Below are 454,949 nucleotides of genomic sequence, written 5' to 3' on the forward strand. Positions count from 1 at the left end.
GTGGCGGGTGTCGTCGTCGCCTCGGTGACGATGGAGGTCGGCGGGGCCGTGCTGCCCAGCGGTTCCGCGTTCCAGATCGTCATGGGTGCTGCGGCGGGGGCGTCGTTGGTGGCGCTCGTCATCGCGGCGCTGCTGCCGAAGTACCGCCCGGCGGGGGGCGACGAGGAGGTGGTCGAGGTCGAGGCGGTCGAGAGTGCCGCGGGGATCGCCGGCGAGGCCGCCGACGCCGGGGGCTTTGCAGGGTCCCGGGCCTGACTCGGGGGCCGTGCGGACGCTCGACGGCGTCGGCCACGGTCGGGAGCAGCGGCGGCGCTCCGGACTGGCCGTTAGGCGATAGCCCTGGCCACGGCTTCGGCGTGCCGTGGTCGGCTCAGGTTGTGCGCTCGTAGTGGATGAGGTTGAGGTCGTGGCCCGATGGCGCGGTCCCCATCGCGCGTGCGGTCTCGACGAAGCCCGCCCGGGTGAGGACGTGGCGGGACGCGGCGTTGCCGGTGGCGGTGCGGGCCGTGAGCCGCGCCAGGCCCGCGCGGCGCGCGAACTGCGCGCCCAGGTCCAGCGCCGCGGAGCCCATGCCGCCTCCGCGGTGGTCCGGGTGCACCCAGAAGCCGACCTCCCCGCGGTCCTCGGCGAGGTTGAAGAGGACCAGACTTCCCGCGAACTCGTCCGTCTCCGGCCGGGCGATCGCGAGGACCGCCAGGTCGCCGCGTTCGAGTCCGGCGCGAACGTCGCCGTCGATCATGGTTCGCACGGAGGCCGGCGTGTAAGAGGGCTCGGGAAGGTGCCCGTACCGCTGAACGTCCGGGTCGGCCGTACCGGCCGCATAGGCGACGGCATCATCGTGACGCAGCCGTCGCAGGCGCGCGTGGCCGTTGTGCAAGGGAAGCAAGGAGGCATCGAGCATGGGGCTTAAGCTTACATAGTTCGTATAAGACGAGGGGGTGCCTATGAGCTACTGGGAGCACCGCAAGCCGGTGCGCAGGGCGCGGGCGGTCGACGTCGAGGCCGTCGCCCGCGCGTCGGCCGCGTTGATGGACGCCGGTGGACTCGGTGCGCTGACGGTCCGGGCGGTGGCGACCCGGCTCGGGGTCGCTCCCGCCAGCCTGTACTCGCGCGTGGAATCCGTCGACGATCTGTTCGACCTCGCTCTCGATCAGGCGTTGAGCGACGACGAGGACGTGCAGCAGGGGATGCGCGGGATGGGCATCCACGACCTCATGCTCGCCTTCCACGGGCATCTGCTTCGACACCCGTGGGCTTGTCAGGTCATCGGGTTCCGCGCGCCCCGTGGACCGGGCTACCTGCGCCTGTCCGAGCACATGTGCAGTCTGCTGACGGAATCGAACGTGCAGGATCCGCTCAGCGCCTCGTACACGCTGTCGAACTTCGTCATCGGATGTGCGACGACCGCATCCGTGTCCGACGACGAGCGATTCCGCCCGGTCGATCCGCGCGTCGCCCCGCTGTACGCCCGGTTGCATGCCGAGGATGCCGCCGACGCCCACCGCATCGTCGCCACCGGTCTGGCCGCGCTCCTGCAGTACCACTCGACCGTGCAGCCCGACCTCTAGAGTTCGCCGACGTGCCGGGGCAGCAGGTTCTCGGAAGCGCGACCCTCCTGCACGCGGGAGCATCGTGGTCACCCGAGCAGGAGGAGGACGGGATGCGTATCCGACGCTGTGGGCAAGCAATGCTGGTTGTCGCCGGACTGATCAACACGGTGCCGGCACTGGGAGCGCTGTCGGCGGACATGGCCTACGCGGCATACGGAATCGAGCCGGGCGGTTCGGGGACGGCAGTGTTGCTGCGCCATCGCGGCATGCTGTTCGGGGTCATCGGCATCGGGCTGGTGGCCGCGGCGTTCCGCCCGGACCTCCGCGCGGCGGCGGTGGGGGCGAATGCGATCAGCTTCGCGGGATTCCTCGCGCTGGTGCTGATGGAGGGGCCGGTGAACCCGGAGATCGCACGGGTGGCGGCGGTGGACACCGCCGCCCTGGGAGTGCTGGCGTGCGGCGCCGCCCTGCTGCGTTCGGACGAAGACGACGTGAGGCGATGACGGCCGTGGTGCTCACCGAGCCCGGCGCGACAGTCGTCGATGCCGCCGACTCACCGGCGGCGCACGCGACCATCGGATGGACGACCATGGACGCCGTGAGCACCTCTCCGCCCGTTCAACCCGCCCGCACGGTGTGGCTGTGGGCCGGTCATGCCGCCTACCTGGGGCCACCGTTCCAGCTGGGCGTGCACTCGACACCCTTGCACTGCTTCGCCCTCGGGGTCGACGGCCGGTTCAGCGTCGCGACCGCCGGCGATGGCGCACGCACGTGCCGCAGCGCGCTGATCCCGGCACGCACACCTCACCGGATCGCCCCCGGTGACGGGCGCATGCTGTTTTTCTACACGGACCCCCGATCGGTGCACGCCGACCGCCTCCGCGCCGCGATGCGCGACCGTTCCGGTGCCGTCGCAACGACGCATCGCGCTGAGGACCGGTTGCTTGACGCGCTGTCCGGGGACGTCGATCCGGGGCGACTGTGCCGGGTCCTGCTCGGCGGTGATGCGCCCGATACCGTCGACCACCGCGTCCGGCAGGCGATGAACAGGATCCTCGAAGAACCGGCGGCGGACCTGAGCGCTGCGCGGCTGGCGGCGGACGCAGGGCTGTCGACCTCGCGATTCCTGCACGTGTTCTCCGCGGGCGCCGGCACGAGCCTCCGGCGCTACCGGCTGTGGGCCCGGTTGCTTGCGGTGGCGGCGGCGATCGAGGAGGGAAGCGATCTGACCGATGCCGCCCTCGGCGCGGGCTTCGCCTCACCGAGCCATTTCAGCGACACCTTCCGCGCGATGTTCGGCCTCACCGCATCGGCCCTGCTCGCCCACGGGACCACGATCATTCCGGTCGACCGACGGCGGGTGCGCGACCGGCCTTGGACTTGAGCAGCGGGGCCGCGGCCACCGTGAGTCCACGTGGCCGCCGGCCCCGCGCCAGCGCACGATGTCCAGCGCCACCGGTCCGATCTGCCTGCATCCGCTCTCGGGAATCTTGCCGACTGTGGTGGCCGGAACGGACTTGCTGGACTACTATTGCGGGCGAGCGGGGCTTCGTGGAAGTCGCGCGAGTCGCAAGGCCAGGTGCACCTGGGGCAGACCGGGACCCTGGCCTTACGCATGTCTTCAGTCGGTCAGCAGCCGGTGTCAATCGTGATCTCGTATACGCAGTCGTCCAAGATGCGTCGGGCAGATGTGGCGCCTTCGCGGTCTGCGCGGACAGCGCCGGCGACGATGTCGGCAATCCACAGAAGCGGCTCATCGCGGCCGGGCGTGTGCTCGATACGGAACGCGGATCCGCGAGGCAGCGCGAACCGTGCGCCGATGGCTGTCGAGACGTCGCGGCGATCAAGCGTCTGTGTGCGGGCCTCCAGATGCAGTATGGTCACGCCGTAACCGTGCAGCTCGTCTACCAGCCTGGACAGGACACATCGCACGCGCACGCTCTTGGCGTCTTTTCGGTACTGGGGCGCCGACGGTGACAATATGAAAGCCGTCAAGCCCGGCCACTGTCTCGGCCGCGTTCCGCTGCTGCCCGTGATCCATCTCGTTCCAGTGCAGCTTCGTCGTTCTACGGTTGCCGCGTAGGCCGACCATTGCGTCGCGAGCCTTGCCAGGGTCGCCGTGCAGAACCGCTGCGGCCAGAACGTAGAAGCCGCCGACTGCGGCTTCGTGAAACGATTCGTCAGCGTAGGCGCTTTGCCCGCGGATGTCGTTCATCAGGTGAACCTACGCGACTGCGCCACCCGTGAGACAGCCGTGCACATCGGGAACGGGTCGGCATCATCGTGGTCTGCATGCTCGGTGCCTGGCATAGCTCCCGATGGAGTGCAGAAAACGGGCCGGTCAGCCGCCGGCCCCGCGCCAGCGCACGATGTCCAGCGCGACGGCCACGTCGATCGGATCGTCGGCCAGCGGCCGGGGAAGCGCCTCCTCCGCGCGCTCGAGCCGCCGCAGCAGCGTGTTGCGGTGCGTGTAGAGCAGCTCGGCGGCTCGGGTGGCGTTGGACTGGCTGCGCAGATAGGTCAGCACGGCATCGCGCAGCGCGTCGTCGGCGTGCTCGAGCCCGCCGAGTGTGCGGGAGACGAAGCGGGCCGCCCGCTCGGAATCCTCGGTGGCAAGCGCCACCAGCGCGATCGCGTCGTAGTGCGCGACCCGCCGCCGCGACCCCAGCCGGGCGAGCATCCGCTGCGCCGTCAGCGCGTCCAGGTGCGTGCGCCGGAACCCGGTGACGCCTTGCGCGGGGCCGGCCAGCGCCACGCGCACGTCCGGCGCCGCGTCGGCCGCGGCCTCCACCGCGGCGAGGTCCGGCGCGGCCTGGCTCCACACCCACCGCGTCCCCGACCCCGCCGAGACCATCAGCGACGGCTCCCCGCCGGCCGGACGGGCCAGGATCTCCGCCACGTGGTCCACGGTGGTGACGTCCGGGTCCGGCCCCTCGCTCCACACCACCGCCGCATGGTGGGTGCGCTCCAAGGCGTAGCCCAGCCGGGATTCGGCGCGCTCGCGGGTGATCGGGGCGCCCTCGAGCAGCAGCGCGATCACCTCGCGGTGTTCCGCCTGCGAGCCGCGGGTAAGCTCGGCGCGCTCGGACCGCATGCGCGTGGCGAGCGCGGTGACGACGTCGTCGACGAACGCCGAGATCGACTGCGACGTGACGTCGAGCAGCTCCTCCAGCTCGGCCGGATCGCGGGTGAGGGCGAAGGTGATCTTCATCCAGTACCGCCAGGCGACGCTCTGCCCTGCCCGGTAGGCGTCCAGCGCCGCCTCGTCCAGGCCACGCCGCACCATGTCCCGCGCGACGGCGATCTGCGCGTCGTCCACCTGCGCCTCCACCGGCTCCCCGGGGGCCCGGACGTTGGCGGCGGCCCAGGTGAGCAGGTTGGCACGGTTGGTGCGGCGGGTGGCCTCGGCGAGCACCGGGTCGTCGGCGATCCGGCTGCGCGCCGGGCCGGAGAGGGTGACGGTGTCCAGGTCCGCCATCCAGGACTCGGGCACGTTGAGGGCGATCTCGGCGCCCTGCCGGATCAGCTCCCGGACGCGCGTAGACGGAATCGGCCACGGCATGCGCCCACGATAACCGGCCCCGGTGGTGCACACTGCACAAGTTGCTGTGCATGTAGGTGCACATTGACATTTCGTGCGGGCACGCAGCCGTGGAGTATGGAATCAACGCAGACGACAGGGCAGGAGCGGACATGACGGCGACGGATCTCATCGACGGCACCACCGGCACCGGCGCGGGCGGGGGCACCGAGCACCTCGACGTGGTCATCATCGGCGCGGGGATCTCCGGCATCGGTGCCGCGTACTACCTGCAGCGCGAGCATCCGCAGCGCAGCTACGCGGTCCTCGAGGCGCGCGGCGGCACCGGCGGCACGTGGGACCTGTTCCGCTACCCGGGCATCCGCTCGGACTCGGACCTGCACACCTTCGGCTACGACTTCAAGCCGTGGAGCGACGACGCCGCCATCGCGCCCGCCGACAAGATCCTGTCCTACCTGCGGGAGACGGCCACGGAGTTCGGGATCGACCCGCACGTGCGCCTGCACAACAAGGTGGTCGGCGCGTCCTGGTCGTCGGCCGACGCGCGCTGGACCATCGAGATCGAGCACGCCGACACCGGAGCGCGGTCCACCGTCACTGCCAACTGGATCTTCTCCGCCGGCGGCTACTACCGCTACGACGAGGGCTTCACGCCGCACTTCGAGGGCCGCGAGCGGTTCCGCGGAACCGTGGTGCACCCGCAGCAGTGGCCGGAGGACCTCGACTACGCGGGCAAGAAGGTGGTGGTGATCGGCAGCGGGGCCACGGCCGTCACCCTGGTCCCGTCGATGTGCGACGACGCGGAGCACGTCACGATGCTCCAGCGCACCCCCACCTACATCATCCCGCTGAGCTCCGAAGACGTCGTGGCCAACACGCTGCGCAGAGTGTTCGGCGAGCGCATCTCCCACCCGGTGGCGCGCACCAAGAACATCATCCGGCAGCAGATCATGTTCCAGCTGTGCCAGCGTTTCCCGCGCCTGATGCGCCGGGCGATCCTGCGCATCAACAAGCGGCTGCTGCCCAAAGGCTATCCGGTGGAGACCCACTTCAACCCGCCGTACGACCCCTGGGATCAGCGCCTGTGCGTCGTGCCGAACGGCGACCTGTTCCGCGCCATCCGCGGCGGCAAGGCGTCGGTGGTGACCGAGCGGATCGCCGCGTTCGACGAGACCGGCATCCGCCTCGAATCCGGCGGACACCTGGAGGCGGACATCATCATCACCGCCACCGGGCTCAACGTGCAGCCGTTCGGCGGGGTGCCGTTGACCGTCGACGGCCGCGAGATCGACCTGCACCAGACGCGGGCCTACAAGGGGTTCATGCTCTCCGGGGTGCCCAACCTGGCGTTCGCCATCGGCTACACCAACTCGTCGTGGACGCTGAAGATCGGCATGCTGTGCGAGCACTTCTGCCGCCTGCTGGGCTTGATGGACGCCCGCGGCGCCGACACCGTGGTGCCCGAGGCGCCGGAGGGCATGCCGACGCGGCCGTTCCTCGACTTCGCCGCCGGGTACATCCAGCGCGCGGTGGACGAGCTGCCGCAGCAGGGGGACCGGGCGCCCTGGCTGACGTCGATGAGCTATTGGGCCGACGTCAAGCTGCTGCGCAAGTCGCCCGTGGAGGACGACGAGAACCTGCGGATGAGCGCGGCCGGCGACCGCAGCGGGACCGCTGCGGCGGAGCGCGCGACGGCCTGACCGAGCCGTTACCGCAGCCCGGCGGCCACGGCACGCAGGTTGTCCACCAGCACCAGCGCGGACGGGCCCAGCGGCCGGCCGGCCACCAGAGTCAGCCCCACGCTGTGGCCGATGGTGCTCAGCGCCACCGGCAGCACACTCAGGCGCGCGTCGCTGTGCCCGATGAGGCTGGGCAGCACGGCCACCGTGTCGGTGTCGTGCAGCAGCTGCCGCACGGCGAGGAACGAGGTGGCTTCCACGCGGTTCTCCGGCAGTGGCACGCCGGCCCGTGCGAACGCCTGCTCCAGCTCGTCGCGCAGCGCCGTCTCGGTGCCAGGAAGGATCCACGGGTAGGCGTGCAGGTCGTGCAGGGTCAGCTCGTCGGCGCCGACGAGCGGATGGTGCGCCCCGGCGAACACCTCCACCTGTTCCTCGTACAGCGGGGCCCGCACGATGGAGCTCGTCGACGGGGCGGTGAGCCGGCCGATGACGAGGTCGATGCGCCCGGCTTCCAGGTCCACTAAGAGCGCATCCGGGGCACCCTCGCGCAGGACCACCGTGAGTAGCGGCCGCCGCGTCTTGAGCCGCGCGATCGCCTGGGGCAGCAGCACATTCGACCCGGCGAGGTGGGTGCCGACCACGACGGTGCCGCGATCGGCGTCCGCGAGCTCCACCACGTGCCGGCCCGCCTGCCGCAGCTGCGCGAGCACCGCACGGGCGTGGTCGGTGAATGCCGAGCCGAAGATGGTGGGCGTGACCCCGCGGGGGCCGCGCTCGTAGAGCTCCACCCCCAGGATCGACTCGATGTCCCGCAGGCTGCGGGTGGCCACCGGCTGGGTGATGTGCAGCTCCGAGGCCGCGCCGATCACGCTGCCCTGCCGGGTGAGCGCGTCGATGAGCACCAGGTGCCGGATCTTGAGCCGTCCGTCCAGCAGCTTGGGCAGGTCCACTCCGCCCTCCTGGGGATCGCCGGGCCGTGTCGCCCCCGAGAGTAGCCGGTCGCGGGGGCCGTCGGCGGAGGTCAGGGTTCGATCACCACCAGCAGGTCGCCGCCCTCGACGTGGGCGACCTCCGTGACGGCGGCGCGCGTGACGGTGCCCGCCACCGGCGCGGTGATCGCGGCCTCCATCTTCATCGCCTCGATGCCGGCGATCACGTCGCCGGCATCGACGACGGTGCCGGGCTCCGCGCTCAGCGTGACTACGCCCGCGAACGGGGCGGGCACGTGGCCGGGCGCGAGCGGGTCGGCCTTTTCGGCGCGCGGGTGCGCGTCGTCCACCGCGCGGTCGCGCACCTGCACGGGTCGCAGCTGCCCGTTGAGGGTGCACATGACCGTGCGCATGCCGCGTTCGTCCGGCTCGGAGATCGATTCAAGCCCGACGATGAGCGTCTTTCCGGGTTCGAGCTCGATCCGGTGTTCGGCGCCCGGGTCGAGCCCGTAGAGGAACTCGTCGGACGGCAGCACCGACGTGTCGCCGTACGCGGCGCGATGGTCCGCCAGGTCGCGGGCGGGAGCGGGGAACAGCAGGGCGCTCAGCCGGCCGCGCCGCGCCGCGCCCGGCTCGGTGAGCGCCGCGCGGTCGTCGGCGCCGAGCGGCGTCTGGTCGACGGCCGGGCGCCGGCCGACGAGCGCCTTGCCGCGCAGCGGCTCGGGCCAGCCGCCGGCCGGCTCGCCCAGGTCGCCGCGCAGGAAGCCCACGACCGAGTCGGGCACGTCGAACGCCCCGGGGTCGGCCGCGAAGTCGGCGGCCGGGGTGCCGGAACCGGCGAGGGACAGTGCGAGGTCGCCGACGACCTTGGACGACGGGGTGACCTTGATCAGCCGGCCCAGCATCCGGTCCACCTCGGTGTACGCGGTCTCGATGTCTTCGAACCGGTCGCCGAGCCCGAGGGCCACCGCCTGGGTGCGCAGATTCGACAGTTGCCCGCCCGGGATCTCGTGGGTGTACACCCGCCCGGTCGGCGCGGGCAGGCCCGCCTCGAACGGCGCGTACACCCCGCGCAGCGCCTCCCAGTACGGCTCGAGCGCGCACACCGCGCCCAGGTCCAGGCCGGTGTCCCGGTCGGTGTGGGCGGTGGCGGCGACGATCGCCGACAGCGACGGCTGACTCGTCGTCCCCGACAACGGGGCCGCCGCCCCGTCGACCGCCGACGCCCCGGCCGCCGCGGCGGCCAGGTAGGTGGCCAGCTGGCCGCCCGCGGTGTCGTGGGTGTGCACGTGCACCGGCACGTCAAATTCCTGTACGAGCGCGCCGACCAGGCGGGTGGCCGCCGCCGGGCGCAGCAGCCCGGCCATGTCCTTGACCGCCAGGATGTGCGCCCCGGCATCGACGAGCTCTTCGGCGATGCGCAGGTAGTAGTCCAGGGTGTAGAGGTCCTCGGCCGGATTCGCCAGGTCCCCGGTGTAGGCCAGGGCGGCCTCGGCGACGGCGGTGCCGGTGGCGCGCACCGCGTCGATGGCCGGGCGCATCTGTTCGACGTTGTTGAGGGCGTCGAAGATGCGGAAGATGTCGATGCCCGTGGCCGCGGCCTCGGCGACGAACGCGTCGGAGACGTCGGTGGGGTACGGGGTGTAGCCGACGGTGTTGCGGCCGCGCAGCAGCATCTGCAGGCAGATGTTGGGCACCGCCTCGCGTAGCAGAGCCAGCCGCTCCCACGGGTCTTCCTTCAAAAACCGCAGCGCCACATCGAAAGTCGCCCCGCCCCACGCCTCGATCGAGAGCAGTTCCGGGGTCATCCGCGCCACATACGGGGCCACCGTGACGAGATCATGCGTGCGCACCCGGGTGGCCAGCAGCGACTGGTGCGCATCCCGGAACGTCGTGTCCGTCACGCCCAGGGCCGGCTGTGCGCGCAGCGCCGCGGCGAATCCCTCGGGCCCCAGCGCGCGCAGGCGCTGCCGCGAGCCGTCCGGCGGCGCCACGGACAGGCCGGTGGCCATCCGCTCGGCGGCGGGCAGCTTCACCGCCGGGCGCACCCCCGCGGGCCGGCCGCCATGCGGACGGTTCACCGTCACGTCGGCGAGGTACTCGAGGATCTTCGTGCCGCGATCCGCCGGGCGGCGCGAGTCGAGCAGCCCGGGATGGGTCTCGATGAACCCGGTGTCCACCGCGCCCGCGGTGAAGTCCTCGTCCTCGAGCACCGCCTGCAGGAACGGGATGTTCGTGGACACCCCGCGGATGCGGAACTCCGCCAGCGCGCGGCGGGCCCGGGTGAGCGCACTGGCCCTGTCTGCGCCGCGGCAGGTGAGCTTGACCAGCATCGAATCGAAGTAGGCGCCCACCTCCGCGCCCACCGACGTGCCGCCGTCGAGCCGGATCCCCGCCCCGCCGGGCGTGCGGTACGCGGTGATCCGCCCGGTGTCCGGGCGGAAGTCGTTGGCCGGGTCCTCGGTGGTGATGCGGCACTGCACCGCTGCGCCGCGGATCCGGATCGACTCCTGTGTCAGCCCGATCTGCGCGAGCGTGGCCCCGGCGGCGATGCGCATCTGCGCGCCCACCAGATCGACGTCGGTGATCTCCTCGGTGACGGTGTGTTCGACCTGGATGCGCGGGTTCATCTCGATGAACACGTGCCGGCCGGCCTCGTCGACCAAAAACTCCACCGTCCCGGCGCAGGTGTAGCCGATGTGCCGGGCGAAGGCGACCGCATCCGCGCAGATCCTTTCGCGCAGAGCAGGGTCCAGATCCGGGGCGGGCGCCTGCTCGATGACCTTCTGGTGCCGGCGCTGCACCGAGCAGTCCCGCTCGTACAGGTGCACCACCTCGCCTGCCGTGTCCGCCAGGATCTGCACCTCGATGTGCCGCGGCGCGATGACCGCCTGCTCGAGATACACCGCCCCGTCGCCGAACGCGGTGGCCGCCTCATGGGAGGCGGCCTCGAGTGCAGCCCGCAACCCCGACCGGACGTCGACGCGGCGCATGCCCCGGCCGCCGCCGCCCGCGACGGCCTTGACGAACACGGGGAACTCCATCGCCGCACTCTCGGCGTCCAAGGCGTCGAAGTCCAGACTCGGCGCGGTCGAGGCGAGCACCGGCAGGCCTGCCGCACGCGCCGCCTCGATGGCCCGGGCCTTGTTGCCCGCCAGCCTCAGCACCTCCGCATCGGGCCCGATGAACGCGATCCCCGCCGCCGTGCACGCGTCGGCGAGGGCCGGGTTCTCCGAGAGGAACCCGTACCCCGGGTACACCGCGTCAGCCCCGCACTCGCGGGCCACCCGCAGGATCTCGTCGACGTCCAGATACGCGCGCACCGGATGGCCCGGCTCACCGATCTGATACGCCTCGTCGGCCTTGAGCCGGTGGGCGCTGCCGCGGTCCTCATACGCGTAGACGGCAACGGTGCGCGCGCCGGCCTCGACCGCCGCCCGGAAGGCGCGGATCGCGATCTCGCTGCGGTTGGCCACAAGGATCTTGCTGAACATTCGGACCTCACTGGGGATGGGAGCATTGCCGATGACGGGAGGGAGCGCTCCGGTGGTCAGGATGCGCCGCCGGCTTGACGCGCCGCGGCCGCGCCGGCGGTCGTCTCGAACAGGCCCGTGAGCGCACGGAACAGGGCGGTCGAGGGGTCGGCCAGGTCGAGGAACACGTCGTAGTGGTTGCGCCCGGGGATCGTCAGCAGCCGGGCGGAGGCTCTGTGCGACCACGCGTCGTGAAAGCGCCGGCTCTGCGTGAGGAACCCCTCGCCGTCGTGCTCGGCCACTGCGATCACGGCGGGTGGCAGGTAGGAATCCGCGGCTCCGGATTCGGGGTCCTGCGCGGCGGTCAACGCGGGACTGAGCGCTGGACTGAGCGCGGCGGCGGTGTCGGGGGTGAGCGACAGCCACTCGTTGGGCGAGGCGTGCACCAGGGGGCGCAGGTCGAACAGCCCGCTGATGGGCATCGCGGCGCGGACGGCGTCGCGCGGCACGCCCATCGCCGTCTGCCAGCCGGGTGTCATCACCGCGCCCGTCAGGTGCCCGCCCGCCGAGCTGCCGCCCACGACGATCCGCCCGGTGTCCAGCCCGTATCCGCCGCCGTTGCGGTGCACCCAGGCGACGGCGGTACGCACCTGGCGGACGATCTCTTCCAGCCGCGTGCCGGGTGCGAGTCCGTAGTCGACGGTCACGGTGGCGATGCCCTCGTCGGCCAGCGGCCGGGCCATGAACGCGGTGTCGTGGCGCGACAGTGCCCGCCAGTAGCCGCCGTGGATGACGACGAACACCGGGCGCGGGGACGCGGCGGTGCCGGGCGCCCAGATGTCGAGCCGCTGCCCGCTCGCGGCGTCGTAGACGATGTCGCGGTGGCCGGCGAGCCTGCGCACCGCGTCGTCGGACCGCGACCGGTAGGCGGCCATGTTCGCGTCGAACACCGCGGGCGTGACGGTGCGGCGAACGTTGTAAAGCGACTCGATGCGCGGGTCGATCACGTGCGCCTCCTGGTCCGACGGTGCGTAGGGGCTGTGGTGTCAGGGGGTGTGCAAGGGGACGGTTAATCCTGTGCCGCCGGACACATGCCTGTCCAATGTCGCAGCGGTGGCGAGGTATACCTATAACTGCATGCCTGCGGTCGCGGCAGTGCGCCGCCATAACGCCATAGCTGTTCAGGCATACCCCCTTGCGGAATGAGTATTGGAATCGCATGGCGATGGGGATCACAGTGGAGTCATGACCGCACAGCCTGAGCAGTGGATTCGGAACTTCGTGGACGGCGGGTTCGTCGATCCGGACCCCGGCCGCGCGTTTCCGGCGGTCGACCCCGCCACCGGCAGCGCGTACGCGCGGGTCCATGAAGCGGACGAGGAGCTGGTCGACCGCGCCGTGCGCTCGGCACGCGCCGCGCTGGACGCCGGCTGGGCCGACTCCGCGGTGAGCGCGCGCGCCGCCCTCATGCGCAAGGTGGCCGACCGCATCGAGGAGCGCTTCGACGAGTTCGTCGCCGCTGAGATCGCCGACACCGGTAAGCCCATCACGCAGGCCCGCAAACTCGATGTGGCCCGCGCGCCGATGAACTTCCGCGCCTACGCCGACGTGGTCTCGGCCGCCGGGCAGGACTCGTTCATCACCGAGACGGCCGACGGCGGCCGGGCGCTGAACTACGCGGTGCGCAAGCCCCTCGGCGTCGTCGCGATCATCGTGCCGTGGAACCTGCCTCTGCTGCTGCTCACCTGGAAGGTGGCGCCGGCGCTGATGAGCGGCAACGCCGTCGTGGTCAAACCCAGCGAGGACACGCCGGCCACCGCGTCGCTGCTCGCCGAGGTCATCGCCGAGGTCGGCGTCCCGCGCGGCGTCTACAACGTGGTGCAGGGCTTTGGCGCGGATTCCGCGGGCGCGTTTCTCACCGGACATCCGGGCATCGACGGCGTGACGTTCACCGGCTCGTCGGCCACCGGCACCCACGTGATGAAGACCGTCGCGCCGCGCGTGCGCCCGGTGTCGCTGGAGCTGGGAGGCAAGAACGCCGCCGTCGTGTTCGACGACGTGGACCTGGGCGAGGCGATCGACGGCCTGTCCCGCTCGATCTTCACCAACACCGGGCAGGTGTGCCTGTGCACCGAGCGCGTCTACATCCAGCGCGGCATCTTCGACGACGTCGTCGCCGGGTTGGTGGAGCGCGCGGAGAAGCTGCGCCTGGGCCCGCCGACCGACTTCGACACCACCACCGGTCCGCTCATTTCGCAGAAGCACCGCGAGAAGGTGCAGTACTACCTGGACCTCGCCGTGCAGGAGGGGGCGCAGGTCCTCACCGGTGGCGGCGTGCCGCGCATGGAGGGCGCCCTGGCCGGCGGCTCGTGGATCGAGCCGACGCTGTGGACCGGGATCGCCAACTCCGCGCGCGTGATGCGCGAGGAGGTGTTCGGCCCCGTCGCCGGCCTGGTGCCCTTCGACTCGGAGGACGAGGCGATCCGCCTGGCCAACGACACCGAGTACGGCCTGGCCGCGGCCGTGTGGACCAATGATCTGCGCCGCGGCCACCGCGTCGCGCAGAAGATGAACGTCGGCATGTCCTGGGTCAACACCTGGTATTTGCGCGATCTGCGCTCGCCCTTCGGCGGCGTGGGCCTGTCGGGCATCGGGCGCGAGGGCGGCGAGGCGGCCCTGCACTTCTACACCGAACCCACCAACGTGTGCGTGGCGCTGTGACCGCCCGTCCCGTCCCCACCAGCGAGGAGAACCGATGACCGACACCGACACCGACGCCGACGCCCGCGTCGCCGAGCTGGCGCTGCGCCTGGACGCGGCGCAGACCGCGTGCGCCGACACCCCGAGCATCGAGGGGGAAGGCCCGCTCGACGTCGACACCGCCTACGCCGTTCAAGACGAGCTGGTGCGGCTGCGCACCGCCCGCGGCGAGCGGATCGTCGGCGTCAAGCTCGGCTTCACCAGCAAGGCCAAGATGGCGCAGATGGGCGTGTCCGACGTGATCGTCGGCCGGCTCACCGACGCGATGGCGGTGCCCGACGGCGGCGCCACCGACCTGGCCCGCTACATCCACCCCAAGGTCGAGCCCGAGGTGGCCTACCGCCTGGGCGCCGACGTGGACCTGGACGACCCGGAAGCCGACATCGTCGCAGCCGTGGACGCCATCGCACCCGCGCTCGAGATCATCGACTCGCGCTACCGCGATTTCCGCTTCACCTACGCGGACGTGGTGGCCGACAACACCTCCGCCTCCGGGTTCGCCGTGGGTGAGTGGGTGCCGGTGCGCGCGGCCGCAGACCTGGCCGTGACGCTGCGGGTGGGCGACGAGCGGGTCGACGGCAGCACCGCCGCGATCCTCGGCGATCCCGAGCAGGCGCTGCACGCGCTGCTCGACATGTGCCGGCGGCGCCGCATCCCGCTGAAAGCCGGGTACGTGGTGCTCGCCGGCGCGGCCACCGCGGCGCTGCCGCTCGGCGAGGCCGAGGCTCGCTGCACCGTCGACGGCCTCGGATCCGTCAGCCTGAAGGGAGTGCGCCAGTGAGCACCGAATCCCGCTCTGCGAAAGCCGATTCCGGCAGCACCGTCGTGCAAGGCAAGGCCACGCCCCGCGGGCGCTTCCCGCACGTCAAGGTGGTGGGCGACCTGATCTTCGTCTCCGGCACCAGCTCACGGCGTCCCGACAACTCCTTCGCGGGCGTCGAGGTGGACGAAATGGGCAGCACCGCCCTGGACATCGCGGCGCAGACCCGCGCGGTGATCGAGAACATCCGCGACATCCTCGCCGAAGTCGGGGCGGAGCTGTCGGACGTCGCCCAGATCACCACCTTCCTGGTGAACATGAACGACTTCCGCGGATACAACGAGGTGTACGGGCAGTACTTCGACGAGGCGGGCCCCACGCGCACCACCGTCGCGGTGCACCAGCTTCCGCACCCGCACCTGCTGATCGAGATACAGGCCGTCGCGCACAAGCCGCAAGGCCGCTGACCCACCCCACGAACTGGAGCGCAGGACAATGACGAACATCCCCCCGGTCATCGACTTCCAGGGCTGGATCAAGGACCACGAGCACCTGCTCAAGCCGCCGGTGAACAACCAGATGATGGCGCTGGGCAGTGATTTCATCGTGCAGGTCGTCGGCGGCCCCAACGAGCGTTACGACTATCACTTCGAGCCGTACGAGGAGTGGTTCTACCAGATCCGCGGTGACATCCACGTCAACGTCATGACCGACGACGGACCGCACCGGGTGGACATCCGCGAGGGAGAGACGTGGCTGATGCCGGCGTGGATCCCGCACTCGCCGCAGCGCCCCGACCCCGAGTCGATCGGCCTCGTCATCGAGCGGGTGCGCGCCGAGGGGACGCTCGAGAAGTTCCAGTGGTACTGCGAACAGTGCCACGCCAAGGTGCACGAGGTGGAGCTGCAGGTGCGCAGCCTCGTCGACGACATGCCGCCCGTGTTCGAGAACTTCCACAACGACATCGACGCGCGCACCTGCCCGCAGTGCGGCGCCCTGCACCCCGGGAAGGGCTGACGCATGGCAGAGGAGACCGCAGTGAACGGCAAGATCATCGACATCCACACGCACTACGTGCCCAAGGGCTGGCCGGACGTGTCGGCCGAGGGCGGGGCGGACGCGCCGTGGCTGCGGCTCGAATCCGAGCACGAGGCCATGATGATGACCGGCACAACCGAGTTCCGGCGCATCCAGTCCGACTGCTGGGACGCCGCCGTGCGCCTGGCCGACATGGACGCCGACGGCGTGCACACCCAGGTGGTCTCGCCGACCCCCGTGTTCTTCAACTACGGGCGCACCGGCGAGCAGGCCGCGAAGATCGCGCGGATCTTCAACGACCTGGCGCTGGAGATCACCGCGCCGGCCGGTGAGCGGATGATCCCGTTCTGCCAGGTGCCGCTGCAGGACGCCGACCTGGCCTGCGCGGAGCTGGACCGCTGCCTCGACAACGGGCACCGCGGCGTCGAGATCGGCAACCACGTGGGCGACCGTGACCTGGACGACGAGGGCGTGGTGACTTTTCTGCAGCACTGCGCCGAGCGGGACGTGCCCGTGTTCGTGCACCCGTGGGACATGGCGAATTCGCCGCGGCTCGACCGGTGGATGGCGCGCTGGCTGGTGGGCATGCCGTCCGAGTCGCACCTGTCGGTCCTGTCGATGATCCTCGGCGGCGTGTTCGACCGGGTGGACGAGCGCCTCAAGATCTGCTTCGCCCACGGCGGCGGGTCGTTCGCCTTCTGGCTGGGACGTATGGAGAACGCGTGGCACGGGCGCAACGACGTCATCGGCACCTCCGAGTACCCGCCGTCGCACTACCTGGGGCGGTTCCACGTCGACTCGGTGGTGTTCGACGAGCGCGCGCTGCGGCTGCTGGTCGACACCATCGGGCGCGAGCGCGTGATGGTGGGCAGCGACTACCCGTACCCGCTGGGCGAGCGGCCGGTGGGCGAGGTGGTGCGCAAGAGCGAGTTCCTCGACGACGCCACGCGCGCACTGATCACGCACGGCAATGCGGAGCGGTTCCTGGGGCTGTAGGAGACCGCGAACAAGTGAAGGACCGGCCGGGCGGTGCCGCCGAAAGGGCGGGACCGCCCGGAGCCGCTGTGCGGGCGTAGCGATGACGGTGCCGAGCGCGCCATTCCGTTATGGGCATAGCCCGCGGAGAAAGAGCATTGGTGTGCGGAGCATCACCAGGCTCTACTGGATGAGAACCTCGTCTGATAGAGCCCAGGGAGACTACGATGGATCATCAACCGGCACAGCGGCTTTCGCTCCGAGCAGCGCGCCGCAGAACCGCCGCGGCGATGCTCGTCGGCACCACGCTCGAGTGGTACGACTTCTTCCTCTACGGCACCGCCGCGGCGCTGATCTTCAACAAGCAGTTCTTCCCTGAACTCAGCCCCACGGCCGGCACGCTGGCGGCCTTCAGCACCTTCGCCGTCGGCTTCGTCGCACGCCCCGTCGGAGGCCTGGTGTTCGGGCACTTCGGTGACCGCATCGGCCGGCGTAACACGTTGATCGTGTCGCTGCTGATGATGGGCCTCGCGTCCACCTCCATCGGTCTCATCCCGAACTTCGACGCGATCGGTTTCTGGGCACCGGCGCTGCTGGTGATCGCACGGGTCGTCCAGGGTTTCGGCCTCGGCGGCGAGGGTGCGGGCGCCACGCTGATGTCGATGGAGCACGCCCCGGCGGGCAAGCGCAACCTGTACGCCGGATTCCCGCAGATGGGCACGCCCGCCGGGCTCGTCGTCGCCAACATCGTATTCCTGAGCATCAGCGCGCTAATGCCGACAGGGGCCTTCGAATCCTGGGGCTGGCGAATCCCGTTCCTGCTCAGCATCGTGCTGGTTGCGGTGGGCCTGGCCATCCGGCTGCGCGTCGAGGAATCGCCGTCGTTCTCGCAGGTTGTCGAAGAGAAGAGCGTGGCGCGGTTCCCGCTGCGTGATGCGCTCGACGCCGGCTTCGCCCGGTTGGGGCTCACGCTGTGCGCGGTGCTCGCGAACTCGGCGGTGGCCTACGTGTTCATGGTGTTCACGCTCTCCTACGGCACCAAGCAACTCGACTACAACAAGGACTTCCTCATCGCCTGCGTCTCCGGCGCGGCCGTCGTGTGGTTCGTCAGCATCCCGTACTGGACGGGCGTCGCCGACCGCTTCGGCCGCCGGCGGATGTTCGTCTGGGGCTCGCTGGCCATCCTGGTGTGGTGCATCGCGTTCCTGCCGATGCTGAATACGGGCAGCGTGGTGGTTGCGGCGCTCGCATTCCTGGGGATGGGCCTGATCGTTCCGGTGACCCACAGCGTGCAAGGTGCGATCATCGCCGACACCTTCCCGGCATCGGTGCGGTACTCGGGAACCTCGCTGATCCTGCAGCTCGGTGCAATCCTCGGCGGCGGTCTGGCGCCGATCATCTCCACCGCGCTCGTGGGCGAATCCGGCGGATCGGCCGGTGTGACGGTGTACCTCGTGGTCATGTGCGCGATCAGCCTGTCCGGCGCCGTGGCCCTGTTCCGCCGGGTGCCCGAAGGCGAGCGGGACGGCGAGGCGGTCATCGCGGAGGGCCGTCTGGCAGGGGCCGTCGACTAGGAACCGCCTGCGTTTCCAACGGGGCGCCCGGCACCGCACGGTGCCGGGCGCCCCGTTGCCGTGCGTCGATGTCGTTATGTGCAGAGGGGTATGCCTTGTTGGGAAATCGGCATTAGACGCGCATTGCATGTGACCCTAATCTCATTACCACGACCTTGTAGACCAGCAACACAGCGCACACAGCCGACGAGGCGCAGTGCAGCCGAGGAGTGGTGATGGAACTCGTGATCCTGGGAAGCGGTGGCGGCCCGCAGCCGAATCCCAGCCGCAGCGCGCCGGCGATGGCGGTCGAGCACGACGGCGTCGTCTACGTGGTGGACTGCGGCAACGGCGTGGCCCGCCAACTCGTCTCTGCGGGGTATCGACTCCGCGACCTCGGCGGCGTGCTGCTCACCCACCACCACATCGACCACAACGCCGACTACGGAAACCTCGTCGCGCTGGCATGGACCGCGGGCCTCGTCGATCCCGTCCCCGCCTACGGTCCCCGGCCCATGTCGCAGATCACCGACCAGTATGTCGCGATGAACCGTATCGACGTCGACCACCGCGAGGCGCTCGGCCGGCCGAAGCTGCGCTCGCTGTTCGCCCCGCAGGACGTCGCCGGCGACGGCACGGTCTTCAGCGCCGACGGCCTCACCGTGACCGCCGCGGCCGTCGAGCACCCGCCCCTGGAGGCGTACGGCTACCGCTTCGAGACCGAGCGCGGCGCCATCGCCATCTCCGGCGACACCACGTACTGCCAGGCGATGGTCGAGCTCGCCCGCGGGGCCGACGTGATGGTGCACGAGGCGTTCTCGCCCGAGCATCTCCACCTGCTCACCCGCGGCACCAACACCGACGTGGGGCGGCTGCATCAGCACTTCCGGCAGGCCCACACCACCGCTGAGGACGCGGGCCGGGTGGCCGCGGAGGCCGGCGTCAAGACCCTCGTGCTGTGGCACCTGATCCCCACCGAGGGCGTCACCGATGAGGAGTGGATCACCCAGGCCCGCAAGCACTTCGACGGCGAAGTGCTCGTCAGCAGCGACCTGCTGCGCGTACCCGTCCGGCGCGGCGTCCTGGACGGGTCCGTCACCCCGGCCGGTTCACCGGCGAAGGAGACACGATGAAGAAGCTGAGCGCGCTCTTCGCGGCGGTGGTCGCGTGTGCAGTCCTCGCCGCGTGCGGCACCGCGTCGGGCGAGATCGAAGGCGACACCTTCCACGTGGGGACCATCCCCAACCCCAGCGACGTGGCCATCTATCTCGGCAATACCCAGGGTTTCTACGCGGACGCCGGGGTGACGGTGGAGCCGAAAGTGGCCACCGGATTCGCGCCCAACCTCGCCTCCGTCATCAACGGAGAGAGTCAAGTGGGGTTCGCGGCGGTGGTGCCGCTGATCGTCGCCAAGTCCAAGGGCGCCCCGATCACGATCATCGCCGGCGCGGACAAGGCGCCCACCGAATACGACCCCGCCACCGACCCGGACCGGGTGTTCGTGGCTGCAGACAGCGGCATCGACGCGCCCAAGGACCTCGAAGGCAAGACCGTCGCGGTCAACGCGCTCGGCTCCATCCAGGACCTGGGCATCAAGATCATGGTGGAGCGCGATGGCGGCGACCCGGAGAAGGTCAAGTTCCTCACCCTGGCGTCCAATGACATGGCGGCGGCCATCGCCGGAGGGCGTGTCGACGCCGGCGCACTGAGCGAACCGTTCAGCACCGCTGCGGGCAAGCGCGGGCTCAAGCCCCTGTTCTCCTACGTCACCAGCCCCACGCCGGGTGCCCCGGTGGGTGCGTATTTCACCAGCGAGGCGACGGCGGACAACAACGTCGAGCTGATGGACAAGTTCGTCGCCGCACTGACGAAGTCCAACGAATACGCGCAGGAGCATCCCGACGCGGTGCGAACGGCGCTGGGCGGATACACGAGGATCCCGGAGAACCTCATCAACGAGATCACCACCTTCGAGTACTCGTCGACCATCACCGATGAGCAGATCAAGCGGCTGTCCGACCTGCTCATCGAGTACGACTACATCAAAAAGCCCGTCACGGGTGAGGAGATCCTCCGATGACCGTCGCAGTCAGTACCCGCAGCGTGCGGAACGTCGGCGCAGAAGCGCTCGGCCCCGCCGCGCAGAAGATCCGCAACGGCCTCATCAGCGGAGGCACGCTCGTCGTGTTCGCGCTGATCTGGCAGTGGCTCGGCGTCATCGACGCCTTCGGCCACAACGTGCTGCCCACGTTCACCGACACGATGCGCGCCCTCGGCGAGGTCGTCACCACCGGCGAGTTCTGGCAGAACGTGCGCCACACCATGGTCCAGTGGGCGATCGGCCTGATCGGCGCCGCACTCATCGCCATCCCCGTCGGCCTGTTCCTGGGCCGCGGCCGGCTGCGGCACCGGTCCACGCGCACCACCATCGACTTTCTGCGCACCATCCCACCGGTGATGCTGCTGCCGCTGTTCGTCCTGGTGTGGGGCACCGGCCTGCAGATGGTGGTGCTGCTGGCGATCTACGCCGCCATGTGGCCGATGCTCACGCAGACCATCGACGGCGTTCGGCAGATCGAACAGATGACGCTGGACACGGCGAAGGTGTTCAAGATCAGCAGGCGGCGCACGTTCTTCAAGGTGCTGCTGCCGTCCGTCGCCCCGTTCATCACCAGCGGCGTGCGCGTGTCCGCGGTCATCTCGCTGTTCATCGCCATCGTCTGCGAACTCGTGGCCGGCAGCCCCGGCCTGGGCCAGGCGCTGGCAGAGGCGCAGCACGGCGGCGACTCGCCGCTGATGGTGGCGCTGATCCTCGTCACCGGCATGCTCGGCGTCCTCATCAACCTCGTGTTCCGGTTCGGGGAGCGCACGCTGCTCGCCTGGCACCCGACCTACGCAAAGGAGGCATGACATGTCACGCCGCATGGTCACTCTGCTGCAGATGTTCGCGCTGCCGATCCTGCTGATCGCCGCGTGGTGGATCATCTCCATCAACGCGTCATCGCTGTACTTCCCGTCGCTCAACACGATCCTCGCCAACCTCGGCGACTGGCTCACCTCCGGCGGGTTCGTCGACGACGTGATCCCCAGCGTCGTCAACCTGCTCGTCGGCTACGCGCTGGCCGTGCTGGGCGGCATCGCGTTCGGCATGCTCATCGGGCGGGTCCGCGTGCTCGAGACGGCCTTCAACCCCATCATCACCTTCGCCCGCTCCATCCCGCCGGCCGCCATCCTGCCGTTCTTCATCCTGGCCATGGGCGCCACCGACTGGATGCGCATCACCGTCATCGCGGTGGGCTCGGTGTGGCCGACGCTGCTGGCCACCATCGACGGCGTGCGCGGCCTCGACCCACTCGTCGAGGACGTCACCCGGATCTACAAGACGTCCCGCATGCGCCGGATCTTCAAGGTGCTGCTGCCCGCGGCCAGCCCTCTCATCCTCGCCGGCATGAAGACGTCGCTGGCGTTCTCGATCATCCTCGTGGTGGTCAGCGAGATGATGGCCTCCACGCAGGGCATCGGCCACTACATCTTCTCGTCGCAGCAGTACTTCGACATGCCCGGCCTGTGGGCCGGCACCATCGCCATGGGCGTGCTCGGCTACCTGCTCAGCGAGATCTTCTTCGCGGTCGAACGCCGCGTCCTCGCCTGGAAGGTTGACCAGTCATGACCGCCGCGACCGCACCCCGTACGACCGCCCGACACCGCACCTACGCTGAGGAGAATCCCGTGACGGTCAACGCACTCGAGGTGGACCGCCTGGCCAAGAGTTATGGCAAGGGCGCCTCTACCAAACAGATCCTCAAGGAGATCAACGTCTCCGTCGCCAAGGGCGAGCTTGCGTGCATCGTCGGGCCGTCCGGCGCGGGCAAGACCACGCTGCTGCGGTGCCTCGCCGGCCTGCAGCCGCCCACGTCCGGGACTGTCAGCGTCGACGGCCAGGAGATCGACGGGGTGCCGGACAACCTCGCGGTGGTCTTCCAGGACTACAGCCGTTCGCTGTTCCCGTGGCTGCGGGTTGCGGCGAACGTGGAGTTCCCGTTGCTGGAGAAGAAGATGCCCAAGGCCGAGCGCGCGGCGCTGGTCGACCAGATGCTCGCGGCCGTCGGGCTATCCGCGCACGCGAACAAGTATCCGCGCGAACTGTCCGGCGGCATGCAGCAGCGCGTCGCCATCGCCCGCGCGCTGGCCTACCGGCCGACGATCCTGCTCATGGACGAGCCGTTCGCGGCCCTCGACGCGCAGACCCGCGCCGACCTCGAGGACACCGTGCTCAAGCTGCGCGACGAGTTCGGCGTGACGATCGTGTTCGTCACCCACGACATCGACGAGGCCGTCTACCTGGGCGACAAGGTGGTGGTGCTCTCCGGCGCCCCGGCCACCGTGGACGAGATCGTCGAGGTCAAGCTGCCCTCGCCCCGCAACCAGGTGGACACCAAGGCGGAGCCGGAATACGGCCGGCTGCGCGGCGAGGTGTTCAAGCGCATCGCCAACGCGCAGCACAACAACTGACGCGGCGTCGCGAACGCGCCGGCATCCGTGGGCTACTGGAGTAGCATTGTGGTGTGAAGATCAGCGTGAGCCTGCCGGAAGAGGACCTCGAGATTCTCGACTCGTACATGCGGGAATCCGGGCTGGGGTCACGTTCCGCCGCAATCCAGCGGGCGGTCAGGATGCTCCGGAATGTCGATCTGGAAGACGATTACGCGGCGGCGTGGAGCGAGTGGGAGTCGTCCGGCGACGCTGCCGCTTGGGAGTCGGTGGCGGGGGACGGTCTCGCTGATGCTGCGCGGTGAGGTGCGGCTGGTCAATCTGGAACCGGCTCGCGGAAGCGAGGCGAACAAGAAGCGTCCGGCGGTCATCGTCAGCAATGACAGGGCCAACGCGACGGCGGCGCGCCTGGGCCGTGGTGTGGTGACGGTAGTGCTGGTGACCAGCAGCACCGCCCGGCTGTATCCGTTCCAGGTTCTCCTCGACTCCGAGGTCACCGGGCTTCGTATGGATTCGAAGGCGCAGGCGGAACAGGTCCGTTCAGTCGCGGTCGAACGTATCGGGCCGGTGATCGCACGTCTGCCTGCGCCGACGATGAATGCGCTCGACGACGCGCTCCGGTTGCACCTGCAACTGTAGGCTCCGCGAGGCGTGATCAGTGCCGGAGCCGGGCGGCCTCGCGGATGAGGTGGTCGCGCTCCGGCACGCTGGTCGCGGCGCGGGCCGCCTCCGCATACAGATCAGCGGCGAGATCGGTGTCGCCCGCCCGTTCGTGCAGGTAGGCGCGGGCGGCGGTGTGCCGGGGCAGGGCGGGGTCCACGTCGGCCAGCGCGGCGAGCCCGGCCTGCGGCCCGTCCGCCTCGCCCACCGCCACCGCCCGGTTCAGCCGCACCACGGGATTGCCGGTGATCCGCAGCAGTTCGTCGTACCACTCGACGATCTGTGGCCAGTCGGTCTCGTCCGCGCGCGGCGCGTCGGCGTGCAGGGCGGCGATCGCGGCCTGGGCCTGGTACTCGCCGAGCCTGTCGCGGGCCAGCGCGCGCTGCAGGATCGTCACGCCCTCGGCGATGAGCGCGGTGTTCCACAGTCCCCGGTCCTGCGCGCGCAGCGGCACCAGGCGGCCCAGCCCGTCGGTGCGCGCGGCGCGCCGGGCGTGGTGCAGCAGCATGAGCGCCAGCAGCCCGGCCACCTCGGGTTCCGGTGAGAGCCCCGCGAGGGTGCGGGTCAGGCGGATCGCCTCGGCGGCCAGGTCCACGTCGCCGTCGTAGCCGGCGTTGAACACCAGATACAGCACGCGCAGCACCGTGGCCGGATCGCCCGGCTCGTCGAGCGGCACACCCGCGATGCGGCGCTTCGCGCGAGAAATGCGTTGCGCCATGGTCGATTCCGGCACCAGGAACGCCGACGCGATCTGGCGGGTCGTCAGCCCGCCGACGGCGCGTAGCGTGAGCGCGGCTCCCGCGGAGGGGGACAGGGCCGGGTGCGCGCACAGGAAGTACATCCGCAGCGTGTCGTCCCTCTCCTGCGCCGGGCCCGCGGGCGGCTGCTCCGCCGCCGCCGACTCCCGCGCGCGGCGCGCCGCATCGGCGCGGGCCGCATCGAGGAACCGGCGCCACGCCGCGGTGATCAGCCACCCCTTGGGGTCCCGCGGCGGCACGGCAGGTGGGCGCTGAAGTGTGTGGAGCACCGCCTCCTGTGCGGCGTCCTCGGCCGACGCGAAATCCGCCCCGCGCCGGACGAGGACGGCGATCACCGCGGGCACGAGCTCCCGCAGCAGGGCCTCGTCCATCAGTCCGCGGGCAGCGGCGCGGTGAGGAACGGGCGCAGCTCGAGCCACTCGTAGATGGGTTCACCCTGCGGCCCCGGTGCGGCCGACAGCTCCCCGGCCAGCTCCACCGCGCGGTCCCACGACTCCACGTCGATCGCCATCCACCCGGCGATGAGGTCCTTGGTCTCGGCAAAAGGGCCGTCGGTCACGGCGGGCCGGCCATGGCCGTCGAACCGGACCCACGCACCGTCGGGCGACAGGGCCTGAGCGTCGACGAACTCGCCGGACTCCTTGAGCCGGTCGGCGAAATCGTTCATGAACCGGATGTGGGCGTCGATCTCCTCGGGCGTCCACTGATCCATCGGGGGGAAGCGGACCTCGGGGGTGCCGCGGTAGTGCTTGAGCATCAGGTACTTCATGGCGTGACTCCTTACGTTCCGATGCGGGTGCATTCACTACTGGGACGGAGCCGGAGGCGGATTCTCGACATCCGACCCGCGGCCGCTTTGTGGACAAGCATGCGCGCGTGGGCCGCTCACCGGAAGGGCTTCGGACCGCGAGCATTGCGCCCGGTGGAGGAGCACGATGGAGTCCATGCGTGCAGCGTTCATCAACAGCCTCGGCGGACCGGACGTGATCGAGACGGGGGAACTGCCGGTACCGGCCGGCGGGCCGGGCGACGTGCTGGTGCGGGTGGAGGCCGTCGCCGTCGACCACGTCGACCGGTTCGTGCGCTCCGGCGCCTACGCGACGCCGACACCCTTCCCGTTCGTCATCGGCCGCGACGCGGTGGGCACCGTCGTCCGCAGCGGCGAGGCGTGCGCGCACGAGTTCGCACCCGGTGACCGCGTGTGGACCAACAGCATGGGCCACCACGGCCGCCAGGGCACGTTCTCCGAGTACGTGCTTGTGCCCGCCGACCGCCTGTATCCGATGCCGGACGGGGTGGACGCGGTCGCCACAGCGGCGCTGCTGCACACGGCGGCGACCGCCTACCTGGGGTTGTTCCGGCATGCGCGGGTGGCCTTCGGCGAGACGGTCGTCATCGAGGGCGGCGCCGGCGGGGTCGGAAGCGCCGCGATACAGCTGGCCGCGGCGGCGGGCGCACGCGTCGTCGCCACCGCATCGGCCGCCGATGCGCAGTGGTGCCGCGACCTGGGCGCCGATGGGGTGGTGGACTACCGCGCCGGCGACCTCCCCGCCAGGCTCGACGCGGCGTTGACCGACGGCGCCGACGTGTGGTGGGACAACTCGGGGCGCAACGACCTGGATCTCGCCGTTCCGCGGCTGGCGCACGGTGGGCGGGTGGTGCTGGCGTCGGGGCTCGGCGCCCGGCCGCCGCTGCCCGTCGGCGGAATCTACACGCGCGACGCGGCGATCACGGGGTTCGCGATCTCCAATGCGTCGGTCGACGACCTGGCGGCCGCGGCGGCGGTCATCAACCGGACTCTCGCCGCGGGCCGGCTGCGTGTGCGCGAACCGCGGGTACTGCGGCTGGAGCAGGCCGCCGAGGCGCACCGGCTCATGGAGGACGGGGTGAAGGAGCGGATCGTGCTGGTGCCATAGGGCGGGTGCCGGGGGCGGGATGGGCCGGCCCGTTGGCGTCGCGCCCGAACTTCGGGCGCGACGCCATTGTCACGCTCGAACTTCGTGCGCGACGTCCGCCGGTGTGGCCTCGGCCGGTGCGGGGTCACCCGCCGGAGCGCGCTCCGCCGCGACGCGGCGTCCGGGCAGGAACAGTGCGGCCACCGCGCCGGCGGCCACGACGGCGGCGCCGACGAGCATGGCCGGTTGCAGTGCGCCGTCGAACCCGGTGGGGGAGATCTGCCCGCCGGCGCCGAGGAACACCGCCGTGAGCACCGCGATGCCGAGCGCCACCCCCACCTCGCGCAGCGTCGAGTTGGCCGAGCTCGCCGCCGCATGGTCGGCGTCCGCCACGTCTGCGAGCACCGCGGTGGCGACCGGGGCGAACGTCAGGCCCATGCCGATTCCGGCCATCACCATCGCGGGGATCAACGCCGTGTACTCCATCGACGGGCCGAGGACGGCGGCTATCCAGGCGAGGGATCCCGCTTGGAGTGCGAGCCCTGCGGTCAGCAGCGGGCGCAGCCCGAAGCGCGGCGCGAGCGCGCCGGCGATCGGGGCGACGATCATGGGCGCCGCCGTCCAGGGGAGCGTCCGCAGACCGGCCTCGAGCGGGCTGTACCCCATCACCACCTGCAGGTACTGCACCAGCAGGAACACGGCGCCGAACATGCCGAGTGAGAATGCGACCGCGATGATGTTGGCGAGCGTGAAGTTGCGGGAACGGAACAGCCGCATCGGCATCACGGGCTGGCGGGCGCGTAGTTCCCAGGCGACGAAGGCCACGGCGAGCGCGGCGGCGACGATCAGCGGGACCACCACGCCCGGCGAGCTCCACCCGTCGTCGTTGCCGTGCACGATCGCCCACACGGTGAGGAACACCGCCGCGCCCGCGAGCAGCACGCCGCCCGGGTCCAGGTGCACGCGCATCGACCGAGTCTCGTCGACCGCGGCGAGCACCAGCGGGATCGCGATGACGGCGACGGGCACGTTGAGCCAGAAGATCGCCTGCCACGAGATGCCGTCGACGATCGCCCCGCCGACGACCGGGCCCAGTGCCACCCCGAGCCCGGACACTCCGCCCCACACGCCGATCGCCAGTGCGCGCCGGGATTCCGGGACGGCGCCCGCAAGCAGGGCGAGCGACAGCGGCAGGATGGCGGCGGCGCCGATGCCCTGCACGGCTCGGCCGATGATGAGGGTCTCCGGCGTCGACGACAGTGCCGACGCGATCGAGCCCGCGGTGAAAAGTGCTATGCCCCCGAGGAACACACGCCTGCGTCCCCACCTGTCGCCCACTCCCGCCGCGGCCAGCATCAGCGTGGCGAAGGCGAGCGTGTACGCGTTCATGAACCACTCGAGCTGTGTCACCGACGCGTTCAGATGCTTCTGCACGACGGGCAGTGCGCTGGTCATGACGAGGTTGTCCAGCGTCGCCATGAACATGGGCAGTGATACCGCGAGCAGCGTGAGCCACAGCGGTGTGGCGCGGCGGATGCCCGGGCCGGGTGCGCCGCGGTTCGCGGACCCGGCGTGGGGGTCCGAGGGGGATGCGATGGTCATGATGTGCACCTCGATTCGGTGAGGACCTGTGAACGGCGGCGCGGCGGGGCGTCGACATTCATGTAAGCATCGACTGATAACTACGATCCCCAGTATTAAGCATCGACTGATAACCTGTCAATATGTCCGTCGAAGGGGAAACCGCACGCAGCACGATGACGGCCGCCGGCCAGGCGCCGGCCACGCGAATGAGCCGCGAAGATCGGCAGCGGTCGATCGTCGCCGCGGCCACGGAGCAGTTCGCGCGCGGCGGCTACGCGGGCACCACCACCGACGAGGTGGCGCGGGCGGCCGGCGTCTCACAGCCCTACGTGGTGCGGATGTTCGGCGGGAAGGCCAAGCTGTTCGCCGCAGTGTTCACCGCGGCGTTCGAGCGCATCGTCGCCGTGTTCGAGGAGCGGCTGGACCGGCTGGAGATCGACCCGGACTCCCCGGAATTCTGGGAGTCCCTCGGCGGCGCGTACCGGGAACTCGTCACCGATCGTGCGCAACTGCTGGTGCTCATGCACGGCTTCGCCGCGGGCGCGGAGCCCGGGATCGGTGAGCTCGCCCGCTCGGGGATGGCGCACATCTACGCGATGATCGTCGACCGCACCGGCTGCAGCCCCGACCAGGCGCGGGACTTCCTCGCGCACGGCATGCTCATCAACGTGCTGCTCGCCATCGAGGCGCCCGCCCACGCCGGCGGCGACGATGCGCTGACGGAACTGACCCGCTGCACCATCGACATGCCCGGCGAATAGCGGGCAGGTCCGGGTTTCGTGCTCACCCCTCGCGCAGTCCCGCGCGCCGGTGCAGCGTGGACGCGATGCCGCCGGCCGCGGCCCGCACGGCGGCGACGTGCGCGTCGGGCCGGAACCGCGCTATGGGGCCGGTGACGCTGACCGCGGCGACGGGTGCGTTGGTGGCGACGTCGAGGATCGGCGCACCGACGCACGCGATGCCCATCGCGGATTCCTCGTACTCGAACGACACGCCCTGCTCGACGATGGTCTCCAGCTGCCGTGCCAGCAGCCCGGGCGCGACGATGGTGCGCGGGGTGCGCCGCTCCAGGGGCGCGCTCAGCACCTTCCGGCGCAGCTCGGGATCGGCATGTGCCAGGAGCGCCTTGCCGATCCCGGTGCAGTGCAGCGGCATCCGGCCGCCGGTGCGCGAGGGGGCGCTGGCCTGCCGGTGTCCGCCGATCTTCGCGACGTACACCACCTCCCGGCCGTCGATCACGCCCAGGTGCACCGTTTCGTGGGTGCGCTCGTAGAGGTCCTGGAGGAACGGCATCGCCAGCTCGAGCAGGCCGCGCTCCACGGACGCGCGCATGCCCAGCTCGAACAGCCCGCCGGAGAGCCGGTAGCCGCCGTCGGCGCGGTCCAGCAGCCGGACCGTGGTGAGTTCCTCGGCGAGCCTGCGGACCGTCGCCTTGTGCAGGCCCGTCCGCCGGACGAGTTCGGCGAGGCCCACCGTGTGGTCGTCGGCGGAGAACGCGCGCAGGATCAGCACCACCTTGCCGATGACCGTGTCTCGATCCGCCCCGTCGTCCACGACTGCAACGGTACCCGCTCGCGTATCGCTCAGCGATACGCAACCCTGGTGGACGGGCCGCGCGCGGGACATCATGGTCACATGACGCAATCCATCGACGGCGCCGATTCGCCCACCGCGGAGCAGCTGGCGGCCGAGGAGAAGGCCGCCGCGCGGCTGCTCGACGCACTCAACTCCCGCGTGGCCTGCAACCCGGTGCGCGAGTTCATCGGCTCCACCGATCTGCCCGCCGCCTACCGGGTGCAGGAGCGCCTCACGCAGGGGCGGGTCGCCGGCGGGGCCAAGATCGTCGGCCGCAAGATCGGGCTCACCTCCAAGGCCGTGCAGGCGCAGATGGGCGTGGACCAGCCCGATTTCGGCGTCCTGTTCGACGACATGGACTACGCCCCCGGCCACATCGTGCCGATGGGCCACCTGCTCCAGCCCAAGGCGGAGGCCGAGGTCGCGTTCGTGCTGGCGAAGGACCTCGCCGACGGCGACTTGGACGCCGAACAGATCCGCGGCGCCATCGACTACGGCATGCCCGCCATCGAGATCTGCGACAGCCGCATCGACGGGTGGGACATCCACTTCGGCGACACGGTGGCCGACAACGCCTCCGCCGGCGTCTACGTGCTGGGCTCCGCGCGCAAGTCGCTCGACGAGTTCACCCCGGTGGAGGTCGGCATGAAAATGCTGATCAACGGCGAGGAGGTCTCCTCGGGCACCGGGGCCGACTGCCTGGGCGACCCGCTCAACGCCGTCGCGTGGCTGGCACGTGCGGCCCGCGACTTCGGCGAACCGCTGCGCGCCGGCCAGGTCATCCTCTCCGGGGCGCTCGGCCCGATGCGCCCCATCAGCCCCGGCGACGAGGTGGCCGTGGAGATCACCGGGCTCGGCAGCGTCACCGCCCGTTTCAGTGGAGGGGCGGAATCTTATGAAGGGAACGACAAGTGAGTACTAAGACCAAAGTCGCGATCATCGGATCCGGCAATATCGGCACCGACCTGATGATCAAGGTCATCAGGCACTCCAAGAACCTCGAAATGGGCGCGATGGTCGGCATCGACCCCGAGTCCGACGGCCTGGCCCGCGCTCAGCGCATGGGCGTGCCCACCACGCACGAGGGCGTCGACGGCCTGCTGAAGCTGCCGAACTTCGACGAGATCGAGATCGTCTTCGACGCGACCTCGGCCAAGGCGCACGTGCACAACGCCGAGATCCTCCAGCCGCTGGGCAAGCGCATGATCGACCTGACGCCCGCCGCCATCGGCCCCTACGTGGTGCCTGCCGTGAACCTGGGCGAGAACCAGGACGCGCAGAACGTCAACATGGTCACCTGCGGCGGCCAGGCCACGATCCCCGTCGTCGCCGCCGTCTCCCGGGTGGCCCCCGTGGCCTACGCGGAGATCGTCGCGTCGATCGCGTCGAAGTCCGCGGGCCCCGGCACGCGCGCCAACATCGACGAGTTCACCGAGACCACCTCCGAGGCCATCGAGAAAGTCGGCGGCGCCCAGCGCGGCAAGGCCATCATCATCCTCAACCCGGCCGAGCCGCCGCTGATCATGCGCGACACGGTGTACTGCCTGGTCAAGGCCGATGATCCGACGATCCACGAGGAGATCAAGCTCTCGGTCGACAAGATGATCGACGAGGTCGCCTCCTACGTGCCCGGCTACCGGCTCAAGCAGAAGGTGCAGATCACCGAGATCGACGAGAACCGCCCGGTGGATACGCTGCTGGACGACGACATCGCCGACGATGCCAAGCCCACCCACCAGGTGTCGGTGTTCCTCGAGGTCGAGGGCGCCGCGCACTACCTTCCGGCCTACGCCGGCAACCTCGACATCATGACGTCCGCGGGCCTGCAGGTGGCCGAGCGGATCGCGGCCGGCAAGACCATTCCGGCCGGCAGCCAGGCGCAGGAGGCATAACAGCATGAGCACCCCGATTTTCGTCCAGGACGTCACGCTGCGCGACGGCATGCACGCCGTGCGACACCAGATCAGCACCGACGACGTCAAGCGCATCGTCACCGCACTCGACAAGGCCGGCGTCGACGCCATCGAGGTGGCGCACGGCGACGGGCTCGCCGGCGGCTCCGTGAACTACGGGCCCGGCTCCAACACCGACTGGGAGTGGATCGCCGCCGCCGGTGAGGTCCTCGAGAACGCGCGTCTCACCACCTTGCTGCTGCCGGGCGTCGGCACTGTCGAAGAGCTCAAGAAGGCCTGGGACCTGGGCGTGCGCTCTGTGCGCATCGCCACCCACTGCACGGAGGCGGACGTCTCCGCGCAGCACATCGAGGCCGCCCGCGAGATCGGCATGGACGTGGCCGGCTTCCTGATGCTCAACCACATGGCCGAGCCTGCAGTGCTCGCCCAGCAGGCCAAGCTCATGGAGTCCTACGGCGCGCACTGCGTGTACATCACCGACTCGGGCGGGCGCCTGACGATGAACGGTGTGCGCGACCGCGTCCACGCCTACCGGGACGCGCTGAAGCCGGAGACCGAAATCGGCATCCACGCGCACGAGAACCTGTCGCTGTCCGTCGCCAACTCGGTGACCGCGGTGGAAGAGGGCGTCTTCCGCGTCGACGCCTCGCTCGCCGGGCACGGCGCGGGCGCCGGCAACTGCCCCCTCGAGGCGTTCATCGCGGTGGCCAACCTGTCCGACTTCGAGCACCGCTGCGACCTCAATGCGCTCGAGGACGCGGCCGACGACATCGTGCGACCCCTCCAGGACCGTCCGGTGCGTGTCGACCGGGAGACCCTCACCCTCGGGTACGCGGGCGTGTACTCGTCGTTCCTGCGCCACGCGGAGACGGCGGCCAAGCGCTACGACCTCGACGTCCGCGACATCCTCATGGAGTGCGGCAAGCGCAAGCTCGTCGGCGGCCAGGAGGACATGATCGTCGACATCGCACTCACCCTCGTCGCCGAGCGCGAGGAGGAAGGCGCGGCCTGAGCGGCCGGCCACGGCGGTGACCTGATTGCGGCGCCGGCGCTTCCGAAGCGGGGTTCGCCCCGCGCCGGGGGTGCCGGCGCCGCCGCCGTCTGCGCGCCGGGACCGCGTGAGGCTCTGCGGGCCTCAGCCGAGTCGGACGGTGCCGTCGGTGTCGACGCGCCAGCCCGGGTTGTGCGCGATCTCCCACACGATGCCGCCCGGATCCTCGACATGCGCGTGGAAGACCCCGCCGAAGGCTCCGTCCTCGGGATCCGTGCGCACGGTCCCGCCCGCGCGGCGCATCGCGTCCACCACCGCGATCACCTGGTCCCTGCTGTCCACGTTGTGCGCCAGCGTCACGCCGCTCACCCGTGCGCGGGTCGACGCGTCGCCGCCGGCGCGCGGAAGGTCCTCGTCGAACTTGCGGGCGTCGAACAGCCCGAGGACCTGGCCCGGCGAGCTCTGAAAGAAGATGATCTCGCCGGCCACGTCCAGCAGCGGCGTCCAGCCGAGGCCCTCGACGTAGAAGCGGCGCGCCGCGTCGAGGTTCTCCGTCGCGAAGGTGATGAAGTCGATGCGGCGATCCACAGGCACGGAGGCTACGCGGTGGCGGCGGCCGTATCCGGGTTTCCACCGACGGCCGGGGCGACCTCGACGACGTCGATCCCATGTTTGGCCAGGATGTCTCTGCCGGTGCCCGACAGCACGGACTCGTCTGCCTCGCAGGTCAGCAGCCTGACCGAGCGGAAGCCGAGGTCGGCCAGCATCTGCGCGGCGAGGTGCAGGTCCCCCGTGGTGGGGGCCGGCGGCGTGGCGGCCGCGGCGGACTCGTCCAGGGCCAACGAGCGCAGCGTGTGCACCAGCCCCTCGCCGTGCGCCCCGGCCTCGCGCAGGTAGACGACGACGCCGGTGTCGGCGGCCGATACCGCGTCCATCGCCGAACCCAGGTCATGCCCGCAGCCGCAACGGGTGGATCCGAACACGTCGCCGGTCAGGCACTCGGAGTGGATGCGCACGGTGGCGGGGGCGGACGGGGGAGCGGCCTCGGCGGCGGCCGGCGCGCCCGGACGGCCCGAGAGCAGCGCCACATGCTCGCGCCCGTCGACCGCCCCGGTGTATCCGACGGCGCGGAAAGTGCCGTGCGTGGTGGGGACATTGGCCACCGGGCCGCGCGTGACCAGCTGCTCGCGGGTGCGCCGCCACTCGGCGAGGTCGGCGATGGTGATCAGCGCCAGGCCGTGGGCGTCGGCGAATTCGCGCAGCTCGGGAGTGCGCGCCATCGTGGTGGGATCGTCCTCGCTGACGATCTCGCACACCACACCGACCGGGTTGAGCCCGGCGAGGCGCGTGAGGTCCACGGCAGCCTCGGTGTGGCCGGGGCGGCGGAGCACGCCGCCGTCGCGGGCACGCAGCGGGACCACGTGTCCGGGCCGGGAGAAGTCGGCCGCCACGGAGTCCGCGTCGGCGAGGGCGCGGATCGTGCGGGCGCGGTCGCGGGCGCTGATGCCGGTGCTGGTCCCGGTGCGCACGTCGACTGTGACGGTGTAGGCGGTGCCGTGCGGGTCCTCGTTGGACCGGTACATCGGCGGCAGGTCGAGCCTGTCGCAGTCGTCGCCGGTCATGGGCACGCAGAGGTATCCGGAGCTGTAGCGGACAGTGAAGGCGACGAGTTCGGTGGTGGCCTTCTCCGCGGCGAAGATGATGTCGCCCTCGTTCTCGCGGTCCTCGTCGTCGATGACCACGACGGCCTTGCCCGCAGCGATGTCGCCGATGGCGCGGTCGATGCTGTCGAATCGGCGGTCGGCCGCGGGGGTACGCGAGTCGTCGATGGGATGCGACCGGCGGTCCTGCGCACTGTGTCCGACGATCTGCGCGTCTCCGGTAAACATTTCCTCGCCCACTTTCTCGATCACTGCGGTGATCTCAGGGCGGTGGCCGACGATAGGCGAAAACCCCGTCGGTGGCGTTCTCTCTCATCCGGACTGTGACCGTCGGCTCCGGAATCGCACCGGAATCTGCTCGTCCCCTCGCGCGGATCACTCCGTTCGAGGGCGCTCGCGGGCTCGATGCCGACACCTGGTGGCGACCAGTGTGCTCGACGTCATTACCGCCGGTGGGGAATTGCACCCCGCCCCGAGAACTTCCGGTTCCGACGTTACCACCCGGTGCAGTGCTGCTGTCGTGCGTGTTTCCCGCCCGGTGGAACCCGGCCGCGTCGCGGCGTTATGCGGCGCCCCGCGCGGATCGGTCCGCCGGGCGGGGTGCAGGGACGCTCGTGGAGGGGGGACTGTGGCCCCGACCTCATGAGGTTAGGCTGGGCTAACAGCCGAGGATCGATGGCGGCCGTGTGTCGTCTGAACCCAGGGAGAGCCGATGGCGCGCGAGAACATGAGGGCCCGGGGCATCAAGCCCGCCGACACGGAGCTGCTGACGCTGGAGGTGCTGGGCTCGGAGCGGCTGTCGACGTCGTTCAGCCGGGTGACCCTGGGCGGCGGGGACGTCGGCAGGTTCCGTTACGCGGGCTTCGACCAGTGGTTCCGGCTGTTCATCCCGGTGGCCGAGGACTCGCTGTCGCGGCTGCCGGCGAAGCTCGACACCCTCGCCTACATGCGCTACCTGACCATTTCGAAGACGACGCGGCCGGTCCTGCGCAACTACAGCGTCAGCGGCTTCCGCGCCGACGGGCCGCGCGGACCCGAGCTGGACGTGGATTTCGTGCTGCACGGCCAGGACGCGCCCGGTTCGGCGGGGCACGCCGCGGCGTGGTCGCTTACCTGCGGCCCCGGGGACGCGGTGGCCGTCTATGACGAGGGCGTCGGATTCAACCCGGATCCGTCGCTGCGCAGCGTGATCCTCGCCGCCGACGAGTCCGGCCTGCCTGCCTTGGGCGGGGTGCTGTCCTCGCTGGACCCCGATATGCGCGGTACGGCCTTCGTCGAGGTGCCCGATGCCGACGACCGCCGCGAACTGGAGCACCCCGAGGGCATCGACGTGCGATGGATCGTGCGCGAACCTGGTGCGGCGCCGGGAGAATCGGTTCTCGCGGCGGCGTGCGCCACGGCCGTCCCGCCCGAGCGGTTCTACGGATGGGTTGTCGGTGAGCAGAGCTTGGCGTCGGGCCTGCGCCGGCACTGGGTGCGCGGCGGCGTGTCGAAGAACGACATCATGTTCTGCGGTTACTGGCGCAGCCGGCACTGATCTCGGCTTCGCCACCGGCCGGTCGCACGCCGTCGACAGTGCACCTGATGCCGCGGCGGTGGCAGTCGGCCAGGTGGGTGTCGATGATCCCCGTCGCCTCCATCAGCGCGTGACACGAGGTGGGGCCGACGAAGCGGAACCCCCGCGCGCGGAGATCCTTCGCCATCGCCTCGGATGCGGCGCTGCGTGTGGGAACCTCCTCCGCCGTGCGCGGGGCGCCGGCGTCCGGCCCCCGATAGCCCCACAACAGCGCATCGATGCCCTGCCCGTCCCGAAGCTGCTGCACGGCACGGGCGTTGCCGATGGCGGCGTCGATCTTCGCGCGGTTGCGGACGATGGTGGAATCCGCCAGCAGTCGCTGCACGTCGTCGGCGTCGAACGCGGCGACTCGGTCGACGTCGAAGCCGGCGAACGCGTCCCGGAATGCGGGCCGCTTGCGGAGGATGGTCAGCCACGACAGTCCGGCCTGGAAAGACTCGAGGCAGATCCGCTCGAACAGCGCCTGCTCGCCGTGGACGGGCACGCCCCACTCGGTGTCGTGGTAGTCCGTGTTGAGCGGATCGGTTATGGCCCAAGGGCACCGGGCCACGCCGTCGTCGCCGACGACCGCAGTCGTTCCCGCCATCACGCTTCCTCCAATCCGCCATGTGCAGCACCTGTGCGACGCGTCGACATGGCTGCTGGCGCGGAGGTCCCGCGCGCCGGGGGCTCGGGCGCCGCGGTCCCCGTCGGCCGGCGGGCGGCCTCGAGGTCCAGCAAGTACTTCTTGGCCGCCGGACCGGCGATATACCCGCCGAGGGAGCCGTCGCTGCGCGTGACGCGGTGGCAGGGGAGCAGGATCGGGAGCGGATTGCGTGAGCATGCGGTACCCACCGCGCGTGCCGCCCCCGAGCTGCCCGCGGCCTGAGCGATTTGTGCATAGCCGGCGGTGGCGCCGCGGGGAATCTGCGGGAGGTGCTCGAGCACTGCGCGCTGGAAGCCGTGCGCCAGCCGCAGGTCCACCGGAACTGTGAACGCGGCGCGGACGCCCCGGAAGTACTCGTCGATCTCGGTTGCGACGTCGTCGAGCCGCCACGGCATGCGGAGCACCCGCGGCGAGACCCGTGTGGCCAGGTCGTCGAGGACGGCGTCGTGTCCCTGGACACCGAACGCGACCCGGACGACCCCCGACGGAGTCGCGGCGATCAGCAGCTCACCGAGCGGCGAATCCATCGTGCGGTAGGCGACGTCGATCAGTCCCTCGCGGTCCGCGCCGGACAGGATGCGCGTGAACAGTTCCTCGACCAGCGAATGTTCGCCGACGGGGGCGGCCGCCCGCAGGAGGGCGAGCGTGTCCACCGGATCGGTGCGGCGGGCGTCGCGCGGGTGCCCGGCCGCGGCCTCCCGGCCACGGGGGCCGGAAGGCGTCGGTTTCGTCGTGGAGTTCATTGCGTGGCTCCTCCGGTTGAGTGGTGGGCGCGGCGGCCGGCGGCCGCGGTCCGGCGCGGCGGCAGCGGCGGGGCGCGCTCGGGCGACGGCGCGACATCCGCCGCGTCGTCGCGGAATGCGCCGGGCGGTGGAGCGGTGCCGGTGGGCTCGGCCAAGGCTCTGCGCAGCGCCGCGATGCCATCGGCCCCGGCGCGGCGTGCGGCCGCCGCCGAGTTCCCGATGATCCGCGCGGCGTCGGCATACGGCATCCCGACCAGGTGGTGGTAGACCACCGCCTGACGCTGCACCAGGGGCAGTCTGCCCAGCGCGTGCCAGAGTGGTGCGAATTCGTCGGCGGCGCCGGGGATTCCGACGTCGCTGCGAACGGGCGGGAGTTCCGCCACCGGCTCGGGGTTGCGGCCACGGGAGCGGAGCATGTCGATGCATTTGCGCTGCGCGATGGTGACGAGCCAGGCCTCGACGCTGCGGCCGGGCGGCATCTCCGGGTACGCACGAAGCGCGGCGAGGAAGGTCTCCGACCAGGCGTCATCCGCGTCCACCGGGCCGACGAGCGCCCGGCATACCCGCAGGACGGAAACGCCGTGAACCTCGACGACCCGCTGGAACGGAACGCGGGCGTCCGCGGCGGCGCTGCGGGGCGGCGTGCGATGGCGGGTCATGGTCACAGTATGTATACGTCCGGCGGGGCCAGAATGTGAGGTCGCCGCCGACCAGCCAGGTCAAGGCTGTTTTACGTGGTTCTCCACAGGACTGCGCACCGCTAGAACAGCGCGTCCTGGCCGCCGCCCGCCTCGAGCCGCAGGAGGAATTCCTTGCGCTCGAGGCCGCCGCCGTACCCGACGAGGCGCCCGTCGCTCCCGATCACCCGGTGGCAGGGCACGACGATGCTGAGCGGATTGCGCCCGTTCGCCGCGGCGACCGCGCGCACCGCCGACGGCCTGCCCAGTTGCCCGGCCAGCTCCGCGTAGGAGCACGTCCGCCCGTACGGGATGGCGCGCAGCAGCTCCCACACAGCCAACTGGAAGGCGGTCCCGCGGGGTGCGAGGGGCAGCGTGAACCGATCCCGTTCGCGCGCGAAATACTCGCGGATCTGCGTCGTCGCCTCGGCGAACCCGTGGTCCACGCGCTCTCCGAGGGCGTCGGCGGCCGGCGGGTGACGGCGGGTCCGCATGTACAGCCCGCACAGTGCGCCGTCGTCGCCGATCAGCGTGAGCGGGCCGATCGGCGAGTCGATCACGGTATGGGTGCGCACGGTTGCCGAGGTTACGCGGGTCCGGTTCCGTCGGCGCGCAGTGCGGAGGCGGGCTTCAGGAGGTCAGGCGGTGCGCCAGACGCTGTAACGGCCGTTGTCGACCGCGACGACCGCGGCGCCGTAGGAGCGGGCGGCGTCGGGGAGCATCGCGGGGAAGACGAAGTCGACGATGACCGACTTGCTCTGCACGTCGGGGCCGCAGGCGGAGATGATCTCCTGCCCGACGGGTCCGGCATCGGAGCGGGTGGCGCCGGCGACGTAGGCGCCGGTGACGTCCCGATCGGGGAAGCTCGCGCCCAGCGACTGCTGCGCGACGTCGGTGGCGCGGGTGAGCGCGTCGGGTGTGAGGGTGTCGAGCCCCGCCGGGCATGATGTGGCCGCGGCGGCGATGCCGCTGAATGCGATGCTCGCAAAAGCCGCCGACATCGTTGCCGCTCCGGCGAGCAGCATCCGGCGTGCAGTCTTCTGTGCCATGATCATCCAGTTCTTCGGCGTCAGTACGCATAACGTAACCGATTCGTTACTGTTTCGCATCTCTGCGGTGATATTCAACGAGGAGACGGTAGCCACGGGTCTCGGGAGCGCGAGGTCGGAGGGCGTCGCGGCGGGAATATGGTGCGCGTCACACGTACGATGGTCCGGCGCGGCGCGCTCGCGCGGCCGCGAAGCTCCAGGAGGCCCCACAGGAGGCGAGGACGTGTCGACAACCTTCCGAATTCTCGACGAGCAGATCGCGATGCCCGTGCATATCCGCGACGCGGACGTGTATGCGGCGATTTTCCCGGTGTCCGCGGCTCGGGCCCAGAGCATGATCGACTACTCGGGGCTCTCGGTGCTTCCATACCGTCCCGGTCGTACCGTCTGCGCGTTGATGTTCGTCGAGTACCACGACGGGGACCTGCACCGGTACAAGGAGTTCGGTGTCGGATTCCTGGTGCGCGCGGAGGCCGGGGGCGGCCCGGCCGGCGCCCTGGGCGATCTGCGCGCGCTCCTGTCGGGCGGGGCGGGCGCCTTCGTCCACCGGTTGCCCGTCACGGAGGAGTTCACCCGCGAAGCGGGCCGGACGATCTGGGGGTTTCCCAAGGTGATGTCGCGGATCGACCTCGACCGTTCGCCGGACGGCACCCGCGGCGTCGTCCGCGTCGACGACCGGCTGGTGGCCGATCTGCGCTTCGCACGCGGCCTGCCGGTACCGGGCGGGGGCGCGGCGTCGTCAGGCGTCGACGTCTATTCGCATATGGACGGCGTGACCCGCAGGATCCCGTGGACGCTGTCGGCGACGGGCACTCGGATGCGCCCGGGCGGCGCCGATCTCATCCTGGGGCCGCACCCGTGGGGAGAGGAGTTGCGTGCCTTGGGGCTTCCGCGCCGCGCGCTCCTTTCCGCCGGTATCGCACACGCCCGGATGCGGTTCGACGAGGCGGAGGTGGTCGGCCGCGTCGACGACGCGGCGATGTCCGCACGCGCGATCCGGCAGGTGCGGGAGGCGTCGACGGCGGACGACGGCGAGGCCCGCGCATGATCCATGCGCGGGGGCTGGCGCGCACCTTCCGCAAGCGCCGCCAGGAGGTCCGCGCGGTGGACGGCGTGGACCTGGACGTCGAGGCGGGCGAGATCGTCGGCTTCCTCGGCCCCAACGGTGCTGGCAAGACCACCACGTTGCGCATGCTCACCACGCTGCTCAGGCCGACGGAGGGCACGGCCACAGTCGCGGGCTGCGACCTGCGGAAGGACCCGGTGGGGGTGAGGCGCCGGATCGGCTACGTCCCCCAATCCGGCGCGGCCCACCCGGAAGCGCGTGCCGGCGAGGAGCTCGTCGATCACGCGATGCTCTACGGGATCAGCAAGGCGCAGGCCGTCGCCCACGGCCGCGAATTGTTCGAGTCCCTCGACCTGCACGGCCTGTGGGAACGCCAACCCAAGGCGATGTCCGGCGGGCAGAAGCGGCGCCTCGACATCGCCATGGGGCTCGCGCACGAGCCCGGCCTGGTGTTCCTCGACGAGCCCACCACCGGTCTCGATCCGCAGGCCCGCGCAAACCTGTGGGAGCACATCTCAGACCTGCGTGACCACCGCGGCACCACCGTCTTCCTCACCACGCACTACATGGACGAGGCCGACTCGCTCTGCGACCGGATCCTCGTGATCGATCACGGCCGCATCGTCGCCGAGGGCACACCGGACGCGCTCAAGGCGCGGGTCGGAGGAGACGTGATCAACGTCGAACTCGAACAGCCCGAAGAGGCCGCACGCGTCGGCGCGCTCGTGGGAGGGCTTCCCGGTGCCGACGCCCCGAGCGTGAGCGGGACGCGGGTGGATGTGCGGGTCCCGCACGGCGGCTCGGCGCTGATGGCCCTGGTCCGCGAGCTCGACGGCGCCGGCATCACCCCGCTTTCGCTGGAAACGCGCAGGCCCAGTCTCGACGACGTGTTCCTGGGGCTGACGGGACGGTCGCTGCGTGAGGACGGTCCCGGCTCCGGTGACGGCGGTGGGACGCTCGACGCAGGGGACAGAGAGCGCATGGGCGAGAAACATGCCCGTGTCCGGGGGGACGAGCGACCGGAGGGAAGTCGATGAGCGCCGGCGACCGCAATCCGCCGGAGGCGCGGGACGATTCCGGCGCGAGTGGGCCGGTGGCGGCCGCGGCCCCGCGGAACTCGCTGTGGCGCGATTCGCTGCTGATATTCCGCAGATCCATGCGGATTTCGCTGCGCAACCCGGCCTGGGTGGCCATCGGCCTGTCGCAGCCGATCCTCTACGTGGTGCTGTTTGGTCCGCTGCTCAAACCGCTTGCCGGGCAATTGGGCACCGGCAACGCGTACCAGTTGTTCGTTCCGGGCATCCTCGTGCAGCTGGCGATCTTCGGTTCGCTTTTCGTCGGGTTCGGGCTGATCGCCGAGTACCGCGCCGGCGTGATCGAGGCGCAACGCGTGACGCCGGCCTCCCGCCTGTCGTTGCTGCTGGGAAGGGTTATGCGCGACATGATCGTGCTGCTCTTCCAGAGTGTGATCCTCACTCTTGTGGCCATTCCGCTGGGGCTGCGCGCGCCGGTGCTCGGGGTGGTGCTGACCCTGATCATCGTGACGCTGCTGGGATTCACCTTCGCGTCGATCTCCTACGGCCTCGCGCTGACGCTCAAGAGCGAGGACGCATTCGCGCCGCTGCTCAACGTCTTCGCGCTTCCCGCACTGCTGCTGTCGGGGATCCTGCTGCCCATGACCCTCGCCCCGGGCTGGCTGAACTGGATCAGCAACATCAACCCGCTCAAGCACGTTGTCGACGGCGTGCGCGACTTCTTCGACGGCGAGTACGGCACTGCAACGGCATGGTGGGGCGTGGGACTGACGATCGCGATGCTGGTGCTTGCGGCCTGGTTCGGCTCGCGCAGGTTCAAGAAGGAGGCGGGGTGACCCGGGTGTTCCGGAGCCGCCGAGGGCGACCTGCACGTGCGAAAACGTCAATACCCGTTGCGTACCGTCAGTCACCGCTTTAACATTCGGGAGTACTGCTGTTTCCCATTGAGGGCGAGGAACGGGAAGGTTCAAGCATGCTCAAGGGTTTCAAGAACTTCATGATGCAGGGCGAGGTCGTCGTCGTGGCGGTAGGCCTCGTCGTCGCCACCGCCTTCAGCAACCTGGTCAAGGCGTTCACGGACAACGTCATCAACCCGCTGGTCGCGGCCGCGGGCGGCAGCGGCGACAGCATGGGGCTCGGCTGGCTCGTCAACGATGAACAGCCGGAGACCTTCGTCGACATCGGCGCGTTCATCTCCGGCGTCATCTATTTCATCATCTTCATGGCGGTGGTGTATTTCGTCATCGTGGTGCCCTATCGCACGTACCAGGCGCACCGGGGCAACGAGGTGTTCGGCGAGCCCGCGCCCACCAAGAGCTGCCCCGAGTGCCTCTCGAGCGATCTGCCGATGAAGGCCACCAAGTGCAAGTACTGCGCGAGCCCGGTGTCCGCGGCCTGACCCGCGGCCTGGTGCGCCGGGCGCGCAGCGGCACTCCCGACGTCAGCGTGCCGGGTCGTCGACGCGCGGAGGATGCGGGGCCGGCGGCGGGAGATGCTTGCGGCCGCCTGCCACCGCAGCGGCTATTCCGCCGGTGAATACGGTGATCACCGCCACCGCGGCGGCGAGAACCGCGATCCGCACCGTCCACGGCGGACGGGGCCTACGGTGCGTCCTGGCGCGCGCAGAAGTCATACCGTCCAGCATGGCACAGGAACCACGGCGGGTGCGGCGCGGCGAGCCTCCGACGGACGCCGCTCAAGTCTGCGGTGCGGAGGGCAGATCCAGGTGCCGCGCCATCGCCTCGAACTCGTCGCGGTGCATCTGCGCGTACACGGCGGCGCACACCGCGGACGCCACTCCCACCGCCACGGCGGTCTTGCGCCCGCGCCGCGCCGGGACGGGCCTGGCGACGTCGGCGCAGCTCGGCGTGGCGTGCATCGAGGTCATCTGCATCGGAACTCACCTCACGGAGTCGGGGTATCCGTGCCCATGAGGATAGTCCCGCCGAGGCGGTGGGGTAATACTCCGAAGCGCGCGGATGATGGCACGATGGTGGGCGTGACTTCACCGATTCAGACCGCAACAGCGACCCTCCACACCAACAAGGGCGATATCAAGATCGCCCTCTTCGGCAACCACGCTCCGAAGACGGTGGCCAACTTCGTCGGCCTGGCCGACGGCACCGCCGATTACAGCACCCAGAACGCTTCCGGCGGCACCAGCGGCCCGTTCTACGACGGTGCCGTCTTCCACCGGATCATCGACGGCTTCATGATCCAGGGCGGCGACCCGACGGGCACCGGCCGGGGCGGCCCGGGCTACCAGTTCGCCGACGAGTTCCACCCGGAGCTGCAGTTCACCAAGCCGTACCTGCTGGCCATGGCGAACGCCGGCCCCGGCACCAACGGCTCACAGTTCTTCATCACCGTCGGCAAGACGCCGCACCTGAACAACCGCCACTCGATCTTCGGCGAGGTCGTCGACAAGGACTCGCAGGCGGTCGTCGACGCGGTCGCCACCGTGGCCACCGACCGGGCGGACCGGCCCAAGGACGACGTCGTCATCAACTCGATCACCATCGAGCAGGGCTGACGATGAGCGCTCCCGGCGGGGGAGAGATGCACCAGCCCCTGCCGGGGTGCTTCCGTCATCCGGACCGGCCCACGGGCCTGCGCTGCTCGCGCTGCGGGCGGCCCGCCTGCCACGAGTGCCTGCGCCAGGCGCCCGTGGGATTCCACTGCGTCGACTGCATCGAGCAGGAGCGCCGCGGCGCGGCGGCCCGGATGCCCACCGCAACCGCCGGCAACGCCGCCGGGAGCCTGCGCGCCACGCTGGCCGCGCGCCCCACGGTGACCTACGTGCTCATCGGACTCAACGTCCTCGCCTACCTGATCACCGCGGTGCAGGCCGGCAGCGTCCTCGACAACAACAGGGGCTCGGACCTCTACGAGCGATTCGCGCTGGTGCCGGGGCTGGTCGCCAATGGCGAGTGGTGGCGGCTGATCGGCAGCGGCTTCCTGCACTTCGGCATCATCCACCTGGCCGTCAACATGTATGCGCTCTACGTGGTGGGCATCGCCTGCGAGAACGCGCTGGGCAAGCTGCGATATTCGCTGGTGTACCTGGTGGGCCTGCTGGGCGGGTCCGCGGCGGTGATGTTCGGCGCCTGGAACGGCCAGACAGCCGGGGCCTCGGGCGCGATCTTCGGACTGTTCGGCGCCGTGTTGATCATCCTGCTGCGTCTGCGTCGCAACCCGAACATGATGATCGCGGTGATCGTCATCAACGTGATCATCTCGGTGTCGGTGCCCGGCATCTCGTGGCTCGGCCACCTCGGTGGTTTCCTCGCGGGGACCGCGGCCACTGCGGCGATCGTCTACGCGCCGGAGGCGCTGCGCGCGCTCGGTGTGCATCAGCCGACGCGCAAGGCGGTCTTCGGTGCGGGGTTCGGTGTGCTCGGGGCGCTGTTCGTCGTGGAGATCGTGCTGATCGCCGTACAAGTGACGTCCATCCAGGACCAGTACGCGCTCATTCTGCCCCATCTGCGGTTCTGACCGGCCGCCCGCGTGATGGGTCCGCGGTACTCCACAGGTTATCCACAGGTATATCCCCAACTGTGAGCAACTTACACCCATGTAATTCACAGGTTCGCCGACGGCTTGCGCCCGCACGGGGCGGTCAGAGGCCGTGCGGCTCCGGGGGCACGGCACGCGCCTCGACGAGCGCGGAGTAGACGCGATCGGGGTGTGTGCCGAGATCCCAGCGGGAGAGCAGGAGCAGTCGTTCGTCGGGTTCGCGGACGTCGATCTCGAGGATCGGCACCTTGCGGGCCAGGCGCGGATAACGGACCACGCGTAGGCGGTAGATCTGGTCGATGCGGTACTCACGGCTGGTGAACGGCGTGCGCACAGCCAGCCGTGGCGCCTCGCCGCCCGGCCCGGGGACCACACGCAGGCGTGGGCGCACCAGCCCGCCGATCGCCGCGATGATCAGCAGCAGCACCGCCGCGAGCCCGAGCAGGCCGCGGCCGACGATGTCGTCCGAGTACGACGCCGAGCCGGCGCCCAGCACCGCCGCGCCGATGATCGCGGCGATCACCGTCGCCCATTTCGGTGCCCAGGCCAGCTGCGGCCCCGCCTCCGGCCCGGTCATGGTCGCATCCCCGTCCCGATACTTATCCACAAGGCTTCTCCACAGGTGTGGAGAAATCACATCAATGTCATTCGCTCGCCGCGCAGCGACGGACGAGCTAGCGCCACCCCATCGTCATCAACAGTCCTGCGACCATGAAGCCGAATCCGATGAGGTAGTTCCAGCCGCCCAGGTCGGACATCCAGGTGAGCCAGGACGCCGAGCCGGACAGGTACATCAAGATCAGCCATGCCAGGCCGATGACCATCAGCCCGAGCATCACCGACACGTAGAGGGTGCTGGACGGGCCGCCGGCAACCTTGACCGGCGTGCGGTTGGGGGCCGCCGCGGCGTCGCCGCCCTTCTTCTTGCGAACCTTCGATTTGGGCATGGGTCCTCACTTGCTTGCGATCTGCTGCGGGCCGGCGGGCGCCGTCCCCCCGGAACGTGCTCCCGGTCGGGTCGGTGATCGGCCGACGCTGCACGGGCCCGCGATACCGCGAGGCCCTGCCTGCGTGGCCGCGAACGCGCGCCCGGCATCACGTGGTCTGGCTGCGCCGCGTCATCCACTGCGCTGTGTCGTTCGTCCACTGCACCGGGTCGTGTCCTGCGCCCTCGCCTACACGCTAACCTAACCGCAGGGTATGCCGCATGGACGGAACCCCGGCCGTACGGTTGGAGGGTGTGATCGACGAGGGCGCGCAGGGGCCCGCACGGGACGATTCAGCGGGTGACGACGCCGTATGCGACGAGGCAACGGGGTCCGCCGAGTCGCGCGCGGGCGGCAGCGGCGCCGCTGCGGACGGCGGAGGCGGGCGGCGGCGAGGCCGCCGCTCCGCGTGGCACTGGGGGGTGCCGGTGGTGTGCGCCGTGATGGGGCTGCTCATCGCTCTCACATACGTCAGCTCGCAGGGCAGGGAACTCCGCACGGCCGATTCCGCGCGCCTGTCCGACCTGGTCCGTCAGGCGCGCAGCGACACCGACTCGGCCCGCGCCGAACGTGACGATCTGCAAGCGCAGCTCGAAGCCGGGCAGTCGCGCGCCGCGGGCAGCGACGCCGGGGTCGCGGGGTTGCTCGACCAGGCGCAACGGCTCGACGAGCAGGCAGGCCTGGGGGCGCTGACCGGCCCGGGCGTCACGGTGACGCTCACCGATGCGAAGCGGGACGCCGCGGGCGACTACCCGGCCGGTGCACGGCCGGACGACCTCGTGGTGCACCAGCAGGACGTGCAGTCGGTGCTCAACGCGCTCTGGGCCGGGGGAGCGGACGCCATCCAGGTGCAGGACCAGCGGGTGACCACCCAGTCTGCGCCGTTGTGCATCGGCAACACGCTCTTGCTGGGCGGCCGCACCTACAGCCCCCCGTACGTGATCACGGCGATCGGTCCGGTCGAGTCGATGCGGGGCGCGTTGGACCGGGAACGGGGCGTGCAGATCTACAAGCAGTACGCCGAGCGCTACGGGCTGGGATATGACGTGACGAGTTCTGATTCGCAGCACGTGGCAGCGGCCGGCAACACCCCGCCGCTGCGGTACGCGAGGCCGCTGGGCGGCTGACGTCGGCGCACCGACCTGCAGCGATGGCGCCGCGCACAGGTAGTATCCGCGCCATGCGGATCCTCGTCATCGACAATTACGACAGCTTCGTGTTCAACCTGGTGCAGTACCTGGGCCAGCTGGGCGTGGACGCTGACGTGTGGCGCAATGACGACGAGCGTCTCGGCGATCTCGATGCGGTGCTCGACGCCGTGGACGGCGTGTTGATCAGTCCCGGCCCGGGGACCCCGGAGCGGGCGGGCGCGTCGATGGACATCGTCCGCCGCTGCGCCGACAGGCGCATCCCGCTGCTGGGCGTGTGCCTGGGGCATCAGGCGATCGGCGCGGTGTTCGGGGCGACGGTGACCCGCGCTCCCGAGCTGTTGCACGGCAAGACGACCGTGGTCGAGCACGACGGCACGGGCGTGCTCAGCGACGTGCCCAGCCCGTTCACGGCCACCCGGTACCACTCGCTCACGTTGGATCCCGCGACGGTTCCCGCGGAGTTGGCGGTGACGGCCCGTACCGACACGGGGGTGGTCATGGCGGTGCGGCACCGCGAATTGCCGATAGACGGCGTGCAGTTCCACCCGGAGTCGGTGCTCTCCGAGGGCGGGCACCGAATGCTGGCGACGTGGCTCGGCGCGTGCGGATTCACCGTCGACGGCGGGCTCGTGGACCGCCTCGAGGCCGAGGTCGCGGAGACCGCGGCGGGGGCCCGCTGACACCGGTGCACCGCTGAGGGCCGCCCGCGCCCCGACCCCGCGCCTCCCTCTGCCCCGCGGCGGCGGGTCAGTCGGGTATGCCGAGCTTGCCCACGTCCACGTTGACGGCGCCGTTCTTGGCGACGGACTGCCCCGCGGCGGGCGACTGCTTGATGATCTTGCCGACGTCGGCGGGCACCAGCGTCGACACCGGGTGCTGCGTGACCGCGGACCCTGTCCAGCCCGCCTCCTTGAGTGCGCTGGTGGCCTGGGTGGGCGACATTCCGGTGAGGTCGGGCATGGTCACCTGGTTCCCGCGGGACACGGTGATGGTGATCGTCTTGCCCTGCTCCAGTTTGCTGCCGCCGCCCGGGTCGGTGCTCAGCACCGTGCCGGCCGACTGCGTGCTGTCCGCCTCCCGGACGGTGAACTGGAATCCGGCGCCCTCGATGTTGCCCTGGGCGCGGCTGATGTCCTGGCCGACGACGTCGGGCACGCGCACCATCTGCGGGCCGCTGCCCAGCGTGAGGGTGATCGCGGTGCCGGCGTTGACGGTGACGCCCGCCGACGGGTCCTGGGCGACGACCTTGCCGTTGCGCCCATCCGTGGACGGCTTGTGCTCGACCTCGTCGGCGACGACCAGGCCGGCGTCGGCGAGGGCCTTTGCGGCATCCTCCTGGGAGAGGCCATCGAGCCTGGGCACCGACACTTGTTTCGGCCCGTCCGAGACGACGAGGGTCACCGTGCGGCCCTTGTCGACGACGGTCCCCGCGGCGGGGGCGCTGTCTATGACGGTGTCCTTGGGCACGGTCGGATCCGGTTTGCGCTGCAGCAGCACGTTCAAGCCGAGATTCTGCAGCGACAACTGCGCATCCGACGCGGACTGGTCGGTGACGTCCGGCACGGTCACCTCGCCCCCGCCCCCCGAACCCACGCGGTTGACGAGGAAGAAGGTGGCCCCGCCGACGACGATGAGCAGCGCGACCAGCGCGAACACCCACCGCATGCGCGAGCGGTGCGCCGGCGGGGCCTGCTGCGGCTCGTCGCCGACGGCGGCCGCGGTGACCCCGCCGATCCTGTGCGGAGCCGCCGGGGCGGTCCCGAAGATGGTGGTGCGCTCCTCGTCGGACATCACCAGCGGTGCGCTCGGCCGCTGGCCGGAGAGCACCTTGACCAGGTCGCCGCGCATTTCGGCCGCCGTCTGGTAGCGGTTGGCCGGGTTCTTGCTCAGCGCCTTGAGCACGATCGAGTCCAGGTCGTCGGACACGTCCGGGTTGACCAGCGACGGCGCGGAAGGCTCCTCACGCACGTGCTGGTAGGCCACGGCGACGGGGGAATCGCCGGTGAAAGGCGGTTCCCCGGCCAGGACCTCGTAGAGCACGCAGCCGAGCGAGTAGATGTCCGAGCGCGAGTCCACGCGCTCGCCGCGGGCCTGCTCGGGCGAGAGGTACTGGGCCGTCCCCACCACCGCGGCCGTCTGCGTCATGGTGCTGGTGCTGTCGGACATCGCCCGTGCGATGCCGAAGTCCATCACCTTCACCTCGCCGGCCCGGTTGATCATGATGTTCGCGGGCTTTATGTCGCGGTGGACGATGTCGTTCTGGTGGCTGAAGTCCAGGGCCGAACAGACGTCGGCGATGACGGCGGTGGCGCGTCGCGGGTCCATGGGGCCATCGCGGCGGACCAGGTCGCGCAGCGTGTCGCCGTCCACGTACTCCATGACGATGTAGGGCAGCGGACCGTCGTCGGTCTCCGCCTCGCCGGTGTCGTACACGGCGACGATCGACGGGTGGTTGAGCGCGGCGGCATTCTGGGCCTCACGGCGGAACCGCAGGTAGAACGAGGGGTCGCGGGCGAGGTCGGCGCGCAGCACCTTGATGGCGACGTCGCGGCCCAGGCGGTCGTCGCGGGAGAGGAACACCTCGGACATGCCGCCGAAGCCGATCGTCTCGATCAGCCGGTATCGGTTGGACAGTTCACGCGGCGTCGTCATGGCGTCAATTCTCGGGAGTCAGCGGCGCTGGTGCGCTCGGCAGTGGTGCGCCGCGGGGTGGGGCGTTCGGAGGTGCGCCGGTTCGAGGCGCCCTCGTTCGCGCCGCCGGTGGTCGTCGGTGCGGTTGTGCGGGTGGTCCGCTCCGTCGTCGTCGGCGGGGTGGTCGTGGTGGTGGGCGCCTGCGTCGTGGTGGTGGGCGGGCGCGTCGTTGTGGGCGCCGGCGTCGTGGTGGTGGGCCGGCGCGTCGTGGTGGCGGGCGCCTGCGTCGTGGTGGTGGGCGCCTGCCGGCTGGTGGTCGGGATCAGCGGCGGCGTGGCGTCGGTTCCGCCGTCGATGGCGTCCGCGAACAGGATGCCGCCGGTGATCATCGCCGCGGCGAGCAGCACCAAGGCCGCGGTCCACGCCACGGCCTTCTGCCCCGTCGACCACTTGCTGCGGCCCGCGGCCGCGGGTACGGCCGCGGGCGCGGCGTGCGTCATCCCCGTCCCGGCCGGGCCCCCCACGCGCGTGGGCGGCATGGCGGATGTCGCGGGGACGCCGGCGCCGGCCGCGCCGAGCGGACTCGGCGGGCGGTTTCCGGCCCGCACGGCGGCGACGGCGGCCGCGAACTCCCCGCCGTCCCGGTAGCGCTGGGAGGGGTCCTTGGTGAGCGTGATCTGGACGAGTTCACGCACCGGCGCGGGGATCGACTCCGGGAGCGGAGCGGGTGCCTCGCTGATGTGCTGCTGCGCGATCGCCACGGTGCTGTCCGCACGGAACGGCCGAGCGCCGCTGAGCGTCTCGTAGGCGATCACGCCCAGCGAGTAGACGTCGGACGCGGCCGTCGCCTCCTGGCCCAGGGCCTGCTCCGGCGCGATGTACTGGACAGTTCCCATCACCATGCCGGTGCGCGTGACGGGCGCGGCGTCGATGGCCTTGGCGATACCGAAGTCGGTCACCTTGACCTGGCCCGCGGGAGTGATGAGGATGTTGCCGGGTTTGACGTCGCGGTGCACCAGGCCCATCCGGTGCGCGGCCTGCAGGGCGTTGCCGCACTGCTCGAGCATGTCGAGCACCAGGTCCACCGGCACCGTGCCCATGCGGCGGATGACCGCGTTGAGCGGCTCGCCACGCACCAGCTCCATCACCAGATACGGGATGGACGATCCCTGCGGGTCGGCGGTCTCGCCGTAATCGAACACCCCGGCGATGCCGGGATGGTTCAGCCGGGCGGTGGTGCGTGCCTCGGTGCGGAACCGTTCGAGGAACTCCGGGTCGTCCGAGTACTCCGGCTTGAGGATCTTGACGGCCACCTCGCGGTCCAGGCGCAGGTCCACCGCCTCCCAGACGGCACCCATGCCGCCGGTGGCGATATGCCGCTGGAGCCGGTAGCGCTCGGAGATGATCGCGCCGCCCTGCAACGCCATGTCACTGCCCCCCTTGCACGGCGGCCTCGATGACCGCGCGTCCGATGGGCGACGCGATCTTGCCGCCGGTGGCGGACAGGCCCGCGTTGCCGCCGTCCTCGACGATCACGGCGACGGCGATGACCGGGTTCTGCGCGGGCGCGAACGCGATGTACCAGCCGTGCGGCGGCGTCTGCTTGGGGGTGGAACCATGCTCCGCGGTGCCCGTCTTGGACGCGATCTGCACCCCGGGCACGCTGCCGGCGCCGGTGGTGTCCTGCTCGGAGGCGATCATCATCTCGGTGAGCTCGCCGGCCACGTCCGGCGGGATGGCCTGGCCGGGCGACGTCGGCGAGGTGGTGGACAACGTCTTCAGATCCGGTCCCTCCAGCTCGTCGACCAGGTAAGGCTGCATGCGAACCCCGCCGTTGGCGACTGTAGCCGCGATGACCGCGTTCTGCAGGGGGGTGAGAGCCACATCGCGCTGTCCGATGCTCGACTGACCCAGTGCGGCTGCGTCCGGGATGGTGCCCACGGTGGAGTCGGCCACCGGCAACGGGATCGACGGGGTATCCGGCCCGAATCCGAAGTCCTCCGCGGTATCGCGCAGGGCGTCCGCGCCGTACTTGATTCCGAGCTCGGCGAACGCCGCGTTGCACGAGCGCGCGAACGCTTCGATCATCGGCACGGTGTCGCCGGGCCCGCAGCGTTCGTCCGCGTAGTTGTGCAGGACGGTGTTCGTCCCCGGGAGCGTCAGCCCCGCCGCGGCGGTGAGCGGGTCGTTGATGGTGGCGCCGTCCTCCAGCGCGGCCGCCGAGGTGACGACCTTGAAGGTGGAACCGGGGGGATAGGTCTGCGAGATCGCTCGATTGAGCATCGGCGATCGCGGGTCCGTGTGCAGGCGGTTCCAGTTCTCCGCCACCTCGCTGCCGTCGTGCCCGGCCAGCAGGTTGGGATCGTAGCTGGGTGCGCTGACCATGGCGAGGATCGCGCCCGTGCGCGGATCCAGCGCCACGACGGAGCCGGTGAGGTCCTGTGCGGTGAGCTGGTCGTAGGCCACCTGCTGCAACACGGGGTTGATCGTCGTCTCCACGTTGCCCCCGCGCGGGTTGCGGCCGGAGACGAGGTCGAACAGCCTATTGCCGAACAGCCTGTCGTCGGAGCCGCTGAGGATCTGGTCCTCTGCCTTCTCCAGCCCGCTGCTGGCGTAGTTGAGGGAATAGAACCCTGTGACGGGCGCGTTGGCCTCGGGGCTGGTGGGCGCGTTGGGGTTCTCGGGGTATACGCGCAGGAACTTGAAGCGGTCGTCGGTCTCGGTCGATGCCGCGAGCACCTGCCCGTCGGCGGAGATCTGGCCGCGCTGCCGGGAGTATTCGTCCACCAGAACGCGCTGGTTGCGCGGGTCGGCGCGCAACTCGTCCGCCTTGAACACCTGAAGGTAGGTGACGCCGGCGAGAAGCACGACGACCATGGCCATCACCAGCATGGCGACGCGCCGCATGGGTGTGTTCACTCGACCCTCCTCACCATCTCCGTGGGGGCGTCCCCGATGGGCGTGGGATTGCGGCGTGCGGGCGCCTCCGGCGGACGGCGGGCCTCATCCGAGATGCGGACCAGGATCGCCAGCAGGATGTAGTTGGCGAGCAGTGACGAGCCGCCGTAGGACATGAACGGGGTGGTCAGGCCCGTCAGCGGGATGAGCTTGGTGACGCCGCCGACCACCACGAACAGCTGGAAGGCCAAGGTGAACGCCAGCCCCGCCGCGAGCAGTTTGCCGAAACTGTCGCGGACGGCGAGCGCAGTGCGCAGTCCCCGGATCACCAGGACGGCGAACAGCATCAGCACGGCGGCCATGCCGATGAGCCCGAGCTCCTCGCCCACCGTGGCCATGATGAAGTCGGTCTTGGCGAACGGCACGGTGTTCGGCTGGCCGCTGCCCAGGCCGGTGCCGGCCAGCCCGCCGGTCGCGAAGCCGAACAGCGCCTGCGAGATCTGGTATCCGCTGGTGTTGTAGGTGGCGAACGGGTCCAGCCACACTTCCACGCGCTCGCGGAAATGGTCGAACATGAAGTAAGCGGCCGTGGCGGCCAGCAGGAACAGCCCGATGCCGATGAACAGCCAGCTGGCGCGGTCGGTGGCGACGTAGATCATCACCAGGATGGTCCCGAAGATCAGCAGGGCGAAGCCCAGGTCCTTGTTCAGCACGGCGATGCCGATGGCCAGGACGACGGCCACCAACAACGGGGCCAGGTCGCGTGCCCGGGGCACGTCGAGGCCGAACACGTGTTTGCCGGCGGTGGTGAACAGGTCCTTCTTGGACACCAGGAACGCCGCGGCGAACACGATGATCAGGATCTTGGCGAACTCGCCGGGCTGGATCGAGAAACCGGCGAAGCGGATCCAGTTGCGGCCGCCGTTGACCTGGCTGAACTGCGCCGGCAGCAAGGCCGGGATGATCAGCAGCACCAGGCCGGCCAGCCCCAGCGTGTAGCTGTAGCTGGACAGCACGCGGTGGTCGCGCAGGAAATACAGCACCACTGCGAAGCAGATCAGCCCGATCAACGTCCAGATGATCTGCTGATTGGCATCGGAGCCGGGCTCGGGGTTCCCCAGGAAGGCCTGGGTCTCCTCGTCGGCCAGGTCCAGTCGGTGGATGAGGACCAGGCCGAGCCCGTTGAGCAGCGCCACGATCGGCAGCATTATCGGATCGGCGTACGGCGCGAACCGGCGGATGACCAGGTGTGCGAGCACCATCAGCACCGTGTAGGCGGCAGCGTACTTGGCCAGGTCCCACGTGAGGTGCTGTTCCATCGCCACTTCGACGATGACGAGTGCCGCGAACACGACGGCGATCGCGAACAGCGTGAGCCACAGTTCGGCCGTGCGGCCGCTCTTGGTCTGCGGCGGCGGCGCGAAGCCGCCGGGCGGGCTGTGGAACGCGGTGTCCTCCGCTGAGGGTCCGGGTGTGCTCATCAGGCGCCCACCCGACAGTTCTGTCCCGGAATCTGGCCGGGGGCGAACTCGGAGGCGCCCGTCGGCGCGGCATCGGACGGCGTGGGCGCCGGGGTGGGCTCGGCCGGGGCGGTGGGTGCGGCAGGCGGCGGCGCGCCGGGAGCCGTGCCCGGTTCCGGCGCGGGCGCGGCGGGGCGGCAGACCGGCAGCAGCTCGGTGCGCGCCAGCTGGCCTATCTGCTGCTGCGCGTTCTCGAGGCTGCCGCCGGGCAGGCCCGAGCGCACCTGCTCCCGCGCGGCGGGCTGCAGGTCGTCGATGGTGAGCAGATCGCAGTCCGCGGGGTCGGCATCCGGCGCCACGAGCTGCAGGGTGCCTTCGCCGTCGACGCACCCCACCTGCTGCACGCTCTGCATCGATATGCCGAGGACGGATCCGGGCATCCCGCGGTGCACCGCGACCAGGCCGTCGGATTCGCCCACGTAGTAGCTGCTGCGGATCCACATGACCGCCACGGTGACGGCGATGCCCGCGAGCACGATGAGCAGCGCGGCGACGAAACCGATGCGCCCCCAGCGCCGCTTCGCCGCCGGCGGCGGCTGGGTCGCGAGGACTCTGCGCGGTTTGGCGGCCGGCGGGCGCATCGCCGCGGCGCGCCCCGCGGACGTGTCCGGGGGCGGAGCCTCGTCCTCCTCGTCCGACGCCGCGCCGGCGACGATCGGCCGGCTCTGGCCGTAATCGAGGTCGATGACGTCGGCGACGACGACGGTGATGTTGTCCGGCCCGCCGCTGCGCAGCGCGAGCTCGATGAGGCGGTCCGCACATTCGCGGTGATCGCCCTCGCGCATGGTGTCCGCGATGGTCTCGGTGCTGACGACGTCGGACAGGCCGTCCGAGCACAGCAGGTAGCGGTCACCCGCGCGCGACTCGCGCATCGTCAGAGTGGGCTCGATGTCGTTGCCGGTGAGCGCACGCATGATCATCGAACGCTGCGGGTGCGTCTTGGCCTGTTCGGCGGTGATGCGCCCCTGGTCGACGAGCGATTGGACGAAGGTGTCGTCCCGGGTGATCTGTGTGAGCTGGTCATCCCGCAGCAGGTAGCCGCGCGAGTCGCCGATGTGCACCAGGCCCAGGCGGCTGCCGGCGAACAGGATCGCGGTGAGGGTGGTGCCCATGCCCTCGAGCTCGGGCTCCTCCTCCACGTGATCGGCGATGGCCTCGTTGCCGGCGCGGGTGGCGGCCTCGAGCTTGCCGAGCAGGTCCCCGCCCGGATCGTCGTCGTCCAGCGGCGCGAGCGCCGCGATGATCAGCTGGGAGGCCACCTCGCCTGCGGCGTGCCCGCCCATTCCGTCGGCCAGGGCGAGCAGCCGTGCGCCCGCGTAGACGGAGTCCTCGTTGTTGCCGCGCACCAGGCCGCGGTCGCTGCGCGCGGCGTACTTGAGTACCAGCGTCACGAGCGCAGCTCGATGACGGTCTTGCCGATGCGCACCGGCGTTCCCAAGGGGACGGGCGTGGCCGTGGTGACCTTGACGCGATCGAGATAGGTGCCGTTGGTGGAACCGAGATCCTCCACGTACCACTCCGAGCCGCGCGGCGACAGCCTTGCATGCCGGGCAGACGAGTAGTCGTCGGTGAGCACCAGGGTGGAATCGTCGGCCCTGCCGATGAGCACCGGCTGCGTCCCCAACGTGATCCGGGTCCCCGCCAGAGCGCCCTGCGTGACGACGAGATGCTTGGCGACCTTCGCGCGACGGCCGCTGATGCGCGCGGGCTTGACCGGATATCGGGCGCTGGAGAACCGCGAGCCGGAAGCGGCGTAGACGTCGGTGCGGAGCACGCGCAGCACCGCCCACACCAATAGCCACAGAAGCAGCAGGAAGCCGCCACGCGTCAGTTGCAGCACCAGAGCTTGCACGGTGGTCCACCTCCTCGATGTCGGTGGGTGGCGGGCACCCGGGGGGGGGTTCTTACGGGCAGTGACGATCGTTCTGGGGCGTGGCGTCGGGCGGGCATGTTGGCGGCGGCGCCGATCGCAGCCTACTGGCCGGGACCCCCGTCCGGGCGCGGAGCAGGGGCCCGCGCCGGTCGTGCGCGCTACCGAGTGATCATCGTACTTGTGCGGCCGGACGTTCCGCCCGTCTCACCGGCGCATGTGCACGCCACCTGCCACGATGCGGCAGGAGGTGATCAGCGGAACTGGACGGCGATGTCCGTGTGGCCCACGCGGATGATGTCGCCGTGCGCCAGCTGCCACTCCGTGACCGGGTTGCCGTTGACGACGGTGCCGTTGGTGGAGTTCAGGTCGACGAGCAGCGCCACCGCGCCGTCCCACTGGACGTCGGCGTGCTGCCGGGACACGCCGGTGTCCGGCACCCGGAAATGCGAGGACTGGCCCCGGCCGATCACGTTGGAGCCCTGACGCAGGTCGAAGGTGCGTCCGCTGCCGTCGTCGAGGACCAGCCGTACGCCCTGGGTGCGCGGCTGCGACCAGGCCCCGAAGCCTCCCGCTTGCGGGTACTCCTGCTGCTGGTAGCCCTGCGTGTGATCCTGCGGGGGGTAGCCCGAACGCGGGTCGTAGTCCTGCTGTCCGTAGTCCTGCCGTCCGTAGGCCTGAGGCTGGTAGCCCTGGGGGGCGTGGCCGCGGGGGTCGTAGCCCTGAGCTCCGTAGCCCTGAGCTCCGTAGCCCTGAGCGCCGCGGCCCTGTGTTCCATACATCTGGGCCCCGTAGTTCTGGGCTCCGTGGTCCTGAGCCGGGTAGTCCTGCGGCGGCTGCCCCTGCACGCCGTAGCCGGGCGCCGCATAATTCCGGGGGGCGCGGTCCTCCGGCGGGCGGTCCCGAGGCGGGTATCCGTCTTGGGCGTCCGGTCCGGGGGTGCGGTCAGGTGCGTAACCCGGATCACCCCAGGCGTTGTAGGCGGCGCCGCCGTATGCGGGCTCCCGGCCGCTCGGATGTGGAGGGTCGTGCAGTGGCCGCCCCTCGGCCCGCGGCTCCTCGCCGCGTCGCGGAGGGGCGGCTTCGGGCTGCGGGGCCGGGGAGGCGGTGAGCCGGCCCTCGTTGCGCGCGCGGTAGCGCTCGGACGGCAGGCCGCCGGCCGGCGCGTCGGGCGCTTCCCGTGGAACCTGGGGCGGCCGCGCGGAGTCCGCACCGCGCGGCGGCGCCTCGCCGGGCACCGGATCCGAGGACACGGAGAATCCGGCATCCGGGTCGATCGAGCTCTGCGCCCGGAACTGTCCGGTGTGCAGGTTGGGCGACGACTGCAGCTCCACCGACACGTCGCCGTAGGTCTGCCACCGCTGCTCGTCGATGAATCCGGCGAGGTGCGTGGCGAACGACCGCAGCGTGAGCTCTGCGTCGGCCGTCAGGTTCTGTTCGTCCGAATCGCTGACCGTCAGCACATAGTGATTGGGGACCACCGGCTGGTCCCCCTGCATACGGAGGCCGTCGGACGCCTCCCGGCGCAGCGCGGCCTCAACCTCCGCCGGCATGATCTTGCCGCCGAACACCCGCGCGAAGGCGTCGTCCACGGCGCCCTCCAACCTGCGCTCGAAGCGTTGCACAAACCCCACCGACTGCCTCCTCTCCCGCCGCGCGGCGTAACCACAGTGAGCAGGAGCGGGGACTCCTGACCATTCGAGGATACTGGGCGGGTACTGCTACACCGGTCCGTATGGCCTGTCAACCATTGTCGCCGCATCTCGGGCCGCGCGCATCGATGCAGATCACACGTGTGTGAACAGGGGATTTGAGGGCCCACGAGACACCGTGCTAGTCTCGATCGCGTTGCTCGGGCGAGTGGCGGAATGGCAGACGCGCTGGCTTCAGGTGCCAGTGTCCTTCGGGACGTGGGGGTTCAAGTCCCCCTTCGCCCACAGAACAAAGCGCCGGGACCTCGCATTCACGAGGTCCCGGCGCTTTGCTGCGTTTCGGGCGCGGGCCGGCCGCGCCGTTTCGAGCGCGATGTACATGATCCGCGTACGCAATCCCGGCGGATCCTGCACACACGATGCTCGGAACGGCGGGCCCGCCGGGAGGGCGGTCTGCCCACCGGGGTCAGGGCTGGGCGCCCACCACCCGCCGCGGCCGGGGCTCGCCGTCGGCGCGCATCCGGTACCGCGTGTCGTCCCTGTTCGCGGCGGCCTCCATCGCGCCGTCCCAAGCGAGGTACGCGGTGATGCGGCCGGCGGTGTCGGTGGAGACCCCCGCCGCGCTGGCGGTCTGGTCGACGGTCAGCCAGTCGCCCCGGCGTCCCGGGGCCGAGAGCTCCTGGACCACCGCGTCGAGTGCGCGCTGGTCGATTCCGGTGAACCCGCGGTTTCGTGCTGTGCGTGCCTGCATCATCCTGCAAACCCCTCCGATCGGGGACGTGGGCGTGGTGGAACTCCGCGGCCGTGACCCTTGTGGGGTGCGCCGGGCAGTGGGTCCGGTGTCTGCAACGCGGTTGCGGTTGCGGATCATCCCTTCTTAAGGGACATCGCCTATCGGACGTGCGTACGTCACCTGTTGACGCGGTGAGTTCGGTCACCGGATGGCGGATGCATGCGCCGGGGAACGCCCCATGCGGTAGGCCGTGCTCCGCCGGCGTGCGGGACCTGCCCGGGGTGCCCCGGCCTCCCGGCCGGGTGCAGTCAGGCCCCGCAGACTCCGCCGGGTGCGCCGCCGTCGCCGAGTGTGCGGATGAAGGCGAGAGCGTCGTCGAAGGACGCGGGCACGGTGGGGGTGTGCTCGAGGCCGTCGTAGGTCTTGTACGAGACGGGATTGCCGGCGGTGCAGAGGGTGTCGACCAGCGCGGTGGTGCTGGGTTCGGTCACGGACGAATCCGCGGTGCCCTGCAGAATGAGGGTGGGCACCTGCAGCGTGAGCCCGCCGAGGTTCTGCTTCGCGAGGTAGTCGGCCATCGGCGTCAGGTCGGCGTCGTCGGGGATGATCTTGTCGACCGGGACGTGTTGGGCAGCGGCGAAGGTGGCGTCGGTGCAGCCGTTCGTCGCCGCGTCCAGAAGCGGGTCGACGGGGTCGCTGACGTAGTCGTACGCCTTCAGCCCGGGGTCGGCTGCCTGCGCGCCGAGCAGGATCAGCGGAAGGTAGCCCAGCGCGGCGCGGACGTCCGGCCCGCCCGCGGCGAAGTACTGCAGGGTGTCGCCGAGCCTGTTGCCGGGCGCGATGGCCACCGCGCCCTCGAGGTTGAGGTCGGGTGCGCGCGAGGGGGCCTCTGCGGCGGTGAACACGGCGGCGTGCCCGCCCTGGCTGTGCCCGGCGACGTACCAGGTGGTGCCGATGGACGAGTCGAGTTCGCGCGCCGCGGTGACGATGTCGGTGACGGCGTTGGCCTCGGAGTCGCCGTTGATGTAGGGGTGGACGCCGGGAGTTCCCAGGCCCACGTAGTCGGTCTGCACGACGGCGTAGCCGGCCTGGACGTAGCGGTCGAGGGTGTCGTCCACGTAGCGCAGGTATTCGCCGTCCGATCCGGGAACCGAACCCGACGAGGGGGCGCAGGCATCGGCGACGCCGGTGGTGCCGTGCGCCCAGCTGATCACCGGCCACCCGCCGTCGGGTGCGGGACCGCCGGGGACGGACACCGAGCCGGAGACCACGGCCGGATCGCCCTGCGGTCCCTCGGACATGTAGGTCACCCGGGTGTTTCCCGCGGCGCTGGGGAGCACCGCGTCGCCGGTCGACGGCTGACTCGACAGCAGCGTGCCGTAGGCGATGTCCCCCGATGCCGCGGCGGATGCCCCGTCGCCGTCCGCGTTCGAACCGCAGCCGGCGAGCACCGTCGCTGCGATCACCGCCGCCCCGGCCCATCGAGCTCGTCGTGCAATGCGTGATGTGTGCATGGATGCTTAGCGCTTTCTCGTGATCGCCGCCGCGACCGATCACTCGGCCGTCGGAGAATGTAGATCAGCCGACCTAGGTCAGCCAACCTAGGTCATATGACCTAGGTTGGCTGACCTTAGCATCGCGTATCCTCATCGCATGCCCAAGCCCGACACCCGTGAGGCGCTGATCGATGCCGCCGAGCGGCTCGTGGCCGCACGCGGGCTGCGGGGAATCTCGGTGCGCGAGGTGATCCGCGCGGCCGGGCAGCGCAACCACGGGGCGATCGCCTACTACTTCGGCTCCTGGCACGGGCTGCTCGCCGCAGTGTGGGCGGCACGTTCGACGGGGGCGGAGCAACAGCGACAGCTGCGCATCGCCGCCGAAGAGTCGGACGACCGCCTGCACGGGCTCGTCATCGCCTACGTGAGCCCCTTCGTCGCCGAGGTCTCCCGGCATACGCCGTCGTACTGGGCGCAGTTCAACGAACAGTGGCTCGCCGGCATCCATGCCGATTTCGTCAACACGCCGGAGCCGCTGGTGCCCGGCGACCCGGACTACCCGCCGATCCGGGGGATGGAGGCGATGCAGAGCATCTATGCGGACATCGCCGCCGAACTCGGTCACCTGGCGCAGCCGTTGCGCACCGCGCGCGTGGCGCTCGCGGCCCGATTCGTCGTCTCGGCACTCGCGTCATGGGAGCGCGACCAGGTGAGCGGCGTCTGGCAGAGCCTCGACGACTACGAAGGCGAGCTCTGCCGGCTGATGCTCGCCCTGCTGCGGGCCGACGGCGAGGCGGCGGCCACCTGATTCCGCCCGCCGATCCACCGCCCCGGCGGTGTGACCGGGGCCTCATGGTGAGCAGTCCGGGCGGTGCTTTACGCTGCGGATCATGGAGATCAGGGGAGCTAGTGCAATCGTCACCGGCGGCGCTTCGGGAATCGGCGCCGCCACCGCCCGCCGGCTGGCCAAGCGCGGCGCCAAGGTGGTCGTCGCGGACCTCAACGCGGACGCCGGGCAGCAGCTCGCGCAGGAGATCGACGGCGTGTTCGTCCCCGTCGACGTCACCGACACCGCGCAGATCGAGGCCGCCGTCAACGCCGCCATCGAGCTTGCGCCGCTGAAGGCTCTGGTCAACTCGGCCGGCATCGGGTCCGCGCAGCGCACCATCGGCCGCGACGGCGAGTTCGCGTCCGCGCACAACATCGACGTGTACAAGAAGGTCATCGCCATCAACCTGATCGGCACCTTCGACGCCGTGCGCCTGGCCGCCACCGCGATGAGCCGCAACGACCCGGGCGAGGACAAGGACCGCGGCGCCATCGTCAACCTGGCGTCGGTGGCCGCGTTCGACGGCCAGATCGGCCAGGCGGCCTACTCGTCGTCCAAGGGCGGCGTCGTGGGAATGACCCTGCCGGTGGCGCGCGACCTGTCGGCGGCGGGCATCCGCCTCAACACCATTGCCCCGGGGCTCATCGACACCCCCATCTACGGCAGCGGCCCCGAGTCGGACGCGTTCAAGGCCAAGTTGGGCGAGAGCGTGCTGTTCCCCAAGCGCCTCGGCGTGCCGGACGAGCTGGCGTCGATGGTCGAGGAGCTGCTCACCAACTCGTACATGAACGCCGAGGTGGTCCGGGTGGACGGCGGCATCCGGATGCCTCCGAAGTGATCGGCTGAGAACCTCGAACGCCGTGCCCGCCACACAGCATTGGGCGACCCGCGCCGGACCGGCGCGGGCACGGCGGTGACCCGGGCGGTGCTCGAGGAGGCGCGCCGGCGCGGGGAGAGGTCCGTGATCGTGCTCGGCCACCCGGAGTGCTACCCGCGGTTCGGTTTCGAGCGCGCATCGGCGCACGGAGTGCGGATGCGGACCGCCGTGCCGGACGAGGCGCTGATGGTGCTGAGCCTCGACGGCGGAGCCGTGCCCTCCGGCGTCATCCGCTACGCCGCCGCATTCGGCGACATCTGAGCGGGGTCCGCGCACCCGGACACCCTCCGCAACGTCAAGATCCCCGGGATCTGCCCGACGGCCGACTGACGACGCAGGCGCCGAGGGCCTGGCGAACCCGGCAGGGCGCATAGCCGGTCACGCCGGGGAATGTTCCCGGTGGCGGCATCGTTCGCCTGGCATAGGGCGAGGTTCTGAGGAGGCGTGCGGCAGTGGTGGAGCAGACCGGATCCAGCGGTGGCGCCGCCGGCGCCGCACCCGATCCGGTCCGCTGGCGCGTCCTGGCGGTGCTGCTGGTCGCGATCTTCATGTCGCTCGTCGGCGTCAGCATCGTCAACGTGGCGCTGCCCTCGATACAACAGGGCCTCGACGCCGCGCAGTCCGACGTGCAATGGGTGCTGTCCGGCTACGCGCTGACCTTCGGCATCGTGCTCGTCGCCGCGGGCCGTGCCGGCGATTTGATGGGCCGCGGCGGCATCTTCATCCTGGGCGTGGTCATCTTCACCGCGTCGTCCGTGGCCGCCGGGCTCGCACCCAACGCCGATGCGCTCAATGCCGCGCGCTTCATGCAGGGCCTGGGTTCGGGATTGCTGAACCCGCAAGGCGTGGGCATGATCCAGCAGTACTTCCGCGGCGCAGAGCGGGGCCGGGCGTTCGGCTTCTTCGGCAGCGCCGTCGGAGTGGCTGTGGGAATCGGCCCGATCATCGGCGGGCTCCTCATCGAGTTGGGCGGTCCGGACATCGGCTGGCGGCTGACGTTTCTGGTGAACGTGCCCATCGGCCTCGCGTGCCTCGCGCTGGCGCTGCTGTGGTTTCCGCGCCCGCTGTTCAGCCGCATCCGGGACGCGGCCACCGGCCGGGTGGTGCGGGTAGGGGATGCCGTACGCGCACTCGACCCGGTCGGCTCGGTCCTACTGGGGCTCGCCGTGCTCGCGGTGCTGCTGCCCTTCGTCGAATCCGGGGTCACGGCGCTCATCTGGCTGGTCCTGCCGGTGGGCGTGCTGCTGGCGTACGCCTGGGTGCGGTGGGAACGCCGCTACGCCCGCAAGGGCAACAGCCCGATGGTGGACCTGAACATCTTCTCCACCCGCAGCTTCACCAACGGCAGCATCATCGTGGCGCTGTACTTCCTGGGAATGACGAGCATCTGGGTGCTCGTCGCCCTCTACATGCAGGACGGCGCCGGGCACTCCGCGCTGGCGGCGGGCGCGGTGGGCATCCCCGCGGCGCTCATCTCGGCGGTCGCGGCGCACTGGGCGGGCACAAGGGTGATGACCTATGGCCGCAAGGTGGTGATCGGCGGGCTCGTGAGCGCGCTCGCCGGTCTGGCGCTCAGCGTCGCCGTCGTGGTCCTGCACGAGGGCGGGCACCTCAGCGAGTGGTGGCTGATGGGGTCGTTGGTCTTCATCGGCATCGCGCAGGGCTCGGTGATCAGCCCCAACCAGACGCTCACGCTGGCGGACGTGCCGCTCGCGTACGCGGGCAGTTCCGGGGCGATCATGCAGACGGGGCAGCGCATCGGCACCTCGGTCGGCATCGCCGTCATCACCGCGGCGGTGTTCGCGGCACTCGACGCGGCGTCGTGGGCGGTCGCGGTGCCCGTGGGATTCGGGCTGATCGCCGTGGTCGTGGTGCTCGCGCTGGGCGTGGGCGTGAAGGATCTGCGCGACCGGTCGCGCACGGGCACGGAACTGCCGGTGCCGGCGCGGCCGTGAGTTCGGGTTCCTGAAAGCTCCGTGGAACATGCTTCACATTCTGTGGGGGTGCGATGGCGGTTTCCCACCATCGCACCCCCACAGAATGTGATTCCGGTGCCAGAAGCCGGCTACATGTCCATATGCAGCACCTCCCAGAGGTGCCCGTCGAGGTCGCGAAACGCGCCGGCATACATCGGGCCGTCCTCCATTCGCCACTCGGTGTGGGTGGCGCCGGCGGCCGCGGCCTTGGCGCACAGCTCGTCCACCTCCGCGCGGTTCAGCGCGTCGAACGCGAGAAACGTCTCGGTGCCCGAGTGCGGCGCGGTGCCATGGAAGCCGTGGAAGAAGTCCTGGCGCAGCAGCATCACCCAGGCGAGCTCGTTGACCACCAGCGCCGCGGCCTTGTCGTCGCTGAACTCTTCGTTGAATCCGAAGCCCAGTGTTGTCCAGAACTCGCGGGCCTTCGCGACGTCCGCGACGGGGAGGTTGGCGAAGAGCATGCGTGCCATGTGCGTGCCTGCTTTCTGCTTGTGCGCCGGGGCGCGATGTGCGGTTCTGGGAGTATCGACCGGCGTCCTCACGGAGACTCATCGCGCGGGGCGATGACTCGGGGTGCGGACGCCGGTCACCATTGGCATCCGGTTGCTGCGAGGAGGGCGGATGTGACGGAGCCCGTTGCTTTGCTGGAACGCGCCGTGTCGTACACGCGCGGCGCCCTGCAGTCGGCCGGGGACGATCCGTCGGCGCCCACGCCCTGCAGCGAGTGGAATCTGGGCCGGCTCCTGGAACACATGTCCGATGCGCTCGACGCGTTCATCGAAGCGAGCGCGGGCGTCGTCGATATCCATCCGCGTGCGGGGTGCGGGGGCGATGCCGCGGGCCCGGTCGGGGCGCGCGTCGAGGCGCTGCGATGCAAGGCGTGCGATCTGCTGGGCGCCTGGTCGGCGGCCGGAACTCGGAACGTCCGGCTCGCCGACGCGGACCTGGATCCGGGGCTGCTGTTGCGGGCGGGGGCGCTGGAGATCGCGGTCCACGGGCACGACGTGGCGGCGACCGGGCCGCCGGGCCCCGCGCTTCCCGAGCCCCTTGCGCGGGACCTGCTGCCGACCGCGCGGTTACTCGTCACGCCGGGTGATCGCGGGGTCCGCTTCGGTCCGCAGCTCCGGCCCGCGACGTCGGCGCCGTCTGCCGTGTTGCTGGGGTTCCTCGGCAGGACGCAGTGACGGCGGGTGCGTCCCGGTGGCGCGGCGGACGGGTCTGAACAATCCTGTACAGCATTGAACAGGGGTGCTAAATTAATGCCGATGGTGCTGGAAGGTGATGGCGGTCGCGACCGCGGCGAGAGTGAACGCGAGACGTTCATCCGGGGTGCCCGCCGCCGTCAGCTCGTCGAATGCGCCATCGAGGTGATCGCGGAGGTAGGCCTGGCCCGCGCTTCGACCGTGCGTATCGCGCGGCGCGCCGGGGTCAGCCGCGGCGTGCTCACCTACCATTTCCGCGACCGCGGCGAGCTGATCGACCAGGTCATAGCCCGCGTGTACGAGCTCGGCGCGGAGACGCTGGAGCCGAGCCTGCGCGTCACCACCACTCCGCGGGAGTTCCTGCTCGCCTTCATCGGCAGCAGCGTCGAGTTCTACGCCGCCTACCCCCGGCACGTCGCCGCTCTGCACGCGGTGTTCGCCGGGTTCGAGGACGACGCGCCCACGCGCGGTGGGGATCGGCGGCACATCCGCGAACTGGACCGGTTGGGGGAGCTGCTCTTCGAGGGGCAGACCCGGGGCGAGTTCCGCGACTTCAATGTGGACGTGATGGCGCGCACCATCCGGCAGGCGCTCGACGGCGCGCTCGCGCATGTGGTCGCTGGCCGGCCGGCGCAGCCGTATGCCGCCGAGCTGCAGGCCCTGTTCGACGCGGCGACGCGGAGCGCCGCACCTCCGAGCGGAGAACCCCATGAAGCGCACGACGACCCCGACTGACCCTCGAACACGCATCGCACGAACGGTCATGAGTGCAATGGCGGCAGCGCTGCTCATGGCGACGACCGCCGTCACCGCCCACGCACAGGCGCCGCTTGCCGCGCCGTTGACCGTGGAACTCGATTCCGGAGCCGTCCGCGGCAGCACCTCCGGCGCGACCCGAGAGTTCCTCGGCATCCCCTACGCCGCACCGCCTGTCGATGATCTGAGGTGGGCGCCGCCGCAGCCTGTCGCGCAGTGGGCGGGCGTACGCGACGCCACCGCTGCCGGCCCGCGCTGCGCACAGGCCGCGGCGGGGCCGACCGGGTCCATGCAACAGGGGCCCCAGCCCGGTGAGGACTGCCTCCACCTCAACGTCACCACGCCCCGGAACATGGCTCCCGATGCGCAGCTGCCGGTGATGGTCTGGTGGCACGGCGGCGGCTTCACCAGCGGGTCCGGCGGCGAGTACGACGCCACGCGCCTGGCCGAGCAGGGCGACGTCATCGTGGTCACCGTCAATTACCGGCTCGGAGTCTTCGGGTACTTCGGCCTTCCCGGTCTTCCCGGATCGGGGAACTTCGGGCTGGCCGACCAGCTCGCCTCGCTCGAGTGGGTACAGGCCAATGCGGCCGCCTTCGGGGGAGACGCCGGCAACGTGACGGTGTTCGGTGAATCGGCGGGCGGCATGTCGGTGTGCGCGGCGCTGAGCAGCCCCCGCGCCGAGGGGCTGATCGACAAGGCGATCATCTCCTCCGGTTCGTGCATGCTGGATTGGCCGGCCGGAACCCAGTTCCCGCGATCGCCGGCCCAGACCCCGTACGTCCCGGTGGCCGAAGCCCGCGCCGACGGGGCCGACCTGGCGCGCCGGCTCGGGTGCACGCAGGACGTGCTCGCGTGCATGCGGACGAAAACCGTGGACGAGCTGGTGCCGCACATGCAGGAGTTCGCGAACCACCTGGCGTACGGAACGGAGCTGGTGCCCGCCGATCCGGCGACGGCGCTGGCCGGCGGCGCAGTGCTGGACGTGCCCGTGATCAGCGGCGGCAACCGCGACGAGGCCCGCTCGTTCGTGGCGGGTGCGATCATGCACGACCCCACCACCATCACTGCGCCGACCTACCCGGACCTGCTGGCCCGGGCCTTCGGCGGCGATGCCGGTGCGGTGGCCACCGAGTATCCGATCAGCCGCTACGGAAACGCCGCGCTGGCGTGGGCGACGCTGGTCACCGACGCGACGTGGGCGTGCCCCACGCTGCGGGGCGATCGCGCGCTGGCGAGGCGCGGCGCCACCTACGCCTACGAGTTCGCGGACCCGAACGCGCCCAACGTCAACTTCACGTGGGTGCCGCAGTTCCCGATGGGCGCCGCGCACGCGACCGACCTCCCGTACATTTTCGACCTGGGCGGGCAGAGCATGCTGTTGCCGGGCGGTCAGCGGAGCCTCGCGGACCTGATGGTGGGGTACTGGACGAGCTTCGCGCACACCGGCGACCCCAACCACGCGGGCGCGCCGCGCTGGGCGCCGGCCGCGCCGGATACGACCCTGGTGCAGCAGCTCGCCCCGGGCGCCGTCGGGCCGATCGACGCGGGGGCCGCACACCGGTGCGGTTTCTGGGACGGGCTGGAGTAGGCGATGCTCCCCGCTGAGGCGACCAGTTCTGAGGCGACCAGTACTGAGGCGACCAGGACCGCGGCGACCCGGTGCAAGCGTCCCTGGACCATGCTGGCCCGGGCCGTGTCGGTGGCGTCGCTGGCCGCCGCGTCGGCGACGGTATCGGCCGCCGCGGCATATGCGGCGGAGCCGCCGGCGGTCGGCCCCGGCGCAGTGGCCGAGGAGATCGCCGACGAGGCAGTGTCCCGGCAACTCGAGTCGGACCGCATTCCCGGCGCCGCCGTGACGGTGGTGGCCGACGGGCGGGTCGTCTTCAGCCGGGGGTACGGCCTGGCCGACGTCGACGACGCGCGCCCGGTGGAAGCCGAGCGCACCGGCTTCTTCCCCGCCTCGGTGGCGAAGACGTTCACGGCGACCGCGCTGGGCCGGCTCATCGGGCAGGGGAGGCTGGACCCGCACGCCGACATCAACGAGTACCTCGACGACATGCAGGTGCCCGACACGTACCCGGGGACGCCGGTCACCGCGGAGCACCTGCTCACGCACACCGGCGGGTTCGACAACGACGTGGTCGGCCGCGCCTCGGCCACCGGCGGCGGGTTGCAGTCACTGGGCCGGAGCGTGGCCGACGCGCCGCCGGCGCGGGTGCGCGAACCCGGCAGCGTCGTCGCCTACGACAACTACGGATTCGCCCTCGCGGGACACCTGGTGGAGGCGATCACCGGAAAGCCGTTCGAGCAGTACGTCCGCGAGGCGGTCCTGGCGCCGTTGGGCATGGACTCGACGACCCTGGCCCAGCCTCGACCGACCGCGGTGGAAGCGTCGCCTGCCACCGGCTATCGGCCCGCGGGCGGCGGCTTCGAGGTCGCCCGCGGGCAGTTCGGGCCGTGGACCCCGACGGGCGCGGGCGTGGTGACGACGGCCGCCGACATGGGCAGGTTCATGGTCGGCCAGCTGGGCGACGATCCGGCGCTGGGGCCGGGCGTGACAGCGCGCGTCCAGCGGCAGCACTTCACGCAGGACGATCGGGTGCCCGGCATGGCCTACGCCTTCGCGGAACGCTCCTGGGACGGGCGGCGGGTGCTGGTCAAGGACGGCGACCTTCCGGGATTCCACAGCAATCTCGCGCTGGTGCCCGAAGCAGGTGTGGGCGTGTTCGTCACCTACAACGGGGACGGTGTGGACGGGGCGGCGTTCTGGGATGCCAAGGAGCTCACCCGTGCGCTGATCCGCGGGCTGGTTCCGCCGGCACCGGGCGAACCTGAGCCCGGTGCAGAGGAGCCCGGCGCGATGGGGGCGGGTGCCGTCGGGAATGCCGACCGGTTCGCCGGCACCTATCGGCCGTCCACGGTGAGCAGCGACTCGATGATGAGGTTCGCGGGCCTGACCTCGGCGGTGCAGGTGCGGGCCGAGAGGGACGGCCGGATCGTCACCGACGGGCTCTCGATGGATCCGGCCGTGGGCGAGCAGCATTGGGTTCAGCGGTCGCCGGGCGTGTTCACCGAGGTCGGCGGGCCAGGCCGGATCGCCTTCGCCGACGGCGTGCTCGCGGGCGCGGGGCCGGAGGCCACGGCGTACGAACGGCTGGCCTGGTATGAGGTGCCCGGACCGCACCTGATCGCGGTCGGCGCCGCCGCGGTGGTGCTGCTGCTCGCCGCCGCCGGCTATCCGGCGGTCGTCGCCTGGGAACGGTGGCGCGGGGCTCGCACGCAGGCCGGTACCTCCCGGCGCGGGCGCGCCCAGTCCGGCGCCCGGCTCGCCGCATGGCTCGCAGGCGTGCTGGGCGTGGTGTTCGCCTGCCAGTTCGCGGTCCTCGTCGCCGACGGCAACGCGTTGTCCGAGCGCGTGCTGTTGGGGTCGCCCCTGCTCACGTCCCTGCCCTGGGTGGGTGCCGCACTGGCGTTGCCGGTGGCAGGCACCGTCGTCGCCGCCCCGGCGGCCTGGGTGCGCGGCTGGTGGGCCGCGCCCGGCCGCGTCGCCTACACCGTCGTGGCCGCCGGGGGTGTCGTGTTCGTCGGGATCGCCGCCTACTACGGACTGGTCGGACTGCCCGGGTTTCCCGGCTGATGCGGCCGCCGCGGCGGCGTCACGACGCGCGGTGCGCCCGCAGGACGGCGTCGTGCACGGTGCACTCGCCGCCGTCCGGCCCGTGCTCCGTCCGCGCGCGGCTGACGCACGTGTCCACCGCCCAACCGTCCGGCAGCGACTCCGCCAGATCCTCTGCGGTCCAGCCGATGTCGGCGAGGTCGGGGCGGCGCACGCCGGAGTCCGCGTCGCTCGGGTGGTGGCCCACGATGAGCAGCGTGCCGCCCGGCGCCACGGCGGCGGTGAGGCGGGAGAAGAGGGCCGCGCGCTTGTCCGCAGGGATGTGCAGGTAGGACGCGGTCACGAGGTCGAAGCTCCCGGGAGCCGCCTCGCGCGTGAGGTCCAGGTGGCGCCAATCGACCGTCAGCCCGCGGTGCGCCGCGGTGCGTTCGCCGCGCTCGAGCGCGACGGTGGAGAGGTCGGCGGCGGTCACCTTCCAGCCGCGTTCCGCGAGCCACAGCGCGTCGCCGCCCTCGCCGGCGCCGGCGTCGAATGCGCTGCCGGGCCGCAGGTCCGACAGCTCGTCGACCACCACGGCGTTGGGCCTGCCGCTCCACATCCGCCCGTCGGAGGCGTGGCCGGCGTGCGAATGGCCGTGCTCGTGGCCGCCGCTCCCGCTGTAGCGGTCGTCCCAGGCCCGCTGGCCGTACCGGTACTCGTACAGCGCGTCCGCGGCGTCCGCGGCGGCCAGGTCGGCGTTGATCGCGGCGCCGGCCATGAGTCCGGCCGACGCGGAAGCGATGACCTGCGCCGACGGGTCGGTGATGTTGCCGGCCGCGTAGACGCCGGGCACGGCGGTCTTCCCGGTGGGGTCGGCGTCGATGACGGTTCCCATCAGCGTGTCGCCGGCCAGGAAGTCGCGCGGCTCCAGCCCCAACGGCGCGAGCACCCCGGCGCGGGCTCGCGTCACCGGGGCGACGACCAGCGCGTCGAGTCCGAGGACGGAGCCGTCGGCCAGCTGAACCCCCGCGAGCGCGCCCGAGTCGGACTCGACGGCCGCCACGGGGCCTTCGACGACGGGGATGCCGAGTGCCGCGAACTGCGCGGACTGCGCGTCGCCGAACGGCGCCGCCCCGTGCCGGATCATGGTCACATGCTCGCTGACCTGCCGGAACAGCAGAGCCTGGTGTGCGGCCATAGGTCCGGTGGCCAGCACGCCGATCCGCTGATCGCGCACCTCCCAGCCGTGGCAGTAGGGGCAGTGCAGCACGCCCGAGCCCCACTGCTCGGCAAGGCCGGGTACGTCGGGCAGCTCGTCGTGCGAGCCGGTGGCCGCGAGCAGCCTGCGGGCGCGGACGGTGGTGCGGGTGCCGCCGTCGTCAAAGGTGACGAGGAAGTCTTCGCCGTCGCGCGACAGGTCGGTGACACGCGCCGTGACGACGCTGCCGCCGTAGCCCTCCAGGTCCTCCCGCCCCGCCGCGTACAGCGCGGCGGGCGGCGTGCCGTCGCGGGTGAGGAAGTTGTGCACGTGCGCGGCGACGGCGTTCCGGGGTTCGCCGGCATCGAGCACCAGTACGCTGCGCCGGGAGCGGGCCAGGGCGAGCGCGCCGCTGAGTCCGGCGGCCCCGCCGCCGATCACGACGGCATCGAGGGTCTCGTGGGTGTGTGCGGAACTCGCGTTCCGGGTGGGTTCTGCATCGTGCGTATCGGTCATGCCACCAGAATGCGCGGGTGCCCCGTATTTGACAAACTTAGTTGCTGAATTGGCAAAATGGGATCATGGACGACGATGACATCGACAGGGCGATCGGGCGTGTGGGACCGCGGCTCCGCGCGGTGCGGGAGCAGCGAGGGGCGACGTTGACCGACGTGTCGGCGGCGAGCGGCGTCTCCGTGAGCACGCTCTCACGGCTGGAGTCGGGCAGCCGCAAGCCCACCCTCGAACTGCTGCTGCGCCTGGCGCGGACCCACGACGTGCCGCTCGAGGAGCTGGTGAACGGGCCCGCCACGGAGGACCCGCGGGTGCGGTCGCAGCCGGTGAGCGCGGAGGGCCGCACCTATCTGCCGCTGACCCGCCGGCCCGGGGGCGTGCAGGCCTTCAAGATGATCATCGGTCCGGAGAAGGCGCCCGGGGCGCAACGGAGCCACGAGGGTTACGAGTGGATGTACGTGCTGAACGGACGCCTGCGTCTACTGCTGGGGGAGCTGGACCTGGTGCTGGGCGCGGGCGAGGCGGCCGAGTTCGACACGCGCACCCCGCACTGGTTCGGCAGCACCGACGACCGGCCGGTGGAGCTGCTCGTGCTCTTCGGCCCGCAGGGCGAGCGGATGCACGTGCGCGCACGTCCGCGAAGCGACGGGGACTCGGCGACCTGACTCCGCTCGGCGCCGTGCGCGGGACTCGGCTCAGTCGAGTCCCCGCCAGTCACGCGGCACCCGCGACGTGAACCGCGGCGCGCGCCGCTCGACGAACGACGCACCGCCCTCTCGGGCGTCGTCGGTGCCCATCACCTGCAGGTGCGCCTGGGTCTCGAGATCCGCCACCCGCTCGGGGCCGTAGCCGCGGCGAGTCGTGTTCCACAGCAGCTGCTTGGACAGCGCGGCGGACAGCGGGGAGACGTTCGCCGCGATGTCCGCGGCGATCTCCATGGCGGCGGGTAGTACCTCGTCGGCGGGCAGCGACCGGTTGGCCAGGCCCATGCGCGCCGCCTCGGGGCCGTAGAAGGTGCGGCCGGTCAGCAGGACGTCGGCGGCCACCGCCGTGCCGGCGATGTGCGGGACGGTCCAGTGCGCCATGGCATCCGGCACCATGCCGCGCCGAACCTGGGGGATCGCGTACTTGGCGTCGTCGGCGAGGATGCGGATGTCCGCCTGCATCGCGATCGTCAGCCCGATCCCGATGGCGTGCCCGTTGACGGCGGCGATCACGGGGGTGCGCAACGCGAAGGCGGGCGGGTCGATCGGCGACGCGGTGAATCCGTCCTGCGGCGAGTCGAAAGTGGAGCCCGCCGCCGACATGTCTGCCCCCGCGCAGAATGCCGGCGGGGTCCCGGTGACGACGATGGCCCGCACCGCGTCGTCCTCGTCGGCGGCGCGGTAGGCCGCGCTGAGCGCGCGTCCCATCCCCGCGGTGAAGGCGTTGCGCCGCTCGGGGTTGTGCAGCGTGAGCACGGTGATGCCCGCGGAGGTCTCCTGCAGCACGGCGCTCACGACGCCACCGCCGCGGCGAGGTCGGCGATGTGCGCATCGGACACCTCGTAGCCGGGGAAATAGCAGCACACCCTGTCGGCGTGGTCGCCGAAGCGCTCGAGGATCTGCTCCGCGCACTCCTCGGGTGTGCCGTGCACGGACAGCTCGGCCGCCATCCCGTCGGTGATGAGCGAGTTCATCGCGGCGGTCTCGCCGGCCTTGAGCAGGGCGTTGAGCCGCGGCTGCGTCTCCCCCCAGCCGTGCGCGTCGAGCACACGGCGGTACGCGGGGGTGGACCCGTAGAACGCCAAGAGCGATCGTGCGCCCTTCCGTGCGCGCTCGAGCTCGTCCGGCGTGCGGCCGGTGGCCACGATGACCTGCGGGTGGATCGCGAACTCGGCGCGGGTGCGTCCGCTGCGCTTCAGCCCCTCGTCGACCGCGGGCAGCGTGTGCTCGCGGAAGTGCCGGGCGGTGTTGAACGGCATGACCAGCAGGCCGTCGGCGACCTCGGCGGCGGTGCGGGTCATGACCGGACCGAGGGCGCCCATGCAGACCTCCGGGCGCCCGTAGGGATTCGGTCCCGGGTCGAACATCGGCGGCATGAACGTGTGGGTGGTGAACTCGCCGCGGAAGTCCGGCGCGGTGCCGCTCTCCCACGCGTCGAGGATGGCCCGCACTGCGGCGACCGTCTCGCGCATGCGGGCGGCCGGACGGGACCACGTTGCGCCGTACCGCTTTTCGATGTGCGGCCGGGTCTGCGCGCCGAGGCCCAGCCGGAAGCGGCCGCCGCTGAGCGTGTGCAGGTCGTAGGCCATGTGCGCCAGGTGCAGCGGGCTGCGAGGCAGCGCGATCGCGACGTTGGTCATCAGGTCCGCTTCGACGGCCTGCGCGGCGAGCGCGAGCGGCAGGAACACGTCGTGGCCGCCCTCGAACGTGAACAGCCCGTCCACCCCGCACGCCACGAGCTCGCGCGCCCGGGCGGCGGAATCCTCCAGCGGCGCATCCAATTGCACGTCGAGCTTCATAGGGGCTCCTATTCTTACGGGTGTACTTCGCGATGATGCGCGGCGAGGACCAGGAGTGCGCCGGCGAGCTCGGCGACGTAGGCGTCGGCCTCCTCCATGCCCCGGGTGAGTCCGCGCATGGAGGTGGAACTGGACAAGATCTCGAACAGCAGCGCGGTATCCGCTCCGGGAGGGACCTCGCCGCGATCCTCGGCCGCGTCGATCAGCGCCGTGAACGCCCGACGCACCGGCGCGCCGATCCGCAGGAGCCGGGACCGGTCGTCCTCGGACTGTGCATCGGAGAGCAGCCCGGGCACCCCGGCCCGTGCGGACGGCCGGGCCGCGCGGGCGAGGAAAACGTGGACCCAGGACTCGACGTCGGCGCGCAGGTCCCCGGTGGCCTCCGGGAGTGGCTGCCCCGCGGGACCGTGGACCGCCTCTTCGATCAGCGCCACGCGCGTGGGCCAGCGCCGGTAGATGGCCGGGGTGTTGACTCCGGACTCGCGTGACACCGCTGCGATGGTGGTCTTCTGGTAGCCCCGCGCGGCCAGCAGGCGCCGGGCGGCGGCCAGGATCGCCTCGTCCTTCGCGGCGTCCCGGGGGCGCCCCGCGCGTGGGCGGCGCGACTGTTGCGGCGCGTCGGGGGAACGCGGTTCGTCCACGATTCGCACTCCTCGTCCACCCGGCGCTGTTCCCGATCGCATATTACATGTTTACGCGTTACGTAATTGGCTCTCCGTCGGCGCGTGCCCGGAAGTCGCGCGGGACCACGAATACGAGGATGAGGGCGGTCGCGATCGCGGCGGCGAGGATCCCGACGAAGGTGGCGTGGGTGGCCGCGTTCATCGCTACGGCCGGCGGGTCGCCTTCGTGACCGCGGAGCACGGAGTTGGTGACGGCGCCGAACACCGCCGCGCCCAGGCTCTGACCCAGGTAGCGGGCGAACATCGCCCCGCCGGTGACGGTGCCGCGTTCGTCCCAGCCGACTGTGCTCTGCAGGCCCACCAGTAGCGGAGAGACGATGAGCCCCATCCCGGCGCCCATGAGCGCGCTGCCCAGCACCGCCTGCCACACGGGCGACGTGACCGACAGCAGGCTGAACACCACGCCCGAGGAGACGGCGAAGGCCGTGCCGACGAGCGCGGTGTTGCGGAAGCCGACGCGCATGTAGAGGCGGGCGGACAGCGCGGACGCGGTGGGCCAGGTGATGCTCATGGCCGCAAGGGCGAAGCCCGCGGCCACCGCGTCCAGTCCGAGCACCTGTTGCGCCCAGTTGGGCAGATAGATCGACAGCCCGATGACCATCAGCCCGGCGGTGAGCGTGGCCGCGTAGGAGCCGGCCGGCAGCCGGCGCGTCCACAGGTGCAACGGCAGGATGGGCTCGGCGGCGCGGCGTTCGACCAGGATCACCGCGACCGCCGTGGCGAAGGCGAGCGCGAAGGTGGCGATGCTCGGGGCCGAGCCCCACGCCCACGCCGTGCCGCCTTGCAACAGCCCGAGGATGAGCAGCGACGCGGACACGAGGACCAGCGCGGCGCCGGCGAAGTCGATGCGGTGCCTGCGGCGCTCGACGTCCTCGTGCAGCAGCCGCACGATCAGTCCCAGCGCCAGCAGACCGATCGGGAGGTTGACCAGGAAGATCCACCGCCAGGTGAGGTACTCCGCGAACGCGCCGCCGAGCGCCGGGGCCGTGACCGCCGAGATGCCCCACACGCTGGACAGGTAGCCCTGGATGCGGCCGCGCTCCTGGACGCTGTAGATGTCGCCGGCCACGGTGTTGACGGTGGCGCCGATGGAGCCGGCTCCGAAGCCCTGGATCGCCCGGAAGACGATGAGCGCGAGCATGTTCCACGACAGAGCGGACAGCAGCGAGCCGAGCAGGAACAGGCTGATCCCGAACACCAGCACGGGTTTGCGGCCGTACTGGTCGGCGAGCTTGCCGTACACCGGGATCGTCACGGTCTGGGCCAGCATGTAGACGGAGAACACCCAGCCGATCTGCGCGAATCCGCCGAGATCCGCGACCACCTGCGGCACCGCGGTGGCGACGATCGTCGTGTCCATCGCGACGAGGGCCATCGACAAGATCAGGGCGAACAGCACGGGGGTCCGCCTGTCGTGCCGCATCCCTGTCATGTCCCCACAATGGCACGCGGTCTCGTGGATCAGTGACCGGCACCACAGATTGATCAATGGTCAATTTGTGGTTATCTTGGCCTTATGACCTCGACGCAGGGAAGAACACCGCGGGGCGGTTCCGTCTACGGCGACGCTGTGGCCCGGCGCCGTGCGGTGCTGGACGCGGCCGTCGGACTGCTCGACGAGGGCGGCTATCCCGCGCTCACCAACCGCGCCGTCGCCAAGCGGGCCGGCATAAGCCCGGGGCTGATCTACCAGTACTTCGTCGACAAGCAGGACATCTTCATCACGCTCCTGCAGGAGGCGGAGACCGAGCTGGCGGAGTTCATCGAAGCGCTGCCGCGCGACGGCGGCGTCGCCGGGGTGCTGGCGGCGATCGTGCCGGAGGCGACGCGGCAGTGGAAGCGCGTCGGCTACCTGGCCTCCACGTGGCAGACGGTCGACGGCAGCGGAATGGAACGGGAGTCGGTGCGCGAGCTGCGCGCGTGCTCGGACCGCCAGTTCGCCGCCCTGCACCGTGCGCTCGCGGAGTCGGCGGACGCCGAAGGCCGCACGCTGCGCGACGACCCCGCGATGGTGCTGTACGTGTGGGCCGGACTCACGGGCATCGCGGACACGCTCACCAACAAGTGGCTGCGCGGGGGAGCGCGCGAGGAACTGGTCGCCTATTCGACCGCCGCGCTCGCCCGCTCCATCGTCGAATGCACGGAGAAGACCTCATGACCGAAGTGGACCAGCGGCCACCGCACGTCGCGGACGCCGCCGCGGCGGCGGAGTTCGCCGACGCGGCCGGGCGCCTGCTGCTGCGGCTGCGCGCGGAGGCCGGCACCGGGCTCGACGATGCAGCACGCAAGGCGCTCCGGGACCGCGGCGACGCGCGTAGCCACGACGAGCTCATGCGGCTCATCGGCGCACGTTTTCCGGGCGACGCGGTGTTGTCCGAGGAGGGCGCCGACGACGCGGCGCGGCTCACCGCCGACCGGGTGTGGATCGTCGACCCGCTCGACGGCACCCGCGAGTACGGCGAGCCTCCGCGGACCGACTGGGCCGTGCACGTGGCGCTCGTCGAGGGCGGCGACCTGGTGGCCGGCGCGGTGGCGCTGCCGGCGCTGGGCGTGACGTACTCGAGCGCCGAGCACCCGGACCCGCTCGCGGCCCCGTCCCCGGCCTCGCCGCGGATCCTGGTGAGCCGCACCCGGCGCCCCGAACCGATACTGCGCCTGGCCGGCCCCCTCGGCGGGACCCTCGTGGAGATGGGCTCCGCCGGGGCGAAGGCGATGGCGGTGGTGCGCGGCGAGGCCGAGGTGTACGCGCACGTCGGCGGCCAGTTCGAGTGGGATTCGGCGGCCCCGGTGGCCGTCGCGCGCGCCGCGGGCCTGCATGTCTCGCGCGTCGACGGTTCGCCGCTGCGCTACAACCGCCCGGAACCGAAGCTTCCCGACCTGTTGATCTGCCGGCCGGAACTGGCCGCACACACCCTGGAGGTACTGGCCCGATGAGCAGTCCCGCAACCACCGCGCGGGGGCCCGCGCGGACCCTCACCCACCTCGAACGGCTCGAGGCCGAGAGCATCCACATCATGCGCGAGACCGTCGCCGGCAGCGAGAACCCGGTGATGCTGTATTCGCTGGGCAAGGACTCGTCGGTGATGCTGCACCTGGCGCGCAAGGCGTTCTATCCGTCGCGCCTGCCGTTCCCGCTGCTGCACGTGGACACCACCTGGAAGTTCCGGCAGATGTACGAGTTCCGCGACACGATCGCCGCCGCGGACGATCTGGACCTGCTGGTCCACCGCAATCCCGAGTGCGTCTCACGCGGGATCAACCCGTTCGACCACGGGTCCGCGCTGCACACCACCATGTGGAAGACCGAGGGGCTCAAGCAGGCGCTGGACAAGTACGGGTTCGACGCCGCGTTCGGCGGGGCCCGCCGCGACGAGGAGAAGTCGCGGGCCAAGGAACGCATCTTCTCGGTCCGCTCGCCCGAGCACCGGTGGGACCCCAAGCGCCAGCGCCCCGAGCTGTGGCAGCTCTACAACCTGAACAAGGCCCGCGGCGAGTCGCTGCGCGTGTTCCCGCTGTCGAACTGGACCGAGCTCGACATCTGGCAGTACATCCTGCGCGAGAGCATCCCGATCGTGCCGCTGTACTTCGCCGAGAAGCGTCCGGTGGTCGAGCGCGACGGCACGCTGATCATGGTCGACGACGACCGCATGCCGCTCGCCGAGGGGGAGACCCCGCAGATGCGCAGCGTCCGATTCCGCACGCTCGGCTGCTATCCGCTGACCGGCGCGGTCGAGTCCGAGGCGCACACGCTGACCGGCATCATCCAGGAGATGCTGCTGACCACCACATCCGAGCGGCAGGGGCGCGTCATCGACAAGGACGGCGCCGCGTCGATGGAGCGTAAGAAGCAGGAGGGCTACTTCTGATGGCGCAGGTATCCGAACCGGTCGCACCGGACCGCGCGGTGGACGCCGACCTGATCGGCTCCGACATCGACGCCTACCTGGAGATGCACGCGCACAAGTCGATGCTGCGCTTCATCACCTGCGGCAGCGTGGACGACGGCAAGTCGACGATGATCGGCCGGCTGCTCTACGAGTCCAAGCTGGTCTTCGAGGACCAGCTCAGCGCGCTCGAGACCGACTCGCGCAAGTCCGGGACGCAGGGCGCGAACCTGGATTTCGCGCTGCTCGTCGACGGCCTCGCGGCCGAGCGCGAGCAGGGCATCACGATCGACGTGGCCTACCGCTTCTTCACCACGACCAAGCGCAAGTTCATCGTCGCCGACACCCCGGGGCATGAGCAGTACACCCGCAACATGGTCACGGGCGCATCCACCGCCGACCTCGCCGTGCTCCTCGTCGACGCGCGCAAGGGGGTGCTGCAGCAGACCCGGCGGCACTCATACCTGGTGTCGCTGTTGGGAATCCGGCACGTGGTCCTCGCCGTCAACAAGCTGGACCTGGTGGACTACTCGCAGGAGGTGTTCGACGCGATCGACCGCGACTTCCGCGCCTTCGCCGGGCGCATCGGCGCGCCGAGCGTGGTCACCGTCCCCATGTCGGCGTTGATGGGCGACAACCTCACCGGCCCGAGCCCCAACACCCCCTGGTATCAGGGGCCGTCGCTGATCGAGCACCTCGAGTCGGTGGAGATCGACGACGACCGCCAGGCCCGGCCGATGCGCATGCCGGTGCAGTGGGTGAACCGCCCGGACCACACGTTCCGCGGGTTCTCCGGCCAGCTGGTCTCCGGCACGGTGGCCCCGGGAGACGCGGTGCGCGTGCTGCCGTCGGGGCAGACGAGCACGGTCGAGCGGATCGTCACCATGGACGGCGACCTGGACCCGGCCGTCGCGGGCCAGTCGGTGACGCTCACCCTGGCCGACGAGATCGACGTGAGCCGCGGCGACGTGATCGCGGCCGCGGACGAGGCGCCGGCGGTGTCCGACCAGTTCGCCGCGCACGTGGTGTGGCTGGCCGAGCAGGAGATGATTCCGGAACGGCCCTACCTGTGCCGGATCGGCACTGCGACGGTCCAAGCCCGGATCACCCGCCCCAAGTACAAGATCAACGTGAACACCCTCGAGCACACGGCGACGACGACCCTCGGCGTCAACGAGATCGGCGTGTGCAACGTGAGCTTCGACCGCCCGGTGCCGTTCGACGCCTACGCCGAGGGCGGGCCCACGGGCGCCTTCGTGCTGATCGACCGGATTACGGGGAACACGGTGGGCGCGGGGATGATCGACCACGCGCTGCGGCGGGCCGACAACATCCACTGGCAGCAGGTGGACGTGGACGCGCAGGCGCGGGCGACCCGCAACGGCCACCGGCCGGCGGTCGTCTGGCTCACCGGGCTGTCCGGGGCGGGCAAGTCGACCATCGCCAACCTCGTCGAGCGCGACCTGTTCGCGCGGGGCTGCCACACCTACCTGCTCGACGGGGACAACGTGCGGCACGGCCTGGGCCGCGACCTGGGCTTCACCGAGGCCGACCGGGTGGAGAACATCCGGCGCGTGGCCGAGGTGGCGAAGCTCATGGCGGACGCGGGCCTGATCGTGCTGGTCTCGCTCATCTCGCCGTTCCGTGCGGACCGGGACGCGGCCCGCGAGACCGTCGGCGCGGACCAGTTCCACGAGGTGTTCGTCGACACGCCGCTCGCAGTGGCCGAGTCGCGTGATCCCAAGGGGCTCTACGGCAAAGCCCGCCGCGGTGAGCTGGTGAACTTCACCGGCATCGATTCGCCGTACGAGGAGCCCGTCGCGCCGCGGGTGCATCTGCGCACGGCTGACGGCGCGCCCGAGGACGACGCGGCACGGGTCGTCGCAGCGCTGCGGGCCGAAGGCGTCGTGGATTAGGAGTCGAGTGGGTCTCAAGTGGGCTTCGCCCGCACGTGCGGCACCGGGCACCGGGCACCGGGCGCCCGGCGCCGCGTGATGTCCCGGACGCTCAGGCGGAGGCCGGGACGGCGGGCCGGGCGTCCCGGCCGCTGTCCGCCAGCTCGTCGCTGATCCGGCGCGCCACCTGCACGAGCAGCGGGATGCACCATTCACGGATCGGTGCGGTCGGCCGCGCGTGCAGGGACACCGCGGCGGTGGCGCCCCGGGGCCCGAACACGGGGGCGGCGAGTCCGACGATGGCGGAGGCGGCGCTCATGCGGCCCGCGCCGGCGCCGAAACCGGGGACCGTCGCCGCGCGCTCGACGGAGAGCCCGCCGCGCCGCCGCACCCGGTCGAGTTCGCGGTGCAGCGCCGGCACCGACGGCGGCGGGCCGCAAAGACCGCCCCGCGGCGACACCGCGACCAGCTCGTCGACGTCCTCGGGGGCGATGGCGGACAGCATCGCGCGTCCGCCGGCGGTGCGGTGCAGCGCGCCGCGTGCCCCCACCTCGAGGCCGGGCGTCGCGGTGCGGCCGCCCCCGATCCGGTCCAGCACCAGCTCGTCGATGCCGTCCATCGCCGTGAGGAACACCGGTGTGCCGGTCCTCAGGTGCAGCGCGTGCAGGTGCGGCGCGGCGGGGCCGCGCAGGGCCGAGTAGTCCGCGGCGCTGTTGCGGAACCGCAGCCCGCGGCGGCCGAGGCTGTAGCCGAGGGGCGTCTGGCTGACCCACTCGAGGGGGATCAGCGATTCCAGGATGCGGTGGGTGGTCGAGTAAGGCAGGCCCGCGCGCCGCGCGATGCCGCCGAGGGTGAGCGACTCGCCCGCGTTGTGGAAGGCGTCGACGATCAGCGTCACGCGTTCGATCATCGACACCGGCGGCGCCGGCGGGGCGGTGGTGCGATCGGGGCCGTGCGGCAAGAGGACCTCCCGGGATCGTGGACGGGCATCAGGGTCGGAGCAGGCTGGAACGAGGCGCGGTTCAGGCGAGGGCGGCGCCGAGCTCGGCGGCGACGGCGTCGGCGCTGCCGAGCGTGAATGCGATCTGCCGCCCGCGGAGGAAATACCGGTGGATGGGGTAGTCCACGTCCGCGCCGATGCCGCCGTGCAGATGCTGGGTGGCGTGGACCGCGCGCAGGCCTCCTCGCGACGCCCACCACTTGGCCACCAGCGCGGCGGGTTCCGCCTCCTCCTCGCGCCCGGCGTCCATGAGCCAGGCGGCCCGGCAGGCGGTGAGCCGGATGCTCTCCGCGTCGAGGTGGGTGTCGGCGGCGCGCACGGAGACGGCCTGGTTGGTCGAGAGCGCGCGGCCGAACTGCATCCGCTCGGAGGTGTAGGCGGCGGTCATGGCGAGCGCCTCGGAGCACACTCCCGCGGCGAGGGCCGCCAGCGCGACGCGGGCGCGCCGCAATGTCCAGGAGACGATGTGCGCGCCGTCGCCGTCCAGCAGGTCCGCCGCGGTGACCGCCACGCCGTCGAGATCGACCGCCGCGTGGCTCTCGTGGCTGGTGACGTCGACGGCGGTCGTCGTCACCCCGGCGGCGTCGGCGGGGACGACCGCGACGGCGGGCGCGCCGGTCGGCAGTCGCACGGGCAGGACGAACGCCGCCGCCCGGTCCGCCGCGGGCACGGCGGCGAGGGAGCCGTGCAGGGCCCAGCCGTCGCCGTCGGCCTCGGCCCGGACCGCGAGCCCGGTACCGTCGCCCACCTCGAAGGCGCCGGTGAGGACGTGCGATCCCTCGAGGAAACCGGGCAGCCATCGCCGTCGCTGGGCGTCGGTGCCGAACTCGGCCAGCGGGAGCGCCGCGCCGGCGATGGAGGACCACAGCGGCACTGCCGCCACCCGCCGTCCCTGCTCCTCGAGCAGGGCCACGAGTCCGAGCATGCCCATGCCGGCGCCCCCGGCCGAATCGGGGAGGGCCACGCCGAGCAGGTCCGCCTCGGCGAGCGCCTGCCAGAGTCCGGCGTCGAAACCACCGGCGTCCTCGACCTCGCGGAGCGCGTCCGCGGAGGCGCGGGCGGAGAAGATCTGCCGTGCGAGACCGCCGATCGCGGCGTGGTCCTCGGAGAATTCGAATTGCATGGTCAGCGGGCTCCAGACGTGGTGGGTTCGGCGGTGCGGCGGCGTGCGGCGGTGGTCATGCCGAGGGTCTTGGCGGCGACGATCTCGCGCATCACCTCGTTGGTGCCGCCGCCGAAGGTGTTGTTCTGGGCGCGGCGCCCCAGCGCCTCGACGCGGCCCTCCAGCGCCGCCCCGGGGCTGCCGGAACGCAGGAGGCCCTTGGCGCCCAGGACTTCCTGAAGTTTGCCGTAGGCGGTGACGACGCCCTCGGTGCCCATGATCTTGGCGGCCGCGGAGTCGCCGCCGCCGAGCGTGCCCGCAGCGACGTCCGCCACCAGCCGCAGGTTCATCAGGTCGAGGGCGCTGAGCAGCGCGTACACCTCGGCGAGGTTGCTGCGCACCCACGGCAGGTCGTACACCCGGCCGCCGTCGCCGTGCGGCTCGGCCTTGGCCCACTCGAGAACCTCGGTCAGCAGCTGGTCGGCGATGCCCGCACGCGCGGCCAGCGCCACGCGTTCGTGGTTGAGCTGGCTGGTGATCAAGCCCCACCCGCCGCCGAGTTCGCCGACGACGTTGCTCAGCGGAACCCGGACCTCGTCGTAGTAGGTGGCGGAGGTGCTGATGCCGCCGACGGTGCGGATCTCGGTGACGGAGAAGCCGGGTGCGTCGGTGGGGACCAGCACCACCGAGATGCCCTTGTGCCGTGGGGCTTCCAGGTCGGTGCGCACCGCCAGCCAGATCCAGTCGGCGTGGATGCCGGCGCTGGTGAAGATCTTGTTGCCGTCGATGACCAGCTCGTCACCGTCCACACGTGCGCGCGTGGTCAGGGAGGCCAGGTCGGTGCCCGCACCCGGCTCGGTGTAGCCGATGGCGAAGATCAGGTCCCCCGCGAGGATCCGCGGCAGGAAGTAGTCCTTCTGCTCCCGTGTCCCGTGGTGCATGAGGGCCGGGCCCACCGTGTTGAGCGTGACCAGCGACAGCGGCGCGCCCGCCCGGATCACCTCGTCGTAGAACACGTAGAGGGCCTCCGGGTCCTCGCCGCGCCCGCCGTACTCGGCGGGCCAGCCGAGTCCCAGCCAGCCGTCGGCGCCCATCTTCCGGAGGATCCGGTCGAACACCGGCCCGCCCTCGGTCTGGTCCATCAACGCGCGCCGGTCGTCGTCGTCGATGGTGGCGGCGAAGTACTCGCGCAGCTCGGTGCGTAGCGCCGTGGACGCCGGGGAGAGTTCTGGATGCATGTGCGTCGCTCCTGGTCTGCGGTGCGGTGTTGGGAATGTGCGGAACGTGGGTGCGGGGCCGGTCACTGCGGCAGGCGCAGCACCCTGCGGGCGATCACGTTCAGCTGGATCTCGATGGTGCCGCCGCCGAAGAGGATCGCGGGCAGCCCCAGGTGATCGGTGGCGTGGTCGTCGAGGGCGTCGTCGGGGACGGCGCCGGGCGGGTGGTCGTGCACCGCCGCCCGGGGCCCCAGCAGTCGCATCAGGTCCCGCGAGCCGTCACGCTGCGCGATGGCGCTGTAGAGCTTGGCGACGCTGATCTCGGCGCCGGGCGACCGCCCCGCGACCCGGGCGAGCACCCCGCGCAGGTTCATCGCGTTCAGCGCCAGCTCGCGACTGGTGGCGAGGCCGAGCGCGTGCACCGCGTCGGCGCGCGCGCAGTCGTGCTCGCCCGCGGCGACGATCCCGCGGATACGCCGGCTGGACCCGTGGCCCTGCGCCCCGCCCATGCGCAGCCGCTCGTTGGCGAGCGTCATGGTGGCCAGGCGCCAGCCCTCGCCGGGCTCGCCCACCAGGCATTCGTCGGGGACGAAGACGTCGTCGAGGAAGACCTCGTTGAACTCGGCGCGGCCGGTGGCCTGGCGCAGCGGCCGCACCTCGATGCCGGGGCTGCGCATGTCCACCAGGAAATAGGAGATCCCGCGGTGCTTGGGCGCGGACGGATCGGTGCGGGCCAGGCACACGCCCCAGTCCGCCTCGTGCGCATACGAGTTCCACACCTTCTGCCCGCGCAGCAGCCAGCCGCCTTCGGTACGGCGGGCTGCGGTGGACAGCCCGGCCAGGTCGGATCCCGCGCCCGGCTCGCTGAACAGCTGGCACCAGACGATCTCGCCGCGCAGGGACGGTCCGAGGAACCGCTTCCGCTGCACCTCGCTTCCGTGCTCGAGCAGCGTCGGCAGCACCCACTCGCCGATGATCATCGACGGCTGGGAGAGGCCCCGGGCCGCGAACTCCTGCGCGATCACGGCCTGCTCCTCCGGCCCCGCACCCAGACCGTAGGGCTCCGGGAAGTGCGGGGCGACGAGGCCGGCGTCGGCCAGCGCGGTGCGCGCCGCGTCTCCGCGGGCCGATCCCCACCGCACGCTGTCGCGGTCGACGCGGCGGACACCCGGCGTCGCGTCGAGCACCGCTCCCACCCGCGCACGCAGCTCGGGCAGCGCGTCGGGGCCGACGAAGGTGAAGTCGCGTTCGGCGTCGGCCAGCGTGAGTTCGCCCAGACGGTCCGCCCAGCGATCGGTGGACCCCGCCAGTGCCGCGATGCTCACCGCGCGGCGCTGGTAGAGGTGGGCATCGTGCTCCCAGGTGTAGCCGACGCCGCCGAGCAGCGCGATGCCCTCGAGCGCGTTGTCCACCGCGCCGCCCAGCGAGGCCACAGCGGCCTGCGCGGCGGTGATCGCGCGCTGCCCGGAGTCCTGGTCTGCGGCGCGGGCCGCATCCCACGCCGCCGCGCATGCGATCTCCGAGCGCACCAGCATCATCGCGGCCTTGTGCTGCACGGCCTGGAAGCTGCCGACAGGGCGGCCGAACTGCTCGCGGGTGCGTACGTGGTCCACCGCGGTGTCCAGGCACCAGGTCGCGATCCCCGAGGCCTCCGCCGCGAACAGCACCGCCCGCGCCCACTCGGCATCGCCGTCGTCGACGCCGGGCACCGCGTCGGCGCCGGCCACGCGGTGCCCGTCCAGCGTGAGCGTGCCGATCGCGCGGGTCAGGTCGACGCCCTTCGCCGCTTCGACCGCGCCGGCCGGAGGCGTGACGCGGAACCACCGGTGGCCGTTGCCCTCGGCGGCACGCAGCAGCACGACGTCGGCCCCCGGCAGGCCCAGCGACGGCTCGGAGGCCCCGTCGATCTCCCAGCCGCCGTCGACGGCGCGGGCGGTGAGCGAGCCGCCCGCGCACACCGCCGCTGTGGCCCCGCCCGCGAGCGCGCGCAGCGCCCTGTCGGCCGCGTCGGAGGGCGCGGCCGCGAACGCGAGCACTGCTCCCGCGTATGCGGTGGGCAGGAACGGGCCGGGGAGCAGTGCTCGGCCGAGCTGCTCGATGACCACCGCCAGTTCGGCGATGCCCGCGCCGTCGCCGCCGTACGCCTCGGGGATGTGGATCGCGTGCAGCCCCTGGGCGCACAGCCCTTCCCACACCGACGGGCGACCGCCCGCGGCGAACCGCGCGAAGTCGGCGCGCGCCTCGGCCGGGCCGCCCGCGCGCGCCGCGAACGCCGCGACGGACTCCGCGAGCGCCTTGCGGTCGTCGTCCAGTGCCAATGCCACTGAGCTTCTCCTTCCGATGCCGGATCGACCGGCGCTAGATCCGTTCGAGGATGACGGCGGTGGTCGATGCGGAGGCGCAGATCGCGACGAGCGCGGTGTTCTGATCGCGCCGCTCCAGCTCGTCGAGCGCCGTCGCGAGCAGGCGGATGCCGGTGGCGCCCGCGGGGTGCCCGACGGCGATCGCGCCGCCGTTGACGTTCAGCCGGTCCTCGGCCACCCCGTGCACCTGCGCGAACGACATCGGCACTGCGGCGAACGCCTCGTTGACCTCGACGAGGTCGACGTCCTCGATCGTCATGCCGACGCGGTCGAGCACGGTCGCCCCCGCCTCGATCGGCGCGTCGAGCAGGTAGGTGGTGTCCCCGCCGACGATGCACTGCGCGAGGATGCGGGCCCGCGGCCGGACGCCGAGCTCCCGTGCCCGGGTCTCGGACATGAGTACCGCCGCGCTGGCGCCGTCGGAGACCTGCGACGAGGTGCCGGCGGTGTGCAGCCCGCCCTCCTTGACCGGCCGCAGCCGCGCCAGCGCGTCCATCGACGTCTCCCGCAGGCCCTGGTCGCGGGTGATCACCGCGGGACCCCCGCCCTCGTCGGCGGGCGGCGCGGTCACCGGGATGATCTGGCCGTCCAGCCGGCCCGCGTCCCACGCGGCCCGGGCGCGCTGCTGGGACCGGAGGCCGTACGCGTCCAGGTCCGTCCGGGTGAAGCCGCGGCGCGCGGCGATGCGGTCCGCGCCGGTGTACTGGTCGGGGGAATCCACGGACCACGATGCGGGGCGCGGCGAGCCCAGGCCCCGGCCCTGCTTGGCGGTCAGCGGGGCGCGCGTCATCAGCTCCACGCCGCACGCGACGCCCACGTCCATGGCGCCGAGCGCGATCTGCCCGGCGGCGAGCTGCACCGCGCGCTGGGCGGTGCTGCACTGGGCGTCGATGGTGGTGGCGCCGGTGCGCTCCGGGAGTCCGGCGTGCAGCCAGGCGGTGCGGGCGATGTGCCCGTACTGCTCGCCGAGCGGCGTGACGCAGCCGCCGATCACTTCCTCCACCAGCGCGGGGTCGACGCCCACACGGTCGAGGACGCCGCGCTGCGCGGTGCCCAGCAGCTCCGCGGCGTGCACCGTGGACAGCCACCCGCCGCGCTTGCCGAACGGCGTGCGCGCCAGGTCCACGATCACCGGACGGGCCGGCGCGGGCGCCGTCACCGGAACGACTCCGCGAACCGGCGGATGCTCTCGGCGACGCGCTTCACCTCGGCGTCGGTCAGCCCGTGGCTCATGCCCAGCGTCATGCCCCGCTCGAAGACGGCGTCGGTCTCCGGCAGGCCCTCCGGCGGCTGCCGGTGCTCGACGCCGGACATCATCGGGTGCCGCAGCAGATTGCCGCTCCACACCGTGCGGGTGTCGATCCCGTCGCCCTCCAGCGCCTCCTGCAGGTCGCTTCGGGTGAACGGCGCGTCGGCGTTGACCATCACCGGGTAGCACAGCCAGGCGGTGTCCAGGCCGCTCTGCTCGACCGGGGTGGTGAAGAACTCCGGGAACTCCGCGTAGGCGGCGGTGTAGGCGGCCCAGGTCTCCTTGCGCCGCACGTAGTTCGCGGCGAGCTTGTTCAGCTGCACCACCCCGTACGCGGCACCCAGCTCGGAGGGCTCGAAGTTCCACGGGACGACGTCGAAGATGAAGTCGTTGTCGTAGTCGACGCCGTCGAGCTGTTCGCGGAACACCCGGCCCACGTGCTTGGTGCTGCCGTACAGATTCGGCTCGCTGCGGCGGCCCCAGCGCCGCAGCAGCAGCGCCTTGTCGCGCTCCTCCTCGCTGTCGACCATGACCATCCCGCCGTTGCCGGCGCAGGTGATGATGTGGGCCATCGAGAAGCTGGTGACGGAGATATCGGCGCGCGCGCCGGTGGGGCGCCCGTGCAGCGTGGGCCCCAGCGCGTCGCACGAGTCCTCGATGACCTTGAGCCCGTGCCGGTCGGCGATCTCCCGGACGGCGTCCCAGTCGGGGGCGTTGCCGGCGAGGTTGGGCAGCAGGATCGCGCGGGTCTTGTCGCTGATCATCGCCTCGATCTTCGCCGCGTCGGCGTTGAAGGTGTTCGGCTCGACGTCGACGAACACGGGGACCAGCCCGGCCCGGATGATCGGGGCGACGTCGGTGGAGAACGTCAGCGCCGAGGTGATGACCTCGCTGCCCTTCGGCAGGCCCAGCAGCTCGACGGCGAGGTAGAGCGCCGACGAGCCCGAGTTGCACATCGCGCCGTATGCCTTGCCGCTGAGCGCGGGCACGCGCTCCTCCATCTCGGCGACGTTCGGGCCGATGCGCAGGCCCTGGCTTCCGCTGCGCAGCACGTCGACGACGGCCTGGATCTCCTCCTCACCGTGGGTGGCGCGGGCGTAGGTGATGCGGTCTGTCATGGCTTGCTCCTGAGGATGGGTGAGGCGCGCTCAGTGGTCGGCGGAGAGGACGAGGGCGCTGTGCGGTACGGGGGAACCGCCGGTGACCAGGACGTTCGCGAGGTCCTTGGCCGGCTGGTTGACCGAAGTGCCGCGGATCAGCCGCACGGCCTCGGCGATCCCGTTGACGCCGTGGATGTATCCCTCGCCGAGCTGGCCTCCGTTGGTGTTGACCGGCAGCCTGCCGTCGAGCTCCAGGTTGCCGTCCGCGATGAAGTCCTTGGCCTCGCCTCGTCCGCAGAACCCGTACTCCTCCAGCTGAAGCAGCACCATGGGGGTGAACGCGTCGTAGAGGATCGCGGCGTCGATGTCGGCGGTGCCCAGCCCGGACTGCTCCCACAGCTGCTCCGCGACCAGCCGCACCTCGGGCATGTCGTCGATGTCATCGCGGTAGTAGCTGCTCATCGAGATCTGCTGGGGGCCCACGCCTTGCGCGGCGGCGGAGATCACCGCCGGGGGGTGCGGAAGGTCGCGGGCCCGCTCGGCGCTGACGATCACCAGCGCCTGGCCGCCGTCGGACTCCTGGCAGCAGTCGAGCAGCCGGATCGGGTCGGCGATCATGCGCGAGGCCTGGTGGTCCTCGATGGTGATGGGGCGCTCGTAGAACCACGCCGCCGGGTTGTTCGCCGCATGCTTGCGTGAGAGAACGGAGATCGCCCCGAAGTCGGCGCTGGTGGCCCCGTAGCGGTGCATGTAGAGCTGCGCGAGGAACGCCTCCTGCTGGGCCGGGGTGAGCAGCCCGTAGGGGTTGATCCAGTTGCGGTACTCCTGATCGGTGTTCTGGTTGTAGGCGAAGGCGGGCGGGCCGGCGCCGAAGCGGTGGCCCGAGCGCTCGTTCATAGCGCGGTAGACCACGACCACGTCGGCGACCCCGGAGGAGACGGCCAGCGCCGCCTGCTGCACCGGCGCGCACGCTCCGCCGCCGCCGTGCGGGATGCGGCTGAAGAACTTCAGTTGCGGGATGCCGAGCGAGCGGGCGACGGCGATCTCCGGGTTGTTCTCCATGGTGAACAGGGAGACGCCGTCGACCTCGTCGACGCCGATCTGCGCGTCGTCAAGCGCCGCGAGCACGCACTCACACGCCAGCTGCCACTCGCTGCGGCCGGAGTTCTTCGAGAATTCGGTGGCGCCGATGCCCGCGATCGCGGCGGCGCCGGACAGTCCGCTGCTCATCGCGCGGCTCCTTCCGGGGATACGGCCGAGTCGACCGGTGCGACGGTCACCTGCGCCGTGACGTGGACGCCGCGCGCGTTGCTGCCGTGCACCCGCACGGTCACCGCGTCGCCGTCGAGCCCGGTGACCTCGCCCGTGAAGGTCATCGTGTCACCGGGGAAGTTCGGCACCCCCAGGCGCAGAGAGGTTCTCGTGATTCGTGACGCGGGCCCGGACCAGTCGGTGATGTACCGGTCGAGCAGGCCGTTGGTGGTGTTGATCGACATGAAGATGTCGGGCGTGCCGCGGTCGCGCGCCTTGCCCGGGTCGTGGTGGACGTCCTCGAAGTCCTGCGAGGCGATGGCGGCGCCGACGATCAGCGTCCGGTCCAGCGGGATCTCCAGCGGCGGGAGGGCGTCGCCGATCGTGCAGCGGGGCATGCTCATCGCGGCTCACCGTCCCCGCGCCGGCGGAGCTGCGGCAGCACCTCGCCATGCGCGTGCTCCGCGAAGCCCACCTCCAGTTCCATCCCGAACTCGAGATCGGCGTGGTCGATGCCGGCGATGTCCGCCACCAGCCGGGTGCCCTCTTCCAGGTCCACGAGCCCGACGGCCAGCGGATAGTCGAAAGCGGGGTCCTTGGGATGGTGCAGCACCGTGTAGCTGTGCAGGGTGCATCGGCGCGCGGACTCGACCGTGTCCCACTTCATCGAGCGGCAGTGCGGGCAGGACGGCGACGGCGGATGCCGGAGCGTCTCGCACTCGGTGCAGCGCTGGATCTCCAAGCGGCCCTCGCGCGCCGCGGCGAAGAAGAACTCGTTGTCCTGTGTGATCGTCAGCCGCGGCACCCCGGTGTGCGGCGTGGCGTCCGGGCTTTGCTGCGCGTTCACGCGGCGCCCTCCTTGCGTGTCGGGTCGAATCGGAGGAGGCGGAAGCGTTCCTCGACGAGAAGCGCGTCGCCCTGATCCAGGTACCGCTTGAGGAGGGTGATGAAGCACCCGCGGCCCAGTGCGGTCTGTTTGATCGGCGAGATCGACTCGATGGTGAAGTGGCAGGTGACGTGGTCGCCTGGGCGCAGTTCCGCGTGATAGTCCTGCTCGACGTCGGTGGCGACCACGGACGTGAACCCGGCCGCGTCCAGCTCGGACAGCAGCTGCGAGTACGCGAAGTCCTCGGTGACGCCCTCGGCGCGGAGCCGGTGGATCTCCCGATGCCGGCGGTAGCCGGCCATCACCCACGTCGAGATCATCGCGGGCGGGCAGACCACGTCGGGTCGGCCTGTGGCCTTCGCGGCCGCGCGGTCGACGTAGACGGGGTTGAAGTCGTCGTGCGCCTCCGCCCAATTGCGGATCATCGCCTCGTTGACGGCGTAGCGCGCCACCCGCGGCGGCTCCGCCTCCCGGCCGACGTAGGCGGCGAATCGCTGCCCCGGGTCGTCCACGGCGGCACCGTCGGGTTGCGCCTTCAGGTTTTCCACATGCACCTCCGGCTCTCGGTGATCCCGTTCCATCAGAGTTGAGCAAGCGCTTGATCTAGAATGACCGACATCACTGTCAAACGCAATACCCGGCCCGCGCCGCGCTGGATCGGCGCCGGTGGCGGGGCTCTGCGGCGACGCGGACGCGCAGTCCCCGCGTGGGGCGGAGGCGCCCCCCGTGGGCCGGTGACGAAGGATGGTGACCGATCAGCGGCACGAACGGGAGGAACCATGGGGACCACTGGAGACCGGAGGGAGGCGATCCTGTCGGGCTCGGCGGAGCTGTTCGCAGCCAAGGGCGTCGCGGGCACCACCGTGCGCGACATCGGCGAGGCGGCCGGGGTGTTCTCCGGCAGCCTCTACCACTACTTCAAGTCCAAGGACGCGATCGTCGATGAGCTGATGCGCGGGTTCATGACCGACGTCCAGGCGCGGTTCGATCGCGTGGAGAAGGCCGCGGCCGATCCGGAGGGCGTCGTGCGCGGGCTGATCCGGGAGACGCTGGAGGTGATCGAGGCCTATCCGCACCAGACGGCGATCTACCAGCGGGACCGGGCGTACCTGCGCGATCACGGGCTGCTGGACCCGGTCGACGACGTGTCGAGGGGAATGCGCGGGTACTGGCTGACGGCGATCCGGCGTGGGGCGGAGCAGGGCGTGTTCCGTTCGGACATCCCGCCGGAGATCTTCTACCGGTCCGTCCGCGACACGCTGTGGTCCACCATGCACTGGCCGGACCGGCGGAACCATTCCACGGAGGAGTTCGCCGAGCTGATGGCGTCCCTGTTCCTCGGCGGCTTCCACTCCGGGCGGTGACCGCGGGCCGGCGCGTGTTCCGGCGGCCGGCCCCGCTCGGCGGCGCAGCTGGAGTGTGACCTGTTTCGCCCGCACGGGTCGTCTGTTACCTTGCTCATGTAGCAAACGCTTGGTCAACACCGGCACGGCCCGGACCGCGTGACCGCGGAAGGCGCCGGGACCCGATGAATCCCGCGGGCGGCGCGGTCTCCGCGGCTCCAGGGGCGTCCGGGTGAACGCCGGCGGCCTGTCCCGCACGAGGAAGGACTCCGCAATGAGATCGAACCGACGAGCGTTGGTGCGGCTGGGAGCGGTCGCGGCGGCCGCGGCGCTTCTGGCCACGGGATGCGCGAACTCCGGCGATTCTGCGGGCGGCGACTCATCGGCGACCGCGGTCGCGGACCTCCAGGACGGCATGGTCAACGTCGCCGAAGCCGAGGGGGAACCTGTCGAGGGCGGCGAGCTCAGCTTCGCCGCGTACTCCGAGCCCAAGGCGGTCGACCCGGCCAAGACCATCGCAGCGGTGACCACCGGTGGCCTCGAACTCGTGAACGTCTACGACTCGCTGATGCGCTATGACACGGAGTCGCAGTCGGTGGTGCCGCAGATGGCGGAAGGCCTCACGCACTCGGACGACTATCGGACGTGGACGATGACGTTGCGTGACGGCGTGGAGTTCTCCGACGGGACCCCGCTCGACGCGGCGGCCGTGAAGGCGAGTCAGGAGCGCTATGCGCAGGCCAAAGGGCCGGAAGCCGGACTGTGGACGGCGAACGTCGCGGGCATCTCCACCCCGGATGAGCGCACGGTCGTCTACGAGCTCGACAAGACGTGGCCGGAGTTCGACGTGATGCTCACCTCCGGGCCCGGAATGATCGTCGCACCGTCGGCGGGACCTCCGGGCGAGGGTTTCACGCCCATCGGCGCCGGCCCGTTCACCCTCGGGGAATGGCGCCAGGGCGAGTCGATGACGCTCAAGGCCAACCCGGACTATTGGGGCGGCAAGCCGCATCTCGACGCGGTGAAGGTGGTGTACATGCCCACGATGGAGGTGTCCAAGGAGACGTTCTTCAACGACGGTGTCGACATGACGTTCGTCCGCGAGCCCGATGACGTCACCGAGTTGCTGGGCAAGAACCTGCCGGGCTACGTCAACATGACGTCCGCCGCGAACACCTACATCATCAACGCGGCTCCGGGCCGTCCGGGATCGGACCCGCGCGTACGCAAGGCGATTCAGCTTGCGACCGACCCGTCCGTGCTGGCGCAGCGCGCGTATGGCGACCCGGAGTACGGCGAGAGCGAGTTGTTCCCGGAATACTCGCGCTGGCACACCGACGCCGCAGGACCGGAGTTCGATCCGGAGCGGGCGAAGAAGCTCGTCGCCGAAGCGAAGGCCGACGGGGTCGGCACCACGCTCGTCTCGATCAACTCGCCCGAGCAGGCGCGCCAGCAGCAGGCGCTGGCGTTGGAGGCGCAGCTCGAAGCAGTCGGGTTCGACGTCGACACCAAGATCATGCCCACCATCGGCGACCAGATCCGGGTCATCGGCTCCGAACGGAACTACGACTTGGGCGCCTGGGGGCTGTCGTACCGCGAGTCGGACCCGTTCGCCAAGATGTTCGACACCATGCACAGCGGAGGCAAACAGCTCTACGGGATGTCCACCAGCCCGGAGATGGACGTTTTGGTGGACCAGTTCCAGACTGCCACGGACAAGGATGCGAAGCTGCAGGCGATGGCGCAGATCCAGCAGCAGGTGAACGAGGACGTGCCGTTCATCAACATCGGCTATTTCGCCGAGTACACCGCCTGGCATGACAACGTGCATGGTGTGGAGGGCAGCTCGAACTCCATGATCCTGCTCGGCGACGCGTGGAAGGCGTGACGCCGGGGCGCCCGGGCGTGGCGCGGGCACCGGAGACGCTCCCCGTGATCCACGGGGAGGACGTGCACGGAAGGCGGATGCCCGTGTTCGCCGACCGGGACCGCTCGCTGGTGGACATGCTGGAACGCTCACGCGCGCACGGCGATCGCGTCTACCTGGTCTGCGACGGACGGCGGGTCACCTTCGCCGAGCACTACCGGATGGTCGCCGCGCTGGCCGGGGAGCTCCGCGACCGGTACGGGGTGGGGCCGGGGGACCGGGTGGGGATCCTGGCCGCCAACAGCATCGAGTGGATCGTGACCTTCTGGGCGACGGCATCTCTGGGCGGGATCGCCGTTGCAATGAACTCGCACTGGGCGGTGGGCGAGATCGCCTACTCATGCGGGCATGTCCGGCCGTCGGTGATCGTCGCCGACGAGCGCCGCCGCGAGCGCCTCGCGAAGGCCGCGGCGGAGTGGCCGGCGGCACGGGTGCCGATGCTGGCCATCGAGTCCGACCTCGTCGACATCGGCGCGGCGCCCGGCGCCGCCGAGTCGCCCGGAGTACGTCTGGCGGAGGACGACCCGGCCGTGATCATCTACACCTCGGGCACGACCGGGAAGCCCAAGGGCGTCGTGCATTCGCATCGGAACCTCATCGCCGCCCGCGACTTCTACCGCTACAACGACGCGGCCGCGGCCGCAGCGGGTGCGCCGCAGTCCGAACGCCGCTACCTGATGACCAGTCCGCTGTTCCACATCGCCGCGCTGCACAACGTGGCGGTGCCCCGTCTCGACAACGGGGAGACAGCGGTGATCGCCACGGGGCGTTTCAGCGTGGACCGCGTGCTGGAGCTCATCGAGCGCGAAGACGTCACGCACTGGACCGGCGTACCCACGATGGCGCACCGGCTGCTCGAGGAAGGCAACGCCGCGGGCCGCGACCTGTCGTCACTGCGTTCGTTCTCGCTCGGCGCGGCGCCGACTCCGCCCGCGATGCGTGCCGCCCTGCGTGAGTTGCTGCCGCAGGCCACCTCTTCTATGGTCGCGACCTACGGGCAGACGGAGTGCGCCACCGCCGCGACGATCGCCACGCCGGCGCAGTTGGCGGCGAACCCGCGCTCGGTCGGCCGCGCCGCGGTGAACACGCAGATCCGCGTCTGCGACGACGACGGCGTGACGGTGCCGGACGGCGTCGAGGGCGAGGTGTGCGTGCGCGGCGCGGTGGTGATGCTCGGCTACTGGGACGACCCCGAGGCCACGGCGCGGACCATCGATGGCGACGGGTGGCTGCACACCGGGGACATCGGCGTGCTCCGGGACGGCGAGCTGGAGATCAACTCGCGCCGCAGCGACCTGATCATCCGCGGCGGCGAGAACATCTACCCCGTGGAGGTGGAGGACGCCCTGGACACCCACCCGGGCGTGGCCGAGTCGATCGTGTTCGGCAGCCCCAGCGCGGAGTACGGGCAGGAGGTGGCGGTCGTGGTCGTGCTGCGGGACGGCGCCGAGGCCGACCACGATGCGTTGCGGACCCACCTGGCGGGCCTCGTCGCCGGATACAAGATCCCGTCGTCCTGGACGGTGAGCACCGAGCCGCTGCCGCGCAACGCGACGGGCAAGGTCGTACGCAGCGCATTCACCTGACCGGGTCCCCGGTGTCCGGCCGCCGATCCGTATACACAGAGCTATTGGGAACAGGAAGGACGCCGCAGTGGGCCACCGCGACGACTGGGCGCCGCTGCTCGCCTCGCTGGAACGGCGGCGCGCCGCCGCCCGCGCGATGGGCGGCGACGAGAAGCTGCGCCGGCACCGCGCGGCGGGGCGGGTGGACGCGCGCGAGCGCATCGCCCGGCTGCTCGACTCCGGCACGTTCACCGAGGTCGGTCTGCTCGCCGGCCGCTCGGAGACGCCCGCCGACGCGTTCGTCGCCGGTTCGGGGACCATCGACGGCCGCCCGGTCTTCGTGGGCGCCGAGGATTTCTCGGTGGCGGGCGGGTCCATCGGCGTCGCCGCGGCCACCAAGCGGGCGCGGGTCGCCGGGCTCGCCCGGCAGGAGGGCGCACCGCTGGTGCTCATGCTCGAAGGGGCGGGCCACCGCGCCGCCAACAGCCTCGAACCGCAGCGCCCTGCCCCCAACGACCTGCAGGTGCTCGCCGAGATGGCGGGCGAGGTCCCGGTGATCTCTGTCGTCACGGGCCCGTCGGCGGGGCACGGCGCGCTGGCCGCGCCGTTGTCCGACTTCGTTGTCATGGTCGACGGCCTCGCGTCCCTGTTCACGGCCGGGCCACCGCTGGTGCGGGCCGCTACCGGCGAGCAGGTGACCAAGGAGGAACTGGGCGGGCCGCGCGTGCACGCGGCGGTCAGCGGCGTCGCCCACAACGTGGCCACGGACGTCGACGCGGCGCTGGCGCTGGTGCGCCGGTACCTGTCCTATCTCCCCTCACGCGCGGGCCAGGCGCCGCCGTTCACCCGCACCGGCGACGGGGATCGCACGGTGGACGCGCTGCTGGACATCATCCCGCCCGACCCGCGGCGGCCGTACGACATGCTCGACGTGCTCGAGGAGATCGTCGACGAGGGCACGCTGCTGCCGATACAGCCGGAGTACGGCCCGTCCATGATCACCGCGCTGGCCCGGATCGGCGGGCGCTCTGTCGCCGTCGTCGCGAATCAGCCCGCGGTGCTGGCCGGCGCGATCGACGTCGCCGCCGCGGACAAGGCCGCGCGGTTCGTCGCGACGACGGCCGGTTTCGGCCTGCCGTTGGTGCAGCTCGCCGACAACCCGGGCGTGCTCTCGGGCAGCGCGTCCGAGCGGGCGGGGATCCTGCGCGAGGCGGCCCGGATGTTCGTCGCGCAGCACCGGGCGGCGGTGCCCAAGCTGCACGTGACCATCCGCAAGGCGTTCGGTTTCGGCAGCTCGGTGATGGGGCAGAACGCCTTCGGCGGGCAGACGGTGTCGCTCGCCTTCCCCGGCGCGATGCTGGGCGGCATCCCGGCCGCGGTGGGCGGGGAAACCTCGGGCGCCGATGACGACACCCGCCGCGCGTTGGTCGAGCACGAGGCGTCCGGGCCGTGGCAGTTGGCGCAGACCGCCACCTACGACGACGTCATCGACCCGCGGGAACTGCGGAACCGGCTGCTCGCCGCGCTGCGCGCGTGCCGGCACGGCGTCGCCATCGCGTGACCGGCCCTACCGCGTGATCATCGACGCCATCATCTGCTCGAAGCCCTCGGGGTAGAGCGCGGCGGGCGGCTGCCCGGCCCCGGCGGGGGCGTGGAAGACGCTGCGCGCGTGGCTGAACTCCACGAACCCCTCGCGTCCGTGGTAGTGGCCCATGCCGGAGTCGCCGACCCCGCCGAACGGCGCGTCCTCGAGTCCGGGGTGCAGCATCAGGTCGTTGACGGTCACGCCGCCGGACGTGCTGCCGTCGAGCACCGCCTGCAGCTCGTCGTCGTCCGTGCCCAGCCAGTACAGGGCCAACGGTGCGGGCCGCTCGCCCAGCGCTGCGAGCACGCCGTCCACGGCGTCGTAGCCGAGGACCACCACCGCCGGGCCGAACAGCTCCTCGCGCAGCACGGCCGCGTCCTCGGGCGGGTCCACCACCACATGCAGGGGCGTCCGCCGGCCGTCTTGCTGCTCGTCGGGCACGGTCTCGACGCGGGCACCGCGGGCGCGTGCGTCGTCGACGAGGCCGGCCACGCGCCGGGCGTGCCGCTCGTCGACGATGCTGATCGCCCCCGGATTGTCCTGCACGGTGGGCACGAGCTGCGCGTAGGCGCCGGTGAGCGCGGTGACGAACGCGTCGACCGATTCGCGCGGAACGTACACCAGGTCCGGGCTCACGCACAGCTGTCCGCCGTTGCTGGACTTGGCGCCCGCCACCTTTCCTGCGGCCGCTGCGAGGTCCGCGCTGCGCGAGACGAGCGTCGGCGACTTGCCGCCCAGTTCCAGCGTCACCGGCACCAGGTTCTCGGCGGCGTTGCGCATCACCGCCCGGCCCACCGGCGTGCTGCCGGTGAACACGAGGTGGCCGAACGGGCGCGCCGTGAACTGCTCCGCCACCTCCGGGCCGCCGGTGACCACGGCGACGTCGAGCGGGTCGATGCGCTCGGCGAAGAGCCGGGCGACGGTCTCCGCGGTCCGCGGCACCACTTCGGAGGGCTTGAGCACGGCGCGGTTCCCCGCGGCGAGCGCCGAGGCGAGGGGGCTGAGCAGGGTGAACACCGGCGCGTTCCACGTGCCCAGGATGCCGACGGTGCCCTTGGGGGTGTAGCGGATCTCGGCGGTGGCGCCGTACTGGTCGTACGGCGCGTACGCCTGGCGCGGCTCCGGCGCCATCCACTCCTCCAGGCGGTCGCGCGAGGACTTCAGCGAGCCCAGCGAGCCCAGGATGTCGTTCATGATCGAGTAGCCGCGATGGCGGCCGCCGAAGTCCGCGTCGATGGCGGAGACGATCGCGTCGTACTCGTCCACCAGCAGGTCGATCACCGCCTGGATGCGGGCGCGGCGTGCGGCCGCGGACGGCATCCCCTCGGCCAGGCGCGCGGCGCGCTGGCGGGCGAGGATGTCGTCGAGCGCGGCAAGGGTGTCCGCGGTGGAACCGGACTCTGCGACGGTGGTCATGCGCGCGTGCTCCTCATCCTGGGGTGCGAGTGATGGCCTCGACGCTAGATCCGCTGTGACCCGGGCAACATTCGTGTCCTGCCCAGTGGACACTCGGGGCGGCTCCGCACGGATTCGCCGGTAGACCAAGGGAAGCCGGCGTGACCGGCCGGATCATGCGGAGCGCGGACCGGCGGGCACGGCGTAGACCATCGGACGACGAGGAGAGACCGGATGCGTACCAGGGGAGCCGTCATCACGCAGGCGCCGGGCAAGTTCGAGGTGGTGGACCTGGAGCTGGACGAGCCGCGCCGCGACGAGATCATGGTGCGCATGGCCGCCTCGGGCCTGTGCCACTCGGACGCGCACATCGCGGCAGGCGACCACGCGGTGCACAACTACCCGATCTGCGGCGGCCACGAGGGCGCGGGCGTCGTGGAGCGAGTGGGCCCGGGAACGGAGGGCTTCACGGTGGGCGATCACGTGGTGTTCTCGTTCCTCGCGGCGTGCGGCAAGTGCCGGTGGTGCGCGTCGGGCATGCAGAACCTGTGCGACCGGGGTGCCGCGATCATGACCGGCGGGCGGCCGGACGATCCCGACAGCCACCGCATGCTCCTCGACGGCGCCCCGGTGGGGCAGACGTGCGGGCTGGCGACCTTCAGCGAATACACCACGGTGCACGTGGACAACGCGATCAAGGTGCAGGACAAGTCGCTGCCGCTGGACCGGCTGTGCCTGCTCAGCTGCGGCGTGGGCACCGGCTGGGGCGCGGCCGTCAACTCGGCGCGCGTCTACCCGGGGCAGACGGTGATCGTCATGGGCACCGGCGGCGTGGGCATCAACGCCGTCCAGGGCGCGGCGCACGCGGGCGCGTCGCGGATCATCGCGGTCGACCCGGTGGCCTTCAAGCGCGAGAGCGCGCTGCGCCTGGGCGCCACCCACGCCGTGGCCGACGTCGAGGAGGCCGCCGAGCTGGCCCGCACCTTCACCAACGGGCAGGGCGCCGATGCCGCGATCGTCACCGTCGGCAACACCACCGGCGAGCACATCGCGGCCGCCTTCTCCTCGATCCGCAAGGCCGGCGTGTGCGTCGTGACGGGCCTGGGGAAGATGTCCGACGTGGGGCTGCCCATCAGTCCCCTGGAGCTGACGCTGTATCAGAAGTCGCTGGTGGGATCCCTGTTCGGCGCGTCCAACCCCACCGTCGACATCCCCTGGATGATCGACATGTACACCGCCGGGAAGCTGGAACTGGACTCGCTGGTCACCAACACCTACACGCTCGACGAGGTGGCGAAGGGGTTCGAGGACATGGAGGCGGGGGTGAACCTGCGCGGCGTGATCGTGTTCGACTGAGCTTTCGCCGCGGGTGGCGCGTCACCGGCCGCCCGGCTTTGGTGGACATTTGGCTGGGGATCGGCGGATTTTCGACCAGATGTCCACCAAAGCGCACCAGTGACGGGACCGCCTCACAGCCAGTGCGCCAGCCCCACAGCGAACAGTGCGAGGGTGAGCAGGCTTATCGTGCCGCGCAGCGCGGCGGCGGATCGGCCGCCGCGGGCCACGTGGCCGTCGAGCGCCCCGCCGCTCTCCTCCGCCCGGCGGCGCAGGCGGGTCATGTTCCGTGCCTGCACGATCCCGGCCGCCAACCCGACGACGAGCGCCGCGGCGATCGTGGCGAGCGCGGTGCTCATCCCCGTCCACGGCGCGGTGCCCAGCAGCACCGCGCCGACGATGAGTCCCACCAGCAGGTCGACCGTCGCGAAGACCCCGAAGGCCCGCCCGAACGCGCGGAAGAACGCCACCCGTGCCATCGGATCCAGAGTGGCGGAGCTGATGCGGGCGACGAACACCACCGTCACCATCCCGCCGATCCACAGGCAGGCCGCGAGGATGAGGATGCCGAACAGGGTGCTTTCCGCGCCGGTGGACAGGCTGGTCATCGGGTTCCGTTTCGCCGAGGGTGTGCATCCGGTCTACCACCGGCCCCGGCGCATGAGGAGCCTGGGCGGCCGCCGGTTCTGTTAGCGTCGGCGCCATGAGCGGGACAACGAGCAGGAGAGGTGTCCGGGCGGCCGCCGCGGTGGTCTCAGTCGCGGCGATTCTCGGAGCGTCGGCGTGCTCCTCATCCGGCGACGGCCAGGACGACGCCGCGAGTACTGCGCCGCCGGGCGCCGCCCCGGCCGAAACCGCGGAGCCGGGTGCGGCGCAGCCGGTGCCGCAGCAGACCGGGAAAACCGCACCGGCGCAGTCCGGGATGGGTGCCACCGTGAAATCCGTGGTGCTGAACGGTGCCCCGCAGGACACCGGCTTCCCCGACGTGCGCTGCGACCACGAGCACGACGAGGGCTTCCCGCAGATCGAACTCGAGGCGCAGGATCGCGCGGCGAACAGGGAACTGCAGGTGGAGATCGTGCTCTCCGATCCGCCCAGGCTCGACGACTTCGAGCTGGAGCAGGGGCGCGACGAGTGGCAGGCCACCGACGCCGACAGGACGGGCGCGGAGATCACCGTCGACGGTGCGAACTACCGCGTGTCCTCCGCGGTGACGCAGGACGACACCGAGGCGGCGGGCCGCATGGAGGTGGAGTTCACCTGCCCGTAGACCCGTCCCGGCGTGGCGGGCGCGCAGAGCATCACCGCGCGGGTGGGCCGATGCGGAGCATGCGGCCCACGGTCCCCTGCCAGTACACGCCGGGCCCGTCGCCGTCGCCGGTGTTCGGTGCGACCGTTCCGGTGAGTTCCATCGGCTCGTCCAGCGGGGCGTTTCCGACGAACGAGCGCACCACCTCCGCGCCGGTGTCGGCGTCGATCGCCGTGTAGTACACCGGCCCGACCTTCTGGGGCAGCCCCGCCGCCAGCAGGTCCTGGACGCCGCGTTCCGCTTCGGCCGCACCGGGGAGCTCGGCCGACTGCGCCGGCAGCGCGGGCAGGTCGCCGTAGGACAGGCCGTGGATCAGCCTGTCGCCGGTGGTCGCCTTCGGCAGGGTCGCGGTCCGGGTGTTCGACGTCCACTGCCGGGTGCAGCCGCTGCCGTCGGTGACGATCGAGGTCATGCCGCCCCGGTATGGCGCCTGAGCCGGCACCGCCGGGCCGTCGACCGCCATCGGGAAGTACTGGAATCCGTACGTGTTCGCGATGATGAGCGACCATTCGCCGCCGCCGGGCGACTCGAGCGCGATGGGCGAGTTCTCGGACTGGGCCGGCCCCGCGATCAGCCGGCCGTCGGGCGCGGCGGTCTCCGGGTGCAGCGTGGTCGCGAACGCGGGCATCTCGCAGCGCACCTCCCCGCTGGCGCGGTCGAGGACGAACAGCGTCGACTGGTCGGCGGCGTCGAGGTAGGCGACGTAGTCGTCCTGATTCGGCCCGAAATACGTGGGCGTGGAGCCCGACCCGTGGCTGAGCATCCCCGGGTGCCGCGCCGCGCCGGGGTCGTAGGCCCGCCGCCATCGGATGCGCGGCTGACTGTCCTCGCCCTGGTCCACCTCGTAGAGGGCGCGGGTGGTCATCACCGAGGCGCCGCCGGGTCGCACGGTGATGCCGTTGGAGACGCGTTCACCCGCCGGCTGCCCCGCGTCGGCGGGCAGGTCGAGGGTCCGCGCCGACGCGGGCTCGCCGGGGACCACCGTGCCGACCACCGCGTTTACGGTGACGAACCAGATGCGGCCGTCGACGCCGGGGGCGAGACCCGTGACGTAGTCGCCGTCGCGGATGAGCGGGTCCAGGTCGGCGAGCACCTCGTCGGTGAGGGTCCACGCGCCGGCGGCGTCGCGGCTGTGCCCGACGGCGTGGAGGACTCCGTCGCCGTCCGCGATGACGACGCGGTCCTGGTCGTCCAGGTACCCGTACACGCCGCCGAGCAGCGCCCCCTTCGGCAGCTGCATGCGCGCGAGGGGAGCCGCGGTGGCCGGGTCGAGCAGCACGACCATGGGCGGCGTGGTCTCGAGCGGGTCGGTGCCGACGTAGGCGGTGCACAGGGCCACGGGCATGCCGTCGCCGCCGACGAACACCGACGAGCACGTGCCGCCAGGGATCGACGCGTGCACGCCGGTCTGCGTGCCGGGGCCCTGGCCGGGGATGGTGTCGGTGGAGTAGATGTCGCCGTGCACGGTGGCGGTGCCGAGGGGGCCGAGGCCCGGCGTCCCCGGCACTGCGCCCGACGGTGCGGCGAGCGCCGTCGCCGCCGCCAGCACGGCCGTCACGGTGACCGCTCCGCGGCCGGCGGCCCTGATGCGTCGTCTCATGCGTGGCTCCTACCGCTGGAGGGTCGGCGGCGTGCCCGGGCACGATGGACATGGCGACACCCAGCGGCTGTCGATGCAACTCGTAACGGCAATGTCCGTGACAAAATGTAGCGACGAAGCCGCATAAGTGCAATAGATCACAGCAAAATCAAGAGGGGGCGCTGCCGCCGATGCCCACTGAACCAACGCCCGCTGAACAGCCCGCCGAACCGATGCCCGCCGAACCGGCGCGGTCGCGGCCGTCCCCGTCGGCGTCTCCGGCGGAGCCGCCGCTGACCGGCGCGTCGTGGCGCACCGACCTGTTCGATATCCCCGAGTACCTGCGGATGATCGGGATGGTCGAGGTTGCCGACGGCAACCGGCCGGAGCCGTCCGTCGAGCTTCTCTCCGCGCTGCACGAGGCGCACGTGCGGGCGCTGCCGTTCGCCAACGTCGACGCGCTGATGGGCACGCACCCGGGCGTCGCCCCCGATGCGGTGCAGGACCAGCTGGTGCGGCGCGGCCGCGGCGGATACTGCTTCGAGCACGCGCAGATCTTCGCCGCAGCGGCCGAGCACCTGGGCTTTCCGGTGCGCCGCGCGCTGGGGCGGGTGCACTCGCCGACCAACACGCGCACGCACATGACGGTGCTCGCCGAGGCCGGCGGGCGGAGGTGGATGTGTGACCCGGGCTTCGGATACAGCCTCCTCCGCCCGCTGGCGCTGGAGGACGGGGCGACCCAGGACCTGGGCGGGCGGACGGCGCGCCTCGCGCTGCTCGACGACGACGGCGCCCCGGTGTGGGAGTTGAGCCGCGACGGCGCCGTGGAGCACCGCACGGATGAACTGCCGGTGAAGCCGGCGGACGTGCGCGCCGGGCACTTCGTCACCTCACGTGAGCCGCACTCGCCGTTCGTCAACCACCTGATGGTGATGCGTCACATGCCCTACGGGCACGTGACGATCACCGAGGGGGCGCGCACCGTGCGCACGGCCGGCCGGCCCACCGAGCACGCGCAGATCTCCGTCGACCAGGCGGTGGACGGCGTGCGTGAGCTCGGCGTGCGATTGGGCGAGGAGGACCGGGAGCGGCTCGCAGCCAGGCTCGACGCGCTGCGGCGGGGCGGAGCAGCCTAGGTACTGCGGGCTGGTCGGCCGGGCCGCGTCGTCGTCATGCCGGGCCGCCGTCGATCCGGCGTCACTTCTTGATCCAGGTGTTGCCCAGCAGCATGATGCCGTCGTTGCTCGGCGTGGCGCCGTAGACGTCGGGGTTCCAGGCGACGAAGTTCGCGCCCCAGCCCAGGTTCACATAGGGCACGTCCTCGTGGATCTTCTGCTCGATCGCCTTCAGCGCCGCCTTCTCGGCGTCCTCGGTGGTGGCGTGCTGCGCGGTGTCGAGCAGCTTGTCCATCTCGGGGCTGTCGTAGCCGAGGATGTTGTTCGACGAGTTGCTCCGCAGTGAGGCGGACAGGCGCATGTAGGGCACGGCATCGGAGATGCTGTAGCTGCCGTGTCCCAGGTCGAAGTCGTGATCGACGTAGAGGCGCTTGACCATGTCGGTGACCGTGGCGGCGTATTCGACGTCCACGTCGATGCCGACCGCGCCGAGTAGGGCCTGCGTGGCGGTGGCGGTCGCCTGCGAGGTCGGGTCGTTCACACTCACATAGCTGAGTTTCCCGTCGAACCCGTTCGCCTTGGCGGCGTCGACGAGCTGCTTGGCCTGCGCGGTGTCCTGCTCGAACGCGGGGACGTCGTTGTGCCACTTGGACCACTCGGCGAAGATCTTGGTCGTCGGGTGCCCGTCGCCCTTCAATGCGCGCTGGTTGATCACCTCGGGATCCATGGCCAGGGCGATCGCCTTGCGGAGGTTCGGGTCCGCTCCGGGGTGGCCCTCACGGTTGTTGATCTGCAGCACATCGTTGACGTTGAGGGGCTCGTAGAACCCGGGGTACTCGCCCTTGGCGTCGGCGACCCACTCGGCGGAGCGCAGGAAGGTCATCTGGACGCCGCCGGAGCTCAGCGCCTCGATGCGGGGCTGGCCGCCGGCGATGTTGACGAACTTGAGGCTGTCCAGATACGGCTTCCCGTCCCAGTAGTCCGCGCGCGGGGCGAGCTCGAGCGACTCGGCCGGCGCGAAGTTGGCGACGGTGTAGGGGCCGGCGCCGATGGGCTTGAAGTTGTTCGGGTCCGCGTAGGCGGCCGGCGCGAGGATCATGCCGTGACCGAAGGTGAGAAGCGCGGGGAACTCCGACCACGGCGCGTTGAGGGTGACCGTGACGGTCTGCGGGTCGGTGGCCTCGATGCTCTTGACGCCGGCCTTGAACTGCTGGCTGTTGGCGCCGCGGTTCTCGTTGAAGCGGTTCATGCTGTCGACGACGGCCTGGGCGTCCAGGGGCGTGCCGTCGGAGAAGGTGACGCCCTCGCGCAGGCCGATGGTCCAGGCGAGGTGGTCGTCGCTTTCGGTGAGCGACTCGGCGAGCTGGGGGACGTACTCCTGCTTGTCGGCGTCGAAGCGCACGAGAAGGCCGTAGATGTTGGCCATCTCGGTGCCGCCGGTCGAGCCGGCGGGCTGGGTCTTGGTGGGGTCGAGGCTCGACGGCATCGAATAGCCGGCGAAACTCAGGGTGCCGCCGCTGACGGGCTCACCGGCCTCCGGCTGGTCGCCGATGATGCCGGCCTGCGTGACCTCCGCCGCGCCGCTCTCGCCGGAACCGGATCCGCTGCCGGCGCTGACGCAGCCTGCCAGCAGCGTGGAGCTCGCGAGCATCGCCGCTGCGGCCACCCCGATCCTTCTGTTCCGTGTCATGGGTTCCCTTCCATCGAGACGTCATCTGCCCGAACTGCCTGCGGCGCTGCGCAGAACAGTCGTGTGCCATCGCCGTCGCCGGGTGGCGTCCGAAGCCCGATTCTGTGGCACATCGCACAGCGACGTGCACGTGATCCCACAGGGCGGGAATGGGATTCGCTTCCGGTGATGTGTGTCTACCGTCATCGGCATGACGAATAGTGGCCGGATGCACCGTGATCGGCACGCCCCTTCCGCTGACGGGTTCAGTGGAGTGATCGCCGAGGATCTGCCCAGCGCCGTTCCGTCGTGGCCGGCTCGGCCCGGGCCCATCGGAGGTCCGGGCGGCACCGCGCCCGATGTGATCGTCATGATCGTCGACGACATGGGCTATTCGGACATCGGTCCATTCGGCTCCGAGATTCCCACCCCGAACCTGGATGCGGTCGCGGCTGAAGGTGCCACGCTGACGGACTTCCACGTGACGCCCACCTGTTCGCCCACCCGCGCCTCGCTGCTCACCGGCTGCAACTCGCATGCAGTGGGGATGGGCGCGGTCGCGAACGTCGATGACGGCTTCCCCGGCTATGCGGCCGAACTCCCGGAGAACCAGCCCACGATGGCTGAGACGTTCCGCGCGGCCGGCTACGCCACGATGGCGATCGGGAAGTGGCACCTGTGCCGCGAGCAGGACATGCATGCCGCCGGAGACCGCCATTCATGGCCGGTTCAGCGTGGGTTCGACCAGTACTACGGATTCCTCGAGGCGCAGGCCAATCTGCACAACCCGGCACAACTCTACGAGGGCAACAACCCGGTGCACACCACCGAGTACCCCGAGGGCTATTACCTGACCGACGATCTGACCGATCGGGCCGTCACGATGATCGCCGAATCGGCCGCGGCAGAGCCGTCGAAGCCCCTGATGATGTACTTCGCCCACGCTGCCGTGCACTCGCCGATGCACATCAAGCCCGGTGCGGCAGAAAAGCATCGCGGCCGTTACGACGCGGGCTGGGAGTCGATCCGTTCCGAGCGGCGTCGACGCCAGGACGAATTGGGCGTGATCCCGGCTGAGGTCGGTACCGCCCCGCTCGACGACGCCCTCGGTCCGGACGTCCCGGGATGGGACGCACTGGCCGAGGACGGCCGAAGCCTGGCGGCCCGGCATATGGAGAATTACGCCGCGATGATCGAAACGATCGACGAGTCCGTCGGCCGGATCCGCGACATTCAGCGCAAACTGGGGCGACTGGACAACACGATCTTCGTGTTCCTGTCCGACAACGGCGCGTCCGGCGGGGGCGGCGGTGATGTCGGCATCATGAATCACCTGTCGAATCTGAATCGCGCGCACGTGCCGACGCCGGACGAGCGTGTGGCCGAGGAGATCGGCTGGATCGACGAGCTCGGGGGCCCCTCCACGTGGCCGCTGTACGCGACAGGGTGGGCCACCGCCTCGAACACGCCGTTCCGGCGTCACAAGTTCAGCACTTACCGGGGCGGGCACCAGGTGTCCTTCCTGATCTCCTGGCCGACCGGGCTCGGCCGGCTGGGCGTACGTCACCAGTACGCACACGTGACAGACCTGCTGCCGACCGTGGCCGAACTGGCGGGCGTGGCTGTGCCGGCCACCCGGAACGGCCGCGATGCGCGAACACTCGACGGGTCCTCGATGGTCGAGGCCTTGCGCAACCCCGACGCGCCGAGTGCGCACGGCGACCAGTACTACGAATGTCTCGGCGAGCGCGCCTTCTATGCCCCGAGCCTCGACGGGCACCCCGCCTGGGAGGCGGTGGCCGATCATACGGCGGCCACCGCATTCGCCGAGGACCATTGGGCGTTGTACTCGGTCGACCGCGACCCGGTCCAACTCGACGACGTCGCTGCCGAGCATCCCGGAACGGTCGCGGAGCTCGCGGCACGGTTCGACGCCGCAGCCGTCGCCAACAGCGTCTATCCGATGTCCAACGGCAGCCCGCTGCACTTCATGCAGCGCGATCCGGCGGAGGAGCGTTTCGCCACCGAGACGGTCCTGTTTCCGGAGACGCCGCCGCTTGAACGGTTCCGGGCGAACCAGCTGATCGACGGCCGCTCGTTCACTATCGATGTGGATCTGGGACCGGACGGCTACCGCCCGGGTGACGAAGGTGTACTCGTCGCGCACGGGGGGCAGGAGTCCGGATATGTGCTCTACATTTCAGGCGGCGAGCTCATCGTGGAGCAGAACGCGTGGGGGCGGACCATCGTGTCCGATCCGGCGCCGGTTCCCCAGGGGGCACGCAGACTCCGACTGAACGTCGAAGCGCCCGGAAAGCACCGCTGGATCGCGTCGTTGGAAGCCGACGGTAGGTCACTGCGTACCGGGGTCGACATGCTGCAGCTGTCCTGGCTCGTGCCGTTCAGCGGGTTGGCAGCGGGAACCATGTCCCGCTCGCCGGTCTCCCGGCGACTGCATGACGACCACGGGATGTTCCCGTACTCGGGCACGTGGGAGTCCATCACCATCCGGCCCGGAGAGCATGCCCCTGATGCCCCGGCCGTGATGCTGGACGCGATCCGCCGCATGGGTGCGCCCACGCAGTAGGCGCGCACCATCCGCCCGGAATCTGGCGTCGCGCACGGACCGGCCGGCTCGGTCCATGGTGGTGCCCACTCGGCGCTATCGGGCCAGCGCGTTCAGGTAGAACTCCACGCACTCGACGGACAGGTCGGCGGCGGAATAGTGCTCGGAGGGCGTGAACCACCGGCCGGTCAGCCAGATGCCGTCCTTGATCAGCTCGTACGCAGCGGCCGGGTTGATCGACGGCCGGTACGCACCCTCGGCGACTCCGCGTTCTATGGAAGCGACCCACAGCCTGTGGTTTGCCGCCGCCAGCGACCGGATCTCCGCGTGGCCGGCCAGCCGGCGGATGGCGCCTTCCTCGTTGCGGCAGATCTGCGGCGAGTGCGGATCGCGCTGCACCAGGATGAGCGACCTGCGGATAAGCTCGCCCAGTTCCTGTGCGGGCGGCAGCGACAGGTTCAGGACGTGTCGGAACTCCGCATGCACCGCGCGCAGGTGGCCCAGGACGATCTCCTGGAGCAGCGCATCCTTGGAGTCGACGTACTTGTAGAGGCTCCCCGGCAGGATGCCGATGCTCGTCGCGATCATCCGCATCGACGTGCCCGCCAGGCCGTGCACAGCGAACAATTCAGTGGCGGCCCGCAGCATCAGCTGCCGCTTCCGCTCGGCCTTCGTCGCGGTTTCCGTTGGCACGACCCCTCCGTCGCATTCCGTGCAGGCTGCACCATACACCGCGCCCGCGGCCGTCCGCCCTCTTGCCGGGCCCGCTCGGCCACGGCCCACGGTCCATCCTGAATTCCAGGGCATGAGCAAATGCTCATTTCCTACTTGGCGGGAGAGTGTCCAGTGCCGTGTTGGACTTTGAGTACGGCGAATAACCCGTCCAAAAACCATGTTTCAGTGGTTTCCTCGCATGATCGCGTACGCAAGGATGGACTTGACGTGGCGACTATCACCCTCATAATAGGAACCAAGCGAATGCTTGGTTTCAGGCGGAGGCATCCGCTCGTCGATGTCGACCGGAACGCTCAACGCGAGCCGCACTGTGAGGTGGAACAAGATGGAAGAAACCGGCCGGGCCCCCGGGAGCCACGAGTCGTCGCCCGCACAGCTGCGCAAGGTCGCCGTGTCGAGCCTGTTCGGCACAGTGCTGGAGTACTACGACTTCCTGCTCTACAGCACGATGGCGGCGCTGGTGTTCGGCGAGGTCTTCTTCCCCGGCGACAGCCGCATCGTCTCGACCATCGCGGCCTTCGGCACCCTCGCCGTCGGATACGTCGCACGCCCACTCGGCGGAATCGTCTTCGGCCACTTCGGCGACCGGTTCGGCCGCAAGCACATCCTCATCGTCACGATGGCGGTGATGGGCGGCGCGAGCTTCCTCATCGGGCTGCTCCCCGGCTACGCGTCGATCGGCGTGGCGGCGCCGGTGCTGCTGGTGATCCTGCGGGTCGTGCAGGGCCTGGCCGTGGGCGGCGAGTGGGGCGGCGCAGCGCTGATGGTCGTGGAGCACGCCGACGCCGACAACCGCGGAAAATGGTCGGGCGTGATGAACCTGGGTTCGCCCATCGGGTTCCTGCTGTCGACGGTGGCGGTGGCGATCGTGAGCCTGCTGCCGGAGGAAAGCCTGCACTCCTGGGGCTGGCGGATCCCGTTCCTGGTGAGCGCCCTGCTGGTGGTCGTCGGCCTCTACATGCGCAGCAAAGTCGTCGAGAGCCCCGTCTTCCAGGAGGCGGCGGAGCGCGCGGACGCGGACAGCGCCGATCGCACGCCGCTGAAGCAGCTGCTGGCGAAGCCGAAGCCTGTGGTGCTCGCCTGCGCCGCGGGCATCGCCCCGTTCGCCCTCACCGCGTTGATGACGTCGCACATCATCGCCTATGCGACGGGCATCGGTTACGACGAGTCCACCGTGATGCAGGTGCTCGTGCTGCTGTCGGTGGTGTCGCTGGCCGCCATCCCGGCGGCGGCCACGCTGTCGGACCGGATCGGCCGGCGGTCCACCGTGCTCATCGGCGCCGTCGGCGCCGCCGCGTTCGCCTTCCCGATGTACATGCTGATCAACACCGGCGAAGTCTCGCTGATGATCGTCGGCCTGGTGATCGGCCAGGTCCTGCAGAACCTGATGTTCGCGCCGCTGGTGCCGATGCTGTCGGAGATGTTCGGCACCACCGTCCGTTACACCGGCGCATCGTTGGGCTACCAGGGTGCCAGCCTGATCGGCGCCGGATTCACCCCGCTGATCGCCAGCAGCCTGCTTGCGGCACTCGGCGAGTCGAGCTGGCCGCTGAGCCTGATCATCATCGTCACGGCCGCCGTCTCGATCACCGCGCTCGCGATGATCACCGAGACGCGGGGACGGGACCTGACCCTGGAGGATCCCACCGACGCCGCCGCCACCACCGACGCCGCCACCACCACCACCACCGACACCGACCGAGCAGCCGCCGACGACGCCGCGCCGCGGCGTCCCGCCGCCGGCGGCATGCCGACGTCCGGACACTGAATCGCCGACCCGGCAGGGGGCTCGCGCGTCGCCTGCCGGGTCGGCGATGATGGGGTGGTGCCGGACGACGATGTGGAGCCGTACCTGGAAGCCCTCGTGCGGGCGGCCCGGGCGGTGCTCGGCGCGGAGTTCGTCGGTGCATACGCCGCGGGTTCGCTGGCGCTGAACGCGTTCCAGCCCGGCCGCAGCGACATCGACATCGCCCTGCTCTGCCGCGACCGGCTGGACGACGCAGTGAAGCGGGAGCTGATCGCCCGGTTGCGGCACAGTGCCCTGCCGTGCCCGGCCCGCGGCCTGGAACTGGTGGTCTACACCGTGGCGACAGCGCAGTCGGGCACCGCGGAGCCGGGCTTCGAGCTGGAGCTGAACGACGGCCCGGCCATGGCCTTCCGGCAGACCCTCCACCCTGCGGACCGTCCGGCGGCCGACGGGGCGTTCTGGTACGGGCTCGACCGCAGCATCCTGCACCAGTGCGGCCGGGTGCTGGCGGGGCCGCCGGCGCCGGAGGCCTTCGCGGAACTGCCCCCGGAAGACCTCCGGGGGCTGCTCATCGCCTCGCTGCGCTGGTGGGCGACCCTGATCGGCCAGGCCGACGACGGGCCCACGGCGGGAGCCGACGACGCGGTCCTCGGCGCCTGCCGCGCGCTGGTCCGGCATCGCGACGGGACCTGGCTGTCGAAGGTCGATGCCGGCCGCCGGCTCCTCGCGGCCGGCCACCGGCCGGCCGGGATCATCGAGGAGGCGATCGCCGCGCGGTCCGGCGGGCCCGCGCCCTCAGGCCGCCAAACACGGGCCTTCCAGGATGGCGTCCTGGCCGAGATCCGGTCCCGCTGACGCGGGCCGCCCCCGGCACGGTGCTTGCGTCCGGCGTTCCGGGGCCGATATCCCGCGATCACTGGGCCGCGGCGGCGATCCGGGCCTTGCCCGCCTCGGTGATGACGCGGTCGCCCTTCTCCGTGTCCAGCAGCCGCGGGTCGCCCTTGTAGAGCTCGGCGAGCTTCTCGCGGCTGATGCCGAGCTCGCGCGCGGCCTGGTGCACTACCAGCTTGTGCATCCGGCCGTGCGGGGCCTCGGCGACGCGCCGCAGCAGCGTGTCCACGGGATCCCCGGCGACCTTGCCGTCGGTGGGCTCCGCGGGAGTGATCTCGAGCAGCGCCTGGAGCTGCACGACGATCCCCGCGATGGCCGCCTTCATCTGCTCCACCTCGTCGCCCGCGGCGGCCGGCGCCCCGCCGGATCCCTGCCAGGTGCGCTTGGGGAAGCGCCGGATGTACTCCTGCTCGAGCTCCAGCATGCGCGCGGTGTGCGTGGCGAACTGCGCCGCCGTGCCGTGCAGGAACACCCAGTTGCGGGTGGCGTGCGCCTGCGTGCCCTGATGTTCCAGTTCCTCGTCCGTCAGTTCCCGGGCCGGACGACCCAGCGGGGCGGTCACAGCTCCGCCACCATCGGCGTGTCGACCCCTACCGGGCCGAGCTTGTGCGCGCCGCCGGGGGCGCCCAGCGGCTCGTCGCGGCCGGGGAGGACGGACTCGAAGAACTCGCGGTTGTTCGCGATGAACCCCTCGTCCTCCTCGGGGACGCGGCGGTCCTGGCTGATGGCCTCGACGGGGCACACCGGCTCGCATGCGCCGCAGTCGATGCACTCCTTGGGGTTGATGTAGAGCTTGCGATCACCCTCGTAGATGCAGTCGACGGGGCACTCCTCCGTGCAGGACTTGTCCATCACGTCCACGCAGGGGCTGGCGATGACGTACGGCATGGTTCGCTCCTTTCGCGATGCCGCGCATGCCTGGCGCGGCAGCGGCGCGGGGCCGCGGAGGCCCGGACGCTGCTGATGAATGGAAGGCTAAGCCGTCGCGGGCTCCGGCGCGGGCTGTTCGTCGGTCGAATGCCCGGGGAAAAGCTGCGCATCGGGGTCCAGGTGCACCGCGGCGTTGTTGACGGCGGTGGCGACCTCGCCGAATCCGACGGAGATCAGCCGCACCTTGCCGTCGTACTCGGTGATGTCACCGGCGGAGAAGATGCCGGGGCGCGTGGTCCGCATGGCCGAGTCGACGACGATGTGCCGGTTGTCGCGCAGCTCGATGCCCCATTCGCGCAGCGGGCCGATGTTGGCGAGGAAACCCAGCGCGGCCACCACGTTGCCGCAGGCGACCACCTCCTCGTCGCCGGTGCCCTTGGTCCTCACGCGCGCGTCGGCCAGCGTGTCGCCGCCGGTCAGGGCGACCACCTCGGCGTCGGTGATCATCCGCACCGTCGACGCCTCCACCTGGGCGACGGTGGCGGCGTGGGCGCGGAAGATCTTGCGCCGGTGCACCACCGTGACGGACTTGGCGTGCTCCTCGAGCATGAGCGCCCAGTCCAGGGCCGAGTCGCCGCCGCCGACGATCACGACGTCCGACCCCGCGTAGGGCAGCGGGTCGGGCACGAAGTACTCGAGGCCGCGGCCCAGGTACTCCTCGCCGGCGGGGAGCTTGCGGGGGGTGAAGGTGCCGATGCCCGCGGTGAGCACGATCGCCCCGCAGTGCACGACGTCGCCTGTGGACGTGGTGACGGTGAACCGCCGCGCGCCGGAGCCGGCCGGTACGTCGTGCTCCACCAGCTCCTGCGCCTCCTGGCCCAGCAGGTACACCGGGTCCGCCTGTGCGGCCTGGGCGGCCAGGGCGGCGACGAGGTCGCGCCCCTTCACCCGCGGGTAGCCGGCGATGTCGAAGATCTGCTTCTCCGGGTACAGCGCGCTGACCTGGCCGCCGACCTCGGAGAGCGAATCGATGACGCCGACCTTCAGGCCGCGGACGCCGGCGTAGTACACGCCGTACAGCCCCACGGGGCCTGCGCCGACGATGAGGATGTCGAGGTCGTGTGCGGTCATCGGGCCCCTCCTGCCAGGTGGGCCGGCTCCCGCTCGGGTGCGGTCAACGTGCCGGCCAGTTGCTGCTTGACGCGGAACCGCTGGAGCTTGCCCGTCGCGGTCTTGGGAAGTTCGTCGACGAAGCGCACGGCGCGGGGCGCCTTGAAGTGGGCGAGCCCGTCGCGGCACCAGTCGATGATCTCGCGTTCGGTGACGGCGTCGTGCGGCGTCTTGAGCACCACCGCGGCGACGGGTTTGACCAGGCCGGCCTCGTCCTCGCTGCCCACGACGGCCGCCTCCAGGACGGCCGGGTGCGCGAGGATCCGGGCCTCGACCTCGCCGGGGGTGACCCAGATGCCGCCGGCCTTGAGCAGGTCGTTGGAGCGGCCGAGGCAGGTGAAGACGCCCTCCTCGTCGCGCATGTAGGTGTCGCCGGTGCGCATCCAGTCGCCCAGGAACACCGAGCGCTGCGCGTCGGTGCGACGCCAGTAGCCCACGGCCAGGCTGGCGCCGCGGATGAACAGCTCGCCCGGTTCCCCCGGCGGGCAGACGTTCCCGTCGGCGTCGCGGACCTCCACGTCCCAGCCGGGGACGGGGCGGCCGGTGGTGCCGTGCCGGATGTCGTCGGGCACGTTGGACAGGAAGATGTGCAGCGCCTCGGTGGACCCGATGCCGTCGAGGATCTCGAATCCGAACCGGGCCAGCACCTTCTCCTGCAGCGCCCGGGGCAGCGGTTCGCCCGCGGAGACGCCCAGCCGCACCGACGCGAAGGCGTCGTCCGGCAGGGTGGAGTGGACCATCGCGTTGTAGAAGGTGGGCACGCCGAAGAACAGCGTGGGCCGCGCGGCGCGGGCGCGCTCCCCGAACACCTCGGGGGTGGGCCGGCGCGGTTCGAGGACCGTCGTCGCACCGGCGGCGAGCGGGAAGAACACCGAGTTGCCGACGCCGTAGGCGAAGAAGATCTTCGCGACGGAAAGGCACCGGTCGTCGGAGGTGATCCCCAGCGTCTGCCGCCCGTAGGTCTCGTAGACGTGGCGGATGTTGGCGTGCCGGTGCATCGCGGCCTTCGGCTTGCCCGTGGTGCCCGAGGTGTAGAGCCAAAGCGCCCACGCATCGTCGTCGGTGGCGGCGGGCTCCGGCATGGGGACGGCCGGCTCGGCGGCGAGCGCCTCCCACCGGAGCACGTTCACCCGGTCCGGGACGGAGACCGGGAAGTCGCCGGAGGTGACCAGGTGCTCCACCTCGGACGCCGCCGACACGGCTTCGTTGACCGCGCCGGCGAACTCGGCGCTGGCCACGACGGCGCGGGCGCCGGAGTCCTCGACGATCTCCGCCAGCTCGCGGCCGTCGTACATCGTGGAGATCGGCACCGCGACCAGCCCGGCGTGGAAGGCTGCCAGGAGCGAGACGACGAACTCCACGTCGTCGACCATGACGAACAGCACGCGGTCGTCGGTGTGCAGGCCCAGCCCGCGGAGGTTGGCGGCCGCGCGTGCGACGTCGGCGGACAGCTCCGCATAGGTCCGCTCGCGAGTGCCCTCCACCGCGGTCTTGTCCGCGAATCCGCCGCGGGCCTGCCGGTGGACGAGGAAGTCCGCCGCGTTGAACAGTGTCATCGACTACACCCGCTTCATGTCGTAATCGGCGCGCCGGCCGGTGCCGAAGCGACGCAGCGCGCCCTCGGGGCCGGAGGCGTTGGGGCGGATGAAGATCCAGTTCTGCCAGGCGGTGAGCCTGCCGAAGATCTTGGTCTCCATGGTCTCGGGGCCGACGAACCTGTGGTTGGCCTCCATGCCGGTGAGGGCGTCGGGGGACAGCGACGCCCGCTCTTCGAGGACGATGCGCAGCTCGTCCTCGAAGTCGATGTCGTCGAGGGCCATGGTGACCAGGCCCAGCCCGTCGGCCGCGGCCGCGTCCAGGGCGGTGTCCTTCTCCGCGGCGACCGCGTCCACCTGGTCGTCGTGCCCGTAGAAGCGCGACTGCAGGCGGGTCAGGCCGTTGCCCATCGGGAACGGGCCGAGGTTCGAGTCCGTCAGCGTGAGGCTGGCGGGCGTCGCGTCGGGGTCGACGTCCTCGAAGACGCCTTCGAGCATGTACTGGCGATCCGAGGCCAGCGCGATCTCCGCGAGGAACCCGTCGAAGGCGCTGCCCGGCTCGATCACCGAGAACAGGCTGCGGCTCGTCACGTCCAGGCGCTTGAGCGTGCGCTTGAGGTAGTGGTTCACCTCGTTCACGAACCAGTCCGCGGACAGCTCGCGCAGCTGGGCGTCGAACGCGAGCGCGCGCTGGTGGTCTCCTCGGACCCGGAACACCCAGGTGCCGATCTCCTGCTCGTTGGTGCGCAGGCGCAGGATCGCGTCGTCCAGCTCGCGGGTCACCCGCAGCGGCCAATACTCGGCTCCCTGGCCCAGCGCGCCCGCGGCGTCGGCGGGCGGCGCTTCGTCCGGGACGGTGACGACGATGTCGGCGCGGCGGCCGTCGCGGTCGATGTCCACGGAGACGCTGGTGTACTCGAGGGTGTCGTCGCCGACGGACCTCCGCAGCGGCGTGAGGCGCACGCCCTGCGCGTCGCCGGGGCGCGGCGAACCGGCGCCCGCGGCGAGGGCGCGCTCGCGGGCGTCGGTCATGAGCGCCGAGGCCTTCGCGAGCCCGTCGACGAGCCCCCAGTCCACCGCGGTCTGTCCGCGGACGCCCTCCTGGCGGGTGGCGAAGATGTCGGCCCGGTCCTTGCGCACTTTGCGCTTGTCGACGACGCGGGTCAGGCCGCCGGTGCCGGGGAGCACGCCGAGCAGCGGAACCTCGGGGAGCGAGACGGCGGAGGTGCCGTCGTCGACCAGGAGGATCTGCTCGCACGCGGCGGCGAGCTCGTAGCCGCCGCCGGCCGACGTGCCGTTGACCGCGGCGATGTACGTCTGGCCCGAGTTCGCGGTGGCGTCCTCGATGCCGTTGCGGGTCTCGTTGGTGAACTTGCAGAAGTTCACCTTCCACGCGTGCGGCGAGGCCGCCAGCATGCGGATGTTGGCGCCGGCGCAGAACATGCGGTCGAGGCCGCCGGTGACGATCACCGACGTGACCTCCGGGTGCTCGAAGCGCAGGCGCTGCACGGCGTCGTAGAGCTCGATGTCCACGCCCAGATCGTAGGAGTTCATCTTGAGCTCGTAGCCGGCGACGATGCCGCCGTCGGGGTCCACTGCGAGCGTGAGGGTGGCGACGGGGCCGTCGATCTCCAATCTCCAGTGGCGGTACGCGGCCGGTTCGGTGTCGAAGTCGACCACGGGGCCGGGGGCGTGGTCGCCCGTGGTGGCGGGGGCGTCGTTGTCGATGACGGTCATCGGGGGAACCTCTCGGGTCGCTGCCTTGGGGAGCACGTATGCGATGCACATCACTCTACATCAATACGGTGGAACGTCAATGAACTGTAGAATGAAAAGTGGTGCGATAGCGTAGGACGCACGTCTTGCTGCGGCGGGCGGACCACGCCGCGCGAACGGCCGGGCCGCGGCCGCCGATCACCGGCGAAAGGAGCCGAGGTGTCCATCACCGATGCCGCAGGCACGAGCCTCGCCGCGGGCCGCGCGGAGCTCGGCGGGGCCAGCGCGCGTTCGCTGCTGCTCACCGTGCTCGGCGAGTTCGTCTACCCGCGCGGCGCCGACGTGTGGACGTCCACGCTGCTGGAATCCCTCGGCACGCTCGGCGTGGAGGAGAAGTCGGCGCGCCAGGCCATCGCGCGCGCATCGGCGGAGGGCCTGCTGGAATCCATGCGGGACGGCCGCCGCACCCGCTGGAGTCTCACCGCCGCGGGCGCGGAGCTGCTGCGCGAGGGCACGGCGCGCATCTACACGTTCCTGGCCGACGAGCACGACTGGGACGGGCTCTGGGTGCTGTTGTCGGTGGCGGTGCCGGAGGCGCAGCGCAAGCTGCGGCACCGGCTGCGCACCCAGCTGACCTGGCTGGGCATGGGCTCGCCGGCACCCGGGCTCTGGGTGGTGCCGGACGCCGCCAAGCTCGACGAGCTCGAAAGCGTGCTGGACGGACTGGGATTGCGCCCGTCCGCCTTCGTGTGGACCGGGCAGTGGGCGGAGATCGGCGAGCGGCAGGCGCTGATCGAGGCCGCCTGGAAGCTCGACGAGGTGGGCGGGAAGTACCGCGAGTTCACCGACGTCTTCGTTCCGGACGACGGGCTGGCCCCGGCCGACGCGTTCGCCGCGCAGGTGCGGCTGGTGCAGGCGTGGCGGCGGTTCCCGTTTCTGGACCCGGACCTGCCGGCGCGACTGCTTCCGGACGACTGGCCGGGCCCCGATGCTGCGCGCGCGTTCCGCGACTGCCACGCGAGCTGGCACGAGCCGGCCCAATCGGCGTGGGAGGCCTGGGAGGCCGGCGCGGGGTAGAGCGTCGGCCGGGCGTATTCATCGCACGCGCGGCAGTACCCCGTCACCGAACGTCGCGACGATCTCGTCGCGGCGCCGCCCGTCGCCGACGGGGGAGAACACGAGGGTCTCCGCGCCGGCGTCGCGGTATTCGCGGATGCGCGCGGCCACGTCGTCGGGGGTGCCGTGCAGCAGGTAGCGGTCCGCGAGGCGGTCGAAATCCTGCTGGTAGACGCCGCTGACGGTGTCGACCACCTCGCGGCGCGAGCGGGCGCCGTCGGCGTCGTCGACCCCGCCCCAGCAGAACACCGCCCCGCGCACGGCGGCGGGATCGCGTCCCGCCCGCTCGGCCTCCGCGCGCACCTGCGCCAGCGACTCGGCCAACTGCTCGGGGCTGTACATGTACGGGAACCACACGTCGGCGAAGCGGCCGGCCCTGCGCATGGCGGCCGGCCTGCGACCGCCCAGCCACACTGGCGGCCCGGGGCGCTGGACCGGCGGGGGCTGCAGCGCCTCGCCGCGGATGCGGGTGAAGTCGCCGTCGAAGTACACCGGGGTACCGGCGAACAGGCGCCGCAGCACCTCGAGCGCCTCGTCTGAGCGGCGGCCGCGCGTGCGCACGTCCACCCCCGCAGCCTCGAACTCGGCGGGATACTCGCCGCCGACGCCCACGCCCAGGTCGAGCCGGCCGTTCGACACCCGGTCGAGTGTGGCGGCAAGCTTCGCCGCGAGCGCCGCCGGGTACAGCGGCAGGATCACCACGGAGGTGAGCAGCCGGATCCGGGCGGTGGCCCCGGCTGCCGCGGCCAGCGCGACGAACGCGTTGGGCGTGGCGCCGTGGAAGAACAGGTGCTCGCCCCACGACACCCCGTCGAAGCCCGCGTCCTCCGCCGCGGCTGCGACGGAGGACGCGGACTCCTGGTCGGGGCCCAGGGTGACGTAGACGTCCATGGCGCGGGTCGTCAGGCCAGGCCCTCCTCGGCCAGGTGGACGTAGTCGAACTCCACCGGCTGGTCGTTGATGCCGGTCTGCGGCGGGGCGATCCAGCCGGCGAACTCGCCGGGCTCGTACTCGGGGACCATGAGCGCGGCGACCTTGTCGCGGGTCTCCTGCGACGGCAGCCACGCGGCCGCACCGGCGTTCCACTGCTCCTCGGTGATGACCTCGCCCTCGGGACTGACGAAGTGGCCCGCGTAGTTGCCGACCTGGCGGTTGAAGCCCTCGTGCGGGAGGGTCAGCCGCTCTTCGAGCCCGGCGTCCTCGAGCGCCTGGTTCCAGCGCCGCACGCCGTTCTCGCAGTCGGCCGTGTACTCGTCGCGCAGGTCCAGGTTGAGCGCGGTGAGGTAGGGGACCTGCTTCTCGACGATGCGGCCGTCCGCGATCATGCGCACCGGGTAGGTGGCCTCGGTGAGGTCGTGGTCGTCCTTGCGGCGGGTCTCCTGCCACCGGCCCTTGAGCCCGCCGGTGTAGTAGGCGGCGACGTTGGTGGACTGCTCCGAACCGAACAGGTCCAGCGACACCGAGTACTGGAAGTTGAGGTACTGCTGGATCACCTCGAGGGGGATGCCGCCGTACTGCCAGATGTCGTGGGTGCCGTGCTCCTTGATGAGCTGCGCCGTGCGCTCCACCGTCCGCTGCACGCCGGTGGTGCCCACGAACATGTGGTGCGCCTCCTCCTTGAGCATGAACTCGCAGGTGCGGGCCAGCGGGTCGAACGCCGACTCCTTGAGCGTGCCCAGCTGGTATTTGCCGTCGCGGTCGGTGAAGTAGGTGAACATGAAGAACTGCAGCCAGTCGGTGGTCTCCTCGTTGAAGGCGCCGAGGATGCGCGGCGAGTCGACGTCGCCGGAGTTGCGCTTGAGCAGCTGCTCTGCCTCCTCGCGACCCTCGCGGCCGAAGTGCGCCTGCAGCAGGTAGACCATCGCCCACAGGTGCCGGCCCTCCTCCACGTTGACCTGGAAGAGGTTGCGCAGGTCGTAGAGGGACGGGGCGGTCATGCCCAGCACGCGCTGCTGCTCGACGGAGGCGGGCTCGGTGTCGCCCTGCACGGTGATCAGGCGCATCAGCTCGGCGCGGTACTCGCCGGGCACCTCCTGCCAGGCGGGCTCGCCCTTGTGCTGGCCGAAGTTCACCTTGCGGTCCTCCTTGGCCTCCGCCAGGAAGATGCCCCAGCGGTACTCCTCCATGGGGACGAAGTCGAAGTGCGCCCAGCCGTCGCGGCCGACGGCCACCGCGGTGCGCAGGTAGACGTCCTCGGTGGGCAGCTGCGGGCCGAGGTTCTTCCACCAGTCGAGGAACTTGGGCTGCCAGCGCTCGAGCGCGCGCTGCAGGCGCCGGTCGCCGGCGAGGTCGACGTTGTTGGGGATGCGCTCGCTGTAGTCGATGGGGCTGAGCTTGCCCGTGGGGCTGGGGGCGGCGCCGATGCGATCGTCCTTGACGGTCATGGTGAACTCCTTGCGGTGTGCGCGGTGGGGGCGGTGTGCGCTGTCTGCCGGATATGCATAGTCTACAGAACTATGACGTGACGTCTAGTGGTCTGTAGAACATCATGTGTTTGCGCTGTTCGGCCGGTGAATGATCCGTGCGTCATCGCTCCCCGCCGTCACCAGCGCCACGTCCGCGGCCCGCCTCTCGCGGACCACGCGCTGGTTGAGGTAGCCCTTGTCGGTGATCTCGCCCGCGTCGAGGCTCGGCCACTCGGTGAGGAGGCGGAGCCGTTCGATGCGTTGCGACGACCCCCGTCCGCCATCCGCGAGCCGCGCGAGCGCCGCGGCGAGCGCATCGCGCAACCGCGGCGTGGGGACGCCGTTCTCGTCGCACTCGCCGGCGTGACCGGCGGCCGGCCACGCCAGCGCGGTCACCTCTTCCCTGTCGTGTCCGCAGATCACCGCGTCGGTGAGCAGTCCGTCCGCGGCCGAGAGCAGCTCCGGCCGCAGCGTGCCCACCGAGACGAACGTGCCCGTGGCCAGCTTGAAGTCCTCCGCGATGCGGCCGTCGAACGCCAGCCCGCGCGCGGGGTCGTCCTCGTCGACCATGCGCACGGCGTCGCCGGTGCGCAGGTAGCCCTCGTCGTCGAACGCCGCCGCGGTGAGGTCGGGCCGGCGGAAGAACCCGGGCGTGACGTTGGGACCGCGCACCCGCAGCTCCTGCTTCGGCCCCGACGGCACCAGCTTGAGCTCGCAGCCGGGCAGCGGCACGCCGATGGTGTCGCTGCGGTCGATGCGGAAGTGCGCCGTGGTCATGGCCGGCGCCGTCTCCGTCTGGCCCCAGGACGTCGTCATCTCCATGCCGGAGCCGTGCCGGCGTGCCAGCGCGCGGATCCGCGTGAGCAGCTCCTGCGGCAGCGCGGCCGCGGCGTAGAACCCGAGGCGCAGCGACGCGAAGAACGCTGCGGCGGCGGACTCGTCCGCTTCGAGGATGGGCAGCAGCACTCCGTAGCCGGCGGGCACGTTGAAGTAGACCGTGGGTGCGACGTCCGTCATGTTGCGGACGGTGCGCTCGATCATCCCCGGCGCGGGCCGGCCGTCGTCGATCCACATGGTGCCGCCGTTCATCAGCACCATGTTCAGGTTGTGGTTGCCGCCGAACGTGTGGCTCCACGGCAGCCAGTCCAGCAGCACGGGCGGCTCCGCCGCGAGGAACGGCCATGCCTGCCGCATCTGCTGTTGGTTCGCGGTGAGCATCCCGTGCGTGTTGATCACGCCCTTCGGCGCGCCGGTGGAGCCGGACGTGAACAGGATCTTCGCGACGGTGCCGGGGTCGATCGAGTCCGCGCGCCGGCGCACCGCGGCGAGGCTCGACGGGTCGGCGGATTCGAGGGCCGCGAGGGCCCGGGTGCCGTCGACCGCCCCGTCGGCGCTCAGGGCCGTCCTGCCCGCGCTCACCGCGGCGACGCCGTGCGCGTACTCGGGGCCGTCGGCGAAGACGACGGCCGGGTCGACCAGGTCGGCCATCGCCCGCAGCTTGGCGTGGTCGGCGGTGGTCAGCGCGTACGCGACGCTGGACGGGACCACCGGTGCGCCCACGCTCATCGCCGCGAGCATGAGGACCAGGTGCTCGATGCCGCCCGGCGACAGGATCATCACCGGCCGGTCCGCCAGTCCCCGCTCGAGCAGCCCGGCGGCCAGCCGCTCCACGCGCACGGCGGCGTCTCCCCAGGTGATGGTGCGCCATGCGTCTTCGCCGGGCGTGGTGCGCTGGGCGAGGAGGGTTCTGCCGGGGTGCGCCGCGGCGCCCGCACGGAAGGCGTGCACCAGGCTCGGCTCGTGCGGGGCGAGTGGCGTCGTCGAGTGCAGCAGCCGGACGCCGTCGGGGCGCAGGTCGGCGGCGACGGCGACGGGTGCGAACGTCGGGGTCGCGGTGGCGGCAGGCGCGGGGGTCGTGGGCGCGGGGGTGTCGGGCATGGCGGCCTCTCCGGGTGTGGGGTGCATCACGTTCATTATGCTCCACAGTGCGGTGACGACATGCAATACGAATGTAGATGAAGATGGGACCGTAACGCCCGGATCAGCGCCTTCCGCAGCTGATCGCGACTACGATGGGCTGGGAGCGGCCCCGGATTCCGCAGGGACCCGGTTTCGGCAGGGACCCGGTTTCGGCAGGGACCCGGTTTCCGCAGGGACCCGGTTTCGGCAGGGACCCGGTTTCCGCAGGGGACGGGATGGCGCTGCGTTGGATGCTGAAGGGAGCCTCATGTCCGACTCGCACGGAGCGCCGGCCGCGATCCCGCCGATCGCCCTCGACGCGGTCGACTGGATCATCGTGGGCTCGGGGGTGTACCTGGCCCCGCTCAACGAGGTCCAGGAGGGGGCGGGCACCGCGTTCCTGCGGTTCGACGAAGGTGCCGTCAGCCACGCGCACCGGCATCCGGCGGGCGAGGAGATGTACGTGATCTCCGGCCGGCTCAAGGTGGGGGAGACGACGATCTCCGCGGGCGACTACCTGCGCACCCCGGCCGGAGTCGTCCACGAGGTCCGGGCGCTCACCGATGCTGTCGCGCTCATCATCGTGCCGGAGCCGCTCGAGTTCCTGTGAGCGCCGCGCCGCGCTCCGAGCACCTGTTGCACCCCCGCGCGCGTGAACCCGCGCGCGGGGGTGCAACAGGTGCTCGGAACGGGGGCTACTGCTACTGCTCCGTGAGCTCTGCCAGCAGGCCCGGTCCGCCCTGGATGGCGCTGCGCTGCAGGTGGTGGGGCAGGGCGCGCAATCCGCCGAGCTCCTCTCCGCCGCCGGCGCGCCCCGGGCCGCCGTGCACGGCCTGGGCGAGGGCGGCGCCGTGCCCCGTGCTCTCGGCCGCGCTGTCCCGGTCCACCACGAGGATCCGGCCGTGCCACGGCGCCGCGGCCGCGATGAGGCCCACCGCGAAGTCCGTGTCCCCGGTGACGACCGACGCGACCAGGCTGCCGCGGCCGCGGGCGATCAGCTCCGCCGCCCGGTCGGCGCCGTCGTAGGGCATCAGCGTGGCGACGGGCCCGAAGGCCTCGACGCTGTGCAGCTCCTCGCGGTCCGGGTCGTCGGCCCGCAGCAGCACCGGCGACATGAATGCGCCAGCGTCGAAATCGGCGTCGGCGGAGAAGTTCCCGGGCCGGCCGTGCGCGTCGCCGAAGACGACCTTCGCGGCGCCCGCGAGAGTGTCGACGGCACGGCGGACGTCGTCGCGCTGCCCCTGGCTCGCCAGCGCGCCCATACGCGTGTCCTCGGCGCCCGGGTTGCCCACCAGCACCTTCGCGAGCCGCGCGGTGAGCGCGTCCTGCATGGCGTCCATGTTCGTGGCGGGGATGAACACCCGGCGGATCGCGGTGCACTTCTGGCCGGCCTTCTGCGTCATCTCGGTGGCGACCATCTTGACGAACACGTCGAACTCCGGGTCGCCGGGGGAGACGTCGGGGCCGAGCACCGAGGAGTTGAGCGAGTCGGCCTCCGCGGTGTAGCGCACGGCGTTCGCGATGACGGCGTCGTGCCGGCGCAGGGCGGCCGCGGTGTCCCGGGAACCGGTGACGGCCAGCGAGTCCTGCGGGCCCAGCTCGTCCAGCAGGCCGTCGGGGCGGGCGCACACCAGCTGCACGGCGCCCTCGGGGAGGAGGCGCGATGCGACGATCTCGCGGAAGACCATCTCGGTCAGGTAGGCCGTCTGGCTTGCCGGCTTGATGATGCTCGGCACGCCCGCGAGCAGGGCCGGCGCCAGCTTCTCGAGCATCCCCCACACCGGGAAGTTGAAGGCGTTGATCTGCACGGCGACGCCCCGGCGGGGGGTGAGGACGTGTTGCACGCCGAAGGCGCCGCTCTTGCCCAGCGGCTCGAAGTCGCCGTCGGGCAGCACGTTCGAGTCTGGAAGCTGCTTGGCGCCCTTGCCGCCGTAGACGAACAGCGCGTTGATGCCGCCGTCGATGTCCACCACCGCGTCGCGCCGGGTGGCCCCGGTGGCCAGGGACAGCTCGGTGAAGTCGGGGATGCGTGCGCTCAGGTGTTTGCCCAGTGCCTTGAGCATCGAGGCGCGGCGCTGGAAGGTCAGCGCGCGCAGCGCGGGCCCGCCGACCTGGCGGGCGTGGTCGACCACGGGCCCGTAGTCGAGGGGGCGGGCGGAGATCCTGGCGATCGGCTCGCCGGTGGCCGCGTCGCGCAGCACGGTGCCCTTGTCGGCGGGCGCGAGCCAGGACCCGCGAACGTAGCTCTCCAGCGTCGTGATCATCGCTGCTCCTTCGTGTCTCGTGGACTGTGGCCGGTCGCGCGCCGGGCGGCCGGGCGGCGCATCAGCGCGTCTTTCGTTCGAGGAAGGCGGTCATCCGCCTGCGCTTCTCGTCGTCCTCGAACAGCAGCGCCTGGATGGCGAGGTCGATCTGCGGGTGCGCCGCCGCGTCGGCGTCGACGGCGAGCTTGGTCATGCGCAGTGCGACGGCCGAGCCGCGCGCCGTCTTCTCCGCGAGTGCGCGTGCCGTGTCGCGCAGCCCGGCCGGATCGACGACGGAGTGCACCAGGCCCAGGGCCAGGGCCCGGTCGGCGTCGATCCACTCCCCGGCCAGGAGGATCTGCTTGGCGACGCTCTCGCCCAGCAGCCGGACCAGGCGGTAGGTGGCCCCGGCGCCGGCGATGATGCCCAGGCCCGGCTCCGGCTGGCCGAACACGGTCCGCGGCGTGGCGATGCGCAGGTCGCAGGCGTAGGAGAGTTCGGCCCCGCCGCCCAGCGCGTAGCCGTCCACCGCGGCGATGGTGGGCATCGGCAGCGCGCGGATCCGGTTGAACAGGTGCAGGTTGATGCCGGCGAGGGCGTCGTCGCGGCCGCGGTCGCGGAGCTGGGCGATGTCGGCGCCGCCGGCGAACACCCCCTCGGACCCGCCGGTGAGGATCATGATCCGCGGCCGCCGCTCCAGCTCCGCGCACAGCGCGTGCAGGTCGGAGATCATCGCGGCGTCGATGGCGTTCCTGGTGGCGGGGCGGTCCAGCGTCACCTCGACGTGGTCGCCGTGCTCCTCGATGCGCAGGGTGGATTCGCCGGGTCCCGCGGCCGTGCTGTCGTCGTCGCTCATCGCGTCGTTCACCGCCTGCGGTTCACAGCCCCACGCGCGGGTACACGCGTGCGAGGTTTCCGGAAAGGATGTTGTCGAGGGTCTTGTCCTCGAGGCCGAGGCCGGCGAGGGCGCGCACGTTGTTGCGGGTGCCCGGCACCCCGGGCCAGTCGGTGCCGAAGATCATCTTCTGTGCGATCCGCTCGAACTTGTATCCGCTGTAGTACTCGGGCAGCTTCTTCGGGGGGAGCCCGGCCAGCTCCAGCCACACGTTGGGCTTGCTCTGCGCGAGGAACGCGGCGGTCTGATACCACCATCCGCGCCCGCCGTGCGCGAACACGAAGTCCAGCTCGGGGAAGTAATCGATGGCGTCGAGGTAGAGCTCCGGGTTGCCGAAGCGCGTCTGCGAGCCGGGGAAGCTCGACGTGCCGGAGTGGTAGATGACGGGGATGTCCCGTTCCACGCAGCGGGCGTAGACGGGGAAGAGCTCCTTGTCGCCAGGGTCGAAGCAGCCGTGCACCGGGTGTAGCTTGAGCGCCACCGCCCCCAGGTCCAGTTGCCGCTCCAGCTCGTCGACGAGTGGGAAGTGCAAGTGCGGATTGAGGTTCGCCACCGGGTGGAACCGCCGCGGGTTGTGGCGGACCAGGGGGAGGAGGTCGTCGAACGGCTGGATGCCGGTGGCGCGGGGGCTGTACTCGGAGAACAGCAGGGCATGGTCCACGCCCTGCTCTTCGAACAGCGCGTCGAGCAGTGCGGGGTCGGGCGCCCCGGAAGCGGCGTAGACGTCGCGCCATGGTTGATCGCCGGAGAACGTGTCGGCCCAGTCCAGCCACGCGGGGCGCAGCGTGCCCAGGTGCGGCGCGTGCACGTGCGCGTCCACGACTACCCGTCCGTCGATCATCTGCTCCGCCCTCTCCTCGGGTGTGTGGCCGGGGCCGCCCGGCACTGCAAGCCGCTCCGCCCGGCACTACAAGACTCTACAATAATATAACGACGTAAGCGACAATTGTAGAGTAATGCGGTGCCGGGCCGGTGGCCTGCGTCAGCCGGCGTGCCCGCGCTCCTCCACGGCGTCGAACTCGGCGCCGTGCGGCGCGTGCTCGGGCTCGACGGCCCGCATCAGGCGCTCGTAGGCCAGGTAGTAGATGGGGAACGCCGAGGCCAGCGCGAGCCAGCCGACGGCCTTCCCGAGCCACGGCACGTCGGTGTTGAGCAGGGCCAGGCCCAGGAAGAGCTCGAGGCCGATGAGGAAGATGAACGCGAGGATGATCGGGGTGGCGCGGGTGCGGATCGCGGGAACCACCAGGAACAGCGACGGGATGATGAGGGCGAACGACCACCAGGCGCGCGCGTTGGTGTTGCCGAGGTCGTCGACGGAGAGCAGGAAGAACCCGATCAGCCAGATCCCGTAGGTGATCAGCAGGTTGCCCAGGTAGTTGTCTTTGCGCAGGATCGCGATGACGCCGCCGAGGGTCTGGCCGATGCCGCCGACGAGGAGGCCGAACACCAGCGCGCCCGCGGCGTCGTGGTCGACGACCTCCGCGACGAAGACCCAGGTGAGCGCCAAGCCGAAGGTGAACAGGGCGGCGCCGCCGGGGTCGCCGATGATGTGGCCGATCCCGTCGGGCCTGCGCGCGGGTGCCTCCCCGCGTGTGGTGGTCTGCGTGGTCATGGGGGCGCCTCCTGGGTGCGCGCCGACTGCGGGCGCGGGGTGGTCGAGGGGACGTCACGGGGCGTTCGGGCGGTGCCGCTCCCGTACGCCGGAAGCCGATTCGGGCGGCGTTCTCTGTGCGCACTGCATCGTTTGTGCTACATGACGCTGTCGTGACAAGACTGAAGTGTAGATCAAATGAAATGAGATGTACACCACTCTCCGACCGGGTGCCCCGGCTCGCCCGGGTGCGGGGTTCCGATTGCGGCTCAGGCGTCCTCCAGATCGGCGATGACGATCTTCTTCATCGCCATCATGGCCTGGACCTGGGCGGGGCGGGTCAGCAGCTCGCCCATGTTCGCGGGGATGATCTGCCAGCTGACGCCGAAGCGGTCCTTGGACCAGCCGCACTGCTCGGACTCGGGCACGTGCGAGAGCGCCGCCCAGTAGCGGTCGATCTCGGCCTGGTCCGCGCACGTGACCACGAAGGACACCGCCTCGGTGAACGTGAAGATCGGCCCGCCGTCGAGGCAGACGAAGTCCACGCCGTCCAGGGTGAATTGTCCGTTGAGCACCTTGCCGGACATGCCCCGGAAGTGTTCGTCGAGTGATTCGTCGGGGTACTCGATGATCTCGTTGATCCGCGAATGCGGGAACACCGACACGTAGTACTCCATTGCTTCACGTGCCTGGTCGTCGAACCAGAGGCAGGGTTGGACCGCGGCGATCGCAGGTGTGCTCATGATGGTGCCTTCCTGTTCGTGTCGTCACGTAGGAAGACCGCCCGCACGGCGCGGTTTCATCGGTGCCGCGCGCTATCGGCGGGTGCTCGTCAGTCCCCGCCACGCCGGGCATTCCGCGTGGGTTGCACGACGGCGTGAACGTACTCGCCCATGTCCGGGTCCGGCCTGTCGAACATGGCGACATCCGCCGCCGCCCTTACCGTTCGGAGCCGTCATGACACCCAGTCGACGACCGTGCCGGTGTCGGCCCTGGTCGTGCGGAACGCATTCGCGGGATGGTCCACATCGGCGTAGCCGAACGCGATGGTGCACACGATCCGCCGATCGTCCCCGAGTCCCAGGAACCGGCGCAGGAACGGTGCGCTTCCGGCGAGCGCGGCCTGCGGGATCGTCGCCACGCCGAGGCTGTGCGCGGCGAGAAGGAATGTATTGACGTAGAGCCCGCAGTCGACCGCGCCGTAGACGCCCAGGGCGTCGTCCGATGTGATGACGGCGAGGTGCGGCGCGCCGAACAGCGCGAAGTTCTTCATCGTCTGCGCGGCCGACGCCTGCCGGTCGCCGTCGGCGATCCCCAGGCTGGAATACAGCTGCAGCGCGCATTCCTTGCGTCGCGCCCGGTACACGCCGCGGTACTCGGACGGTAAGGCGAAGTCCGGCTCCTGCGGCTGGGAACGGACGTGTTCGGCGATGCCCGCCCGAAGCCGGTCCGTCGCGTCGCCTTCGGTGATGGAGACCTGCCAGGGCTGCGTGTTGCACCAGGAAGGTGTGCACTGCGCCAACGCCAGGATCTGCTCGATCGTCCCGCGCGGGACGGGTGCCGGCCCGAACGCCCGGCAGCTGTGCCGGGTGTCCAGCAGGAGCCGCAGATCAGAATGCGCGGCAATGCCGTCTGCCTCGCTCTCCGCGGCCATGAGTGCGGAATCCGAGCGGTCCGCGCAGCTCATCCCCGCACCCCGACGGGCTTGTCGCCGACGATGGAGATGCGGTCCATGACGCGTCGGGCCGGGAAGTAGTCGCTGGAGGCGTAGTGCTGGCACGACCGGTTGTCCCACATCGCGATCGTGTCCGGCTGCCACCGCAGCCGAACCTGCAGTTCCGGTCGCATCACGTGGCGGTACAGCAGCCGCAGCAGCTCGTTCGAATCGTCCTCCGGCATGCCGACGATCCGCTGGGTGAACGCGACATTGACGAACAGCACGCGCCGGCCGTTCTCGGGGAGCACGCGCACCACGGGATGGCGCACCGGCGGGAACTGCGGCCGGAGCGACTCGATGGCGTCCGCGGGCATGCCGGAGCCGAACGACTTGATCCAGTCGTGTTCGGCCTCGAGCCCGTCGATGCGCTGCTTGATGTCATCGGGAAGCAGGTCGTAGGCGGCGCCGGTGTCCGCCCAGAGCGTGTCGCCGCCGACGTCGGGGATCTCCACCGCCCGAAGGATCGCCGCGAACGACGGGTGTTCGTGCCAGGTGACGTCGTTGTGCCAGATGTTCTCGGCGCCGACCGCGGTGCCGTCCTTGGCGAGAGTCGCCACGTCCACGTCGGTCTGACCCGGCTGGGTGTACTTGTAGAACGGGTGCTGTTCGAGCGCCCCCCACTTCTCGGCGAACGCCCGGTGCTCGGTGCGGCTGATGTCCTGTCCGCGGAAGAACAGCACCTTCCACTCGAGCAGTGCGCGGCGCAACTCGCCCATGACCGCGTCCGGGAGGTCCCCGCTCAGACGGATTCCCGAGATTTCCGCGCCGATCGTCGGAGCATGCGGTGTCAGCGAGAACGCTTCGTAGGGCCGTTCATCGACGCCGGCGGCCAGACGCGGCGCCACGATGGGTCCGAAGCACGCCAGCGGATCCGTCGGCGTGGGCGTCGCCGCGGCGGGTATCGCATATGTCATCGAGTGTCTCCTGACTGTAGATCCATGGCCTCTGAGGCCGGTGCGTTGAGCAGTGCCACGCAGCTGGTGATGAGGTCCGCCACGACGACGGCGCTCTCCGGCCGGCGCGTTCCCAGCCCCTCCTGTGTTGCGAGGGTGATCATGTTGAGCTTCACGATGTTGTTGGCCCGCCAGCCCGCAGCGGGCTCTCCCACGGGGCAGAGTCCGATGAGCAGTTTCTGGACCATTCGGAAACTCTCGGCACGGAGGTGCTTCTGCACGATCTCGGCCAATACGGGGTCGAGCAAGGCCTGCACGAGGAACCGGGCGTAGCGGCTGTCCGCGCGGCCGAGCGTCTCCGCCGCCAGGGGGCAGACCAGGGCCTCCACCGCTTGCCGGGCCTGCGGCGGATCGTCGGACCGTCCGATCCGGTCGAGCATCTCCTGGCGCTTCTTGTCGACCGGGCGCATGCGGAGTTCGAGCACCGCCTCGAGCAGGTCGTTGCGCGATCCGAAGTGGTACCGGACCGCCGACCTGTTGGCCTGGCGGGCCGCAAGCTGAACGTCCTTGACCGTCAAGGCGGCGATGCCGCGTTCCGCGACGATCCGCTCGGCCGCCTCGATGAGCGCCAGCTGTGGAGTGCTATAGGTCACGACCCCAAGTTAAGACTGCGGCATTAATCTGTCAATCCGACGTGAGATCATGACTTGGCGGAGGTCGCCTGGAATTGCATGCGGCGGTTGCGAGACTCTTTACCTGCGGGTCCCCGCCGGGCATCATATAAGGATGAAGGCCGCCGAGCCCGCGACCACCGACGCCGTGAAACCGCATGACTTCACCGCCGTCGCAACCAGATACCGGCGCGAGCTGCTCGCGCACTGCTACCGGATGACGGGGTCCGTCGGCGAGGCCGAGGATCTGGTGCAGGAGACCTACCTGCGGGCGTGGCGTGCCTACGACGCGTTCGAGGGGCGTTCGTCGGTGCGGACCTGGCTGTACAAGATCGCCACCAACGTCTGCCTGACCAACCTCGACGGGCGTTCGCGCCGCCCGCTCCCCACCGGGCTCGGCACCGCCGATTCGCGGGCGTCGGACGAGTTGGTGGAGGACCACGAGATCCCCTGGCTCGAGCCGATCCCCGATGCCGCGGTGGCCGTGACCGAGCGCGAGTCCATCCGTCTCGCCTTCGTGGCGGCACTGCAACACCTGCCGGCACGCCAGCGCGCTGTGCTGATCCTGCGCGACGTTCTGCGCTGGACGGCCAAAGAGACGGCCGCGGTACTCGGCACCACCGCCACGGCGGTCAATTCGGCGCTGCAGCGCGCGCACCGCGAGTTGAAGGATGCCGGACTGAGCGAGGACTCCGTCGTCGGTGAGCTCGACGAATCGCAGCGGCGGTTGCTCGACGCCTACGTGGATGCATTCTGGCGCAAGGACATCGACGCGATCGTGGGCATGCTGACCGAGGATGCGGTGTGGGAGATGCCTCCGTTCACGGGGTGGTATTCCGGACCGCAGCAGATCGGCGAGCTCATCGACACCCGGTGCCCCGGCGGGCCGCGCGACATGCCGATGCTCGCCACGAGCGCCAACGGCCAGCCCGCGTTCGGGCTGTACATGGCGCAGCCCGACGGCACGTACGCCCCGTTCCAGCTGCAGGTCCTGCGGCTGGACGGCGACAGGGTGGCCAAGGTGGTCGCCTTCTTCACACCGGGCCTGTTCGAGCGTTTCGGGTTGCCTTCCCGGCTGGACGCGCCCGCGGGTTGACGGCCGGGCGGCGGACTCCCGCCGTCAGGGTTGCTCCCCGGTGCGCTCGTCGGCCGCGGCGCGCTTGTCGTTCGCTGCGCCCGAGTCCTCCGGGGCGGCGTCCGCGTCGCCGCCCAGCGCCCCGCGGGCGGTCTTCGCCGCGCCGGCCGTCGACTCGCCGACCCTCGTGGTGTGGGAGGCTACGGCGTCGTCGACGGCGGAGATGCCGGTGGAGCCGAACATCTTCTTCTGCGTCTCCATCGCCGTCTCGACGGACTTCTCGTAGGCGTCGACGCCCTGCAGGGCGGCCTTCTTGCCCACTCCGACGGCGGCGGACCCCGCCTTGCGGCCGACGCCCACTGCGACGGTGCCGGCTTTCCAGCCCGCCCCGAGTGCCGCGACGCCGAGCCGCTTGCCCGTGTCGAGTGCCGCGGCGGCGGGGCCGTGCGGGGCGGGCCCGGCGGCGGGCGGCTCCTGCGGCTGCACGTCCGGAGCGCTCGCCGCGTCGGCGGCCGGTGCGGCGGTGCCGGGCTCCGGGACGCCGACCGGACGAGCCTTGTCGCCGGGCTGCTGCGCACCGCCGTCGACCCCGGACGTGGTCTGCCCGCCGCGCGCGGCCCGCCGTCGTGCCCGTGCGTCGCCGACGAACCTGCCGACGCCCTTGATCGCCGGGCCTGTGGACGCCCGCGCCGTGCCCGCCAATGACGACAGGCGGGCGCGGGCGCGCGCACCCGAGCCGGCGGCGCCCTCGCCGCTGCCTTCGTCCCCGTGGGATGCCGGATTCGTCATAGCGGACTCCTGACCGTGCGGTGTGCGCCCGGGCGGGCCGCCGGGGCGTGCGCTCAGCTGCGGACGTACGTGCCAGGGGCCGCCACCAGCGGCGGGTGCGTCTCGCTGCCCATGCTGGGCGGGGCCTGCAGCGCGCCCGCGCGCGCCGAGCCCCACTTCGCCCAATCCTCCCACCAGGAGCGGTCCCTGCGGGTGGCTTTCCCGTCCCATTCCGCGCCCGTGGCGGGGAGCGCGCCGGCCTGCTCGCCCTCAGGGGCGCCGACGGCCTTGGACCAGCTCTTCTTTCCGGGCGGATTGACGATCCCGGCGATGTGCCCGCCGTTGGACAGCACGTACCGCGCGTCCTTGCCGAACAGCCGGGCGCCCTTGTAGGACGATTCCCAAGGCACGATGTGGTCGGTCTCGGCGCCCACGATGTACACGTCGCCGGTGAAGTCGCGCAGGGAGATCGGGCGCCCGCAGATCTCGAACTTCTCCTGGGCCAGCAGGTTCGCGCCGTAGAGGTCGCGCAGGTACTTCGTGTGCATCGCGGCGGGCATGCGGGTGGAGTCCTCGTTCCAGACCAGGAGGTCGAAGGCGGGCGGCGCCTCGCCGAGCATCCACCGCGACACCCAGTACCCGAAGATGAGGTCGTTGGCGCGCATGAGGTCGAAGGTGGTGGCCATGTCGGCCCCGGGCAGATACCCCTTCTTGACCATGAGCACCTCGACCTTGTCGAGCGTGTCGGGGTCGGTCATGTTGGCCATCTCGCCGGGATCGGTGTAGTCGAGCAGCGTGTTGATGAGCGTGAGGCTGCCGATGCGCGTATCGCCGCGCCCCGCGAACAGCGCCGCCGCGATGCTCGCCAGCGCCCCGCCCAGGCACAGCCCCACCAGGTCCACCGTGGGCGCCCCCGTGATCTCCTGCACCGCGTCGACGGCCGCGTCGATGCCGAGTTCGACGTAATCGTCGAACGTCACCGACTTCATGGACGCATCCGGATTGCGGTAGGAGATGACGAACACCGTGCGCCCGTGCTGCACCGCCCACTCGAGGAAGCTCCGGCCCGGTCCCAGATCCATGATGTAGTACTTGTTGATCCACGGCGGGCTGGCCAGCATGGGAACGGCGTGGACCTCGTCGGTCTGCGGCGCGTACTGGATCAGCTCGATCAGCTCGTTGCGGAACACGACCTGGCCCGGGGTCGCGGCCATGTTCTCCCCCAGGGTGAACGCGTCGTTGTCCACGCGCAGCGGGCGGCCCTTGCGCTTGAGCAGGTCCGATACGGCGTATCCGGCGCCGCGGACGAGCGACTTGCCCCCGGTCTCGAAGGCGCGGGCGAGCACCTTCGGGTTGGTGACGGGGGTGTTCGTGGGCGCGGCGGCGTCCCAGAACAATTCGGTGAACTGTCGTGCCTTGGCCGCGGTGATCTTGTCCGCACCGGAGGCGTCCACCAGGTCGAGCGCGAACGCGCGCGCAGCGAAGTACGACTGCACGAGCGAGAAGTAGACGGGGTTCTCGCGCCAGGCCTTGTCGGAGAAGCGGCGGTCGCCCTGCAGCTCCGGCGCGCCTTCGACGTTCTTGCCGCTGAGCGCGACGCGGGCGGTGTCCGTCGGGACCTTGGCCAGGCGGGTCGCGAGGTTCTCGACGGCCGACGCCACCCCCACGGGGTTGCGGGCCGCGCCGACGGCCGCCTTGGCGGTGGACCCGAGCCAGCCGGCCGGGTCCAGTTCCGCGGCGATGCGGGTCTTCATCGGGAACTTCGGCTTGGCGGCGCCGGCGGTCTTGCCCGACCTTCCGGACGTTCCCGCGCTCGCGGTCTTCTCACGGTTGCCGGAGTTCCTGGTTTTGTCGGTCATCGCCTTCGCCTTCTTCTGGTGGGAACGGATGGGTGCTGGTGCGGCCGGGGCGACCGGTCAGGATTCGACGTCGCCGAGGTAGCGCAGGATCGTCGCGCACACGCAGACGGGGCGTTCGATGCCCGGCACGTCGAACACGAGCGTCACGCCCACCTGGTATCCGCCGGCGATCGCGTCGACCGAGTCGATCGTGGCGGTGGCGCCGACCTCGGAGCCGACGGGCACGGGAGCGGGGAAGCGGACCTTCTCGAGCCCGTAGTTGATGACCTGGTCCGATCCGGTCACGTCGAGGACGTCCCAGAACAGGTCCACCGCCAGCGACAGCGTGAGGTAACCGTGGGCGATGGTGGTGCCGAACGGGCCGTCCTTCGCGCGCTCCGGGTCGACGTGGATCCACTGGTGATCGCCGGTCGCGTCGGCGAACCCGTTGATCCGCTCCTGGTCGATGAGGATGCGGCGGGACGGGCCGAGACTCTCGCCCACCAGGGAGGGGAGGTCGGCGAGGCGGACCCGGCGCGGCTGCGATTGCGGGTCGGCTTGCGCTGTGAAATGCGAGTTCATCGTGGTCCTTCACGTGTTGCGGGCGTGTCTGCGGCCCCGGGGGCCGGGTTCGGGCCTCCCGCCGGCGCCGGGGCTTGGCCGGAGGACGGCAAGGGGGCGCCGGGCGGGGAGCGCGGTGCGTGCTCCCCGCCGGGGGATCGGGCAGTGGGATTCGGTCGGCCGAGGCCGGGCGGCGGGAGGCTGGACAAGAGCACCGCGGCTGAGCGGTGCGACTTGTGCGGGTTCGCGTGACCCGGCGATTCCCCCGAACCGTCGGGACGCGTTGCCGCGTGGCGCTCCCCGCGCCATTTGTTTTCCGTATCCGCCGGTTATATGTATCCGGCGGTTCCGCCCAATCGGGCTCCGTCTGGTGAGTAGAAAGCGACCCCTGCTGCGCTTCTACTGCGATGGACATGATTGATATTAGGGAGGGTGGCTAATGGAATCAATGGTGTGTGATCCATGCCATCGCCGCCGAAGTGTGTAACGTATCCCCAGGTGGAAGGGCAGTCCGGAACATTAGAATCAATTCTTGAATTCGCTCGAATGTACTCGTCGGTGTTACTCGCGGGTATTTCGACGCGGCGATGAAAGACGTGCCCTAGTGAACGCTCGGTTTGGAAGGAATAGGCGATGCCGCCGGATCGTGATGAGAACCCACCATGACGGTGTCGGGAATCGTGCGTGAGTGGCGTGCCGACGAGGGCTGGGGCGTCATCGACGCGCCGGAGGCCCCGGGCGGGTGCTGGGCGCACTTCAGCTCCCTGGCGATGACGGGCTTCCTGGAGCTACGGGCGGGGCAGGGAGTCGTGATGGACGTCGAGCAGGCGGAACAGGACGGGTATTCGTTCCGGGCACTGCGCGTGTGGCCGTGAGGGCGGCGAACGGGGCGCTGTCGCGCCGCGTCACGTGCGGGCGATGAGGAAATCCTCGCCGCTCGATGAGTGCAGGCCGTCCGCCCGGCCCGCGAAGTACCGGTCGCTCAACGCCGGACCGGCCACGTGGTCGGCTTCGCGGAAACCGGCCCCGCGTGCGAGGCCGAGCATCTCGTCGGGCGTGTAGAAGCTGACGAACGGCGTGCCCGACTCCTGCGCGCCGTCGCTGCTGGCCTCCAGCCCGCCCTTGTCGCCGTCATCGATGAGGTCCATGGGCAGCAGGAAGGACACGGCGAGCGTCGAACCGGCGGCGAGGCCCGCGGCGGCGCGCAAGGTCGAGGCGGTCGCCTCGCGGGTGAGGTATTGGACGACGCCGGTCGAAACCACGACGGCGGGCCTCGACGCGTCGAACCCGGCCCGCAGCAGCGCCGACCACCAGTCTTCGACCTCGAAGTCCACCGGGACGAGGCGCAGGTGCCCCGGAACGCCGTACCCGGTCTCGTCCAGCCGCCGGCGCTTCCACTCCTGGGGACCGGGCTGGTCGACCTCGAAGACGGTCATCTGCGCGGCGATCTCCGGGCGCCGCAGCGCGAACGTGTCGATCCCCGCGCCGAGGATCACGTACTGGTCGACCCCGGCAGCGGCCTGCTCGGCGACGAGGTCCTCGACGAACCGGGCCCGCGCGACGATGGAGGCGCGGAACCCGGCGGTGAACTCCGGATCCATGTCCGGCCGATCGCGCCACTGCGCGGGCGGGTCGACCAGCGCCAGTCCGACGGTGTCCTCGAGGACGTGCGGCGGCGCGTCGATCAGCACGTGCAGCGCGCGCCACAGGGCCACCCGCTCCGCGGTGTTCTCCGGTCCGATCGTGGTGCGGTCGGATGCAGTGCGGTCGGATGCAGTGCGGCCGGATGCGGTGCCGGCAGATGCGGTACGCGGGTCCTCGCTCATATCGATCCAGTAGACCACTGACGCGGGGCGGCCGCCATCGTCGCCGCGCACGATCATGGAATCGGCCTCCGCAGACGACGGAGAGCCTTACGCTGAGGTCTGACCGGAAGTCCACCGACCAGGGGACGGCGATGACGAGGGTCAGGATCGCTCGATCGGCCGCGGTGCTCGTGGCCGCCGCCGCACTGCTGTGCGCCGGCGCGGGAACGGCAGCCGCCGACAGCTCCGTCGCACCGCCGTCCTCCAGCGGGTCGTCGGGCGGCGCAGGTTCGTCGGGCAGTGAGGAATCGTCGCTGGATCTGTCGCGGCTCGAAGATCTGGGCGTGCAGGTGGGCGTGGACACCGGGTCGCTCGGCGACTGGGACGTGACCGGGTCCCTGGGCGTCGAGACCTCCGCTCCGGGGCTGCGCACGGAGATCGACGACGCGGGGCGCATGCGCGTGTGGGTCACCCGCCCGCAGTCCGCGCCGCTGCTGTCCACGTGCACCCCGGTCCTTGTCGACGCGCGCCACCTTCCCGAGCTGGTGGACACCCTCGACGATCCTTCGGCGATCCTCGGCGGCGGCCTCCCGGGAGTCACTCTGTTCGCCCCGCCGATCCCGTTCCCGCCGTCGCAGGCGCGCGACTACTGGCAGACCCGCGCCGCCGTCGAACCGGGCGTGCACGTCCTGGCGGGGGTCTGCCTGCCCCAAGGCACCACCCATATCGCGGCACTCGTCATGACGGTTCCCGGCAGCGGCTGGGGAAGCGTCGCGGAGACGGCCGGATTCGGCAGCCAGGCCGGCTCGATGCTGATCCGCGAGCAGCTGGGTTCCGTGACCGATTCGGCCGGCAGCGGTACCGGCAGCAACGGCTCCGGCAGCGACAGCGGTTCCGGCAGCTGACCGCGGCGCCCCAGTCCGGGCGCCGGTGTTCCCGCAGCCCCAGCTACCTGGCGCCGCGGCCGCCGGAGCGGCGATACTGGGACGCGGAAGGAACGGTGCGGAAGCAAGCGGGGTGACAGGTGACCGGGATCGCGGGTGCACGCCCGGAGCAGGCGGCCGGCGTCGGCGGGCGGCGTGCCGGTGCAGGCGCGCTGCGCCGCCTGGCCGCACCGCTGGCCGTGGCCGTGGGGGCCGCCGCCGCGGGAGCGTTCATCCACGCGGCAGACCCGACCACCCCGGGCGGCGTCATCCCGGAGTGCCCCAGCAAGCACTTCCTGGGAGTGATCTGCCCGGGGTGCGGGAGCATGCGGATGATCTACTCGCTGCTGCACCTGGATTTCGGGGCGGCGCTCCGGTTCAATGCGGTCGGTTTGCTCGTGCTCGTCGCCCTGATCGGCGCTTTCGCGCGGTGGACGTGGCGGCGGGCCCGGGGCGACGGCGCCGGCACGATGCGGCTCGGCGGCCGCGCGGCGTGGTGCATCGCGGCGGTGGTGGTCGCCTGGCTGGTGGTGCGCAACATCCCCGTCGCGCCGTTCACAGCGCTTCGGGTGTGAGAAGCAGCGACATTCGCGCGGCCACCGGCCGGTCCCGTCGGCCTCTCTGGGTAGGTTTGCACCGTGCCGACCACCGATTCAGGAGCAGCAGCGCAGCCTGCGCCGTCTCCCCGGCATCCCGGCCGCCCTGAGGTGGTCGCGCGTGTCATCGCGGTGGTGGCCGGCCTGGCCGGCCTGCTGCTGGCGCTGGCGGTCCCGTTCCTGCCGGTCACGCAGTCCACTGCGCACCTGTCGTGGCCGCAGGGGGACGCTGTCGCGCCGGTGACGGCGCCGCTGGTCACGTACGCGCCCACAGATCTGCGCGTCACCGTGCCGTGCTCGACGGTGACGGAGCTGGCGGCGCAGCCGTCGGACGCGCCGGGCGGGGGGCGCACCGTGCTGTCGACCGCCCCCGTCGGCACCACCGGCGCCACACAACGCGCCCTCGTCATCGCCACCGGGTACGGCGAGGTCACGGTCCGGTCCGCGGGGGAGATCCTCGCGCGCGCGCCGCTGGCGTCGCTCGCAGGCGGCGGCTGCGACGCCATCACGGTGACGTCCACCGCCGCTGAGACCGCGGTGACGTTCGCCGGACCGGGCGGCGCCGCGGAGACCACGACGGTGACCGACCACGATGCGCGCCCGCAGGTGGTGGGCGTGTTCACCGACCTCGCCGGCCCGGCCCCGGAAGGCCTGTCGGTGGAAGCGACGGTGGACACGCGCTACATGGTCTCGCCGACTCTCCTCAAGTGGTTCGCGATGGGCCTGGCGGTGGCGCTCACCGCGGTGTCGCTGTCGGCGCTCGCCCGCCTGGATTCGGTCGCCCGGGGCGGCGTGCTGGCGCGGTGGCGCGGGATGCGCGGTCCTCCCGGGCGGCGTCGGCCATGGCAGCTGCTCCCGCAACGATGGCGCCGCATCTCCGCGGTGGACGTCACCGTGGTCGTGGTGCTGCTGGTCTGGCACATCATCGGCGCCAACACCTCGGACGACGGCTACGAGCTGGCGATGGCCCGCGCCGCGGAGAACGCCGGCTACATGCCGAACTACTTCCGCTGGTTCGGGGCGCCGGAGGCGCCGTTCGGCTACCCGTACTACGTCTTCACCCTGCTCGACCAGATCAGCCCGGCTTCGGTGGTGCTGCGCCTGCCCGCGCTGGTGGCGGCGCTGGTGTCCTGGCTGCTCATCTCGCGCGAGCTCATCCCGCGGTTCGGCCGCGCCGCCCGCCACGACAAGGCGGCGCTGTGGACGGCGGCGCTGGTGCTGCTCGCGTTCTGGCTTCCCTACAACAACGGCCTGCGCCCCGAGCCGTACATCGCCGCGGGCATCCTCATCACCTGGGTGTGCGTGGAGCGCGCCGTGGCCACCGGCAGGCTGATGCCCGCGGGGCTCGGCCTGGCGGTGGGAGTGCTGACGCTCACGGGCGGGCCGACGGGCACGATCTGCGCGGCCCCGTTCCTGGCGGCCGGACGGCCCCTGGTGCGGCTCATCCGGAGCAGGGGGAGACGGTTCGGCTACGCGCCGACGCTGGCGCCGCTCGTCGCCGCGTCGTCGGTGGTGCTGGTGGTGGCGTTCAGCCGGGCCAGCGCGGGCCCGCTGCTGCAGGCCACCCGCATGAAACCCGTCGTGGGCCCCTCCGAGCCCTGGTATCTGGAGTACCAGCGGTACATCCACCTGCTGGTCCAGGGCGGACCCGACGGCTCCATCGCACGGCGGTTCGCAGTGCTGGTGATGCTGCTGTGCCTGGTGGTCTGCGCGATCCTGCTGGTGCGGCGCCGCGCCGGGCTGGTGGGCAGTGCGGGGAAGGGCGCGCAGGCCGGTGGTGCGCCGCGGGGGCGCATCGTGGGTCTCGCGGCCGGGCCGGCGCTGCGTGCGGTGCTCGTCGTGGCGCTGGGCATAGCGTTGATGACCCTCAACCCCACCAAGTGGACGCACCACTTCGGCGTGTTCGCGGGGGTCGCCGCGGTGCTGGCCGCGCTCACGGTGGTGGCGCTGCGGGGTGCGCTGCGCGAATCGGGCCGGCCGCGCAGCCGCGCGCGCACGCTGTTCTCGGCGGGCGTCCTGCTGATCCTGGCCGTCACCTTCACCTCCACCAACAGCTGGTGGTACGTATCGGACTACGGGGTGCCCAACGGGCTGTGGGTGACAATCGCGGGATGGGTGCTCGCGCTCGTGTGCTTCATCAACGCCGTCGTGCGGCTGGTGCGGGTGTGGCGGTGGCGCGACGGCCGCACCCCCGACGACGCGTCCGCTCAGGAGCCGCGCGCCGGGCGCATGCGCCGCATCGTGGCCGCCGGCCTGCCCCACCGCGCCCGTGAGCGGCTGGAAGCGTTGCCGTCGTTCGCCCCGCTGCCCATCGCGGCCGCGGGCGTCGTCGCCTTCACCCTGGTGTCGTTCGTGGTGGCGATCGTCGCGCAGTACCCGTCGTACTCGGTGGGGCTGGGCAACCTGCGCGCGCTGGCCGGCAAGCCCTGCAACCTGTCGGAATCGGTCCTGGTGGAGCGCGACCCGAACGCCGACATGCTGGCGCCGGCCGGCCCCGTGGACCACCCGCTGGGCGCGGTGGAACTCAGCGGATTCTCCCCCAACGGGATCCCCGCGGACGTGAGCTACCGGCACGACAACCTCAACGGGCTCGTCGGCCACGCCAAGGTCGCGCCCGACGTCAACCCGCCGGGCACGGGTGGCGGAGTGCTCGACGCGGCCGGCGTCAACGGCTCGCTGGCGGCCCTGCCGTTCGGACTGGACCCGGCCACCACGCCGGTGCTCGGCAGCTACGACCCGGGCGACCCCGAGGCGGTCGCCGACGCCACCTCCGCCTGGTACGCCCTGCCACCGCGCAGTGACGACCGGCCGGTCCTCGCGTTGGCGGCCGCCGGCGAGGTCAAACGTGAGAACCTGTGGGTGGAGTTCGGGCGGCGCGTCGACGGCGGTGCGGGCGGAGCCGACGCGGCCGGGGGATACGAGGTGCTCGGCGAGCACGAGCTGTACGACATCGGTCCGGCGCCGTCGTGGCGCGACATGCGCCTGCCGATCTCGGAGATCCCCGACGACGCCGACGTGGTGCGCATCGTCGCCCACGACGACGAGGAGGACGAGGACGACTGGATCGCCTTCACCCCGCCGCGCGTGCCGCGCCTGACCACGATGCAGCAGCTGCTGGGTTCCGAGCAGCCGGTGTTCATGGACTGGCCGGTGCCGCTGATCACCACGTGCCAGCACCTGCCCGACTACCTCGACGGCGTGGCCGAGGTGCCGGGGTACCGGATCCGCGCGGAGAGCGGACTGGCGGTGGTGGCCACCAACTGGCAGGGCGCGCAGGGCGGCGGCCCGCTGGGGCGCATCCGGCTGCTGCAGCGCGGCGTGACCGTGCCGACCTACCTGGACGAGGACTGGAAGCAGCAGTGGGGCGACCTGGTCCGCTACGACCCGCGCGTGCCGGACGCGGCCCCCGCGGAGCTCGACACCGGCACCGCCACGCGGTCCGGCATGTGGACGCCGGGGCCCATCAAGGCGCTGTGGACGGAGTAGCGCCTGAGACGGGCGTCCGCGTAGCCGACGGCGCGTTCGGCCTGCAAGGTCCGCGTTCCTTCGGCACACTGGGTTCCGGCGCCACGGCGTCGTGAAGGTTTCCGACGAAAGGACACTCAGTTGTCAGTATCGATGGACCTCGGAAAAGCACTCGACAAGGCCTATGAGGACAAGACGCTCGACGAGGTGCTCAAGGCGCCGCCGTCAGCGCTGGCAGGACTCACGGAGAAGCACGACGCGATCCTTGCCGATCTGGGCATCAAGACCGTCAAGGACATGGGCACCAACAAGTACTTCGCGCTGGCGGGCGCGCTCGCGAATGCGGGTGAGCGACAGGGCTAGACAGCCGCTGCCCCGCCTCGGTGCGGGCAAGCGCGGGGAGGGCCGGGGCCTGGAGTCCCGGCCCTCTTCCGTTGCCGCGGCCCGGAATCGCGGCCCCACCGTCATCGCACGGTGATGATCGACCCGTCGTGCGGGTCGGCCGCCACCAGTTCGCCGATCACCGGCGCTCCCGGCACCTCGCCGGCCACCAGCAGCCCGCCGGAGGTCTGCGCGTCGGCGAGCAGGAGCAGCTCGTCCTCGCCCGCCGCGGAGCGCAGGTGCGGGCGCACCCAGTCCAGGTTGCGCCGGGTGCCGCCGCTGACGTAGCCGTCGCGCAGCGCTTGCCGGGCGCCGTCGAGGTAGGGGACGGCGGCGGCGTCGATCACCGCGGACACGCCGCTGGCCCGCGCCATCTTGAACAGGTGCCCCAGCAGCCCGAACCCGGTGACGTCGGTGGCGCATGTGATGCCGGCGGCGAGCGCGTCCCGGGCTGCGCCGGCGTTGAGCCGGGTCATCGCGTCGACGGCCTGCGGGATGGGTGTGCCGGTGTTCTTGTGCAGGCAGTTCAGCATCCCGATGCCCAGGGGCTTGGTCAGGCTCAGCGGGATCCCCGCGCGGCCGGCGTCGTTGCGCATCAGCCGGGCGGGGTCGGCGGTGCCGGTGACGGCCATGCCGAACTTGGGTTCCGGGTCGTCGACGCTGTGCCCGCCGGCCACGTGGCATCCGGCCGCGCCGGCCACGTCGCGGCCCCCGCGCAGCACCTCCGCGGCCGTCTCATAGGGCAGCGCCCCTGTGGGCCAGCACAGCAGGTTCACCGCCACCAGCGGCGTGCCGCCCATGGCGTAGACGTCGGAGAGCGCGTTGGCGGCGGCGATGCGGCCCCAGTCGTACGGGTCGTCGACGACGGGGGTGAAGAAGTCCGCCGTGGATACGATGGCGATGTCGTCGCGGATACGCACGGCCGCAGCGTCATCCCCGTCGTCGAGGCCCACCATGAGCTCGCCCGCCGGGTCGGCGACCGGCGCGCCGACGAGGCCGGCGACGACGTCCTCCAGCGCCCCGGGCGGGATCTTGCAGGCGCAGCCGCCGCCGTGCCCGAACGAGGTGAGGCGCGCAGCCGGGACGGTGCGGGGGTGTGCGGCCGGTGTCGTCATGGCACCGACCATATGCCGACCCCGGCCCGGCCGTCGGCTTGACGAACGGAACCGGCGCGGGGCTTACTTGTGGCGGAGGCGTCAGGGCTCCTGGTGGACCCCGCGGTCTTCAAAACCGACGTGGCCGGGCATCCCGGTCAGGCGGGTTCGATTCCCGTCCGCCTCCGCCACAGCCACCGGTGCGTGCAGAGAGGCGGTGCCCGCCATAGCAGCCCAGACCGGCGAGGGCGGCGCCGCCGACCCGCGCCGCCGCGTCCCGTCCACCGATGCGCTGTTGCGCGACGAGCGCATGCGGCCCGCGGTCGACGTGCTCGGCGCGCCGTATGTGAAGGCCTGGCTCAAGGGTGCGCAGGACGCGGTGCGCGCGGGCGACCTCGCCCCGGAGGACGTCGTCCAGACGGTGCTCGCACAGCTGCCCGCCGCGCCGATCACCGCCGTGCGCGTCCTCAACGCCACCGGGGTCCTGCTGCACACCAACCTGGGCCGCGCGCCCCTGTCGGAGGCGGCGGTGCGCGCGGTGGGGATCGTCGCAGGTGCCACCGATGTGGAGCTCGACCTGGCCACCGGCCGCCGGGGCGCGCGCGGGCGCGGCGCGCTCGAGATCCTGCGGGCCGCCGTGCCGGACGCCGAGGACGCGTACCTGGTCAACAATGGCGCCGCCGCGCTGGCACTCGCCGCCACCGCCCTCACCCCGGCGCACTCGCGGGTGCCCGGGTCGATCGTCATCGCGCGCGGCGAGATGGTCGAGATCGGCGACGGCTTCCGGCTGCCCGACCTGCTCGAATCGACCGGCGCGACGCTGCGCGAGGTGGGCACCACCAACAGGGTGACCGCCGACGATTACGCCGAGGCCGTCGACGACACGACGGCCTTCATCCTCAAGGTGCACCCGTCGAACTTCGTCATCAGCGGGTTCACGGCCGGCGCCGGGGTGCACGAGCTGCGGGGGCTGGGCGTGCCCGTGGTGGCCGACATCGGCTCCGGGCTGCTCGTGCCGCACCCGGCGCTGCCCGACGAGCCGAGCGCCGGCGGAATGCTGCGGGCCGGTGCCGACCTGGTGACCGCCAGCGGCGACAAGCTGCTCGGCGGCCCGCAGGCGGGCGTGGTGGTGGGCCGCGCCGACCTGATCCACGCGATGCGACGCCACCCCCTGGCGCGGGCGCTGCGCGTGGACAAGCTCACGCTCGCGGCGTTCGAGGCCACCGTCGGCGGGCCCCGCACCCCCACCATGGCGGCGCTGGAGGCCGACCCGCGTGCGCTGAGGGCACGCGCCGATCAGCTCGCGGAAGCCCTGCGCGGCGACGGTATCGACGCGGAGGCTGTCGACTCGCGCGCCACGGTCGGCGGCGGCGGCGCGCCGGGGGTGGAACTGCCCAGTGCCGCCGTGTCGCTGCCCACCGGGCTTGCCGCGCCGCTGCGCGCCGTGCGGCCCGCGGTGCTGGGTCGGGTGACGGAGGGGAGGCTTCTGCTGGACCTGCGCGCCGTGGCCGAGGCGGACGACGACCTGCTCGCGCAGCTGGTCCGGGCGGCGCGGTGACGCAAAGAAAGACGACGGCGGGAGCGGCGCCCGCCGTCGTCCTCGCCACCGCCGGCCACGTCGACCACGGCAAGTCCACCCTGGTGCGCGCGCTCACCGGCACGGAGCCGGACCGCTGGGACGAGGAACGCCGCCGCGGGCTCACCATCGACCTGGGCTTCGCGTCGATGACGTTGGACGACGAAATGACGGTCGCATTCGTGGACGTGCCGGGGCACCGGCGCTTCGTCGCCAACATGCTCGCCGGGGTGGGCCCGGTGCCGGCCGCGCTGTTCGTGGTGGCCGCCGACGACGGGTGGATGCCGCAATCCCAGGAGCACCTGGAGGCGCTCGCCGCGCTGGGGGTGCGCCGGGGAATTCTGGTGATCACGCGCTGCGACCTGATGGAGCCGGACCTCGCCCTGGCCGAGGCGCGCGACGCGCTCGCGGGCACGGGGCTCGCCGACATCCCCGCGGTACCGGTGTCCGCGGCGACCGGCGCGGGGATGGACGCGCTGCGTGCTGCGCTGGCGGAACTGGCGCGCGGGCTTCCCCGGCCCGACCCGGGCGGGGACGTGCGCCTGTGGGTGGACCGGGCCTTCACCATCAGCGGGGCGGGCACGGTGGTCACCGGCACGCTCGGCGACGGCGCCATCGAGATGGGCGACGCGCTGACCGTCGGCGCGGGCGGGCGGCGCGTGACAGTGCGCGGACTGCAGTCCCTGGGCCGCGACGTGCGGTCGGTGAAGGGCACGGTGCGCGTCGCCCTCAACCTGCGGGGCGCGGCGGTGGACGCGGTGCCCCGGGGCACGGCGCTGCTCACTCCCGGTAGCTGGCGGGGTACGTCGGTCGTCGACGTGCGCCTGGACCCGGGCCCGGGGACGCCGAAGCCCGCCCGGCTGCCGGAGAGCATGACCGCGCACATCGGCTCCGCGTCGACCCCCGTGCGAGTGCGGGTGTTCGCCGACTCGCCCTACGCCCGCCTGACCCTCGGCGCCCCGCTGCCGCTGCGAGTGGGCGACCGGTTGATCCTGCGCGACCCGGGCACGCACCGCATCCCGGCCGGCGCCGCGGTGCTCGACCCGTCGCCGCCTCCGCTCGCCCGCCGGGGCGACGCGCGCCGCCGCGCCGAGGTCCTGGCGGACCTGCCGGCAGAGCCTGCCGTGGGATCCGAGCTGCGGCGCCGCGGTTGGGTGCGATCCGACGACCTGAGCGCGTGGGGCGTGCCGGTGCCCGACGGTGCGGGCCGCGGCGGCTGGTTGATCGACGACGCCGCGGCCGACGCGCTGGCGGCGCGGCTGGTGGAGTTCGTGCGCGCGGAGGACCGGCGCGACCCACTCGAACCCGGCGTGCCCGCGGAGGCGGCGCGACGGGAGCTGGGCCTGCCCGACGCGCACCTGATCGAGGCGGTGCTCGCGCGGCCCGGTGCGTCCGCACTGCGGAGCGCAGACGGGCGCATCACCCTGCCCGGCTCCGGGGGAGGCCTGCCGCCGGCGGTGCGGGCGGCGGCGGACGAGCTGCAGGATCGGCTGCGGCGGAATCCGTTCGCGGCGCCCACGGCCAGGGAGCTCGACGAGCTGGGCCTCGGCCGGCGGGAACTGGCCGCCTGCGCCCGGGCGGATCTGCTGGTCGAGGTCGGGCCCGGGGTGTGGCTGGCTCCGGACGCCCCGGAGCTGGCCGCGGCGGCCCTGCGCGAGTTGCCCGCCCCGTTCACGCCCAGCCAGGCGCGCGGCCGCCTGGGGACGTCGCGCCGGGTGATGATGCCGCTGCTCGAGCTGCTGGCGCGGCGGGGGCTGACCCGCCGGGTGGGCGACGGCGGGCACGAGGTGGTCGGCGACGGCGGGCGCGCGGTGGTGTGAAGCCGCCGCGGGGCCGGTGAGCGCGTGCCTACGTAAGCCGTAGAGACGCGCTCATTCGCCACGGGAGCGAGCGGGTGCGCGGAACTACTGCGCCGCGACCCGTCATGGTGTTGAATTCCATGGTGGTGTGAGGGCCTGGTGTCGGCGAGAGGACAGGTCAGTGGAGAGGACCCGGGGCGCGCGGAGCGCCGTCGTACTCGGAGGCGTCGTCGCGGCGGCCGCACTCTCGGTGACGGCGTGGCAGCCGGCGTCGGCCGCGCCACAGGCGGATACGGCGCAGGCGGATACGGCGCAGGCCGCAGAGCTGCCGCCCGGACTCAAGGACGCCGTGCGCCGCGACCTGGGTATCAGCCCGCAGGAGTACCTGGAGCGCGCGCACTCTGCGCGGGCGGTGGCCGGCGAGTCGCAGCGGCTGCGGAACCGCGACCCGCAGGCGTTCGGCGCGGCATGGCTCGCGCAGGATGGGACGCCGATCATCGCCGTCACGACCGCGACCGCGGCGCAGGAGGTGCGCGACGCCGGGTTCACGCCCGCGCTCGTGCCCGCGACGGCGAAGGACAGCGCGCCGCGGACCGCGGCGCCACGGGTGCTGCAGCTCAAGGCGTCTCCGATCGGAGGTGATGAGTACATCACCGGGGCGGGGCCCATCGCGCAATGGCCCGGTTACACCTCCTGCTCGCTGGGGTTCACCGCCGTCGACTCGGCGGGGGAGCCGTACGCGATCAGCGCCGGGCACTGCGACCCCGAGCCTGCGGCGGCGGGGATTGCCGGCGCGTCCGGGGTCTACCTGCACGACGCTCCCGGGTTCCGTGACAGCACGCGGATCGGCCGCTTCGACGCGTCGACGCTCAGCGTCGGCCCGGAGTACCTGGACTACTCGGTGATCGCCATCGATTCCGGAGCGCCGGGCAGCCTCGCCGAACCCCAGGTGCACGGCAGCGGCGCCGACCGGCTCGCCATCACCGGCGTCGCGTCGCCGGCCGTCGTCGGCACGCCGGTGTGCAAGTCCGGCGCCTCCTCCGCCTACACCTGCGGGGAGGTGCTGGCGGCAGACGAGACGGTTCCGGTGGAGGACGCGGATGGCGTGGTGGTCGGCCGGGTCCGCGGGTTCATCACGTCGGTGTGCACGCTGTCCGGCGACAGCGGCGGCCCGATGTTCAGCGGAACCGCGGCGCTCGGCATCGTCAGCGCGTCCGATTTCGAGGATCCGCAGGGGTGCGGTATCGCCCCGTCCGGCGACGACGGGCCCATGACCATCGGGGTGCCGGTCCGCAAGATCCTCGACGCGGTCAACGCGGGGCCCGGCGAGGACCTGGCGCTGCGCACCGCCTCGAACCCGGGCCCGCCCATTCCTGCGGGTGACGGTGGCGGTGGGGTGCCGGGCGTCCCGGCGGGGAGCCTCGCCTCGGTGGGCGCCTCCTGAACGGGATCGGCCTCGGACGGATTCAGCTCGACCGGCCCTCGCGTCGCTCCCGCTGGGGCACCACGGTGTAGCGGGGGTCGCGCGCGGAGGCCTGCCCGGCGTGGAAGATCGCGAACCGCGTGCAGGCGGACCCGGCGGTGAGCGCCAGCCCGGACAGGGCGGACGCGATCCTGCTGCGCCTGCCGGCCACCGCGCCCGCGGCGCCTGCGGCGGTGAGCGCGGTCGCGGCCGTGTGCAGCGTGCCCGCCGTGCCCTGGCGCAGCGGCTCGGCGGTGATGCCCATGCTGTGCTGCATGATCCGTGAGGCGCCGAGCTCGAGCACCGCCCCGCCGACGGCGAGGTTCCGCGCCGGTCCTGATTCGCCTAATGGTCCCGCCACCAGCCCCATCCCGCCGGAGGCGGCCGCGGCGGAGCCGACGAACACGAACGGCAGCTCCCGCTGGGCCGCGTGCCAGGTGGGCGTCGCCGTGTCGGTGAGCAGCACTGCGGTGTAGGAGGCGACGGCGGGGGCGATGAGGGCGGCTATAAGCCCGCCGGGACGGCCCGCGAACCCGAGCAGCCGGCCGAGCCTGCTGTTGCGGACCGGCCCCGGCATGAACCCCAGCAGCTCGCTACCCGTCGCCAGCGCGTTGAAGGGGCCGTAGGCGGACAGGATCCAGGTGCCGACGCTCATCGGCGAGGTCACCTTGGCCACGCGCAGCATGTGGTGGAACCGCGCCGGGCGGCCGAGGTCGTGGACGAGGGCGTAGAGGCTGCCGCCGATCGCCGCGGACGCGACCAGACGCGCGGACCGGCGCTGGCGCGGCAGCCCCGTCAGGTCGGCGCCCGCCGCGAGCAGCGAGGACCCGCCCGCCAGTCCGCCGAGGAACAGGTACGCCGGGATGTCCGCCTCCCACGGAGAGGCCTTGACGACCGGGCGGCCGTAGTACGAGGTGAACTCGGCGTCGGGCACCATCGCCTGCTCGCCGCGGCGGCGCCTGCGCTTGCCGCCGCCCTTCCGCCGCCGCAGATCCTGGTCGGTCACCGCCGTCCTCCCTTGCCGCCGATGAACGCGGCCGCCGCACCGCCCAGCAGTGCGGCGGCGGCGAACGCCGCCTGGCGCCACATGCCCGGCAGGTCCTTGGTGGTCACCACCGGGTCCGGCGGCAGCCCGTACACCTCCGGCTCGTCGAGCAGCAGGAAGAACGCCCCGGTGCCGCCGACCCCGTTGTCGGGGTCGTGCCCGTAGAGCTGCGCGGTGGTCTCGCCGGACTCGACGAGCATGTCGAGGCGGCCCTGGGCGCGTTCGCGCAGCTCGTCGAGGTCGCCGAACTGGATCGACTGGGTGGGGCAGGCCTTCGCGCAGGCCGGTTCCATGCCGTCGGAGAGCCGGTCGTAGCAGAGCGTGCACTTCTGTGCGAGGCCCACCGCGGGGTCGCCGGCGGGGCCGTCGCGGCGGTCGATCACCCCGTACGGGCAGGCCGGAACGCAGTAGCCGCAGCCATTGCAGATGTCGTCCTGCACCACGACGGTGCCGAACTCGGTGCGGAACAGCGCTCCGGTGGGGCACACGTCGAGGCAGGCGGCGTGCGTGCAGTGCTTGCACACGTCGGATTCCATGAGCCAGCGGAAGTCCGCGTGCTCGCGGTGCTCCGGGTCGGCGCCCGGGAGGGTGGCGGTGGGCATGCCCAGGTCGACGGTGTCGGGGCGCCCGCCGTCCGGGGCCGGCGCCGGCAGCTGCTGCTCGATGAAGGCGACGTGCCGCCAGGTGGAGCCGCCGAGCCCGCCGGTGTTGTCGTAGGACATGCCGGTGAGCGCGATCCCGTCCTCAGGCACCGCGTTCCACTCCTTGCACGCCACCTCGCAGGCCTTGCACCCGATGCACACCGACGTGTCGGTGAAGAAGCCCTTGCGCGGCGGCGGGTCGGTGTGGCCGGCGTCGCGGGCCGGGTCGAACGGCGCGGTGCCGGTGTCACCCGTCCCCGGGCTGAAGAACGACCGGCCCAGGCTCGACAGGAACCCGGCCCCGCCTGCGGATGCGTCGTCCACGTCCGTCACACCTCCGTTCCGGTCTCCGGCGTCACGCCCGCGCGCCGCCGGTATTCCTCGACGTACTCCACCAGCGCCGGACCGCGCGGGCGGCGCCCCGGCTGCACGTCGCAGCTGGTCGACTTGGTGGCGGGGATCGACACGTTGGGGTCGAGCGTCTGCGGCAGCAGGTCGTTGGCCGCGTCGCCGGTGCTGATGCCGTTGGGCCCCCAGTGGTACGGCAGGCCCACCTGGTGCAGCGTCTGCCCGCCCACCTTGAGTGGCGTCATCCGCGGCGTCACCAGCACGCGCGCCTCGACGGCGGTGCGGGCGGTGATGATGGTGGCCCAGCCGCCGTTGACCAATCCGCGTTCCCGGGCCAGCTCGGGGCTGACCTCGCAGAAGAACTCCGGCTGCAGCTCCGAGAGGTACGGCAGCGTCCGGCTCATCGCGCCTGCCGTGTGGTGCTCGGTGAGCCGGTAGGTGGTGAACACGTACGGGAACACCGCGCTGCCGGCCGTGCCGTGCGACGGGTTGTAGCGGTTGTAGCGGCCCGGGTGCACCTGCCGGGCCGGGTTGGACTGCTGCGGGTACAGCGGGTTGCGTAGCGGCGACTCGGGCGGCTCGTAGTGGGTGGGAAGTGGGCCGTCGTTGGTGCCTGCGGGTGCGAACAGCCAGCCCAGGCCGTCGGACTGCATGATGAACGGCTGGTCGCCGGCGATGGCGTCCTCGGCGCGCGCCCCCACGGGCGGACGGTATCCGGGCTCCTTCGACGCCGGGAAGTCGGGGACGTCGTCGCCCACCCAGCGGCCCTTCGTGTCCGCGCCCTCGGCGGTGGCGTCGGGGTCCCACCAGACGTATTTCTTGCGCTCGCTCCACGGGTTGCCGTCGGGGTCGGCGGAGGCGCGGTTGTAGAGCTTGCGCCGGTTCGCCGGCCACGCCCACGCCCAGTCGGAGGAGACGGGGTTCTGCGCGGTGCGCGCGGGGCGGCGGTCGGCCTGGTTGACGCCGTCCGCCCCGATACCGCAGTAGATCCAGCAGCCGCAGCGCGTGGAGCCGTCATCGCGGAGCTGTGTGTAGCTCGACAGGGGCGTGCCGTCGGGGCCGGTGCCGTTGATCTCCTCGAGCATGGAGACGGCGTCGGGCTCGTCGGTGCCAGGCTCGAGGCGGTAGTCCCAGGTGAGCCGCTGCAGAGGCAGATCGCGCGGGTCGGTGGAGGCCGCGACGCGCTCCTTGAGCATGCGGCCCAGGTGGTAGTAGAACCACAGTTCGCTGCGCACGTCGCCCGGCGGCTGGACGGCCTGCCGGTGCCACTGCACCATGCGCTGGGTGTTGGTGAAGCTGCCCTGCTTCTCCACGTGGTTGGCGGCAGGGAAGAAGAACACCTCGGTGGCGATGTCCTCGGTGCGCATCTCGCCCGTCTCGATCTCGGGCCCGTCCTTCCAGAAGGTGGCCGATTCGATGAGCGAAAGGTCGCGCACGACGAGCCAGTCGAGGTTGGCCAGCCCTGCCCGCTGCATGCGGCCGTTGGCGGTGCCCACGGCGGGGTTCTCGCCGACGAGGAAGTACCCGCCGCCGCCCTGGTTGATCTGGCGCTCGACGGTGGTGGTGGAGTCGTGCTTGCCCGTCAGCCGCGGCAGGTAGTCGTAGCAGTAGTCGTTCTCGGCGGTGGCGGCGTCGCCCCACCAGGCCTTGAGCAGGCTCACCGTGTAGGCGCGCATGTTGCCCCAGTAGCCGGCGGGTCGTTCACCGGCGGCGACGTACGCGTCGAGGTCGGGGTGGGCGTGCGCGTCGGGCATGGCCAGGTAGCCGGGCAGCAGGTCGTAGAGGGTGGGGATGTCGGTGGAGCCCTGGATGCTGGCGTGCCCGCGCAGCGCCATGATGCCGCCGCCGGGCCGGCCCATGTTGCCCAGCAGCAGCTGCAGGATCGCGGCGGTGCGGATGTACTGCACGCCCACGGTGTGCTGGGTCCAGCCCACGGCGTAGCAGAACGCGGTGGTGCGCTCGCGGCCCGAGTTCTCGGTGAGCGCACGCGCCACGCGCGCGAATTGTGCGGGCGGCACGCCGCAGGCCTCCTCGACCATCTCCGGCGTGTAGCGGGCGAAGTGCCGCGCGAGGATCCGGAAGACGCAGTGCGGGTCCTGCAGGGTGGGGTCGGTATCGCCGGTGTACTGCCAGGTCTCAGGGTCGTAGGCGCGGCCGTCCTCGTCGAAGCCGGAGAAGAACCCGGCCAGGTCCTCGGTGTCGCGGAAGTCGGCCGAGACGATCTTCGCCGCGTTGGTGTAGGCGGCGACGTATTCGTGGAACCAGGCGTCGTGGGTGATCACGTGGTTGATCAGGGCGCCGAGGAAGACGATGTCGGCGCCCGCGCGCACGGGCACGTGCAGGTCGGCCACCGCGGAGGTGCGGGTGAAGCGCGGATCAACATGGATCACGGTGGCGCCGCGCTTCTTGGCCTCCATCACCCACTGGAAGCCCACCGGGTGGCACTCGGCCATGTTCGAGCCCTGGATGATGATGCAGTCCGCGTTGGCGAGGTCCTGCAGGTAGCTTGTGGCGCCACCACGTCCGAACGAGGTTCCCAGACCGGGAACGGTGGAGGAGTGTCAAATGCGCGCCTGGTTCTCCACCTCCAGCGCGCCCAGCGCCGTGTAGAGCTTCTTCATCAGGTAGTTCTCTTCGTTGTCCAGCGTGGCGCCGCCGAGCGACGCGAACCCGGACGTGCGGCGCACCCGGGTGCAGTCGTCGGTCTCCTGCTGCCAGAACCGGTCGCGCGCCTCCAGGACGCGGTCCGCGACCTTCTCCATGGCCTCGTCCAGACTGATCGGCTCCCACTCGGCGGCGTGCGGCCGGCGGTAGAGGACGGTCTCGGGCCGACCGGGGTTGGTGACCAGCTGCTTGGACGCCGAACCCTTGGGGCACAGCCGTCCCCGCGAGACGGGGCTGTCCGGATCGCCCTCGATCTGGATGACCTTGCCGTCCTTGACGAATACGTTCTGGCCGCAGCCCACCGCACAGTACGGGCAGACGCTCTTGACCACCTTGTCGGCGGACGCGATGCGCGGCGTGATCTCGAGGCTGCGGCGGGATTGCGCGGCGGCCCCGCGACCGAGCAGGTCACCCCCGGTGAACTGGCGCCATACGGGCCACCCGCCTGACGATCGGCGTCCGGACACCGCGCACCTCCCGGCTCGTACTCCACGCGCTCCGCCGCCTCGCGGGCGGCGGCTGCCTCACACGCTACCCGGCGGGCGAAGGTGCCGGAGCGGTATCGGCGCGTGCCCGGGACGCCGGCCGGCCCCAGGGGGATTCCCTAGGGAACCCTGAGCGATCTCATACTTTCGGCGGCGCGGAATCAGGCTCCCGACCGATGTGCCGGCGCGAGGCAATGCGTCAGAGTGCTCTGTATACGTCAGCGCGCCCCGCGTCGCTCGCCGTCGTCGCGCATCCGGTACGGGTGACGTTGCGCACGCGCGGCCCGTGTCCGGCCTGGTCGCGCTGCGGCACCCATGGCTGGACTCACTAACAAGTGGTACCAACTAACACGAACCCGCAGCAGTCGTCACCGCCGCGCCCCGCGCGGAAGGTGCAGCACGGAGAGGCCGCCCGCATGGCATCGATACTGTTCCGCGTCGGCAGATTCTGTTTCCGGCACAAGTGGTGGATCATCGCGGCGTGGCTGGCGGCCCTCATCGCCGCAGCCTCGATGGTGCAGGCGTTCTCGCCCAAGTTCGCCAAGGACTTCTCGCTTCCGGGTACCGACGCGGGCGTCGCCACCGAGCAGATGCAGGACTACTTCCCGCAGGTGATGACCCAGCAGGAGAACGCGTCCACCTCGGTGCTCATCCAGGCGGACGACGGCCTGTCGCACCACACCGAGCAGATCGACGCGCTGGTGGCGGACCTGAAGACGCTGCCGGAGGTCTCCGACCCGACGTCCATCGCGAACCCGGTCGCCGTCGCGGAGGCCCAGCCGCAGCTGGCGCCGAGCGTGCTCGGCGACGACGGGCGCGTCGGCCTCATCCAGGTGGACCAGAACATCAACATGATGGATCTGACGGTCGACAACAAGAAAGAGCTCACCGACATCCTCAAGGGCGACCGCGGGGACGGCCTGCAGGTGCAGGCGACGGGGTCGCTCATGCAGGTGATGGCGCCGGGCGGATCGGCCGAGCTCATCGGCTTCGCGGTGGCGTTCATCGTGATGATCGTGGCATTCGGGGCGCTGATCGCGGCGTTCATCCCTCTGGTCACGGGCCTTCTCGGCGTGGGACTCACCATCATGCTGTTCACGCTGGGCGCGGAGTTCCTCTCGATCAACGAGGCGGCCATCAGCATCATCACGATGCTGGGCATCGCGGTCTCGATCGATTACGCACTGTTCATCGTCTCGCGCTATCGCAGCGAGCTGCAGCGCGGCGGCACCCAGGCCGATGCGGCCGGCCGGGCTGTCGGCACAGCCGGCAGCGCGGTGATCTTCGCCGGGCTCACGGTGATCATCGCCGTGGTGGCGCTCGGTGTCGTCGGCATCCCGATGATCACGCAGATGGGTGCGGGCGCGGGCCTGGCCGTGGCCGTGGCCGTGCTCGCCGCCCTCACGTTCATCCCGGCGCTGCTCGGCGCGTTCGGCCGCTTCGCCTTCCTGCCGCGGATCCCCTGGATCAAGCACGCCGACCCGAGCGCGGGCGGCGAGACCAACGGCGTGCGCTTCGGCCGCGGCATCGTGCGCCGACCGATCCCGGTGATCATCGGCGGCCTGGTGCTGCTGGCGCTCGCCGCGATCCCCATGAGCAAGCTCGAACTGGGGCTGTCGATGGAGAGCGAAGACGAAGCGGCCGCCATGGATCTGATGGCCGAGGGCTTCGGCGAGGGCGTCAACGGCCCGCTGTTCGCGGTGCTGCACAGCGACGACGGTGACGTGTCGGGTGCCGCCGACGCCGCGGTGAAGGAGATCGCCGCCCTCGGCGACGTGACCAACCCGCAGGCGCTCACCTGGGTGGGCAACGGGACCACCGACCCGGCGAACCCCAACGTCGGAGCCGACTCCGCGCTCATCATGGTCACCCCGGAGAGCGCGCCGGCCTCGCAGCAGACGCACGACCTGATGGAGAACATCCGCGGCATCGCCCCCGACATCGAGGCGCAGGGCGCGGAGCTGCACGTGGGCGGGCAGACGGCCATCATGTCCGACCTGTCCGCCAAGCTCGACACCGCGCTGATCCCGTACCTGGCGGTGGTGGTGGGGCTCGCGTTCCTCATCATGATCGGCGTGTTCCGGTCGCTGTGGGTTCCCCTCATCGGCACCGTCGGGTTCATCTTCTCGGTGCTCGGCGCGTTCGGCGTGACGGTGGCGGTGTTCCAGGAGGGCTGGCTGGGCATCATCAGTCACACGCAGCCGATCCTGTCGTTCCTGCCGATCATGCTCATCGGGCTCGTATTCGGCCTGGCGATGGACTACCAGGTGTTCCTGGTGACCCGCATGCGCGAGGAATACATGCACGGCATGAGCGCCAAGGACGCCATCATCGCCGGCTACCGGCACGGCTCTCGCGTGGTGACCTCTGCGGCCCTCATCATGATCAGCGTGTTCGCGGCGTTCATATTGTCGCCGGACACCACCGCCAAGATGATCGGCTTCGCGCTGGCCATCGCCGTGTTCTTCGACGCCTTCATCATCCGCATGATGGTGGTGCCCGCCGTGCTCTCGCTGCTGGGCGACAGGGCCTGGCGCCTGCCCAAGTGGCTGGACAGGCTGGTGATCAACTTCGACATCGAGGGCGGGGCCATCAAGAACCGCGGCCTGGAGGCCGTGCCCGCGGGCGACGGCGACGGTGACGGCGGGCAGCCCGTGCCGGTAGGTTCCCGTTGATGTCCGGACCCGAGGCGCCCGCCCGGCCCCCCGCTCCGGCGGGCCGGGCGGGCGCGCCCGCGAAGGTGTCGCTGCGGGAGAAGCAGAAGGCCCGCACCCGCCGTGCGATCCGCTCCGCGGCCATGCGGCTGTTCACCGCGCAGGGGTACGACAAGACCACGGTGGAGCAGATCGCGCACGAGGCCGAGGTGTCGCACACGACCTTCTTCCGGTACTTCCAGACGAAGGAGCAGGTGGTGCTCTCGCACGACCTGGACGACGACATCGACGCCGCGCTCGCCGCGATCCCCGCGGGGCTCGGGCACTTCGACCTGCTGCGCCGGCTGATCCGGGCGATGTACGACGTGCACGCGGCCGACGAGTGGACCAGCGACCTGCAGCGCATGGCGCTCATCGACACCGAGCCGGCGCTGCGCGAGGCCTACCAGCTGCAGAAGGAACAGAGCATCGCGGAGGCCGCCGAGTTCTTCGCCGAGTACCTGGACGTCGACCGGGACGACTTCGCGTTGCGCGTGTTCATCGCGGCCGTCGGCGGGGTCGCCTTTCGGCTCATGGGCGAAGACGACCCGGGCTGCGTGCCTGACGGTAGCGACCTCGACCGCGTGATGGGGGCCATCGACCTGCTCGAACGCGGTCTGCCGTTGGTGTAGGGGAGCTACAGTCCCCGTCCCCAGGCGGCGAGTACCCGGGCGGTGAGCGAGTCTCCCGCGTCGCTGGTGCCGGCGTCGGACGCCGGCCCCAGCGCGCCGTGGTCCCGGAGCAGCGCGCGCACCGGCGCGCCCCGCTCGAGCAGGAACGCGCCGAGCTCGGGGTCGATAGCCACCGCCGGCGCGGCGACGGACGCGATGTCCCACCCGTGCAGCACGAGCTCCTGCACCCGTAGCACCAGCAACGTCGGCACGTCGATGTCGGCCAACGGGTGGTGCAGCGTGATCGCGCTATCGCGGTGCCCGACGATGCGGGCGTCAAGGGCCGCCGACAGGCGCCGGTGCGCCGCCGCCGCGTCGTCGCCCGCATGGTCATGAGTGCGGCTCCATGCCACCTCGGCGGGGTCGCCGCCGGCGAAGTAATGCTCGTAGCGGATCGCCCCGCCCAGCACGTGGTTGGCCACGTCGCGAAACGTCCATCCCGCGCAGCGGCTGGCATCGTCGCCGGTGAGGTCGGTGCGCGCGAGCACCGCGCCGAACCCGTCGGTGGCGCGGGAGAGCAGGCGCAGGTCGGCGTCGGTGACCGTCACGGCTGCGACATTCCGCGTTCCAGCTGCCCCGCGATCTGCGCCTCCAGCCGCTGCAGCCCGATCTGCGGCATGACGATGAGCCCGTCGAGCTCCTTGCTCGCCCGCTTGTAGGCGGCCTGCCGCTCCTGGGCGGTGGCGCCGTCGTCGAAGGCGAGCCGCAGCAGGTGCTGGGCCCGGGTGAGGCGCTCCTGTTCGCGGGGGTCGAAGCCGCCGTGGCGGCGGCGCTTCGCCTCCGTCTCGGCCACATCGAAGGCGATCGCGTAGGCGTGCACCGCGTCGCGGTACTCGGCCTGCGCGTCGAGGTCGTCGAGCAGCGCGTCGGGGTCGTCGGGCTTGAGCAGGTCCGCCCGGCGCTTGGTCTTGTGGAACTCGACGGTGAGCGGCTCGCGCAGGTCGATCATCATCGGATAGTCGAGCAGAGTGACCAGGTCGGTCTCGTAGGCGAACCAGCGCGCATCGGTCTGCCGGTGCTCGTCGAGGGCGCCGGCGATGTCGCGCTTCTGCGCCTCGCGGTCCTTGTGCTGCCGGGCGTTGGCCTGGGCGACGGCCACCTTGGTCTCCTGCTTGATGCGGAAGCGCTCCTGGCGCCGCTCCGCGCGGCGCTGGTTGGCGGCGCTGATGCCCTTGGCGACCCCACCGATGCTGCCGCCGAAGACGAAAACCAGCCACCAGTAGTTCCCGGCGAATTCGAGCAGTGCGTCCACGTCCCCATCCTGCCAGCCGGTGGCGCGGCGCACAGCGCGGGCAGGCCGCGCGCCGCCCGTCGACCAAGCGGATCCTGCACATTCCGCCCCGGGATCCGGCAGAAAATGCTTGCTCGGTCAGGGTCAGGCCTCCGCCAGCCGCGGGATGATCCCGCCCGCCAGCACGTCGGCCACTTGGCGTTCGCTGAGGCGGTGCCGCGCGGTGAACGCGGCGTCCTTGGTGGCGTTGCGCACGGTCACGGCGTCGCCGTCCGCGATGGCCGAGCGCAGGCCCTCGAACTCGAGCACGTCTCCGGCCCCGATCGCGTCGTAGTCGGCCGGATCGTCGAACTCGAGCGCCAGGACCCCGAAGTTGGCGAGGTTCTGCCAGTGGATGCGGGCGTACGACTTGGCGATCACCGCCCGCAGCCCCAGGTAGCGCGGCGCGATGGCGGCATGCTCGCGTGAGGAGCCCTGCCCGTAATTCTCGCCGCCGACGATCACGTGCGCCCCGCCGGAGTCGCGCTGCTCGAGCGCCCGCTGCGGGTAGGTCTCGTCGATCTGGGTGAAGCTGAACTCGGCGAGCTTGGGGATGTTGGACCGGAACGGCAGGGCGCGGGCGCCGGCGGGCGAGATCTCGTCGGTGGAGATGTCGTCGCCGGTGACCAGAAGGACGGGGGCCGACAGCGCGTCGGGCAGCGGGTCGAGCTCCGGAAGGCGCGAGATATTGGGCCCCTTGACCGGCGTGACCTCGCGCGCTGCGGCAGGCTCCAGCGGCGGCACCAGCATCGCGGTGTTCACGGACGAATTCTCCGGCAGCCGCAGCTCGGGGTAGGCCTGCCCCTCCTTCTCCGCCCAGTCGCGCGGGTCGATGATTTCGCCGACGAGCGCCGACGCGGCGGCGGTCTCCGGCGAGCACAGCCACACCGCGTCCTCCTTGGTGCCCGAGCGCCCGGGGAAGTTGCGGGGCATGGTGCGTAGCGAGTTGCGGCCGGTGGCCGGTGCCTGGCCCATGCCGATGCACCCCATGCACCCGGCCTGGTGGATGCGGGCGCCGGCGACGACGAGCTGCGTGGCCGCGCCCATCGTCATCAGGTCGGAGAGGATTTGCCGCGACGTGGGGTTGACGTCGAAGCTGACCTCCGGCGAGGTCTGCCGTCCCTCGACCATGGCCGCGGCGATGGCGAAGTCGCGCAGCCCGGGGTTGGCGCTGGAGCCGATGACCACCTGCGCGATGTCGGTGCCCGCGACCTCGCGGACGGGGACGACGTTGCCGGGCGACGACGGCTTCGCGATCAGCGGCTCGATCTGCGAGAGGTCGATGAACTCGTCGGCGTCGTAGCCCGCGCCGTCATCCGCGAGGAGTTCCACGAAGTCGTCCTCACGCTGCTCGCCGCGCAGGAACGCGCGCACCGCCTCGTCGGCGGGGAACACGGTGGTGGTGGCGCCGAGTTCGGCGCCCATGTTGGCGATGACGTGCCGGTCCATCGCGGTGAGGTTCGCCAGCCCGGGACCGTGATACTCGATGATCCGGCCCACGCCGCCCTTCACCCCGTGGCGGCGCAGCATCTCCAGGATCACGTCCTTGGCCGAACACCACTCGGGCAGTGCGCCTTCCAGGCGAACACCCCAGATCTCCGGCATCCTGATGTTGAGCGGTCTGCCCGCGATGGCCAGCGCCACCTCCAGGCCGCCCACGCCGATGGCCAGCATGCCCAGCGAGCCGGCCGCCGGGGTGTGCGAATCGGACCCGACCATCGTCTTGCCGGGGATGCCGAAGCGCTGCATGTGCGTCGGGTGCGAGACGCCGTTGCCGGCCTTGGAGAACCACAGGCCGTACCGCTCGCACGCGGTGCGCAGGTACTCGTGGTCCTCGGCGTTCTTCTGGTCGGTCTGCAGCAGGTTGTGGTCCACGTACTGGACGCTGACCTCCGTCTGCGCGCGTTCCAGGCCGAGCGCCTCGAGCTCCTGCATGACGAGGGTGCCCGTGGCGTCCTGGGTGAGGGTCTGATCGATGCGGATCCCGATCTCCTCGCCCGGTGACATCTCACCCGACTCCAGGTGGGCGGCGATCAGCTTGCGCGCAACGTTCTCCGGCATGTGAGTGGTTCATCTCCTCGACTGCGGTGGCCGGTTCTCCAGCGCGGCCACTGGCTTTCGATTCCCGGGCCCCCTCGCCGGCACTGCCGCCCGCCCCTCCGGGCCGGGCCATCACGGGCAGCGCCGGGCGCGGGACTAGCCGACGCCGGCGTCGATGGTGCCCTCGAACGGGAACGGGGTTCCCGCGGGAGCGCAACCGTCGAATGCGCCGGTGGGCATGGGCAGGGAGACGCCGGCCATGTCGCCCTCGTCGTCCGCGCCCTGGTGCACCGAGACCTGCACCGCGAGCGCGTTCTCCAGCGAGCCCGGCAACTGCGTGCCCATGATGCCGCTGATCGGATACAGCAGCGACGCGTCGGCGCCGTCGACGGCGATGCACGTCACGGGTCCGGTCACCGTGATCGGCGTGGAGCTCGACCCCAGCTGGACAGTGGCCTTGTAGGTGCCGGTGGTGGTCCCGTCCGCGGACCTCGCGCCCTGGGCGTCGATCTTCAGCAGGTCGACGCCGGGCGCCAGCTGCAGATCGCCGTCGATGTTCAGGTGCGCGGGCATGGGCGGATCGGCCGCCGTTTCCGCGGCCGCGGCCGACACCGCCCCCACGGTGAGCCCGGCGGCCAGCAGTCCGGCTGCGGAACAGCGCATCACCGTGCGTGCAGGGCTGTGCGCCATCGGGCCGTTGTTCTGTGACATGAGGTGGACCTCCTCGTCGGTCGAACGCTCACGCGCGACGCCGGTGCGCCGCGCGCAGGGGCCGTTCCGTGGCCGGGTCCCCGACCGATGTGCCCTGCGGACGGCCGGTCCCTGCTTCGACCGGGCCCCGCATCCGCGGAGACCGGTGCCCGCGTCACGCGGTAGGCACCGCGAAACGGAGCACGGCCGCTATACCCCGGCGGCCGTCTGCGTAATCACCCTCCGGAAGATCCGCCAGCTTCACCTCGGCCCCGCAGGCGGAGGACGCCGCGAGCGCGTCGCCCGTGGGCCCGTCCGCGGCCTCGTGTCCCAGCACCACCGTGCTGACGGCCCCTTGCCTGGCGGCGTCGGCGACGGCACCCGGCCCGCGCACGGTCAGCCCCTGGCTCCTGGCGAGTTCGAACGCGTCGGTATCCGCGTCCAGCCGGCGGCTGCGCAGCGCCTCGGCGATCTCGTCGATCTGCTCGGCGAGCGCGGCCTCCGCAGCGTCGTCCTGGACGCCGCCCCGGTCGGCGTCGACGCTGATCCGCGCCAGATGCTCGGGCAGTTCGGCGCGGACCGCTGTGCGCCCCTGCACCGTGCCGGCGAGCACCAGCGCGTCCGGCCGGAAACGCCCGGCGGCCACGGCCAGGTGCTCCGCGACGTCCGCGGCGTTCTGGTGCACTACCTCGTCGGCCCGGCGCTGATTGTGCTTGTGCGAGAGGTACCCCCGGCGTGCCTTGTGCACGCGCCCGCCGCCGGACCCCTCCACCGTGCTGCCGGCGGCGGAGAACTGTTGCTCCGCGGCGGGTTCGGTGCCGTCGGTGACGAGCTCGCCGAGGATCTCCTGGCGGACGCGGGCGCCCTGCTGGTCGGTGACCGCCACGAGCACCCGCACCGCCGTGAGCGCCTCGCGCACGTAACGGTCCAGCTGCGGGGCGTCCGACCAGTATCCGGCGTCGCCGCTGCCGAGCGACGCGTCCCAGTGCTCGTCCAGCAGCACGCCGTCGTCGCAGGCGACGAGGACGCGGCCATCGGCCTGGATCTCGCCGACGGGGTCCTGGCGGAGCGCCGAATCCAGGGCGGCCAGGGCGGGCAGCGTCGCGCCGTCGGCCTCGAGGCGCTCGCGCACGGCCTGCCAGCGCAGCCGCGACTGGGTCCCGGCGTCCTCGCCGGGCGGGCGGTTCTCCAAGTACACCGTGGCCATCGGGCCCGGGTGCTCGAGTAAGGGGCGGAGGCGTGTGAGCTCCACTGGCGATCACCTCTTCCTGCCAGTGCGCCGCCGTCGAGGCTGGTCCGCATCGCCGACGGCCCGGGTGCTTTCCATCCGTAGTCACGACGGTACGCGGAGTGCGCCGCGCGAGCCTCCCCCCGCGGTGGAACCCGGGCCGGCTACAGCAGCCCGGCGGCCGTGAGCCCCGCGCGCAGGGCCTCCACGTCGGCGGCGGGCGCGGACCGCAGCGGCATGCGCAGCGCGTCCGACTCGATCACGCCGAGCATCTTCATCGCCGCCTTGGCCTGGATGGCGCCCTGGGAGACGTGCATGATCGCGTCCACCGCGGGGATCAGCCGACGGTGGATCCGCTGGGCGCGAGGCAGATCGCCGCCGTCGACGGCGGCGATCATCTCGGCGTACAGGTCCCCGGCGACGTGCCCGACGACGGAGACGATGCCGGTGGCGCCCTGGGCGAGGTGCGGCAGGTTGACGATGTCGTCGCCCGAGTACCAGAGCAGGTCGGTCTGGGACATCAGCCTGCTGGCCTCGAAGAAGTCGCCCTTCGCGTCCTTCACGGCCCGGACGTGGTCGATCTCCGCCGCGCGCCGGATGGTGTCGGTGGTCAGCGCGGTGCCGGTGCGCCCGGGGATGTCGTAGAGCATCACCGGCGTGCCGTCCCCGGCCTCCGCGACCAGCCGGAAGTGTTCGAGGATGCAGTCCTGCGGCGGCTTGTTGTAGTAGGGGGTGACCACGAGGAGCGCGTCGGCGCCGCGGGCGACCATCTCCCGGGCCGCGCGCGCGGAGTGCTCGGTGTCGTTGGTGCCGCAGCCGGCCATCACCGCGACCCGGTCTCCCACGGCCTCCACGACCGCCTGCACCGAGTCGTAATCCTCGTCGTCGGTGGTGGTGGGGGACTCGCCCGTGGTGCCGTTGACCAGCAGGCCGTCGTGCCCGTGGTCCGCCAGGTGCACGGCGAGGCGCTGCAGCCCGTCGAAGTCGATCGAGCCGTCCGAGTGCATGGGGGTCACCATCGCCGTGATGACCCGCCCGAAGGGGGTGTCCACCATGGCCACGAGATTACCTCCGAGCGGACGGTGCGGCGGCGTGCGCGGTGCCGACCGCCGTCGTGCCGTGTCCGGCCGAGCCCGCCGGCCGCCGTCTCATGTCCGTGCGCACGTGTCCGAAGTGTCCAGCAGTCCGGTACGAGATCTCCGGTTTGTACATGTCGCGTGGATCACGTCCGTCCTTACGCTCGGGGCATTCGACGAGGAGGTTGATGATGACCGCGGTAATCGCTGACGAACTGACCGGTGGACCCACGCTTCCGCAGAGGAGGCGGCTGCTCACCGAGGTGCCCGGCCCGCGCTCGCGCGCGCTGGCGGCCCGGCGTGATGCGGCGGTCCCGGCCGGCCTCGGCAGCGCGCACGGCGTGTACACGGCGGCGGCCGGTGGCGGCGTGCTGGTGGACGTGGACGGCAACTCGTTCCTCGACTTCGCCAGCGGCATCGCGGTGACCACCGTCGGCAACGCCGCGCCCCGGGTGGTCGACGGGATCCGCGCGCAGGCGGGGATGTTCACCCACACGTGCATGCTGGCCACGCCGTACGAGAACTACGTGGAGGTCTGCGAGCGTCTCAACGAGCTCACCCCGGGCGACCACGACAAGCGCACCGCGCTGTTCAACACCGGCAGCGAGGCCGTGGAGAACGCGGTCAAGTACGCGCGCGCCGCGACGGGGCGGCAGTCCGTCGTCGTCTTCGACCACGCCTTCCACGGCCGCACGCTGCTGACGATGGGCATGACGGCGAAGAACATGCCGTACAAGTCGACGTTCGGCCCGTTCGCGCCCGAGGTCCACCGGGTGCCCATGGCCTACCCGTACCGCTGGCCGAGCGGCCCCGACAACGCCGCCGACGAGGCCTTCGCGCAGTTCGCGATGGTCATCGACGCGCAGCTCGGCGCCGACGAGGTGGCCGCCGTCGTGGTCGAGCCGATCCAGGGCGAGGGCGGGTTCATCGTTCCCGCGCCCGGGTTCCTGGCCCGGGTCGCCGCATTCTGCCGCGACCGCGGCATCGTGTTCGTCGCCGACGAGGTGCAGTCCGGCATCGCGCGCACCGGCGACTGGTTCGCCAGCGAGCACGAGGGCCTCGTGCCGGACCTGGTGGTGTCCGCGAAGGGCCTCGCGGGCGGAATGCCTCTCGCGGCGGTGACGGGGCGTGCGGAGATCATGGACGCGGCGCATCAGGGGGGCATCGGCGGCACGTACAGCGGCAACCCGCTCGCGTGCGCGGCCGCGCTCGGCGTCTTCGACACGATCGAGGCGGACAGGCTGCTGGCGCGCGCCCGCGAGATCGGCGACACGTTCGTCGGCGAGCTGCGCATGATCGCCGCGGACTCGGGGCGCATCGGCGACATTCGCGGCCGCGGCGCGATGATCGCCGCCGAGTTCGTCTCCGACGCGGACAAGACGCCCGACAAGGCGGCGGTGGCGGAGGTCGTCCGCGTGTGCCGTGACCAAGGCGTGCTGCTGCTGACGGCGGGGACCTACGGCAATGTGCTGCGCTTCCTGCCGCCGCTGACCATGTCCGACGAGCAGCTGGCCGACGGGCTCGGCGTGCTGCGCGACGCGATCGCCGCACTCTGAACCCGCCTTCCCGAACCCTGCGACAGCCCGAGGAGACCCGAATGCCCACGCACACCACCGGAGGGCCGGCCGGGCCCGTGGACCTGCACAGCCGGATCGGCGACGCATGGATCGCGGGCGGCGGCGGCGCGCTGGAATCGGACAATCCGGCGCGGCCCGGCGAGACCGTCGCCCGCGGGCGCACCGTCACCGCCGCCGAACTGGACGCCGCGGTGGACGCGGCGGCTGCGGCGTTCCCCGGCTGGTCGGCGTGCACCCTGCACGAGCGCGGCGGGATCCTCGCCCGGGCGGCGGCGATCATCGACGCGCGCGCCGACGAGTGGGGGACGGAGCTCAGCCGCGAAGAGGGCAAAACCCTGGCGGAGGGGCGCGGCGAGGTGGCGCGCGCCGCCCAGATCCTGCGCTACTACGCGGGCGCGGCGGACCGTGAATCCGGGACCGTGCACCCGTCGCCGCGCGCCGGCGAGCAGATCCTGGTGACGCGCCGGCCGGTGGGCGTAGTCGCGGCCGTGACGCCGTTCAACTTCCCGATCGCCATCCCTGCCTGGAAGATCGCGCCCGCACTCGTCTACGGCAACACCGTGGTGTGGAAGCCGGCCGAGACCGTGCCGCTGCTGGCCCTCCGCCTGATGGAGGCGCTGGTGCAGGCGGGGCTGCCCGCCGGGGTGCTCAACCTCGTGTTCGCGGCCGGCGACCTCGGTGCGCGGCTGGTGGGCCATGAACGCGTCGACGCTGTCACGTTCACCGGATCCACCGCGGTGGGCAGGGAGATCGCGGCCGGAGCGGCGCGGCGCGGCGTGCCGGTCCAGGCGGAGATGGGCGGCAAGAACGCGGCGGTGGTGCTCGCCGACGCCGACGTCGGCCTGGCGGTGCAGCAGATCATGGCCGGCGCATTCCGGTCGTCCGGTCAGAAGTGCACGGCCACATCGCGGCTGGTGCTCGATCACGCGGTGGCGGACGCGGTGCTGGACGGGTTGGCGCGCGAGGTGAAGAGCCTGCGCGTGGGCGACCCGCTGGACCCCGAGGTGCACGTGGGGCCGCTGATCACGGCGGCGGCGCGCGAGCGGGTCGATCGCGGGGCGGCCGCGGCGGTCGACGCCGGCGCGCGTGTGGTGGTGCGCGGGGAGACCCCGGGCGCCGTCGGCGATTCCGCGGCCGGCAATTTCGCGCCGCCGACGGTCCTCGAACTGGATTCGACGGATGCCCCGGTGTGGCGTGAGGAGCTGTTCGGCCCGGTCCTCGCCGCTGTGCGCGTCGACGGCGCCGCCGCGGCGTTCTCCGCCGCGAACGACGGCGAGTACGGGCTGTCGGCGGCGGTGTTCACCCGCGACATCGGCTCCGCGCTCGGTGCGGTGGACGACCTGTCCGTCGGTGTGCTGCACATCAATTCGGAGTCGGCGGGCGCCGACCCGCACGTGCCCTTCGGAGGCGCGAAGGCCAGCGGTTACGGACCCCGTGAGCAGGGTGAGGCCGCCCGCGACTTCTTCACCACGGCTACGACGGTCTACCTGCGCGGGGCCTGATCGTGCGCGTGCCAGACCTCTGATCCATCCGGCCGCGCACGCTCACGTGTCCGGCAGCAGCTCGCGCGCACGCAGCGCCAGCCACAGCTCGGCGCGCGCGTGCGCGGACTCGAGGTCGACGTCCAGGATCTCGGCGATCCGGTTGATGCGGTTGCGCAGGGTGTGCCGGTGCACTCCCAGGGCGGACGCGGCCGGCTCCCACTGGCCGTTGCTCCGCAGGTACGCGTCGAGCGACGCCGCCAGGTCGCCGCGCCCGTCGCGGTCGTGCTCGTCGAGCGGGCCCAACACGTCGGCGGCCGCCGCGCGCAGCACGTCGTTCGGCTGCGCGCTGATGAGCAGGGTGAACGCCCCGAGCGCGGCGAAGTGCACCGGCCGGTGCCCGCGGTTGCCGCTGACGCGGGCGGCCGCCGCGGCCTGACGCAGGGCTGCGCGCGCCTGCGCCGGCGGGGCCGGCGCGCTGATTCCCGCGCCGATCGGGCGCCCCAGCCGGGTCTGCAGGTGGCGTTGGAGGCGCGCCGGCAGCCCGTCCGTGAGGTCGGCGTCCGCCGGGTCCGCCCCGGTGATGACGACGAGATCGCCGGTCCGGTCGGGCCGCTCCGTGACGAGATGGCCCGATTCGGCCTCGTGCAACACGTCGGAGACCTGCGCGAGCGCGGGGACCAGTTCGCCGGTGCCGGTGAGGACCACGACGGTCACGTCACGGTCAGGGTCCACCCCGAAGTAGCGGATGAGCGCGGGGTCGACGTCGCTGCCTGCATCGAGGACCATCCGGGCCGTCGCTCCACGCAGCCGTTCCTCCGCGTCACGCAGGTGCAGGGGCTTGGCCAGTTCCAGGGCGATCAGCGACGCCGCATGCCCGAGCAACAACCGGGCCTGCTGGTCCAGCGGGCGGCGGGACAGGGCGGCCAGCCGCCCCAGTCGGTCGCCGGCGACGCTCAAGCGCTGGATCGTGACGTGCCCGTCGTCGTCGGCGAACGCGCCGTCGCCGGGCGCGCGCCGTGACCGCGCACCCGACTCGCGTGCCGCCAGCTTCTGCGCGAGCAGCGCGTGCCGCGGACCGCCCGCCGCGAGCACCCCGCCGGTGCGCCCGATCGCGCACACGGACGCGCCGATCCGGCGGGCCAGGCTCTCCACCAGGCCGGGTATGCCGCCGCGGAGCGCCTCCCGGGCCAGGCGACCCTGCGCGTCGACCACCGACTGGACTGTCCGCACCTGATCCGCAGTGATCTCGTCGACGACAACCCGGGAGATGGCGATGAACGGGGTTTCGGGCGCCACCCGCACCAACGGAAGACCCAGCTCCTCGGCCGCCCGGCGCACGGCGCCGGGCACCTCCGGGTACCGCATGGCGGTGTCGAAGGCCAGCGCCGCGCATCCTGCGCGGGCGATCCCGCGCACGTAGCGGTACTGCACGTCGGGGTCGTCGTCCAAATGGGAGCCGGTGGTCATGACCAGCTCTCCGCCGGACAGCCACGGCGTGGGGTCGGGGAGGTCGATCGCGTGCGCCCAGCCGATGACCCTGTCGGCCGACTCCGCGCCCGCGATCAGCTGCAGGCCCAGCCCCTCCTGCGCCACGAGCCGGCGGACCGTCATCGCCATGGCGCGGCCCCGCCTTCGCCGCCGCGTACAGCGCCGGCCGGGAAATTGTCCAGAACGGACATGGGGTGCATCACAGTATGATCGTAACGTCGCCTCAGTCACCGATCGAGGAGGCGAAATGCCTGGAGAACACGACCAGTTGCAGGCCGGCCTGAAAAAGCGGCACCTGACGATGCTCTCGTTGGGCGGGGTGATCGGCGCCGGCTTCTTCGTCGGGATCAGTGCCATCATCAATCAGGCGGGCCCGGCCGCTGCGCTCACCTGCGCGATCACCGGCGTCATCGTGTTCGTCGTCATGCGGATGCTCGGGGAGATGGCGGTGGCCAAGCCGTGCACCGGCTCGTTCACCGAATACGCACGCATGGCCTTCGGCCCGTGGGCGGGCTTCGCCACCGGGTGGCTGTACTGGTACTTCTGGGTGATGGTCGTCGGGATCGAGGCGGTCATCGGCGGCTCGCTCCTGGCCCGCTGGTTCCCCGACGTGCCGATGTGGATCATGTCCGCGGGGCTCCTGCTGATCATGACCCTGGTCAACCTGGCCTCGGTCGGCAACTTCGGCGAGGCGGAGTACTGGTTCGCCGGCATCAAGGTGACGGTGATCCTCGCGTTCATCGTCGTCGCCTCGCTGTTCGTGTTCGGCCTGTGGCCGGGGACGCACGCCGACTTCTCCAACCTCATCGACCACGGCGGCTTCATGCCCAACGGTTTCGGGCCGGTGCTCGTCGGCGTCGTCGCCGTGATCTTCTCCATGACCGGCGCCGAGCTCGTGACGATCGCGGCCGCCGAGTCGCCGGAGCCCGGCGAGTCGATCCGGCGCGCGACGAACACCGTGGTGTTCCGGGTCCTCGCGTTCTTCGTCATCTCCACCCTGCTGCTGGTGACGATGGTGCCGTGGGACGCGTTCACGGTGGGGGAGTCGCCGTTCATCGATGCGCTGTCGCGTCTGGGCGTGGGCGCCGGCGCCGACATCCTCAACCTCGTCGTGCTGGTGGCGGTGCTGTCGTGCCTCAACTCGGGTCTCTACACCGCCTCACGCATGCTCTTCACGCTGTCGCGCCACCAGAACGCGCCCGGCTGGATGGTGCGCACCAACAGCCGCGGCGTGCCGGTCAAGGGCGTCCTCGCGTGCACTGTCATCGGCTACGGCTGCATCGCCGCCGGTTACATCTGGCCGGACACGATCTTCATGTTCCTGGTGAACTCGTCGGGTGCCGTGTGTCTGTTCGTGTACGTGTTCATCTGCGCCTCCGAGATCCGGCTGCGCCGGCGGTGGGAGCGGACCTCGCCGGAGATCCTCGAGTTCCGGGTCTGGCTGTTCCCTGTGGTGCCGATCCTGGTGACGCTGGTGATCCTGTCGGTGCTGGTCGGCATGGCGTTCGTGTCCGACATGCGCGCGCAATTGATGCAGAGCCTCATCGCGTTCGCCGTGATCCTCGGCGCGTACCTGGTCAAGCGGACGCTGGGGCGCAGGCGGGGCAGGACCGCCGAGGCGGGCGACGCGTCGCCGGTCGAGCAATCGAGGCCGGTGGAACCCGGCTCGGTCGCCGAGGCGGATTCGGCTGAACAGCCGGAGTCTTCCGGCACGGCGGCGGTGACCGCCGCGCGGTAGCGCGTGCCGCCGTGCCGTCTTGGCGGTTCATTGCCGGGCCCGCGCGAGGATTTCCGTCGCCAGCCGCGCCGGCGCCTCCTCGGGAATCCAGTGGCCGATGCCCTCCAGCGGCACGAACAGGTAGTCGGCGGTCACGTACTCGCCGCACGCCTCCGCGCCCGTGCGCCCCAGCGCCACATCGTCGGTGCCCCACACGTACGTGGTGGGCACGTCGACCGGCGGCAGCTGCGACATCTCCGGGGTCATGGCGCGGTACCAGTTCAGGGCGGCGACGATGCCCTCGGGCGTGCCGAGCCGGCGCAGGTGCGCGTCGATCAGGTCGCGGGGTACCGCGTCGCCGAACACGTCGCGGAAGCGCCGGGCGTCGTCGGCCAGCAGCGCCTCCTCCGCCCGGCCTTCTTCCCGGAACACCTGCATGTATTGCGACTTGCGGCGCTGGTCCGGGTCGTTCTTCAGCGCGCTGCGGAACGCCGCAAGGTGCGGGACCGAGACGGCGATGAGCGTGGCGACCCGCCCGGGGTGCCGCGCAGCGAGGGTCCACGCCACCGAGGCGCCCCAGTCGTGCCCGACGACGTGCGCGCGGCCGGCCCCGAGGCGGTCGAGGATCCCCAGCGCGTCGGCGACGAGGCGGTCGATGCGGTAGTCCTCCACCGAAGAGGGGCGCGCGCCGGGGGAGTACCCGCGCTGGTCCGGTGCGATGACGCGCAGTCCCGCGGCGGTGAGAAGGGGTGCGACCGCCCGCCACTCGTCGTACGACTCCGGGAACCCGTGCAGCAGCAGCACCGGCTCGCCGTCCTCGGGCCCGGCCACGGCGACGTCGAAGGTGTGCTCGCCGACGGGGATCCGCCGGATGTCGGTGAACGGGGCGGGGGTGTGCGTGTCAGTCATGCCCGGGATTGTGCCTGCAGCCCGGCGGCCCCGCCCCATGTTTCGTGCGTCAGCCGATCCACGCGTCGTCGAAGAGCATGATCTCGTCGAAGGTGACCTTGACGCCGTGGACGTCGCTGCGCCACACGTCGAGGTTCGGGGACGCCCCCCAAGGCTGCCACGGCAGTGTCTCGTTCATCCGCTGCTGGATCCGGGTGAGCACGTCTTTCTTGGCGGCGTCGTCGGCGGCGGCGCCGTCCGCCCGGATGCCTGCCCGTGGTGTCTCCCGGCCGGAGAACGCATGCTTGAGGCGGCGCCACAGGTAGACGACTCGCCTGCCTCTGCCGAGAGCGGCACGTACGGTCGAACGGGTACGGGCGGGTGCCGGTCGTGCCGGCGCAAGATATGCCATGCCGCCACTCAAGGCGAAGTGGTTCCAGAGCCACTGCCACGCGCTGTAGTAATCCGCTACAGTAGGGGTATGAAGACGATGCCGACTCGCATTGACGATGCGCTGTTCACTGCGGCGAAACAGGCCGGCCAGCTGCACAGCCGCAGCGCCGCCCAGCAGATCACCCACTGGGCGTACCTCGGCCGCGCGCTGGAAGTAGAGGGATCGACGAGTACCCGCACGATCGAGCAAGTCCTCACTGGCGAGAAGTCCTACGACGACCTCGACCCCCCGAGCCAGGCGGCGGTGCGCGCCGTGTGGGATGAGCGGATCACCGATCGCATCGCTCGCCTCAACCTGGCGGACGAGTTCACCGCACACGGCGAAACCTGGTCCGAGGCCGACGCTGACGGCACTGTCGTCGAGCGCACCACCAGCAGCACGTGAGCACCCCCGTCCTGCATCTGCTGGCAGGACCGAACGGGGCGGGAAAGTCGACGTTCGTCGAGCGTGTGCTGCAGCTTGCGACGCACCTGCCGTTCATCAACGCCGATCACATTGCTGCAGCCCGCTGGCCCGGCGACGAGGAAGCGCACGCATACGACGCATCGCAGGCGGCTGCCACAGAACGCGCCGCACTGCTCGCCGCACGGCAGTCGTTCATCAGCGAGACGGTGTTCAGCCACGACAGCAAGGTTGCCCTCGTCGAGAACGCCACGGCCCACGGCTATGTGGTGGACCTGCACGTGATCGTCGTCCCCGTCGAGCTCACGGTTGCGCGTGTCGCCGAGCGGGTTCGCCGCGGCGGGCATTCCGTGCCCGACCGGAAGATTCGGGAACGCTACCAGCGGTTGTGGCCGTTGGTCGCTGCCGCCCGGACGACGGCTGAGCGCACCACGCTGTACGACAACAGCACGGCGCACGACCCGTTTCGCGTGTTCGCCACCTACCGCTGCGGCGAGCTTGATGGGAGCGGGGTGTGGCCGGCGTGGGCGCCCCCCGAGCTGCGGTGAGTACCACTGTGCCAGGCGCGGGACACACTGCCCGGGGTGATGGCGCTCGTTGATTCTCCCCAGTAACGCTCACTGAAATTCCCCACCGGTGTGGCTCCGCCAACGAGGGCGGGTCTCCCCGGATGCTGGTGGTCTCTGACCACGCACCAGTACTCCGAAGGAGACCCGCTTTCTCATGCTGGAATGGGAGGAAGACGGGGATGCACACGCACTACGCAATCGTGGCTGGACGATCTCCGCGATCGCCCCCGGTGGCGGCGGCGGTTCGTCGCTCGTGCCCTCCGGCGGCACCGGCCCCACCGTGAGCGATGCGGCCCCGTCGGTGACGATCGCCTATTCCACTGCACCCGAGCCCGGGTGCACGGGTTCGCTGTGCAGCCTCTTCGGCAGCCTCACCAGATCCCGCTCTGGTGCCGGAAGCTGATCAGCCGCAGGTGAGTCCGGCGGGCGCGACCGGCGTGTGCGCCCGCCCCAGCCTCACTCCTCGACCAGCGCGAACACCCGCGCCGGGCTGCCGGTGCCGCCGACGATGGGCAGGGGCGCCACCACGAGCACCGCGCCGGAGGCGGGCAGCTGCGCCAGGTTCTGCAGCGAGGTGACCCCGTACTTGTCGTGCCCCAGCAGGTGGTGGTGGGCGGGGAACGGCGGCTGGAATTCGGCCGCTCCGTCGCCAGCCACTCGGCCGCTTCGGCGGTGAGTCCGGGTGTGTGCGAGCCGTTCTCGTCGGCGTTGAGGAACGCCTCCTGATCGTCCGAGTACTTCCCCCACCCGGTGCGGAGGGGTGTCGCGCGGCGAGGGTCCAGGCCACGGACGCGCCCCAGTCGTGCCCGACAACGTGCGCGCGCCCGGCCCCGAAGTGGTCGAGGATCCCCGCGGCGTCGGCCACGAGTCGGTCGATGCGGTAGTCCTCCACCGCTGGAGGGCGCGCGCCGGGGGAGTACCCGCGCTGGTCGGGCGCGATGACGCGCAGCCCCGCGGCCGCGAGCAGAGGTGCCACCGCCCGCCACTCGTCGTACGACTCCGGGAACCCGTGCAGCAGCAGCACCGTCTCGCCGTCCTCGGGGCCGGCCACGGCGACGTCGAAGGCGTGCTCGCCGACGGGGATCCGGCGGATGTCGGTGAACGGGGCGGGGGTGTGCGTGTAACTTATGCCCGGGATTGTGCCTGCGCTGGTCCGGCGGCGCGTGTGATCCGGGCGGATCCTCGGCCGGGCGCGTGCCGTGAGCGCCGGTCAATGCTGCATTCTCGGGTCGTGCGTGGGGTCGGCGTACATCGGAGGACGACCGTGGACGATGGCCTCCGGGCGCAGTTCGTAGTGCCAGGGCTCATTGGCGTAGACCTGGCACAGCCCGTACCTGGCGCCGTGTTCGGACAACCACGCCGTGGCTTCGGCGGGCCCGAGGTCGACGGCGTCCCCCGATACGTGTGCAGACGTTCCGGGGGTGGCCACCAGCCGGGCGGCCTTCCGTTCCGAGCCGTGCGTCCAGACCGCCTCGAGAAGCAGCCGCTCCTGGTATTGCGGGGAACGCCAGCCGCTGTTGACGACGAACCCGACCCCATCGACCGCGGCATCGGAGGCGGCATCGCGGAGGGCGCCGAGAAGAGCAGCATCCAGGTTGGTCACGGCCGGAAACCCGTCGTCGAAGACCGTCACGTTCGCGGGGACGGCGCCGTCCGCCCGGATGCCTGCCCGTGGTGTCTCCCGGCCGGAGAACGCATGTTTGAGGCGGCGCCACAGGTAGACGACGCGCCTGCCTCTGCCGAGAGCGGCACGTACGGTCGAACGGGTACGGGCGGGTGCCGGTCGTGCCGGCGCAAGATATGCCATGCCGCCACTCAAGGCGAAGTGGCGTTGCCAGCCCGTATTCGCTTTTCGATATGTCGGCGATATCCACGGTTCCGTACCCTGGGGGCCATGCGCGTTCTGCTCGTCGAGGATGAGCCCTTCATGGCGGAGGCCGTCCGTGATGGGCTGCGACTGGAAGCGATCGCCGCAGACATCGCCGGTGACGGCGACACTGCCCTGGAGTTGCTGGGCGTCAACGACTACGACATCGCCGTGCTCGACCGGGACATCCCGGGTCCATCCGGTGACGCGATCGCCCAGCACATCGTGGCCTCCGGCAGCAGTATGCCGATCATCATGCTCACCGCCGCCGACCGGCTGGACGACAAGGCTTCGGGGTTCGAGCTCGGCGCCGACGACTACCTGACGAAACCCTTCGAACTCAGAGAGCTCGTGCTCAGGCTCAGGGCGCTCGACCGCAGACGTGCCCACAACAGGCCGCCCGTGCGTGAGATCGCGGGCCTGCGCCTGGATCCGTTCCGCCGCGAGGTCTACCGTGACGGCCGGTACGTCGCGCTCACCCGCAAACAGTTCGCCGTGCTCGAAGTCCTCGTCGCCGCCGAAGGCGGGGTGATCAGCGCCGAAGAGCTACTCGAGAAGGGATGGGATGAGAACGCCGACCCCTTCACGAACGCGGTGCGAATCACAGTCTCAGCGCTCCGTAAACGGCTTGGCGAGCCCTGGCTGATCGCCACCGTCGCCGGCGTGGGGTATCGCATCGACACGGCCACCACCAGCGATCGGTAGGGCGCGGCGGTGGTCAGAGCACGCGGTTTGAGTGTGCGCCTCAAACTCACCCTCAGCTACGCCGGGTTCCTCATGCTCGCCGGCGTCCTGCTGCTCGGAGCGGTGTTCGTGTTCCTCCTGAAGTACCAGGAGATCGGCATTTCGAGATCCGGCGTGGTGATTTCACCGCCTGGCACCGTCCTGATCCGCGCCTTCGCGCCGACCGCGGGAATCGTGCTGGCGTGTTTGCTGGTGTTCGGCCTGGTGGGAGGCTGGCTGCTGGCCGGACGGATGCTCTCGCCGCTGAACCGCATCACCGCCGCCACACGTACGGCCGCGACCGGGTCGCTCGCCCACCGGATCCGGCTCCCGGGGCGCCGTGATGAGTTCCGTGAACTCGCCGACGCCTTCGACGCCATGCTTGCCCGGCTCGAAGCGCAGGTGGCCGAGCAGCAGCGCTTCGCGGCCAATGCCTCGCATGAATTGCGCACCCCGCTCGCGGTCACGCAGACGCTTCTCGATGTGGCGCGCAACGATCCGGATCGCGACAGCGGCCGGCTGATCGAGCGCCTCCGCGCCGTCAATGCCAGGGCGATCGACCTCACCGAGGCATTGCTGCTCCTGAGCCGCACGGACCAGCGGTCCTTCGTCCGGGAAACCGTCGATCTGTCCCTTGTCGCGGAGGAAGCCGCCGAGACGCTTCTCCCGCTCGCAGAGAAGCGTGACGTCACCGTCGAAACCTCCGGCGACGTGGCTCTCGCGTCCGGCTCGCCGGCGCTCTTGCTGCAGATGGTCACCAACCTGGTGCACAACGCGATCGTCCACAATCTCCCTCAGAGTGGAACTGTCCGCGTCACAACCAGCGTTCACCCCGGCAGCGTCGTGCTTGCCGTCGAGAACACCGGCGACAAACTCACCCCGCAGATCGTGGCCACGCTCGCCGAGCCGTTCCAGCGCGGCAGCAGCCGCATCCGCGACGACCACGCAGGTATCGGCCTTGGCCTGGCCATCGTGAAGAGCATCGTGCAAGCGCACGACGGAACTCTCACCCTGGCGCCTCGAACCGCGGGCGGGCTCTGCGCCACAGTGCGACTACCCGACCCGCGATACACCGGAAGCTGACGATCCGAGGAGCCTCCGGCTCGGCCCGCGTCGACCACCGCCGAGGTCCAGGAGACTCCGGTCATGTGATGGGGAAGTCGAAGTAGGCATCCGGATGCGGCTCGTTTCTCAGGGTGTAGTGCCACCATTCGCAGTCGTAGCGGTCGAATCCGCAGCCTTCCATGATGGAACGGAGATGCTCGCGATGAGCGGTCTCGGCTCGCGTGATCTCCCGGGCTCGATGCCGTGAAATCGGGTCCATGAGGTCGTGGCCGCCGCCCATGGAAACCAGCTCGCCGGTGTCGAGGTGATAGAGCGTCAGGTCCACGGTGCTGCCCCTGCTGTGGCCCGACCTGGTGGCCACATATCCGTGCTCGATCATCTCCGCCCGGTCGATGTGCGGGTAGTGGCGCAGTTTGGTCCGGCCGTCTTCCGGCTGCTCGGACCAGCGGATGAAGCAGTCGACCGCGCGCTGGGGGCGATATCCGTCCCACAGAAGCAGCCCGAAGCCACGCGCGGCCGCGTTCTCGTTTGCCTGCTCCAGAGCCGTGCACAGGGCCCGGGTGCCGACAATGCGATTCGCAAGATAACCGTCTACTGGCTTGCCGGTGAAGTTGTCCCACGTCGCGTACTTGGCATCCCAGCGTATTCCGGGCACCAGCGCGTCGATGTAGAGGAAGTCGTCGTTCATCGTCGACCGCCGTCCAAAGCCGCGGAGATGAGACTGTCTATGAGAGCGGACGGCGGGACTCCTGCGGCGGCCATCATCCGCGGGTACCGGCTGTAAGAAGTCATGCCGGGCATCGTGTTGACCTCGTTGAGCACCACTTGCCCGTCATCGGTGAGGAACATGTCGACACGGGCGAGCCCCCGGCAACCGAGAGCCCGATAGATGGCCTTGGCGGCATCTTGCACGCGTTGGCGCGACTCGTCGGAGATGTCGGCGGGAACGATGAAGGTCGAGTTCTCCGATCCCGTCTCCGGGGAGCTCTCTTGGTGGATTCTGAAGAATCCGTGCGTGAGGTCGACGCGGTCCACCTCGCCCGTGATCACGCTGAACCGGTCTCCGAGGACTGCGCAGCCGATCTCGTCGCCGGCCACGGCCTCCTCGACCAGGACTCTCGAGTCATACTGGCGCGCTGCGCGCAGCGCGATCGGAAGGTCTTCCGCCCGAGTGACTTTGCTGACCCCGAAAGAGGAACCGGAGCGGGCGGGCTTCACGAAGACGGGATAGCGGATACAGCCGGATTCGACCTTGTCGTCCGCCGTGACGACCCGGAAGCGAGGGGTGGCGATCCCCGCGCTTGTGGCGACGGTGTAGGCCAGCGACTTGTCCATGCACACGGCCGAGCTCTGGATGTCGCAGCCGACATAGGGGATGCCGGAGAGTTCCAACAGGCCTTGGATCGCGCCGTCCTCACCGAGTTTGCCGTGGAGCAGAGGGAAGACGAGGTCGAGATGCAGCGCCTCGTAGCCGTTCCGCCCCATCACGAGCAGGCCGTGCACGCTTCGGTCGGGCGACAACATCGCGCGGCGGGTGCTGCCCTCCTCCCAGCCCGCCACAGGGCCGTCGCAAAGTCTCCACTCGCCGCCTGTCGTGATGCCGATCCAGAACGGTTCATAGCGTGCAAGGTCGAGGTTGCGGGCGATCTCGCGCGCTGACTTGACGGAGACCGCATGCTCTTCGGATACGCCGCCGAAGAGAATTCCTACCCTCAGTCTCCTCATGGTGTCTTCTCGCTTTCGAATTCCACGCAGTTGGTGAGGCTGTTCTCGATCGTGTCTTTCAGCGCGTGATCGGTGTAATAGGCGCAGTGCGGGCTGATCAGCACATTCGGCAGAAGTTGAAGCCGCAGCAACGCGTCGTTCTCGATCGGCTTGTTTCGGCGATCGGCGTAGAAGATCCCTTCTTCGCCTTCGAGGACGTCCAGAGCTGCGCCGCCCAACTTGCCGCTCTCCAGCGCGTGGAGGAGGGCTTCGGTGTCGAGCAGGCACCCGCGGCCGGTGTTGATGATGTATGCGCCGGGCTTCATCAGCTCGATGCGTCGACGATCGAGTAGATGGTGTGTTTCCGCGGTGAGCGGGGTGTGGAGGGTGACGATGTCGCTTTGCGCGATCAACTCGTCCAGTGGTACGTAGTCGACGTCGGGGTGACGCTGGCAGTCGTGGGCCAGTAGGCTGCTGCCGAAGCCTTGCAGTCGGTCGATGACCGCTGTGCCGATACGGCCTGTTCCGATCACCCCGACGGTCAGATCGCGTAGCTCCTTACCGCGGGTCGCGCCCAGCCGGTAGTCATGAACATCCGCGCGACGGATGCTGGATTTCGCGTGGCGCACGGTCATCAGCGTCACCATCAACGTGAAGTCGGCCACGCTGTCCGGCGAGTAGGCGACGTTGCCGACCGAGATGCCGAGGCGCCGGGCGTGTGCCACGTCGAGGTGGTTGTAGCCGATGCTCCTGGTGGATATGTATTCCACACCGGCTCCGCTCAGCGCCAGGAGCGTGGCATCGGTGATCCGGTTCTTGTGGTTCACGCTGATGCATCGGCTGCCACGCGCCAGCGCAGCGTTGGCCTCACAGGCTGGTGCCTCGGTCACGGTCAGCGACACTCCGAGACGGTCCCCCGCGTCTCGGAACAAGACGGCTTCCTCGTCGCCGCACCCGAAGACTGTGACCTCGGTCGTCGCAAATGCCGACGGGCGTCGCTCGGCCATGCCTCGGACTCGACGGCCCGTCATCGCGCTGCTGTGGACCAGATCCGGTTCGGTATTGGGCATGGCCCAAGTCAAGGCGACGATGTGTTGCCAGACCGTATGCGATTTTCAATACACGGACGATATGCCGCTGAGTCGTGTCAACGCGGCGGCCTCGTCGAGGCTTGCCGTGCAGGGCATCCGATCTGCGTCGGCCGCCTCACTCCTCGACCAGCGCGAACACCCGCGCCGGGCTGCCGGTGCCGCCGACGATGGGCAGGGGCGCCACCACGAGCACCGCGCCGGTGGCGGGCAGCTGCGCCAGGTTCTGCAGCGAGGTGACCCCGTACTTGTCGTGCCCCAGCAGGTGGTGGTGGGCGGGGAACGGCGGCTGGAACTCGGCGGCCTTGCCCGCGTCGATGCCCACGGTGTCCACGCCGATGCCGGAGATCGGCCGCTCGGTAGCCAGCCACTCGGCCGCCTCGGCGGTGAGTCCGGGTGTGTGCGAGCCGTTCTCGTCGGCGTTGAGGAACGCCTCCTGATCATCCGAGTACTTCTCCCAGCCGGTGCGGAGCAGCAGCCACCCGTTCTCCGGCAGCCGCCCGTGCTCGGCCTCCCAGGCTTCGATGCGCGGCACGTCGATGAGGAAGTCCGGGTCGTTCTCCACCTCCGCGCGCACGTCGAGCACCACCGCCGGGCCGACGAGCCTGGGCAGTCCGATGCCGGCGACGTCCTTGCCCTCGCGCCCGGTGATCCAGTGCACGGGTGCGTCGATATGCGTGCCGATGTGCTCGCCGGTGCGGATGTTGTGGTGCTTCCAGAAGGGGCCGGGCTCGTTGTAGGCGCTGACCTCTTCGAGGCTGAAGTCGATGAGGTTGGAGAACGGCTCGGGCAGCCGCAGCGTCGGCGTGCCGGCCGACAGCGTGTTGGTCAGGTCGATCATCCTGATCGCCCCGCGGTCGAGGGCGGAAAGCAGTTCGGTGAGCATGGTCTGTCCCTTCGTTGCGATGATGGTCCGTGCCGACGGCGCCGCTGCCGGAGACCCCGCTACCCCTCGGCCTTGAACGCGTCGGCGAGCCACCAGGACGGCGCCGAGTCCGCCACTTTGATGTCCACCAGCAGCGGCGTGTCCCGCGGGCCGGACAGCCATGCGGCGACCGCGTCCAGGTCGCCTTCCTCGCGCACGGTGGCACCGGTGAACCCGTACCCGCGCCCGACCGCCGCGAAGTCGACGTCGGGGAAGGTGACGAAGCCGTCGTCGCCGTCGGTGCGGCCGAAGTGGTGCACCTCCGCGCCGTAGGCGGAGTCGTTGTAGACGAGCACCACCATGGGCAGGCCCAGCCGCACCACGGTCTCCAGCTCGGTGGCGCCCATCAGCAGGCCGCCGTCGCCGCAGGCGGCCACCGTCAGCCTGTCGGGGCGGGCGACGGCATGCCCGATCGCGGAGGCCAGGCCGAGGCCGACGCATTGGAAGGCCTGGCTGAAGCACAGCGAGCGGGCGTCGGAGATGGTGAGGAACATGCTCGGGTAGCCGAGGAAGTTGCCCGAGTCGACGGCGACGTTCTTGTCGTCGCCGAGCATCCCGTCGAGGGCGATGGTCGCCGTGCGCGGGTCGATGCGTCCGGGGTTCGCCGACGGCCGGAACGGGACGTCCGGCCACCGGGCGCCGTCGGCGATGCGCTTGCGGTTGGTGCCGGTGCGCCGCTTGCCGGAGAGCTCCTCCATCTCCGGGATGTGCGCGGCGATGGCGTCGGCGGTGGCGGCCGCGTCGCCGGCGATCTCCAGCTGCACGGGGCGCTGCAGGCCGAGCCGCGCGGGGGCGTCGTCCACCTGGACCAGCGTGGCCTTCTGCGGCAGCAGGTCGCCGTTGCTGGTGGTCCACCGGCCCAGGCCGCAGCCGAATGCGACGATCACATCGGAATCGAGGACCAGCTCGGCGGTGAGCGGGCTGGCCAGGTCGCCCATCACGTCCAGGTTGTACGGGTCGCCGTGGAAAAGGCCCCGGGCGACGGCCGAGGTCGCCGTCAGCCCGCCGGCGAGCCGGGCCAGGTTCAGCAGCTCGTCGCGTGCGTGCCGCGCCCCGCGCCCGCCGATGATCAGGGGCGCCCGGGCATCCAGCAGCAGCTGTGCGGCGGCCTCGACGTCCGCCGGATCCGGGAGCAGCGGGCGTGCGGCCTGCAGCGGCGGCACCGGGCCGTCCTCGGGGGACTCCATCGTCTGCACGTCCACCGGGAAGTTGAGCACCACCGGTGTGCGGTCGGCGAGGGCGGTGCGCACCGCCATCCGGACGTCCGCGGTGGCGGTGTCGCGGGCCACGCGCACCGAGGCGGCACCGACGGCGCGGGCGAGTCCCTCCTGGTCCACGCGGAAGTTGGACAGCCGGTCGCCCGTCGGCGCCTCCCCGGCGAGCACGATCAGGGGCGTGCCGCTCTTGGCCGCCTCCGTCAGGCCGGTGATCAGGTTGGTCAGCCCGCCGCCCTGGTGCACGGACACCACGGGCAGCGTGTCGGCCATGCGCGAGTACGCGTCGGCCATCGACACGGCGCCGCCCTCGTGGCGGGCGGAGACGTACGCGGCGCCGCGGTCGATGAGCGCGCGCGTCACGTGGTAGTTGCCGCTGCCGGCGACGCCGAACACCTGGGTGACCCCGAGGGCGTGGAGCGTCTCGGCGACCCGTTCGTAAACCTTCATCACTCGTACCCCATCCGCTTATTTCACAGTCTTTTCGTCGTCGGTGCGCAGGCTTCGCCGCTTTCGGCGGTGACCGCCTTCACCGCTGCCGCCGCGTCCCGGCGGGTCATCGGCGCTTGCGCAGCGCCGATGCCCTTTCCCGTATCCGGTCCGCCGGGGAGCCGCGCAGCAGGCGTTGCGCCACGATGTGCCCGGAACCGCCGCCGAGGCCCGGCCCGGGGTGGGTGAACGCCCCGATGTGGAACAGGCCGTCCACCTCCGTGCGGTGCCCGATCCCGGATCCGGGGCGCCACAGCAGGTTCTGATCGAGCTCGACGGCCCCGCCGTACGGGTCGCCGTCCACCGCGTTGCGGTTGGCGGCCGTGAGGTCCGGCGGCGAGTACACCGCGGAGCCGAGAATCCGACCGCGGATGCCAGGCGCGTGCTCCTCCAGCCGCTGCAGCACGCGGTCCACGTAGGCGCCGACGACCTGCGGGGTCCATTCGCCGCGGGTATCGATCTCGCCGGCGGCGTCCGCCCGGGGCCGGAAGGGGACCTCCTGCAGCTGAATCCAGAGCGTAGCGCCGCCCTGCGGCGCCCGCACGGGGTCGAGGACGCATTGCTGGCCGACGACGAGGGTCGGCGCCGCGGGGAGCAGCCCGGCCTCGGCCTGGGCGCAGGCGATGCCGGTGGAGTCCGACCCGTTGCCGACGTGGACCAGTGGCACGTCGGCGAGTCTGCGGTCCGTCCACGCGGGCGGCGAGTCGAGGGCGAGGTGGATCTGCATGGCGGCGCGCCCCGGGCGGTAGCGGGCCAGGGCCGCGGCGCCGGGCTTCCCCACCGCGGAGGCGGGCAGCAGCTCCTCGTACAGCGCGCGCGTCGACGTCGACGCGAGCACCGCGCGGCGCGCGCGGAGGGTCCGGCCGCCGACGACGACGGCGTCGGCGCGTCCGCCCGACACGCTGATCCGTTCCGCACGCTGTCCGAGGATCAGGTCGACGCCGCGCTCGGCCAGCAGCCCCTCGAAGGCCCGGACGAAGTGCGCGGCGCCGCCGGCGACGACGGGCAGCCCGAAGCCGTGCATCGACGCCGCCATCACCGGCAGCATGATCCCGCCGGACGCGTGGTCGGGCCCCAGCCCCGCGTGCAGCAGCCACGGCGTCCACAGCTGGTCCACCTCCCCGCCGGCGAAGTGTTCGCGGGTGAAGGCCCGGCCGCTCTGCGCCCCGGCGCGCGCCAGTTCGCGCAGCCCGTCGCCGCGCAGCCGGCGCCAGGCCGCGCCCGCGAGGCCGAGGAGCTCGCGGGTGCCCGTCTCCGTGCCGAGCGCGCCGAACACCGTCGGGCCCCACGCGTCCATCCGCGCGAGCATCGCCCGGTAGGCGTCGCGGTCCTCCGGCCGCTCGAGCGCGTCGGCGGTGGCGGCGGGGTCGCGCCAGGCGATGGCGGTGCCGCGTTCGGAGACCGCCGCGGTGACGGCGCCGTCGGTGTTGCGGTACTCGAGCCCGTGCCGGTGCAGGTCCGCGGCCAGCTCCGCATAGCCGCCGCCGCTGACGAACAGCGGGTGCCAGGAAGAGAAGGCGTCGTGGGTGTAGCCGGGCAGGGTCAGTTCGCCGGAGGCGATGAAGCCGCCGACGGCGTCGTGCTCGTCGACGAGGGCGACGCGCAGGCCCGCGCCGGCCAGTTCGGCGGCCGCGACCATGCCGTTGATCCCGGCGCCGATGACGACCGCGTCGTAGTCGTCGGTCCCGGTGCGGAGCGGCGTGACGGTCACGCCGCCGCCTGGAGCGTCTTCGCGAGCCGGGGCGTGATGTGCCGGTAGTCCTGCGGGCTGAACGGCAGCAGCCACTGCTTGATCTTGGTGGCGCGGGAGACGTCCATGCCCACGTCGGAGAGCACCTCGTCGATGTTGTGCACCGAGAACGGGATCAGGTTGGTCCCGTGGGCGTGCTTGCCGCGGGTGCGCTCGCGCATCCAGGCGAGGCGTTGCCGGGTCTCGTCGAGCATCTCCTCACGCGAAGGCGCCCGGTGGTTGCCGCCCAGCAGGGAGCCGATCCAGATGGCCGACACCTCCGCGGACAAGGGGGAGAGGAACGACGAGTTGTACCCGGCGAACGAGAGGTCGTCGACGTGGATGGGGTGGATCTGCCGGTACAGCAGGAAGTCGCCGTTCTCGTCGACGAGCCGCTCCATCACCGACGGCGGCAGGAACGGGATCTCCTGCGTCCAGCCGGTGGCGGCGAGGACGATGTCGGCGTGGATCACCTCGCCGTTCGCGAGTTCGGCGTGCGGCGCCCCGTCCTTCTCGAGGAAGCGGACGATGCGGGTGTCGCGCTGGACGGCGATCCGCCCCTCGGACACGGCCTCGAAGAACCCCTCGGTGGCGAGGGAGACCGTGGACCGTGCGATGTCGGCGAAGGTGCCCGGCGGCAACAGCCCCAGCGCCTTGAGCCGCAGCTGGCCGCTGGTGATCTTCTCCACGCCACCGAGCATGCCATTGGCGACCGCGGATCCGCGCGCGTGCAGGAAACGCTCGACACCCTTGAGCCGGCGGTACGGGAACAGGCTCTCGCCGAGCCGCGTGAGCAGCAGATACTTGTAGTTGATGATCCCCTTGACGTGCCGGGGCATCTTCCACAGCAGGTTGCGGGCGACCACCGTCGTCGAGCGGGCGACGGCCGCGGTCTCGACGGCGATGTCGCACGCCGACTTGCCGTAGCCCACGATCACCGCGTGCTTGCCGCGCACCTGGTCGAGGCTGTGCAGCTCGTTGGCCGGGATCAGCTGCCCGCCGGCCTTTTCCAGGTCGTCGATCCCCTCGTAGGCGGGGATGAACGGCCGCGAGAAGATGCCGCTTGCCACCACCAGATGGTCGTAATGCGTGGTGTCCTCGGCGCCGTCGGCGGCGCGAGCTGTGACGTCCCAACCGCCGCCGACGGTCGGCAGCGCAGACGTGACCTCCGTGGCCAGCCGGAGGACCGCGGACAGGTCGAACTTTGCGGTGTAGTCCTCGAGGTACTCCTGGACCTGCGCGCTGGTGGGCCACTGCGGGAAGCTGCGCGGCATGGCCATGTCCGACAGCGAGTAGCTGCCCTTGTTGTTCTGGGTGCGCAGCCCGGGGTAGCGCCGGGTGGCGCTCCACACGCCGCCCACGTCGGGCGCCTTCTCGTACACCGTGACCTGGTGCCCCAGCGCCCGGAGGACCCGCGCCGAGGCCAGGCCCGCGAATCCCGCGCCGATGATGCCGATGTTCATGCTCGTATCCCTCCGGTCACTCGGAAAGCTTCGGAATGGCGGGGACGGCCTGCTCCGGTCCCATCGCCGAGTAGCCGCCGTCGGCCGCCCAGTCGGCGCCGGTGACGACGGACGCGGCGTCGGAAGCCAGGAATGCGACGACCTCGCCGACCTCGCGGCCGTCGCCCACGCGGCGGGTCAGGTGGAACGGCGCGGCCACGCGGTCGGTCTTCGCCCTGTCGCCGCCGGAGAGGTCGTCCATGATCTTCGACCAGGTCCAGCCGGGGCTGACCGAATTGACGCGGATGCCGTCGACCGCGAAGTCCATCGCCATCGACCTGGTCAACTGGACGATGGCCGCCTTGCTCGCCGGATACAGCCAGCGCCCGGTCTGCGCCGCCGTGCTGGAGATGGACGAGAAGTTGACGACGGCTCCGCGTCCGCTCGCCGACAGGTACGGATACGCGGCGTGGACGAGTTCGACCATGCTCACGACGTTGACGTCCAGCGCGGTCAGCCAGTCCTTGCGCCGGCTGTCGAACCCCTCGTCGAGGTAGGTGGCCGCAAGGTTGACGACGATGTCGATGCCGCCGTGCCTGTCGACGGTCTCCTGGACCAGCCGGGCCAGGTCGGCGTCGTCGGTGATGTCGGTGCGCACGAAGTCGACGTGCGCGCCCAGCCGTGCGGAGGCGGCCCGGCCGCCCTCCTCGTCGATGTCGGCGATGACGACGTTCGCGCCGGCCTCCGCCAGCGACTCGACGACTCCCTGCGCGAGCAGGGTGGCGCCGCCGGAGACGATGGCGGTGCGTCCGGTCAGATCCGGCATGTCCGCATCCTTTCTCTCACGGGCAGAAGTTGCGTGCATCACAGAAGGTAGGCACATGTGATGCACGCCGCTATCCGATTCGCGCGACGATGATCCGGAATGCGCGGACCGTCGAGAATGCGGCGCGGGGCTGCCAGGGGACGAGCGCGGGCCGGCGGGGGAATACCGCCGTCAGCCGGCGAGGGTCTGCGACGGCAGCTCGCCGTAGGTGCTCCGGTAGTGCTGCGCGAACCGGCCCAGGTGGAACAGGCCCCACCGGGCCGCGGTGTCGGTGACGGAGGTCGACGACGGCGTTCCGGCCTGCAGCTCCCGGCGCACGCGGTCGAGGCGGATACGGCGCAGCTCCTGCATGGGAGGGACGCCGAGCTCGCGCCGGAAAGCATCCTGCAACGACCGCGCGGACACGCCGGCCGCGGCGGCGAGTTCCTGCAGCCGCCACGGGCGGGCCGCGTCGTCGGCCATGAGGCCGAGGGCGACGCGCACGGCCCTGCTTCCCGCGATCCGATCGGGCGTGTCGGCATCGTCGGGTGCGCTGCTCGCCTGCGCATCGAGCAGGCCGGAGATCAGCGTCCGCGCGAAGTGCGTGGCGGTGTGCTGCGAACCGAGGATGTTGCCGCCGGTATCGGCCTCGTCGACGGCCAGCCGGACCATCCGCAGCCAGGACCGCACGGCGGGCGCCTGCAGGTAGAGCATGGGCTGGAACACCGGCTCCGCGCCGTCGGGGCTCAACGCGGCCACGGCGTCGCTGCGCAGGTACACCAGCAGCTGTTCGCAGTCGGCGGACCAGACCATGTCCACCGGTTCGCTGGGCGAGCCCACCGACGCGTGGTCGGTGTCCGAGGCGACGACGTGGTCGCCCACCCGCACGCGCGCCGCGCCCGCGAGCGGAATCTGGACGAGGTAGAAGTCGTCGAAGGTGCCGGGGTTGATGCGGACCTCCGCGCCGTAGCGCAGGTAGTTCAGCTTGAGGTCGCCGCCGAACTGCACGCTGTTGTAGAGCATGTCCAGCGTGGCGTCACGCCGTGTGGGGGTGAGGACATGCGGGCAGAACTCGCCGGCGACGCGTTCACGTGCTTCATCGACGTCCGTCGTCGCCAGGAGCCGGTGCCGTGTGAGGATCGCCGATGCCATCATCCCGTGCCGAAATCCGCCTGCCGTCCCGCAGTCCTGTCGTCCATTCGGATCAGGGCCGCGGATTGACTTCGATGCTACCGCGTGCATACCCGGAGCGCGGGTTTCACGCCCGCCGGTTCACGGCCGCCACCTGCGGTGGCGGGTGCCCGCGTCGCCTTCGCGGATCAGTTCGAGGCGCGGCCGGTCGCGGTCGGCGCGCCCGGCCGGCGGCCTGCGGCTGCCCGCCTTGAACGGATCCACCCATTCGGCGCCCGGCCCCGCGTAGTCCTGCTCGGCGGCGGCGTGCAGCGTCCAGTGCGGGTCGTACAGGTGCGGGCGGCCGATCGCGACGATGTCCGCGCGGCCGGCGAGGAGCACGGAGTTGACGTCGTCCCACGAGCTGATGGCGCCGACCGCGACGATCGCGGTCCCGTGCTTGCGCCCGACGACGTTGCGGATGTGGTCGGCGAACGGCGTCTGGTAGCTGCGCCCGAAGGCGGGCTCCTCGGTGCTGACGACCTGCCCCGTGGAGACGTTGATCATCTCGACCCCGTGGTGTGCGAGAGCCTCGGAGACGGCCACCGCCTCGTCGATCCCGTTGCCGCCCTCGGCCCAGTCGGTGGCCGAGATGCGGGCGGACAGGGGTTTGCCCGCGGGCCAGGCCGCGCGCACCGCGTCGACGACGCGCAACGGGAAGCGCAGCCGGTTCTCCAGGGCGCCGCCGTAGGAGTCGGTGCGCTGGTTCGTCAGCGGCGACAGGAACGACGAGAGCAGGTAGCCGTGCGCCAGGTGGAGCTCCAGCAGGTCGAATCCGGCGCGGTCCGCGGCCTGCGCCGCCGCGGCGAACTCGTCGACGACCCGCTGCATGTCCGCTTCATCCATCTCCCGGGGCGTCTGGTTGGCCCCGGCGTACGGCAGCGGCGACGGGGCGATGACCTCCCAGTTGCCCTCCGGCAGCGGCTGGTCGATGCCCTCCCACATCAGCTTCGTCGAGCCCTTGCGGCCGGAATGCCCGATCTGCGCGCCGATCTTCGCGGCGGACTCGGCGTGCACGAAGTCGACGATGCGCTTCCATTCGCGCTCCTGATCGGCGGTGTAGAGGCCGGTGCACCCGGGGGTGATGCGCCCCTGCGCGGACGTGCAGATCATCTCGGTCATCACGAGCCCCGGCCCGCCCATCGCCTTGCTGCCCAGGTGCGCCAGGTGGAAATCGTTGGGCACGCCGTCGTGGGCCTTGTACATGTCCATCGAGGACACCGAGACCCTGTTGCGCAACTCCAGGCCGCCCAGCCGGTACGGCTGGAACATCGGCGGCGCCTGCCGCACCGCGTCGCAGTGGCCGGCGCGGTGCTGGTCGGCGGCGTACCAGGCGTCGAGGTCCTCGACGAACTCCGCGTCGCGCAGGCGCAGGTTGTCGTGGGTGATCCGGCGGCTGCGGGTGAGGATGTTGAAGGCGAACTGCGTCGGATCCTGGTGGGTGTAGTCGGCGATGTTCTCGAACCACTCCAGGCTGGCCTGCGCGGCGCGCTGCGTCGACTCGACGACGGGGCGCCGCTCGTCCTCGTAGTAGCACAGTGCGTCGTCGAGGTCGTCGTGCTCACTCAGGCAGGCGGCCAGTGCCAGCGCGTCCTCCATTGCCAGCTTGGTCCCGGATCCGATGGAGAAGTGCGCCGTGTGTGCGGCGTCGCCGAGCAGCACGATGTTGCCGTGCCTCCACGTGCGGTTGCGCACGGTGGTGAAGCTGGTCCACTTGGAGTTGTTGGTCAGCACCTTGTGGCCCTCGAGGACGTCGCTGAACAGCTCGGTGACGTATTCGACGGAGGCCAGGTCGCTCTCCCCGGGGCGCAGGCCGGTGGCGGCGACGTCCCCGAAGCCCGCGCGCCGCCAGACCTCGTCGTGCATCTCGATGATGAACGTGGAGCCGTCGGCGCCGTACGGGTAGCCGTGGATCTGCATGACGCCGTGCGGAGTCTCGCGGATGTAGAACTTGAACGCCTCGAAGACGCGGTCGGTGCCGAGCCACATGTACTTGCAGTCGCGCGCGTCCAGCTCGGTGCCGAACTCGCCGGCGTAGCGCCCGCGCACGGCCGAGTTGAGGCCGTCGGAGGCGATGACCAGGTCGTAGCCGGCGCTCAGCTCGTCGACGTCCGGCGCCTCGGTCCGGTAGCGCACGTCCACGCCCAGGTCGGCGCACCGCCGCTGGAGGATCCGGATGAGCTCCTTGCGGCTCATCGCCGCGAAGCCCTGCCCGCCCGAGGTGAAGGTCGCGTCCCGGAAGTGGACGTCGATGTCGTCCCACTGCGCGAACTGCTCCGACATCCGCCGGTAGATCTCCGGGTCCGCGTCCTCGATCCCGCCGAGCGTCTCGTCGCTGAACACGACGCCGAACCCGAAGGTGTCGTCCGGGGCGTTGCGCTCCCAGACGGTGATCTCGTGATGCGGGTTCAACTGCCTGACCAGTGCTGCGAAGTACAGCCCGCCGGGTCCTCCGCCTGCGATCGCGATCCGCATCGGTCCGCCTCCCTCGTGTCGAATGGGGCTAATATATATCGTAATTGTGACGTACGTCAATGAAACGATGCATGGATGGCCGGGCGCGGCAGAGTGCGCGCCTCCTTCGCGCTGGCGCGCCGGCGCGGGGTTGACCGTGCGGAAGGCGGTCGGTGCGATATCTAGTTCCGTTGACGAACGACGAGAAAACGATATAACGTGAGAGTATCGTCGGCATGGGAAGGACGTCCTCATGAACCAGTTCGCCCTCACCGAGGAGCAGAACGCCCTCGTGGACCGCGTGCGCCGCATCGCGGAGGAGGAGCTCGCCGCGCTGTCGGAGTCGGGCACGCCCGGGCGGATCAACCGCCCGCTGATCAAGGCGCTGGGCGCCCACGGCCTGCTGTCCACCCTCTTCGGCGGCGAGGACGCCGGACGCAAGGCGGCCGCCATGGACCTGTGCCTGCTGCGCGAGACGCTGGCCGCGGTGAACACCGAGGCGGAGACCGCGCTGGCGCTGCAGGGGCTCGGCAGCTACCCGTTCCTCCTGTTCGGCAGCGACGACGTCGTCGCCCGGTGGCGCCCGCAGGTGGCCGCCGGCGACGCCGTCGCCGCGTTCGCGCTGTCCGAGGCCGGCGCCGGGTCGGACGCCGGTGCGCTGGAGCTGCGCGCCGAGCCGGACGGCGACGGCTGGACCCTGCACGGCGAGAAGTGCTGGATCTCGAACGGCCCGGAGGCCGACGTCTACTCGGTCTTCGCACGCACCACGGAAGGCGCACGCGCACGCGGCATCACGGCCTTCGTGGTCCCCGGCGACAGCCCGGGGCTCAGCGGGGAGAGCCTCGACATGATCTCGCCGCACCCGATCGGCCGCGTCGTCTTCGACGGCGTCCGCGTCGGCCAGGCGGACGTGCTGGGCGAGGTGGATCGCGGCTTCACCGTCGCGATGCGCACGCTCGACCTGTTCCGGCCGAGCGTCGGCGCGTTCGCCCTCGGCATGGCGCAGGCCGCGCTCGACGAGGCCGTCGCGCACACCACCACGCGCTCGGCGTTCGGCGGGGTGCTGGCCGATCAGCAGGCGGTGTCGCACAAGCTCGCCGACATGGCGCTGCGGCTGGAGGCGAGCCGGCTGCTCGTGTATTCGGCGGCCTCCGCGTACGACGCGGGCGCGCCCGCCGCGGAGATCACCCGGCGCTCGGCGATGGCCAAGCTCGACGCCACCGAGACGGCCCAGTTCGTGGTCGACGCCGCCGTGCAGCTGGTGGGGGCGCGGGCGCTGCAGCGCGGCCACCTACTCGAACACCTCTACCGCGACGTGCGCGCGCCCCGGATCTACGAGGGCGCCTCCGAGGTGCAGCGCACGATCATCGGGCGCTCGTTGACCCGCCCGGCACGCTGACCGATCCGGCACGACGACAGGAGCCCACCATGACCAGGACCAGCCCCTTCCGCGCCTCGGCGCCGATCACCCAGGACTGGCGGCACTTCGACTTCCGGGTCGACGACGGCGTCGGCACCGTCACGTTCACCCGGCCCGAGAAGTACAACCCGCTCACCTTCGACAGCTACGCGGACCTGCGCGACCTGCTGCACGAGCTGCCCTACCGCGACGACGTCCGGGTGCTGGTGATCCGCGGCGAGGGCAAGGCGTTCTGCGCCGGCGGCGACGTCAACGAGATCATCGGCGAGCTGATCCGGATGGACGCCAAGGACCTCATGGCGTTCACCAAGATGACCGGCGACGTCATCCGGGCGATGCGCGAGTGCCCGATCCCGATCATCTCCGGCATCCAGGGGATCGCGGCCGGGGCCGGGTCGGTCATCGCGCTGGCCTCCGACTTCCGCGTGGTGGCGGAGTCCGGCAAGTTCGCGTTCCTGTTCACCAAGGTGGGGCTGTCCGGCGGCGACATGGGGGCGGCCTACCTGCTGCCGCGGGTGGTCGGCGCGGGGCGGGCCACGGAACTGCTCATGCTCGGCGACACCATCAACTCCACGACGGCGGAGCGCTACGGGCTGGTGAGCAAGCTGGTGCCCACCCCCGACCTCGACGACGAGGTGGCGGCGCTGGCCCGCCGCCTGGCCGACGGCCCGACGCTCGCGTACCAGCAGACCAAGACGCTGATCACCCGCGAGCTGGACATGCCCATCGGCAGCGCGATGGAGCTCGACGCCATGACGCAGGCGCTGCTCATGACCACCCACGACCACTCGGAGTTCCACGCGTCCTTCAACGCCAAGCGCCCGCCGCAGTGGGCGGGCCGGTGACCGCGCCCCGCGTCTGCGTCGTCACCGGCGCCGGGCGCGGCATCGGCAGGGCGGCGGCGCTGGCGCTGCTGGCCGACGGGCATCGCGTCGTCGCAGTGGCCCGGGGAGCGGAGTCGCTCGCCGCGCTGGCCGCCGACGCCGCCGCGGCACCGGGCGCCGTGCCGGACGCCGCCGAGCGGGTGCTCGCCGTGCCCGCCGACGTCACCGTCGCCGCCGACGTGGACCGGATCTTCGCCGCCGCCGAAGAGCAATGGGGCCCCGTGGAAGTGCTCGTCGCCGCCGCCGGCACCGGCAGCGCGGCACGGCTGGACGAGACGTCCGACGCGCTGTGGGAGTCGGCCCTCGCGCTGAACCTCACGGCGCCGTTCCGATGCATGCGGCGCGCGTTGCCGGGCATGCGCGCCGCCGGCTGGGGCCGGATCGTGGTGGTCGGCTCGGTGGTGTCCAAGCGCGGCGAACCGCTGGTCGCCGCCTACACGGCCAGCAAGCACGGGGTGCTGGGGCTGGTGCGCTCGGCCGCGGCAGAGCTGGCGCGCACCGGGATCACCGTCAACGCGGTGTGCCCGGGATACGTGGACACCCCCATGACCGCGCAGACGATCGCCGACATCGGCGAGCGCAGCGGCCGCACGCCCGACGAGGCGCGCGCCGTGCTGGCCGGCCGCCAGCCGATCGGCAGGCTGATCGACCCGGAGGAGGTCGCCGACGCTGTCCGCTTCTGCATCGGCAGCGGCGCGATGACCGGCCAGGGGCTCAACATCGACGGAGGAGCAGTGCAATCATGACCGGAATCGAGTTCGTCAACCCGCCCGAGCTGGGGCGCCCGTCCGGGTTCTCGCACGCGGTCCGCGCCGGGGACACCGTCTACCTGGCGGGGGAGACGGCGCTGAACGCGGAGGGCAGGATCGTCGGCGACACCCTCGTCGAACAGTTCGAGAAGGCGCTCGACAACATGCTCACCTCGCTGCGCGCAGCCGGGGGCGGGCCGGAGAACCTCGTGAGCCTGACGATCTACATCGTCGACCTGCAGGAGTACAAGGCGGTCATGCGCGACATCGGCCGCGTCTGGAAGAAGATGATCGGCGCGCACTACCCGGCCACCGCGGGAATCGGCGTCGCCCGCCTGTGGGACATCGAGGCGCGCGTCGAGGTGCAGGGGATCGCCTACCTGGGGTGAGCGCAGTGCCGGGACGGTGGCGGTCGGTGCGCGGCCGGCCCCGTCAGCGCGTGATCAACGTCGTCGCATGCTCGCGCGCCGGCCCGCTCAGCGTGGCGTTGAGCCGGTCGAAGAGCTCGCCGGCGGCGATGCCGTTCCAGCCGGGCGGCAGCAGCTCGTGCGGCAGGCCCGGGTCCAGGTAGGGCAAGCGCCGCCACTCCGTCAGCGCGGAGACGTAGGCGCGGAAGGCGTCCCCCGCGGTGAACGCGTCGGTGCCGGCCGCCTGCAGCACCGGCCGGTACCGCGCCAGATACTGCGCGTACAGCTCCGTCAGCTCGTCGAGGTCCCACCAGGTGCGGACCTTGGAGCGCAGGTCGCCGAACCCCAGGTGCTCGCCCCGGAACATGTCCACGTATCCGCTCAGTCCGCGGCGCCGCAGCATCTGCTCGGCTTCGCGTGCGATGTTGCCCGGCGCCACCCACACGCCGGCCGCCGCCGTCCCGAAGCCGAGCCGCGTCAGCTGCGTGCGCAGCTCGTGGCGCTTGCCGCGCTCCGACTCGGGGATCGAGAACACCACGGTCAGCCATCCGTCGCGGGGCGTGGCGCGTTTGCGCTCGAAGATCCGCACGTCGCCCTCGGCGAGCATCTCCAGGGTCTGCGGGGCCAGCGAATACCCGGCGCTGCCGTCGTGCCGCGCGCCGATGAGCATGCCCCGGCGCTTGAGGCGCGAGATCGACGACCGCACGGCCGGCGACGGCACCCCCAGCTCCTCCATCAGGCGAATCACGGCCGCCACCGCCAGCCAGTTGTTCTGCGCCCGCGCGTACAGACCGAACAGCGTCACGATGAGGCGCCGCGGCGGGATGTCGTCCGCCAGGCGGACGCCGTCGATCGCGGGCGCGGCTTCCGTTTCGAAGTCGACGTCGACGTCGGTCGAGCCGGCGGGGGAGGTGGTGTCAGCCTGCGTCACGTCTACAGCATATCCAAGCCCGGTGGGAGTGCAGTCGGGCGGGAAAAATCAGCAACGTGCAGCACGATCATTGGAATATCGAATCGTTGACGGGCGTCACGAACTAAGTATATTGTGATGTGAGCGACAATCTGGAGGTTTCGCATGATGCACACGACCTCGGAGTCCGCCCGGCATTCGGCGCACATCGACACGTTCTGCCGTGACAACCTGCCGCCCGCGGACCAGTGGCCCACCTTCGAGTTCACCCTTCCTGAGCTGCAGTATCCGGACCGGATCAACTGTGCGACAGCACTTCTGGACGACGTCATCGCGTTGCACGGACCGGATCGACCGTGCCTGTCCGGCGGCGGCGAATCCTGGACCTACGGCGAGACGCTCGCGCACGCCAACCGGATCGCGCACGTGCTCGTGGAGGACCTGGGCCTCGTGCCGGGCGGGCGCGTCCTGCTGCGCGGCTTCAACAACCCGTGGATGGCGGCGTGCTGGCTGGGCGTCCTCAAGGCCGGCGGGGTCGTCGTGACGACCATGCCGCTGCTGCGCGGCAAGGAGATCCGCGGACTCATCGACCTGACACGTGCGGGGATCGCCCTGTGCGACCACCGGCTGGCGGAGGGGATGTCCGCGGCGGCCGACGGCGTCACGGTCGTGTACTTCGGCGGCGCGGGGCCGGACGACCTCGTCGCCCGTGCGTCGACGAAGCCCGCGCAGTTCGACGACGTGCCCACCGCCGCCGACGATGTGGCGATGCTCGCTCCCACCTCGGGCACCACCGGCGTCCCCAAGGCGACCATGCAATTCCACCGGGACGTCCTCGCAGTGTGCGACACGTTCTCGAAGCACGTGCTGCAGCCGACCGAGGACGACGTGTTCACGGGCACCCCGCCGCTGGGGTTCACCTTCGGGCTCGGCGGTGCGCTGCTGTTCCCGCTGCGCGTCGGCGCGTCGTCCATCCTGCTCGAGCACCCCGACCAGGACGCCATCGCCGACGCGATCATGCACGGCGGCGCGACGATCCTGTTCACGGCGCCCACCGCGTACCGGTCGATGCTGCGGTCCGGCCACGAGTCCGTGCTGGGCAGACTCCGGCGCGGGGTGTCGGCCGGGGAGGCGTTGCCGGGCGCAGTCTGGCAGGAGGTCCGCGACAGGACCGGGCTCGCATTGATCGACGGGATCGGCGCCACGGAGATGATGCACGTGTTCATCTCCGCCGCCGACGAGAACATCCGCCCCGGGGCGACAGGTCGCGTGGTGCCCGGCTACCGGGCGGAGGTCCTCGATTCGTCCGGCCGCCCGGCCCCGGACGGCGAACCCGGCCGCCTTGCGGTCATCGGCCCCACCGGATGCCGGTATCTGGCGGATCCGCGCCAGGCCCAGTACGTCCATGACGGCTGGAACATCACCGGCGACACCTACATCCGCGACGCGGACGGCTACTTCTGGTTCCAGGCGCGCAGCGACGACATGATCGTCTCCTCCGGCTACAACATCGCCGGGCCCGCCGTCGAACAGGCGCTGGGGCAGCACCCGGACGTGGTCGAATGCGCAGTGATCGGCATTCCGGACGAGGCGCGCGGCGCCGTCGTGCACGCGGCGGTGGTGCTGCGCGACGGGGTCGCCGGCGACGACGCGAAGCGCAGCGAACTGCAAAGATTCGTCAAGGACGCCATCGCCCCGTACAAGTATCCGCGGAGCCTGGAGTTCCGCGCGTCCCTGCCCAAGACGCCCACGGGCAAGCTGCAGCGCTACCGGCTGCGCGAGCAGATCGCGGAGCAGGGGCGATGACCGCCGCCACCGCCGCGCCCGCGGTGACCATCCGCCGCCGTCTCGAGTGGCCGGACACGGACGCGGCCGGCCACCAGCACCACTCGGTCGTCATGCGGTGGGCGGAGGAGGCGGAGGCGGAACTGCTCGAATCGATCGGGTACGCGACGCTGTTCGGCCGGATCCCGCGGGTGGTCTTCGAGGCGCAGTACCTGCAGCGCCTGTGGCTGCGCGACCCCGTCGAGATCCGTTTCGGGATCGACGCGGTGGGCCGCACGTCGCTGACCTACACCTTCGAGGTGGAAGGCCCGCAGGGCGTGGCGGCGACCGGCCGCATGGTCGTAGTCCACACCGACGGCAACGCGGGCGGCGCCGTGCCCTGGCCGGACGGGCTGCGCCCGCTGCTCACCGGGGAGGCCCGCCCACCGCGGTGAGCGGGCCCCGGATCAGGGCGCGGGCTCGTCGAGCCCCGGCGGTGCGCACCGGTACCGCGGCGGTGTGGCCGAGAGCCGGATCGGGTTGGCCACCTGGCGCACCGGGGCCTCCCGGCGCGGATTGTCCACCTCCACCACGGGGTCCAGGCCCAGCCGCTCCGCCAGCGCGAACGCGTCGGCGAGGTCGTTCAGCGGCCCGCACGGCACGCCCACCGCGGTGAGCCGGGTGAACCAGCCTTCCGCGGTGTCGGCGGCCAACAGCCCGGTGAGCCTGCCGACGAGCTCCTCGCGGTGCGCCACCCGGTCGGTGTTGCGGGCGAACCGGGGATCGTCGGCCAGCTCGGGCGCGCCGAGCGCGTGCACCAGCGACCCGAACTGCCGATCGTTTCCGACTGCGAGCACCAGCGCGCGGTCGGCGGTGTCGAACAGCTCGTAGGGCGCGATGCTCGGATGCCGGTTGCCCATCGCCTGTGGCACGACGCCGGCCCCGACGTACCCCGACGCCTGGTTCGCCAGCGCGGAGAGCAGCGACGACAGCAGGTTCACCTCGACGCGCTGGCCGTCGCCGGTGCGGTCGCGGTGCCGCAGGGCCGCCAGCACGCCCACCGCCGCATGCAGTCCCGTGATGATGTCGACGAGGGCGACGCCCACCTTGGTCGGCTGCCCCGGGCCCGGCCCGGTGATGCTCATCAGCCCGCCGACCGCCTGCACCAGCAGGTCGTAACCCGGCAGGTCGTTGTGCCCGCCGAACCCGGTGATCGAGCAGTACACGACCCCCGGATTGGCGGCGGCCACGGCCTCGTAGCCCAGGCCCAGCCGGTCCATCGTGCCGGGCAGGAAGTTCTCGACCACGACGTCGGCGCGCTCGGCAAGCCGACGCGCCTCGGCCAGTCCGTCCGCGTCGCGCAGGTCCAGCGCCCGGGAGCGCTTGTTGCGGTTGACCGACTGGAAGTACGTGGCCTGCCCGCCCGCGAACGGCGGCCCCCACGAGCGGGTGTCGTCGCCGGCCCCGGGGCGCTCGATTTTGACCACCTGCGCGCCCAGGTCGGCGAGCAGCATCGTGGCGTACGGCCCGGCGAGCACCCGGCCGAAGTCGGCGATCACCAGCCCGTCCAGTGCGCCCGCGGCGGCCGTCGTGCGCACCGGGGAGGAGTCCACCGCGCCCGCGCTGCTCACCGGAACGCCGCCTCGCCGGTCAACGCGCGGCCGATCGTCAGCTGGTGGACCTCGGAGGTGCCCTCGTAGGTGAGCACCGACTCGAGGTTGTTGGCGTGCCGGATCACCGGGTACTCCAGCGTGATCCCGTTGGCGGCCAGGATGGTCCGGCACTCGCGGGCCACGGCGATGGCCTCCCGGCAGTTGTTCAGCTTGCCCAGGCTCACCTGCGCCGGCTCCACCGTGCCCGCGTCCTTGAGCCGCCCCAGCTGGTAGGCCAGCAGATGGCCCTTGCCCACCTCGAGGGCCATGTCCGCGATCTTGGCTTGCGTGAGCTGGTAGGCGGCCAGAGGCTTGTCGAACACCATCCGCGTGGACGCGTAGTCCACGGCGGTCTCGAGGCAGTCGCGCGCCGCGCCGATCGCGCCGAAGATGATGCCGAAGCGTGCCTCGTTGAGGCAGCTCAGCGGGCCGCGCAGCCCCCGTGCTGCGGGCAGCATCGCCGACGCGGGCAGGCGCACGTCCTGCAGCACCAGCTCGGAGGTGACCGACGCGCGCAGCGACATCTTGTTCTTGATCTCCGGCGCGGAGAACCCGGGTGTGTCGGTGGGCACCACGAAGCCGCGGATACCCTTGGCGCCCTCCTCGAGGTCGGTGTTCGCCCACACCACGGCGACGTCCGCGACCGAGCCGTTGGTGATCCACATCTTCGCGCCGTTGAGCACCCAGTCCGCGTCGTCGCCGGAGCCGTCCCGCTTGGCGTGGGTGCGCATGCCGCCCGGGTCGGAGCCGAAGTCCGGCTCCGTGAGGCCGAAGCACCCCAGCGCCTCGCCCGCCGCCATGCGCGGCAGCCATTCGTTCTTCTGCTCCTCGCTGCCCCAGTGGTGGATGGCGAACATCGCGAGCGAGCCCTGTACGGACACCAGCGACCGGATGCCGGAATCGACGGCCTCGAGCTCCAGGCACGCCAGCCCGTAGGACACGGCGCTCATGCCGGCGCAGCCGTAGCCGTCCAGGTGCATGCCCAGCACGCCGACGCCGCCGAGCTCCTTGGCCAGCTCGCGCGCCGGGATGCGCGCGTCCTCGAACCACTCCGCGATGTGCGGCCGGATGCGCTTGTTCCCGAAGGCGCGGACCGTGTCGCGGATCTCGATCTCCTCGGCGGACAGCAGCGAGTCCAGCGCGAACAGTTCGGTGAGTGTGCGGGTGTCGGCCATGTCGGCTCCTGTCGGTGTCGCGGAAGACGGCACGACGCCGGGTGGGATGTGCAAACCATTGCGCAATCGATTGCGTCGTGATGGGATGGACTGTAATCAACCGCCGTGACGGAGTCAACACCCCGGGGTGCGCGATACTCGGCCCGGCGCGATACTCGGGCAGGACAGTGGAGAGGAAATGGGGAGACGATGACGGAGGCCGACGGGCACGTGCCCCCCGGCGGCGCGGAACCGCCCGCGCGCGGCGGGCGGCCGCCGACGATGCGCGAGATCGCCGAGCGCGCCGGCGTCCACATCTCCACCGTCTCGCGCGTGCTGCGCCAGAGCGAACCCGTCGACGGCTGGTCGCCCGCCGCGCAGCGCGTGCGCGGGATCGCGGCCGAGCTCGGCTACCGGCCCAACCCGTGGGCCGCCAGCCTGCGCACGCGCCGCACCACCACGATCGGCGCCGTCATGCCGCGGCTCACCGACGGCGTCGTCGCCACCATCTACGGCGGCATCGAGGAGGCGGCCCGCGCGTCCGGCTACTCCGTGCTGCTGTCCAGCCCGCCGGACGACCAGGACGAGCAGCGCACCGCCATCGACCTGCTGATCGGCCGCCAGGTGGACGGCCTGCTGCTCAGCAGCCTGCACAGTCCCGCGGCCGGTTTCGTGGCCGGGCTGGGCGCCGCGGTGCCGATCGTCGCGGTCAACCGGCACGCCGACGCGGGCCTGCCGTCCGTCACCGGCGACGACCATCACGGCGGTCGCCTGGCCGGCCGGCACCTGATCGCGTGCGGATACCGGCGGCCCGCCGTGATCGGCGGTCCCGCGCACGCCACGACCGGCCGGGACCGGGTCGACGGGTTCCTGGCGGCCGCGGCGGACGAGGGCGTCGCCGTCGCGCGGGACCGCATCCTGCACACTGCGTTCGACGTGGAGGGTGGCGTCGCGGCGGCGCACCGGTTGCTCGACCGGGACGGCAGGCCGGACGCGATCTTCGCCGCCAGCGACTCGATCGCGCTCGGCGTACTCGGCGTGGCCCGGGACCTGGGGCTGCGGATACCCGAGGACCTGGGCCTGGTCGGCTACAACGACATCCCCGTCGCAGCGCAGCTCCCGGTGCCGCTGACGACGGTCGCCACGCCGGCCCGTCGGATCGGAACGACCGCCGTGCGCATGCTCCTGGAGCTGATCGACGCGGGGACCCCGCAGGACGGAGCCGCCGCGCCGCGGGAACTGCTGCCCGTCACGCTCGCCGAGCGCGGCACCACCGTCCTGGCCGCGGCGCGCGTGTGAGGCCGGGGCCCGGTCCCGCCCGTTCGCCGGTGCCCGCACTGCAGGCGTGCGCGGGGCTGGCCGCGGCGATGGGAGTCGGCCGATTCGTCTACACGCCGCTGCTGCCGCTGATGGAGGAGCAGGCGCACGTCTCGGCATCGGCGACCGCGTTCGTCGCGACCGCCAACTATCTCGGCTACTTCCTGGGCGCGGCCGCGCTGATCGTCCGGCCAGGGTGGTCCCGATCGCGCACGGCGTTCCGCGGGGCGCTCGCCGTGCTCGTGGCCAGTGAGGTGGTGATGATCGCGGCGGTGAGCGTGCCGCTGTGGTCGGCGTCGCGGCTGGTGGCCGGGGTCGCGAGCGCATTCGTCTTCGTGTACGCGGCGAATGCGCTGGCCTCGCGGCCGTTCCCCGGGCTCGGATACGCGGGCGTGGGCGTGGGCATCGCGGCGTCCGGACTGGCGGTGACCCTGCTCCAGGACCTCATCGGGTGGGAACCGCTGTGGCTGGTGGCCGCGGCGATGGGGGCCGCGTTCGCCGCGGGCGCGTGGGGGCTGGCTCCCGCCGCGCCGCCCGGGCCCGCGAAGCCGGGCGGCGGCGACGCGGCCGGGGCCGTCCGCGTCGAGCGTCCCGCCCGCTCCGCCCGCAAGGCGTGGCTGCTGGCGGGCGGCTACTTCCTCGAGGGGCTCGGCTACATCATCCTGGGCACGTTCCTCGTCGCGGCCGTCTCCGCCGAGGGCCCGGAGTGGACGGGCCCCGCGTCGTGGGTGCTCGTGGGCGCGGCGGCCGCGCCGTCGACGGCGCTGTGGGCGTGGGCCCGCAGACGGTTCCGCACCGAGACGCTGCTGGCCGCGGCGCTCGCGCTCCAGGTGGTGGCCGCCCTTCTGCCCGCCGTCGTCGGGGGAACTGTGGCCGCGGCCGTCGCGGCGGTGCTGTTCGGCGGCACGTTCATGGGGATCGCCATGCTCGCGATGACTGCGGGGGTGGAGATGGGGGTGCCGCGCGCCGCCGCCGTGCTCACCGCGGGGTATGCGGTGGGACAGATCCTGGGGCCGCTGGTGGTCACCCCGCTGCTGGCGGGCGGGTACGACTCCGCCTTCCTCACCGCGGCGGGCGTGCTGGCGGCGGCATTCGTTCTGGTGGCGGGGATCCGCAGGCGCTGACCTGCGCGGCGCCGAGCGCTGCTGCAGTCGTCTTCTGCGGATACCCCCGGGGGTGTGCTATCGTCGTTCGCGTGATACCCCGGAGGGTATAAAACGCGACGAAAGGCGACTCAGATGACCGAGCACGACGGCGGCCCCGCGTCGGCACACGGCAAGGCGGTGCTGCGCGAGCTCTCCCCGCAGAACCGCAACCTGCGCCGCGCGATCCCCGAGGTCTACAAAGGTTTCGGCGCACTGTCCCAGGCCGCGTTCGCGGACGGCGCCCTGGACACCAAGACCAAGGAACTCATCGCCCTGGCGATCGGCGTGGTCGAGGGCTGCGACGGATGCATCGCCTCCCACGGCCAGTCGGCGGTGCGCAACGGCGCCACGCGACAGGAGGCGGCCGAGGCCATCGGCGTCGCGTTCCTCATGCACGGCGGCCCGGCGACGGTGCACGGCGCCCGCGCATACGAGGCGTTCTGCGAGTTCGCCGACGCCCACGAATCCGGCGAGAAGCCGGCCTGACCGCTTAATCCTCATCACCCTCAGAGACCTGACGAAAGGCCCGGTCGATATGTGCTCCCCGACCCGATGCCGCAAGTGCGGCAAGACCACCTGGAAAGGCTGCGGCAGCCACGTCGCGCAGGTGAAGGCGACCGTCCCCGCGTCGCAGTGGTGCGACGGGCACCATGAAGCGGCGGCGGATGCGGCGTCGCCCGGAATGTTCGCGCGGATGTTCGGACGCGGCCGATGAGCACCGTCACCGCCCCCCGCCCGGACGAGAAGCAGGCCGTGGGCGGAGTGCTCGCCAGGCTCGGCGCGACGATGGCAGGGCGCGCCAAGTGGGTGTTCGGGGCGTGGCTGATCGTGCTGATCGGCTTCGGCGCGGCCGCCCCGTCGGTGTTCAGCTCGCTTGCCGGCGCGGGCTGGCAGGCCAACGGCTCGGAGTCCGTGCAGACCCGTGAACTGGCGCAGGAACACTTCGGCGGCAACGCGTCGTCGGCCGTGCAGGTGGTCGTCCACTCGGAGGACGCCGCCGTCGACTCGCCGCAGATGCAGGCGGTGCTCGGCGAGGTCACGGACGTGTTCACCGGGGACGACCGCTTCGGCGAGATCATTCCGCCGCAGCCGGGCATGACGATCAGCCCGGACGGCCACACGGGGATCCTCATCGCGGGGGCCGGAACCGACCCGGACGGCATGGTCTCCGCCGTCGACGACGTCAAGGGCGAACTCACCGCGCTGTCCGGCGACGGGATCGAGGTCTACCCGACGGGCGCGTCGGCGCTGTGGAGCGACTTCAACAAGGCCAACCACGACGCGATGATCCAGGCCGAGCTGATGTCCTGGCCGATCACGCTCGGCATCATGGTGCTGGCCTTCGGCTCGCTGGTGGCCGCGGGGCTGCCGCTGCTGCTGACGCTTGCCGGGCTGGTCGCGTCCGCAGGCGGGCTCGTGCTGCTCAACATGGTCACGCCGATCTCCGTGTGGGCGATGAACTTCGCGTTGATGTTCGCGCTGGCGCTGGGTATCGACTATGCGCTGTTCATGGTCGCGCGATTCCGCGGAGCACTTGCGGAGTCCGGGAACGCGCGCGCGGCCGTCGCGGAGGCGATGGACACCGCAGGCAAGGCGGTGCTCCTGTCCGGCCTGACGGTGCTGGTCAGCCTGTCCGCCGTGCTGGTGGTGCCGGCGCCGGCGGTCCGCACGATGGCGGTCGGGATCATGCTGGCGGTGGTGTTCGTCCTGCTGGCGACGATGACTCTGCTGCCCGCAGTGCTGGGCAAGCTGGGCGGAAAGGTCAACGCGGCCGCGCTGCCGTGGGCCAAGCACCCCAAGGCGCGTTCGCCGCGGTTCGCCAAGTGGGGCGCACTGCTGCACCGCAGGCCGTGGTGGTTCGCGGCCGGGTCGCTGGCCATCCTGGTGGCGCTGGCGGTGCCGGTGTTCGGGCTCAAGGTCGCGATGCCCTCGATCTCCGTGGTGCCCGAGGACGCCCCGGTGCGCCAGGGCTACGAGGTGGTCCAGCAGCAGCTGGGCGAGGGTGCTCCGGGCATGCTGCAGATCGTCGCGCCGGCAGGCGAGGCGGACGCGACTGCCACGGCCGCCGCCGGGACGGACAGGATCGCGATGGTCACCCCGCCGATGCCGTCGTCGGACGGGTCCGACTACGTGATGCTGCAGGCCATGCCGGACGTCGACCCGTCGGATCCGGCGATGGCGGGGATCGTCGACGACCTGCGCGGCGCGGTGCCGGAAGGTGCTGTGGTGGGCGGCGCGCCCGCGGAGAACCTGGACCTGCAGCAGGCGCTCAACGATTACTTCCCGCTGGTGGTCGGCGTCATCCTGGTGCTCGGATTCCTGCTGCTGCTGTTCGCCCTGCGGGCACCGCTTATCGCCCTGGTCGGCACAGTGGTGAGCCTGCTGTCCACGGCCGCGGCCTTCGGCGTCGCGCGGCTGATCTTCCAGGAGGGTTTCGGATCGGACCTGCTGGGATTCGAGCCGCAGGGGTTCCTCGACGGCTGGGGGCCGGTGTTCTTCTTCGCGATGATCTTCGCCATCGCCATGGACTACACCGTGTTCCTGCTGTCCACCGCAAAGGAGCACTACGAGAAGACCGGTGACGCGGCCACGGCCATGATCGACGGCCTCGCATACTCCGGCCGGGTCATCGCCGCGGCGGCCGTGGTGATGGTGGCGGTGTTCTTCACCTTCGCGCTGGCGGATCCGCTGCCGCCGAAGGAGATGGGGATCATCCTGGGCACGGCCGTCCTGCTGGACGCGGTGCTGGTGCGGCTGGTGCTGCTGCCGGTGACGTTGCGACTGGCCGGTCGTGCGGCGTGGTGGTCGCCGCGGTGGCTGGACAAGGTGCTGCCGAAGATCTCCTTCTCGCACGGGTGAGGCCGGGCCGCGGCGAGGGTCCTGGCGGCCCTCGCCGCGGCTGCGGTGCAGCCACGGCGGCCTGATACCCGCATGGGTATATTCGACGATAGCGGGCGTGGACCCGGAGAAAGGAAGAAGCGCAATGATCGGCGACGAAGAGAGCATCGGGCAGGTGCTCAACCGGCTGCGGAGGGCTCAAGGGCAACTCGGCGGCGTGATCAACATGATCGAAGAGGGGCGCGACTGCAAGGACGTCGTCACACAACTCGCCGCCGTGTCGAGAGCGCTCGACAGGGCCGGGTTCAAGATCGTCGCATCCGGGCTTCGCGAATGCATGACCGGCGACGCCGCCGACGAGGCGATGACGGTGGAACAGATGGAGAAGCTGTTCCTGGCATTGGCATGACCGGGAAGAACGTGGAGGAACGAATGTCTGAATCGAAGGGGCTCCCACGCCACGACGGCTGGTCGGTGGAGCGTGCGGTGCCGATGATGGCGGGCGCCGTCGTGCTCGGCAGCCTGGCGCTGGGCCGCGCGGCCTCGCCGAAGTGGCGGGGGCTCACCGCCTTCGCCGGCGGGAACCTGGTGATGTACGCGTCGGTGGGCTGGTGCCCGGCGTCGCTGGCCATGCAGAAGCTGGGGCTGCGCCGCATCGGTGGTTGATGCCGGTGCGATGAAGCGCCCGGTCGGGATCAGATCCCGGCCGGGCGCTTCGGCTTGTTCGGAGGAGTGTTCGATTCCGCGGTGCAGACGAATGCACTCGGCCGGCCCGGTGATCCGAGCCGGCCGAGCGCATTCCTTGTTCGGTTGTCGGCTGCCCTCAGGCGAGGGCGAGGAAGAGCTTCTCGAGCTTCTGCCGGCCTTCCTCGGGCGGCACGCCGGTGGTTTGGCAGTGCTCCAGGCCGGTGGCGACGAGGGCGTATCCGCCGCGACTGATCGCCTTGTTCACGGCGGCGAGCTGCGTGAGCACGTCCTCGCAGTCGGCGCCCGATTCCATCATCGCAATCACCTTGCCGAGGTGGCCCTGGGCCCGCTTGAAGCGGGTGATCACCGGCGCGACCTCGTCGTTCGGGAGCCGCACGTCAGCGCTCGGACACTGCGGTGAGCATGCGCGACAGAAGCTCGCGGGCCTCGGTGGCGACGTCCTTGAGCTCGTCCGTGCCGGTGAACTCGGGCATCACGTCGGGGTCCATCGCCTCGACGAGCGTGGTTCCGCCGCCCGCATCGGAGACGACGACGTTGCACGGCAGCAGCGCCGCGACGCGCGGATCGGCTTCGAGCGCCTTGTGGGCCAGCGGCGGACGGCACGCTCCCAGGATGATCTTGGGTGCGATGTCGACGTCGAGCTTGGCCTTGAGCGTGGCGGCGAGGTCGATCTCGGTGAGCACGCCGAATCCCACTGCGCTCAGCTCCTCGCGCACTGCGGCGACCGTCTGCTCGTAGGGGGCGTCGACCGTGGTGGTCAGGGTGAAACCGGGCATGTCGGGGTCCTTTCCGGCAGGGGTGTTCAATCTACCCCGTATAACCCCCTAGGGGGATGTGTTGTTCCCCTGGCCTGTTCACGGCCTCGCCCCCGGCCGGCGCCCCGAGCCCCGGGCCTCGCCCCGGCCCCGCCTCGAGTTGGTGGTTCTTCGGTGCTTTCGGGCCGTTTGGGCACCGGAGAACCACCAACTCGGCGGTCACCCTGGCCAGACGTGGTCCATGCGGCGCAGCAGCATGGCGGTGAACGTCTGCGCGGCGTCGCAGTCGCGGGGGAAGGTGTCCGGCATCGGGCTGCGGGGGCCGCCGGTCACCTCGAGGAATCCGTAGCCGACGGTGGCGACCAGGTGGCAGTCCTGGCGTTGCCTTCCGGAAGAGATGATCTCGATGTCGATGGGGTAGTCGGCTAGCGTCGTCCGGGAGACCGGGCCTTGGATGCCGAGGAGGTGGTGGAGTCGGCGGTCGATCCCGTCTCCTGGGCTCGACCCCCGTGACATGAGCGCGAAGGTGTCCTTCTCTGAGCGGTAGCTGCAGTTGCTGCCGATGTCGTCGAGGATGGGCTCAATATGCGCGGGGTGGTGGTATCCGTGCTGAGCGAACCATGCGGTCATCTCGTCGTCGCACGGGTCGAAAAATCCCGGTTCCGGGAACGCGACTTCACTGCTGGGTGGCGTCTGCGCGTCCGACGGCTCAACGCCCGAGCATCCGGCTGCCAGTATTCCGGTCAGGACCGCGATGGCCGCTGCCTGGATTGGGCCGCTGCTCATCGGGAACCGGATTCGCTGAGCGCCGTCGCCGTTGCATGATCCGCGTCGAGGATCAAGGCGCCGCCCCGACGGACCCACGTGGCCAACTCCTCCGCAGCTTCTGCGAATTCGTTGAGTCGGACAACTGCCGAATCTGTCGCACCGAGTGCGAGCTCTTCATACATTCGCTGCAGTTGAAGTATGGACGGCAGGGTGCCCCAGGGCTCGCGCCCGTAGTCATGCGCGAATTTGATGGCCAGCTCCCGCAGCTCCAACGCCGCCTGTTCGTATGCCCCCGCGATCGTGTCGATGGCCTCTTGTGTGACCACGAGTTCCCCGTCGGCCTGCGTCATCGTCCCCCCGTTTCGCCGCGTGCCGGGCGTCACCATACACGCGGGAAGTCGGCTGTGCGCAGGGTTTTCCCCAGGGTGCCGGGTTGTCCACAGCGGCGGGTGAACGGGGAGACGTGGCTGCGCCCGGCGATCACACTGGGGTCATGGGGGAGATGGTGGGCCCGTTCCGGGCGCGGGACGCGATCGTGCAGGGGACCGTCACCGAGCATTACGTGCGCCGGAAGTGCACGCGGGTGCTGCCGGGCGTATACGTGCGGCGTGGAACCGAGCTGACGGCGGTTCGCAGCGCTTATGCGGTGGCGCTCTGGTCGCAAGGGCGGTTCGTGCTGTCCGGGCACACGGCGGCCGCGTTGTGGGGCGCCAAGTGGATCGGCCCCGCTGACAGGCCCGCCTGCAATGCCCGGTCCAAGATCTGCGCGCCCGACGGCGTCGACGTCTACTACGAACGGCTCGCGGGGGAGGACGTCGGCTCGATGCTGGACAACCAGGTGACGCTGCCGGTGCGCACGTCTTTCGACCTCGCCCGCCGGTTGCCCCGGCTGCGGGCGGTCGCGGCGGTGGATGCGATGTACCAGACGAAGCTCGTCACCAAAGATCATCTGCGCGAGTACGCGCGCTCCCGTAATGGCGCGAGGGGGATCAGGCGGGTGCGCGAGGTGATCGAACTGTCGGACGAGGGCGCGGAATCACCGCAGGAGACCAGGACCCGGGTGGCCGTCATCGACGCCGGCCTGCCTCGGCCGGCCGCACAGCGGTACATCACCGACTCGCGTGGAGTCGTGATCGGCCGCGTGGACCTGTGCTGGGAGGAGTGGCGCGTGATCGTGGAGTACGACGGCGACGGGCACTGCACGCGCGAGCAGCTGGCCAGGGACATCAAGCGCTACAACGCGTTCGCCGATGCCGGATGGGCGGTGATCCGGGTGAAGTCGGACATGCTTCGGGAGGGTGCACCACGGCGTGCGCTGATGGCCCAGATCCGCCGGGCCCTCAGGAAGGGCGGCGCACCCCTGTGAGACACCCGCGAGTTGGTGGTTCTCGGGTGCTCGCGCGGGGCGAAAGCACCGAAGAACCACCAACTCGGCAAAGGGCTACGCCCCCGCGCGGGACCTGAACCTCCTGAGTCGCAGGCTGTTGCCCACCACGAACACGCTGGAGAACGCCATGGCGGCGCCGGCGATCATCGGGTTGAGCAGCCCCAGTGCGGCCAGCGGGATCGCCGCCGTGTTGTACCCGAACGCCCAGAACAGGTTGCCTTTGATGGTGCTGAGCGTGCGCCGGGAGAGCCGGATGGCGTCGGCGGCGCTGCGCAGGTCGCCGCGGACCAGGGTGATGTCGGCGGCCTCGATGGCCACGTCGGTGCCGGTGCCCATGGCCAGGCCCAGGTCGGCCTGGGCGAGGGCGGCCGCGTCGTTGATGCCGTCGCCCACCATGGCCACGACCCGGCCCTCGGCCTGCAGGCGGGCCACGACGTCCACCTTGTCCGCGGGCATGACCTTGGCGAACACCTTCTCGATGCCGACCTCGCCCGCGATCTGCTCGGCCACGGCGGTGTTGTCGCCGGTGAGCAGCACGGGGGTGAGCCCCAGGTTGCGGAACTGCGCGATGGCCTCGGCGCTGGTGGGCTTGACCTTGTCGGCCACGGACACCAGCCCCAGCACGCGCCCGTCGGCGGCGACGGCCACCACGCTGCGCCCCTGGCCCTCGAGCTCGCGTTTGCGGGCGGCCAGGTCGTCGGTCAGGTACTGCGACCAGTCGGCCAGCAGGGTCTCGCGGCCGACCACGACCGCCGTCCCGTCGACGACGCCCTGCACGCCCTTGCCCTCGACGTTCGCGAACGACTCGACCCCGGGCAGCGCCCCTACCGCGGCGGCGGCCCCGTCGGCGATCGCCCGGGCGATGGGGTGCTCGGAGGCGTTCTCCACGGCGCCCGCCAGGCGCAGCAGCTCATCGCGGTCGACGCCGTCGGCGGGCACCACGTCGGCCAGGCTCATGGTGCCGGTGGTGACGGTGCCGGTCTTGTCCAGCACGACGGTGTCGACGCCGCGGGTGGCCTCGAGGATCTCGGGCCCCTTGATGAGCACGCCCATCTGCGCGCCCCGGCCGGTGCCCACCAGCAGTGCGGTGGGCGTGGCCAGGCCCAGTGCGCACGGGCAGGCGATGATGAGCACCGCGACTGCGGCCGTGAACGCGGCGGTGGCCCCGCCCCCGATGGCGAACCACACGATGAGCGTGCCGATGGCGATCGCGATGACGATGGGAACGAAGATCGACGAGACCCTGTCGGCCAGGCGCTGCACCTCGGCCTTGCCCGACTGTGCGTCCTCGACCAGCTTTGCCATCTGGGCAAGCTGGGTGTCGGATCCGACGCGGGTGGCCCGCACCCGCAGCCGCCCGCCGGCGTTGACGGTGGCGCCGGTGACCGCGTCGCCTTCGCCCACCTCGACGGGCACGGACTCGCCGGTGAGCATGGACATGTCCACCGCGGAGCTGCCGGAGACCACCACGCCGTCGGTGGCGATCTTCTCGCCGGGACGCACGACGAACTCGTCGCCCACTGCGAGCGTGCCGACGGGGATGCGCGACTCGACGCCGTCGCGGACCACGGCGACGTCTTTGGCGCCCATGTCGAGCAGCGCCCGCAGCGCTCCGCCCGCCCGGTGCTTGGCGCGCTTCTCGAAGTAGCGCCCGGCCAGCACGAACATCGTCACACCGGCGGCGACCTCGAGGTAGATGTTGCCCGCCCCGTCGCCGGCGCTCGCGGTGAAGGTGAAGCCGTGCCGCATGCCGTTCATGCCGGCGGTGCCGAAGAACAGCGCGTACAGCGACCATGCGAATGCGGCGAGCGTGCCCACCGACACCAGCGTGTCCATGGTGGCGGCGCCGTGCTTGAGGTTGGTCCAGGCGGCCTTGTGGAACGGGTACGCCGACCACACGATGACCGGCGCGGCCAGGGTGAGCGACAGCCACTGCCAGTTGTCGAACTGCAACGGCGGGATCATCGCCAGCGCGATCACCGGCACCGACAGGACCACCGCCCCGATGAGCCGCTGGCGCAGAGTGATCAGCTCGCGGTCCTCCGGCTCCTCGGCCGGCCCGTCGGAGGGGGTGGCCTGCTCCGGCTCGGCGGGAGTGGGCAGCTCCGCGGTGTAGCCGGTCTTCTCGACCACGCGGACGAGCTCCTGCGGGTCGTACCCCTCCGGCATGCTGACCTTGGCCTTCTCGGTGGCGTAGTTGACCGTGGCTTCGATCCCGTCGAGCTTGCCCAGCTTCTTCTCGATCCGCATCGCGCACGACGCGCAGGTCATGCCGCCGATGTCGAGGTCGATACCCACGCGTGGCGCGTTCGGGTCGGCGGCCGGCGGTGACTGCGCCGGGGCGGACTCAGATGTTGCAGACATGAGCTTCCAATCAGTGGCTGACGCCCGGGAGCATCCCGGTCGGGGCCGCCGCGGGGACTACGTGCGGCTGGCCTGGTATCCGGCCTCGTCGACGGCGGAGATGACGGCGGCATCGTCCACGGGCTGTGCGGACGAGATGACGAGCTTCCCGTCCTGCGCGCTGACGGAGACGACCTCGACGCCGGGGAGGGTTTCGACCTCTTCCCGCACGGCGCCCTCGCAGTGTCCGCAGCTCATTCCGGTCACGGAGAATTCGGTGGTGCTCATTGCGGGTTCCTCTCGTCGTGGGTGTTCGTCTACTACCGTTCTACCCCTAGGGGGTATGAGGTCAATATACCCATGGGGGGTACCAAGGGCAAGGGGGAGGGGTGAATCCGCCGCGGCGATGCCGACGGGGGCGGTGCTCGGCGACGCCGCGATGGAAGCGACGCGCGTCACATAAGCGGAGGTCGGCGCAACTCAACGATGTTGACCCCAGTACCGTGACGGGATTCGACGTGCGAAGGACGACTATGACGAAGGCGAACAGCGCGGGCGAACGCTCACCGCTCCGATTCTTCCGGCAGGATGACCGGCCCCAGGACCAGATCGACGCCGAGGCGGCGGTGGTGGGCCCGCTCGCCGAGGACCTGCGGGTGCTCAACGAGCTCTCGGTGGTCTCCGAGGTGGACGCGGATGCCGTGGGCCGTGCGCGCGAGCATCTCGAAGCCGCGCGGGCCATCCTCGCCGAGAAGACGCTCGACGGCCCGTACGGGGTGCGGTTCACCGCCGACGGCCGCCAGCGTTCGTGGGGCAACGCGGCCGTGGGTCTGCGCAATCCCATCGCGCCGCCGCTCGAGTTCGTCAAAGACGACGACGGCACGGTGCGCGCCGACTACTTCCTGCGCCGAGGCTACGAGGGCCCGCCCGGGCTCACGCACGGCGGCATCTCCGCGCTGATCCTGGATCAGGTTCTCGGATACACGGCCACGGTCAACGGCTGCCCGGGGATGACGGGCACGCTGACGCTCCGGTACCGGAACCCGACGCCGCTGGGCGCGCTGCACGCGGAGGCGCGGGTCGACCGCATCGAAGGCATCAAGGCTTTCGTCGTCGGGCATATTTCGGACGGCGAAACCGTTTGTGTGGAGGCGGAGGGCGTCTTCATCCTCCCGCGCTGGGCCCGTGAGCGGATGGCGGCCGAAGCTTCCGCGGTCACCGAGGCGCCGGCGCAAGACTGAGCACTGCCGGACACGGGGTACTGAACAGGTGACAAGGAGATCATGACGACGAACGACACGGGGAACATGGCCACGGAAGACACAGCTGCACCGGACACCGCCGCGCCGCGCTCGGGGCTGATCATCGGGATGCTGGTGGTGGCCGCGTTCGTGATGATCCTCAACGAGACCATCGTCTCGGTGGCACTGCCCGACCTGGCGAAGATCCTCGACGTCAGCGCCACCACCGTCCAATGGCTGGCCAGCGGCTTCCTGCTGACCATGGCCGTGGTGATCCCGACCACTGGATTCCTTCTGGAGCGTTTCTCGCCCCGGGGGATCTTCCTGACGGCGATGAGCCTGTTCTCGGTGGGCACGCTGGTGTGCGCCGCGGCGCCGAACTTCGAGGTGCTGCTGGCGGGCCGCGTCGTGCAGGCCGGCGGCACCGCGGTGATGATCCCGCTGCTCATGACCACCGTGATGCGGCTGGTGCCGGAGGACAAGCGCGGCGCGACGATGGGCACGATGGCGATCGTCATCGGCTTCGCGCCCGCGCTGGGCCCCACTGTGGGCGGCGCGATCCTGTCCGGCCTGGGCTGGCGGTGGATGTTCTGGCTGGTGCTCATCCTTGCGGTGGCCATGTTCGCGGTCGGTGCCAGGCGGATGCACGTGCCGGGCGAGACGCGCAAGGTCCCGCTGGATGTGGCGTCGGTGATCATGTCCGGGCTGGCCTTCGCCGGGATCGTCTACGGCTTCTCGCTGATCGGGCAGTCCGGCGACACGGTGATGCCCGCGTGGCTGCCGATCGTCGCCGGCCTGGTGGTGCTGGGCGGCTTCGTCTGGCGACAGATGGTGCTGCAGCGGGAGGACCGGCCGCTGCTGAGCCTGCTCCCGCTGGGCTACCGGCAGTTCACGGTGTCCGTCATCGTGGGCGTGCTGGTGTTCATGTCGCTGCTCGGTGCCGGGGCGATCCTGCTGCCGATGTACATGCAGAACGTCCTGGGGGAGAGCACGTTCGTCACCGGGATCGCCCTGCTGCCCGGCGGCCTGGCGCTCGCGGCGCTGTCGCGCCCCGTCGGCCGGCTCTACGACCGCGTGGGCGCCCGGCCGCTGCTCATCCCGGGCGCGGCCGGGATGGCGGTGGCGCTGTGGCTGTTCGCGCTGCTCGGCGAGGACTCCTCGCTGTGGGCGGTGATCGGCATCGACATCCTCCTGATGGTGGCGCTCGGCGTCATGATGACCCCGATGATGACCGAGGCGCTGGGCGTGCTGCCGGACTCGCTGTACTCGCACGGCAGCGCCATCCTCACCACGCTGCAGCAGGTGGCGGGCGCGCTGGGCAGCGCGGTGTTCGTCTCCGTCGCCACTCTGGGCAGCAGCGGTCCCGCGCTGGACGCCGGCGGCATGCGCGTGGCGTTCGCGACGGCCGGGGCCATCGGCATCGTCGCCTTCGTCGCCTCGCTGTTCCTCAAGCGCAGCGCGCCGGCCGGCGGGCACGGTCACTGACAGGCACTGCACGGAAGACGGCTGTGGCGCGGTTCCGCGGAACCGCGCCACAGCCGTCTTCGTGTCTCTGTCAGCCGCCGGTGATCGCGAAGGCGGCGATCGGCATCGCTCCGGCGATGAGGCACCCCGCACCGCCGATAATGCACGCCGTCAGCTCCCGACGATCTTGTGTACGCAAATTGCGAATCAACTCTCACCCCGCTTCCACGATGCCGGCGCGCGAGATCGCACCGGACACGACTGCAATTCCAGGGCCCGCCGCGCGAGCGCCCACCGCTGATCCGCGCACCGCGTATCCACGCCGCGCACGAAATGTCGACCGTGGCGGGGGAATGGATGCTCGGAGCGGGAGAACAGGCGGGTGGCGTACGCCCGCGGCCCGGCCACGACTCTAGTGCCGGGGTGCGGGAAAGGCGAGGGTGCGTCCGGTCACCACGGCGCCCAGGTGAGGCAGGTGCAGTGTCCCTGATCACATTGGGCAACTGCGAGTCTATGAGACAGGTCACACTGAACGATCTGCATCGTTGAGCGCGAATCCGTTGACGATAAACCCTTCCAAACGCGAGCCTTGCTGCACCGAATGATCCGGTGCCCCGCCCACAAGGCGCGGACACCACCGACCGAACGGTGGAGCGTGATGACCGAGACGACGATCCGCGAGCTCCCGGCGGGACCACAGTCCGCACCGGGGCAGCCCGAGTACGACCTGGACGATCGCTACCGGCCCGGGAGCGGCCGCGTGCTGCTGACCGGCGTCCAGGCCATCGCCCGGCAGTTGGTCGAGCAGCAGGTGCGCGACCTGCGCGCCGGGCGCCGGGTGGGCACCTTCGTCTCCGGCTACCCGGGCAGCCCCCTGGCCGGCGTGGACTCGCTGCTGCACGGCATCCCGCAGGTGCTCGCCGAGCACGACATCGCTTTCACGCCCGGGATGAACGAGGAGATCGCCGCCACCGCGGTGTGGGGCAGCCAGGCGGACCTGGGCGCGGGCACGCCGACGCACGACGGCGTCGTCGGCGTCTGGTACGGCAAGGGTCCCGGCCTCGACCGGGCCACCGACGCCCTGCGGCACGCGAACATGTACGGCGTGAACCCCGCGGGCGGCGTGCTGCTGATGGTCGGCGACGACCCGGCCTCGAAGTCCTCCACCGTGCCCGCGGTCAGCGAGCGATCACTCGCCGCGCTGGGCATCCCGGTGCTGTTCCCTCGCAATGCGGAGGAGATCGTCACAATGGGCCAGCACGGCGTCGCGCTCTCGCGGGCGTCCGGGTGCATCGTGGCCCTCAAGATCGTCGCGGACGTGGCCGACGGTTCCTGGAGCGTCGACGGTGGCGAGCTGACGCCGGAGATCACCGTGCCGCGGATCGAGTGGGACGGAAAGTCCTTCGAATACGTGCAGCGCCCGCTCGCCGCGCCGGGCGACAGCGTGATCGCCGAAAAGGACCTCTACGGACCGCGGCGCGCAGTGGTCGAGGCGTACGGCGAGGCGAACGGGCTCGACGTCATCGAGGTCGACCCCGCGGGCGCCCGCCTGGGCGTCGCCGCCACGGGCACCGCCTTCGACGCGGTGCGCCAGGGCCTCAAGGACCTGGGCCTGGACGACGGCGCGCTGCACCGGGCCGGCATCCGGCTGCTGCGCATCGGCATGCCCTCCCCGCTGGGGACGGCGCGGGTGCGCGAGTTCGCGGACGGGCTCGACGAACTGCTGGTGGTGGAGGACAAAACCGCGTTCGTCGAGGCGCAGATCCGCGAGATCCTCTACGGCACCGCGCAGGCGCCGCGCATCCTGGGCAAGCGCGACCGGGCCGGCCGGCCGCTCATGCCCGTGGACGGCGAGCTCACCACCGGGCGGATGCTGGCACCGCTGCGGCACGTGCTCGAGGACCATGCGCCCGGTCTCATCGCGCCGGCGAAGAGGCCGCTGCCGCCGGCACTGAGCATCGAGCCGCTCTCCGCCCACCGCACCCCGTACTTCTGCAGCGGTTGCCCGCACAACCGCTCGACCGCCCTGCCCGACGGCTCGATCGGCGGCGGCGGCATCGGTTGCCACACCTTGGTGACCGTCTCCGGGCGCACCGACAGCGCCGTCACCGGCCTGACCCAGATGGGCGGCGAGGGGACCCAGTGGATCGGCCAGGCGCCGTTCACCGACGTGCCCCACACGTTCCAGAACCTCGGCGACGGCACCTACTACCACTCGGGGCAACTGGCCGTGCAGGCGTGCGTGGCGGCCGGGGTGAACATCACCTACAAGATCCTGCACAACGACGTCGTGGCGATGACCGGCGCGCAAGACGCCGAGGGCGCGCTCACCGTCGCGGCACTCACCCGCAAGCTGGCTCTGGAGGGCGTCGCGAAGATCATCGTGTGCGCCGACGAGCCGGAGCGGCATCTGACCCGCGTGCCCGCCCGGTTCCGCAGGGCGGCAGTGCGGCTGGGCGTCCGGCGCCCCACCGGCTTCGCCGACAACGCGGAGCTGTGGCACCGCGACCGGCTCGACGAGGCGCAGCGCCTGCTGCGCGACGTCCCCGGCGTCACGGTGCTCGTCTACGACCAGCACTGCGCTGCCGACGCCCGCCGGCAGCGCAAGCGCGGCACCCTTCCCGCGCGCAACACCCGCGTGGTCATCAACCCGGCGGTGTGCGAGGGATGCGGCGACTGCGGCGTCAAGAGCAACTGCCTGTCGGTGCAGCCGATGGAGACCGAGTTCGGTACCAAGACCCGCATCGACCAGACCTCCTGCAACACCGACTATTCGTGCATGGACGGCGACTGCCCGGCGTTCGTCACCGTGCAGGCGCCCGACGGGCCGGCCCCGCGGCACGATGCAGTGCCCGAGCCGCCGGCCGTTCCCGCCCCCGACGACGCCTCCGCCGGGGCGGGCACCCGCAGCGTGTTCATCGCGGGCATCGGCGGCACCGGCATCGTCACCGTCAATCAGGTGCTGGCCACAGCGGCCATGCGGGCCGGGTTCGACGTGGAGTCGCTCGACCAGATCGGGATGAGCCAGAAGGCCGGGCCGGTGGTCTCGCACCTGCGGTTCGCCCGCGGAACCCTGGAACCGGCCAACCGGGTGACCCCCGGCAGCGCCACCGGCATCCTTGCGCTGGACCTGCTCACCGCAGCCGAGGAGCGCAACCTCGCCTACGGGGTCGCCGGTCGCACCCTGGTGGCCGCCTCGACCAGCCGCACGCCCACCGGCGACATGGTCTACGACCGCTCCGTGCACCACCCCGACGAGGCCGACCTGCTCGACCGCGTGGGCGCGGTGGCGCGGCGACTGGAGTCGATCGACGCGCTCGCCGCGGCCGAGGAGCTGTTCGGCGACACCACCGCCGCCAACTTCCTCGTCGTCGGCGCCGCCCACCAGATGGGGGCCCTGCCGATCCCGGCGGAGGCCATAGAGGAGGCCATCGGCATCAACGGCAGGTCTGTGGACCAGAACATCGCCGCCTTCCGCTGGGGCCGCGCCGCCGTCGCCGAGCCCGGGATCTTCGCCGCCGCAGCCGCACCGGCGCATCGGCGGCGGCGCACCGCCGTGCCGCCCGACCTGCGCATGGGCCTGAGTATCGGGGGCGAGGCCCGCACGGTCGCGCTGCTTCGCGCGGGGGAGCTCATCGACTTCCAGGGCGAGGCGCTCGCCGGGCGCTACCTGCGTCGCGTGCAGCGGGCGTGGGACGCGGAGCAGGCCGCCGGCGGCTCCGGGGAGTTCGCCGAGGCCGTGGCGCGCGGGCTCTACAAGCTCACCGCCTACAAGGACGAGTACGAGGTGGCCCGGCTGCTCACCGACCCGGCGTTCGCCGACGCGGTGCAGGGCCAGGTGCCCGGCGGCACGGCCCTCACGTTCAAGCTCCACCCGCCGACGCTCAAGGCGCTCGGCCGTACCCGCAAGGTCGGGTTCGGCCCCCGCTCGCACACCGTGCTGCGGGCGCTCGCCCACGGTCGCCGACTGCGCGGCACCCGCCTGGACCCGTTCGGGCACACCGCGATGCGGCGCCTGGAGCGGGGCCTGCTGGCCAACTACGAGGCCACCGTCGACGGGCTCCTCGCCGAGCTGCACACCGTCGACGGGTACGCCCGGGCCGTGGAGTTCGCCGGGCTGCCGGAGATGATCCGCGGCTACGAGGACGTCAAGCTCGCGAACGTCGAGGCCTATCGTGAACGCCTTGCCGGGCTCGGCATCCCCGACGACTTCTGATCACGCAGACCCGTCGACGTCCGCTCACACCCATTCTCTCCCCGCACAGACCCCTGCACGCCGAGCGATCCTCGCGTCGGGCGACAACCCGGCCCGCACACCGGGCCGGACCGCAACCACGGAAGGGACACCACCTGATGACCGCCACCCTCACCCGCATGGACGAGCGCACCGCCCCTGATGCCGACACCGCCGGCGTGTTCGCCGGATCCCGCAGCCTCACCGACCGCCCGCACGAGCAGGTGGTGCACGTGGCGGACGCGGAGACCGGCCTGCGCGCGATCATCGCCATCCACTCCACCGCGCTCGGCCCCGCGCTGGGCGGCACCCGTTTCCACCCGTTCGCCACCGAGGCCGCGGCGCTCGAGGACGCGCTGCGGCTGTCGCTGGGCATGACCTACAAGTCCGCGGTGGCGGGCGCCGACCTGGGCGGCGGCAAGGCCGTCATCATCGGCGACCCGGCCGCGATGAAGACCGACGCGCTGCTGGGCGCGTACGGGCGGTTCGTCGAGGCGCTCGGCGGGCGCTACATCACCGCCGCGGACGTGGGCACCGACGCGTCCGACCTGGACGTGATCGGCCGGCACACCGACCATGTGGTGGGGCGCACCGCGGGTGCCGGCGGATCGGGCGACAGCTCCCACCTCACCGCGCTGGGGGTGTACGAGTCGATGCGGGCCGGTACCCGGCACGTGTGGGGCGCGGACACGCCGGACGGGCTGACCGTGGGGGTCGAGGGCGTCGGCAAGGTGGGCCGCGAGCTGGTGCGGATGCTCGTAGACGGGGGCGCCCGCGTGGTGGTGACCGACGTGAACGCGGCCGCCGTGGCCGACGTGCTCGGGCGCTTCCCCGGCGTGCGCGCCGCGGACGGACTGGGCGGTGAAGGACTCGACGTGTACGCCCCGTGCGCGCTGGGCGGCACCCTCACCCCGGGCGGCGTCGACGGGCTGGGCGCGCGGCTGGTGTGCGGCTCGGCGAACAACCAGCTCTCCGACGCGCGCGTCGACACGCTGCTGGCGGCGCGCGGGATCACCTGGGTGCCGGACTATCTCGCAAACGCGGGCGGGCTGATCCAGGTGGCCGGCGAGCGCGCGGGCGACGACGGCGCCGTCGTCGAGGCGCGTGTGCGGGCCATCGGTGACCGCGCCGCGCGGATCCTGGACAAGGCGCGGGCCGAGGGCACCACCCCGGGCCATGCTGCCGACCGGGTGGCCGAGGAGCGCATCGACGGCGCGTGACGCAGGCCGGCCGGCGGCGGTCATTCCGCCGCCGGCGTCGACCTGCCGTGCCCGGCGCCGCGGGTGATGTGGTCTAGCAGCGGCTGGGTCCGGTAGGCCACCGGGGTGGTCAGGGCCAGCGTGGTCGTCGTGTGGGCGACCCCGGGGATCGCGTGCAGCCGCTCGAGCTGGCGGAGCATCGCCTCCTGCGACTCGGCCGCCATCCGCACCAGAAGGTCTTCCCGGCCGGTGGTGGAGTGCACCTCCAGCACCTCGGGCATCCGGCCGAGCTCGGAGATCACCTGCGGAAGCCGCGCCTGCTCCAGCCCGACGCCGATGAACGCCTGCAGCGGCAGCCCCAGCGCCGGGAGATCCAGGACGGGCCGGTATCCGGACACCGCCCCGGACTCCTCGAGTTTCCGCAGCCGTGACTGCACGGTGTTGCGCGTGACGCCCAGCTGCGCGGCGATGCTCACGACCCCGGCGCGCGGGTTCTCGGTGAGCGCGTCGAGCAGCGCGGCATCCAGGCGGTCGAGATCCGTCACCCCTCCACTATCCCACCTCCCCACCTCTTCCACTTCCACCAGGAGCTTGCCATGCCGGGAACCGGAATTTGGCGCACCAATTCCATCGAGCAGTCCATCCAGGACACCGACGAGCCCGGCCGCAGGCTCAAGCGGCAGCTGACGACGCGCGATCTGATCATCTTCGGCGTGGCGGTGGCCGTGGGCGCGGGGATCTTCACCGTCACCGCCCGTGCCGCCGGCGACGCCGAACCCGAGCGCGTTCTGCAGGACGCGTCGCCCGGCTGAGCCGGGGAGGGCGCGGCGCGGGCACACGCGGCATCGAGGATGTGCGCGCCCGTACCGCGCCCGGGGTGCATCATCGATGGGTGACGGACGAAGGAGATCACGCCGCCGAAGGTGACGACGACGGCGCCGCACAAGGCGGTGAACAATCACACGCGGGCCTGTGGAGCGCCGCGCCGCTGGCAGTGTGGGCGTTCGCGTTCGTCCTGCTCCGGATCTTCGCCGTCTCGGGATACGACTGGACGACGGCGTTCGCCGTCTCGACCACGCTGAGCCTCAGCGACGGACTGGGGCTGCTGTTCGGGTCCCTGATGGGCGGCCACATCCTGGTCGAGGTGCTGCTGGTGGTCCTGCTGCCGCTGCTTGCGGCCGACTACCTGTGGTCGCCGCGCGGGCACCGGCCGATCGTGGTGCTCCCACTCGCCGTGTCCCTGGTCCTGCTGGTGGCACTGACCCTCAGCTTCGCCGTGTGGTGGTTGCCGGTCGCGGCGTTCGTACTGCTCGCGGCGTTCGGCCTGATCCGCCTGCTCCCCGCTGAGCAGAGCGCTCATGATGGCGATGGCGCGGGTGGGCGTGGTCGGCGGCGCCGGGGTGCTCCTCGCCGCCGCGTTCGTCCAGACCCCGTGGGTGCCACTCGAGCACATCGCGACCACGGACGGCGAGGTGGTCGGATACGTGATGAGCGTGGACTCGGGGTTCGTGAACGTGTTGACCGAGGACCAGGAGTACCTGATCCTGCCCAGCGGCTCGGTGCTCTCCCGCGAGTGAGTCGTCTGGACCGGGCGCGAGGACTTCGGCATGACCGCAGGTATGGCCGCTACAGCACCTGCGAGAGGAAACGCTGCAGCCGCTCGGTCTCCGGAGCCTCGAAGAGCCGTTCCGGGGCCCCCGTCTCGACCACGATCCCCTGGTCCATGAACAGCACCGCGTCGGAGACCTCGCGCGCGTAACCCATCTCGTGGGTCACCACCACCATGGTCATGCCGCTCGACGACAGGTCCGCCATGAGGGCCAGCACGCCCTTGACCAGCTCGGGATCCAGGGCGCTGGTGGCCTCGTCGAAGAACATCACCTGCGGCCGCATCGCCAGCGCCCGGGCGATGGCCACCCGCTGCTGCTGGCCGCCGGACAGGCTGCCGGGGCGTGCGCCGGCCTTGGCGGCGAGCCCCACCAGCTCGAGCTGCTCGCGCGCCAGGGCCCGCGCCTGCTCCTTGCCCATCTTCTGCAGCTTGCGCGGCGCCAGCGCCACGTTGTCGAGCACCGTCTTGTGCGGGAACAGGTTGAAGTGCTGGAACACCATGCCGATGCGCCGGCGCAGCCGGTCCGGGCTGTCGTGCAGCACGGACTCGCCGCCCAGGAGGATGTCGCCCGCGTCGGGCTCGTGCAGGCGGTTGAGCACCCGCAGCAGCGTCGACTTGCCGGAGCCCGACGGCCCGATCACCGTCACGGTCTTGCCGGCGTCCACGTGCAGGTCGACGCCGCGCAGCACCTTGTTGCGGCCGAACGCCAGGTGCAGCCCGGTGCCGGTCAGCGATACGGAGCCGGTCTCGTCGTCCGCCATCTCAGGCCTCCTCCAGGAGCTTCGCGTCCGCGGGGTCGAGGGCGCCGGACGAGTCCGGGCGTCCGGTGCGCAGGCGGTGGTCGATGTAGTTGACCAGGTGCGTCAGCGGGATCGTGAGCACCAGGTACAGGATCCCGGCCGCGACCAGCGGGGACAGATTGCCCGTCTGCGCGTTGAGGTCGCGGCCTACGGCGAACAGCTCGCGCTGGGTGACGATCAGCCCCAGGAAGTAGATGAGCGACGAGTCCTTGATCAGCGAGATGAACTGGTTCATCAGCGCCGGCAGCACGCGCCGGACCCCCTGCGGAACCACCACCAGCCGCATGGACCCCGAGTAGCTGAAGCCGAGCGCCCGCGACGCCTCCATCTGACCGGGCTCCACGCTCTGGATGCCGGAGCGGAAGATCTCGCCGATGTACGCCGACGACATGAGTGCCAGTGCCGCGGCGCCGAGCCAGTACGGGTTGTTGCCGGTGACGCCCTGCACGATGGGGCCGACGCCCAGGCCGACGACGAGGATGATCACCACGGCGGGCAGGCCGCGGAAGACGTCGGTGTAGATGCGGGACGGCCAGCGCAGCCACCAGTGCCGGGAGATGCCGGCGACGGCCAGGAGCATGCCCAGGACGGTGCCCGCGACACCGGCGGTGACGGCGAGGACCAGCGTGTTCGGCAGGCCGGTCTTGATCAGGTCCGGGAACGCCTGCTTGTACAGCGACCAGTCGAAGAACGTGTCGCCCAGCTGCTGCAGCGTGGAGCGGGGTTGCTGCTCGGGCGCCGCCGCGGCCCGGTCGGCGGCCGCGGCCGCATTGGCCTCGGCGGCGGCCTGGATGTCCGGGAGCACCGGCATCGGGGCGGCCTTGCTGCCGGGCTTCCACCCCTCCGGCAGCGGGCGCGGCACCCAGTCGGTGTAGAGCTGCGCCCAGGTGCCGTCGGCGATCACCGCGTCCAGCCCCGAGTTGAGCGCGTCGATGAGCGGCTGGTTGTTCTTGGCCACCGCCCAGCCGATGTAGTTGTCCAGGCTGAAGGTGTTCTGCACGATCGCCATGCCGTCGCCGGGCTTGATCGCGCCGATCGCCTGCTGCGAGGGCGCCACCCAGGCGTCGATCTGGCCGGACTTGAGGTTGGCGTAGGCGGTGGCGTAGTCGGGGAACTTCACCGGGTGCAGGTGCAGGCTGTTGACCACGTAGTCGTCCTGCACGGTGCCCTGCACCACGCCGATGCGCGTGCCGGGGCCCAGGTCGGAGAACGACTGCACGCCGCCGCCCTCGGGGGCGACCAGGGAGAAGTAGCCGAAGTCGTATCCGTTGGTGAAGCCCACGGTCTTCCGCCGGTCGGCGGTGGCGGTGATGGACGAGGAGCCCACGTCGAACCGGCCGGCGGCCACCTGCGCCAACAGCCCCGCGAAGTCGGTGCCCACGAACTTCACCTGCAGGCCCAGCTCTGCGGCCACCGCCCGCAGCAGTTCGTTGTCGAACCCTGTGTAGACGTTGTCCGAGTTGACGCAGATGCTCGGCGGCGCGTCGGACAGGGTGCCGACGGTGATGACGCCCGGCGTGCTCAGGTTGAGCGCGGACGTGTCGATGCGGTCCAGCGGGATGACGCCGGCGGTGGTGTAGCGGTCCTCGCCCGCCGCGGAGGTGTCCACATTGGACGGCGCCGCGGTGGCGCCCGCGAGGCCGTGCGGCGCGCACTGCCCCTCGGGGGCGCCGCCCGCCGCACCCGTGCCCGCGCCGGAGCCGCAGGCGGCGATCGCGCTACCGAGGATCGCGACGAGCACGAGCCCGATCAGTATGCGGATGCGGCCCGCCGCGCGTCTGGACATGCGCAGAAGGATAACCGCCGGAGTGGGGCGGAGCGCGGTCGTCGGGGCGCGCGTGTGCGCCGCGGCACGCACCGGTCCGCGTGTGAGGGATGCCCGGCGGTCAGCCGGGCATGGGCCGGTTGAGCGACGGCGACACCAGCCCCGCGAGCGCGCGGAGGAAGGCCTTGGTGCAGTCGAAGAAGTCGAAGTAGTCGCGCCACAGCGTGATCCGGCCGCCGCGGACGACGAACTTGCCGCACACCCAGAAACGCATGCGCAGCCGGCCCAGGCGGATCTCGTCGATGCGCTCGGTCAGCACCGTCTCGCCGTCGGCCGCCGCGGAGATGGTGTGCACGCCGAATCCGATCCCGGGGCGACAGAGCAGGTCCACCACCGTGCGCATCCTGCGCTCGCCGCGCACGGTGGCAAGCCCCACGTTGGTGTAGACGATGTACTCGTCCACCAGGTCCATGGCGGCACGGCCGTCGCGCGCCGCCAGCGACTCGAGGAACCATGCGGCGACGGCGACCGGCGCGCCCGCCGTGCCGGAAGCGCCCGCGTCGGGATCCGTGGCTGCGCTCTTCTCGGTCATGATCGCCCCTCGGTCGTCTGCGCCCTCCTGATCCGGGCAACGGCACCACCGTTCCACAGTCCGGGGGCCGGGGGAAGGGCACGACCGGACGAGCGGCCGGAAGTGTCGCCGGAACTTCGCCGGGCGTTCACCGCGCCGCAGCGTCCGGCTCGCCTGGGACGACTTGCATGGGCATCGTCCGAATACACATGAGGAGTCACCCATGAAGCGCATGACCGCACCCGCGCGGCGTCTCACCGCCGTTGCGGCAGCGGTGGCCGCAGGCGGCACGCTCGCCGCCTGCGGGCAGTCCGCGCAGGCCGCCGGCGGCGACGAGCTGGTCTTCGCCGCAGTGCCCGCGGAGTCTTCGTCCACGCTGCAGCAGTCGTTCGAGCCGATTGTCGAACTGCTCTCGCAGGCGACGGGCAAGGAAGTGGTGTTCCAGAACGTCACCGACTACGCCTCCGTCATCGAGGGGCAGCGGGCCGGAAAGATCGACATCGCCTCGTACGGTCCGTTCTCCTACGTGATCGCCCGCGAGGCGGGTGTGCCCGTCGACCCCGTCGTCGCGTCCGTAGACGAGGCCGGGGCGGTCCCGTCCTACAACTCCGTCGCCTACGCGCTGCCGGGATCGGGCATCACCGATCTGGCGGGAGCACAGGGCAAGCGGGTCTGCTTCGTGGACCGCGCGTCCACCTCCGGCCACCTCGCCCCGCTCGAAGGGCTGGCCGCCGCGGGGCTGGGTCCCGGCGGCTACAGCGAGGTGATCGCCGGAAGCCACGACGCGTCGGTGCTTTCGCTCGTGGGCGGGCAGTGCGACGTGGCCTTCACCCACAACGACATGCTGACCACCCTCGAGCGGTCGGGCCAGCTGGAGCCGGGCGCCGTCGAGCAGGTGTGGCAGTCCGCGCCGCTGCCGGAGGACCCGATCGTCGTCAACCGGGACACCGTCGACGACGAGACGCGCGAGGCGATCGTCACGGCGCTGCGCGAGCGGGCGAACAAGCCCGCGCTCGTCGACGCCGGGATCTGTCCGTCCGAGGACGAGTGCACGCTGCCGGAGGAGACCGAATGGGGCTACACCCCGGTCGACGACGCCGACTACGACGCGGTCCGGCGCATCTGCGAGGTCACGAAGGCGGAGGCATGCGCATGATCGCGGCATCGCTGCGCGGGGTCACCAAGGATTTCGGCGCCGTGCGCGGGCTGGACGACGTGGAGCTGGACTTCCGCTCCGGCGAGGTGACGGTGCTGCTGGGGCTGTCGGGCTCGGGCAAGTCGACGCTGCTGCGGCACCTCAACGGGCTGCAGTCGCCTACGGCCGGCGAGGTGTCGGTGCTGGGGTCCCGGATCGACGCCGGCGACGGGCGCGGCCTGCGCCGGCTGCGCCGCCAGGTGGGGTTCATCTTCCAGCACTTCCACCTGGTGGAGTCGATGTCGGTGCTCGAGAACGTGTGCACGGGGCGACTCGGGGCGCTTCGCGGGCCGCGCCTGTCGCTGATGATGTACCCGCGGTCGGTGCGCGCCGAGGCGATGGCGCAGCTGGAGCGGGTGGGCATGGCGGACAGGGCGTTCCAGCGTGCCGACACGCTCTCCGGCGGGCAGAAGCAGCGGGTCGCCATCGCGCGGGCGCTGATCCAGCGGCCCCGGATCCTGCTCGCCGACGAGCCGGTGGCCTCCCTGGACCCGGTCTCCGCGGCCGAGGTGATCGACCTGCTGCGGGAGATCGGCGACGAGCAGGAGCTCACCGTGATCTGTTCGCTGCACCAGGTGCGGACCGCGCTCGATTTCGCGGACCGGATCGTGGGTCTGCAATCCGGCAGGGTGGTGCTGGACGAGCGCGCCGCCGGCCTCACCGCCGACGCCGCGTTCTCCATCTACGACCGCGTCGCGCAGCCGGATTCACTCCGGCGTGTCCCGGCGCTGGCCGGCTGAGCGCGGTGCCGGTGCGCACCCTGGAACGGCCCGCGCCCGCGGCGGGGGCCTCATCGGGCCCGCGGCGCCCGCGGCGGCTGGAATCGGCGGCGGCCAAGGCGGTTCTGGCGGCGCTCGTGGTGGCAGGGATCTGGTCGATCTCCGAGCTGCAGATCAACGTGGCATCCATCGTCGACTCCGCGGGCAACGCCGTCGACTTCGTCGGCCGGATGCTGCCCCTGGACTTCCCGCCGGTCGCGGAGCTCGCCGGGATGATCGGCGAGACGCTCGCGATCGTCCTGCTGGCCACCGTGCTCTCGGTGGCCCTGTCCATACCGGTGGCCGTGGTCGCCGCGGAGAGCACCGGCCGCACCCGGGCAGGACGCTCCGCGGCGCGCGGATTCATCGTGCTCATGCGCGCGATCCCCGACCTGATCCTGGCGATCGTGTTCTTCCGCGTTTTCGGGCTGGGCGCGCTCCCCGGCGTGCTCGCGATGGGGCTGCACTCCATCGGCATGGTCGGCAAGCTGCTGGCCGACGCCATCGAGGATCTGGACCCGGGGCCGCGCGCCGCAGTGCAGGCGGCGGGCGGCGGCCGTGTGCAGCAGGTGGTGGTGGGCGTGCTTCCCCAGCTGCTGCCGCAGATCATCGCTACCGGGCTGCACCGTTTCGACATCAACCTGCGCACCTCCGTGCTGCTCGGGTACGTGGGCGTGGGCGGGATCGGCCTGGCCATCGCCGAGTCGATGCGGACCCTGGACTACCAGCGGGGAATGGCGTTGGCGCTGACGGTGCTGGTGCTGTGCATCCTCACCGAACTCGTCTCCGGCGCCTTCCGTCGGCGGCTCCTTGGGACGCCCCGCGGCCTGGAGCGCCGGGGCCGGGAGCAACGGGGACGGACCGTGGTCCGCTGGGCCGATCGCGTCAGCGGCGGCTGGGTGACGGGAGGCGGGCGTGCCGGTGCCGCAGAGGCGGGTGCCGGGGGCGTGTCGGCGCCACCGCGGCTGAGCCAGCCCTGGGATGCGGACCGGGTGCGCCGGTACCTGTGGGGCGCGGTGATCGTCGCGCTGGTGTTCCTGGCCTGGCACGACGCGGGCATCTCGGTGGTCGGCTTCCTCAGCGGCGCGGCCGACCTGCCGTCGACCGCGCTGATGTTCTTCCCGCCGGACCTGTCGGCCGTGGGCTCCACGCTGTGGCCGGAGCTGCTGACCACGCTCCAGATCGCGCTGGCGGCCACGCTGCTCGGGGCGGTTCTGGCGGTGCCCATCGGCATGCTCGCCGCCCGCAACGTCGCCCCGTCGCCCATCGTGCACGGCACCTTCCGCGTCCTCATCGTGCTGGTGCGCGGCGTCCCCGAGCTGATCCTGGCGATCGTGTTCGTGGTGGTCACGGGGCTCGGCGCGGTGGCGGGCACGCTCGCGCTGGCGATCGGCGCGGTGGGGCTGCTGTCCAAGCTGGTGGCCGACTCGCTCGAGGAGACGGACACCGCGGTGCAGGACGCGCTGCGCGCGAACGGGGCCGGGCGGATGCAGGTGTTCGCGGCGGCCACGCTGCGTCAGGCGACGCCGGCGTTCGTCGCGCACGTGCTCTACCTGCTGGACACCAACGTGCGGGCGGCGACGCTGCTGGGCGTGGTGGGCGCCGGGGGCATCGGCTACTACCTGCTCAACGCGTCGCGGATCGTCGACTTCGCCACGGTGACCACCATCGTGCTGATGATCCTGGGCGTGGTGCTGGCGATCGAGGGGCTCGCCGTGTGGCTGCGCAGGGCACTGCGCTGAGTGCACTGCGCTGAGTGCACTGCGCTGAGTGCACTGCGCTGAGGGGCGGCGGGCCGGGCCCGCCGCCCCTCACAGCTCCGCGAGCGTGCGGCGGGCGATGCCGAACGACAGCGTCATGCCGATGCCGGAGGTGACCACGGCGACGGTGGTGGCGTCGTCGAGGCGTTCGTGCACCAGGTTCGTGTCGTCGCTGGAGGCGTAGACGCCCTGCCATCGCTGACGGACCCGCAGCGGGGTCGTCGGGCGGAGGATGTCCGCCGCCGAGTCGACCAGGGGTCCGTAGACGTCCTCGTCGAGGAACGGGTCGACGGTGTGGGCGCGCACGTGCGAGTCGCCGACGATGAGTCCGCCGTCGGGGCGGCGGCTGAACATCGCGTTGGCGTCGATGTGCAGCAGCTCGGGCTGCTCGGCGGCGATGGCCCGGCGCAGCGCACCGGCCGCGTCGGTCGCGGACATCGCGCCGTAGCGGAGCATCGACGTGCCGGTGAGCACGGGCGACGGGTTGTCGTAGCCGTCCACCGGCGCGGTGAGCATCATCTGCAGCGCGCAGCGGCGGATCCGCCACCGCCGGGCGAGGTCCGGGAACAGCCGGTCGAGGTCGTGCCCCACGCACACCACCACGTGGTCGGCGGTGAACGTGCCCCGCGGCGTCTCCACGCGGCCCCCGCCGGCTCCGGTGACGGCGGTCCGGGTGAGCAGGTGCACCCGCTCGTGCGCGGACAACCAGCGCGCCAGCGCGGGCGCGGCGGTGCGCGGATCCACGGACAGATCGTCGGGCAGCAGGGCGCCGCCGGAGGCGGACTCGCCGCCCGCCGCGCGGGTGCCGCGGATGCGCGAGCGCACCTGGTCGCCGGTCAGCAGCCGGACCCGCTCGGGCCCGCGGGTGCGCTGCAGCTCGTCGAGCACCGCGAGTTCTTCCGGTCGTCGCGCCACCACCAGCGTCCCCGCCCGCGCCACGGCGATGCCCGTCGCCGCGGACATCGCCAGCCAACCGTCGCGGGAGTCCAGGGCCAGCGGATGATCGCCGTCGGCCTGGGGTGTTGTGCAGACGTGGCCGAAGTTGCGGACGGACGCGCCGACGGGACGCTCGTCGCGTTCGATCACGCGAACCGTCAGGTCCCGCCCGGCGGCCTCGAAGGCGTGGGCGAGGCCGACGATTCCGGCGCCGACGACGAGCAGGTCGGTATGAGTGGAGGATTCGGCAGAGGTCACCGTACGAGCATCACATCCGCGGGGCGCGCGCCGGCGGTGTGCGGACGAGGGCACCGAGTGTTCACCCGAAGATGGGCGGGCGTTGGCCTGGGCGTGGGCGGGCGGTACCTGCGGGGCAATAGCGTCGGTCGCATCGAGGGGCGTGGCGCCCCCGCCGCAGCGGGACGCGGGCCGCGAGGCCGGTGCTGCGGCGCAGGAGTCGACAGGCGGGAGCGGGCATGGTCGAGCTGGTGGCATTCGACATCGCGGGAACCGTGATGGACGAGGGCGGGATGGTCTACGAGGTACTGCGCGAATCGGTCGAGCGGAAGGGCGTGACCGTCACCGAGGAGCAGTTCCTGCCGTGGACCGGCATGGAGAAGCGCACGGCGATCGACAACCTGCTGCGCCTGGGGCGCACGGTGCCGACGGAGACGATGGTCGACGACGCCTTCGCCTGGTTCTCGCAGGAACTGGTCCGCCGGTACCGGGAGACGCCGCCGCAGCCGTTCCCCGGCGTGGAGGAGCTGTTCGCCAATCTGCGGGGCTGCGGGACCAAGGTGGCGCTGACCACCGGGTTCACTCGCGAGCTGACCGACGCGCTGCTGGCCGGTCTGGGCTGGACCGTGGGCGACGGGGACCCGGACGCGACCCTCGACGCGGTGTGCGCCGGCGACGAGGTCGAGGCGTCGCGGCCGCACCCCGACATGATCCACGCGGTGATGCGGAGCGCCGGAGTCGAGTCGGCGTCCGCGGTGATCGCCGTGGGGGACACGCTGGCGGATCTCGATGCGGCGCAGAACGCGGGGGCCATCGGCGTGGGGGTGACCACCGGCGCCTGCGACCGTGCCGCACTGGAGACGAGGCAGCACCGCAGCATCCTGGACGCCGTCGTCGAGCTGTGGTCGGATCCCGTCTTCGAGATCTGCGCCGACGCGGTCTGATGGCGGAGGCACGAACCGCTGCCGCGGACGCGGGGAGCGCGCTGGCCCAGGTGTGGCACGGCGGCATGGACTTCCGGCTCACTTCCTTCCCCCTGCCTGAGCCCGGCCCGGGCGAGGTCACCGTGCGGGTGCTCGTGTCGACGGTGTGCGGATCGGACCGGCACACCGTCGCCGGACGCAGGAGCGCGCCGTCGCCGTCGATCCTGGGGCACGAGTCGGTGGGCGAGGTGGTGGCCGTGCACTCGGACGGCGTCTGCGGAGTCGACGGACGCGGGTTGCAGGTGGGGGACCGCGTGGTGTGGGGCGTGACCGCCGCGTGCGGCCGCTGCGACAGGTGCGCCGCGGGCGTCTCCGCAAAGTGCCGGCTGCTGCGCAAGACCGGCCACGAGCCGCTGGGCGTGTGGCCGTTGTCCGGCGGGTTCGCCACGCACGTCCACCTTCCTCGCGGTCTGCCGATCATGCCGGTCCCGGACGCCGTGGCGGACGGGCCGGCCGCCCTCGCCGGGTGCGCGGTGGCCACGGCGGCGGCCTGCGTCGACGCCGCCTTGCAGCGCGCGAGCCGTCCGCGGAGGGCGCTCGTCCTCGGCGCGGGTCTGCTGGGAGTGGCCACGGTGGCCGCGCTCGCGGCGGCCGGAGTCGAGCAGATCGAGGTCCGCGACGTGGACGCGTCGCGGGTGGATTTCGCCCGCCGGTTCGGCGCCACCGCCGGGCGGGTGGTGCGGCGGGACGGGGCTCCCCGGTCCGGTACGGGGGACGGCGACCTTTTCGATGCCGCGATCGACATGTCCGGCACGCCGGGCGGCGTGGCGGCGTGCGTGGGTTCGGTGGACGTCGGCGGGGTGGCGGTGCTGGCGGGCAGCGTACGGCCGCACGCCGCGGTTCCGCTGGACGCGGAGCGGGTGGTGCGCGGCCACATGTCGATCGTCGGGGTCCACAACTACGTGCCGGTCCACCTGCGCGATGCCGTCCGGCTGCTGGCCGCGACCTCGTCCTCGTCGCCGTGGTCGGAGGCCGTGGAGCCGCCGGTGCCGCTGTATCGGCTCCCCGGCCTCTTCGCCGGCCCGCCGGCGCGGCTCCGCGCGGCGGTGGCCCCGTCGAATCCCCAATCCTTCGGAACCTGAACCGGTCGAATCCTGAAGCAATGGACGCCTGAACGAGTCGAGGAGTGCTGAGTGATGACCGTTGCCGTCGATGCGTCGCGGCGCCGCCGTGACGAAGTGGTCGATGCGCTTGCGGGACAGGCCGCGAGGCTGCGCGTCGGAACGCGTTTGCCCAGCGAGGCCCAGATCATGCGCCAGTTCGACGTTTCACGCTCGGTGGCGCGCGCGGCCATCGAACAGCTGGAGAGTTGCTACTTGGTGCGCAGAGTGCAGGGGATGGGGACCTACGTGCACCGGCGCCTCGACGTGCCGGTGGGCGGGGACGGCCTGCCGTCGTTCCACCGGGTGATCGCGGCGGCGGGCGCGCGGCCGAGGACGGTGGTGGTGGCGACACTCGCAGAGCGCGCCCCCGACGCGGCGGCGGCGTTGCTGGGACCCGCCGTCACCTGCAAGGTCGAACGCCTGGGGTTCGTCGACGACGACCCGACGAGCGCGCTCGAGCACTGGTTGTGCCCCGGCGCCTTGCCGGAGCCGGCGGTGGCGTTGCGCGCCTACGAGTCTGTGCACGACTGCCTCGACGCCGCCGGGGTGGACGCGCAGTGCGTGCTGCGCCGGGCCACGACGGACTCGGCGCCGGCGTGGGTATGCCGACGGCTGGAGTTGCCGGCGCGGTCCGAAGCCTGGCTGACGGAGTCGGCGTGCGTCGAATCCGGAACCGGCCGGCCGCTGTACTACGCGCGCGTGTGGTCGCGGATGGATCGCGTACGTCTGATGCTCGACGCGGCGGAGTGAGCGCGACCGCGGAACAGGCCGGCCGGGCTGCATCTCTCCGTGCCGCGCGCGGATCAGCGCGCCGCGCGCCGATCCGCTCGGCGTGTCGCGGGAAGTGGCGCGCGGGGCAGGTCCGGCAGCGGAGAGCGCGAGCGCGGAGGGATGCGGGGTGCGCGGTCGCCGGGTCGCGGCGTCGCGGAACCGCTAGGCCGTCGAGCCGGTGCCGCCGAGCGAGTCCAGCTGGTCGCGCACCCAGCCCATGAAGACGTTCAGGGGGGTGAAGGACATGTCGAAGTCCATGCTCATGGTGTGCCTTTCCGTCGGCGCGTGTCAGTAAGTGTGCGCGTGTCAGCAAGTGTGCGGGTGTCCGCAAGTTCGGGGGCGTCCGACGTCGCATCCGACGTGAGCGCCCACCGCAATCTACCGACGCGCGGTGCCACGCGCCACGACGGAGGCGGACGGAACGCGGTGCGCGTCTCAATACAGGTGGTCGCGGTACTCCTCGGCCCGGGCAGGCGGCGCGTCGTCCGGCACGGCGATCCCCAGCTGTTCGTGGATCATCTCGCGCAGCGCGGGGACCTCGCCGTGGTCCACCCAGGTGTCCGGCTGCCACACCTTGCCGCGCAGCATCGCGCGGGCGCAGTGCGTGTAGACCTCGTCGATGCGGACGATCATGGCGAGCTGCGCGGGCCGGCCGGCCAAGGCGAGGCCGGTGCACAGTTCCGGGTCCGTGGTGAGGGTGGCCCGGCCGTTGACCCGGACGACCTCCTCGAGCCCGGGGACGATGAACAGGATCCCCACGTGCGGGTTCGCCAGGATGTTGCGATAGGAATCGCCCCGCCGGTTGCCCGGCCGGTCGGGGAGGATCAGCGTGTGCTCGTCGGGCATGCGCACCACGCTGGTGAGGTCGCCGCGCGGGGAGCTGTCGCAACGTCCCGCGGCGTCGGCGGTCGCGAGCACGAAGAACCGGGCGTGCCGGATGAACTCGCGCACCAGTGGCGTCGTGTGCGGCGTGGCTTTGGCGATGATGTCCGGATGCGGCGGGCCGCCCAGGATGTTCTCGAGGTGCTCGGGCGTGGTGATCCGGTGCGACTGCGGCGCGGCCACCGTCGCTGCTGACGTCTCCATCGGGCCTCCTCCAGTACTCCGCAGACAGGCTACGCAACTCCGGTGCGGGCCGTGCCTGTGCGTGCGGGGCGCCCGTCGGCCGCAGCGCGCATACCGTCCCGGACGCGCCCGAACTCGACTTTTCCCGCGTGGCGGGAAGCGGCGTTCCGGCGTGATGCTCACCACTGTGATCGTGGTCGCATGCGGCGCCGGGCGTGGGCCCGGCATACCTGCACGATTGCGACGGGAGTGGGTTATGGGCAACAAGGTTCTCGAAAGCATCGAGAAGCACGCGGACGAGCTTTTCGCGCAGGGCGCGGAGGCCGAGAAGATCGGCAAGCTCACCGATCGGACCGTGGAGATCATGAACGAGGCGCAGGCGATGCGCATGTTCCAGCCGGCAGAGTACGGCGGCCTGGAGTACCGGCCGCGGCAGTTCGCGGAGACGGTGATGCGGCTCGCCTCCCTCGACCCGGCCGCCGGCTGGGTGCTGGGCGTGTGCGGGGTGCACCCGTGGCAGCTGGCGTACAACGACAAGCGGGTGCGTGAGGAGGTGTGGGGCGAGGACAGCAGCATCTGGATGGCCTCCCCGTACATGCCGGCCGGCATGCTCACCCCGAAGGGCGATGGCACCTACGGCTTCAGCGGGCGCTGGTCGTTCTCCTCGGGCACCGATCACTGCCGCTGGGCGTTTCTGGGCGGCATGCTGACCAACGCCGACGGTTCCATGCCGGCGGAGCCGCAGATGGTGCACGTGATCGTGCCGCGCACCGACTACGAGATCATCGACGGCTCATGGGACGTGGTGGGCCTGCGCGGCACCGGCAGCAAGGACCTGGTCATCAAGGACGCCGTGGTTCCCGACTACCGCTTCATGACCTGGGACGACGTGGTCAGCGGCGACGGTCAGGCGCGGTCGGGCCGCACCGAGACGCTCTACACGCTGCCGTGGTCCGGCATGTTCCCGCTCGGCATCACAGCGGCCACCGTCGGCATCTGCGAGGGGCTGCTGCGGCTGGCCCAGGATTACCAGGCCGACCGGATCAACGCCCAGGGCACGGCCGTCAAGGACGACCCCTACACCATGTACCGCTTCGGCGAGCTGATGGCGGACATCCGTGCGGCGCGCGCGGAGCTGCTGGCCAACGTCGACGACCTGTGGAACACGGCGGAGAAGGGCGGGCAGCCGGACTTCGCGAGGCGTGCGCAGGGCCGCGCGACGCAGGTGCGCGCCGCGTGGCGGGCCGTGGAGGCCGCGAACGAGATCTACGCGCGCTGCGGCGGAACGGCCCTGCGCATGGAGATGCCGATGCAGCGGTTCTGGCGCGACGCGCAGGCCGGCATGCACCACGCGATCCACTCGCCCAACACCGTGTACCACGCGTCGGCCCTCAGCGCGCTGGGTGCGGATCCGCAGGGGCCGCTGCGGATGATGATCTGAGCGGGACTCGCCGCCGCGAAGGCGGCGGACCGCGAGAGGATCGGTCGTGGATCGGAAAGGCGCGTTCGCGAACGCCGCAAACCAGAGGAAGGACACCGAGGGGAATGGCCGACAAGCAGGTGGAGCGCGAGATCCGGGCGCTCGGGTACATCGAGGTTCAGACGAATGACATGGAGCGCTGGCGGAAGCTGGCGTTCGGGGTGCTCGGGTTCGCGGAGGGCTCGGGGCCCGATGAGAATGCGCTGTATCTGCGGATGGATGAGCGGGCGGCGCGGATCATCGTCACGCCGGGCGAGTCCGACGGGGTGACGGTGGTCGGCTGGGAGGTGCGCGATCAGGAGGCGCTCGACCGGTTGCGCGAGACGGTGACTGCCGCAGGTGTCGAGGTGCGGGATCTGACGCAGGCCGAGGCGGATGCGCGCCGGGTGGAGGCGGCGATCGCGTTCACCGATCCGGCGGGCACGAAGCTGGAGGTGTTCCACGGGGCGCTGCTCGATCACAGTCCGGTGGTGACGCCGTTCGGGGCGAAATTCGTCACGGGTGCGCAGGGGCTGGGGCACGTGGTGATCCCGGTGCCGGACCAGGGCGCGGCCTACGACTTCTACGTCAAGACGCTCGGGTTCCTTTCCCGCGGGGCGTTCCGCATGCCCGCGCCGCCCGAGTACGGGCCCTTGCGTATCCGGTTCTTCGGGGTCAATCAGCGTCATCACAGCCTGGCGATGATGCCCTCGCCCAAGCAGGGGCCGGGGCTGATCCATGTGATGGTGGAGGTGGACACGCTCGACGCGGTGGGCGAGGCGCAGGACCGCGTGGTCAAGGAGGGCATCTCGCTGTCGTCGACGATCGGGCGGCACACCAACGACAAGATGGTGTCGTTCTACGTGCGGGCGCCGGGCGGCTGGGACATCGAGTTCGGCTGCCAGGGCATGCTGGTGGACGAGGAGCACTACACGGCCGAGGAGATCACCGCGGACAGCTACTGGGGCCACGACTGGTCCGGCTCCGAGCCGCTGGCCGTGATGCAGTGAGCAGCTGCGGCGATTCCTGACGCGGCAGTGCCGCCCGTGGCTCGCCCCGGGCGGCACTGCCGCGTCAGACGCCCCCGCGATGCTCGAGCATCGGATTCGGGCTGGCGTGGCGGGTGATGTCGGCGGCGGCCGCGAGCAGTGGGGCCACCAGCCGGTTGTCGATGCGTGCCACCGGCGCGCAGATCGAGATCGCCGCCACCGCGCGATGCCCGTCGCTGGTGTCCGCCACACCGGCCAGCACCGGGGTGGCCACGCAGCCGATCCCGTTGAACGACTCGGCGCGGTCCACCGCGAAGCGGCGCTCACGTACTTGGGCTATCTCGCCGTGCAGCAGGTCGAGGTCCGTGATCGTGCGCGAGGTGGCGGGAGCCAGATGCCGGATCCCCTCGATGAACTCGTCCGTCTCCGCGGCCAGCAGCACTTTGCCCACGGCCGACTGGTGGGCCGGCCGGTGCGTGCCGATCCGCGTGGGCACCGCGGCGCCGAAGGCTCCGCCGCCCAGCTTGTCCCAGATCATCGCTTCGGTGCCGTCCAGGTAGGCCATGTGCACGACATAGCCGGTCCGCGTGTGCAGCTGGCGCAGCCGTGGATAAGCGATGCGGTGGAACCAGTGGTTGCGCACGCCCTCCGTGCCCAGCGCGAACAACCGCACGCCCAGCTCGTAGTTGGACCCGACGCGCAGCAGCCACCGCATGCGCACCATGCGGGTGAGCAGCCGGTGGGCGGACGACCGGGGGATGCCGGTGTGGTCGACGACCTCCGACAGCGTCAGGTAGCCGTGCTCCTGGACGGCCCCGAAGATGAGGTCGACACGGTCGAGCGTGGAATCGCCTGACCTGCCTGTCGGCATCCGTTCCCCTCCCATCTGCGTGTATTCGCGTTCGGCGCCGCGGCGTGGACGCCCGCGCGAGTCCACCTTCCGTTGCGGCGCGGCGATGGGGACCGATAATTCCCTCTCTGTGGGAAACCACCCTGGCCGAGATCACATTCTGCGCGCAATGTGGTGTGAAGCACTTCACCTATGATCGGAGACTGGGAATGACGGTCATTGACACACCGGGCCAGGGCAACGCGGACGACGCGGTCGACGGCGACGAGGTTCGCCTGATCGAGAAGGGGTCCGCGCCGGAGCGGTTCGCCCGCGGCTGGCACTGCCTCGGACTCTCGGAGTGGTTCCGCGACGGCAAGCCCCACTCCGTCGAGGCGTTCGGCGGCAAGCTCGTCGTCTGGCAGGACACCAAGGGCGAGCTCAACGTGCTGGACTCGTACTGCCGGCACATGGGTGGCGACCTGTCCCAGGGCACCGTCAAAGGCGACGAGATCGCCTGCCCGTTCCACGACTGGCGCTGGGGCGGCGACGGCAAGTGCAAGGAGATCCCCTACGCCAAGCGAGTGCCCATGCGCGCCCGCACGCAAGGCTGGAAAGCGATGGAGCGCAACGGCCTGCTGTTCGTGTGGAACGACCCGGAGGGCGGCGAGCCCACCGCGGAGGAGACGATCCCCGAGCTCGAAGGCTGGGGCAGCGACGAGTGGACCGGCTGGTCCTGGAACAAGCTTCCGGTGAGCGGCTCCAACTGCCGCGAGATCATCGACAACGTCGTCGACATGGCGCACTTCTACTACGTGCACTTCGCGTTCCCTCAGCACTTCCGCAACGTGTTCGAGGGGCACGTGGCCACCCAGTACATGGATTCCAAGCCGCGCCTGGACGTGCAGTCCGGCACCAACTACGACGACCCGAACAGCACGCTGCGCTCGGAGGCGTCGTACTTCGGCCCGTCGTTCATGGTGGACTGGCTCTGGAACAACGCCAACGGCATGACGATCGAGACGGTTCTGATCAACTGCCACTACCCGGTCTCGCCGACGTCGTTCGTGCTGCAGTACGGCGCGATGGTCAAGAAGCCCAAGGGCATGTCCGACGAGGCGGCGCAGGCGATGGCCGAGCAGTTCGCCCAGGGTGTGAAGACCGGTTTCGAGCAGGATGTGGAGATCTGGAAGAACAAGACCCGCATCGACAACCCCCTCCTCAGCGAGGAGGACGGCCCCGTCTACCAGTTGCGCCGCTGGTACGAGCAGTTCTACGTGGATCGCGCCGACGTCACCGCCGACATGACCCGGCGCTTCGAGTTCGAGGTGGACACCACCAAGGCCAACGAATACTGGGAGGCCGAGGTGGCGGATAACCTGGAGCAGATGAAGACCAAGGGGATCGAGGCGGGCGTCCACGCCCCCAAGCTCGACGCGTAAGGGACTGCAATGCAACCGATCACGTGCAACCAGTGCGGCACCACCGTGCTGGCGGAGAAGTACAGCGCGCAGCACACGAGCGTCCAGTGGCTCGAGGACGCGGCGTCGACGTGCCCGCGCCTGCAGCTGGAGAACGCCTCGGCGTTGGGCGACGGGAAGCGCGGCACCACCGACCGCATCTGTCCGGCCCTGCACGCGACGATCGACCAGGCGGTGCGTGACGGGGCACTGCCCGTCACGCGCCGCGCCGAGCCGGTGCCGGGGAGGTTCGCATGACCACGATCGACACCGCCGGCCCGTCGGCGGCGTCGATCGATTCGGGTCACCTGCGCAGGGTTCTCGGCAACTTCTGCACCGGCGTCACCGTCATCACCGCGCATGACGGAGTGCGGCCGTTGCTGTTCTTCCGCGGCGGGTACGGGAGCTTCGCCTCCGCGGGCGAGCACGCGGGGGCACGCGCATGACGGCGGCGCGGCGCCCCGACCTGCACCCGGAGGTCGAGCAGTTCCTCGCCGTGCTGGAGGAGGGGTTCCCGGACGTCACCCGGTACTCGGGCGCGGAGCTGCGGGAGGTGATCTCCGGACGGCGCGGTCCGCTGGAACGCATGCCGGACATGCGTACCGCCGAGGACGTGATCATCGACGGCCCGGGCGGCGATCTTCCCCTGCGGGTGTACGTGCCGCACGGGGATCCGGCGTCGGCCCGCCCGGTGATCGTGTTCGCGCACGGCGGCGGGTTCGTGTTCTGCGGCCTCGACACCCACGACGAGTTCTGCCGGTCCATGGCGGCGGCGGTGGACGCCGTCGTCGTGTCGGTCGACTACCGGCTGGCCCCCGAGCACGAGGCGCCGGCGGCGCTCGAGGACATGTACGCCGCGGTGCAGTGGGCTGCCGGGCGCGCCGCCGGGTACGGGGGAGATCCCGCGCGGATCGCTGTCGCCGGTGACAGTGCCGGCGGCAACCTCGCGGCCACGGTGTCCCTCGCGGCGCGCGACCGGGGCGGCCCGGCCATCGCGGCGCAGGTCCTGCTGTACGCGGTGATCGACGACGACTTCGACACCGAGAGCTACCGGCTCTACGGCGAGGGCTACTACAACAACGCGCGCGCCATGCGCTGGTACTGGGAGCAGTACGCGCCCACCGCCGGCCTCCGCGACAGTGCCTACGTGGTGCCCACCCGGGCGGAGAGCCTCGCGGGGCTGCCGCGGGCCCTCGTCGTCACCGCGGAGCTCGACCCGCCCTGCTCGTCCGGGGAGACCTACGCGCAGCGGCTGTCCGACGACGGCGTGGACGTCACCGCGCACCGGTTCGACGGGCTGTTCCACGGGTTCCTCACGTTCCCGCAGTTCTCGCTCACCGCGCCCGCACGCGAGGAGCTGTGGGGGATGATCCGGAAACTGGTGGGGTAGGAGTACTCCGGAAACGGCTGTGCCCCGCGGCTCCGCAGAACCGCGGGGCACAGCCGTATCGTCACACCTGCGTCTTCGCCCACTTGTAGTCGGCCTTGCCGGCGGGGGTCCTGCGGACCTCGTCGACGAAGACGACAGTGCGCGGGATCTTGTAGCCGGCGAGCATGGTGCGGCAGTGCTGCTGGATCTCCTCGGTGCTCGGGGCGGGGGCCTCGGGGTAGACGGAGAGCACCGCCGCGACCCGCTGGCCCATGCGCTCGTCGGGCGCGGGGACCACCAGGGCGTCGGCCACGGCGGGGTGCGCGTGCAGCGCGGCTTCGACCTCCTCGGCGAAGACCTTCTCGCCGCCGGTGTTGATGCACCCGGAGCCACGGCCGAGGAAGACGATCGTGCCGTCGGACTCGACGCGGCCCATGTCGCCGAGGATCGCGAGGCGCACGCCGTCGGCCCGGGTGGGGAAGGTGCGTGCCGTCTTGTCCTCGTCGCCGTAGTAGCCGAGGGGCACGTTGCCGATGCGGGCGATGTAACCCACCTCGTCGGAGCCGGGCGCGATCTCGTCGAGGCGCTCGTCCACCAGGATCATGTTCGGCGAGGGCGGCATGCGCAGGTTGCCGTCCGCGTCCACGGTGAACGCGCCGTCGTTCCCGGTCTCCGAGGCGCCGAAGTTGTCGCGCAGCAACAGGTCCGGCTTCACCGCCAGCATCCGGTCGCGCACACCCACCGACCAGAGCGCCCCGCCGGAGGTGATCGAGAACAGCGATGTCAGGTCGACCTCGCCCTGACGCCGTTCCATCTCGTCCACCAGTGGCAGGCCCATCCCGTCGCCGACGATGAGGATGGTGGTGAGCCGCTCGGTCTCGATGGCGCTCACGATGGTCTTGGGATCGAAGTCGCGCATGAGCACCACGCGCGCGCCCAGCATGAAGAACGTGAACAACGAGTACAGCGCGGCGCCGTGCATCAGCGGAGCGGCGATGAGGAACGCCATCTCCGGGAACTCCTTGGCGGCCGCGGCCACCTCGGCGAGATCCTTCCGCTTGCCCTCACCGTACGGGTTGCCGCCGGAGAGCGGCTTGTGGAAGAAGTCGTCGTGGCGCCACATGACGCCCTTGGGGTAACCGGTGGTGCCGCCCGTGTAGAGGATGTAGCGGTCGTCCCCGCTGCGCGTCACGGGTGCGGTATCGGACGGGAGCGTGCGGGCATCGGCGAAGTCGACCAGCCGGACGGACCGCGCCTCGGCCGCGGCGCGGAGTTCCGCGTCCGTCTCGCCGATGACGATCACGGTGCGGATCGCGGGGCAGGCGTCGAGGAGCGCGGCGAGCGTCCGCTGGTGCTCGGGCAGCTCTACGACCACCGCGGAGGAGTCCGAGTTTGTGAAGATGTACTCGAGTTCGGACGGGGTGTACCGGTAGTTGACGTTGATCGGAACGGCCCGGATCTTGATCAGCCCGAGGATGCCCGCCACGTGTTCGATGCTGTTCTTGAGGAACAGCGCAACGTGGTCGCCTGCTCCTATCCCGGACTGCGAGAGCAGATTCGCCGTGCGTCCGGCCTCGGCGTCGAGGGCTGCATAGGTGAGGTGCGTGCCTTCGTAGGTCAGCGCGACACGGTCCGGCACCGACGCCGCCACCGACTCGAAGATATCGGCGAGGTTGAACTGCATCGGGGATCCCTTTCTACGGCGGCGGAAGGCCATGTGTATCAAATCACACACTTGTGGGCGAACTGTCGTTTCGGTCCGCCGATCCCGCTCAGCGGGTCGTTGCGGCACCGGCTTGTGAGGCGGCCGCTCGTTCTGTCGCGGCGCGTCCCGGTCCGGCCCAGGTGAACGGGTAGGGCGGCGCCTAAGCGGTGGCCGGGCATGTTGACGGGGGCCGACGCCTGTGCTGGCATGTATCAAACGTTTGCTACAGGGTGTTGACCGGTGGCTGTGAGTGCCACGTGATCGACCGCCGTCGAGAACATGAAGGGAACGCCGCATGAAACACTTGCAAGGCAAGGTCGTCGTCGTCACCGGGGCGGGCCGCGGCCTGGGCCGCGAGTACGCGAAGCTCGCCGCCGCCGAAGGTGCCCACGTCGTCGTCGACGACACCGGCGCGGCCGCCGACGGCACGGGCACCGACCCGTCGCTCGCGCAGACTGTCGCCGACGAGATCACCGCCGCCGGCGGCAGCGCCGTGGCGAGCTCCGCCGACGCTGCCTCGATCTCCGGTGCTCAGGAGCTCCTGAACCTGGCGCTCGAGCGGTTCGGCGCGGTGCACGGCCTCGTCAACAACGCCGGAATCCTGCGCGACCGCATGTTCGTCAACATGAGCGAAGACGAGTGGGACGACGTGATCCACGGCCAGCTGCGGGCGGCCTTCGCCCCGTGCCGCGTGTTCGGCGCGCACTGGCGGGCGCGGTCCAAGTCCGGCGACGACGTGTCGGCCTCGATCGTCAACGTCGCCTCCACGTCTGGTCTCAACGGTGCTGTGGGCCAGAGCAACTACGGTGCCGCGAAGGCCGGCATCGCCTCGCTGACGATCATCCTGGCGCAGGAGATCGGCCGGTACGGCGTGCGCGTCAACGCGATCACGCCCGTGGCGCGCACCCGGATGACCGAGGACGTGCCGGGTATCAAGGACATGGTGGCCGCGCCGGAGGATCCGTCGGCCTTCGACACCTACGACCCCGCCAACGTCGCGCCGATCGTCGCGCACCTGCTCACCGACGCCTGCGACGTCACCGGAAAGGTCTTCTACGCCAAGGGCGGGGAGATCCGGCAGTTCCTGCCCTGGCACTACGGCCAGACCATCGTCAAGGACGGCCGCTGGACCCTCGACGAGCTGGCCGTCGAGATGAAGCCGCTCGAGCGGGATGCCGCCGACGGATCGGGGGCCACCCATGGCTGACGTCACTGCGGTGGGCACCGAGGGCGTCCCCTTCCGGCTGGACGTCGAGCGGGGCAAGATCCGCGAGTTCGCCCGGGCCACCGGCACGACCGACCTGGACGGTATCGACGCGCAGGAGCACCCGGTCAGCCAGCCGACCTTCCTGACCACCGCGTTGCACTGGCAGACGGGCGACGCCAACCCGTGGCCCGCGGTGAAGCTCGACCAGAAGCGTGGGCTGCACGCGGAGCAGGAGTTCACCTTCTTCGGCGAACCGCCGCGCGCCGGCAGCAGGCTGGAGGGGCGCTCGACGATCACCGACATCTACACCAAGCAGGGCAGGCGCGGTGGCGAGATGACCTTCGCCATCGTGGTCACCGACTACTACGACGAGTCCGGCCGGCTGGTCGCGCAGGCGAAGATGACCGGCGTCGAGACGGCGCGGCCACCGAAGGAGGACGAGGCATGAGCGCTGAGGAGGCAACGAGCGCACCGGTCACCCTGACGCCGCCCGCGCCGTGGACCGTGGGCCCCGTGACGCGCACCGACTTCGTGCGGTATCAGGGCGCGTCGGGCGATATGAACCCCATCCATCACGACGAGGAGTTCGCGCGCGCAGCGGGATTCGACGCGCCGTTCGCCGTGGGGATGTACCAGGCGGGACTGCTGGGCACCTACGCCACCGGGTGGCTGGGTGCGGAGAACGTGCGCTCGTTCCGCATCCGGTTCCTCGAACAGGTCTGGCCGGGCGACACTCTCACGTCCACCGCCGAGGTGGTGCGGGAGTACACGGGCGACGAAGGCGATGCGCGGGTCGATATCGAGCTGGTGTGCACGCGGCAGACCGGCGGCGCGGCCGTGAAGGCATGGGCGACGTTCGTCGTGCCCGGTGCGGTGGCGCACCCATGAAGGCCCAGCAGGTGCACGAGCTCGGCGGGCCCGAAGCGCTCCGGTCGACGGAGATTCCGGACCCCGAGCCGGGGCCGGGCCAGGTCGTGATCGACGTGCGCGCGGCGGGCGTCAACTTCCCGGACGTTCTGCTGGCCGCGGGGAAGTACCAGACCAGGCCGGAGCTGCCGTTCACCCCGGGCTCCGAGGTGGCGGGTGAGGTGACGCGGGTCGGTGCAGGCGTGCAGGGCCTGGAACCGGGCACGCGGGTGGCGGCGTTCTGCGGGATGGGCGGCTACGCCGAGCAGGCGGCGGTGGATGCGTGGCGCGTGTTTCCGATACCCGACGCGATGCCCTACACCGATGCCGCCGGTTTCTCTGTCACCTACGGCACGTCGTACCACGGCCTCGTCGACAAGGCGGGGCTCGTGGAGGGAGAGCGCCTGTTGGTGCTCGGCGCGGCCGGCGGGGTGGGTTTGACCGCCGTGGAGATCGGGCGCGCGCTGGGCGCGGAGGTGATCGCCGCAGCGTCGACGACCGAGAAGCTGGAGACCTGTCGATCGCGCGGGGCGGCGGAGCTCATCGACTACGGCGCAGGCGATCTGCGCGAGGGCCTGGCCACGACCGGCGGAAAGGTGGATGTGGTCTACGACCCGGTGGGCGGAGACCTCGCCCAGACCGCGGTCCGGTCGCTGCGCTGGGGCGGGCGCTACCTCACCGTCGGCTACGCCTCCGGAGACATCCCCAAGGTGGGCATGAACCGGCTGCTCATCACCTCCGGCGCGCTGCATGGCGTGCTCTGGGGCGAATGGGCCAAACGCAACCCGGAGAGGAACGCGGCCAATATGCGCCGGCTGCTCGATTGGTACGCCGAAGGGCGCCTGGTGCCGCACATCGACCGGACAGTCGCCTTCCACGACGCGTCCGCCGCGCTCGACGTGGTGATGACGCGCCGCGCCGTCGGCAAGGTCATCCTCATCCGCGACTGAGTGGGATCGCCCCATTCTGAAAGGACTGTCCGCTATGGATCTGTCTCCCAGCCCCGCGGCGCAGGAGGTCATCGCGCGCCTCGAGGCGTTCATGACCGAGCACGTGCATCCGGCCGAGTCCGTCTACGCGGCGCAGCGCGAGGAGAACGGGCCGCGCAGCCACGAGCTGCCGGCGGTGGTCGAGGAGCTCAAGGCGGAGGCCCGCCGGCAGGACATGTGGAATCTCTTCCTGCCCGCCCTCTCCGGCCTCACCCATCTCGACTACGCGCACATCGCCGAGATCACCGGGCGGTCGCCGTACATCGCCCCGGAAGCGCTGAACTGCTCGGCGCCGTCCACCGGGAACATGGAGATCCTGCACATGTTCGGCACGGACGAGCAGAAGAAGCAGTGGCTGGAACCCCTCATGGACGGCACCATCCGGTCGGGGTTCTCCATGACCGAGCCGGACGTCGCCTCGTCCGACGCACGCAACATATCCACCTCGATCGTCCGCGACGGCGACGAGTACGTGATCAACGGCCGCAAGTGGTGGACGTCGGGCGCGGGCGATCCGCGCTGCGGCGTCCTCGTCGTCATGGGCAAGACAGACCCGGAGGCGGCGCCGTACCGGCAGCAGTCGATGATCCTGGTCCCCGTGGATGCGCCCGGTGTGGAGATCGTCCGGTCGCTGCCGATCTTCGGCTACTACGACCAGCAGGGGCACGCCGAGATCCAGTACACGGATGTGCGGGTACCCGCGGCGAACATGCTGGCCGGCGAGGGAGACGGGTTCGCCATCGCGCAGGCACGCCTGGGGCCCGGGCGTATACACCACGCGATGCGCTGCATCGGCATGGCGGAGCGCGCGCTGGAGATGATGGTGCGCCGCGCCATGTCCCGCGACGCGTTCGGCGGGCCGATCTCGGATCAGGGCGTGGTGCGCACGTGGATCGCGGAGTCGCGCATGGAGATCGAGCAGGCGCGCCTGCTGGTACTCAAGACGGCGTGGCTGATAGACCAGGTGGGCGCGAAGGGTGCCGCCATCGAGGTGGCCGCGGTGAAGGTGGTGGGCCCGCGCGTGGCGCGCTCGGTGCTCGACCGCGCCATTCAGGTGCACGGCGGCGGCGGGGTCACCGACGACTTCCCGTTGGCGCGCATGTGGGCGACCGGCCGGATCCTCGGCATCGCCGACGGCCCCGACGAGGTGCACATCCGCAGCGTCGCGCGCCAGGAGCTGCGCAAGTACCGGTGATACCCGTCCACGACGTGGGAAGGGGCTCCAATCGACGGCCCCTCCGCCGCGGTCTCCTGTCCGGCGATGTCGGCCGCGCCCACACCGCGACCAGCGTGTTAGCGAGCTCCTGCACGGTGATTTCGGGCGCCCCGGTGGCCGTGCGTCGACCGATGCGCTGGATCGGCATCCATGTAGCAAATGTTTGATACGGTACGCGGTATGGCTCAGGACGCGGCGTCCGCGGTGGGGGCGGTGCCAGGCATCGACGCTGCCGCGGTGACCGCTTGGTGCGCTGCGTCCGTGCCGGATGCGGCCGCGCCTCTGCGCTTCGAGCAGATCGCCGGCGGCCGCTCCAATCTCACCTACTACGTGGACGACGCGGTCGGCCGCCGCCGGGTGCTGCGGCGTCCCCCGCTCGGCGCCGTCGCCGGCAACGCCCACGACGTGCTCCGCGAGGCGGACGTCCTGCGGCGGATGTCCGCGGCCGGCATGCCTGTGCCCACAGTGCTGGGCGTGTGCGAGGACCCGGGCGTCAACGGCGCGCCGTTCTTCGTGATGGAGCACCTGGGTGGCGCGATCCTCCGGGTGCCGGAGGACTTCGGCGCCTTCCCGGATCCGGCGCAGCGTGCGCGCATCGGCCATTCGCTCATCGAGGTCCTGACGCGGCTGCACCGGGCCGATCTCGATTCGGCCGGCTGGGGAACACGTGCGGGGCAACGCGGCTTCATCGAACGCCAGCTGGGGCTGTGGTCGCGCAACTGGGAGGCAGGCAGGGCCCGGATGCTCGGCGACATCGAGCAGACGAGGGACCTGCTCGCGCGGAAGATCCCGGCCCAGCAGACGGCCGCGGTGGTGCACGGGGACTTCCGCCTGGACAACTGCCTGATCGGTGCGGACTCCACCGTCTCCGGAGTGCTGGACTGGGAACTGACCACCGTGGGCGACCCGCTCGCCGACCTCGGCCACTTCCTCGTGTACTGGGCGCAGCCCGGTGACGCCGTGACGGCGTTGGAAAACCCGCCGACGCTGGTGCCGGGGCTGCCCACCCGCGGCGAACTGACCCGCGCCTACATCGAGAGGATGGGCGGGGTGCTCGACGTGACGGAGCAGGAGGTCGATTTCCATGTGGCGTTCAGCTGGTGGAAGACGGCCTGCATCGTCGAGAACGTGTACGCGCGGATGTCCCGGGGCGTGATGGGCGACGCCGACAGAACCCCCGGATCGTTCGCCGCGCAGGCGGAAAGGCTCGCCGCCCGCGCCCTCGCATGCGCGCGGGAGCTGCAGTGAACGGCGACGAGATCATAGGACGATGGCCGGAATACCATGACGACAAGACCTTGACGAGGCCTGAACCGGCACCGGACTCGCACCCCGCGTAGGGTCTCCGCGACACGACCCACCCGGCACGATGAACGCAGGCGCTGCACACTCGTCACGAACACGAACGGCATGCACATGGAATGGTCCGACCGGCACACGCTGATCTTCGAGACGGCTGCGGAACTCTTCGCGGCGAAGGGCATCGCGGGGACCTCGGTGCGGGACATCGCGGACGGGGTGGGCGTGCTTTCCGGAAGCCTGTACCACTACTTCGCCTCCAAGGACGCCATCGCCGACGCGATCATCACCCGGTACCTGGACGATCTGCAGAGGCGCTACGCGGAGGTGCTGCAGTTGCCCGAAGAGGAACGCCTGCGCGCCCTGGTTCATCAGTCGCTGCTCGCCTCCGAGGCCAACCCGCACGCCTCGGAGATCTACCAGAACAACGCGACGTACATGAAGAACCTCGCCGGCTATCCGATGATCCGCGATGCGGCGAAGGTCAGCAGGCGGGTGTGGATGCAGATCATCGAAGACGGTGTCGCGTCGGACAGGTTCCGGTCCGACCTTCCGCCTGAGACGATCTACGGGCTGCTGCGCGACGCCGTCTGGCTCTCCCAGCGTTGGTTCACCCCGACCCCGGAGGTCGATCGGAGCGTCTTCGCCGACCAACTGGTGTCGGTGTTCGTCGACGGCATCGGTTCTGGCATGGGGAAGTCGCCGCGCGGCCCCCGTCGGTGATGTGGCGGGGACCGACGCGGCGGGGGCTTACTCTCCCGGCACCCGCGCGGTCGCCTTGATCTCCACCAGGGTGTCGGGCGTGCCGAGCGCCGCAACGCCTATCGCGGTCCACGCCGGCCGGCCGTCGCCCTGGAACTCGGCCTTCGCGGCCATGAACTCCGCCATGTTCTCCGGATAGTGCGTGTGGAAGCTCGTCAGGTCCACGATGTCCTCCGGCCCGCAGCCCTGCTCGGCCAGCACCCGCCGCAGCGACGCGAACGCCAGGCGGTACTGCTCGGCGGGATCCGCGGGTGCCGCCCCGTGCTCGTCGAGCCCCGTCTGCCCCGAGCAGAACACGAAATCGCCCGACCGCACGGCGTCGGAATACTTGTAGAGCTCGGTCCAGTCCCCGTGTGCTGCCACTGCCATTCCCTTTCCCGCCCAGGCTCTCTCTGCCCGAGTTCCGCTCAGAGTTCCGTGGCCGCGGTCACTGCGTCCACTGCCTCGTGGGTCAGCGTACGTGCCGCGGAGGCCGCACCCTGACGAACCTGCTCCACCGATGTGGCACCCGAGATCACCGACGGCACGCCGTCCTGCGCCAGCAGCCACCCCACGGCGAGCTCCAGCAGCGTGTGCCCGTGCTCGTCGGCGATCGCGCGCAGCCGCTCGACGGTGGCGAAGTTCTGCTCCGTCGCGTCCTTGGCGAAGTAGGAGGACGTCGCCAGTCGCGTGCCGGCGGGGAACGGTTCGCCCGCCGAGTATTTTCCGGTCAGCAGGCCGGAGGCGAGCGGGAAGAAGGGGATCATGCCGAGGCCGAAGCGACGGCAAGCGGGCACGATTTCTGCCTCGGCGCCGCGTTTGAGCAGGTTCCATTCGAACTGGGACGCGATGAAGCGGTCCGTCCGGCCGCGCGCCGCCAGGTGGTCGGCGTCGGCGATCTGCCAGCCGCTCACGTTCGAATTCGCGATGTAGCGGACCTTGCCGTCGCGGACGAGCCGGTCCAGTGCGGACAGGGTCTCCTCGATCGGGGTGTGCTTGTCGGGATAGTGCTGGTAATACAGGTCGATGCGGTCGGTGCCGAGGCGACGCAGGGCGGCCTCGCACTCGCGGATTATGCTGCCGCGCGAGCCGGTGGCCTGGTCGGTTCCCGGACTCCGGTGCGCCCCGAACTTCGTCGCGATGACGGCCTCATCCCGCCGTGGCCCCAGAGCGCTGCCGAGGTAGGTCTCCGACAAGCCGTCGCCGTACATCGCCGCGGTGTCGAAGAACGTGATCCCCTCGTCCAGCGCCGCGTGCACCACCTTGGCGGTGTCGTCCTCGCTCAGGCGTGCGCCGAAATTGTTGCAGCCCAGCCCCATCGCCGAGACCGTCAAGCCGCTGCGTCCAACCTGCCGGTACTCCATGCTCATGTTCCTTTCCGCCCGCGGAAGATTCCGTGCACTGGACCGATGTTCTCACCCGTAGTCCGGCGGCAGTGCCTCCGCCAGCAATTGCGCGCGCCGGCCCGCGAGCCGCGAGTACACGTCGGGGTGCGTGCAGATCCAGAAGTCGCCGCGGTCGACCCCGTCGAAGAAGATGCGCGCCGCCTCGTCGGCGGTCATGCCCTTCTGGCGCAGCTGCGTCCGCCAGTGGTCGACGGCCGCGCCGGCATGAGCGCTGGGCGCGACGTCCTCGAAGATCCGGGTGGTCACGTGCGCGGGCACGAAGGCGGATACGCCGATCTGCGGAAACGCCTGCGCACACTCCAGATGGAGCGTTTCGGTCATCTGCTGGACGGCGTGTTTGGACACGCCGTAGGCGCCCATGCCGGCCAGGGTGCCGATGCCGCCGACCGACGTCGTCACGACCACCCGCGACGGCCCGGGATCCGCCCCCATCCGCGGCACGAAGGAGCGGATGCCGTGGAACGCGCCGTCGATGTTCACGGACATCACCCGCCGCCATTCGTCCACGGGCAGCTCCCACAGGCTGCCCAGCGACTCGACGCCCGCATTGTTGACCAGCAGGCCGACCCGCTCGTGGCGCGCATAGGCGGCCTCGGCCAGCGCCTCCACGGAGTCGGGATCGGCGACGTCCGTCGGCACCGTCAGTGCGTCGCCTCCCGCGTCCGTGATCGCCGTTGCGACCGCCTCGATCCGCTCGGCGGAGAGGTCGGCCAGGACCACCGGCATGCCGCGCGCGGCGGCGCGCCGGGCGACCGCGGCGCCGATCCCGCTCCCGGCACCCGTGATGACCGCAGCCCCTTCCGCGGAACCTTGGTGCTGCGCGTCGCCCATGGCCACCTCCTCTTTCGCCCCGGCATCGCCTGCCACAGCGGACGATAGAACGCGCGGCCGGCCGGGTGACCGCCGTCTCCCAACCCGCGGGAGAACGTGGTTCCGGGGAGCGCTCCGATGACTACCGTCCCGAGTCGACCAGTGAACGTCGATCACCGGATGGGCAGGGACATGAGCCTCGGCACGGACAGAAGGTTGGCAGGCAAGGTCGCGTTGGTGACCGGGGCGGGGGCCGGCATGGGGCTCGCCTTCGCGGACCGCCTCGCCGCGGGGGGAGCGGACATCATCGCCGTGGACCTCGACGAGGCCGGCTTGGACGCTGCTGCGCGGAGCGTGCGCGAACACGGGCGCGGCGTGGTGACGTTTCGCGCCGACGTGCGGGAGCAGGCGGCTCTCGACGAAGCGGTCCGCGCCGGCGTGGACCGCTTCGGAGGCCTCGACGCCGTCGTCGCCAACGCCGGGGTGAGCCGGAATCCGGGGCCATCGTGGACCATCGACGAGGCGGAATGGGACCTGGCCGTCGGGGTCAACGTGACGGGCGCGTGGCACACCGTCAAGGCGGGCGTCCCCGCGCTGGCCGAGCGTGGCGGCGGATCGGTGATCCTCATCAGCTCCACGGCCGGCATCAAGTCGGTGCCCGGCGCATCCCAGTACAGCGCCGCAAAGCATGCCGTGATCGGGCTGATGCGCACGCTCGCCAACGAACTGGGCGGGCAGTCGATCCGCGTGAACGCGGTGCTGCCGGGGGCGGTGAACACGGCGATGACGAACAACCCGGCGACCTTCGCGCGGCTGCGGCCCGACCTGGAGAACCCCGGCCCGGAGGACGTGGCGGGCGTGTTGGCCGCCCGGCATCTACTGCCGATCCCGTGGGCCGAGCCCGAGGACGTGGCCAACGCCGTGGCGTTCCTGACCTCCGATGAATCCCGGTGCATCACCGGTCAGCAGATCGTGGTGGACGCCGGACTGACGCAGAAGGTGGCGTGATGGGGCACGGGGATGCGGGCAGGCTCGCGGGCAAGGTCGCGCTCATCACCGGCGGGGCACGCGGCATCGGGCGCGCGCAGGCGGTGCGCTTCGCGCAGGAAGGCGCGGACGTGATCGTCGTCGACCGCTGCGCCCCCGTCGAGCACTCGACGACGCCGGGCGCATCGCCGGAGGACCTGCGAGAGACGGTGCGGCAGGTGGAGGCGCTGGGGCGGCGGATCGTCGCGCGCAAGGCGGACGTACGCGACCAGGCGGAACTCGACGCCGCGGTGGCCGACGGAGTCGATGAGCTCGGCAGGCTCGACATCGTCTGCGCCGCCGCGGGGATCAGCTCGGCGGCCCCGGCGGCGAAGCTGGACGAAGAGGTCTGGCAGACGATGCTCGACGTCAACCTCACCGGCGTGTGGAAGACGTGCAAGGCGGCGATCCCGCACCTGCTCGCGACAGGCCGGGGCGGGTCGATCGTGCTCGTCAGCTCCATCGCCGGCCTGCGCGGGCTCGTCGGCGTCGGACATTATGCCGCCGCGAAGACCGGAGTGGTGGGTCTCATGCGTGGACTAGCCCAAGAACTCGCCGAGCACCGGATCCGCGTCAACACCGTCCACCCGGCGAACACGCGCACGACGATGATCCAGAACGAGGGCACGATGCGCTCGTTCTGTCCCGGAGAGGAGCACCCCACGCAGGAGCAGTTCGAGGCCGGGACGCAGTCGATGCACCTGCTCCCGGTGCCGATGCTCGAGCCGGAGGACATCGCGAACGCGAGCCTGTTCCTCGCATCCGACGAGGCCCGGTTCATCACCGGGGTCACCCTCCCCGTGGACGCGGGGCACTGCGTGAAGTAGCCGAACGCCGTGAGTGCTGCCGGAGTTCACAAGTGCGCGTCCCACCTCGCGGATACCGAGGTGGTCAAGGAGGCCTACTTCGGGCGAGTGTGAACGGAGCTTGTGAAATCGGTCCGCGCGCTGCGCGGGGAGGAGGCTTCGTGAAGGTTCTGGTCGTAGGTGGCACCGGCATGATCGGCACGCATTTCGCCACGCACCTGCGCGATCTCGGAGACGAGGTCACGCTGGCCGCCCGCAGCGAGCCCGCCGAGGGCACGGTGGCCGCGCAGTTCCCGGTGATCCGGGGCGACTACACGCGCGGCGACTTCTCGGAGGCGGATCTCGAGCCGTTCGAGGGCGTCGTCTTCGCCGCGGGCAACGACCCGCGCCACCTGCCCAAGGGTGCCGACGCAGCGGAATTCTGGGAGTCGACTCAGGTGGAGTCGGTGCCCCGGTTCGCGGCGCTGGCCAAGAAGGCGGGTGTGCGCCGGTTCGTGCAGGTGGGCAGCTACTACCACCAGGTTCTTCCGGAGCTGGTGGAGTCGAACCCGTACGTGCGTGGCCGCGCGCTGGCGGACGAGCGTGCCCGCGAACTCGCCGACGCGGACTTCGCGGCGTGCACGCTGAACCCGCCTTCGATCCTCGGCGTCATCCCGGGGGCGCCGCTCAAGCGCATCGCCCGGTTCGTGCAGTGGGCGGACGGCGGACTGCCGGACGTGCCGAACTTCGCGCCGGCCGGCGGTACCAACTACATGTCGGTGCGGTCGCTGTCGGAGGCGGCCGGTGGCGCGCTGCACCGGGGCGAGCCCGGGAAGGCCTACCTGATCGGCGACGCGAACTGGAGCTTCCGCGAGTACTTCCAGACGTTCTTCGACGCCGCGGGCTCGACCGTGCGACTCGAGGAGCGCGACGAGGAACACCCGATGATGCCGGACCCGTTCATCATCCAGGGCCGCGGCAACACCATCTCCTACCGGACCGACCCGGAGGAGACCGCGCTGCTGGGATACCGGCAGGGCGATGCGCAGCGCGCGGTCGAGGAGATGGTGGCCAAGGTCCGGGAGTCGTCGTGAGCATGCACGGGCCCGGCCCGCTGCTCGAGGGGAAGACCGCACTGGTCACGGGCGCGGCCAAGGGGATCGGTGCGGCCGTCACGCGGCTGTTCGCCGAGCACGGGGCGCACGTCGTCGCGGTGGACATCGACGGGGAGGCGCTCGACGCGCTGAGCGCCGCGGTCCCGTCGGCGCACACCGTGGCGGCCGACGTCACCGACCCCGCGACCGGGCCTCGATGCGCGGAGTTCGAGGTGGACGTCCTCGTCAACAACGTGGGCGACTTCCTCCGCCCGGCGACGCCCTTCGCGGAGGCCGACCCGGCCGAGTGGGCCGGCCTGGGAGCCGTCAACTTCGACCACGCCCTGCACATGACCCACGCCCTGCTGCCGGGCATGGCCACCCGCGGCCGGGGCGGATCGATCATCAACATGACGACGGTGGAAGCGCACCGCGGGATCCCCGGGCAGACGATGTACGCGTCGTACAAGGCGGCGCTGCGGCACTTCACGCGAAGCCTCGCCCTGGAGGTGGGCCGTGACGGCATCCGGGTCAACGCCGTCGCACCGGACCTGATCGAGACGCCGCAGGTGCCTTACGAGCGACTCGTCGCCGAGGAGCACCGGGACAAGTGGCCGCTGTGGGCGCCTTTGGGCGGGCCAGGCCGGCCGGAGGACGTCGCGGGACCCGCGCTGTTCCTCGCCTCCGACCTGTCGCGGTTCGTCACCGGCACCACGGTGCACGTCGACGGCGGCAGTCACGCGGCGGGAGGCTGGTTCGCCCGCCCCGACGGCACCTGGGTGAACCGCCCGCTCAACCCCTGAGAACCGGCGCGCGCGTGCCGTCCGGCGGGAACGCACAGCGCATGCCCGCGTATCAGGGGAAACATCACAAGCGATGCGCGGCGGGCTCCGCCGGCCGCGGGCACGGATTCTTCGACGACGAGACAGGAAGCGAGGCGGCCCATGACGGTGAAGGTCGACCATGACGAATCGATGCGCGAGCTGACCACGGACGGCGGAGTGCTGCGGTACCACGACATCGGCGACGGCCCGCCGCTGCTGTTGCTGCACGGCTCCGGCCCGGGGGTGTCCGGCTGGCAGAACTACCGCGGCGTGGTCGGCGAGCTGGCCAAGCACTTCCGGTGCCTGATCCTGGAGTTCCCCGGATACGGCATCTCCGACACCGGCGAAGGCCACCCGATGCAGATGGCCGTCGAATCGGTGGGACGGTTCCTCGACGGCATGGGCCTGGGCGCCGTGGACGTGATCGGCAATTCGATGGGCGGGATCGTCGGCGCCACCGTTGCCGTCGACGAGCCGCACCGCATCCGTCGTCTCGTCACCATCGGAGGGGTGGGCAAGGCGCTGACCAGCCACAGCCCGTCCGAGGGCATCAAGCTGCTCATGCAGTTCACGGAGGATCCCACGCGTGAACGCCTGATCGCGTGGCTGCACTCGATGGTCTACGACCCGGCCACCGTCACCGAGGCGCTGATCGAAGAGCGCTGGAAGCTCGCCGTGGAGCCGGAGACGCTTGAGGCGGCGCGGCGGATGTACACCCCGAAGGCGTTCGCGGCGGCGGCAGCGGCGGCGAAGGCGGCGGGGATCGTGCCCCTGTGGGCGCGGTTCGGCGACATCCAGGCCCCGACGCTCATCACCTGGGGTCGGGACGACAGGGTGAGCCCCGTCGACATGGCGCTGCTGCCGATGCGCGACATCCCGAAGGCCGAACTGCACGTGCTGCCCAACTGCGGGCACTGGACGATGATCGAGGCGCGCGACGAGTGGCTCTCCGCAGTGCTGGCGTTCCTGACCAGGGGTTAAGGCCTGTTACGAAAGTCGTGTGAGCGAGCGGTCGATGGTGCCCACGCGGACCGTCGCTTCGTAGCGGACAGCGAGTTTGTCGTATCGGGTGGTGATGCCGCGTTGGGCCCGTACCGTTCTGGCACGTCGCGCCAGGGGCAGCCGACGCGGACACGGTGGCGTACCCCGTCGACCAGTTGGCGCACCGGCTACACACGCGGTCGGCCCACACGCGCCGGTGCAGGTAGGAGCGGTTCGAGTACCTTCCACTGCGCGTCGTTCAGATCGTGACGGGCGGCAGCATTTACCGTGGACATGATGCCTCCGGCAGTGTCGTTGTTGCTTTGACACCACCTGCGATACGCCGGAGGCCTCACCTGTCACCAGCCGCCCCGCCGCTCACAGTCTTCACTGTTCGCAACAGGCCCCGCAGTACGCGCCGCCGCAGCGGCCTCCGCCTCCTGCGCCGCCGCAGCGGCCTCCGGCCGACGACCTATCGCCGCATCCAGCAGCTGCAGCAGCTGCACGAGTCGGGGGCGCTGACCGACGACGAGTTCGCCGCGGCGAAGGCCAAGCTCCTCGCTTGACCGTAATGAGCGCGGACGCCGCACACCGGCGTAGCGCCGTTCGGGAGATCGGTGGTCTTCCGGCTGCTCGCTCGCGACTTCACCCTGAGTTCCGCACTCGGTCTTCGCTTCCCTGCGCATGTCAAAGAGTTCAATTGCGAATGGACAATTCGTCGATGGCGGGTCGAATCAAATCGGTGAGCAAACTCTGCGAATGGTCTAGCGTGGGCGATAGGGCGGGTCGTCGTGCGCCCCCCCGAATCGCGCATCCGACCCGTGGGGTCGTGGCCGTCTCCTGGAGGGGAGGCGCCGGTCGCGCGGACGCGAGAGGGAAAGCAAATGCGTACATTCGTCCTCGGCGGTGACGGGTTCTGCGGTTGGCCCACGGCACTGCACCTGTCGGCGCATGGCCATGACGTGACCATCGTCGACAGCCTCGTCCGGCGACGCATCGACGAGGAGCTGGGCGTGCAGTCGCTCACCCCCATCCGTCCGCTCGCGGAGCGCGTCGAGGCGTGGCGCGAGGCGACGGGCCTGCGGATCGGGGTCGTCACCTGCGATCTCGCCATCGAACCCGACGCACTGGTGCGGCTGCTCACGGAGGGACGGCCGGACGCCGTCGTGCATCTCGCGGAGCAGCGCTCGGCGCCGCTGTCGATGAAGTCCCCGCACTACAAGCGCTTCACGGTGGATAACAACGTCCGGGCCACGCACAGTCTGCTGGCGGCGCTGGTGCAGACGGGCTCCGACGCACACCTGGTGCACCTGGGGTCGATGGGCGTCTACGGGTATGAGACGGTGCCGCTGGACCTGCCCGAGGGGTACCTCACCGTCAGCTACCCCGATGACAACGGCGTCGAACGCGCCCGGGAGATTCTTTATCCGACCCAGCCCGGGAGCGTCTACCACCTGACCAAGTCCCTCGATCAGCTGATGTTCCAGTTCTACGCCGCCAACGACGGGGTGCGGATCACCGACCTGCACCAGGGCATCGTGTGGGGCACCCAGACGGACGAGACAGCGCTCGACCATCGCCTGATCAATCGCTTTGACTACGACGGCGACTACGGCACGGTGCTGAACCGCTTCCTGGTGGAGGCGGCGGTGGGCCACCCGCTCACGGTGCACGGGTCGGGCGGGCAGACCCGCGCGTTCATCAACATCCGCGACAGCGTGCGGTGCATCCGCCTGGCGGTCGAGTCGGGCGACGAGGTCGCCGGCCGGGTGCGCGTGATGAACCAGGTCACCGAGACGCACTGTGTGTCCGATCTGGCGCGGATCGTGGCCGGGGCTTCCGGTGGCGTTGTCAGCAATGTCGCCAACCCGCGGCGCGAGGCCGACGCGAACACGCTCGGCGTGCGCAACGACCACCTGCTGGGTCTGGGCCTCGAGCCCACGCTGCTCGAGTCGGACCTGCTGGTCGAGTCGATCGAGGTCGCGCAGAAGTACGCCGACCGGGTCGACCCGCACCGGATCCCCTGCACGTCGTACTGGAACCGTGAGCGTGAGGCGATGGCGGGGGTGCCGTCGTGACAGAGGGCCCCGACGACCCAGAGCCCTCGGGCGACCCTGATCATTCGGACAGGCCACCGGAAGAGCAGGAGCCGCGCTACCACGCCGGCGAGAACGGCCGGCGGGTGCCGCGCTCGGCATGGCTGGTGCTGGGGGTCGCCGTGGTCGTGCTGGCGGCGTTCCTCATCGCCCGGCCGTACTGGTTCGGTGGCGACACGGACTCCCTGCACGTGCCCGCCGACCGCCACTACAGCAAGTCCCTCGCGGCGATGGGGTATCCTGACGGCATCCGGCTGAGCGACGACACGCCGACGGCCACGTTCACGGCGACGCTGCCGGTCGACGCCGGGCCGGGGAAGACGCGGGTGCAGCTGCGCGGGTCGACCCAGGTGGCCGAGAACAGCACCGTGTTCCTCACCATCGCCGTCGACGGCACGCCGTTGCTGCGGCGCTCGCTCCCCACCGGCGTCAACGAACTGCGCGAGACGATCTCCGTCCCGGCGGGCGCCGTCGAAGACGGCCAGGTCCGCGTGCGGGCGTCGGTGGACGGAACGCTGCACGACGGCATCTGCATGCCCGACCATTCGGCCGGCATGCTGGTCACGCTGACTCCCGACACGCTCGTCGAGTCGGCCCTGGCACGGCCGGTGCGCACGGTTCGTGATGCCGTCGCCGTGTGGGACGAGGACATGACGATCGTGCTGGCCGACCACGGCGACGAGTGGCGCACCGCGGCCATGCAGCTCGGCGTCGCGCTGACGCAGCAGGGCCACGCCGTCTCCTACGCCGGCACGGTGCCCCGGTCCGGCGTGGGCGACGCGGTGATCGTCGGGCCGCCGGGCGCCCTCGGCAGGCTCGGCTGGAATGGTCCCGGCGCGGGGGACGACGCGATCGTCGTCGGCACCGTCGGCGATACGGCCGTCGTCGCGATGGTCGCACCGCAGGCCGGGGCCATCGCGCGCCTGGTGACCACGCCCGCGCAAGCCTCCGCCGACGCGGTATCGAGCGACCCTCGCGCGGTGACGAGCACGGGCATCGCGGACTTGGCCAACGGCGAGGTGGGGCTGGCGTCCCTCGGCGCCGACACGACCGAACAGCAGATCGCGATGGTCCGCCGGTGGCGGGTCTCCTATTCCACTGCCGACCTGCCGGGTGGGCGGGCACCCGACGCCCTTCGGGTCGCGATCCAGCTGCCCGCGTCACCGCCCGACCTGACCTGGGTGATGAACATCCAGCTCAACGGCAAGTTCATCGACAGCCGCACGCTCGAGCACACCGCCGATCCGGTCTCCATCGACCTGCCGGTGGCGGAGCAGCGCCTGTCCAACAGCCTCGTGATCGAAGTGCAGCGCGACCGCGACCTCGCCGGGTGCGATGTGCGCGTCACCGGCTACCCGATCCAGCTCCTCGACACGTCGTCGCTCGTCATGGGCGATTCCGCCGCGGCCGGCTTAGCGGGCGTCCCGGCCGCGCTGGCATCCGGATTCGCCGTGTACGTGCCCGACACCGAACCCGAGCAGACCGACGCGCTGCTCACCGCGGCCGTACCCACACTCGCGGCGTTCACGCCGGCGATGTACACGCCCGACGTCCACTGGGGCGCCGCCCCTGCCCCGGACCGGCCGTTCGTGCTGCTCGGTGCCGCGCGGGACGTCGGCACCCTCGCCCATGTGCAGGATGGGCGCCTGGTCGCGGGGGCCGGGGAGGCCGCGCTCGACGTGACATCGTTCGCCGCGGGCGTGCTCACGCAGTGCGCCACCGGTCCCGCCGGCGCTGCGGGGCTCGCCGTCCAGACGGTCGGCGAACCCGGCAGGTTGCCGCTGCCCGATTTCGGCCGGGAATGCGCCCAGGTGGCCGTCACTGGTGGGGCCTTCGCCCTCGACCGATCCGGCGCGGTGGTCGGCACCGGCACACCCCGGACGGCGGCACCGCGGTGACCAGTGCACCGCATATCGCCCGGCACCGCGCAGACGCCGCCGTCCCCGTGCCGGTCGACCAGCACTTCCGCTCGGTCGACAGTGCGCCCGCCGGCATCTCGGTGGACCGTCCGGCCAGCGCGTCCAACGGCTTCCTGCTGGCGTTCGCGGGACTCTCCCTGCTCGCGCTGCTGGTCACCATGATGACTGCCCACAACGGCATCACGGGGCTCTACCCACTGGTCCTGCTCCCGGACAGCCGCGGCAACGGCGGACTGCCCACCCGGGTCTTCGTCGTCGTGTTCTTCGTGACCTACGCCGCCTACGCCTACACCAACATCTGGCGGCGGATCGCGCTGGGCGCTGCGATGCTGGCCAGGTTCGCGGCGGTGTGCGTGGCGATCGACCTGATCGGCTGGAGCCTGGCCAGGGCCGACGTGGCGAGCCTGCCGGTGGGGTTCCAGGCCGCGTCGTCGGCCGTCATCGCGCTCGCGGTCTTCCCGTACACCATCCTGCGCCAGGCCGCGTTGCCCGACCGCTCCGGCAGGGCGCTCCGACCGCGCGTGCCGGCCCGGGCATACGTCGTGCTGGCGGTGAGCATCCTCATCGCCGCGGTGGTCGCGATCGCGGTGGCGCGCGTGTTCTTCGAGACGGTGTTCGATCTCAAGCGGATCGCCCTGCTCGGCGGACTGGGTCCGGGCATCTTCCTGGTGCAGCAGGTGTTCGCCGTACTGACGGCCTCGGCGGGATGGGTGCGCCTGCGGCGCTCGCGCCGGGCGGTGTTCGCTCCACCGCTCGCCGTGCTGGTCCCCGCGCACAACGAGGCGCACGGCATCGCGGCGACCATCTGCGCAGTGGACCGTGCCGCCCTCAGCTACCCCGGCCTGATCCACCTCTGCGTCGTGGACAACGCGTCCGCCGACGCGACCACCGCCGTCGCGGAGCGGGCCATCATCAGTTGCACCAACATCACCGGCGAGGTGCTCCAGTGCCCTACGCCGGGCAAGGCGTACGCGCTGAACATGGGGCTCGGGCATCTGCAGCAGGATTTCGTGGTGCGCATCGACGCGGACACGGTGATCGGCGAGGGCTGCCTGAAGACGGCGATGAGCCACTTCGCCGACCCGCGCGTCGGATCGGTCGGAGGCATGCCGTTGCCCGCCGAGGAGAAGACGTGGATCGACAAAGTCCGGCTGGTCGAGGTGTACCTGCGGCACGGCTTGTACCAGTACTCGTTGATGGGCTACCAGGGGGTGCTGGGTGTGCCCGGCATGTTCGCGATCTATCGGCGCAGCGTGGTGCTGGAGGTGGGCGGCATCGTAGAGGGCATGAACGGCGAAGACACCGACATCTGCCTGCGGCTCGACAGCGCCGGCTACCACACGGTGGCCGACCCGCAGGCCGTCTACTACAGCGAGACGCCGGCATCGTTCGCGCACCTGCGCGAACAGCGCACCCGCTGGTTCCGCAGCATCTACCACATCGTCGCGCACAACCGCGGCACGCTCCTGCATCCCCGGTCGATGACGGGCATGTTCGTCATGCCGTTCCAGCTGGGCAACGCCGCCCGGCGGGCGATGCACGTGCCGATCCTCATCTTCGCCGGGCTCGCTGTGATCGGATTCCAGTCGGTGTATTCCGGTCTGCGCTGGCAGCCCGAGGTCGCCACCGTCCTAGGCATGCCCCTGCTGATGACGGTGTTCGCGTGCCTGCTGTACCGCCCCAGCGCGCTGCGGTACGTGCCCGCCTACGTGTGGTTCCGGCTGGTGCGCAATTACTTCACGCTGGGCTCCGTGCTGAGCCTGCGGTTCCCTCCGCTGCACCCCGGGCGACCTCGCGCTCTCACCCCCCACGGGTGATTCGGCGCTGATCGGGGACCCGCCGGCCGCCTGCTTGTGGCCCCGGCGCACTGCTGTGCGATGGGGCGGTTTTCCTGCGAATTCACGGCACCGACGACGTGCGCGACGAAGGCGAGCTGGCGGCGCTGTTCGAGGTGGGCCACGAGCGCACCTGCGGACAAAATCCGGCCTTCGCCTTCCGGTTGCTCAACGACCTCGCCCTGCGAGCACTGCCCACCTCGATCAACGACCCGTACACGGCGATCCAGGCGATCGCGAGATCGAATCGCTGCTGAGCGTGCTGCTGGACCGCGATCTCGGCATCGGCGTGCTCCAGGACGACGACCTGACGACGCGGCTCGTGTACACCCCGCCCACCTGGGACGACCACCTGCTCGAGGCGGCACCGCCGGCGCGCCGCGCGCCGATCGAGCGGCGTCGTGCGGAACTGGCGCGGATGGAGCAGGCCTGGTTCGGCCGTCCGTGGCCGCCCATCGCCGCGCCCGGCCCGCAGCGGTAGGTCAGTGGACGTCGGTGACCGCCGCGTCGCTGAGCGGGCGCGTGATCGTCCACAGGATCCTCGACCGGCATGCCGACATCTTCCATTCGCCGTCTTCGACCGCGTACTCGTCGTCGTACTCGATGGCGCTCACCGATTCGGTCCCGGCCCGCCTGTCGACCTGCCGGAAGCGCAGCGTCCACTGCCCGGTGGCGGAGTCCGGCCCGGTGAGCCGGATATCCGGATGCAATCCGTGATGCATGTCCAGCACCACGTACGCCTCGTCCACCTTCTCGAGTGCGATGGTCCGGTAGACGGCGGCGATGCCGTCGGCGTCCTCGAAACGCCCGAGCGGCCCGTAGTCGATCACTGCGCCCTTTGCGATGAACGCCGCGCGGAACCCTTCGGGGTCCTTGGCGTCGCAGGCGCGCAGGTAACGGTGCTTCAACGCGACGATCGCGTCGCGGGCCTCGAGCTTCGCGACCCGCTCCTCGAGCGCCCGCAGGCGGTCTTCCGTCATGCCACGTCCTTTCGGTGTCAGTACCGGGCCCCGGGTTCCTTCCGTCGCTACGCCCCGGCGGTCCGGTCAGTGCATGGCCAGTTTCATGCGCCGATGCTCCTCGGCGGAAACGTCCGTGCCTGGTCCTTCAGCGTCGACGTCCGGGGGTCCACCCGCACACTGTGTAGCACGCCGGTGAAGTCGAAGGGGCCGCACTGCGCGTAGTCGTCCGAGACGGGGCTGCCTCTGTTCACGCCCGCGTCGAACTGCTCGTTCAGGCTGAACGCACCGGGAGTGGTGCGTTCGATACGGGCGGAGCCCATGGTCTCGCCGTCGATGGGCAGCGTCACGGTGCCGCAGTGCCGTACCTGCCGCTGTTCAAGGCGTTCGACAGCGAGTCGTCGAACAACATGGGCGGCTTCGCGGACGGTCAGGTGGACGCGATCCTCGCGGAGCTCGGCGCGGCGCCCGACGCGGAAGCGCAGCGCGCCGCGATCGACAAGCTGCAGAAGCGGTTCAACGAGACGGCGCCGCTGGTGAACTTCGGGGCGCGGCCGAACATGCTCGCCTGGAACCCCGCGGTGCAGGACATCAAGTACAGCTACAGCGGCATCATGCTCTTCGACGACGCGTGGCTGAACCGCTGACCCGGCCGGCGGCGCGGCTCCCGGTCGCCGGGAAGAGGTGTTCCCGGCGGGACGTGGCTGGGTGACTCTAGGGTCATGGTGAGTCACACGTCACAATTCACGCATAGCGTCAAACCCGTTCCGGCGGAGGCCGTCCAGGCCTACGACCATGAGACCGACGTGCTGGTGGTCGGCTTCGGGTGCGCGGGCGCCGCGGTGGCCCTGGAGGCGTCCGGAGCGGGCGCTGCGGTCACGATCCTCGAGCGTGCCAGCGGGCCCGGCGGCTCATCGGCGCTTTCCGGCGGGGAGATCTACCTGGGCGGCGGCACCCCGGTGCAGGCGGCGTGCGGGTTCACCGACACCGCCCGCGACATGGCGGCCTATCTCATCGGTGCGCTGGGGCCGGACGCGGACGAGGAGAAGATCCACGTCTACAGCGAGCACAGCCTGGAACATTTCGGTTGGCTTGCCGGGCAGGGCGTCCCGTTTAAGGAATCGCTGTGGGACAGTCCCACCTGGGTGCCGCCCACCGACGACGGGCTGATGTGGATGGGCGAGGCGGCCTGGCCGTACAACCAACAGGCCGCGCCGGCGGCTCGTGGCCACCGGGTGCAGTCCGAGGGCTTCGGCGGCAAGGTGCTGATGGACCGGCTAGTCGAGGCCGTATCGACGCGCACCGATGCCGAGGTGCATGCGGACACCCGCGCACTGCGTCTCATCGTCGACGAGCAGGGGCGCGCGTGCGGCGTGATCGCCCGCCGGTTCGGCACCGACTACGCGTACCGGGCCCGGCGCGGGGTGGTGCTCACCACCGGCGGCTTCGTCGACAACGAGGCGATGCTCGCCGAGCACGCGCCGGAGCTGGTCGGCAGCGCCAAGGTCTCCGACAGCGGCGACGACGGACTGGGCATCGTCATGGCGCAGGCGGCCGGCGCCGCGGTGCGCCGGATGTCTACCGGCCAGGTGGGCATCCAGACCATCCCCGGCTACATGACCCGCGGGATCGTGGTCAACGGGCACGGCCAGCGGTTCATCAACGAGGACGTCTATCCCGGGCTGGTCGGCATCGAGGCGCTGTACCGCCAGGGGATGAACGTGTGGGTGGTGCTCGACGAGGAGGCTTTCGAGGACGTGCCGGAGGAGGAACGCTGGGGCCTGCAGCCCACGCACGTGGCGGAGACCGTCGCCGAGCTGGAGAAGGAGATGGGGCTGCCGGAGAACGCCCTGCAGCACACCGTGGCCGAGTACAACCGGCATGCGGAGAACGCCGAGGACCCGTGGTTCCGCAAGTCGGCCCGGTGGCTGCGCCCGTTGCGGGCGCCGTTCGCCGCCATCGACGTGCGCCTGGGCATGGCGCCGCCGGAGGGCGGCTCCGCCGGCGGCAACGGTGCCGCGGTCTTCACGCTCGGCGGGCTCGTTACCGACACCGACGGGCGCGTCCACGACCTCGACGGCGGGCCGATCGCCGGCCTCTACGCCGCGGGCCGGGCATCCTCGGGGCTGCACGGCGGCGGCTACATCAGCGGCACCTCGCTGGGGCCCGGAACGTTCTTCGGCCGCAGGGCCGGGCTCGCGGCGGCCGGGTCTGCGACTGCGGGTGCTGAGGCGACGGGGGTGCAGGAATGAGCGGGGCGTGCGACTCGGAGCGGATCCGCTCGCTCATCGCCCGCATCGCGCACCTCGCGGACGACGGCACGGTGGAGGAGTACTGCGCGCAGTTCGCGCCCGACGCGGAGTGGGAGATGCCGGAGGATCCGCGGACCTCGATGGCGGCCCGCACCGCGCGCGGCGTCGACGAGATCGCCCGGGGTGCGCGGGAACGGCGCGCTGCGGGGACGGTGGGCGAAGGCAGCCACACGCGGCACGTCGTCAATTGCAGCGCGATCGATGTGGCGGACGACGGAGAATCGGCGACGGCGGTCTCGCTGTGGCAGTTCTACGTCCGCACCGACGAGGCTCCGCGCGTGGTCAACATGGGGCGCTACCTGGACGAGTTCACCCGGGTCGGCGGACGCTGGGTGCTGGCCAAGCGCACGATCCGGCTGGGGTGACCGCGGCGGAGAGGATCCCGGCGGGTGGAAGCGCGGCGGGGCCTGCGTTCCTCGCGCCGTTAGGTTGGTGACCATGATCACGTCACACGAGGATGAGCGCGCCATCTACCGCGGGATCGTCGGCTTCGCGCGGGCCATGGATGCCAGGGACTGGGCGGCGATCGAGCGGATCGCGACTCCGGACGCGACCGCGGAGCTCGGTACCGGCACGCTGCGCAGCCGCGACGAGATGATCGCGCTGATGCGCAGCTTCCTCGATGAGTGCGGGCCCACCCAGCACCTCGTGTCCAACGTGCTCATCGACCTGGGCGCCGACGGTGACACCGCGCAGAGCCGCGCCTACGTCTCCGACCTGCACCTGGGCACCGGGGCGCTGCGCGGGTTGTCCTTCCAGACCCTCGGCGACTACCACGACGAGTGGGCGCGGATCGACGGCGAATGGAAGATGACCCACCGAACCAAGCGGATGAGCGGCACGCTCGGCACGCAGGCGGTCCTGGGGGGCGGGCCGGAGGGGTACGACGCATCCGGGCCGGCCGCGGCCGGCGGGTCCGCCGCCACCGAGATCACCAACCTGCTCTATCTCTACGCGGAGTGCATGGACTCGGGGCGGCTCGACGACGCGGCGGAGTTGTTCCGACACGCTACGATCCACGCCGGCAAGCGCGAGCTGGACGCCGCGGGGATCCTCGCCGTCTGGCGCGGCACCGTCCGGTTGCACGAGGACGGCACGCCGCGCACCAAGCACGTGATCACCAATCCGATCCTCGAGATCGACGAGGAGGCGGGCCGCGCCCGCGCCCGGTCGTACTACACGGTGCTGCAGGCGACGGCCGGCCTGCCGCTGCAAGTGATCGCCGCGGGCCGGTACCACGACGAGTTCGAGCGGTCCGGCGGCGCGTGGCGCTTCAGCTCACGCGACTACTCGATGCTGGACCTCTCCGGCGACATGCACGATCACCTGCGGTCCAGCACATCCTGACCGGCCGCGCAGAACGCGTGGCAGACCCGGTCGCGGATGATCGACTCGGGGCATTCGGGGTCGAACCACTTGTCGACGACGGCCCAGTGCACAGGGTGGTCCAGGTACTGGCCTGTGACGTCTTCGGGCGAGGCGAACCGCTGCTCCCACACGTGGGTCCACGTGGTCGGCCCGCACGCGGAGTCGACGCGGCTGAGGTGCCACGAGCGCATGGAGGACATGTGCCGCGGCATCGTGAGGAGATCATGCTCGAATCGTGCGACCTCCCCGGGGACGGCGAGTGGGGCGACGCGCAACAGTAGCGCCCGGTAGCAGGTGGCATCGGCGGCGCCGGTACGGCTTCCGGACGTGCCCGCGCCGAACTCGGCTCCGTGGAAGCGGTCGACGCCCGGCCCGGCGAGCGCCGCGTCGAGGGCGCCGCGTCCTGCAGTCCAGGCGGCACGGTCGGCGTAACGCAATCGCACGATGAGGTCGCCGGCGGCGATCGACCCGGGCAGCGGCGCACCGACGACGTGGCAGAGGGCGCCGGAATCGGACGCGGCAGTCCGGATCGTTTTCTCCACCACGCCGTCCCGCGGTGTGCCATGGCGCAGGTGGACGTTGCGGATCACGTCATACGTCGTTCTTCTCTTCATAGGTCGCAGAGCCCGTCCACATCCGCCGCGGCCGCGGCCATCGACCGCGAGCGTTCCGCGATCATCGGTGCGACGCCGTCCCACCAGTCCCGCAATGCCGGGTCGCCGCGCCCGGCACGCGTCATGTCCCACCAGGCGGAGACGCCGTCGAGCCGCCATGTGGCCGTCACGGTGTTGCCCTCATCGTCGCGCCAGATGGGCGGGCTCACCAGTATCCGGTCCAGGACCATCCCGCGCGAGCGGGCGCCGGGTGCGTATCCGGCCAGGTAGGCGCCGACGAACGCCCTTCCCTTGCCGGGGGAGGTCACCACCCTGTCGACGACGAACACTTCGGTTTGCATGCCCGCATGCTGCCGCCCCGTGGTCGCCGCCGGAACGGACTTGTCCGGGCAGCGGGAGAGCGCGATGTGGCGCAGTCTGCCGCCTGGAAAAGTGAGGTGGACAACATCTCCAACGACCACGATGCAGAGGGAGTACGAGGATGAGCGGTAGCGGGCGGTTCAGCGGGCAGGTCGCATTCATCACCGGGGCGGCACGCGGCCAGGGCCGCGCCGAGGCGGTGAAGTTCGCCTCCGAGGGCGCGGACATCATCGCGGTGGACGTGTGCGCGGAGTTCGACTCGACGTCCTACCCGGGCGCCACCCGGGCCGACCTCGACGAGACGGTACGCCTGGTGGAGGAGGCGGGAAGGAAGATCGTCGCCTCCGTCGCCGACACCCGCGACTTCGAGGGGCTCTCGGCGGCACTCAAGGCGGGCACCGACGCGTTCGGCCGGCTCGACGCGGTGATCGCCAACGCCGGTATCTGCACGGGCCGCATGTCCTGGGAGATCACGTCGGCCGAGTGGCAGGAGATGATCGACGTCAACCTCACCGGCACCTTCAACACGGCGAAGGCCGCGATCCCGTACCTGATCGAGCAGGGCGAGGGCGGTGCGATGGTGTTCACCAGCTCAGAGTCCGGGCTGAAGGGCACGCCGTTCACCGCGCACTACAGCGCCACCAAGTTCGGGATCGTGGGCCTGGCCAAGACCATGGCCAACGAGCTGGGCGAGCACAAGATCCGGGTGAACACCGTGCACCCGGCGGGGGTGCGCACGGGCATGGACATGTCCGCCGACATGAACCCGCTGATGGACAAGTACGCGCACACGCTGTCGCCGATCTTCATGAACTCGCTGCCCTACGAGATCCTCGAGGCGGAGGACGTCGCCGACGTCGTGGCGTGGCTGTGTTCCGACGAGGCCAAGTACATGACCGGGGTGCGCCTGCCGGTGGACTTCGGCAACTCCAACCGCTGAGCGCGGACTGCGGGCCGGGCGGATCGTCTCCGCCCGGCCCGTGCACGTCCGCGGTCAACCGATCCAGGTCTTCCCCAGCAGCACGATCGAGTCGTTGCTGGTCAGCACGCCGTGGACGTCGTCCGACCAGGCGACGAAGTTCTCGCCCGACGCGACCGAGAGGATCGGAACGTCGTCGTGGATCTTCTGCTCGATCGCGGCGAGGGCGGTGCTTCGCGCATCGTCGGTGGTCGCTGACCTGGCCTCCGCCAGCAGGCGGTCCATCTCCGGGTCGTCGTATCCGGCGATGTTGTTCGCCGAGTCGCTTCCCAACGCGGCGGGGAAGCGGAGCGTGGCCAACGGGTCCGTCATGCTGTTGGACGCCGAGGCCAGGTCGAAGTCGTAGTCCACGTACAGCCGCTTGACCATGTCCGTGACGGTTGCGGTGTACTGCACGTCCACGTTGATCCCGACGGCGCCCAGCATCGCCTGCGCCGCGGTGGCGATCGACCGTTGTTCCGGCGCGTTGACGGCGACGTACACGAGGTTACCGTCGAACCCGTCCGCTTTGGCCTCGTCCACCAGCCGCCGGCGAACGCCCTCTGGTTGATCACCTCGGGGGCGATGCCCGGGCTGTTTTGCCTGGTCCTCCCGCTGGGCGGACGGGTGGGTGAATCGCTGAAGCGCTTTGGGGGCAAGGGAAACGCGTCGCGCCCCGCAGCAACGCGGCTGCGGGGCGCGACGCGTGGCGTCAGCCGCGCGGCATCAATGCATCCGGAGTCCCGGGCAGGCCCGGATAGTAGGTGCCCGCCGACCAGCCGCCGTCCACGGCGAGCTCCGCGCCGGTCATGTAGGCGGCGTCATCGCTCGCGGCGAACAGCGTCACACGCGCGATGTCGTCGGGCTCACCGATCCGCTGCAGCGGCACGCCGGTGTAGCTCGACTGCAGGTCGGATCCGGTGCGCCCGGTGGGATTGCCGAGCGTCGTGTCCACCCCGCCGGGGTGCACCGACACGACCCGGACGCCCGCCGGCCCCAGCTCGAAGGCCAGCGCCTTGGTCAGCCCGCGCACCGCCCACTTGCTGGCGGTGTACGCGGACAGCCCGTTGACGCCGCGCAGGCCGTCGACCGACGAGATGTTGACGATCACGCCGCCGCCCGCGCTCCGCATGTGCGGCACCACGGCCTTGGCGCCCAGCAGCGCGCCTATGACGTTGACGTCGAGCAGCCGGCGCGTCTTCTCCGCCGACAGCTCTTCGATCCCCGCCCAGTGCATTACGCCGGCGTTGTTGACGAGGATGTCGAGGCCGCCGAGCGTGTCCTGGGCGGTCCCGGCCACCGCGGCCCAGCCGTCCTCGTCCGCGACGTCGTGGTGCACATACGCCGCGGCGTCGCCCAGCGATGCCGCCACCGCAGCGCCGGCGTCGTCGAGCACGTCCGTGAGCACCACGCGCGCGCCCTCCGCCACGAACAGCCGGGCAGTCGCGGCGCCCATGCCCTGCGCAGCGCCGGTGACGATGGCGACCTTGCCATCGAGCCGACCCATGGGGCCTATTTCCCGGCTGCGTCGCGCGCGGCGATGTAGCCGTAGACGATGCCCTGGCCGATGGTCGCGCCGGCGCCGGGGTACGAGTGACCGAAGGCATTGGCGGCGGTGTTTCCGATGGCGTAGAGGCCGTCGATGGCGGTGCCGTCTTCGCCCAGCGCCCGGCCCTTGTCGTCGGCCAGCACGCCGCCGCAGGTGCCGAGGTCGCTCAGCGTCATCTTGACCGCGTAGTACGGCCCGTGGTCCAGCGGACGCAGGTTGGGGTTGGGGGAGACGGTGGGATCGCCGTAGTAGCGGTCGTAGGCGCTGCGGCCGCGGCCGAAGTCCTCGTCGCTGCCGGCCGCCGCGGACACGTTGAACCGCTTGAACGCCTCGGTGAACGACTCCCGCGGCAGGCCCACGGAGTCGGCCAGCGCCGCGGGGCTGTCGGCGCGATGGGCCGTGCCCGCCTTGTACCAGGACTCGGGGATGGCCATGCGCGGGAAGAGCATCCCCGCGAAGACGTAGCTGTTGCGGTACTTCTGGTCGAAGACGATCCACATGGACTCGACCGGGTCGCCCTCACGCTCGCGCTGCAGCACCGTCTGGCCGAACGACATGTAGTCCTTGGCCTCGTTGGCGAACCGCTGACCGGTCTGATCCACGATGAACGAGCCGGGGAGGGCACGCTCGGCGAGCATCACCATGGGCGGGTTTCCGCTGCGGGAGGGCGCCACGGCAGGGAACCACCATGCCTGGTCCATCAGGCCGATTCCCGCGCCCACGTCCTGGGCGGCGCGGATCGCGTCGCCCGTGTTGCCCTCGGCGCCCATCGATTCGTTGTCGCGCAGCCGCTCCGACTGGAACTTGCGGCGCATCGCCATGTCGTGGTCGAACCCGCCCGCGGCGAGTACCACGCCGCGCCGCGTGGTGATCGTGTACTCGGAGCCGGCCTGCTCGACGACGGCGCCGGTGACGCGCCCGTCCTCCTTCACGAGCCGCACCAGCGAAGTCTCGGTCCACACCGGGATCCCCGCGTGCAGCACGCCTGCGAAGAGGCCGGCGGCCAGCGCCTGGCCGCCCGCCATGTACTCGCGCTTGAGGGCCTTGCCGCCCACACCCTGGGACAGGCGCTGGAAGATGCGCGGGAACGCCTTGCCCGGCTTGCGCACCATCAGGTTCATCCACCGGTAGTCGACGCCGGTGATGGGCATCGGCATCGGCGCCTCCATCTGGCCGGGGCGCAGACGCGGGCGCTCCTCGCCCAGCACGGAGGCGTCGAACGGCTTGCTCTCACACGTGCGCCCCGCGGCGTTGCCGCCCGGCTTCTCGGGGTGGTAATCGGAGTAGCCCTTGGACCAGAAGAGGTTGAGGGGGGTGGTCCGCTGCAGCATCTCGACGGCGGCGGTCCCATGGTCGAGGAACGACTGCCCGCGCTCCGCGGGGGCGGTGCCGTCCACCACCGAGCTGACGTACTCCTCGGCGCGCTCGAGGGAGTCGCCGGCGCCGGCCTTCCTCAGGATCGGGTTGGCCGGCACCCAGAACGCGCCGCCGGAGCGTGCCGTGGAACCGCCCACGTACGGGGTCTTCTCCACGATCAGCGTCGACAGGCCCTCCTCGTGCGCCGTCAGCGCGGCGGCCATGCCGGTGCCGGATCCGATCACCAGCAGGTCGACGGTGATGTCCTTCGCGGGGACGGGGGGAAGCGCGGCGCGTGCTGCTTTTGCCATGAAGTCCTCTTTCGGCGCCGGCGCATCTCGGCGGCGCGGTGACAGGGTGCACAGGTATGTGGGCGTCACGGTAGACCTGCGCAGGGCAACCCGACATCGGAGCTCCCATGTGGCGGCATGGAGTCTGCACAGGCCCCGGATGTGGCGTACAGACTGTTAGCGTTCACCCGTGTCCACCTCTGCCGATGCCCCGCCCGAAGACGCCGACGACGAGCCGTCTGATCAGGCGTTGCCGTCGATGCCGGCCACGGCCTGGGCGGTGCTGGGGACGTTGTCCTTCGGCGAGGGGCTCTCCGGCTACGACATCAAGACCTGGGCAGACTGGTCGCTCAACTACTTTTACTGGTCACCGTCGTTCAGCCAGGTGTACTCCGAGCTCAAACGCCTGGAGAAGCACGGATTCGTCGAGTCCGCCGCGGGCGAGACGGGGACGCGGAACCGGCGGGTCTACACCATCACCCCTGGAGGCATAGCCGCCCTGCGCCGGTGGGCGCGTGAGTCCGCGGTGGATCGGCCGGTGCTCAAGCATTCGACGATGCTGCACCTGTGGTTGGGGCATCTGAGCGATCCGGCGCGGCTCAAGGAGATGGTGCGGGAACACATCGCGCAGATGACGGAGTTGCGTGACGGCGCGGCTGCGCGTGCGGAGAGTGCGCGCAGGGAGCCGTCGTGGGCCTACACGCAGATAGTCATGGCATGGTCGCGTCGCCATTACCAGAGCGAGATCGATCTGGCGGAGGAGCTTCTCGAGCAGATCGACGCGGCGGGTGCCCGGTTCGACTCCGTGGCCAAGCAGGAGGGCACGGGTCTCCCCATCCCCCTTCAGCCGGGGTATTGGAAGAACCGGGCCTGATCACAGGATCCCCCCTCGCGGTGTGAGGTGCACTACACAACCGCCGACATTTATATTACTGTTAGGCATATACCGATCAGGAATACCGCTCGCAGATGCCGGGGGCAGCGAGCCGCCGTCGAGACTCGGGAGATGCGATGACAGACCTCACGACGAATGTGGCATTGAAGGACCGTCCGAACACCGTCCGGCCGGGCGACGGGGCGCAACGCGGCGACACACCCACCGCGCTCCTCGAACGCGTGTCGGTGGTCCTCGACGCGTTCGAGGACGGCGAGGCGGCGTCCGGCCTCACCCTGGCCGACGTCGTGCGCCGCACGGAGCTGCCGAGGTCGTCGGTGCACCGCATGCTCGAGCAGCTGGTGCGCATGCGGTGGATGCACCGCTCGGGCCGTCGCTACCGCCTGGGGTTCCGCCTCCTGGAGCTCGGCGCGCTCGCCGTCAACCAGGATGCGCTGCACGCCGCCGCGCTGCCAGTGATGTACGAGCTGCACGCGGCGACGCGGCTCGTCGTGCACCTGGGGATGCTGGAAGGGTCGGGCGGCGACGACATCCTCTATCTGGACAAGATCGGCGGCAGGCTGGTGCAGGCGGTGCCGACGCAGGTGGGCGGGCGTCGTCCGGCCGTCGGCACGGCCCTGGGCGCGGTACTGCTGGCCGGGCGCGGCGACCCGCGCATGGATCCCGCCGCCGACGCCCGGATCGTGCAGGAAGGGGTGGCCCGCGTGGCGTCGTCGGCCCCGCACGGCCACACCTGCGTGGCCGCACCGATCGGACGGATCGGCGAGGCCACGGCCGCGATCTCGCTGTGCGCGCCCAACCGTCATGCCCGTCTGGACCCGCGGGTCGTCTCGCCGCTGCGGGTCGCGGCGGGGACGATCTCGCGCACGCTCGAAGGCGTGGTCACCCCGGCCCACGCGCGCCTGAGCGCATAGGAGCAGGCCGGGGCGGGCGACGCCGCACTACCCGGCGACCGGGGCGGCCGCCGCCGGCACGCCGTTCCACTCGGTGATGGACCAATCGCCGGGGGAGCCCGTGACGCGCACCTCGTCGGTGTTGTCCAGCGGGTGTTCGATCACCATGTTCCGGTCGAAGTTGTCCGTCCCGTTCGCGGCCCACGCCATGATCATGCCGCCGTGCGCGAAGGCCACGGACTTCTCGCAGCCCGAGTCGTAGATGGTCTGGACCGCGGCGCCGGTCCGGTCCATGAACTCGTGGCCGCTCTCGCCACCCGGGACGGCCGCGTCCAGGTCGCCGGCCATGATCCACGCCATGAGCACGTCGACATAGTGGTTTTCGGGATCCTCCATCGCCATCGACTCGTACGCGCCGCCCTCGATCTCGCGCAGCCCCGGCAGCACTCGCACTGGCAGGTCGAGCAGCTCGGCGGTCGGTTCGGCGGTCTGCTGAGTCCGCGCCAGGTTGGACGAGAACACGCAGTCGTACCCCTCCGCCGCCAGCTTCTGCGCCGCGGCCTGCGCCTGCTCCACGCCCTTGTCCGTCAGGTAGGGGCCGGGCGCGTCGGTGTGGAGGTAGCCGGAGACGTTGCCGTAGGACTCGCCGTGGCGGACGAACGTGATCGACTTTTCGCCGCTCCCGCCCGGCGCGAGACTGCCGAAGCCCGGGATATCCGCGATCGAACCGAGTGAGCCTGATGAGCCGTGCGGCGCGGCGGCCGCCGGCGCGGCGAGCGTGCAGGCCGCAGCGACGGCGGCGGCGCCAGTGAGTGCGAATGAAATGGATTTGCGCATGAAGAATCCCCTGATCGCGTGTGATTGACGTCACTGGAACATATTCCATCGCCAGGTGACCGGGCAGCATTTCTTCCCGTTCGACGGGAGAAATGGATCTGCGGGAGTGATATCAGAGCGCGAATCCGCCGCGGTTGCTCTTGGCCTTGCCTTCCTTGAGCACCAGCAGGATGTTCTCGTTGTCGCCGACAAGATTCGCGTCGATGCTCGGGTCGCCCTTCACCACGACGACGTCGGCGGTCTTGCCGGCCTCGAGGGTGCCGAGGGTGTCGTCGACGCCGCAGAGTTCGGCCGACGTGCGCGTGCCGGCGACGATCGCCTGCATCGGGGTCATCCCGCCGTGCTTCACCAGCAGCCCGATCTCCTGCAGGTTGGTGCCGTGGTCCGGCACCAGGCCCGCGTCGGTGCCGACGGCGATCTTGATGCCGGCCTCGACCGACGCGCGGATCGACGCCTGCGCGATCTCGTGCCACTTCGTGCTCTTGGCGACGGCCTGCGGTGTGGCGGTGTCCGGGTGGAGGGTCTCCAACAGCGTCGGTACCAGGAACTGGCCGCGCTCCACCATCTCCTTGCGCAGCTCGTCCGTCAGCGCGTAACCGTGCTCGATGCTGCGCACGCCCGCCTTCACCGCCGCGGTGATGCCCGCCAGCCCGATCGCGTGCGCGGCCACCGGGCGGCCGCCGTAGTTCGCGGCCTCCTCGACCAGCGCGGAGACCAGCTCCTCGCGGGCGCCCAGCCAGTCCGGGTCGTCGCTCGGCGAGCTGACTCCGCCGCTGGAGGCGACCTTGATGACGTCGACGCCTTCGCGCAGCAGCTCGCGCGCCCGCACGCGCGCCTCGTCGGGGGTGTCGACGAGGCTGCCGCCGATGATCCCGGTGCCGTCGACTCCGGACGGGGCGTGGAAATCGGCGTGCCCGCCGGTCTGACTGAGCATCCGGTCCGCCACCAGCAGGCGCGGCCCCTCGACCAGCCCGTGCGCCACGGCATCCCGCACGCCGACGTCCACGCCCATAAGGTCGCGCACGGTGGTGACGCCGGCCTCCAGCGTGGCCTTGAGTCGGTCGATGAGCTGGAAGTAGCGGTATGACGGCGGCACCATGGCCGCCATGATCGGCGATCCCTTGGTGCCGGGCAGCGACAAGTGCACGTGGACGTCGAAGAAACCGGGGCAGACGGTGTCGCCTTGCAGGTCCACGGCGACGGCGTCCTGTGCGTCGTCCACCTTCGGCGCGCCGGAAGCCGGTCCCGCGTAGGCGATCTTGCCGTCGGCGATCTGCACCGTGGCATCGGGAACCGGCTCGCCGCCGTTGCCGTCGATGAGGCGAGCGTTGCGCAGAACGATCATTCCGGACCACCTTGAATGCAAGCGATTTGGCAGGTTCCTCACGCTAACACCGTCTCTGCGGCCGGAAATGGAATCCGTGAAACCGCTACCGGGCGGGCGGCCGGCTCACTTGATCTCGAATCCCTTGTAGCCCGCATCGGTGATCTCCGCCAGCTCCTCGCGGTACTTGCCGAACCCGGCGCTGTAGAGCATGAACACCCGGGGCTTCCCGGGGATGTTGGCGCCCATGTACCAGGAGTCCGCGCGGGGGAACAGCGTCTGCTCCGCCAGCTGTCCGCACCGCTGCATCCACGCCTGCTCGGCCGCGGCGTCCGGTTCGATCGAGTCCAGGCGCCGGCTGCGCAGGTGCCCGATGGTGCCGGCTATCCAGTCGACGTGGTCCTCGGAGGTGAGCACCATGTTGGCGAGCACTCCGGGGCTGCCGGGCCCGTTGACGGTGAACAGGTTCGGGAATCCCGCCACCTGCAGCCCCAGGTAGCTCCGCACTCCGTCGGCCCACGCGTCGTGGATGGTCCGGTCGCCGCGGCCGCGGATGTCGATGCGGTCCATGGCGCCGGTGACGGCATCGAAGCCGGTGGCGAAGATGAGCACGTCCAGGTCGTGGAAGTCGGTGCCGCCGTTGCCGTCCGCCGTGCCGATGCCGGTCGGGGTGACCCGCTCGATCGGCGTGCGGCGCAGGTTCACCAGCTCGACGTTGTCGCGGTTGTAGGACTGGAAGTAGCCGGAGTCGGTGACGATCCGCTTGGTGCCGATCGGATGGTCGGTGGGGACCAGGTCGTCGGCCACGGACTGGTCGTCGATGACGTCGCGGATCTTGCGTTCGGCGAAGTCGCGGGCCAGGGCGTTGGCGTCCTCGTTGCGCATCTGGTCGGGGAACGCCTTGGAGAACAGCACGCCGCCGAGGTCCCAGTAGTGCTCGTAGACCCGTTCCCGCTCGGCGTCGTCGACCTCCAGGGTGTTCTTCGCGTGCGGGACGAACGGCGAGCCGCCGCCGCTGAGCCGCGATTTGCGGCGGCGCTCCGCGTAACCGGCCTTCTGCTCGCGGCGTTCGCCGTCGCCGGTGGGCCTGTTGGCGGCGGGGATCGAGTAGTTGGGCGTGCGCTGGAAGACGGTCAGGTGCGCGGCCTCGCGCGCCACCTCGGGGACCAGCTGGATGCCCGACGAGCCGGTGCCGATGACGCCGACGCGCTTGTCGGCGAGGTCGGCGCCCCCGTGCGGCCAGGCGGCGGTGTGCAGGACGGTGCCTGCGAAGCCCTCGCGCCCGGGGATGTCCGGATAGTTGACCGCGGACAGCGAGCCGCTGGCGAAGACGCAGAACCGGCAGGTGAGGGACGTGCCCGTGTCTGTGGTGACCGTCCACGTGTTGTCGGTTTCGTCGTAGTGCGCCGCGGTGACGCGGGTGTTGAACACGATGTTGCGCCGCAGGTCGAAGCGGTCGGCCACGTGGTGCAGGTAGCGCAGGATCTCCGGTTGGGTGGCGTAGCGCTCGGACCAGTCCCACTCCTGCTGCAGTGCGTCGGAGAACGAGTAGGAGTAGTCGACGCTCTCGACGTCGCAGCGCGCACCGGGGTAGCGGTTGTGGTGCCAGGTGCCGCCCACGTCGGACCCGGCCTCGAAGGCCTGCACGGTGAGGCCGTCGCCGCGCAGGCGGTGGACCGCGTACATGCCCGCTACTCCGGCGCCGACGACCACGACGTCCACGTCGGTGTCCTCGCCCGCGGCGGCATGGGGACTGGAAGCTGCCGGTCCGGTCATGATGATTCCTCGCAATCGAGACGTACGCCACAGTCAATATGCCTAAACGGTATATCGATGCTCGTCGTCGCGGAACGATTCCTCCCACCATGTGGCACGCGCGCCGTCGACCGGAACATGGACAATGGTCGGCATGAGCGATATCGGAACGCCGACGATTCAGCAGTACCTCGAGGGCGCGGGCATCGGGTTCCGTCCCGCCGATGCCGCCCTCCCCGCGGCCGCGGTGCCGGCACCCGAGGGCTGGACCGTGCTGGGCCATGACGTCCTTCCCGGCGCCAGGCAGGTCCTCGCCGCCGTCGACCGCTCCCGCGACGGCTGGTCGCCGAACGCGGTGCTGGTCGACAACACGCTGGTCGGGTCCATGGACGCCGCCGGATTCATGGAGTGCGCAGTGGGGGATGCGCGCCGGATGCCGGGGTGGCGTGAGGCGATCGCGCGCGTCGAGCCGGTGGAGGCGGGCACCCGGGCACTCATCCGCGGGACGTACGAAGCCGACGGCCGGACGGTGTGCGTCACCACCGTCTACCTGCTCACCGAGCGTGCGGCCGGGCAGCACCTGGCCCAGCTCACCGCGACCATCGAGGCCGCCGCCGTCGACATGCTCGACGGGGTCGACGAGATGGTGGCGGGCCTGCACGTGGAGGACTGACCTGCTCATCGCTCCGCTGCGCGCCCATACTGGGGGTGACGGCTGAGGGAGCGGCGTATGACGCACGCGGATGAGACGATCGGACTGGCCCGGCGCTGGGCGGAGGAGGCCGCGCACATCCGCCCGGATCCGTCGGCCTCCCGTCTCGCCGCAATGCTTGCGGACCCCGACGGGCTGCGGTTTGCGGTCCGCTTCATCGACGAGGTGATCCGTCCCGAGGACGAGGCCACCGCGGCGCACGCGTTCGCCGGGGTCGCGCGCCGGCCTCCCGAGTTCCCGCCCGGGCGGTTGCGCGTCGCGATGAGGGTCGGTGGACTGCTCGCGCCGAGGATGCCGCGCCTGGTGGTTCCGGCGGTGCGGCGGGTGCTGCGCACGATGGTGGCGCATCTCGTCGTCGATGCGACGGACCGGCGCCTCGGCGCGGAGATCGCGCGGATCCGGCGCGGCGGTTTCGACCTGAACCTCAACCTGCTCGGCGAGGAGGTGCTGGGCGGGCGCGAGGCGGACCGGCGGCTGGCGGGGGTCGGTCGGCTGCTCGCGCGCGACGACGTGGACTACGTCTCGGTCAAGGTGTCCTCCGCGGTCGCGCCGCACGCGCCGTGGGCGTTCGACGAGGAGGTAGCCACCGTCGTCGACCGGCTGACGCCGCTGTTCCTCCAGGCGGCGCGGGCGCCTGCGCGCAAGTTCATCAACCTCGACATGGAGGAGTACCGCGATCTGGATCTGACCGTCGCGGTGTTCACCCGGATCCTCGACGATCCGCGGCTTTCCGGGCTGGAGGCGGGGATCGCGCTGCAGGCCTACCTCCCGGATTCGCGGGATGCCTTGCGCCGCATCCACGCATGGGCCGCGAAGCGGCGGTCTGGCGGAGGCGCGCCGGTGAAGGTGCGCCTGGTCAAGGGCGCGAACCTGCCGATGGAGAAGGTCGAGGCCGAGCTGCGTGGGTGGCCGCAGGCACCGTGGGGGACCAAGCTGCAGACCGATGCGCACTACAAGCGGCTGCTCGACGACGCGCTGCGCCCCGAGCGGACGGATGCGGTGCGCATCGGCGTGGCCGGGCACAACCTGTTCGACGTCGCGCACGCCTGGCTGCTGGCGGGCGAGCGCGGCGTGCGGCCCGCGGTGGACATCGAGATGCTGCTGGGGATGGCCCCCGGCCAGGCGGAGGTGGTGCGCGGGGACGTCGGCCGGCTGCTGCTGTACACGCCGGTGGTGCATCCGGGGGAGTTCGACGTGGCGATCTCGTACTTGGTGCGCCGGCTGGAGGAGGGCGCGAGCCCCGACAACTTCATGCCGGCGGTCGGCCGGCTGACGGAGGACGCGGTGTTCGCCCGCGAGCGCGACAGGTTCCTCGCCGCGCTGACGGCGTCCGCCGACCCCGCGCCGCGAACCCGGCGCACCCAGGACCGCGCGACGGAGCACGCGCCGGAAAAGCCGGCCGGGTTCGCCAACACGCCCGACACCGACCCGGCGCTCGCCGTCAACCGCCGGTGGATGCGCGGGATCCTCGCGCGCGTACCGACGTCCGATATCGGGGTGTGCGGCGTGGCCGAGCACAGCGTGACGGGTCCGGCCGAGCTCGACGCGCTGCTCGCCGCCGCCGAGGACGCCGGCCGCGCGTGGGGCGGGCGGACGGTGTCGGAGCGCGCCGCACTGCTCCGCGGAGCAGCCGACGCGCTCGAAGCGGCACGTGCCCGGCTGATCGAGGTGATGGCGTCGGAAGCGGGCAAGACGCCGGCCGAGGCCGACCCGGAGGTGTCCGAGGCGGTGGACTTCGCCCGCTACTACGCCGACCGGTGCGAAGAGCTCGACGCGATACCGGGGGCACGGTTCCGCCCGGTGCCGCTGACGGTCGTGCTGCCGCCGTGGAACTTCCCCGTCGCGATCCCGGCGGGCGGCGCGCTGGCGGCCCTGGCCGCCGGTTCCGCGGCGATCCTCAAGCCGGCCCCGCAGACACCCCGTTGCGGCGAGGTGCTGGCGGAGGCGCTGTGGAGTGCGGGGATCCCCCGGGAGGCGCTGCGGGTGGCGCACGTCGACGAGGACACGCTGGGGCCGTCCCTGGTGACGGACGCGCGCGTGCGCCGGGTGATCCTCACCGGCGCCTACGAGACCGCGGCGCGGCTGCGATCGCTGCGTCCGGACCTGCCGTTGCTGGCGGAGACGAGCGGCAAGAACGCCATCGTCGTCACGCCGTCGGCCGACATGGATCTGGCGGTGCGCGACGTCGTCCACTCGGCATTCTCGCACGCCGGCCAGAAGTGTTCGGCGGCGTCGATCGTGATCCTCGTCGGGGCGGCGGCGCGGTCGCGCCGATTCCGCGCGCAGCTCGTCGACGCGGTCCACTCGCTGCGGGTGGGCCCTCCCGAGGATCCGCGGACGCAGGTGGGGCCCCTGATCGCGCCCGCCGGCGGCAAGCTGCTGGACGCCCTGACGACGCTGGACGCGGGCGAGACGTGGCTGGTGCCTCCCCGCCGGCTCGACGAGGACGGCAGGCTGTGGAACCCGGGGATCAAGGAGGGGGTGCGGCCCGGGTCGGCGGCGCACAGGGTCGAGTTCTTCGGTCCCGTGCTCGCGGTGATGACGGCGCCCACGCTGGCGGAGGCCGTGCGGATCCAGAGTGGCGTCGACTACGGGCTCACGGCCGGGGTGCATTCGCTGGACCGCGGCGAGATCGCGCGGTGGCTGGACACGGTGGAGGCCGGAAACCTGTACGTCAATCGCGGCATCACCGGGGCGATCGTGCGCCGTCAGCCGTTCGGCGGGTGGAAGAGTTCGACCGTGGGGCCGGGCTGCAAGACCGGCGGGCCGAACTATCTGTCGGCATTGGGCGAGTGGGAGGGGGCGCCCGGCACCGGCCGGTGGCAGGACGTCGGCGGGTGGGTGCGCGACGAGCACGGCAGCGACGTCACCGGGCTGGCCTGCGAGAGCAACATCCTCCGCTATCTGCCCGCGCCGGTGCACGTGCGCCTGGCCGAGGGCGCCGCGGAGCGCGACCTCGACCGTGTGCTCGCGCCGTCGCCAAGCGGGCCGGTGCCGAGGTGACGGTGTCGTCGGCGCGCTTCGAGACCGATGCCGACTGGCTCGAGGCGGTGGTGCGGGACCGTCCGGAACGCATCCGGCTCATCGGCGGGGATCCGCACGCGCTGGCGCGGGCCCTCGGCGGCGACCCGGCCGTCGCGGTGCACCACCGCCCCGTCACCGGTTCGGATCGCTTGGAGATGCTGCCGTTCCTGCGGGAACAGGCGGTGAGCATGACCGCGCACCGTTTCGGGACCGTCGACGGGGAACACGGAGTGCCCGCCCGCCGTTGGTGACGGTGTGACCTCCGCGCAGACCGACCATCCGAGCCCCGGCGCCGACGACCGCATCGTCGAACTCGAAGTCTGGTCCGACGTGGCCTGCCCGTGGTGCTATATCGGCGCCACCCGGCTGGCGGCCGCGCTCGACGGGTTCGACCGCCGCGACCGGGTGCGCGTCACCTGGCGGGCCTACGAGCTGGCCCCCGACGCCGAGGCGGGGGCGGGGAGGCGCGCGGTCGACGCGCTCGTCGAGTCCAAGGGCATGACCACCGAGCAGGCGCGGCACATGTTCGGCCAGGTCTCCCAGGTCGCGTCGGGGGACGGCCTGCACCTGGATTTCGACGCGACGATCGCCGCCAACACCTTCGACGCGCACCGGCTCGTGCACCTGGCCGGGGCCGGCACCGCACGGGGCGGGCGCGTGCTGCGGGCGCTCTACCGCGCGTATTTCACCGACGGCGTGGCCGTGGACGACGTCGACGCTCTGGTGCGCATCGCGGAGGCGGAGGGGCTCGACGCGGGCCAGGTGCGGGCCGGGCTCGCCGATCCGGATTCCGCTGCGGCGGTCACGGTCCGCGAGGACGAGCTGCTCGCGGCGCGCTTCGGCATCACCGGCGTGCCGTTCTTCATCGCGGACCGCAAGTACGCGGTGTCGGGCGCCCAGCCCGTCGGGGTGCTCACCGAGCTGCTGCGGAGGGCTTTCGACGGGCCGGAGGATCACTGAATGGCCGCCGTGACGATCAGGACGCTCACCACCGCAAGCGAACTGGCGGAGTCGGACGCGGTCTTCCACACCTCCATGGTGGGGCTGCCGGCGCCCGCCGCGGACGAGGACGTCGCGTCGGTACGCGAACCGGGCCGCACGTTCGGCGCTTACGCCGACGACGGCCTGCTGGTGGGCGCGACGGACTCGACGTCGGGCATGTTGACCGTCCCGGGCGGTGCGCGGGTGCCGCACGCGGCGGTGACCCATGTGGGCGTGCTGCCCACCCATACCCGGCGCGGCGTGCTCACCGCGCTCATGCGACACCAACTGGAGGACTGCCGCACCCACGGCGAAACCGTGGCATCGCTGCGCGCCTCGGAGGCGGTGATCTACGGGCGCTACGGCTACGGCATCGCCAGCGTCACCCACGGGGTGTCGCTGGACCTGCGGGACGCCGAGCTGCGTGCCGGTGCGGTCTCCGGCGCGCTTCCGGTGCGCCTGGTGGATCCGGACGGGGCGTGGGATCTCCTGCGGCGCATGGTCGACGAGTACCCGTCGGGCCGGGCCGGGACGATCAGCCGCAGCGAATGCTGGTGGCGGGCGCGGCGGGCGCGGACACAGCCCGCGCCGCGCTACGTGGCGGTGTGCGGAGACGAGGGATTCGTCTGCTACCGACCGCTGGACACGGCGTCCTGGTTCACCAGTCGCGATCGCACGATCGTCGTCACCGATCTGCACGCCCGAACCCCGGAGGTCCACCGCGCGCTCGTCGCGTTCCTCCTGCGCCTGGACCTGGTGCACACCGTGCGGTTCCCGTGGCTGCCGGCGGACGACCCGTTGCCGTGGATGCTCACCGACCACCGGGCAGCGCGGGTGACGGGTGCAGGGGACGAGACGTGGCTGCGCCTGGTCGACGTCCCGGCCGCGCTGGCGGCCCGCTCGTACGGCCCGGGGGGTTCCGTGACGGTGCGGGTCGACGACGGGCTGCTCCCCGCGAACTCCGGAAGCTACCGGATCGGCACGGACGGGGCCGAGCACGTCGGCGACGTGGCGGCGCCCGCGCCGGATGCGCAGGTGGACGTCGCCGACCTGGGCGCGGCCTATCTGGGCGGCGTCCGGTGGCATCAGCTGCGTGACGCCGGGCGGCTGCGCGAGTTCTCGCCGGGCGTGGCCGACCGGCTCGACACGCTGTTCGCGACTGCGAGGGCCCCGTTCGCGGGCGTGATGTTCTAGTAGTAGACGACGCTGCCGAGTGCGACGAGCAGCGCGATCAACCACTCCGGCATGTCCGGTTTGCGGATCATCATCCAACTCCTGTATCTCGCGGGTCGTGCGTGTAGACAGTGCAGTAATGGAATCGGACGCGGGCGCCGCCGCGTTAGGGATCGGAGGTCAGGGCGATGAGCCGCACTCGGTACTACACCGCGTCGAGCCTGGACGGATACATAGCGACCGACGACCATTCGCTTGCGTGGCTGCTCAGCCGGGACATCGACGACGACGGCCCCATGAACCACGGTGAGTTCATGGCGGGCATCGGCGCGGTGGCGATGGGCGCCTCCAGCTTCAACTGGATCCGCGGCCAGCTGGGGCAGGACGAGTGGCCCTATGCGGTGCCGTGCTGGATCTTCACCCACGGTTCCGCGGAACCGCCCGCGCCCGGTTCGCTGCCGGACGCCGACCTGCGCTTCGTGCAGGGGGATGTGGCCGCGGTGCACGCCGAGATGGTGACGGCCGCGGGGGACGCGGACGTGTGGATCGTCGGCGGCGGGGACCTGGCGGGGCAGTTCGCGGATGCGGGACTCCTCGACGAGGTGAATGTGCAGATCGCGCCGGTGACCCTCGGCTCGGGCGCACCGCTGCTGCCGCGGCACCTGGAGCTGCGGCTGGCCGCGCAGGACCGCAACGGCGAGTTCGCGTGCCTGCGGTTCGACGTGGTCTGAGCCGGTCCCGCGGAACCGCGCGCAATCCGGCCACGTCGAATCTGTCGGTGGCGCGATCTACGGTGGGCACAGTTGTTCGATCGCGTTCGGTGAGTGCAGTTGTAGTCCAGTTGTAGTCCAGTTGTAGTGCAGTATTAGCGCAGTTGTAGTGCAGTATTAGTGCAGTAATCGTGCAGTGCAGTTGCAGCGTGGTCGCCCATTGGCGCGGGGGCTGGGCAAGGGGAAGCGACGGTGGGGGAGGCAATGACGGGGGAGTCCACGACGCGGGTTGCGGGCGTGTGGGGACGTCATCGCCATCGGGCCGCGCAGGAAGGGCGACATGATTGCTGATGCCCCGGAGCTGGACGCGGAGGCGATGTTCCTGTGTGCGGCGATGTGGGCGCGGGACGTCGAACGCATCGCCACGGTGGCGGAGCTCGTGCTCCCTGACGACTTCGAAAGGCCGTCCCACGCGATCATCTACGCGACGTGGTGTGAGCAGGCCCGGGCCGGCCGTCCGCACGACGCCGCCAGCATCGCGGCCCGCCTCGCCGACGCGGGCGAGGAGCGGGCGCCGCGCACCGTGCATTCCGCGCTGCGGGGCATCACCACGCTCGGGGCAGAGCCCGTGGCGCTGGGCTGGTATGCGATCGACGTCGCCACCGCGGCGTACCGGCGGTCGTTCCTCGCGGTCGCGGAGGCGGTGGCACACGCCGCGGCCGCCGCGCCCACCGGCGAGCTCTTCCCGATCCTCGTGCAGTACGGCACCCGGCAGCGGAAGGAATCCCGGCGGCTCGCCGAGCTGCGGCGGCGGCTCGGAGCGGACCCGGAGGACGGTTCCGCGGAATCGTGAGCGACGCGCTTCCTAGCCGAGGCCGGCGGGGAACCCTACGCCCGTCAGCTCCTCGGACGCCGCCCACAGCCGGCGGGCCAGGTCCGGGTCGGAGGCCTCCGCGCTGCGTCCCGCCAGTGCGGGACCGCCGCGGGCGCCGAGCATCCTGTCCGGCCCGAGGAAACTCCCTCCGGGCAGGTCCTGGCTGGCGGCGTAGAGAGTGGGAAGCGCGCCCGCCAGGGCGCTCTGCGCGATCGTCGCATTGCCGATGCGCCCCAGCAGGTCTCCGACGGGATTCGCGGTGCGCGTCTGCAGGTTGGTCGAGGCGTAGCCGGGGTGCGCCGACATGGAGCGCACCCGTGACCCGGCCTCGCGCAGGCGGCGTTCCAAATCGAGGGAGAACAGCAGGTTCGCGAGCTTCGACTGGCCGTACGCGCGGACGCGGTCGTAGCGGCGGTGCTGCCAGTTGAGGTCGTCAAGGTCGATCGTGCCCATCCGGTGCGCCAGCGACGCCACCGTCACCACGCGGTCTGTGATGCGCGGCAGCAGCAGGTTCGTCAGCGCGAAGTGACCCAGGTGGTTGACCCCGATCTGAGTTTCGAAACCGTCGACGGTCCGGCCCTCGGGCACGTGCATGATGCCCGCGTTGTTGACCAGCAGGTCGATCGCCCCGCCGCCCCAGTCCTCCGCGAAACGGCGCACCGAGGAGAGGTCCGCGAGGTCGAGTGCGCGCACATCGGTCTCGCCGGCGATTCCCGCCGCGGCCTGCGCTCCCCGGTCGGTGTCGCGGACCGCCAGCACCACCCGTGCGCCGGCCCCGGCCAGGTGACGGGCGGTGATCAGCCCGAGCCCGCTGGTGGCGCCGGTGACGACGGCGGTGCGGCCGGTGAGGCTCGGAAGGTTCGCGGCAGTCCAGGTGCTGTGCGGCATGCCCCTGACGGTACCGGCTCGGCTACCGACTGCCGAGTCGCTTGGTGACCGCCTTCCGTTGCTGCCCGGCGTACCGGGCCACGCCCTTGGCCAGGCGCCGGGAATGCGGGGTCGCGATGATCGACGCGAGTGAGAGCGGGGTGGGTTGGGCGGCGATCGGGCGGTGGTGCGAGAACGTGTCGAACCCGAACTTGCCGTGGTAATCGCCCATCCCGGAGTGGCCTACGCCCCCGAACGGCAGGTGGTGCATCGCGTTGACCAGCCCGAAGTCGTTGCGGTTGACGCTGCCGGAGCGGGTGCGCGCGAAGAACCGGCGGAATGCCGCGTCGTCGTCGCCGTACCAGTAGGCGCCCAGCGGGCTGGGGCGCGGCGCCAGGTGGTCGATGACCTCGTCCACCGAGCCGTAGGTGTGCACGGCCAGCACGGGCCCGAAGATCTCCTCGCGGCTGATCTCCATCGCGTCGTTGACTCCGGTGACGACGGTGGGCGCGATCTGCCTGCGCACGGGGTCGGCGGGTTCCTCGCCGGCGGGCGTCGCGCTGCGCACCGTCGCGCCCTTCGCCCGCGCGTCGTCGAGGAGTCCCAGGATGCGCCGGTAGGCGTCGTCGTCGATGATCGAGACGTACTGATCATTGCCGGAGACGGCCGGGTAGCGCTTGCGCCAGCCGTCCAGGAGGGCCTCGACGAACGCGTCCGCCGACTCCTCGGGGACGAACGCGTAATCGGGGGACAGGCAGGTCTGTCCGCTGTTGACCATCCTCGCCGCGCCGATCCTGTCCGCAGCTCGGCGCAGGTCGGCGGTGCGGGAGACGACGGCAGGGTTCTTGCCGCCCAGCTCGAGTGTGACGGGCGTGAGGTTGTCGGCGGCGGCGCGCTGGATCTTGCGGCCGGTCTCGGTGGAGCCGGTGAAGAACAGGTGGTCGAACGGCAGCGCGGCGAACTGCGCGCCGGAGGCGGTCTCCTTGGTGACCACCACGAGCTCCTCCGGCGCGAAGTACTGCGGCGCCAGCTCGGCCAGCACCGCGCACATGCGGGGAAGGGCGGATGACGGGCGCAGCATCACGCGGTTGCCGGCGGCGAGCGCGGCGGCCGCCGGCTGCACGAGCAACTGCAGCGGGAAGTTCCACGGCGCGATGATGCCGACGACGCCGAGCGGCACCGCGTGCGTCTCCATGGTGACGCCGAACAGGCGGGCCAGCGGCTGCGGGCGCTCCGGGCGCATCCACGCGGTGAGGTTCTTCTGCAGGTAGGTCATCTCGTTCAGGCCGGAGACGACGTCTGCGATCAGCGACAGCGATTCGGGGCGGGTGCCGTAGTCGTCCCGAATCGCGGCGGTGAGCCTGTCGCCACCGTCCAGGAGCATCGCCTTGAGCCGGTCGATCCGGTCGATGCGGGTCTGCGCCGGGGCGGGCCCGTCGGCGAGGAATGCGGTGCGCTGGCTGTCGAACAGGTCCTGAAGTGTCTGGGTGGTCACCTGTCCAGGCTAGGTCAGACGGATCCCGTCCCGTCAGTCCAGCTCGTCCTCGGACGTCAGCCGCATGCCGGTGACCCCGTCGATTCCGCCGAGCCGGGCCAGCAGATCGTCCGGCGTGCCGCCGCCGCGCAGGCTGAGAGCCACGGACACGTGCCCGTCCTCTTCCTTCCGCGGCGAGACGCGAATGACCTGCCAGCGGGCGGCGGTGGCGGCGGCCAACAGCTCCCGCAATGTGCCGCCGCCCGTGCGATAGTCCACGTCGATGTCCACGAGCGTGTCCACGCCCGGCAGGCGGCGCGTGATCACCGGGTAGCCGAAGGCGATGACGAAATGCAGCGCGGTCACGACGATGGCGAGCAGCCACAGCCCGGCGCCGGCGGCCATACCGATGCCGGTGGTCTCCCACACCGCCGCGGCAGTGGTCAGCCCGCGCACCGCGCCGCGGCGGGTGATGATCAGCCCGGCGCCGATGAAGCCGACGCCGGAGAGGATCTGCGCGGCGACGCGCGAAGGGTCCAGCGAGACGCCCTCGCCGAGCACGTCGAAGAATCCGTATTTGCTGATCTGCACCATGAGCGCGGCCGCGGTGCCGACGATCGCCTGGGTCTTGAGCCCGGCGCTCTTGCCGCGGAACCTGCGCTCCAGGCCGATCATCGACGCAAGCACGAACGCCAGGATCAGCTCGCCGATCTGCAGCAGACCCTGGCCCTCAGCGTTGCCGAGCCCCGCGGCAACCTCCGACGCGACCATCGGCTCCACGGTAGGCCGGTGGGGCCGACTGCGCGACGGATCAACCCCAGGGCGGAGCGGCGGCGGCTCCGGCCGACGCGCGCTCGCACACCCAGCCGTCGGGGCGCTCGCCGTCCTCCAGGAACGCCAGGTACTGCTCGGCGGCGGAGTCGGAGAGGATCCCGCGCAGCTCCGGATAGAGGATCGGCTCCTCCTTGGAGTTGTGGGCGTCCAGCCGCGTGAGCAGGTCCCGGCAGAGCTCCGCCGCTGATGAGGACGGTGCCGGGTTGACGGCGAGCGCGGCGTCGATCTCGTCGAGCACCTGCCACATCTCGCCGTGTTCGCGCAGCATGACGAACACGGGGGCCATCATCCCGGCCTCGCGCAGCGGCGGGAACAGGTAGACCTCTTCGAGATAGATGTGGCGCCGCAGTTCCGCGAACACCGCGTGCAGCCGTTCGAGTCCGTCGGCGTCGCCATTGAGGAACGCGTAGATCCCCTGGTCGATCTCGTGATGCTCCGCTTCCAGGGCCTCCGCGAGCGTCGTTTCCGTCATGCCGGGTCTCCGTCCGTGCCGGTGTCCGTCGTCGCCAGAATTATAGGACGAAATTGCCGCAAAAGGTGGGGGCAGCGTCAGAAATCCACGTCCAGGCAGGCCAGGCGCGCGCCGGCGTCACCCGCGTCCTGCGAGCCGGTCGACGTGAGGTGGTCGAGGAACACCAGCGAGCGGGCCTCGCCGGGGCGGAAGGTCCAGCCCAGCGTGCGGGTGCCGTAGGCGGTGTCTGCCGCGGTGGTCGTGAAGTCCAGCCACAGCTCGTTCGACGGGTTCGCATATTCCGGATCGGTGGACGGTTGTCCCGTGGACGAGGCCGGGTCCGGGCGGTTCTGATACCGGGCGCCGGCGGATCCCGGTTCCTTCCCGCACGGCTGCGTCGTGGCGTGCACGCCGTACTCCGTGGACGGTTGCAGCCCGGAGACGTTGAGGGTCACCACGGTCTGCGAGCCGTGCACCGACTCGGTGACCGTCGCCGTCGAATTGAGCGGGACCTTCGCGGGGTCGTAGGTGACGGCGTTGGAGGCGATCTCCGGGGTGAGGAAGGCGCCCGCGGTGACGTGGGACGTGGGCGGCGCGGCGTCGGCGGGAGGGGGCGCGGCGGCATCGGATCCACACGCGGCAGTGGTGGCCGCCGCCGCGAGCGCGACCGCTGCGGCGGCGCACTTCGCGGATGTTGCACGACGTGCGTCCATATGTCCAGAACTACTCCGTGAACACGTTCGGGGCCAGGGATTACGCGACGGGCAGTGTGAGACCCTGGCCCGCGCCGCTCTGCGGGATCGTCACTCTGTGCGCGGTTATACCGCCGCGGTAGTTGACGTCGCCGCCCGCCACGACCAGCCGTAGCCGGTGGCCGGTGTCGATCCGGTGCACGATCGCCCGCATGTCCACCGTCACCGGCTGCGACGGGTCCAGCACCCGCACCGGCGAGACGAGACCGTCGATCAACGTGGCGGTGCCGTCGGGCGCCACGTCGTACAACTTGGCGAACACCACCGCGGAGTCTTCGACGCTGCCGTTCAGCGGACGCTCGGTGGCCATGGTCAAGCGGAGCGTCGGTCCTCCGACGACGTCGATGGGCGCTTGCACGGGGGCCGTCGTCCACGCGACGGAGCTGCCGGGAAGCTCGGCCGTCGGCACGTCCATGGCCGGCGCTAACGCGGGGGCGGAGACGCCGGTGGGCAGCCCGCCGGGCAGCGTGTAGAGCGTCTGTGCGCCGTCCGCCACCTCGCCGCCGGCGGGTACGAGGCCGCCGTCGCCGGAGAGCTTGAGGGTGTGCGGCGTGCCGACATCGATGGTGGGGGATTCCGCGTAGGCGGGGGCGGCGTTGCCGGTGTAGTCGACCCACGGGCGGAAGTACGCGAACTCGGGCCCGGTGGGGGTGGGCGCGTCCTTGAGGTAGTGGTCGAGCCAGTCGGTGCGTCGACGGACCATGTACTGGGTGCGAGGATCCCACGCCTCGCCCGCGCCCGGGTTCTCGCCCGCGACCGGGCCGCCGCTGGAATGCCCGAACCGCTGCCACACCATCTTCGCCTCGGTGCCCTGCGCCTGGAGGGCCCGGTAGGTGGCGGTGGCCTCGCGCAGGTCGAACAGCGTGTCCTGCTCGCCCTGGAACAGCAGGGTGGGGATGGTGACGTCGGTGATGTACGAGGACACGGAGGTGGCGCGGAAGGTGTCGATGACGTGCTGGTCGACGGTGCCGGTACTGATGCCCTGCGCCAACCCCTGGCAGACCTCCGGCATGAAGTTGGGGCAACCGGCCAGCCGGGACGGGTCCTGCCGGTAGCTCTCGTACTGGACGGGGGTGAGGAATCCCGCGGCGGCGAGCGCTGCGGTCCAGGTGAGTTTGCTGACCCCCGGGATCGGTCCGCCCACGCCCGGCCCCTGGTCGAGGGTGTTCGGCACGAGCGAGTACGACAGGTCGTTCCAGGTGATCGACGGGGTGATCGTGTCCAGCCGCGGGTCCACGGCGGCGGTGGCGAACTGGATCTGCCCGCCGTACGACCCCCCGATCATGCCCACGCGGGGATCGTGGTCGCGGGCCGTGCCGCTGTGGTCCACGGCGTCGCGTGCGACGAAGTCCGGCGCGGGGACGGGGCGGGTGTGGGCGGCGTCGTCGAAGGCGACCCCCGCACGCCCGCCGAGGAATCCGATGAGTTGCGACGCCGCGCGGCCGTCCGGCGTGCGGCCGTCCATGCCGATGCGGCACCCGGATCCGCCGAACCCGAGCCCCGAGTACGTCAGCACCACGTATCCGTGGTCTACGAAATACTCTGCGGCGGTGGTCATGTCGTCTTTGGATCCGCCGAAGCCGTTGGTGGCGAGGATCGCGGGGGCCGGGGAGTCGGCCGTCGCCCCTGGGGGGCGATAGAGGTCGCCGATGATGTCGCAGTCCTTCTCGCCCGGTCCCACGGTGACGGCGAAGTGCATGGTGCTGACGTCCACGGACGGCGGGGTCGCGGCGGCGATGGCGGGCGCGGTTCCGAGTACCGCCGTGATCGCGGCGGCCAGCGTTACCACCCGTGCGGACAGCCTGCGCATGGCCCGATCCCCCATCCCATTGCCCGTTATCGCAGAGATCGTACGGCGGAAGTCGCCGGGCCCGGGCTGAATTCAACGAAAAAGGTTCACATGCCCTGTTTCAGCCCGCGTCTCCCCGGGGTATACAGAGTCATGTTCGTTCGACGAGACAACACGCTTGCCCGACGCCTCACGCTGACCGCGGGGGCGGCCGCGATCGCCCTGGTGGCGGCCGGTTGCGGTTCCGACGGTTCCAGCGACACGGCTACGGAGACCGCCTCCCCGACGGCCGCGTCTTCCCCGGTCACGTCCCCGGCCGCAGAGTCCGGGGGCGCCGACGCCACTGGAACCTTCCGCGCTCCCGGATCCGGTGGCGGACAGGCCGCCTTCACTTACGACGAGGCCGCCGTCCCCGCCGGGGCGACCATCGCGGTGGACACCGAGGACGAGGGCGGAAGCACCACGGTGACGATCGATGCCGAGGGCCTGCAGCCGGATCGCGATTTCGGCGCCCACGTCCACACGAAGCCGTGCGGGCCGCAGCCGTCGGACTCCGGGCCGCACTACCAGAACGAACAGGACCCGGCCGCCACCCCGGACGCGGCGTCCACCGACCCCGCCTATGCGAATCCGGAAAACGAGGTCTGGCTGGACTTCACCACCGACGGCAGCGGCGCAGGCCATGCATCGTCGACCGTCGACTGGGAGTTCCGCGATGGCGGGGCGCAATCGCTGGTGCTGCACGCGAAGCACACCATGACGGGGCCCGGGGAGGCCGGCTCGGCAGGCGACCGCCTGGCCTGCATCGACGTGGACTTCTGACCGGGCGGCGCGGTCAGCGGGGCAGTACGACGACCTTCCCGTCGGCCCCCGCTTCCGCGCGGGCGTGCGCGTCGGCGGCCTCGTCGAGGGGGGACTCCGAGTCCACCACCACCTCGAAGCGGCCGTCCGCCGCGAGCTCCGCGACCTGCTGGAGGGCTCCGAACGCCGTGGGCTTACCGGACACGCGCACGCCCTTCTCCGGTGCGTCGAAGTTCGCGAGGGTGACGACGCGCCCGGGATCGCCGGCGATCGCGATGAGCTCGTCCAGCGAACCCCTGCCTGAGGCGTCGAGTACGGCGTCCACACTGCCGGGGTCGAGGGCGGCGACCCGCTCCGCGAGGCCGTGGTCGACGGTGCCGACACCCAGTGCGCGCAGCCGCTCCTGCTTGGCGGGCGACGCGGTGCCGAGCACTGCGGCGCCGCGCGCCAGCGCCAGCTGTGCTGCGGCGAAGCCGACGCTGCCCGAGGCGCCGTCGATCATCAGGGTCGTGCCCTCTGCCACGTCGAGCAGGTCCAGTGCGCGCTGGGCGGCCTCCGCCGCGGTGCTGACCGACGCCGCCTGCGCCCACGTCCACGCCGCGGGGCGCGCGGCCCAGTGCTCCAGGACGGAGTGCTCGGCGAAGGACGCCGGGCCCAGCCCGAAGACCTCGTCGCCCACCGCGGCGCCCGTGGTCCCGGGCCCCACCTCGTCGATCACCCCGGACGCTTCGACCCCGGGGATCACCGGCCGCTGCGGAGCGTCGGCGCCGGCAGCGAACATCCCCGAACGCTTCTTCAGATCGAACGGGTTGACCGATGCGGCGCGTACGGCGATGCGCACCTGGCCGGGCCCCGCGTGCGGAACGGGCACGCGGCACGCCGTGAGCACCGAGGGGCCACCGTACGCACTGTAGGAGATGGCTCGCATGGTGTCCTGGGAGTCGTTCATGGTTACCTCCGGCTGTTCCTGGGGCTCCTGCCGCCACCTTCCCATGTGGCGCAGACCGCGCCGCCGGTGGTTTCGGGGACCGGCGGATCATCAGTAGCCTCGTGGCGTGAATCAGCTAGCTTTTCGACTGACGGACACCGGCCAGGAATGGCTGATCGACAAGCCCGTGCACATCGCGATCTACATCGTTCTCGCGTTGATCGTGCGCTACCTGCTGCACCGGGCGATCGATCACGTGACCCGCCCGGACGCCGACCCCGACTCCCGCAGGGCGAAGCGGCGCGAGCGGCGGGTGGCCAGACGCGCGGCCGCGGAGCAGGCCGAGGCGAACGGCGGCAACGCCACCGCGGAGCTGCACGTGGAAGAGGGAAGCGGGATCACCGCCGCGTTCCTGAAGAAGAACTCGCGCAAGCGCAGCGTGGAGGACCTGCGTGCCGAGGAGCAGCGCGACGAGCGCCGCGCCCAGCGGCTGGCGACCATCGGGTCGGTGCTCAAGTCGCTGGTGTCGTTCCTGGTGCTGCTGTGGGTGATCCTGCAGACGCTCGGCATCCTCGGCGTCAACGTGGCGCCGTTCATCGCCTCCGCCGGCATCGTGGGCGTCGCCCTGGGCTTCGGCGCGCAGGCTCTGGTGCGGGACTTCCTGTCGGGGCTGTTCATGTTGTTCGAGGACCAGTACGGCGTGGGCGACTGGGTGGACCTGGGCGAAGCGTCCGGCACCGTCGAGAGCGTCGGCCTTCGGGTGACGTCGGTGCGTGACCTGCACGGCACCATCTGGTACTGCCGCAACGGCGAGATCATGCGCGTGGGCAACTACAGCCAGGACTTCGGCGTCGCGTTCCTGGAATTCCCGGTCTCCTACGGGGCGGATGTCGACCTCGCGTGCCGCATCGCGCTGGACACCGCCAAGCAGGCCGCGGCCGAGGAGCCCATCAAGTCCAACCTGCTCTCGGCGCCGGAGCTGCAGGGCGTCAACGCTCTCGACGCGGACTCGTGGACCCTGCGGATGACGGTGGTGACCCGGGCGAACATGCAGTGGGCGACCGAGCGCGAGCTGCGGCGCAGAATCCGCATCGCGTTCGACAAGGCCGGCGTGAGCGCGCCTTACCCGGGCGGGCTGCCGGTGACGCCGATCAAGGACATGGCCCCGCAGCCGTCGGAGTGACGGGCTCAGGTCAGCGTTCGGCCGGTGCGGTCGCCCACCAGCGGGTGGAGCCCCAGGCGCCGAAGGCCAGCAGCACGAATCCCGGGACCACGCCCGCCACCACGGCGGTGGCCTCGCCGGACGTGTCCAGACCGGCGAACACGAGCCCGAGGACGCCGCAGGCGCCGATTACGGCTCCGAGGACGTGGAAGAAGCGCAGCCGGAACAGTCGGCCCATGGGGAAGAAGTGCACCCCTACGACAAGGGACACCCAGGCGACCCCGGCGTGCGGGGCGCCCAGGACACCGTTGATCACGGCGAGGCCGCCGAACAGCGCGACCACCTCGCCCGCGACGATCAGCCGGTAGCCGCGTGCGAATCCCGGCGGCGGCGAGTCGCCGCGGAGATCGCCGGCGGGGGACGTGGAGCGCGTCGCGACGGCGCCGGCCGCGATGGAGCCCGCCGTCGCGACGGCGAGGGCGATGGCGGCGATGCGGGCCGTCCACGCGGCCGCGGCCGGCAGAGGCCACGAATTGACCAGTACGTAGACGACACCGAATCCGGCGGCGACCAGCGACCCGACCAGCTGTCCGCGAGAGGGCTGATGCACGAGGCGTCCTTTCGTGGGATGCGGGGCTGCCCAACCTACGCCCCCGGCGGGTAGTCTCCTGAGGCGTACGGGGCCACGCGTCCCCCGGATCAGGAGGTAGCAATGTCCTACATCATCTATGCGGCGTTGAAGGCCGGCGGGTTCTCGGAACCGGACGCGCGGTACTGGGCGACCCTGCTCGCGATCAACCCGGAGTAGACCCGGCTCCCCGGAACCGCCCCGCGGCCGCCGCCGGTGTGCCAATCTGGTCCCAGAAGCCGGGGGTCATGTGGTGGCCTCGGTCGGGATGAGGGGTGCCTGGGCATGCAAACGATGTACATGGAGGAACGCGGGTTCCCGGAGTCCGCGTCGAAGGCGCGCGCGGCGATCCGGGCTGCCCTGATCACCTCTGCGGTGGCGGCGATCGTCCTCGGCGTCATCGCGCTGTTCTGGCCCGGTCCCACGCTGGTCGCCGTAGCGGTGCTGTTCGGGCTCTGGCTGGTGATCGGCGGCGTCATGCGCATCGCCACCGCCATCACGTCGCACTTCCTGTCCGCCGGCATGCGCTGGACGCTGGGGATCCTCGGCGTCCTCGTCGTCATCGCAGGGATCGTGTGCTTGTTCCACCCCGGCCAGGCGCTGTGGGTGCTGACCGTCTTCATCGGCATCAGCTGGATCCTCGACGGCGTGATGGCGCTGTTCTCCGGGCGGGACCGGGCCACCGTCGGCCCGCGCTGGCTGTACATCGCGGGCGCGGTGATCTCGGTGGTCGCCGGCATCATCGTGCTGGCCATGCCCGCCGTCGCAGTGGCGACGTTCGCGATGTTCGGCGGGATCCTGCTCATCGTCATCGGGATCGTCACGCTGTTCACCCTTCCTCCGTCGGAAGCGCTGAAACGTGCGTGACCGACGGATATCGTGATCGCATGCTCATCCGGCCCACGCTGCGACTGCAATCCATTGGCTTCTGTATAGGATCGACGTTCTTCTTCATCGGAGCCGTACCCGGGCTGGCTTCCGTGATGGGTGCACTGACCACCAATATCGTGTTCTTCATCGGGTCGTGGTTCTTCACCGGTGCGGCATTCGTCCAATTATTGCTGGCCGGGCCGCGCTTCGTGGACTACAAGGGGGGCCGGGCGATCAGCGCCGCCTGGCTGGTGGCATCCTCGCAATTCATCGGCACGCTCCTGTTCAATGTCAGCACGGGCGCGGCGATCACCGCGCACGGCACGCACAGCGAGCAGGTGAACGTATGGGTGCCGGACGCGGCGGGTTCCGTGGCGTTCCTGGTCAGCGCGTGCTTCGCGATGCTCGGACTGATCCGCTCGCACGAATTGATGAAGGTGATCTACCGGGACACGCTCAGCGGCTGGTCGAATTGGATCGGGTGCGTCGCGTTCGGGCTCTCGGCCATCGGAGCATTCGTATACAAGGACGGCGTCACAGTGGATTCGCACCTGGCGAACCTGGGCACGATGATCGGCGCGCTCTGCTTCTTCATCGCTTCTATCTTCTACGTCGGCCGTGCGGGGGAGAAGCCCGCCGAGATTCCGTCGGCGGCGGCCGGCGAGGAGGACGGCGGCCTGAGATACGGGTGATCACGTCGCTCTCCCTATCGCTCTGCCCGGTATAGATGCCTGCCGCTACCCGCGTCCGGCGGCCCGTCGTCAACCCGCCGCGGATTCCGAAGAGCCGATTCGCTGAAAGCCGATGAAGGCAGCAGGTACGCTAATCAGGAATTCATCCGATCGGGCAGGTCGAACCAGCTGATCGGACCGTATTCTGGCCTGTAGCGGCCGAAGCATAGCCCAATCGTCACTTATCTGTGCGAACAGTGAGGTGTTCGCACGAATATCAGCGAGGGAATGTCCATGCGCAACGCCTCCAAGATGCTACGCCGTGACCTCACGCGCATACGTAGGGCGCCGAAGTCGTGGGCGATCATCATCGGATTGCTGGTGCTTCCTGCTTTGTACGCGTGGGTGAATATCGTGGCGTTCTGGAACCCCTACGGGAATGCAGAGCACATCAAGGTCGCCGTCGTCAACGAGGACCAAGGGGCCAGTACCGAGCTCACCGGTGAGGTGAACGTCGGCGATCAGGTGGTCGCCCAACTGAAGACCAACCATCAACTCGGTTGGGAGTTCATGAATCACGACGATGCGATGGACGCGGTCCGCTCGGGCGCGAGCTACGCCGCCATCATCATGCCGCCGGACTTCAGCAAGGATCTCCTGACCATCATCACTGGTGACTTCGTGCAGCCGCAGCTCGAGTACTACACCAACGAGAAGGCGAACGCGATCGCCCCCAAGATCACCGAGGTCGGCGCATCGACGCTGGACACGCAGATCAACTCGAAGTTCGTCTCAACGGTCGCGCAGACGATCGCCACGCAGGCCCGACAGGCGGGCATCGACACAGGGCAATGGTTGACCGGCTCGCGCAGCAACACATTGACCGCGTTGGACCAGGCGCTCACCACCGTTGAGGCCGCACGCGAGAGCCTGGCCGAGTTGCATGACGCGCTCGGCCCCGGTGCCGCAGCCGTCTCCGATGCCAAGGCCGCACTTGAGCGGGTGGACGCCGGCATCGTTGATGTGACCCACACGGTCTCGGATGCACAGGGACTGGTCAACGAGGTGCAGGGGAACCTGTTCGACTTCTCGGAGACCTTGACGGGAGCGTACGTCTCCGGTGCGCCGAACCTCACCGGTGCCACCACGCGCCTGAATCGGAGCATCCAGCAGGTCGCCGGAGGTGCCGACGCGGCGCGCGCCGCGCTGACCACGGCGAAGCGGGACGTGCAGGGAGTGATAGACGCCAACCAGGGGCTGCTGGCCACGATGCGCCCGTTGGTCGGCGCACTCCCCGATGCGGTACCGATCAAGGCCCGGATTCAGCAAGTGATCGACGAGGTCTCCGCGCAGACGGCCCGTGATCAACAGCTCCTGGCCACGCTCGGCGACGCCACCGCCGACGTGTCGACGGTGTCCGATCAGACTGCCGCGGCTTCAGGGGCGATGAGAGCCGTCGAGCAATCGTCCTCCGCTCTGCACGGCGTACTCGCCGGAACGTTCCCGAGCCTCAACCAGTCCATGTCCTCGTTGTCCACCAGTGTCGGCGCCTTCTCCTCGGCGCTCGATTCGCAACGTGTGCTTGTGCGCGAGGCCGTGGGGATGCTCTCCGATCTCGAATCACTGCTGGGCAAGACGGATACGGCCGTGACCTCGCTCGACGGCAATCTGCAGGATGTGCAGTCGGATCTGACCACGTTGCAGACCGACTTGGACGCGATCACCGCTGCGGACATTTGGAACCAGGTGAACGCGCTGACCTCGCTCGACCCCAAGTCGATCGCGGGGTTCATGGCGGGACCGGTGCAGGTCCATGAGAACGACTTGTTCCCGGTGCCGGCGTACGGATCGTCGATGGCACCGTTGTTCACCAATCTGTCTCTGTGGATCGCAGGGTTCGTGTTGATGGTGCTGTTCAAGCTGGAGGCTGATGCCGAGGGCATCGAAGGCCTGACGGTGAAGCAGGGGTACTTCGGTCGTTGGTTGCTGTTCGCGGTGATGAGCGTCATCCAGGGCCTGCTGGTGAGCATAGGAAACGTATTGATCGGTGTGCAGACGGTGAATCCGGTCGTCTACGTGCTGACATGTGTCTTTATCGGGCTCGTCTACATGTCGATCATCTATGCTCTGTCGGTCTCCTTCGGCTACATCGGGAAGGGGATCGCCGTATTGCTGGTGATCATGCAGATTCCCGGCGCCTCGGGCATCTACCCGATTGAGATGATGCCGGACTTCTTCAGGGCGCTTTTCCCCTTCTTCCCGTTCACCTACGGTATCGATGCGATGCGCGAGACCATCGGCGGCTTCTACGGCTTCCATTATCTCCGGTACATGGCCGTTCTCGCCCTGTTTGCCGTACTGTCCTTCGTCCTCGGGGTCTTCCTCCGTCAACGGCTCGGAAACTTCGCGCGACTGTTCAACAGGAGATTGGCGGACACCGGTCTGTTCCTGAGCGAGGAAGTGCAGACATTGGGATCGCGACGGCGTCTCACGCAACTCGTGCGCGCACTGACCAATCGTGACAAGTTCCGTGCAGACAACGATAGGCATCGGAGTTGGTTCGACATGAACCATAAACTCCTGCAGCGTGCGGCGTTGATCATCGGCCTGATAGGCACCGTGGTGTTGTTGGCGATCGGGACTGCATTCCCGGACGCCAAGGCCACCGTTCTCGGCCTGTGGGGGGTGCTGTGCCTCCTCGTGATGGCCGGGATCATCCTGATCGAATACATCAGCCAGAACATCATCTACGGAACGGAGGTGGCCGATCTGCCCGACGACGAGCTGAAGCGCAAGCTGGCCGCCGAAGAGGTTGCGATCCGTTCCGATGCACGCCTTGACCAGCTGGATCTGCGGGGGCAGAACGCATGAACAACATTGTCACCCTGATCCGCCAGGACTTCAGGCAGGCCACACGTTCTGTGATTCCAGTGATTGTCCTGGTCGGGGTCATACTGATCCCTTCGTTCTTCGCGTGGTTCAACGTGCTCTCGAGTTGGAAACCATTCGATAACGTGAGCAACCTCAAAATCGCTGTTGCCAGCGCGGATGAGGGTTTTGAGAGCAGCCTTTTCCCTATGCGACTCAATGTGGGAGAGCAAGTGGTATCGCAGCTACGGGCCAACAGCGATATCGACTGGCAGTTCGTCTCCAAGAGTGAGGCGATTGACGGCACAAAATCGGAGAAATACTACGCGGCGATCGTGCTGCCCCCGGATTTCAGTAAGAAGATGCTCACTTTTCTTTCGCCCGGCGCGTCTCCGGTGGATATCGACCTCTATGTGAACGAGAAGAAGAACGCGCTCTCGTCCCTGATCACCGGAGAGGCTGCGACAGAGGTCTCGACGCAGATCAATACGAGTTTCACGCAGACGCTCGACGAGGTCGGCTTGGCGCTGGTGTCGTCCCTGGCGACCCATCTCGAGGACTCGGACGCGCAGGAGACCTTGGACAGGCTCAAGTCGGCGGTCGGCAGGATCTCGGTGCAGTTGAACTCCGCGGCCGGCACCGCGGGCATGTTCGCGGGTCTGCTCTCGTCTGCCGACTCTCTTCTGTCGAGCGCCGGCTCTCTCTCCTCGTCGGCATCGCAAGCGGTCCAGGACACCACCGGCGCGATCGGCCAGGGTGTGGAGTCCGTGGGCTCGGTGCAGGGCGTGCTGACGTCGGCCTCTGAGCTGTTGTCCAAAGTCTTCACGGCGAATGCCGACAGCTATGACGCGCTTCGCGCCGAGATCAATCGGACCTTCGGTCAGGCTCCCGCGGCACAACAGGCTGGAGACGGGCTCGCGCAGGCGTCGGGGATGGTGGATGGGCAGGTCGCGGCATATACGCAACTACGTGATCAGTTGAGAGCCCAGGAATCGACGCCCGGACTCGACCCCGTGGCCCGGGGGGCGGTGGGTCTGCTGGCGGACAGTGTCGACGCCGTCATCGACCGTCAGGTGGCACTCAGGCGGGGGCTCGATGCGGCGTCGTCGCCCGCGTCGCAGGGAATCGTGGATCGTGAGGCGACGCGCAAGGCGATACTCCAGGATGTCGATGGCGCGCAGTCCGCGCTCACCGCCGCCCGTGATCAGTACACGAACAGCCTGCAACCGCAGCTCGCCCGTCTCGCAGCCGACTTGCAAGCCGTGCAGGGCAGTTTCGCCGGTATCGGTCGGGATCTGCGCGCGGCGGATCAATCGCTGGCTGCCGGCGCGGGCTCGCTGAGCGCGAGCCTGTCGGACGGCGAGACTGCGGCTCGGCTGCTGGCGAGCGGCCTCGGCAAGTCCGCTGATGCCTTCGCCCAGCTCGACGAAGCCCTCCAACAGGCGTCGAAATCGGGTGATCTGAGTGAAGTCTCCCGGATCATCGGCTCCAGTCCGGCGAAGTTCGCCGCGGAGCTCGCCTCACCGGTCAGCCTGGATACGATTCCAGTGTTCAAGGTCGACAATTTCGGCTCCCAGATGGCGCCGCTGTACTCGGTGCTGGGTCTCTGGGTGGGGGCGCTGCTGCTGTCGGTGCTCATTCGCGCCGAGGTCTCTCGGGATGCTCTTCCTCCGCTGAAGCGTCCGCTTCGGCCGTGGCAGGAGTACTTCGGTCACTATGTGATATTCGGCGGGCTCGCATTCGTGCAGAGCACGCTGCTCTTCGTCGGTCTCATCGGCTTTGTCGGAGTGCGGCCGGTCCACCCGCTCCTGTTGATTCTCGCGGGCTGGGTCATGGCGTTCGTCTTCTCACTCATCACCTATACGCTCGTGCTGGCGTTCGGGGAGGCGGGTAAGGCGATAGCAGTCCTCCTGCTGGTCGTACAGATCTCCGCGGGCGGGGGTGCGTATCCGTTGGACGTCTTGCCGCAGTGGTTCCAGAACATCAGTCCCTTCGTCCCCGTCTCCCACGCGACGAGCGCTGTGCGCTCGGCCATCGCCGGGATCTATCAAGGCGACTACTGGAAGGACCTGGGCTGGCTCCTGCTGTTCATCGTGCCGACCCTGTTCATCGGTCTGGTGTTGCGCCTGGCGGTGAGGAAGTTCAACGACGACTTGAACAAGTCGCTCGAGGGGACCAAGCTGATGAGCGTGTGATCGCTCCCCCGAAGGGGTCTTGCCCCGGGGTGCGTACCATCCAGTCACGTGCGCGGAATCGGAGAATACGATCGCATTTCCGGCCGGCACGAATTGTGCGGAATGCAGGTCGATGCGCGGGATGTGCAGGAGAAGTCCGTTCGTGCGAATCAGCATCCATTGAATAGGATGCGCTGCACGCGAGCCGAATAGCGGCCGCGGCCGCCTGCGATTCACGTTCGCTGAGGTCTTGATCGCCACGGCCATGCTCGGTCTCAGTGGCTGCGGGCCTGCTCTTGCCGGCCGCGCATGACCCGCAGATCAGCCGGAATCGCCGGACTTGCTCGATTTTCCGCATGTGCCGTCCGTCGTGCTGCTAGGTTCGCATCATGGTTGAATTCGGCGGCGCGCAACCGGCGGCACGCGCCGCGCAGTGTGTGCGAGGTGGGCCGCGGTGAAAGGGTCGTGGGGGCATTCTTTCGGCTCCGTCGATCTCGACGTCGCCGCGGGCCGGGTAATGACCAAAACGACACCGTGCGGCTGCGCCGGAAATGCGCTCGTGATGACGCATTGCGGGCGGAAGCATGATTATCACGGCGAGCTGTCGACGCCCGGTTTCGACAGTCGGCCTCGCAATGCGTTCTCGCGCTCGCCGATCGCCCGGATGGACGCTGTGGACGAATTCGTCGACCTCCCGCCGGTGCCGCCGACCACCCCGCACCGCCGATCGCCCCGCACCGCCTGCCGCAGACTCCCATGCTCACGACCACGGAGGTATTACCGACCATGACGCTTCCACGCTCCGCCGGCCCCAACCGCACCGGCACCATCGCCCCCGCGTACACGGGGCGCCTGAGCACCGACCCTGTTCCGCGCCTGCGGATGCCGGACTCGGAGATGGAACCCGGCGCCGCCTACCGGTTCATCCACGACGAGCTCATGCTCGACGGCAGCTCGCGGCTCAACCTGGCCACCTTCGTCAGCACGTGGATGGACCCCGAAGCCGACAAGCTGATGGCCGAATCGTTCGACAAGAACATGATCGACAAGGACGAGTACCCGTCGACCGCAGCGATCGAGGCCCGGTCCGTCGCCATGGTGGCCGACCTCTTCCACGCCCCGGGCTTGTCGGAGACGGACCCGGCCTCCGCCACCGGCGTGAGCACCATCGGCTCGTCGGAGGCGGTCATGCTGGCGGGTCTGGCGATGAAGTGGCGCTGGCGCCAGCGCCGGCAGGCCGCCGGCCAGGACGCCACCAAGCCGAACCTCGTCCTCGGCTCCAACGTGCAAGTGGTGTGGGAGAAGTTCTGCCGCTACTTCGACGTGGAGGCCAAGTACCTTCCGATGGAGCCGGGCCGCTACGTCATCACCCCCGAGCAGGTGCGGGAGGCGGTGGACGAGAACACCATCGGCGTCTGCGCGATCCTCGGCACCACCTACACCGGCGAGTTCGAGCCCATCGCGGCCATCTCCGAGGTGCTCGACAAGCTGGCGGCGGACGGCGGGCCGGACGTGCCCATGCACGTCGACGGCGCGTCCGGCGGCTTCGTCGCCCCGTTCCTGCACCCGGACCTGGAATGGGACTTCCGCAATCCGCGCGTGGTCTCGATCAACGTCAGCGGGCACAAGTACGGGCTGACCTATCCCGGCATCGGCTTCGTGGTGTGGCGCAGCGCCGACTACCTGCCGGAGGACCTCGTGTTCCGCGTCAATTACCTGGGCGGCGACATGCCCACGTTCACGCTGAACTTCTCGCGCCCCGGCAACCAGGTGGTGGGCCAGTACTACAACTTCATCCGCCTCGGCCGCGAGGGATACCAGGCCATCATGGAGACGCTGCGGGACACCGCCGTGTGGATCGGCAAGCAGGTCGAGCAGATCGACGGGCTGCGCCTGGTCAGCGACGGGACGGCCATCCCGGTACTGGCGTTCGAACGCGACTCGACCGACGGGTACTCCGTCTTCGACGTCTCGCACGAGCTGCGCTCGCGGGGGTGGCAGGTGCCGGCGTACACGATGCCGGAGGGCGCCGAGGACGTCGCGGTGCTGCGCGTGGTGGTCCGCGAGGGCTTCAGCAGGGACCTCGCGGCGCGGATGGTGGACGACCTGAAGACTGTGTGCAAGCGGCTCGAGGGGGGAGTGGAGATCAAGTCGGCGGCCCGGCACTTCGCCCACTGACCCAAGGCGGTGCCTGAACCCTCCCGGCCGAACGGGACGCATGACCGCGACTACGTCCACCGGGTTCTCGACGCGGCGTTGCGCATCGGCTCGCTGCTGCTGTCGAGCAATTCGGGCACCGCCGACGTCGCGGCGACGATGTCCGCCATCACCGGGACATACGGGCTGCAGAACACCCAACTGGACGTCACCGCGACGACGATCATCCTGTCGGTGCCGCGCGGCGTCGAGGGCGCCCCTCTGACCGTCATGTGGCACGTCAAGGGGCGTTCCCTCGACTACACCCGGCTGCACACCGTCCTGGACTTCGCGCAGCAGGTGGCCGACGAACGACCGGACCTGGACTGGGTGCACCGACGGATCGACGAGCTGGACGCCGCGCCGCCCCCCTACAACAGCTGGGTGTCCACAGTGGCGTTCGGGGCGATGGCGGCGAGCTTCTCGGTGCTGCTCGGGGCAGGGGCGGTCGTCGTGGCGATCGCCGCGGTGACCACGTCCGTGATCGACAGGATCGGCAGGATTCTGGCCGACCGTGGCCTTCCGATACTGTTCCGGCAGGCCGTGGCCGGGCTCGTCGCGACGGGGGTGACGCTGTCGCTCGACGCCGTCGGCAGGCTCCCCGAGGGGGCGAACCCGTCGCTGGTGGTGGCGGCGAACATCGTCGCGCTGATGTCGGGCATGGCGATCGTGTCGTCCGTGCAGGACTCGATCACCGGCTACTACCTGACATCCGTCGGCCGGATCATGGAGATCCTGCTGTCGATGGTCGGGATCTTCGTCGGGGTCGGGGCGGCGCTGCGGATCGGCGACGCGTTCCACGTCGACGCCTCGGTCAGCCCCGAGTCCGTCGCGGGCTGGCTGAGCGTGCCGGTCATGGTGGCGGCGGGCGCGGTGGGCGCGGCGGCGGCCGCGGTGTCCAGCTACGCCCCGGCGCGCGCGGCGGGCGCGGCGGGCGCCGCCGGGTCGCTGGGCGCGCTGATCTATTTCGGGATGATGCACCTGCACGCCGGAAATGTGGCCAGCTCGTTCGTCGCCGCCACGGCCATCGGCCTGGCGGGCGCGGTGGTGGCGCACCGGTTCTCGGTGCCGCCGCTGGTCATCGTGATGTCGGGAATCGTCCCGCTGGTGCCCGGGGTGACCACCTACCGCGGGTTCGTCACGCTCGTCGAGGGCCACTCGGCGCAGGGGGTAGGCACGCTCGTGGTCGCGGCCGGCACCGCGGTGGCGCTGGCCGCGGGCGTGGTCTTCGGGCCGTTGCTGGCGCCGGTTACGCGCCGGCAGATCCGGCAGATGCGGACGCTCGGAGCCGAACTCGGTCCGCGGTTCGACAGCCGGTGGTCGCGGACGCCGACGCTGGCGGGCATCGATCTGCGCCGGCGGCACTTCACGCACCACCATCGGCGTCGGCCCCGGTGACGGCCGGGCGGGTGGCCGGCCGTGCCGATACGATTCGGGCATGACCGGTAACCAGGCCACGTCTGCACAGCCCGACCCGGACCTCGTCCGCGTCGTCCGCGACACCGTCGCCGTCGTCGACGCGCCGGGACCGGACGGCGCGGCGGTGGCGGTGTGGCACATCGACGTGGGACCGGACAACGGCCTCGCCCGCCCGTGCGGCGCGTGGCTGCTCGCCGTCGATTCTGCCGCCCCCGACTGTTCCGGCGACGCGGCCGGCCAGGTGCGGGCGCTGGTCCGCGGCCGCAGGGTCCTCGCGACCGGGGCGGGCGCGCAGGCCCTGGCGCGGCTGCACCCGGAGATCGACGGCTACCTGGACGGCGACGCGACCGTGCGGGGAGTGGGCGAAGAGATCGAGCTTCTGCAGCGGGCGTTCGAGCAGCATCTGGATGAGACGGGCCGCAAGTTCGTCCCGCCGGCGTGGCCGGAAGTCCCTGCGGGGCTGGACCCGGACGCGCAGGGCGGCCGACCGGACGCGTCGCACGGGGCGGGCGGCGACGACGGGACCGCCACCGCGCTGGAGCTCGGCCGTCGGCTCGCGGATCTTGCCGACACCTGGCAGCAGGTGGAGCGGCAACGCCTGGCCAGGCGGTTCCTGCGGAAGCTCGGGGGCGACGCGCACCGTTCGCTGCCCGTCGTATTGCGCGGGTGAAACCGAGCCGTGCGGGTGAAACCGAGCCGTGCGGGAAGGATTGACGGCGCCGGGGGGTTGTCCGAAGAGACGCAGATTTCTCCGGGCACCGGACGGACGCCCGGCCGGAATATCGACCATCGGACGTGCTCCGCACGAGAGGATTCGACATGGGCAAGATCTACGGGAACGTCACCGAGCTGGTCGGGGGGACGCCGCTGGTGCGGCTGAACCGGCTCACCGAGGGAGTGGGCGCCACCGTCGCCGCGAAGCTCGAGTTCTTCGGCCCGGCGAACAGCGTCAAGGACCGCATCGGCGTGTCCATCATCGACGCGGCGGAGAAGGCGGGCGAGCTGCGGCCCGGCGGCACGATCGTCGAGGGCACCAGTGGCAACACCGGCATCGCGCTGGCCATGGTGGGCGCGGCGCGCGGCTACAAGGTGGTGTTGACGATGCCGGACACGATGTCCACGGAGCGCCGGATGATGCTGCGTGCGTTCGGCGCGGAGATCGTGCTCACCCCCGGCTCCGAGGGCATGAGCGGGGCGCTGGAGAAGGCGGAGCAGATCGTCGATTCCACCGACAACGCCATCCTGGCGCGACAGTTCGAGAACCCCGCCAACCCGGACATCCACGACGAGACCACCGGTGAAGAGGTGTGGGCGGACACCGACGGCGAGGTTGACATCTTCGTGGCCGGCATCGGCACCGGCGGCACGCTGACCGGCGTGGGCCGCAACCTCAAGCGTCGCAAGCCGGAGGTCCGCGTGGTGGGCGTGGAGCCCGTCGACTCGGCGATCCTCAACGGCGGCGCGCCCGGCCCGCACAAGATCCAGGGCCTGGGCGCCAACTTCGTGCCCGACGTGCTCGACCGCGCGGTGTACGACGAGATCATCGACGCCGGTTTCGACGATGCCGTGCGGGTGTCCCGCGAGCTCGCCACCCGGGAGGGGATCCTGGGCGGCATCTCGGCGGGGGCCAACGTGTGGGCGGCACTGGAGCTGGCCAAGCGCCCGGAGAACGCCGGCAAGCTCATTGTCGTCATCGTGCCCGACTTCGGCGAGCGCTACTTCTCCACGCCGCTGTTCGACCACATCCGGGAGTGACGGCGGTGGGCTTGTGGGGCCTGTCGGCGGCGGTACGCGAGGACCTGGCCGCGGCCCGCGCGCACGACCCGGCCGCGCGCGGCGACGTGGAGAATGCGCTGGTCTATTCGGGCCTGCACGCGATCTGGGCGTACCGGGCGGCGCACGCGATGTGGCGCCGGCCGGTGCTGCGGGCGCCGGCGCGGCTGCTCTCGCAGCTGGTGCGGGGGCTCACCGGCATCGAGATCCATCCGGCGGCGCGGATCGGCCGCCGCTTCTTCATCGACCACGGCATGGGCGTGGTGATCGGCGAGACGGCGGAGATCGGCGACGACGTGATGATCTACCACGGCGTCACGCTGGGCGGCACGTCGCTCGAGCGCGCCAAGCGGCATCCCACGCTGGGCGACAGGGTCACCGTCGGTGCCGGCGCGAAGATCCTGGGCCCGGTGACGATCGGGGCGGACAGCGCGGTGGGCGCCAACGCGGTGGTCACGCGGGACGCCCCGGCCGACTCCATCGTCGTCGGCATCCCGGCGCAGGCCCGCCCGCGCAAGCCCGCGCAGCATGAGCCGCTGGTGGACCCCACGAGCTACATCGACCCGGCGATGTACATCTGAGGACGCCGGTACATTCGGGAACGTGGAGATGCATGCCCGGGTGGCCGTCATCGGCGCGGGTCAGGCGGGGCTGTCCGCCGCCCACCATCTGCTGCGGCGGGGGCTGGGCCGCGACGCGCTGGTGGTGTGCGACGCGAACCCGGGCCCCGGCGGGGCCTGGCGGCACCGTTGGCCCACCCTCACTCTGAGCACCGTCAACGGGGTGCACGATCTGCCGGGCATGCCGTTCGCCGAGGTGCTCGGGGCGGGACAGGACCCGTTGTCGGTGCCGGCGGCGGAAGCGGTGCCGCGCTACTACTCCGCGTACGAGGAGCGAGAGGGCATAGCGGTGCGGCGGCCAGTGCGCGCCCACTGCGTCAGCGACGGCGGCGGCGGTGTCGGCGGAGCGTTCCGCGTCGAGGCGACCGGGCCGGACGGACCCCTGGTGATCCACGCCGCCGGGCTGGTCAACGCCACCGGAAGCTGGGAGCGGCCGTTCATCCCGCATTACCCCGGGGCGGAGAGGTTCCGCGGGCGGCAGATGCACACCAAGGACTACCGCGGCCCGGAGGAACTGGCGGGGCGGCGGGTGGTGGTCGTGGGCGGCGGCATCTCCGCGGTGGACATCCTCACCGAGGTGTCGGCGGTGGCGGACACGCTGTGGGTGACGCGCACTCCGCCGCGGTTCTCCGACGAGCCGTTCACGCCCGAGGTGGGCCGGCGCGCCGTCGCCCGCGTGGAGGACCGGGTGCGGCGGGGCCTGCCTCCCGGGTCGGTGGTCTCGGTGACGGGCATCCCCTGGAACCCGCGGTACCGCGAGGCCGAGGAGCGCGGGGCGCTGGCCCGGCGGCCGATGTTCACGTCGATCACCGAGGACGGGGTGCGGTGGGGCGGGCAGCAGGAAGAGCAGCGCGCCGACGTCATCGTGTGGGCCACGGGTTTCCGCAGTTCGCTCGATCACCTGGCCCCGCTGCGGTTGCGCGGACCCGGCGGCGGGATCACGATGACCGGCCGCCTGGCCACGCAGGTGCAGGGGCGGCCGCGGCTGCACCTCGTGGGCTACGGGCCGTCGGCCAGCACCATCGGCGCCAACCGGGCCGGGCGCGCCGTGGCGGCCGAGCTGCTGGACGCGCTGTCGGTCGATACCGGCGGCCGGGGTTCCGGTGAGTAGGAGGGTTCCGCGGCCTGCCGGCGGCGCGCAGTAGGTTGCGTCCTAGGAAATCGGGCCGGGAGGGGCCGGCCGCCGAGGACCGCGCGCACGCTGGCCGTAGCTGAGTACTCGCTACGGCCAGCTGTTTCTTCTCCGGGCCTGCTCATTCCGCGCACCTGTCACGCAGGCCGAGCGCGAGTTCCGGCGGCGTCGTGTGCAAAGGGTGCTCGGACCGGAGCGGGACGGATCACACCCGCGGAATTTGCGTCGCCGGTCCACGCCACTGCTAAAATGGTCGTGGCCTTCCAGCACGTGTGCCATACAGCCTGGATCCGGTGAAGCCAGATGCACTGATCGTATCCGGGTCGGGTGCCGCGGAATGGAACGCCAGCACACTGGTCAACGTCGCCCAGTGGGGTCGGTGGTCGGCGCGCATCTTGTCCGCGCGCGGCCGGACGAGTGTGCCTTTCTTCATTCCCTCACCGGTTGAGGTTCTCTCGTCCCCGGGTGTTGTGCCCCGGTGACCAGCCCGCCGGATCTCCGAGATTCCGCGCGTCGTCCACCTGACCTGCTGAAAACCAGTACGCAGCGAGAAGGGAACGACGATGAGACAGTCGACGGGAACAATCCGGCCCGGCCGGACCGGCCTGTACGACCCCGCCAACGAGCACGACGCCTGCGGTGTCGCCTTCGTCGTCGACATGCACGGCAGGCGCAGCCGCGACATCGTGGACAAGGCGCTCACCGCGCTCGCCAACCTGGAGCACCGCGGTGCCGCAGGGGCGGAGGCCACCAGCGGCGACGGCGCCGGCATCCTCATCCAGGTGCCCGACGCGCTGATGCGCGCTGTGGCCGGCTGCACGCTCCCGGCCGCCGGCGAGTACGCCACCGGCATCGCCTTCCTCCCCGCCGACGCCGCCGCCGCGGACGCCGCCGCCGCGCGCATCGACCGGATCGCGGCCGACGAGGGCATGACGGTCCTCGGCTGGCGCGAGGTGCCCGTGGACCCGTCGAGCCTGGGCGCCATGGCGCGCTCGGCGATGCCGTCGTTCCGTCAGGTGTTCCTCAGCGGCACCGCCGAGGCGCCGCTGACCGGCATGGATCTCGAGCGCCGGGCCTACGTGGTGCGCAAGCGCGTCGAGAGCGAGAACCCCGGCGGCGAGGTGTACTTCCCCAGCTTGTCGGCGCGCACCCTGGTCTACAAGGGCATGCTCACCACCCCGCAGCTGCCGGAGTTCTTCGCCGACCTCCGCGATCCCCGGATGGAGAGCGCGCTGGGTCTGGTGCATTCGCGCTTCTCCACCAACACCTTCCCGTCCTGGCCGCTCGCGCACCCGTTCCGCACGGTGGCGCACAACGGCGAGATCAACACGGTGATCGGCAACGAGAACTGGATGCGGGCGCGCGAGACCCTCATCGACACCTCGGTGTTCGCCCGGCCGGACGCGCCCGGCGAGACCCCCGACATCTTCCCCACGTGCACGGCCGGCGGTTCGGACACCGCGCGGTTCGACGAGGTCCTCGAGCTGCTGCACCTGGGCGGGCGCAGCCTGCCGCACGCGGTGCTGATGATGATTCCGGAGGCGTGGCAGCACCACGAGACCATGGACCCGGCCCGGAAGGCCTTCTACGAGTACCACTCCGCGTTGATGGAGCCGTGGGACGGCCCGGCCTCGGTGGCCTTCACCGACGGCACCGTGGTGGGCGCTGTGCTCGACCGGAACGGCCTGCGGCCCAGCCGCATCTGGGTCACGGACGACGGCCTGGTCGTCATGGCGTCGGAGGTGGGCGTCCTCGACATCGACCCGGCGCGGGTCGTGCGCAGGATGCGTCTGCAGCCCGGCCGGATGTTCCTTGTGGACACCGGGCGCGGGAAGATCGTCGACGACGACGAGATCAAGGCCGAGCTTGCGGCGGAGCACCCCTACGGTCAGTGGGTCGACGAGAACGTCGCCCACCTGGCCGACCTGCCCGACCACCCGTACAAGTACATGCCGCACGAACGGGTGGTGCTGCGCCACCAGGTGTTCGGCTACACCGAGGAGGAGGTCTCGCGCCTGATCCGGCCCATGGCTTCCACCGGCGCGGAGGCGCTCGGATCGATGGGGACGGACACGCCCATCGCCGTGCTCTCGGACCGTCCGCGCATCCTGTTCGACTACTTCGCCCAGATGTTCGCCCAGGTGACCAACCCGCCGCTGGACGCGATCCGGGAACAGCTGGTGACCAGCCTGGCCTCGGGCATCGGGCCGGAGGGCGACCTGTTGCACGCCGCCCCGGAGTCGACCCGGCGCATCGTGCTGTCCAATCCGATCCTCGACAACGACGAGTTCACCAAGCTCGTCCACGTCAACGACCCGGACGGGACCGGCGAGGGCGGCCGGTTCCCCGACTTCCGCAGCGTCGTCGTCCGCGGCCTCTACAGGGTCGACGACGACGGCGAGGGGTTGCGTCGCGCGCTGGAGGACGTGCGCCGGCAGGTCTCGGAGGCCATCGCCGACGGCATCGGCATCGTGGTGCTCTCCGACCGCGAGTCCGACGAGCACTGGGCACCGATCCCGTCGCTGCTGCTCACCGCGGCGGTGCACCACCACCTGGTCCGGGAGCGCACGCGCACCCGGGTGGGGCTGGTCATCGAGTCGGGTGACGCACGCGAGGTGCACCACATGGCGATGCTGGTGGGCTACGGCGCGGCGGCGATCAACCCGTACATGGCATTCGAGGCGATCGACGAGCTGCACCTGCGCGGCGACCTGCCCGGGCTCACCCGCGACGAGGCGGTGGCCAACTACGTCAAGGCGGCCGGCAAGGGCGTGCTCAAGGTGATGAGCAAGATGGGCATCTCCACCATCGCCTCCTACACCGGCGCGCAGCTCTTCGACGCGGTCGGGCTGTCGCGGGAGCTCGTCGACGAGTACTTCCCGGGCACCAACTCGCGTATCGGCGGCATCGGCCTGCCGCAGATCGCTGCGGACGTGGCCCGCCGGCATGCGCTGGCGTTCACCGACCGGCCCACCGAGCGCGCGCACCGCGAGCTGGAGGTGGGCGGCGACTACCAGTGGCGCCGCGAGGGCGAGTACCACCTTTTCAACCCGGACACTGTGTTCCTTCTGCAGCACGCCACCCGCACCGGGCAGTACCGCGTGTTCAAGGAGTACACCAAGAAGGTCGACGACCAGTCCGAGCGGCTGGCCACCCTGCGCGGCCTGCTGCGGTTCCGGGACGGCGTGCGTCCCGCCGTGCCGTTGGACGAGGTGGAGCCGGTGAGCGCGATCGTGCAGCGCTTCTCCACGGGCGCGATGAGCTACGGCTCGATCTCGGCCGAGGCGCACGAGACGCTCGCCATCGCGATGAACCGGCTCAAGGCGCGCTCCAACTCGGGCGAGGGCGGCGAGGACGCCGCACGGTTCACCCCCGACGGCAACGGCGACCTGCGGCGGTCGGCCATCAAGCAGGTGGCGTCCGGACGCTTCGGCGTCACCTCGCACTACCTGACCAACTGCACCGACATCCAGATCAAGATGGCGCAGGGCGCCAAGCCGGGCGAGGGAGGCCAGCTGCCGGGCGGCAAGGTGTACCCGTGGATCGCGGAGGTCCGGCACTCCACGCCGGGCGTCGGCCTGATCTCGCCGCCGCCGCACCACGACATCTACTCGATCGAGGACCTCGCCCAGCTGATCCACGACCTCAAGAACGCGAACCCGCAGGCGCGGGTGCACGTCAAACTGGTCTCGCAGCTGGGCGTGGGCACCGTGGCGGCGGGCGTGTCCAAGGCGCACGCCGACGTGGTGCTGGTCTCGGGGCATGACGGCGGCACCGGCGCCGCGCCGCTGACTTCGCTCAAGCACGCGGGCGGCCCGTGGGAGCTGGGCCTCGCGGAGACCCAGCAGACCCTGCTGCTCAACGGGCTGCGCGACCGCATCTCGGTGCAGTGCGACGGACAGCTCAAGACCGGGCGCGACGTGATGGTCGCGGCGCTGCTGGGCGCCGAGGAGTTCGGTTTCGCCACGGCGCCGCTGGTGGTCTCGGGCTGCATCATGATGCGCGTGTGCCACCTGGACACCTGCCCGGTGGGCATCGCCACGCAGAACCCGGAGCTCCGCGGGCGGTTCACCGGCAGCCCGGAGTTCGTCGTGAACTTCTTCGAGTACATCGCGGAGGAGGTGCGCGAGCTGCTGGCGCAATTGGGCTTCCGGACCCTCGAGGAGGCGGTGGGCCAGGTCGGGATGCTCGACACGGCAGCGGCGGCGGAGCAGTACGGCACCGCCCGGCACTACAAGGCCGGCGCGCTGGACCTGAGCCCCATCCTGGAGCCCGTGCTGGGCACCGAGGACGGGTCGCTGTACCCGGACCAGGACCTGCACTGCACCAAGACGCAGGACCACGGGCTGGACAAGGCGCTCGACAACGCGCTGATCGTGCAGGCGCGTGCGGCGATCGACGGCGGCGGGCCGGTGCAGATCACCACCCCGATCACCAACGTCAACCGCACGGTGGGCACCATGCTCGGCCACGAGGTGACGCTGGCGCACGGGGCGGAGGGGCTGCCCGACGGCACCATCGACATCACGTGCACCGGCTCGGCCGGCAACAGCTTCGGCGCGTTCGTCCCGCGGGGCGTCACGCTGCGGCTGCGCGGCGACGCCAACGACTACGTCGGCAAGGGGCTTTCCGGCGGGCGCATCGTCGTCCGTCCCCCGGCGGACGCGCCCGAGGAGTTCCGCGCGCAGGACAACGTGATCGCCGGCAACGTGCTCCTCTACGGCGCCACCGGCGGCGAGGCGTTGATCCGCGGGCTGGTGGGCGAGCGCTTCTGCGTGCGCAACTCGGGCGCCACCGCCGTCGTCGAGGGAGTGGGCGACCACGGCTGCGAGTACATGACCGGCGGCAAGGTCGTCGTCCTGGGGCCCACCGGGCGCAACTTCGCGGCGGGCATGTCCGGCGGCGAGGCGTTCGTCTACGACCCGGACGGCGCGCTGCCCGGCAACCTCAACGACGAGATGGTCGAACTCGAGGCCGTCGAGGACGGCACGGCCGACGCGGACTGGCTGCGCGGCCTGCTGGTGCGCCACCACGTGGAGACCGGCTCGAGCGTGGCCGAGTACGTGCTGGCCAACTGGCCGGGCGCGCTGGCGGGCTTCGTCAAGGTGATGCCCCGCGACTACAAGCGGGTGCTGCAGGCCATGCAGCGTGCGCAGGCCGAAGGCAAAGATGTGAACGACGCGATCATGGTGGTGTCCAATGGGTGATATCCGAGGCTTCATGAAGTACGAGCGGTCCGTGCCCGCGCGTCGCCCCGTACCGCTGCGGCTGATGGACTGGCGCGAGGTCTACGAGCCGTCCGACCCGGACGAGCTCAAGACGCAGGCGAGCCGGTGCATGGACTGCGGCGTGCCGTTCTGCCACGACGGGTGCCCCCTGGGCAACCTGATCCCGGAGTGGAACGAACTGGTCACCAAGGGCGACTGGCGCGCGGCCAGCGAGCGTCTGCACGCCACCAACAACTTCCCCGACTTCACGGGGCGGCTGTGCCCGGCGCCGTGCGAATCGGCGTGCGTGCTCGGCATCAACCGGGACCCGGTGACGATCAAGCAGGTCGAACACGACATCGTCGACACCGCCTTCGACGAGGGCTGGATCAAGCCGATGCTGCCCGCGAAGTCGACGGGCAAGCGGGTGGCCGTGGTGGGGTCCGGCCCGTCCGGGCTCGCCGCCGCGCAGCAGCTCACCCGCGCCGGCCACGACGTCACGGTGTTCGAGCGGGCCGACCGCATCGGCGGATTGCTGCGCTACGGCATCCCCGAGTTCAAGATGGAAAAGCACCACATCGACCGCAGGCTTGCGCAGATGGCCGCGGAGGGTACCCGCTTCGAGACCAACGTGAACGTGGGCGTCGATGAGGACGGCGCGCTGCCGCTGGAACAGCTCAAGGAGCGTTTCGACGCGGTGGTGCTGGCGGTCGGTTCGACCACCGGCCGCGACCTTCCCGCGCCGGGCCGTGAGCTCGACGGCATCCATCAGGCGATGGAGTACCTGCCGCACTCCAACCGGGTGCAGGAGGGTGACGTCGCGGTCCCCGCGATCGACGCGAAGGGCAAGAGCGTCGTCATCATCGGCGGCGGCGACACGGGCGCCGACTGCCTGGGCACCGCACTGCGCCAGGGCGCGGCCTCGGTGCACCAGTTCGAGATCATGCCGCGTCCGCCGGAGACGCGAGCCGACTCGACGCCGTGGCCCACCTACCCGCTGATGTATCGCGTGTCCTCGGCCCACGAGGAGGGCGGCGAGCGGGTGTTCTCCGTGAACACCGAGGAGTTCGTCGGCGAGGACGGCAGGCTCACCGGGCTGCGCTATCACGAGGTGGAGTCGGTGGACGGGAAGTTCCAGCAGGTCGAGGGCACGAACGCGGTGCTCGACTGCGAGCTCGTCCTGCTGGCGATGGGGTTCACCGGGCCCGAGCGTGAGGGGCTGCTCGACGGGCTCGGCGTGCAGTACACGGCGCGGGGCAACGTGGCGCGCGGCGCGGAGGCGGGCGAGGACTGGTCCGGCGGCAGCGACTGGGCCACCAGCGCAGACGGCGTCTTCGTGGCCGGCGACGCGGGGCGCGGACAGTCGCTGATCGTGTGGGCGATCGCCGAGGGGCGCTCGTGCGCGGCGGCCGTCGACGCGTACCTGACCGGCGCCTCGGACCTGCCCGCACCGGTGCGGACCACGGACGTCGCGATGCGCGCGCCCGCCGTGTAGGCGCGGGCGGTCCGCATCGCATAGCGCATAGTGTCGTCCGAACGGCGGAATCAGTGCGGATTCAGTGCGAATTCAGCGGGACACCGTCGCGATTCATCGGTCCTGAGATATATCATGACGATGCTTGGGGCGGGCTGTGACGCGGATCGCATGATGCGTATCGCAAACCGCCGGGTTCTGGTTTCTGGAGGAGTATCGATGCGGCGATGGCGGCTGGCGAATCCGAGTGGTGCTGTGACACGGAAGCCGCGGGTGCGAACCCTGGCGGGCCGTGCGGTGGCCCTGGGCGCCGCGGCACTCGGTGCCACTGCGATGGTGGTCGGCACCGGAGGAGTCGCCTCCGCGGCGCCCGCGGGGTGCGTCGCGCTGGACGTCATCGCCATCCCCGGCACGTGGGAGACAAGCGACAACGGCAGCCCCGCAGGCTCGCCGGGCATGCTCGGCGCCGTCACCTACAACCTGCCGTCGAACATGCGGGCGGACTACGTCTCCTATGCCGCGACCGCGTTCCCCTGGGAGGGCAAGGTCTACGGCGCGTCCAAGTACGAGGCGATCACCAACGCGGGAAACCTCATCGGCGACATCGCCGCGCGCTGCCCCGACACCCGCTTCGCGCTCATCGGCTACAGCCAGGGCGCGGACGCGGCCGGCGACCTGGCCGCGCAGATCGGTCACGGCAACGGGCCGGTGCCCGCCGACAGGGTCGCCGCGGTCGGTCTCGTCTCGGACCCGCGCCGCTCGGTGTTCGACAACCTGGTGGGTCCGCCGGTGGTGGGCAACGGCTCCGGCGGCGCACGCATCGGCGGGTTCGGCGCGCTCAGCGACCAGGTGCGCACCTTCTGCTCGCCGGGCGACCTCTACTGCGCGGCGCCCCCCGGCGACTTCATGGCCAGGATGGCCGGGTACCTGGTGCAGCAGTCCGACCCGCAATCGTCCGAGCCGGACAGGTACAGGCCCGAGGGTGTCGCGCTGTACGACGCGATCATGGAGGCCGGCGGCATTCCGACGCTCGGCCAGCAGATCTCCGACGTCACGTTGTGGGCGCACATCGACAAGTACAAGGAGTTCCTGAACTCCGGGATCCACCAGGACTACACGACGTACCCGGTGACGGCCGACGGCACGTCCGCCACGCAGTGGCTGCGCAACTGGCTGATCAGCAAGGCGTGACGGGGTCCGGCACGCGCGGCCGAACCCGTGCGCGATGATGGTCCCGTGAGTGAACCCGATGCACCCGCGGTACCCATCCGCGACGCCGCCATCCGGCTCGGCCAGTTCTTGAAGCTGGCGAACCTGCTGGACAGCGGAGCCGAAGCCAAGCAGATCATCGCCGAGGGCGAGGTGACGGTGAACGGCCAGGTGGAGACCCGGCGCGGCCGTCAGCTTCGGGACGGCGACGTGGTGTCGGTGTTCGGCGCCGCGGCGCGCGTGGAGGGGCCCTGACGCTCCGGCAGCACGGCGGCGGTGAGCAGTTCCGCGATGCGCTCGAGCAGCTCCGGTGAATCATCCTCCGTCGCGATGGTGCTCGTGAACAGCGCCGCGCCTGCGGCCATGGCGATCAGCGCACGCGCGTCCAGGTCTGCGTCCGTCCGGCCGGAGTGCGATCGCAGGGTGACCGATGGCGCGTCGTGCGATTGCGCCGGTCCGGTGCGTTGCGCGTAGAGCTCGGCGGCGGGGCCGCTGAACCCCGCCCACAGAGCAGTCCGCAGCTGCTCGTTCTCGCGCAAGGCGGTGAGCAGGCCCGGCACCGCGGCCCGCACGTCGGGGCGGTGGAACAGCTCGTGGCTGCCGCGCACCACCCAGGCGACCCAGCCCGCCATGTCGGTGCCCTCGAACGGGCCCAGGTCCGGCTCGGCGCCCAGCACCGCGTGCAGCACCAGCTCGGCCTTGGACGACCAGCGCCGGTTGATGCTGGCGCGGCCCACACCCGCCCGCGCGGCGACGGTGCGGACGCTCAACTCGTCCCAGCCCACCTCCGCGAGGAGCTCACGCGTGGACTGGAGCACCCGGTCGTCGATCGACGCGTCCCGCGGCCGGCCCGTCACCGGGGCCCGCCCCGCAGGAACGTGCGCAGGTAGCCGGGCAGGCGCCGCGCGGGAACCGAGCGCGGCCACTCATCGGGCCGGATCAGCGCGTCGGTGCCGCCGTCGACGAAGACGATGCTGCCGCACTGGAAGTCTGCGGCGTCGGTGAGCATGAAGCACGCCCACCGTGCGAGGGCGCCCGGCTCGCCGAAGCCGCCGACGGGGATGGGGAACTTCCGGACCGCCTTGCCCTCGAGCGGATTGTCGAGCTGCTGCTGCAGCAGCGGGGTGAGCACTGCCCCCGGGGCCACCGCGTTGAGGCGGATGCCCTCGCCCGCCCACAGCGGCAGCACCGCGGTGCGGCGCACCCAGCGGCTCAGCGCGATCTTCGAGGCGGCGTACACGATGGCGGGGCGCCCGGGCCCGAACAGGCGGGTGGCGCGCAGGGACTTCTCCACGTCGCCCGCCAGGAGCGCGCGCACGCTGCGTGCCGGTACCAGCGGCGTCGTCGTCGTGGAGTTGCTGGAGACGACCACGGCCTTGCCGGGGCGGCCGGCGGCGAGCGCGGGCCGCCATTGCTCGAGCAGCTCCACCGCGCCGCAGTAGTTGACCTCGGCGATCAGACGGGGATGCCCGCCCCCGCCCACGGGGCCGACGCCCGCGGCGAGGACGGCGCCGTCGAGGTCGCCGCCGGCGCGGTCGAGGACCTGGGCCGCCGCGGCGCTGCGGCCCTCGGCGGTGGCGAGGTCCGCGATCACCTCGGAGTCCGGGTGTCCCGTGGTGTGCAGGTCCACCCCGATGACGGTGTGCCCGTGCGCGCGGAGCAGTTCGGCCGTCGCCTGCCCGATCCCCGAGGCGGCGCCGGTGACGGCGTAGGTGCCCGCCCGCGCCGGTACGGCCGCCGTCACGGCTGCGTCACCAGCACGCAGTGCGTGCGCGAATAGATCGTGGGCATGCAGCGGTTGCAGTGGATGCACAGGGACTCCGTGCGGTGGTCGGCCTCGACGCGGCGGATCAGATCCGGTTCGCGCAGCAGAGCGCGGCCCATGGCGACGAAGTCGAACCCCTCGTCCATCGCCCGGGTCATACCGCCGAAGTCGGTGACGCCGCCGAGCAGGACCAGCGGCATGGTCAGGGCGGCGCGGAATTGCCGCGCCTGCTCGAGCATGTACAGCGGCTCGTACGGGTAGTACTTGAGGAAGAACCTGCCGACCGCGTGCAGCCCGGCGCGTTGCGGCTGGGGCATCGCGTTGGCGAAGTCGCGCACCGGGGCGTCCCCGCGGAACAGGTACAGCGGGTTCTTCAGCGAGCTTCCGCAGGTGAGTTCCAGGGCGTCGAGCGTGCCGTCTGACTCCAGCCACTGCGCCACCTGCAGCGACTCGTCCAGCCAGAAGCCGCGCGGCACGCCGTCGTCCATGTTGAGCTTGGCGGTCACCGCGATCTCGTCGCCCACCTCGTCGCGCACGGCGCGGGCCACCTCCCGGGCCACCCGTGCCCGGTTCTGCAGTGGCCCGCCGTACTCGTCCTTGCGCTTATTGATGGCGGGGCTGAGGAACGAGCTGGTGAAGTAGTTGTGGCCGAAGTGGATCTCCACTGCGTCGAAGCCCGACTCGATGGCGATGCGCGCGGCGCGCGCGTGGTCGGCGGTGATGCGGCGGATGTCGGCCTTGGTGGCGGCGCGCGTCAGTTTGAGGCTCAGCGGGCTGAGCTGGTTGCTGGGCGCGAGCGCCTTGGCGCGGTTGGACTTGGCGTTGGCGACGGGGCCGGCGTGCCCGATCTGCGCGGAGGCCTTGGCACCCTCGGCGTGCACGGCGTCGGTCAGGCGGCGCAGGCCGGGGACCGCCTCGGGGCGCATGTGGATCTGGTGGCGGTCGGTGCGGCCCTCGGGCGACGCGGCGCAGTAGGCGACGGTGGTCATTCCCACGCCGCCGGCCGCGACCGCGCGGTGGAACTCGATCAGATCGTCGGTGACCAGGGCGTCCGGCGTCATCCCCTCGAAGGTCGCCGCCTTGATGGTGCGGTTGCGCAGCGTGAGCGGGCCCAGGCGGGCGGGCGCGAATACGTCGGCCGCGTTGCCGGGTTTCGGTTCAGTCACGGGGTTCCTCCTGGGCGGGCATGCTAGATTACGGTGCCAGTGGGTTCGTAATCTCGGTGAATCCGAAACTTAGCACGGACGGGGCGGAGGCGGAAGATGCTCATCGCGGTGACCGGAGGGACCGGCTACCTGGGCGCGCACACGGTGCGCGCGCTGCTGGCCGCAGGGCACGGTGTGCGGCTGCTGCGCGCGCCGGGTGAGTCCTGCGACGACCTGCTCGGCAGGTTCCGCGAGGCCGGACCCGTGGAGGTGATCGAGGGCGACGTGCGCTCGGATGCGGTGACCGACAGGTTGCTGAACGGGGCCGACGCCCTGTTCCACGCGGCGGGCGTGGTGGGCACCAGCGAGCGGCACGAGCAGCTGATGTGGGACATCAACGCCTACGCCACGGAGCGGATCCTCACCCGCGCCGTCGCGCGCGGGCTGGACCCCGTCGTGAACGTCAGCAGCTACAGCGCCCTGTTCCCGGCGCCGGACGGCGTGATCTCGCCGGACACGCCCACGGCCGACGGGCGCAGCAGCTACGCCCGGACCAAGGGGTATGCGGACAGAGCCGCGCGGCGGCTGCAGGACGACGGCGCGCCCGTGGTGGTGACCTACCCGTCGAGCGTGGTGGGGCCCGCGTTCCACACCGCGCCCGGGGTCACGCAGAAGGGGTGGGCGCCGATCGTCCGCTGGCGCTACGGGCCGTCGGTGCCCGGCGGGATGCAGATGGTGGACGTGCGCGACATCGGGGAGGTGCACGCGCGGGTCATGGCGCCCGGGCGTGGGCCGCACCGATACGTGTGCGGCGGCGTGATGCTCACCTTCGACGAGATGGTGGACGCCCTGGCGGACGGCCTGGGCCGGAGGGTGCGGCGCGTGCCGCTGTCCGCCGCCATGATGCGGGGGCTGGGGCGGGTCTCCGACGTGGCGGGCAAGCGTTTCGAGATCGCCGACGGCCTCAGCTACGAGGCGGCGCTGCTGCTCACCGCCGCTACGCCCACCGACGACACCGCCACTCTGCGTGACCTGAGTCTGGCCTGGCGCGATCCCCGCGAGGCCATCGCCGCGTCCGTGCGCGCCGGCGGCGCGTAGGGCCTCACGCCGTCGCGCTGATCCCCGGGACGTGCGCCGCGGTCACAGGAAGCAGTGCCCCTCACCGCGGTAGGTGCGGACGACCTCGAGGACCTCCGCGTCGCGCACGAAGTGGATTTCGTTGAAGCGCTCGAGCAGTTCGCCGGACTTGGCGTGCCGCAGCCACACTCGGTCGCCGAAGCCCAGCGCGCCCGCGCCGTGCAGCGGTGTCTGCACCTCGCCGGCACCCTCGTCGCCGTCGAACGCGAGCCCCTCCGGCAGCGCCGGGACGGGGGCCCGGTCCGGCCCCGGCACCCCCGAGGCGATGTAGCCGCCGCCGAGGAGGGTCGCCACCGTGGGGAGCGGCTTGCGGACCACCGGCATCGCGTAGGCGACGGCGGGCTCCAGGCGCAGCGAACGGTAGCGGTCGAACAGCAGCGGATCGAACAGCCCGGATCCCGCCGACAATTCGGTCGCCGCGCCGACGCCGGACGTGCGCTGCAGGCTGCCGGACCCGCCGCCGTTGACCAGCTCCAACGGTGCGGCGCCGTGCTCGGCGAGCGTCGCCTCGATGGCGGAGAGGACCAGCGGCAGGCGCCGGGCGATCTCGCGCAGCGATGCGGCCTGCATCCCGCGCACCGCCAGCTGGCGAAGCGGCCGGCCCGGGACGATGTCGCCGACGCCGGCGATATGCCCCTCGTAGGCGAGGACCGAGGTGAGCTCGACCCCCTTCGTGCGGCAGGCGAGCGCCGCGAGTTCGGCGGCCTGCTGCGGGGTGCGCACGGGGGAGCGCTTGGGCCCGATCTTGGCGAGCCTTCCCCCCAGCGGCCACCAGCCGAGATCGATCTCCGCGCACACGGGAACCGTCCGGCCCAAGGCGTGGGCGGCGAGGAAGCGGACGTGCTCCGGCGAGTCGACGAGCAGGCGGATGCGGGCGCCGGTGCGCTCGGCGGTCTCCACCACGCGTTCCACGGCCGCGCCGTCGGCGGTCGGGTACGCGACGAGGATGTCGTCGATTCCGGCGTACGCCAGGTGGCAGGCCTCGTCGGGGGTGAACGCGAGCACCCCCTGGAATCCGGGGTGCTCGCGCAGGACGTACGAGATCAGCTCGACGCAGCGGATGGACTTGCTGGCCAGCCGGATCGGCAGCCCGCCGGCCGCGGCGACGAGGAATCGCGCGTTGGCGTCGAGCGCGTCCAGGTCGACGGCGGCGAGCGGCGCCGTGACGGGGGCGGTGGCCGCGTCGAGCCGGCGCAGGCTCGACGCGGGGCCGGTTCCGCCGTGGCCGCTCATTCTTCGCGCACCACGATGCCGTCGTCGTCGCTGTAGAGCATGTCGCCGGGGACGAACTCGACCCCGCCGATGCGGAGGACGACGTCCCGGCGGCCGGCGCCGGTCTTGCCGGACTTGCGGGGGTTGGTGCCCAGGGCCTTGCAGCCGATGTCCAGGGTGCCGATGATCGCCGAGTCGCGGATGGCCCCGTTGACGACCAGGCCGGACCAGCCGTTGTTCATGCCGAGGCCGGCGATCACGTCGCCGACGAGCGCCGTGTGGACCGAGGCGTCGCCGTCGATCACCAGCACGCCGCCGTCGCCCGGCTCGCCCAGGACCTTCTTGAGCAGGGCATTGTCCTGGAAGCAGGAGACGGTGGTGATGCGTCCCGAGAACCGCTTCCGTCCGCCGTACTGCGCGAACTGCGTGTCGCAGCTGCGCACCTCCGGGCCGATCTCGTCGACAAGGTCGGCGGTGGCGGGAACGTCGGGTAGGGCGGCTTCGGTCATGGAGTACTCCCCGTCTCGCGTCGGTGTGCGCCCGGGCACGCGTACCCGGGCGCGATGGTGACGCGTCAACTCTAAGGCTAGGACGTGCTGGACGGCCGATCAAGAGCGTGGGGCGCTCAGTGCGAGTAATCGCGGAAGGTCAGCGCCGCCCCGAGAATGCCGATGATGAACAGGACGACGTACACGGGGACTCGGACGGCCTGGCTCGCGCCGGACGTCGCCACCAGCGTGCCGACCACCATGACCCCGATCATCATCGCGATCCCGTAGAACGGGGTGCGCTGGGGGTGATCGCCGCGGGCCATGACTCCAGTGTGCGCCGGTGGGGGAGGCCGGTGCCACGGGCACGCCGGAGTCCGTGCGCTGCCGGTACTCTCCGGGGCATGTACAGGTCGGAGGGAGTCGTCCGGTGACGCAATGGTTCGACGATGCGATCATCGGCACCGGTCGGCTGCCGTTGCTCGTCCTGTTCGTCGCATTCCTCGCGACTTTCCTGTTCATCAGACTGAGCGTGCGCATGATCCGCGCGGGGGTGCGCTGGTGGCCGGGGAACGTCACCCCTGGTGGTCTGCATGTTCACCATGTGGTGTTCGGTCTGGTGGCGATGCTTGTCGCGGGCATGGGGCTGATCACGCTGGCGAGCTATGAGACGCCCGTGGCCGATTGTGCGCTGGCCGGGCTGTTCGGCATCGGTGCGGCGCTGGTGCTCGACGAGTTCGCTCTGGTGTTGTATCTCAAGGACGTGTACTGGGCCGAGCAGGGGCGGCTGTCGGTGGATGCGGTGTTCGTGGCGGTGGCGGTGATAGCGCTGTTCATCCTGGGGCTGCGCCCGTACGGCGTGGGCGACTACGAGCAGGACCGCGGCGCCGCTGCCTACGCCGGAACCACCGTGATCCTGCTGGCACTGTTGACGCTCACCGCTGTCACGATGCTCAAGGGCAAATTCTGGACCGGGCTTGTGGGGTTGTTCGTTTGGCCGCTGCTGGTATTCGGGGCGGTCCGGCTCAGTCGCCCGGGTGCGCCGTGGGCACGGTGGCGGTACGGGCTGCGACCTGCCCGCATGGCGCGGGCGCAGCAGCGTGAGGATCGCTTCCACGCCCCGGTCGCACGCGCGAAGAAAGCGTTGCAGGAGGCGGTGGGCGGTGGCTTCGGCGTCGAGTCCTCGTTCGTCGATCCGATGCCGACGGCCCCCGATACCACGGACACGGCCGTCTCGCGTGCGCAACGCCTGGTCAGCGCCGTCGAATGGTGTCAGACCCGGCGACGGCTCCGGTCTGTCCCGCTCTGGCGGGTGCCCGCCGTGCTCACCGTGGGCGCCGCGGTGCTGGCGTTGGTTCTCGTCGGCGTCGACGAAACGGTGGTGGGAGCGGAGGGGGCGGGTGTCGGCGGTGCCGGCAGTTCCGCCGCGGCCACGATGCTCAGCGTCATCGCGGGCGGCATGATCACCCTGGGCGGACTGGTGTTCACCGCGCTCACGTTGGCCATGCAGTTCGGCGCGGCACAACTGTCGGTGCGGGTGGTTCCGATGCTGCAGCAGGGGAGGATCATTCGATGGTCGATCGGCGTGTTCCTCGCGACGTTCGTGTTCGCGTTGATCATTGCGCTCGACCTGGCTGCGGACAGCAGCGGTGATGTGCCGTTGGTGTCGGTCGTCGTCGCGATGGGGCTGACATTGCTCAGCACGGGAATGTTCATCGCGCTGGTGGCACGGGTCGCGCACGTGCTCAACCCCACGCGGCTGCTGTCCGAAGTCGCGCGTGAGGGGCGAGCAGCGGTGTCGCGCACCTATCCGCGTGAGAAGACGGTGGCCGCGACTTCGGACTCCGCGCCTGCCGAGGCAACCGATGATAAGCCTGCAGTGGACGATGCCGCAGATGGAGTGCACCCCGTGCGCGGAGACGGTCGGGAGACGCCGGGTGACGACGCGTACGCCGGTGCGATCATCCCCCTGCGTCATGCGGACCCGGCCGGCCAGGTGCTGTTGGCCGTACACGTCGAACGGATCGCCCGCTTGGCTGCGCGGTGGGGTGTGCACATCACGGTCGTCCCCGCGGTCGGCCAGTTCGTCTCGGCCGGCGCACCGCTGTTCGCGGTACAGGGCCCTATGGCACGTGTGCGGCCCGACCTCCTCGCCCGCAGCCTCGTATTCGGCGACACGCACAGCCCGTCGGCGAGTCCCGCAGCCGCGTTGCAGGCCCTGGTCGACGTGGCGCTCAAGGCGCTGTCGCCCGCAGTCAACGACCCGTCCCGGGCGGTCCAGTCCTTCGACTACATCGAGGACCTCCTCGTGCTGCTTTCGCGGCGGGTGGTCGTAGGTGCCACCACCGGGCGCTTGCACGGCTCCCCGCTCACGTGGGAGGACTACGTCTCAGTGGCCGTGGACGAGATCCGGCACTTCAGCGGCGAATCGTTGATGGTTCTGCGGCGCCTGCGCGCCGTGCTCACCGGGCTTCTGGATACCTGCCCGGAAGCGCTGCACCCGCCGCTCCGTGAGCGGATCGACGCGCTCGACGCGGCGGTGCGCCGCACGATGCCTGACGAACTCGACCTGCGCCTGGCGCGGGTCTCCGACCCGCTGGGGCTCGGCTCGCGCCGGGTCGCCCGCTCTCGCTGAGCATGCTGGAGAGCAAGTGGGCCGCTGAGTGATGAGGCGGGCGGTCAGTGGCTCAGCAGCACATCGTCGAGGGTCACCATCGCCAGATTCCGTTCCCGGATCACCTCCACCAGCTGTGGATAGCAGTGGGTGACGGTCGGGTGGTTGGCGTGCCCGATCACGATCGCCTGCGGAGTGAAGTACTGGTGGGCCATCTTGACCAGGTACTCCTCGGTGATGACCCCCGAGTCGGAGAGCGAGCCGTACCAGAGTGTGGGCACCGTGTATCCCAGGTCTGCGGCGATCCGGTCGAGCTGCGGGTTCCGGTATCCGTACGGCGGCCGGAAGTACGGGGTGCCGTCGACGCCGTAGGTGTCGCGAAGCAGCTTCCGTGTGCGGCCCAGCTCGTCGGCCACGTCATCGGCGCTCAGCGAGGTGAGGTCGGGGTGCGACCAGGTGTGGTTGCCCAGTTGGATCTGGCCCGTCTCGACCAGCGGACGTAACCGCGGAGCGAGGTCTGTCCACGCCGGATAGCGCCCCGTGACGAAGAAGGTGAACCGTGCGCCGGTGTCCTCCGCGAATTGGATATATGCCTCCACCACCGCGGGGTCGGCGCCGTCGTCGACGGTGAGCGCCAGGTTCTGCCCGGGGCCGGGGAGCGCGGTGAGCGGGCCCGGGGGGACGGCGACCTTCGCCGATGCGGGCGGGGGCGGCGGCAGCGTGGGAGGTCGGGGGACCGGCGCCGGCCCGGGATCCGCCGGCGGCACGGTGGTTGCGCCGGGGACGGATGGATCGGTCGCCTGGGCCGTCGAGCACCCTGCGAGCGCCGTCGCCGTACCGGCGGCGAGAAGGGTCAAAAAGCGTCGCCTGTCCATTTCACTCCCGGGTGACCAGTGAATCACTGATATATTCTTCTGCGAAATGATTCGAGTATCGCAGAATATTCTCGGGAACAACGCATCGCGCCCGGCTGCAACGCTGCCGCATCGCGTCGTGGGTGTGCTCGCTCTGATCGCGGCCCTGTTCATGGCGTCATGCGCGGGCGACGAGCGGCAAACGTCGGACGCCGCACGGACGATGCGGGTGGTCTATGGCGCGGACGCGTCCGACTACGGCATCCTCCATCTCCCACCCGGGGATGGCCCGTTCCCGGTGGTGGTCATGATCCACGGCGGCGGGTGGGTGCAGCAACAGGGGCTCGACTACTTCGAGCCGCTGGCGGATTCGATCGCGTCTGCCGGCGCCGCCGTGTGGAACATCGAGTACCGCAGGGTGGGCGGTGCCGGCGGCTGGCCCGCCACACTGGCCGACGTGGACGATGCGGTGGACGCGGTCGCCGGGCCGGTGCAGGAGGAAGCGGGCGGGCGACTCGACCTGGGCCGGGTCTTTGTCGCCGGCCATTCGGCCGGCGGGCACTTGGCGGCGTGGGCGGTGGGTCGGCACACCCTGCCACCCGGCGCCCCGGGGCATCGTCCGGAGGTCCGGCTGCAGGGCGCGGTGATCATGGCGGGTGTCTTCGAGCTGTCGCTCGCCGTCGAGCACGGCCACGACCGGTTCGTCGGCGGGTTGCTGGGCGGCAGCCCGAAGCAGTTCCCCGGGCGGTACGCCGTGGCGTCACCGACGGAGCATCTGCCGGTGGGCGTGCCTGTCATCGCCCTGCATGGTTCTGCGGATTCCGTCGTTCTGCCGGAGCAGTCTTCCGGCTATGTCGACGCGGCGACCAAGGCCGGTGATCCCGCGCGGCTGCAGATCCTCGACGGGGTGGGGCATGCCGATTTCGGTGACGTGGACGGCAGGGCATGGCGCGAGGCCAGACAGGCCATCATGCGGTTGGTGAACGGCTGAGAGCGTACCGGCGCTTTCGGGGCCGCAGAGCGGGTGGAGCGCTTACGGACACTGCGAAGGATAATCTGGATGGATGAGACATCCGGATTCGCAGGATACGCGCAGTCGGCTGCTGGATGCAGCGGCCGGGCTGATCGCCGAATCGCCCGGCGAGTCGGTCTCTTTGCGTGCGGTCTGCGGCGAAGTCGGTGTGACCCTGCCTACCCTTTACCACTTCTTCGGCAGTAAGGCCGGCCTGCTCGATGCGGTGACCGAGCACGGATACGCGCTGTACTTGGCGGCAAAGCGCCCTTACGATCCGGCGGAGGACCCGATCGAGCACATTCGCTGGGGATGGGATGCGCACTTCGCCTTCGGAATCGACAACCCCGGACTCTATGTGCTGATGTACGGACAGATCGTGCCGGGCCGCAATCCCAACTCGAAGCAGCGGGTCGCGAGCATGGTGCTGTGCGCCACGGAGGCCGCTGAGTCGTCCGGGCGGCTCGTGGTCACGGCGGATCAGGCCGCGGCGCACGTTCTGGCGGCCGTCATCGGGGTGACGCTGCGGCAGGTCGCCGACGGAACCGAGGATCATGCCCTGTCCGTCGCAATGCGCGAGGCGACGATCGCGGCAATCTGCGGATCGCCGAATGCTGCTCCGAAGGATAGCGACGATCTGGCAGGCAGCGCAGCGCGGCTGAGGTCCGTGCTGAGGGCGTCTACGAACGTTCCCATGTCCCCGCCGGAGGCCGCGCTGCTCGACCATTGGCTGCTGCAGCTGGCCTCCGGCTGACTGGACGAGGCGGCTTCGGCTCGGTGGGCCGCACCGGTCACTGGCGGGCCATCGCCAGCAGCTGGCGCGGAGTGGCATCGGGCAGATAGGCGCGGCCGATGGCCACGCCGATACGCGGCAGGTCTGCCTCGTCGCGGCAGCACAGGTACACCGGCTCGTAGCGGGGGTTGAACTTGGCCTTGAACCGGTGCAGCGAGCGGAACCCGTAGAACGGCTCGATGGCGGCGCCCAGCAGCTCGAGCGCGCGGTCCACCGGCTGCGCCGCCTCGTCTCCGGCCCGTGCCAGCGGTGCGCCGGAAAGCGAGAGGAACTGCGCGCCCTCGGACTGGAAATGCCGGGCGGACGAGGCGATGAGGAACTCCATCACATGCGTGGCGCCGTCGCCGTCCCGCTTGCGCATGATGTCGAGGGTCCAGCCGCGCACCACCGCGGAACCGTCCGCCGCGGCCGGGCCGTAGACGGGCAGCCAGGAGAGCACTCCCTGGACTGTCCCCTCGGCGTCGGTCGCCAGCGCCACGAGGGTCTCATCGTCGAGCGCCTCCTCCACGGTGCCCAGCGTGAACCCCATCTCGGGCAGGTCTTTCTCGCCCACCCACTGCTCGGAAATCTCGCGCACCTGCGCCAGCACGCCGGCCGACACCGAGGACAGCCGTGTCACGGTGAACTCCATGCCGCGCTTCGCAGCCTTGTTCAGCGCCGAGCGCACGTTCTGCCAACGCTTGCCCTTGAACTCGAGTCCAGGCAGGTCCATGATCGTGTCTTCGGCGATCTGCAGCACCCGCCAGCCCTGCGCGGCGGCGGCGTCGGCGGTGGCCTGGGAAACGGAGAACAGGCACGGAATGGCGGCCGAGTCCTCGGACACGCGGGTCAATTCGACGACGGCCTCGGCCACCTGTTCGGGCGTGCAGACCGGGTCGGTGAGCGCGATGACGGTGCCCGCGTGCCGCTGGAAGCCGATCACCCCCGGAACGCGCTGCCCGCGTTGCGGCAAGAACAAGTACTCATTGCGTTCCCAGGTGATCATCCAGGACATGGTGTTGCTGCCGTAGGTGCGCAGGGCGGCCTTGGCGTCGTCGAGCGGGTCGCCGTCTCTGGAGTGCCGCAGCGCGCGATGCCGTGCTGGGGCATGGAAGGCCGAGCGACCGACGACGAGCATCGTGACCAGCGCGAGCCACAGCAGGGCGGTGCCGGCGGAGACGGCGCCGATGCTCTCGTACCCGGTGGCGACCACGAACACGATCGCAAGCACCGTCGCGGCGATCACCAGCGAGCCGTATCCGACGGCCGCCCACCACGCCCATCTGCGCCCCCTGCGGAGCTGGTCCGCCAGTGCCAGCACCACGGCGACCGTGAACAGTGTGGACCACAGTGAGGAATCGTCGGCACCCGTGGGCCCCAGCGGACCGTCCGCGGGACTCAGATGCACGATCACACGGACGACTCCGATGAGCAGCAGCCCGATTGCGGCGACCAGGCGGTATTCGCGCCGCGTGCGGGGGCCGAATCCGTGCTCGGACGTGGAGAAGAACCTGTCCGCCAGGGGCAGGACCACGGTGGCGGCGACGATGTGCGCGACGTCGGCGAAGCGGGCGACGAACAGGAAGCTCACCGCGACGTAGGCGATGAGAATTGCGCGTACGCGAAGACGCCACGGCGAGCGCAGCGTGGCGGTGGCGGCGGCGACGCAGGCCACGAGCGCGGTGCTCATTCCCGCGTCGCGGGCCAGCGCCAGAGCATCGGCCCACGGCCACGGTGCCAGCGCCGCGAGCCGGATCAGCCCGCTCGCGGCAAGTACCGAGAGGATCTGCCCCGCCAGGAAAACCACGACCGTCCGCAGTGTCCCGAGTCGCCACTCGGCCCAGCCGAGCACGAACGGGGTGAGGACGATCAGCGCGATGAAGACGGTGGGAGTCGCACCGAAGGGGATGCCGGTGACCGGAGTCCACCATTGCCCGTCGCGGAGGCCGGGGACGCCATCGGCAATGTCGGGGTACCAGGACGCGTCGCGCAACGGCCGCCAGATCCCCTGCGAGGCGAACCCGGAGATCAACAGCACCAGCGTGACTACTGCAGTGAACGGGACGGCCGTGAGCACGCGGCGGGCGGCGTCGATACGCACGGCCGCCGCGCCCGGCCGCGTGTTCTCGGCCGTTTCCGGCGGCTGCTCGGCCGACGGCGTGGCGGCGTCTCCGGGTGTGTCCGTGCGTACGGGGCTGTCCTTCGCGGTCTGCGTCATGCGGGAGCTCCTGCGGCGACAGGTGGCAATTGCTGCCACTCCGCCAGTTGGTCGGGATCCTGCGTCTCCATCCATGCGATCACGTCGGAGTATGTCGCGCAGATCGTTTCGGGGTCGTCGCACACCGACCGCATGAAATCGGCGGTCGCGGGGTTGAAGGCGTTGCCGTTCCACTCGTTGAAGTGGTTGGCGATCACCAGCGGCGCGCGGTTGCCGGTCTTGGCCTGCTCGTACATGTACATGTAGGTGTCCTTGACGATCCTTCGTGCCTCGGGGGCGGTGTCCGGCTCGTCGCGTGCGCGGTTGAACGTGTACCAGAAGTTGTAGTCGAGCGCGGTCTGGGTCTTCCCGAGCGGCGGCGAGTAGACGTTGGGGATGGGGAACTCCCAGATGCCGTCCACCTTGTACGGCCAGGAGATGCCGGTGCTCGGCGACGGCATGGACGAGTCCCAGGTCATGCCGTGGGCCTTCCATGCGGGGATCAGCTGGTCGAGGCGGCCTTCGAGGCACTGGGTGCGGCCGCCGCGGACCTCTTCGGGGCCGAAGTGCAGCTTTTCGGGGGCGTTGTCGAGGCCGTTGTTGCGTTTCCAGCCGGCCATGAGGGTGAAGAACTCGTCCAGCTCGACGTTCCAGTCGGTCGTGGTCCAGCGGTCGCCGTTGTATCCGCCGCCGGCGCAGAAGTGGCCGACGTAGTGGGTGCCCATCTCGTGGCCTGCGGACCATGTTCTGTTGAGGTAGCGGATCTGTTCGCGGACCTCGCTGCGGGTGCCGCCGAAAGCGACGGCCGCTTCTCCGGGTGCGTGGCCGGGTCCCTGGTAGTGGGATGCGTTGTCGTCGGTGAGGAAGTACAGGCCGGTCATCAGTGCGGTGAAGCGGGCGTCGGTGGCGCGGGCGGCGTCGAGGAACATGTCCCAGTTGGGGGTGACCCCGACGCCGTCGAAGGAGAACAGGACGAACTGCGGTGGCTTCTCGCCGGGGGCGAGCCGCGTCATCGGCACGTTCGTAGCGGGAGGGGCGGTCGGTGAGGCGGGAGGAGTAGCAGGAGGCGCCGGCGACTCGGCGGGTGTACCGGTCGGGGCAGGGGGATGCTCCGCAGCCCGGGTGGGCCCGCTGCTCCGGTACTCGAGTGCGGCGATGATCACCACCGCAAGGGCGCACAGCGTGGCCGTTGCGAGCAGGCGGCGTTGACGCCGCCCGCGACGGCCGGGCCGGCGGCGTCGTGCCCCCGGCCTCGAGTTTCGCCGGTGACGGCCGCGTCCTCGGTCGGTCATCCGAGGGCGCGCTGTGCCGCGCCGCGAAACCAGTCCCCGTTGGCAGGCAGGAACATCAGGATCACCCCTGCCACGAGGATGATCAGGTAAAGCACGTTGTAGACGCCGCCGCCGCTGCCTCCCCACATCGAGGTGAGGGACAGGATGCCGAGGATTGCGAGCACGATGCGCGCCCAGTTCGCGCCGGACCTCATGCGGAAGGCGAGCCAGAGCTGGACCAGGCCGAAGACGATCACGACGATTCCGGCAGTGGTGAGAGCCGCTGTCGATTCGTCGGCTACGTCGTCGATCCCGGAGAAGAGCGCGCTTCCGGCGCCCGCGGCGATGAGGATCCCGCCGATGAGTCCGAGAAGAGTGACGACGATCCAGCAGACGAAGGCGATGCGGACCGGGGTCGGCGTGGCGCCGGAAGAAGAGGTGTCCATGGCAGGCACTGTAACACTGATATAAACAGTTGGGAACGGAGGTGTTCCTGAATCTTCCTGTGTGGGAACGCTGATCGGCGTCGGAATAAAGTGGCAGGTGACGACTGTGGTGCAGACCTACTTCACGCAGGGCACGCCGCCCGAGGCGATCTGCGAAAGGTCCGTCGGCTGCGGGTCTTCGCTCGTGGACAGTGCCGCCGGAGGAGGCGGGCCGCCCGCGTCCGGATCCGACTGGTCCGGCGCCGCGTCTACGCTGAACTCCTGTCTCAGCGCGGCCGGAGCCGACGCGGTCAGCTGCCGGGCCACGGGGTTGTCCACGATGTCCAGGCCGGCCACGAACCGCAATGCGCCGGGGGTGACGGTCGCGTCCTCTGTGACGTCGTCGATCCCGAGGAAACCGGCCAGCGACAGGGCGTCGGCGCGGTCGCCCGGGGCGAAGCGGACGGCGGATCGGTTCTGCACGGCCTCGGCCGTGGTCGCCGCGCCGGGCCCGCGGCCGTGCGTGGATGCCTCGGCGGCGAGCCCGTCGGCGAGGGCGCCGGCGAGCCCGTCGATCCCGGTGGCGTTGGCGACGTCGATACGCGTCGCCGACACGTCCAGCACCGCGCGCGCGGGTTCGGCGTCCGGGCCGGGTGGAGCCTCCGCGCCCGCGTCCGGCCCGGCGGTGGAGGGCTGGAGCAGCAGGGCGACGGTGCGGCGGATCTCGGCGGTGTCGACCGTGTTGACCTCGGTACCGTCGTCGAGGGTGGCGAATCCCGTGATCGGCAGCGTGTAGGACTCGACCGTCGCCGGGTCGATCGACGACGCGAGAGCGAACGCCCCGGCGAGGTCGAGGTTCTTGTCCAGGGTGAGATGCGAGCGCGCGATGTCGGTCAGCCGGCCGCGCGCTCCGGAATCGGTCACCAGGTTCGTTCCGCCGAGCTGCTTCGCCACCGACAGTAGGAAGGCCTGCTGGCGTCGACTGCGGTCGATGTCGGTGAAGTTGAGGTCGGGGTTGACGTCGCGGCGCTGCCGGACGAAGGCCATCGCCTGGGCGGCGTCGATCTGCTGCTCGCCTGCCCGGAAGTCCGCGCCGGAGAACGGATCGTAGGTGTCGTGCTGCAGGCACACGGTTATCGGTTCGACCGTGCTCGCGAGCTCGTAGAAGGCCCCCATGGTGACTTCGACGAAGTCGTCGATGGGCACGTCGCCGAGGAAGCGGGACACGGTGGCGGTGACCGACTTGCGGCCGGCCTCCCGGGCTCCCCGTTCCAGCGCCGCGCCGTCCTGGGAGTTTTCGTGCGCGTCGCGGTACTCCGAGAACGCGTGGCCGTACGATTCCTTGATCTTCGCCTGGCAGACGCCGTTCGGGCACCCGGGGATCTCGACGTAGTCATCGCGCGGAATGCCGATGATCTTCGCCCGGCCGTCCGCGCCCACGTGGACCAGCATGAGCGTGTTCGCGTTGTAGCCGCCCACGCTCTCATCGCCCGCGTGGATCCGGTCGTACACCTCCTGCGGCAGCGGCTTCCCGTCCTTGTCGAGCCGGCTGTCGAGGCCGATGATGAGCGTATTGCGCTCCTTCCCCTCGGACGCGGACACGCCGTCGAGGGCATCGGAGGTGGAGATCGCGCCGTTGATGTCATTCCACTGCCACCAGGCGACGCCGGTGGCCAGCAGCACGACCGCCGACGCGCAGGCCGCGAACACGCGCGCCGCCGCGACCACGGCCGTTCCGCGGCGCTCAGCGGTGCGGGTTCGGCGCGGTGTGCGGGTTCGGGGCGCCTGTGCGGCGCGATGCCGCCCCCCGTCACCCTGCCGGGCGCTCCGCGGCGGGGGGACGTACTCCGCCCGCCGCGCCGCATCGTCGTCGTCCGTCACAGTTGAGGTGCCCTTCTCGTCTCCCGCCCGGGACCATGGACCACGGCAAGGGTACGGGGCGCCGCGGCGGGCGCCCGCTCCCCGGGTGCGGACGCCGGTCCGCGCTCGGGGCCTCGCCCTCAGTCCTCGCGGGTGAAGTACTCGAGCACCAGCCGGTTGAACGACTCGCGCTGCTCGATCATCGCCCAGTGCCCGCAGTTGCTGAACACGTGCAGCTCGGCGTCGGGCAGGTGCCGGTAGGCGAAGTGCGCCCCCTCATACGGCAGCATCCGGTCGTCGCGGCCCCAGATGAGCAGCGTCGGCTGGACGATGCCCTCGGCGCGCGCCCACAGGGGGAGGGTCTTGAACTCGGGGTTGAAGATCGAGCCGAAGATGCCCATCGTCTGCGCGATGACCCCCGGCTCCAGGGCGCGGCGCGTGCGGTCGGCGATGAGCTCGGGGGAGACGACGTCGCGGTTGCCCACCATCGTGTCCACCCAGGCCTCCATGGCCTCCTCGGACGGGTTCTTGAGGAAGTCGAACAGCCGGCGCGACCCCTCGCTGGGGTTGGGGGCGAAGAGGTTCTCGGCCAGCCCGCCCGGGCCCATCAGCGCCATCCGGCGGACCTTGCCGGGGGTGGCGAGGGCGGCCTCGCAGGCGACGTTGCCGCCCATCGAGTTGCCGACGATGTCCGCCTTCTCGATGCCGAGCTCGTCGAGCAGGGCGGCGACGGCCTCGGCGGCCACGCGCGGGTAGGCGGCGTCCCACTCGAGCGCGGGGCTGCGGCCGAACCCGGGCATGTCCAGGATGATCGTGCGCCGCTGCTCCGCGAACGCGGCGAAGTTGCCGGAGAAGTTCGACCAGCCGTTGACGCCCGGGCCAGAGCCGTGCAGGAACAGGACCGGGGTGCCGGGCTTGTCCGTGCCGGCCTCGTTGTAGTGCAGCTCGAAGCGCCCGGCGGTGATGGTGCGGGACGTGCTGTCGAAGTCGGTCTGCTCGCTCACTGCGGTGCCCTCCCGGTGGGTCGCTGCTGATCGGCGGATTGCCGAGTGTCGTCGTGCGCCATTGGAACACGTTCCTGACAGTGCGCGGCAGGGAGGTGGCCCGATCAGCGGGAGGCGCATGACTCCGCGGGTAATCGACGTTGTGCGCGCGCCGCGTGACGATGGCACTGCACAGACCGGACACAACTCAACCCGACAGCGACGAAGGAGACGGCATCATGACCATCGATATCACGGCGACGCACGCGGAGACCGGGCCTAAGGGCTACGCGATGGCCTGGCTGCGCGATGTGCGTGTGGGCGAGGACATCTACTCCTACATGGCCCGCATCGAATCGACGATGGAACCGTACGGCGGCGAGTGGCTGGTGCATGGCAGCCTGCCGATTCCGCTCGAGGGCGACTGCCCCGACAGCGTGGTCATCATCGCGTTCCCCTCCCCGGGAGCCGCGCGACGGTGGTACGACTCGCCCGGATACCAGGAGATCCTGGGGCTGCGGGTCCGCAACTCGTGCTCGGACGCGCTACTGCTCGAGGGGGTCCCCGCCGGCTACCGGGTGCTCGACACCATCGAAAAGCTGAAGGCGGCGGCTGGTCCGGGCCCCTACCGGCCGAACCGCTCCTCGTACTCGCGGCGCAGCGCGTAGTCCTTCTCGCGCGCCCACCAGTCGGCCAGGTCAGGGTCCAGGCCGTGCATGCGCAGCCGGTGCCGCCGGTACACGCCGCCGAGGACGAACGAGAAGTAGACGAACGGCAGGAAGATGGGCAGCGTCATGCCCACGTGCACGTACAGGCTGGCCGGGATCAGCCACATCAGGCCCAGGCCCACGAATGCCGGGATGATGAGCCGGATCGCCATGCGGTAATTGGCGCCGGGACCGCCCAGATCGCGGATCACCCATTCGTTGTACCGCGGCGGCAGGACCTTGCCGTAGGAGTAGGTGACGTACTGCCAGAATCCGGGCCGCTCGCGCGCGGCACGGGGACCGCCGTTCATGTGCATCGTTCCTGTCGTCGGCGGGCCCGTCGGAGGCGGACCCCCTCGCCTCGATCATAGTCCGGCGCCCGGTGGCCCCGGCGCCCCGGCGGTGATCGCAGCGATGGGCGAGCGGACGGAAACCGGGTCGCTTACCTTGAAAGCGCGGGGGCCTGCAGTCGGCCACGGAGCAGCCGATGACGCAGAACAGTTCCGCATCGCCCGCCCTGCGCGGCGATGCCGCGGGCCGAGGCGACGCGGACCGGGTGTTCCTGCGCCCGCGGTCGTGGGCGTTCCGGCTCTATCTGCTCGCGTTCGTGGTCGGCCTGGCGCTGTGGGGCCGCGCAATCCTGGGCGGCGTGCCGGCGCGCGACTGGGCGGTCGCCGTCGTGCGGGTGGCGCTGCTCGGCGAGCGGCCACCGGACGGGCGCCGGTGGCGGGACGCGGTGCGCGCCGCACGCGCCGGCGCCTGACCGCCGGCTCAGGCCGACGCCGCCGCGTTCGCGGTGATCACGTCGTGCAGGTACTGCGCCAGCCCGGGGGCGACGTCGTCGTAGTGCTTGCGGAAGCGCTCGTCGGCCACGTACATCTCCGCCAGGCAGCACTGCATCTCATGCGAGCAGTCGTAGAACCGCTCGATCTCCGCGCGGTGCCGCTCGGCCAGCGCGTTGGCACGCGCCCCGCCGGCGGGCGCCCCGTCGGCCAGGGCGGCGGCCAGGTCCGCCTCGAGCGCATCCGTCTCGTCCTTGATGCGCTTCCAGTCGTCCTTGGTGTAACGGGCCGCGCGTTGTTCCGACTGCCGCCACGCGTCGCTGTCGCCCCAGCGCTCCTGCGCCTCGGCCTCGTACTCGTCGCCCAGCCAATCGTCGCCGAACACTTCGCGCTGTTCCTGCGGGGTGAGCTGAATGCCCATCGTCTTCGCCTCCATCATCGTGTCCACGGCCGTAGCCATCCGTTGCAAACGCGCGATGCGCTCGTCGATGAGCCGCCGCTGCCGTCGCAGGTGCGCCATCGCGTCGGCGTCCGGGTCGTCGAGAAGGCCGCGGATCTGCTGCAGCTCGAACCCCACCTCGCGGTAGGTGAGTACCCGGTGCAGCCTCTCGATGTCCGGCGCCGTGTACACGCGGTACCCGGCGGACGTCCGCTCACTCGGCCTGACCAGGCCCACGTCGTCCCAGTGGTGCAGCGTGCGGACGCTGACCCCGATGAGGCGGGCCGTGGCGCCGACGGTCAGTTCGGCGTCCCGGACGGGCGTGTCGTCGTTCACGGGTTCCACCTTCCGGCCTCCCGCCGCGTGAGGGTCAAGTGTCGGCGCGCGGACGGTTCCACAGTAGGCCGGACCGGGCTCGCTGCGGCCGCGCTCGCGGCCCCGGGGCTGTCTGTGACCGCGGGTAGTGTGTGGTGCACACGACCGAGACGGTGAACCGGAGGGGAACCCATGCCCGCGCCCACCAAGGAGACGTTCGCGCGTCTCGCCAGGCTCGTCGCCATCGACGCGGCGGACGAGCGGCCGACGAAGGACATCACGGAGGTGTTCACGGGCCGCACGCTCGCCACGATCCCCGTCGGCACGGCGGACGACGCCCGCGCCGCCGTGGAGCGCGCCCGCGTGGCGCAGCGGCTGTGGGCCCGGCGCAGCCCCGCACAGCGTGCGGAGGTGTTCTTCCGCTACCACGACATGATCCTCGCGCACCGCGACGCGCTGATGGACATGGCGCAGGCGGAGACGGGCAAGTCGCGCGCCTCCGCGCTCGAGGAGGTCCTCGACATCGCGATGACCTCCCGCTATTACGCGCGTACGGGGCCCAAGGCGCTGAAGAGCCGCAAGGTGCCGGGCATGATCCCCGGTGCCACCAAGACGCAGGTCCACTTCCAGCCCAAGGGCGTGGTGGGCGTCATCTCGCCGTGGAACTACCCGATGACGCTGGCGGTGTCCGACGCGGTCGCCGCGCTCATGGCCGGCAACGGCGTCGTGCTCAAGCCGGACAGCCAAACGCCCTACTGCGCGCTGGCGTGCGTGGAGCTGCTCTACCGGGCCGGGCTGCCGCGAGACCTGTTCGCGGTGGTCCCCGGGCCCGGGTCGGTGGTCGGCACCGCGCTGGTGGAGTCCACCGACTACCTCATGTTCACCGGCTCCACCGCCACCGGCAAGCACCTGGCGGAGCAGGCCGGCCGGCGGCTCATCGGCTACTCGGCGGAGCTGGGCGGCAAGAACCCGATGATCGTCACCGCGGGCGCGGACCTGGGCAAGGTGGCGGAAGCTGCCACCCGCGCGTGCTTCTCCAACTCGGGCCAGCTGTGCATCTCGATCGAGCGCATCTACGTGGACCAGGCCGTGGCCGACGAGTTCACCCGGGTGCTGGGCAAGCGGGTGCAGGCGATGACTCTGGGCGCCGGGTACGCGTTCGGCATCGAGATGGGCAGCATGATCTCGAAGAGCCAGCTCGAGACCGTCACCCACCACGTGGAGGACGCGGTGGCCAAGGGCGCCACTGTGGTGGCAGGGGGGAAGGCGCGCCCCGACCTGGGCCCGCTGTTCTTCGAGCCGACCCTGCTCACCGGGGTGACCGAAGAGATGGAGTGCGCCGCGGGGGAGACCTTCGGGCCGCTCGTGTCGATCTATCCGGTCACCGACGTGGAGGAGGCGATCGCGCGCGCCAACGACACCGACTACGGCCTCAATGCCAGCGTGTGGGCGGGGTCGTACGCGGAGGGCGAGGCCATCGCGCGGCGTCTGCGCGCCGGCACGGTCAACGTCGACGAGGGCTACGCGCCCGCCTGGGGCAGCACCGCGGCACCGATGGGCGGCATGGGGGATTCCGGCGTGGGCCGTCGTCACGGGGCAGACGGCCTGCTCAAGTACACCGAGCCGCAGACGGTGGCCACGCAACGGGTCACGGGCATGGCCGGCCCGGCGTGGATGCCGCCCAAGGTGTGGGCCAAGGCGCTGCCGGTGGCCATCAAGACGCTCAGCTACCTGCCCGGACGCTGACGCCGGCCCGCGGGCGCCGAGCGGGGTGTTCTTCGGTGGTCCACCCGGCGGTGGGCACCGAAAAACACCCCACTCGACGTGCGGACCACGGGCGGTCAGCCCTCCTCGGGCCCCACGCCGCTCCGGCGACGTGCCCGCAACAGCAGCACGGCCGCGAGCACTCCGCCCAGGATCGCCGCGATGATCATCGGCATCATGTTCGACTCGGGCGCCTCGTAGCTTTCGTAGGCCGGTGCCGGCCGGCCGACCGGACGCGCGGGCTCACGTGCGGGAATGGGCGCCGGCTCCATGTCCTCGGGCAGCGCGTGGCGCGGACCGGAGGCCTTCCGGGGCGTTCCTTCGCTCTCGGCCATAAGAGTCTCCTGTCTCGGTGCTGGGCTCTCTGGTCGCGGGGTCGCAACCGTGCGTGCGGCTCCGTTCGCGTAGTGCCGTCGACCACAACCTGTTGACCACAACATACTGTGCCGACGAACACAGCCGGACAGGACGTCGGGCCAAACGTGTCGCGCGGCATGAGGCGGCGAAGCGCCACGGGGCGCGGCGGGCCCATCCCCGATACGGCGACCGCCACGGCGTAATGTGACGGCCGACTACATCCGCCGATGGCTCCGGCGCCCGGTCCGCCGGGACGGCGCCAGCGATTCGCGCGCCGCGCAGGCACACGTTGCCATGCCAGGGCCGGCGCGGCGAGTCTGAGCACGAAAGATCGGAACACACTCCATGACCGCCACCATCACGCCGACCACGGGCAGCCACTCGGCCATCCTGGGCCTGGGCGCTTACCGTCCTGAGCGAGTCGTCACCAACGAGGAGATCTGCGAAAAGATCGACTCCACGGACGAGTGGATCCGCACCCGCTCCGGGATCCGGTCGCGCCGCTTCGCCGCCGTGGGGGAGTCGGCCGTGACGATGGGCATCGAGGCCGGGCGCAAGGCCATCGAAGCCGCAGGGCTCGAGGCCGGGCAGGTCGACTGCATCATCATGGCCACCTCGTCGCACTACAGCCAGACCCCGCAGTCGTCCACGCTGGTCGCCGACGCGCTGGGGCTCACCTCGCCCGGCTCGTTCGATCTCAGCGCGGGCTGCGCGGGCTTCTGCCACGGCCTGGCGGTGGCGTCCGACCTCATCCGTGCGGGCAGCGCCAAGCACGTCCTGGTGGTCGGCGTGGACCATATGAGCCCCTCGCTCGACATGACCGACCGCACCTCCTGCTTCATCTTCGGCGACGGTGCCGGCGCCGTCGTCGTGGGTCCGTCCGAGACGCCCGGCATAGGCCCGGTGGTGTGGGGTTCGGACGGCTCGCAGGCCCAGGCCATCCGCCAGGTGCCCACGTGGCAGGCGATGGTGGAGACCGACACCTTCGAACACCCGTGGATGCGGATGGAGGGTCAGGCGGTGTTCCGCTGGGCCGCGTTCACCATCGGCAAGGTGGCCAAGGAAGCGCTCGACGCGTCCGCGGTGGGCATCGAGGACCTCGACGCGTTCGTCCCGCACCAGGCGAACCAGCGCATCAACGAGCTGATCGTGCGCGGGCTCAAGCTGCCGGAGTCGGTCCCCGTGGCGGACGACATCGTCGAGACGGCCAACACGTCGGCCGCCTCGATTCCGCTGGCGATGGAGAAGATGCTGCGCGAGGGGCAGGCGCCGGCGGGCGGCATGGCGCTGCTCGTCGGGTTCGGCGCGGGGTTGTCCTACGCCGGCCAGGTGGTGCGGCTCCCCGAGGCGCCGGTCAAGTCCTGACGCCGCTCGGTTCCTGAAGAACGCCCGTGGGGCGGGCCCGGCAGGGCCCGCCCCACGGGCGTCTTTCGCGATCAGTCGTCGCCGTGGCTGCGCAACGCGAACCACAGTCCGCCGCCGAACAGGACCACCGCGGGGATGACGAACCACCACCATTGGACCCCGCCGCCGGAATCGGAGTCCTCGTCGGCATCGGAGGCGTCCGCCTTGGGCCCGGGCGTGCCGTCGCCGGGTTGCGTCAGCTCGAAGCTGCGCGTGTAGCCGACGGCGTGGCCGTCGGCCGACGTCACCTTCACCGCCACGGTGTACGTGCCCGCGGGCCCGAGCTCGCCGACGGGGACGGAGATGGTGTTGCCGTCCACCGTCGGCTCGCCGCGCGACCACAGGTGACCGTCCGGTCCCACCACGGTCAGGTTGGCGTAGTTGGGCGAGATCGCCTCGTTGAACGTGAGCGTCACCGTGTCGGGCCCGGCGTCGAGGGCCGCACCGTCGGGCGGGCTCATCTCCACGATCGCCGAGTGTGCGGAGGCGACGCCGACGCCGGCCACGGTGCCCGTCGCGGCCAGCAGAGCCGCGAACACCGCCGCCAGCATCGACCGCCGTGCGCGGCGGGACCCGCCGCGCTGCGGATCTGCTGTCCGGCCGAACATCACGACCTCCTGCGGATGGTGTTGCCGATGGCGAGCGCCAACGCCAGGGCGCCGAGCACCAGTCCGGCACCGCCGAGCCAGCGCGCCACGGCGTCGTCGCCGGAATCGGAGTCGCTCGCCGTGGAGCCGCCCGACTCGGCATCCGTAGCGGCGGACCCGGATTGCCCGCCGTGCGCGTGGCCGCCCTGGGCGGATGCGGGTTCGAGGGTGAGGGACGGGACCGGATGCTCGGGCTCCGTGCCGTCCGGCGCGGGCTGCTGGTCCCATTCGACGACGGCCCCGTCGGAGTAGGTCTGCGTGGCGGGGAAGTCCACCGAGGCCGCATCCGGCAGCGGTCCGGCGGACACGCGGAACTCGCCGAACTGGCCGGGTCCCACCTCCACGCCCGGATCGGCGGTCCAGGTCACCGAGGTGGCCAGGGCGGAGCCGGGATCCTTGGTCACGGCCGAGTGCCAGCCGGGCATCGGCTCGGTGCGCGCGGATCGCAGGCCCGGGAGCGTGACGGTGAGGGCGGTGGTGCCCGCCGTGTCGGACTCAGTGGGCACCCGGAACGTCAGCACCTCGTAGCCCCCCTGCGTCGCGCCGGGGGCGGACACGGAGACGTGCGCCGAGGCCAGCCCGGAGCCCGCCAGCGCGAGGGCGCCGATGATCGAGCCGGCGCACACCGCGCGTCGTGCGAATACCTTCATAGTGCGAAATCCTTCTTTCCGTGGCGCGCCCGCAGTCTGCCACCGCGGGCGCGCGAAGTCGCGCGGCGTGACGCTCGACGAGAGCGTGCCACGCCGCGAAGTGCCTATGACTGGCCGGCCCCCGGGACCGGCCGGGGGTCAGGCCACAGCGAACCGCGGGATGCGCGGCGGGCCGCGGCGGGTCAGCGGGGTCACGGGCACCGCTGACCCGCAGGCCGCGGGCCGTGCGGCGGGCCGCGGAACGGGGCGCCGCACGGGGGTGACGACGGGAGGTGCAGCGGGGACGAGCCTGCGGAACGCGCGCGCGACCGGCCCGTACAGCGACTCCGCGGCGGTGACGAGGATCGCGCAGGCGAGCGAGGCGGCGACGTGGGCGGCGAACATCTCCGGCCCGAGGGCGGCCACCATGTGCACCGCGTGCGCCACGGGCCCGCCGGGCGCCGCCATCTCGTGGGCCTGCGACTCGGCGGCCAACGCTGCGTGGGTCATCGCCCCGTGCCCCATCGCGGACTGTGTCATGGGGCCGCCGCCCATCGTCGCCGCGTGTGCGCCGCCGACGAAGCTCAGCAGAAGGTGGCCGGCGCCCTGTCCCGCCATCAGCACCGCGAACACGGCCGATCGGCGGAAGGGAATCCTGCGGCGGTCCACTGCGGGACCCGCGAACCACCCGGCCACGGCCCCGACCACGAGGATCAGCGCGATACCGGAGGCCGAGGGGACCGTTCCGCCGCCCGCGCTGTGGGCGGCGAGCGCGAGGACGGCCGTCAGCACCGCGACCGACAGCCCGCGCATGCGGGGGACCGCCGCGTCGGCGTACCCGGCGCGCGGCGGGCGGTGGGGCAGGCGGATCATCGTCGTTCTCGGGGGCTCCCTCCGGGGGTACCGCGGGCCCGGGTGGGGCGGGCGGTCACTTGACTCCCAGGCGGGCGAGGATGTCCGCGTCGATGGCGTCGAGCTCGTCGGAGATGGCGCTGTGCGCGGACCGGCGCCGCTCGCCGGGCATCGATTCCGCCGCGTCGACGGCGGCGCCCAGATCCGTGAGGCGCGCGCGCATCGCCTTGGCGAACTCGGCGGTCTCCGCGTCCCGCGGGTTGCGCTCGACGAGCTTGTCCAGGGTGCGCCCCGCGCCGGTGACGCGGGCGCCCAGCTTGGCGCCGGATCCGCTGAATTCGCCCAGCTCGTCGACGCTGACGCCGAGGCTGTCCGCCCGGCGCTTGTCGAGGGCTCCGCGCAGTGCGGTGGCCCCGCGGTAGGCGAGGGGCACGACGACGGGGGCGAGCACGCGCGCGACGCTCAGGTAGCGGCCCACCGACTTGGCGTCGAACCGGCCGGCCTCGGCATTGGCCTTCTCGGCCTCCGCGACCTTGAGCCGATTCTTCTGGTCGGCGGCGGAGGCCTTGCGGTCCGCCTTGTCCTCCTTGTGCTGGGACTTGGCGCGCTTGCGCTCCAGCTTGAGTGCGGCCCTGTCGCGCTTGCGGCCGTTCTTGGCGCTCAGCTTGGCCTCGAGGCCCGCCTTGTGTTTGAGCGCGGCGGCCTCGGCCTTGCGGCGCGACCTGCGCGACGAGCGATTCTTCTTCAACAGTCCCATACGAAGGCCTTCCGTGGTGTCCTGCCGGGGTGCGCTGCGGTGGCGCCCGGCCACCGTGATCCCCGCCGCGTGAGGGCATGCCCGTCCCACCCTATGGCAGGGAATAGGGTCGTGGGTTGTGACCTCCCCTGCTGCGCCCGCCAACGGGCCCGCCGCCCCGGTGCTGCGGGCGTCGGACCTGACCCGGTGCCGGCACCGCATCCACCGCGCCGCCACGCTGCCGCGCGGCGTGGCGCTGCCGGAGGAGTCGGGGAGCGTGGCGCAGCGCAGGGAGGCCGCGGCCGATCACCGTGAGCAGGTCCGCGCGCGGCTCTCCGAGGACCACCGGCGCCACAACCCGCGCGAAACCTGGGCCGAGGACGTGCACGGGGAGGCGCTCGCCGCCGCCGACCCGGCCGCGCGGCCGGACCGCGTGTGGAATGCGCGGCTCCCGCGGGAACTCGACACGCTGCGCGCCGGCGGCGTCGACCTGCTCATCCGCGACGACGACCGCGGCGGATACATCCCGGTGATCGTCGTCAACCACAAGGTGACCGACCCGGGCAGCGGGGCTGCGACGTCGCCGATGGGCGCGTGGGCGCCGCGCGCCGACCCGCACCGCAAGATGCGCGGGCAGACCCGCGACCAGGTGCGCCTGGCGCACGTGACCCGGATGCTCGAGCGGCTGGGGCTGGCGTCGCCCGCGCGGATGGGCGGCGCGATCGGTTACGACGCCGACTGCATCGTCGCCTACGACCTCGGCGGGCCCGGCGGCATCCTCGAGCAGTACGACGCGCGCTACGCCGACCGCCAGGCGGTGGCCCGCGGACTCGTGGACACGGCCCCGGCCCGCGTCGCGGAGTGCGCGTCCTGCCCGTTCTGGCACGACCTCACCGGCCCCGACGGCCGGACCGTCGACGGGTGCGGGACGGTGCTGCGCGAGCGCCACGACGTGTCGCTGGTCGCCACCGGCCACCGCGGCACGATGCTGCGGGCCGCCGGCATCGGCACCATCGACCGGCTCGCGGCGTGGCAGGGGCGGGGACCCGACGAGTGGCACGGCGGCGGCTTCGACGACACGGTGGTGTCGGCGCGCGCCTGGCTGGTGGACGAGCCGCTGGTGCGGCGCGGCCCCCGCGTGACGGTGCCGCGCGCCGACGTCGAGGTGGACGTGGACATGGAGAGCTACCAGGAACACGGCGCCTACCTGTGGGGCACGCTCGTCACCGACGACGGCGCGGACCTGGGCTACCGGCCCTTCGTCACGTGGGACCCGGTGCCGACCGACGACGAGGCGCGCTCGTTCGCCGAGTTCTGGACGTGGCTCATGCGGCTGCGGGACGGGGCCCTGGCGGAGGGGCGCACGTTCGCCGCGTACTGCTACTCGCAGAACGCCGAGAACAAGTGGCTCCTCGGCTCGGCCACCCGCTTCCAGGGCTACCCGGCGATCCCGTCCGTCGACGAGGTGCGCGGGTTCATCGAGTCCGACCACTGGGTGGACATCTTCGAGTACGTCGGCGAGAACTTCGTGAGCCCGCGCGGCCGGGGGCTCAAGGTGCTGGCGCGGTTCGCCGGGTTCGACTGGCGCGACGACGACGCGGGCGGCGAGGCGTCGATGGCCTGGTACCGCGAGGCGGTGGGGTTCGACGGCGACGCGCCTGCACTCGACCAGCGCACCCGCGTACTCGAATACAACGAGGACGACGTGCGCGCCACCAAGGCGCTGCGGGAGTGGATGAGCGACGAGGCGGCCGACGAAGTCCCGTCCGTCGACGACCTGCCGGTGCCGGGCGAGGCCGAACTGCGGGCCATAGAAGCTGCGCTGGGCTGAGCTGCGCTGGGCTGAGCTGCGCTGGGCTGAGCTGCGCTGGGCTGAGCTGCGCTGGGCTGGACCGGGCTGGCCTGAGCCGGGTGTCCACCGATCGGGGGACACCCCGCTTCCCCCTGTGTTTCGCCTGGTCGCGGGACATACTCGGGGCGCGTTTCGTCGGATAGTGGAGTCATCGCCGGAACAGACCGGCACACCGCAGGACCGACCCGCACAGGAGCATCCGTCATGAGCATCACCACCCGCGCCACCGCCACCGTCCTCGCCTCGACCGTTCTCGCCGGCGGCGCCGCCACCGCGGCGCTGCTGGGCGCCGGTGCGGCGCAGGCGATGCCCACCGAGCACGACGCCACCGCCGTCATCACGGTCAACAACAACACCGACTCGACGATGTTCTACGACGGCGGTTTCGCCCGGGACGGGCAGTGGGTGGACGCGCCGCTCACACAGATCAATGCGCACAGCAGCGAGCGGATCACCGTCGACGGCTGGAACGACGGCGTGGGCGCGACCATGAGCTACCACCTGTCCGGCAACTCGATGGCGCCGCGCGGCGACGTGACCCTGGTGGCCTCCGACTACGCGAACAACACCGACACGGCGGGCACCAGCTGGCAGCAGCCCCTCGACGTCCACTCGTTCGTGCAGACCGGCCACCCGCACGCGAGCTTCGTGTTCGACATCAACTGACCGGGGGCCGGTGACGGCGGCGCCGTACCGTGGCGGCTCCGACGCCTACCGGGCGCATGGCGCTTCGTGAAGCTCGGGATTGCGGAAGAGAACGTGTCCGGTGTCGCCGGGGCGGTGACGTGCGGCGACGCCTGTGGGCACGGACTCGACCTGCAGGCCTGTCGGAAGCGGCGACGACGCGAACGCTTCCGCAATACTTAGGCTTCGGAGAAGGCATCCAGCCCGGCAGAGACGGGCGCGAGGACCCGGGCCGGGCCGGGCAGTGCCGGTCACAGTCTCCGGTGCATGCCGAGCAGGTACTGGGCCTGGCCCAGGTGGGCCGTGCAGTCGCCGATCACGCTCACCAGCCGCGCGGCCACGGTGACCGGCGGGTCCCAGGCGCGGTCGACGACACGATCGAGCTCGTCGGTGGTGAGCGAGTCGAGGTAGCGGAGGGTCGCGGCGTGCACGTCGGCGTGATACCCGTCGAGCAGCGTCCCGTCCGTATGCACCTGCCCCACCTGTGCGGCGGTCTGGCCGTAGCCGGTGGCCTCCGGCGGGAACGGCAGGCCGAAGCGCTCGGCCCACGAGGGCCCCGCCGCTTCCGGGGTCGCGCCGGGGGCCGTCCACACCTGGCCGGTTCCCGCGGCGTCGGCCAGGTGGTCGTCCTGCACGCGGGTGAGGTGCCAGAGCAGCCACGCGATGCTGTTGGCCTCCGGGTCCGGACGCCAGGCGGCGACGTCGGACGTCACGCCGCCGGTCAGGCCTGCGACCTGCTCACGTATGCGGCCGAAGGAGTCGGTGAGCAGGGCGCGAGCGGGCGCCGCGGCGTCGTTGGGGCCGGAATCGATCGGGCCGGAATCGGTCATTTCTGAGCTTCTTCCTGGCGGTGCGCAGGTGCGCGGGGGCCTCGCAGCCGACGGTACGCGCGTGCTACGGCGCGGCGCGCCCGATCAGCGAGGCGAGGGTGCGCAGGCCGCGGGCGGCTGACCGGTCGTCACTTCCGCGGGGAGTTGCCGGCCACGCCCGACGCGATGCCGCGCGCACGCTGCGCCGAGTGTGCGTGCGGCGCGGGGGTGCGGGGCCGGTCGTCCGACTCGCGGGTCAGCACCCGGCTCTCCTGCATCTTGCCGCGGGTCAGGTTGTTTGCCAGGAAGTACTCGAGGCTGTCGTCGAGCACGTCCAGCCACGGCTCGTGCAGCGCGGGCGCCAGCGTGCCGGTGAGCGTGGAGCGGTAGCTGCGATTGCGGTAGCCCATGATGTCGGCCTGCTTGTCGTCGTGCCACTGCTTGAACAGCTCTCCCTGACGTTCCACGTGGAACTCGGGGTAGTCGGAGAACGACAGCAGGTCGCGGATGTAGGCGGCCTGGAAGTCGATTTCCTGCTCGTGCCCGTCCAGCGCGCACTCGCGCTCGAACCACGCGTCCACGTCGGCGGCCTGCGCGTCGGCGTCGGGCAGGGCGACGGTGCCGGCGATGACCTCCCGCGCGAACCACGCCTGCGCGTCGAACATGTTGAAGGTGAAGTACTGGTCCTGCATGCCCAGGAACAGCAACTTGGGGTTGGCCAGCGAGACCACGCCCTTGTACATCCCGCGCGGGTACAGCCTGTTGCGGGTGCGCAGGCCCAGCTCGTCGGGCAGGAACGGGAAGTGGTGCTGGTACCCGGTGCACATGACGATGGCGTCGACGTCCTCGCTGGTGCCATCGGCGAAGTGGGCCGTTTTGCCGTCGATTCGCTGCAGGAGCGGCACCTCGTCGAAGCGGTCGGGCCAGTCGTAGCCGGTGGGGGCGCTGCGGTAGCTGATGAGCACGCGGGCGGCGCCGTACTTGTAGCACTGGCTGCCGATGTCCTCCGCCGAGTAGCTGCTGCCGATGAGCAGCACGCGCTTGCCCGCGAACTCGACCGCGTCGCGGAAGTCGTGCGCGTGCAGGACGCGGCCCGGGAACGTCTCGACGCCGGGGAAGTGCGGCACGTTGGGCGTGGAGAAGTGGCCGGTGGCGGTGACGACGTAGTCGAACTCCTCCGACTCCAGCCGGCGGTCGTCGTGGTTCATCACCGTGACGGTGAAGCGGCCGGTGTCCTCCGAGTACTCGACCCAGCGCACTGCGTGGTTGAACCGGATGTACTTGCGTGCGTCCGAACGCTCCAGGCGGCCCAGGATGTAGTCGTGCAGCACGGCGCGCGGCGGGTACGAGGGGATGGGGCGGCCGAAGTGCTCCTCGAACGAATAGTCGGCGAACTCCAGGCACTCCTTGGGGCCGTTGGACCACAGGTAGCGGTACATGCTGCCGTGCACCGGCTCGCCGTGCTCGTCCAGGCCGGTGCGCCAGGTGTAGTTCCACATGCCGCCCAGGTCGGACTGCTTTTCGAAGCACACGATCTCGGGGATGGGACGTCCTGCGCGGCGGGCCGATTCGAAGGCCCGGAGCTGTGCGAGGCCGGAGGGGCCCGCACCCAGAATCGCGATCCTCGGCGACGATGTGCTCTGCGTCAAGTGTCTACTCCTCAGTTATCGGACAACCCGATAACCTTTATCACGATTCTGCACAAAAGGCCCGTCGGGTGAAGACGGTCACGACGGCGCGCAGGTGCCCGCCGCAGGCGCCTGTGCGGGATCGGGGAGCGCCGCTCAACGCGTGATTCCGGTGTGCCCCAGGCTGTAACGGCCCGGCTGCGGCCACACCGCGAGCCCGTGCGGCCCGTCGCCCACGGGGATCTTCTTGATCAGGTGCCCGTCCGCGGTGTCGAGCACGTACACCGCGTCGTCGTAGCGCCCGGAGAGCCACAGCTGCGTGCCGTCGGCGTTGAGCCCGCCCATGTCCGGGCTGCCGCCGCCGGGGATGTGCCACTTGGTGATGGGCTCGCCGGTGTAGGCGTCGAGCACGCTCACGCTGCCCTCGCCGCGGTTGGTGACGAACATGCGCTCGGCGTCGCGTGAGAGGTAGATGCCGTGCGCGCACTGGCCGGTCGGGATGAACCGGTCGACCCGGGTGGCGGCGCCGTCGATCACCCAGACGCCGTCCGCGTCGCAGTCGGCCACGAAGTACTCGGACGCGTCCGGCGCCAGCTTGATGTCCTGCGGGCCCATGTGCGTGTTGCGGGTGGGCATGTCGATGACGCGCTCCAGCTGATGGCTCTGCACGTCGACCACCGCGACGCGCCCGGCGAACTCGCAGGTGAACAGGGCGGTCCTGCCGTCGGCGGAGAAGTCGGCGTGGTCGATGCCGCTGCACTCCGGCGTGGGCGTGACGTCCTGGACCTCCCAGGTGTGCGGGTCGTACCAGACCAGTTCCTTGCGGGCCTCCGCCACGGAGATCGCGGACGCCCCGTCCGGCGTGAAGTACATGTTGTACGGGTCGATCACGGGGAACGTCGCGCCCGGCTCGCCCGTGTTCGGGTCGAAGGGCGTCGCGTGATTGCCGGTGTCGTCGATGGCGTAGAGCGTCTTCATGTCGTACGACGGCACCACATGCTGCAACTCCCCGCTGAGCTGGTACTTCCCGACCACCTCGAAGGTGTTCTGGTCGATCACCCACACGTCGCTGCTGTCGTTGTGCGGCACATACACCAGCGGTTTCGCCTGCGCGGCCGTCTCCGAGAGCATGTCGGCGCCCGCATTCGAGTAGATGTTGTGCGGGTCGGTCACGGGCGGCATGCCGGGCAGCGCGTCCGGATCCGCGGGAGGAGCCGCTTCGCCGGTGGTTGCCGGCGCCTGCGCGTCCCCTGTGGCCTGGGCCGCCTGGTCCGGCGTCGGCGTGGACGCAGGCTCGACGGCGTCGCTGCTCGAGCAGCCGGCCGCGACGAGGGCGAGGACCGCGACGGCGATGCCGGCCCGGGCGGTCGGCCTGCCGCCGAGCGTGCCGATCAGTCGGTTGCCCTTGCGCATCTGCATTCCCTTCGGTCCGGTGCGGTTGTCGTCGGTGTCTGGCGGTGTTCGTCGGTGCCGGTCAGCGCAGCAGTTCGGTGCCCGTCACCCCGGTGAGGCCGCGCCGCGCCAGGTCGTCGAGCACCAGGGGCAGCGCGGCCACCGTGCTGCTGCGACCCAGGTGGAGGCTGATGACGCTGCCGGCGGTGGCGCGCGCGACGGCGGCGCGGATGGTGCCGGTGGAGGTGCCCTTCCAGTCGGTCGAGTCGATGTCGTAGTTGAGGATCCGGGCGTACCCCGCGCGCCCGGCCTGCACGCACTCCTCGTCGGTGGCGTACTGGCCGTCGGACTGACGGAAGAACGCGCCGGGCCCGCCGGTGAGGCGGTGGATCTCGTCGCGGCAGCGCACGATCTCCTCGTACATCGCATCGGGGCCGTAGGTGGACAGCGGCGGGTGGCTCCAGGTGTGATTGCCCAGTTCGTGGCCTCCATCGAGGATGATCCGGGCGGCATCGGGCTCCGACGCGAGCCATCGGCCGATGGCGAAGACGGTGGCGTGTGCGCCGTGGTCGGCGAGGATGTCGGTGACGCGGCGGGTGATCGCGAGGGGGCCGGTCCCGTGGAACGTGAGCGCCACCTGAGGCCTGGAGCCGGAGCCGCGCACGATGGCGCGCGCCGGAGAACCGGGGGCCCACGTGGGGGTGGTGGAAGGGTCTGCGGCCGTGGTGGTTTCCGCGGCGGCCGACGCGGCCGGGGAGGTCGTGGAGGAGGTGGCCGCCGTGGTTCCGTCGGCCGCCGAGCATCCTGTCGCCACCACGGCGGCGGAGCCCAGACCGATGCCCAGGAGCGACCGCCGTGTCAGGCGGCGCTCCAGCATGGTGCGGCCCCTCCCGGTGGCGAGTGCAGTGGTCTCGACGTGCTGCGGCAGCGCGCTCGCGGGCGGTGTGCGCCCGTGCCGAGAGCCCTCAGTGTGGACCGTGTCACGCTAACAGACTCCGGGGCGGGCGGCGGTCCGTCGTGCGGGAGCTACCGCGGCGCCATGCGAAGCGCGCCGTCGAGGCGGATGGTCTCGCCGTTGAGGTAGTCGTGCTCGACGATCATGCCCGCGAGCTGGGCGTACTCGTCGGGCCGGGCGAGGCGTTTGGGGAAGGGGACGCCCTCGGCGAGCCCGGCCCGGAACTCCTCGGCGACGCCCGCGAGCATGGGGGTGTCGACGATGCCGGGCGCGATGGTGTTGACGCGGATGCCCTGCTGGGCGAGGTCGCGGGCCGCGGGGACCGTCATTCCGGCGACCCCGCCCTTGGAGGCCGAGTAGGCGATCTGCCCGATCTGCCCCTCGAACGCGGCGACGGACGCCGTGTTGATGACCACACCGCGCTGTCCGGACTCGTCCACGGGCTCGGTCCCGGCGATGGCGTCGGCGGCGAGGCGCATGACGTTGAAAGTGCCCAGCAGGTTGACCGTGATCACCGTGCGGAACAGCTCGAGGTCGTGGGGCCCGGTTTTGGACAGGATGCGCCCGGCCCATCCGACCCCGGCGCAGTTGACGACGATGCGCAGCGGCGCGCCGGAGTCTGCCGCCTGCTCCACCGCCTCCGTGACCTGGCCCTCGTCGGTGACGTCGGCCGGGACCAGCGTGACGCCGGCGGGAACGTCCGCGTCGGCGCGGTCGATCGAACCTTGCAGGTCGATGCCGAAGACCGTCGCCCCCCTGTCCGCCAGTAGTTTCGCGGTGGCGGCGCCGAGCCCCGATGCGCCGCCGGTGACGATGGCGGAGGTTCCTGCGATGTCCATGCTGCACTCCTGTTCACCCGTCGGGTCCCGCATCGCACGATAGCCGCTGCGCGCACGCGGCAGGCCGCATCGCAATGGAATGCATTGCGCTGCGGCCTGCAGTCGGGTCAGAGCGAGTCGCTCATCTTGTCGCCGATGTCCCACAGCTTGCCGGCGAGATCGGACGAGCCCGCGGCATCGAGGAAGTCGGACAGCACCCAGAACGGCTCGGCCAGGGACGTGTTGACGAGGTCGGTGATCGAACCCATGACATCTCCTCGGGTCATTGAATATGTGACGTACAGCATATTGGACGGGGTCAGGGAAGTCCACCCGTGAGATGGGGAAATGACGCCGCCCCCGCAGCCGGAGAGGCTGCGGGGGCGGCGTCGATGTGCGTGGCGACCGGGCCGTCGGGGACGGCGACCCGGAACCGTGCGCGGCCGGGCTCAGGCCGGGACGATCAGGCCCTTGGTCTGGGTGCGGGCGCGGTCGAAGCGGCCGGCGGCGTCGGCCCAGTTCACGACGTTCCACCATGCCTTGACGTAGTCGCCCTTGACGTTCTTGTACTGCAGGTAGAACGCGTGCTCCCACATGTCGAGCATGACGATGGGGATGATGCCGGCGCTGATGTTGTTGTTCTGGTCCTCGAGCTGCTCCAGGACCAGGTTGCCGCCGATCTGGTCGTAGGCCAGCACGGCCCAGCCGGAGCCCTGGATGCTGTTGGCCACGGCGGTGAAGTGCGTCTGGAACTTGTCGAACGACCCGAACTGCTCGTCGATCGCGGCGGCCAGCTCGCCCTCGGGCTTGTCGCCGCCGTTCGGGGACATGTTGTTCCAGAAGATCGAGTGGTTGGTGTGGCCGCCGAGGTGGAAGGCGAGGTTGCGCGAGAGCAGGCCGGCCTTGGCGCCGATGCTGCCGTCCTCGCGGGCCTCCGCCATCCCCTTCAGCGCGGCGTTGGCGCCGGTGACGTAGGCGGCGTGGTGCTTGTCGTGGTGGATCTGCATGATCTCACCGGAGATGTGCGGCTCCAGCGCGCTGTAGTCGTACGGGAGTTCCGGAAGGGTGTACTCAGCCACGATCATCCTTTCTGGGAGCGGGCGGGCCGCGCGGTCGCGCGCGGTCGGACCCGATCCGACCTTGATCTGTCCGTACCCCACCCTTGTGGATGCAAACATTTTCTGCAATAGCGGTGGTCAGCAGGCGGTCCGGGGCGGACCGGAGTCCGCGGTCCGCGGCGTAGGCTCGGGCCATGGCGATGTTCGATCAGCTCTCCCGGATGATGTCCAGCAGGTCGGCGATGGTCGATGAGGCCGCGGCGCTGCCCGGCCGCGCCGAGCCGATGCCGGTGCCGGAGCGGCACGTCGTGACCGGGGCCCCGATGCTCCCGCCCTACCCGGAGGGCATGGACACCGCCGTCTTCGGCCTGGGCTGCTTCTGGGGCGTCGAGCGCGAGTTCTGGCAGACCGAGGGCGTCCATGTGACGGCCTCCGGGTATGCGGGCGGCTTCACGCCCAACCCCACCTACGAGGAGGTGTGCTCGGGCCGCACCGGGCATGCCGAGGCGGTGCAGGTGGTGTTCGATCCGCACGTCGTCACGTACCGCGATCTGCTCCGGATGTTCTGGGAGAACCACGATCCCACGCAGGGCATGCGCCAGGGCAACGACGTCGGCACGCAGTACCGCTCGATCATCCTGACCATCGGCGACGAGCAGGCCGCCGCCGCGGCGGAGACCGGCGCGGCGTTCGAGAAGTCGCTTGCCGAGGCCGGCTACGGGGCCGTGACCACGGAGGTCGCCCCGCTCGAGACCACCCGAGCCGGGCACTTCTACTTCGCCGAACCCGTGCACCAGCAGTACCTGGCGAAGAACCCGAACGGCTACTGCCCCGTCCACTCCACCGGGGTGCGCTGCTCGCCGTGACCGGGGGCGTCGCCGCTTCCTCTCGGCAGGCGGCCGCCGGATGCCGTACCGTCGCGTCACAGTAATCGAGCGGCGCCGGTCGGCGTCCGAGCGACCGTATGCCCGGAGCGCGAGGAGTGACGGTGGGACGGATCAGCATCAAGGCAGTGGCGGCGGCGCCGTTGGCGGTGGGTTTCGCCTTCGTCGACGACTACCGCACGGTCCCGCAGTGGATGTTCGGTGTCACCGGGTTCACGCCGGTCGGGGAGCAGGAGCGTGGACTCGGCGCCGAATACGCGGTGACCATGGTCCTGGGGCCCAAGACGCTGCGCTCCAAGGTGCGGGTCACCGAGTGGGAGCAGGACGAGCTGATCACGCTCGAGTCGTACGAGGGGGTCCGCAACACGTCGTCGTGGCGCTTCACCCGCGTCGACGACGAACACGCGGAGCTGTCGGTGGAGTTCACCTACGACTTCGGCGGCGGCCTGGCGGGCAAGGCGCTCGGCAGGATCGTCGAGCCGTTCGTGCAGGCGGCCGTGGCGCAAACGGAGAAAGACCTGCGCCGCCTCGTCGAGCAGCGCTATTTTGCTGTGCAGGAGGACTGAGACTCCGCGCCCGGTCCGCTCCGTCCCACGAGCGAGCACGGCCCGGCGGGGGCGGGGAGCCGTCGCCGCTTTAGGAGGCCCGCGATGCGCCGTGCATCCTGGAAGACCGGTTCGGTACGAGCGCGTTCCCGCCTGTGGCGTGCGACGGCGACGCTGATCTCGACGGCCGCGCTCGTCGGCGCGGGCCTGACGGGCGGTGTCGCGTCGGCGGCGCCCGCTCCTCCCGCCGGATCGGCCGCCTCCGCCGCGGCGATTCCCGCGCAGTTCGCGCGGGTCCTCGCGGGCCAGCACGTGATCTACTCCTACCCCGGGCCCACCCCGCCGCCGGAGCTCTTCGAAGCGGTGCGCGCGGGCGAGGCCGCGGGCGTCATCTTCTTCTCCGAGAACATCGTCTCGCTCGAGCAGATCCGCGACGTGGCGCAGGCCCTGCAGGACGCGGCGATGGCGAGCCCGGTACCCATGCCGCTGCTGCTGCTCACCGACCAGGAAGGCGGCGAGGTGCGTCGGCTGCGGCTCCCCGGGGCGGACTGGCCGGCGGACTCCGCCGCGGCGGTCGGGGCGTCGGCCGATCCGGCGGCGGCCGGCGCGCGCACCGGCCACGAGGCCGCGGCCGCCCTGCACGCCGCGGGGCTGACCGGCAACCTGGCCCCGGTGCTCGGTGTGTACCGCACGCCCGGAGACTTCCTCGACCGGTACGAACGGTCCTACAGTTCCGACCCCGCCGTCGTGGGCGCCGCGGCCGGGGCGTTCATCGCGGCGCAGCAGGCGGACGGTATCGCCGCCGCCGCCAAACACTTTCCGGGGCTCGGGGCGGCGCCCGCAGGGGCGAACACCGACGAGGAGCCGGTGACGATCCCTCTCGACGCCGGAACGCTGCGCAGTGTCGACGAGGCTCCGTACCGGGCGGCGATCGATGCGGGCGTCGACATGGTCATGCCGTCCTGGGCCGTCTACCCGGCGCTCGATCCCGGAACACCCGCCGGTCTGTCGTCGACGATCCTGCGCGGCGACCTGCGCGGGGCCCTGGGTTACCAGGGCGTGATCGTCAGCGACGCCATCGAAGCCGGCGCGCTGGCGGCCTTCGGCGACTCCGGCGACCGCAGCGTGGCCGCACTGGCCGCGGGCCAGGACCTGGCGCTGTGCTCGGCGCGCGACGCAGGTCAGGGCGCGCAGGCCACCGGCGACCTCGCCGCAGCGATCACCGGCGGGCGGCTGGACCTGGGCGACGTGCTGGTCTCGACGGAACGCGTGCTGGCCTTGCGCCTGTCCCTCCGCTGAGCCCGTCCGACGGGTCAGCTCAGTTGCGGCATCACCTTGTCCGCCACCAGCTCGAGGTGGTCGAGGTCGGTCAGGTCGAGGGTCTGCAGGTACATGCGCGTGGTTCCCAGTTCGGCGTACCGGCCGATCTTGTCGACCAGTTCGTCCGGCGTGCCGGCCAGGCCGTTCTCCCGCAGCTCGTCCACGTCGCGGCCGATGGCGTCGGCGCGGCGGGCGATCTGCGCCTCGTCGCGCCCGCAGCACAGCACCATGGCGTTGGAGAAGGTGATCCCGGCGGGGTCGCGCCCGATGGCCGTGCACGCCGCACGGACCCGGGCGAACGCCGCGGCCGTCGTCTCGGTGTCGACGAAGGGGATGTTGAACTCGTCGGCGTAGCGGGCGGTGAGGGCCGGCGTGCGCTTCCGGCCCATGCCGCCCATGATGATCGGCGGGTGCGGGCGCTGCGCGGGCTTGGGCAGCGCGGGTGAATCGGTGATGGGGTAGTGGCGCCCGGGCAGCGTCAGCGTCTGCCCCTCGGGGGTGTCCCACAGCCCGGTGATCACGGCGAGCGACTCCTCGAGCCGGTCGAACCGCTCGCCCAGCGGCGGGAACGGGATGCCGTACGCGGCGTGTTCCTCGGCGAACCAGCCCGCGCCCAGGCCCAGCTCCAGGCGTCCGGCGCTCATCGCGTCGACCTGGGCGACGGAGATCGCCAGCGGACCCGGGTACCGGAAGGTCGCCGAGGTGACGAGCGTGCCCAGCCGGATGCGCGAGGTCTCGCGCGCCAGTCCGGCCAGCGTGATCCACGCGTCGGTGGGCCCGGGCCGGCCGTCGCCGCTCATCGCCAGGTAGTGATCGGAGCGGAAGAAGGCGCCGTACCCGAGGTCCTCGGCGGTGCGGGCGACGGCGAGCAGATCATCGTAGGTGGCGCCCTGCTGGGGCTCTGTGAAGACGCGGAGTTCCATGTCGACAACTGTGCCAGCCGGTCGGCCCGCCGGGTAGCGCCCCGGCGAGCCCGGACCAGTTCCTGTGGACAACTGTGGAGCGCGCAATCCACACCCTGTGGACGCTTGTGGGGAAATCCTGGTCACGCGCGGTCGGGTATCCCCAGATTGGGGATAAGTCTGTGCAAACTGTGGACAACGCGGTGGAGAAAGTGTGCCAGGTCACAGATTTCGGGGCATTCGATTGTGAATAATGCACAGTCCGGAACCGGTCGCGGCGGCCGGTCGCGCTCGGCTCGGCGCGAAGACTGCGACAATGGGTCCGTGATCTATGAGCATGCGATTCTGGACGTCGGGGAGTCGGGGGACGGGTTCGAGGCGGCCTTCGCGAAGGCGAAGGAGCTGATCGCGCGGACGGACGGGTTCCGGCGCATCACGATGTCGCGGTGCCACGAGACCCCGGGCCGCTACCTGATGCTGGTCGAGTGGGACAGCGTGGCCGCGCACCTGGAGAACTTCCGCGGTTCGGCCGATTTCGAGCAGTGGCGCGCGCTGATGAACCCCTTCTACACCGCGCCGCCGACGGTCGAGCACTTCACGCCCATCGACGGAGCCGCCGCGCCCGGGCCGGTTGTCGGCTCCCCGGACGCGTGACAGGATCGGCGAGGTGACAGACCCTTTCGAAGCCATCTCCGCTGCCGAGCTTCCGGAGCGGTTCGACGACGCCACCGTGCTGTTGGACGTGCGTGAACGGGACGAGTGGGACCAGGGCCACGTCGCGGGCGCCGTGCACATGCCGCTGGGCGAGGTGTCCGAGCGGCTCGACGAGGTGGACCCGGACGCCGAGGTGTACGTGGTGTGCAGGCAGGGCGGGCGCGCGGTGCGGGTGTGCCAGTTCCTCAATCAGTACGGGCGCGACGTGGTCTTCGTGCGCGACGGCATGGTGGGCTGGCAGCAGTCGGGCCGGCCGACGGTGGCCGCGGACGGCAGTGAGGGCAGTGTCTATTGAGCATGCCGGTGTTGTGTCAGCAGTGCACGCGCTGCGGGACGTTCTGGCCCGTCGCGGTGGGCCCCGCCGGGCCGGTGCCCGCGCGCTGGTGCCCGCACTGCCAGGGCGACCTGTCGCGGCCGTTCACGCCCCGGCAGCAGCAGGCCCGGCCTGGCCAGCAGCCGCCCCGGGAGCAGGCTCGGCAACAACAGGCTCGGCCGGGGCAGACCCTGCAACAGCCGCCCCCGCAGCAGCCACCGCAGCAACCCGTGCCGCGCCCCGTGGTCTCCGGCACCGCCGCCGCGCGCATGCAGGGCGCGCACCGGCCGCCGGGCGTTCCGCAGCAGCGGCAGGCGCGTGCGGCGCTGCCGCGCGGGTACCGCTGGGTGGCGCGGCCGCCGACGTCTGATCGAGGAGCGCCGCCTCGCGTGCAGGGATCGGCCGCCGCGGAGCCGGGGCCCACGCCGTTCTACCGCGAGACCCCCCGGTGGGGCCTGCATCCGGCGCCTGATCCGGCGGAGCCGGCCCCTGATCGGAAGCGGCGCTCGGCGGCTGCGAGCGCGCGCTCGACGCTCACCGCCACCCTGGTGCTGTTCGTGCTGGCCGCGGTGGCGGAGGCGTTCCGATACGGGCTCATGCTGCGCAACCGCAGCCACCTGGTGCACCAGATGACCGTGGCGATCTCCGATGCGACGGCCCTGGTGCTCGGCTACGCGGCGATGGTGTTCGTCGTCGCATCGGCCGTCACGTGCACCCGGTGGCTGATCCGTGCGCGCGCCCAGGCGTTCGCGGCGGAGGGGACCACCGAACCGCGGCGCGCCCGGCGGATGGCGGCGGGAATGCTCGTCCCGGTCGTCAACCTGGTGTATCCGGGCGTGTTCCTCACCGAGCTGGCGATGGCCCGTCGCCGCGCGGGGATCGCGGACGACGAGGCGCGCACCGACCGCGGTCCGGGCCTCGGAGGGCCCCGCAGCGGCGGGCCGGCGGCGGTCCGGGCCGTACGCGGAGCGTGGTCGACGGTGCGCGCGCACTACCGGGGGCTGCGCGACGGGGCGTCGTTGCTGACGCTGGTGCGTTTCTGGTGGGCGCTGTGGGTGCTGTGCAACATCACTGCGGTCGCGGTGGCGATGCAGCGGTGGGATCCGTCGGTGCAGGCGCGTGCCGACAACGTCGTCTACACCCTCTACGCGGACCTCCTCGCGATCTCCGCCGTCGTCGTCACGCGCATCGTCCTCGACAGGGTGGAGGGCCGCGCGGACGCGCACAACGCGGGGCCGGCGCGGTGGGTGATGGACACGTCGGCCTTCCGCGCGGAGCCCGCAGCCCCCGCTGGCGACGACGCCGACGTCGAACCCGCTGGCGACGACGCCGATGCTCAGCACACCGATGCTCAGCACACCGATGCTCAGCACACCGATGCGGAGCCCGCCGGGGCGGGGGCGCCGCGATGACCGGCAGGCTCGACGGGGCCGGAGGCGACGGCGCGGGCGGCCCGGGATCCGGCGGCCTTCCCCGCGTGGTGGCCCACCGCGGCTCGTCGGCGCTGCGGGCCGAGCACACGCTGTCCGCCTACCGACTGGCGCTGGACCAGGGCGCGGACGGCCTGGAATGCGACGTGCGGCTGACCTTCGACGGTCATCTGGTGTGCATCCACGACCGCACGGTGGACCGCACTTCGGACGGCACCGGCGTGGTCAGCGAGATGACGATGCGCGAGTTCGACGAGCTCGACTTCGCGCAGGGGATCGGTGACCCGGCGCGGGTGCTGGAGCTGTCCACGCTGATCGAGCTGACCCTGGACCACGATCGGCCGGTGAAGCTGTTCATCGAGACCAAGCATCCCGTGCGCTTCGGCGGTCTCGTCGAGGAGCGCGTGCTGCAGATGCTGGGCCGCTACGGGCTGGCGTCGCCGCCGTCGGCGACGCACGCGAGGGCCGTCGTCATGTCGTTCTCGCCGACGGCGGTGTGGCGGGTACGCCGGGCAGCACCGTTGCTGCCGACGGTGCTGTTGGGCGACGCCGCCGGGTATCTCGGCGGCTCGGCGTCGACCACGGTGGGCGCCACCGCCGTCGGTCCGTCGATCCGGCGGCTGCGCGCCAACCCGGAGATCGTCGACAGGGCTGCGGCGGCGGGCCGGGCCACCTACTGCTGGACCGTCGACGAGCCGGACGACGTGGCGCTGTGCCGCGAGCTGGGTGTCGGCTGGATCGCCACCAACACGCCCGGCCGCACCCGCCGCCTGCTGGAGTCCTGAGAGCGGGCGGCCGCAGCGGCGCCATCGCGTAGTGTCGTGCCCCGTGGGTAAGAAGAGCAAGAGGAACAGCGGTCCGCGGGCGGGAAGCCGCCGCACCGAGCTGATGGAGAAGCGCCGCCTGGAGCGCGAGCAGGCGCAGCAGGAGCCGGTGCGCCCGTTCGCCGGGCTGGCCTACGAGTGCGACCTGGTGGCGCTGCGCGAGTTCGTGCCGTCCGCCACCGCGGCGCTGCCCGTGCGCCCCGAGGTGGCGGCCGAGCATCCGATGACCCTCGCGACGGTGGTGCCGGGCGCGGCGGCGGCGGTGGTGCGCGAGGAGGCCGCCGGTGACGAGACGGCGGTGAACGCCCTCGTCGGCATGCAGGTGCAGTCGTCCTCCTACGACCTGGGCGCCGACCTGGCCGCGGCGGTGCTGTGGGCGGCGGGGGCCGAGGCGGGCGAGACGCTGCAGGTGGCGAACCCGTCCGACACCACCCCGCCCGTCACCGAGGTGCTCCAGCCCGACGCGCCGCTGGAGATCACGGTGCACAAGGACTTCGACTGGTGGCTGGCCGGCGGCGCCGAGACCAACGCGCAGATCAAGGCGGCCGTAGAGCAGGCCAACCAGCTGATGATGCCCAGCGAGCGCATCGACGGCGTCGACGCCGCCTGGTGGGTGGACGCGGGCGAGCGGGCCCACCTGCGGTGGGTGCGCCCCGAGGACGAGGACGCGCTGATGTCCGCGCTGGCCCGGGTGCACGCCGCGGGCGGGCTGACGCTGGGCGAAGGGTCCCGGTTCGCGGGGACGTTCCGCGCGCACGGGCTGCTGGTGCCGGTGTTCGATCTGGACCTGGAGAAGCACCCGCTGGAGTGGCGCGACGCCACGCTGGAGCTGGGGCAGCGCCTGGACGAGGCGCTGGCCGACGACGGCCCGCTCACCAGCGACCAGCGCCGTTCACGCGACGGGCTGCGCGGGCGTCAGGTGACGATCCGGTAGACGGCCGACCGGGGAGCGCGGTGATCCGATGCGGTCGCCGCGCTCCCCTTCGTTTTGCGCCCCTACCCGAATCCGTTCGACGTGACGAGGTCGGCGGGCAGCTGCTTGTCCTCTGCCAGCGTCTGGAAGAACGTCTGCGCTCGGTCTCGGTCCCAGATCAGCGCGTTGCCGGACGAGGTGTCCTCGAACCCGCCGATCGGCACCGTTGTAGTGACGGGGCCCGATTTGAGCGCCCACGCCAGGCTCGCCAGGTTCCAGATGTGGGTGCCCTCGTCGACGGTGAGCGACGAGACGCCGCGGTTCACGACGTTCCACATCCGCACCGGGTTGAGCCAGGTCGTCGGCTTCGCCACAGTGGACGCGAGGGTGTCGACGAACTGCCGCTGGTTGGCCATGCGGTCCAGGTCGGAGCCGGGCAGGGCGTAGCGTTCGCGCACGAAGTCCAGCGCCATCGCGCCGTCGTACTTCTGGCAGCCGGCGGGCAGCGAGATGTTGTGGGCCGGGTCGTCCACCGCCTGGTCCAGGCACAGCTTCACCCCGCCGACGGCGTCGACCACCCCGGCGAACCCGCCGAAGCCGATCTCCGCGTAGTGGTCGATCCGCAGCCCCGTGGCGCCCTCCACCGTCTGCACCAGAAGCGGCGGCCCGCCGATGGCGAAGGCGGCGTTGATCTTGTCCCTGCCGTGGCCCGGGATGGGCACGTAGGAGTCGCGGGGGATCGACACCATGGTGGGCTTGCCGGAGTCGGCCACGTGCATGAGGACGATGGTGTCGGTGCGGCCGTCGCCCACGTCGCCGCCGGTGTTGAGAGTGGCCTGCTGGTCCTCGGTGAGCCCGTAGCGGCTGTCGGAGCCGGCGATGAGCCAGTTGGTGCCCGCCGTCTGGGCCACGCGCCCCGGGTAATCCGGCAGCGCGTCGACGCGGTGCAGCGAGCGGTCCAGGTAGAGCACCAGCCCGCCGACCGCGAGGATGATGACGAGCAGCGCGATCAGGATGGCGCGTCCCCAGCGGAATCGGCGCCTGCGCCGCGGCTTCGGCGGCCGGCGGCGGGGGTCGGGCCGCCCGTAGCGGTCGGGGCCGCCGGGACGTTGCGGGGGCGGGCCCTGCGGGGGCGGGCCCTGCCGTTGGGCGCCGCGCCGGCGGTAGCGGGGGTCGTCGTCGACGAACGGCTCGGGGGTCTGGGTGGGGGCGTACTGGATGCCGTCGTTGCGGGCCCCCTGCCGGCCCTGCTGCCCGCGGGGTTGCTGCGGGGGCCGCTGCTGTGGCGCCGGGGGGCGCTGCCGGGGGTCCTGCGACCACGCCTGTGGCGGGCCGGGCTGCTGTCCGGGCGCCCCGTAGTGGCGGGTCCGGTCGTCGTCGCGGCCCTGCGGGGGGCCGGGTCGGCGGCCCCGCGGCGGGGGAGGGGGATCGGCGTTCACGACCGTCGACTTTACTGAAAGTCGGGCCGTCGATGCCGCCGCGCCGGTCGGCGCGGCCGGTTTCCTCCGTCGAACTGGTGGTTTTCCGGTGCGGAAACGCGGCTCGGGCACCGGAAAACCACCAACTCGGCGAGGGCGAGGAGGGGCGCGGAAGCGTCAGTTCAGCCAGCCCAGGTGCGGGGCCAGCAGCGCGTACCCCACGAAGGCGACGATGTCGATCACGGCGTGCGCGATGATCAGCGGCACCAGCCGGCCCGTGCGCTGCCAGTACCGGCCGAAGATGAGGCCCATCGCCACGTTGCCCAGCCCGCCGCCGACGCCCTGGTACAGGTGGTAGCTGCCGCGGAGGAGCGCCGACGCCGCGAGCGCCGCGTTGGGCGACCAGCCCAGGCGCCGCAGCCGGGTGAGCAGATAGCCCACCACCAGGGTCTCCTCGGCTACGGCGTTGGCGATGGCCCACAGCACCAGGGCGGGGATGCGCCACCAGTGGTCGTCGAGGGTGGTGGGGACCACCTCCACGTTGAGCCCCAGCGCCCGGGCCGCCACGTAGAGGCCCAGGCCGGGCAGCCCGATCAGCGCGGCCAGGCCGATGCCGTGCGCGCACTCGCGTACTCGCGGCGGCACCAGGCCCGCCAGCCGGGGGCCGACGCCGCTGCGCCACAGCAGGTACATCGCCAGGCCCGCGGTGGCGATGAGCCGGGCGATGCCGAGCAACTGGTAGCCGAGGTCGATCAGGCCGTTCTGCGCGCGGGAGGTGTTGAGCGCCACCGCCTGGCCGCCGATCCCGCCGGGCGACAGCGCGCTCTGGGCCAGCGAGAGGATCGCGGAGATGCCGCTGTAGCCGAAGGTGATCAGCAGCAGGAAGACGATTTCGAGCCAGATGATGCGGCGGGCGCGCGGGTCCGACTGCGGCGGCACGTCGACCGCCGGGGCGGAGGGGCGCAGCCAGTCGCGGATCACGCCTGCCACGCTAGCGGCTCAGCGTGTGGCGGTGACCTCCACCGGGTGCGGGCAGCGGCTCAGGGTGCGCACGGCCCGCCCGAGTTCTATCGGGTCGTGCACGGTGCGGCTGAAGGGCATGCGCACGTCGGTGGTGCCGGATTCGTCGGCCAGGGATTCGGCGACTCGCAGGGTGATGCCGCGGCTGTCGATGGCCAGGGGACGCACGCGGTTGCCGCGCAGTTCCGGGGGGAGGCGGCGGGCGAGCCCGGCGAGGATGTCGCCGTGCGCGAGTTCCATGTGGGTGAGCCAGGCGTCCTCCATGAGGCAGAACGGGTCGGCGCGGGCCGTGCACAGCTCCACCGGGTCGACCACTTCGATTCCGTGCGTGTCGGCGAGCACGGCGCTCGTGGGCCACAGGACGGTCAGGGTGGCCCCGTGCCCCAGGTCCAGGAGGCCCTCGTGGGGACGGGTCTCGGCGATCTCGACGGCGAGCCGGCGCTGCGCCGCGGGGGCGAGCCGCTCGAGGTATCCGGCCAGCCAGGTGACCGAGCGGATTGGCCTGTCGGCGCCGAGCACCAGGTGGTCGGTGATCTCGAGGACGCCGGTGGGCATGTGGCCGCCGCCGGTGTGCGGGGCGGTGGTGCCGGGGAGAAGAAGTGCCAGCGCGCCGGTGTCCAGCGGGTGCTGCAGCGTGGGCTGGGTGAGCGTCTCGGTGCCGTCGCCGCCGTCGTCCACTGCCAGGGTCGTGACGCCGGGGCGGACGAGTGCGCTGCAGATGGTCTCGGCGGCCGTGGGTGCTGCCTGCATGGGGTCTCCTTCGCCATCGCCAATGGGGATAGGTAACCCTAACCTAAGTTTGCGGCCTACGTCACCCGTGAATCCCGCCTGCGCCGCGCGGGCCTACGGTGGGAGCGTGGAACTCCCGCTCACCCCGTCGGACGGCGCCCGGCGCACACCCAGGCCGGTCCTGCCGTTGCGCCCGCCGCGCGAGCAGACGCGCAGGCCGCTGGCCGCAGGACTGCTTGTCGCCCGCGCCCCGGGCGGTTCCGCGGAACCGCCCGGGGATGCCGAAGGCTCAGGGGCCGACGGTGCGCGTGCGGCCGCAGCCGGTCTCGTCGGCCCCGCGCACGTCCGTGCGTCGGACCTGGAGCGGATCATCACCACGCAGGTGGGGGATGACGCAGGGGTGTTCGCGACGCTCGACGTGGCCCCGGACGAGCTGCGCGCGGAGCCGAGGGTTCCGGTGGTGCGGTATCTCCTCACGGTTTCAGCCGACGAGCTCGACGAGGCCCTCGCGCTCGACGCGCCCGGCCCGGTCGCGGTGGCGGTGCGCGGCGGCGGGATCACCGTGCGCGAGTGCGCCGAGCGCGCCGCGGCCGCCGGCCGGTCGATGGTGCTGCCGACGGGCGCGGACGCGGGCGACGTCGCCGATTTTCAGTCGAGCTTCGTGCACTCGGACGCCGGGTACCTGGCGGAGGCCGACGACGCGGCGGGTGTCGTGCGGGTGCTGGCGTGCGCGGTGGCGGGGATCAGCGGCGCCGACGTGCGCGCGGCGTTCGACCGGCCCGACGTCGAGCGGCTGCTGGCGCTGAGCGACATGGCGGCCGACGCTGTGCGCCAACTCCTGCTGGGAGTGCTCGTTCCGGAACCCCTCGCGGTGGCCGCGGAACTGGCCGCGCTCGGCTTCGGAACCCGGGGCGCCGCCGAGTCGGTGCCGGATTGGTATTCCTGACTCGCGCGGCGGCGATCCTCAGCGGTCGTAGAACCCGGGCGACGTGTCGACGCGCAGCCGGGTGAGCGCGCGGTAGCTGATCAGCCAGCGGCCGCCGACCTTCCGGTACTCCTCGTGGTAGTGGCCGTAGCCGTGCAGCCACTCGTCGGTGTTCTCGTCTGCCCCGGCGTCGCCGCCCGTGCGGGTCCACCGCAGCAGGTCCTCCATCGCCCAGACGCCGCGCGCCGTGGTGTCGGAGGTCAGCTCGATCTCCGGGGTGTGGCCGTGGTGGACGCTGGTGACGGGCCGGTCGCCGTCGAGCGTCGCGCGGATGGCCGCCGTCAGCGCGGCCCCGCCGGTGACGGGCGCGGCGTCGCCGGTGCTTGCCGAGTCGGAGCGGGAAGACGGCTGTGCGGCGCCCTGGCTGCGCCACGAGTCGCTGACCACGTCGTCGGTGTGGAACGTGGCGTAGCTTTCCCAGTCCTTGGTGTCCATGCAGCGGAGGCGCCCGGCGAAGGTGCGCTTGATCTCCTCGACGGCGAGGAGCTGCTCGGCGGGGGAGAGCGTGAGGGTGGCTGTGGTCATGCGGCGTCCTTACGGGTCGTGTGGGGGCACGGGGCCGTCCGTCCTGATCACCGCCGACGCTCACACCCCGGGGGCACCGCCACAACGCACCGTGCCACCAGACGGGACGCCGTCACCGCACCGTCAGGACCTGCTTGCCCACCGCCGTCCGGTTCTCCATGGCGGCGAGCGCCTGGCCGGCCTCCTCCAGCGAGTGGGCGGCGCCGATGATCGGGTCGACGGTGCCGGCCTCCATGAGCGGCAGCAGGTCCCGCCACTGCTCCTGCAGGTAGCCGCGCCTGGCCAGCCAGTATTCGCCCCAGCCGACGCCCACCACCGAGGTGTTGTGCAGCAGCAGCCGGTTGACCTTGACGGTGGGGATCTCGCCGCCGGTGAAGCCGATGACCAGCAGCCGGCCCTCGCGGGAGAGGCTGCGCAGCGAGTCGGTGAACCGGCTGCCGCCCACCGGGTCCACGATCACGTCCACGCCCCGGTGGTCGGTGATCTTGTTGGCGGCCACCAGGAACCCCTCGGCGGGGACGATCTCGTCGGCGCCGGCGCGGCGGGCCAGATCCGCCTTGGCGCCGTCGGAGGTGACGCCGATGACCTCGGCGCCCAGCGCCTTGGCCAGCTGGGTGGCGGCGGTGCCGATGCCGCCGCCCGCGCCGTGCACCAGCACCGTCTCGCCCGCCTCGAGCCGGCCGCGCTTGGTGAGGGCGAAGTGCACGGTGAGCAGGTTCATCGGCACCGCGGCGCCCTGCTCGAAGGAGAACCGGTCCGGCAGGGGGAACACCTGGGCCGGGTCCACCGCCACCGACTCGGCGAATCCGCCGAACCCGGGGAACGCGGCCACGCGATCGCCCTCGGAGAAGGCGCTGCCCTCCGGGGCCGAGCGCACCACGCCCGCCACCTCCGCCCCCGGGACGAACGGCGTGGGCATCTTGATCTGGTACTGGCCGCGGGTCTGCAGCACGTCGGGGAACGTGACGCCGGCGGCGTGCACGTCGATGAGCACGTGGGTGCCGGCGGCCGGCTCGGGGACGTCGTTCACCTCGACCGCGGATGGACCGTCGAGCCGGGTGACCTGTACCGCGCGCATTGGGCGCTCCTCTCGGGCATGGGGCGTGCAATGGTGCGGATGCACCGTGTGTCGCGGCAGCCGTGCCGCTCTGCCGTCCAAGACTATGCCCGCGGGCGGCCCGACGGCGCGGATTTCGTTAGTGTGCTGTATGTGGAGCGCAAAGGATTTGAGCGCAGCGGATTCCGTCTGGACCGCGTCGCCTACTTCGGGCCGTCGGGCACGTTCACCGAGGCGGCGCTGAGCCGGTTCGAGGGCGAGGGCCGGCTGGCCGGACTGGGCGCGCAGGGGCCGGTGGAGCGGCTTGCGGCGGACAGTCAGCGTGCGGCGCTGGACATGGTGCGCTCGGGCGCGGCGGACCTGGCGTGCGTGCCCATCGAGAGCTCCATCGAGGGGCCCGTGCTGCCCACGTTGGACCCGCTGGCCGAGGGCACCCGGCTGCAGATCTTCGCGGAGACCGAGCTGGACATCGCGTTCACCATCGTCGCGCGCCCGGGCACCGCGGTGGAGGACGTGCAGACCATCGGCGCGTACCCGGTGGCGGCCGCGCAGGTGCGGCAGTGGCTGGCGGCGCGGATGCCGCACTCGCGCGTGATGCCCGCGTCGTCCAACGCCGGCGCGGCCGAGGACGTCGCCGCCGGGTCGGTGGACGCGGGCGTGTCGACGGCGCTGGCCGGTGAGCGGCTGGGGCTGGGCGTGCTGGCCGACGGCGTGGTGGACGTGGAGGGCGCGCGCACCCGGTTCGTGCTGGTGGGCCGGCCGGGGACGACGCCGCCGCCCACGGGCGCCGACCGGACCGGGGTGTTCCTCTACCTGCCCAACGAGCCCGGGTCGCTGGCGCAGGCGCTCATGCAGTTCTCCATCCGCGGGGTGGACCTGACGCGCATCGCCTCGCGGCCCACGCGCTCGGGGTTGGGCAACTACTACTTCCAGCTCGATTGCACTGGGCACATCGACGACACCCCCGTGGCCGAGGTGCTCAAGGCGCTGCACCGCACCACTGCGGAGGTGCGGTTCCTGGGTTCGTGGCCGGCGTCGCACACCGAGGGGACGCCGCCGCCGTCCGATCGTGAGACGGTGGACTGGTTGGAGCGGATGCGGCAGGGACGGGAGGCGACATGAGCGGGCGGCTCATCCTGGTGCGCCACGGGCAGACGGTGGCCAATGTCGCGAAGAAGCTCGACACGCTGCCGCCGGGCGCGCCGCTGACGTCGGCCGGCCAGCAGCAGGCGCTGGCGCTGGCGGAACGGTTCGGCAGCGGCGGCCGGCCGGCCCTGCTCGTGTCGTCGGTGGCGCTAAGGGCGCGGCAGACGGCGACGCCGGTGTCCGAGGCCGTCGACCGGGGCCTCGATGTGGTCGAGGGGCTGCACGAGGTGCAGGCGGGCGACCTGGAGGGCCGCTCCGACGAGGACGCGCACAAGGTGTTCATGGGCGTGTTCCGCAGCTGGTACAAGGGCGACCTGGACGAGCGCATCCCCGGCGGCGAGAGCGGGCACGACGCGCTGGGGCGGTACCTGCCGCAGCTGGACGAGCTGCGCGCCGCGCACCTGGGCGGCGCCGGCGACCCCGGTGACGTGGTGGTGGTGAGTCACGGGGCGATCATCCGGCTGGCCGTGACCGCGATGAGCGGCGTGGACCCGGCCTTCGCCGTCACCAACCACCTGGACAACACCGACGCCGTCATTCTGGCGCCCACGCCGGACGGCGGGTGGCGGCTGGAGCAGTGGGCGGACGTGCTGCCGCCGTTCGAGGGGCCGTCGCGGGGCGGGGCCGACGACCCGATGGGGTAGGGACTAATCGGGCTTCTTCCGCGCAGTGACGGCCTCGCAGATGAGGTGTGCACAGTCTTCCGGCGCTTCGTGCTCCCAGAAGCGCAAGACCAGCCAGCCGGCTTCGCCGAGCAGGGCGTCCGTCTCGCGATCGCGCTCGACATTCCGTCGGATCTTCGGCTCCCAGTACTCGTGATTGGCCTTGGGCATGGTGAAGTGCTCGGGGCAGCGGTGCCAGAAGCAGCCGTCGACGAATACCGCCACCTTGGTGGGGCGGAAGACGAGATCGGCAGTGCGACGCACGTCGGGCAGCGGCCGGGCCGACACCCGGTAGCGGAGGCCGGCGGCGTGCACGAGGGAGCGGATGGCGCGCTCCGGCCCGGTGTCGCGCCCCCTGTTCGACTTCATGCTGCGGCGATTGCCCGCCGATGACGCCCACGACCCGTCGGGCGGGGTCCAGGCGGGGTCGGGGTCGATCGGGCGGCCGTTCATCGAGCGCCGCTACGCGAATGAGACTGTCTCATGGCCATCTCAGCCTACGGTGGCCTGCACGACACTCGCGGTCGATGGCTACTGCCCGTAGGCGCCGAGTCGCCAGCCGGCTATGCTCGGACCATGTCGACGGCGGATGATGCGGAACTCACCGAACTGGAGAACCCGCGCATCGTCGATCTGTTCGCAGGCCCGGGCGGGTTCGACGTCGCGGCGCATTGGCTGGGGGTCCCCTCGATCGGCGTCGAGTTCGACGCTAACGCGTGCGCAACCCGCAATGCGGCCGGACTGCAGACGCGGTTCGAAGACGTCACGAAGGTGCACCCCGAGGAGTACCTCGACTGCAACGTGCTCGTGGGCGGCCCGCCGTGCCAGACGTTCACGGTGGCCGGCCGCGGAGCCGGCCGTAGGGCGCTGGATGATGTGCTCCAGCTGGTGGGGATGCTTGCAGCCGGGAAGATCGATGAGGCGTTGGCCGCGGCTGCGAAATTCTCGGATCCGCGAACCGGTCTGGTGCTCCAACCGTTGATCTGGGCGCTTATTCGGCATCGCATCGGCAAACCCTACGAGGCGATCGTGCTCGAGCAGGTGCCGGCAGTCGAGCCCGTGTGGCATGCAATGGCGGCGGTGCTCCGCGGCATCGGTTACGGGGCTTCTGCGGAGGTGCTCAAGAGCGAGCAGTTCGGAGTTCCCCAGACCCGTCGCCGCGCAGTCCTCATCGCACGCCGAGGGTTCCCGAGCAGCGCAGTGCGGTTCCCTGAGCCGACCCACGAGGCATTCGATAGACGTCGGGAAGCGGGGGGTGAGGATTTCCTCTCGATCTTCCGGAAGTTACAACCGTGCGTCTCGATGAGAGAAGCGCTGCAGTTTGATCTGCAGTATCGGATGCCGTTCACCGTCGTATCGAACTACGGCTCGGGTGGCGATCCTCGAAACAGGGGGCGACGCACCTCTGACCAGCCGTCGTTCACCATCACCGGCAAAGCGTCTCGCAACAAGATCGTCTTCGACAACGGGGTCGAGACGCGGTTCACCCAACTCGTGTCGAGCTGCCTCCAGTCATTCCCGCATGACTACCAGTGGGAGGGCGGCGACATCTCCCAGCAGATCGGTAATGCAGTCCCTCCGCGTATGGCGGCCCACGTTCTCAATGCGGTGCTAGGCCGGCCGTCGTGGGCGGTGGACGATGTATTCTTCCGTGAGGTTCAGAAGTCGTGGTTCTCGCGGAAGCCGACCGGGATGGTCCCAGTGGGCGTCGAGGCCTGACGAGTCAGACGCCCACTGCGCTGAGCGTTTCGCCGATCGTTCGGCGTAGCAGGGCTTGCAGTTGTGTCTGCTCCAGGGTCTCGAACCGCATGAACCAGCCGAGTCGTAGCACGCGCTTCATGAAGTCACGGAAAACGTCGCGGTTCCTTCGTTGTGCCTCGACTTCATTCCAGACGGTGATGATCGCGCGGACGAGAGCAGGGCTCGCGCCGATCGAGTTGCGGCGCTCGTAGATCTGGCCGAATGCCTCGCCGCCGATACGGCCCAGGTCGGCGTACGGGTCATCCGCAGAAGAGTCGTGGATGAGCTGGGCCCGCCACCAGAGCCGACCGAAGACATGACGCGTGAGATCGGTGCCGAGTGCGCGGTCGCGGACCGGCTCGGGGAACCGCCAGACGAGGACGTCCGGTAGCAGGATCAGGGCGAGGAAAGCCCAGACGCCTCCTGCGGCGGCCTCGGCCGGCGCAAGGCCGGATTCGCGGTGCAGATGCCGCGCGACGGCGAGATCGAATGACTCTCTTGCCTGCACCTTGGGCGGTTCCGGGAACCCCGCATTCTTCGCGTGCCGGAGTACGGACTCGCGTAGCGAGTCGAGCTGTTCGGCGCCCGCGCGTAGTCCGCCCGTCGCCACGTAGACCGCGCTGTCGTCTTGGACGGAGGCTTTCTTCTGCAGGTCTGCAAGGGAGGCGCCATGGATCTCCTCGAAGCGTGCTTCCGCGATGTTCGGGAGCAGGCGAGGGTAGAGAATGCTCATCGGACCTCCGAGAAAACGCGCACGGCGTCGTGCACTTCGTCTGCGAACATCGCGGGCTGCGAATCCCGCCTCCGTCGTATGCTTTTGTAGTCCTCATCAGGAAAGATGCGGTGCATCACCCCCTGCAGCATCCGGCCGATGCTTCCTTCGGGATAGTCGATCGAGGAGTCGAGTTCCTCGATCGACAAAGCATGCTCGATGAGCACGCGGGTCACATCGGCATGTGCTGCGGACAGCAGCACCGCATCGGCGGTCGTCGGGTCACCCGCGTTCCTGAAGGCGTGTGCGACGGCGTCGATCGATTCATTGATGTAGAGCATCAGTGAGCCCATGGCGGCGGAGTCGGGGTTGCTGCCGACCGACACGGACCACGGTGTGCCCAGCGGGAATGTCGTGACGGCGAAGTCGACCATTGCGACAGGGAAGAGCGGTGCGTCGTCCTCCAGAACGATGCGGAATTCCTCCGACCACAGCTCTGAACCCGGCAGATGGGCGGTGAACGGCTCAGGGGTTGAGACCTGTTCGGCGAGGACGATGGCCGTGCGCAGTGTGAGGGTGCCCCCGAGGTCCTCACCCCTCAGATGGGCGTCCACCTGGAGGTTGGCGATTCCGTCAAGGCCGGGCAACTTCTCTCGAAAGCAGCGCGACCGTTGGTGCGAGCCCGACGACTCCCACACGACCGCGAGCAACAAGGCGGCGTCCGTGGGGAGCCCCGACTGTTCCCGGAGCTTGGACAGGTCGATGCGCACGTCGCGTGCTATGGCGAGGTCGGTGTTGTAGTCCCAGCCCGGCAGTGCGATCGGCCCTTCGTACGTGCGCCCCGCCGCGGTGACCAGCCACGCGCTCGGATCTGCGCACTGCTGGTCGGGGCGGCGATACGGGAAGACTGTCCGTGCCAATGTCAGGCCTCCGCTCTGTTCGCCGTGATGGCGATGGATGTGCCGGCGTCCGGTGCCGGCGCGACGAGGAGAAGCCGTGGGGAGTCGTCTCCCGGGTGCGTGAGCTCCTGCAACGATGTGAAACCGCCGCCGTCCTCGCGCGTCCACCCGACGACAGTCGGGACGGCGGCGCCGGCGGGAGCATCCTTCTCTCTGGCGCCGGGCAGCGTGACGGAGAGCTTCGCACTTACAACGACCTCGTCGGAGCAGCTCACGCGAAACTTCTGGATGACGACCAACCGGCCGGAATGCTCTCCGAACACCGGATCGCCGTCGTACGAGACGCGTGGACGGGAGGTGGCTGCGCGATGCCGTGCGGTGGTCTGAGGCGCACCGGCACCATTCGATCCAGACTTTCCGGTCTCGGCCCCCGCACGGCCGGAATCGCCCGCGACCACAGGTTGCGGTGAGGCTCCCGCTACGAGATCCGCGAATCGACGACTGACATCGCCCAGCGGTACGGATGCGGCGGCTCCTGCCGGTGCGTCCGCCACGGGTTCGATGTAGGTGTTGGCCTGCTCTTTGAGCCGAGTGAAGGCGACCCGCACGAAGGTTCGGGCATGGCCCTCCAGGTTGGCCGGCACCCAGTCGTCGTGGGTTGGCGGTTCCGCCTGGGCGAAAACGTCGTCCACCGCGTCGTCGGCGCGGAAGACGCCCGCGTAACCGACGCTTCCCGAACCGGTTTGCGGACCGCGGTGGTACTTCACCACCAGCTCCGGACTCCTCATCAAGCAGATGTGGTTGCAGGTCCTGCCGAATCCGTTCTCCTCTGCCAGGTCAGAGGCCTCGAAGTGCTGGGAGAACCGCTTGTCGATATGGGCCTCGCCCAACAGCTTCTTCGGCCGGAGCGCGCGGATCTCGGTGCTCTTCCCCTCCTTCAATGACCGGAATGCGCTGACGAACATGTGCAGAGGGGAGGTCTGGGCCGGGTCGGGGATGTTCACGTCGGCACCGTTGCGGTGCACCGTGAACAACATGGCAGGCTTCGGTTGCTGTGTGTGGGTGATCATCTTGGGCCAGAGGTTCCACGCGATCGCGTCCGCCATCCACCGTGCGGCACTGTCGGCACTGCGGTCTTCGTCGTCCTCGTCGAAGTCGAGGATCGGATCGATGATCGAGATGGTCGTACCCGTCTCTTCGCCTGTGAATTCGCGCAGCCCCAAGGACCTCGCGACCCTGTCGGCCTCGTCGTCGATCAGCGGCTCGAGTACCTCGCCCGACGTGTCCCCCCACCAGTGTCTGCCGGTGAAGCGGCATCCGGACTCCCCCTCGCCCTGCGTGTAGCTGTACCACAGGCTGCAAACGATGAGGCGGGTCTGAAACCGTCCTCGGCCGACACGGCAACGCGTGTAGATGAGCACTGTTCCGCAACGGGAGAGGAGAAAGAATATGCCCTTGCCGAAACCGTACGTGCCGCCGCCGAGGTCCACGTTGCGTGGCTCGCCCGCGTTGCGGACGAAAGCGACGAAGTCGTTGTCGGTGGTCACCGCATTGTCGGCGCGCGTCGGTCCGCCGAGGCCGCGAGTGCCGCGATCGGTCACTGACAAGACGCGGATCCGGTTCTGCAAGGACTTGCGCAAGGGCAGCTGATCGTTTGAAGGGGCGCCACGCAGGAGCGTGTCGCGCCAACGCGGCGCCACGGTGGTGCTCAGTTCTTCGAGATCGATCGTGAAACGGACTTGATGCCCTCCCAATGCGGCATCGGAACTGTTCTGGGCGGCCTCGCGTACCAGCACTGTGAGCATGTTCAGCGCTGGCCGCCCGAGCTGGTTCCTGATCCCCTCCGCGGTGGACGCGCCACTCGGAGGGAACGGCTGGGAGTGCCATCCGATGCTCATCGGTCTTCCTCCAGGTGCGATGCGACCAGCTGGTCGAGAACGTACTCGGGATCGGTGCGAAAGTCGTGACCCGTGGGAAGCGCGATCGAGTACGAAACGTCGACGATGCCATCCGCGTCTGCAGGATCGGCGAACTGATCACGGGTCAAACGTGGGAAGCCATCGCGCACGGTGTACCAGGAGTCGGACACGATCTTGTAGCGGGTGACCGAGTACAACTCCGCGTGTGCAGCCGAGTACCCGGCCGCTGTGAGCCGGGACATCAACTCCGGCGGGTCGTCGGTGGCCTGCTCCGCTCGAGCGACGAGGTCGGGCAGAGCGTCGCCTGCCGGGCCCGACTCGACTTCGTCGACCTCGAGGTACCGGAGGAAGAGCTGTCCGCCGGAAGGAGGCGCAAGCTGATCGATGCCGTGGACCCGTGTCGTGCGTGCAGTTCCGGCGATCGCAGTCTTCACCTCGAGGGCTATCGCGGATGTGGTGAAGTCGTGCCGCGCGCTCAAGGGGCCCGCCCAGGTCATCACCGACGACGGGCTGCGCTCCAGCAGCTCCAGGAGAGTGATGAGCTCACCGGCAAGCCCGATGCGCGCGGACCGCGGCAATACGCCGTCGGGTGTTGAGAACAGTCCCCGCCACTTGCGTACCACGGAGTTCATGGCGGCGATGGCCCTTGTCGGCGTGGAATTTATCGCGTCGAGGATGTCGCGGCACAGGTCGGTGAACAAGTCGTGGTAGCGCGGGTTCTCGCAGCAGACGTCGGCATAGCGGACGAACGAGGTCTTGTCCTCCAATGACAACTCACCGATCGAGATGTTCGCCCCGTCGGCGGTGCGGCCGATGCGCTGCTTTCGAGACAGGGGCACGAGGAGATGACGCCGCATGGAGCGGTCGACGGCCGTCAAGATCGGTCCCTGACCGATGCGCAGATCGATGTCGTAGGTGCGGATGCGATCGTGACCGCCGGCGACCTGGGATTCCAGCAGTGTCCACCCCTTCGTCAAACGGCCTGGCCCGGTCGGAGCGGTCATGGCAGTTCCTCGTGCTCGAGTGCATCGAGTTCGGCATCGTCGATCTCCTCGATCTCGATGCCCGAGAGGTCCGCGCTGACGTAAGTGTGCTTGGCCTGCGAGTCCTCGCCATCGGCCGGAGGGAACACCAGGCCGAATCCGACCAGGTCGTCGGGGGCGTCGAGTGCGACGCGCTTCGTTCCGGACGACGGACGCTTCGAGTTGGGTGCGGAGTCTTTGTCGATGACGTATAGGACCAGCAGCCCGGTGTGGGGAAGCTGCACGCGGCGCAGCGTGAAGATCTCCTCCTCGGTGAGCGGCTGTTCCTTGCTCACCTTGCTCAGGTTGAGATCGAGTGCTGCGTCCCGACGGCTCATAAGCGTCTTTATGTCGACGACGTCGCCTTCGAGACGCGAGCGGACGACCCTGCCCGGTGCGATGCCGTGCCCGAGGTCGACTGTCGCAGATGGATCGCCCGTGGGCTTCCCGACGATCGCGATATTCCAGGTCAGCAGCTCGGATTGGCGTACTCGCTTCTCGATGTACTCGATGAGTACGTCGTTGCTGCTCTCGAAAGACTCGGGATGGTACGAGTATTCCCGCAGGAATCGGGTCACGGCCTTGTATCCGGCGTTCCGCCAAAGGTAGCGGGAGTGTCGCCCGTCGGCTTCGACGCGGATGTGATCGGCGTCGAGTGAACTGATCAGTCCACGGAGCGCCGACAGGTTGTCCTCGACGGCGCTCGGGGAGACATCGAAGAAGTGCGTCTGGATCCGGCGTCCGCCGAACGCCGAGTAGACCTCGACGGCGTCTGCCATCTTCGCAGCGGATGTCACGAGGAGTGAAGGGTGTGTGCGGATACGGACGGCGAACGACGTCGGGGTGTCATTGCCGGCCATGTAGCGATCGATGTCCCTGCGGATCTCCGTCTCCACGGTGGCGAGGTGACGGAACCAGCCGCGGAGTTCTTCCGTGAGCCAGATGCGCGGCAGATCCTCGTAACCGCTGCGGTACCCGAACCAGCGGGCCATCTGCAGGAGCGAATCGTAGGCGGAGACCGACCGGACGAAGTAGCTCACGGCCAGCCCCTCCAGGGTGAGACCTCGAGAGAGCGTGTTTCCGCCGATCGCGATGGCGACGACCGGTTGGCCCTCGTAGTCCAACCGCTCGCGACTGGTCGCATTGTCGATGATGATGCGAGATTCCGAGAGAACCGAGGGGAGCATCTCGAGCACCTCGTCGAAATCCACGGGCGCGAGCCCGAACTCCCCGGCGGGGACGGCGGCGTTCTCTCGTTTCCACAGACCCTCGAGCTCGCCGAGGATCCGGGGGTCGAGGTCTTGGATGCGGTCTTGCACCGATTCCTGGAACCGGGCGAGCGGTTCGTGGAAGCTCTCGTGCACCGAGGTCTTCACGCTGGTGTGGATGAGCATGGTCGAATGCTTGTTGCCGGTCCTGCGTACGCGACGGGCGGCGGTCGCAAGCCAGAAGTACAGCACCGACGTGCGCAGTGACCCCGTGATGGAGGGGACGAAGCCATCGGCATCGGCGCGAGACGCAGGCCTCACCAAGGGGACCTCGGAATCGTCGATGATCCGGATCATGTCGTACCCGTCGAAGACCTCGGCAGTGTCAACTCGTGGAAGCAATCGGCTCGGCCAGTAGCTTCGTGAACACCTCCCGCGGGGTGAGGAAGCCGAGTACCGCGCGTGGCCGGTCGTTGAGCTCGTCGGCGATCGTGTCCAGGTAGGGCTGGTGGTCGGTGATCTCGATGCCCTTCGGCAGGTACTCGCGGATCAGCCCGTTCGTGTTCTCGTTGGTGCCGCGCTCCCACGGCGAGTGCGGATGAGCGAAGTACACCTTCAGGTCCGTGGCCGTGGTCAGCGCGGCATGCCGGGCCATCTCGGTCCCCTGATCCCAGGTCAGGGAACCGAGGATGTGCCGGGGCATGCCGCTGACCGTATCGATGAGCACATCTGCGAGGCCGTCGGCGTTCTTACCTGCGGGAAGACCGCAGATCAGGGTGAACCTGCTGGTGCGCTCGACCAAGGTGGCGGCCGCGGACTTGCCGCCCTTCCCGATGATCAGATCGCCTTCCCACGATCCAGGAACCCTGCGGTCGGAGGCCTGCTCGGGCCGGTCGTCGATCGAGACCATGCCGACGATCTTCGCGCCGGTGCGCTCGCCGAGCGCCTTACGGGGCTTGCGGCGGGTGCGCTTGGAGCGCAACAGGATCCCGGACTTGGCGAGCTCGCCCTTGGGCAGCGCGTAGATCCACTGGTAGATGGCCTCGTGTGAGATGGTTCGGCCTCCGGCGTCAGGGGAATGCACCATGGTGTCCACGCTGTCGTCGGTAGCTTCACGGTGCAACCTGCCGGCGATCTGGCGGGGCGTGCGTGAGTGGCGCAGATCGGTGCGGACCCGCAGCTCAAGCTGCGGGTCCGCGTCGATCTTGCGGGTCTGTGGTCTGCTACGGCGCCCTCGTGCTGCGCGGTCGGCGGCCACTGGCCGGTAGCCGCCGGCCGCGCTGGCGTTGCGTTTGCGTTCGCGCCAGATCACCGTCGGGTTCCGGCCGATGTCCTCACCGATCTCCGCGTCGGACAGACCGGCCTTGATCCCGACCGCGATCTGCACTCTGTCGTCCAGCGTCAGCTGCCGCCGCCCCAACCCACCACTCCTACCGTGTCACCAGCATCATTGCTACGACGCTATGACACCGCCCTCGTCTTCGGCGTCGAGTGGCTCGCGGCCGAACAGCACCTCATTGCCGAAGTACGGGAACTTCGGCTGGGGGAGGCTGACGATGAAGTCCTTCGGGTACAGGTTCGAAGATGCCGGATCGATGAGGAGGTTCGCGAACGGCGTAGCGGTGTAGCCCAGGTACACGGATTTGGGCAGCGAATCGACGATGTCCATGATGAGCGGATTGATCCGCTCCGTGGCCACCGTCGCCTGGTCGGCTTCGTCGTCGATGATCAGCGTAGGACACTCGCGCAGGTGGTCTTCCGCTCCGCGTAGCCATTCACGGAACTTGCGCAGCACCGTGGCGTTCTTCTTGATGACGCACAGGACCTTCTGCCTGTTGTTCGATGCGAAGTACGAGATCGCGTGCGTCGGGGGCGGCGTGAAGTCGGAGTCGGGGTTGGTGAGTTCGATCCACTGGTCGTGGTGCTCGCCGATGAGATCGTTGCGCAGTCGTACCTGCGTCTGACGCCGGAGGCTGTTGTGGATGCCGGCGAGGACGATGAAAAGCTTGTAGTTGCGGTCTGCGGCCTTGGCGATGACCGCGGTGAAGTTGGTCGTCTTACCCGATTGCACGTGCCCCAGGACGAGTCCCTTGGTACTGAACTCGGGGGTCTTGGGGTGGTCGAGCAGGCCGACGATCTGCGAAGTGCTCTTGTCGAGCTCCTCGAGGGACTCCGCACTCCACCCGCTTTTCTGCAACTTGGAGCGGATGGCGGGCCAGTACTTGTCCTTGCTCTGAGGACCCGTGTACCAGGTGGACCGGCCGCCGACGACGACCGACGGCGCGATGCCCTGCTCCCGAACGGCGAGGGCCTCCTCCTCGTAGCGCTCTTGGACCTTGGTGAGCAGGGCCTCGTCGACACCCCACCTGCGCAACTTCCGGAACGCCTCGCTGGGCGTCTTGTTGGCCAGCTGTTCGAGGAAGTCCTCATAGAGCTCGTCGAGGTCGTCGTCCATGCCCTGTGTCTCCATCGTTCGAGTCGCGTCACGTGTCTTCAACGAGTATCGGTCTTGGACCGGGCTGTCGCATAGCCGGTGTCGGTGTGGCGGGCGTTTTCCGTCTGGAGTGCACTCCGGCAAGCGGCGGTTGTACTTCGTTCGGTCTAATTTTCCGACGCCTTCCGTGACTGCGGTCCCGCTCGAACTCGGCAAAACCTTCGGTGCATTGAATCCTTCTCGGGTTTTGTCGTAGCTCCGGTGCATAATGACGTCCACGAGCTGGAACCGGGCTGATCGGGTAGTCGACTCCGTGTATTGAACACGGGGCAGGTGTCGGATCTCCGGGATGCGGTTCGTGCCCGATCATGTCGACCCTATGCGGGGCTCGCGAGGTTCGGCGGCACTGCCGTCGTCTCCCCGGGAGAGTTCGCAATGTACTGGTGGAGGAGCCCATGAGCAGCTCGAACGACGGTTCGGTGTTGCAGAAGATCGCAGAGCTCTCCGAGCTCGCTCTCGGCACGTACGCGTTCAACCCGGACAGGGTCGAGGAGGATGCGAACGGCGAGCGCCGCATCCATCAGGGGGGATACGGGGATCGGCAGATCTACGAGTTGGTCCAGAATGCGGCGGACGAACTGCGAGACCCGTCGGTGACAGGCGGGCGCATCCATGTGGTCCTTGCCAAGGAGCATCTCTACTGCGCCAATGAGGGCAATCCGATCACCCCGGACGGGGCCGACACCATTCTCCGGATGGGGGTATCGAAGAAGCGGGGGCAGTGTCAACTCGTGGAAGCAATCGGCTCGGCCAGTAGCTTCGTGAACACCTCCCGCGGGGTGAGGAAGCCGAGTACCGCGCGTGGCCGGTCGTTGAGCTCGTCGGCGATCGTGTCCAGGTAGGGCTGGTGGTCGGTGATCTCGATGCCCTTCGGCAGGTACTCGCGGATCAGCCCGTTCGTGTTCTCGTTGGTGCCGCGCTCCCACGGCGAGTGCGGATGAGCGAAGTACACCTTCAGGTCCGTGGCCGTGGTCAGCGCGGCATGCCGGGCCATCTCGGTCCCCTGATCCCAGGTCAGGGAACCGAGGATGTGCCGGGGCATGCCGCTGACCGTATCGATGAGCACATCTGCGAGGCCGTCGGCGTTCTTACCTGCGGGAAGACCGCAGATCAGGGTGAACCTGCTGGTGCGCTCGACCAAGGTGGCGGCCGCGGACTTGCCGCCCTTCCCGATGATCAGATCGCCTTCCCACGATCCAGGAACCCTGCGGTCGGAGGCCTGCTCGGGCCGGTCGTCGATCGAGACCATGCCGACGATCTTCGCGCCGGTGCGCTCGCCGAGCGCCTTACGGGGCTTGCGGCGGGTGCGCTTGGAGCGCAACAGGATCCCGGACTTGGCGAGCTCGCCCTTGGGCAGCGCGTAGATCCACTGGTAGATGGCCTCGTGTGAGATGGTTCGGCCTCCGGCGTCAGGGGAATGCACCATGGTGTCCACGCTGTCGTCGGTAGCTTCACGGTGCAACCTGCCGGCGATCTGGCGGGGCGTGCGTGAGTGGCGCAGATCGGTGCGGACCCGCAGCTCAAGCTGCGGGTCCGCGTCGATCTTGCGGGTCTGTGGTCTGCTACGGCGCCCTCGTGCTGCGCGGTCGGCGGCCACTGGCCGGTAGCCGCCGGCCGCGCTGGCGTTGCGTTTGCGTTCGCGCCAGATCACCGTCGGGTTCCGGCCGATGTCCTCACCGATCTCCGCGTCGGACAGACCGGCCTTGATCCCGACCGCGATCTGCACTCTGTCGTCCAGCGTCAGCTGCCGCCGCCCCAACCCACCACTCCTACCGTGTCACCAGCATCATTGCTACGACGCTATGACACCGCCGGGGCGGTCAGATCGGCCGCTTCGGGGTGGGGGTGAAGTCTGTTCTCTCGGTGTCGAAGGCCCCCCAGTTCTTCAGCAGAACGGGTTCGTTCGGATTCGATGCGGAGTGGTCGGCGCAAGAGATCCTTGCCGCAGTCAACCGGAAACGTAGCACAGAGGGGCTACGGCCGCTGGACGAACTCGGCGAGACCCCGGTCCTCCGCATGGCTCGCCAGATGGACGAGCAGCATGAGTACTCCCGCGACCCGATCCTTCGCAGTCTCATGGAATGGGCGAGCACGGTGGTTCGATTGCCTCTACTGCCGGGTGCGGCGGAGAGACTGGCGGAGGACATCCAGCAGACCTCCCGCTCGCGGTCGGAGGCGCCGTCGAACGGCCGCGAGTTTCCGAACCTGTTCCAGCTGTTCTCGCCGCACGTCGGGACTCTTGTCCTGGAGGACCGACGCACGATGCCTGTGCGGGCCCGGGAGATCCGCGTGGCAGCTGACGGAGACATTGTCGCGATCACGCAGACGCGCAACGAGGGCAAAGTTGCGACCGAGCGATTCAGAGTCTTCTCAGTGGCCCATGACGTCCTCGACGATACGCGCGTACGCGCGGGGGAACTGCACGACCGAGCTACCATCGACGTCTCCTGGGCGGTCCCTGGATATACACGAACGAAGGATTCGCCGTACCTCACCGTGGGGCAGGAGCGGGGTTCCTTCTGGTCGTTCTTCCCTACGAAGTACCCCACGACGTTGAGCGGTGCTCTCAACGCGGCATGGAAGACGAACGAGGACAGGCAGAACCTGCTCGACAGTAGTGAACTCAATGCGGAACTCCTCCAAGTTGCGGCACATCTGGTGGTCGATTCGCTCGGCGCACTTGTGGAACCCTCAGACCCCGCCGCGTACCTGCCACTGATGCCCGGTCGGGCGAAGGAATCCCCGAACTGGGCTTGCAAGACTCTGACCGAGCATGTCTGGCGGATTGCCGTGAGCAGCCCTTCGCTGCCCGATCAGGACGGTGTCCTACGGTTGCCATCGGAATTGCGCATCCACAGGGAGAAGCTCTCGTCCGGCGCGCTCGAGCAATGGCGGGACTACGAGGGGAGGCCGAGGAACTGGGTGCACCACTCCGTCGACGCGCCAGGCCCGCGGCGCGGCAAGATGAACCACATTCTCGATGCCGCCGGGTGCAAGGACGCGGAGCCGGTGCGTACTTGGGTGGAGGCGCTCGTACAGGACGGGACGGCGGCGGCATCGGCGGCGGCGATCCGCGTGTTGGCGCACCTTCTTCGGCATGACTTTTTGGGGGCCGGCAACCCAGTTGCGATGGACGCGCGACGTGCCTGCATCATCCGTACGGAATCCGGCGATTTCGTCGCGCCGATCCCGGGAAGCGTCTTTCGGCGATCGGGGGACGACGGGTTGCAGGACGACCTCGTTTATATCGACCCGGCCGTCTGCGATGAGCCCGACATGCTTCACCTTCTCGATGAGTTGGGCATCCGGGAGTCCGACGCGGAGGGACGGTTTCACAGTGTGCTCGACCAGGGGTTCGACGGCTACACGGCAGATTCGTGGATGCGGTTCTGGGAACTTCTCAACACCGCTGGTGGAGCGGTGCAGACCGGTGAGGTGCAGCGCCGCGTGTCTGAACCCGCGGCCACTCTTCACGTGCGCACCAAGGCCGGCGCCTTTGTTCCGTTGAAGAACGCGATGATGCCGGGCCCCGTCGTGCCGGCCGACGGTTCGCGGGACGCGGCTTTCACGGTCGACATGTCGTTCCACGCGAACGACAGAGGAATCCTGCGCAGCCTAGGTGTGTTGGCGGTGCCCGACCGGAGATACAAGCCCGACGGCGATCCGTGGTTCGAGGACTACCGCACGGCGATGCACGACGAGTACTGCGGGACCCTCGGGGCGACGGATCACCGAATCATGCCGAAGACACTGCGGCTCGAGGGTGGTGAGGTCGCAGGCCCGCTGCACCTGTTCCTGCGCCTGTCGGAAGAAGGGCGGGCCGCATTCCTCAGCGCGATTCCGGATGACGGGCTCAAGGTGAACTGGACCCGCCAGGTGGGTAAGGCGACCGCAAGCCGTGCCCAGGTGGCGTCACCGATCCGGTGGCTGGTCCAGCGGCACGGGTACGTGCAGACCTCCCAGGGCCTGCGTCAGGTGGCGGAAGCAGTGGGCCCGCAGCTGGCCGAGTACTCGGAGTTTCTGCCCGTCGCGAAGATCAGTGATGAGAAGGCGAAGCGCCTGCTCATGCCGATCTCGGTCGAACAGGTCGGCGCTGAGGACTGGTCCACGCTGCTCGACGGAGTGAAGGCGAGCACCGACGACAGGTTCGTCGGTGCGACCTACGCGTTGCTGCTCCGCGTGGCGCCCGATCTGATCATGGAGGAAGAGACCGTCCGCTGCCGCGTCGGGGAATGCTGGGAGCTGCGCCCCGACAACGAGATCGCGCTCGCCAGGTCGCGATCCGAATACGACGAGCTCGTCCGCGAGAGACACCCCGCACTGTTGGTCGACAGGCCGGAGGATGCCGAGCAGGCGGGAGCGATGATCGAGGACTGGGGGATGCTCCCGGTGACCAACGTCATCGAGAAGACGATCCGGTGGGCAGCTGAAGGCCCGCGGATCGAGCTCGGCGACGCGTTTCCGGCGCTGCGGCAGCGTCTCGGCAGTAGTCGGCTTCGCGGTAATTACCTGCAGCGTTGTGGCGAACTCGAGGAGGTGATCCGCACCCCCAACGGAACCAGCCGGAAGTCACTCGGCAAGGCGCTGGAGGGGGACACAGTACTGATCCCGGCGGAGGCGACCGATGAGCAGGCGCTGCTGATCGTTGATCAGAGCTTTGCATTCGGCCTTGGTGCCGGCGGCTGCCGAGCCGTCATCGAGGCCTACCAGCGGCAGTTGGCGGACAAGGTGAACAAAGAGCGGGTCGCCGCCGTCCGTGCCGCTGCCTCAGTGTCGGAAAAGCTTGCGCTCATGCTCGAGACTGCCGAGCTTCGTGAGCTGCTGCCGCAGAGCCTGCTCGACAGTGAGGAGCGTGAGTCCGGCGAACCGAGCCGGCGCCGACTTGCCGAACTCGCATTCCGCAGCTTCGACGATGGAGTCCTGAAGGAGTGTTCGAAGGCGATCCAGGGGCGGTTCCCCGGGGCGCCGAGCCGGTACGACGGCGGCCCAAGTGCGCGGCGGTTCGCAATCGATCTGGGCTTCCCGGATTCGTTCGCCGGAAGCTCAGTACCTGCGCCGCCCGAACGCGTGGTGGCGGCCGGCCCTACGGACTTTCCTTCGCTCCACCACTACCAGGAGGTCATCGCCGGCCGCCTGGTCGACATGCTGAGTTCGCGCTCGCCGCAGCGGGCGATGATCAGTCTTCCCACCGGTGCGGGCAAGACGCGCGTCGCGGCCGAGGGGGTCATCCGATGGATACGGCAATCGGGCATGCCATCAGGTCCGATCCTGTGGATCGCAGAGACCGGTGAGCTCTGCGAGCAGGCGGTGCAGTCCTGGAAGTTCGTGTGGGAGAAGGTAGGCGCGGAGCATCCGCTGGTGATTGATCGTTTCTGGAGTGGGAATTCCGCGACTGCGGTCGCTGACCGGCCGCATCTGGTCGTCGCGACCGACGCGATGCTCGCAGCGCATCTGGATTCGCCAGGCTACGCCTGGTTGCGTACCCCGGCGCTTGTACTCATCGACGAGGCGCACAGTGCCATCTCGCCCAAGTACACGAAGCTGCTCACGAAGTTGGGGCTGACGCATCGGATCACTGAGCGCCACCTCGTGGGGCTCACTGCTACGCCGTTCCGGAACAATGAGGACCTCACGAGGCGGCTCGTGCAGCGGTTCGGCGACCGGCGACTGGATGACGATGTGCTAGGTGATCAGCCGATTGCCCGCTTGCAGGAACTCGAGATTCTTTCGCGAGTCGAGCATGGCGAACTGCCGGGCGTGCAAATGGAGTTGGAAGCGCACGAACTCCAGGATCTGCAGAGCAGCAAAATCAAGGGCTTTCTTCCGAAGAGCGCAGAGCGGCGTATCGCGGAGGACGATGTGCGCAATAAGTTGCTCGTAGATGAGATCGCGAAACTACCCGAAGACTGGGCGGTGTCATAGCGTCGTAGCAATGATGCTGGTGACACGGTAGGAGTGGTGGGTTGGGGCGGCGGCAGCTGACGCTGGACGACAGAGTGCAGATCGCGGTCGGGATCAAGGCCGGTCTGTCCGACGCGGAGATCGGTGAGGACATCGGCCGGAACCCGACGGTGATCTGGCGCGAACGCAAACGCAACGCCAGCGCGGCCGGCGGCTACCGGCCAGTGGCCGCCGACCGCGCAGCACGAGGGCGCCGTAGCAGACCACAGACCCGCAAGATCGACGCGGACCCGCAGCTTGAGCTGCGGGTCCGCACCGATCTGCGCCACTCACGCACGCCCCGCCAGATCGCCGGCAGGTTGCACCGTGAAGCTACCGACGACAGCGTGGACACCATGGTGCATTCCCCTGACGCCGGAGGCCGAACCATCTCACACGAGGCCATCTACCAGTGGATCTACGCGCTGCCCAAGGGCGAGCTCGCCAAGTCCGGGATCCTGTTGCGCTCCAAGCGCACCCGCCGCAAGCCCCGTAAGGCGCTCGGCGAGCGCACCGGCGCGAAGATCGTCGGCATGGTCTCGATCGACGACCGGCCCGAGCAGGCCTCCGACCGCAGGGTTCCTGGATCGTGGGAAGGCGATCTGATCATCGGGAAGGGCGGCAAGTCCGCGGCCGCCACCTTGGTCGAGCGCACCAGCAGGTTCACCCTGATCTGCGGTCTTCCCGCAGGTAAGAACGCCGACGGCCTCGCAGATGTGCTCATCGATACGGTCAGCGGCATGCCCCGGCACATCCTCGGTTCCCTGACCTGGGATCAGGGGACCGAGATGGCCCGGCATGCCGCGCTGACCACGGCCACGGACCTGAAGGTGTACTTCGCTCATCCGCACTCGCCGTGGGAGCGCGGCACCAACGAGAACACGAACGGGCTGATCCGCGAGTACCTGCCGAAGGGCATCGAGATCACCGACCACCAGCCCTACCTGGACACGATCGCCGACGAGCTCAACGACCGGCCACGCGCGGTACTCGGCTTCCTCACCCCGCGGGAGGTGTTCACGAAGCTACTGGCCGAGCCGATTGCTTCCACGAGTTGACACTGCCCTGGCCTGTGCTGCTTTTCGCCACGTCCGTCGACCACGCGAAGATGCTTGCTGTCAAGCTGGGCGACGCCGGAATCCGCGCGGCCTCGATTGATGCGACTACCACAGTGGGTGAGCGGCGCAACCGGATTGATCAATTCCGCAACGGCGGCATCCGCGTCCTCACCAACTTCGGCGTGCTGTCACAGGGTTTCGATGCCCCGGCCACCCGTGCGGTGGTGATCGCGAGGCCTGTATACAGCGCGAATATTTACCAGCAGATGGTGGGGCGCGGCCTTCGCGGCGTGCGCAACGGAGGCAAGGACGAGTGCCTCATCCTCGACGTGAAGGACAACATCACGAACTTCGACAGCAACCTCGCATTCACAGAGTTCGAGCGACTGTGGCAGGCACGATGAGGGGGCAATCGTCGACTCTGGAACTGACGCCTGCGCAGCATTCTGTGGTGGAGCAGCCCTGGGATGCACGGACCCTGGTGACGGCTGGCGCCGGCGCCGGCAAGACCACGACGCTCACGCATCGACTCGAACATTTGAACCGCGCTGAGGAGCTGTCCGCGTCCGAGATACTGGTACTCAGCTTTTCTCGCGCCGCTGTACGCGAGCTCCGTGACCGTGTCGACCGGCTCGCGAAGACCTCTAGGAGCGTACGCGCACAGACGTTCGACGGGTGGGCGCTCGCGGTGCTCCGGCAGGCGGATCCTGGGCGGGAGGATCTTGAGGGGGCATCGTTCGACGATCGGATCGCAATGGCGACTGAGGCGATCGCGGCCGGCGTGCTCGACTCGTTCGAGTTCGGGCCGCCCGCACATGTCGTCATCGACGAGGTGCAGGACCTAGTCGGAGTACGGCGTGCGATGGTCGAGACGCTTCTGGCTGAATACAGGGACAACTGTGGCTTCACCGTGGTGGGTGATGCCGCACAGTCCGTGTACGGATTCCAGATTCAGGACGCGGACGAGAGGGCATGGGAGACGAACCGGTTCTTCGGGTGGATCCGCGAGTCGTTCCCGGAGGACCTCGTAGAGGTCACGCTGAGCGAGAACTTCCGTGCCCGTACGGAAGAGGCCCGGATCGCATTGCCTCTGGGGCCGCGTCTCCAATCGTTGCCGAAGGGGCGTGCGGAGGCGACGACTGAGGCGTGCGGGATCCTGGACGACCTGCGTGGTCTGCTGGATTCGACACCCGACTTCGGTGATCTCAGTGACCTGTTCGTCCAACAGTCACTGCGCATCCCGGATCTGTCCACTGCGATCCTCTGCCGCGACAACGGCCAGGTCCTGTGGCTGTCGGACCGATTGCGGCACGCCGGGATACCGCACGGGATCCAGCGTTCGCCGCGGTCACGCCCCGTTCCGCCGTGGGTGGCGTGGCTTCTCGAGCAGGGTGGCGGGGCCGTCATAGACGAGCAGCGGTTCAAGTCGCTGGTAGAAGGTGCGTCATTGCACGGCGCCGACCTGGCGCAGTTGTGGCGGTCGCTGCGCAGAGTGGCGTCGGCGCCGCGAAGCAGGCTCGATCTCGCAGCCTTGCGCAGAGCCGTGGCAGAGGGCCGCATGCCGGAAGAACTGACCATAGGCCGTTCACCGGATCTGCTGCTGTCCACGGTCCATCGTGCGAAGGGGCTCGAGTTCGACAGGGTTCTTGTCGCCACTGACGACGTAACCGGCCGGCCCTACGGCGATGATCCAGATCTCCCGGCCGAGGCCCGCCTGCTCTATGTGGCGATGACGCGGGCGCGGGATGATCTGTTCCGATTGTCTCTGCCCCGTTGGAGACGGATATCGAAGGGCGGCCGTCTTACATTTCCCGTGGACCGCTGGTGGCTCGGCGGCGTCAAGGATTATCAGCGCAACGGGTTGGAGGCGCTCGAGACCGATGTCGACCATGCGGTTCCGGCAGGTGCTGGCACTGCGGACTTCGCAGCTCCTGACGTTCAATGGTATCTACGCGACCGTGTCGGATTCGGTGATGAAGTGGAGCTCCGACTGCTTCATGAGCTTCCTATGGCTGAGGACGAGACGCCGCCATACGCGATCCTTCATGGGGAGACGATGATCGGAGAGGCGTCGGCCGGTTTCCGGAGAGACCTCCTCCGGGTCCTTCGGGTCAATCGGGCATGGGAGTTGCGCCGCGGATATCCGCAGGTGATCACAGGGCTCAGGGTGGATGCAGTCGAGACGGTGGCGGGGTCATCAGCGGTCGCTGAGCGTGCGGGTCTTGGTGATACAGGAGTATGGATCGCTCCACGCCTCTGCGGTCTGGGGCGCTTTCGCTGGAGTTGCGGTGCCGAGGAAGGGAATTCGGTTTCATGACAGTCGGCGGGCACGAAGACCACTACGCGCTACGTGCGCGCATGCGCGCGGCATTGCGCGCCGATTTGCTCGGTCCGCGCGAGGGTGCGGATGAAGTGCTCACACATGACGCGCCTGTCACTGCGTACCTGGCCGGCGCGCTTTTCCCGGCGATGGCCGGCGCGGCTGCGGTCGATGAAGGCTGCGCCGATCAGGTGCCGGACGTGGTGAAGGGCGACGACGAGGAGGGCGGGCGGCCAGATCTCGGCGTCGCCCAGGCCAATCTGCGCAGGCCGTCGTCGATGGGGCTTACCTTCAGTGTCGACACCGCCACCGCCGCCATGGTGACGGTCGCAGTGCGGGCGGCGAGGTACTCGCCGGAAGACGAGCACGGCATGCCATTGACCCCGCAGCGCAGCCAGGCTCGCAGCACCGGGCAACAGCGGGAGCGGTGGCGGCGCCGTCAGGTGGACTGTGATCCGGTCACTGTTCCACTGAACCCGCCTGGCATGCGGGCAGCGGATAGGCTCGCCGATGGGCTCGAACTGCGGACACTCGTTCGCCCGGCCGATGACCGGGGTGTGGTGACCATGACGGTGACCATCGTGAACACGACGCCGCCGGTGAGTGAATCCGACTTGCAGGACTCGGCGTGCTACTTCCAGCCCGAAATCGTCGTGTCCGGTCCGGACGGGACCGCCCCGTTCGTCGAACGACCGGCCGGCGTCCGCTCGATCGATCCGGAGCAGGCGTTGAGCCGACTATTGCACCGGCACGCGCCGTCCTTCGCCGTGGGCCACGGATGCTCGGTCGCGTGGGACTGGCAGCCGCCGGAAGTGGGCGCTCCGATGTGGGATCGCGCCGCTGTCTCCTCGGTTCGGACAGAACTCGTCCCCACGCACGAGGTTTTGCTGATGGAATCGAATCCGGGAGTTGACGACCGTGGCCTGGGCATGGAGAGGCTGGGTGAGGCCAAGCGTGCCGAGATGGTCCGGGTTCTCGATGCGCTGCTCGACGGCTACGAAACGTGGATAGCCGAGCGTCGCGCGGATGCAGTCGAGCTCGAGGGTAGCGACTTCAATGAGGTGGCGGACCTGCAGGTGAAAGCGTGTAGCGAGGCACTCGAGCGGATGAGGGACGGCGTACGGCTGCTCGGCGATGAGGAACGGCCCAAGGTGCTGCTGGCTTTCCAGCTGGCGAACCGCGCGATGGCGGCGCAGCGCGCTCAGAGCCAGTGGATCAAGTCTGGACGAGTGGGGCGGCCCGATGCCAGGGCCGGCCGATGGCGGCCCTTCCAGATCGCATTCATGCTTTTATGCCTGCGCGGGATCGTCGAGCCCGCGCACGAAGACCGCCGCGTGGCAGACCTCCTGTGGTTCCCCACAGGCGGCGGAAAGACGGAAGCGTACCTGGGCCTGGTGGCGTTCACGACCTTCCTTCGGAGGCTGCGGAGCGAGGACGGCGGCGGCGTGACAGTGCTGATGCGGTACACGCTACGGCTGCTCACGCTGCAGCAGTTCGAACGTGCGAGTGCGCTGATCTGCGCCATGGAAAGGTTGCGTGCGGAACGCGCGGACCTCGGCGACGAACAGATCTCCATCGGCATGTGGGTGGGCCAATCCGCCACCCCCAACAAGCTGAGTCCAGCCGGCGCGAGGCTGGACGAGCTGCGTAATAGTCCCGGCAAGTCGCTGCAGAAGCAGAACCCCGTGCAGCTCAAGCGTTGCCCCTGGTGCGGAACTGCTCTCGACGCTCGAGACTACGAGGTCCGTTCTGCGCAGCACAGGATGCTGATCGTCTGCCCCGACTCGGAATGCGCGTTCCACACCGGGAACGGACTTCCGGTCCACTTGGTTGACGAAGCGGTCTACGACGCACACCCCACGCTCGTGATTGCAACGGTGGACAAATTCGCATCGATGCCCTGGCGGCCTGCGACGGGAGCGTTGTTCAATCTAGACCGCGCGGACACGCCCGCGCCAGAGCTCATCGTGCAGGACGAGCTGCACCTCATCTCGGGACCGCTGGGCACGATGACAGGCCTGTACGAGACGGCCATCGACGTCCTCGCCGACAAGCCCAAAGTGATCGCATCGACCGCGACGATCCGACGTGCCTCCGAACAGGTTGGGGGGCTCTTCAACCGAGATGTCGCCCAGTTCCCGCCTGCGGGACTCGATGCGCGAGATTCGTGGTTCGCCGTCGAGACGCCCCGTGAGGCGAAAGCGTCGCGCAGGTACATGGGCCTGTTCACGCCGGGGGGAAGTCAGGCGACCCTGCTCATCCGCACCTACGCGGCGCTTCTGCACGCGGCGCAAGCTGCACGGGCGGAGGTAGACGCCGACGTCCTCGATGCGTACTGGACCTTGGTGGGGTACTTCAACAGCCTCCGATTGCTCTCCGCTGCGGAACTGCAACTGCACGACGATGTACAGAGCCGGATCAAGCTGCTTGCCGAACAGGACGGCACGGTGGTACGCGATGCGACCAACCAAACCGAGCTCAGCAGTCGTGCCGATTCGAGCGACGTGCCTCTGCGGCTCGGGCAGCTTGACGCGACGCTGGCTGAAGGGAATCCGCTGGACGTATTGCTCGCTACGAACATGATCTCGGTCGGCGTCGATATCGACCGACTCGGGCTGATGGCGGTGATGGGGCAGCCGCAGGCGACTGCAGAGTACATCCAGGCGACGAGTCGTGTGGGTCGTCAGCATCCTGGGCTGGTCGCGGTGATGTTCAACTCCGCGCGTTCCCGGGACCGCTCGCACTACGAGAATTTTCAGAGCTTCCATTCCGCGTTGTATCGCGAGGTTGAGTCGAGTAGCGTCACCCCCTTCTCCGCGGGTGCGAGGGACCGTGGGCTGCACGCGATAATCGTGGCACTGGCGCGGCTGCTCATCCCGGAAGCCGCAGACAATGATGCGGCCGCCCACATCGCGAGATTCGAACAGGAAGTTCGCGAGCGGGTCCTGCCTGCGGTGATCGAGCGCGTGTCCTCGGTGGACGGGCAGGAGCGGCAGGCGACCGAAGCGCACTGTGAGGAGTTCCTCGAGTGGTGGCGGGATACGGCGATGGTGAATCCGGAGCTGTCATACGAAGGGCGTCCAGACGGAAGGTCCACGTCGTTGCTCGTACCATTCCATGACGAGTCGCCCGAGGCCTCGGGGTGGGAGACGTTGTGGAGCCTCCGTGATGTCGACGCGGAGAGCGGTCTTTACTTCAAGCCGAACCCGACAGGAGCGATGCGATGACGCCCCCGAAGAACCGCCGTATACGCAGGTCCGGGGCGCGGTCTGCGCCGTCGGCGAAGCGTGTGGGCGGCGTGCGCCAGTCTCAGGTCGTCACGACGTATGGCGTCGGTTCGATGGTCGCTGTCGAGAGCGAGTCATTCATCGTCGGCGGGATCGACACATGGGATGACACTGGATCCGCGGATGAAGTGTACGAACAGCGGCTGGCGAGGATCCTCGGCGTACGCGGATTCCGACTTCCACCCGCCCCTGACCCCGAGAGGGGGCGCGGAGGGGTGACCGTGTTCCGTTTCCCGGAGTTCTACTCCTGCCCGGAGTGCTTCGCGCTGCAGCGGCATCGGGAGTTCAACCCGCCGCCGGGGAAGTCGGTGTGCTCCGAGTGCAACGAGGACCTGATCCCGTCGCGATTCGTGCTCGCATGCGAGAACGGGCACATCGAGGATTTCCCCTATTGGAAGTGGGTCCACCGTGGAGTCGAACGGGAGTCAGGATTCTGCAAGGGCGAACTGCGGTTACGGACCGCGGGAGCGTCGGCGTCGCTGCGGTCGGTGATCGTCGAATGCAGTTGCGGCGTCCCGCCAGTCTCGATGGAGGGTGCATTCCGCACGGGATCCCTGCGGGACCTGGGGATCCGATGTGAGGGGAGGCGGCCTTGGCTCGAGCGTGCGCAGCCGGAGCTATGTGATAAGCAACCCCGCACAATGCAGCGCGGTTCGTCGTCGGCCTGGCATCCGGTGATCCATACCGCGTTGTCCATCCCGCCGTGGGGCGAAGGGGTGTATGCGCTGGTCGAAAGGTGCAAGCTCGTCGGCAAGTCCGAGGAGTACATCCGCACCTACCTCGAAGACCGGCCGGCACTCCTGAGCCAGGTCGACACCACCGTGCAGGGGGTGATCGACGTCGCCAGGGCATTCGACGATGAGGAGGGGCCCGCCGGCGCTGACGCGGTACCTACGGGGCCGCGCTCGCGCCTCCGCGAGGACGAGTACGTGGCACTGGTGCGTGGTCGCAGCGAATCCCGTATCGCGGAGTGGCAGCCCTTCGTGTGTGAGCCGCCTGCAGGTGACCCGTCCGCCATAGAGGCGTTGGGGCTTGTAGACACGATGTTGGTGAAGAGGCTACGCGAGGTGCGTGTGATGGCCTCGTTCACTCGGGGACAGCCACCGGAGGAAGGTGAAGAGGAACTCCGGCATGCGCAACTGAGTCTTCGAGACGACATCGACTGGCTGCCGGCGATGGAGGTGATCGGCGAGGGGGTGTTCCTGCGGTTGGACGAGCGGCGGCTTACGGCGTGGGAGTCGGAACCGTCGGTCGTCAGGCGGGCGGAGCACGTGCGAACGGAACACGAGCGTGTGCTCCGGGAGCGGGCAAAACCGGTCAAAGGCCGCAAGGCTACGCGACCTGCCGAGTCCCATGTCACCGCCCGGCTTCTTCTGCTGCACACCCTTGCACATGCGGTGATCAACGAGTGGAGTCTGGACGCGGGTTACCCGGCGTCCGCATTGCGAGAACGGATCTATTCCGGGCCGGACATGGCCGGAATTCTCATCTATACCGCGACGAGCGACTCGGCGGGGAGCCTGGGAGGCATCATCGCTCACGGCGAGCCCGAAAATCTGTCTCGGACTCTGCGATCGGCACTCGCGCGCGCGCAGTGGTGCTCGAACGACCCGCTCTGCATGGAGTCGCAAGCGAGCGGATCCGACAGTCTGAACAAAGCGGCGTGCCATGCCTGCGTGTTGTTGCCGGAGACCAGCTGCGAGTCGCTCAACAGTTTCCTCGACAGGGCCATGATCGTCGGTGATCACGCCGGAGACGTGCGGGGGTACTTCTCGTTGTGACGGTCCGCGCCGCCGCCTCGCCTGGTGTCGACCGGGCTGGGCAGCGGTCGCGCATCTCGAGTTGATGCCTTATATCGTTATTGCTTTGGGTCTCCCGAACTCAGCGACCCGCAAGTGTCAAGGGTGGGAGTGGTCCGTCGAGCGCGGTTTCGGGTCGAGGATCATGCCTCGTGAACCGAGAGTGCGATACCAGCCAGACCTGCTCCGCCGGCAAGGCCCGTTTGAGGGGAATCGACGGACCTGGCAGACAGGCGCCCCTGTCCGCACGGTCGCGTCGGATGACACGTGAGCGCGAGCACACCCCCCTGGCGGTGGTGGACGGCGATCATGACCCGGTCGGTGGATACCGAGTGCCTCCACGGTGCCCTCGACCAGCCCCGGGCCGACGGTACCAACAGGATGCCCCACATCGGCGACTCCACAGCGTGCCGTACCGGTCCAGCGATGTGCTGCACGGGTATCACTGCGGAGTTCCTCCCTCGCCGTCTCGCAGACAGGCTGAATGGGAACGTCGAAGGCAGGCGCACCGGGGCCTCACCCCCGCGCCAGCACCTCCACGTGCGGAATGACGAGCACGCCGTCGGGGCTTTCCGTCCAGCGCAGCCACGCCGCGGAGATCGCCTCCAGCTCGGCGCGCGTCGCCCAGCCGGTGTCGGTGAGCTGGGCGGCGATCGCCGAGTGCAGGATCCGCTCCGCCCACATCCCGCCCCACCAGGCGCGGGACGGCGCATCGGCGAAACACCACGTGCTGGACGAGACCTCCACCTCGGCGAACCCGGCGGCGCGCTCCCAGGCGGGCAGGCGCCGGCCCGCGTCGGGCTCACCACCGTTCGCCCACGCCGCCCTGCGGTACAGCTCCAGCCACCGGTCCAACTCGGGGATCTGGGGGAACCACGTGAACCCGGCGTAGTCGGCGTCGCGCACCGCCACCACCCCGCCCGGCCGGCACACCCGCCGCATCTCGCGCAGCGCCTGCACCGGGTCGCCTACGTGCTGCAGCACCTGGTGGGCGTGCACCACGTCGAAGGAGTCGTCGGGCAGGTCCAGCCGGTGCACGTCTGTGACCACGCAGCGCACGTTCACGTCCCGCTCGGCGGCGGTGCGCCGCGTGAGTTCCATCGCCTGGTCAGTCGCCTCGACCGCGGTCACGGTGCCGGGCGCGACGGCCTCCGCCAGGTCCGCGGTGATCGTGCCCGGCCCGCTGCCCGCGTCGAGCAGGTCCATCCCGGCCCGGAGGTGCGGCAGCAGGTAGGCGGCCGAATCCGCGGCGGTGCGCACGTTGTGCGAGCGCAGCACCGACTCGTGGTGGCCGTGCGTGTAGACGGTCCCTTCGGGAGTACGCGGGCCGGGGGAGTCAGGTGACACGGGGCCTCCTCGCATCGGGCATGGATACGCACCCGACGCTACGACGCCACCGCCAACCTTTGGAACATCTATCTCACATTGCGAGAAACCGGGTCAGTCGACGTGAATCGTTCCGTGGCAGGTGATAGACGGGAATCCCCACAGCTCGTGGTGGTTGTAGGAGTTGAACGTGAGTGCCACATCGCCCGGGCCGCTGTCGATCACGTACCCCGGCGTTACGTTCGACCCCGGATTGGCCACGCGCATCGAATCGCGGACCGTCCCGGACGCGCCGGTCTGCACATTGGTCCAGTCCAGGGTGAAGTCCGACGTGTAGCCGCCCGCGAAGAACCAGAAGCTGCTGGGGTTGAAGTCCACTTTCGCCTGCCCCGGCACCTCGGTGTCCTGCAGGACGTAGACCTGGCTGAACGCGTACGGCTGGTCGACGATGTACGGGCTGAGCCCGATGCACGCCTGATCCATCGGCACCACATCCGAATGCAGTTCCGCGCCCGCGGTTCCGGCCCCGCCGACGGCGAGGGCGGCCGCGATGCCGCCCGCCGCCACCCCTGCTCCGATCTTCCTTGCACGCCGTGCCGCCATGGTTGCTCCTCTCGCCGGCGCGGATGACCTGCGAGTCTAAGGCGGACGGCCCGTTTTGGGAAGGGCTGCGGAACCACGGTCGTGACGGCGGGTCCGGAGACTCACGCAGTGCGGAACACCTGCACCACCGACGGCCGGGGCGCGGCCACCTGGCCGGGTTTCGGCGCGCCGGTCACGTAGTCGGGGAACAGCGAGTGCGGCTCGGCGAACGACCCGTCCTCGCCCGGGTGCTGCACCGCCACGAACACGTTGCCCTCCTCCTCGTGGATGAGGGGCCCGCAGGTCTCGGCCTCGCGGGGGACCGCCAGGAACTGCTCGACCAGCCCGCGGCGGTCCCCGTCCAGCGACACCCGGAACAGCCCGTCGTTGTAGCCGATGGTGCCCGGGGCCCCGTCGGTGGAGATCCACAGGTTGCCGGAGCGGTCGAACGCCAGGTTGTCCGGGCACGAGATCGCCGAGACCTTGTCCGCCGGATAGCCGCCGAAGTAGGTCGCGTCGTTCGTGGCCGGGTCGCCGCACACCAGCAGCAGATTCCAGCGGAACTTGCCGGCGGTGGCGTCGCCGCCGGCCTCCTCGATCTCCACCACGTGCCCGTCGCGGTTCTCGTGGCGCGGGTTCGCCTCGTCGGCGCCCGGCTTGCCGTCGGTGCCGCGCTTGGTGTTGTTGGTGCACGCCACGTACACGCGGCCCGTCTTCGGGTGTGGCTCCACGTCTTCGCAGCGGTCCATTTTGGTGGCGCCCGCCTTGTCCGCCGCCATCCGGGTGAACACAAGCACCTGCTCGACGGACATCCCGGGCACCGCGGACTTGCCGTTCTTGATCAGCGGCAGCCACGTGCCGGAGCCGTCGAACGTCCCGTCGGAGGGCAGCTTTCCGCTCCCGTCGATCTGCGTCGGATCCGAATCACCCTGGAACCGTGCCGCATACAGGTCGCCCTCGGTGAGCAGCGTCTTGTTGTGGGCGCGGTCGCCCTCGCGGTGCTTGCGCTTGGAGACGAACTTGTAGAGGTAGTCGAACCGCTCGTCGTCGCCCATGTACGCGACGGTCTTGCCGTTGCGGGCGAGCGCCACCGTCGCGCCCTCGTGCTTCATCCTGCCCAGCGCGGTGTGCTTGACCGGCGTCGACGCCGGATCGTTCGGGTCGATCTCGACGATGTAGCCGAACCTGTTGGGCTCGTTGCGGAATCCATCCTGCCGCGCGTCGAACCGCCGGTCCGTCTTCTCCCAACCGTTCGACGTCTCCTCGGAGTCGAGCCCGTACCGCTTCTCCTCGGGGCATGTGCCCGCGGCGCGGAAGTATCCGTCGAAGTTCTCCTCGCCGGACAGGATCGTCCCCCACGGGGTGGTGCCGCCGGCGCAGTTGCCGATCATCCCGCGCACCCGGCGACCGGAGGGGTCGTCGGCGGTCTTCATCAGGTCCGTGCCCGCGGCCGCGCCGGTGAGCTCGAACTCCGTGTCCGCGGTGATCCGCCGGTTCAGTTTTCCGCCCCGCACGTAGGCCCACGGCTCGTCCGCCGAGGCGCGCTCGAGCTCCACCACGGAACCGCCGTGCGCCGCCTTGGCGATGGCGTGCCGCTCGGCCTGCGACGGCCCGCCGGTGTCCGGGAACATCAGGTCCGGGTTGACGTACTCGTGGTTGCAGTACAGCAGCGCCTTGCGGCCGTCCTTGGTGCGCAGGATCTCCAGATAATCGTTGTTGTAACCGAACTGGCGGGCCTGCGCCTTCGCGGACTGCGTGTGCAGGTCGAACTCCGGGGAGTCGGCGAACAGCGGGTCGCCCCACCGCAGGATCGGCCGCCAGTCGTATCCGCCGGGGACGGTGAAGGCGTCGACGGACTTGTCCACCGGGGAGATCGGCGAGAACGCCAGGGGGCCGGCCGCGCCGCCGGAGCCGCCCGCTGAGCCCGTTCCGGCCGCCGCGCTGCCGAGCGACCCGGCGGGCGCGGCACCCGACGACCCGCACGCGGCGAGCGTCACCGCCATCGCCCCCACGGCCCCCGCCCCCAGCAGCCTGCGCCGCGAGAACCCGGCGGAGACGATGTCCCGGAAGTACTCGTTGGGCGAGTCGTTGCACACCGGCCGGCTGCACGCGTTCGCGCACTTGAACTGGCATGTCACCGGGCTGCGCTTGCCGCGGGTCAGCCCCGCCATCGGCAACGATCGCCGCATCCGCTCCACCATGTTTCGGCTCCCTCTCCACGTGTCGGTGAGGCAACCGTCCCGTACCGGGGTTTCGCACTGTGATGGTCCGCGTGAACGGCGGGTGAAGAGCGGCCGTCGGGTTGTCAGGCCCAGCCGAGCTGGTGGAGCTGCTCGTCGTCGATGCCGAAGTGGTGCGCGAACTCGTGGATCACCGTCACACGCACCTCGTGCACCAGCTCGTCCTCATCGGAGCACATCTCCATCAGCGGCTCGCGGTAGATGAAGATGGCGTCCGGCAGCGACCCGGCGTACCAGCTGTCGCGCTCGGTCAGCGCCACGCCCTCGTAGAGCCCCAGGATGTCGGGCTCGTCGGGGTTGCGGTCCTCCACCAGCACGACGACGTTGTCCACCGCCGCGATCAGCTTCTCCGGCAGGGTGTCCAGCGCGTCCGAGACGAGATCCTCGAACCGCTCCTCGCTCACGGCGATCGGCACGGCCGGCTCCTACTCGCCGACCGACGGCAGCGGCGGCGCCACCGCACGGCCGGGCGGGGGAAGCGGCTTCGGCGCGGGCGCCTTGCCGTCGATCATCAACCCGCCCTTGGCCGTTCCCGTGAGCACCGCGTACGCCCCCTCGGTCTCGCCGAACCCGATGGTGCAATCCACCTTGCGGCTGCCGGCCAGCCAGCTGGGAAGCGCCTGGGTACTCCAGTAGACGGTGAGCGTGCTGTTGCGCAGGGCGTCGGCTCCGCCCAGGTAGTCCTCGCTGATCTTGCGGCACGTCTGGCCCAGGAACTCGTCCTGCTTGTCCAGCGGGGGCCACTCGCCCGGGAACTGCGTGGCCAGGTCCACCTGCCCGGTGACCTCCACCGAGTGGTCGGTGGCGCAGTCGACGGGGTCCGTCGGCAGCCCGTTCTCGATGCCCAGGCAGGTGCCCGGCGGATGCACGCGCGACTGGTCCTGACCGGCGACGGTGCCGGTGATCGGCCGGAACGACGTGCCGTCCACCCCGGTCTCCTGCAGTCCGCACAGCACCGTGCGCTCGCCCTGGGACCATCCCTTGCCGCCCGGGTGGATCAGGCCGACGGTGAACCGGCCGGACGGGTCCAGCCCGCCGCCCAGGTAGCGGCCCACGGCGGGGGCGCACACCGAATCGCGCAGCGTGGCGTACCGCTGCGCCTCGGTGACCTGGGCGTGCGGCCCGAACTCGCTGCTGGGGAAGTTGCTCAGATCCACCCGCTCGGCCACCTCGAACAGGTGCGGCTGCGCGCAGTCGACCTGCGCGATCTCCGGGTTCTGCTGGTCATCCCAGGTGAGGCAGGTGCCGGCCTTCGCGTCGGCGAACGCGGGGCCTTCCGACGAACCCGTCTTGACGGGTGCGTCCCCCGCATTCGCCGCCACCGAGGGCTCCGACGAGCCGAAGACGCTGTCGAGATTGCCGGTGGACACCAGCGTGATCACCGCGGCCGCCAGCGAACCGAGTGCCACCAGGATCAGCGAGCGCCGCATGTTCTGTGCGGTCAGATGCGGGTGGTGCTGCGGAGCGGGGCCGTCGGCGGGGGAATCCGCGGGCGGCTCGGTTTGGGGCGGCTCTGTGCCGGTGGGTTCCGCACCGGCGGGTTCCGCGGCGGGACTCTCTCCTGGCGGCGGGGCCACCGGCGGCATCTCCGCCGTCTGCCACTCGGAAGTGGGGTCGTCGGCGTAACCGGCGTCGTCGTACTCGATGTCGTCGTACTCGTCGTCGAAAGGTGACCGGCCGCCCGGCCACGCGTAAGCGGCATCCGGGGCATAGGGGCCGGAGTCTGCGGCAGCGTCGGGGGCGGCGGCATCCGGGGCGGCCGCATCCGAGACAGCCGCGTCCGCGGGGGGCTGGGTGCTGCGACGGCGGCGGAAGATGGACATCGCCCACAATGATGCCTGGTGCGCGCCGACAATGCGCACGGTAGTCGCCGATCAGCCGCGATGGCGGGTATCGCCGCCGGTCCGCGGGGCGGCCTCCGGGACCGGCAAGTAAAGTCATGCGGTGTGATTGACCTGAAGTTCCTTCGCGAGAACCCCGACGCCGTGCGCGAGTCGCAGCGCACCCGCGGCGAAGACCCGGCGCTGGTGGACACGCTGCTGGCGGCCGACGCCGCGCGCCGGTCCGCCATCGCCACCGCCGACGAACTCCGCGCGGAGCAGAAGGCGCACGGGCGCAAGGTCGGCAAGGCCACGCCTGAGGAGCGCCCCGCGCTGCTGGAGCACGCCAAGGAGCTGTCCGACGCGGTCAAGAAGGCCGGCGCCGACGAGGCCGCCGCCAAGGCCGCGCTGGACGAGGCCCACCGGGCCATCTCCAACGTGGTGCAGGACGGCGCCCCGGCCGGCGGCGAGCAGGACTTCGTGGTGCTCGAGCACATCGGCGAGCCCCCCGCCATCGACGAGCCCGTGGACCACCTGGACCTGGGCGAGTCGCTGGGGCTGATCGACATGGCGCGCGGGGCCAAGGTGTCCGGCTCGCGGTTCTACTTCCTCACCGGCGCCGGCGCGCTGCTCCAGCTGGGCCTGCTGCAGCTGGCGGCGCAGAAGGCCGTGGCCAACGGCTTCACCATGATGATCCCCCCGGTGCTGGTGCGCCCGGAGATCATGGCGGGCACCGGGTTCCTGGGCGCCCACTCGGACGAGATCTACCACCTGGACGAGGACGACCTCTACCTGGTCGGCACCTCCGAGGTCCCCCTGGCCGGCTACCACTCGGACGAGATCCTGGACCTGTCCGGCGGGCCCAAGCGCTACGCGGGCTGGTCGTCGTGCTTCCGCCGCGAGGCCGGCAGCTACGGCAAGGACACGCGCGGCATCATCCGCGTCCACCAGTTCGACAAGGTGGAGATGTTCAGCTATTGCCGCCCCGAGGACGCCGACGCGGAGCACCAGCGCCTGCTGGGGTGGGAGAAGGAGATGCTCGCCGCCGTCGAGGTGCCCTACCGGGTGATCGATGTGGCCGGCGGCGACCTGGGCAGCTCCGCGGCCCGCAAGTTCGACTGCGAGGCCTGGGTGCCCAGCCAGGGCGCCTACCGCGAGCTCACCTCCACCTCCAACTGCACCACGTTCCAGGCGCGCCGCCTGAGCGTCCGGTACCGGGGCGACGACGGCAAGCCGCAGATCGCCGCCACCCTCAACGGCACGCTGGCCACCACGCGGTGGATCGTCGCGATCCTCGAGAACCACCAGCAGCCCGACGGCACCGTGCGCGTGCCCGCGGCGCTCCAGCCGTTCGTCGGCACCGACGTGCTGCGACCCGCGGGGGCCTGACCTGCGCCCGGCCACGCGTGCCGGCGCCGCGCTGGGCACGCTCGCCGTCCTGCTGACGGCGGGCTGCGGCGGCGCGCGGGCGCCAGGGCCCCCGGCGACGTCCGCCCCCGATGCCCACGAGACCTCAGCCCCCGCCACCGCAGCCCCGGACGACGGTGTGCGGCCGCTCGGCTCGGTGACGGTGCCCGAGGGGACGCGGTTCGAGGGCACCACCGTCGGGGGACTGTCCGGCATCGACTACGACCCCGCCACCGGGCGGTACGTGGTGATCAGCGACGACAGAGGTGCGCACGGGCCCACCCGCGCCTACACCGTCGAGCTGCCGCTGGACGAGCATGGCGTCCCGGCGCAGCCGCGGCTGTCGTCGATGATCCCGCTGCAGGGGCCCGGCGGCCCGTACGCGCCGGGCACCAGCGACACCGAATCGATCCGCTGGGCCCCCGGCGGGGGCGTGGTCTACGGCAGCGAGGGCGACGCCACCGGCGGGCTCATGCCGTTCATCCGCTCGGCGGGCCCCGACGGGGCGTACGTGCGTGACTATCCGCTGCCCGCGGCGTACCTGCCGGAGTCGGGGCCCGGCGGGGAACAGTCGAGCGGCATGCGCGAGAACCTGGGCTTCGAAGGGCTGGCGCTCTCCCCGGACGGCCGCACCATCTCCGCGATCACCGAGAACGCGCTGGTGCAGGACGGACCGGCCGCGGCCGCGGACACCCCCAGCCCGGCCCGGCTGCTGCAGCTCGACCGTGCCACCGGCGCCGTGGTCGGCGAATACGTCTACGAGGCCGACCCGCTGCAGACCTCGGGCGCGGCGTTCGGGCCCACCGTCGCCGGCGTGTCCGCGATGACGCAGGTGGGCCCCACGTCGTTCCTCACCGTCGAGCGGAGCCTGGCGCTGCCCCGCGGATTCGTCACCACCATCCACCTCGCCACCATCGACGGCGCCACGGACGTCGCGGGCATGGCGGTCCTGGACGGCAGCGAGGCGCCGATGCGCAAGACGAAGATCTTCGAATCGGACGGCGCCATGGGCAACGTGGAGGGCATCACCGTGGGACCGGAACTGCCGGACGGGGCCCGCACTCTGGTCCTGGTCGAGGACGACAACTTCGGGCGCGTCGGATCCACCACGTTCCATGTCCTGCGTGCGGGGTCCGCGGCGGGGTTCTGATCACGTAAGGCTGCGCACGCCCGGGGCACCCTGGAAGATGGGCGTATGGGCAACGAGAGCGCAGTGGTCGTCGGAGTCGACGGATCCGACAACGCGCGGGTGGCATTGGCCGCGGCGATCGAGGAGGCGACGACCCGGAAGGCGCCGCTGCACCTGGTGGCCGCCTACCATGCGCCGGCCGTGCGGCGGCACAGCGTCGCCGTGGAATACGAGAAGGTGGTCCGCGACGAGGCCGCCGCGATCCTCGCCGAGGCCGCGGAACAGGCCCGCGGCGCGGGGGCGGAGGTGACCACCTCGGTGCACGCGGGGGACGCTTCGGGCGTGCTGCTGGAGCAGTCGCGTTCGGCGGCGCTCGTGGTGGTGGGCGCACGCGGGCGCGGCGGGTTCATGGGCAGGCTGTTGGGGTCGGTGGCGGCGGCGCTGCCCGCGCACGCGGCTTGCCCGGTCCTGGTGGTGCCGCGGCCCGCGGACGGCTCGGCGCACACGGAACAGGACTACAGCGGCCGGGTCGTGGTGGGCGTCGACGCCTCGGGCACGGCCAACCCCGCGCTGGCCGCGGCGGCGGACGAAGCGCAGCGCCGCGCGATGCCGCTGGTCATCGTGGCGGTGGCGGGCCCCGACTTCGATGCCGACGCGCGGGCCGCCGGCGACGCGGACGCGGTGCGCGGCGTCCTCGGGCAGTGTCTGGAATCGGTGCGCGCCGCGCATCCCCGGGTGCAGGCGGCGACAGAACTCCTGGAAGGGTCCGCGGCCGAGGTGCTGGCAGGCATCACCGCGACCGCCGAGCTGGTGGTGGTGGGCGCGCGGGGCAGCGGCGGATTCAAGGCCATGCGGCTCGGCTCCACGGCGCACGCGCTGCTGGGGCACGCGCTGGGGCCGGTTCTCGTGGTCCGCTGACGGCTCAGCGCAGGATCATGCCGGTGGTGGTGCCGGAGGCCAGCAGCGCGCCGTCGCTGTCCCGCAGCTCGCCGCGCGCGGTGGCGGTGCGCCCGCCCCGGTGCTCCACCTTGCCCACCGCCCGGACCGGACCCGTGTCCACGCTGACCCCCCGGATGAACCGGACTGTGAGATCCAGCGTGGTGAAGCCTTCGCCGACCTCCAGCGTGGACTGGATCGAATAGCCCATCGCCGAGTCCAGCCACGCGCTGAGGACCCCGCCGTGCACGGATCCCACCGCGTTGTACTGGTACTCGCCCGGCTCGGCCTCGATGGTCACGGACCCGCGTGCCAGCGCCGCGATCCGGAAATCCAGCGTGCCGCCGGACGGCGGATACGGGATCTCCCCGGAGTGCAGCCGCTCCATGAACTCCAACCCGGACAGCCCCTTGCGGGCCTCCGAGATGTCGGCCGGGTCGGCCCACGAATGCGTGCGCGAGTGCTCAGCAGTCACCAGGTCTCCTTCATGCGGGGCGGAACTTCCCGAAGCGTTCCCCGTACCGTACGACGAACAGCGGCCGAGAGTTGTCCACAGGACCGAAGGCGCGCGCGATTCCGATCCGGCACTCTGGCCGCATGGGGGAGAACGGGGAGGACGGGTGCGCCCGGGAGGCGACCTGGATCAAGACGACGGCGCAGCTCACCGAGCACGAGTCGCGCAGCACAGTCGCCCGCAGGTGCCGGAGCGGCCGATACGTGCAGGTGCTGCGCGGGGTGTACGCGGACGCCGAGCCGCGCGGGATCGACCGCTGCCGGGCGGTGAGCCTGTGGCGCGCGGATGCCACGTTCAGCCACGCCACGGCGGCCTGGTTGTGGGGACTGATCGACGAGCCGGAACGGGTGCACGTGACCGTGCCGCGGAGCACGCAGCTGCAATGCCCCGGATGGCTCGCCGTCACCCGGAGGGACCTGCCGGAGCCGGGATCATGGGCGTTCGACTTGCCGGTGGTGGGGATCGCCCGCGCGATCGTCGAGTCGATTCCGATGCTGGAGGCGCGGACCGCCGAGCGCGTTGTGGACGAGTACGCCCGCAGCGACGAGCGATACGAGGAGCTTCTCGAATGCTGCCACCGCGATGCCGGGTGCCGCGGGGTGTCGCTCGCGCGGCGGATCATCGAGCGGGCGGCGCGGCGCACCGCTTCGGAGGCCGAGCGGGTGGTGGCGCGTGAGCTGGGGCGGGCCGGATACCACCTCGAGGTGAACAGGGCGATCGGCAAGTTCTGGTGCGACCTGGTCGATGAGTGGTCGGGGGTCGTCGTGGAGATCGACGGGCGCGGCCCGCACAGCGAGCGCAGCGTGTTCCGGAACGACCGCCGGCGGCAGAACTCTCTGGTTCTGGACGGCTGGCTCGTGCTCCGCTATGCAGCGGACGACGTGTTCGACGACCTCGACGAGGTCGTGCGTGAGATCGTCCGGACAGTCTCATCGCGGCGGCGCAACCGGCGCAGGACCGGGGCGCGCTGACCGGAACCCGCCCGATCGGTGCGGGGCGGGCGCACCTGGCACCGCAATCACATTCTGTGGGGGTCGGATGGTGGAGATCCACCATCCGACCCCCACAGAATGTGAATCGCGTGTCACGCGGCGAAGGCAGTGCTCAGTCTGCGGTGCCCCCGGAGGGTTCCTCCGCGGCCTGCCCGGCCTCGAGCGGGTCGCACCGCAGCTCGTGCCCGCGCGACGTCTTGCACCGCCCGGTCTCCAGGTCCCACTGCCAGCCGTGCATGTTGCAGGTGAGGGTGGTGCCCTCGATGACGCCGAACTTGGACAGGTCCGCCTTGAGGTGCGGGCACCGGCGCTGCATCCGCCAGTCGCCCAGCTCGATGGTGTCGGAGTCGTCCTTGCCCTCGGCGAACCAGCCGTCCGCGTACGCGATGCGCTCGTCCGTGAGGCATTTGAAGAACGTGTAGAGGTACTCGTTGTATCCGCCGATGCGCCAGGTGCGGAAGCGGATGGACAGGAAGATGGAGTTGACCCAGTCCGGTTCGCCGTCGCGCAGCACGGTGCGGACCAGCGAGCGGTCCATCGTGAACCCGTAGCGGAATCGGCGTTCCACCTCCTTGCGCGGGCGCACGGTGCGCTCCGGGAAGTCGAGGACCACCGTCTCGACGATCTCGCCGTTTTCGGTCATCTGCAGCGCCACCGGGTAGCCGATGCCCTCGCTGATCTGGTCGGTCTGCTTCATTATGGGTTCGAACAGCGCGCGCAGCGGCTCGTAGAGCGACTCACCCGCGGCGGGCGCCCAGGCCGCCTTCTCCGCGGCGATCACCGGGGCCATCCGGGTGGCCATGTCCTCGATGTAGGCCGCCTTGTCGGTGAAGATCTTCTGCACCTGCGAATCGGGGATCGGGTGCGTGACCGTCACCGAGTCGTGGTCGAACTCGGCGGTCGTGCCGGGGATCATGAGGATGCCGCCGTCGATGCCGTGCTTCTCGAGCTCGCCGAGGAACACCGTCTGGTCCGGGAAGATGTTGGCGGGGTCGCCGGCGTCGTCGTTGAGGAAGCGCAGCTGGTCATCCAGGAACACCGGCGGACCGGCCGAGGGGATCACGTGCACAGCGCCCACGGTCTCGACGTAGCTGCGGGCGCGGTCCATCTGCCGCTGCCGCTTCTGCTCGCCGTGGGCGCGCTTGGTGCGCTCGGACATCTCGTACACCCACGGGTACCAGATGGCGCCCGAGTACTGGAGCATGTGCACGTCGATCCGGCCGAAGTGTTCACCCACCACGTCCAGGTCCACCGGCCGGGCGTCGTTCATGTTGAACGCGGTGGTGGTGCCGTCGGAGACCACCAGAGCCGAGTCGCCCAGCGGGCCGTCCGCGGGCGCGCGCAGGGCGATGATCATGATCTCCAGCGCGCCCTTGGGGCCGGTGACCGTGTGCTTGACCGAGTCCTCGGTCTCGTAGAACTTGTGGAACCCCAGCGCCTCCAGTTCCCGCTTGAGGTCCGGCACCGGGTAGTCCGGCAGCAGCACGGTGGCGTCCTTGTTGACGTGCTCGCGGAGCAGCTGCGGGTCGAAGTGGTCTTTATGCAGGTGGGAGACGTAGAGGTAGTCGCAGTCGCCCAGCGCCGCCCAGTTGAGCCCGGTGTTGTCCGGGAACGGGAACCAGGACGCGAAGTATGCGGGATTCACCCACGGGTCGCACAGGATCGAGCCTGCCCCCGTCTGAATGTGAAAGCCGGCATGTCCGACGCTGGTGACCTGCACGGTGGAGTACCTCCGAGTTGGATGTTGTTCGGTCGCAAGGATACGGGCAGCGGTGTGAAGTTACAGCGGCGGCGGCGGGCTGCGCGCTGGAAGTGGCGCATGCGGCGGGCGGGAGCGCGGGCCCGCCGCTGGGCATGACTCCGCGCGCGCGGGCCGGATAGGGTGGCCGGGTGGAACCTGTCTACGGCTCGATCATCCGTATCGCCAAGGGAGTCTTCGCGCTTGAGGGCCTCCGGTTCACCCGGACGGGGTCGCGGAACATCCCGACCTCCGGCGGCGCGGTGATCACGATCAACCACACCGGCTACATGGATTTCACCTACGCGGGATACCCGGCGTTCGACGTGGGCCGGTTCATCCGGTTCATGGCCAAGAAAGAGGTGTTCGACCACAAGGTGTCGGGGCCGCTGATGCGCGGGATGCGCCACATCCCGGTGGACCGGGCCAGCGGGGGAGGCTCCTACGCCGAGGCCGTGGAGCGCCTGCGGGCCGGCGAGCTGGTGGGGGTGTTCCCGGAGGCGACGATCAGCCGCAGCTTCGAGCTGAAGGGGTTCAAGACGGGCGCGGCGCGCATGGCGCTGGAGGCCGGGGTGCCCATCGTGCCGCTGGTGATCTGGGGTTCGCAGCGCGTGTGGACCAAGGGGCACCGCAAGAACCTGGGTCGGACCAACCTGCCGATCCTCATCCGCGCCGGCGAGCGGATCGCCCCGGAGGGCACGCCGGAGGAGCTCACCGACCGGGTGAAGGTGGCGATGACGCGCATCCTGGACGAGCTGCGTGCCGAGTACGCCGCCGAGTTCGGCCCGTACCCGGCCGGCGCGTACTGGGTGCCGCGGTCGCTGGGCGGGGGCGCGCCCTCGCTCGCGGAGGCCACCGCGTTGGACGAGGCGGACACCGCCGCCCGCAGGGCGCGCCGGGAGGAGGCGGCCGGGCGCGGCGCGGAAGGTCCCGCGGTGGGCGGCGGGCGCCGGGGGCGGGATGATGACGGGGGAGCGCGGGGGCGCATGCGCGCGTTGAGGGCGCGCGGCGCCGCCGCGCGCACGAACAGGAAGAACAGGAAGAGGAAGGGCCCGGAAGTCTGGTGAAGCGCCCGCTGCTCATTGCGAGCGATGTCGATGGCACGTTGGTCGATGACGCGATGCGGGTGAGCGCCCGCAATCGCGCCGCCGTGGCGGGCGCGGTGGAGGACGGCGTGCACTTCGTGCTGTGCACCGGGCGCCCGCCGCGCTGGATCCGCCAGATCACCGACCAGCTCGAGCACCCGCCCCTCGCGGTGTGCGCCAACGGCGCCATGGTGTTCGACAGCGCCAGCGGCAGCGTGCTGGCGGCGCACGCGCTCGAGCCCGCCACGCTCGAGTGGGTCGCGGAGGCGGTGGCCGCGGCGCTGCCGGGCGCGGCTCTGGCGGCCGAGCGGATCGAGCCCGGCGCGAGTTCCGCGATGTACATGGAGTTCGTGACCACCCCCCGCTACGAGCACGCGTGGGAGCATCCACGCGGCGTGGAGGTGGCCGACGCGGAGATCGCGGCCGCCCCCGCGGTGAAGCTTCTGGTCCGCGCCCCGGGGACGCCCAGTGCGGTGATGCGCGACGCGCTGGCGCCGGTGCTCGGGCGGCGCGTGGATCTGACGTTCTCCACAGACGACGGCCTGATCGAGATCGCCGCGCCCGGGGTGACCAAGGCGCGGGGGCTGGCGGACATCACCTCCGACCTGGGGGTGACGGCGGCGGACGTGATCGCGTTCGGCGACATGCCCAACGACGTCTCGATGCTCTCGTGGGCGCGGCACGGCGTGGCGATGGCGAACGCGCATCCCGAGCTGTTGTCGGTGGCCGACGAGGTGACCGGTTCCAATAACGACAGCGGCGTCGCGTTGGTCCTCGAACGCTGGTGGGGCTGAGAACCCGCGCCTATTCATGCAGGTGGAACTACATTCATGTGATTCATGTGGCTCGTGATGTTTGTGTGACAACTGTGACTTGAGTGTGCTTTGCTCGGTGGTGCTGCACGCGGAATCGCACCTTCGACGAGGAGTACGCCGATGCATCGATCACCGCTGAGGAACACCCTGCGCGCCGTCCGGCGGCCGCTGTCGACCACGCGCGGTCCGGACGCGTCGCGCCGACGGAAACGGGCGGCCGCCGCGAAGCTGTCCGCCGCTGTGTCGGCGCCGATGCTGGCGGTGGCGGCCGTCGCGGTGTCGGTGACGGCGGGCGGAACCGGCGGCTCCGGCGGGGCGGACGGCGCCGCGGCCGCGCAACTCGAGGCGGTCCCCGTAGTCGACGCGCAGACGGTGTTCACGCTGCGCGGGCACGGCCACGGGCACGGCCGGGGCATGGGGCAGTGGGGCGCGTACGGATACGCCAAGGACCACGGCTGGAGCGCCGAGCAGATCATCAACCACTACTACGGCGGCACCGCACTGCAGCGGGTCGACACCGGCGGGGTCTCGGTGCGGCTGATGGGGCTCGACGGCAAGGACCTGTCCGTCACCTCGGACGGGCCGATGACCGTCGACGGTCACGAGGTGCCCGCGGGCGCCGCCGTGACCCTGCGCCCCACGCCCGGCGGCGCGGACGTCACCGTCACGCAGGGATGCGGGGGCGCCCCCGGGGACTCGTTCGCCGTCGGCGACCCGCGCGTCACGCCGGCCGGGGGCGGGATGCTGCAGGTGTGCGGCGGGAACACCTACCGGGGCGACCTGGGCGTGGCCCTCGACGGCGGTGCGCCGCGCTCGGTCAACTACGTGGGGATGGAGGACTACCTGCGCGGCGTGCTGCCCGAGGAGATCTCCGCGGGCTGGGCCGACAAGGGCGCCGGCGAGGCGCTGCGCGCGCAGGCGATCGCCGCGCGCTCGTACGCCGCCGCCGAGGACCGGTACGGGTACGCGCAGACCTGCGACACGCAGGCCTGCCAGGTCTACGGGGGCACCGCCGAGGAGGATCCCCGTACGGACGCCGCGGTGGCGGACACCGCGGGCATGGTGGTCACGCGCGGAGGGCAGCCGGTGGCCACCGAGTTCTCCGCGTCCACGGGCGGCTGGACCGCCGGCGGCGACTTCCCGGCCGTCGAGGACGTGGGCGACGCAGCCTCGCCCGTCCACGACTGGACGGAGACCGTCACCGGGCAGCAGGTGTCGGATGCGTTCGGGGTGGGCCCGCTCAAGGAGATGACGGTGACCGCGCGCAACGGGCTCGGCGCCGACGGCGGCCGCGTGGTGTCGATGCGCGTGGTGGGCGCGGACAAGACGGTGGAGGTCTCCGGGCCGGAGGTCCGCACCGGCCTGGGGCTCAAATCCGACTGGTTCACGATCGACGGCCAGGGTCCGGCGGCGTCGATCATCCCGCCGGAGTCGTCGGGGCTCGTCCCGGACTCGTCGGGCGTGCTGCCGCCGGCCGTCACCGGCCCCACCGGACAGAGCCCCGAGGGCGACGACGGGGGCTCCGGTCCGGCCGACATCGTCGGCGGCGCGGGACTGACGGCGGAGGACATCCGGCGCGCGGCCGAAGCCATCGCCGGGGCGATGGGCGCCGACTCGGAACTGGGCGGCGCGATCGGCACCCTCGGCGGGGTGGCGGCCGACGGGCTGGAGGCCTACACGGACGCGCGCGTCGACCCGCCGGAGGACCGGCCCCGGCCGTGACGGGGCCGCCCGCGGGGGTGGCATCCGTCACCGTGCAGCGGTGCGCGGCCCACTTCGGCGGTCCCGCCCGGACGGCTTCCGTTACCCTGGGCGTCTGTGTCGAGTGATTATGAGACGAATGCCAAGCGGCAAGCGGCCGACGGTCCTGCGGGCGATTACGACCTGATCGTCGTCGGCTCCGGATTCTTCGGACTCACGGTGGCGGAGCGCGCCGCCTCCGAGATGGGCAAGCGGGTGCTGGTGCTGGACCGTCGCCACCACATCGGCGGCAACGCCTACTCGGAGGCCGAGCCGACCACCGGGATCGAGGTGCACCGCTACGGCGCGCACCTGTTCCACACCTCCAACAAGCGGGTGTGGGACTACGTCAACCGCTTCACCACGTTCACCGGCTACCGGCACCGCGTGGTCACCAACCACAACGGGCAGGTCTATCAGTTCCCGATGGGGCTGGGGCTGATCTCCGAGTTCTTCGGGCGCTACTACTCGCCCACCGAGGCGCGCGCGCTCATCGCCGAGCAGGCGGCGGAGATCGACACCGCCGACGCGCAGAACCTCGAGGAGAAGGCGATCTCGCTGATCGGCCGGCCCCTCTACGAGGCGTTCGTCAAGAACTACACGGCCAAGCAGTGGCAGACCGACCCCAAGGAGCTGCCGGCCGGCATCATCACGCGCCTGCCCGTCCGGTACACCTTCGACAACGGCTACTTCACCGACACCTACGAGGGCCTGCCCACCGACGGCTACACCGCGTGGCTGGAGAACATGGCCGCGCACGAGCTGATCGACGTGCGCCTGGACACCGACTGGTTCGACGTGCGCGAGCAGCTGCGCGCCGCCTCCCCCGACGCGCCCGTCGTCTACACGGGCCCGCTGGACCGCTACTTCGACCACAGCGAGGGCCGGCTGGGCTGGCGCACCCTCGACTTCGAGGAAGAGGTGCTCGAGACGGGTGATTTCCAGGGCACGCCGGTGATGAACTACGCGGACGCGGACGTGGCCTACACGCGCATCCACGAGTTCCGGCACTTCCACCCGGAGCGCGACTACCCGTCCGACAAGACGGTGATCATGCGCGAGTTCTCGCGCTCCGCCGAGGAGGACGACGAGCCGTACTACCCCATCAACACCGCCGACGACCGCGCCAAGCTCGACGCGTACCGGGCGCTGGCGAAGGCGGAGACGCGGGACAGTGCGGTGTACTTCGGCGGACGCCTGGGCACCTACCAGTACCTGGACATGCACATGGCCATCGCCAGCGCGATGAGCATGTTCGACAACCAGCTCGCCGAGGCGCTCGGCGCCGAGCCGACGGCGGCCGGCAACTGATGGCCGCGCAGTCGCTGCTGCAGCGGATCCTGCTTCCCCGCGGTGGCGAGCCGCTGGACGTGCGGACGCTGTACCTGGAGGAGTCGGAGACGAACGCGCGCCGTGCGCACGCCACCTCGCGCACCTCGGTGCGCCTGGGCGCGGAGTCGGAGGTCTCGTTCGCCACCTACTTCAACGCGTTCCCCGCCAGCTACTGGCGCCGGTGGACGGTGCTGGAGTCGGTGGTGCTGCGGATCGAGGTCCGCGGCGGGTGCAGGGTGGACGTCTACCGTTCCAAGGCGGACGGCAGCCGCATCCACGTCGAGGGCCAGCGGGCCGACGACGGTACCGCGGACGGCCTGGACGACGCGGCCGACGAGACGCGCGTGCTGGAGTTCGAGGTGTCGCTGGCCCCGTTCGAGGACGGCGGCTGGATCTGGTTCGACGTCACCACCGCCACGAAGACCGAGGTGCTCTCGGCCGGTTGGTACGCGCCGGTGCCGGCGCCCGGCCGGGCCGCGGTGGCCCTGGGCATCCCCACCTTCAACCGGCCGGTCGACTGCGTGAACGCGCTGCGCGCCATCGCCTCCGACCCGCTCGTGCTGGACGTGGTGGACACGATCATCGTGCCCGACCAGGGCACCGACAAGGTGCGTGACCAGGACGACTTCGCCGAGACGGCGGCGCAGCTGGGCGGGCGGCTGCGCATGTACGACCAGCCGAACCTGGGCGGCTCCGGCGGGTACAGCCGGATCATGCTCGAGGCCGTCAAGAACACGGACTGCGAGCAGATCCTGTTCATGGACGACGACATCCAGATCGAGCCGGATTCGATCCTGCGCGCGCTGGCGTTCTCCCGTTTCGCCGAGGTTCCCACGCTGGTGGGCGGCCAGATGCTCAACCTGCAGGAGCGCAGCCACCTGCACACGATGGGCGAGGTGGTGCGCCGGGACATCTTCATGTGGGGCGCGGCGCCGCACGTGGAGTACGACCACGACTTCTCCACCCGGCCGCTGCGCGACCGCGAGGAGTCCAAGGATCTGCACCGGCGTATCGACGTCGACTTCAACGGCTGGTGGATGTGCATGATCCCGCGGTCGATCGCGGAGGAGATCGGCCAGCCGCTGCCGCTGTTCATCAAGTGGGACGACGCGGAGTACGGGCTGCGGGCGCGCAAGGCCGGCTACCCGACGGTGACGATGCCGGGCGCGGCGATCTGGCACATGGCATGGTCGGACAAGGACGACGCCATCGACTGGCAGGCCTACTTCCACCTGCGCAACAGGCTGGTCGTGGCCGCGTTGCACATGGACGGCGGCCACCGCGGGCTGATGCAGAACGCGCTCAAGGCCACCGTCAAGCACCTGCTGTGCCTGGAGTACTCCACGGTGGCCATCCAGAACCAGGCCATCCGGGACTTCCTCGCGGGGCCGGAGCACATCACGTCGATCCTCGAGTCCGCGATGCCCATGGTGCGTCGGATGCGGAGCGAGTATCCGGACGCGGTGGTGTTGCCGTCGTCGACCGAGCTTCCGCTGCCGTCGCACGCCGGGACGGGCGCCGTGTCCCTGCCGTCGAACCCGGTGTCCAAGGTGGTGCGGCTGGCCAAGGGGCTGGTCCGCAACGCGCGCCCGGCCGACGATTCCACGCACAGCACCCCGCAACTCAACGTCCCGACGCTGGACGCGCGCTGGTTCCTGCTCTCGCAGGTGGACGGTGTCACCGTCACCACGGCCGACGGCCGGGGCGTGGTGTACCGCCAGCGTGACCGCGAGAAGGCGGCCGCGCTGCTGCGCGAGTCGATGCGGCTGCTGCGCGAGCTGAACGCGCGGTTCCCGGAGATGAAGCAGGCCTACCGCGAGGCGGCACCCGGCCTGACGAGCCGCGAGCGCTGGTCCCGCGTGTTCGAGGGATGGGAGACCCGTGTCGGCGAAGGATGACCTGGTCACGGCGGCCGCCGCAGCCGAGACGCCCGTGCTGGCCGCGGTGCAGGACTTGTTGATCGACCGGCCGGGGGTGCTGTCGACGGCCCGCGGGATGTCGCACTTCGGCGAGCACGCGCTGGGCTGGATGGCCGTATCGGCGGTTGGCGCCGCGGTGGACCGTCCCCGACGCGGGCGGTGGCTGGCGGTGGGCGTGGGCGCGGTGGGCGCGCATGCGGCGTCGATCGCAGTCAAGCGCGTGGTGCGCCGGCCGCGCCCGCAGGATCCGATGGTGCGGGTGGGCGTGTCGACCCCCAGCAGGCTGAGCTTCCCGTCGTCCCATGCCACCTCGTCGACGGCGGCGGCACTGCTGATCGGGCGGGCGAGCGGCGTGCCCGTGGCGGCCGCCGTGGTGCCGGCGATGGCGCTGTCCCGCCTTCTGCTGGGGGTGCACTACCCTTCGGACGTCGTCGTCGGCAGCGCGATCGGCGCGCTCGCAGCCGTGGCGACGGACCGACTCCGGCATCGGGTGCCGGTTCTCCGTGATGAGCCACGGCCTAGGGTGGCGGAGTCGGAAGGAAACAACAGACGATGAGCGAAAGCGCCGATCACCTGGTGGGGCTCGAGCCGGTAGACGAGCCGACGGATGCGGAGTCCGTCGCCGCCTCGGCCAAAGTCCCGCGCAATGCAGCGTCAGCGCTGGTCAAGGCCATGCGCCCGTGGCAGTGGGTCAAGAACGTCCTGGTGCTTGCCGCCCCCGTGGCTGCGGGGAGCGTCTTCGAGTGGGACGTGCTCTGGCCCTCACTCGTCGCGTTCGTGGTGTTCTGCCTGGCCGCCTCGTCGATCTACCTGATCAACGACGCGCGCGACGTCGAGGCCGACCGCGCGCACCCGGTCAAGCGGTACCGGCCCATCGCGGCCGGGGTGCTGCCGGTGGGCGTGGCGTATGCGGCGTCCGCGGTGCTGGTGGTCGCGGCCGTCGGGCTGTCGTTCGTCGCCAACTACCGCCTGGCCGTCGTCGTGGCCGTGTACATCGCGGTGCAGCTGGCGTACTGCTTCGGCCTGAAGCACCAGCCGGTGCTGGACATCTGCATCGTCTCGTCGGGCTTCCTGCTGCGCGCCATGGCGGGCGGTGTGGCCGCCGAGATCGCGCTGTCGCAGTGGTTCCTGCTGATCATGGCGTTCGGCTCGCTGTTCATGGCCGCGGGCAAGCGCTACGCGGAGCTGCAGCTGGCCGAGCGCACGGGCGCGAAGATCCGCAAGTCGCTGGAGGGGTACACCACCACCTACCTGCGGTTCGTCTGGACGCTGTCGGCCACTGCGGTGGTGCTGTGCTACGGGCTGTGGGCCTTCGAGCAGGACGCGCTGCGCGGCGGTGCGTGGTACGCGATCTCGATGATCCCGTTCGTCATCGCCATCCTCCGGTACGCGGTGGACGTCGACGGCGGCGTGGCAGGCGCCCCGGAGGACATCGCGCGTCGCGACCGGGCACTCCAGCTCCTTGCGGTCGCGTGGATCGTGATCGTCGGTGTCGCCGCCTATGTCGTACCGCATATCTGACGACCCTGGCGCCGGTGCCCCGCCGCGTGGCGCCCGGTCCGCCAGGGTGCGGAGTGCGCTGACCCGGTGGGGTCCGCAGGGCGCCGTGACGGTGCTCGGCATCGTCGTCGCGGCCGCGCTGTTCGGCTACGGCGGCTGGCAGCGGCGGTGGATGGCCGACGACGGCCTCATCGTCCTGCGCACGGTGCGCAACCTGCTGGCAGGCAACGGCCCGGTGTTCAACGCGGGCGAGCGGGTGGAGGTCAACACCAGCACCGCCTGGACGTACGTGATGTGGCTGTTCGGGTGGATCACCCGCGCGCGGCTCGAGTACGTCGCCGTGGGCGTGTGCCTGGCGCTGAGCATCGCCGCCATGGTGTTCGTGATGCTCGGCTCGGCCCGCCTGATGCGGCATTCCACGTGGGCGCGGCGTGCGCGGGGGCCGGTACTGCTGCTCCCCGGGGGCGTGTTCGTGTACGCGGCGCTGCCGCCGGCCCGCGACTTCGCCACCAGCGGACTCGAGGTGGGTCTGCTGCTGTGCTGGCTGGGCGCAGTGTGGTGGCTGCTGGTGCGGTGGGCGTCCACGGAGCGGCCGTCCACGGCGTCCGTGCTCTCGCTGGGGTTCCTGGCGGGGCTGAGCTGGCTGGTCCGGCCGGAGACCGTGCTGCTGGGCGCACCCGTGCTGTTGCTGCTGTTCTGCGTGCGCCAGTCGTGGCGGCGCAGGGCCGCTCTGGTGGTCGTGTCCGGGCTGGTGCCCGTGGCCTATCAGATCTGGCGCATGGGCTACTACGGGTTGCCGTACCCGAACACCGCGGTGGCCAAGGACGCGGGCGAGGCGAAGTGGGGCAAGGGCCTGACCTATCTGGCCGACCTGATGCAGCCGTACGTACTGTGGGTCCCGCTGGTGCTGCTGGCGGCGGTCGCCGCGGCACTGTGGGGGCCTACAGCTGCGCGCATGGCCCGCGCCGCGGCGTCCCGCGTCGCAGTCCGCGCGGATGCCGACGGGGGCGACGAGGCGGGGCAGTCCGGCGAGTACCGGCCGCCGCGGCGCATCGCCCGCCCCGTGGCGGCGCGCATGCGGCGCGTCCAGGACCGGCTGCACTCCCCGGTCACGGTCACGGTGCTGATCGTCGTCGTCGCACTGGTCTGGCTGCTGTACGTGCTGCGCGTGGGCGGCGACTTCATGCACGGCCGCGTGCTGCTCCCCGTGGTGTTCCTGCTGATCGCCCCCCTGGCGATGATCCCCGTGCCGCTGCCGCGCCGCCGGGCCCCCAGCCGGGCCGGCGACCATGAGGGCCAGCGTCCGGCCGGTGGCCAGCGTCCGGCCGGTAGCCTCCGCGGCGCGCTGGCGCCCGCTGCGCGCACCGCGGTGCCGGTCCTGGGGTGGATAGGCGTGATCGCCTGGGCACTGACGATCGTGAACGTCCCGGGGGTGGCGCGTGCGGGCACGCTCACGCGCGACGGGATCGTGGACGAGCGCGCCTTCTACGTGGTGGCCACCGGGCACGCGCACCCGATCACGTCGCAGGACTACCTGGACTTCCCCCGCATGCGCGCCCTGGTGGACACCATCCGCGCCACGCCGGAAGGCGGGCTGCTCATCCAGAACGGCAGCCTGAACTCCTGGACGGTGATCCCGCCCGCGGTACCGCCCCCGCCGGGGGAGGCGCAGCACACGGTGTACTTCATCAACCTCGGGATGCCGGGCATGAACACGCCGCTGAACGTCAAGGTGTACGACACCGTCGGGCTGGCGTTGCCCCTGGCGGCGCACACCCCGCGGATCACCTACGGGCGGATCGGGCACGACAAGAACCTCCCGCCGGACTGGCTGATCGCGCTGCAGGGGCTCGCGGACACGCACGAGCAGGGGTTGCCGCAGTGGCTGGACGAAGACTGGGTGAAACAGGCGGAGACCGCGATCACGTGCCCGCAGACCGAGTACCTGCTGCAGTCGTACACCTCGGACCTGACCCTCGAGCGCTGGTGGCAGAACTTCCGCCACGCGTGGTCGCTGGCGGGCTACCAGATCGACTCGAATCCGGAGTACGAGATCGAGCGCTGCAACCTGGTGCCGCCGCGACTGGACACGCCCCCGCGCTGATCGCGGCGGGCCGTTCGCCCACGACCGCCCCGCATTGTGAGTAACCTCACTAGACGGACGCGGCGCGTCGCGTCGGGAGGCGCTGCGCGGCGCCGGTGGATGCGGGTGCGCGACACGGCCCCATGCGATTTCAATGCGTGGACGTGCAGAGTGTCACGGGCAGGTAACGGATGACGATGAACGGTCGATAAGCAAGAGGATCCAGGCGTGCGCGGTGACGGACGTGCGCGCGCCGGTCACGGTGCGGACGGCGAGTTGCATTGCCAGGTCAGGGCGTTTAACTTTGACCGACGATGCAGGCGGGCGTCCACGAGCAGTGGCCGACTGGAAGGTCGACACGCAGCAGTGCGGTGAACCGGATGCATTTCCGAAATTCTCCGACGCTGCCCATAGGAAGAGGTTCAGGCCGATGACCAATGCGGAACCACGGTTTCTCCGGCGAGTGCGCTCCCGGCTCCTCGGCTTCGCGGCGATCGCGTTCTCGCTGGCGATGCTGACCGGAGTCGCCACCGCCGGCACGGCGTCCGCGTGGTCGTGGAACGACGACGGCCGCATCGTCAAGGAATACGTGTGGTCGGACGCGATGGCCCGCAACATCCCGATCTCCTACATGCCGTCCGCGCGCGGCGGCAACCATGCGCTGATCCTGCTGGACGGACTGCGCGCCCGCGACGACTTCAGCGGCTGGGACATCGAGACCAACGCCTTCGACAAGTTCCGCAATGACAACATCAACGTCGTCATGCCCATCGGCGGCCAGTCCAGCTGGTATGCGGACTGGAACGCGCCCAGCAACATCAACGGCCAGGACTTCACCTACAAGTGGGAGACGTTCCTGAGCGTGGAGCTGCCGAACTACCTGGCGAGCCAGCACGGCATCGCCCGCGACCACAACGCCATCGCGGGGCTGTCGATGGGCGGCAGCGCGGCGCTCTACTTCGCGGCCAAGTACAAGCCGTACTACTCGTTCGCCGGCTCGTTCTCCGGCTACCTGCACAACTCGATGATCGGCATGCCCGCGGGCATCAGCGTCGGGATGCTCGACGCCGGCAGCTTCAACGCCGGGGACATGTACGGCTCGGCGTCGTCGCTCAACCCCGAGTGGACCTCGCACGACCCGTTCAACTTCGCGCCGGAACTGCGGGGCATCTCGATGTACATCTCCGCGGCCAGCGCGCTGCCCAACCCGGACCCGGTGAACGGCGACCGGCCCAAGTCGCTGCTGGACTACTACAACACCACCAACGGCATGGCGCTCGAGGGGCTCGCGCTGGCGAACTCCCGCATCTTCCAGGCGCGGCTGGACTCCCTGAACATCCCCGCCACCTACTCGTTCCCGCCGGTGGGCATCCACTCGTGGAACAACTGGAGCGTGGAGCTCGACAAGGCCAGGCCGCAGATCCTGGACGCCACGAACGGCTGGTGATCCGCCCCGCACACACGTGACGATCGGAGAGGCGCGCGTCCGCAGACGCGCGCCTCTCCGCGTCCGGTGACGGCCGCCCGCGTCGGAACTGCTCCGGCTGCGCCAGGTCGATGTGACGGATGTTCGGCGTGTGAATGGTGTGATTCGCCTGAGTTGGCACTACTGTGACGGTGATCGGGAAACGGTGGTCGGGTCGTTTCCGCTTTTTCGGATCGAAGCGAGGAAGTCTTGATGCGCTCTGACAAGTCGTGGAACCGCGGGGGCACCCACGCCCGGCGTTCGCGGGCGGGGCTGCGCCGCCGGCTCGTCGCGTGGGGTGCGGTGCCGCTCGCCGCGGCGCTGGCACTCCCGGTGGCCGCGCAGGTGGTGCCGCAGGCGACGCCCGTCGCCCACGCCGCGCCCGCAGGCGAGGCGGTCCCCGCCGGCGTCAAGGTCACCAAGGTGCAGTGGCTGACCGATCGCCGCGTGGCCCTCTGGGTGCACTCGCCGGCCATGAACGAGGACATCCAGGTGCAGATCCTGGTGGGGCGCGACTGGCACATCGCCCCGGACAAGGACTACCCGGAGCTGCTGATGCTGGACGGGTTGCGCGCCCGCGACGATCAGAGCGGCTGGACGATCGAGACCGACATCGTCGACTTCTTCGCCGACAAGAACGTCAACGTGGTCCTGCCGGTGGGCGGGCAGTCGAGCTTCTACACCAACTGGGACAAGCCGGACAACGGCAAGAATTACCAGTGGGAGACGTTCCTGACCAAGGAGCTGCCGCCGATCCTGCACAACGACTGGCGCACCAGCACGGACAAGGCGGCCATCGCCGGGCTGTCCATGGGCGGCACCGCCGCGATGATGCTGGCCGAGCGGCACCCGGACATGTTCGACTTCGTCGCCTCGTACTCCGGCATCCTGTCCACCACCTCGCTGGGCATGCCGCAGGCGATCCAGTTCGCCATGCTCGACGCGGGCGGCTTCCACTCGCAGAACATGTGGGGTCCGCCGTCCGACCCGCGCTGGACCGAGCAGGATCCGCTGCTGCACGTGGACCAGCTCAAGGGCAAGAGCATCTACATCTCCAGCGGCAACGGATTCGCCGGCCAGTACGACCAGCAGTCCGGCATCCCCGGCATTTCGACGAACATCGCGGGCATGGGCCTGGAGATCCTCTCGCGGATGACCTCGCAGAACTTCGCGACCGAGCTCAACAAGAAGGGCATCCCGGCCAACGTGGTCTACCGGCCGTCCGGCACGCACTCGTGGCCGTACTGGCAGTTCGAGCTGCACCAGTCGTGGCCGCAGATCGCGAAGGCGCTGGACGTGGATCCCGAGGCGCCGGACTGCCGGGCCACCGGGGCCATCGGCGACCTCGCCAACGGGGTGTCGTGGCTGGGCCGTTGCGTCACGCCCGAGTACGACGTGCCCGGCGGCCGTGCGCAGGACTTCGCCGCCGGCCGGGTGTTCTGGAGCGCCGGGACGGGCGCGAAGATCGTGGCGGGCGCCATCGGCGGGCGTTACCAGCAGGTCGGCGGGCCCGGCGGGGACCTGGGGCTGCCCGTGAGCAACGAGCTGGCGACTCCGGACGGGAAGGGACGGTACAACTCCTTCCAGAACGGGTCCGTCTACTGGATGCCGCAGACCGGAGCGCACATGGTCAAGGGGCCGGTGCTCGACAAGTGGGGCTCGCTGGGCTGGGAGGCAGGGGTGCTCGGCTACCCGACGTCCGACCCGCGCCCGATGGACGGCGCCTCCGGCACGGTGCAGGACTTCCAGGTCGGCTCGATCTACGTCGGCGACAAGGGCGCCTACGAGGTGCAGGGTGCGATCCGCGACAAGTACAACACCCTGGGGGCCGAGGGCGGCGCGATGGGCGTGCCCACGTCCGACGAGACGACCACGCCCAACGGCATCGGCAAGTACAACCGGTTCGACAAGGGCATCGTCTACTGGACCGCGGGCACCGGAGCCTGGTCGATCAAGTACGGGCCGATCTTCGACGCCTGGGAGGACCAGGGCTTCGAGAACGGGCCGCTCGGATTCCCCGTGGGAGACCAGCGCGCGGTCCCGGGCGGCGTCGCCCAGGACTTCGAGCACGGCACGATTACGGTGGCGGACGGGAAGACCGAGGTCGCGCAGAAGTGACGGGCCAGGTTGAGAGGCGGAACGTTTCCACAGTGGTGAGGTCCCGATGAAGAGCACAGCACGCCGCAGCAGGTTCGGCGCGGTGGTGGCCGCGGCGGCGGTGATCGCCCTCGCCGGCGGCCTGTCCGCGTGCGGCGACAACGAGTCCACGGTGAGTTCCACGCCCAGCGCGGCGACGTCGGCGCCGGCGCCGACGGGCGCGGCACCCACGGGGGGCGCGGACGCTTCGGCGAAGCCCGTGGACCCGCGGCCCACCGCGGTGCCGAAGACGGCGCCGCCGGAGACGCCGGAGGCGCTGCCCAGCGACTATCCGGGGCCCACCGACACCGCCCTGACGCAACGCGACCAGGTGTTCCTGGACGCGCTGCGCAGCCAGAAGATCGGATTCGCCGACGCCTCCGACTCGGCGGTGAGCACGGGCAACTACGTGTGCGCCGCGCAGGGCAGCGACACCCCGGCCGATCAGATCCACGCGACCGTGCTGGCGTCCATCGCGTTGGACGCGCAGGCGCGGGGGGTGCAGGTGGACGCGGAGAAGGACACGTCCGCGTTCATCGCCACGGCGCAGGGCAAGCTCTGCAAGTGACCGTCTTCATGCACTCAGGGGCGGCACCGATCGCAGGGCGGGCGGTGCGGTGATGGCCGCCCGCAAGTCCCGGCGCGGACGCAGGCGCGGCAGGCGGTGGCTCTCGGCCCTCGTGCTGCTCGCGATCGTCGTGGTCGTCGCGGCAGTCGCCGTATGGCTGCAGCAGCGTCCCCCCGCCCCGCCGCCGCCCGGGCCGGGGCCGTCGCCCACCACTCCGCCCCCGCAGGCGCAACCCGCCTCGTGCCCGGACGTGCAGATGGTGGCGGTGCCGGGCACCTGGGAGAGTTCCCCCGACGACGACCCGCATGATCCGACCTTCAACTCCAACGCGTTGCTGCTCCAGGTGACGCAGCCTGTGCAGGAGAAGTTCGGCTCCGGCTCCGGGGAGGACGACGGCGGCCGGGTCGACGTGGTGACGGTTCCGTACGTGGCGCAGTTCGCGCGGCCGTTCGCGCCGCCGGAGGCCACCTACGACGCCAGCCGCAAGGCGGGCACCGAGGCGACGAAGAAGTTCCTGGCCGACCGCTACGCCGAGTGCCCGTTGACGAGCTACGTGCTCACCGGGTTCTCGCAGGGTGCTGTGATCGCGGGCGACGTCGCCGCGCAGATCGGGCACGGCAACGGCCCGGTGCCTGCGGACCTCGTGCTGGGCGTGGGGCTGGTCGCCGACGGGCGCCGCGACGCCGGGGCTCCGGGTTCCGCCACGACGCAGCTGGGCGTGCCCACCGGCGAGGGTGCCGAGGTGATGCTGGGCGGCATGCACGACGTGCCGGGCTTCCCTGGCACCACGATGACCGGCGCCCGGCCGGACGGCTTCGGCGTGCTCGCCGGCCGCACCGTGCAGATCTGCGCGCCGGGCGACCTCATCTGCGACGCTCCCGCGGATCTCGTCGGCGACCTCATCGGCACCCTGTCCAAGCTCAGTACGGCGGTCTCCGCCCCGGTGCATGCGCTGTACGCGACCAACCCGATCCTGCCCGGCGGGCAGACCGCCACCCAGTACCTGACCGGCTGGGCGGAGGATCTGATCGAGGGTGCGCCGCATCCGGCGCACGATTAACCGGTATCCCTCCGGCGCCGTGGGCGTGCCGGTGGGCCGGTATGGTGACCACGGGCTTCGGTCGTGCTCCCGCGGGGGCGGCACAGGCAAGGATCAGGCAAGGACGCGGGGCCGGTGGTACCGGCGTGCTACACCGCGTCGCGGGTACTGGCTTCGCGCACGTGCGGACGCTTCAGTAACATGTTCGTGATCTGCGTCGGCTACGCCTGACGCGGGCGTGCGGCCGGGGGTGTCCCGGTCCACGCGCGCGGTGGTGGCCGGCGGCGGAACCGAGGGCGCGGCGGCGCAGGAGGGCGCCGGGGTGTCCGCGTGCCTCGAGCGGGACTGACAGGAGTAGGGATGGAACTGATCGGCGACTTCTACGACGACAACGGGCAGGTGAACCTCGACGCGAGGCGCACGCTGGTCGACTACGTCGAGGAGAACACCGTCACCTCCGCGGGGACGCTCGCCTACCGGTACATCGACTACTCGACGTCGCGTGACGGCGAGGTCCGTGAACTCACCTGGGAGCAGTTCGGGGTGCGTTCGCGCGCCATCGCCGCGCGCCTCCAGCAGGTCACGCAGCCGGGCGACCGCGTCGCGATCCTCGCGCCGCAGGGGCTCGACTACGTCATCTCCTTCTTCGCCGCGATCTACGCGGGGACCATCGCGGTGCCGCTGTTCGACCCGGACGAGCCGGGCCACGGCGACAGGCTCGAGGCGGTCCTGGGCGACTGCAAGCCCGCCGCCATCCTCACCGCCACCGGCTCCGCGGCCGGGGTGCGCAAGCTCTTCCGGCACCTGCCCGCCAAGGAGCGCCCGCGGATCATCGCGGTCGACGCCATCCCCGACGACGTCGCGGACACGTGGACGCGGCCCTCGGAAAAGCTGGACTCCATCGCCTACCTGCAGTACACGTCCGGCTCCACGCGTACGCCCGCCGGTGTGGAGATCACCCACCGCGGCGTGCTGACCAACGCGGCGCAGATGGCCGACGGCATCGGGCTCACGCTGGAGTCGCGGGGCGTCACCTGGCTGCCGCTGTTCCACGACATGGGCCTGCTCACCGTGATCCTGCCGGCGGTGGGCGGACGATACGTGACCATCATGTCGCCGCGGGCGTTCGTGCAGCGCCCCGGCCGCTGGATCCGCGAGCTGGCGGCCTCCGGGGACGGGGCCCCCACATTCGCGGCGGCCCCCAACTTCGCCTTCGAGCATGCCGCCGTGCGCGGCCTGCCGAAGGAGGGCGAGTCGCTGGACCTGAGCAACGTGATCGGCCTGATCAACGGCTCGGAGCCGGTGACCACCACGTCCATGCGAAAGTTCAACGAGGCCTTCGAGCCGTACGGGCTTTCGCCGACCGCCATCAAGCCCAGCTACGGCATGGCCGAGGCGACGCTGTTCGTCTCCACCACCGCGGCCGCCACCCCGGCGCACGTGGTGTACGTGGACCGGGCCGAGCTGGGCCGCGGACGCATGGCGCAGGTGCCCGAAGACGCGCCCGGCGCGGTGCCGCAGGTGGCGTGCGGGCACGTCGCGGTGAGCCAGTGGGCGACGATCGTCGACCCGGAGACGGGCGTCGAACAGGCGGACGGCCATGTGGGCGAGATCTGGCTGCACGGCGACAACATCGGCCAGGGGTATTGGGCCCGCCCCGAGGAGACCGAGCAGACCTTCCACAACCGGCTGGTCAAGAGGATCGACGACGGCACCCACGCGGAGGGTGCGCCGGACGACGCCAAGTGGATGCGCACCGGCGACTACGGCGTGTACTTCGACGGGCAGCTGTTCATCACCGGCCGCGTCAAGGACCTGGTCATCGTCGACGGCCGCAACCACTATCCGCAGGACCTCGAGATCACGGCGCAGGAGGCGTCCGCCGCCATCCGGCCCGGTTTCGCCGCGGCGTTCTCGGTGCCGCTCAACCAGCTGCCGCCCGAGGTCTTCGGGCATGCCGGCAGCGGGCTCGCCCCGGACCGCGACGACGCCTCGGAGCAGCTCGTCGTGGTGGCCGAGCGGGCGCCCGGCAAGGGCAAAGCGGATCCGGTCCCCATCGCGGACGCGGTGCGCGGCGCGATCTCGACGCGGCACGGCGTGACCGCGCGCGACGTGCTGCTGGTTCCGGCGGGCTCGATCCCGCGGACCTCGAGTGGCAAGATCGCAAGACGGGCATGCAAGGCCGCCTACATCGAGGGCACGCTGCGTGGCGGCTACACGCAGCAGGCCTTCCCGGACAGCCACGAATAGCTGCCCGCCCGGGGCGTTTCCGCCGCGGCGGGGCCCGGTGGGGCTCCGCACACGCACGACATCCGACGAATACATGAAGCAGGTGGCATGACGGACAGCCGGTCGGACAACACCGCAGAGCAGGACCAGCCCGCGCCGATGACGGTGGGCGAGCTGCGCGCCTGGCTGGTCGACTGGGTCGCGGAGGCCACGGGGCTGGCCCGCGCCGAGGTGGACATGCACCGCCCGATGGAGGAGTTCGGGTTGTCCTCGCGGGACGCGGTGGCGCTCAGCGGCGAGATCGAGGACCGCGTGGGCGCCGTCCTCGACGCCACCATCGTCTACCAGCACCCCACCATCGCCTCGCTGGCGCAGCGGATCGTCGACGGCCCGTCCGCGGACGAGCCGCAGCCGGTGGACGACGCGTACTTCCTGCAGGGCGGAGCGGGCATCGGCGGCGCCGACACCCACGACGTCGCGATCGTGGGCGTGTCCACCCGGTTCCCCGGCGCGGGCACCACCCCGGGCGAGATGTGGGAGATGCTGGCCGCGGGGCGCGACGGCATCGGCGACCTGCCGGACGGCCGCTGGGACGAGTACCGCTCCGACCCGGCGGTGGCGGCCGCCATCGAGGCGGCGAACACCCGCGGCGGCTACCTGGACGACGTCAAGGGGTTCGACGCGGAGTTCTTCTCGATGTCCCCGCGCGAGGTCGAGCATGTCGACCCGCAGCAGCGGCTGGCGATGGAGCTCACCTGGGAGGCCCTCGAGCACGCGCACCTGCCCGCCAACCAGCTGCGCGGCGCGCGCGTCGGCGTGTTCGTGGGTACTTCGGCCAACGACTACGCGCTGCTGGAGGCGGCCGATCCGGCCGTGTCGCACCCGTACGGGATCACCGGCAACTCCACGGCGATCGTCGCGAACCGCATCTCGTACTTCTTCGACTTCCGGGGCCCGTCGGTGGCGCTGGACACCGCGTGCTCCTCGTCGCTGGTGGCCGTGCACCAGGCGGTGCGGGCGCTGCGCACCGGCGAGGCGGAGCTGGCCGTCGCCGGCGGCACCAACATGCTCGTCGCCCCGCCCGCCAGCCTCGGCTTCTCCGAGCTGGGCGTCATGGCGCCCGACGGTCGCATCAAGGCCTTCTCCGACGATGCCGACGGCATGATCCGCTCCGAGGGCGGCGGCATGCTGGTGCTCAAGCGTGTCGCGGACGCGGAACGGGACGGCGACCGGATCCTCGCGGTCATCGCGGGCAGCGCCGTCAACCAGGACGGCCGGTCCAACGGGCTGACGGCCCCCAACCCGGAGGCGCAGGTGGACGTGCTGCGCCAGGCGTACCGGGACGCGGGCATCGTGCCCTCCCAGGTGGACTACATCGAGGCGCACGGCACCGGCACGGTGCTGGGCGACCCCATCGAGGCCGGCGCGCTGGGCCGGGTCGTGGGAGCGGGCCGCGCGGCCGAGTCGCCGGTGCTGCTGGGCTCCGCCAAGACCAACTTCGGCCATCTCGAGGCGGCCGCCGGCGCGGCGGGGCTGATCAAGGTGGCGCTGGGCATGTCGCACGGCACCATCCCGGCGTCGCTGAACTTCCGCGCCCCCAACCCGCACATCGACTTCGACGCCGCGCATCTGCGGATGGTCACGGAGAGCACCCCGTGGCCGCGGTACGGCGGGGCGGCGGTGGCCGGGGTGTCCGGCTTCGGTTTCGGCGGCACCAACGCGCACGTGGTGCTGCGCGAGTACGTGCCGGCCGACGACGCGGTGGAGCCTGCGGAGGAGCCTGCGGAGGAGAAAAGCGCAGAGTCCGAAAGCGCAGAGTCCGAAAGCGCAGCGGCCGAGGGCGCAGAGGCTGAGAGTACGGCGGGCGAGAGTGCAGCGGCCGAGACCGTGCTGCTGGCGGTGTCCGGCCCGATGCCGTCGCGCCGCCGTCGCGCCGCCTCGGAGCTGGCCGACTGGCTGGAGACGGCCGAGGGCAGCCGGACGCCGCTGACCGACGTGGGGCGCACCCTGTCGCGGCGCAACCACGGCCGTTCGCGCGCCGCGGTGCTCGCCGCGACGCGGTCCGACGCCATCGCCGGGCTGCGGGCGGTCTCGGCGGGCAAGCCCGCGCCGAACGTGCTCGTGGCCGATTCCCCCGCTGCGGAGGGCCCCGTCTGGGTGTACTCCGGCTACGGTTCCCAGCATCGCAAGATGGCCAAGCAGCTGTACCAGGCCAACGCCGTGTTCCGCGCCGCCATCGACGAGATCGACGAGTACATCGACGCCGAATCGGGCTTCCGGGTCGGCGAGATGATCATGGACGACTCCCAGGACTACGGCATCGAGACCTCCCAGGTGGGGATCTACGCCATCCAGGTGGCGCTGTCGATCCTGCTGCGCCACCACGGCGCCGAGCCTGCGGGGGTGCTGGGGCACTCGATGGGCGAGGCCTCCGCCGCCTACGTCTCCGGCGGGCTTTCGCTCGAGGACGCCACGCGGGTGATCTGCGTGCGCTCGCGGCTGATGGACGAGGGCGAGAAGACCGTCACCGGCGACGACATCCGCAAGATGGCGATCGTCGAGTACAGCGCCGCCGAGATCCACGACGCGCTCAGCGAGTTCCCCGACCTGGAGGTCTGCGTCTACGCGGCCCCCAACCAGACCGTGATCGGCGGACCCGAGCCGCAGGTGCAGGCGATGGTCGCACGGTGCGAGGAGCTGGGCAAGTTCCACCACGTGCTCAAGACCAACGCCGCCAGCCACACCTCGCAGGTGGACCCCATCCTGGGCGAACTGGTGGCCGAGCTGGCCGGGCTGGAAACGTTCCCGCTGAAGACGGCCCTGTTCTCCTCGGTGCACGAGGGGCAGCGGTTCCCCGCGGGCACGACGGAGCTGCACGACGAGGCGCACTGGTCCAAGAACATGCGGCACAGCGTGTACTTCGACCAGGGCGCCAAGAACGCGCTGGCCGCCGGGCACACGACGTTCGTGGAGTTCGCGCCGAACCCCGTGACGCTCATGTCCATCGCCATGACCTGTTTCGACGCGGGCGTGGCCGAGCCGCAGCTGATCCAGACGCTCAAGCGCAAAGAGGACGAGCCGCTGAACGTGCTGCGGGCGCTGGCGTCGCTTTACGTGCACGGCCACAAGGTGGATCTGACAACACTTTTCGCTCCCGGTCCGTACGCGGAGCTGCCGCGGACGCCGTGGCTGCGCAAGCCGCTGTGGGTGGACGTGCGCGTGGGCGGCGGGGGAGCCGGCCGCGTCCCCGGGACGCACGTGGCACTGCCCGACGGCCGCCACGCCTGGGAGATCGCGGCCTCGGCGGTGCCCGACGCCAACGCCCTGGTGCTGGCGGCGGCCGGGCAGTTGCTCTCGGAGCCGGCGCTGGGCGCCGTGCAGCACCTCGGCGACGTGGACGGTGCGGACACGTTGACCACCACGCTGACTCCGCACCTGGGCGGTGCCTCGGTGCAGGTGCACGCGCGCGCCGCGGACGGAGGATTCCGGCTGCTCGCCGAGGCGGTCGTCACCTCACCGGCGCCGCTGCCCGAGCGTGCGGTGGTCGCACCGCGGACCGCAGACGCCGGCGCCGACAGCGCCGAGGCGGACGACGAGTTCGCGGACGCGGATTCGGCCCCCGAACGGTGGGACCCGGACGGCCCGGTGAGCCTGGAGGACAGGCTGAGCCAGATCGTCGCGGAGTCCATGGGCTTCGCGGCCGAGGACCTGCCGCGGGAGATCCCGTTGATCGAGCTCGGCCTGGATTCGCTGATGGCCGTGCGCATCAAGAACCGGGTGGAGTACGAGTTCGACATCCCGCAGTTGCAACTGCAGGCGGTGCGCGACGCCAACCTGCAGGAGGTGGCCGGTTACCTGCGGTACGCGGTGGACAACCGCGAGGAGGTGGCCGCGCTGGCCGAACAGCAGCAGCGCGAGTCCGAACAGCAGGACGGCCCCGCGCAGCAGGACGGCCCCGCGCAGCAGGGCGGGGCCGACCCGGCGGCGACGCCCGCCGCGGACAAGGCCCAGGACGTGCCGCCGCGCGACGCGGCCGAGCGGCTGACGTTCGGCACGTGGGCGCTGGTGGTCGGGCGTTCCGCGAAGGGGATCTTCACGCCGCTCGGAGACCTCGACGACGCCACGACGGAGGCCCTGGCCGCGCGCCTCACCGAGCGTGCGGGAGGGGAGATCACCGCGGAGCAGGTGCGGTCCGCCGGCACCATCGAGGAGCTGTCCGGCCCGGTCCGCGATCATCTCGAAGGCGACGAGGTGGGCCTGGTCCGCACGCTGCGGGCGCGGCCCGAGGGCGGCGGCGCCACTCCCGTGTTCGTCTTCCACCCGGCCGGCGGCTCCACCGTGGTGTACGAGCCGCTGCTGCGGCGGCTGCCCGAGGGCACCCCGATGTACGGTTTCGAGCGCGTCGAGGGTGAGATCGCCGAGCGGGCCGAGCAGTACCTGGAGCCGCTGCGGGAGATCCAGCCGCACGGGCCCTACGTGCTGGCGGGATGGTCGCTCGGCGGAGTGCTCGCCTACGCGGTGGCCAAGCTCCTGCGCGACGCCGGCGAGGACGTGGCCCTGGTCGGCCTCATCGACGTGGTGATGCCGGGCGAGCAGATCCCGGACACCGAGGACGAGCGCCGCGCGCGCTGGAACCGCTATATAGCCTTTGCGGAGAAGACCTACGGCGTGGAGGTTCCGCTGCCGGTGGACGAGCTGGCCAAGACCGACGACGAGGGCGCTGTGCGGATCCTCATGGACATGCTCTCCGGCGTGGACCTGCCCATCCCCGGCGGCGTCATCGAGCACCAGCGCACGTCGTTCCTGGAGAACCGGGCGCTGGCACGGGCGGCGGCGAGCCTGACCGAGTACGACGGCCCCGCCGTGCTGTACATGGCGGACAGCTACCACGAGGGCGCCATCGAGCTCGAGCCCGCGTACGCCACCCGTGCGGCCGACGGCGGCTGGGGCGGCGTGCTCCCCGACCTCGAGGTGGTGCAGATCGGCGGCGATCACCTCGCCATCGTCGACGAGCCCTACATTGCGAAGGTCGGCGCCCACATGGGGCGGCGCCTGCGCGAGATAGAGTCGCGCCGCAGCGCGGCGGACGGCCAGAAGGAGTGAACCAGTGGTGACCACGACGGCGGACAAGCTGGCCGAGTTGCGGGAGAAGCTCGACAAGGCGCGCGAGCCCGGCAGCCCCCGTGCCATCGAGCGCCGACAGGCGGCGGGGCGGCCCAGCGCGCGTGCGCGGATCGAGTCGCTGCTGGACCCGGGTTCCTTCCAGGAGATCGGGGCGCTCGCGAAGTCGCCCGGCAACGCGGACAACCCGTTCGGCGACGGCGTCGTCACCGGCCACGGCACCATCGAAGGCCGGCCGGTGGCGGTGTTCTCTCATGACCAGACGGTTTTCGGCGGCAGCATCGGCGAGGCGTTCGGCCGCAAGGTGGTGGCCACCATGGAGCACGCCGCCAAGGTGGGCTGCCCCATGATCGGCATCAACGACTCGGGTGGGGCCCGGGTGCAGGACGCGGTCACCTCGCTGGCCTGGTACGCCGAGATGGGCCCGCGGCACGCGCAGCTGGTGGGCGTGGTGCCCCAGATCTCGATCATGCTGGGCAACTGCGCCGGCGGCGCGGTGTATTCGCCGATCAACACCGACGTCGTGGTGGCCACGGCCGAGTCGCACATGTTCGTCACCGGCCCCGAGGTGATCCGCTCGGTCACCGGCGAGGACATCACCCTCGAGGAGCTCGGCGGCGCCTACCAGCAGCTCAAGAACGGCAACGTCCACCACGTGGCCAAGGACGAGGCCGAGGCGTTCGCGTGGGTGCGCGAGTACCTCAGCTACATGCCGTCCAACGCCTTCGAGCAGCCGCCCGTGATCAACCCGGGCCTGGAGCCGGAGGTGACCGACTCCGACCTCGGACTGGATGCGATCATTCCGGACTCGGACAACTCGGGTTACGACATGCACGACATCATCGTGCGGATCTTCGACGACGGCGCCTTCCACGAGATGGCGGGCCAGACCGCGAACAACGTCATCACGGGCTTCGCGCGCATCGACGGCTCCCCGGTGGGCGTGGTGGCCAACCAGCCGATGTTCCTGTCGGGGGCGCTCGATGCCGAGGCCGCGGACAAGGCGACGCGCTTCGTGCGGCTGTGCAACGTGTACTCGATCCCCTTGGTCTTCCTCGTCGACACGCCCGGTTTCCTGCCCGGCGCGGAGCAGGAACGCATCGGCGTGATCCGTCGCGGCGGCCGGTTCCTGTTCTCGTTCGTGGAGGCGACGGTGCCCAAGGTGACCGTCGTCATCCGCAAGGCGTACGGCGGCGGCTATGCCGTGATGGGCTGCAAGCAGCTCGGCGCCGACCTCAACTTCGCCTGGCCCACCGCCCGCATCGCGGTGATGGGCGCCGAGGGCGCGGTGACGCTGCTGCGCAAGCGGGAGATCGAGGCGGCCGGCGAGAAGGGCGAGGAGCTCAAGGCGCAGCTGATCAAGATGTACAACGAGTTCATCGCCACGCCGTATGTCGCGGCCGAGCGCGGCTACATCGATGGCGTCATCGAGCCGTCGTCCACCCGGCTGGAGCTGCGCAAGGCGTTCCGGCTGCTGCGCGACAAGCGCGTGATCGAGCCGCAGCGCAAGCACAAGCTCATGCCGGTGTAGCTCGTGCCGCCGGGCGGAGCCGGGCGGCGCGCGATCCACGCGCCCCCGGCCATGCCCTTTATGCCGGGGACGCGGCGAACCGCAGTTTCCGGCCCATCCTCGGCGCCGCCAGCGCATCGAGGCTCAGGCGCCCGGCCCCGGCGGCGGCGAGCCCCAGCGCGCCGGCGCCGAGCGCCAGCGCGAGCTCATACCCGCCGTCGCCCACCCAGATTCCGCTGTCGATGTGCGCGATGAACACGGCGCCGATCATGTCGACGGCCAGCAGGACGCCCGCGAGCGGCACCAGCAGCCCTGCGATGAGCGCCGCGCCGCCGAGGATCTCCACCCAGGTGGCGAGGAACGCCGTCACGTCCGGCAGCGGTGCGCCCATGGCGTCGAAGGCGGCCGCGGTGCCCGCGTGCCCCCAGGTGTTGAGCTTCTGCAGCCCGTGCGCGAGGAAGACGGCGCCGATGCCCACGCGGGCGAGCAGCAGGCCCAACGATCGGATGTGGCCGGCGGATCGATTCATGATGTGGAACCCCTCACGGTTCTGTCCGGTGGGGCGGGGCAAGCGACTCCACCGCCGCGCTCCCGGGATTAGTTGATGCTTCATCTAACCGGTGCGAGAGTAGTCGTCGACGTTTGAAGCGTCAAGTGATCCGACGTAGCCTGAACGTGTGAACCACAGGGAACTGGAGAATGTCGAGCCGCGCTGGCTCGACGCCGAGGAGCTCGAGGCGTGGGTGCAGGTGGCCATGCTGATGATGCACCTGCCCGGTGAGCTGGACGCGCAGCTCCTGCGTGATTCACAGTTGACGCACTTCGAGTACGAGGTGCTCTCGAGGCTTTCGGAGGCCGAGGGCCGGCAGTTGCGTATGAGCACCTTGGCCACGCTGGCGGGGGGATCGCTCTCGCGGCTGTCGCACGTTGTCAAGAGGCTGCAGGATCGGGGATGGGTGACGCGCCACCCGTGCCCGGAGGACCGGCGCGTCACCTTCGCGCACCTCACCGACGCGGGATACGAGGTGGTGGTGCAGGCGGCGCCGGGGTACGTCGAGAACGTGCGCCGCCTGGTGGTGGACAAGCTGACGCGCGCGCAGCTGGGCGAGCTGATCGGGATCGGCCGGCGGCTCAACGACACCGTCGAACGCATCGGCTGACGGCCCGACGCGAACCGCCCCGAACCCCTGCGGTCAGGGGAGCGGGGCGGTTCGCGCTGAGACTGGGACTCAGCCCCAGCCGTGCCGGATCGGGCCCGGTGACCAGAAACCGGAGCGGGTCGCGGTACCCAGGTCCAGCTCGGCCACAGTACTATCCGGCACCCGCAGCGAGAACTTCTCCAGCGATCCCCAGTCGCGACCCCAGTCGTGGTTCTGGTACGCGGGAACGGTCTCGGCCGTCAGCAGCAGCCCCGTCCAGCCCAGCGGGCCGCCGCCGTAGGCGTCCTGCCAGGTGTTGGTGGAACTGACGGCCAGGCCGCGGTCGGGCAGCACACGGAACTTCGGGATCTCGGCGATGCCGTCGAGATGCTTGAACGGCCGCAGGCACGGGAACGCCAGCGCCACCGCCCAGTCCAGCAGCACGGGTGTGGTCGAGCCGACATAGGCCTGCATCGTCTCGAGCTTCGCGATGCGCGGCGGCGTGAACGCCAGCCACTCGTTGAGCGCCGGGGCGGCGTCGTACGCGAGGATCTGCACCGCGGTGGCGCCCTGCGGCGCCCGTTCCATTGGCAGCCGGAGGTTGCGCCAGGACGGGTCCGGACCGGTGTCCATCATCGCGATGGGCGAGCCCACAGGTGTGACCGACCCGTCCGGGTTCTGCGTGCCGAAGAGCACCTGGAAATTGGCGGGGTTGATGCGCCCGGCCGCGGAGATCACCAGGAGCTGCTCGTCGGCCCGCGGCGGAAGCTGGTACCAGGACGACACCGCGTGCGAGATGGGCTGGTCGGCCGTGTGGAAGCTGCCCAGCACCGGGGTGGTGTCCGGGTCGAGCCCGAACGGCAGGCGGGCCAGCGAACCGTTGACGCCGGGGTCCTCGATCAGGCCGCCGCCCGTGCCGGCGCTGTTGGACTTGGTGTTGGACTGCTCGCCGGTGCCGACCACGCCGGGCTGCACGTACTCCTTGTCCGAGGTGAGGTCGGTCGGGATGCCGTTGGGCCCGAAGTTCTCGTTGATGAACCCGCCGAGAGCGTCGTTGGGCGCGGCGCCGATGGGCGTGAGCATCCCGGCGTTGGCATCGGGCTCGACCAGGATCTGGTCGCCCTGCGCGCAGGGATTGCCCGTCAGCGCGCGCAGATTGCCCTTGCCGACGGTGTAGCCGGGGTACTGGATCGCCATGCCGGCGGCCATCGACAACAACTCTATGAGCACCATGAAGGCGGCCGTCACCGTCAACGGGGCGGCGAGCAGGCCGTCGAGACGGCCGCGCAGCAGGCGCCGTGTACGCGGCTTCTCGCCGCGTTTGCGGGCGGCGAGTATGTACGGCTCGCGGTAGTGCAGGTACAGCGCGACCAGCAGCGCTATCACGGTGAGGGCGATGAAGACGTCGGCGAACGTGATCCCCGCCAGCCGCGGCTTCTCGCCGCCCCACGGGATGCCGTAGTTGGAGACGTACCACCAGCTGTTGGACGATTCGAAGCTGATGGACATCACGAACATCAACGCGGCGAAGAACAGCGCGCGGTTGCGCCCGGATCTGAGGGCCGACGACAGGATCGCCAGGGTCGTCAGCGCCGCCAGGGCGCCGGCTAGGCCCGCGTACACGCCGAAGTGGTGGCTCCACTTGGTGGGGTTGAACATCATCAGCGCCAGCGACATCGCGGTGATGCCGACGATGCGGCGGCTCGGCCCCAGCGCCACCCCGGGGATGGCGCGCTTGCGGTAGAGCATCGCTGCGCAGACGATCAGGCCCAGCAGCATCGAGAACACGGCGAACCGGCGCGCGACGGAGCCGTCCGGCGAGAACGTCATCAGCGCCTCGTACCGCAGGTACTCCATGTACCACTCCTCGGACGGGCCGAGGTCGGTCTTCATGTTCGTCGCCTGCAGCACGGACTTGAGCGTGGTGTCGCCGAACACGAGCACCAGCACCACGGTGCCCGAGGCCAGCAGCGGTCCCAGCGTGGCCAGCCAGCCCACCTGTTTGGCGCGTCCGATGATGATCTGCAGCATCGGGCGCGAGCCGGCTATGAGAGCGGCGATGCAGATGGTGCCCGTGGGGCCGACGGAGAGCGTGAACGCGGCGATAAGCAGCGCGGCCGCGATGGGCAGCACGCGGCGGGTGGCGATGGCGCGCTCCACCGAGCACCACGTGAGCAGCGCGCCGAGCGCGATGTAGGGCTCGGGGCGCATGCCGTTGTTGAACGGCATCCAGAAGGCCAGGAACACCAGGCCCGCCGTCCACGTGACGAGGTTGCGCCGCCGCGCAAGCCGCCCCAGGCGGGGGATCACCTCCCGGCTGATGACCATCCAGCTCAGGATCCCGGCGATCAGAGCGGGCAGGCGCAGCAGCGGGCTGGCCGTGGAGATGTGCGAGAGCGCCGTGAACATGTAGTACGACATGCCGAACGGGGCTTCCGGGGCGGCGAACCACCGGTAGTAGTTCGACATGTAGCCGGAGTGCTCGGCGGCGCGCGCCATCGTCATGATGTAGCCGTCGTCGGCCGTGTTGGCGCCGATGAAGTGCCAGACGACGAGCACGCCTATGACGAGCGCGTCCTTGAAGTCGAAGTGCCACCAGCGCGACGGCAGGAATCGCCGGTGCTTGCGGCCGTCCACCGCGTCGAAGCGGCTCAGCGCCACCAGCGACGAGATGGTCAGCAGCACGGCGAAGATCATCGCCAGGCCCTTGAGCAGAGTCGGCGTGGTGGAGTAGCGGCTGTCGATCTCGGCGCTGAACTGCAGCCCCTGCGGCGCCGCGCCCGTCATGTCCGTGTAGACGCCGACGATCTGCGGGCGGTTGTCGCCCGACACCGTGCCGCTGAGCGGCGCCCCGTCCGCGTTCGTCATTCCCGTGAAAGTGCCCACGGTGCGCTCGGGGTTGGAGTCGATGTGCAGTCCGGAGCAGGACCCCGGCGCCGCGACGGCGTCGACCGGCGCCTGGACCACCAGGTGATTGCGGGTGCGCACCTGCACCGAGCCGTCGTCCACGGTGACGAACAGCGCACGCGCGTGCGCGTCCTCGCCCGCCGAGGCGGGTGCGGTGGACAGCGCCACGGAGGTGCCGTCGCGTTCGGCGAGGTCGGCGATCGCGCTGCACGGGATCGTGGCGTCGAGCGAGATGGGCTGGTAGCCGACCGCGGGCGCGCTGATCGGGTTCAGCGACGAGTTCTGCGGCCAGTTCAGGTGAACCGTGGTCTGCGTGACCGGTAGTAGCGGGATGAGCACGGCGAGCACGAAGCCCGCGAGGCCCGTGACCGCTGCGAGGAGCCTGGCGGTACGCAGTCGGCCGCGTGCGTCGGCACGCGGATCTTCGCTGGGCGGCTTGTCTTTATCGGTCACGGCAGTGGGCACGTCCTGGCATCCTAGTCGGCGTGAACCGGTGCGTGCCCCGCGGTGGTGCGGGCCGGTCCAGAGGGTTGAGCGGTCATTTCCTCACGATGACGGTGAACGGTCCGATCTCCGTCTTCGTGAACTCCTGGCTGTCGAAGAGTTCGCGGGGGAACGTCACGGTGAACACCTTGACGTTGGGGTCGTTGGGGTAGACGTCCGCGGACAGGCGGAGGGTGTAGCCGTCGGCGGAGGTGCGCATGATGAACGCCTGCGGGGGCCGCCACGGGACGGAGTCGAGTTCGCTGAGGAACTCGTCGGCGTCCCGGGCCTCGGTCCACTGCTTGATCGCATCGGTGCGCGCGGCGAAGTCGCCCAGCGGGTTCGCGTAGTGCGACGTGATCGCCTGGAACCCCAGGTACGGGTAGTAGCTGAGGAACGGGAAATCGGTGGTGAGCACGACGGTGTCGTCGCGGGGGGTATTCACCTGGTCCATGATCGCGGCGTCGACCTCATCGAAGTAGGCGGCCGCGCCCGGCGGGTACTTGTCGGCGCGCTCGCCGTAGCCGTCGGTGTCGGAGTAGGCGACGGAGATCTCCGTCTGCAGCACGTGCGGGATGTTCTGGGCGAACATTATCGCCGCGATGACCCCGAGCACGGTGATGACGGCGCGCGTGCGGCGCGCCCGCACGCCGGCGACCGCGGCCGGCTGGTACAGCCGGGCCCTGCCGACCGCCCACCTGGCGATGTCGAAGACGGCGAACACGCCCGCAGCGCCGAGGAGCAGGAGCAGCACAGGCTCGAGACGGAAGCTCAGCAGCGTCGAACCCAGCACCGTCCACGCCATCGACAGCAGCGTCCACAGGTAGATCGCCGCGACCGCGATGCCCAGCGCCTGCGCACGCACCGAGGCGCGGAACTTCAGGACTATCCACAGCAGCCCCAGCAGCGACAGCGCGCCCAGCAGGCTCGCATTGAACATCGGCAGAGGGAGCAGCGCGCCCGACTCCGGGAGGTAGTGCATGGCGGTGGAGTCGACGGTGGGGTGGTCGGCCATCCGCAGCAGGTAGGGCGCCCACACGATGAGCGCGATCAGCCCGGCGATGATCCCGGCGGCGGCGAGCCGCACCAGCGGCGACACGGCCGTGCGCAACGCGGCGGGGGCGAGCATGCGGCGCCACAGCGGAGCCGGGGTGCGCCCCGTGACCGCGGCGTCGCGGGCATGCAGGTAGGCCGCGGCGACCGCGGCCGCCAGCGCCATGAGCACCACCGTGAAGGCGGCGAACGCCGTGTACAGCGTGTACATGCAGGCGGAGATGCCAAGGAACACCCCCGTGGCGATCACCGCGGCCCAGCCGGTGCGGCGGCGGGCCCCCGGACGCAGCGATGCCCGCAGGCCCGACCAGGCCAGGACCAGCACAGGGGGGATGAGAACGGCGACGATCGCGCCGTACGCCTCGGGGGAGCCGTAGGCCAGCACGATCGCGGCCTGGGCCGTGGCCGTCATGACCGCGAGGTCGGCCCGGATGAGCCGGGACCACAGCGCGGCCGCCACGACGATCGCCACCGCCAGCGAGCCGATGGCGTACGGCTTGTAGAACTCCCAGCCGGGCATGTTCAGCAGGTCTGCGAGCCGTCCGCCCACCCAGAACCAGCCGGCGGGGTAGTAGGAGGGCAGATCCGCATAGTTCATGTCGTGCAGCCCGGCGGTCGCCGTCATGCGCGTGAGGAACTGTGTGCGGAACTCCTGGTCGACCGAGATGCCGAACAGGTACAGGCGGGTGGCGGACAGCGGCACGGCCAGCGTGACGGTGGCGAAAGCGGACAGCCCCGCCCACGAGAACAGCCTGCCGCGGCGGCTGCGGCCGTCGCGCCGCAGCAGCAGCACGCCCGCGGTGATCACCGCCAGCGACGCCACCTGCAGCAGCGTGGTCAGCGCCTGCGTCATGTTGGAGGTGGTGAATGCGGGCAGGCTGGTGCGGTCGATGACGAACAGCCCCGCGCCCGTGACCGCGGCCGCGACGACCCCCGCGCCCGCGAGCGAGCCGAGCGCGCCCGCCACCGGTCCGCGGCCGCGGCGCGGGGGGAGCCCGGCGGGCGCACCGGCAGGACCGGCGCCGCCGCTGTCGGTGGCGCCGGCCGGGTGGTCGTCGCTGGTCGTCGCCGTCACGGCATCACACCGGGAGGCGGCGGAAGATCTTGCGCGGCACGTGCCGCAGCACCATCATCACGTAGCGGAAGGCTCCGGGGGCCCAGACGATCTCCTTGCCCTTGGCGGACGCGGACACGGCCAGCTTGGCCACGTCCTCCTTGTCGACGGTCAGCGGCGCCTCTTCGATTCCCGCGGACTTCCAGTAGTCGACGGTGGTCTGCGTGCGCACCTGGCCGGGGCGGATGACGGTGACGTGCACGCCGCTCGGGGCGAGCGCCTCGCCCAGGCCGAGGTAGAAGCCGTCCAGCCCCGCCTTGGTGGAGCCGTAGACGAAGTTCGAGCGGCGCACGCGCTCGCCGGCCACCGACGACATGGCGATGATGCGGCCATGCCCCTGGTCCTTCATGCGCTCGCCGAGCAGCACGCCGACCGAGACCGCGGCCGTGTAGTTGACGCCCGCGACGCGGACGGCCTTCGGCTGGCTCTGCCACAGCTCCTCGGCGTCGCCGAGCAGGCCGAACGCCACCACGGCCACGTCGATGTCGCCGCCGGCGAACGCCTCATCCATCATGGCGGGGTGCGCATCGGTGTCCAGCGCCTCGAAGTCGACTATCCGCACGTCGGTGGCGCCCTTGCCGCGCAGCGCCTCGGCGGCCGCCTCCCGGGGCGCCTCGGGGCGGTCCGCCAGCACCACCCGCAGCGGCGACGTGGCCAGGTACTCCGAGGCGATCGCCAGCGCGATCTCCGAGCAGCCGCCCAGCAGCAGGACGGACTTGGGGTTTCCTACGGCGTCGATCACTTGAGCTCCAGCCTCCTGGCCATATCGGACATGAACACCCCTGCCGGGTCCACCGCGCGGCGCACGGCGATCCACTCGTCGATCCGCGGGTACATCGCGTGGAAGGTCTCCGCCGAGGTGCGCGAATCCTTGGCGGTGTACAGCCGGCCGCCGAACTCGAGGACTCGGCGGTCGAGCTCGGTGACGAACTCGTGCAGGCCCGGTTTGATGCGGAAGTCGACGCAGATGTTCCAGCCGGGCATGGGGAAGCTGAGCGGGGCCTTGTTGCCCTCGCCGAACAGCTTGAACACGTTGAGGAACGAGTGGTGGCCGGAGGCCTGGATGTCGCGGATGATCCGCTTGAACTCGTCGACCGCCTCGGTGGGCACCAGGAACTGGTACTGCAGGAATCCGGCGGGGCCGTAGGCGCGGTTCCACTCCCCGAACAGGTCCAGCGGGTGATAGAACTGCGTCAAGTTCTGCACCTTGCCGCGGTAGGTGCCGGCCTTCCGGAACCACACCTCGCCGATGGCGCCGAACGTGTACTTGTTCGCCAGCCCGTTGGGGAACACGTCGGGCAGCGTCAGCAGCGTGGGGGCATCGAACTTGAGCGGGTCCTTCTGCAGCTTCTTCGGGAGCTGGTCGAGGGTGGCCAGCGACCCGCGGGACACCGCGGCGCGGCCCAGCTTGGGCGGGGCGGAGATCGCGTCGAACCAGGCCGACGAGTAGTCGTACTGGCTCTCGCTGCCGTCGCTGTGGAGTGCGATGGTCTCGTCCAGCGTCTCCGTGCGGTCGCCGTCGGCGATGAAGTACGCCGTCTCCGTGCGCGTCATCCGGATCGTGGCCCGCAGGATGATGCCGGTGAGCCCCATGCCGCCGACCGTCGCCCAGAACAGCGCGCCCCGGGGGTCGCTCTTGCCGCCGCGGGGGGTGAGCCTGCGCACCTCGCCGTCCGCGGTGAGCAGGTCGATCGATGTGACGTGGTTGCCGAAGCTGCCCGCGCTGTGATGGTTCTTGCCGTGGATGTCCGAGCCGATGGCGCCGCCCACCGTCACCTGGCGGGTGCCCGGCAGCACCGGCACCCACAGGCCGAACGGCAGCGCCGCCTTCATGAGCTGATCGAGTGAGACCCCGGCGTCCACGTCCACCAGCCGGGTGTCGCTGTCGATCCGGTGGATGCGGTCGAGCGGGGTCATGTCGACCACCAGGCCGCCGGCGTTCTGCGCCGGGTCGCCATAGGACCGCCCCAACCCGCGCGCGATGATGCCGCGGCGCAGGTGCGGGGGCTTGCCGGAGGACCGGTCCGCCGCCTCGGACACGGCACGCGCGATGACGTCGACGTCGGGCGTGCTGAGAACCTGCGCGGTGCTGGCTGCCGTGCGGCCCCAGCCGGTGAGGCTGCGTGGGGACGTCGGCAGCGGGGCGGGCCGGGAGGCGGACGCGTCCGCGTCGCCGGTGGTGCTGCTGTCAGCGGTTGTGGACATCGGGTAGAGGCTACCGCGTGGTCACTTGGTGCCGACGGCACGTGGGGTGACGCACACGGCGTGGCGGACCGCAGCGGCTACCCTGTCCCTCGTGTCCGATACCAGTTCGAGCGCCCGGGATCCGCATACGCACGAGTACCCGATGCCCGCGGAGATCCCCGTCACCGACAACGTGGGCGCCACCGATCTGGGGCTGAAGACCCAGATGGTGCGGTTCATCATCACCGGGGCCCTGTCGGGGATCGTCGACTTCGGCCTCACCGTGCTGCTCATGCAGTTCGGCATGGGGCACACGCCCGCCAAGGCGGTCGGCTTCATCTGCGGCACCACCACCGCATACCTGATCAACAGGCGGTGGACGTTCCAGGCGCCGCCGTCCACCGCGCGGTTCATCGCGGTGGCGGTGCTCTACGCGGTCACCTTCGTCGTGCAGGTAGGCCTGTTCGACGTCATGTTCAGGGTGCTCCCGGAGGGCATCATCTACACGTTCATCGCATACTGCGTGGCACAGGGCACCGCCACCGTCATCAACTTCGTGGTGCAGAGGGTCGTGATCTTCAACATCAAGTGACGGCGGCGGCATCACACCACGGCGGCGGAACCACATCACGACGGCGGCCGAGCGCAGCGGCGAACCGGCAGACAAGTGAGGCGAAAGAGTGCAGACGGCGAACGCGCGCAGGCTGGTGCAGCGCAACCACTTCGCGGGGCCCGCGGACTGGGTCAGCGAAGACCTCTACAGCAAGGTGACTCGCGGGGTTGCCCGCCGCCTGCGCGCTGAGATCACCCTGCAGCCCGGCGCGATGGCCCACACCAACGCCTACTTCGGACGCTTCGAGGCCTCCTATTGGCAGCGTTGGACGGGCGTGACCGCTGTGCGCGTGCGCGCCGACGTGCGGCTGGGCCGGCCGGAATCCGCGGAGCCGGTGGGCGCGCACGGGACCGTGCGGGTCCGGGCGTCGGACATCGCCGGCCACGAGCGCACCGTGGACTTCGCCTCCGTCGACGCCGAGCCCGGCGGCGGGCCGGTCACCGTCGAGTTCGACGCCCCGGTGGACAAGTTCCTCGACGGTGGGGCGATGTGGCTGGAGTTCCGCGCGGGCGACCTGCCGCTGACGGTCGACGGCGTGCGCTGGACCGTCGGCGCCGATGAGGCACGCGAGGGGCGCCTGCCGAACGCCGTCGCCATCTGCACCTTCAACAGGGCCGACGACTGCGCCGCCACCGTGGCGGCCCTCGCGTCGGATCCGGAGGTGCTCGACGTGCTCGACCACGTCTACGTCACCGACCAGGGCACCGACACCGTGGATTCGCGGCCCGCGTTCGCCGCCGCCGCGGAGGCGCTGGGCGAACGCCTGCACTACCTGCGCCAGCCGAACCTCGGCGGAGCGGGCGGCTTCAGCCGCGGCATGTACGAGGTGACCGGGCGCGCCGGCCAGGCGAACGTGCTGCTGATGGACGACGATGTCCGCGTCGAGCCGGAGACGGTGCTGCGGATGACCGCGTTCGCCGACCACACCGCGTCGCCGATGCTAGTCGGCGCGCAGATGCTGTACCTCTACAACCCCGACTACCTCCTGCTGTCCGCGGAGGGCGACGACCTGTCCGTCCTCAAGGCCGGCCTGCCCGCCGACGACCAGGCGCTGCACGACGTGTCGGTCATCGACAAGGTGCAGGAACGCCGCATCGACGCGCCCTACAACGCCTGGTGGTCCTGCCTTATCCCGGCGTCGGTGATCCGGGAGATCGGGCTGCCCATGCCGTACTTCTTCCAGTGGGACGACATCGAGTACGGCATCCGTGCCCGGGGCCGGGGATTCCCCACCGTGACGCTGCCCGGCGCGTCCGTATGGCACGCCGACTTCTACTGGAAGGACGGCGACGACTTCGGGCAGTTCTTCGGCCTGCGCAACTCACTCATCACCGCGGCGATCCACAGCGACTTCGACGTCCGGGAGCTGAGCAAGGAGCTGTCGCGCCGGGTGCTCAGCGCGATCGTCGCGATGCAGTACGGGTTCGCGGAGACGCTCCTGGCGGCCGTCGACGCGTTCCTCGAGGGGCCGGGCGTGCTCGACGACGGCGGCCGGGAACTGCTGGCGCGCGTGCGGGAACTGCGGTCCGGCCACCCGGAGACGCAGCGGCTGCCGGTCTCGGAGATGCCGGCGGGCGCCCCGGTGCGCCGGATCGTCGGGCCGATCGACAAGGACAAAGAGGACCTGGTGCTGGCCAAGAAGGCGGCGCGCCAGCTGTCCGGCCGGGTCGAACCGGGGCCGGTGGCGATCCCGTACGAGGACTCGTTCTGGTGGCACGTGTCGGCTTTCGGCGAGGTCTACGTGACGGACGCGTCGCAGGGCGGAGTGCGCCGCCGGCGCCGCGATGCCGCACAGGCGCGTGCGCTCACCCGGCGGCTCGGAACCACCGTCCGTCGCTTCATCGCGGAAGGCCCCGCCGCGCAGGACGCCTACCGGGCCGCAGTCCCGACTCTCACCGGCCGGGAGAACTGGGCGCGGCTGTACGGGATCGACCTCGCGGATACTACGGTATCGTGATTCGTATCACGGGGTGTGCGCGGCGCGCACCGTGAGTCGGCCGGTCCGTTCTGCAGCGTGACCCGTTCCGCGGCGCGGCCGGCCGGGCAGGGTGGCCAGTGAATCCGGTGCCGTGGGTCTGCGCGGCTCCCGCGCCGGAGTGCGTCGTCGACGGGCAGGGTGTGAGATGCCAGATCGTCCACTCGGTGGTCCCGCACCCGGCGGGGCGCAGGACCTGCGCGCGGACATCGCGCGTTCGTGGCAGCGCTCGGTCATGTGCGGGTTGGAGCCGGAACACGCGATCACGGCGTTCACCGGCGGCCCCGGATCGGCCGCCGTCCGGCGCGCGGCGGGCCCGGTGCTCGACGAGCTCGCCCGGCACACCGCCGGCACGGGGGTGGCCCTGCTGCTGGGCGACCGCGACGGCGTCATCGTCGACCGCTGGTCCGACACCGGCGCCGCCGAGCGTGCGCTGGAGCGGCGCGGCGTGATCCCCGGCATGCTCTACAGCGAGGAACAGGCCGGGACCAACGGCCTGGGGACCGCGCTGGAGCTCGGGCGCGGCGTGGCCATCCACGGGGCCGAGCACTTCCTCGAATCGCTGAAAGGCTTCAGCTGCTACGGGCACCCCATCCGCCATCCGCTGACCGGCCGGGTCGAGGGCGTCGTCGACATCACCGGAGTCCAGGCCACGGCCAATCCGCTCTATCTGCCGCTCGTGGTCCGCGCGGTCGAGGAGATCGAACGCAGGCTGGTCGAGGGCGCGCGCGTCGAGGATCTCAGGCTGATGTCCGCGTACCAGCAGGCCCGACGACGTTCCCGTTCCGATGCGGCCGTCGTCGGGCTGGGCGACGAGCTGGCGCTCGCCGACCCGGCCGCGCTCGACCTCGTGGACCCGCGCGATCATCCGATGCTGCGCGGACTGGCACGGGGCCTGGTCGCCGGGCGGCCGTCGACGACGGACGCGGTGCTCGTCTCGGGGGTGCCCGTGCGGGTCGCGATGACGCGGGTCGAGGGCGCCGGGGCCGGCACGGTGTTCCGGATCGAAGCGGTGGCCGGGGCGCTGCGGCCCGGGACCGTCCCCGCGGCGGGGGGCCCGGAAGCAGGGCGCTCGGGATCAGGGCACGCGGAGGCGGGGCCGGGCTCCGTCGCGGTGGTCGGGGAGCCGGGCAGCGGGGTGACGACCGCCGCGCTGCGTCTCATCGACGGTGCGGACGGGGCGGGCGAGACCGTGGCCGCGGACGTGCCGCGGCTGACGCTGCTCGACGCGGTGGAGGTCGACACGCTGGAGGCCGACACGCTGGAGGCCGGCGCCGACGGCGAGCGTGTCTGGGGCCGCCGGTTCGCGGACGCCCTTCGTGACGCGGAGCGCGACGATGGCGCGGTGGTGCTCGTCGAGCACGCCGATCTACTGCCGGATCCGCTTTTGCGTCGGGTCTCGCGGGCGCTCGCGGGCGGCGCCGGCCGCGCATGCCTGGTCGTCACCGTGCGTACCGGGACCGGCGCCGGAGAAGCGCTGGCCGCCCTGTGCGAGCGCAGAGTGGCGGTACCGCCACTGCGTGAACGGCAGTCGGAGTTCCCCCGGATCGTCGCCGGCGTTCTCGCGGAGCTCGTCCCGGACGGCGGCGCCCGGGTGCCGCCCGGCGTGGCGACGGTCCTGGCGTCGTACCCGTGGCCCGGGAACATCACCGAGTTGCGCGCGGTCCTGGCTGCCGCCGTGTGCAGGAGCGGCGGCACGGTGACCGTCGACGACCTCCCGGAGCACGTGCGGCGGGGCGCGACGGCGGCGCGGCTGACCGGGATGGAACGCGCCGAACGCGCCGCCATCGTCGCGGCGCTCGCAGCGAAGGGAGGCAACAAGAGGCAGGCCGCGGAGGAGCTCGGGATCAGCCGGACCACCCTCTACGCCCGCATGCGGACGCTGAAGGTCTGAGGCCGTCCGTCGTGCTGGACGGACGACCAGGTGCGGTGTCCAGAGTCTGAACACCCGCGGGAGCCGTTCGCGATCGACGATGGGTGTGTTGCAGAACACATCCAGTCGAGGAGGTTTCATGACAGCGCTCATCGAACACGGCTCGCAGTCGGTGGTGCCCGCAGTACGGCGATTCCTGTCCGGGCGCAAGCAGTTGCTCATCGGAGGCGAGTGGGCGGACGCGGCGTCCGGGCGCACGTTCGGCACCGAGGACCCCGCCACCGGCGCCGAACTCGCGCAGGTGGCGCACGGCGACGCCGCCGACGTGGACCGGGCGGTGCGGGCGGCGCGACGCGCATTCGACGAGGGCCCGTGGCCGCACATGAAGCCCAACGAGCGTGAGCGGCTGCTGTGGCGGATCGGCGACATCCTCAGCGAACGCGCCGAGGAGTTCGGTCAGCTCGAAGCGCTCGACAACGGCAAATCCGTGGGCATCGCGACCGCCGTGGACGTGGCCTGGGCGGCCGATGTGTTCCGCTACTACGCGGGGTGGGCCACCAAGATCGAAGGCTCGACGGTCAACGTGTCGATGCCCTTCGCGCCCGGCGGGCAGTTCCACGCCTACACGCTGCGCGAACCCGTCGGCGTGTGCGGGCTCATCGTCCCGTGGAACTTCCCGATCCTCATGGCCGCCTGGAAGCTGGCGCCGGCGCTCGCCGCGGGCAACACGGTGATCCTCAAGCCCGCCGAGCAGACGCCGCTGAGCGCGCTGCTGCTGGGCGAGGTGTTCACCGAGGCCGGATTCCCGCCCGGCGTCGTCAACATCGTCACCGGCTACGGCGACGCGGGCGCCGCCCTGTCCGGCCACGACGCCGTCGACAAGATCGCGTTCACCGGCTCCACCGAGGTGGGCAAGAAGATCGTCGACGCCGCCAAGGGCAACCTCAAGAAGGTCTCGCTCGAACTCGGCGGCAAGAGCCCCAACATCGTGTTCGCCGACGCGGACCTCGAGGCCGCGGTGCCGGGCTCGCTCAACGCGTGGCTGTTCAACCACGGGCAGTGCTGCGTCGCCGGCACCCGGATGTACGTCGAGGACACGATCTTCGACGAGTTCACCGCGGCGGTCGCCGAGGCCGCTTCGAAGGTGCGGATCGGCCCCGGCATGGATCCGGCCACCGAACTCGGCCCGCTGATCTCGCAGGAGCAGTTCGACAAGGTCACCGGCTACCTGCGCGACGGCCTCGCCGACGGGGCGCGCGCACTCTCCGGCGGCGGACGCTGGGGCGACAGCGGCTACTTCGTCGAACCCACGGTGCTGGTGGATGTGCAGCCGGACTTCTCCGTGGTGCGCGAGGAGATCTTCGGGCCCGTGGTGGCGGCGCTGCCCTTCAACGCCGACGAGGGCGTCGTGGCCGCGGCCAACGACTCGATCTACGGGCTGGCCGCCGGGATCTGGACGAAGGACGTCTCCAAGGCCCACCGCACCGCGCGCCAGATCAAGGCCGGTTCGGTGTGGGTCAACCAGTACAACGGCTTCGACACGGCCATGCCCTTCGGCGGCTACAAGCAGTCCGGCTGGGGGCGCGAATTGGGAGCGGGCGCCCTCGACCTCTACACCACCACCAAATCCGTCAACATCGCGCTGTGAGCACCCTCGTGCTCTGACAAGGAGGAAACCATGAAGACCAAGGCAGCAGTACTCCTGGAGGCCGGCAGGCCGTTCGAGATCATGGAGCTCGACCTCGACGGCCCCGGCCCCGGCGAGGTGCTCATCAAATACACGGCCGCGGGCCTGTGCCACTCGGACCTGCACCTGACCGACGGCGACCTGCCGCCGCGCTATCCCATCGTCGGCGGCCACGAGGGCTCCGGGATCATCGAGGAGGTCGGCCCCGGCGTCACCAAGGTCAAGCCGGGCGACCACGTGGTGTGCAGCTTCATCCCCAACTGCGGCACCTGCCGGTACTGCTCGACGGGGCGTCAGAACCTGTGCGACATGGGCGCCACCATCCTCGAGGGCTACCTGCCGGACGGCACCTTCCGTTTCCACGGCGACGGCAAGGACTTCGGCGGGATGTGCATGCTGGGCACCTTCTCCGAGCGGGCCACGATCTCGCAGCACTCCGTGGTCAAGGTGGACGACTGGCTGCCGCTGGAGACCGCGGTGCTGGTCGGCTGCGGGGTGCCCTCCGGCTGGGGCACCGCGGTGAACGCCGGCAACCTGCGCAACGGCGACACGGCCGTCATCTACGGCATCGGCGGCCTCGGCATCAACGCGGTGCAGGGCGCCGTGGGCGCCGGGTGCAAGTACGTCGTCGTCGTCGATCCGGTGGAGCTCAAGCGTGAGACGGCGCTCAAGTTCGGCGCCACCCACGCCTTCGCCACCCCGGAGGAGGCGGCCGCCAAGGTCAACGAGCTGACCTGGGGGCAGGGCGCCGACGCCGCGCTGATCCTGGTCGGCACGGTGGACGAGAAGGTGGTCTCGGACGCGACCGCGGTCATCGGCAAGGGCGGCCGCGTCGTCATCACCGCGCTCGCCGACCCGGCGAAGCTGACGGTGCACGTGTCCGGCGCGGACCTGACGCTGAACCAGAAGACGATCATGGGGACGCTGTTCGGCTCGATGAACCCGCAGTGGGACATCGTCAGGCTGCTGCGCCTGTACGACTCGGGCGACCTCAAGCTGGACGAGCTCGTCACCAAGCGGTACACCCTCGAGCAGGTCAACGAGGGATACCAGGACCTGCGCGACGGCAAGAACATCCGCGGCGTCATCATGCACGACGCCTGACGGTCACCCCTGCCCGGCAGGCGCGCGGTCCGCGCGCCTGCCGGGCACGTTCGTGGAAGGAGGTCCATGGCGTGAAATCGGAGACGTTCTCCGTGCGCACCGGCGACAAGGAAGCGGTTCTCGATCTCACCGGCCGGTGCCGGGAATTCGTGGCGGACGAGGGCGGCGACGGCCTGTTGCACGTGTTCGTGCCGCACGCCACCGCGGGCATCGCGATCATCGAGACGGGTGCGGGCAGCGACGACGACCTGCTGACGGCCCTGCGCGATCTCGTACCGGCCGACGGCAGGTGGCGGCACCAGCACGGCACGCCCGGGCACGGACGGTCCCACGTGATGCCGGCGCTGATCGCGCCCTACGCCACGGTGCCGGTGGTCGGCGGCCGGCTGATGCTGGGCACGTGGCAGTCCATCACGCTGGTGGACCTCAACGTCGACAACCCGGATCGGCAGGTCCGCCTGTCCCTGCTGCGGGGTTGACGGGGGCGCGGAGCGCCCGCGGCTACGGCTTGGTGAACCGTTCGCGCCGCCCGAGCCCCCGCAGCCGCATCCACTCGCGGAATCCGGCGGGGTCGCGCCGCTGCACCAGGAAGAACCAGCCGAAGCGCGCATACTCCTGCGGAAGCAGCCGCCGCATGCCGGGCTGCGCCATGAGGTAGCCGCGGTTGCGGTAGGTGAAGAACCGTTTGCCGGGGTTGTCCGGGTACTGGGTGTGCATGCGGCCGCCGAGGATCGGTTTGAACTCGTCGGCGCCGTCGGGGTGCAGGTACGCGGCTTCCAGGCACGTGCCGAACGGCAGCCCGGAGCGCACGAGCCGCCGGTGCACGTCCACCTCGTCTCCGCGGATGAACAGGCGCAGGTCCGGCACTCCCACCGCGTCGATCGCCGCCGCGGTGAAAAGCGCACCGTTGAACAGGGACGCGATGCCCGGCAGCAGGTCGGATTCCGGGTCGTCGGGCCGGCGGAGTTCGCTGCGCAGGCGGCGCCAGGTGAGCCCGCGGCGCAGCGGGAAGGCGAGCTTGTCGGGCTCGGCGATGTCGCACACCACCGGCGACACCTCGGCCAGCCCGTGCCGGTGTGCGCAGCCGAGCAGGGTGGCCAGCACGTCCGGCCCGTCCGGGCGGCCGTCGTCGTCGGCCAGCCACACCCTGTCCGCGCCCAGCGCCAGGGCGTGCAGCATCCCCAGCGCGAAGCCGCCCGCGCCGCCGAGGTTGTGCCGCGAGCCGATGCATGTCGCGGGGATCGGCTGCGACTCGACGAGCTCGCGCACCTCGGGCTCGTCGGCGTTGTCGATCACCACCAGGTGGTCCAGCGGGCGGGTTTGCGAGGCGAGCACGCGCAGAGACTCGGCCAGTAGTGCACGGCGCCGGTGCGTGACGACGACGGCGACGATCCGCTCGGTGTCAGGCGTCGCCACGGTCGCCCTCGGTGATCTGCTGCTGCTCGCGGCGCATCTCCGCCATCACGGTGCGCACGTGCCGGGCGGCCTCGGGGCCCTCGTAGGCTCCGACGATCTGGTCTATCTCGCCGGTCTGGCGGATCTCGCCGCGGTCGATCCACATCGCCGTGTTGCACAGCTGCGCCAGGAACTCGTTGGAGTGGCTGGCGAAGACCAGGATGCCGGAGCGCGCCACGAGGTTCTGCAGCCGGATGCGCGCCTTCTTCATGAACTCCGCGTCGACCGCGCCGATGCCCTCGTCGAGCAGCAGGATCTCCGGGTCGATGCTGGTGACGACGCCCATCGCCAGGCGCACCCGCATGCCCGTCGAGTAGGTGCGCAGCGGCATCGCCAGGTAGTCGCCCAGTTCGGTGAACTCGGCGATGTCGTCCATCCGGTCGTTCATCTGCTTGCGCGTCATCCCCAGGAACAGCCCGCGGATGATGATGTTCTCGTAGCCGGAGATCTCCGGGTCCATGCCCACGCCGAGGTCGAACACCGGCGCGACGCGCCCACGCACCTGCGCAGTGCCGCGCGTGGGCTCGTAGATGCCGGACAGCAGGCGCAGCAGGGTGGACTTGCCGGCCCCGTTGTGGCCGACGAGTCCGACGCGGTCGCCCTCCCGGAACGACACGGTGATGTCGCGCAGGGCCTCGATCGTCACCACATTCGAGTCGGTCTGGCCGATGGCGCCGCCGGCCCGGCCGAGCACCGACTTCTTCAGCGACCGGGTGCTGGCGTCGAAGATGGGGAAGTCGACGCAGGCCCCGTGGGTGTCGATGCTGACTCTGCTCATTTGGCCGTTCCTGTGCTCATACGGGCCGTCCCTGTGTTCATACGGGCCGTTCCTGTGCTCGTGGGTACGTTCCTGTGTTCGATGCGGCGCGCGCCGCGTCCTGTGCGGCGGCCTCACACCCAGTACGGCACGCGCGCGCGGTACTTGCGCATGGCCAGCAGCGCCGCCGCCCAGCCGGCCACGGTGAGCCCCAGCACGATGTACCAGTGGTAGGCGGCCGCGGTCTCGCCGAGCATGGGTGCGCGGACGATCTCGAGGTAGTGGAACAGCGGGTTGATCTCGGCGAGCTTGGCCCGCTCCGCGGCGCCGGGGCGGTCCGCGAAGACCTTGGTGGTCCACACGATGGGTGTGACGTAGAAGAGCAGCTGGGTGAGGCTGCCCAGCAGCGGCGCGATGTCGCGGAAGCGGGTGGAGACGATGCCGAACAGCAACGTGACCCACACGGCGTTGACGATCAGCAGCATCATCGCCGGTATGGCGAGCAGCGACGACCACGAGAGGTCCAGCGACGTCCAGAACACCGCCAGGAGGATCACGTAGATGATGAGGTTGTGCGCCAGCAGCAGGACCTGCCGCCACACCAGCCGGTAGACGTGCACGCTCAGCGGTGCGGGGAGCTGTTTTATCAGCCCCTCGTTGGCGATGAACACCTCCGAGCCGTCCACGATGGCGCCCTGGATCAGACCCCAGATGATCAGGCCGACGGTGAGATAGGGCAGGAAGTAGGCCAGGTCCTGGTCGAGGATCAGCGAGTACAGCAGGCCCAGCGCGGTGGCCATGACGCCCGTCGCGATGGTGATCCAGAACGGACCGATGACGGAGCGGCGGTACTTCTGCTTGATGTCCTGCAGGCCCAGCATCAGCCACAGTTCACGCTGCGACCAGCCGAGGCGCATGTCCGCGAACGTGCGCGTGAACGTGCGCGACCCGACGATGCGGTCGGCGGGATCATGCGGGGCTGTGGTGACGGGATCGGACACGGGAGCCAACAGTACTAGCAGGCCGCTGTCACGGGCCCGTCGCCGTTCGCGGCGGCACAGGGGGAGCGGTCACAGGTACTGGCCGGTGCCCGGCATCTGCCCGCCGGGCGCCCCCTGCTGCGGGACGGCGCCCGGCGGCAGCGCGTGCCGCATCTGCTTGAGCTGTGCCTGCGCCGCCATCTGCTGCGCCATCAGCGCCGTCTGGATGCCGTGGAACAGCCCTTCGAGCCAGCCCACCAGCTGTGCCTGCGCGATCCGCAGCTCGGCGTCGGACGGGACGGACCCGTCGCCGAAGGGCAGCGTGAGCCGCTCCAGTTCGTCGCGCAGTTCACCGGAAAGCCCCTGCTCGAGCTCGCGGATGGAGGTGGCGTAGATCTCGCGCATGCGGGTGCGGCTGGCGTCGTCGAGGGGGGCCGAGCGGACCTCCTCGAGCAGCTGCTTGATCATGGTGCCGATCCGCATGACCTTCGCCGGCTGTTCGACCATCGAGGTCAGAGCGTTGCCGTCGTCGTCCTCGCCGCCGCCGTCGGCGCCATCGGCGGGCGTGCCCGCCCGGTCCTCGGCACCGTCCGCACCGCGGCCCAGGATGACGTAGCCGTTTCCGGCACTGTCGCCTCCGGCGCCGGTGCTGTCCGTGCTGTCGCCCGCGTTTCCGGCGCCGCTGCTTGCGGGGCCGCCTGCGCTATCACTCATACGTTTCCCGTCCTCGCTCGTTCTGCACCTATTGTGCCCGCCCCGCCGGACAGTGCGCCGCGGCTTCTGCACGGTCCCCCGTCGACTGCGGCGACCTGCGGCGTGAGGCTCTACGCGTCCGCCCGACGCGGCTGTCGTCAGGCGGACTGCTGTCCACTACTCTGTGCACGTGGTCGGTGTACATCGAACGGATGAAGTCCGTGCGGCTCGTGATGCGGGCCGGTACTCGTCCGCGGGTGGAGTCGGCGACCCGCGGACACATAGTCTGTACGACATGGAATACGACGTCTGGGGGGTGCGCGGGCTTTTCCCGTCGCTGGGGGACGGATGGATCCATCTGGACTCGCAAGTGGGGATGCAGATCGCGGACTCGGTGGCACGCACGGTGTCGACTGCGTTCCGCACCTCGGTCTCCGATCCCGCGGGCGCCTACCCCTCGGCACGGCGCAGCGCGGGGATCCTCGACACCGCGCGTGCGGCCGTCGCCGACCTGGTGGGGGCGGACCCCGCCGGCGTGGTGCTGGGGCCCAACCGTGCCACGCTCCTGGCGCGGCTCGGGGAGGCCGCGCGGCGGCGCCTCGGCATCGGCACCGAGATCGTGCTGTCCCGCGTGGACGACGAGGAGAACATCACCCCGTGGCTGCGTGCCGCCCACCTCTACGGCTCGTACGTCCGGTGGGCCGAGGTGGACATCGAGAACTTCGAACTGCCCACGTGGCAGTACGCGGACCTGATCGGCGAGGCGACGGCCCTCGTCGCGGTGACGGCGGCGTCGTCGACGCTCGGCGTCAAACCCGAGGTGTCGGCGGTGGCCAAGCTGGCATCCGCGGCGGGTGCCCTGACCGTGGTCGACGCGGCCTTCCTGGCGCCGTACGAGCCGGTGGACATCCATGAGCTCGGCGCCGACGTGCTAGCCCTCGACGCCGCCATCTGGGGCGGACCTCCCGTCGGCGCTCTGGTGTTCCGCGACCCCGCGGTGATCGACCGGCTCGAGCGCGTCGCGATAGACCCGACGGCCACCGGCCCCGCGATGCTCGAGGTGGGCGCCCACCAGTACGCGATGCTGGCGGGCATGGTCGCCTCGATCGAGGTGCTCGCCGGACTCGCCTCGTCCGACGCCCAGAGCCACCGCGGCTTCGGGACGACCGACTCGCGGCGTGAGCGCGTCGTCCGGTCCATGACCGCGCTGCGCGCCCACCAGGCCGGCCTGTTCGATCACCTTGTGGGGTCGTTGCGGTCGCTGCCGCTGGTGATGGTGCTGGGGGCACGGTCGGCCGGCGTGCCGATGCTCAGCTTCACCGTCGCGGGGGTGCCGGCGAACCGCGTGACACAGCGCCTGGCCGACAACGGCATCTGCGCGCTGACGTCGCGCGGCGGATCCCGGGTGCTGGAGGCCATCGGCGTTGGCGAGGTCGGCGGCGCGGTGACGGTGGGCCTGGGCCACTACTCGACGGTCCACGAGGTGGACCAGCTGGTGCGGGTGGTCGCCTCCCTCGGGTAGCGGGACCTGGGTGAGCGCGCATCAGAGCTGCCAGCCGTGCACCGGTGTGCCCTCGTCCATCAGAGTGAGATAGTCGGCCAACATCCCGGCCAGGGCCGCGGGGCGGTCCTGGCCCGCCCGTTCCCGTTCCGCGACGGCGCTGCGCTGCCAGTCGGCGCCGGTGCGTCCGGCCAGGCACCGCGCCTCGATGATCCCCAGGTATTTGTCGCGCACCTCCGCGGCCACGCCGTAGGCGGCGAGGCCCGCGTGCGCCATCGGCAGCAGGCGGCGCAGTACGAGCTCCTGCGGGCTGACCCAGCCGACCTCCGGCCAGTACAGGCGGGCGGTGAACCCGCTGCGCGCCGCCGACTCGAGGTTCTCGCGTGCGGCGTCGAACGACATCTGCGACCACAGCGGCCGGTCGGCGTCCACGAGTGCGCGGACGGTGCCGTAGAAGAACAGCGCGTCCGCGATGGTGTCGACGACGGTGGGGCCCGCCGGCAGCACCCGGTTCTCCAGGCGGATGTGGTGGCCGCCGTCGGTGGTGTCGTAGATCGGCCGGTTCCAGCGGTAGATGGTGCCGTTGTGCATCCGCAGCTCGGTGAGCGCCGGATCGCCGCCGGCGTCGAGCACTGCCAGCGGGTCCTCGTCGCTGACGATGGGCAGCAGGGACGGGAAGTACCGGGAGTTCTCCTCGAACAGGTCGAAGATGGAGGTGATCCAGCGTTCGCCGAACCACACCCGCGGCCGCACGCCCTGGTTGACCAGTTCCTGCGGCCGGGTGTCGGTGGCCTGCTGGAACAGCGGCAGCCGCGTCTCGTGCCACAGGGCCTTGCCGATGAGGAACGGCGAGTTGGCGGCCAGCGACACCTGCACTCCCGCTATGGCCTGGGCGGCGTTCCAGTGCGCCGCGAACTCGTCGGGACCCACCTGCAAGTGCAGTTGCAGGGACGTGCACGCGGCCTCGGGCAGGATCGAGTCGAACACGGTCTCCAGGCGCTCGGGTGCGGCCGCGCCGGGCAGCGCGGTGCCGACGATGCGCAGTTCGATGTCCTCGCCCCGCGTCTCCAGCATCCGGTTGTTGAGCAGCGAGTAGCGCGGGTTGGCGGAGATCGACTGGGCGGTGAGGTCCTCGGCCCGCAGGGTGGGGAGTATGCCCACCATGGCCAGGCGGTTGCCGGAACGGGCGGCCCGGGCGTCGGCGGAGTTCAGCGAGGCGCGCAGCGACTCCTCCAGCTCGAAGACGTTCCGGTCGCGCAGCCGGTGCGGCGGGACGTTGATCTCGATGTTGAACCGGCCCAGCTCGGTCTGGAAGGCGTCGTCCGCGATGGCCTCGAGGACCTCGCCGTTGGCCATCGCAGGGCGCATCGACCCGTCCACCAGGTTGAGCTCCACCTCCATGCCGATGTGCGGCTCGGACAGCTCGAACTGGTCGTCGGCCAGCATGCGGGCCATCGCGTCGAGGCACAGCTGCACCTTGTCCCGGAAGGCCCGGCGGTCCTGCCGGGTGAAGACGCGGTGCTCGACGTCGTCGCCCATGACCGCCCCTTCCGTGCCGGTGCCAGTGCCGACCCTGCCTACGGTGCCTCCACACTGGCACGGTCGGCGTCGCAGCGCAGCAGGATCTTGCCGAAAACCCCGCCCGATTCGAGGAGACGATGCGCCTCCGCCGCGTCGGCCATGGGGACGGTGGCGTGTACGACGGTGCGGACCCGGCCGTCGGCGTACATCGGCAGCACATGCTCGGTGACCTCGCGGACGATGTCGGCCTTGCCGCCGGGTCCGTCCAGCGGCCGCCCGCGCAGTCCCATCGCGGTGACGCGGGCGCGTTTGGCGAGCATCGCACCGATCGGCAGCTCCCCGGTGGCGCCGCCCTGCATGCCGATGATCGTCAGCCAGCCGTCGGGGGCCAGCGCGTCCAGGTTCTTCCGCAGGTACTTCGCGCCCATATTGTCGAGGATCACGTCCGCGCCGCCCACCTCGCGCAGCGCCGCGACGAAGTCGGCGGTGCGATGGTCGACGGCGATGGCGGCGCCGAGCTCGCGGCAGCGGGCCAGCCTGTCCGGCGACCCTGCGGTGGTGGCCACAGTGGCGCCCAAGGCCGAGGCCACCTGGATGGCGTGGGTGCCGATGCCGCCGGATCCGCCGTGCACCAGCAGCGTCCGACCAGCCGTCAGGCCGGCGCGCATCACCACGTTGGACCAGACGGTGCAGGCGACCTCCGGGATGCCGGCCGCGTCGACCAGCCCGACGCCGTCGGGCACCGGCATGAGCTGGGTGGTGGGCACCACGACGCGCTCGGCATAGCCGCCGCCCGCCAGCAGCGCGCACACCCGCTGTCCGGGCTCCCATCCGGTCACCCCGGCGCCCAGCTCGGCGATCGTGCCCGAGCATTCGAGACCCGGTACGTCGGACACGCCGTCCGGCGGCGGATAGTGGCCTTGCCGCTGCAACAGGTCGGCGCGGTTGACCGCGGACGCCGCGACGTCGACGAGGACCTCGCCGTGGCCGGGGACGGGATCCGGCACCTGCGCCCACCGCATCGCGTCCGGACCGCCGAAGGAGGGAAGCGTGATCGCGTACATCCCTCGACGGTAGCGCCGGTGGGGCTGCGTGCGGGTGTTCCGGACCCGGTAGGCTTCGGGGCGCTGCGGGCGGCGCCGGCTGTCGGCAGCGGGGAAGCGTGGCAGAGCGGCCGAATGCACTCGCCTTGAAAGCGAGCGTCCTTAACCGGACCGGGGGTTCAAATCCCTCCGCTTCCGCAGTGCAGTGGGCCGCGGCCCGCGCACCGTGTGTACACGCCGAGCGCTGATTCCCGGGCGGTCCTGCGTAACGGGTGCGCGGCTTGCCAGTGAACCGGGGCGCCGCGGTTACCCTGGTCGGCGTGGCGGCGATGGCGAGCAGGCGACCGGATTCCCAGTGGCGATTCGCCGGTTCCGACGGCATCCACCGGCTGCACGTGGACCAATGGGATCCGCCCGCGGAGCCCCGGGGCGTCGTGCAGATCGTGCACGGGATGGCAGACCGGATCGCGCGGTACGGGGAACTCGCGGCACAACTCACCGCGGGCGGCTACGCGGTGATCGGCGCGGACCTGCTCGGCCACGGTGAGACGGCGCTGGGGCCGGGTGAACTGGGTTTCTTCGCGGCCGAAGGCGGGTGGGAGACGGCCGCGCGCGATGTGCGAGAACTGCGCAGGATCGGCGCGCGGCGCTTCCCGGGGATCCCGTACTTCCTGCTGGGCCACAGCATGGGGTCGATGCTGGTGCGCCAGCATCTGGACGACCATCCGGCGGGGGCCGACGCCGTGGACGGCGCGATCCTGTCCGGCACCACGTACATGAACAAGCCGATGGCGGCGGCCGGCATCGCGGGTCTCACGGTCTCGATGCGCGTGCGGGGCCGCCGGGGGAGCCGCGCCGTCAGCCCGCTGGTGGAGCACCTGGGCGGCCGCCTGGGCAAGAAGTTCGAGCCGCAGCGGACCAGCAGTGATTGGCTCAGCCGCGACCCGGATTACGTCGACGCCAACCTGGCGGACCCGCTGTGCGGCTTCCCGGCGACGCTCTCGCTCTCCCGCGATCTCATGGTGGGGTGCCGCAATGTGGGCGGGGTGGCGTCGCTGCACCGGCTGCGCACGCCGGTGCTGTTCGTCTCCGGATCCGAGGACCCGCTCGGCGGCAGGCCTGCGCTGCGGCGGATCATGCACGAACTCGAGGCGGCGGGCCATCCGGACTTCACCGCGCTGGTGTATCCGGGCGGACGGCACGAGATGTTCGGCGAGGTCAACCGCGACGAGGTGTTCGACGATGTCGCGGCCTGGCTCGACGCGCGCACGCCCGCCCGCTTCACCGGACGGTGATGCGCCCTCGCTCCGGAGGGGTGAGCGGTGAGTGCTCGCGCAGGTGGTCGACGAGCGCGTCCGTGTCGAGTGCGCCGGTGGCCGGGTCGGTGCCCTGGGCGAAGGCGCTGAACCCGTCGCCGCCGTCCGCCACGAACGCGTTGACGGTGACTCGGACCGGGGCGTCCGCGGGCAGTGCGGCGCCGTGGAGCCGGATGTCGCTGACCCGGTTTCCGAGCGGCGCCGCCGGGTCCACGGTGTAGGTGAGGCCGGCGGACGGCTGCAGCATGATCCGGGTCCTGCCGTTGCCGTCGGGGTCGTCGCCGCCGCCGGGGCGGAACTGCTGCTCCAGCGCCTCGTCGAGCTGCGCCCCGGTGAGCGTGAGGGTGCGCAGGCGGTTGCGGAACGGCTGGGCGGAGAACACGTCGGAGTAGGTGATCCGCCCCGCGGGCAGGTCGGCGCGGATGCCTCCGGGGTTGGTGAGCGCCACCTGCGCGCCCGCGCCGCGGGTGGCGGCGAGCTGGGCGTCGGCGATGACCTCCCCGAGTGTGGATTCGCCGGCGTCGTCGGCCTTGCGGGTGAGCGCGACCGGGGCCGTGCCCACCGTGCGCCGGCCCTCGGCCGCGGCCATCGTCGTGGCGCGGTCGACGAGGGCGACGGCGGCCGGGTCCGGGGAGATGTCGTGGCGGACCACTTGGTTGAAGGCGCTCACCCGGTCGCGCAGCACATCGCCGGTGGCCGCGTCGATGGTCACGTCCGCGACGGCCACGCCGGTGCCGCCGGGCGTCGCCTGGACCACGGTGCGCGGGCGGTTGTCCGGGTCGAGGAACGTGCAGGTGAACGACTGGGATGAGCCGCCGGTGAAGATGATGTCCACCGCGGGCGAGGCGTTGTCGACGATGGGCCGTGCCGGGCCGGTCGCGCTGGCGCAGCCGTCGGCGGTGTCCGCCGCAACCTCGAGATCCTCGTGCATGAGCAGCACGATGGTGCGCACGCCCAGGAACTGCAGCAGGTCCGCCGTGCGGTTCACGGTCTCCAGCGGGTCGGCCACGGTGACGTCGGCGACTCCGGCCGGGGCGACGCGGGTCGCGAGATCCTGCTGGCTGATGGCGATGGTGCCGACGGGCGTGGAACCCGCGTAGCTCACGCCGAACGGCAGCGTTGCGGGCAGGCCGTCCTTGAGCTTGAGGTTGGAGCCGATCATGGGGAACGAGGCGCCGGAGAACTGCGGTGTGAACCGGCATCCGTCGACGGGATGGCACCCGCCCAGCTGCAGACGGCGCAGCTCCGTCAGTCCGTGGTCGAGGTCGTGGTTGCCGATCGCGGACGCGGTGAGCCCCTGGGAACTGAGGAACTCGATCGACGGCTCGTCGTGGAAGTAGGCCGATTCGAAGGGGGTGTCCCCCACGTTGTCGCCGGTGGAGAAGAGCAACGACGAGTCCGCCGCACCGCGGAGCTGGTCCAGGTAGGCGGAGAGGTATCCGGCGCCGCCCGTGTCCCCCGGCGCGCGGAGATTGCCCTCGAAGCCGTTGATGGCCATCATCCGGACCTCGGTGCGACCCGCGGGGGCGGCGCCGGCAGCGGGAATGACCGCGGCGGGTGCGACGACGGACGCGGCGAAGGCCAGCATGGCGGCGGCAGCGGCGCGTAGCGGACGACCGATGCGCCTGCGCTCGTCGCCTGCCGTCACGTTGCTCCCGTTCTTGTGCGATTCCCGATCGTCCCGTGGGCCACGATGCGCGTCTGCAGCGGTTCGCCGGGTTGCGCCGGCATGGCTGTGCGCGGGGCACGCTCCGGGCGGACCTCAACCACCATGCACCGTCGAGGTCACGATCCGGTCACCGATCGTACGTCTGCAGAACACGTTTCGGTCTCGTTTTTCGGGGGCGATGAATCACCGCTGGTGCGGCGCGGGGCGGCGGTTCCCCGCCGCCGGTTATTCACACCCCGGCGATGCGCAGCGCCTCGGCCCCGGTGGCGAAGGCGAGGAAGGCGTCGTTCTCCTCCGGGGTGCCCACGGTGATGCGCACCCCGTCGTCTCCGTAGGGGCGGATGATGACCTGGGCGTCGGCGCTGCGGTCCGCGTACTCGGCGGAGCGGGCCCCCAGCGGCAGCCACAGGAAGTTCGCAGCACTCGGGGCGACGCGGTAGCCGGCGTCCGTGAGGGCGGCGGCCATCCGCGCACGCTCTGCGACGACGGCCTCGGTCCGTTCGAGGAGTTCCTCCTCGGCGTCCAGGCAGGCGACGGCGGCGGCCTGCGCGAGCGTCGACACGCTGAACGGCACGAATACCTTGCGCAGCGCTCCGATGAGGGAGGTGTGCCCGATCCCATAGCCGACCCGCACTCCCGCGAGCCCGTAGGCCTTGGAGAACGTGCGCAGGACGATCACGTTGGGGTGCCGGCGCGCGATGGCGAGCGAGTCGGGGACGGCGGCGTCGGGCAGGGCGGGATCCGCCGCCCGCGGTAGATCCGTGCGCCCGTCGCCGGGCCTGGCGTACTCGATGTAGGCCTCGTCGAGCGCCACCACCACGTGCGGCGGGATCTTCGCGAGGAACTCCTCGATCGCCTGGGCGCCCACGAACGTCCCGGTGGGGTTGTTGGGGTTGCAGACGAACACCACCCGCGTCCGGTCGGTGACCGCGGCGGCCATCGCGTCGAGGTCGTGCGCATCGTCGGCGTCGAGCGGGACCGGTACCGGCGAGGCCAGCGCCACCTGCGTGACGATGGGGTACGCCTCGAACGAGCGCCATGCGAAGACGACCTCGTCGCCGGGGTCGCAGGTGGCCTGCACGAGCTGCTGGCACAGGCTGACCGAGCCGCAGCCCACCGCGACGTTCTCGGGGAGCACCCCCGCCCGTGCCGCCAGCCGGGCCGTCAGCGCGGCGGCGCCGCTGTCGGGGTAGCGGTTCGCGGTGGCGGCGGCGTCGGCGATCGCCCGCGCCACGCTGGGCAGCGGCCCCGCGGTGGTCTCGTTGCTCGCCAGCTTGACCGCGCCCGGAACCGTTCTGCCGGGGACGTAGGGGGGCAGCGCGTCGAGGTCGGGGCGGGTGCGGGGCAGTGCCGGTTCAGTCACGACCTCAGTATGTCCGACGGTGCACCGCCGCCGGTCCACCACGCCACCTGGGGATGGCTACCCGGGCGTTTTGCCAAGCGTCGGACGTGCTGTGTAGGCTCTCGTGCTGGTGGCCCTGCGGTCACTGTGGGGCTTGCGGGCCTCAGGAGGCGTGCCAGAGCGGCCGAATGGGACTCACTGCTAATGAGTTGTCCTCTAACCGGGGACCGGAGGTTCAAATCCTCTCGCCTCCGCGGGGCCGGTTTCGACGCCGGCCACCGGCTGGGCTATAGTTCTTCACGGAACTTCGGTTCGGCTTCGTGCAGGGTTACACCTGTACGGCCACAACAGAATACGCGCCCGTAGCTCAACGGATAGAGCATCTGACTACGGATCAGAAGGTTAGGGGTTCGAATCCCTTCGGGCGCACATCATGCGAGACCCCCGGTCCTGACGGATCGGGGGTCTCGTCGTGCACCGGCCGACCCGATGCACCGGCCGCCCCGTGCGCACACGGGGACGGCCGGGCGGACTACGGAGTCCAGATGTCGTCGCCCATGCCTCCGGAGATCTGGAGTGTACCGTGCGGCGCGGCGGCTGGATCGTGTCCGGGCGCCGGGGCGGCCGCGCAGCTACCTCGGCCGCGTATCGAGCAGTGAGGCGAAGACCACGATGTTGTCCTCGTAGTTGCGGCTCTGCGCGTCGAAGGCCCCGCCGCACGTGATCAGGCGCAGCTCCGGGTCCTCGGTGTTGCCGTACACGCGGAGCGTCGGGAACTCCGCCTTGGCGAACCGCCGCACCTCCGTGACGCCGAAGACCGCCACGGTGCCGTCGGCGCGGGCGATGTCCACCGTGTCGCCGGGCCGCAGCGCACCGAGGTCGAAGAACACCCCTTCGCCCTGTTCGGCCGAGTCGACGTGCCCGACGATGACGGCGGGCCCGGTCGCGCCCGGCGCGGGCGAGAGCGTGTCCCATCCCGGCACGTCCACCCGGTCGAGAGGCGGCACCTGCACGGTGCCGTCGGGGTTCCGCCCCAGCCGCATCAGCGTGTGGTGCACGCCGATGGCCGGCACGTCGATGGCGACGGGATCGGCCACCGGAACCGGAGAGGCGGGTGCCGGAGACGCCGGTGCCGCCGGGGCGGGGGAGGCGCCGGGCTCGGGTGCGGCCGCCGCCGGCGGTTGCGGCGGCGTCTCCTGCAGCGTCAACCCGGCGACGACGGCCCCGATCCCGACGAGCGCGAGGACGACGGCGGCGACCGCCGCCAACCGCCGCCGTCCTGCGCGTCGTTCCGTCACGGCACCGTCACCCGCGGTGCGCGCCGTCGCGCCGCCTGCTCACTGCGAGCGCGCCGCCGGCCGCCACGAACGCGGCGCCGCCGAGGCCGAACACCCAGCCGTACTCGACGCCGGACGTCGCGCCGCCGCCGGTGTCCACCCCGCCGCCGGGCACCTGGCTCATCTGGGACGCGGTGACGGTCCCGCACAGCGCGGGAGCGGTCGCGGCCAGGGGCAACTCGGGCACCAGGTTGCTCTTCTCGCCCTGGGCCTGCGGCGAAAGGGTGGCGGGATCGAGCCCGTGCACCACGGCGACGGCGGTGCCGTCCTTCAGCGCCCCCAGAGTCTCCGGCGAGAGGGTGATGGTCCGCTCATACTTGAAGGCACCGCCGCTGGGCGCCGTCTTGATGTCGGTGGCGGCCTTCGCGCTGGTGTCCCCGGTGGTGGACAGCGTGGTGTTCACCGCGCCGTAGGCATCCTTGCCCTCGGCGGTGTCCACGATCCCGTCGCCGTTGGCGTCGGCGCTCGGCGCGGGGCACGTGCCCTGGCCGCCGATGTGGATGTGCTGGACGTGCGGGTACGGCCCGTTCTGGAAGGTGGCCGCGAGCCCCTGGACGTTCTCGGACACCCAGGCCTGGTCGCCCTGCACCTTGAGCATCAGCTGCCCCTTGCCGGTGGAACCGTTGAGGGGGTTGAGGATCGCCTGGTAGTACGTGGCGTCGCCGCCGGCGGGCGGCGTGTCGGCGGCCGCCGTCGCCGGGAGGCCGATCGCCAGGGGGGCGGCCGCCAGCGCCGCCGTCGCGGAGATCCGCAGCGTCCTACGCAGGGTGTCGTTCGTGTGCATCGCTATCAACTCCTCACACTGCGGGCGAGAGTTGTTCCCGTCCATCTCGTATGAGGCATTCGATGCGACGAGGATCACGGATCGGTCGGCGCTAGTGTGGATTCATGATGGCGGACCTCGGCGGCGAGCACGGTGCAGGCGATGGCCTCATCGTCTACACCGTGGGCCATTCGACGCATCCGGCGGCCGGGTTCGTGGACCTGCTGCGTGCGCACGGGGTGCAGCGGATCGCGGACGTGCGCACCATCGCCAAGTCGCGGCACAACCCGCAGTTCGGCGAGGAGGCGCTGGCGGCGACGCTGCGCGATGCGGGAATCGGCTACGTGCGGATGAAGGAGCTCGGCGGGCTGCGGCACACCACGAAGGCGTCGGTCAACGGGGCGTGGCGCAACGCCTCGTTCCGCGGCTACGCCGACTACATGCAGACCGGCGCGTTCGCCGAGGGCATCGACCGCCTGCGGACGGCCGCGGCGGAGAAGCCCACGGCGGTGATGTGCGCCGAGGCGGTGCCCTGGCGCTGCCACCGCTCCCTGATCGGCGACGCCCTGCTGGTGCGCGGGGACACGGTCCTGGACATCATGAGCCCGACGCAGGTCACGCCGCACACGCTGACGAGCTTCGCGGTGGTCGACGGCCTGACGATCACCTATCCGCCGGTCGACTAGCGTCAACCGCCCGCGGCGAGCCCGAGCCCCAGCGCGATGGCCTCGGCGGGGTGGGTGCCCGGGATGCGCTCCCCGCCCGGCGGCACGCCCAGCCCGGCGAGCTGGATCCCGGCGGGCAGCCCGGGGGCGTCGGGCGCGGGCACCGAGACTGCGGGGACGCCCAGCATGCTGAACGGGATGCACATACGCAGAAGTTCAGAGCGGACGGACAGGCCGGCGCGGCCGTCGGCCCGCGTCGTCGTGTCTTGCCCGACAGGGGTGGCGCGGATCGGCGTCGTCGCGCAGACCAGCCCGGACAGGCCGTGATCGTGACGCAACGTGTGCAGGGCCTCGTCGCGCATGCGCCGCACCGAGCGGAGCGCCCGCAGGTATTCGACGGCGGGACGGTCGGCCTGGGCGCGCACGCGGCCGGCCACCCCGGGCGTGTACCGGTCGATGGCCCCGGCGGGCAGGCCGCCGCGCGGATCCGTGTGCGTCTCGTAGGCCTCCGACCCGACGATCACGGGATATGCGGCGGACAGCTCCTCGGCGTGCGGCAGCTCGACGTCCACCACCTCCGCGCCCGCCTCCGTCAGGGCCGTGCAGGCCCGGTCGACGGCGTCCCCGATCACCGGATCGTGCGTCTCGAACGCCGCTCCGCGCAGCCGGCCCACCCGCATGCCGGCCACTGGCCACGGCGTGCGCGCGACCCCGGGGATCGCACCCCAGGCCAGCCCGGCGTCCACGACGTCGCCGGTCAGCAGCCCGATGTGGTCCAGGGTGGTCGACAGCGGGAACGCGCCCCGCGTGGGCAGCGACGCCGCGCCCGGCATGAGCCCCACCACGCCGCACAGGGCGCCCGGGGTGCGCACGCTGCATCCGGTGTCGGTCCCCACCGCCAGCGGAACCGCCTTGCGGGCGACGAGCGCCGCGGAACCCGAGGACGAGCCGCCGGTGATCCGCGACGGATCGTGCGGGTTGGCGGCGGGGCCGTCGGCGTTCTCCTCGCCGGTGCAGCCGTAGGCGAACTCGTGCAGGTGCGACTTGGCGACGACGATCGCGCCGGCCTCGCGCAGGCGGGCGACGATGTCGGCGTCGCGCTCGGCAGGAGGGGCGTCCGCCAGCGCGGCGCTGCCGCAGCGCGTGGGCATCCCGGCGACGTCGATGTTGTCCTTGACCGCCACGGCCACACCGTGCAGGGGGCTGCGCCACCGGTCGGCCGCGATCTCGGTGTCCAGCAGCGCGGCCTCGGCCAGGGCCGCGTCGTCCCTGCGCGCCGGTACGAGGTTCTCCCATGGCGTGCCGGCGAGTCCGTCGAGGGCGCTCAGCACCTGCTCCACATGGGCGGTGACGGTGACCTCTTTGCGCGCGAGCGCAGTGGCCAGCTCCCGCAGGCTCATCGGTGCCCCTCGTCCAGCGGCCGGGCCCACACTCCGCCGGCCCGCCCGGCGTCCCGCAGCTGCTCGATCCACCCGGGCACCCCGGGCTGCAGCCCCTCGATCCGTGAGCGGCGGGTGTGCTCGTACTCGCGCCGCGCCACGTGGCCGCGGCCGGCCAGGTCGGCGATGCCGTCGCCGGCGGCCAGGGCGTCGCGCGCCTTCGCCAGAACGGCGAGGGTCTCGTCCAGCGCCGTGACCACCGCGTCCGCGTTGCCCTCGCACATCGCCCGCACGAGCAGCGGGTCCGTCGCGGCCACTCGGGTGCCGTCGCGGAAGGAGCCGGCGGCCAGCGACAGGGCCAGCTGGTCGTCCGCCCCCGCGATCGCGAGCGCCTCGGCGAGCAGGTGCGGCAGGTGCGAGACCCGGGCCACGGCGTCATCGTGCTCCGTGGAACCGGCCGGCACCACCACGGAGCCGCAGTCTTCGGCCAGACAGGCCACTTGGGTCCACACCTCGGGGTCGGCACCGTCGTCGGCGGCGACCACCCATACTGCGCCGTCGAATAGCGCGCCGTGCCCGGCGGACCAGCCCGACTCGGCGGTTCCGGCCATGGGATGCCCGCCCACGTAACGTGCGTCGA

408 protein-coding genes, 5 tRNA genes, 5 pseudogenes and 1 riboswitch (2 of these 419 running past the window's edge) are annotated in these 454,949 nt (G+C 70.8%); of the genes and pseudogenes, 218 read left to right on the plus strand and 200 right to left on the minus strand.

Annotation, left to right across the window (positions count from 1 at the left end; translation table 11 throughout):
• Positions 1-255, plus strand: the 3' end of a protein-coding gene (locus FO059_RS00250) for an MFS transporter (RefSeq protein WP_143905364.1). The gene continues 1,272 nt to the left of window position 1, outside the view; 255 of the gene's 1,527 nt are visible here — the last part of the coding sequence; its start codon lies off the left edge, out of view; it ends in the stop codon at positions 253-255.
• Positions 256-370: 115 nt separating this feature from the next.
• On the opposite strand, the gene FO059_RS00255 is transcribed toward FO059_RS00250, so the two are convergent.
• Entirely contained in the window at positions 371-901 is a 531-nt protein-coding gene (locus FO059_RS00255; RefSeq protein ID WP_143905366.1) for a GNAT family N-acetyltransferase, read from the minus strand.
• Positions 902-944: 43 nt separating this feature from the next.
• Between FO059_RS00255 and FO059_RS00260 the strand changes: the two genes are divergently transcribed.
• From FO059_RS00260 to FO059_RS18260, 3 genes are all read left to right on the plus strand, one after another.
• Positions 945-1,568, plus strand: coding sequence for a TetR/AcrR family transcriptional regulator (locus FO059_RS00260; RefSeq protein WP_143905368.1), 624 nt, complete (start codon positions 945-947; stop codon positions 1,566-1,568).
• A 119-nt stretch (positions 1,569-1,687) separates the two neighbouring features.
• Positions 1,688-2,053, plus strand: coding sequence for a phosphopantetheine adenylyltransferase (locus FO059_RS18255; RefSeq protein WP_158726859.1), 366 nt, complete (start codon positions 1,688-1,690; stop codon positions 2,051-2,053).
• Complete coding sequence (locus FO059_RS18260; RefSeq protein WP_158726858.1) at positions 2,050-2,934, plus strand: helix-turn-helix domain-containing protein; 885 nt, start codon at positions 2,050-2,052, stop codon at positions 2,932-2,934. Before FO059_RS18255 ends, FO059_RS18260 begins: the two co-directional genes overlap by 4 nt.
• 245 nt (positions 2,935-3,179) lie before the next feature.
• Here FO059_RS18260 and FO059_RS18520 read toward each other — a convergent pair whose 3' ends face one another.
• Complete coding sequence (locus tag FO059_RS18520; RefSeq protein WP_199257171.1) at positions 3,180-3,545, minus strand: hypothetical protein; 366 nt, start codon at positions 3,543-3,545, stop codon at positions 3,180-3,182.
• A 346-nt stretch (positions 3,546-3,891) separates the two neighbouring features.
• A complete protein-coding gene (locus tag FO059_RS00275; protein WP_143905373.1) occupies positions 3,892-5,112 on the minus strand; it encodes a PucR family transcriptional regulator in 1,221 nt (406 codons plus the stop codon).
• 131 nt (positions 5,113-5,243) lie between these two features.
• On the opposite strand from FO059_RS00275, the gene FO059_RS00280 reads away from it, so the two are divergent.
• Positions 5,244-6,791 (plus strand): flavin-containing monooxygenase, encoded by a 1,548-nt coding sequence (locus FO059_RS00280; protein WP_143905375.1) that lies wholly within the window; start codon positions 5,244-5,246, stop codon positions 6,789-6,791.
• Between the two features lie 8 nt (positions 6,792-6,799).
• On the opposite strand, the gene FO059_RS00285 is transcribed toward FO059_RS00280, so the two are convergent.
• The 3 genes from FO059_RS00285 to FO059_RS00295 form a co-directional block, all read right to left on the minus strand.
• Complete coding sequence (locus FO059_RS00285; RefSeq protein ID WP_143905377.1) at positions 6,800-7,720, minus strand: LysR substrate-binding domain-containing protein; 921 nt, start codon at positions 7,718-7,720, stop codon at positions 6,800-6,802.
• 71 nt (positions 7,721-7,791) lie between these two features.
• Entirely contained in the window at positions 7,792-11,193 is a 3,402-nt protein-coding gene (locus FO059_RS00290) for a pyruvate carboxylase (protein ID WP_143905379.1), read from the minus strand.
• 56 nt (positions 11,194-11,249) lie between these two features.
• Positions 11,250-12,179, minus strand: a complete 930-nt coding sequence (locus tag FO059_RS00295) for an alpha/beta hydrolase (protein WP_143905381.1) — start codon at positions 12,177-12,179, stop codon at positions 11,250-11,252.
• A 238-nt stretch (positions 12,180-12,417) separates the two neighbouring features.
• On the opposite strand from FO059_RS00295, the gene FO059_RS00300 reads away from it, so the two are divergent.
• From FO059_RS00300 to FO059_RS00360, 13 genes are all read left to right on the plus strand, one after another.
• Positions 12,418-13,893, plus strand: coding sequence for a 2-hydroxymuconic semialdehyde dehydrogenase (locus tag FO059_RS00300; RefSeq protein WP_143905383.1), 1,476 nt, complete (start codon positions 12,418-12,420; stop codon positions 13,891-13,893).
• A gap of 34 nt (positions 13,894-13,927) precedes the next feature.
• Positions 13,928-14,713, plus strand: coding sequence for a 2-keto-4-pentenoate hydratase (locus tag FO059_RS00305; protein WP_143905385.1), 786 nt, complete (start codon positions 13,928-13,930; stop codon positions 14,711-14,713).
• Positions 14,710-15,159: a RidA family protein gene (locus FO059_RS00310; protein WP_143905387.1), complete on the plus strand. Its 450-nt coding sequence runs from the start codon at positions 14,710-14,712 to the stop codon at positions 15,157-15,159. The genes FO059_RS00305 and FO059_RS00310 overlap by 4 nt, the downstream gene beginning before the upstream one ends.
• Before the next feature lie 28 nt (positions 15,160-15,187).
• Complete coding sequence (locus tag FO059_RS00315) at positions 15,188-15,709, plus strand: 3-hydroxyanthranilate 3,4-dioxygenase (RefSeq protein WP_143905389.1); 522 nt, start codon at positions 15,188-15,190, stop codon at positions 15,707-15,709.
• A 3-nt stretch (positions 15,710-15,712) separates the two neighbouring features.
• On the plus strand, positions 15,713-16,726 hold the full coding sequence (locus FO059_RS00320; protein WP_143905391.1) for an amidohydrolase family protein: 1,014 nt from the start codon (positions 15,713-15,715) through the stop codon (positions 16,724-16,726).
• A gap of 206 nt (positions 16,727-16,932) precedes the next feature.
• A complete protein-coding gene (locus tag FO059_RS00325) occupies positions 16,933-18,279 on the plus strand; it encodes an MFS transporter (RefSeq protein WP_143905393.1) in 1,347 nt (448 codons plus the stop codon).
• 215 nt (positions 18,280-18,494) lie between these two features.
• Positions 18,495-19,391 (plus strand): MBL fold metallo-hydrolase, encoded by an 897-nt coding sequence (locus tag FO059_RS00330; protein WP_143905395.1) that lies wholly within the window; start codon positions 18,495-18,497, stop codon positions 19,389-19,391.
• Entirely contained in the window at positions 19,388-20,338 is a 951-nt protein-coding gene (locus FO059_RS00335; RefSeq protein WP_143905397.1) for an ABC transporter substrate-binding protein, read from the plus strand. Before FO059_RS00330 ends, FO059_RS00335 begins: the two co-directional genes overlap by 4 nt.
• The gene (locus FO059_RS00340) at positions 20,335-21,168 is read left to right on the plus strand and encodes an ABC transporter permease (RefSeq protein ID WP_143905399.1); all 834 of its coding nucleotides are present in this window, start codon (positions 20,335-20,337) and stop codon (positions 21,166-21,168) included. The genes FO059_RS00335 and FO059_RS00340 overlap by 4 nt, the downstream gene beginning before the upstream one ends.
• 1 nt (position 21,169) lies before the next feature.
• Positions 21,170-21,928, plus strand: coding sequence for an ABC transporter permease (locus FO059_RS00345; protein ID WP_143905401.1), 759 nt, complete (start codon positions 21,170-21,172; stop codon positions 21,926-21,928).
• Positions 21,929-21,987: 59 nt separating this feature from the next.
• Positions 21,988-22,770: an ABC transporter ATP-binding protein gene (locus FO059_RS00350; RefSeq protein ID WP_233266874.1), complete on the plus strand. Its 783-nt coding sequence runs from the start codon at positions 21,988-21,990 to the stop codon at positions 22,768-22,770.
• Positions 22,771-22,823: 53 nt separating this feature from the next.
• Positions 22,824-23,054, plus strand: a complete 231-nt coding sequence (locus FO059_RS00355; protein WP_143905405.1) for a ribbon-helix-helix domain-containing protein — start codon at positions 22,824-22,826, stop codon at positions 23,052-23,054.
• Complete coding sequence (locus FO059_RS00360) at positions 23,038-23,388, plus strand: type II toxin-antitoxin system PemK/MazF family toxin (protein ID WP_168226635.1); 351 nt, start codon at positions 23,038-23,040, stop codon at positions 23,386-23,388. The genes FO059_RS00355 and FO059_RS00360 overlap by 17 nt, the downstream gene beginning before the upstream one ends.
• A gap of 16 nt (positions 23,389-23,404) precedes the next feature.
• On the opposite strand, the gene FO059_RS00365 is transcribed toward FO059_RS00360, so the two are convergent.
• Entirely contained in the window at positions 23,405-24,538 is a 1,134-nt protein-coding gene (locus FO059_RS00365) for an RNA polymerase sigma factor (RefSeq protein WP_143905409.1), read from the minus strand.
• The gene (locus FO059_RS00370) at positions 24,538-24,936 is read right to left on the minus strand and encodes a YciI family protein (RefSeq protein WP_143905411.1); all 399 of its coding nucleotides are present in this window, start codon (positions 24,934-24,936) and stop codon (positions 24,538-24,540) included. Before FO059_RS00370 ends, FO059_RS00365 begins: the two co-directional genes overlap by 1 nt.
• 175 nt (positions 24,937-25,111) lie before the next feature.
• On the opposite strand from FO059_RS00370, the gene FO059_RS00375 reads away from it, so the two are divergent.
• Entirely contained in the window at positions 25,112-26,083 is a 972-nt protein-coding gene (locus FO059_RS00375; protein ID WP_143905413.1) for a zinc-binding dehydrogenase, read from the plus strand.
• 69 nt (positions 26,084-26,152) lie between these two features.
• Here FO059_RS00375 and FO059_RS00380 read toward each other — a convergent pair whose 3' ends face one another.
• The gene (locus FO059_RS00380; RefSeq protein ID WP_143905415.1) at positions 26,153-27,664 is read right to left on the minus strand and encodes a DHA2 family efflux MFS transporter permease subunit; all 1,512 of its coding nucleotides are present in this window, start codon (positions 27,662-27,664) and stop codon (positions 26,153-26,155) included.
• A 122-nt stretch (positions 27,665-27,786) separates the two neighbouring features.
• On the opposite strand from FO059_RS00380, the gene FO059_RS00385 reads away from it, so the two are divergent.
• Positions 27,787-28,407, plus strand: coding sequence for a TetR/AcrR family transcriptional regulator (locus tag FO059_RS00385; protein ID WP_233266873.1), 621 nt, complete (start codon positions 27,787-27,789; stop codon positions 28,405-28,407).
• Between the two features lie 22 nt (positions 28,408-28,429).
• Here FO059_RS00385 and FO059_RS00390 read toward each other — a convergent pair whose 3' ends face one another.
• Positions 28,430-29,200: an IclR family transcriptional regulator gene (locus FO059_RS00390; protein ID WP_143905417.1), complete on the minus strand. Its 771-nt coding sequence runs from the start codon at positions 29,198-29,200 to the stop codon at positions 28,430-28,432.
• A gap of 81 nt (positions 29,201-29,281) precedes the next feature.
• On the opposite strand from FO059_RS00390, the gene FO059_RS00395 reads away from it, so the two are divergent.
• From FO059_RS00395 to dmpG, 3 genes are read left to right on the plus strand one after another with little or no spacing between them, the layout of a single operon-like run.
• Positions 29,282-30,136 carry a 2-keto-4-pentenoate hydratase gene (locus FO059_RS00395; protein WP_143905419.1) on the plus strand — a complete coding sequence of 285 codons (855 nt, stop codon included), beginning with the start codon at positions 29,282-29,284 and terminating at the stop codon, positions 30,134-30,136.
• Complete coding sequence (locus FO059_RS00400; protein ID WP_143905421.1) at positions 30,133-31,113, plus strand: acetaldehyde dehydrogenase (acetylating); 981 nt, start codon at positions 30,133-30,135, stop codon at positions 31,111-31,113. Before FO059_RS00395 ends, FO059_RS00400 begins: the two co-directional genes overlap by 4 nt.
• A gap of 4 nt (positions 31,114-31,117) precedes the next feature.
• Positions 31,118-32,146 carry a 4-hydroxy-2-oxovalerate aldolase gene (dmpG, locus tag FO059_RS00405; RefSeq protein ID WP_143905424.1) on the plus strand — a complete coding sequence of 343 codons (1,029 nt, stop codon included), beginning with the start codon at positions 31,118-31,120 and terminating at the stop codon, positions 32,144-32,146.
• A 123-nt stretch (positions 32,147-32,269) separates the two neighbouring features.
• On the opposite strand, the gene FO059_RS00410 is transcribed toward dmpG, so the two are convergent.
• Both FO059_RS00410 and ribB read right to left on the minus strand, forming a co-directional pair.
• Positions 32,270-32,713, minus strand: a complete 444-nt coding sequence (locus tag FO059_RS00410) for a VOC family protein (protein ID WP_143905426.1) — start codon at positions 32,711-32,713, stop codon at positions 32,270-32,272.
• Between the two features lie 11 nt (positions 32,714-32,724).
• Positions 32,725-34,038, minus strand: a complete 1,314-nt coding sequence (gene ribB / locus FO059_RS00415; RefSeq protein ID WP_235671101.1) for a 3,4-dihydroxy-2-butanone-4-phosphate synthase — start codon at positions 34,036-34,038, stop codon at positions 32,725-32,727.
• Between the two features lie 48 nt (positions 34,039-34,086).
• Positions 34,087-34,270: riboswitch (FMN riboswitch) on the minus strand.
• A gap of 228 nt (positions 34,271-34,498) precedes the next feature.
• Here ribB and FO059_RS00420 point away from each other — a divergent pair.
• Positions 34,499-35,323: a siderophore-interacting protein gene (locus tag FO059_RS00420; protein WP_199257056.1), complete on the plus strand. Its 825-nt coding sequence runs from the start codon at positions 34,499-34,501 to the stop codon at positions 35,321-35,323.
• On the opposite strand, the gene FO059_RS00425 is transcribed toward FO059_RS00420, so the two are convergent.
• From FO059_RS00425 to FO059_RS00445, 5 genes and pseudogenes are all read right to left on the minus strand, one after another.
• Positions 35,289-35,948: a DNA-3-methyladenine glycosylase I gene (locus FO059_RS00425; protein ID WP_143905428.1), complete on the minus strand. Its 660-nt coding sequence runs from the start codon at positions 35,946-35,948 to the stop codon at positions 35,289-35,291. The genes FO059_RS00420 and FO059_RS00425 overlap by 35 nt on opposite strands.
• Before the next feature lie 113 nt (positions 35,949-36,061).
• Positions 36,062-36,610 (minus strand): annotated as a pseudogene (locus FO059_RS00430) (methylated-DNA--[protein]-cysteine S-methyltransferase); the annotation flags it as partial.
• A gap of 290 nt (positions 36,611-36,900) precedes the next feature.
• Positions 36,901-37,410, minus strand: a pseudogene (locus FO059_RS00435) (RNA polymerase sigma factor); the annotation flags it as partial.
• A 101-nt stretch (positions 37,411-37,511) separates the two neighbouring features.
• The gene (locus FO059_RS00440; RefSeq protein ID WP_233266872.1) at positions 37,512-38,003 is read right to left on the minus strand and encodes a methylated-DNA--[protein]-cysteine S-methyltransferase; all 492 of its coding nucleotides are present in this window, start codon (positions 38,001-38,003) and stop codon (positions 37,512-37,514) included.
• Between the two features lie 63 nt (positions 38,004-38,066).
• The gene (locus FO059_RS00445) at positions 38,067-38,477 is read right to left on the minus strand and encodes a hypothetical protein (RefSeq protein WP_143905433.1); all 411 of its coding nucleotides are present in this window, start codon (positions 38,475-38,477) and stop codon (positions 38,067-38,069) included.
• 223 nt (positions 38,478-38,700) lie between these two features.
• Here FO059_RS00445 and FO059_RS00450 point away from each other — a divergent pair, with 223 nt between their 5' ends.
• The 4 genes from FO059_RS00450 to FO059_RS00465 all read left to right on the plus strand — a co-directional run bounded on the left by FO059_RS00450 (position 38,701) and on the right by FO059_RS00465 (position 41,976).
• Positions 38,701-39,525 (plus strand): acetoacetate decarboxylase family protein, encoded by an 825-nt coding sequence (locus FO059_RS00450; RefSeq protein ID WP_308339562.1) that lies wholly within the window; start codon positions 38,701-38,703, stop codon positions 39,523-39,525.
• Entirely contained in the window at positions 39,522-40,580 is a 1,059-nt protein-coding gene (locus FO059_RS00455; protein ID WP_143905435.1) for an ATP-binding cassette domain-containing protein, read from the plus strand. Before FO059_RS00450 ends, FO059_RS00455 begins: the two co-directional genes overlap by 4 nt.
• Positions 40,577-41,413, plus strand: coding sequence for an ABC transporter permease (locus FO059_RS00460; RefSeq protein WP_143905437.1), 837 nt, complete (start codon positions 40,577-40,579; stop codon positions 41,411-41,413). Before FO059_RS00455 ends, FO059_RS00460 begins: the two co-directional genes overlap by 4 nt.
• A gap of 137 nt (positions 41,414-41,550) precedes the next feature.
• Positions 41,551-41,976: a large conductance mechanosensitive channel protein MscL gene (locus FO059_RS00465; protein WP_143905439.1), complete on the plus strand. Its 426-nt coding sequence runs from the start codon at positions 41,551-41,553 to the stop codon at positions 41,974-41,976.
• 42 nt (positions 41,977-42,018) lie between these two features.
• Here FO059_RS00465 and FO059_RS00470 read toward each other — a convergent pair whose 3' ends face one another.
• A complete protein-coding gene (locus FO059_RS00470) occupies positions 42,019-42,210 on the minus strand; it encodes a hypothetical protein (protein WP_143905441.1) in 192 nt (63 codons plus the stop codon).
• A gap of 63 nt (positions 42,211-42,273) precedes the next feature.
• The gene (locus FO059_RS00475) at positions 42,274-42,471 is read right to left on the minus strand and encodes a hypothetical protein (RefSeq protein ID WP_143905443.1); all 198 of its coding nucleotides are present in this window, start codon (positions 42,469-42,471) and stop codon (positions 42,274-42,276) included.
• 96 nt (positions 42,472-42,567) lie between these two features.
• Between FO059_RS00475 and FO059_RS00480 the strand changes: the two genes are divergently transcribed.
• Together FO059_RS00480 and FO059_RS00485 are read left to right on the plus strand one after the other, a co-directional pair.
• The gene (locus FO059_RS00480) at positions 42,568-43,110 is read left to right on the plus strand and encodes a peptidylprolyl isomerase (RefSeq protein WP_143905445.1); all 543 of its coding nucleotides are present in this window, start codon (positions 42,568-42,570) and stop codon (positions 43,108-43,110) included.
• A gap of 2 nt (positions 43,111-43,112) precedes the next feature.
• Positions 43,113-44,072, plus strand: a complete 960-nt coding sequence (locus FO059_RS00485; protein WP_143905447.1) for a rhomboid family intramembrane serine protease — start codon at positions 43,113-43,115, stop codon at positions 44,070-44,072.
• Between the two features lie 124 nt (positions 44,073-44,196).
• On the opposite strand, the gene FO059_RS00490 is transcribed toward FO059_RS00485, so the two are convergent.
• Both FO059_RS00490 and crgA read right to left on the minus strand, forming a co-directional pair.
• Positions 44,197-44,670: a PH domain-containing protein gene (locus FO059_RS00490; RefSeq protein ID WP_143905449.1), complete on the minus strand. Its 474-nt coding sequence runs from the start codon at positions 44,668-44,670 to the stop codon at positions 44,197-44,199.
• A gap of 97 nt (positions 44,671-44,767) precedes the next feature.
• Entirely contained in the window at positions 44,768-45,040 is a 273-nt protein-coding gene (gene crgA, locus FO059_RS00495; protein ID WP_143905451.1) for a cell division protein CrgA, read from the minus strand.
• 482 nt (positions 45,041-45,522) lie between these two features.
• On the opposite strand from crgA, the gene FO059_RS00500 reads away from it, so the two are divergent.
• Complete coding sequence (locus FO059_RS00500) at positions 45,523-46,206, plus strand: DUF881 domain-containing protein (RefSeq protein ID WP_143910296.1); 684 nt, start codon at positions 45,523-45,525, stop codon at positions 46,204-46,206.
• A gap of 53 nt (positions 46,207-46,259) precedes the next feature.
• Positions 46,260-46,910: an aminodeoxychorismate/anthranilate synthase component II gene (locus FO059_RS00505; RefSeq protein WP_143905453.1), complete on the plus strand. Its 651-nt coding sequence runs from the start codon at positions 46,260-46,262 to the stop codon at positions 46,908-46,910.
• Between the two features lie 67 nt (positions 46,911-46,977).
• Here the strand turns inward: FO059_RS00505 and pknB are convergent, their stop codons facing one another.
• The 7 genes from pknB to FO059_RS00540 form a co-directional block, all read right to left on the minus strand.
• Entirely contained in the window at positions 46,978-48,882 is a 1,905-nt protein-coding gene (pknB, locus tag FO059_RS00510) for a Stk1 family PASTA domain-containing Ser/Thr kinase (protein ID WP_143905455.1), read from the minus strand.
• Entirely contained in the window at positions 48,879-50,288 is a 1,410-nt protein-coding gene (locus FO059_RS00515) for a serine/threonine-protein kinase (RefSeq protein WP_143905457.1), read from the minus strand. The genes pknB and FO059_RS00515 overlap by 4 nt, the downstream gene beginning before the upstream one ends.
• A 1-nt stretch (position 50,289) precedes the next feature.
• Positions 50,290-51,780 (minus strand): peptidoglycan D,D-transpeptidase FtsI family protein, encoded by a 1,491-nt coding sequence (locus FO059_RS00520; protein WP_143905459.1) that lies wholly within the window; start codon positions 51,778-51,780, stop codon positions 50,290-50,292.
• Complete coding sequence (locus FO059_RS00525; RefSeq protein ID WP_143905461.1) at positions 51,777-53,240, minus strand: FtsW/RodA/SpoVE family cell cycle protein; 1,464 nt, start codon at positions 53,238-53,240, stop codon at positions 51,777-51,779. Before FO059_RS00525 ends, FO059_RS00520 begins: the two co-directional genes overlap by 4 nt.
• Positions 53,240-54,670 (minus strand): PP2C family protein-serine/threonine phosphatase, encoded by a 1,431-nt coding sequence (locus tag FO059_RS00530; protein WP_143905463.1) that lies wholly within the window; start codon positions 54,668-54,670, stop codon positions 53,240-53,242. Before FO059_RS00530 ends, FO059_RS00525 begins: the two co-directional genes overlap by 1 nt.
• Positions 54,667-55,131 carry an FHA domain-containing protein FhaB/FipA gene (locus FO059_RS00535; protein ID WP_143905464.1) on the minus strand — a complete coding sequence of 155 codons (465 nt, stop codon included), beginning with the start codon at positions 55,129-55,131 and terminating at the stop codon, positions 54,667-54,669. Before FO059_RS00535 ends, FO059_RS00530 begins: the two co-directional genes overlap by 4 nt.
• A 272-nt stretch (positions 55,132-55,403) precedes the next feature.
• Positions 55,404-56,783, minus strand: a complete 1,380-nt coding sequence (locus tag FO059_RS00540; protein ID WP_143905466.1) for an FhaA domain-containing protein — start codon at positions 56,781-56,783, stop codon at positions 55,404-55,406.
• Positions 56,784-57,003: 220 nt separating this feature from the next.
• On the opposite strand from FO059_RS00540, the gene FO059_RS00545 reads away from it, so the two are divergent.
• A tRNA-Leu gene (locus FO059_RS00545) sits at positions 57,004-57,086 on the plus strand.
• 181 nt (positions 57,087-57,267) lie between these two features.
• Here FO059_RS00545 and FO059_RS00550 read toward each other — a convergent pair.
• Together FO059_RS00550 and FO059_RS00555 are read right to left on the minus strand one after the other, a co-directional pair.
• Positions 57,268-57,555, minus strand: a complete 288-nt coding sequence (locus FO059_RS00550; RefSeq protein ID WP_143905468.1) for a hypothetical protein — start codon at positions 57,553-57,555, stop codon at positions 57,268-57,270.
• 287 nt (positions 57,556-57,842) lie between these two features.
• On the minus strand, positions 57,843-59,048 hold the full coding sequence (locus FO059_RS00555; RefSeq protein ID WP_143905470.1) for a lipase family protein: 1,206 nt from the start codon (positions 59,046-59,048) through the stop codon (positions 57,843-57,845).
• Between the two features lie 139 nt (positions 59,049-59,187).
• Between FO059_RS00555 and FO059_RS00560 the strand changes: the two genes are divergently transcribed.
• The 4 genes from FO059_RS00560 to FO059_RS00575 all read left to right on the plus strand — a co-directional run bounded on the left by FO059_RS00560 (position 59,188) and on the right by FO059_RS00575 (position 62,691).
• Positions 59,188-59,838, plus strand: a complete 651-nt coding sequence (locus tag FO059_RS00560) for a TetR/AcrR family transcriptional regulator (RefSeq protein ID WP_143905472.1) — start codon at positions 59,188-59,190, stop codon at positions 59,836-59,838.
• Between the two features lie 82 nt (positions 59,839-59,920).
• A complete protein-coding gene (locus FO059_RS00565) occupies positions 59,921-60,697 on the plus strand; it encodes an SDR family NAD(P)-dependent oxidoreductase (RefSeq protein ID WP_143905474.1) in 777 nt (258 codons plus the stop codon).
• A gap of 39 nt (positions 60,698-60,736) precedes the next feature.
• Positions 60,737-60,997 carry a GNAT family N-acetyltransferase gene (locus FO059_RS00570; RefSeq protein WP_199257055.1) on the plus strand — a complete coding sequence of 87 codons (261 nt, stop codon included), beginning with the start codon at positions 60,737-60,739 and terminating at the stop codon, positions 60,995-60,997.
• 191 nt (positions 60,998-61,188) lie between these two features.
• A complete protein-coding gene (locus tag FO059_RS00575; protein WP_233266869.1) occupies positions 61,189-62,691 on the plus strand; it encodes an MFS transporter in 1,503 nt (500 codons plus the stop codon).
• Positions 62,692-62,801: 110 nt separating this feature from the next.
• Here FO059_RS00575 and FO059_RS00580 read toward each other — a convergent pair whose 3' ends face one another.
• Positions 62,802-63,182, minus strand: coding sequence for a VOC family protein (locus tag FO059_RS00580; protein ID WP_143905476.1), 381 nt, complete (start codon positions 63,180-63,182; stop codon positions 62,802-62,804).
• Positions 63,183-63,335: 153 nt separating this feature from the next.
• Between FO059_RS00580 and FO059_RS18265 the strand changes: the two genes are divergently transcribed.
• The 4 genes from FO059_RS18265 to FO059_RS00600 all read left to right on the plus strand — a co-directional run bounded on the left by FO059_RS18265 (position 63,336) and on the right by FO059_RS00600 (position 68,310).
• The gene (locus FO059_RS18265) at positions 63,336-63,896 is read left to right on the plus strand and encodes a maleylpyruvate isomerase N-terminal domain-containing protein (protein ID WP_158726598.1); all 561 of its coding nucleotides are present in this window, start codon (positions 63,336-63,338) and stop codon (positions 63,894-63,896) included.
• An 81-nt stretch (positions 63,897-63,977) separates the two neighbouring features.
• Positions 63,978-64,649, plus strand: coding sequence for a TetR/AcrR family transcriptional regulator (locus tag FO059_RS00590; RefSeq protein ID WP_158726597.1), 672 nt, complete (start codon positions 63,978-63,980; stop codon positions 64,647-64,649).
• A gap of 28 nt (positions 64,650-64,677) precedes the next feature.
• Positions 64,678-66,261, plus strand: a complete 1,584-nt coding sequence (locus FO059_RS00595; RefSeq protein WP_210416601.1) for a carboxylesterase/lipase family protein — start codon at positions 64,678-64,680, stop codon at positions 66,259-66,261.
• Between the two features lie 3 nt (positions 66,262-66,264).
• The gene (locus FO059_RS00600) at positions 66,265-68,310 is read left to right on the plus strand and encodes a serine hydrolase domain-containing protein (protein WP_143905482.1); all 2,046 of its coding nucleotides are present in this window, start codon (positions 66,265-66,267) and stop codon (positions 68,308-68,310) included.
• 19 nt (positions 68,311-68,329) lie between these two features.
• Here FO059_RS00600 and FO059_RS00605 read toward each other — a convergent pair whose 3' ends face one another.
• Complete coding sequence (locus FO059_RS00605; RefSeq protein ID WP_143905484.1) at positions 68,330-69,982, minus strand: bifunctional NAD(P)/FAD-dependent oxidoreductase/class I SAM-dependent methyltransferase; 1,653 nt, start codon at positions 69,980-69,982, stop codon at positions 68,330-68,332.
• A 65-nt stretch (positions 69,983-70,047) separates the two neighbouring features.
• Here FO059_RS00605 and FO059_RS00610 point away from each other — a divergent pair, with 65 nt between their 5' ends.
• The gene (locus FO059_RS00610) at positions 70,048-70,644 is read left to right on the plus strand and encodes a helix-turn-helix transcriptional regulator (protein ID WP_143905486.1); all 597 of its coding nucleotides are present in this window, start codon (positions 70,048-70,050) and stop codon (positions 70,642-70,644) included.
• 30 nt (positions 70,645-70,674) lie between these two features.
• Here the strand turns inward: FO059_RS00610 and FO059_RS00615 are convergent, their stop codons facing one another.
• From FO059_RS00615 to FO059_RS00630, 4 genes are read right to left on the minus strand one after another with little or no spacing between them, the layout of a single operon-like run.
• Positions 70,675-71,478 (minus strand): enoyl-CoA hydratase/isomerase family protein, encoded by an 804-nt coding sequence (locus FO059_RS00615; protein WP_143905488.1) that lies wholly within the window; start codon positions 71,476-71,478, stop codon positions 70,675-70,677.
• On the minus strand, positions 71,475-72,482 hold the full coding sequence (locus FO059_RS00620; protein WP_143905490.1) for a TIGR03617 family F420-dependent LLM class oxidoreductase: 1,008 nt from the start codon (positions 72,480-72,482) through the stop codon (positions 71,475-71,477). The genes FO059_RS00615 and FO059_RS00620 overlap by 4 nt, the downstream gene beginning before the upstream one ends.
• 14 nt (positions 72,483-72,496) lie before the next feature.
• Positions 72,497-73,123, minus strand: a complete 627-nt coding sequence (locus FO059_RS00625; protein WP_233266868.1) for a TetR/AcrR family transcriptional regulator — start codon at positions 73,121-73,123, stop codon at positions 72,497-72,499.
• 58 nt (positions 73,124-73,181) lie between these two features.
• On the minus strand, positions 73,182-74,597 hold the full coding sequence (locus FO059_RS00630; protein WP_168226566.1) for an MFS transporter: 1,416 nt from the start codon (positions 74,595-74,597) through the stop codon (positions 73,182-73,184).
• Between the two features lie 84 nt (positions 74,598-74,681).
• Here FO059_RS00630 and FO059_RS00635 point away from each other — a divergent pair, with 84 nt between their 5' ends.
• The 4 genes from FO059_RS00635 to cysN are packed head-to-tail and all read left to right on the plus strand — an operon-like array spanning position 74,682 to position 78,965.
• Entirely contained in the window at positions 74,682-75,323 is a 642-nt protein-coding gene (locus FO059_RS00635) for a TetR/AcrR family transcriptional regulator (protein WP_143905494.1), read from the plus strand.
• Complete coding sequence (locus tag FO059_RS00640; RefSeq protein ID WP_143905496.1) at positions 75,320-76,099, plus strand: 3'(2'),5'-bisphosphate nucleotidase CysQ; 780 nt, start codon at positions 75,320-75,322, stop codon at positions 76,097-76,099. Before FO059_RS00635 ends, FO059_RS00640 begins: the two co-directional genes overlap by 4 nt.
• Positions 76,096-77,031: a sulfate adenylyltransferase subunit CysD gene (gene cysD / locus FO059_RS00645; RefSeq protein ID WP_143905498.1), complete on the plus strand. Its 936-nt coding sequence runs from the start codon at positions 76,096-76,098 to the stop codon at positions 77,029-77,031. The genes FO059_RS00640 and cysD overlap by 4 nt, the downstream gene beginning before the upstream one ends.
• Positions 77,031-78,965, plus strand: coding sequence for a sulfate adenylyltransferase subunit CysN (gene cysN / locus FO059_RS00650; RefSeq protein ID WP_143905500.1), 1,935 nt, complete (start codon positions 77,031-77,033; stop codon positions 78,963-78,965). Before cysD ends, cysN begins: the two co-directional genes overlap by 1 nt.
• A 91-nt stretch (positions 78,966-79,056) precedes the next feature.
• Here cysN and FO059_RS00655 read toward each other — a convergent pair whose 3' ends face one another.
• The 10 genes from FO059_RS00655 to FO059_RS00700 form a co-directional block, all read right to left on the minus strand.
• On the minus strand, positions 79,057-79,842 hold the full coding sequence (locus tag FO059_RS00655) for an IclR family transcriptional regulator (RefSeq protein WP_158726595.1): 786 nt from the start codon (positions 79,840-79,842) through the stop codon (positions 79,057-79,059).
• A 124-nt stretch (positions 79,843-79,966) separates the two neighbouring features.
• A complete protein-coding gene (locus FO059_RS00660) occupies positions 79,967-81,067 on the minus strand; it encodes an acyl-CoA dehydrogenase family protein (RefSeq protein ID WP_143905504.1) in 1,101 nt (366 codons plus the stop codon).
• A gap of 2 nt (positions 81,068-81,069) precedes the next feature.
• Complete coding sequence (locus FO059_RS00665; RefSeq protein ID WP_143905506.1) at positions 81,070-82,284, minus strand: acyl-CoA dehydrogenase family protein; 1,215 nt, start codon at positions 82,282-82,284, stop codon at positions 81,070-81,072.
• Positions 82,285-82,346: 62 nt separating this feature from the next.
• Complete coding sequence (locus FO059_RS00670; RefSeq protein WP_143905507.1) at positions 82,347-84,587, minus strand: acyl-CoA dehydrogenase; 2,241 nt, start codon at positions 84,585-84,587, stop codon at positions 82,347-82,349.
• A 34-nt stretch (positions 84,588-84,621) separates the two neighbouring features.
• Entirely contained in the window at positions 84,622-85,785 is a 1,164-nt protein-coding gene (locus tag FO059_RS00675) for a steroid 3-ketoacyl-CoA thiolase (RefSeq protein ID WP_143905510.1), read from the minus strand.
• The gene (locus FO059_RS00680) at positions 85,782-86,993 is read right to left on the minus strand and encodes a DegT/DnrJ/EryC1/StrS family aminotransferase (protein ID WP_143905512.1); all 1,212 of its coding nucleotides are present in this window, start codon (positions 86,991-86,993) and stop codon (positions 85,782-85,784) included. Before FO059_RS00680 ends, FO059_RS00675 begins: the two co-directional genes overlap by 4 nt.
• A gap of 30 nt (positions 86,994-87,023) precedes the next feature.
• A complete protein-coding gene (locus tag FO059_RS00685; RefSeq protein WP_143905514.1) occupies positions 87,024-88,205 on the minus strand; it encodes a lipid-transfer protein in 1,182 nt (393 codons plus the stop codon).
• Positions 88,202-88,630: a hotdog family protein gene (locus tag FO059_RS00690; RefSeq protein ID WP_143905516.1), complete on the minus strand. Its 429-nt coding sequence runs from the start codon at positions 88,628-88,630 to the stop codon at positions 88,202-88,204. Before FO059_RS00690 ends, FO059_RS00685 begins: the two co-directional genes overlap by 4 nt.
• A complete protein-coding gene (locus FO059_RS00695; RefSeq protein ID WP_143905517.1) occupies positions 88,627-89,073 on the minus strand; it encodes a Zn-ribbon domain-containing OB-fold protein in 447 nt (148 codons plus the stop codon). The genes FO059_RS00690 and FO059_RS00695 overlap by 4 nt, the downstream gene beginning before the upstream one ends.
• Positions 89,070-89,624, minus strand: coding sequence for an FAS1-like dehydratase domain-containing protein (locus FO059_RS00700; RefSeq protein WP_372497890.1), 555 nt, complete (start codon positions 89,622-89,624; stop codon positions 89,070-89,072). The genes FO059_RS00695 and FO059_RS00700 overlap by 4 nt, the downstream gene beginning before the upstream one ends.
• 267 nt (positions 89,625-89,891) lie before the next feature.
• Here FO059_RS00700 and FO059_RS00705 point away from each other — a divergent pair, with 267 nt between their 5' ends.
• The 4 genes from FO059_RS00705 (at position 89,892) to FO059_RS00720 (ending at position 95,508) form a co-directional block, all read left to right on the plus strand.
• A complete protein-coding gene (locus tag FO059_RS00705; RefSeq protein WP_143905521.1) occupies positions 89,892-90,476 on the plus strand; it encodes a TetR/AcrR family transcriptional regulator in 585 nt (194 codons plus the stop codon).
• A 253-nt stretch (positions 90,477-90,729) separates the two neighbouring features.
• The gene (locus tag FO059_RS00710) at positions 90,730-92,343 is read left to right on the plus strand and encodes an ABC transporter substrate-binding protein (protein ID WP_143905523.1); all 1,614 of its coding nucleotides are present in this window, start codon (positions 90,730-90,732) and stop codon (positions 92,341-92,343) included.
• Positions 92,340-93,968 (plus strand): class I adenylate-forming enzyme family protein, encoded by a 1,629-nt coding sequence (locus FO059_RS00715; protein WP_143905525.1) that lies wholly within the window; start codon positions 92,340-92,342, stop codon positions 93,966-93,968. Before FO059_RS00710 ends, FO059_RS00715 begins: the two co-directional genes overlap by 4 nt.
• Positions 93,969-94,035: 67 nt before the next feature.
• The gene (locus FO059_RS00720) at positions 94,036-95,508 is read left to right on the plus strand and encodes an acyl-CoA carboxylase subunit beta (RefSeq protein ID WP_233266866.1); all 1,473 of its coding nucleotides are present in this window, start codon (positions 94,036-94,038) and stop codon (positions 95,506-95,508) included.
• 6 nt (positions 95,509-95,514) lie between these two features.
• Here the strand turns inward: FO059_RS00720 and FO059_RS00725 are convergent, their stop codons facing one another.
• Positions 95,515-96,948: an aldehyde dehydrogenase family protein gene (locus tag FO059_RS00725; RefSeq protein WP_143905527.1), complete on the minus strand. Its 1,434-nt coding sequence runs from the start codon at positions 96,946-96,948 to the stop codon at positions 95,515-95,517.
• A gap of 213 nt (positions 96,949-97,161) precedes the next feature.
• Between FO059_RS00725 and FO059_RS00730 the strand changes: the two genes are divergently transcribed.
• Positions 97,162-98,283: an NDMA-dependent alcohol dehydrogenase gene (locus FO059_RS00730; protein ID WP_143905529.1), complete on the plus strand. Its 1,122-nt coding sequence runs from the start codon at positions 97,162-97,164 to the stop codon at positions 98,281-98,283.
• 113 nt (positions 98,284-98,396) lie between these two features.
• Here the strand turns inward: FO059_RS00730 and FO059_RS00735 are convergent, their stop codons facing one another.
• Positions 98,397-98,870: a hypothetical protein gene (locus FO059_RS00735; RefSeq protein ID WP_143905531.1), complete on the minus strand. Its 474-nt coding sequence runs from the start codon at positions 98,868-98,870 to the stop codon at positions 98,397-98,399.
• A gap of 95 nt (positions 98,871-98,965) precedes the next feature.
• Between FO059_RS00735 and FO059_RS00740 the strand changes: the two genes are divergently transcribed.
• Complete coding sequence (locus FO059_RS00740; RefSeq protein ID WP_143905533.1) at positions 98,966-99,532, plus strand: lipoprotein LpqH; 567 nt, start codon at positions 98,966-98,968, stop codon at positions 99,530-99,532.
• A gap of 31 nt (positions 99,533-99,563) precedes the next feature.
• On the opposite strand, the gene FO059_RS00745 is transcribed toward FO059_RS00740, so the two are convergent.
• Positions 99,564-101,171, minus strand: coding sequence for a hypothetical protein (locus tag FO059_RS00745; RefSeq protein WP_143905534.1), 1,608 nt, complete (start codon positions 101,169-101,171; stop codon positions 99,564-99,566).
• A 170-nt stretch (positions 101,172-101,341) separates the two neighbouring features.
• Between FO059_RS00745 and FO059_RS00750 the strand changes: the two genes are divergently transcribed.
• The gene (locus FO059_RS00750; protein ID WP_143905536.1) at positions 101,342-102,286 is read left to right on the plus strand and encodes an arylamine N-acetyltransferase family protein; all 945 of its coding nucleotides are present in this window, start codon (positions 101,342-101,344) and stop codon (positions 102,284-102,286) included.
• 61 nt (positions 102,287-102,347) lie between these two features.
• Here FO059_RS00750 and FO059_RS00755 read toward each other — a convergent pair whose 3' ends face one another.
• Positions 102,348-103,955, minus strand: a complete 1,608-nt coding sequence (locus FO059_RS00755; RefSeq protein WP_143905538.1) for an ABC transporter substrate-binding protein — start codon at positions 103,953-103,955, stop codon at positions 102,348-102,350.
• Between the two features lie 190 nt (positions 103,956-104,145).
• Here FO059_RS00755 and FO059_RS00760 point away from each other — a divergent pair, with 190 nt between their 5' ends.
• Positions 104,146-106,521: an arylsulfatase gene (locus FO059_RS00760; RefSeq protein ID WP_143905541.1), complete on the plus strand. Its 2,376-nt coding sequence runs from the start codon at positions 104,146-104,148 to the stop codon at positions 106,519-106,521.
• A 75-nt stretch (positions 106,522-106,596) separates the two neighbouring features.
• Here the strand turns inward: FO059_RS00760 and FO059_RS00765 are convergent, their stop codons facing one another.
• Positions 106,597-107,193 (minus strand): TetR/AcrR family transcriptional regulator, encoded by a 597-nt coding sequence (locus FO059_RS00765; RefSeq protein ID WP_158726594.1) that lies wholly within the window; start codon positions 107,191-107,193, stop codon positions 106,597-106,599.
• A 367-nt stretch (positions 107,194-107,560) separates the two neighbouring features.
• On the opposite strand from FO059_RS00765, the gene FO059_RS00770 reads away from it, so the two are divergent.
• Together FO059_RS00770 and FO059_RS00775 are read left to right on the plus strand one after the other, a co-directional pair.
• Positions 107,561-109,003 carry an MFS transporter gene (locus tag FO059_RS00770; RefSeq protein WP_143905545.1) on the plus strand — a complete coding sequence of 481 codons (1,443 nt, stop codon included), beginning with the start codon at positions 107,561-107,563 and terminating at the stop codon, positions 109,001-109,003.
• Between the two features lie 57 nt (positions 109,004-109,060).
• Positions 109,061-109,837 carry a nucleotidyltransferase domain-containing protein gene (locus FO059_RS00775; RefSeq protein ID WP_168226567.1) on the plus strand — a complete coding sequence of 259 codons (777 nt, stop codon included), beginning with the start codon at positions 109,061-109,063 and terminating at the stop codon, positions 109,835-109,837.
• 58 nt (positions 109,838-109,895) lie between these two features.
• Here FO059_RS00775 and FO059_RS00780 read toward each other — a convergent pair whose 3' ends face one another.
• From FO059_RS00780 to boxC, 5 genes are all read right to left on the minus strand, one after another.
• A complete protein-coding gene (locus FO059_RS00780; protein WP_143905547.1) occupies positions 109,896-110,435 on the minus strand; it encodes a DUF6158 family protein in 540 nt (179 codons plus the stop codon).
• Positions 110,432-110,761, minus strand: coding sequence for a ferredoxin (fdxA, locus tag FO059_RS00785; RefSeq protein ID WP_143905549.1), 330 nt, complete (start codon positions 110,759-110,761; stop codon positions 110,432-110,434). Before fdxA ends, FO059_RS00780 begins: the two co-directional genes overlap by 4 nt.
• Before the next feature lie 87 nt (positions 110,762-110,848).
• Positions 110,849-111,874 carry an NAD(P)/FAD-dependent oxidoreductase gene (locus tag FO059_RS00790; protein WP_143905551.1) on the minus strand — a complete coding sequence of 342 codons (1,026 nt, stop codon included), beginning with the start codon at positions 111,872-111,874 and terminating at the stop codon, positions 110,849-110,851.
• On the minus strand, positions 111,871-113,469 hold the full coding sequence (locus tag FO059_RS00795; RefSeq protein ID WP_143905553.1) for a benzoate-CoA ligase family protein: 1,599 nt from the start codon (positions 113,467-113,469) through the stop codon (positions 111,871-111,873). The genes FO059_RS00790 and FO059_RS00795 overlap by 4 nt, the downstream gene beginning before the upstream one ends.
• Before the next feature lie 3 nt (positions 113,470-113,472).
• Positions 113,473-115,185 (minus strand): 2,3-epoxybenzoyl-CoA dihydrolase, encoded by a 1,713-nt coding sequence (gene boxC / locus FO059_RS00800; RefSeq protein WP_143905555.1) that lies wholly within the window; start codon positions 115,183-115,185, stop codon positions 113,473-113,475.
• Between the two features lie 198 nt (positions 115,186-115,383).
• Between boxC and FO059_RS00805 the strand changes: the two genes are divergently transcribed.
• Entirely contained in the window at positions 115,384-116,241 is an 858-nt protein-coding gene (locus FO059_RS00805; RefSeq protein ID WP_199257053.1) for a PaaX family transcriptional regulator, read from the plus strand.
• Between the two features lie 18 nt (positions 116,242-116,259).
• Here FO059_RS00805 and FO059_RS00810 read toward each other — a convergent pair whose 3' ends face one another.
• The 3 genes from FO059_RS00810 to FO059_RS00820 form a co-directional block, all read right to left on the minus strand.
• Positions 116,260-117,171: an LLM class flavin-dependent oxidoreductase gene (locus FO059_RS00810; RefSeq protein WP_143905557.1), complete on the minus strand. Its 912-nt coding sequence runs from the start codon at positions 117,169-117,171 to the stop codon at positions 116,260-116,262.
• A gap of 11 nt (positions 117,172-117,182) precedes the next feature.
• Complete coding sequence (gene boxB / locus FO059_RS00815) at positions 117,183-118,664, minus strand: benzoyl-CoA 2,3-epoxidase subunit BoxB (protein WP_143905559.1); 1,482 nt, start codon at positions 118,662-118,664, stop codon at positions 117,183-117,185.
• 102 nt (positions 118,665-118,766) lie between these two features.
• Entirely contained in the window at positions 118,767-120,650 is a 1,884-nt protein-coding gene (locus FO059_RS00820; RefSeq protein WP_199257052.1) for an AMP-binding protein, read from the minus strand.
• A 262-nt stretch (positions 120,651-120,912) separates the two neighbouring features.
• Between FO059_RS00820 and FO059_RS18270 the strand changes: the two genes are divergently transcribed.
• Positions 120,913-121,254 (plus strand): cupin domain-containing protein, encoded by a 342-nt coding sequence (locus FO059_RS18270; protein WP_158726593.1) that lies wholly within the window; start codon positions 120,913-120,915, stop codon positions 121,252-121,254.
• A gap of 91 nt (positions 121,255-121,345) precedes the next feature.
• Here the strand turns inward: FO059_RS18270 and paaZ are convergent, their stop codons facing one another.
• The 8 genes from paaZ to FO059_RS00865 all read right to left on the minus strand — a co-directional run bounded on the left by paaZ (position 121,346) and on the right by FO059_RS00865 (position 128,636).
• Positions 121,346-122,908 carry a phenylacetic acid degradation bifunctional protein PaaZ gene (paaZ, locus tag FO059_RS00830; protein ID WP_143905563.1) on the minus strand — a complete coding sequence of 521 codons (1,563 nt, stop codon included), beginning with the start codon at positions 122,906-122,908 and terminating at the stop codon, positions 121,346-121,348.
• A gap of 61 nt (positions 122,909-122,969) precedes the next feature.
• On the minus strand, positions 122,970-123,743 hold the full coding sequence (locus FO059_RS00835) for an enoyl-CoA hydratase/isomerase family protein (RefSeq protein WP_143905565.1): 774 nt from the start codon (positions 123,741-123,743) through the stop codon (positions 122,970-122,972).
• A gap of 22 nt (positions 123,744-123,765) precedes the next feature.
• On the minus strand, positions 123,766-124,623 hold the full coding sequence (locus tag FO059_RS00840; RefSeq protein WP_143905567.1) for an amidohydrolase family protein: 858 nt from the start codon (positions 124,621-124,623) through the stop codon (positions 123,766-123,768).
• A gap of 141 nt (positions 124,624-124,764) precedes the next feature.
• Positions 124,765-125,394 carry an acetate uptake transporter family protein gene (locus tag FO059_RS00845; protein ID WP_143905569.1) on the minus strand — a complete coding sequence of 210 codons (630 nt, stop codon included), beginning with the start codon at positions 125,392-125,394 and terminating at the stop codon, positions 124,765-124,767.
• 248 nt (positions 125,395-125,642) lie between these two features.
• Positions 125,643-126,116, minus strand: coding sequence for a VOC family protein (locus FO059_RS00850; RefSeq protein ID WP_143905571.1), 474 nt, complete (start codon positions 126,114-126,116; stop codon positions 125,643-125,645).
• Between the two features lie 212 nt (positions 126,117-126,328).
• Positions 126,329-127,027, minus strand: coding sequence for a nitroreductase (locus tag FO059_RS00855; RefSeq protein WP_143910304.1), 699 nt, complete (start codon positions 127,025-127,027; stop codon positions 126,329-126,331).
• Between the two features lie 29 nt (positions 127,028-127,056).
• Entirely contained in the window at positions 127,057-128,004 is a 948-nt protein-coding gene (locus tag FO059_RS00860) for a TauD/TfdA dioxygenase family protein (protein ID WP_143905573.1), read from the minus strand.
• Positions 128,001-128,636: a TetR/AcrR family transcriptional regulator gene (locus tag FO059_RS00865; RefSeq protein ID WP_199257051.1), complete on the minus strand. Its 636-nt coding sequence runs from the start codon at positions 128,634-128,636 to the stop codon at positions 128,001-128,003. Before FO059_RS00865 ends, FO059_RS00860 begins: the two co-directional genes overlap by 4 nt.
• Before the next feature lie 133 nt (positions 128,637-128,769).
• Here FO059_RS00865 and FO059_RS00870 point away from each other — a divergent pair, with 133 nt between their 5' ends.
• Entirely contained in the window at positions 128,770-129,750 is a 981-nt protein-coding gene (locus tag FO059_RS00870) for a sigma-70 family RNA polymerase sigma factor (RefSeq protein ID WP_143905574.1), read from the plus strand.
• A gap of 24 nt (positions 129,751-129,774) precedes the next feature.
• Here the strand turns inward: FO059_RS00870 and FO059_RS00875 are convergent, their stop codons facing one another.
• From FO059_RS00875 to FO059_RS00885, 3 genes are read right to left on the minus strand one after another with little or no spacing between them, the layout of a single operon-like run.
• A complete protein-coding gene (locus FO059_RS00875; protein ID WP_143905576.1) occupies positions 129,775-130,518 on the minus strand; it encodes a hypothetical protein in 744 nt (247 codons plus the stop codon).
• Positions 130,519-130,571: 53 nt separating this feature from the next.
• Positions 130,572-132,356, minus strand: a complete 1,785-nt coding sequence (locus tag FO059_RS00880) for a PHA/PHB synthase family protein (protein WP_233266865.1) — start codon at positions 132,354-132,356, stop codon at positions 130,572-130,574.
• Positions 132,357-132,413: 57 nt separating this feature from the next.
• Positions 132,414-132,917 carry a MaoC family dehydratase gene (locus FO059_RS00885; protein WP_143905577.1) on the minus strand — a complete coding sequence of 168 codons (504 nt, stop codon included), beginning with the start codon at positions 132,915-132,917 and terminating at the stop codon, positions 132,414-132,416.
• Between the two features lie 641 nt (positions 132,918-133,558).
• Here FO059_RS00885 and FO059_RS00890 point away from each other — a divergent pair.
• Positions 133,559-133,771, plus strand: coding sequence for a S1 domain-containing protein (locus tag FO059_RS00890; protein ID WP_143905579.1), 213 nt, complete (start codon positions 133,559-133,561; stop codon positions 133,769-133,771).
• Between the two features lie 30 nt (positions 133,772-133,801).
• On the opposite strand, the gene FO059_RS00895 is transcribed toward FO059_RS00890, so the two are convergent.
• Positions 133,802-134,779, minus strand: a complete 978-nt coding sequence (locus FO059_RS00895; RefSeq protein WP_268968810.1) for a class I SAM-dependent methyltransferase — start codon at positions 134,777-134,779, stop codon at positions 133,802-133,804.
• A 74-nt stretch (positions 134,780-134,853) separates the two neighbouring features.
• Here FO059_RS00895 and FO059_RS00900 point away from each other — a divergent pair, with 74 nt between their 5' ends.
• The 4 genes from FO059_RS00900 to FO059_RS00915 all read left to right on the plus strand — a co-directional run bounded on the left by FO059_RS00900 (position 134,854) and on the right by FO059_RS00915 (position 140,048).
• Positions 134,854-135,606, plus strand: a complete 753-nt coding sequence (locus FO059_RS00900) for a hypothetical protein (protein ID WP_143905581.1) — start codon at positions 134,854-134,856, stop codon at positions 135,604-135,606.
• A 191-nt stretch (positions 135,607-135,797) separates the two neighbouring features.
• Positions 135,798-136,199, plus strand: a complete 402-nt coding sequence (locus tag FO059_RS00905) for a DUF2752 domain-containing protein (RefSeq protein ID WP_233266879.1) — start codon at positions 135,798-135,800, stop codon at positions 136,197-136,199.
• A gap of 63 nt (positions 136,200-136,262) precedes the next feature.
• Complete coding sequence (locus tag FO059_RS00910) at positions 136,263-139,706, plus strand: arabinosyltransferase domain-containing protein (RefSeq protein ID WP_143905583.1); 3,444 nt, start codon at positions 136,263-136,265, stop codon at positions 139,704-139,706.
• A gap of 120 nt (positions 139,707-139,826) precedes the next feature.
• Positions 139,827-140,048, plus strand: a complete 222-nt coding sequence (locus FO059_RS00915; protein WP_143905585.1) for a hypothetical protein — start codon at positions 139,827-139,829, stop codon at positions 140,046-140,048.
• Between the two features lie 101 nt (positions 140,049-140,149).
• Here FO059_RS00915 and selD read toward each other — a convergent pair whose 3' ends face one another.
• Positions 140,150-141,181: a selenide, water dikinase SelD gene (gene selD / locus FO059_RS00920; protein ID WP_143905587.1), complete on the minus strand. Its 1,032-nt coding sequence runs from the start codon at positions 141,179-141,181 to the stop codon at positions 140,150-140,152.
• 74 nt (positions 141,182-141,255) lie between these two features.
• Here selD and FO059_RS00925 point away from each other — a divergent pair.
• The 4 genes from FO059_RS00925 (at position 141,256) to FO059_RS00940 (ending at position 145,979) form a co-directional block, all read left to right on the plus strand.
• Positions 141,256-141,351, plus strand: a tRNA-Sec gene (locus tag FO059_RS00925).
• Between the two features lie 119 nt (positions 141,352-141,470).
• A complete protein-coding gene (gene selA / locus FO059_RS00930; RefSeq protein WP_233266878.1) occupies positions 141,471-142,718 on the plus strand; it encodes an L-seryl-tRNA(Sec) selenium transferase in 1,248 nt (415 codons plus the stop codon).
• Positions 142,715-144,556, plus strand: a complete 1,842-nt coding sequence (selB, locus tag FO059_RS00935; protein ID WP_143905589.1) for a selenocysteine-specific translation elongation factor — start codon at positions 142,715-142,717, stop codon at positions 144,554-144,556. Before selA ends, selB begins: the two co-directional genes overlap by 4 nt.
• Before the next feature lie 160 nt (positions 144,557-144,716).
• Positions 144,717-145,979, plus strand: a complete 1,263-nt coding sequence (locus FO059_RS00940) for a S1 family peptidase (RefSeq protein ID WP_143905591.1) — start codon at positions 144,717-144,719, stop codon at positions 145,977-145,979.
• A 22-nt stretch (positions 145,980-146,001) separates the two neighbouring features.
• Here the strand turns inward: FO059_RS00940 and nrfD are convergent, their stop codons facing one another.
• The 3 genes from nrfD to fdnG form a co-directional block, all read right to left on the minus strand.
• The gene (gene nrfD / locus FO059_RS00945; protein WP_143910310.1) at positions 146,002-146,934 is read right to left on the minus strand and encodes an NrfD/PsrC family molybdoenzyme membrane anchor subunit; all 933 of its coding nucleotides are present in this window, start codon (positions 146,932-146,934) and stop codon (positions 146,002-146,004) included.
• Positions 146,935-146,999: 65 nt separating this feature from the next.
• Positions 147,000-147,965 (minus strand): 4Fe-4S dicluster domain-containing protein, encoded by a 966-nt coding sequence (locus FO059_RS00950; RefSeq protein WP_143910311.1) that lies wholly within the window; start codon positions 147,963-147,965, stop codon positions 147,000-147,002.
• A gap of 47 nt (positions 147,966-148,012) precedes the next feature.
• Positions 148,013-151,162, minus strand: coding sequence for a formate dehydrogenase-N subunit alpha (gene fdnG, locus FO059_RS00955; protein ID WP_233266863.1), 3,150 nt, complete (start codon positions 151,160-151,162; stop codon positions 148,013-148,015).
• 434 nt (positions 151,163-151,596) lie between these two features.
• Here fdnG and FO059_RS00965 point away from each other — a divergent pair, with 434 nt between their 5' ends.
• Both FO059_RS00965 and FO059_RS00970 read left to right on the plus strand, forming a co-directional pair.
• Entirely contained in the window at positions 151,597-153,855 is a 2,259-nt protein-coding gene (locus FO059_RS00965) for an MMPL family transporter (RefSeq protein ID WP_143905597.1), read from the plus strand.
• Complete coding sequence (locus tag FO059_RS00970) at positions 153,855-154,505, plus strand: TetR family transcriptional regulator (protein WP_143905599.1); 651 nt, start codon at positions 153,855-153,857, stop codon at positions 154,503-154,505. The genes FO059_RS00965 and FO059_RS00970 overlap by 1 nt, the downstream gene beginning before the upstream one ends.
• Before the next feature lie 5 nt (positions 154,506-154,510).
• Here the strand turns inward: FO059_RS00970 and FO059_RS00975 are convergent, their stop codons facing one another.
• The 6 genes from FO059_RS00975 to dapA all read right to left on the minus strand — a co-directional run bounded on the left by FO059_RS00975 (position 154,511) and on the right by dapA (position 160,827).
• Positions 154,511-155,092, minus strand: coding sequence for a maleylpyruvate isomerase N-terminal domain-containing protein (locus tag FO059_RS00975; RefSeq protein ID WP_143905601.1), 582 nt, complete (start codon positions 155,090-155,092; stop codon positions 154,511-154,513).
• Positions 155,089-155,796 (minus strand): hypothetical protein, encoded by a 708-nt coding sequence (locus FO059_RS00980; protein WP_143905603.1) that lies wholly within the window; start codon positions 155,794-155,796, stop codon positions 155,089-155,091. Before FO059_RS00980 ends, FO059_RS00975 begins: the two co-directional genes overlap by 4 nt.
• Positions 155,797-155,919: 123 nt before the next feature.
• The gene (locus FO059_RS00985; RefSeq protein ID WP_143905605.1) at positions 155,920-157,875 is read right to left on the minus strand and encodes an aconitate hydratase; all 1,956 of its coding nucleotides are present in this window, start codon (positions 157,873-157,875) and stop codon (positions 155,920-155,922) included.
• Between the two features lie 135 nt (positions 157,876-158,010).
• Positions 158,011-158,565, minus strand: a complete 555-nt coding sequence (locus FO059_RS00990; protein ID WP_233266862.1) for a hypothetical protein — start codon at positions 158,563-158,565, stop codon at positions 158,011-158,013.
• 154 nt (positions 158,566-158,719) lie between these two features.
• A complete protein-coding gene (locus FO059_RS00995; protein ID WP_143905606.1) occupies positions 158,720-159,796 on the minus strand; it encodes a baeRF2 domain-containing protein in 1,077 nt (358 codons plus the stop codon).
• 140 nt (positions 159,797-159,936) lie between these two features.
• Complete coding sequence (dapA, locus tag FO059_RS01000) at positions 159,937-160,827, minus strand: 4-hydroxy-tetrahydrodipicolinate synthase (RefSeq protein ID WP_143905608.1); 891 nt, start codon at positions 160,825-160,827, stop codon at positions 159,937-159,939.
• 212 nt (positions 160,828-161,039) lie between these two features.
• On the opposite strand from dapA, the gene gabT reads away from it, so the two are divergent.
• Positions 161,040-162,404 carry a 4-aminobutyrate--2-oxoglutarate transaminase gene (gene gabT, locus FO059_RS01005; RefSeq protein ID WP_143910313.1) on the plus strand — a complete coding sequence of 455 codons (1,365 nt, stop codon included), beginning with the start codon at positions 161,040-161,042 and terminating at the stop codon, positions 162,402-162,404.
• A gap of 41 nt (positions 162,405-162,445) precedes the next feature.
• A complete protein-coding gene (locus FO059_RS01010) occupies positions 162,446-163,927 on the plus strand; it encodes an aldehyde dehydrogenase family protein (RefSeq protein ID WP_143905610.1) in 1,482 nt (493 codons plus the stop codon).
• Positions 163,928-163,969: 42 nt separating this feature from the next.
• Here FO059_RS01010 and FO059_RS01015 read toward each other — a convergent pair whose 3' ends face one another.
• On the minus strand, positions 163,970-165,526 hold the full coding sequence (locus FO059_RS01015) for a PucR family transcriptional regulator (RefSeq protein WP_158726591.1): 1,557 nt from the start codon (positions 165,524-165,526) through the stop codon (positions 163,970-163,972).
• Positions 165,527-165,644: 118 nt separating this feature from the next.
• Here FO059_RS01015 and FO059_RS01020 point away from each other — a divergent pair, with 118 nt between their 5' ends.
• Entirely contained in the window at positions 165,645-167,135 is a 1,491-nt protein-coding gene (locus FO059_RS01020; protein WP_199257050.1) for an amino acid permease, read from the plus strand.
• Between the two features lie 27 nt (positions 167,136-167,162).
• On the opposite strand, the gene FO059_RS01025 is transcribed toward FO059_RS01020, so the two are convergent.
• The gene (locus FO059_RS01025; RefSeq protein WP_143905614.1) at positions 167,163-168,023 is read right to left on the minus strand and encodes an alpha/beta fold hydrolase; all 861 of its coding nucleotides are present in this window, start codon (positions 168,021-168,023) and stop codon (positions 167,163-167,165) included.
• A gap of 49 nt (positions 168,024-168,072) precedes the next feature.
• Positions 168,073-168,414 (minus strand): hypothetical protein, encoded by a 342-nt coding sequence (locus FO059_RS01030; RefSeq protein WP_143905616.1) that lies wholly within the window; start codon positions 168,412-168,414, stop codon positions 168,073-168,075.
• A gap of 69 nt (positions 168,415-168,483) precedes the next feature.
• On the opposite strand from FO059_RS01030, the gene FO059_RS01035 reads away from it, so the two are divergent.
• From FO059_RS01035 to FO059_RS01045, 3 genes are all read left to right on the plus strand, one after another.
• Entirely contained in the window at positions 168,484-168,840 is a 357-nt protein-coding gene (locus FO059_RS01035; RefSeq protein ID WP_143905618.1) for a TA system antitoxin ParD family protein, read from the plus strand.
• The gene (locus FO059_RS01040; RefSeq protein ID WP_143905620.1) at positions 168,837-169,406 is read left to right on the plus strand and encodes an AAA family ATPase; all 570 of its coding nucleotides are present in this window, start codon (positions 168,837-168,839) and stop codon (positions 169,404-169,406) included. Before FO059_RS01035 ends, FO059_RS01040 begins: the two co-directional genes overlap by 4 nt.
• A 175-nt stretch (positions 169,407-169,581) precedes the next feature.
• Entirely contained in the window at positions 169,582-169,830 is a 249-nt protein-coding gene (locus tag FO059_RS01045) for a hypothetical protein (RefSeq protein ID WP_143905622.1), read from the plus strand.
• Here the strand turns inward: FO059_RS01045 and FO059_RS01050 are convergent, their stop codons facing one another.
• Both FO059_RS01050 and FO059_RS01055 read right to left on the minus strand, forming a co-directional pair.
• Entirely contained in the window at positions 169,831-170,478 is a 648-nt protein-coding gene (locus FO059_RS01050) for an alpha/beta fold hydrolase (protein ID WP_408033853.1), read from the minus strand.
• 159 nt (positions 170,479-170,637) lie between these two features.
• Positions 170,638-171,060: a M15 family metallopeptidase gene (locus tag FO059_RS01055; RefSeq protein ID WP_235671102.1), complete on the minus strand. Its 423-nt coding sequence runs from the start codon at positions 171,058-171,060 to the stop codon at positions 170,638-170,640.
• 261 nt (positions 171,061-171,321) lie between these two features.
• Between FO059_RS01055 and FO059_RS01060 the strand changes: the two genes are divergently transcribed.
• The gene (locus FO059_RS01060; protein ID WP_143905626.1) at positions 171,322-171,999 is read left to right on the plus strand and encodes a response regulator transcription factor; all 678 of its coding nucleotides are present in this window, start codon (positions 171,322-171,324) and stop codon (positions 171,997-171,999) included.
• 27 nt (positions 172,000-172,026) lie between these two features.
• Positions 172,027-173,100, plus strand: coding sequence for a sensor histidine kinase (locus FO059_RS01065; protein WP_372497886.1), 1,074 nt, complete (start codon positions 172,027-172,029; stop codon positions 173,098-173,100).
• A 61-nt stretch (positions 173,101-173,161) separates the two neighbouring features.
• Here the strand turns inward: FO059_RS01065 and vanX are convergent, their stop codons facing one another.
• From vanX to FO059_RS01115, 10 genes are all read right to left on the minus strand, one after another.
• Entirely contained in the window at positions 173,162-173,770 is a 609-nt protein-coding gene (gene vanX, locus FO059_RS01070; RefSeq protein WP_143905630.1) for a D-Ala-D-Ala dipeptidase VanX, read from the minus strand.
• Positions 173,767-174,807, minus strand: a complete 1,041-nt coding sequence (gene vanA / locus FO059_RS01075; protein WP_143905632.1) for a D-alanine--(R)-lactate ligase — start codon at positions 174,805-174,807, stop codon at positions 173,767-173,769. The genes vanX and vanA overlap by 4 nt, the downstream gene beginning before the upstream one ends.
• Positions 174,804-175,793 carry a D-isomer specific 2-hydroxyacid dehydrogenase family protein gene (locus FO059_RS01080; protein ID WP_143910316.1) on the minus strand — a complete coding sequence of 330 codons (990 nt, stop codon included), beginning with the start codon at positions 175,791-175,793 and terminating at the stop codon, positions 174,804-174,806. The genes vanA and FO059_RS01080 overlap by 4 nt, the downstream gene beginning before the upstream one ends.
• 199 nt (positions 175,794-175,992) lie before the next feature.
• Positions 175,993-176,760, minus strand: coding sequence for a cyclase family protein (locus FO059_RS01085; protein ID WP_143905633.1), 768 nt, complete (start codon positions 176,758-176,760; stop codon positions 175,993-175,995).
• 59 nt (positions 176,761-176,819) lie between these two features.
• Positions 176,820-178,463, minus strand: a complete 1,644-nt coding sequence (locus FO059_RS01090; RefSeq protein ID WP_143905635.1) for a thiamine pyrophosphate-binding protein — start codon at positions 178,461-178,463, stop codon at positions 176,820-176,822.
• Positions 178,464-178,569: 106 nt separating this feature from the next.
• Positions 178,570-180,213, minus strand: coding sequence for a phytoene desaturase family protein (locus tag FO059_RS01095; RefSeq protein ID WP_233266861.1), 1,644 nt, complete (start codon positions 180,211-180,213; stop codon positions 178,570-178,572).
• A complete protein-coding gene (locus FO059_RS01100) occupies positions 180,210-181,694 on the minus strand; it encodes a flavin-containing monooxygenase (RefSeq protein ID WP_143905637.1) in 1,485 nt (494 codons plus the stop codon). The genes FO059_RS01095 and FO059_RS01100 overlap by 4 nt, the downstream gene beginning before the upstream one ends.
• A 16-nt stretch (positions 181,695-181,710) precedes the next feature.
• On the minus strand, positions 181,711-182,499 hold the full coding sequence (locus tag FO059_RS01105; protein ID WP_143905639.1) for an SDR family oxidoreductase: 789 nt from the start codon (positions 182,497-182,499) through the stop codon (positions 181,711-181,713).
• A gap of 171 nt (positions 182,500-182,670) precedes the next feature.
• Positions 182,671-183,633, minus strand: coding sequence for an AraC family transcriptional regulator (locus FO059_RS01110; protein ID WP_199257049.1), 963 nt, complete (start codon positions 183,631-183,633; stop codon positions 182,671-182,673).
• Positions 183,634-183,750: 117 nt separating this feature from the next.
• Positions 183,751-186,123 carry a bifunctional salicylyl-CoA 5-hydroxylase/oxidoreductase gene (locus FO059_RS01115; protein WP_143905641.1) on the minus strand — a complete coding sequence of 791 codons (2,373 nt, stop codon included), beginning with the start codon at positions 186,121-186,123 and terminating at the stop codon, positions 183,751-183,753.
• Between the two features lie 232 nt (positions 186,124-186,355).
• Between FO059_RS01115 and FO059_RS01120 the strand changes: the two genes are divergently transcribed.
• From FO059_RS01120 to FO059_RS01135, 4 genes are read left to right on the plus strand one after another with little or no spacing between them, the layout of a single operon-like run.
• Positions 186,356-187,501 (plus strand): acyl-CoA dehydrogenase family protein, encoded by a 1,146-nt coding sequence (locus FO059_RS01120; protein WP_143905643.1) that lies wholly within the window; start codon positions 186,356-186,358, stop codon positions 187,499-187,501.
• 29 nt (positions 187,502-187,530) lie between these two features.
• Positions 187,531-188,367, plus strand: coding sequence for an enoyl-CoA hydratase family protein (locus tag FO059_RS01125; protein ID WP_143905645.1), 837 nt, complete (start codon positions 187,531-187,533; stop codon positions 188,365-188,367).
• Positions 188,364-189,152, plus strand: coding sequence for an SDR family NAD(P)-dependent oxidoreductase (locus tag FO059_RS01130; protein ID WP_143905647.1), 789 nt, complete (start codon positions 188,364-188,366; stop codon positions 189,150-189,152). Before FO059_RS01125 ends, FO059_RS01130 begins: the two co-directional genes overlap by 4 nt.
• Entirely contained in the window at positions 189,149-189,544 is a 396-nt protein-coding gene (locus FO059_RS01135; protein ID WP_143905649.1) for a RidA family protein, read from the plus strand. The genes FO059_RS01130 and FO059_RS01135 overlap by 4 nt, the downstream gene beginning before the upstream one ends.
• Before the next feature lie 43 nt (positions 189,545-189,587).
• On the opposite strand, the gene FO059_RS01140 is transcribed toward FO059_RS01135, so the two are convergent.
• Positions 189,588-190,493 (minus strand): PaaX family transcriptional regulator, encoded by a 906-nt coding sequence (locus tag FO059_RS01140; RefSeq protein ID WP_233266860.1) that lies wholly within the window; start codon positions 190,491-190,493, stop codon positions 189,588-189,590.
• A gap of 144 nt (positions 190,494-190,637) precedes the next feature.
• Between FO059_RS01140 and FO059_RS01145 the strand changes: the two genes are divergently transcribed.
• On the plus strand, positions 190,638-192,278 hold the full coding sequence (locus FO059_RS01145) for an AMP-binding protein (RefSeq protein ID WP_233266859.1): 1,641 nt from the start codon (positions 190,638-190,640) through the stop codon (positions 192,276-192,278).
• Entirely contained in the window at positions 192,275-192,691 is a 417-nt protein-coding gene (locus FO059_RS01150) for an acyl-CoA thioesterase (protein WP_143905651.1), read from the plus strand. Before FO059_RS01145 ends, FO059_RS01150 begins: the two co-directional genes overlap by 4 nt.
• A gap of 12 nt (positions 192,692-192,703) precedes the next feature.
• Here the strand turns inward: FO059_RS01150 and FO059_RS01155 are convergent, their stop codons facing one another.
• Both FO059_RS01155 and FO059_RS01160 read right to left on the minus strand, forming a co-directional pair.
• The gene (locus tag FO059_RS01155; protein ID WP_233266858.1) at positions 192,704-193,867 is read right to left on the minus strand and encodes a CaiB/BaiF CoA transferase family protein; all 1,164 of its coding nucleotides are present in this window, start codon (positions 193,865-193,867) and stop codon (positions 192,704-192,706) included.
• Positions 193,864-195,063 carry an acyl-CoA dehydrogenase family protein gene (locus FO059_RS01160; RefSeq protein ID WP_143905653.1) on the minus strand — a complete coding sequence of 400 codons (1,200 nt, stop codon included), beginning with the start codon at positions 195,061-195,063 and terminating at the stop codon, positions 193,864-193,866. Before FO059_RS01160 ends, FO059_RS01155 begins: the two co-directional genes overlap by 4 nt.
• A gap of 189 nt (positions 195,064-195,252) precedes the next feature.
• On the opposite strand from FO059_RS01160, the gene FO059_RS01165 reads away from it, so the two are divergent.
• From FO059_RS01165 to FO059_RS01195, 6 genes are all read left to right on the plus strand, one after another.
• Positions 195,253-196,341 carry a LacI family DNA-binding transcriptional regulator gene (locus FO059_RS01165; protein WP_143905655.1) on the plus strand — a complete coding sequence of 363 codons (1,089 nt, stop codon included), beginning with the start codon at positions 195,253-195,255 and terminating at the stop codon, positions 196,339-196,341.
• 29 nt (positions 196,342-196,370) lie between these two features.
• Positions 196,371-197,483, plus strand: a complete 1,113-nt coding sequence (locus tag FO059_RS01170; RefSeq protein ID WP_233266857.1) for a YbfB/YjiJ family MFS transporter — start codon at positions 196,371-196,373, stop codon at positions 197,481-197,483.
• 114 nt (positions 197,484-197,597) lie between these two features.
• Entirely contained in the window at positions 197,598-197,990 is a 393-nt protein-coding gene (locus FO059_RS01175) for a carboxymuconolactone decarboxylase family protein (protein ID WP_143905657.1), read from the plus strand.
• A 225-nt stretch (positions 197,991-198,215) separates the two neighbouring features.
• Positions 198,216-200,363, plus strand: coding sequence for an MMPL family transporter (locus tag FO059_RS01185; protein WP_143905661.1), 2,148 nt, complete (start codon positions 198,216-198,218; stop codon positions 200,361-200,363).
• Between the two features lie 124 nt (positions 200,364-200,487).
• Positions 200,488-200,751 (plus strand): metal-sensitive transcriptional regulator, encoded by a 264-nt coding sequence (locus tag FO059_RS01190; RefSeq protein ID WP_143905663.1) that lies wholly within the window; start codon positions 200,488-200,490, stop codon positions 200,749-200,751.
• Between the two features lie 23 nt (positions 200,752-200,774).
• Entirely contained in the window at positions 200,775-201,008 is a 234-nt protein-coding gene (locus FO059_RS01195) for a YgaP family membrane protein (protein WP_143905665.1), read from the plus strand.
• A 157-nt stretch (positions 201,009-201,165) separates the two neighbouring features.
• Here the strand turns inward: FO059_RS01195 and FO059_RS01200 are convergent, their stop codons facing one another.
• The 4 genes from FO059_RS01200 to FO059_RS01215 form a co-directional block, all read right to left on the minus strand.
• Positions 201,166-201,426, minus strand: a complete 261-nt coding sequence (locus tag FO059_RS01200) for a metal-sensitive transcriptional regulator (protein ID WP_143905667.1) — start codon at positions 201,424-201,426, stop codon at positions 201,166-201,168.
• Between the two features lies 1 nt (position 201,427).
• On the minus strand, positions 201,428-201,826 hold the full coding sequence (locus tag FO059_RS01205) for a DUF302 domain-containing protein (protein WP_143905669.1): 399 nt from the start codon (positions 201,824-201,826) through the stop codon (positions 201,428-201,430).
• Positions 201,827-202,024: 198 nt separating this feature from the next.
• Positions 202,025-202,591: a DUF3558 domain-containing protein gene (locus tag FO059_RS01210; protein WP_143905671.1), complete on the minus strand. Its 567-nt coding sequence runs from the start codon at positions 202,589-202,591 to the stop codon at positions 202,025-202,027.
• Positions 202,588-202,923, minus strand: a complete 336-nt coding sequence (locus FO059_RS01215; protein WP_143905673.1) for a hypothetical protein — start codon at positions 202,921-202,923, stop codon at positions 202,588-202,590. The genes FO059_RS01210 and FO059_RS01215 overlap by 4 nt, the downstream gene beginning before the upstream one ends.
• 143 nt (positions 202,924-203,066) lie before the next feature.
• On the opposite strand from FO059_RS01215, the gene FO059_RS01220 reads away from it, so the two are divergent.
• Positions 203,067-203,939 carry a DUF559 domain-containing protein gene (locus FO059_RS01220; protein ID WP_143905675.1) on the plus strand — a complete coding sequence of 291 codons (873 nt, stop codon included), beginning with the start codon at positions 203,067-203,069 and terminating at the stop codon, positions 203,937-203,939.
• Between the two features lie 75 nt (positions 203,940-204,014).
• On the opposite strand, the gene FO059_RS01225 is transcribed toward FO059_RS01220, so the two are convergent.
• Entirely contained in the window at positions 204,015-206,324 is a 2,310-nt protein-coding gene (locus tag FO059_RS01225) for a heavy metal translocating P-type ATPase (protein ID WP_143905677.1), read from the minus strand.
• 57 nt (positions 206,325-206,381) lie between these two features.
• Positions 206,382-206,591 carry a heavy-metal-associated domain-containing protein gene (locus FO059_RS01230; RefSeq protein WP_143905679.1) on the minus strand — a complete coding sequence of 70 codons (210 nt, stop codon included), beginning with the start codon at positions 206,589-206,591 and terminating at the stop codon, positions 206,382-206,384.
• Between the two features lie 245 nt (positions 206,592-206,836).
• On the opposite strand from FO059_RS01230, the gene FO059_RS01235 reads away from it, so the two are divergent.
• From FO059_RS01235 to FO059_RS01250, 4 genes are all read left to right on the plus strand, one after another.
• Positions 206,837-207,544 (plus strand): PaaI family thioesterase, encoded by a 708-nt coding sequence (locus FO059_RS01235; RefSeq protein WP_233266856.1) that lies wholly within the window; start codon positions 206,837-206,839, stop codon positions 207,542-207,544.
• A 42-nt stretch (positions 207,545-207,586) separates the two neighbouring features.
• Positions 207,587-209,029, plus strand: a complete 1,443-nt coding sequence (locus tag FO059_RS01240; protein WP_168226568.1) for an MDR family MFS transporter — start codon at positions 207,587-207,589, stop codon at positions 209,027-209,029.
• Positions 209,030-209,666: 637 nt separating this feature from the next.
• A complete protein-coding gene (locus FO059_RS01245; protein WP_143905681.1) occupies positions 209,667-213,224 on the plus strand; it encodes an indolepyruvate ferredoxin oxidoreductase family protein in 3,558 nt (1,185 codons plus the stop codon).
• A gap of 137 nt (positions 213,225-213,361) precedes the next feature.
• The gene (locus tag FO059_RS01250) at positions 213,362-214,462 is read left to right on the plus strand and encodes a Glu/Leu/Phe/Val dehydrogenase dimerization domain-containing protein (protein ID WP_143905683.1); all 1,101 of its coding nucleotides are present in this window, start codon (positions 213,362-213,364) and stop codon (positions 214,460-214,462) included.
• Positions 214,463-214,482: 20 nt separating this feature from the next.
• Here the strand turns inward: FO059_RS01250 and FO059_RS01255 are convergent, their stop codons facing one another.
• Positions 214,483-214,986, minus strand: coding sequence for an Lrp/AsnC family transcriptional regulator (locus FO059_RS01255; RefSeq protein ID WP_143905685.1), 504 nt, complete (start codon positions 214,984-214,986; stop codon positions 214,483-214,485).
• 51 nt (positions 214,987-215,037) lie between these two features.
• Here FO059_RS01255 and FO059_RS01260 point away from each other — a divergent pair.
• Positions 215,038-215,211: pseudogene (locus FO059_RS01260) on the plus strand (amino acid permease); the annotation flags it as partial.
• A gap of 188 nt (positions 215,212-215,399) precedes the next feature.
• Here FO059_RS01260 and FO059_RS01265 read toward each other — a convergent pair.
• On the minus strand, positions 215,400-215,801 hold the full coding sequence (locus tag FO059_RS01265; RefSeq protein ID WP_143905687.1) for a hypothetical protein: 402 nt from the start codon (positions 215,799-215,801) through the stop codon (positions 215,400-215,402).
• On the opposite strand from FO059_RS01265, the gene FO059_RS01270 reads away from it, so the two are divergent.
• A complete protein-coding gene (locus tag FO059_RS01270; RefSeq protein ID WP_143905689.1) occupies positions 215,800-216,018 on the plus strand; it encodes a hypothetical protein in 219 nt (72 codons plus the stop codon). The genes FO059_RS01265 and FO059_RS01270 overlap by 2 nt on opposite strands.
• Before the next feature lie 49 nt (positions 216,019-216,067).
• On the opposite strand, the gene FO059_RS01275 is transcribed toward FO059_RS01270, so the two are convergent.
• The 3 genes from FO059_RS01275 to FO059_RS01285 all read right to left on the minus strand — a co-directional run bounded on the left by FO059_RS01275 (position 216,068) and on the right by FO059_RS01285 (position 219,207).
• Entirely contained in the window at positions 216,068-216,811 is a 744-nt protein-coding gene (locus tag FO059_RS01275) for an amino acid ABC transporter ATP-binding protein (protein ID WP_143905691.1), read from the minus strand.
• Between the two features lies 1 nt (position 216,812).
• Positions 216,813-218,636 carry an ABC transporter substrate-binding protein/permease gene (locus FO059_RS01280; RefSeq protein ID WP_143905693.1) on the minus strand — a complete coding sequence of 608 codons (1,824 nt, stop codon included), beginning with the start codon at positions 218,634-218,636 and terminating at the stop codon, positions 216,813-216,815.
• 100 nt (positions 218,637-218,736) lie between these two features.
• On the minus strand, positions 218,737-219,207 hold the full coding sequence (locus tag FO059_RS01285) for a limonene-1,2-epoxide hydrolase family protein (protein WP_143905695.1): 471 nt from the start codon (positions 219,205-219,207) through the stop codon (positions 218,737-218,739).
• Between the two features lie 202 nt (positions 219,208-219,409).
• Between FO059_RS01285 and FO059_RS01290 the strand changes: the two genes are divergently transcribed.
• From FO059_RS01290 to phnE, 3 genes are read left to right on the plus strand one after another with little or no spacing between them, the layout of a single operon-like run.
• Positions 219,410-220,342 (plus strand): phosphate/phosphite/phosphonate ABC transporter substrate-binding protein, encoded by a 933-nt coding sequence (locus FO059_RS01290; protein WP_233266855.1) that lies wholly within the window; start codon positions 219,410-219,412, stop codon positions 220,340-220,342.
• The gene (phnC, locus tag FO059_RS01295) at positions 220,333-221,121 is read left to right on the plus strand and encodes a phosphonate ABC transporter ATP-binding protein (protein WP_143905697.1); all 789 of its coding nucleotides are present in this window, start codon (positions 220,333-220,335) and stop codon (positions 221,119-221,121) included. The genes FO059_RS01290 and phnC overlap by 10 nt, the downstream gene beginning before the upstream one ends.
• 5 nt (positions 221,122-221,126) lie before the next feature.
• Positions 221,127-222,881 (plus strand): phosphonate ABC transporter, permease protein PhnE, encoded by a 1,755-nt coding sequence (gene phnE, locus FO059_RS01300; RefSeq protein WP_233266854.1) that lies wholly within the window; start codon positions 221,127-221,129, stop codon positions 222,879-222,881.
• 69 nt (positions 222,882-222,950) lie between these two features.
• On the opposite strand, the gene FO059_RS01305 is transcribed toward phnE, so the two are convergent.
• Positions 222,951-224,093: a TIGR03364 family FAD-dependent oxidoreductase gene (locus FO059_RS01305; protein ID WP_233266853.1), complete on the minus strand. Its 1,143-nt coding sequence runs from the start codon at positions 224,091-224,093 to the stop codon at positions 222,951-222,953.
• 218 nt (positions 224,094-224,311) lie between these two features.
• On the opposite strand from FO059_RS01305, the gene FO059_RS01310 reads away from it, so the two are divergent.
• Genes FO059_RS01310 through FO059_RS01320 form a run of 3 tightly spaced genes read left to right on the plus strand, consistent with a single transcriptional unit; the run spans position 224,312 to position 226,908 of the window.
• Entirely contained in the window at positions 224,312-225,016 is a 705-nt protein-coding gene (locus FO059_RS01310) for an HAD family hydrolase (protein ID WP_143905701.1), read from the plus strand.
• Entirely contained in the window at positions 225,016-226,137 is a 1,122-nt protein-coding gene (locus FO059_RS01315; protein WP_143905703.1) for an alcohol dehydrogenase catalytic domain-containing protein, read from the plus strand. The genes FO059_RS01310 and FO059_RS01315 overlap by 1 nt, the downstream gene beginning before the upstream one ends.
• A gap of 54 nt (positions 226,138-226,191) precedes the next feature.
• Positions 226,192-226,908 (plus strand): GntR family transcriptional regulator, encoded by a 717-nt coding sequence (locus tag FO059_RS01320; protein ID WP_143905704.1) that lies wholly within the window; start codon positions 226,192-226,194, stop codon positions 226,906-226,908.
• Positions 226,909-227,364: 456 nt separating this feature from the next.
• Here FO059_RS01320 and FO059_RS01325 read toward each other — a convergent pair whose 3' ends face one another.
• The gene (locus FO059_RS01325; RefSeq protein WP_143905706.1) at positions 227,365-228,015 is read right to left on the minus strand and encodes an MSMEG_1061 family FMN-dependent PPOX-type flavoprotein; all 651 of its coding nucleotides are present in this window, start codon (positions 228,013-228,015) and stop codon (positions 227,365-227,367) included.
• A gap of 235 nt (positions 228,016-228,250) precedes the next feature.
• Between FO059_RS01325 and FO059_RS01330 the strand changes: the two genes are divergently transcribed.
• Positions 228,251-229,435, plus strand: a complete 1,185-nt coding sequence (locus FO059_RS01330; RefSeq protein ID WP_143905709.1) for an acyl-CoA dehydrogenase family protein — start codon at positions 228,251-228,253, stop codon at positions 229,433-229,435.
• Positions 229,436-229,539: 104 nt separating this feature from the next.
• The gene (bphC, locus tag FO059_RS01335; protein WP_143905711.1) at positions 229,540-230,463 is read left to right on the plus strand and encodes a biphenyl-2,3-diol 1,2-dioxygenase; all 924 of its coding nucleotides are present in this window, start codon (positions 229,540-229,542) and stop codon (positions 230,461-230,463) included.
• Between the two features lie 64 nt (positions 230,464-230,527).
• On the opposite strand, the gene FO059_RS01340 is transcribed toward bphC, so the two are convergent.
• Complete coding sequence (locus FO059_RS01340) at positions 230,528-231,313, minus strand: IclR family transcriptional regulator (protein ID WP_158726589.1); 786 nt, start codon at positions 231,311-231,313, stop codon at positions 230,528-230,530.
• A gap of 188 nt (positions 231,314-231,501) precedes the next feature.
• Between FO059_RS01340 and FO059_RS01345 the strand changes: the two genes are divergently transcribed.
• The 4 genes from FO059_RS01345 to FO059_RS01360 are packed head-to-tail and all read left to right on the plus strand — an operon-like array spanning position 231,502 to position 234,121.
• The gene (locus FO059_RS01345) at positions 231,502-232,713 is read left to right on the plus strand and encodes a Rieske 2Fe-2S domain-containing protein (RefSeq protein WP_143905715.1); all 1,212 of its coding nucleotides are present in this window, start codon (positions 231,502-231,504) and stop codon (positions 232,711-232,713) included.
• Positions 232,714-232,722: 9 nt separating this feature from the next.
• Entirely contained in the window at positions 232,723-232,989 is a 267-nt protein-coding gene (locus FO059_RS01350; RefSeq protein ID WP_143905717.1) for a hypothetical protein, read from the plus strand.
• Positions 232,986-233,177: a hypothetical protein gene (locus FO059_RS01355; protein WP_199257048.1), complete on the plus strand. Its 192-nt coding sequence runs from the start codon at positions 232,986-232,988 to the stop codon at positions 233,175-233,177. Before FO059_RS01350 ends, FO059_RS01355 begins: the two co-directional genes overlap by 4 nt.
• Positions 233,174-234,121 (plus strand): alpha/beta hydrolase, encoded by a 948-nt coding sequence (locus tag FO059_RS01360; protein WP_143905719.1) that lies wholly within the window; start codon positions 233,174-233,176, stop codon positions 234,119-234,121. The genes FO059_RS01355 and FO059_RS01360 overlap by 4 nt, the downstream gene beginning before the upstream one ends.
• 61 nt (positions 234,122-234,182) lie before the next feature.
• On the opposite strand, the gene FO059_RS01365 is transcribed toward FO059_RS01360, so the two are convergent.
• Positions 234,183-235,784, minus strand: a complete 1,602-nt coding sequence (locus tag FO059_RS01365) for an AMP-binding protein (RefSeq protein WP_143905722.1) — start codon at positions 235,782-235,784, stop codon at positions 234,183-234,185.
• Positions 235,785-236,100: 316 nt separating this feature from the next.
• Between FO059_RS01365 and FO059_RS01370 the strand changes: the two genes are divergently transcribed.
• The 7 genes from FO059_RS01370 (at position 236,101) to FO059_RS01400 (ending at position 242,145) form a co-directional block, all read left to right on the plus strand.
• Positions 236,101-237,012 (plus strand): SDR family NAD(P)-dependent oxidoreductase, encoded by a 912-nt coding sequence (locus FO059_RS01370; RefSeq protein WP_143905724.1) that lies wholly within the window; start codon positions 236,101-236,103, stop codon positions 237,010-237,012.
• Positions 237,005-237,460, plus strand: a complete 456-nt coding sequence (locus tag FO059_RS01375) for an FAS1-like dehydratase domain-containing protein (RefSeq protein WP_143905726.1) — start codon at positions 237,005-237,007, stop codon at positions 237,458-237,460. The genes FO059_RS01370 and FO059_RS01375 overlap by 8 nt, the downstream gene beginning before the upstream one ends.
• The gene (locus tag FO059_RS01380) at positions 237,457-237,900 is read left to right on the plus strand and encodes a MaoC/PaaZ C-terminal domain-containing protein (protein WP_143905728.1); all 444 of its coding nucleotides are present in this window, start codon (positions 237,457-237,459) and stop codon (positions 237,898-237,900) included. Before FO059_RS01375 ends, FO059_RS01380 begins: the two co-directional genes overlap by 4 nt.
• Positions 237,897-238,868, plus strand: coding sequence for an NADPH:quinone oxidoreductase family protein (locus FO059_RS01385; RefSeq protein ID WP_233266852.1), 972 nt, complete (start codon positions 237,897-237,899; stop codon positions 238,866-238,868). The genes FO059_RS01380 and FO059_RS01385 overlap by 4 nt, the downstream gene beginning before the upstream one ends.
• A 34-nt stretch (positions 238,869-238,902) precedes the next feature.
• Positions 238,903-240,102 carry an acyl-CoA dehydrogenase family protein gene (locus FO059_RS01390; protein WP_143905732.1) on the plus strand — a complete coding sequence of 400 codons (1,200 nt, stop codon included), beginning with the start codon at positions 238,903-238,905 and terminating at the stop codon, positions 240,100-240,102.
• Between the two features lie 201 nt (positions 240,103-240,303).
• Positions 240,304-241,371, plus strand: coding sequence for a phosphotransferase family protein (locus tag FO059_RS01395; RefSeq protein ID WP_158726588.1), 1,068 nt, complete (start codon positions 240,304-240,306; stop codon positions 241,369-241,371).
• A gap of 162 nt (positions 241,372-241,533) precedes the next feature.
• A complete protein-coding gene (locus tag FO059_RS01400; RefSeq protein WP_233266851.1) occupies positions 241,534-242,145 on the plus strand; it encodes a TetR/AcrR family transcriptional regulator in 612 nt (203 codons plus the stop codon).
• A gap of 27 nt (positions 242,146-242,172) precedes the next feature.
• On the opposite strand, the gene FO059_RS01405 is transcribed toward FO059_RS01400, so the two are convergent.
• The 3 genes from FO059_RS01405 to FO059_RS01415 are packed head-to-tail and all read right to left on the minus strand — an operon-like array spanning position 242,173 to position 244,400.
• Positions 242,173-242,553, minus strand: a complete 381-nt coding sequence (locus FO059_RS01405; RefSeq protein WP_143905736.1) for a RidA family protein — start codon at positions 242,551-242,553, stop codon at positions 242,173-242,175.
• Between the two features lie 38 nt (positions 242,554-242,591).
• Entirely contained in the window at positions 242,592-243,527 is a 936-nt protein-coding gene (locus tag FO059_RS01410; RefSeq protein ID WP_143905738.1) for an aldo/keto reductase, read from the minus strand.
• Positions 243,528-243,578: 51 nt separating this feature from the next.
• Positions 243,579-244,400 (minus strand): SDR family NAD(P)-dependent oxidoreductase, encoded by an 822-nt coding sequence (locus tag FO059_RS01415; RefSeq protein WP_143905740.1) that lies wholly within the window; start codon positions 244,398-244,400, stop codon positions 243,579-243,581.
• 171 nt (positions 244,401-244,571) lie between these two features.
• On the opposite strand from FO059_RS01415, the gene FO059_RS01420 reads away from it, so the two are divergent.
• From FO059_RS01420 to FO059_RS01480, 11 genes are all read left to right on the plus strand, one after another.
• Positions 244,572-245,387: a mycofactocin-coupled SDR family oxidoreductase gene (locus FO059_RS01420; protein ID WP_143910328.1), complete on the plus strand. Its 816-nt coding sequence runs from the start codon at positions 244,572-244,574 to the stop codon at positions 245,385-245,387.
• Entirely contained in the window at positions 245,387-246,232 is an 846-nt protein-coding gene (locus FO059_RS01425; protein WP_143905742.1) for a mycofactocin-coupled SDR family oxidoreductase, read from the plus strand. The genes FO059_RS01420 and FO059_RS01425 overlap by 1 nt, the downstream gene beginning before the upstream one ends.
• A gap of 140 nt (positions 246,233-246,372) precedes the next feature.
• The gene (locus tag FO059_RS01430; protein ID WP_143905744.1) at positions 246,373-247,284 is read left to right on the plus strand and encodes an NAD-dependent epimerase/dehydratase family protein; all 912 of its coding nucleotides are present in this window, start codon (positions 246,373-246,375) and stop codon (positions 247,282-247,284) included.
• 2 nt (positions 247,285-247,286) lie between these two features.
• Positions 247,287-248,087: an SDR family NAD(P)-dependent oxidoreductase gene (locus FO059_RS01435; RefSeq protein ID WP_143910329.1), complete on the plus strand. Its 801-nt coding sequence runs from the start codon at positions 247,287-247,289 to the stop codon at positions 248,085-248,087.
• Between the two features lie 141 nt (positions 248,088-248,228).
• The gene (locus FO059_RS01440; protein ID WP_143905746.1) at positions 248,229-249,089 is read left to right on the plus strand and encodes an alpha/beta fold hydrolase; all 861 of its coding nucleotides are present in this window, start codon (positions 248,229-248,231) and stop codon (positions 249,087-249,089) included.
• A gap of 266 nt (positions 249,090-249,355) precedes the next feature.
• Positions 249,356-249,655 (plus strand): SHOCT domain-containing protein, encoded by a 300-nt coding sequence (locus FO059_RS18580; RefSeq protein ID WP_235671103.1) that lies wholly within the window; start codon positions 249,356-249,358, stop codon positions 249,653-249,655.
• Between the two features lie 318 nt (positions 249,656-249,973).
• The gene (locus FO059_RS01460) at positions 249,974-251,167 is read left to right on the plus strand and encodes an NAD-dependent epimerase/dehydratase family protein (protein ID WP_143905750.1); all 1,194 of its coding nucleotides are present in this window, start codon (positions 249,974-249,976) and stop codon (positions 251,165-251,167) included.
• Positions 251,164-253,083, plus strand: a complete 1,920-nt coding sequence (locus FO059_RS01465; RefSeq protein WP_143905752.1) for a hypothetical protein — start codon at positions 251,164-251,166, stop codon at positions 253,081-253,083. Before FO059_RS01460 ends, FO059_RS01465 begins: the two co-directional genes overlap by 4 nt.
• Positions 253,080-254,921, plus strand: coding sequence for a glycosyltransferase (locus FO059_RS01470; RefSeq protein ID WP_233266849.1), 1,842 nt, complete (start codon positions 253,080-253,082; stop codon positions 254,919-254,921). Before FO059_RS01465 ends, FO059_RS01470 begins: the two co-directional genes overlap by 4 nt.
• Before the next feature lie 50 nt (positions 254,922-254,971).
• On the plus strand, positions 254,972-255,196 hold the full coding sequence (locus FO059_RS01475; protein WP_143905755.1) for a DUF2254 family protein: 225 nt from the start codon (positions 254,972-254,974) through the stop codon (positions 255,194-255,196).
• Between the two features lie 2 nt (positions 255,197-255,198).
• Positions 255,199-255,420, plus strand: coding sequence for a hypothetical protein (locus FO059_RS01480; RefSeq protein WP_143905757.1), 222 nt, complete (start codon positions 255,199-255,201; stop codon positions 255,418-255,420).
• 1 nt (position 255,421) lies between these two features.
• Here FO059_RS01480 and FO059_RS01485 read toward each other — a convergent pair whose 3' ends face one another.
• Together FO059_RS01485 and FO059_RS01490 are read right to left on the minus strand one after the other, a co-directional pair.
• Positions 255,422-255,919: a nuclear transport factor 2 family protein gene (locus FO059_RS01485; protein ID WP_143905759.1), complete on the minus strand. Its 498-nt coding sequence runs from the start codon at positions 255,917-255,919 to the stop codon at positions 255,422-255,424.
• Positions 255,920-256,002: 83 nt separating this feature from the next.
• Positions 256,003-256,248 carry a hypothetical protein gene (locus FO059_RS01490; protein ID WP_143905761.1) on the minus strand — a complete coding sequence of 82 codons (246 nt, stop codon included), beginning with the start codon at positions 256,246-256,248 and terminating at the stop codon, positions 256,003-256,005.
• 9 nt (positions 256,249-256,257) lie between these two features.
• Here FO059_RS01490 and FO059_RS01495 point away from each other — a divergent pair, with 9 nt between their 5' ends.
• The 5 genes and pseudogenes from FO059_RS01495 to FO059_RS01510 all read left to right on the plus strand — a co-directional run bounded on the left by FO059_RS01495 (position 256,258) and on the right by FO059_RS01510 (position 259,557).
• Positions 256,258-256,545, plus strand: a complete 288-nt coding sequence (locus FO059_RS01495) for a hypothetical protein (RefSeq protein ID WP_143905763.1) — start codon at positions 256,258-256,260, stop codon at positions 256,543-256,545.
• Between the two features lie 75 nt (positions 256,546-256,620).
• Positions 256,621-258,150, plus strand: a complete 1,530-nt coding sequence (locus FO059_RS01500) for an FAD-dependent oxidoreductase (RefSeq protein ID WP_143905765.1) — start codon at positions 256,621-256,623, stop codon at positions 258,148-258,150.
• Positions 258,147-258,575 carry a nuclear transport factor 2 family protein gene (locus tag FO059_RS01505; protein WP_143905767.1) on the plus strand — a complete coding sequence of 143 codons (429 nt, stop codon included), beginning with the start codon at positions 258,147-258,149 and terminating at the stop codon, positions 258,573-258,575. The genes FO059_RS01500 and FO059_RS01505 overlap by 4 nt, the downstream gene beginning before the upstream one ends.
• Positions 258,576-258,648: 73 nt before the next feature.
• Positions 258,649-259,023: pseudogene (locus FO059_RS18585) on the plus strand (nuclear transport factor 2 family protein); the annotation flags it as partial.
• Positions 259,024-259,071: 48 nt separating this feature from the next.
• Complete coding sequence (locus FO059_RS01510) at positions 259,072-259,557, plus strand: nuclear transport factor 2 family protein (protein ID WP_282451594.1); 486 nt, start codon at positions 259,072-259,074, stop codon at positions 259,555-259,557.
• Here FO059_RS01510 and FO059_RS01515 read toward each other — a convergent pair.
• Positions 259,533-260,192, minus strand: a complete 660-nt coding sequence (locus tag FO059_RS01515; RefSeq protein ID WP_233266847.1) for a Dabb family protein — start codon at positions 260,190-260,192, stop codon at positions 259,533-259,535. The genes FO059_RS01510 and FO059_RS01515 overlap by 25 nt on opposite strands.
• Positions 260,189-260,533 (minus strand): hypothetical protein, encoded by a 345-nt coding sequence (locus FO059_RS18590; protein ID WP_235671104.1) that lies wholly within the window; start codon positions 260,531-260,533, stop codon positions 260,189-260,191. The genes FO059_RS01515 and FO059_RS18590 overlap by 4 nt, the downstream gene beginning before the upstream one ends.
• A 140-nt stretch (positions 260,534-260,673) precedes the next feature.
• On the opposite strand from FO059_RS18590, the gene FO059_RS01520 reads away from it, so the two are divergent.
• Entirely contained in the window at positions 260,674-261,492 is an 819-nt protein-coding gene (locus FO059_RS01520) for a mycofactocin-coupled SDR family oxidoreductase (RefSeq protein WP_143905769.1), read from the plus strand.
• A gap of 54 nt (positions 261,493-261,546) precedes the next feature.
• Here the strand turns inward: FO059_RS01520 and FO059_RS01525 are convergent, their stop codons facing one another.
• The 3 genes from FO059_RS01525 to FO059_RS01535 all read right to left on the minus strand — a co-directional run bounded on the left by FO059_RS01525 (position 261,547) and on the right by FO059_RS01535 (position 264,726).
• Positions 261,547-262,053, minus strand: a complete 507-nt coding sequence (locus FO059_RS01525) for a periplasmic substrate-binding domain-containing protein (protein ID WP_143905771.1) — start codon at positions 262,051-262,053, stop codon at positions 261,547-261,549.
• A 169-nt stretch (positions 262,054-262,222) separates the two neighbouring features.
• Positions 262,223-263,017 carry a glucose 1-dehydrogenase gene (locus FO059_RS01530; protein WP_143905773.1) on the minus strand — a complete coding sequence of 265 codons (795 nt, stop codon included), beginning with the start codon at positions 263,015-263,017 and terminating at the stop codon, positions 262,223-262,225.
• A gap of 5 nt (positions 263,018-263,022) precedes the next feature.
• Positions 263,023-264,726, minus strand: coding sequence for a 3-ketosteroid-delta-1-dehydrogenase (locus FO059_RS01535; protein WP_143905775.1), 1,704 nt, complete (start codon positions 264,724-264,726; stop codon positions 263,023-263,025).
• A 169-nt stretch (positions 264,727-264,895) separates the two neighbouring features.
• On the opposite strand from FO059_RS01535, the gene FO059_RS01540 reads away from it, so the two are divergent.
• Both FO059_RS01540 and FO059_RS01545 read left to right on the plus strand, forming a co-directional pair.
• Positions 264,896-265,579, plus strand: coding sequence for a PadR family transcriptional regulator (locus FO059_RS01540; protein WP_233266845.1), 684 nt, complete (start codon positions 264,896-264,898; stop codon positions 265,577-265,579).
• A 137-nt stretch (positions 265,580-265,716) separates the two neighbouring features.
• On the plus strand, positions 265,717-266,514 hold the full coding sequence (locus FO059_RS01545) for an IclR family transcriptional regulator (RefSeq protein ID WP_158726587.1): 798 nt from the start codon (positions 265,717-265,719) through the stop codon (positions 266,512-266,514).
• A 27-nt stretch (positions 266,515-266,541) separates the two neighbouring features.
• Here the strand turns inward: FO059_RS01545 and FO059_RS01550 are convergent, their stop codons facing one another.
• The 3 genes from FO059_RS01550 to FO059_RS01560 form a co-directional block, all read right to left on the minus strand.
• Positions 266,542-267,330 carry a histidine phosphatase family protein gene (locus FO059_RS01550; protein WP_143905779.1) on the minus strand — a complete coding sequence of 263 codons (789 nt, stop codon included), beginning with the start codon at positions 267,328-267,330 and terminating at the stop codon, positions 266,542-266,544.
• 112 nt (positions 267,331-267,442) lie between these two features.
• Positions 267,443-268,675 carry a metal-dependent hydrolase family protein gene (locus FO059_RS01555; protein WP_143905781.1) on the minus strand — a complete coding sequence of 411 codons (1,233 nt, stop codon included), beginning with the start codon at positions 268,673-268,675 and terminating at the stop codon, positions 267,443-267,445.
• A gap of 105 nt (positions 268,676-268,780) precedes the next feature.
• Positions 268,781-270,430, minus strand: a complete 1,650-nt coding sequence (locus tag FO059_RS01560) for a flavin-containing monooxygenase (RefSeq protein ID WP_143905783.1) — start codon at positions 270,428-270,430, stop codon at positions 268,781-268,783.
• A 133-nt stretch (positions 270,431-270,563) separates the two neighbouring features.
• Here FO059_RS01560 and FO059_RS01565 point away from each other — a divergent pair, with 133 nt between their 5' ends.
• The 7 genes from FO059_RS01565 to FO059_RS01590 all read left to right on the plus strand — a co-directional run bounded on the left by FO059_RS01565 (position 270,564) and on the right by FO059_RS01590 (position 277,862).
• Complete coding sequence (locus FO059_RS01565) at positions 270,564-271,082, plus strand: LpqN/LpqT family lipoprotein (RefSeq protein ID WP_158726585.1); 519 nt, start codon at positions 270,564-270,566, stop codon at positions 271,080-271,082.
• A gap of 57 nt (positions 271,083-271,139) precedes the next feature.
• Positions 271,140-274,124: a proline dehydrogenase family protein gene (locus tag FO059_RS01570; RefSeq protein WP_235671105.1), complete on the plus strand. Its 2,985-nt coding sequence runs from the start codon at positions 271,140-271,142 to the stop codon at positions 274,122-274,124.
• The gene (locus FO059_RS18595; protein ID WP_235671106.1) at positions 274,121-274,396 is read left to right on the plus strand and encodes a hypothetical protein; all 276 of its coding nucleotides are present in this window, start codon (positions 274,121-274,123) and stop codon (positions 274,394-274,396) included. The genes FO059_RS01570 and FO059_RS18595 overlap by 4 nt, the downstream gene beginning before the upstream one ends.
• 4 nt (positions 274,397-274,400) lie before the next feature.
• The gene (locus FO059_RS01575) at positions 274,401-275,105 is read left to right on the plus strand and encodes a DsbA family oxidoreductase (RefSeq protein WP_233266844.1); all 705 of its coding nucleotides are present in this window, start codon (positions 274,401-274,403) and stop codon (positions 275,103-275,105) included.
• Positions 275,106-276,320 (plus strand): GNAT family N-acetyltransferase, encoded by a 1,215-nt coding sequence (locus FO059_RS01580; RefSeq protein WP_143905787.1) that lies wholly within the window; start codon positions 275,106-275,108, stop codon positions 276,318-276,320. It begins immediately after the preceding gene.
• 167 nt (positions 276,321-276,487) lie between these two features.
• Positions 276,488-277,030: a dihydrofolate reductase family protein gene (locus FO059_RS01585; RefSeq protein WP_143905789.1), complete on the plus strand. Its 543-nt coding sequence runs from the start codon at positions 276,488-276,490 to the stop codon at positions 277,028-277,030.
• A gap of 319 nt (positions 277,031-277,349) precedes the next feature.
• Positions 277,350-277,862, plus strand: coding sequence for a DnaB-like helicase N-terminal domain-containing protein (locus FO059_RS01590; protein WP_143905791.1), 513 nt, complete (start codon positions 277,350-277,352; stop codon positions 277,860-277,862).
• A gap of 12 nt (positions 277,863-277,874) precedes the next feature.
• Here FO059_RS01590 and FO059_RS01595 read toward each other — a convergent pair whose 3' ends face one another.
• The 6 genes from FO059_RS01595 to FO059_RS01620 form a co-directional block, all read right to left on the minus strand.
• Entirely contained in the window at positions 277,875-278,771 is an 897-nt protein-coding gene (locus tag FO059_RS01595; RefSeq protein WP_143905793.1) for an oxidoreductase, read from the minus strand.
• Between the two features lie 22 nt (positions 278,772-278,793).
• On the minus strand, positions 278,794-280,245 hold the full coding sequence (locus tag FO059_RS01600) for an aldehyde dehydrogenase family protein (protein WP_143905795.1): 1,452 nt from the start codon (positions 280,243-280,245) through the stop codon (positions 278,794-278,796).
• Between the two features lie 33 nt (positions 280,246-280,278).
• Positions 280,279-280,995: an MgtC/SapB family protein gene (locus tag FO059_RS01605; RefSeq protein ID WP_143905797.1), complete on the minus strand. Its 717-nt coding sequence runs from the start codon at positions 280,993-280,995 to the stop codon at positions 280,279-280,281.
• 40 nt (positions 280,996-281,035) lie between these two features.
• The gene (locus FO059_RS01610; protein WP_143905799.1) at positions 281,036-281,530 is read right to left on the minus strand and encodes a hemerythrin domain-containing protein; all 495 of its coding nucleotides are present in this window, start codon (positions 281,528-281,530) and stop codon (positions 281,036-281,038) included.
• A gap of 77 nt (positions 281,531-281,607) precedes the next feature.
• On the minus strand, positions 281,608-282,222 hold the full coding sequence (locus tag FO059_RS01615; RefSeq protein WP_143905801.1) for a superoxide dismutase family protein: 615 nt from the start codon (positions 282,220-282,222) through the stop codon (positions 281,608-281,610).
• A gap of 40 nt (positions 282,223-282,262) precedes the next feature.
• Complete coding sequence (locus FO059_RS01620; protein ID WP_199257047.1) at positions 282,263-284,071, minus strand: alpha/beta fold hydrolase; 1,809 nt, start codon at positions 284,069-284,071, stop codon at positions 282,263-282,265.
• A 132-nt stretch (positions 284,072-284,203) separates the two neighbouring features.
• Between FO059_RS01620 and FO059_RS01625 the strand changes: the two genes are divergently transcribed.
• Positions 284,204-284,872 carry a superoxide dismutase family protein gene (locus FO059_RS01625; protein ID WP_143905805.1) on the plus strand — a complete coding sequence of 223 codons (669 nt, stop codon included), beginning with the start codon at positions 284,204-284,206 and terminating at the stop codon, positions 284,870-284,872.
• Between the two features lie 13 nt (positions 284,873-284,885).
• Here FO059_RS01625 and FO059_RS01630 read toward each other — a convergent pair whose 3' ends face one another.
• Positions 284,886-285,779, minus strand: a complete 894-nt coding sequence (locus FO059_RS01630; RefSeq protein WP_143910334.1) for an NADP-dependent oxidoreductase — start codon at positions 285,777-285,779, stop codon at positions 284,886-284,888.
• Positions 285,780-285,906: 127 nt separating this feature from the next.
• Here FO059_RS01630 and FO059_RS01635 point away from each other — a divergent pair, with 127 nt between their 5' ends.
• Positions 285,907-286,962: a mechanosensitive ion channel family protein gene (locus FO059_RS01635; RefSeq protein WP_143905807.1), complete on the plus strand. Its 1,056-nt coding sequence runs from the start codon at positions 285,907-285,909 to the stop codon at positions 286,960-286,962.
• Positions 286,963-286,972: 10 nt separating this feature from the next.
• Here FO059_RS01635 and FO059_RS18275 read toward each other — a convergent pair whose 3' ends face one another.
• Positions 286,973-287,551, minus strand: a complete 579-nt coding sequence (locus FO059_RS18275; protein ID WP_158726582.1) for a hypothetical protein — start codon at positions 287,549-287,551, stop codon at positions 286,973-286,975.
• Positions 287,552-287,854: 303 nt separating this feature from the next.
• Between FO059_RS18275 and FO059_RS01650 the strand changes: the two genes are divergently transcribed.
• From FO059_RS01650 to FO059_RS01715, 14 genes are all read left to right on the plus strand, one after another.
• Positions 287,855-288,436, plus strand: a complete 582-nt coding sequence (locus FO059_RS01650; protein WP_143905812.1) for an HdeD family acid-resistance protein — start codon at positions 287,855-287,857, stop codon at positions 288,434-288,436.
• Positions 288,437-288,456: 20 nt separating this feature from the next.
• Positions 288,457-289,131: a hypothetical protein gene (locus FO059_RS01655; protein ID WP_143905814.1), complete on the plus strand. Its 675-nt coding sequence runs from the start codon at positions 288,457-288,459 to the stop codon at positions 289,129-289,131.
• A 267-nt stretch (positions 289,132-289,398) separates the two neighbouring features.
• On the plus strand, positions 289,399-291,981 hold the full coding sequence (locus FO059_RS01660; protein WP_143905815.1) for a YhgE/Pip domain-containing protein: 2,583 nt from the start codon (positions 289,399-289,401) through the stop codon (positions 291,979-291,981).
• On the plus strand, positions 291,978-294,173 hold the full coding sequence (locus tag FO059_RS01665; RefSeq protein WP_143905817.1) for a YhgE/Pip domain-containing protein: 2,196 nt from the start codon (positions 291,978-291,980) through the stop codon (positions 294,171-294,173). The genes FO059_RS01660 and FO059_RS01665 overlap by 4 nt, the downstream gene beginning before the upstream one ends.
• 765 nt (positions 294,174-294,938) lie before the next feature.
• On the plus strand, positions 294,939-296,330 hold the full coding sequence (locus FO059_RS01670) for a glutamate decarboxylase (RefSeq protein WP_143905819.1): 1,392 nt from the start codon (positions 294,939-294,941) through the stop codon (positions 296,328-296,330).
• Positions 296,331-296,339: 9 nt separating this feature from the next.
• Positions 296,340-297,746 carry a threonine/serine exporter family protein gene (locus FO059_RS01675; RefSeq protein WP_143905821.1) on the plus strand — a complete coding sequence of 469 codons (1,407 nt, stop codon included), beginning with the start codon at positions 296,340-296,342 and terminating at the stop codon, positions 297,744-297,746.
• Positions 297,747-297,786: 40 nt separating this feature from the next.
• A complete protein-coding gene (locus tag FO059_RS01680; protein ID WP_143905822.1) occupies positions 297,787-298,437 on the plus strand; it encodes a DUF6218 family protein in 651 nt (216 codons plus the stop codon).
• A 149-nt stretch (positions 298,438-298,586) separates the two neighbouring features.
• Complete coding sequence (gene cysK / locus FO059_RS01685) at positions 298,587-299,522, plus strand: cysteine synthase A (protein WP_143905824.1); 936 nt, start codon at positions 298,587-298,589, stop codon at positions 299,520-299,522.
• A 5-nt stretch (positions 299,523-299,527) separates the two neighbouring features.
• Entirely contained in the window at positions 299,528-300,121 is a 594-nt protein-coding gene (epsC, locus tag FO059_RS01690) for a serine O-acetyltransferase EpsC (protein ID WP_233266875.1), read from the plus strand.
• A 22-nt stretch (positions 300,122-300,143) separates the two neighbouring features.
• Positions 300,144-301,271: a flavin-containing monooxygenase gene (locus FO059_RS01695; RefSeq protein ID WP_372497929.1), complete on the plus strand. Its 1,128-nt coding sequence runs from the start codon at positions 300,144-300,146 to the stop codon at positions 301,269-301,271.
• Between the two features lie 584 nt (positions 301,272-301,855).
• On the plus strand, positions 301,856-306,499 hold the full coding sequence (gene gltB / locus FO059_RS01700) for a glutamate synthase large subunit (RefSeq protein WP_143905826.1): 4,644 nt from the start codon (positions 301,856-301,858) through the stop codon (positions 306,497-306,499).
• Positions 306,492-307,994 carry a glutamate synthase subunit beta gene (locus FO059_RS01705; protein WP_143905828.1) on the plus strand — a complete coding sequence of 501 codons (1,503 nt, stop codon included), beginning with the start codon at positions 306,492-306,494 and terminating at the stop codon, positions 307,992-307,994. Before gltB ends, FO059_RS01705 begins: the two co-directional genes overlap by 8 nt.
• A gap of 252 nt (positions 307,995-308,246) precedes the next feature.
• Positions 308,247-309,164, plus strand: a complete 918-nt coding sequence (locus FO059_RS01710) for a cutinase family protein (RefSeq protein WP_235671107.1) — start codon at positions 308,247-308,249, stop codon at positions 309,162-309,164.
• Positions 309,165-309,209: 45 nt separating this feature from the next.
• Positions 309,210-309,437 (plus strand): RNA-binding S4 domain-containing protein, encoded by a 228-nt coding sequence (locus FO059_RS01715; protein ID WP_143905832.1) that lies wholly within the window; start codon positions 309,210-309,212, stop codon positions 309,435-309,437.
• On the opposite strand, the gene FO059_RS01720 is transcribed toward FO059_RS01715, so the two are convergent.
• The 3 genes from FO059_RS01720 to FO059_RS01730 are packed head-to-tail and all read right to left on the minus strand — an operon-like array spanning position 309,374 to position 312,113.
• A complete protein-coding gene (locus tag FO059_RS01720) occupies positions 309,374-310,039 on the minus strand; it encodes a TetR/AcrR family transcriptional regulator (RefSeq protein WP_143905834.1) in 666 nt (221 codons plus the stop codon). The two genes, FO059_RS01715 and FO059_RS01720, sit on opposite strands and share 64 nt — an antisense overlap.
• Entirely contained in the window at positions 310,036-310,926 is an 891-nt protein-coding gene (locus FO059_RS01725; protein WP_143905836.1) for an SDR family oxidoreductase, read from the minus strand. The genes FO059_RS01720 and FO059_RS01725 overlap by 4 nt, the downstream gene beginning before the upstream one ends.
• Positions 310,923-312,113: an NADH:flavin oxidoreductase gene (locus FO059_RS01730; protein WP_143905838.1), complete on the minus strand. Its 1,191-nt coding sequence runs from the start codon at positions 312,111-312,113 to the stop codon at positions 310,923-310,925. The genes FO059_RS01725 and FO059_RS01730 overlap by 4 nt, the downstream gene beginning before the upstream one ends.
• A 96-nt stretch (positions 312,114-312,209) precedes the next feature.
• Between FO059_RS01730 and FO059_RS01735 the strand changes: the two genes are divergently transcribed.
• On the plus strand, positions 312,210-313,190 hold the full coding sequence (locus FO059_RS01735) for an NAD-dependent epimerase/dehydratase family protein (protein ID WP_143905839.1): 981 nt from the start codon (positions 312,210-312,212) through the stop codon (positions 313,188-313,190).
• Positions 313,191-313,232: 42 nt separating this feature from the next.
• Here the strand turns inward: FO059_RS01735 and FO059_RS01740 are convergent, their stop codons facing one another.
• The 3 genes from FO059_RS01740 to FO059_RS01750 all read right to left on the minus strand — a co-directional run bounded on the left by FO059_RS01740 (position 313,233) and on the right by FO059_RS01750 (position 315,255).
• Positions 313,233-314,462 carry an alanine racemase gene (locus FO059_RS01740; RefSeq protein ID WP_143905841.1) on the minus strand — a complete coding sequence of 410 codons (1,230 nt, stop codon included), beginning with the start codon at positions 314,460-314,462 and terminating at the stop codon, positions 313,233-313,235.
• The gene (gene rraA / locus FO059_RS01745; RefSeq protein WP_143905843.1) at positions 314,459-314,950 is read right to left on the minus strand and encodes a ribonuclease E activity regulator RraA; all 492 of its coding nucleotides are present in this window, start codon (positions 314,948-314,950) and stop codon (positions 314,459-314,461) included. The genes FO059_RS01740 and rraA overlap by 4 nt, the downstream gene beginning before the upstream one ends.
• Positions 314,951-315,066: 116 nt before the next feature.
• A complete protein-coding gene (locus FO059_RS01750; RefSeq protein ID WP_143905845.1) occupies positions 315,067-315,255 on the minus strand; it encodes a hypothetical protein in 189 nt (62 codons plus the stop codon).
• 104 nt (positions 315,256-315,359) lie between these two features.
• Here FO059_RS01750 and FO059_RS01755 point away from each other — a divergent pair, with 104 nt between their 5' ends.
• Positions 315,360-317,564 (plus strand): DUF2254 domain-containing protein, encoded by a 2,205-nt coding sequence (locus tag FO059_RS01755; RefSeq protein WP_143905847.1) that lies wholly within the window; start codon positions 315,360-315,362, stop codon positions 317,562-317,564.
• Between the two features lie 44 nt (positions 317,565-317,608).
• Here FO059_RS01755 and FO059_RS01760 read toward each other — a convergent pair whose 3' ends face one another.
• Positions 317,609-318,418 carry a polysaccharide deacetylase family protein gene (locus FO059_RS01760; protein WP_143905849.1) on the minus strand — a complete coding sequence of 270 codons (810 nt, stop codon included), beginning with the start codon at positions 318,416-318,418 and terminating at the stop codon, positions 317,609-317,611.
• A gap of 118 nt (positions 318,419-318,536) precedes the next feature.
• On the opposite strand from FO059_RS01760, the gene FO059_RS01765 reads away from it, so the two are divergent.
• Complete coding sequence (locus tag FO059_RS01765; RefSeq protein WP_233266842.1) at positions 318,537-319,388, plus strand: alpha/beta hydrolase family protein; 852 nt, start codon at positions 318,537-318,539, stop codon at positions 319,386-319,388.
• A 73-nt stretch (positions 319,389-319,461) separates the two neighbouring features.
• Positions 319,462-320,163 carry a TetR/AcrR family transcriptional regulator gene (locus FO059_RS01770; protein ID WP_143905853.1) on the plus strand — a complete coding sequence of 234 codons (702 nt, stop codon included), beginning with the start codon at positions 319,462-319,464 and terminating at the stop codon, positions 320,161-320,163.
• A 37-nt stretch (positions 320,164-320,200) separates the two neighbouring features.
• On the opposite strand, the gene FO059_RS01775 is transcribed toward FO059_RS01770, so the two are convergent.
• From FO059_RS01775 to FO059_RS01795, 5 genes are all read right to left on the minus strand, one after another.
• Positions 320,201-322,399, minus strand: coding sequence for a bifunctional lysylphosphatidylglycerol flippase/synthetase MprF (locus FO059_RS01775; protein ID WP_143905855.1), 2,199 nt, complete (start codon positions 322,397-322,399; stop codon positions 320,201-320,203).
• Positions 322,396-323,391 carry a polysaccharide deacetylase family protein gene (locus tag FO059_RS01780; RefSeq protein ID WP_308339579.1) on the minus strand — a complete coding sequence of 332 codons (996 nt, stop codon included), beginning with the start codon at positions 323,389-323,391 and terminating at the stop codon, positions 322,396-322,398. The genes FO059_RS01775 and FO059_RS01780 overlap by 4 nt, the downstream gene beginning before the upstream one ends.
• Positions 323,392-323,666: 275 nt before the next feature.
• Positions 323,667-324,095: a hypothetical protein gene (locus FO059_RS01785; RefSeq protein WP_143905857.1), complete on the minus strand. Its 429-nt coding sequence runs from the start codon at positions 324,093-324,095 to the stop codon at positions 323,667-323,669.
• Between the two features lie 117 nt (positions 324,096-324,212).
• Positions 324,213-325,802, minus strand: coding sequence for an LCP family protein (locus FO059_RS01790; protein WP_143905859.1), 1,590 nt, complete (start codon positions 325,800-325,802; stop codon positions 324,213-324,215).
• Between the two features lie 272 nt (positions 325,803-326,074).
• Positions 326,075-326,938, minus strand: a complete 864-nt coding sequence (locus FO059_RS01795; protein ID WP_233266841.1) for an alpha/beta fold hydrolase — start codon at positions 326,936-326,938, stop codon at positions 326,075-326,077.
• A gap of 218 nt (positions 326,939-327,156) precedes the next feature.
• Between FO059_RS01795 and FO059_RS01800 the strand changes: the two genes are divergently transcribed.
• Positions 327,157-327,585 carry a DUF1330 domain-containing protein gene (locus tag FO059_RS01800; RefSeq protein ID WP_143905863.1) on the plus strand — a complete coding sequence of 143 codons (429 nt, stop codon included), beginning with the start codon at positions 327,157-327,159 and terminating at the stop codon, positions 327,583-327,585.
• On the opposite strand, the gene FO059_RS01805 is transcribed toward FO059_RS01800, so the two are convergent.
• The gene (locus FO059_RS01805) at positions 327,543-327,935 is read right to left on the minus strand and encodes a DUF5313 family protein (RefSeq protein WP_143905865.1); all 393 of its coding nucleotides are present in this window, start codon (positions 327,933-327,935) and stop codon (positions 327,543-327,545) included. The genes FO059_RS01800 and FO059_RS01805 overlap by 43 nt on opposite strands.
• A gap of 176 nt (positions 327,936-328,111) precedes the next feature.
• Between FO059_RS01805 and FO059_RS01810 the strand changes: the two genes are divergently transcribed.
• The gene (locus FO059_RS01810) at positions 328,112-328,387 is read left to right on the plus strand and encodes a hypothetical protein (protein WP_143905867.1); all 276 of its coding nucleotides are present in this window, start codon (positions 328,112-328,114) and stop codon (positions 328,385-328,387) included.
• A gap of 8 nt (positions 328,388-328,395) precedes the next feature.
• Here the strand turns inward: FO059_RS01810 and FO059_RS01815 are convergent, their stop codons facing one another.
• Positions 328,396-329,181, minus strand: coding sequence for a MerR family transcriptional regulator (locus tag FO059_RS01815; protein ID WP_372497930.1), 786 nt, complete (start codon positions 329,179-329,181; stop codon positions 328,396-328,398).
• A 171-nt stretch (positions 329,182-329,352) separates the two neighbouring features.
• Here FO059_RS01815 and FO059_RS01820 point away from each other — a divergent pair, with 171 nt between their 5' ends.
• On the plus strand, positions 329,353-330,906 hold the full coding sequence (locus tag FO059_RS01820) for a succinic semialdehyde dehydrogenase (protein WP_143905870.1): 1,554 nt from the start codon (positions 329,353-329,355) through the stop codon (positions 330,904-330,906).
• A gap of 95 nt (positions 330,907-331,001) precedes the next feature.
• Here the strand turns inward: FO059_RS01820 and FO059_RS01825 are convergent, their stop codons facing one another.
• Entirely contained in the window at positions 331,002-331,259 is a 258-nt protein-coding gene (locus FO059_RS01825; protein WP_143905872.1) for a hypothetical protein, read from the minus strand.
• Positions 331,260-331,626: 367 nt separating this feature from the next.
• Between FO059_RS01825 and FO059_RS01830 the strand changes: the two genes are divergently transcribed.
• The gene (locus FO059_RS01830) at positions 331,627-332,646 is read left to right on the plus strand and encodes a beta-ketoacyl-ACP synthase III (RefSeq protein WP_143905873.1); all 1,020 of its coding nucleotides are present in this window, start codon (positions 331,627-331,629) and stop codon (positions 332,644-332,646) included.
• Between the two features lie 71 nt (positions 332,647-332,717).
• Here FO059_RS01830 and FO059_RS01835 read toward each other — a convergent pair whose 3' ends face one another.
• The 4 genes from FO059_RS01835 to FO059_RS01850 form a co-directional block, all read right to left on the minus strand.
• A complete protein-coding gene (locus FO059_RS01835; RefSeq protein ID WP_372497931.1) occupies positions 332,718-333,293 on the minus strand; it encodes a copper resistance CopC family protein in 576 nt (191 codons plus the stop codon).
• Entirely contained in the window at positions 333,293-333,982 is a 690-nt protein-coding gene (locus FO059_RS01840; protein WP_143905875.1) for a YcnI family copper-binding membrane protein, read from the minus strand. Before FO059_RS01840 ends, FO059_RS01835 begins: the two co-directional genes overlap by 1 nt.
• Before the next feature lie 138 nt (positions 333,983-334,120).
• Positions 334,121-334,834, minus strand: coding sequence for a hypothetical protein (locus FO059_RS01845; RefSeq protein WP_143905876.1), 714 nt, complete (start codon positions 334,832-334,834; stop codon positions 334,121-334,123).
• A gap of 55 nt (positions 334,835-334,889) precedes the next feature.
• Positions 334,890-335,570, minus strand: a complete 681-nt coding sequence (locus tag FO059_RS01850) for a DUF6474 family protein (RefSeq protein WP_143905877.1) — start codon at positions 335,568-335,570, stop codon at positions 334,890-334,892.
• 118 nt (positions 335,571-335,688) lie between these two features.
• Between FO059_RS01850 and FO059_RS01855 the strand changes: the two genes are divergently transcribed.
• Together FO059_RS01855 and FO059_RS01860 are read left to right on the plus strand one after the other, a co-directional pair.
• A complete protein-coding gene (locus FO059_RS01855) occupies positions 335,689-337,380 on the plus strand; it encodes a TM0106 family RecB-like putative nuclease (RefSeq protein WP_233266839.1) in 1,692 nt (563 codons plus the stop codon).
• 225 nt (positions 337,381-337,605) lie between these two features.
• Positions 337,606-338,067 carry a hypothetical protein gene (locus FO059_RS01860; RefSeq protein ID WP_143905878.1) on the plus strand — a complete coding sequence of 154 codons (462 nt, stop codon included), beginning with the start codon at positions 337,606-337,608 and terminating at the stop codon, positions 338,065-338,067.
• A 269-nt stretch (positions 338,068-338,336) separates the two neighbouring features.
• Here the strand turns inward: FO059_RS01860 and FO059_RS01865 are convergent, their stop codons facing one another.
• The 7 genes from FO059_RS01865 to FO059_RS01890 all read right to left on the minus strand — a co-directional run bounded on the left by FO059_RS01865 (position 338,337) and on the right by FO059_RS01890 (position 344,766).
• Positions 338,337-338,915 carry a mycothiol transferase gene (locus FO059_RS01865; RefSeq protein WP_143905879.1) on the minus strand — a complete coding sequence of 193 codons (579 nt, stop codon included), beginning with the start codon at positions 338,913-338,915 and terminating at the stop codon, positions 338,337-338,339.
• Positions 338,916-339,043: 128 nt separating this feature from the next.
• A complete protein-coding gene (locus tag FO059_RS01870) occupies positions 339,044-340,543 on the minus strand; it encodes a flavin-containing monooxygenase (RefSeq protein ID WP_143905880.1) in 1,500 nt (499 codons plus the stop codon).
• Positions 340,544-340,678: 135 nt separating this feature from the next.
• A complete protein-coding gene (locus FO059_RS01875) occupies positions 340,679-341,935 on the minus strand; it encodes a YVTN family beta-propeller repeat protein (RefSeq protein WP_199257150.1) in 1,257 nt (418 codons plus the stop codon).
• Positions 341,936-341,996: 61 nt separating this feature from the next.
• Positions 341,997-342,791 carry a polysaccharide deacetylase family protein gene (locus tag FO059_RS01880; protein ID WP_199257152.1) on the minus strand — a complete coding sequence of 265 codons (795 nt, stop codon included), beginning with the start codon at positions 342,789-342,791 and terminating at the stop codon, positions 341,997-341,999.
• Positions 342,792-342,940: 149 nt separating this feature from the next.
• Complete coding sequence (locus FO059_RS01885) at positions 342,941-343,708, minus strand: SDR family NAD(P)-dependent oxidoreductase (protein WP_143905882.1); 768 nt, start codon at positions 343,706-343,708, stop codon at positions 342,941-342,943.
• A 107-nt stretch (positions 343,709-343,815) separates the two neighbouring features.
• Positions 343,816-343,956, minus strand: coding sequence for a hypothetical protein (locus FO059_RS18280; RefSeq protein WP_158726791.1), 141 nt, complete (start codon positions 343,954-343,956; stop codon positions 343,816-343,818).
• A 180-nt stretch (positions 343,957-344,136) separates the two neighbouring features.
• Positions 344,137-344,766, minus strand: a complete 630-nt coding sequence (locus FO059_RS01890; protein ID WP_143905883.1) for a superoxide dismutase — start codon at positions 344,764-344,766, stop codon at positions 344,137-344,139.
• A gap of 173 nt (positions 344,767-344,939) precedes the next feature.
• Here FO059_RS01890 and msrA point away from each other — a divergent pair, with 173 nt between their 5' ends.
• From msrA to FO059_RS01905, 3 genes are all read left to right on the plus strand, one after another.
• Complete coding sequence (msrA, locus tag FO059_RS01895; protein ID WP_143905885.1) at positions 344,940-345,611, plus strand: peptide-methionine (S)-S-oxide reductase MsrA; 672 nt, start codon at positions 344,940-344,942, stop codon at positions 345,609-345,611.
• Positions 345,612-345,733: 122 nt separating this feature from the next.
• Positions 345,734-346,195, plus strand: a complete 462-nt coding sequence (locus FO059_RS01900; protein ID WP_233267072.1) for an SRPBCC family protein — start codon at positions 345,734-345,736, stop codon at positions 346,193-346,195.
• Between the two features lie 84 nt (positions 346,196-346,279).
• A complete protein-coding gene (locus FO059_RS01905; RefSeq protein WP_143905888.1) occupies positions 346,280-347,473 on the plus strand; it encodes a glycoside hydrolase family 3 N-terminal domain-containing protein in 1,194 nt (397 codons plus the stop codon).
• Between the two features lie 14 nt (positions 347,474-347,487).
• Here the strand turns inward: FO059_RS01905 and FO059_RS01910 are convergent, their stop codons facing one another.
• Positions 347,488-348,417 carry an LLM class F420-dependent oxidoreductase gene (locus FO059_RS01910; protein ID WP_143905890.1) on the minus strand — a complete coding sequence of 310 codons (930 nt, stop codon included), beginning with the start codon at positions 348,415-348,417 and terminating at the stop codon, positions 347,488-347,490.
• A 303-nt stretch (positions 348,418-348,720) separates the two neighbouring features.
• Between FO059_RS01910 and FO059_RS01915 the strand changes: the two genes are divergently transcribed.
• From FO059_RS01915 to FO059_RS01940, 5 genes are read left to right on the plus strand one after another with little or no spacing between them, the layout of a single operon-like run.
• Complete coding sequence (locus tag FO059_RS01915; protein WP_143905892.1) at positions 348,721-349,050, plus strand: antibiotic biosynthesis monooxygenase family protein; 330 nt, start codon at positions 348,721-348,723, stop codon at positions 349,048-349,050.
• A gap of 13 nt (positions 349,051-349,063) precedes the next feature.
• Complete coding sequence (locus FO059_RS01920; RefSeq protein ID WP_233267073.1) at positions 349,064-349,405, plus strand: rhodanese-like domain-containing protein; 342 nt, start codon at positions 349,064-349,066, stop codon at positions 349,403-349,405.
• Between the two features lie 2 nt (positions 349,406-349,407).
• Positions 349,408-350,835, plus strand: coding sequence for a DUF4328 domain-containing protein (locus FO059_RS01930; protein WP_168226570.1), 1,428 nt, complete (start codon positions 349,408-349,410; stop codon positions 350,833-350,835).
• Positions 350,832-351,638 carry a glycerophosphodiester phosphodiesterase family protein gene (locus FO059_RS01935; RefSeq protein WP_143905900.1) on the plus strand — a complete coding sequence of 269 codons (807 nt, stop codon included), beginning with the start codon at positions 350,832-350,834 and terminating at the stop codon, positions 351,636-351,638. Before FO059_RS01930 ends, FO059_RS01935 begins: the two co-directional genes overlap by 4 nt.
• A 43-nt stretch (positions 351,639-351,681) precedes the next feature.
• Complete coding sequence (locus FO059_RS01940; protein ID WP_143905902.1) at positions 351,682-352,611, plus strand: DUF5926 family protein; 930 nt, start codon at positions 351,682-351,684, stop codon at positions 352,609-352,611.
• A gap of 62 nt (positions 352,612-352,673) precedes the next feature.
• On the opposite strand, the gene FO059_RS01945 is transcribed toward FO059_RS01940, so the two are convergent.
• From FO059_RS01945 to FO059_RS01955, 3 genes are all read right to left on the minus strand, one after another.
• Positions 352,674-354,029: an LCP family protein gene (locus tag FO059_RS01945; protein ID WP_143905904.1), complete on the minus strand. Its 1,356-nt coding sequence runs from the start codon at positions 354,027-354,029 to the stop codon at positions 352,674-352,676.
• Between the two features lie 156 nt (positions 354,030-354,185).
• Positions 354,186-354,989 carry a CPBP family intramembrane glutamic endopeptidase gene (locus FO059_RS01950; protein WP_233267074.1) on the minus strand — a complete coding sequence of 268 codons (804 nt, stop codon included), beginning with the start codon at positions 354,987-354,989 and terminating at the stop codon, positions 354,186-354,188.
• An 18-nt stretch (positions 354,990-355,007) separates the two neighbouring features.
• Positions 355,008-355,778, minus strand: coding sequence for a DUF2470 domain-containing protein (locus FO059_RS01955; protein ID WP_143905906.1), 771 nt, complete (start codon positions 355,776-355,778; stop codon positions 355,008-355,010).
• 106 nt (positions 355,779-355,884) lie between these two features.
• Here FO059_RS01955 and FO059_RS01960 point away from each other — a divergent pair, with 106 nt between their 5' ends.
• Positions 355,885-356,703: a hypothetical protein gene (locus FO059_RS01960; RefSeq protein ID WP_143905908.1), complete on the plus strand. Its 819-nt coding sequence runs from the start codon at positions 355,885-355,887 to the stop codon at positions 356,701-356,703.
• Positions 356,704-356,721: 18 nt separating this feature from the next.
• On the opposite strand, the gene FO059_RS01965 is transcribed toward FO059_RS01960, so the two are convergent.
• A complete protein-coding gene (locus FO059_RS01965) occupies positions 356,722-357,267 on the minus strand; it encodes a nuclear transport factor 2 family protein (protein ID WP_143905910.1) in 546 nt (181 codons plus the stop codon).
• 112 nt (positions 357,268-357,379) lie between these two features.
• Positions 357,380-358,345, minus strand: coding sequence for an NADPH:quinone oxidoreductase family protein (locus tag FO059_RS01970; protein ID WP_143905912.1), 966 nt, complete (start codon positions 358,343-358,345; stop codon positions 357,380-357,382).
• A gap of 168 nt (positions 358,346-358,513) precedes the next feature.
• On the opposite strand from FO059_RS01970, the gene pheA reads away from it, so the two are divergent.
• Together pheA and FO059_RS01980 are read left to right on the plus strand one after the other, a co-directional pair.
• On the plus strand, positions 358,514-359,446 hold the full coding sequence (gene pheA / locus FO059_RS01975; RefSeq protein WP_143910344.1) for a prephenate dehydratase: 933 nt from the start codon (positions 358,514-358,516) through the stop codon (positions 359,444-359,446).
• Complete coding sequence (locus FO059_RS01980; RefSeq protein ID WP_143905914.1) at positions 359,443-360,114, plus strand: histidine phosphatase family protein; 672 nt, start codon at positions 359,443-359,445, stop codon at positions 360,112-360,114. Before pheA ends, FO059_RS01980 begins: the two co-directional genes overlap by 4 nt.
• Positions 360,115-360,117: 3 nt before the next feature.
• Here the strand turns inward: FO059_RS01980 and FO059_RS01985 are convergent, their stop codons facing one another.
• Complete coding sequence (locus FO059_RS01985; RefSeq protein WP_143905916.1) at positions 360,118-360,585, minus strand: very short patch repair endonuclease; 468 nt, start codon at positions 360,583-360,585, stop codon at positions 360,118-360,120.
• Between the two features lie 123 nt (positions 360,586-360,708).
• On the opposite strand from FO059_RS01985, the gene FO059_RS01990 reads away from it, so the two are divergent.
• Entirely contained in the window at positions 360,709-361,851 is a 1,143-nt protein-coding gene (locus FO059_RS01990) for a DNA cytosine methyltransferase (RefSeq protein WP_143905918.1), read from the plus strand.
• Positions 361,852-361,855: 4 nt separating this feature from the next.
• Here FO059_RS01990 and FO059_RS01995 read toward each other — a convergent pair whose 3' ends face one another.
• The 8 genes from FO059_RS01995 to FO059_RS02030 all read right to left on the minus strand — a co-directional run bounded on the left by FO059_RS01995 (position 361,856) and on the right by FO059_RS02030 (position 371,885).
• Positions 361,856-362,605 carry a DUF6339 family protein gene (locus FO059_RS01995; RefSeq protein ID WP_143905920.1) on the minus strand — a complete coding sequence of 250 codons (750 nt, stop codon included), beginning with the start codon at positions 362,603-362,605 and terminating at the stop codon, positions 361,856-361,858.
• A complete protein-coding gene (locus tag FO059_RS02000) occupies positions 362,602-363,504 on the minus strand; it encodes a hypothetical protein (RefSeq protein ID WP_143905922.1) in 903 nt (300 codons plus the stop codon). Before FO059_RS02000 ends, FO059_RS01995 begins: the two co-directional genes overlap by 4 nt.
• A gap of 2 nt (positions 363,505-363,506) precedes the next feature.
• The gene (locus FO059_RS02005) at positions 363,507-365,381 is read right to left on the minus strand and encodes a hypothetical protein (protein WP_143905924.1); all 1,875 of its coding nucleotides are present in this window, start codon (positions 365,379-365,381) and stop codon (positions 363,507-363,509) included.
• Entirely contained in the window at positions 365,378-366,406 is a 1,029-nt protein-coding gene (locus FO059_RS02010) for a PD-(D/E)XK motif protein (RefSeq protein WP_143905926.1), read from the minus strand. The genes FO059_RS02005 and FO059_RS02010 overlap by 4 nt, the downstream gene beginning before the upstream one ends.
• Positions 366,403-367,953 carry a Z1 domain-containing protein gene (locus tag FO059_RS02015; protein WP_168226571.1) on the minus strand — a complete coding sequence of 517 codons (1,551 nt, stop codon included), beginning with the start codon at positions 367,951-367,953 and terminating at the stop codon, positions 366,403-366,405. Before FO059_RS02015 ends, FO059_RS02010 begins: the two co-directional genes overlap by 4 nt.
• Before the next feature lie 64 nt (positions 367,954-368,017).
• The gene (locus FO059_RS02020; RefSeq protein ID WP_143905932.1) at positions 368,018-369,052 is read right to left on the minus strand and encodes an IS30 family transposase; all 1,035 of its coding nucleotides are present in this window, start codon (positions 369,050-369,052) and stop codon (positions 368,018-368,020) included.
• A 33-nt stretch (positions 369,053-369,085) separates the two neighbouring features.
• On the minus strand, positions 369,086-370,102 hold the full coding sequence (locus FO059_RS02025) for a hypothetical protein (protein WP_143905934.1): 1,017 nt from the start codon (positions 370,100-370,102) through the stop codon (positions 369,086-369,088).
• A 748-nt stretch (positions 370,103-370,850) separates the two neighbouring features.
• Entirely contained in the window at positions 370,851-371,885 is a 1,035-nt protein-coding gene (locus FO059_RS02030) for an IS30 family transposase (protein ID WP_143905932.1), read from the minus strand.
• Between the two features lie 104 nt (positions 371,886-371,989).
• On the opposite strand from FO059_RS02030, the gene FO059_RS02035 reads away from it, so the two are divergent.
• The 6 genes from FO059_RS02035 (at position 371,990) to drmB (ending at position 384,512) form a co-directional block, all read left to right on the plus strand.
• Positions 371,990-376,048, plus strand: a complete 4,059-nt coding sequence (locus FO059_RS02035) for a DEAD/DEAH box helicase (protein WP_143905936.1) — start codon at positions 371,990-371,992, stop codon at positions 376,046-376,048.
• 41 nt (positions 376,049-376,089) lie between these two features.
• Positions 376,090-377,124 (plus strand): IS30 family transposase, encoded by a 1,035-nt coding sequence (locus FO059_RS02040; RefSeq protein WP_143905932.1) that lies wholly within the window; start codon positions 376,090-376,092, stop codon positions 377,122-377,124.
• Positions 377,125-377,138: 14 nt separating this feature from the next.
• Complete coding sequence (locus tag FO059_RS02045; protein ID WP_248475058.1) at positions 377,139-377,528, plus strand: DEAD/DEAH box helicase; 390 nt, start codon at positions 377,139-377,141, stop codon at positions 377,526-377,528.
• Positions 377,525-379,441 (plus strand): UvrD-helicase domain-containing protein, encoded by a 1,917-nt coding sequence (locus tag FO059_RS02050; RefSeq protein ID WP_143910345.1) that lies wholly within the window; start codon positions 377,525-377,527, stop codon positions 379,439-379,441. Before FO059_RS02045 ends, FO059_RS02050 begins: the two co-directional genes overlap by 4 nt.
• Entirely contained in the window at positions 379,438-382,671 is a 3,234-nt protein-coding gene (locus tag FO059_RS02055; RefSeq protein WP_143905940.1) for a helicase-related protein, read from the plus strand. The genes FO059_RS02050 and FO059_RS02055 overlap by 4 nt, the downstream gene beginning before the upstream one ends.
• Positions 382,672-382,733: 62 nt before the next feature.
• Entirely contained in the window at positions 382,734-384,512 is a 1,779-nt protein-coding gene (drmB, locus tag FO059_RS02060) for a DUF1998 domain-containing protein (RefSeq protein WP_235671108.1), read from the plus strand.
• Between the two features lie 534 nt (positions 384,513-385,046).
• Here drmB and FO059_RS02065 read toward each other — a convergent pair.
• The 5 genes from FO059_RS02065 to FO059_RS02085 form a co-directional block, all read right to left on the minus strand.
• A complete protein-coding gene (locus FO059_RS02065) occupies positions 385,047-385,877 on the minus strand; it encodes a class I SAM-dependent methyltransferase (RefSeq protein ID WP_233267078.1) in 831 nt (276 codons plus the stop codon).
• Between the two features lie 93 nt (positions 385,878-385,970).
• Positions 385,971-386,459 (minus strand): hypothetical protein, encoded by a 489-nt coding sequence (locus FO059_RS02070; RefSeq protein WP_143905946.1) that lies wholly within the window; start codon positions 386,457-386,459, stop codon positions 385,971-385,973.
• A gap of 101 nt (positions 386,460-386,560) precedes the next feature.
• A complete protein-coding gene (locus tag FO059_RS02075) occupies positions 386,561-388,639 on the minus strand; it encodes a PhoX family protein (RefSeq protein WP_143905948.1) in 2,079 nt (692 codons plus the stop codon).
• A 104-nt stretch (positions 388,640-388,743) separates the two neighbouring features.
• A complete protein-coding gene (locus FO059_RS02080) occupies positions 388,744-389,094 on the minus strand; it encodes a metallopeptidase family protein (protein ID WP_143905950.1) in 351 nt (116 codons plus the stop codon).
• A 9-nt stretch (positions 389,095-389,103) separates the two neighbouring features.
• Entirely contained in the window at positions 389,104-390,501 is a 1,398-nt protein-coding gene (locus FO059_RS02085) for a septum formation family protein (RefSeq protein WP_233267079.1), read from the minus strand.
• Positions 390,502-390,624: 123 nt separating this feature from the next.
• On the opposite strand from FO059_RS02085, the gene serS reads away from it, so the two are divergent.
• From serS to FO059_RS02100, 3 genes are all read left to right on the plus strand, one after another.
• The gene (gene serS, locus FO059_RS02090; protein ID WP_143905952.1) at positions 390,625-391,887 is read left to right on the plus strand and encodes a serine--tRNA ligase; all 1,263 of its coding nucleotides are present in this window, start codon (positions 390,625-390,627) and stop codon (positions 391,885-391,887) included.
• 175 nt (positions 391,888-392,062) lie between these two features.
• Positions 392,063-393,055: an esterase-like activity of phytase family protein gene (locus tag FO059_RS02095; RefSeq protein ID WP_158726794.1), complete on the plus strand. Its 993-nt coding sequence runs from the start codon at positions 392,063-392,065 to the stop codon at positions 393,053-393,055.
• Positions 393,056-393,100: 45 nt separating this feature from the next.
• Positions 393,101-393,952, plus strand: coding sequence for a universal stress protein (locus tag FO059_RS02100; RefSeq protein ID WP_143905956.1), 852 nt, complete (start codon positions 393,101-393,103; stop codon positions 393,950-393,952).
• Between the two features lie 4 nt (positions 393,953-393,956).
• Here the strand turns inward: FO059_RS02100 and FO059_RS02105 are convergent, their stop codons facing one another.
• Complete coding sequence (locus FO059_RS02105) at positions 393,957-394,445, minus strand: PaaI family thioesterase (protein ID WP_143905958.1); 489 nt, start codon at positions 394,443-394,445, stop codon at positions 393,957-393,959.
• 122 nt (positions 394,446-394,567) lie between these two features.
• Between FO059_RS02105 and FO059_RS02110 the strand changes: the two genes are divergently transcribed.
• Entirely contained in the window at positions 394,568-395,455 is an 888-nt protein-coding gene (locus FO059_RS02110; protein ID WP_143905960.1) for a DUF559 domain-containing protein, read from the plus strand.
• Positions 395,456-395,588: 133 nt separating this feature from the next.
• Here the strand turns inward: FO059_RS02110 and FO059_RS02115 are convergent, their stop codons facing one another.
• Positions 395,589-397,196, minus strand: coding sequence for a Rieske 2Fe-2S domain-containing protein (locus tag FO059_RS02115; RefSeq protein WP_143905962.1), 1,608 nt, complete (start codon positions 397,194-397,196; stop codon positions 395,589-395,591).
• Positions 397,197-397,366: 170 nt separating this feature from the next.
• On the opposite strand from FO059_RS02115, the pseudogene FO059_RS02120 reads away from it, so the two are divergent.
• The 15 genes and pseudogenes from FO059_RS02120 to FO059_RS02190 form a co-directional block, all read left to right on the plus strand.
• Positions 397,367-398,149: pseudogene (locus tag FO059_RS02120) on the plus strand (lysophospholipid acyltransferase family protein); the annotation flags it as partial.
• Positions 398,150-398,277: 128 nt separating this feature from the next.
• The gene (locus FO059_RS02125; protein WP_268892902.1) at positions 398,278-399,093 is read left to right on the plus strand and encodes a Cof-type HAD-IIB family hydrolase; all 816 of its coding nucleotides are present in this window, start codon (positions 398,278-398,280) and stop codon (positions 399,091-399,093) included.
• Between the two features lie 141 nt (positions 399,094-399,234).
• On the plus strand, positions 399,235-400,836 hold the full coding sequence (locus FO059_RS02130; protein ID WP_143905966.1) for a SpoIID/LytB domain-containing protein: 1,602 nt from the start codon (positions 399,235-399,237) through the stop codon (positions 400,834-400,836).
• Between the two features lie 96 nt (positions 400,837-400,932).
• Entirely contained in the window at positions 400,933-402,165 is a 1,233-nt protein-coding gene (gene glf, locus FO059_RS02135) for a UDP-galactopyranose mutase (protein ID WP_143905968.1), read from the plus strand.
• Complete coding sequence (locus tag FO059_RS02140) at positions 402,165-404,084, plus strand: glycosyltransferase (protein ID WP_143905970.1); 1,920 nt, start codon at positions 402,165-402,167, stop codon at positions 404,082-404,084. Before glf ends, FO059_RS02140 begins: the two co-directional genes overlap by 1 nt.
• Complete coding sequence (locus FO059_RS02145) at positions 404,068-404,661, plus strand: phosphatase PAP2 family protein (protein WP_233267080.1); 594 nt, start codon at positions 404,068-404,070, stop codon at positions 404,659-404,661. Before FO059_RS02140 ends, FO059_RS02145 begins: the two co-directional genes overlap by 17 nt.
• A complete protein-coding gene (locus FO059_RS02150) occupies positions 404,658-405,626 on the plus strand; it encodes a decaprenyl-phosphate phosphoribosyltransferase (protein ID WP_143905972.1) in 969 nt (322 codons plus the stop codon). Before FO059_RS02145 ends, FO059_RS02150 begins: the two co-directional genes overlap by 4 nt.
• Positions 405,607-407,709, plus strand: coding sequence for a hypothetical protein (locus FO059_RS02155; RefSeq protein WP_143905974.1), 2,103 nt, complete (start codon positions 405,607-405,609; stop codon positions 407,707-407,709). The genes FO059_RS02150 and FO059_RS02155 overlap by 20 nt, the downstream gene beginning before the upstream one ends.
• 409 nt (positions 407,710-408,118) lie before the next feature.
• On the plus strand, positions 408,119-409,135 hold the full coding sequence (locus tag FO059_RS02160) for an alpha/beta hydrolase (RefSeq protein ID WP_143905976.1): 1,017 nt from the start codon (positions 408,119-408,121) through the stop codon (positions 409,133-409,135).
• 231 nt (positions 409,136-409,366) lie between these two features.
• Complete coding sequence (locus tag FO059_RS02165; protein WP_143905978.1) at positions 409,367-411,271, plus strand: alpha/beta hydrolase-fold protein; 1,905 nt, start codon at positions 409,367-409,369, stop codon at positions 411,269-411,271.
• A gap of 46 nt (positions 411,272-411,317) precedes the next feature.
• Positions 411,318-411,857: a DUF732 domain-containing protein gene (locus FO059_RS02170; protein WP_143905980.1), complete on the plus strand. Its 540-nt coding sequence runs from the start codon at positions 411,318-411,320 to the stop codon at positions 411,855-411,857.
• A gap of 52 nt (positions 411,858-411,909) precedes the next feature.
• The gene (locus FO059_RS02175; protein ID WP_143905982.1) at positions 411,910-412,917 is read left to right on the plus strand and encodes a cutinase family protein; all 1,008 of its coding nucleotides are present in this window, start codon (positions 411,910-411,912) and stop codon (positions 412,915-412,917) included.
• Between the two features lie 339 nt (positions 412,918-413,256).
• Positions 413,257-415,146 carry a long-chain-fatty-acid--AMP ligase FadD32 gene (gene fadD32 / locus FO059_RS02180; RefSeq protein ID WP_143905984.1) on the plus strand — a complete coding sequence of 630 codons (1,890 nt, stop codon included), beginning with the start codon at positions 413,257-413,259 and terminating at the stop codon, positions 415,144-415,146.
• An 87-nt stretch (positions 415,147-415,233) separates the two neighbouring features.
• Entirely contained in the window at positions 415,234-420,228 is a 4,995-nt protein-coding gene (gene pks13, locus FO059_RS02185) for a polyketide synthase Pks13 (RefSeq protein WP_233267081.1), read from the plus strand.
• A 4-nt stretch (positions 420,229-420,232) separates the two neighbouring features.
• Entirely contained in the window at positions 420,233-421,777 is a 1,545-nt protein-coding gene (locus tag FO059_RS02190; RefSeq protein ID WP_143905986.1) for an acyl-CoA carboxylase subunit beta, read from the plus strand.
• Between the two features lie 58 nt (positions 421,778-421,835).
• Here FO059_RS02190 and FO059_RS02195 read toward each other — a convergent pair whose 3' ends face one another.
• Complete coding sequence (locus FO059_RS02195; RefSeq protein ID WP_143905988.1) at positions 421,836-422,285, minus strand: DoxX family protein; 450 nt, start codon at positions 422,283-422,285, stop codon at positions 421,836-421,838.
• Between the two features lie 148 nt (positions 422,286-422,433).
• On the opposite strand from FO059_RS02195, the gene FO059_RS02200 reads away from it, so the two are divergent.
• Positions 422,434-422,916: a MarR family winged helix-turn-helix transcriptional regulator gene (locus FO059_RS02200; RefSeq protein ID WP_233267082.1), complete on the plus strand. Its 483-nt coding sequence runs from the start codon at positions 422,434-422,436 to the stop codon at positions 422,914-422,916.
• A gap of 69 nt (positions 422,917-422,985) precedes the next feature.
• Here FO059_RS02200 and FO059_RS02205 read toward each other — a convergent pair whose 3' ends face one another.
• The 4 genes from FO059_RS02205 to FO059_RS02220 form a co-directional block, all read right to left on the minus strand.
• Positions 422,986-426,267 carry an arabinosyltransferase domain-containing protein gene (locus tag FO059_RS02205; RefSeq protein ID WP_233267083.1) on the minus strand — a complete coding sequence of 1,094 codons (3,282 nt, stop codon included), beginning with the start codon at positions 426,265-426,267 and terminating at the stop codon, positions 422,986-422,988.
• A 73-nt stretch (positions 426,268-426,340) separates the two neighbouring features.
• Positions 426,341-428,305, minus strand: a complete 1,965-nt coding sequence (locus FO059_RS02210) for an arabinofuranosyltransferase (protein ID WP_143910352.1) — start codon at positions 428,303-428,305, stop codon at positions 426,341-426,343.
• A 112-nt stretch (positions 428,306-428,417) separates the two neighbouring features.
• On the minus strand, positions 428,418-429,194 hold the full coding sequence (locus FO059_RS02215) for a decaprenylphospho-beta-D-erythro-pentofuranosid-2-ulose 2-reductase (protein ID WP_143905990.1): 777 nt from the start codon (positions 429,192-429,194) through the stop codon (positions 428,418-428,420).
• On the minus strand, positions 429,191-430,657 hold the full coding sequence (locus FO059_RS02220; RefSeq protein WP_143905992.1) for an FAD-binding oxidoreductase: 1,467 nt from the start codon (positions 430,655-430,657) through the stop codon (positions 429,191-429,193). Before FO059_RS02220 ends, FO059_RS02215 begins: the two co-directional genes overlap by 4 nt.
• Before the next feature lie 91 nt (positions 430,658-430,748).
• On the opposite strand from FO059_RS02220, the gene FO059_RS02225 reads away from it, so the two are divergent.
• The 6 genes from FO059_RS02225 (at position 430,749) to FO059_RS02250 (ending at position 438,367) form a co-directional block, all read left to right on the plus strand.
• The gene (locus FO059_RS02225; RefSeq protein WP_233267085.1) at positions 430,749-431,228 is read left to right on the plus strand and encodes a GtrA family protein; all 480 of its coding nucleotides are present in this window, start codon (positions 430,749-430,751) and stop codon (positions 431,226-431,228) included.
• An 88-nt stretch (positions 431,229-431,316) separates the two neighbouring features.
• Positions 431,317-433,206 (plus strand): glycosyltransferase, encoded by a 1,890-nt coding sequence (locus FO059_RS02230; protein WP_143905994.1) that lies wholly within the window; start codon positions 431,317-431,319, stop codon positions 433,204-433,206.
• A 166-nt stretch (positions 433,207-433,372) separates the two neighbouring features.
• Positions 433,373-435,118, plus strand: coding sequence for a sigma-54-dependent Fis family transcriptional regulator (locus tag FO059_RS02235; protein WP_143905996.1), 1,746 nt, complete (start codon positions 433,373-433,375; stop codon positions 435,116-435,118).
• Between the two features lie 118 nt (positions 435,119-435,236).
• Complete coding sequence (locus FO059_RS02240) at positions 435,237-436,745, plus strand: aldehyde dehydrogenase family protein (RefSeq protein ID WP_143905997.1); 1,509 nt, start codon at positions 435,237-435,239, stop codon at positions 436,743-436,745.
• Between the two features lie 30 nt (positions 436,746-436,775).
• A complete protein-coding gene (locus FO059_RS02245) occupies positions 436,776-437,888 on the plus strand; it encodes an NDMA-dependent alcohol dehydrogenase (RefSeq protein ID WP_143905999.1) in 1,113 nt (370 codons plus the stop codon).
• 71 nt (positions 437,889-437,959) lie between these two features.
• Complete coding sequence (locus FO059_RS02250; protein ID WP_143906001.1) at positions 437,960-438,367, plus strand: secondary thiamine-phosphate synthase enzyme YjbQ; 408 nt, start codon at positions 437,960-437,962, stop codon at positions 438,365-438,367.
• 22 nt (positions 438,368-438,389) lie between these two features.
• Here FO059_RS02250 and glfT1 read toward each other — a convergent pair whose 3' ends face one another.
• The 4 genes from glfT1 to FO059_RS02270 all read right to left on the minus strand — a co-directional run bounded on the left by glfT1 (position 438,390) and on the right by FO059_RS02270 (position 441,794).
• On the minus strand, positions 438,390-439,304 hold the full coding sequence (gene glfT1 / locus FO059_RS02255; RefSeq protein ID WP_143906003.1) for a galactofuranosyltransferase GlfT1: 915 nt from the start codon (positions 439,302-439,304) through the stop codon (positions 438,390-438,392).
• On the minus strand, positions 439,291-440,121 hold the full coding sequence (wzt, locus tag FO059_RS02260) for a galactan export ABC transporter ATP-binding subunit Wzt/RfbE (protein WP_143906005.1): 831 nt from the start codon (positions 440,119-440,121) through the stop codon (positions 439,291-439,293). The genes glfT1 and wzt overlap by 14 nt, the downstream gene beginning before the upstream one ends.
• 113 nt (positions 440,122-440,234) lie before the next feature.
• A complete protein-coding gene (wzm, locus tag FO059_RS02265) occupies positions 440,235-441,101 on the minus strand; it encodes a galactan export ABC transporter permease subunit Wzm/RfbD (protein WP_443741647.1) in 867 nt (288 codons plus the stop codon).
• Between the two features lie 69 nt (positions 441,102-441,170).
• Complete coding sequence (locus FO059_RS02270; RefSeq protein WP_143906007.1) at positions 441,171-441,794, minus strand: bacterial proteasome activator family protein; 624 nt, start codon at positions 441,792-441,794, stop codon at positions 441,171-441,173.
• 274 nt (positions 441,795-442,068) lie between these two features.
• Between FO059_RS02270 and FO059_RS02275 the strand changes: the two genes are divergently transcribed.
• Positions 442,069-443,295, plus strand: a complete 1,227-nt coding sequence (locus tag FO059_RS02275; RefSeq protein ID WP_143906009.1) for a cysteine desulfurase-like protein — start codon at positions 442,069-442,071, stop codon at positions 443,293-443,295.
• 21 nt (positions 443,296-443,316) lie between these two features.
• On the opposite strand, the gene FO059_RS02280 is transcribed toward FO059_RS02275, so the two are convergent.
• Both FO059_RS02280 and FO059_RS02285 read right to left on the minus strand, forming a co-directional pair.
• The gene (locus FO059_RS02280) at positions 443,317-444,813 is read right to left on the minus strand and encodes a glutamate--cysteine ligase family protein (protein WP_143906011.1); all 1,497 of its coding nucleotides are present in this window, start codon (positions 444,811-444,813) and stop codon (positions 443,317-443,319) included.
• Positions 444,814-444,851: 38 nt separating this feature from the next.
• Entirely contained in the window at positions 444,852-445,859 is a 1,008-nt protein-coding gene (locus FO059_RS02285) for an NAD(P)H-quinone oxidoreductase (RefSeq protein ID WP_143906013.1), read from the minus strand.
• Between the two features lie 92 nt (positions 445,860-445,951).
• Between FO059_RS02285 and FO059_RS02290 the strand changes: the two genes are divergently transcribed.
• Together FO059_RS02290 and FO059_RS02295 are read left to right on the plus strand one after the other, a co-directional pair.
• Positions 445,952-446,036, plus strand: a tRNA-Ser gene (locus FO059_RS02290).
• Positions 446,037-446,167: 131 nt separating this feature from the next.
• Complete coding sequence (locus FO059_RS02295; RefSeq protein WP_235671135.1) at positions 446,168-447,133, plus strand: alpha/beta fold hydrolase; 966 nt, start codon at positions 446,168-446,170, stop codon at positions 447,131-447,133.
• Here FO059_RS02295 and FO059_RS02300 read toward each other — a convergent pair.
• The gene (locus FO059_RS02300) at positions 447,120-448,802 is read right to left on the minus strand and encodes a bifunctional metallophosphatase/5'-nucleotidase (RefSeq protein WP_143906017.1); all 1,683 of its coding nucleotides are present in this window, start codon (positions 448,800-448,802) and stop codon (positions 447,120-447,122) included. The two genes, FO059_RS02295 and FO059_RS02300, sit on opposite strands and share 14 nt — an antisense overlap.
• Before the next feature lie 250 nt (positions 448,803-449,052).
• Complete coding sequence (gene hisC / locus FO059_RS02305; RefSeq protein ID WP_143906019.1) at positions 449,053-450,186, minus strand: histidinol-phosphate transaminase; 1,134 nt, start codon at positions 450,184-450,186, stop codon at positions 449,053-449,055.
• 145 nt (positions 450,187-450,331) lie between these two features.
• On the opposite strand from hisC, the gene FO059_RS02310 reads away from it, so the two are divergent.
• Together FO059_RS02310 and FO059_RS02315 are read left to right on the plus strand one after the other, a co-directional pair.
• A tRNA-Ser gene (locus FO059_RS02310) sits at positions 450,332-450,419 on the plus strand.
• Positions 450,420-450,521: 102 nt separating this feature from the next.
• A tRNA-Arg gene (locus tag FO059_RS02315) sits at positions 450,522-450,594 on the plus strand.
• 203 nt (positions 450,595-450,797) lie between these two features.
• Here the strand turns inward: FO059_RS02315 and FO059_RS02320 are convergent.
• Both FO059_RS02320 and FO059_RS02325 read right to left on the minus strand, forming a co-directional pair.
• The gene (locus tag FO059_RS02320) at positions 450,798-451,463 is read right to left on the minus strand and encodes a class F sortase (RefSeq protein ID WP_143906021.1); all 666 of its coding nucleotides are present in this window, start codon (positions 451,461-451,463) and stop codon (positions 450,798-450,800) included.
• Between the two features lie 7 nt (positions 451,464-451,470).
• The gene (locus FO059_RS02325) at positions 451,471-452,286 is read right to left on the minus strand and encodes a hypothetical protein (protein ID WP_210416602.1); all 816 of its coding nucleotides are present in this window, start codon (positions 452,284-452,286) and stop codon (positions 451,471-451,473) included.
• Positions 452,287-452,390: 104 nt separating this feature from the next.
• Between FO059_RS02325 and FO059_RS02330 the strand changes: the two genes are divergently transcribed.
• A complete protein-coding gene (locus FO059_RS02330; RefSeq protein ID WP_235671109.1) occupies positions 452,391-452,951 on the plus strand; it encodes a DUF488 domain-containing protein in 561 nt (186 codons plus the stop codon).
• Positions 452,952-452,953: 2 nt separating this feature from the next.
• Here FO059_RS02330 and FO059_RS02335 read toward each other — a convergent pair whose 3' ends face one another.
• Positions 452,954-454,330 carry an amidase gene (locus FO059_RS02335; RefSeq protein WP_143906023.1) on the minus strand — a complete coding sequence of 459 codons (1,377 nt, stop codon included), beginning with the start codon at positions 454,328-454,330 and terminating at the stop codon, positions 452,954-452,956.
• Positions 454,327-454,949 carry the 3' portion of a prephenate dehydrogenase gene (locus FO059_RS02340; protein ID WP_268968811.1) on the minus strand. It continues 409 nt past the right edge of the window, so 623 of the gene's 1,032 nt are visible here — the last part of the coding sequence; its start codon lies beyond the right edge, outside the window; the stop codon is at positions 454,327-454,329. The genes FO059_RS02335 and FO059_RS02340 overlap by 4 nt, the downstream gene beginning before the upstream one ends.

Source organism: Tomitella fengzijianii, from assembly GCF_007559025.1.
GTDB classification, from domain to species: Bacteria; Actinomycetota; Actinomycetes; order Mycobacteriales; family Mycobacteriaceae; genus Tomitella; species Tomitella fengzijianii.

Excerpts from the sequence above, each read along its gene's own strand:
- FO059_RS00255 (WP_143905366.1), bottom strand. The coding sequence starts at position 901 with ATGCTCGATGCCTCCTTGCTTCCCTTGCACAACGGCCACGCGCGCCTG.
- FO059_RS00260 (WP_143905368.1), top strand. The coding sequence starts at position 945 with ATGAGCTACTGGGAGCACCGCAAGCCGGTGCGCAGGGCGCGGGCGGTC.
- FO059_RS18255 (WP_158726859.1), top strand. The coding sequence starts at position 1,688 with ATGCTGGTTGTCGCCGGACTGATCAACACGGTGCCGGCACTGGGAGCG.
- FO059_RS18260 (WP_158726858.1), top strand. The coding sequence starts at position 2,050 with ATGACGGCCGTGGTGCTCACCGAGCCCGGCGCGACAGTCGTCGATGCC.
- FO059_RS00275 (WP_143905373.1), bottom strand. The coding sequence starts at position 5,112 with ATGCCGTGGCCGATTCCGTCTACGCGCGTCCGGGAGCTGATCCGGCAG.
- FO059_RS00280 (WP_143905375.1), top strand. The coding sequence starts at position 5,244 with ATGACGGCGACGGATCTCATCGACGGCACCACCGGCACCGGCGCGGGC.
- FO059_RS00290 (WP_143905379.1), bottom strand. The coding sequence starts at position 11,193 with ATGTTCAGCAAGATCCTTGTGGCCAACCGCAGCGAGATCGCGATCCGC.
- FO059_RS00300 (WP_143905383.1), top strand. The coding sequence starts at position 12,418 with ATGACCGCACAGCCTGAGCAGTGGATTCGGAACTTCGTGGACGGCGGG.
- FO059_RS00305 (WP_143905385.1), top strand. The coding sequence starts at position 13,928 with ATGACCGACACCGACACCGACGCCGACGCCCGCGTCGCCGAGCTGGCG.
- FO059_RS00315 (WP_143905389.1), top strand. The coding sequence starts at position 15,188 with ATGACGAACATCCCCCCGGTCATCGACTTCCAGGGCTGGATCAAGGAC.
- FO059_RS00320 (WP_143905391.1), top strand. The coding sequence starts at position 15,713 with ATGGCAGAGGAGACCGCAGTGAACGGCAAGATCATCGACATCCACACG.
- FO059_RS00325 (WP_143905393.1), top strand. The coding sequence starts at position 16,933 with ATGGATCATCAACCGGCACAGCGGCTTTCGCTCCGAGCAGCGCGCCGC.
- FO059_RS00330 (WP_143905395.1), top strand. The coding sequence starts at position 18,495 with ATGGAACTCGTGATCCTGGGAAGCGGTGGCGGCCCGCAGCCGAATCCC.
- FO059_RS00335 (WP_143905397.1), top strand. The coding sequence starts at position 19,388 with ATGAAGAAGCTGAGCGCGCTCTTCGCGGCGGTGGTCGCGTGTGCAGTC.
- FO059_RS00340 (WP_143905399.1), top strand. The coding sequence starts at position 20,335 with ATGACCGTCGCAGTCAGTACCCGCAGCGTGCGGAACGTCGGCGCAGAA.
- FO059_RS00345 (WP_143905401.1), top strand. The coding sequence starts at position 21,170 with ATGTCACGCCGCATGGTCACTCTGCTGCAGATGTTCGCGCTGCCGATC.
- FO059_RS00365 (WP_143905409.1), bottom strand. The coding sequence starts at position 24,538 with ATGGACGAGGCCCTGCTGCGGGAGCTCGTGCCCGCGGTGATCGCCGTC.
- FO059_RS00370 (WP_143905411.1), bottom strand. The coding sequence starts at position 24,936 with ATGAAGTACCTGATGCTCAAGCACTACCGCGGCACCCCCGAGGTCCGC.
- FO059_RS00375 (WP_143905413.1), top strand. The coding sequence starts at position 25,112 with ATGCGTGCAGCGTTCATCAACAGCCTCGGCGGACCGGACGTGATCGAG.
- FO059_RS00380 (WP_143905415.1), bottom strand. The coding sequence starts at position 27,664 with ATGACCATCGCATCCCCCTCGGACCCCCACGCCGGGTCCGCGAACCGC.
- FO059_RS00385 (WP_233266873.1), top strand. The coding sequence starts at position 27,787 with ATGTCCGTCGAAGGGGAAACCGCACGCAGCACGATGACGGCCGCCGGC.
- FO059_RS00395 (WP_143905419.1), top strand. The coding sequence starts at position 29,282 with ATGACGCAATCCATCGACGGCGCCGATTCGCCCACCGCGGAGCAGCTG.
- dmpG (WP_143905424.1), top strand. The coding sequence starts at position 31,118 with ATGAGCACCCCGATTTTCGTCCAGGACGTCACGCTGCGCGACGGCATG.
- FO059_RS00420 (WP_199257056.1), top strand. The coding sequence starts at position 34,499 with ATGGCGCGCGAGAACATGAGGGCCCGGGGCATCAAGCCCGCCGACACG.
- FO059_RS00425 (WP_143905428.1), bottom strand. The coding sequence starts at position 35,948 with ATGGCGGGAACGACTGCGGTCGTCGGCGACGACGGCGTGGCCCGGTGC.
- FO059_RS00445 (WP_143905433.1), bottom strand. The coding sequence starts at position 38,477 with ATGGCACAGAAGACTGCACGCCGGATGCTGCTCGCCGGAGCGGCAACG.
- FO059_RS00455 (WP_143905435.1), top strand. The coding sequence starts at position 39,522 with ATGATCCATGCGCGGGGGCTGGCGCGCACCTTCCGCAAGCGCCGCCAG.
- FO059_RS00460 (WP_143905437.1), top strand. The coding sequence starts at position 40,577 with ATGAGCGCCGGCGACCGCAATCCGCCGGAGGCGCGGGACGATTCCGGC.
- FO059_RS00465 (WP_143905439.1), top strand. The coding sequence starts at position 41,551 with ATGCTCAAGGGTTTCAAGAACTTCATGATGCAGGGCGAGGTCGTCGTC.
- FO059_RS00470 (WP_143905441.1), bottom strand. The coding sequence starts at position 42,210 with ATGACTTCTGCGCGCGCCAGGACGCACCGTAGGCCCCGTCCGCCGTGG.
- FO059_RS00475 (WP_143905443.1), bottom strand. The coding sequence starts at position 42,471 with ATGCAGATGACCTCGATGCACGCCACGCCGAGCTGCGCCGACGTCGCC.
- FO059_RS00480 (WP_143905445.1), top strand. The coding sequence starts at position 42,568 with ATGGTGGGCGTGACTTCACCGATTCAGACCGCAACAGCGACCCTCCAC.
- FO059_RS00485 (WP_143905447.1), top strand. The coding sequence starts at position 43,113 with ATGAGCGCTCCCGGCGGGGGAGAGATGCACCAGCCCCTGCCGGGGTGC.
- FO059_RS00490 (WP_143905449.1), bottom strand. The coding sequence starts at position 44,670 with ATGACCGGGCCGGAGGCGGGGCCGCAGCTGGCCTGGGCACCGAAATGG.
- crgA (WP_143905451.1), bottom strand. The coding sequence starts at position 45,040 with ATGCCCAAATCGAAGGTTCGCAAGAAGAAGGGCGGCGACGCCGCGGCG.
- FO059_RS00500 (WP_143910296.1), top strand. The coding sequence starts at position 45,523 with ATGGGGCTGCTCATCGCTCTCACATACGTCAGCTCGCAGGGCAGGGAA.
- FO059_RS00505 (WP_143905453.1), top strand. The coding sequence starts at position 46,260 with ATGCGGATCCTCGTCATCGACAATTACGACAGCTTCGTGTTCAACCTG.
- pknB (WP_143905455.1), bottom strand. The coding sequence starts at position 48,882 with ATGACGACGCCGCGTGAACTGTCCAACCGATACCGGCTGATCGAGACG.
- FO059_RS00515 (WP_143905457.1), bottom strand. The coding sequence starts at position 50,288 with ATGGCGTTGCAGGGCGGCGCGATCATCTCCGAGCGCTACCGGCTCCAG.
- FO059_RS00525 (WP_143905461.1), bottom strand. The coding sequence starts at position 53,240 with ATGAGCACACCCGGACCCTCAGCGGAGGACACCGCGTTCCACAGCCCG.
- FO059_RS00550 (WP_143905468.1), bottom strand. The coding sequence starts at position 57,555 with ATGATGCAGGCACGCACAGCACGAAACCGCGGGTTCACCGGAATCGAC.
- FO059_RS00555 (WP_143905470.1), bottom strand. The coding sequence starts at position 59,048 with ATGCACACATCACGCATTGCACGACGAGCTCGATGGGCCGGGGCGGCG.
- FO059_RS00560 (WP_143905472.1), top strand. The coding sequence starts at position 59,188 with ATGCCCAAGCCCGACACCCGTGAGGCGCTGATCGATGCCGCCGAGCGG.
- FO059_RS00565 (WP_143905474.1), top strand. The coding sequence starts at position 59,921 with ATGGAGATCAGGGGAGCTAGTGCAATCGTCACCGGCGGCGCTTCGGGA.
- FO059_RS00580 (WP_143905476.1), bottom strand. The coding sequence starts at position 63,182 with ATGGCACGCATGCTCTTCGCCAACCTCCCCGTCGCGGACGTCGCGAAG.
- FO059_RS00590 (WP_158726597.1), top strand. The coding sequence starts at position 63,978 with ATGGTGCTGGAAGGTGATGGCGGTCGCGACCGCGGCGAGAGTGAACGC.
- FO059_RS00595 (WP_210416601.1), top strand. The coding sequence starts at position 64,678 with ATGAGTGCAATGGCGGCAGCGCTGCTCATGGCGACGACCGCCGTCACC.
- FO059_RS00600 (WP_143905482.1), top strand. The coding sequence starts at position 66,265 with ATGCTCCCCGCTGAGGCGACCAGTTCTGAGGCGACCAGTACTGAGGCG.
- FO059_RS00605 (WP_143905484.1), bottom strand. The coding sequence starts at position 69,982 with ATGACCGATACGCACGATGCAGAACCCACCCGGAACGCGAGTTCCGCA.
- FO059_RS00610 (WP_143905486.1), top strand. The coding sequence starts at position 70,048 with ATGGACGACGATGACATCGACAGGGCGATCGGGCGTGTGGGACCGCGG.
- FO059_RS00620 (WP_143905490.1), bottom strand. The coding sequence starts at position 72,482 with ATGAAGCTCGACGTGCAATTGGATGCGCCGCTGGAGGATTCCGCCGCC.
- FO059_RS00630 (WP_168226566.1), bottom strand. The coding sequence starts at position 74,597 with ATGACAGGGATGCGGCACGACAGGCGGACCCCCGTGCTGTTCGCCCTG.
- FO059_RS00635 (WP_143905494.1), top strand. The coding sequence starts at position 74,682 with ATGACCTCGACGCAGGGAAGAACACCGCGGGGCGGTTCCGTCTACGGC.
- FO059_RS00640 (WP_143905496.1), top strand. The coding sequence starts at position 75,320 with ATGACCGAAGTGGACCAGCGGCCACCGCACGTCGCGGACGCCGCCGCG.
- cysD (WP_143905498.1), top strand. The coding sequence starts at position 76,096 with ATGAGCAGTCCCGCAACCACCGCGCGGGGGCCCGCGCGGACCCTCACC.
- cysN (WP_143905500.1), top strand. The coding sequence starts at position 77,031 with ATGGCGCAGGTATCCGAACCGGTCGCACCGGACCGCGCGGTGGACGCC.
- FO059_RS00660 (WP_143905504.1), bottom strand. The coding sequence starts at position 81,067 with ATGCAATTCGAATTCTCCGAGGACCACGCCGCGATCGGCGGTCTCGCA.
- FO059_RS00665 (WP_143905506.1), bottom strand. The coding sequence starts at position 82,284 with ATGCATCCAGAACTCTCCCCGGCGTCCACGGCGCTACGCACCGAGCTG.
- FO059_RS00680 (WP_143905512.1), bottom strand. The coding sequence starts at position 86,993 with ATGACAGACCGCATCACCTACGCCCGCGCCACCCACGGTGAGGAGGAG.
- FO059_RS00685 (WP_143905514.1), bottom strand. The coding sequence starts at position 88,205 with ATGAGCAGCGGACTGTCCGGCGCCGCCGCGATCGCGGGCATCGGCGCC.
- FO059_RS00690 (WP_143905516.1), bottom strand. The coding sequence starts at position 88,630 with ATGAGCATGCCCCGCTGCACGATCGGCGACGCCCTCCCGCCGCTGGAG.
- FO059_RS00705 (WP_143905521.1), top strand. The coding sequence starts at position 89,892 with ATGGGGACCACTGGAGACCGGAGGGAGGCGATCCTGTCGGGCTCGGCG.
- FO059_RS00710 (WP_143905523.1), top strand. The coding sequence starts at position 90,730 with ATGAGATCGAACCGACGAGCGTTGGTGCGGCTGGGAGCGGTCGCGGCG.
- FO059_RS00725 (WP_143905527.1), bottom strand. The coding sequence starts at position 96,948 with ATGACCACCGTCGCAGAGTCCGGTTCCACCGCGGACACCCTTGCCGCG.
- FO059_RS00730 (WP_143905529.1), top strand. The coding sequence starts at position 97,162 with ATGCGTACCAGGGGAGCCGTCATCACGCAGGCGCCGGGCAAGTTCGAG.
- FO059_RS00735 (WP_143905531.1), bottom strand. The coding sequence starts at position 98,870 with ATGACCAGCCTGTCCACCGGCGCGGAAAGCACCCTGTTCGGCATCCTC.
- FO059_RS00740 (WP_143905533.1), top strand. The coding sequence starts at position 98,966 with ATGAGCGGGACAACGAGCAGGAGAGGTGTCCGGGCGGCCGCCGCGGTG.
- FO059_RS00745 (WP_143905534.1), bottom strand. The coding sequence starts at position 101,171 with ATGAGACGACGCATCAGGGCCGCCGGCCGCGGAGCGGTCACCGTGACG.
- FO059_RS00750 (WP_143905536.1), top strand. The coding sequence starts at position 101,342 with ATGCCCACTGAACCAACGCCCGCTGAACAGCCCGCCGAACCGATGCCC.
- FO059_RS00755 (WP_143905538.1), bottom strand. The coding sequence starts at position 103,955 with ATGACACGGAACAGAAGGATCGGGGTGGCCGCAGCGGCGATGCTCGCG.
- FO059_RS00760 (WP_143905541.1), top strand. The coding sequence starts at position 104,146 with ATGACGAATAGTGGCCGGATGCACCGTGATCGGCACGCCCCTTCCGCT.
- FO059_RS00770 (WP_143905545.1), top strand. The coding sequence starts at position 107,561 with ATGGAAGAAACCGGCCGGGCCCCCGGGAGCCACGAGTCGTCGCCCGCA.
- fdxA (WP_143905549.1), bottom strand. The coding sequence starts at position 110,761 with ATGCCGTACGTCATCGCCAGCCCCTGCGTGGACGTGATGGACAAGTCC.
- FO059_RS00790 (WP_143905551.1), bottom strand. The coding sequence starts at position 111,874 with ATGACCGCACACGACCTCGACATCCTCATCGTCGGCGCAGGCCCCGTG.
- FO059_RS00795 (WP_143905553.1), bottom strand. The coding sequence starts at position 113,469 with ATGACACTGTTCAACGCGGCGGACTTCCTCGTCCACCGGCAGGCCCGC.
- boxC (WP_143905555.1), bottom strand. The coding sequence starts at position 115,185 with ATGACCGTCATCGACAACGACGCCCCCGCCACCACGGGCGACCACGCC.
- FO059_RS00810 (WP_143905557.1), bottom strand. The coding sequence starts at position 117,171 with ATGGACGTCTACGTCACCCTGGGCCCCGACCAGGAGTCCGCGTCCTCC.
- boxB (WP_143905559.1), bottom strand. The coding sequence starts at position 118,664 with ATGACCGTCAAGGACGATCGCATCGGCGCCGCCCCCAGCCCCACGGGC.
- FO059_RS00820 (WP_199257052.1), bottom strand. The coding sequence starts at position 120,650 with ATGCACCCCACACCCGGAGAGGCCGCCATGCCCGACACCCCCGCGCCC.
- FO059_RS18270 (WP_158726593.1), top strand. The coding sequence starts at position 120,913 with ATGTCCGACTCGCACGGAGCGCCGGCCGCGATCCCGCCGATCGCCCTC.
- paaZ (WP_143905563.1), bottom strand. The coding sequence starts at position 122,908 with ATGATCACGACGCTGGAGAGCTACGTTCGCGGGTCCTGGCTCGCGCCC.
- FO059_RS00835 (WP_143905565.1), bottom strand. The coding sequence starts at position 123,743 with ATGAGCGACGACGACAGCACGGCCGCGGGACCCGGCGAATCCACCCTG.
- FO059_RS00840 (WP_143905567.1), bottom strand. The coding sequence starts at position 124,623 with ATGATCGACGGACGGGTAGTCGTGGACGCGCACGTGCACGCGCCGCAC.
- FO059_RS00845 (WP_143905569.1), bottom strand. The coding sequence starts at position 125,394 with ATGACCACGCAGACCACCACACGCGGGGAGGCACCCGCGCGCAGGCCC.
- FO059_RS00850 (WP_143905571.1), bottom strand. The coding sequence starts at position 126,116 with ATGAGCACACCTGCGATCGCCGCGGTCCAACCCTGCCTCTGGTTCGAC.
- FO059_RS00855 (WP_143910304.1), bottom strand. The coding sequence starts at position 127,027 with ATGGCCGCGGAGAGCGAGGCAGACGGCATTGCCGCGCATTCTGATCTG.
- FO059_RS00860 (WP_143905573.1), bottom strand. The coding sequence starts at position 128,004 with ATGACATATGCGATACCCGCCGCGGCGACGCCCACGCCGACGGATCCG.
- FO059_RS00870 (WP_143905574.1), top strand. The coding sequence starts at position 128,770 with ATGAAGGCCGCCGAGCCCGCGACCACCGACGCCGTGAAACCGCATGAC.
- FO059_RS00875 (WP_143905576.1), bottom strand. The coding sequence starts at position 130,518 with ATGACGAATCCGGCATCCCACGGGGACGAAGGCAGCGGCGAGGGCGCC.
- FO059_RS00880 (WP_233266865.1), bottom strand. The coding sequence starts at position 132,356 with ATGACCGACAAAACCAGGAACTCCGGCAACCGTGAGAAGACCGCGAGC.
- FO059_RS00885 (WP_143905577.1), bottom strand. The coding sequence starts at position 132,917 with ATGAACTCGCATTTCACAGCGCAAGCCGACCCGCAATCGCAGCCGCGC.
- FO059_RS00890 (WP_143905579.1), top strand. The coding sequence starts at position 133,559 with ATGACGGTGTCGGGAATCGTGCGTGAGTGGCGTGCCGACGAGGGCTGG.
- FO059_RS00895 (WP_268968810.1), bottom strand. The coding sequence starts at position 134,779 with ATGATCGTGCGCGGCGACGATGGCGGCCGCCCCGCGTCAGTGGTCTAC.
- FO059_RS00900 (WP_143905581.1), top strand. The coding sequence starts at position 134,854 with ATGACGAGGGTCAGGATCGCTCGATCGGCCGCGGTGCTCGTGGCCGCC.
- selD (WP_143905587.1), bottom strand. The coding sequence starts at position 141,181 with ATGACGACACCGGCCGCACACCCCCGCACCGTCCCGGCTGCGCGCCTC.
- selA (WP_233266878.1), top strand. The coding sequence starts at position 141,471 with ATGCGGCCCGCGGTCGACGTGCTCGGCGCGCCGTATGTGAAGGCCTGG.
- nrfD (WP_143910310.1), bottom strand. The coding sequence starts at position 146,934 with ATGGTGCCCGACGCCGAGTTCACCTCGTACTACGGCCGCCCGGTCGTC.
- FO059_RS00965 (WP_143905597.1), top strand. The coding sequence starts at position 151,597 with ATGGCATCGATACTGTTCCGCGTCGGCAGATTCTGTTTCCGGCACAAG.
- FO059_RS00970 (WP_143905599.1), top strand. The coding sequence starts at position 153,855 with ATGTCCGGACCCGAGGCGCCCGCCCGGCCCCCCGCTCCGGCGGGCCGG.
- FO059_RS00985 (WP_143905605.1), bottom strand. The coding sequence starts at position 157,875 with ATGCCGGAGAACGTTGCGCGCAAGCTGATCGCCGCCCACCTGGAGTCG.
- FO059_RS00990 (WP_233266862.1), bottom strand. The coding sequence starts at position 158,565 with ATGTCACAGAACAACGGCCCGATGGCGCACAGCCCTGCACGCACGGTG.
- dapA (WP_143905608.1), bottom strand. The coding sequence starts at position 160,827 with ATGGTGGACACCCCCTTCGGGCGGGTCATCACGGCGATGGTGACCCCC.
- gabT (WP_143910313.1), top strand. The coding sequence starts at position 161,040 with ATGACCGCGGTAATCGCTGACGAACTGACCGGTGGACCCACGCTTCCG.
- FO059_RS01010 (WP_143905610.1), top strand. The coding sequence starts at position 162,446 with ATGCCCACGCACACCACCGGAGGGCCGGCCGGGCCCGTGGACCTGCAC.
- FO059_RS01015 (WP_158726591.1), bottom strand. The coding sequence starts at position 165,526 with ATGGCGATGACGGTCCGCCGGCTCGTGGCGCAGGAGGGGCTGGGCCTG.
- FO059_RS01020 (WP_199257050.1), top strand. The coding sequence starts at position 165,645 with ATGCCTGGAGAACACGACCAGTTGCAGGCCGGCCTGAAAAAGCGGCAC.
- FO059_RS01025 (WP_143905614.1), bottom strand. The coding sequence starts at position 168,023 with ATGACTGACACGCACACCCCCGCCCCGTTCACCGACATCCGGCGGATC.
- FO059_RS01030 (WP_143905616.1), bottom strand. The coding sequence starts at position 168,414 with ATGGCATATCTTGCGCCGGCACGACCGGCACCCGCCCGTACCCGTTCG.
- FO059_RS01035 (WP_143905618.1), top strand. The coding sequence starts at position 168,484 with ATGAAGACGATGCCGACTCGCATTGACGATGCGCTGTTCACTGCGGCG.
- FO059_RS01045 (WP_143905622.1), top strand. The coding sequence starts at position 169,582 with ATGCTGGAATGGGAGGAAGACGGGGATGCACACGCACTACGCAATCGT.
- FO059_RS01060 (WP_143905626.1), top strand. The coding sequence starts at position 171,322 with ATGCGCGTTCTGCTCGTCGAGGATGAGCCCTTCATGGCGGAGGCCGTC.
- vanX (WP_143905630.1), bottom strand. The coding sequence starts at position 173,770 with ATGAACGACGACTTCCTCTACATCGACGCGCTGGTGCCCGGAATACGC.
- vanA (WP_143905632.1), bottom strand. The coding sequence starts at position 174,807 with ATGAGGAGACTGAGGGTAGGAATTCTCTTCGGCGGCGTATCCGAAGAG.
- FO059_RS01080 (WP_143910316.1), bottom strand. The coding sequence starts at position 175,793 with ATGGCCGAGCGACGCCCGTCGGCATTTGCGACGACCGAGGTCACAGTC.
- FO059_RS01085 (WP_143905633.1), bottom strand. The coding sequence starts at position 176,760 with ATGCTCACCGAACTGCTTTCCGCCCTCGACCGCGGGGCGATCAGGATG.
- FO059_RS01090 (WP_143905635.1), bottom strand. The coding sequence starts at position 178,463 with ATGAAGGTTTACGAACGGGTCGCCGAGACGCTCCACGCCCTCGGGGTC.
- FO059_RS01100 (WP_143905637.1), bottom strand. The coding sequence starts at position 181,694 with ATGAACATCGGCATCATCGGCGCGGGATTCGCGGGCCTGGCCTCGGCG.
- FO059_RS01105 (WP_143905639.1), bottom strand. The coding sequence starts at position 182,499 with ATGCCGGATCTGACCGGACGCACCGCCATCGTCTCCGGCGGCGCCACC.
- FO059_RS01110 (WP_199257049.1), bottom strand. The coding sequence starts at position 183,633 with ATGATGGCATCGGCGATCCTCACACGGCACCGGCTCCTGGCGACGACG.
- FO059_RS01115 (WP_143905641.1), bottom strand. The coding sequence starts at position 186,123 with ATGCGGATCGCGATCGCAGGCGGAGGACCCGGCGGGCTGTACTTCGCA.
- FO059_RS01120 (WP_143905643.1), top strand. The coding sequence starts at position 186,356 with ATGAACCAGTTCGCCCTCACCGAGGAGCAGAACGCCCTCGTGGACCGC.
- FO059_RS01125 (WP_143905645.1), top strand. The coding sequence starts at position 187,531 with ATGACCAGGACCAGCCCCTTCCGCGCCTCGGCGCCGATCACCCAGGAC.
- FO059_RS01135 (WP_143905649.1), top strand. The coding sequence starts at position 189,149 with ATGACCGGAATCGAGTTCGTCAACCCGCCCGAGCTGGGGCGCCCGTCC.
- FO059_RS01145 (WP_233266859.1), top strand. The coding sequence starts at position 190,638 with ATGATGCACACGACCTCGGAGTCCGCCCGGCATTCGGCGCACATCGAC.
- FO059_RS01150 (WP_143905651.1), top strand. The coding sequence starts at position 192,275 with ATGACCGCCGCCACCGCCGCGCCCGCGGTGACCATCCGCCGCCGTCTC.
- FO059_RS01160 (WP_143905653.1), bottom strand. The coding sequence starts at position 195,063 with ATGGCCGACACCCGCACACTCACCGAACTGTTCGCGCTGGACTCGCTG.
- FO059_RS01165 (WP_143905655.1), top strand. The coding sequence starts at position 195,253 with ATGACGGAGGCCGACGGGCACGTGCCCCCCGGCGGCGCGGAACCGCCC.
- FO059_RS01175 (WP_143905657.1), top strand. The coding sequence starts at position 197,598 with ATGACCGAGCACGACGGCGGCCCCGCGTCGGCACACGGCAAGGCGGTG.
- FO059_RS01185 (WP_143905661.1), top strand. The coding sequence starts at position 198,216 with ATGAGCACCGTCACCGCCCCCCGCCCGGACGAGAAGCAGGCCGTGGGC.
- FO059_RS01190 (WP_143905663.1), top strand. The coding sequence starts at position 200,488 with ATGATCGGCGACGAAGAGAGCATCGGGCAGGTGCTCAACCGGCTGCGG.
- FO059_RS01195 (WP_143905665.1), top strand. The coding sequence starts at position 200,775 with ATGTCTGAATCGAAGGGGCTCCCACGCCACGACGGCTGGTCGGTGGAG.
- FO059_RS01205 (WP_143905669.1), bottom strand. The coding sequence starts at position 201,826 with ATGCCCGGTTTCACCCTGACCACCACGGTCGACGCCCCCTACGAGCAG.
- FO059_RS01210 (WP_143905671.1), bottom strand. The coding sequence starts at position 202,591 with ATGAGCAGCGGCCCAATCCAGGCAGCGGCCATCGCGGTCCTGACCGGA.
- FO059_RS01215 (WP_143905673.1), bottom strand. The coding sequence starts at position 202,923 with ATGACGCAGGCCGACGGGGAACTCGTGGTCACACAAGAGGCCATCGAC.
- FO059_RS01220 (WP_143905675.1), top strand. The coding sequence starts at position 203,067 with ATGGGGGAGATGGTGGGCCCGTTCCGGGCGCGGGACGCGATCGTGCAG.
- FO059_RS01225 (WP_143905677.1), bottom strand. The coding sequence starts at position 206,324 with ATGTCTGCAACATCTGAGTCCGCCCCGGCGCAGTCACCGCCGGCCGCC.
- FO059_RS01230 (WP_143905679.1), bottom strand. The coding sequence starts at position 206,591 with ATGAGCACCACCGAATTCTCCGTGACCGGAATGAGCTGCGGACACTGC.
- FO059_RS01235 (WP_233266856.1), top strand. The coding sequence starts at position 206,837 with ATGACGAAGGCGAACAGCGCGGGCGAACGCTCACCGCTCCGATTCTTC.
- FO059_RS01240 (WP_168226568.1), top strand. The coding sequence starts at position 207,587 with ATGACGACGAACGACACGGGGAACATGGCCACGGAAGACACAGCTGCA.
- FO059_RS01245 (WP_143905681.1), top strand. The coding sequence starts at position 209,667 with ATGACCGAGACGACGATCCGCGAGCTCCCGGCGGGACCACAGTCCGCA.
- FO059_RS01250 (WP_143905683.1), top strand. The coding sequence starts at position 213,362 with ATGACCGCCACCCTCACCCGCATGGACGAGCGCACCGCCCCTGATGCC.
- FO059_RS01270 (WP_143905689.1), top strand. The coding sequence starts at position 215,800 with ATGATGGCGATGGCGCGGGTGGGCGTGGTCGGCGGCGCCGGGGTGCTC.
- FO059_RS01265 (WP_143905687.1), bottom strand. The coding sequence starts at position 215,801 with ATGAGCGCTCTGCTCAGCGGGGAGCAGGCGGATCAGGCCGAACGCCGC.
- FO059_RS01275 (WP_143905691.1), bottom strand. The coding sequence starts at position 216,811 with ATGGCGGACGACGAGACCGGCTCCGTATCGCTGACCGGCACCGGGCTG.
- FO059_RS01280 (WP_143905693.1), bottom strand. The coding sequence starts at position 218,636 with ATGTCCAGACGCGCGGCGGGCCGCATCCGCATACTGATCGGGCTCGTG.
- FO059_RS01285 (WP_143905695.1), bottom strand. The coding sequence starts at position 219,207 with ATGACCGAGAAGAGCGCAGCCACGGATCCCGACGCGGGCGCTTCCGGC.
- FO059_RS01290 (WP_233266855.1), top strand. The coding sequence starts at position 219,410 with ATGAAGCGCATGACCGCACCCGCGCGGCGTCTCACCGCCGTTGCGGCA.
- phnC (WP_143905697.1), top strand. The coding sequence starts at position 220,333 with ATGCGCATGATCGCGGCATCGCTGCGCGGGGTCACCAAGGATTTCGGC.
- FO059_RS01310 (WP_143905701.1), top strand. The coding sequence starts at position 224,312 with ATGGTCGAGCTGGTGGCATTCGACATCGCGGGAACCGTGATGGACGAG.
- FO059_RS01315 (WP_143905703.1), top strand. The coding sequence starts at position 225,016 with ATGGCGGAGGCACGAACCGCTGCCGCGGACGCGGGGAGCGCGCTGGCC.
- FO059_RS01320 (WP_143905704.1), top strand. The coding sequence starts at position 226,192 with ATGACCGTTGCCGTCGATGCGTCGCGGCGCCGCCGTGACGAAGTGGTC.
- FO059_RS01325 (WP_143905706.1), bottom strand. The coding sequence starts at position 228,015 with ATGGAGACGTCAGCAGCGACGGTGGCCGCGCCGCAGTCGCACCGGATC.
- FO059_RS01330 (WP_143905709.1), top strand. The coding sequence starts at position 228,251 with ATGGGCAACAAGGTTCTCGAAAGCATCGAGAAGCACGCGGACGAGCTT.
- bphC (WP_143905711.1), top strand. The coding sequence starts at position 229,540 with ATGGCCGACAAGCAGGTGGAGCGCGAGATCCGGGCGCTCGGGTACATC.
- FO059_RS01340 (WP_158726589.1), bottom strand. The coding sequence starts at position 231,313 with ATGCCGACAGGCAGGTCAGGCGATTCCACGCTCGACCGTGTCGACCTC.
- FO059_RS01345 (WP_143905715.1), top strand. The coding sequence starts at position 231,502 with ATGACGGTCATTGACACACCGGGCCAGGGCAACGCGGACGACGCGGTC.
- FO059_RS01350 (WP_143905717.1), top strand. The coding sequence starts at position 232,723 with ATGCAACCGATCACGTGCAACCAGTGCGGCACCACCGTGCTGGCGGAG.
- FO059_RS01355 (WP_199257048.1), top strand. The coding sequence starts at position 232,986 with ATGACCACGATCGACACCGCCGGCCCGTCGGCGGCGTCGATCGATTCG.
- FO059_RS01360 (WP_143905719.1), top strand. The coding sequence starts at position 233,174 with ATGACGGCGGCGCGGCGCCCCGACCTGCACCCGGAGGTCGAGCAGTTC.
- FO059_RS01365 (WP_143905722.1), bottom strand. The coding sequence starts at position 235,784 with ATGCAGTTCAACCTCGCCGATATCTTCGAGTCGGTGGCGGCGTCGGTG.
- FO059_RS01370 (WP_143905724.1), top strand. The coding sequence starts at position 236,101 with ATGAAACACTTGCAAGGCAAGGTCGTCGTCGTCACCGGGGCGGGCCGC.
- FO059_RS01375 (WP_143905726.1), top strand. The coding sequence starts at position 237,005 with ATGGCTGACGTCACTGCGGTGGGCACCGAGGGCGTCCCCTTCCGGCTG.
- FO059_RS01380 (WP_143905728.1), top strand. The coding sequence starts at position 237,457 with ATGAGCGCTGAGGAGGCAACGAGCGCACCGGTCACCCTGACGCCGCCC.
- FO059_RS01385 (WP_233266852.1), top strand. The coding sequence starts at position 237,897 with ATGAAGGCCCAGCAGGTGCACGAGCTCGGCGGGCCCGAAGCGCTCCGG.
- FO059_RS01390 (WP_143905732.1), top strand. The coding sequence starts at position 238,903 with ATGGATCTGTCTCCCAGCCCCGCGGCGCAGGAGGTCATCGCGCGCCTC.
- FO059_RS01395 (WP_158726588.1), top strand. The coding sequence starts at position 240,304 with ATGGCTCAGGACGCGGCGTCCGCGGTGGGGGCGGTGCCAGGCATCGAC.
- FO059_RS01400 (WP_233266851.1), top strand. The coding sequence starts at position 241,534 with ATGCACATGGAATGGTCCGACCGGCACACGCTGATCTTCGAGACGGCT.
- FO059_RS01405 (WP_143905736.1), bottom strand. The coding sequence starts at position 242,553 with ATGGCAGTGGCAGCACACGGGGACTGGACCGAGCTCTACAAGTATTCC.
- FO059_RS01410 (WP_143905738.1), bottom strand. The coding sequence starts at position 243,527 with ATGGAGTACCGGCAGGTTGGACGCAGCGGCTTGACGGTCTCGGCGATG.
- FO059_RS01415 (WP_143905740.1), bottom strand. The coding sequence starts at position 244,400 with ATGGGCGACGCGCAGCACCAAGGTTCCGCGGAAGGGGCTGCGGTCATC.
- FO059_RS01420 (WP_143910328.1), top strand. The coding sequence starts at position 244,572 with ATGAGCCTCGGCACGGACAGAAGGTTGGCAGGCAAGGTCGCGTTGGTG.
- FO059_RS01425 (WP_143905742.1), top strand. The coding sequence starts at position 245,387 with ATGGGGCACGGGGATGCGGGCAGGCTCGCGGGCAAGGTCGCGCTCATC.
- FO059_RS01435 (WP_143910329.1), top strand. The coding sequence starts at position 247,287 with ATGCACGGGCCCGGCCCGCTGCTCGAGGGGAAGACCGCACTGGTCACG.
- FO059_RS01440 (WP_143905746.1), top strand. The coding sequence starts at position 248,229 with ATGACGGTGAAGGTCGACCATGACGAATCGATGCGCGAGCTGACCACG.
- FO059_RS01460 (WP_143905750.1), top strand. The coding sequence starts at position 249,974 with ATGCGTACATTCGTCCTCGGCGGTGACGGGTTCTGCGGTTGGCCCACG.
- FO059_RS01485 (WP_143905759.1), bottom strand. The coding sequence starts at position 255,919 with ATGACGGAAGACCGCCTGCGGGCGCTCGAGGAGCGGGTCGCGAAGCTC.
- FO059_RS01500 (WP_143905765.1), top strand. The coding sequence starts at position 256,621 with ATGGTGAGTCACACGTCACAATTCACGCATAGCGTCAAACCCGTTCCG.
- FO059_RS01505 (WP_143905767.1), top strand. The coding sequence starts at position 258,147 with ATGAGCGGGGCGTGCGACTCGGAGCGGATCCGCTCGCTCATCGCCCGC.
- FO059_RS01515 (WP_233266847.1), bottom strand. The coding sequence starts at position 260,192 with ATGAAGAGAAGAACGACGTATGACGTGATCCGCAACGTCCACCTGCGC.
- FO059_RS18590 (WP_235671104.1), bottom strand. The coding sequence starts at position 260,533 with ATGCAAACCGAAGTGTTCGTCGTCGACAGGGTGGTGACCTCCCCCGGC.
- FO059_RS01520 (WP_143905769.1), top strand. The coding sequence starts at position 260,674 with ATGAGCGGTAGCGGGCGGTTCAGCGGGCAGGTCGCATTCATCACCGGG.
- FO059_RS01530 (WP_143905773.1), bottom strand. The coding sequence starts at position 263,017 with ATGGGTCGGCTCGATGGCAAGGTCGCCATCGTCACCGGCGCTGCGCAG.
- FO059_RS01535 (WP_143905775.1), bottom strand. The coding sequence starts at position 264,726 with ATGGCAAAAGCAGCACGCGCCGCGCTTCCCCCCGTCCCCGCGAAGGAC.
- FO059_RS01545 (WP_158726587.1), top strand. The coding sequence starts at position 265,717 with ATGACAGACCTCACGACGAATGTGGCATTGAAGGACCGTCCGAACACC.
- FO059_RS01550 (WP_143905779.1), bottom strand. The coding sequence starts at position 267,330 with ATGCGCAAATCCATTTCATTCGCACTCACTGGCGCCGCCGCCGTCGCT.
- FO059_RS01555 (WP_143905781.1), bottom strand. The coding sequence starts at position 268,675 with ATGATCGTTCTGCGCAACGCTCGCCTCATCGACGGCAACGGCGGCGAG.
- FO059_RS01560 (WP_143905783.1), bottom strand. The coding sequence starts at position 270,430 with ATGACCGGACCGGCAGCTTCCAGTCCCCATGCCGCCGCGGGCGAGGAC.
- FO059_RS01565 (WP_158726585.1), top strand. The coding sequence starts at position 270,564 with ATGAGCGATATCGGAACGCCGACGATTCAGCAGTACCTCGAGGGCGCG.
- FO059_RS01570 (WP_235671105.1), top strand. The coding sequence starts at position 271,140 with ATGACGCACGCGGATGAGACGATCGGACTGGCCCGGCGCTGGGCGGAG.
- FO059_RS01580 (WP_143905787.1), top strand. The coding sequence starts at position 275,106 with ATGGCCGCCGTGACGATCAGGACGCTCACCACCGCAAGCGAACTGGCG.
- FO059_RS01585 (WP_143905789.1), top strand. The coding sequence starts at position 276,488 with ATGAGCCGCACTCGGTACTACACCGCGTCGAGCCTGGACGGATACATA.
- FO059_RS01590 (WP_143905791.1), top strand. The coding sequence starts at position 277,350 with ATGATTGCTGATGCCCCGGAGCTGGACGCGGAGGCGATGTTCCTGTGT.
- FO059_RS01595 (WP_143905793.1), bottom strand. The coding sequence starts at position 278,771 with ATGCCGCACAGCACCTGGACTGCCGCGAACCTTCCGAGCCTCACCGGC.
- FO059_RS01605 (WP_143905797.1), bottom strand. The coding sequence starts at position 280,995 with ATGGTCGCGTCGGAGGTTGCCGCGGGGCTCGGCAACGCTGAGGGCCAG.
- FO059_RS01610 (WP_143905799.1), bottom strand. The coding sequence starts at position 281,530 with ATGACGGAAACGACGCTCGCGGAGGCCCTGGAAGCGGAGCATCACGAG.
- FO059_RS01615 (WP_143905801.1), bottom strand. The coding sequence starts at position 282,222 with ATGGACGCACGTCGTGCAACATCCGCGAAGTGCGCCGCCGCAGCGGTC.
- FO059_RS01620 (WP_199257047.1), bottom strand. The coding sequence starts at position 284,071 with ATGCGCAGGCTGTCCGCACGGGTGGTAACGCTGGCCGCCGCGATCACG.
- FO059_RS01625 (WP_143905805.1), top strand. The coding sequence starts at position 284,204 with ATGTTCGTTCGACGAGACAACACGCTTGCCCGACGCCTCACGCTGACC.
- FO059_RS01630 (WP_143910334.1), bottom strand. The coding sequence starts at position 285,779 with ATGCGAGCCATCTCCTACAGTGCGTACGGTGGCCCCTCGGTGCTCACG.
- FO059_RS01650 (WP_143905812.1), top strand. The coding sequence starts at position 287,855 with ATGCAAACGATGTACATGGAGGAACGCGGGTTCCCGGAGTCCGCGTCG.
- FO059_RS01655 (WP_143905814.1), top strand. The coding sequence starts at position 288,457 with ATGCTCATCCGGCCCACGCTGCGACTGCAATCCATTGGCTTCTGTATA.
- FO059_RS01660 (WP_143905815.1), top strand. The coding sequence starts at position 289,399 with ATGTCCATGCGCAACGCCTCCAAGATGCTACGCCGTGACCTCACGCGC.
- FO059_RS01665 (WP_143905817.1), top strand. The coding sequence starts at position 291,978 with ATGAACAACATTGTCACCCTGATCCGCCAGGACTTCAGGCAGGCCACA.
- FO059_RS01670 (WP_143905819.1), top strand. The coding sequence starts at position 294,939 with ATGACGCTTCCACGCTCCGCCGGCCCCAACCGCACCGGCACCATCGCC.
- FO059_RS01680 (WP_143905822.1), top strand. The coding sequence starts at position 297,787 with ATGACCGGTAACCAGGCCACGTCTGCACAGCCCGACCCGGACCTCGTC.
- cysK (WP_143905824.1), top strand. The coding sequence starts at position 298,587 with ATGGGCAAGATCTACGGGAACGTCACCGAGCTGGTCGGGGGGACGCCG.
- gltB (WP_143905826.1), top strand. The coding sequence starts at position 301,856 with ATGAGACAGTCGACGGGAACAATCCGGCCCGGCCGGACCGGCCTGTAC.
- FO059_RS01705 (WP_143905828.1), top strand. The coding sequence starts at position 306,492 with ATGGGTGATATCCGAGGCTTCATGAAGTACGAGCGGTCCGTGCCCGCG.
- FO059_RS01735 (WP_143905839.1), top strand. The coding sequence starts at position 312,210 with ATGCTCATCGCGGTGACCGGAGGGACCGGCTACCTGGGCGCGCACACG.
- FO059_RS01740 (WP_143905841.1), bottom strand. The coding sequence starts at position 314,462 with ATGAGCGGCCACGGCGGAACCGGCCCCGCGTCGAGCCTGCGCCGGCTC.
- rraA (WP_143905843.1), bottom strand. The coding sequence starts at position 314,950 with ATGACCGAAGCCGCCCTACCCGACGTTCCCGCCACCGCCGACCTTGTC.
- FO059_RS01750 (WP_143905845.1), bottom strand. The coding sequence starts at position 315,255 with ATGGCCCGCGGCGATCACCCCCAGCGCACCCCGTTCTACGGGATCGCG.
- FO059_RS01760 (WP_143905849.1), bottom strand. The coding sequence starts at position 318,418 with ATGGACAGGCGACGCTTTTTGACCCTTCTCGCCGCCGGTACGGCGACG.
- FO059_RS01770 (WP_143905853.1), top strand. The coding sequence starts at position 319,462 with ATGAGACATCCGGATTCGCAGGATACGCGCAGTCGGCTGCTGGATGCA.
- FO059_RS01775 (WP_143905855.1), bottom strand. The coding sequence starts at position 322,399 with ATGACGCAGACCGCGAAGGACAGCCCCGTACGCACGGACACACCCGGA.
- FO059_RS01780 (WP_308339579.1), bottom strand. The coding sequence starts at position 323,391 with ATGACGCGGCTCGCCCCCGGCGAGAAGCCACCGCAGTTCGTCCTGTTC.
- FO059_RS01785 (WP_143905857.1), bottom strand. The coding sequence starts at position 324,095 with ATGGACACCTCTTCTTCCGGCGCCACGCCGACCCCGGTCCGCATCGCC.
- FO059_RS01800 (WP_143905863.1), top strand. The coding sequence starts at position 327,157 with ATGACCATCGATATCACGGCGACGCACGCGGAGACCGGGCCTAAGGGC.
- FO059_RS01805 (WP_143905865.1), bottom strand. The coding sequence starts at position 327,935 with ATGAACGGCGGTCCCCGTGCCGCGCGCGAGCGGCCCGGATTCTGGCAG.
- FO059_RS01810 (WP_143905867.1), top strand. The coding sequence starts at position 328,112 with ATGACGCAGAACAGTTCCGCATCGCCCGCCCTGCGCGGCGATGCCGCG.
- FO059_RS01820 (WP_143905870.1), top strand. The coding sequence starts at position 329,353 with ATGCCCGCGCCCACCAAGGAGACGTTCGCGCGTCTCGCCAGGCTCGTC.
- FO059_RS01825 (WP_143905872.1), bottom strand. The coding sequence starts at position 331,259 with ATGGCCGAGAGCGAAGGAACGCCCCGGAAGGCCTCCGGTCCGCGCCAC.
- FO059_RS01830 (WP_143905873.1), top strand. The coding sequence starts at position 331,627 with ATGACCGCCACCATCACGCCGACCACGGGCAGCCACTCGGCCATCCTG.
- FO059_RS01835 (WP_372497931.1), bottom strand. The coding sequence starts at position 333,293 with ATGTTCGGCCGGACAGCAGATCCGCAGCGCGGCGGGTCCCGCCGCGCA.
- FO059_RS01840 (WP_143905875.1), bottom strand. The coding sequence starts at position 333,982 with ATGAAGGTATTCGCACGACGCGCGGTGTGCGCCGGCTCGATCATCGGC.
- FO059_RS01845 (WP_143905876.1), bottom strand. The coding sequence starts at position 334,834 with ATGATCCGCCTGCCCCACCGCCCGCCGCGCGCCGGGTACGCCGACGCG.
- FO059_RS01850 (WP_143905877.1), bottom strand. The coding sequence starts at position 335,570 with ATGGGACTGTTGAAGAAGAATCGCTCGTCGCGCAGGTCGCGCCGCAAG.
- FO059_RS01860 (WP_143905878.1), top strand. The coding sequence starts at position 337,606 with ATGAGCATCACCACCCGCGCCACCGCCACCGTCCTCGCCTCGACCGTT.
- FO059_RS01865 (WP_143905879.1), bottom strand. The coding sequence starts at position 338,915 with ATGACCGATTCCGGCCCGATCGATTCCGGCCCCAACGACGCCGCGGCG.
- FO059_RS01875 (WP_199257150.1), bottom strand. The coding sequence starts at position 341,935 with ATGCGCAAGGGCAACCGACTGATCGGCACGCTCGGCGGCAGGCCGACC.
- FO059_RS01880 (WP_199257152.1), bottom strand. The coding sequence starts at position 342,791 with ATGCTGGAGCGCCGCCTGACACGGCGGTCGCTCCTGGGCATCGGTCTG.
- FO059_RS01885 (WP_143905882.1), bottom strand. The coding sequence starts at position 343,708 with ATGGACATCGCAGGAACCTCCGCCATCGTCACCGGCGGCGCATCGGGG.
- FO059_RS18280 (WP_158726791.1), bottom strand. The coding sequence starts at position 343,956 with ATGGGTTCGATCACCGACCTCGTCAACACGTCCCTGGCCGAGCCGTTC.
- msrA (WP_143905885.1), top strand. The coding sequence starts at position 344,940 with ATGGCGATGTTCGATCAGCTCTCCCGGATGATGTCCAGCAGGTCGGCG.
- FO059_RS01905 (WP_143905888.1), top strand. The coding sequence starts at position 346,280 with ATGCGCCGTGCATCCTGGAAGACCGGTTCGGTACGAGCGCGTTCCCGC.
- FO059_RS01910 (WP_143905890.1), bottom strand. The coding sequence starts at position 348,417 with ATGGAACTCCGCGTCTTCACAGAGCCCCAGCAGGGCGCCACCTACGAT.
- FO059_RS01930 (WP_168226570.1), top strand. The coding sequence starts at position 349,408 with ATGCCGGTGTTGTGTCAGCAGTGCACGCGCTGCGGGACGTTCTGGCCC.
- FO059_RS01935 (WP_143905900.1), top strand. The coding sequence starts at position 350,832 with ATGACCGGCAGGCTCGACGGGGCCGGAGGCGACGGCGCGGGCGGCCCG.
- FO059_RS01955 (WP_143905906.1), bottom strand. The coding sequence starts at position 355,778 with ATGCAGGCAGCACCCACGGCCGCCGAGACCATCTGCAGCGCACTCGTC.
- FO059_RS01965 (WP_143905910.1), bottom strand. The coding sequence starts at position 357,267 with ATGACCACAGCCACCCTCACGCTCTCCCCCGCCGAGCAGCTCCTCGCC.
- FO059_RS01970 (WP_143905912.1), bottom strand. The coding sequence starts at position 358,345 with ATGCGCGCGGTACAGGTCACCCGGCTCGACGGTCCATCCGCGGTCGAG.
- FO059_RS01980 (WP_143905914.1), top strand. The coding sequence starts at position 359,443 with ATGAGCGGGCGGCTCATCCTGGTGCGCCACGGGCAGACGGTGGCCAAT.
- FO059_RS01985 (WP_143905916.1), bottom strand. The coding sequence starts at position 360,585 with ATGAACGGCCGCCCGATCGACCCCGACCCCGCCTGGACCCCGCCCGAC.
- FO059_RS01990 (WP_143905918.1), top strand. The coding sequence starts at position 360,709 with ATGTCGACGGCGGATGATGCGGAACTCACCGAACTGGAGAACCCGCGC.
- FO059_RS01995 (WP_143905920.1), bottom strand. The coding sequence starts at position 362,605 with ATGAGCATTCTCTACCCTCGCCTGCTCCCGAACATCGCGGAAGCACGC.
- FO059_RS02005 (WP_143905924.1), bottom strand. The coding sequence starts at position 365,381 with ATGAGCATCGGATGGCACTCCCAGCCGTTCCCTCCGAGTGGCGCGTCC.
- FO059_RS02010 (WP_143905926.1), bottom strand. The coding sequence starts at position 366,406 with ATGACCGCTCCGACCGGGCCAGGCCGTTTGACGAAGGGGTGGACACTG.
- FO059_RS02025 (WP_143905934.1), bottom strand. The coding sequence starts at position 370,102 with ATGGAGACACAGGGCATGGACGACGACCTCGACGAGCTCTATGAGGAC.
- FO059_RS02050 (WP_143910345.1), top strand. The coding sequence starts at position 377,525 with ATGAGGGGGCAATCGTCGACTCTGGAACTGACGCCTGCGCAGCATTCT.
- FO059_RS02055 (WP_143905940.1), top strand. The coding sequence starts at position 379,438 with ATGACAGTCGGCGGGCACGAAGACCACTACGCGCTACGTGCGCGCATG.
- FO059_RS02070 (WP_143905946.1), bottom strand. The coding sequence starts at position 386,459 with ATGGCGGCACGGCGTGCAAGGAAGATCGGAGCAGGGGTGGCGGCGGGC.
- FO059_RS02075 (WP_143905948.1), bottom strand. The coding sequence starts at position 388,639 with ATGGTGGAGCGGATGCGGCGATCGTTGCCGATGGCGGGGCTGACCCGC.
- FO059_RS02085 (WP_233267079.1), bottom strand. The coding sequence starts at position 390,501 with ATGTCCATCTTCCGCCGCCGTCGCAGCACCCAGCCCCCCGCGGACGCG.
- FO059_RS02100 (WP_143905956.1), top strand. The coding sequence starts at position 393,101 with ATGGGCAACGAGAGCGCAGTGGTCGTCGGAGTCGACGGATCCGACAAC.
- FO059_RS02110 (WP_143905960.1), top strand. The coding sequence starts at position 394,568 with ATGGGGGAGAACGGGGAGGACGGGTGCGCCCGGGAGGCGACCTGGATC.
- FO059_RS02130 (WP_143905966.1), top strand. The coding sequence starts at position 399,235 with ATGCATCGATCACCGCTGAGGAACACCCTGCGCGCCGTCCGGCGGCCG.
- FO059_RS02140 (WP_143905970.1), top strand. The coding sequence starts at position 402,165 with ATGGCCGCGCAGTCGCTGCTGCAGCGGATCCTGCTTCCCCGCGGTGGC.
- FO059_RS02150 (WP_143905972.1), top strand. The coding sequence starts at position 404,658 with ATGAGCGAAAGCGCCGATCACCTGGTGGGGCTCGAGCCGGTAGACGAG.
- FO059_RS02155 (WP_143905974.1), top strand. The coding sequence starts at position 405,607 with ATGTCGTACCGCATATCTGACGACCCTGGCGCCGGTGCCCCGCCGCGT.
- FO059_RS02160 (WP_143905976.1), top strand. The coding sequence starts at position 408,119 with ATGACCAATGCGGAACCACGGTTTCTCCGGCGAGTGCGCTCCCGGCTC.
- FO059_RS02165 (WP_143905978.1), top strand. The coding sequence starts at position 409,367 with ATGCGCTCTGACAAGTCGTGGAACCGCGGGGGCACCCACGCCCGGCGT.
- FO059_RS02170 (WP_143905980.1), top strand. The coding sequence starts at position 411,318 with ATGAAGAGCACAGCACGCCGCAGCAGGTTCGGCGCGGTGGTGGCCGCG.
- FO059_RS02175 (WP_143905982.1), top strand. The coding sequence starts at position 411,910 with ATGGCCGCCCGCAAGTCCCGGCGCGGACGCAGGCGCGGCAGGCGGTGG.
- fadD32 (WP_143905984.1), top strand. The coding sequence starts at position 413,257 with ATGGAACTGATCGGCGACTTCTACGACGACAACGGGCAGGTGAACCTC.
- pks13 (WP_233267081.1), top strand. The coding sequence starts at position 415,234 with ATGACGGACAGCCGGTCGGACAACACCGCAGAGCAGGACCAGCCCGCG.
- FO059_RS02195 (WP_143905988.1), bottom strand. The coding sequence starts at position 422,285 with ATGAATCGATCCGCCGGCCACATCCGATCGTTGGGCCTGCTGCTCGCC.
- FO059_RS02220 (WP_143905992.1), bottom strand. The coding sequence starts at position 430,657 with ATGTCCACAACCGCTGACAGCAGCACCACCGGCGACGCGGACGCGTCC.
- FO059_RS02235 (WP_143905996.1), top strand. The coding sequence starts at position 433,373 with ATGCCAGATCGTCCACTCGGTGGTCCCGCACCCGGCGGGGCGCAGGAC.
- FO059_RS02240 (WP_143905997.1), top strand. The coding sequence starts at position 435,237 with ATGACAGCGCTCATCGAACACGGCTCGCAGTCGGTGGTGCCCGCAGTA.
- FO059_RS02245 (WP_143905999.1), top strand. The coding sequence starts at position 436,776 with ATGAAGACCAAGGCAGCAGTACTCCTGGAGGCCGGCAGGCCGTTCGAG.
- wzt (WP_143906005.1), bottom strand. The coding sequence starts at position 440,121 with ATGAGCAGAGTCAGCATCGACACCCACGGGGCCTGCGTCGACTTCCCC.
- FO059_RS02270 (WP_143906007.1), bottom strand. The coding sequence starts at position 441,794 with ATGAGTGATAGCGCAGGCGGCCCCGCAAGCAGCGGCGCCGGAAACGCG.
- FO059_RS02275 (WP_143906009.1), top strand. The coding sequence starts at position 442,069 with ATGGAATACGACGTCTGGGGGGTGCGCGGGCTTTTCCCGTCGCTGGGG.
- FO059_RS02280 (WP_143906011.1), bottom strand. The coding sequence starts at position 444,813 with ATGGGCGACGACGTCGAGCACCGCGTCTTCACCCGGCAGGACCGCCGG.
- FO059_RS02285 (WP_143906013.1), bottom strand. The coding sequence starts at position 445,859 with ATGTACGCGATCACGCTTCCCTCCTTCGGCGGTCCGGACGCGATGCGG.
- FO059_RS02295 (WP_235671135.1), top strand. The coding sequence starts at position 446,168 with ATGGCGAGCAGGCGACCGGATTCCCAGTGGCGATTCGCCGGTTCCGAC.
- FO059_RS02325 (WP_210416602.1), bottom strand. The coding sequence starts at position 452,286 with ATGCACACGAACGACACCCTGCGTAGGACGCTGCGGATCTCCGCGACG.
- FO059_RS02330 (WP_235671109.1), top strand. The coding sequence starts at position 452,391 with ATGATGGCGGACCTCGGCGGCGAGCACGGTGCAGGCGATGGCCTCATC.
- FO059_RS02335 (WP_143906023.1), bottom strand. The coding sequence starts at position 454,330 with ATGAGCCTGCGGGAGCTGGCCACTGCGCTCGCGCGCAAAGAGGTCACC.